Below are 461,373 nucleotides of genomic sequence, written 5' to 3'. Positions count from 1 at the left end.
ACCAACACCCGGATCAAGATCACCAAGGAGGCCACGGACGGCTCCACGGTGGTCCTCCAGGTCGGACCTGCCGGTAAATAAAAAATAAAGTCGCAGGTCAGAAGCTTATCGGCCGTCGCCCCTAGCGGGCGGCGGCCGATTAGCGTTTAGATGCGTTCTACAGTTCCTTGTTGACGCGAAGTCTCACGGGGGAAGAATGACCATGACCAGCGGCGGCTTCATCAGGCTTCCTGGCGGAAGCGTGGTGGTCGCCCTTTCACTGCCCAGACCGGGGCACGGATCGGTGTCGGGACCGTACGACGACGGCGGCTGCCGCGTCCGGGTCCTGGTCCATGCCGTGAACCGGCAGCGCGCCCTGACCAGGCTGCGCAACCACGGCCTGCGCTCCGTCTACCTGCGCGGCAACATGAAGCCGCCCACACCGGACGAGATCACGGCCGTGCTGCACCATCCCGACGGACTGGTGTGGCGCGGTGCTCCGGAGGACGACACCGAGTCCTGGCACCCGATACGGGCCCTGCTCAGGGCCCCGGCGCACAGATCGGGGGCCACCTGCGGCTGAGCGGACGGCGGTGTGGCGGGGCCCCCGGCCCCCCCCCCCCCCCCGGGGGCGCCCCCCCCCCCCCCCCCCCTCCCGGGCCCTGGGGGGGGGCCGGGGGGCCCGGGGGGGGGCCGCCGGGGGGGGGGGGGGGGGGGGGGGGGGGGGCCCCCGCCCCCCCCCCCCACCGCCGTTGTCCGCACCTCAGCCGCCGACCAGCACCGGTTTGCCGGTCAGCTCGGCGCCGGCCGCCCGGAGCTCCTCCAGCGCCCGCTCGGTGGTGTCAGGGGCGACGCCGGCGGTCAGATCCAGCAGGACGTGGGTGCGCAGCCCGGAGCCGAGCGCGTCCAGCGCGGTGGCGCGTACGCAGTGGTCGGTGGCGATGCCGACCACGTCGACCTCGGTGACGTCGCGCTCGCGCAGCCAGTCCGCGAGCGGGGTGCCGTTCTCGTCCCGGCCCTCGAAGCCGCTGTACGCGGCGGTGTGGGCGCCCTTGTCGAAGACCGCGTCGATCGCGCCCGAGGCGACGGCCGGCGCGAAGTTGGGGTGGAAGCTGCTGCCCTCGGTGCCCGCCACACAGTGCGGCGGCCAGGAGTGCACATAGTCGGGGCGGTCGGAGAAGTGGTCGCCCGGGTCGACGTGGTGATCCCTGGTCGCCACGACATGGCGGTAGCAGCCGCCGGCCGCCTGGCCCACCAGATCGGTGATGGCCGCGGCGACATCCGCACCGCCCGCCACCGCGAGGCTGCCGCCCTCACAGAAGTCGTTCTGCACATCGACGACGATCAATGCCCGGTGCATGGTCCGTGCCTTCCGGCTGGGAATGGGGGAGGGGCGCACAGAGGTGGTGTGACCGAGGGTAGCCACTGCGCGGGCGTTGCGGGAGGGGGTTCGGCGGGGCCTGGTCCGGGCTCGGGGCCGGTGACCCCTAAGGGGCGTTCGAACAGAACCCCTAGGGGTTGCGAGGGCCCCCTGCGGGGCCACAACGCGGGGGTCGGGGGCCGGTATTCCCGGGGCTCAGAGGTACTCGGTGGGCAGTACGGGCTCGCCGCGGGAGAGCTGGGTCGCCGAGAGCGGCAGCCCGGCGCGGGCGGCGATGTGCCGGTCGCGGGCGGCGTCCAGCGGCTCGCGGGCCACCACCTCGCCGCCGCGCACCAGCGGCACCAGCAGCTGCCGCCCGGCCAGCGCCTCGGGCACCGGGCCGGTGCCCACCACCTCGGCCTCCGCGACACCGTCCGCGTCCAGCCGCCGGGCCGCCCACTTGCGGCCGCCCACCGACGACTTGGCGCCCATCGACTTCTTCGCGACCGGCCGCAGCGGGGCGGCCGGATCATCGGCGTCACCGCTGTCGGCGCGCGCGACCAGCTTGTAGACCATCGAGCAGGTCGGATGACCGCTGCCGGTCACCAGCTGGGTGCCGACGCCGTACGCGTCCACCGGGGCGGCCGCGAGCGACGCGATGGCGTACTCGTCCAGATCGCTGGTCACGACGATCTTGGTCTTGGTGGCGCCCAGCTCGTCCAGCTGCTGGCGCACCCGGTGGGCGACCAGCAGCAGATCGCCGGAGTCGATCCGTACGGCACCGAGATCGGGGCCCGCCACCTCCACCGCGGTACGGACCGCCTCGGTGACGTCGAAGGTGTCCACGAGCAGGGTGGTGCCGCTGCCGAGGGTGTCGACCTGCGCGGTGAAGGCGTCCCGCTCGGTGTCGTGCAGCAGGGTGAAGGCGTGCGCGCTGGTGCCGACGGTGGGGATGTTGTAGCGGAAGCCGGCCGCCAGGTCGGACGTGCGGTGGAAGCCGCCGACGTACGCGGAGCGGGCCGCGGCCACCGCCGCCAGCTCGTGGGTGCGGCGGGCGCCCATCTCCATCAGCGGCCGGTCGCCCGCCGCCACCGCCATCCGGGAGGCGGCCGCGGCCACCGCCGAGTCGTGGTTGAGGATCGAGAGGATCACCGTCTCCAGGAGGACCGCCTCGGCGAAGGTGCCCTCGACGCGCATGATCGGGGAGCCGGGGAAGTAGACCTCGCCCTCCGGGTAGCCCCAGATGTCGCCGCGGAAGCGGTAGTCGGCCAGCCAGCCGAGGGTCGGCTCGTCGAGGATGCCGCGCTCGCGGAGAAAGCCCAGAATCGTTTCGTCGAAGCGGAAGTTCTCCACCGCGTCCAGCACCCGTCCGGTGCCGGCGACCACGCCGTAGCGGCGGCCCTCGGGCAGCCGGCGGGTGAAGACCTCGAAGACCGAACGCCGGTCCGCGGTCCCGGACCGCAACGCGGCCTGCAGCATGGTGAGTTCGTACTGGTCGGTGAAGAGCGCGGTCGACGGCACGGCCACCGGCAGCCCCAGTAGGTCGGCAACGTTCACTTCGGCATACCTCGCGATTCGATCCATGCGAGCCGCATCGGCACCCGGTGCGGGGCCGGGGCCCGCGGCGGTGGCCGCTGACGACACGACCCCCGGGAGATGCGGCATGAAGATGATGCTACCCCCATTACTCGTCACTTTGACGATTTCCCCCGTCAGGGGCACCTCCGGCGTCCCAACAGCCCCTCCCCGCAAGGGGGCGCGCGGCTCGCCGACGCTCCCGCAGGAGGGGCGTTTGTGCACCGCCCGCCCCCGGGTGGCAGCATGGGGCGTGTGAGCGCCCACCCGTCACCCACGATTACCCTCCGACCGCATCGCTGCACCCTCAGTGTTCCGGTGGAGATCGAGCGTCCAGAGTCGAGCGAGGCACCCTTCGCGGTCCCCGAACCCGACGTCCCGTGGGTCACGATCGTCCACAACGACCCGGTCAATCTCATGAGCTATGTGTCGTACGTCTTCCAGTCGTACTTCGGCTACTCCAAGGACAAGGCGCACCAGCTGATGCTCGACGTTCACCACAAAGGCCGCGCGGTCGTCTCCAGCGGCACCCGCGAGGAAATGGAGCGCGACGTGCAGGCCATGCACGGCTACGGCCTCTGGGCGACCCTTCAGCAGGACCGCTGATGGCCGGCCACTTCGAGTCCCTGCCGGACGGCGGTGCCGCCGTCCCCCTCGACGAGGTCGAGATCTCCATCCTGCGCAGCCTCGCCGTGCAGCTCCTGGAGCTGATCGGGCCGGGTGAGGAACCCGGCGACAGCGAGGCCGAGGACCTGCTCGCCTCGGTCTTCAACGACGGTCCGAGCGAACCGCCCGCCGACCCGGTCCTGGCCCGCCTCTTCCCGGACGCCTACGGCGGCCCCGACCTCGTCCCCGACGACGACGTCCGCGCCGCGTCCGCCGAGTTCCGCCGCTACACCGAGAACGATCTGCGCGCCCGCAAGCGCGACGACGCCCTCGCGCTGGTCCGCGCACTGGACGGGCTGTCGGTCTCGTCGGAGGGCGGCGGTCCGGGCGGCGCGGTGCTGCGGCTGAAGCCCGACGAGTGCCGGCAGTGGCTGGGCGCCCTCAACGACCTCAGGCTGGCCATCGGCACCCGTCTGGAGGTCACCGACGAGGAGGACGGCGGCGAGCTGCTCCGGCTGCCCGACACCGATCCGCGCAAGCCGATGGTGATGGCCTACCTGTGGCTGGGCGGCCTCCAGGAAACCCTCGTCGAATCGCTGATGGACTGAACCGGTCGAGCAGCCGACCGGCCCGCAAATGGTGCGGATCGGTCGGCGTGTTCGCTCAGCGGAGCCTCAAATCCGGATAACGATCACGTCACCACCTCCAGGGGGTTTGGTGGCGTGCGCGCCCTTTGTCCTAATCTGCGTGTGGTTTGCCTCACGGTGGCAGTAGTTGATCTCGTAACAGCCGTGATAGATCTTCACGACCTGCCGTGCGTGACGCCACCCCTGTCACCGCGGGAGCGCTGAGCCGGCCGACCGTCGGCGTGCAGGAACTCCATCCGGGGGGTCGGGACCCGACCCGGACAGGCCGGGTCGGAATGGAGAAAGGCGCACCACTCATGACCTCTGTGCAGGTCGACAAGCAACACGACGGCAACGAGGCCACTGGCACGGCTCCCGAAGAGGGCTACCAGCGGGGTCTGGGAAACCGCCAGATCCAGATGATCGCCATTGGCGGCGCCATCGGTACGGGCCTGTTTCTCGGGGCGGGAAAGGCCATCTCCATGGCCGGTCCGAGCATCATCCTGGCCTACGCCATCGTCGGTCTGGTCATCTTCTTCATCATGCGGGCCCTGGGCGAACTGCTCATGTACCGGCCCGTCTCCGGCTCCTTCTCCGAGTACGGCCGGGAGTTCCTGGGCCCGTTCATCGGCTTTGTGACCGGCTGGACCTACTGGCTCTTCTGGGTCGTCACCGGCATCACGGAAGTGACCGCCGCGGCCACCTATGTGCAGTACTGGAACAAGGGCATACCGCAATGGGCCTCGGCACTCGTCTTCACGTGTGCGCTCTTCGGTATCAACCTGATCTCCGTGAAGATCTTCGGTGAGCTGGAATTCTGGTTCTCGATGGTCAAGGTCACCGCGATCATCGGCATGATCCTGATCGGCCTCGGCGTGATCACCCTCGGCTTCTCCGACGCCGGTGACACCGCCTCCTTCACGAACCTGTGGTCGCACGGCGGCTTCTTCCCCAAGGGCATCGGCGGCACGCTGCTGACGCTGCAGATCGTGATGTTCGCCTTCCTCGCCGTCGAACTCGTCGGCGTCACCGCGGGCGAGGCGACCAACCCGAAGAAGGTCCTGCCCCAGGCCATCAACACCGTGCCGTGGCGGATCGGCCTCTTCTACATCGGCGCGCTCATCATCATCCTGTCCGTCGTCAGCTGGACGGTCTTCGAGCCGGGCGTGAGCCCCTTCGTCGCCGCCTTCCAGAAGATCGGCCTGCCGGCCGGTGCCGGCATCGTCAACTTCGTCGTGCTGACCGCCGCGCTGTCCTCGGCGAACTCCGGTATGTACTCCACCGGCCGGATGCTGCGCGACCTCGCCCTCAACGGGCAGGGCCCGAAGTTCTTCACCAAGCTCAGCAAGAACGGCCTGCCCACCTGGGGCACCGGCGTCTCGGTCGCGATGATGCTGTTCGGCGTCTACATCAACTACCAGTGGCCGGGCGAGGCGTTCAACTACGTCGTCTCGTTCGCGACCATCTCCGGTATGTGGGCCTGGATCGTGATCCTCGCCTCCCAGCTGCGCTACCGGGCCAAGGCGAACCGCGGTGAGCTGCCGCAGTCCGAGTTCAAGGCCCCCGGCGCCCCGTACACCTCGATCTTCGCGCTGGCCTTCATCGGCATGGTGATCGTGATGATGGGCGTCGACAAGGATGCCCGGATCTCGCTCTACGCGGCCCCCGTGTGGGCGCTCATCCTGGCCGTGGGCTACCTCTGCATCCAGCGGCGGGACGCCAAGGCGCTGTCGGCCCCGAAGGACGCCCCCGCAGCGGGCAAGAAGGGCTGAGACACCGCTCCGGCAGGACGGGCGCAACGCCCGGCTGTCCAGCATGCGGGCCCGTGCGTACCACCTTTCGGTACGCACGGGCCCTCTGCTTATTCTTGGCCGCATGCTGACCCTCACCAAGGCCCTCTACGACCAGATCGTCGAGCACTCCCGCAAGGACCACCCCGACGAGGCCTGCGGCGTGGTCGCGGGCCCGGCCGGCAGCGGCCGCCCCGAGCGGTTCATCCCGATGCTGAACGCCGCCCGCTCGCCCACGTTCTACGAATTCGACTCCGCCGACCTGCTCCGGCTCTACCGCGAGATGGACGACCTGGACGAGGAGCCGGTGATCATCTACCACTCGCACACCGCCACCGAGGCATACCCGTCCCGTACGGACATCTCGTACGCGAACGAGCCCGGCGCGCACTACGTCCTGGTGTCCACCGCCGACACGGACGATGCCGGCCCCTTCCAGTTCCGCTCCTTCCGTATCGTCGACGGAGTGGTGACCGAGGAAGATGTCGAGGTGGTGGCGGAGTACGCCTGACCTGCGGATTTCCGTAGAGGCCGCGCTTTTCCGGTGCGGCCCCGGGCGGCCGCGTCCCAACTGGCGTACACCAACCGTCCGCATCATGGGACGAGGTTCCAATACCCGGACCGGGAATCGATACGATGACCGCATGGTTGACCACGACGTGATGGAGAAGAGGCAGAGCATGCAGACGCACGCTCCGCTCGCCACGCGTCGCTCCGCATCCGCCCTCCTGGGCGCCTTCGGCTGCGGAACCGCCCGGCTGCACATCGACCTGTGCCGCCTCTCCAGCGCCATCTGTCCGCGCTGCGCCGCCGCCTGAGCCCCGACGCACGGGCGCGTCGCCCGCCGGTCCGCACCCCGCACCACCGCGTCATCCGACGCTCCCGCACCGCTGCACCACCGCCGTGCACACGGACGTACACCACTCCGCCACCGCACTCCGACAGGAGCCCTCACATGGCCATCGAGGTCCGAATCCCCACCATCCTGCGCACCTACACCGACGGCCAGAAGGCCGTCGAGGGCAGCGGCGCGACGCTCGCCGACCTCTTCACCGACCTGGAGAGCCGGCACACCGGCATCCGCGAGCGCCTGGTCGACGGCGAGCAGCTGCGCCGCTTCGTGAACGTCTACCTCAACGACGAGGACGTGCGCTTCCTGGCGGGCATCTCCACCGAGCTCGCCGACGGCGACAACGTCACGATCCTGCCCGCCGTGGCAGGGGGAATGGTCTAACCGTGCGGTACGACTCCCCGCTGGCGGCGGTCGGGAACACGCCACTCGTCCGCCTCCCGCGCCTCTCGCCCTCCGACGACGTCCGCATCTGGGCGAAGCTGGAGGACCGCAACCCCACGGGATCGGTCAAGGACCGGCCCGCGCTGTACATGATCGAGCAGGCGGAGAAGGACGGCCGGCTCACCCCCGGCTGCACCATCCTCGAACCGACCAGCGGCAACACCGGCATCTCTCTGGCCATGGCGGCCAAGCTCAAGGGCTACCGCATCGTGTGCGTGATGCCGGAGAACACCTCGTCCGAGCGGCGGGAACTGCTCGCGATGTGGGGCGCGGAGATCATCTCCTCGCCCGCGGCCGGCGGCTCCAACACGGCCGTACGCGTCGCCAAGGAGCTCGCCGCCGAGCACCCCGACTGGGTGATGCTCTACCAGTACGGCAACCCGGACAACGCCGGTGCGCACTACGCCACCACCGGCCCCGAGATCCTCGCCGACCTCCCCTCCATCACCCACTTCGTGGCCGGTCTGGGCACCACCGGCACGCTGATGGGCGTCGGCCGCTATCTGCGCGAGCACACCCCCGGTGTGCAGATCGTCGCCGCCGAACCGCGCTACGACGACGTCGTCTACGGCCTGCGCAACCTCGACGAGGGCTTCATCCCCGAGCTCTACGACGAGTCCGTACTGACCACCCGCTTCTCGGTCGGCTCCGAGGACGCGATCCGCCGCACCCGCGAACTCCTCGCCGAGGAAGGCATCTTCGCGGGCATCTCCACCGGCGCCGCCCTGCACGCGGCGATCGGCGTCGGCAAGAAGGCGGTTCGCGCCGGGCAGAGCGCCGACATCGTCTTCGTCGTCGCCGACGGCGGCTGGAAGTACCTCTCCACCGGCGTCTACACCGCCGAGTCCACGGAAGCGGCCATCGAGACGCTGCACGGACAGCTGTGGGCCTAGGGAGCGTCGCCCCGTAGGCCGTCCGGCCTGACACCGAACATGCTCGCCGTCGTGGTGCCACACCGCGGCGGCGGGATTGTTTCGGCAGCGCGCCGCCGACGTGGGCGGGCCGCGGCTGTCGCACGGCTGTGCGCCCGGCGACAGCCGGACTGGTGATTCCGCCCACAGCTCGCCCCGCTGGAGCAGCCACACGACCTTTTGCGCCTTACGCTCGTGGGCACCGTACAGAGCACCGGGGCCCCGCCGTGGCCCGAGACCGCACCCAGCCGGCCAGGACCCGCCGAGACCGCCGCCCCCGCCCACGGAGGTTCACGCCCGCATGAAGCTCACCGTCGTCGGATGCTCCGGGTCCTTCCCTTCCACGGAATCGGCCTGCTCGAGCTACCTCCTGGAGGCCGACGGCTTCAGGCTGCTCATCGACATGGGCAACGGCGCCCTCGGCGAGCTGCAGCGGCACAGCGGTCTCTACGACCTGGACGCCGTGCTCCTCTCCCATCTGCACGCCGACCACTGCATCGACCTGTGCGGCTACTTCGTGGTGCGCTACTACCGGCCGGACGGCGGGCGCTGCGGGCCGATGCCCGTCTACGGGCCGTCCGGGACCGAGCGCCGGCTGACCGTCGCACACGCGGATCTGCCGTACGACGGGGCGATGAGCGAGGTCTTCGACTTCCGTACGCTGACGGCCGGCACCTTCACCATCGGGCCGTTCACGATCCGTACGGAACTGGTGAGCCACCCGGTGGAGTCCTACGGCTTCCGCATCGAGCACGGGGGCAGCTCGCTGACGTACTCCGGGGACACCGGGCCCTGCGAGGCGCTGGACACGCTGGCCGCCGGCACCGACTTCTTCCTGTGCGAGGCGTCCTTCACCCACGGCAAGGAAGACATCCCCGACCTGCACCTCAACGGCCGGGAAGCCGGCGAGCACGCCCGCCGGGCCGGTGCGGGCCGCCTGGTGCTGACCCACATCCCGCCCTGGACCGACCCGGACGTCAGTCTCCGGGACGCGCAGAAGGTCTACGACGGGCCGGTGGAGGTCGCCAAGGCGGGGGCGTCGTACGAGATCTGAGACCGCGCATGACGAGCGGTGCATGACGCGCGGTGCATGACGACCGGTGTACGACGGAGGGCCCCGGAACCGATGGAGGTTCCGGGGCCCTTCGCGCGTACGGGGATCCGTCCGGCTTACGCCTTCGTCAGGTCCTCGATCTCCTCCTCGGGCTCGCGGCCCGGGGTGGGGAGGTTGAACTTGGTGATCGCGAAGCGGAAGAGCAGGTAGTAGACCGCCGCGAAGGCCAGACCGATCGGGATGATCATCCACGGCTTGGTGGCCAGGTTCCAGTTCAGCGCGTAGTCGATGAAGCCCGCGGAGAACGTGAAGCCGTCGTGTACGCCCAGGGCCCAGGTGATGGCCATCGAGAGGGCGGTCAGCACCGCGTGGATCGCGTACAGCACCGGGGCGATGAACATGAACGAGAACTCGATCGGCTCGGTGATACCGCAGACGAAGGAGGTCAGCGCGAGCGAGATCATCATGCCGAGGACGGCCTTGCGGCGCTCGGGGCGTGCGCAGTGCGCGATGGCCAGCGCGGCGGCCGGCAGGCCGAACATCATGATCGGGAAGAAGCCCGACATGAACTGTCCGGCGGACGGGTCGCCGGCGAAGAAGCGGCCGATGTCGCCGTGCGCGACCTTGCCGGCGGCGTCGGTGAAGTCACCGAGCTGGAACCAGGAGACGGTGTTCACGAACTGGTGCATACCGATGGGGATCAGTGCACGGTTGATCAGGCCGAACAGACCCGCGCCACCGGCGCCGAGGCCGGTCATCCACTCGCCGAAGCTGGAGATGCCGCTGCCGATCGGCTCCCAGACCAGGGTGAAGAGCACACCCACGCCGGTGCCGACGAAGGCCATGATGATCGGGACGAGCCGGCGGCCGTTGAAGAAGCCCAGCCAGTCCACCAGCTTCTTGCGGTGGTAGCGCTGCCACAGGACCGCGGCGAGCAGGCCCATGATGATGCCGCCGAGGACACCGGGGTTGTTGACGACGGGCTCGACCCACTCGCCGGCCGCCTTGTCGAAGTGGCCTTCCTTGACGGGGAAGGCCTTGAGGACGTTGCTGTAGACGAGGAAGCCGACGAGGGCGGCCAGCGCCGTGGAGCCGTCGGCCTTCTTGGCGAAGCCGATGGCGACGCCTATGCAGAAGAGCAGCGGCAGATTGTCGAAGACCGCGCCACCGGCGGCGGCGAAGACCTTGCTGACATCGATCCAGCCCAGGCCGTCCTTGCCGAACACGTCCGGCTGGCCGAGGCGGTTGAGGATGCCCGCGGCGGGCAGGACGGCGATCGGCAGCTGGAGGCTGCGGCCGATCTTCTGCAGGCCCTGGAACAGGCCGGAGCCCCGCTTCTTCGCGGGGGCCGCTTTGGCGGCGGCAGTGGCCGAACTCATCGGATTCCTCCTGGTGAGGCGGGCACTCGGAAGGGGGACGGCCCGCTTGTTGGTCTAAACCACTAGTGGTTTAGACCATTCTTAGCACGTAGCCGAGGCATAAAGGAATCCATTGTTCCAAGTGGTTTGGACCACAGGCCGACCGGCCCCCTGATCCATGGACCAGGGGGCTGGTGTATGCGTGGCAAAAGGCCTGGTGGGGGCGGGTGAGACGGGGCGCTACTTGATGTTCTCCCGCTCCATCGCGTCGCCGACTTCTTCCGGCTCGCGGCCCGGAGTCGCCAGATTGAATTTCGTGATCGCGAATCGGAAGAGCGCGTAGTAGACGGCGGCGAAACACAAACCGATCGGAATGATCAGCCAGGGTTTGGTGGCCAGCCCCCAGTTGATGACGTAGTCGATCAGGCCGGCCGAGAAACTGAAACTGTCGTGCACCCCCAGCGCCCAGCTCACCGCCATCGACACACCCGTCAGCAGCGCGTGCAGCACATACAGCAGCGGCGCGATGAACAGGAACGAGTACTCGATCGGCTCGGTCACCCCGGTCACGAACGAGGTCAGCCCGACCGACAGCATCATCCCGGACACCTCCTTGCGGCGGTGCGGCTTGGCGCAGTGCGCGATCGCCAGGCCCGCGGCCGGCAGCGCGAACATCATGATCGGGAAGAACCCGGTCTCGAACTGACCCGCCGTCGGATCGCCGGCCAGGAACCGGTTGATGTCACCGTGCACCACCGTGCCGTCCGGCTTGGTGTAGTCGCCGAACTGGAACCAGACGAAGGTGTTCAGGAACTGGTGCAGGCCGATGACCAGCAGTGCGCGGTTGGCGACGCCGAAGAGGCCGGAGCCGATCCAGTCCAGGTCGGTCAGCCACTTGCTGAAGCTCGTCAGCGCGTCACCGACCGGCGGCCAGATCCACACGCAGACCACGGCGAACGCCACACCCACGAAGGCCATGACGATCGGCACCAGCCGGCGGCCGTTGAAGAAGCCCAGCCAGTCGACGAGCTTCACCCGGTGCAGGCGCTGCCACAGCCAGGCCGACAGGAGGCCCATGACGATGCCGCCGAAAACCCCCGGATTCTGGAACTCCGCCGGCGTCGCCGTCCCGTCCGGGACCACACACACGCCGGCCCACACACTCGCCTGTGTGTACTTCTGACCCGACTCGCAGTCCACCGGGAACTGGTGCAGCACCGAGTAGTAGACGAGGAAGCCGGCCACCGCGGCCAGCGCCGTCGAACCGTCCGACTTCCTCGCCATGCCGATCGCGACACCGATGCAGAACAGCAGCGGCAGACCCAGCCCCGAATCCAGCAGCGCGCCGCCCGCGCCCGCGAACACCTTGGCGACGTCGTCCCAGCCCAGCCCTTCCGCGCCGAACACATCCGGCTGGCCGAGCCGGTTGAGGATGCCCGCGGCCGGCAGCACGGCGATGGGGAGCTGGAGGCTGCGGCCCATCTTCTGCATGCCCTGGAACGCGGCGGAGGCCCGGCTCTTCTTCGGCGCCGCCGCCGCTGCGTTCGCACTCATCCCTGTCCTCCAGGCGGTCGGCCCGTCGACAACCGGTCCGATGCTTGCCGCATACTGATGGTCTACTGGTGGTGTAGACCACTCGTGGTGCGGTTCCGGCCTCCCGGAGCACACTCCGGGTGCTCGCCATCCTTCGGTAGAGAGCGGTCAAGCGCCCACATAGTTGGGCTAAACGTGCGTTACCGTGTGAAAACCGCTCGGCGGGATCGCCGGCGGCCGAGACAAGCAGGAGTGGACATGGCCAGCAAGGCTGAGAAGATCGTCGCCGGGCTCGGCGGACTCGACAACATCGAAGAGGTCGAGGGCTGCATCACCCGTCTCCGCACCGAGGTCAACGACGCCTCCCTCGTCGACGAGGCCGCCCTCAAGGCCGCCGGCGCCCACGGCGTCGTCAAGATGGGCACCGCGATCCAGGTCGTCATCGGCACCGACGCCGACCCGATCGCCGCCGAAATCGAAGACATGATGTGAGCTGACCAGCCCACTCGGGCCCCGTTCCGGACCCCCTGACCCGTACCGGAACGGGGCCCTCGGCATCGCGGATATTGCAGATAGTCTCTACGCCATGTCTCGCATCGACGGCCGCACCCCCGAACAGCTCCGCCCCGTCACCATCGAACGCGGCTGGAGCAAGCACGCCGAAGGCTCCGTCCTCATCTCCTTCGGCGACACCAAGGTCTTCTGCACCGCCTCCGTCACCGAGGGCGTCCCGCGCTGGCGCAAGGGCAGCGGCGAAGGCTGGGTCACCGCCGAGTACTCGATGCTGCCCCGGTCCACCAACACCCGCGGCGACCGCGAATCCGTACGCGGCAAGATCGGCGGCCGCACGCACGAGATCTCCCGCCTCATCGGGCGCTCGCTGCGCGCCGTCATCGACTACAAGGCCCTCGGCGAGAACACCATCGTCCTCGACTGCGACGTCCTCCAGGCCGACGGCGGCACCCGCACCGCCGCCATCACCGGCGCCTACGTCGCCCTCGCCGACGCCATCACCTGGGCCCGGCACAAGAAGCTCGTCAAGCACGGCCGCCAGCCCCTGACCGGGACGGTGAGCGCGGTCAGCGTCGGCATCGTCAACGGCCTCCCGCTGCTCGACCTCTGCTACGAGGAAGACGTCCGCGCCGAAACCGACATGAACGTCGTCTGCACCGGCGACGGCCGCTTCGTCGAGGTCCAGGGCACCGCCGAGGCCGAACCCTTCACCCGCGACGAACTCGGCTCCCTGCTCGACCTCGCCGCGGCCGGCTGCGCCGAACTCGACACCGTCCAGCGCGAGGCGCTCGCCGCCACGCTGTAACGGCAGGGACGGGACTGCCCGTTCCGTCCCCCGCCGTCCGATTCCCACCCCCGACCGCGGCGCCCCGGCAACCAAAGCAGGGCGCCGCGCGTTTGTTCCTTTGCCCGCGCACAACCAAGGAGAGGAACCACCCGATGGCTCCGCGTACGCACCGTCAGTTCCCGCACCGCCGCCCCGCCACCGCCGCCTTCGCCGCGCTCGCCGCCGGCGCGCTCGCGATACCGCTGCTCTCGGGCTGCGGAGCCGTCAGCAAGGCCATGGACTGCGCCAACACCGCGAACGCGATCGTCGACAGCGTCGGCAAACTCCAGCAGGCCGTCGGCAGCTCCCTCGACAACCCGCAGGAAGCCAAGCAGGCCCTCGACGCCATCGACCGGAACCTCGACAAGGTCGGCAAGTCCACCGACGACCCCGAGCTCTCCAAGGCCATCAACAAGATGAACACCGGCGTCAAGGACGCCCGCAAGGACATCGACAACGCGCAGGCCCCGGACCTCAAGCCCATCTCCGACGCGGCCGGCGACATGACCAAGATCTGCACCCCGGGATAATCGCTCCCATGCAGCCTCAGACCGCCGGGCACGGCGCAGCCCCGTCCCCCCGCCGCCTCATCCTCGCCACCCGCAACACCGGCAAGATCGTCGAACTCCGGTCCCTCCTCGAAGCCGCCGGCCTCGGTATCGAACTCGTCGGCGCCGACGCCTACCCCGAGATCCCGGACGTCAAGGAAACCGGCGTCACCTTCGCCGAGAACGCCCTGCTCAAGGCGCATGCCCTGGCCAGGGCCACCGGCCACCCGGCCGTCGCCGACGACTCCGGACTCTGTGTCGACGTCCTCGGCGGCGCCCCCGGCATCTTCTCCGCCCGCTGGGCCGGCAAGCACGGCGACGACCAGGCCAACCTGTCGCTCCTGCTCGCCCAGCTCGCCGACATCGACGACGCACACCGCGCCGCCCACTTCGCCTGCGCCGCCGCGCTCGCGCTCCCGGACGGCACCCAGCGCGTCGTCGAGGGCAAACTCGAAGGAACCCTCCGCCACACCCCCAGCGGCACCGGCGGCTTCGGCTACGACCCCATCCTCCAGCCCCTCGGCGAGACCCGTACCTGCGCCGAACTGACCCCCGCCGAGAAGAACGCGATCAGCCACCGGGGCCAGGCGTTCCGGGCGTTGGCGCCGGTCGTGGCGGAGTTGCTGGGCTGAACCCGGGCATCTGTACGACAAAGGGCCGGCCCGCGAACTCCGCGGGCCGGCCCTTCGTTTCCATGGTCAGTGCGGCCGGTGGGACTCGAACCCACATGGGATTTCTCCCAAGGGCACCTAAAACCCTCGCTTATACCTATTCAGCAACGGCCGCTCGACGACTGTCATAGTAGCGGGCTCGTCATATCAGGGACGCGGGGGCCGCGGGAGGTGCCGCGGCCTGCGCCTGAAGTGGGGCGTATCCGACCGGAGTTGAGCGATCCGGTAGGAGTCGGCGCTAGTCGAAGAGCGCGGACAGCCTCCGGAAGAGCCTGGCGAGCAGGTGTTTTCGCCCGGTGGACGGAGGCGGCGCGTCGGAGCCGGGCTCCTCGGACGCTCCGGGTTCTTCGGATTCTCCGGTCTCCTCGCCTCCTTCGGTCTTTTCGCTCCCGGCGGTCTCTTCGGACGCTGCGGGCGCCGGGACGTCCGCGCTCCCCGCCGTCGTGTCGTCGGTGTGTGGGGTCGTGGACTCCGGCGTGCTGCGCTGGGCCGGGGGTTTCGGTGTGGTGCGGGCGGCCTCGGCGCGTACGAGCGCGCCAAGGGCGGCGAAGACGTCGATGGGCATGCCGAATCTCCTGCGGTGTGGAAGTCCCGAGTGCGGATGACGGCAGGCCGCCGGTGCCCCACGGCCCCGCTGGGGGAGGGAGGCGGATGCGGCGGCCGGGTCAGATCAGCAGCGCAGGACGACCGTTCGCTGTGCGGGTTCGGCGGCGGGGGCCGTGACGACGGCCCAGTGGCGGGCGTCGCCCGGTGCCGCGATGGTGTGCTCGGCGGGGGAGTCCCCGATCGCCTTGCCGCCGGCCCCGGTCGGGACGTGGTGGCGGAGGTGGCAGGCCGAGGCGTGGGCGATGCGCCGGGCGCCGCTGCCCGGATGCTTCTTGGTGCTTCCGGTCGAGGTCAGTTCCGGATCCGTGCCGGCGCAGGGCCTTCGGGGCGCGGCGGACACGGCCGGGACGGACGCCGCGCGGACAGATGGCGCGCGGACGGACACGGCGGGGGCGGACGCCGCGGGGGCGCCGGCATGGGTCGGGCAGGTGCTGCGGTCGCAGTCCGGTCCGAGGGAGGAGTCGGTGGCGATTCCGGTGTGCAGCAGTGCCAGCAGCGCGAGCAGCAGCAGAACGCAAAAGCCGCCAGCGGCCGCGGAGCGGCGTGTGCTGACGGTGTAGCGCATATCACTCTCCCAACGCTCTTCCCGCATTAATCCCCTTGAAGAGGTCAAGGCACGCAAAAGATGCCGAAAGCGGGCGCGTTTCCACCCGAACCGGTTACCTGGTCGCACGTATGCGCGCAAGGGCGGGGTGTCGACCGCTCCGCGGCGCAACGGGCCTGTCCTGGGGGTCCGCTAGGGCCGGGAGGGCGCTTGTTACAGGACTGGTACACAGCCGCGCGGTCACCGAAGGATTCGGGCAATCAGGCTGTGTCGCGAGGAAGAGAGAGTGGACCTGTCGATTCCGCACTTTTCCGTAGAAGAGCTGTCGGTGAGTCGCCGAAGAGCTGGTGGGGGTACGGGGTGGGAGCCCCGGGAGGAGTACGTGATGACCGACCGCGCTGGGGCCCGCTGGGCTCGTGGGCGTACCGCTCTGGCGGCCTTCGTCGTGGTGACGGCGCTGGCGGCCGGCGGGGTGTGGTTCAGTCAGGCGTCGGATCGCGCGTCGGCGGTGGGCTCGGCGCCGAAGACCGCGGCGGTGCAGGACGTGAAGTCGCCCGGCAAGCCCTCGGGGGGCCTGCCGGGCGTACGCGACTGCGGCATGGGCGAGCCGGTGATCAAGCCGCAGGTGATCACGCTGGCCTGCGCGGACGCCGGGATGGTGGCCACCGAGATCACCTGGGACCGCTATGGCTCCCAGGAGGCGGAGGGCACCGGCGTGGTGCAGGTCGAGAAGACCGCGGCGGGCGCCGGGGTGGATGCCGGGTTCCCGGCGACGTTCCGGCTCTACGGCGCCGAGCCCGTCAAGGGCGGGCGGGCCTTCACCGGGCTCGAGGTGACGTACGAGGGCTCGACCCCGCTCGGGGACACGACGGAGATGTACAACCTCGCGTGATGGGCATCCGAGGCCGGATCGCCCTGGCCATTTCATGTGTGACGGCGCTGGCCGTGGTGGTGCTCGGGTTCGCCGTGCACCACATCGCCGATGCCGAGCGGGAACGGTCGGCACGGGCGTATCAGGACGACCGCCTGAGTTCCGCGCTGCAGATCTACGAGCGGGACGCCAAGCTGGTGCTGGGGGCGCAGCTGAACGACGCGACGCTGCCGTTGCCGCTGCGGGAGGCGGTGTTCAAGGGCCGCTCCGGGACGTATGTCAGCGGCGGCGAGGATCCGCGGGTGTGGGCGGCGACGGGTGTCAGCGCCGGTCCGGAGGCGGACGGGCCGATGCGGTCGCTGTCGGTGTCGGCGGCGTACCCGGACGACGATCCGGCCCAACTCGCCCTGGACCGGGCGCTGTTGATCGCCGGGTGCGGCACCGTCCTGCTGATGGCGGTGGTGTCGTGGTTCGTGGCGCAGCGGCTGTCGCGGCGGCTGCGGCTGAGCGCGGCGGCGGCGCGGCGGATCGCGGCGGGCGAGACGCCGGACGCGGACGCGCTGGCCAGTAACGGCCGCGACGAGGTGGCCGAGTTGGGGCGCAGCGTGCATCACATGGCGACGTCGCTGGCGGCCCGGGTGGAGGCGGAGCGGGAGTTCACCGCGGATGTGGCGCATGAGCTGCGGACGCCGGTGGCCGGACTGGTGGCCGCGGCGGAACTGCTGCCGCAGCCGCGTGCGGTGGAGCTGGTGCAGGACCGGGCGCAGGCGATGCGGCGGCTGGTGGAGGACCTGCTGGAGGTGTCCCGGCTGGACGCCGGTGTGGAGCGGGCGGATCTGGACGCCTGCGAGCTGCCGTCGCTGGTGCGCGGGATCGTGCAGCGGGCGGCCCGTCAGCGGGGGGTGTCCGAGGTGTCGGTGGCGGTGGAGGGCGAGCCGCGGATCGTGGAGACGGACCGGCGGCGGGTGGAGCGGGTGCTGGTCAATCTGCTGGCGAACGCGGCGAAGCACGGCAAGCCGCCGATAGAGGTGGTGGTCGAGGGCGCACGGATCGTGGTGCGGGACCACGGCCCCGGCTATCCGGCGGAGTTGTGCGCGGAGGGGCCGCGCCGGTTCCGTACGGCGGCACCCGAGCGGGGCACCGGGCACGGCCTGGGCCTGACGATCGCGGCGGGTCAGGCCGAGGTCCTCGGGGCGCGACTGGACTTCGGCGCCGCCGCGGAGGGCGGCGCCGAGGCCGTACTGGAACTGCCGGACCGGACGTCGATGGCACCGGTCCCCGAGGGGGCGTGCCCTTAGCGGGCGAGCCGGTGTGCCTCTGGGGGGCGAGGGGGGCGTGCCCCTAGGGGGTGGCTCGCGTCCTCGGGGGGCTTTTCTCGGGGGTTTCCCCTAGGGGGTGGTCGAACAGATCCCCTAGGGGTCGCGAGGGCCCCCTGCGGGTCCACAACGTGGGGGCGCGGGGCGGTATTCCCCGACGGGGCGTTCCCTGGGGGGCGTTCCCTGTGGGCCGCCCCCTGGGGGGTCGTTCGCTCCCTACAGGCCGAGATCCTTGATGATCTTGGCGACGTGGCCGGTGGCCTTGACGTTGTACAGCGCCCGCTCGACCTTGCCCTCCTCGTCGAGGATGACGGTCGAGCGGATCACGCCGGTGACGGTCTTGCCGTACAGCTTCTTCTCACCGAACGCGCCGTACGCCTCCAGGACCTTCTTGTCCGGGTCGCCGAGCAGCGTGACCTTGAGGTCCTCCTTCTCCCGGAACTTGGCGAGCTTCTCCGGCTTGTCGGGGGAGATGCCGATGACGTCGTAGCCGTGGCCGGCCAGGAAGTCGAGGTTGTCGGTGAAGTCGCAGGCCTGCTTGGTGCAGCCGGGGGTCAGGGCGGCCGGGTAGAAGTACACGATGACCTTGCGGCCCTTGTGGTCGGCGAGCGAGACCTGCTTGCCATCCGCGTCGGGGAGGGTGAAGGCGGGTGCGGCGTCGCCGGTCTGCAGTCGCTCACTCATGGATGGCTCTCCTCTGTGGTCGGTCGCGGGGAACGCGCGGGATCTGCGGGGATCCGTCTGCCCCGAGATTACGCAGCCGGGCCGCGGCATGGTGCCGGGGGCGCCGCCGGTGCGCGAAACGGGGGTGCTGTGGGGCGCGCCCGGACACGAGCTGACAGACTGTCCATCACGAATCGGCATGGACACGGTGGCCGGTTCCGTACGGGAGGACGGCGGCCGGTCGCGGTCCGCGTCCTCGTACGCATCGGCCCGAGACGACGGAGGCAGCGCGGTGTCGGAAGCCAGGACCCCTGCGCAGATCGAGGCGGACATCGCCCGCAGGCGGCAGGATCTCGCCGTGACGCTCGACGAGATCGGTGTGCGACTGCACCCGCAGACGATCATCGGCGATGCGAAGGCGAAGGCCGCGGCGGTGGTGGACCGCACCGCGGGGCGGGCGTATGTGGCCGCCAACCGGGCGGTGTCGGACGTGCGCGACCGTTTTGTGACGGAGGACGGGACGCCCCGGCTGGAGCGAATCGTTCCGGTGGCGCTGATCGGTGTCGCCGCGGTCGGCCTGCTGACGCTGCGCCGCGCCAAGCGGCGCCGCGGCTGAGGTGTTCTCACTGACCGCAGCCGACCGCGGCTCCCGCCCCGGTCCACCACGACGCGGGGCGCCGGGCGGTGGCGTGGTTGATGTGTTTTCTCTGGCCGCAGCCGACCGCGGCTCCCGCCCCGGTCCACCACGACGCGGGGCGCCGCGCCGGGCATGTACGGTCATGCCGTGAGCCCGAATAACACCAAGGACACCCACGACAAGCTGCCGATCCGGATGCTGCACGACCGTGTGCTGGTCCGGACGGACATCCCCGAGGGCGAGCGTCGCTCCAGCGGGGGCATCGTCATCCCGGCGACCGCCGCGGTCGGCCGCCGCCTGGCCTGGGCCGAGGTGGTCGCGGTCGGGCAGAACGTGCGGACCGTCGAGGTGGGCGACCGGGTGCTGTACGACCCGGAGGACCGGGCCGAGGTCGAGGTGCGCGGCGTGGCGTATGTGCTGATGCGGGAGCGCGATCTGCACGCGGTGGCCGCGGAGCGGCTGGAGGGCGCCGAGGACGCGACGGGGCTGTATCTGTAGCGATCTGTAGCGATCTGCAGAGAGCGGTAGAGATCCGCGGAGCCCGCGAAAACGGGCGGTGACCGAGGTCACCGCCCGTTTTGTGTGCCCTTTGCTAGCCTCGGGAGAACCCGACGAGACGCGCCGTACCGGGTCAGGACAAGACGACGCACCCCTGTTGAAGCTCGTATTCCACGGAGGTGCCGTCATGGCATGGATCCTGCTCGCCGTCGCCGGTCTGCTGGAGGTCGGCTGGTCGATCGGTATGAAGTTCACCGACGGCTTCACCCGGCTGTGGCCCAGTGTGTTCACCGGCGCGGGCATCGTCGTCAGCATGCTGCTGCTCTCGTACGCGGCCAGGACCCTGCCGATCGGTACCGCCTACGGCGTGTGGGTCGGCATCGGGGCGGCCGGCGCGGCGGTGGTCGGGATGCTGGTGCTCGGTGAGCCGGCGACCGCCGCCCGGATCTTCTTCATCGTGCTGCTGTTGGTGGCCGTGGTCGGGCTGAAGGCCACGTCCGGCCACTGAGCCGAAGGCGACGTCGGGCCCCTGAGAGGCGCCGGGCCGTGATGCCACGGCCCGTCAGCCGTCGCCGTCCCACTCGTTCCACTGCATGTCCCCTCCGACGTACTGCTGCTGCTGCGCCTCCGGCCCCACCGTCGGGAAGTCCTCCGTGGGCTCGGGGAACGTCGGCTCCTCGGTCGGGAAGGTGGGCTCGGGCGGTTCGGTCGGCTCGGTGGGGAAGTCGGTGGGCGGTTCGACGGTGGGCACCGGCGGTTCGAGGGTCGGCTCGGGCGGTGCCGGGGCGCTCGTGGTCGGCGGCGGCTCCTCGGCGCCCGGCTCCAGCTCCAGGTCGAAGTCACGGGCCGGCTTGCCCTCCAGCGCGGCCGCGGTGTAGTCGGCCCAGATCTCGGCGGGGAAGCCGCCGCCGTTGATCCGCGGCAGGCCCGCCGCGCCGTACAGCGGCTCCTGCGCGGCGCTCTTGGGGTTCTGGCCCAGTACGGCGACCACGGTGGCGAGGTCGGGCGTGTAGCCGGCGAACCAGGCGGCCTTGTCCTCCTCCGCGGTGCCGGTCTTGCCCGCCGCGGGCCGGCCGGCGGCCTGGGCGGCGGTGGCGGTGCCGCCTTCGACGACGCTGCGCAGGATCGAGGTGGTGGTGTCGGCGGCGTCGCGCGCGATGGCGGTGCCCTCGGGCCGCTCGGGCAGTTCGAGGTCGTCGCCGCTCTTGGAGACCTTGTCGACCAGCGTGTACGGCCGCTGCCGGCCGTGGTTGGCGAACGTCGCGTACACCTGCGTCATGTTCAGGACGCTGGGCGTGGCGGTGCCCAGCGAGATCGCGCCCTGGGACGAGGCGAGGCTCGGGGTGTCGGCGGGAATGCCGAGATCGACGGCGGTGTTCTTGACCTTGGTGGGGCCGACGTCGATGCCCATCTGGGCGTAGACGGCGTTGACGGACTTGTCGGTGGCTTCGGTGACGGTGATCGGACCGTAGGAGCGGTCGTCCTCGTTGGCGGGCGCGAAGCCGGTGGGGGAGCCGTTGCTGACGGTCATCCGCTTGTTGGTGCCGTCGTAGATGGTGTGGGGGGTGATGGGGACGCCGTCCTGTGTGGTGGCGTCGTTCTGGACGGCGGAGGCGAAGACGATCGGCTTGAAGGTGGAGCCGACCTGGTAGTCGCGGCGGGTGGCGCCGTTGACGTACTGCTTGGCGTAGTCGATGCCGCCGTAGAGGGCGACGACCCGGCCGGTTTCGGGGTCGATGGAGGAGCCGCCGGCGCGGACGTAGCTGTCGACCTTCCGTTTGTCGCTGAGCTTGTCCATCAGCCGTGTGTTGACCGCGTCGACGAACGCGTTCTGACGTTTCTTGCTGATCGTGGTGGTGATGCGGTAGCCGCCGGCCCGCAGGGTGTCCTCGTCGAGGATCTTGTTGGTGGTCAGATAGTCCTTGACCGCCTCGACGAGATAGCCGCGCTGGCCGCTGAGTCCGGCGGACGCCTTGACCGGTTCCGGCTTGGGGAACTTCATCGCGGACTGCTGGGACCGGCTGAGCCACTTCTTCTTGACCATGCCGTCCAGCACATAGTTCCAACGCGCCAGCGCCCGCGGCTTGTTCTCCGGGCGGGCGACGACGTCGTACGCGCTGGGCGCGTTGAGAAGAGTGGCCAGGTAGGCGCCCTCGGCGGTGGTCAGCTCCTCGGAGTTCTTGCCGTAGTAGGCCTGGGCGGCGGCCTGGATGCCGTACGCGTTGCGGCCGTAGTAGCTGGAGTTGAGATAGCCCTCCAGGATGTCGTTCTTGCTCACCTCGCGGTCCAGCTTGATCGCGATGAAGAACTCCTTGGCCTTGCGGGTGACGGTCTGTTCCTGGCCCAGGTAGTAGTTCTTGACGTACTGCTGGGTGATGGTCGAACCGGACTGCTTGCCCTTGCCGGTGAGGGTGTTCCAGCCGGCCCGCAGCATCGCGAGCGGGTCGACGGCGGACTCGGAGTAGAAGTCGCGGTCCTCGGCGGCGAGCACGGCCCGCTGGACGGACCGGGGGATCTGACTGAGCGACACGTTCTCCCGGTTGACGTCGCCGTCGCGGGCCAGCTCCGTACCGTTGGAGTACAGATAGACATTGCTCTGGGCCTTGGCCGCGGCGTTGGCCGGCGGAATGTCGACGAGCAGATAGCCGGCGATCAGCCCGCCCACGATCAGCAGCAGGATCCCCAGCACGGTGCCGAGCACCACCCGCCAGGTCGGCACGAAGCGACGCCAGCCGGTGCGCGGCGGCTTGGCGGCCCCGGCGCCGCTGGCCGCCGCGCCGCTGCCCTCCGCGCCGCTCCCCTCGGGCTCACTCGCCCCTGTCTCACTCGCCTCGGTCTCGCTCCCCCCGGCACCGTCCCCGCCCGCCGTCGGCGCGTCGGGACGCGGCCCCCACTGCGGGGGGCCGGTGTGCTCCGGGCCGTCGTGCTGCGGATCGTCGCTCATGTCTTTATGGACTCCTCGGCCGCCGCCGAGGGTTGTGCCGCGGCGGATCGGCGTCGTAGCGGGGGCGGTCTGGCCCGTGCGGTCTCGGTCCCGTGCGGTCTCCGTCCGGCGCCGGAACGGAAACTGCCGCTCGGTCAGAAACTGTCGCATCATGCGTTCCAGTCAAGGGGGGCGGCGCGCACCTGTCACCGCCTCGTGACCGGCCGAACGGCCGCCGCGGCTCACCCGGAAGGGTGATAAATCGATGGTGTGGTCCGCGTTCACGCGGCTACGCTCCGGTGCTCGCGATCGGACGGCGGAAGGCTGGGAGGGGAAGCGGACGTGCTGTACACGGCGGTGGCGGCCGGCAGCTTCCGGCGTTACGCCACGTACCGGATGGCCACCGTGGCGGGCGTCTTCACCAACACCGTCTTCGGGTTCATCGTCGCCTACACCTATATCGCGCTGTGGGACGAACGGCCGCATCTGGGCGGCTACGACCAGGCGCAGGCGGTGACGTTCGTGTGGACCGGGCAGGCGCTGCTGGCGTCCGTGGCCCTGCTCATCGGCGGGGTGGGCGAGTTGCAGGAGCGGATCCGGACCGGCGACATCGCCGTGGACCTCTACCGGCCCGCCGACCTCCAGCTGTGGTGGCTGTCCGCCGATCTGGGGCGGGCGGCGCTGCAACTGCTCGGGCGCGGGGTGGTGCCGATGGCGGTGGGCGCCCTGTTCTTCCCGCTCGCCCTGCCGGCCGACGCGCTGACCTGGGCCTGTTTCCTGCTGTCCACGACGCTGGCGGTGGTGGTCAGCTTCGCGCTGCGCTATCTCGTCGCCCTGGCCTGCTTCTGGCTGCTGGACGGCTCGGGCCTGGCCATGATCAGCGGGCTGGCCTGCATGTTCTTCTCGGGGATGGTGCTGCCGCTGCGGGTCTTCCCGGGCGGCTTCGGCGAGCTCGCCCAGCTGCTGCCGTGGGCGGCGATGCTCCAGGTGCCGGCGGATGTGCTGCTGGGCGCGCGGACCGGCGGATCGCTGCTGCGGGGGCTGGCGTTCCAGGCGATGTGGGGTGTGCTGCTGCTGGCGGCGGGACGGCTGGTGCAGAGCGCCGCCACCCGCAAGGTGGTGGTGCACGGTGGCTAGCCGGGTCGCCCAGGGGCTCTGTGCGTACGGGCTGATCGTACGGATGTGGATGCGTTCCACCCTCGCCTACCGGACGTCGTTCGTGATGATGACGTTCGGCGACTTCGTGGCCACCGCGCTGGACTTCGTCGCGATCATGCTGATGTTCTCCCAGATCGAGGCGCTCGGCGGCTTCACGCTGCCCGAAGTCGCCTTCCTCTACGGCACGTCCAGTGTCTCGCTGGGCCTGGCGGATCTGCTGTTCGGCAGCATGGAGCGGCTCGGCCGCCGGGTCCGCGACGGCACCCTCGACACCCTGCTGCTGCGCCCCGCGCCACTCCTCGCGCAGGTCGCCGCCGACCGCTTCGCACTGCGCCGGCTGGGCCGGATCACCCAGGGCCTGCTGGTCCTCGGCTGGTCGGTGTCCCGGCTGGACGTGGACTGGACGGTGGGCCGGATGCTGATGGTGCCGCTGATGACGGTGTGCGGCGCGGCCATCTTCGCGGCGGTGTTCACCGCGGGGGCCGCCTTCCAGTTCTGGGCGCAGGACGCGGCCGAGGTGCAGAACTCCTTCACCTACGGCGGCAACACGATGCTCCAGTACCCGCCGACGGTGTTCGCCAGGGACCTGGTGCGCGGGGTCACCTTCGTCATCCCGCTGGCCTTTGTGAACTGGCTGCCCGCGCTGCGGCTGCTGGGCCGCCCGGACCCGCTGGGGCTGCCCGGCTGGGTGGACTTCATGGGGCCCGCGGTGGCCGCGCTGATGTGCGCGGGCGCCGGGCTGGCGTGGCGGGGCGGCGTACGGGCGTACCGCAGCACGGGGAGCTGACGGGCACCGACGGGCACCGACAGGAACCGACGGGGAGCCGGCGGCCGGCCGGCACGACGACATGAGGAGCGGGTGTGGTGAGCGGTGCTGCCGCGGCCGAGCGGCTGATCGAGGTCGACGGCGTCGAAAAGGTCTTCTCGGTACGGCGCAAGGCGGGCCGGCTGCGCCGGGTCAAGGACGAGGTGCGGGCCGTGGACGGCATCAGCTTCCGGGTGCCGCGCGGCGAGATGGTCGGCTATATCGGGCCGAACGGCGCCGGGAAGTCCACCACGATCAAGATGCTGACGGGCATTCTGGTGCCCAGCGGCGGCCGGCTGCGGGTCGCCGGCATCGACCCGGCGCGGGAGCGTACCCGGCTGGCCCGCCGGATCGGGGTGGTCTTCGGACAGCGCACCACCCTGTGGTGGGACCTGCCGCTGAAGGACTCCTACGAGCTGGTGCGGCGGATGTACCGGGTCCCGGACACCGCCTACCGCGCCAATCTGGAGCGCTGCGTCGAACTGCTGGACCTGGCGCCGCTGCTGGACGTACCGGTCCGGCAGCTGTCGCTGGGCCAGCGGATGCGCGGCGATATCGCGGCGGCGCTGCTGCACGACCCGGAGGTGCTCTATCTGGACGAGCCGACCATCGGCCTGGACGTCATCAGCAAGGCGAAGGTCCGCGAGTTCCTCCTCGAGGTGAACGCGGAGCGCGGTACCACGGTCCTGCTCACCACCCACGACCTGACCGACATCGAGCAGCTGTGCCGCCGTGTGATGGTCATCGACCACGGCCGTCTCGTGTACGACGGCGGACTCGCCGGACTGCGGGCGGCCGGGGACGGCGAGCGGACGCTGGTGGTGGACCTGGAGCGGGAACTGCCGCCGATCGAGGGCGTGCCGGGGGCCCGTACGGTCAAGGTGGAGGGCCCGCGCCAGTGGCTGGCGTTCCCGGCGGCGCGGAGCGCGGCACCCCTGGTCGCGGCGGTCGCCGAACGCTATCCGCTGGTGGATCTGTCGGTCCGCGAGCCGGACATCGAGGACGTGATCGCGAAGCTCTACGCAGGAGGAGATTCCGGCCCCGATTCACCCGGCGGCGCCTAATCTGGTGCCCATGACTGACAAACTCCCCGAGTTGCGCGCCTCCGACGCCGACCGTGAGCGGGTGGCCGAGATTCTGCGGGACGCCCTCGCCGAGGGGCGGCTCGTCATGGAGGAGTTCGAGGAGCGGCTGGACGCGACGTACCGGGCGCGTACGTACGGGGAGTTGGCGCCGATCACCGCGGATCTTCCGACCGCCGCGGAGGCTCCCGCGGCGCTGTCCCTGCGCAAGGACAGCGGTGCCGTCACGGCCTGGTCCGAGCGGATCGTGAGCGGCGTGGACGGGTCCTCGGCGGGCATCGGCGTCCTGGGCGGCTTCCAGCGCAAGGGGCGATGGACGATCGGGCGCCGCTTCACGGCCGTGTGCGTCATGGGCGGCGGTGAGATCGACCTGCGCGAGGCGGACTTCGCCGGGCCCGAGATCGTCATCACCTGCTGGGCGGTCATGGGCGGGGTGAACATCGTGGTGCCGCCGGGCGTCCAGGTCGAGATGCGCGGCCTCGGCATCATGGGCGGCTTCGACCAGGGCGAGGACGGGGTGCCGGGCGACCCCGGCGCGCCCCGCGTGATCGTCAAGGGCCTGGCCCTGATGGGCGGCGTCGGCGTCGAGCGCAAGCTGCACAGGGCCGAGCGGCGCCGTCTGAAGGAGGAGCGGCGCCGTCTGGAGGCCGACGAGCGCGAGCGGCGCAAGGAACTGGGCTGACCGGCACCGCGCTTTTGGGCCGCGCCTCAGAGCTGGGCCGGCACCGACCCCTTGAGATGCTCCAGGTTCAGCGCGTTCGCCATCGCCTGGTTGCCCGCGTCGCTCGGGTGCAGATGGTCGCCGGAGTCGTAGGCGGGCAGCAGCCGCACCGGCGCCGCCGGGTCGCGCAGCGCCTTGTCGAAGTCCACGACCTCGTCGTAGACCGTGCCGGACCGGATGATGCGGTTGACCTGCTCGCGTACCGAGTTCAGCTGGTGGGAGTAGCCGCGGTGGCCCCCGAACGGCGTAAGGGTGCTGCCGGTGACGCGCAGGCCGCGGGCGTGCGCCTCGCGGACGATCTGCCGCATCCCCGCCACGATCCTCTCCGGGTCGAGCTGGCGCGGGGACTTGAACAGGTCGTTCAGCCCGACCTCGACGATCACGGCCTTCACCCCGGTACGCGACAGCACATCGCGGTCCAGGCGGGACAGCACGCTCGGCCCGTTGTTGGGCGAGAAGCGGCTGCCGTTGACGAGCAGGCGGTTGCCGCTGATGCCCTGGTTGAGGACGCCGTAGCGGGGCGCACCGGGCTCGTCGCGCAGCCGGGCGGCCAGGAAGTCCGTCCAGCGGTGGTTGGCGCCGGCGGTCGAGGTGATGCCGTCGGTGATCGAGTCGCCTATGGCGACGACCGTGCCGCGCGCCTCGGTGCTCCACACGTCCACACCGGTCAGATAGCGCCAGTACGGGCTCTGCTCGGTGTAGGCGGCGCCGGTGGCGTCCTCCGTGCGGTCGCCGCGCGCCAGGTAGGACGTCTGGCGGGCGTACGGGTGGTAGGTGGCGGGGCCCGAGGGCGACGGCGAGTAGGTGGTGACCAGGAGGTCGGCGTCGTGCGGGACGGTGAGCCGGACGGGGTCGCTGGTGACCGCGCCGCCGGCCGGGATGGTCACCGCGGGCCGGCCGCCGAAGGACAGCCGGCGCATGGTGCCGGCCGCCGCGGTCGGGTTGCTGGGGGCGGCGGCCAGGGCCAGCGAGGCGTGGCTGACGGCCAGCGGGCGGGTGCCGTAGAGGTTGGAGAGCTGGATGCGGGCGCCGGAGCCGCCGACACTGGTGTGCACCACATTGCGTATCGACATTCCCGCGTAGCCGTCCAGCGCGCCCGGCTCGGCGGCCGCCGCGGCCGCGGACCAGGTGCCGACCCACTGCCCGGAGACCGCCGGGGCCGCGGGGTCGCGCGGCTTGTGCGGGGAGCTGCCGACACCGCCGCGCTCGCCGCCGAAGCCGACGAATATCGCGGTAGAGATCAGCACCACCACCGCCGCCAGACCGGCGAGCAGGGCGTAACCCACACTTTTGTTCATGCGGGAGAGGTCTCCTGGGGCAGGCGGAGCGTGATGCTCCGGACAGCGGGCAAGGGCAGCGAGTGATCAGCGGCACCATTGCGGTCCGATCGGTGCTTCATGATCCCACGGACCCTCGGGAGGCCGCCCGGCGCCCTGGGCGTTGCCTCCCTGACGTGGACGCGGGGAACTCGTGGTTCGTTCCGGTAGTAGGTCACAGTTGGACATACGGCCGCAGGCGCGCGGGAATCCGCGGTGCGGGAATCCGCAGCGCGGAGGTACGCGGCGCGGAGATACGCGGCGCGGGGTACGGCCGTACGGATGACGGGGCACGGTGGGAGCGGTGGAGCGGATGGAACGCACGAATGCGGATGCGGCGCCGGGAGCGGATGCGGCGCCGGTCGCGGACGCGGGGGCCGGGGCCCGGGTCGCGGCGCCCGTAGGTTTCGGCTACAGCGCCCTGGACGAGGAGAAGCGGCGCGCCGTCCGGCGGATGAAGACGCTGGCCACCGGCCTGCTGCTGGCCGTCGCGGTGGTCTATGTGCTGGCGAAATGGGCGGCATCCTCCGGTGCGGGCGGCTGGACGGGGTTTGTCGCGGCGGCCGCGGAGGCCGGCATGGTCGGTGCGCTGGCCGACTGGTTCGCGGTCACCGCGCTGTTCAAGCGGCCCATGGGACTGCCGATCCCGCACACCGCAATCATTCCTACCAAAAAGGATCAACTGGGTCAGAGCCTGGGTGACTTCGTCGGTGAGAACTTTCTCTCCGGCGAGGTCGTCCGCCTCCGGCTGCGCTCCGTCGGCATCAGCCGGCGGCTCGGCGGCTGGCTCGCCGAGGCGAAGAACGCCGACCGGGTCACCGCCGAACTCTCCACCGCGCTGCGCGGCGCGCTGACCGTGCTGCGCGACTCCGATGTGCAGGCGGTGGTCGGCGAGGCGATCACCCGGCGCGCGGACGCCCAGGAGATCGCGCCCGGCATCGGCGCGCTGCTGGAGAAGGTCGTCTCCGAGGGCGGCCACAAACGGGTGGTGGACCTGGTCTGCGGCCGCGCCCACGACTGGCTGGTCGAGCACGGCGACTCCGTCATGGCGGCGGTCTCCGGCGGCGCGCCCGGCTGGACCCCGAGGTTCGTCGACCGCAGGGTGGGCGACCGGGTCTACAAGGAACTCCTGCGGTTCGTCACCGAGATGCGGGACATGCCCGAGCACCCGGCCCGCGGCGCCGTCGACCGCTTCCTGAAGGACTTCGCGGGCGACATGCAGTCCGACCCGGGCACCAGGGCCAAGGTCGAGCGCCTCAAGTCCGAGGTGCTGGGCCGCGGCGAGGTGCAGGACCTGATCGCCTCCGCCTGGGGCGCGGTCCGCGCGATGATCGTCGCCGCCGCCGAGGACGAACGCAGCGAACTCCGGCTACGGGTGCGCGCCTCCCTGCTGTCGCTCGGGCAGCGGATGTCCGTCGACGACCGCCTCCAGGGCAAGGTCGACGGCTGGCTGGAAGGCGCCGCCGTGTATGTGGTGACGACATATCAGGGCGAGATCACCTCCCTGATCACCGACACCATCGCCGGCTGGGACGCCGAACACACCTCGAAGAAGATCGAGGCACACATCGGCCGCGACCTCCAGTTCATCCGCATCAACGGCACGGTCGTCGGCGCGCTGGCCGGACTGTGCATCTACACGGTGTCGCACGCGCTCGGGGGCTGACCGCCGGCCGGGCGGCCGGGAACGCGCCCGCCAAACACAGCGACTACGCTCTCACGACGTGCAGAAACGTCGCGCCACGCTGCTGTGGCTCTCGGTCCCGTACGTCCTCTATCTGGGCGTGCTGCCTCTGGTGAACCGTGTGACGCCGACCGTTCTCGGGCTGCCGTTCCTCTTCTTCTGGATGCTGCTGGCGACCCTGCTGACGCCGGTCGCGGTGTGGCTGGCCCGGCGCGGCGACAGGAAGCGGGGGCGGGCGTGAACGCCGTGGTGGCGACCTCGATCTTCGGGGGCTTCATGGTGCTGACCGTGGCCCTCGGTCTGCTCGCGGTGCGCGGCCGCGGGGCCGGCGGGGGGCTCACGGAGTGGTCGGTGGGCGGCCGGAGCCTGGGTACCGCGTTCATCTGGGTGCTGATGGCCGGCGAGAGCTACACCAGCTTCAGCTATCTCGGCGCGGCCGGCTGGGGCTACAACTTCGGCGCCCCGGTGCTCTACGTCCTGGCCTACATGTCCTGCGGCTACGCCCTCGGCTATGTCGTCGGCCCGATGCTGTGGGCCTACGCACGCCGGCACGGACTGGTCGGCATCACCGACATGGTCGCGCACCGCTACGGCCGGCCCTGGCTCGGCGCCGCCGTCGCCCTCCTCGCCACCGTCTGCCTGCTGCCGTACATCCAGCTCCAGATCACCGGCATGGGCGTGGTCGTCTCGACCATCTCCTACGGTGCCATCGGCCTCAACCTGGCCTATTTCCTGGCGTTCGCGGTCACCACCGGGTTCGTCGTGGTCAGCGGACTGCGCGGCAGCGCCTGGGTGTCGGTGCTCAAGGACATCCTCGTCATCGGCACCCTCGCCTTCCTCGCGCTCTACGTACCGCTGCACTACTTCGGCGGCTACGGCCCCTTCCTGGACCGGGTCGTCGCCGAGCGGCCGCAGTGGCTGACGTTCCCGGGACACGCCTCGGGGGGCCTGGGCCAGGGCTGGTTCGTCACCACCACCCTCGTCAACTCCCTGACCGTGGTGATCTTTCCGACGACCGTGGCGGGCTGTCTCGGTGCCCGCAATGCCGACGCGCTGCGCCGTAACGCCATGTACCTCCCGTTCTACAACGTGCTGTTGTTCGTCCCGATGCTGCTGGGCCTGGCGGCGGTGTTCGTGGTGCCGGGGTTGACCGGTGCGGACTCCAATCTCGCGCTGTTCAAGCTGGTGGTGGATTCCCTGCCGGCCTGGGCGGTGGGTCTGATCGGGGTGGCGGCCGCCCTCTCCTCCATCGTGCCGATGGCCGTGTTCATGCTGGTCATCGGCACGATGTGGGGGAGGAGCGTGCTGGGCGCGATACCCCGGCTGGCCGGCCGCCAGAAGCTGTGGTCGCAGGTGGTCGTGGTGGTGGCAGGGGCGCTCGCGCTGCTGCTGACCTACACCGCCCCCAACACCCTCGTCCGGCTGTCGCTGATCTCGTACGAGGGCATGGCACAGCTGGTGCCGATGCTGCTGCTGGGGCTGGTGTGGCGGCGGCTGACGCTGCACGCCGCGGTGAGCGGCCTGGTGGTGGGCTTCGCGCTCGTCTGTGTGCTGGTGTTCAGCGGTCATGACCCGGCCTGGGGGATGAACGCGGGGGTCGTCGGGCTGGTGGCCAACGTGGCGGTGGCGCTCGCGGTCACCTGGCTGGGGCCGCGTGCCGCGGACGACCGGCCGGACGCCGAAGTGCTGGCGCTGGACGACGGGTTCACCGGGGAGGGCACGGAGGAGGACACGGCGTCGCGGGGCGCGGCGGTCAGCCCTCCGGCGTCGACGTGATCTTCTTGCCGTCCTTGGAGACCGCGAACCACAGGCCCATCTTGCCCTGGCCGTTGATGTCACCGGGCTGCTTGTCGCCGGTGAACCAGTAGACCGGCCAGCAGTCGACGGCCAGCTGCCGGATGCCGTCCGGGCGGGTGACGGTGGTGATCAGCTTCTCGGGGATGCCGGTGAGCTTGGAGCGGTCGGCGGGCTTGGCGGGCTTCCAGGTGTCCAGGCAGGCGTCGTTGCAGCCGAACTTCATCGGCCAGGCGCTGTCCTTGTTGAAGCGGTACAGCGTCCGCTGCTTGCCGTCGACGAGGATCTCGCCGAGCTCGGGGTGCTTGAACACCGACACGTCGCCGAGCTTCTGCGCACCGGCCTTCTTGCCGTCGGCGGCCAGCGCGTTCCAGGTGCCGCCGACGCCCTGGCCGTTGGTGTCGCCGGGCTTGGTGTCCTTGACGTAGCGGTAGGCGGGCCAGCCGGCGATGGTGAGCTGCTTGACGCCGTCGGCGCGGGTGACCGAGCCGAGATCGCTCTTTGAGATGCCCGCGGGGGCGGTCGCGCCGTCGGCGGGGACCGGCGGCCAGGTGGTGGCGCAGGCGCCCGAGCAGTTGGACTTGGCCGGGTCCGGGGTGTCCTTGTCGAAGCGGTAGAGGGTCATCCCCTTGGCGTCGGTGACGACCGGGCCGAGCTCGGGCGACGACGACAGCGCGAGCTTGCCCGCACCGGGCCCGGCCTTCGCCGCCTTGCCGTCCTCACCGCCCGCCTGGCCGCCGTACGCCCCGTCACCGCCCTGGTCGGAGCCCGAGGCCCCGTAGCCGTAGTCGGCGCTGCCCTGGCCCGCGGGCTGGACGGTGTCGGTGGTCGGTGTGCCGGCCTGGTTGCCGCTGCTGCCGCAGGCGGCGGTCAGCGCCAGGGTGGCGACGGCCGCGGCCGCGAGTCCCGCACGACGTCGAGTGATCATGATTGCTCCTCTGTCGGTGGCGTTGTCGGTGGTTGTCGACGGGGCGCTCTTGGCCGAGCGCTCCCGCTTCGTGCCGTTGTCTTCGTGCCGTTGTCTTCGTGCCGTTGTGGGTGGGAGTACGCGGCGCGGGGGGTGCCGCGTTCAGCCGCCGGGAAATTTGTCACGGCGACGCGAAACGCCGTGCCGGAGGCGCTAGTTGGCGGCCTGGATGCGCAGCGCCAGCGCCGGGCAGCGGCGTACCGCGAGCTGCGCGCGGCGGCGCATCCGGGCCGGCAGCGCCATGTTGGCCGACTCCGGATAGCCGTCCGGGCCGAGCTTGATGACGCCGGGCACCACGTCCGCGCACAGGCCGTGGCCGCGGCACAGCGTCCAGTCGACCAGCAGCCGCTCCTGCTTCCGTGCCGCCGGGGGAGCGGCGGCCGGCGGCGGTGGGCCCGGCAGGTGCCCGGTGACCGGCAGGGCCCCGGTCACCGGGCGGCCGCACCCGAACCCGCGCGCATGACGCTCGAACTCCTCGGGGAAGGCGGCGAGGGCCGAGGCGACGAAGCGCGCGGTGCCGTCCGGGTGGCTGCAGGCGCCGCGTCCGCGCACCGCGTCCATACGGGCGCGGACCGCGTCCAGGGCGGTGTCACCGCCGCCCCGTACGGCGTCGGCGAGGACATCGGCGAGGGCCGGCAGGCCGAGCACGCAGGGGCCGCACTGGCCGGCCGACTCGGCGGCCATCCAGCGTGTGACCCGTACCGTCTCGCCCGCGACGCAGGTGTCGTACGGCAGCGGCAGCACCGCCCCGGCGCCCAGGACCGCGCCGTACCCCTTGAGCGCGTCACGGGACAGCGTCGCGGTCTGCGCGTCGTACGGGGAGATGAACGTGCCGTGGTAGCCGCCGATCAGCACGCCCTGCCCGGCGTCGGTCCCGCACAGGGCGAGGACCTGGGCCAGCGGGATGCCGTACGGGGCCTCCACGACCCTGTTGCCGGCGACGGTCAGCAGCAGCGTGCCGGGCTCGGTGGGCAGACCGGCGGTGCGGTACCCGAGGGCGCCCAGCCGTGCGGCGACGGCCAGTTGGGCGTAGGTCTCGGTGTTGGACAGCAGGGTCGGCACACCGTTGAGACCGCGTTCGCTGGAGCGGACCTTGCGGCCGGAGGGGAGACCGGAGCCGCCCATCAGGCCGCTGGTCAGCGCGGTGCCCTCACCGGTGACGAAGCGCTCCGTCAGCAGCGAGACCCGCAAGGTGCGGCGGATCGGGCCGCGTTCGCCGATCGCCCGGCGCACCGAGTCCGCCACGTCCTCGCGGGTCACACCGATCGCGACCTCCTGCGCGCCGAGCGCCTCGGCGGCCAGCAGCGCGCCGTCCAGCACCAGATGCGGTACGTGCAGCAGCAGCGCGGTGTCCTTGAGGCAACTGGGCTCGCCCTCGCTGCCGTTGACGACCACCGCCGCCTTGCCGTCCGAGCGCTTCATGCCGTCCAGGACCGCGGACAGCTTGCGGGCGAAGGGGAAGCCCGCGCCGCCGCGGCCGCGCAGATCGGTGTCCTCGGCGAGCGCGATCAGCTCCTGCGTGGTCAGCCGGGGCGGGGAGTCGTGCTGGGCCAGATGCGCGACCCGGTCGAGGCGCGGCATGGCGTCGAGGCCGGCCAGCAGCCGTGGCGGGCCCAGGGACGCCAGCGTCGGTACCGGCTCGGGCTCGGGCACGGCCGGCAGTGGTCGGGTGGGGGCCGGGGCGGTCATCGGCGCCCACCCGGGACCTGGCGCTCGTTCAGCGGCCAGCGCGGCTCGGCCGGTTCACCGGGCCTGGGTGCCCGCAGCGACCACCCCTGCCCGCGCAGCCGCAGCACCAGCCGTACGGCCACCGCGACCAGACAGATCGCGTAGCCCGCGGTCGCCCAGCCCGCCGCCTCCCGGCCAGATTTGAGGCCGTGCACCAGAGCCAGCGCCCAGGCGACGTACGCGCTCATGTGCAGCGCCCGCCACCAGCGGGAGCCGCTGATGCCGGTGAACGCGCCGCGCACCGCGCCGGTCACCGCGACGGCCAGGAAGACATACCCGGCGAGCGTGCCGAGGCCGATGAGCGCCGGGCGGGCGCCGTCGGTGAACGGCACCGCGGCGGACAGCGCGTCGGTGTGCCCCTCGGCGATCTTCACCCCGATGTGCAGGCCCAGAAAGCCGAGCCCGGCGACGCCGGTTCCGCGGTGCACGGCCTGGGCGAGGAGCCGGTGGCCGGTCTGCAGCACCATCCGGTCGGTGGCCGCCAGGCCCCACAGCACCGTGACGGACAGGGAGACCAGCGCCAGCACCCCGGCGCCGAAGTCCAGGAACGCCACGGTGGTGTTCATCGCGCCGGAGTGCAGGGTGACGGCGAGAAAGATCAGCAGTGCCGCCGGAAGTGCCGGACGCAGCAAGGCGGTTCGTGCGGGGCCGCCCGCCGCCTTGCCCGGCCTTCGCGGTGGCCGGCCGGGTTCATGAGGCGGGCGCCGGGGGCGGGGCGAGCGCGGCGAGGGCCGGGCGCGGTGCGCGGCGCGGCTTTGCAAACGAGGAGCAGACATCGAACCTCCCGGTGGGGGCACGGGATGCGGGAACCGAATTTCGGTGAAATCACCCGGGGGTGGTATTTGCACCGGGGCTTTTGCTCGGATACCCCCGGTAACACTCAACATTCTGTGACCGAGTGGATACTCAGGGCCGTAATCCGATTGAGCAAAAGCATCTACGAACCCCCTCTGGATTTCCTAAGGTTTAGCGCGCTGTGACAAATTCCTGCACTGGCATCGCGGTCGCACACGGTGACTCCGGATGATGCCGAGTCAGGCGCAGGGGCAGTAAGAAGCCTGCCCCCGCCGCATCCCCGCCAGGATCGAGGTAGCCATGTGTGATCTCCTGAACCGCATCTGGTCGCGTCCCCGAGGCGAGTGGCCCCGGGAACTGAGAAAGGAAATCCCGGGCCTTGCACAGAAGGTGGTCGCGGAGTTGCAACGCGGATTTCCGCAAATGGCGGCACTTCTCGGAGATACCCCCGTGGAAGAGGCCCAATGGGCCCTGGAACAGGCCCTGCTGACAGTTCTCGGGTACCAAAAGACATCAGAGACGAAACGGCCCACGGTGCCATCCGTGGTCACTCCGATGCCCGTTGCCCGCGCCCGCCAGGACCTCTTCGACGGGCTCTCCGGACAACGTGACGTCCCCGAAGGCGGTTTGACCGAGCTGGCCCGCGCGGCCGGCTGGCCCGTCCCCGACACGCTCCAGGCCGTCGTCCTCGCCTCCCCCGCCGAGGCACCCCAACTGGCCGCCGCACTCGGCCACGCCCTGATCGGCAACGTCGAGGGTGACACCTGCCTGTTCGTCCCCGACCCCGCCACCCAGACCAAAGCCCGCTTGGAGGCGGCACTCAAGGGCCGAATGGCGGCCGTCGGCCACGTGGTCCCCGCCACCGAGGCCGCGTCCTCGCTGCGCTGGGCCCGCTATCTGCTCTCGCTCGGCCCGAGCAGGGTCGGCCCCGAATCGCGCCCCGCGTTCGTGGACGACCACCTCTCCGCCCTTTTACTGCTTCAGGACGAGTCGCTCGCGGACGCACTGACGTCCCGGTGGCTCGGTCCCCTGGAGGAACTGACACCCCGCCAGAGCGAACGACTCGAAGTCACGCTGCTGGCCTGGTTGGAGGGTGGCGGCGCCCCCGAAGCCGCCAAACTCCTCCATGTCCACCCGCAGACGGTCCGCTACCGCCTCCGCCAGATCGAGAAGCTCTTCGGCCCGGCACTGCGCGACCCCCGCACCCGCTTCGAGCTCGAAATGGCCCTCCGCAGCCGCCGCCTCATGGCGCATGTCCGCAGCTACCGCGCCCGAGCCGGCCGCCGCGCACGGGCCGTCGCTTCCACCATCCGACCACTGGGCATGGCACGGGAGGCCCGGGTGAACGGCCTATGAGGCACCGGAGGAAAACCGGTACGCAACACCTGTCCCACTGAGCGGAAGCCGAGGCTAGGCCGACGCCGAGCTTGAAGCCGGAGCCGACGCGGAACGGCGCTCAGCGGTGGCCCCGAACTCCCATCCGGGTTCGGGGTCGCCGTGGGGGAGCGAGCGCACGGCCGAGGCAAGTCCCCTTCGGCCCGGGGACGTTGCGCGGGCTACGGACGCCCTCGCCCCGCAGCGTGCGCGTCGCCCAGTGCCCTGCCGAGGCCCAACTTCCCACCATTTCCCGCGAGCTGGCCCGTTCGCGATTTCCGGGCTGGCGCCGGCCTCCATGCCCCTCAGGGCAGGGCACCCACCGCCCCGCCCCATCCCGTCGGAGCGTCGGTTCCACTACCGGTCGTCAGTCCCGCTGCCGGACCGGCAGGGCGCCGGCAGCGGACTGACCGTCAGGGCCCCCGACCACCCCATCAACCGACCACCCGATCGCCCCATCCCACGATTCACCCGGACGGCACTCACCCGGTCGGACACCCTCAGCGCGCGAAGTCCCACAAGGGCGTGCATGGTGACCACATGATCACTAAACACATCGATCGCACCAAGAAGGCTGTCTCGCGCGCGTTCGCAGTCAGCGCTGTCCTGACCATGGCCCTTGCGGCAGGGGCGTCGACGACCGCCTCCGCCGCGCCGGCAGCACCCGCCTCCCACCTCGCCACAAAGGCCTCCCCCGCCAAGCCGGCCGGTGGTGGTGGCGACTGCCACCTCATCCTCATCAGCATCTTGTGCAACTGACGCGTATCCGCACGCACTCAGGCCAGGCGAGGCGGGCAATGCGCCCGCCTCGCTAAAGCCGCGCCCATAGCCGGCGCCCGAGGCCGAACTCCCGGGACGCCGGCACTTTTGCCCCGACTCACCCTCTCTCCCCCAACCCATCGGACGCGCTCCACGGCGACGCCCCACAAGCCGGCCACCCCCCAACCCGCCGCACAGGCATGGCGATCAGAGCCCACGCCCCCTATGGTGTGAGGCCTGCCAGGGGGGCGGCGTGGCTCTCAGCGGGCGATCGATCCCTGGAGCGCGCCATCGTCGTGGTCAGCGAAGACGGCCGGCGATGGGGCCTGCCCGCCGAGGAGACGGCCCAGTCCCTGACCATCCCCCACGGCCTCGGCCCCTTCTACCGCCGCCTGTTCGTGGAAGCGACCGGTTGAGCCGGGGGGACGTCGGACGTTGCGCCGTAGCGCCGTCCTGTTGTGCGCCCCGGGCGGCCGGAGTGCAGATCATCGGGCCGCATTTGCTGGAACACCACCCATGGCAGAACCCGGAAGTCTTCGCCACTTGGATCGTTGCCGGGGGGCTTCACTCCGGCGTGAACTCGTACGGGACTCATAGAGATGCCCGGCCTTGGCCCTGGGCCCGGTCATCCGACCCTGATCTCGTAGCGCAACCGCTGGCGGTTTCCGGGCATGGCCATTCTGTCGACCTGGATCGGCCGGTCGTGGCCGTCCAAGGTGACCCGTGTCAGCTGAAGCACCGGTTCGTCCGCCTCGGTGCGCAGCACGTCGCGTTCCCCGTCGCCGGGCATCCGGGCGATCACGTCCTCCTGGACCCGGGCACCGATGTGCCCGAGCTCGGCGAGGAGCGAGACCGCGCCGCCGGGAATCTTGGCGGTCCCGGCCAGTCGGGTCCCGCGTGCGATGTGGGCCGGGTAGTAGGTGTCGGTCAACTCGCAGGGCTGGTCGTCGAGATACATGACGCGGCGGCGTACGACGACGTGCTCGCCCTCGGCGATGCCGAGCAACTCCGCGATCTCGGAGGGTGCGGCGATCTCACCGGCGTGGACGATCCGTTGGCTGCCCCGACGACCACGCGCGGCGGTCTCCGCGCCCCAGGCGTCGGACTGCCCTTTCTCACGAGGTGTCAGGTACGGCATGGACGTGCTGACCCACTCGCTGGTGTCCACGGGTCCTCCTGCGCGGTAGGCGTACGTTCGCGCTGCAACGATATGGCCGTCGGTCTGCGGGACGTACGCCGCGGCGCGGGGAGCCGGGGCGAGGCGGGAGCTACCGGTTGGCGAATGCCGTGCGCATCTGCTTGCTGTTCACGAAAGACGCGGCCTCCCCGGCCTCAGGGATCCGCCGGGGGCGTCCCCTAGGGGATCCGCACGCCAGAAGGCCCCCAACCTCGGCAGGTAACCGGAGTTGGGGGTCTTCGGCTCATCATGCCTCGGTGGAGGCAGGCTGTTCTCAGTTGCAGTTCTGGCCGTTGTTGATGCAGTTGACCGCCCTTGCCATCAGATCGTCCGGCATCACGTTGATGAAGTCACCGTGGTCGGTCACCGGCTTGTGCAGCTGTTCCGGGAAGCTGTCCACGGCGAAGCCCTGGCCCTCCGGGACGTCGTAGGTGATGCGCTGGACGAGCTGCGGGATGGCGGTGAAACCGTCGGGGCAGCGGCCGTCCTGGTCGGAGAACGACACATGGGTGCGGTGGTTGGCGCTGTCGATGTTCTGGCCGTCCCAGCAGTTCTGGAAGGCGAAGGTCCGTACGACCTCGGAGCCGTCGGGGCAGATCGGGTACTTGTCCTTGAGCTGCCGGTCCTCGAAACCGGTGCAGCTCCAGGAGGCGTTGGCGTTGGCCGTGCCGTTGGTGAACGCCTTGGCGTCGCCGGTGATGATCTTCATGAAGCGCGGCATCGCCTGCACCTGGCCGACCTGGCTGCCGCGGAACTGAAGGGTCACCGTGGACGGGGTCAGGACGGAGCCGTTGTTGCCGTCGCGACCGGCGCCCGGCTGGTCCAGCGAGGTGCCGTCCAGTTTGCGCAGCACCGGCCAGTAGTGGGCGGACTGATCGCCGTTGTTACAAGTGGTGTCGGATTCGGCGAGCTTGCGGTCGTTGGAGAACCCGTTGGTGGCCTTGTTGCCGACGTAGTCGTGGGTGTGGTGCGCGCCGTTGCCGACGCCCGGGGTGACGATGACGTTGTCGGAGTTGAAGTGGCCTTCTTCGTTGCGGCCGCACTCGGTGGTGAAGGTGCCGGTGGAGGCGCCGTCGCCCCGGGGGGCGGCGAACGGCGGATTGCCGGCGTTCGGCTCCACGGAGGTGATGTCGGCGAAGTCCTCCGGGGAGGGGCCGCCTTGGATCTGGCCCTGCTGCCCGCCGTCCTGACCCGGCTGCGGCGCCTGGCTCTGGTCCTGACTCTGGTCCTGGCTCTGGTCTTGGCTCTGGTCCTGGGTCTGGTCCTGCTGTTGTTGCCAGTAGTACTGGCTCTGGCTTCCGTCGCCGTCCGTCGACTTCACGGAATCCGCGCCGTCCACGCCCGTGGGCTTGGTGGTGCAGGTGGCCAGCTTGGACAGGTAGTCGGTCTGTGCGGAGGTGTTCTTGGCGATGGCGTCCGCCATCGTCCCGATGGTCGACGCCCGCTTCTGTTTCAGCCGGCTGAGCACCTCACTGTCACCGCCTTCCATCCACTGGTGGTAGGCGTCGTGCACTTGGCGGTCCAGGGTGGCCAGCCCCTTGGAGACCTGAAGTTTCGCGCCGCTCGGCACCTGCCGCAGCTTCATGCCCACATCGGGGCAGGAGATCGTGGTGGCTGCCGTGGTGTGCTCGTGGCCGGCAGTCGCCTCCGGGTCGGAGTTGCCGGCCAGCGCGGTGGTGGCGACCGCCGCGAGACCGCCGCCGCCCAGCAGGAGGGCGGCCGCGGCGACAAGCATTCTGTTCGTGAAACGTGAGCGTTTATGAGCAGAGCTTTGCTGCGCTTGGCGTTGTCGTTGCCCTTGCCGTTGGCTCATGAGATCACTTCGCTTTGTCCGATGTGAGGGGTGTGGGTGTGGGGTGTGGGTGAGGGGCGTTGTGTGGATGTTTGTGTGGGTGTTTGTGTGGGTGTTGGTACGGGGTTGCCAGGAGGGGAGTCCTGGACCGGATTTCAGGACGAGTTGAGGGTGGCGAAGTCGACCAGCCCGGTCTTCTCCAGAACGGTGATGTGGTCCAGGACGACGGAATTGGCACGGGTCGCCAGGCTCCGCACCATCGTGTTCTCGCTCTGCGCCCGTACGAGCGCCACCAGTCCGAAGACCTTGCCGTGCGCCCGCCGTACGATCTGCGCGAACAGCCGGTCGTACTCGGCGCCCTGGGCGGCGTTGAGCTGGGCCAGCCAGCCCTGCTGCATGTCGTTGGGCTGATTGGCCAGCTGGATGCGCAGCGCCCGGGCCGTCTCGATGGACCGCCGGTCCAACTCGGTGTGGCCCATGACGAGGTGGTTGCCCGCGGTCTTCACCGCGGCGGTTCCGCCGCGTTCCTGGGCCTGCCTGCCGGCCGGCAGTTCCCACAGGCCGGCGAGTCTGACCTTGCGTACGAAGTCCCGGTCCAGCGCGGTCAGCGGACCGTATTTGGTGTTCCACGTGCCGCCGCCGTCGTCGTCCCACGACGGGGCGCTCTGGGCCACCGCGGCGTTCTCCCCGAAGAGCTGTACCGGCAGCAGCAGCGCCCCGAGCGTGGCCACGAGCGCGCACACCACCAGGCCGGTGGCGATGGTCCGTCCGGACATCGCGGAGTTGCTGACGATCGACCGCACACGGCCTCCCGGTTCGTCCCGACTGGAATTGCCACCGGACGGTAGGCCGCGCGCAAGGCCCGTGGGCGCGGGTCCTCACCCCTGGACAAATAACGGCCGGGCCCGCCGAGACACTGCTACGGTGCGGATCGCGGTCAGGAGTCGTGGAGATGCGGTGACGACCGTGGTGCTGAGCCGTGCGGTGTCACGTGCGTCGGTGCTGCTCGGGGCACGTACGTCAGTGCTGCTCAGCGCCCGTACGCCAGCCCCTCGCCGCGCCAGCCGCCGCGTGCCGCCGCGCGTCGTCGCTCCGCCCGCGACTCGCGGATGTCGCGCTCGCCCTGTGCGTACATCGCGTCGATCTCCGCCGCGTACGCCCGGACGATCGCCGCCCGCCGCAGCTTCAGCGACGGTGTCATCAGCCCGGCCTCCTGGCTGAACTCGCCCGGCAGGATCCGGAACGCGCGGATCGACTCGGCGCGGGACACCGAGCTGTTCGCCCGTGCCACGGCCCGCTGCACCTCGGCCCGCACCTGCTCCTCGGGCGAGAGCTCCAGGCCGTCACGCCCCCGGTCGCCGTGGCCGGAACCCTCCGTGGCATCCAGGCCGTTGAGCTGCCGCCAGTGCGCCAGCGCCTCCGGATCCAGGGTGATCAGCGCCGTCACATACGGCCGGTTGTCGCCGATCACCACACACTGCGAGATCAGCGGATGGGCGTGCAGCCGCTGCTCCAGCGCCTGCGGGGCGACGCTCTTGCCGCTGCTGGTGATGATGATGTCCTTCTTGCGGCCGGTGATGACGAGATAGCCCTCCTCGTCCAGATGCCCCAGGTCACCGGTCGGCAGCCAGCCGTCGTACAGCCCGCTGCCCGGCCTGCCGCCCTCGTCGAGATACCCGGCGAACACCACCGAGCCCCGCACCCACACCTCGCCGTCCAGCGCCAGATGCATCGAACTGCCCGGCAGCGGGCGGCCCACCGTCCCGAACCGCACCCGGCCCGGCGGCTGCACCGTGATCGCGCCGGTGGTCTCCGTCAGGCCGTAGCCGTCGTAGACGGTGATCCCGGCGCCGGCGTAGAGCAGCCCCAGCTCCCGGCGCAGCGGCGAACCCCCGGAGACCGCGGTACGCACCCGGCCGCCCAGCAGCTCCCGGATCCGGGAGTACACCAGCCGCTCGTAGACCGCGTGCCGGGCCCGCAGGAACGCGTCGGGGCCGCGCCCGGTGCCCTGCGCCTGCTCCGCGACCGCCTCCGCGTACCGCACCGCCACCGTCATCGCCGCGTCGAACAGCCGCCGCCGGCCCGCCTGTTCCGCCGCCCGGCGGGCGCGGTCGCAGACCTTCTCGAAGAGATAGGGCACCGCGAAGACGACCGTCGGCCGGAACGACGCGAAGGCCGGCAGCAGCGCGTCCACCGACAGATCCGGCTGGTGCCCGAGCAGCACCCCGCCCCGGATGCAGGCCACCTGCAGCATCAGCCCGTAGATGTGCGCCAGCGGCAGGAAGGCCAGCAGGGACGGGCGCTCGCCGGGCGCGGCGAGGAGTTCGCCCCAGCCCGCGTGCAGGGTGTCGCACTCGGAGGCGAGGTTGGCGTGGGTGATCACGCAGCCCCGGGGGCGTCCGGTGGTCCCCGACGTGTACACGATCGCGGCGATCGAGCGCGGCGTGACCGCATGGCGCAGCCGGTGCACATCCGCGTCCGCGAGCCGGGTGCCCTCCTCGGCCAGCCGGCGCACACAGTCCCGGTCCAGCTGCCAGATCCGCCGCAGCCCGGACCTCTCGTCGCAGGCCGCGGCGACGGTCATCGCCTGCGCCTCGTGCTCGACGACGATCGCGGCCACGCGCGCCCCGGCGAGGATGCTGCGCAGCTGCTCGGCGGAGGCGGTCGGATAGACCGGCACCAGCTGCGCGCCGACCGCCCACAGCGCATAGCTGAACAGCGTCCACTCGTAGCGGGTACGGGACATCAGAGCGACCCGGGCGCCCGGCCGCACCCCGTCCGCCAGCAGCCCTCTGGCCAGGGCCATGACCTCGTCGCGGAACTCCGCGGCGGACACCTCCCGCCAGCCGGCCCCCTCGGCGTCGCGGCGGGCGAGCTGGGCGAAGTCCGGGCGTTGTTCGGCGGTGTCGAAGACGGAATCGGCGAGGCCGCCGGACCGCAGTGGAGCCGCCAGGGCCGGAACGCTGATGTCGCGCACAGCACCTCCTAGGTGATCCCCCGATCGCCGCCGTCCCAGCGGCAGGGAGGGGCAAGCTACCGGCCGGTCACCCGTCTGCCCAGACGTATGGCTACTCTTGAGCGGAAGACGACAAGTCCGGTGAGGCCGAAAAGGGGGCTGGATGTACCGCATCGTGGACGCCTGGCGCCTCTACACCTCCGCGATCTTCTTCCTCCTCGCCGGACTCCTGCTGGCCCAGACCGGTCTGACGACAGCTCTGACAGCTGCCGCGACCACCGCCGCGGTGCTGCTGCTGTGCAGCGCCTTCCTCATCGCGGCCTTCGCCCGCCCGGTACCGCCGGGCCGGATCCGTACGGCCATCCGCGACCGCGAGCGGCGTACGGCGTTCCTGCCGCAGCGCGATCCCGACGCGGCGGGCCGGCCCCGGCCGCGAGCACCCGGGCGTTCCCTCCCGACGGCCGCGTAGGCGCCGGGCGGCCTTCCGCCGTCCCGCCGCGCCCCGCGCGGCTCGTCACGCCGATTCCCGATTCCCCCTGACGTCACCGTCACCAGGGGGCCTCCTTCCGGCACGACGAGACCCGTGGAGGGCTCACTCATGTCCGTATTCGGCATTCTCGGCGATGCGCTGGCGCGCGCCGCCGCGGCCATCGAACCGTTCTTCGGCACCGCGGCCATGGCTGTCGCCGTCGTTCTGTGCACCCTCGGCGTACGCGCCGCGCTGCACCCGCTCGCCCGCGCCGCGGCCCGTGGCGAGAAGGCCCGCGCCGCCCTCGCCCCGCAGCTCGCCGAGCTCCAGCGCAAGCACAGGAACCATCCCGAGCGCCTCCAGAAGGCGATGGCCGACCTCTACGCCACGGCCGGCGCCTCGCCGCTGGCCGGCTGCCTGCCGACCCTGCTCCAGCTGCCCGTCTTCTTCGTCATGTACCACCTCTTCTCCACCGGAGGCGGCGGTCTGCTCGACCACGCGCTGCTGGGCGCGCCGCTCGGCGGCCACTGGACCGAGGCGCTCGCCGACGGCGGGGTCTTCGGGCCGCAGGGCCTGGTCTATCTCGCGCTGTTCGTCCTGATCGCGGCGGTGGCCACGTGGAACTTCCGGCGCGCGCGGGCCACGATGGCCGCCGCCCCGAAGCCGGCCGCGGGCGGCAGTGGCACGCTGCCCGGGATGGGCGGAATGGCGAAGGTGATGCCGCTGCTGTCGTTCGGCACGCTGATCACCGTCGCCGTGGTGCCGCTGGCGGCCGGGCTCTACATGGTCACGACGACGACCTGGACGGCGTGCGAGCGGGCGCTGCTGCACCGGGGCGGGAACAAGGACGGCAAGAAGGACGGCAAGAAGGACGGCAAGAAGGACGGGAAGAAGGGGGAGGAGGTGCGGGCCGCCGGGCCTCAGCCGGAGGCGGCCCCGGCCCCGGGCCCGGCCGAGCCCACGACGGCCACGGACGCCACCCCCGCGTCCCCTTCCCCGGAGCTCCCCGCCCCGCGGAGGCGCTCGCCGAAGAACCAGTCCCGGGCCGCCCGGCAGCGGGCCGCCCGGGCAAGGACGCGGGCGGGCGAGTCCGGTACGCCCCGTTCTACCCCTCGGTAACGGTCCAGTCCGTGAACGAGGTCTTGCGGACTGGACCTCGTTCTTGGACGATCAGCCAAATCGCTCGATGGCCGTCCCCCATCGGCCGGCCCGGAAGACCCTTCCTGGCCGACCCTTCGACCACGGGAGTTGTACCGATGAAGCTGCTGCGAGTCGGACCGGTGGGGGCGGAACGCCCGGCGCTGCTCGACGAGGACGGCGTTCTGCGGGACCTGTCCGACCTGGTGCGGGACATCGACGGAACGCTGCTCGCCGACGACGAGGCGCTGGCGCGGATACGTGCCGCCGCCGCGTCCGGCGAGCTGCCCGCCCTGGACGGCGCCGGGCTGCGCACCGGTCCGCCGCTGGGCCGGATCGGCAAGGTCGTGTGTATCGGGCTGAACTACCACGACCACGCCCGGGAGACCGGTGCCGCGATCCCCGAGGAGCCGATCATCTTCATGAAGGCCCCGGACACGGTCGTCGGCCCCGACGACACCGTGCTGGTGCCGCGCGGCAGCCAGAAGACCGACTGGGAGGTGGAGCTGGCGGTCGTCATCGGCCGTACGGCCCGCTACCTGGAGACCGACGAACAGGCCCTGGCCGCGGTCGCCGGCTACACGGTGGCGCACGACGTCTCCGAGCGCGCCTTCCAGATCGAGCGCGGCGGCCAGTGGGACAAGGGGAAGAACTGCGAGACGTTCAACCCGCTGGGCCCCTGGCTGGTGACCCCCGACGAGGTGCCCGACCCGCAGGCCCTCGGCGTACGGCTGTGGGTCAACGGTGAACTGAAACAGGACGGCACGACCGCCGACCAGATCTTCCCGGTCGCCGAAGTGGTCCGCTACGTCAGCCAGTTCATGACCCTGTACCCGGGCGACGTGATCAACACCGGCACCCCCGCCGGGGTGGCCATGGGCCAGCCGGAGCCCAAGCCGTACCTCCGGCCCGGGGATGTCGTGGAGCTGGAGGTCGACGGCCTGGGCAGGCAGCGGCAGGTGCTCAAGGACGCCTGACGCCGCCACGGGCCTGAGCCGGTTTGGTTGCCGACAAGACGGCGGGCACCAGGCCGGCTCAGCCCAGGCGCAGCGAACCCCCTTCGGCCGCCGACCGCTTCGCGGCCTCCAGCACGCGCAGTGCCGCCGCGGCCTCGGTGGCGGGCACCGGAGGGGGGCCGCCGTCGCGCAGCGCATCGGCGATCGCGGCGTAGTACGCCGGGTAGTCGCCCGGCAGTGTCGCGACGGGCGTGCCGCCACCCGTCTGCGGGGACTCGCCGGCGCCCAGCCGACCCCAGCAGGACTCCGGTTCCACGCCCCACGGCAGGCCGTCCGCACCGGGCCGCAGGCCCGCCCGCAGCGCCGCCTCCTGCGGGTCGAGGCCGTACTTGACATAGCCCGCGTCACTGCCCAGCACCCGGAAGCGCGGGCCGAGTTGAGCGGTGGTGGCGCTCACCCACAGGTGTGAGCGAACGCCGTTGGTGTGCGTGACGGCGATGAAGGTGTCGTCGTCGGCCTCGGCGCCGGGACGGCGGACATCGGACTCCGCGTAGACCGACGCCGCCGGGCCGAAGAGCGCCAGCGCCTGGTCGACGAGATGGCTGCCGAGGTCGTACAGCAGACCGCCGATCTCGGCCGGGTCGCCGGACTCCCGCCAGCCGCCCTTGGGCCGGGGGCGCCACCGCTCGAAGCGGGACTCGAAGCGCTGGATCTCGCCGAGCGAACCGTCCTCGATCACCTTGCGGACGGTCAGGAAGTCGTTGTCCCAGCGGCGGTTCTGGAAGACCGAGAGCAGCAGCCCCCGCTCGTCGGCGAGCGCGGCGAGCCCCTCGGCCTCGGCGGCGGTCGCGGCGAGCGGCTTGTCGACGACCACCGGCAGCCCGGCGCGCAGTGCGGCGGTGGCGAGCGGCACATGGGTCTTGTTGGGGGACGCGAGCACGATCAGATCGAGGTCGGCGGCGCGCGCGAGCACGTCCCCGGCGGAGCCGACCGTACGGACCTGGGGGTGCTCGGCGCGCGCCTGGGCCTGCCGCTCCGGGTTCGCGGTGGAGACGGTGTCCAGTACGAGGCCGTCGGTGGCGGCGATCAGCGGGGCGTGGAAGACCGAGCCGGCCAGGCCGTAGCCGACGAGTCCGACGCGGAGGGGAGTGTGGGGGGAGCCGGCGGGGTCGGCCGGGGCGGCGTCGCGGGGGTCGCTCATGCGCTCCACTTTCGCAACGCTGTTGCCAAAGCGCAAGTGGTGGCGACAATGGGGGAGTGACCAGCAGTGATCCTGAGACCGACGCCGGCCCCGGCCCCGACTTCCCGGATGCCGAGGGCCGGGGTGCCGCCGGCCCGGGAGCCAACCTCCCCGCCCTCCGTGGCCACAACGCCGCGCTTGTGCTGGGGCTGCTGCGCTCGGCGGGGGAGGAAGGGGTCAGCCGGCTGGAGCTCGCCGCGCACACCGGACTGACCCCGCAGGCCGTCAGCAAGATCACCGCACGGCTGCGGGCCGAAGGGCTGGCGGCGGAGGCCGGGCGCCGCGCCTCCACGGGCGGCAAGCCGCGCACCGTACTGCGGCTGGTCCCCGGCGCCCGGCACGCCATCGGCCTCCACCTGGACCGCGACGAGCTCACCGCCGTCCTCGCGGACCTCGCGGGCGACGCGGTCGCGGAGCGCCGCGCCCCGCTCGCCTTCGAGGCGGCCGCCGCACAGGTGCTGGCCACCGTCGAGCGGGAGGTCGCGGCGCTGCGCGCGGAGGCCGGCGGGCCCCCGGTGGTGGGCGCCGGGGTGGCCTGCCCCGGGCCGCTGGACCACACCGCCGGGGTGCTGCACCGGGTGACCGGCGCCCCCCAATGGGACGGCTTCCCGCTGCGGGACGCACTCGCCGAACGCCTCGGCCTGCCCGTGGTCCTCGACAAGGACACCAACGCGGCGGCGCTCGGCCTGGCCCAGAGGCCGCCGGACGGCGCCGGCTCGTTCGCGTATCTGCACCTGGGGACCGGGCTCGGCGCCGGACTCGTGCTCGGCGGCGGCCTCCACCGCGGGCCGCGGACCGGCGCCGGCGAATTCGGCCACCAGATCCTGCAGTTGGACGGACCGCGCTGCGGCTGCGGACAGCACGGCTGCGTGGAGGCGCTGTGCCTGGCGGCGGTGGCCCGCGGCGATCTGCCGGGCGCGGCACGGGTGCTGGGCGTGGCCGCGGCCAACCTCGTGGAACTGCTGGACATCGACCGGGTGCTGCTCGGCGGCCGCACCGTACTGGAAAACCCCGACGGGTTCCTGACCGGCGTGGCCGACGTCCTCGCCGCCCAGGCCCGCACCCGGGGCAGGACCGGAACCGCCGTGCCGGTGTCCCTGGCCGTGGGCGGGGCGCGGGCGGTGGCGGACGGGGCGGCGCAGCTGGTGCTGGCACCGCTCTTCGGCCCGGGGAATCCGGGGCTGGCGGCGCGCGGACACCGGCCGGGCGCCGGCTGACCGCGGCCGTCCCGCCAACCCGAACTGACGAAAAGTCATCTGATAAGGCGGGATTCGGCGGCTGGTCGGGTGCACACGACGCGGAGGCCCCCGGCGTCGCGCGGTGGGCGTGGCAGGGTCCTGCTCGTGCCCTGACCGCGACCCCGAGCAGCGGAGGACCGCCATGAATTCGTCCGGCGCACGCCTGCGCACCGCACGCGGCGCGCGCACCGTCCGAGCAGCCTGTGCCGTGTTCGCCGTCGGGCTGCTGTCCGGCCTGGTCGGCGGGGGTTTGACGGTCGGCAGGGCGTACGCCTCGACGGTCCGCGCGCCGGGTCCCGCCGCGGCCTGCGGGCGTCCGGACAGTCCGGAGTTCCCCATCGCCTCGCGGGTCTCCGGCGGCCCGGCCGTCTACTCCGCCGGCGGCGACTGGCAGACCTGGCGGCTGGAACTGCGCAACACCACCACCGCCGCCTGCGAGGACGTCCATCCCGTCGTCGTCCTCACGGACACGCAACGGGTGCTGCGGCCCGCGCGCATCCGCCTGGAGTTCCGCGACACGGCCGGCGGCTGGCGACCGGTCCCCTTCGAGGCCACCGACCTCGACGAACAGATCGGGGTGTTCGGCAAGGGGGACGAGAAGGGGGAGGAGAAGCGGGGCGGTGTGGGCAGGGGGCTGACCGTGCCGGGGAAAGGGACGTTGACCGTGCCGGTGCGGATGCGGTTCGAGCCGGGCACGTCGGCGGAGCGGATCACCGCCAATGTCACCACCGTCCAGCGCCGGGGCAGCGACGGCGAATGGATCGGCCAGTCCGGCGACTACCGCTTCGCCGTCCGTCCGAGCGCCTCCGCCCCGGCGACGCCCATGACCCCCATGACCCCCATGACGCCCGCGACGCCCGGACGGCCGCCCCAGCCCGGTACGTCCCCCGGTGGCCCGCAGCGCCCGCCCCGCGCTCCCGCCGAGTCGCCGGAACTCGCCGCCACCGGGCACGGTTCGCTGTTCGGGATCGGTGTGATGGTCGCGGGCCTGCTGGCCGGCGGCGTCGTACTGGTCGCCGCGGCCCGCGGCCTCCGGCGCTGACCCGGGGGCACTCACCCCGCCGGCGCCGACCCGGGGGCGTCCGCTCCGCGCCCCGCCGCAATGCGAGGATCACGCCGTGGAGTACCCGTACGGCCAGGATCCTGGCGCACCCATCAGGTCCGGCGTCCCCGAGCACGGACGCATCCCCAAGTACTACGCGGCGAAGGTCGAGATCGCCGCGCTGATCCAGGAGTTGGGCGAGGGCGAGCTGCTGCCCGCCGAACGCGACCTGGCATCGCGGTTCGAGGTCTCCCGGGAGACGCTCCGCCAGGCCCTGCGCGAACTGATCCTGGAGGGACGGCTGCGGCGGCTGGGGCGTGGCACGGTCGTCGCGGGGCCCAAGCTGGCGCAGCCGCTGTCCCTCGCCAGCTACACCGAGGGCGTACGGGACCAGGGGCGCACACCGGGCCGTCATCTCGTCGGCCTCGACCGCTTCCCCTGCCCGGCCGCGCTCGCCGGCGACCTGGGGATCGAGGCGGGCGACCCCGTATGGCACATGGAGCGGGTGCTGCTCGCCGATGACGAGCGGGTCGGGCTGGAGAGCACGTATGTGGCGGTCGAGCGGGTGCCGCGCCTGGACACCGACTTCGAGCCGGACTCGTCGTTCTACGCCTACCTCCGCCGGCGGCTCGGCATCGGCTTCGGCGACGCGGACGAGCGGCTGGAGACGGTGCTGGCCACCCCGCGCGAGGCGCTGCTGATCGGCACACCGGGCGCACTCCCGATGCTGCTGATCCACCGGCTGTCGCGGGACACGGAGGGCCGGCCGCTGGAGCGGGTGCGGTCGCTGTACCGGGGGGACCGGTTTTCGTTCACCACCCATCTGGGGACGCCGGCGGGCTGAGCCCACCGCGGGCGGCGGGTCGACTAAGCACCTCCGTACGCATCACCCCCCACCTCTAATATCACGAATAGATAACGGGTCTAGGCCAAACTTGCGGGCCTGTTCACCGATGCGTCGCCAACCGGACCGGCCCCGGCCACCCACCGCCGCGAGCGTCTGCGGCATGCGAGTCATAGTCGTCGGAGCCGGCGTGCTGGGAACCCTGCACGCCTGGCACGCCATCGAACGGGGCCACGAGGTCCTCCACTTGGAGCGGGAGGCCGAGGCGCGCGGCGCCTCGGTCCGCAACTTCGGGCAGATCTGGGTCAGCGGGCGGGCCGGGGGCGAGGAACTGGCCACCGCGCTCCGCGCCCGCGAACTGTGGGAGGACATCGGCGCCCGCGTCCCCGAACTCGGGTTCCGCGCCATCGGCTCGCTGACCCTCGTCAGGAACGCCGCCGAACGCGCCGTCGCCGAGGCCGCCACCCGCCGCCCCGACGCCGCCGCCCGCGGCTACCGGCTGCTCGACGCCGACCAGGCCCGCGCCCTCAACCCCGCCCTGCGCGGCGACTTCGCCGGCGCCCTGTGGTGCGAGCGGGACGCCGCCGTCGAGCCGCGCATCGCCCAACGAGCCCTGAAAGCAAGGCTGTCGGAGTCCGGGCGGTACACCTTCCTGGGCGGGCGCGAGGTCCGCGAAGTGGTCGGCGAACGCGCCGTACGGGACGACCACGGCGACCTCCACCACGCGGACGCCGTCGTCCTCTGCACCGGCGCCTGGCTCGGCGGCCTGGTCCGCGAGCTGGTCCCGGACCTCCCGGTGCGCCGCGTACGCCTCCAGATGATGCAGACCGACCCGCTCGGCGAGCCGCTGACCACCTCCGTCGCCGACGCCGACAGCTTCCGCTACTACCCCGCCTACGCGAGCGACGCACTCGACGCGATGGCCGCCGCACAGGCCCAGACACCGACCGCCGCCGCCCACAAGATGCAGCTGCTGATGGTCCAGCGGCTGGACGGCGGGCTGACCATCGGCGACACGCACGAATACGAGACGCCCTTCGGCTTCGACGTCGTCGAGGACCCGTACGAGCACCTCACCGGGGTCGTCGAGTCGATCCTCGGCCGGCCGCTGCCGACCGTCCGCCGCCGCTGGGCCGGGGTGTACGCGCAGTGCACCGACACCACCCGCGTCGTGCACCGACAGCGGGTCCGCGACGCGGTCTGGCTGGTCACCGGGCCCGGCGGACGCGGTATGACGTGCTCCCCGGCCATCGCCGAAACCACCGCGAACGAACTGGGATGGTGAGGGAGTTGACCAAGGACACCGGCACCAGGCTGGTCGTGCTCGACATGGCCGGTACGACCGTCGCCGACGGCGGCCTCGTCGAGCTCGCCTTCGACGCGGCCGCGCAGCGCCTCGGGGTGCGGCCGGGCGGCGCAGACCACGCCGAGATGCTCGACCACGTACGCGCCACCATGGGCGAGTCCAAGATCTCCGTCTTCCGGCAGCTCTTCGGCGACGAGGACACCGCCCGGCGTGCCAACTCCGCCTTCGAGGAGGCCTACGGGGAGCTGGTGGACGCCGGACGGATCGCGCCCGTCCCCGGGGCCCGCCAGGCGATCGAGGCACTGCGGGCGGCGGGGCTGACCGTCGTCCTGACCACCGGATTCGCCCGGGTCACCCAGGACGCGATCCTGGACGCGCTCGGCTGGCGGGACCTGGTGGAGCTGACCCTCTGCCCGGCGGACGCGGGCGGGCGCGGGCGGCCGTACCCGGACATGGTGCTGGCCGCGCTGCTGCGCACCCGCGCCGCCGATTCCGTACGGGAGATCGCGGTCGCCGGCGACACCTCGTACGACATGCTCTCCGGGCGGCGCGCGGGCGCCGGGATCGTGGCCGGGGTGCTCACCGGGGCACACGGCACACAGCAGCTGACCGACGCCGGCGCCACGCACCTCCTCGGCTCGGTCGCCGAACTTCCCGCCCTGCTCGGGATCGGGGTGGTCTGAGATGACGACGGCCACCGCGGGAAAGGGCGCGGGCATCCGGTTCGACGGCGTCCGCGTGGCGTACGGGGGGCCCGGGGGGAGCGTCGCGCTGGACTCCTTCGACCTGACCGTCGAACCGGGCGAGGTGATGGCCCTGCTCGGGCCGTCCGGCTGCGGGAAGACCACCGCGCTGCGGACGGTCGCCGGATTCGTCCGGCCGGACTCCGGGCGGGTCCTGATCGGCGGCCGCGATGTCACCGGGCTGCCGCCCCACCGGCGCGGCATCGGCATGGTCGTCCAGCAGTACGCGCTGTTCCCGCACATGAAGGTCGCCGAGAACGTCGCCTTCGGCCTCAAGGCGCACAAGACCCCACGCGGCGAGATCGCCGGACGGGTCGCCGAGGCGCTGGAGATGACCGGTATGGCCGGGTACGCCGACCGGCACCCCCGGGAGCTGTCCGGCGGGCAGCAGCAGCGGGTGGCCCTCGCGCGGGCGCTGGCCATCCGGCCCGGCGTGCTGCTGCTGGACGAGCCGCTGTCCGCCCTCGACGCCCGGCTGCGCTCCGGAATGCTCGCCGAACTCGCCCGACTGCACCACGAGTTGCCGGACGTCACCATCCTCTACGTCACCCACGACCAGGTCGAGGCGCTGACCCTGGCCGACCGGATTGCCGTCATGGACAAGGCCCGGCTGCGCGAGTGCGGCACCCCGCGGGAGCTCTACCGGCGGCCGCGCACCGAGTTCACCGCCTCGTTCGTCGGCACCGCGAACCTGCTGCCGGTGACGGTGTGCGGGGACGGGGTGCGCTTCGCCGGCCGCCCCCTGAACGTGCCGGCCGGTGAACTGGCCGACGGCGCGACCGCCACGCTGTGCGTCCGGCCGCATCTCGTCGGCCTCGGCGCGAGCCCGGGGGCGGACGGCAACACCCTGCGCGGAAAACTCACCGAGGTGCAGTGGCGCGGCTCGACCCACCGTCTGCACACGGAGGTCGACGGGCATCGGGTGATCGCGGAGGTGCCGGAGCTCCGCGAGACACCGGCGCTGGGGGACGAGCTCGCAGTCCACTTCGCCCCCGGGGACGCGGTCCTCATCCCGGCGGGGCTCACCGAGGCGGCGGGCGGTGCGCCGGATGCGTAGGGCGTGCTGGGCGCTGCCGCCGGTCGCCGCCCTCGGCCTGGTGTTCCTCTATCCGCTGGCCCTGGTGGTGTGGCAGTCCGTCAGCCCCGACGACGGCGGGACCTCCGCGAGCGGTGGCGGACCGTCCCTTGCCCCCTATGCCGCCGTCCTCGCCGAGACGTCCTTCCGGGACGCCCTCGCCAACACCGTCCTCATAGCGGCCGGTGCGACCGTCGGCGCGCTGCTCCTCGGCCTGGTCCTCGCCCTGATCATCGCCTTCGTCCCGCTCCCCGGAGGCCGGGCGCTCGGCCGTTTCGTCGACATCTTCCTCGCGTTCCCCTCCTTTCTGATCACTCTCGCCCTGCTCTTCCTCTACGGCACCGTCGGCATCGCCAACGGCCTCTGGACGGACGCGACGGGCGCCGCGAGCGGGCCGCTGGACTTTCTGCACACGCCCTGGGGTGTGCTGCTCGCCGAGGTCACCTACTTCACCCCGTTCGTGATGCGGCCGCTGCTCGCCGCCTTCTCACAAGTGGACACCGGGCAGCTGGAGGCCGCCGCGTCCCTGGGCGCGCGGCCCTGGCGGATCGTGCGGACGGTGATCCTGCCGGAGGCGCTGCCGTCGCTCGCCGCGGGCGGCTCGCTGGTGCTCGTGCTCTGCCTCAACGAATTCGGGATCGTGCTGTTCACCGGCGCCAAGGACGTCGTCACCCTGCCGATGCTCATCTACACCAAGGCCATTCTCGACGGCGACTACACCGGAGCCTGCGTCGTCGCCGTCGTCAACATCGCGCTGTCCGTGGCGCTCTACGCCCTGTACCGGACGGCCGTGTCCCGGACAGCCGTGTCCCGCACGGGAGGAGTGCCGCATCGTGCTGGTGCCTAGCAAGCCCGCCTGCCGGGCCCTCCACCTCCTCTTCCTCGTCCTCTTCCTCCCGCTCTTCGCGCTGCCCCTGCTCGTGATCGTCGCCGCGTCCTTCGCGACCGGCTGGAGCGGCGCGCTGCCCTCCGGGCCGACGCTGGCGCACTACCGGGACATCGCGCACGGCGACCCACTGCACGCGCTGATCACCAGCGTGCTCACCGCACTCGCGGCGAGCGTGGCCGCACTCACCGCCGGCACCTGGGCCGCCCTGGCCGCCCAACGCCTGGGCCCGCGCACCCGCCGTGTCGTCGGCACCCTGTTCCTGCTCCCCGTCGCCGTCCCCTCCGTCGTCGTCGGGCTCTCCCTCCTGGTGGCCTTCTCGCAGCCCCCGCTCCTGCTCAACGGCACCCCGCAGATCGTGATCATCGCCCATGCGGTGCTGGTCACCGCCTTCGCCCACCAGTCCGTGACGGCCGCGCTGGACCGCCTCGACCCGGCGTACGAGCAGAGCGCGGCCGCGCTGGGCGCCCGCCCCGGTCACGTCCTGTGGCGGGTCAAGCTCCCGCTCCTCCTGCCGTCGCTGACCGCCGCCGTGGGCCTCTGCTTCGCCCTGTCCATGGGCGAGTTGAGCGCCACGATGATGATCTATCCCCCCGACTGGGTGCCGCTGCCGGTGCAGATCTTCGCCGCCACCGACCGCGGTTCCCTCTTCGCCGGCGCGGCACTCGCGGTGGCGCTGATGGCCACCACGCTGATCGTCCTGCTCGGCATCTCCCGGATCCGCACCCGCGCCTCGTACCGCTGAGGCCCCGACTCCTCAACTCCGCTCCCCGCCAAGGAGATACGACCCGCCATGCGCACCCGCCCCCGCCCCGCATCCCGCCCCCGATCCCGTTTCCGGTCCCGCAGGCCACTCGCCGCCGGCAGCGCCGTCCTCGCCCTCGGCGCCACCCTCACCGCCTGCGGCGGCGCCTCGTCCGCCGACCCCGACGCCAAGGAGATCACCGTCTACAGCGCCGACGGCCTCAAGAGCGAGAAGGGCGACGGCTTCTACGACACGGTCTTCAAGGACTTCGAGAAGAAGACCGGCATCAAGGTCAACTACGTGGAGAGCGGCTCCGGCGCGGCCGTCCAGCGGCTGGCCCGCGAGAAGGCCAACACCAAGGCGGACGTCGTGGTGACCCTTCCCCCGTTCATCCAGCAGGCCGACGGCAAGGGCCTGCTGGACACCTACCGCCCCAAGGGCGCGGACCATGTCGCGGCCGCCGACAAGGACCCGAACGGCAAGTGGACCTCGATCGTCAACAACTACTTCTGTTTCATCCACAACAAGAAGGAGCTCAAGCAGCCGCCCAGGACCTGGGACGATCTGACCTCCGCCAGGCTCAAGGGCAAGCTCCAGTACTCCACCCCCGGCGTCGCCGGCGACGGCACCGCCGTACTCATCAAGGCCATGCACGACTTCGGCGGCCAGGCCCCGGCCATGAACTTCCTCAAGAGGCTCCAGGACAACAACGTCGGCCCGTCCTCCTCCACCGGCCAGCTCGCGCCCAAGACCGACAAGGGCGAACTGCTGGTGGCCAACGGCGACGTCCAGATGAACTACGCCAACATCACGTCCATGCCCAACCAGGGCATCTTCTTCCCGGCGGCCAAGCCCGGCGGCAAACCCTCCACCTTCGCCCTGCCCTACGCCGCGGGCCTGGTCAAGAACGCCCCGCACGCCGCCAACGCCAGGAAGTTCCTGGACTACCTCCTCTCCGAGCCGGTCCAGCGCCAGGTCTCCTCGGTCGGCGGCGGCTTCGCGTCCCGCGCGGACATCAAGGCCACCGACAAGAACGCCGCCGCCCTGGCCAAGATCATGAACGGTGTGGAGATCTTCGAGCCGGACTGGAACGACATCGACAAGAACCTGGACACCTACGTCGAGGCATGGAAAACGGCCACGGGGAGCTGACCGCTACCGGCGATCGATGACAACGGACTGATCCGGCAGGGGCGGGTCCGGTGCGCCCTGACTTAGGGTGGGGGCGTCGGCCGTACGTACGAGACGTGGGTCACTCGAGTGACCCACGTCTGCGTGTGGAGACGGCCGCGATCCCGGTCAAAACGCACGGCAGGAGTCCGGCAGTGGCAGAGCGCAAGCCGATCGAGTCATGGCTCACCGATATGGACGGCGTGCTGATGCACGAGGGCATTCCGGTTCCCGGGGCGGACGCTTTCATCAAGCGGTTGCGCGAGTCCGGCAAGCCCTTTCTCGTACTGACCAACAACTCCATCTACACCCCGCGTGACCTGCACGCCCGGCTGAACCGCATCGGGCTGGACGTGCCCTGGGAATCGATCTGGACCTCCGCGCTGGCCACCGCCCAGTTCCTGGACGACCAGCGGCCCGGCGGCACCGCGTACTGCATCGGGGAGGCCGGGCTGACCACCGCCCTGCACGACATCGGCTATGTGCTGACCGACCACGCGCCCGACTACGTCGTCCTGGGCGAGACCCGGACCTACTCGTTCGAGGCACTCACGAAGGCCATCCGGCTGATCAACGACGGCGCCCGGTTCATCGCCACCAACCCCGACGAGACGGGTCCTTCGGCGGAGGGCGCACTGCCCGCCACCGGGTCGGTGGCCGCGCTGATCACCAAGGCGACCGGCGTCGAGCCGTACTTCGTCGGCAAGCCCAACCCGCTGATGATGCGGGCCGGTCTGAACGCCATCGGCGCCCACTCAGAGACCTCCGCGATGATCGGCGACCGGATGGACACCGACGTGCTCGCCGGGCTGGAGGCGGGTATGGAGACCTTCCTCGTGCTCACCGGACTGACCCGGCCCGAGGAGATCGAGCGGCACCCGTTCCGGCCCTCCCGGGTCGTCGACTCCATCGCCGACCTGGTCGACCTGGTCTGACCCTTCAGGACCCGCGGACAGGCCCTAGCCTGAACGGCGCAGCGGCGGCCCGCAGCGGATGCGGGTGGGTTCGTGTGGGCGGACCTTCGAGGTATTCGGAGGTTCACCATGCGCTCACCGCAACTCATCCCGGGCGCCGCCGCCGCGGCCTGCGCGGAGACGGCGGCGGCGCCCGCGTACGCCGCCGGGCACGGCGACGAGCTGAGCAGCACCTCGGCGGTCGGCCTGGTGCTGGCCGGCGGTGCGGTCCTCGTCGTCGCGGGGCAGTTGCTGCGGCTGCGCCTGCGGATCCGGCGCGAGCGGCAGGGGGGTGGCGATGAGAGCTGAGGGGGACGAGGGGGAAGCAGGGAGGACGGGCGGGCCGGGGCGGCGCCATGGGCAGCTGCTGATCGGTGTGGCCTGGGCGGCGCTGCTGCTCGGCCTGTGGCTGTGGGGGCGCGGCATGACGGGCGGAACGGACCTGGGCGCGGCGCGGGTTCCCACCACTGGTGATGTCGCGGCGGTCGGACGGCCACCGGAGCAGGCGCCACAGTCACCGGAAGAAGCCTCACCGGAGCAGGCCCCCACGGTCCGGACGCTCCCGTCCGCCCGCGCCGGGAAGGCGTCCCCGTACGCGCACCACGCCCCCCTGGGCCTGGTGTCCCCGCGCGCTCATCACGCGCTGGCCGCTTCCGGCGCCGTCAAGCCCGGCCGGATCACCATCGGCGTCCTCGGGGTGGATGCCGCCATCGTCGAACGCGGCCACCACGGGAGCGGCGGGGCGTCCCTGTCGCCGCCCCGCTCACCGGACCTCGTCGGCTGGTACGCGGACGGTCCGCAACCGGGCGCGGAGGGCGTGGCGGTGCTCGTCGGCCGGGTCGGCGGCGATGCCCGGCGGGCCGTCTTCCACGGCCTGGGCGGCGTCCGTCCGGGGGACCGGGTGGACGTACGGCGCACGGACGGCAGCACCGCCCAGTTCACCGTCGAGGACGTCCGGCGCTACGACCGCGAGCACCTCGACGTACAGCGGGTCCACGACGCGCGTCAGCCCGGCCGGTCCGAACTCAGGCTGGTCGGCCGCGGCGGCGGCGCCGACCCCGCACGGCGCGCGGGCACCACGAAGGTGAAGGTGGTGGTCTCGGCGTATCTGACGGGCTTCCAGGGGGCGCACGCCGACAACGCCGCCGACGGTTGAACGGCCGTATGCCAGGATGGATGGCGGCCGGTGGCGCCTGCCGGCCGTGTTCCGTGCTCCGAGGGGGGAGTGGATGTACGGCAGTCTTCGGGGGGCCGTCCGACCGAACCTATCGACCAGGCTCGGCGCGATATCCGCGCTGGGCGTACTGCTGCTCGCCGGCTGCTCGTCGGACGGCGGCGAGGACGAGGCCGGCGTCCCGTCGAAACCGTCCCAGCGTCCCAAGTCCGTCGCGCCCTTCTGGGTCAATCCGGACGGCAACGCCGCCCGCCAGGTCAGCACCTACGGCAAGGGGGGCAAGGCCGCCGACGCCCGGCTCGTCCACAAGATCGCGGAGCAGCCGGTCGCCGAGTGGATCGGGGTCGACGACCCCGAGGGGGAGGCGCGCGGCTTCACCGAGGCGGCCGCCAAGGCCGACCGCGCGGCCCTGCTCGTCCTCTACAACATCCCGCACCGCGACTGCGGCAAGTACTCCCAGGGCGGCGCCTCCGACGGCAACGCCTACCGTGCCTGGCTGGACGGTGTGCTCAAGGGCATCGGCGACCGCGAGACCACCGTCGTCCTGGAGCCCGACGCGCTGCCGCACATCGAGGACAAGTGCACCCCGCAGCAGTTCCACGAGGAGCGGTACGCGCTGCTGACGGAGGCGGTCGGCAAGCTCAAGGGGCTGGCGCACACCAAGGTCTATCTGGACGCCGGCAATCCGCACTGGATCAAGGATCCGGGCCGGATGGTGGAACCACTCAAGCGGGCCGGTATCGACCGGGCCGACGGCTTCGCGCTGAACATCTCCAACTACCAGACCACCCGGGAGAACACGGAGTACGGCAAGCGGCTGTCCGCGATGGTCGGCGGCAAGCACTTCGTCATCGACACCAGCCGCAACGGCAACGGCCCGGCCCCCGGCGGCGACGACCCGGAGAACTGGTGCAACCCGCGCGGCCGGGCGCTGGGCACACCGCCCACCGTCAAGACCGGCGATCCCCAGGTGGACGCCTATCTGTGGATAAAGCGGCCGGGAGAGTCGGACGGCAGCTGCAAGGGCGGGCCCAAGGCCGGTGCCTGGTGGCCGGATTACGCGCTGGAGCTGGCCCGCAACGCCAAGAAGTAGCGCCGGCGGGCAAGCAGGCCACCAGCCTTCCGGTGATGAGCGAGGGGGCGCCCCGGGCCACGGGGCGCCCCCTCACTCATTCCTGCGTACCGTCCGTCAGCCCGCGTCCTTCGCGGCCGGCACCTTCACCCACACCGCCTTCGACGGCGTTCCCTTGCCGTCCACCGCGTTCACCATGTACCAGCCGGGCGGCACCAGCGACGGGTCGTCCGGCAGCGTGACCGTCACCCCGTCCTCGGTCGTCGTGAAGTCCAGCGCGATGGACCGCTGTTCGATGTTGGTGACATGGGTGAACGAGCCCGGTCGCAGCAGCCGCATCTTCTTGATCGACGAGGCCTGCGGGGAGCGGTAGGTCGCCTTGCCGCCCAGGGCGACCGTCTTCGGGCCGCTGTCCGTCAGCTCGGGCCGCGAGTCCCGGAAGAGATACGGCGGGGTGTAGATGTCGATCTGCTGCTGGAAGACACCGGGCTTGGTGTTGTCCTTGTCGGCGTAGAGCGAGTCGGAGCCGAAGGTCATCACCCGGCCGTCCGGGAGCAGCAGCGCCCCCGAGTGGTAGTTGCGGCCGACGAGCGGGTCGGCCACCGCCCGCGAGGTGTTGGCCTTCGGGTCGTACAGCTCCGCCTTGAGGATGTTGGAGTCGCTGCGCCCCCGGTAGTCGCCCGAGCCGTTGGTGGTCAGCACGGTGTCGTCCGGCATGATCACGCTGCTCGGGTAGCGGGCCTTCGCGTACAGCGGCGGCCCGTCCTTGAAGCGCGGGTTGGGGGCGTGCAGATCCACGATCCGGGTCTTGTCCGTGGACTTCGGGTCCTCGCCGACCCCGCCGCCGCCGAGCACCATGTAACGCTGTTCCTGGGCGGGCGGCAGCAGCACCGACATCGAGGTTTCGAGGATCTTCGGGTCGCTCATCCCGGGCACGGTCTGGAACGCGTTGGACTTCAGGTCCCAGATGCCGGGCGTGCGGCCGATGTTGTCCGGGCCGTAGCCGGCGTTGGAGCCGGTGTAGAAGATCCGGCCCTGGTCGGTGAGGAACAGCGCCGGGTAGGTCGGGAAGAAGCGCTGCTTGGGCAGGTAGGTCCACTTCTTCGTCTTCGGGTCGTAGACCTCCTGCTTGCCGGGGACGACCTGCCCGATCTCGTCCAGCCCGGAGACGGAGAGCACCTTGCCGTCCTGGAGGGTGGTCAGGGTCGGATACCAGCGGGCCTCGTTCATCGGGTCGACGCGGAGGTAACGCTCGGCGACCGGGTCGAACTCGAACGCGTCCTTGATCCCCTGGAAGTCCTTCTTGTCGAAGGACAGCTTCTGCGCGATGCCGTAGAAGTTACGGGCGTCCGCGCCGGACAGGCCCTGGATGCGGTAGTTGTCCTGGGAGCCCGTGGAGTACTGGCGGCCTTCCTTGAGCGCCTCGACATAGACCCGGGCCTCGCTGTGCGTCACGGTGACCTTGCCGGTCACCGGGTCCTTGGTCTTCTTGGCGCGCGGCACCACGACCGGGTCCTTGGAGGTGAACGTCCTGCCGTTGCCCTTGCCGGTGAAGAGCGTGCCGGCCGGGAACGTCCGGGGCCCGTCCGGATTCTCGTTGTAGATGATCATGAGGCCGCCGGCCTTCTTCACATCGCCGTCCAGCTTCTCGTACCGCTGGGTGCCGCCGGCCACCAGGAGCTTGCCGTCCGGGAGCTGGGTGTGCCCGGAGCAGAAGAGGTCCTTGGGGGTGTCGATGTTCTTGAAGGTGTTCTTCGCCGGGTCCCACAGGACCGTACGGAACGACTTGGCCTTGAAGTTGGCGGCGTTGTTGCCCGAACCGGCGACCAGCAGCACCTTGCCGGTGTGCAGCAGGGCGGCGTGGATGGTGTTGATGCGGTACTTGTCCGGGACGTCGACGACGTCCCAGTGGCCGTTCGCCGCCTTGTACTCGGGCTTGTTGATCTCGTACTGGTGGTACTGCTCCGAGGCGAAGTCGTAGAGCGCGGGGCCGTTCATCCCGGCCAGTGCGAGCACCACCGCCGTCGCTATCGCCACTCTGCGCGTGCGACGGCTCGGACGGTACTTCATGTCTGACGTCCCCCAAGGGCGATCTGTGCGGTCTGTTCGGTGGTGGCCGGGTCAGTGGCCATGGTGGCGGTGGCCGTGGTGGCGGCCGTGGTCGTGGCGGCCGCGGGCGTGGTGGCGGCCGTGGTCGCCGGCTTCCGCTTCTCCCGGCGTACGGACAGCCGCCAGGCCACGATCGGCGCGGCGGTGATCAGCATTGCCAGCGAGGCCCAGGTGATCATCGCCGGGTGGCTGTGGCCGAGGACGAACGACGACGCCAGCGAGCCGCCGAAGATCAGCAGGAAGAAGAGATGCACCCGGAACGTTCCGAAGAGCGTGTCCGGGCTGGAGGAATCGCCCTTCGGCGTCACCACGAACTTGCTCTTGCGGCGCAGTGCGGCGTCGAACAGCGAGCGGGCGTAGATCGGCGCGGAAAGCGCGGACATCACCATGCCGGCGACCCCGCCGGAGCCCTCCGGCTCATGCGGCGAGACATTGTGTCGCCGGTTCCAGATGTACAGCCCGATCTGCAGCGCCGAGGCATTGCCGTACAGCATCATCCACACCGACGGATCGATCTGCACACCCGAGGCGCCCAGACCCAGGAACAGCGCACAACTGAGCGCCGCCAGAATCCAGTTCAGCGCCGACATCGGGTAGAAGATCACCATCATGGTGTAGTTGAAGAGCCGGCCGGGCGGCAGCGTGAACGGTGCCTTCCAGAACTGCTTGAGGATCGTCTCGTACGTCCCGCGCGACCAGCGCAGCTGCTGGGTGAAGAAGTCCGTCCAGGCCGTCGGGCCCTCGCCGACGGCGAGCACGTCCGGCGTGTAGACCGACTTCCATTTTTTCCCGGTCGCCGGATTGCGGTGCCGGTGCATTTCGAAACCGGTCGCCATGTCCTCGGTGATCGAGTCGTAGAGCCCGCCGATCTGCTTCAGTGCGCTGATGCGTACGGCATTGGACGTGCCGACGAACATCGGCGCGCCATAGCGGTTCCCGGCCCGCTGGATCAGCGCGTGGAAGAGGAACTGCTGGGATTCGGCGGCCTTGGTGACGAAGGTGTCGTAATTCCCGTAGACCTGCGGGCCGATCACGAATCCGACATTCGGGTCGCGGAAGAACCCCAGCATCCGCTCCAGGTAATTCGGCAGCGGCACATGGTCGGTGTCGACGGAGGCGAAGTAGTCGTAGGAATCGCCGTGCGCCGCGAGCCATGCGTTGTAATTGCCGTGCTTGGTCTTGGCGCGGTGCGGGCCCTTGGCCTGATTCCACTCCGGCACGCCCTTGCGGGTGAAGTGGTGCACGCCGAGCCGCCGGCAGACCTCCTTGACCTCGGGGTCGTCGCCCTCGTCCAGCAGCCAGACGTGCAGCAGGCCGCGGTGGCGCACCTTGACCGCCGCCTCCAGCGTCTTCGTCACCATGTCGAGCGGTTCTTTGCCGGGCACGAAGGAGGTGAGGAAGGCGACGCGGGTGCCGTGCTCCGGGACGACCGGTACGGGGTCGCGGGCGACCAGGGTGGCATGCGCGTTGGACAGAACGTTCATGCACCGGAAGAACTCGATCAGGCCGATCGAGATGAGCATGACGACATCCAGCACCGGCAGGAACTCGTACGCGGGGTAGTCGCGTTGAGTCCAGTGGGCGGGCTGCATCAGCCAGGCGAGCAGGCCCAGCGAGACCAGCGGCGCGGCGCCGAGCAGCAGGGCGGCCCGGATGCGGTGCGGCTCGTCGGCCAGCAGGGAGCGGTAGCGGACCTTGTAGGGCTTGTCTGGGTCGCTGGTGTCTGGCTGGGTGAGCGGCCCGGCGAGCCGGCTGTAGTGCTCGTAGTCGTAGCGCGGCAGCGGCTTTCGCTGGACGCGCCGCTGCCAGTGCTGACGTGGCACGCGCAGGCGTGTCGTCATGGTCGCGGACGCGTCGTACGAATGCTGCTGGCGGGCGCCGTCAGGCGGCGACGTCATGAGTCCATCCCCCCGCACGCACACTGGCTGCGTGCCCTCGCTGATGGCCCGGGTACTCGGTCCCCCTCGACCGACTCGGGCTCACTGATGTCGGCCGCCCACGCCTTTAGACGCTGACGGCCATCTTCCGGTTTCATGATGAACGAGCCGACGTCCATCCGGAACCACGGGCTCCACGCTCATGGCGCGGCTACGGCGCGTCCCGCAATTCCGGCATCCCCAACTCCTCGGCAATCACGGCCCGTTCGGCTTTCCCGTCGATATCCGGCGCGACATCCGGCGCCCGGCTCAAATTCGACTCCTCGTCCGGTTTGCCGAGGTCCCAGGTCAGGGTCCCGAACCCCCTTCTTGATCGCAAGACCGAAACAAGATGTTTACGGACAAGAGCGTGCAATGCAGGACGCTTTGTGTCGGAGGGGGCATCACTTCGTTCCGGAACTACGCAACCTCTGACGGATGTTGTCGAAGTGCTTCCGCACCGCCTGTTCCGCACGCACCGCGTCACCCGCGCGTACCGCCGCCACGATCTCCTGGTGTTGACGCCAGGTCGCCCGCGGATCCGCCGTCGCATCCGCCAGGTCCGTACGCACCCGGTGAAACGCCTCCCAGAACGCATCCAGCACCTCGCTCAACAACGGATTGGCCAGCCCCCGGTAGAGCACGGCGTGAAACTCCCGGTCGGTCTCCGCCGCCACCGCGCCCGCCCCGGCCTCCCGCTCCATCCGCGCCACCAGCCCGTCCAGCTCGGCGAGATCCTCCGCCGGCACCCGCCCGGCCAGCCGCGCGACCAGCCCCGTCTCCACCGCCTCGCGCAACTCCAGCAACTGCCGCAGGCTGTCCTCGCCCCGCAGATGCCCGGCCACCGTCCGGAACGCCAGGCCCTCGCTCATCGGCGCCATCGACATCGGCCCCACATACGTCCCGAACCCGTGCCGGATCTCCACGATGCCCATCGCCTGCAGGCCCTTGAGCGCCTCCCGTACGGAATTCCGGCTCACCCCGAGCAGTTCCATCAGCTCCGGCTCGGTCGGCAGCGCGGCACCCGACGGCAGCCGCCGGTCGATGATCAGTCGCTTGATGCGGTCCCCTATGTCGCGCGCCATGCGGTGACTCTGCACCGGCGGCTCTTATTTGACCAGCGATATGCCGGTATTTCGTCGCGGCGTACAAAAACCCGACGGGAAAGGCGCCGACCCGCACGGACCGTGCACGAGCCCTCACTGGTAAAGCGATTGTGGGGCATTGGTAAAGTCCGCCGTCAACTGGCATCGCCGAAAGGCGAGTCGACGGAATCAGGGGCGTTGTGGCGGGCGATACGTACGGCGGCACATGCATCGACAGACGCATCCCCATGTCTCTCGGAAGCCGCCTCGATTTGTTCCGGGACAGGGGCGTCGAGAGGGGCGGCGCGGGGGCGCGGCGGAATTGCCGGGGTGCGCCGGCGTCGCTGCCGGCGGTCGTGCGGAGCGTGTCCGGAGCCCTCCGATGACCGCCCCGGCGGTGTGGCTCGGCCGCTGCGTCACCGTGGTGGGACTGCCCGCCCTCCTCGTCCTCACCGCCGGCTGGCTGTTCCTGGACGCCGGCCCGGTCCGTACCGGCCTGGTGTGGGGCGCGCTCGCGGCGCTGATCCTGTGCGTGCTGACGCTCACCGGATATGTGCTCAAGGCCGGCCTCGTCTCCGGCGGGCGCGCGTACGAGCTGGCGCTGGACGCGGCACACGACCCCGCCGCCGTACCGGGCGCGGCCCTCCCCGCGAAGCTGCACGGCTCGGCCTGGACGTGGGTCCGGATCACCGCCGCCGCGGTGGCGGTCCCCACCGCCCTGGTGCTCGGCGTCAGCCTGGCCGCGGGCGACCCGGACCGCGGCCGCACGGCCGCCCGTATCGCCGACGCCGGATATGTGATCAGGGAACTGCCGGTGGTCGCCGTCGGCAATGTGGAGCGCGCGGGCAGCAGCCCCCGGGCCTCCGCCGAGGCCGACTACACGGTCCGGCCGCCCTCGTCCGGCGGTGGTGGCGGCGAGCGGGCGCGCGTGACCTTCCGGGCGGAGACCCCGACGGGCGTCGGGCAGGTCGGCGACACCTTCTCGGTCGCCTACGCGCCCTCACGGCCCGAGCTGGGCGCGGTCGGCGCATTGCGACCGGCGGATGTCCGGATGACGCTCGCCGGGCGCACCCTGCCGAGCAGCGGTTTTGTCATCGCCGTCGCGGCGTGGGCGCTCTTCGCCGGGGTGGCGCCGTTCCTGGGGCTGACCGCCATGCCCCTGCCGCGCCGCGCCCGAACCGTCGGCAAGGACTGGATCACGCTGCGTGCGACGGTGACCGGCCTGGCCGAACACGTCGAACCGCCGCCGGGCACGGGGGACAACGGCGGTCGGAGCACCGGGCGCTACGCGTGCCTGACGCTGCGCACCGAGGCCGGCGACGTCCCGCTCAACCTCGCGGCCTCCCACAAACATGCCGCGCCGCTGCTCGTCGGCCGCGTGGGCTGGCTCGTCTGGCACACTACCGTGCCCAAGAGAAAGGCCGCCGCGGACTTCGTCGCGGACGACGGCTGGCAGCTGCCCGGCCGCGTGCCCGCCGCCGAGGCCGCCCGGATCGCCGCCCGGCCGCGCGGTCCGGTCCCGATCGACGCCGCCCGCCGGGTCCGGCTGCTGGAGCTCGGCGGCCACTGGCCGCGCACGGTGCCGGTCAGCATCCTGCTCGGGGTGCTCATCTGGGGGGCCACGGCGGGCGCGCTGCTGCTGCCGGCCGAGGGCGGCTGGCGCGTCTGGACGGCCGTGGCCGGCGCCCTCGCGCCGCTCGCCCTCTGGGCCCTGGTGCCCGCGGAACCCGCCGGCCGGGGCGACTGAGTCCGCCAACGACTGAAGCCCCTCGCATGGCGAGGGGCTTCAGTACTACGTGCGCCGCCAGGGACTCGAACCCCGGACCCGCTGATTAAGAGTCAGCTGCTCTAACCAACTGAGCTAGCGGCGCGCGCTGACCTGAAGAACATTACACGAACTTCGAACGTGCTCCGTACCCGGCGAGGGCCCTCCCACACAATCGACCGATGTGATCCGCGCCACCCTCCCCGTCGCGCCCGCCTCGGGGAAATCCCTCCCGGCGCGGGCCGAAAGCCCCCTCACCTCGGGGCCTTCGCCCGGCCGGCCGCCCCAACAGTTCGTCCGGACTCCCCGCCCCGCGCCCTCCCGCGTGCCCCATCCATCCATGGCGTCCGTCACTAGTCCGCTTCCTCCGGCAACCCCGACCCGCGCAGCGACGTCTGCTAGGACGCGCGCCCCGGACCCGGTCCGCCGGGACCCGCCCCTCCTCGGAAAGGTTGATCGTCGTGGTGTCGAGAGCCCAGCGCACCCTTGAGATGCGGCCTCTCCCCGGGCCGGACGCAGCGGGTCCGGTGGCCGGCCGGTCCAGCTGCCGCGGCGACCGTCCGTACGAGGTCGAGGTCGCCTTCCCGGAGCGGACCGCGGCGACCGTGCCGCCCGGCCAAGACGACCGCCACCTCGACATGGACGCCCACCCGGCCCGGCTGCTCGCGGGGAAGTGCTGATGACGACGATTGCCACCACGATGACGACCACGCCCGGCCCCGGGACCGAGTCCCTGCCCGCCGCCGGGCCCGCCGCGGCCTGCGCGGCGGCGCACGATCCACGGGCGCACGGGTTCCTGCCCGAGCGGCCCCCGGTCCGCTCCATGATCGGGACCTGGACCCGGCTGGACGCCCTGGCGCGCGCGGTGGCGGTCGCCCCCACCCGTGAGGCCGCCATCGCCCTCGTCGAACGCGCCCACCGCACCGACGAGTTGAGCGCCCTGCGGCAGCGGGTCTCGCGGCTGTCACCGCGCAACGCGGAGGCCGCCGCGATGCGGGTGGCGGTGATCGCGGTGTCCTGCGGCTGGAGCGGACTCGACCCGCTCGCACCGGCCGCACGCCAGGCCGCCGACGAGGCGTTCCTCGACCTGTGGGCCGCCATCGCGCACCGCATCGACCACGACCAGTTCGTCGCGCTGCCCACCCTCGCGCTGCACAACTGGGCGCCCGAACGCAAACCGCGCCGCCATATCCCCATCGACCAACTGGCCCGTACGGAACCGCTCGTACCCATCGTCCGCTGGGCGCCCGAGGGGCAGCCGCTCAGCCGTCTGGACCGCCTGATGCTGGCCGCGACCCGGCTCGAAGCCCACGGGATCTGGCTCTTCCGCCTCGCCGAAACCCTCGCGGGCCGCGCCCCCGACGACTCCTCCACTCCGACCGCCCTGCGCCGTCTGGTCCGGGTCCAGCACGCGTTGCGCGCCCAACTCCACTCCGAGGCGGCGGAACTGGCCGCGGCGCCGGCGACCGCACAACAGCGCGCCGTGCTGGCCGCACTCGCCGAGCAGGGCGCCCTGGAACCGCCGGTGCTCCAGGCCGCGGACGCGGTGCTCGGCATCGGTGGACGCCGTATGGGCGAGGGCAGGCGTCAACTCGTCCGCCGCCACCTCCCGGCACAGCACCGCGCCTGGCTCAGCGCGATGGACCGCCACTGCGCCCCCGTCCGCACCCTCGCCCACCGGGGCGGCCCCGACGCCGCCGTCTACCGCGAGGCCCAGGAATCCCTGATAGCCCTCCGCCGCACCTACGCGGCCCTGGTGCAGACCGCCGCCCACCCCACCACCTCCCTCACCGCGGCGGCCTGATCCCGCGCGGCGGTCTCGCCTGCCTCTGGTGGCGGTTCCGGAAACCGGAGATCCGGTTGTTATTGGTCTGGACATGTTCAACTCCCGTTATTAGTCTGCGAGTTGGTCTAGACCGCACTTCACTCGGCTCACGGAACTTCCCCCCACGTTCTTCAGGAGCGAAGCATGCGCAAAAGGATCAGTGCTGCCGTGATCGGCCTCGGCATCGTCGGCGTCTCCTTTCTGTCGACGGGCAGTGCCTCCAGTCACGGCTACAGCGACGCACCCCCCAGCCGCCAGGCGCTCTGCGCGAACGGCACCGCCAAGGACTGCGGTGCGATCCAGTACGAACCGCAGAGCGTCGAGGCACCCAAGGGCTTCCCGCAGGCCGGCCCCGCCGACGGCAAGATCTGTTCGGGCGGGCACGACAACTTCGCCGAACTGGACGACCCCCGCGGCGGCAAGTGGCCCGGCACCAAGCTCTCCCCCGGACAGGGCTACACCTTCACCTGGCGGCTGACGGCGCGGCACGCCACCACGGACTTCCAGTACTTCATCACCAAGGACGGCTACGACCCCGGCAAGCCGCTTACCCGCGCCGATCTCGAACCCGAGCCCTTCATGACGGTGCCGATGGGCGGCGCCCGGCCGGGCGAAACGGTGCAGCACCAGGGCACGGTCCCGACACAGAAGTCCGGGCGGCACCTCATCCTGGGCGTCTGGAACATCGCCGACACGGGCAACGCGTTCTATGCCTGCTCGGACGTCGATCTCTCCTGACGCGCTCGATGCGGCCCTGACGTACTCGGCGCGGCCGGACGCCCGGCGCGCCCGACGTCTCTCCGTGGGACCTCCCCGCCTTCCCCCGGGGAGGTCCTCGGCGCCCCTCGCGGTGCCCGTTCACCTCCACCCCTCCCTCTCCACATCTGACGTACCGTCAACTACCCTGCGGCGCCATGGCAGCCAACGGCACCATCGCGGAGCTCGTACAGGCGCAGTGGGGCGACCACCGGCCCGGTGCGAAGTTCGGGGACCTCACCCTCACCCAGCACCAACTCGCCGCCGGCGCTGCCGCGCGGGCCGCCCTGCTGGGAGACACGCTGCCGCGCGGCGCCGAGCCGCATATCGGGGTGCTGCTCGACAACGTCCCCGAGTACCCGCTGTGGCTCGGCGCGGCCGCCCTCGCCGGAGCCGCCGTCGCCGGTATCAACCCCACCCGCCGCGGCACCGAGCTGGCCCGCGACATCGCGCACACCGACTGCGCGCTGCTGATCACCGAGCGCGCCCATCTGCCGCTGCTGGACGGCCCGGCCCTCCCCATGCCGCGCGAACGCGTCCTCGTCGTGGACGACCCCGCCTACCAGGAGCTGATCAAGCCCTACGAGGGCGCGCTGCCCGACGAGATCGCCGCGGCCGGCGCCCCCACTCCCGCCTCCCGCATGCTGCTCTGCTTCACCTCCGGCTCCACCGGTGCGCCCAAGGCCGCCCTCTGCAGCCAGGGCCGCCTCGCCGCCGCCGGCCACTCGCTGGTCGGCTATCTCGGCGTACGGCGGGACGATGTCCACTACCTCTGTATGCCGATGTTCCACGGGAACGCCGTGATCGCGGGCTGGGCCCCGGCGCTCGTCGGCGGCGCGGCCGTCGCGCTGCGCCGCCGCTTTTCGGCCAGCGCCTTCCTCCCCGACGTCCGCCGCCACGGCGCCACCTACTTCACCTACGTCGGCCGCGCGGTGCAGTATCTGCTGGCCACCCCGCCCGCCCCCGACGACCGTGACCATCCGCTGCGTGCCGGGTTCGGCACCGAAGCGGGCGCCGTCGACGCCGCCCGCTTCGCCGACCGCTTCGGCGTCCGCCTGACAGAGGGGTACGGCTCCTCCGAGGGCGGCGCCGCGCTACAGCGCTCGCCGGACACCCCGCCCGGCGCCATCGGGCGGCTCGCCCCCGGCGACGATCTCGCCGTCGTCGATCCGGACACCGGCAGCGAGCTGCCGCGCGCCCGTCTCGATGCGGCCGGACGGCTGCTGAACGGGGAGGAAGCCATCGGGGAGCTGGTCAACCGGGGACGCAGCTCCTTCGAGGGGTACTGGCGAAACCCCGAGGCCACCGCCGCCCGCACCGGCGGCCGGGCAGCCGGGCGAGCCGGCGCGGGCTGGTACTGGACCGGAGACCTCTTCTTCCGGGACACCGACGGGTTCTTCCACTTCGCCGGGCGTACGGACGACAGGCTGCGGGTCGACAGCGAGAACCTCGCCGCCGCGATGATCGAGAACATCCTCGCCCGCTACGCCCCGGCCACCGGCGTCGCCGTCTACGCCGTGCCCGACCCCGTCGCCGGCGACCAGGTCATGGCGGCCCTCGCACTGCGTGACGGCGCGGCATTCGACCCGGACGACTTCGTGGCGTTCCTGGCCGCCCAGCCGGACCTCGGGACGAAAATGGCACCCCGCTTCGTACGGACCCTGGCCGCGCTGCCCGTCACGGCCACCAACAAGGTGCACCGGGTCGCCCTCCGGCGGGCCGGCTTCCGCTGCCCGGAACCGGTGTGGTGGTCGCCACTCGCCGCGGGGCCCGCCGGGACCGCGTACCGCCCGTTCACCGACGAGGACCGCACCGCGCTCCTGGCCCTCTACAAGGACCACGACCGCACCCCTCTTCTGGACAGGTGAGGGGGAGGCGGCGGAAAGCCAGGTGCACAACAACGAAGTGGGCGTTCCCGGAAGACCAGGAACGCCCACTTCATACGTGCGCCGCCAGGGACTCGAACCCCGGACCCGCTGATTAAGAGTCAGCTGCTCTAACCAACTGAGCTAGCGGCGCGCGCTGACGAAAGAAATACTACCTGGTCCGGATGGGTGCTCGAGACCACGCCCGGAGGGCCGGCCGAGCGGAGCCACCCCTCCGGCGTCAGATCGCCAGCGACAGCAGCACGGGCGCCGCCCCGCGATTCAGGGCGTCGGCGGCCTGCCGCAGGCGGTGGGCGTGCTCCAGCGGCATGGACAGCGCGAGGCAGCCGACCGTCGACCCGGCGGTGATCGGTACGGCGGCGCAGACCGTGCCGACGGCGTACTCCTGGAGATCGAGCACCGGGACCGTCGGCGGCTGGCTGTCGAGCTTGTGGAACAGCACCTTCTCGTTGGTGATCGTCCGGGACGTGAGCCGGGCGGTCTTGTGGCGCGAGAGGTGGTCCATCCGGCCGTCGTGGTCCAGCTGCGCGAGCAGGCACTTGCCGACCGCGCTGGCGTGCGCCGTGCGGCGGAATTCGGCCCACTCGTTGACCTTGGGCGCCTGCGGGCCGTCCGCGTAGTGGAGGATCTTCACCTCGCCGTCGATGTACCGGCTGATGTAGACCGCGGCGCCGACCGAGTCCCGTAGCTCGTCCAGGGTGAGCTGGAGCTTGTCGCGCAGCGCGGCGTCCCGGTTGCCGCCGGAACCCAGCAGGAGCAGCGAGTCGCCGACGACATACGCGCCGTCCGTGAGCTGCTCCACATAGCCCTCGCGCCGCAGCATCGACAGCATGTGGGCTAGGTGGCCCGTGGGTAGTCCGGTTTCCCGGGCGATCTGCGCATCGGTCACGCCATTGGCGCGCCTGGAGATCGTTTCGAGTACGCGCAGTGCGTGCTGCACCGAATGGAACGGCGCGGTCGGCTCGGGCTTCAGCGCCACGGTGTCCCCCTAGCAGGTTGTTACCGCTTGCGTCGTGACCGTTGTGGGTGGTCACGGTCGATCGACGCAGCGGGCGACCGCTCCCGGACAACGGGGCTCGTATCACGATAGCGGTGAACGGCCTTCGATGGAGGGGGTCTTGACTGAAAAGAGTTGCGTGCCAGTTTTCTGTACTGGGGCTTGTGACCTTGGCATATGTCAAAGTCATCAGGCCGGTGAAGCACCGCGGGAGGGGCCCGGGAAAGGTGCGAACCAGCCGTATTTGCGGCCGGTTCCGCGAGTTTGCCCGGCGGAACGTCAGCACGGGTGAGCGTCAGATCGAATCCCGGGCGTCCAAGGTAGCGGAATAGGACGTGAGTTCACGGCCGACACCGGGGAACGTCAAAAGGGTGGTGTGCCCCGGGAAGCGGGACACACCACCCTGCGGTGGATCAGGACGGTCCGGTCACAGCACCGCGCTCAGGAACTCCCGGGTCCGCTCGTGCTCCGGCTCCGTGAAGATCTTCTCCGGGGAACCGGACTCGATGACCCGGCCCGCGTCGAACATCAGCACATCGTCGGAGATGTCCCGGGCGAAGTTCATCTCGTGCGTCACACAGAGCATGGTGATGTCCGTGGTGTGGGCGATGTCGCGCAGGACGTCCAGCACACCGGCCACCAGTTCCGGGTCGAGCGCCGAGGTCACCTCGTCCAGCAGCAGCACCTGCGGCCGCATCGCCAGCGCCCGCGCGATGGCGACCCGCTGCTGCTGGCCGCCGGAGAGCTGGGTGGGGTACTTGTCGATGTGCTCGGTCAGGCCGACCAGGTCGAGCAGTCCGCGGGCGCGCTCCTCGGCCTCGTCCTTGCTCAGGCCCAGGACGTGCACCGGCGCCTCGGTGATGTTCCGCAGCACCTTCATGTTGGGGAACAGGTTGAACTGCTGGAAGACCATGCCGATGTTCTTGCGCACCTCGCGGGTGTGCTTCTCGCCGGCCGGGACGAGCTTGCCGCCCTTCTCCTCGTGGGTGAGGTACTGGCCGCCGACCTTGATCGTCCCCTCGTCCGGCTTCAGCAGCGTCATCAGCAGCCGCAGAATCGTCGTCTTGCCGGAGCCCGACGGGCCGATCAGGGTGACGTGCTTGCCGGAGGAGACCGTGAAGTCCAGCGAGTCCAGGACGGTGTTGGTCCCGAAGCGCTTGGTGACGTGGTCGAAGCGGATCAGCTCGCTGCCGTCCACCGCGGGGTTGGCCGTTTCCTTGGAAGGGGTGCTGTCAGCGGACAAGACGACGCTCCAGAGCTCGCAGGAGGAGAGAGGTGGGGTACGAGATCACGATGAAGAGGATGCCGACCATCGTGATCGGCTCCATGTAGTCGAAGGTGGTCGCACCGATGCTGTTCGCCTGGAAGAGCATGTCGCCCACGGTGATGGCCGACAGCATCGGAGTGTCCTTGAACATCGCGATCACATAGTTGCCGAGGGCGGGGACCACCCTGCGGAACGCCTGCGGCAGGATCACCGCGGTCCAGGTGCGGCGGCGCGGCAGGCTCAGCGCGGTGGCCGCCTCCCACTGCCCGGCGGGCACCGCGTCGATGCCGGCGCGGTAGACCTCGGCGGTGTACGTCGAGTAGTGCAGACCCAGTCCGATGACCCCCGTGGTCAGCGGCCCGAAGGTCACTCCCCAGCTCGGCAGCACGAAGAACAGGAAGAACAGCTGCACCAGCAGCGGGGTGTTGCGGATGAACTCGACGACCGCGCTCACCGGCCAGGTCAGCCAGCGGACCGGCGACCGCAGCGCGAGCGCCCAGACCAGTCCGAGGGCGAACGCCACCAGCGAACCGAGAATCGTCGCCTGAACGGTGATCCACAGCCCTTCGAGGAGCTGCGGCATGATCTCGCCGACGTAATCCCAAGACCAGGTGTTCATCGGTTACCCCCCGCTGCCGCGATCTGCGTCTCCAGCTCCTCGACGGGGAGCTTGCGGGAGAACCAGCCCGCCTTCTCCGGCTTCTGGCCGATCGATGCCTTGGCGCGCCGCTCCAGCAGCCGCATCACCCGGGTGACCAGGAAGGCGATCACGAAGTACATCACCAGGATGATCCCGTAGACCTGTGCGCTCTCACCGGTGGAGAGCCGGGCGAGCTTGGCCTGGAAGGTGAGCTCGCCGATGGACAGCAGCGACGCCAGCGCGGTGCCCTTGAGCAGTTCGATCAGCAGGTTGTTGAACGGCGGCATCATCTCGGGGACGGCCTGCGGCAGTATCACCTTCCGCATCCGCTGCCACGGCGAGAAGCTCAGCGCGATGGCCGCCTCCCGCTGTGCCGGCGCCACCGACTGGATGGCCCCGCGCACGACTTCCGACCCGTACGCGCCGTAGGACAGCCCCAGCGCGAGGGTGCCGGCCCATATGCCGGCCAGCTGCCAGCCCAGCAGCGGCAGCGCGAAGAACAGCCAGAACATCAGGACCAGGGCGGAGGTGCCGCGGAAGATCTCCACATAGACACCGGCCAGGAAGCGGACGCTCTTGTGGCGGGAGGTGCGGGCCATGCCGATGCCGAAGGCGATCGTGCCCGCGAGGAGGGCGCTGTAGACCATCAACTGAATGGTGATCCAGACGCCTTCGAAGAAGAGTTGCCAGAGGGGACCGGTCATTTCTTGCAGAGCTCCTCTGCTGTCAGGTCCGTCATGAACTCCTCGGTGAATCCGAATGGTTTGGCGATGCGCAGCAGTTCGCCGCTCTTCTTCATCTTCTGAAGCTCGGCGTTGAAGGCGTCCCGGAGCTTGGTCTCACCCAGCCGGAATCCATAACCGCCGCCGTCCCGCTGTGGTTTGCCGTCGACCGTGGGCGTGAACGGCGCGGTCATCCCCACCTTGGGGTGGTCACCGGTCTTGAGTGCCTCGATCATCGTCAGGGCGGTGCCCGCGAAAACGTCGATGCGCTTGGCCTCCAGGGCCTCCATGCCACCGATCTGATCCGGATAGAGGGAGATCTGGCTTTTCTTGACGCCGTTTCCGGTGGCGTAGTCGATCTCCGCGTAGCCGACGCCGGTGCCCATCCGAAGGCCCTTTTCCGCGACGTCCTTGTACGACTTGATTTTCTGCGGATTGCCCTTCGGGACGAGGAATCCGTCCTTCGACTCGTAGTCCGGGTCGGAGAAGAGCACCGCGGCGCAGCGGGCCTTGTTGATGAACATGCCGGCCACGATCACGTCGAACTGCATCGAGTGCAGCCCGGGGACCAGTCCGCCGAACTCGACCGGCACCGGTTCGAAGTTCTTGATCCCCAGCCGCTGGAAGATCGTCTTGGCGACGGCGGGCGCCTCGCCGGTGAGCTCTCCGTTGCTGTCGATCGAGGCGTACGGCGGCTCACTGGCGATGCCCATCCGCACCGTGCCCTTGGCCCGCAGTTCGTCGAGCAGTTGCCCCCCGTCCTTCGCTCCCGAGATGTCCACTTGCGCGCATCCGGCGGTCGCGCCGACGGCGCCGACCGCACCGAACGCCGCCGCACCGGCCAGTAGTGAGCGGCGGCGGATCCCTTTTCCGCTGATTCCTGAGGTCTTCCCCTGTGGTGGAGCCATGGGCGCGCGGCTACCCGACCCGGCTGAACATATGCCGATAGTTTCCAGCCCTTGATGTAAGCGGAGGGAGCATGTGTCGTAAGTCGGTATTGCGCCTGTATGGTTCGCGTGCATGGGCCGTAATGGGCCATGGCGATGGCCGGTTGACGGCGTCGTACAAAGCGTCTTTCAGGCTGTTCCGGGCCGAAAGCGCGGAAGGGCTCAACAGATCCATTCGCTCCCTCTTTGTTCTGTGAAGGACCGGTAGGAGGCCACATGGCTGACCGCTTCATCGAAGTCTCCCTGGACAAGCGCGGCGTGACCTGCACCGCCAAACTGCTCGACGATCGCGCGCCCATCACCTGCAACGCGGTATGGGATGCGCTCCCGCTCGGTGGCGATGTCTACCACGCCAAATACGCCCGCAACGAGATCTACGCGCTCATTCCGCCGTTCGCCCCGGAGGAACCGCCGCTGGAGAATCCGACGATCACTCCGATCCCCGGCGACCTGTGCTATTTCACCTTCACCGACACCCAGTTGGGCACCAAGTCCTACGGCTATGACAGCGAGGCCACGCACCAGGGCCGCGCCACCGTCGTCGACCTCGCGCTGTTCTACGAGCGCAACAACCTGCTGATCAACGGTGACGCGGGCTGGGTGCCGGGCATCGTCTGGGGCGCCGTCGTCGACGGCCTCGACCGGATGGCCGACGCCTGCCAGGACCTGTGGCGGGCCGGCGCCGTGGGGGAGACCCTCAACTTCCGCCGGGCGTAGCCGAGTGGGGCGGCGCGGGGATCCGCGCCGCCCCCGCCTCGTAGAGGGCGTGCGCGGCGCGCAGCACCAGCGCGTCCGCGTGTCGCGCCCCGACCAGCTGCACCCCGATCGGCAGCCCGTCGCCGTCCACCCCGCAGGGCACGCTCGCGGCGGGCTGCTGGGTGAGGTTGAACGGGTAGGTGAACGGGGTCCAGCCGGTCCAGCGGGTGTGTCCGGAGCCGGCCGGGACCTCGGCGCCCGCCTCGAACGCGGTGATCGGCTCGGTCGGTGTCACCAGCAGGTCGTAGCCGCTGTGGAAGCGGCCCATCGCCTGGCCGAGGGCCATCCGGGTGTCCACCGCCGCCAGATAGTCCAGCGCGCTGTGGCGCGCACCCTGCTCGCAGACCTCCCGCAGCCCGGGGTCGAGCAGCTCGCGCTCGGCGTCACCCAGATGCTGGACGACCCGGGCCGCGCCGCTGAACCACAGGGTGTGGAACGCCTCCACCGGGTCCTCGATGAGCGGGTCGATCTCCTCGATGCAGGCGCCGAGCCCGGCGAGCGTGTCGACGGCCGAGCGGACCGCGGCGGCGACCTCCTCCGCCACCGGCACATCCCAGCCGAGCGACGGGCTGAACGCCACCCGCAGTCCGGCGACCGGCTCGGTCAGCGCGTCCCGGAACGAGCCCGCGGCCGGGCCCAGCTGGGACCAGTCCCGCCAGTCCGGGCCGGTGATCACATCCATCATCAGCGCCGTGTCCGCCGCGTCCCGGGTCATCGGCCCGACATGCGCCAGCGTCCCGAACGGGCTCGCCGGATAGAGCGGCACCCGCCCGTAGGTGGCCTTGAGCGCGAAGATCCCGCAGAACGACGCCGGGATGCGGACCGAGCCGCCGCCGTCCGTGCCCAGGCTCAGCGGCCCGGCGCCCAGCGCGACGGCCGCCGCGCTGCCGCCGCTGGAGCCGCCCGCGGTGCGCCCCGGGTCGTACGGATTGCCCGTCACCCCGTGCCGCGGGCTGTCCGTGACACCCTTCCAGCCGAACTCCGGGGTGGTCGTCTTGCCGACGAACACCGCGCCGGACTCCCGCAGCCGGGCGACCGACGGAGCGTCCTCGTCCCACGCCGCGCCGTCCGCCCGGACCGTCCGCGAACCGCGCAGCGTCGGCGCGCCCCGGGTCAGCAGCAGGTCCTTGACGGTGACCGGGACCCCGTCCACCGGTCCTGCGGGTGTGCCGGCCCGCCAGCGCTCCGCCGACTCCTTGGCGGCGGACAGCGCCTCGTCCGCGTCGATCCGGGTGAAGCAGTTGGTCCTGGCCTGGGCGGCCTCGGCGCGCTCCAGCACGGCCCGGGTCGCCTCGACGGGGGAGAACTCGCCGGCGGCGTACCCGGCCGTGAGCCGCGTGGCGGTGAGATCGGCGAGCTGGGTCGGTTCGGTCGTCATACGTCCTCCGGGCGTTGGCCGGGCCCCGGGGGCGGGGCGGCGGCGGGGGAGTGAGGCGGCGGGGCGTCGGGCCGGCGGGAGTGGAGGCGCGGGGGAGCGGGAGGGAGGCGTCGGGGCGGCGGGGGAGGGGACGGGGCGCCCGTGCCGCGGCCCGTGGCACACGGGGGCGCGCGCCGGTGGCGGCGCGCGCCCCGGCGTCACCTCACCGGTACGTACCCGAGGCGCTTGTCGACGAGATTGCTCAGCGGCTCGCCGGCGTACCACTGGTCGAAGTTGTCCAGGAACTGCTCGGCGAGGGCGTCCCGCCAGCCCAGCGTGTCGCCGCTCATGTGGGGCGAGACGATCAGATGGGGGACGTCCCAAAGGGTGCTGTCCGTGGTCAGCGGCTCCTGCTCGAAGACGTCCAGCGCGGCCGCGGCGATCCGCCAGCCGCGCAGCGCGGCGACCAGGTCCGCCTCGACGACCAGCTGCCCGCGCCCGATGTTGATGAACCGCGCCTGCGCCTTCATCCGGTCGAACGCGTCCTTGCCGAAGAGCCCGCGGGTGGCGTCGGTCAGCGGCGCCGCGCAGACCACCCAATCGGCTGCCGGCAGCAGTCCGTTCAGCGCGTCACTCGCATGCACCAGGCCGAATTCCGGATCCGGCGAGCGCTCCCGGCGGCCGACAAGATCGACGGTGATGCCGAGGGCCTGGAGGGTGGTGCCGATGGCCCGCCCGATCGGCCCGGAGCCCACCACGACCGCCCGGGTGCCGGCAACCCGCAGCGTCTCGCGGTGCCGCCAGCGGCGCTGCCGCTGGAGCTCCCAACTTCCATAGAAGTCCTTGGCCATGGCGATCACCAGACCGGCGACGTACTCGGCGATCGGCTGCTCGAAGACGCCGCGGGCGTTGGTCACCTGGGTGTCGTCGGCGATCAGCGCCGGGCACAGCAGCCGGTCCACCCCGGCGCTGGCGGTGTGCACCCAGACCGGTTTGGGCCCGTGTTCGGGCCACGCCTCCCGGATGGCGTCGGAGGTGAAGTCCCAGGCCAACAGGACGTCGGCGGAGGGGAGTAGACCGGCCAGGGACGCGTCGTCCGCGTAAATCACCTGGGCCCGGCCGGTGAGCCGGTCCAGCTTCGGCGGCGGGTCGGAGCCGAGTACGAGGACAGTGCTGCCGGTGCTGTCGGTGCTGGTTCCGGTGCTTTCGGACATAGGCCAGAAACCGTTCTGAAACGTGTGCCCCTTATCACTGAAGAGGGGCGCCGACGGGATGCCTGAGATGCGAGGATTGACCACGCTAAGAAGTCGTATCTACCGTGTCAACAACGGCTCTGTCCCGACGTCCCGGCTTGTACCGGCTGCACCACATCCACGGCCACTGGCCTGGCCATTCCACCCCTGCGTTTTCTTTCTAGGGGCCTTCATGGACGTCTCCTTCCTGGGGGGCCCACAGCCTCAGCTCGGCGTGGGCGTAGTCGCACCCTTCGACTTCGCACTCGACCGGGAACTGTGGCGCTGGGTTCCCGACGACGTGTCCCTCCACCTCACCCGAACTCCCTTCGTGCCCGTCGAGGTCAGCCTTGACCTGGCCCGTCTGGTCAGCGAGCACGAAACCCTGGACGCCGCCGTTCAGGCGCTATGTGCGGTATCACCGCAGGTCATCACCTATGCCTGCACCTCCGGCAGCTTCGTCGGCGGGGTGGCGGGCGAGCGCGCCATGTGCGCCGCCATGAACCAGGCGGGGGAAATTCCCTCGCTCACCACATCGGGCGCGCTCATCGAAGCGCTGCGCGAGATCGGCGCACGGCGCATCGCGGTCGTGACGCCCTACACGAAATCGGTCACCGACTCCCTGGAGGACTATCTCGGCGAGGCGGGCATCACGGTCACCGGCCGCGCCTACCTCGGACTGACCCGGCACATCTGGAAGGTCCCCTACCGCGATGTCGTCGACATGGCCCGCGCCGCCGTGGTCGGTGCCGCCGACGCGCTCTTCATCAGTTGTACGAACCTGCCCACCTACGACGTCATCCCGCAGCTGGAGGCCGAGCTGCGGATGCCGGTGCTGTCCGCCAACCAGGTCACGATGTGGGCCGCGCTGCGCGCCATCGGCGTGGCCGCGGTGGGCCCGTACCAGGCCCTGCTCGACCCGGTGGCGCGGCGCGGCCCCGCCGCGATGTCCGGATCGGACCCCACAGTGCCGGAGGCCAGGCCGCGGGCGACCCCGGAGGCCGCCTTCGCCGGGCCCCCGGTGGCGCCCGAGGGGGAGGCGGTCGACGGCGTCGAGCCGCCGCCCTACCCGCCGGAGGATCCGGGACCGCTGCCTCCGGTGTGAGAGTCGTCACGAATCTGACGTATCTCCAAAACCGGGATATATCGGTACGCTGCCGACGTCCCCACCGTCGGCAGTGGCCGCCCGCTCCACGGGCACCCGCACTCGCTGAACCCCGCACCGCTGAACCACCCGCAGCCGTACACCAAAGGGAGACCTGCATGGCATCGGTCGGCTTCCTCTACCCCGGCCACTCCGCCGAGGACGACTACCCCCGCCTCGAATCGCTGCTGGGCGGCTCGGTCCGCCTGCCGCTCGTGCACACCGACATCGGCGAGGACGCCCACAGGGTCGACGCGCTGCTGGAGATGGGCTCCGCCGCGCGGCTCGCCGCCGGCGTCGCCGAGCTCAAGGTCCGCGGCGCCGAAGCCGTCGTGTGGGCCTGCACCAGCGCCAGCTTCGTCTTCGGCTGGGAGGGCGCCCACGAACAGGTCAGGGAGCTGTCCGTCGCCGCCGGCCTGCCCGCCTCCAGTACGTCCTTCGCCTTCGCGCACGCCGTCCAGGCGCTCGGCGCCCGCCGGGTCGCGATCGCCGCCACCTACCCCGCCGATGTCGCCGAGCACTTCCAGGCGTTCCTGAAGTCCGCCGGTACGGAGGTCGTCTCGACCCGCGGCAGCGGCATCATCACCGCCGCCGAGGTCGGCACCTGGGGCCGCGAGGAGGTGCTGGCGATCGCACGGGCCGGCGACCATCCGGACGCCGAGGCGGTGCTGCTGCCCGACACCGCGCTGCACACCGCCGCGCATCTGCCCGCCCTCGAAGCGGAGCTCGGCAAGCCGGTGCTCACCGCCAATCAGGTCACGGTGTGGGAAGGGCTGCGCCTCCTCGACCGCGAGATCGCCTGCCCGGAGCTCGGCGAACTCTTCACCCGTACGACGCGGGGCTGAAGCCGCCCCGGGAAGCGACACCCGGCCGGGAACGAGCCGCACGGGCGGGAATAACCGGAGAACTTCTCCGGTTGCCCTCCTCGCAGACCAGCGACGCGAGGAGGACCCGCACCGTGAGCGGCGAAGACGAGTACAGGGGCACCGGCGACGGCACCCGGGGCACGGCCAAGGGCACCGCACCGGTCCCCCTCTCCGTACTCGACCTGGTGACGGTCGGCGCCGGCAACACCGCGTCCGGCGCGATACGCACGGCCGTCGACATCGCCCGTACGGCCGAACGCCGCGGCTTCCACCGCTACTGGGTCGCCGAGCACCACTCCATGCCCGGCGTCGCCTCCTCCTCGCCCGCGGTGCTGCTCGCCCACCTCGCCGCGCACACCACGTCCATCCGGCTCGGCTCCGGCGGAGTGATGCTGCCCAACCACGCGCCGCTGGTGATCGCCGAGCAGTTCGGCACGCTGGAGGCGATGGCCCCCGGGCGCGTCGACCTGGGCCTGGGCCGCGCGCCCGGCACGGACGGCGCGACCGCCGCCGCGCTCCGCCGCACCGAGATCCCCCAAGCTCTCAACTCCGTTCGAGCAGGGCGGTACCCCCACCACGAAGGCGCGGAAGAGTTCCCGCAGCAGCTGGCCGAGTTGACCCGCTTCCTCGACGACTCCTTCCCCGACGGGCACCCGTACGCCAAGATCCACGCGGTCCCCGGCCCGGTGCAGGCCACTTCGCCCGGCGGCGTGCAGTCGGCGCACCGGCCGCCCCTGTGGCTGCTCGGCTCCTCCGGCTTCAGCGCCCGGCTGGCCGGAACACTGGGCCTGCCGTTCGCCTTCGCCCACCACTTCTCGGCGGCCAACACCGTTCCCGCACTCGACCTCTACCGCGCCTCGTTCCGCCCCTCCGAGGTGCTGTCCGAGCCGTACGCCCTGATCGGGGTCGCGGCGCTGGCCGCCGAGGACGAGCGGGCGGCCCGCCGTCAGGTCCTCACCGGCGCGCTGTCCATGATCCGGCTGCGCACCGGGCGTCCCGGTCTGGTGCCCAGCCCGGAGGAGGCTGCGGCGTACGACTTCAGCGAGCGGGAGCGCGACTTCGTCGACAGCTGGCTCGGCAATGTCGTCTTCGGCACACCGGACACCGTCCGCCGGGGCCTGGACGCGCTCGTCGAGCGCACCGGCGCCGACGAGTTGATGATCACCTCCAACGCCCACGGCAGCGCGGCCCGGCTGCGCTCCTACGAGCTGATAGCGGACGCGTACGGGTTGCCGGAGTAGCCGCCTGCCGGGCCGGCAGCCCGTGCGCGTCGGGCTCAGCCGCCGGTACGCCGCCCCGCGTCGAGGAGCGCCTCGACGCGGTCGGGGGCGACCGGGCGGGAGTAGAGCCAGCCCTGGCCGGTGTCGCAGCCGATGCGGCGCAGGCGTTCGGCCTGTTCCGCGCTCTCCACGCACTCCGCGGTGACCGTCAGCCCGAGCCGGTGGGCGAGCGCCACCAGCGCCTCCACGATCATCTCGTCCGCCGGGTTGGGATGCTCCTGCGAGCGGAAGCCGCGGACGAACGACCCGTCCAGCTTCAGCACGGACACCGGAAGCCGGCTGAGGTAGGCGAGGTTGGAGTAGCCGGTGCCGAAGTCGTCGATGGCGATCCGTACGCCCATGTCGCTGAGCGCCTGGAGGGCCTGCAGCGGCCGGCCGGCCGAGCCCATCACGGCGGACTCGGTCAGCTCCAGCTGGAGCAGCCGCGGCGGCAGCCCGGTCTCGGCGAGGATCCCGGCGACATCCGCGACCAGGTCGGAGTCCCACACCTGACGTACGGCCACATTGACGCTGACGAACAGCGGCTGGCCGCCGGGATGCGCCAGCTGCCAGGCGCGCGCCTGGTGGCAGGCCCGCTCCAGGACCCAGCGGCCCAGCTCGACGATCGCGCCGTTTTCCTCCGCCAATGCGATGAACCGATTCGGCGACAGGACGCCGAACTGCGGATGCCGCCAGCGCACCAGCGCCTCCACGCCCTGCGCCCGCCCGTCGTCCAGCCCGACCAGCGGCTGGTACTCCAGGGTGAACTCGCCGCGGTCCACGGCCGGCCGGAGCGTGCTGGAGAGCGCCTGCCGGGTCATCCGGTGGGCGTTGCGCTCCGGGTCGAAGAGCGTCCAGCGGGCCTTGCCGTCCTCCTTGGCCCAGAAAAGCGTGGTGTCCGCGGCCTGCATCAGGCCGGTCGCGGTCGTGCCGTTGGCGGTCCGTTCCACGACGCCGATGCTGGCCGACACCGACAGCCGCTGCCCGGCCAGGTCGAACGGCCGCTGGAGCGCGTCCAGGACGCTCTGGGCGAGCTCGGCCAGCTGGTCGGTGCCGGTGGAGTCCTCCACCAGGAGGGCGAACTCGTCCCCGCCGAGGCGGGCCACCAGATGCCGGCCCCGGCCGGGGCCGCGGTCCGCCGCGCTCTCCGCGCAGCGCGTCAGCCGCTGTGCGACCGCGCTCAGCAGCCGGTCGCCGACGCGGTGCCCGAGGGTGTCGTTGACGGCCTTGAAGCCGTCCAGGTCGAGGTAGCACAGCCCGATCCGGCCGGTTCCGGACGCCTCGACGGCGGCGGTCTCCAGGGTCGCGGAGAGGCGCTCGAAGAACAGGGCGCGGTTGGGCAGCCGGGTCACCGGGTCGTGCATCTGGAGATGCCGCAGCCGGGCCAGCAGGTCGTGCCGGTCGCTGATGTCCGCCACCGTCAGCAGGACCCGCTCCTCGCCCGTCAGCGGCTCGACCGTCACTTCCACCCAGACGGATTGCCCCTCGGAGTGTTTGAGGCGGCGGGTGCAGCGGAACCGGTCGCTGCGGCCGCACAGCACTTCCCGGTAGGCGGTCCACACCCGCGGGTCGGCGCCGAGGTCGGTGAGGTCCGCCGCGGTGGCGGCGACCAGCTGGTCCGGGTCGGTGCCGACGAGTTCGCCGAAGGCGGGGTTGGCGGCGAGGACCAGTCCGTCGCGGTTGAGGACGGCCATCGGGAGGCGGCCGGCGTAGAAGGCGGCGCGGTAGTCGCCGAGCGAGGCGGCGGTGCCGTCGCAGGGCGCGTTGTCGCAGGGGGGCGGCGGGGCGTGGTGCCCGCAGCGGGCGTCTTCGATCGCACTGTCACTGGTCGTACTGTCACGCTCCGTCACTGAGGAAAGCGTCGCTCCGGGCGTGCGGCCCGTTCCGTCGGGTTGTCCGCTCACTGCTCGCTCCCGCATGGCGCTTGTCTCGTGTGGAGGGGGGACCTCGCGCTGGAAAGTGTGGCGATCATAGAGGCTGGCGCAATGGGCGAGCCAGCGACGCAGCCGTGATCGTCGGCACCCATGACGGAACTTCAGCCATTTCTGCTCGGCTGTGTTCGCCTGGATTGCCCCGTTGGTCGTTTGTGACTTTCCGTTACGAACACACGGCGACACGCCGCTCACTCGTCTGGGTCCTTGAAACAGGACGAATAGCTTTCAATCGCCACAGGGTGGATGAGGTTCCCGAATCCGCCTCTGGAGGTCGATGTGCCGCGCGCCCGGACACCCGACGGAGTGGACCGCCGCCGACTGCGGCGCCTCGGAGCCGTCGGCACCTCGCTGAGCGCACTGATCGCCACCTCCATCGTCGCCGGACCCGCCACCGCCTCCGAAGCCTCCCTCTCCTGCGCGCTGGGACGCACCGGCGCCCACCACTCCGAGGGCGTCGACACCTGGAACGGCGCCTATCCGCGCCCCGACCACGCCCTCGACGCCGTGATGGTCTTCCTGTCCTTCCCGGACTCCCGGCCCCTCACCGACCCCGGCACCCTCGGCAAGGACTACTTCCCCTCCACCGCCCGCTTCTTCGACCAGGCCTCCTACGGCAGATTCCGGCTGCGCCCGCACATCCACCGGAGATGGGTCCGGATGCCGCACCGCTCCGGCAGGTACGGAATACAGCGCGACTGGGACTCCGGCCGCCGCGCCTCCTATCTCCGCGACGCGGTCGCCGCCGCCGACGCGTCCGTGGACTTCAGCCGCTACGAGATGGTCTATTTCGTCGCCGATCCGGACGCCCCCGGTGTCGACTCGGACGCCACCAAGGTCGTCAACCTCGACCAGCCGATGCGCGCGGACAACGCCGAGCTGCGCCGATTCGTCACCGTCTTCGAGCAGAGCCCCCCGGACCGCAATGTCCTCGCGCACGAGACCGGGCATGTCTTCGATCTGCCGGACCTTTACCACCGACCGGACGACGGCAAGGGTGACTGGGACACCTATGTGGGGGACTGGGACCTCATGGGCAGCCAGTTCGGTCTGGCGCCCGACCCCTTCGCCTGGCACAAGTGGAAGCTCGGCTGGCTGGGCGACAACCAGGTGGACTGCGCCGGGCTCACCGGCTCGTCCGTGCACACCCTGCGCCCGCTCTCCGCCCCCAGGGAACAGGGCGACGAGCGCCGGGCGCGGCTCCTGGTGGTCCGTACGGGACCGGCCAGCGCGCTCGCCATCGAGGCCCGCGGCGCCGTCGGCAACGACCATTCGCTGTGCACCGAGGGCGTCCTGGTCTACCGGGTGCGCAGCGAGACCTCCTCGGGCTCCGGTCCGGTGCGGGTGCTGGACGGGCACCCGGGCACCGCGGCCTGCTGGGGCAGCTCCGTCTACCCGCCGCTGGCGGACGCGCCGCTGGGCGTGGGGGAGAGCCTGGACGCCGCCGAGGACGGGGTGCGCGTCCAGGTCGAGGGGCGGACGGCCGACGGGGACTGGACGGTCAAGGTGGGCCGCGACTGAACCGCCGGGCCGGCGGCCGGTGCGGACACGACGAAGGCCCTCACCGAGGTGAGGGCCTTCGTCTGTCGGTGCGCCGCCAGGGACTCGAACCCCGGACCCGCTGATTAAGAGTCAGCTGCTCTAACCAACTGAGCTAGCGGCGCCTGCTGACGGGGAAAACATTAGCATCCTGCTCGGGGTGGGCAAAAATCGATTGCCTCAGGGGGCGGACAGCGCCGGAACGGGCTGCTCGGGGGCGGTCTCGCCGTCGATCCCGGCCGATCGGCCGACCGCCGAGCGGGCGGCGCGGACGACGGCCCACAGGAGGACGTCGGGGCCCGGCAGCCAGGGATGGCGGACGCCCGGCGCGACCAGCCACCGGGAGGCGGGCGGGGCGTCCTGATCCTCGTCCTCCGCGCAGGGGTGCAGCGGCGGCACGGTCACCGCGTCACCGCTGCCGTGGCACAGCAGCGGCGGGACGGCGTACGCCCACTCCTCCCAGTGCAGCAGCGAGGGCAGCCGGTGGGCGGTGCCGGGGGCGGCGAACAGCAGGAGCCGGCCGCGGTGCGCGGCGACCGGGCCGGAGCCCGGACCGGCGGACCATAACTGGTCCACCATGCGGCGCCCGAAGAGCGCCGGGGCGTTGATCACGTCGAAGGCGGTGCCGCACGGCAGCACGCTCGGCGCGCCCGGCCGGTCCGCCCACAGGGTGTGCAGGGCGCGCGGATGGGGGCTGGCGGAGGCGAGCCAGTCGGCTCCGGCGAGGGTGACATAGGACGTGGTGGGGAAGGCCAGGGTGCGGGGAGTGTCGGGCAGCCAGTCGGTCATGCCGACCCCTCGCTTCCCGATGCCTCGTTGCGCCCGGCCTCGTACGCGAGAGGCCCGCACCTCTCCGTCATTCGCTCGCTCCGCTGGCTCATGGGGACAGGTCTACCGACACCGGGTTTTCCTGTTCCGCCGAATGACGGAAACCGGGACGGGGCCGGGCGGCAGGGAGTATCTTTCGTCCCTCGCATATGCCAGCGGCTCATGATCATGCCTCGTGGGCCGTACGGGGCGCGAGGGGCGGATGGGGCGTGCAGCCGGTCCCGGTCCGGGCGGCCCCCGTTTCGGCCGGTCAGTCCCCGTCGCTGATGCGGGTACCGCCGTCCCGCATCAGACCGTGGCCGAACTCGATCATCTTCTTGGCATAGTCCTCGGTCCACTCCGCGCGCTCCGCGAGCACCGCCAGCGGCAGCCGGTCGAAGCGCCGCGGGTCGGTGAGCTGGGCCGCCGCCACCGCCTGGAACTCCGTCGCGCGCTCGGCCGCCGCGCGGAAGGCCAGCGCCAGCTCCGTGGCGCGGCTCAGCAGCTCGCGCGGGTCGTCCAGCGACTCCAGGTCGAAGAAGTGCTCGGGGTCGGCAACGGCCTCCGGCGGCTCGAAGAGCAGCGGCGCGGGCCTTCTGGGCCGGTGGGCGGGCGCCGCACCACGGGGATCGGGAGCCGGCTGCGGCTCGGACATGGACGTACCTCCTGGTTCGTGTGCCGCATTCCATTGTCGCGCCTGGCGCAAGTACGCCCTCGGGAGCCCGGGTGTCGCTCAGGGCCGCCACGGCACGCGGTGTTCCGACAGATGCGCCAGGACGGCGTGATTGGCCTCCCAGCCGTCCGGGAACTTGACCGTGACGCCGAGCTGCACCGGCTCCGTCGAGGGGTGCTCGTCCAGCAGGTCGGCGACGCCCGCCCGGCACACCACGATGCAGGCGTGCCGGTGCCGCGAGGCGAGCACGCACAGCCGGCCGGTCTCCAGGTGGAAGGCGGTGGCGTCGGGGCGCCCGGACAGCGGATGCAGGACGACCGTGACATCGAACTCGCGGCCCTGGAGGCGGTTGGCGGTGTCCACCGCGACCTCCGTCACGCCCAGCTCGGCGAGGGCCGTGCGGACCGCCGCCGCCTGGTCGCGATGGGCCGTGCCGACCGCGATCCTGGCCGCCGTCAGCGGAGCCGGATCGGGGGAGTGCTCACTGGTCGCGGCGCCGCCGCGGGCCAGCAGCCGACCCACCACCAGGGCCACCGCGCGCACCGCCTCCGGGTCCGTACGCGGAGTGTGCCGGGCGGGCAGCTCCAGCAGGCCCCAGCCGGACTCGGCGGCCTCGTCCAGGACGCGGTCCACACCGGAGCCGTCCGAGGGCACACCGAAGGCCAGCCGCCGGTCGCCGTGGTCCGTGCCGCTGCGGAACGGTGTGTACGGATAGAACGCGGCCGACACGAGGGGCGCGGCGGAGGCGGGCAGCCGCCAGGAGACCGGCAGGCGGTGCTGCGGCAGGTCGGGATTGTGGGCCAGCAGGGTGGACACCGCGCTCGACGACGGGTCGTAGGACAGGCCCGCCCACTGGTCGGCGCCGACCACGCTGAACGGATCCAGCTGCCCCGGATCGCCGACGAACAGCGCCCGCTCGAAGAGCCCGGCGACGGTCAGCAGCGCATCGGAGCGCATCTGGTACGCCTCGTCCACGATGGCGTGCCGCCACGGCTCGTCGACCTTGGTGTACGCCCACTTCGCGGCCGTCGAGACGACGATGTCCATCCCGGCGAGATCGGCCGCCTTCGCGGACGTACGGACCGCCGGCAGCTCCGCCAGCGCCGGGTCGAACGCGCCGGGCTCGCTGCTGTGCAGCCGGCCGACCGGCAGCCGAGGGTCCTTCTCGGCGAGCCGCAGGACGAGATCGTCGACCTGGGCGTTGGTCTGCGCGACGACCATCAACGGGCGCCCCGCCGCGGCCAGTTCGCGGGCCGCGCGCACCACGAGGGTGGACTTGCCCGCGCCGGGCGGGGAGTCCACGACCACGCCGCGCCGCTCGCCGTGCAGCGTGTCGTGCAGGATCGCGTCGGTCGCGGCGGCGGCCTCCGCCGCGGGGTCGAAGGAGTAAGCTGTGCGCTGCGCGTAGCGAGAACCAAGCACGCGTAACCGCCTTGTCTTTCGGGGCAACCGGGCTGGTTCCAACCCGGCTGGTGTTGAGTGCGTAAGACTCGATCGTTCGCTGAGCGACCGAGCGGCGTGAGCCAGGAATCCCCCCGCTTGGTAGGGGGAGGGTTCAAAGGAAGTCCTCCGCGGTCGCGGTGTCGGGGGTGTCCTCGGGCGCCCCCGTGGCGCCCGGCGGGCCGCCGTGCGTCCAGGGGGTGTCCTCGGGATCCGGCAGCTCGGGGCCGCCGCGCGGCGCGTGCTCGAACAGCGTCCAGCACACCGCGTCATCCGGCTCCGGCACCGAACCGGGCTCCGGGGTCCTGCCGCGCCCCATGCCGCCGGTCAGCCGCACCACCAGCGCCCCCGGTTCCTCCGCGGCGTACGCCACGAACTCGGCGGTCTGCGTCTTCCCGTCGGGCAGGGCGCGGTAGAGCTTGGCGCGCTCGGGCAGTGGCGTCCGGTCGGCCGTCCGGAGCGTGACCAGCGGGCGCGGCATCGGTCGCCGGCCTTCGGAGAACGCCATCTCGACGGCCGTGACGGTGCCCTCCAGCGCCTCGCCCGCCAGCCGGCGGCCCGCCATCACCAGCGGGTCGTCCAGGGCCTCCTGGGCGTCCAGTTGGGCCTGCGCGGTCTCCCGCGAGGCGAGCTTCTGCGCGGCGGTGACGGCGTCGTCCCGGCGGGGCTGCGGCGGCTCCCCGGCGCGCACCCGGTCGCGGTGCGCGGTGTACGACCAGCGGTCGCGCTTCCAGCGGTCGGCGACCCGCGCGCCCGGCGGGAGGCCGCGCAGCAGGTCGATGCCGTGCCACACGGCGTCCCAGGTCGGCCGCAGCTGGCTCTCTATCAGGCCGTGGATCTCGTCCTCGGCGCCGGGCACCCCGGCGTCGAAGCGGGCCATCGCGGGGGCCAGCAGCCGGTTGTCGAACGCCGGGTCGGTGGCCGGGCCGGCCGGCGGGCACAGCAGCCGGCCGTCCGCGTCGCGCGCCGACTCGGCGCGCTCGGCCGCCGCCCGGCCCGAGACGCCTTGGAGGGCCGGCGCGGAGCGCTGTCTTCTGGGGGTGGAGGTCGGGTGACGGGCGGGCGGATCGATCCAGGCGAGCAGCGCGCCCAGGTGCTGGTCCTCCAGCAGGCTCTGGCCGGTGGCCCAATGGCGGGTGAGCAGGCCCGTCATGGACAGCAGCAGACTGGCGCCCGGCACCCGGGCCCGCTCGCCGAAATGGGTGAACCAGCGGCCCAGGAGAGGGACATGGGGCGGCGCGGGATAGGGCGCCTCCGGCTCCTGTTCGGCCGTCCGCCGGAACCGCATGGACCGGCCCAGCAGCCGGACGAAGTCGATGCCGGCGGCGCTCGGCACGATCAACTGCGGCGCGTCCGCGCACAGTTCGACCTGGACCGGGACCTTCTTGCCGGTTTCCGGGTCGGTCTCCTTGCGCTCCTCCCATTCGACGACGTCGGCGAAGCCGTCCACATACGGCAGCAGCGACTCGGCCAGCTCGGCGAGGAACGCGAACCGCAGATCGCGGTTGCGGGGCTGCGGTACGGCCAGCAGCGCGGGCTTCTCGCGGTCCGTGCCGACCAGCGCGCCGAGCGGGGCACCCGCCTCGCCGGCGGTGGTCAACGGCACGAAGACCAGGGGCTGTTCGGACAGATGGCGGTGCCGGACCGTGGCCAGCGGCGCGGCGCGGCCGGTCGCCACGGCCTCCATCCGGGCCAGCGTCTCGATCAGCGACATTCCGCCTCCTGGGATCGGTCGGCCGCGGCGGCCAGCGCCTCGGCGCGCAGGGCGGCGGCCCGGCGCAGGGCGTGGACCGCGGGGTCGTCGGGGGCGGCGGTGTCGGTGGTGGGGGTGTCCGCGGCCGGGACGTCTGCCCCGGTGGCCGCGGCCAGCACCTCCTCGATGGTGTGCAGGCCGCCCAACTCGCCCCGTACGCCGCGCCCCAGAGCCTCCACCGCGCCGTCCTCACGGGCCCGCTTGCGGCAGTGGAAGGCCAGCTCGCAGGCGGCCAGGCACTCCGGTGCGTAGGCAGCGCCGACCGCCTCGACGGCCGCGGTCAGCTCCTCGGGCGGGCGGGTCGCCCGGCCGTCGTCCGTGAGCCGCAGATCGAAGGTGGTCCCCGGGGGGAGCGCCGCGGCGATCTCCTCGACACGGGTGAGCCGGGCCAGCTGCCGGCGGGTCGTCGCCAGCTGCTTGCGGACGTCGACGGGCGCGGCGGTGGGCAGGTTGGAGAAGTCCTTCGGGCAGACCAGCAGCACCCGGTCCCTGACCCGGACCTCGCGGCCGGTCCGGGCGGCGACATGCCCGGCGACCGTCTCCAGGGCGAGGACGTACACCGCCGCCTGGCGGGCCGCGGCGCCGACCTTCGCGGCGTCCGCCACACCGTCGATCATCGGGAAGGACTTGATCTCCACGACCGTCCAGCCGCCGTCCGGATGCACGACCACCGCATCCGGCTCCACATAGGCCGGCGAGCCGGCCACCTCGACGGCCAGCATCGGATGGTCCAGCAGGGCCCAGCCGCCGGCCGCCGTCGCCTCGCGCAGCGCCAGTGCCGTACGGGCCGCGCGGCCCTCGGGACCGGCCGCGGACAGATCGGGCGTGGCGACCGCCGCGGGCTCCGGCGGCGGGGTGCCGGGCCGCAGCCGTTCGTGGAGCAGCCGCAGCAGATCCGCGCCGCCGTCGGCCTTCACCCGGGCCTCGAAGGAGTTGCCGCGCACGAACGCGAACTGGGACTGGCCGTAGGTCGCGGGCGAGCCGAGCGCCTGGGCCAGCGCGCCCTTGTCGATCCCCGCGCCGTCCAGCAGCGCGCGGCGGCGGCAGCCGGGGTTGGCGGCCAGCGCGGCGAGCGCACGGGCATCGAGGGAGCGCGGCCGCACACCGGCGCCGCGCAGCGCCGTCAGGCTCCGGCGCAGGCCCGGACTCGGCGCCGGCTGCTCCGCCGGCGGGGCGGCCGCGTGTCGACTGTCGCGGAAAGCGTTCACCCGCGGAAGTCTCGCATCCGGCACTGACACGCGGGGCGCTCCCCCGCGAAAGGGCGCGTTCGGGGGCCGCGGGGGGCTGGTTCAGGACCGGTGCGGGGCCGGATCGGGTGGGGTGGGGCGGGGGCGGCAGGGGGAGCGCCGCGAGCGTCCGGGGGCGGCCCGGGGTCCCGCCTCCGCCCCGCCCCAGGACAAAACCGACCCATGGGTGATGATGGGAGGTCCCGCGGGCCGCGCGGGCGTCACGTCCCGCGGCCACCGTCCGCTTCGAGCAACGAGAAGCCGAGGAATCGGCGAGAGGTACGACCCATGGCAGCGCGCATTCTCCTGGCCAGGCACGGGCAGACGGAGTGGTCCCTTTCCGGCAAGCACACCGGGCGGACCGACATCCCGCTGCTGGACGAGGGCCGGCGCGGCGCCAAGCTGCTGGGCGAGCGGCTGCACCGCACCCCCTGGAACGCCCTGCCCGGCGTCGAGATCCGCACCAGCCCCCTGGTCCGCGCGAAGGAGACCTGCGAACTGGCCGGTTTCGGCGACCGGGCGCAGGAGTGGGACGCGCTGATGGAGGTCGACTACGGCGCGTACGAGGGCCTCACCCCGGCCGAGATCAAGGCGATACGCCCGGACTGGCTCCTGTGGCGCGACGGCGTCCCGGAGGGGGAGACGCTCGCCGAGGTCTCCGCGCGGGCCGACGAGGTCGTGGACTGGGCGCGCTCGGCCGACCGCGATGTGCTGGTCTTCGCGCACGGCCACATCCTGCGCACCCTGGGCGCCCGCTGGCTGGGCCTGGACATCTCCTTCGGGTCCCGCATCCGGCTGGATCCGACGTCCCTGTCGGTGCTCGGCTGGGCCTACGGCGAGCCGGCGATCGAGCGCTGGAACGACACCGGCCACCTCGGCTGACGGCCACCTCGGCTGACGGGCGCCCGGCCGAGCGGGCCAGCGGCTGCCTAGACCGGCTGGCGCTCCGTCACCTGCGCGCCGTCCCGGGCTCCGGCCGCCAGCGCGGACGCCGTGTGCCGGTCCAGGAACTCGGCGACCATGCGGTGGGCGCGGTGCGGGCGCAGGATGCCGGCCGTGTCGTCGAGCATGGTGCGGATGCGGGCCGAGTGGACCTGTTCCAGCAGTGCCAGGGTGCGGGCGCCGGCCGCCGCGGCCTCCTCGGGGGCGCCGCTCTCGGCGAGGTTGGCGGCGAGCTCCGCGGTGAACAGGGCGATATTGCGGGTGAAGTGAGGATCCTGCAGGGCCACCGCCCGGCGTGCGTGCTCCACCGCGCGGGCCCGCTCGCCCAGGGCCGACCAGCACTGCGCCTCCAGGCCCTCCAGTTCGGCCTCGCCGTAGAACGACATCCACTCCGGATCGTTGTCGCCGGGGCCGCCCGCGAACAGCCGCTGGGCCCGTGCCAGCGCCTGTTCGCAGCCCGTACGGTCCGCCAGGCCCGCCCAGCCGCCCGCCTCGCGCAGCGCCAGCAGCGACAGCAGCCGCGGCGAGGCGAGATGCTTGGCGGCCTGCTGCGCGGCCTGGGCGGCGCGTACCGCCTCGCGCGGGCGGCCGGCGTCGCGGGCCAGGAAGGCCGTGTTGCAGAAGGCGTGCGCCTCCAGGGCGGCGTCGCCGCAGACCCGGGCGGTGGCCAGCGCCTCGGCGTAGTGCGAGCGGGCGTCGCCGTGGCGGCCCGAGTCGTGCGCCAACCAGCCGACGGTGATGGCGAGTTCGCCCGCACCGGAGTGCAGCCGGTCGGAGACCGTGCGGTGCTGGATGTTGGCGTCGAGCATGTCGTAGGCGGCCCGCAGCGGCTGGGTGGCGCGGCGGTAGATGCCCTCGGCGCCGTGCCGGTCGTCCAGCAGCCGGATGCGGCGGACGGCTTCCTCGACGGCGGTGGCCTCGGCCGCGCCGGCCCGGCCGCCGGCCGGTGTGCGGGGGGCGGGAATGGAGACGGCAGCGGCGGCGGCAGCGGCGGACTCCAGTGGGTGCAGGGCGGCGATGCCCAGGGCGGCTGCCGGGCCGCCGGTGATGAACGCGCGACGCAGCACGTCGCTCTCCTCGCAGGTCTGGATACGGGTATCGCGGTGGTCGTGGTCGGTTGCCAGGGGCGCGGCGCTGACCGCCGCCGTACGCGCCCCCCGTCCGCGTACCGTCTCGCGTGGTGCGAAACCCATGTCCGGCAGCGTGAGCCCGGGGAACATATGCCGGAACACTCGCTCGTAGGCGTAGTTCGGGCAGCGGATCTCCCCGGACTCGACGCGGCCCACATAGCGGGCGTCGCACGAGACCTGCTCGCCGATCTCACGGGCGGACCGTCGGACCGCCGCCGCGAACTCGCCCGGGGACAGCCGGCCGCGCAGCTGTCGGAAAGCGGTGTTCGGGCGGGCGGGTACGGTGTGGGACGACGCTGATTTTGCTGGTGGCGACGCCATGGCGGACCCTCTCCGTGCCCTCTCCGTGCCATCTTCGTGGCGATATCGCACCCCCTGGCGTTCTGGCGGTGCGGCGGGACGACCGTACCGGCTGGGACGGCCGCACCAGTGGGAGTTTGGCTACAAACGGGATATCTCACCCGCGATCCGCCATGAAGTGCCATCCTTTGCAGCGTTACGCCGCCGTAGCTGTTGACGTGCCGAGCCGTTACACAGGGTGTAAGGGTGCGGCGCGTGCACAGGAGGAGGGGTTTTCCGTGCGGGAGACCGGCGTGAGCAGGAGCGTCAACGGATCCGACCACGGCGTGCCGCCGGAGCCCGCGCCCCCGTGCGACCTCGTCACGGTGCCCGCCCGGCAGGGGCTGGAGGCCGTCGACATCCTCCGGCTGCGGGACGGCGTCGGCCCCGTCCTGCACGACGGTGCCTGCCACACCCTCGGATTCCTGGTGCCGCCGGGCACCGCCGCCGGATGGGATGTGCCGGGCAGCGCCTGCACCGAGACCTACGGGCGCGGGCTGACGCTGGGCACGGCGTACGACGGTGACGGTGAGGAGGACCCCGAGGAGGCGGTGACGGTGATCGAGCCGCCGGTCATGGGCACCGGATGGCTGGTGCCCCCGGAGGGCGCGTACGCCGCCGCCACCGACCCGGCCGTACTGCGCGCGGCGCTCGGCGAGGCGGCCCGCACGATCGCGGCCGTGGACCGGTGTCAGTGAGGGACCGCGCCGAAGGGTCGGCCAACGGGGCCGCAGGGCCCAGAGGTTGAGGGGCCGTCCGGGGAGTTCCGGGCGGCCCCTTCGGTGTGCGCGGGGCCCTGTTCCGCCGTGCGTCCTAGCGGGCGGCTCTTCGGGTGGGCGCGATCCCGGCCGGCTCGCGCCTGGTCGCCCGGGTGCCGGCCGCCGTCGGGCGGGGGACGCCGACGGCTGGACGATCGCCGTGCCGGTCGTCCAGCCGGCGGCGGACCCCGCGCATCAGCTGCGCCGCGGTGAAGGCGGCGCCGTAGACGAAGCGCATGGACGGGCCGAACGACGGCGCGGTCAGCAGTCCCGCGAAGAACAGGCCGGGCCAGGACGACTCGAAGCCGGGGCTCAGTTCGGGGGCCCGGCTGCCGCCGACCGTCCGCAGCGTGCCGCGGACCCGGGGGTCGAGCAGCCGCAGGCGGCCGAGGTCGGGGGTGAAACCGGTCGCCGCCACCACGTGCCGGGTGTCGAGGGCCGTCGTGCGGCCATCCTTATGGGTGAGTTCCAGCCTGACCCCGTCGCCGTGCGGGAACGCCGTCCTGATGCGGTGTTCGAAGAGGATGGGTACGGCGGGTTCGAAGCGCGGCCGCAGCCACCAGGCGCCGGCCGGTCCCAGCGCCGTCTCGGCGATCCGCGCCCGGGTCCTGGCGGGCAGCCCGCGGACCGCCCAGGGGAGCTCGGACCACAGCCAGCTCGGCCAGCCGGTGCCCAGACCGCAGTGCGGGTCGCGCAGCGCGCGGAGCCGGCCGCGCTCCAGCGGCTGCGGCGGGCTGTTCCAGCGCAGCCGCCCGGCGCGGGCCACGACGCGGGCCCTGGCGCCCTGTTCGGCCAGCAGCGTCGCGGTCTCCAGGGCGGCCTGCCCGGAGCCGACGACCGTGACGTCCTGGCCGGCGAAGCGGTCCAGTTCGCGGTGGTCGCTGCTGTGCGAGGCGAGCTCGGCCGGCAGCCCGTGGAGCGTTTCGGGCCGGTTGGCGAACGGCAGCACGCCGACGGCGAGCGCCACGGTACGGGCCGGGATGCTCTCGCCGGTGTCCGTCTCGACCCGGAACGCGCCGGCGTCCGGGCGCACGGCGGTGACCGTGACCTCCTCGATCTGCGGCACCGTCCGCTCGCCGAACCACCGGCCGTACGCGGTGAAGACGTCGATGGGCAGCGGGACGCCGTGGCTTGCGGTCAGGCCGTGGGCGGCGCAGTAGTCGGCGAGGGTGTTGTCGCCGGCGGGGTCGGAGAGGTCGGAGGCCCAGGGCTCGGACTTGAGGAACATGCCGGCGGGCATGTGGTCGCGCCACGAGGCCATCGGGCGGCCCAGGACGCGCAGGCTCAGCCCGGCGGCGGCCGCGTGCGCGGCGATCGAGAGTCCGTAGGGGCCGGCGCCCACCACCACGAGGTCGTACATGGAAGTTCCTGCTCTTTCTCATCGGGCTCGTCGTGCGGCGGTCCACCGGGGGAGCACCGCGGTCAGGGCTGTTGGGGCGCGCCCAGGGGGCGTGCGGGGACCGGGCGGGCCAGGCGCGGCGCGCCGGCGCGCATACGGTGCGCGCTTTTGCGGGCGCCGCTGCGCAGCCATGAGCCGGTCATGGACAGGAACGGCAGCGGGTCGTCGGCGGCGAACCAGGCCCGCTCCACCCCGTGGCGCCCGCCACGCGCGCCGGCCGGTCGGCCGGCCGTCACTGCACGCGGCCGGCGGGTGAAGGCCGTGGCCACCGACGACAGCAGGGCGTAGTTCTCGGCGCGGAACAGCCGCCCGTGCACGCCGCGCGGGGCGGGCACCGTACGGCCCGTCAGGTCCAGGTGCAGCGCGCGGACCACGTCGAGCCCCGACCGGTCGGTGAACAGCCGGAACTGCGCGCCGGGGCGGGGGTTGAAGTCGAGCAGGTGGTAGCGGCCGTGCGCGTCGCGCCGGAAGTCGAGGTCGAGGATGCCGCGGTAGCCCAGGTGCCGGGCCAGCCGCAGCGCGGCCCGCTCCACCTCGGGGTTGGGCAGCCAGCGGCCGACGGCGGTCTGCCCGGTGCGCGGCGGCCAGGCGCGCTCCTTGCGGCCGGTGCCGCCGATCAGACAGCCGCCGCCGCGGGTGAAGCAGCCGTGGAAGAACCAGTCGGTGTCCGGGGCGCTGGGCAGCAGACGCTGGAGGAGGAGGGCGCTGCCCGCGCGTTCGGTCAGTTCGTAGAGGCGGCGGGCGTCGTCCGGGGTGCGCACCAGCGTGGTGCTGCGCAGCCCGGAGTCCGCCATCCCCGTCAGCAGCCAGGGGCGGCTCCACTTGGCGACGACCGGCAGTCCGAGGCCGGCGGCCGCGTCGGCGGCCTGCTGTGCGCTGCCGGGCAGGGCGGTCGCCGGGTGCGGCAGCTCCAGCTCCCGGCACAGCTGGGCGAGTTCGGCCTTGTCGGCGACCCGTTCGGGCAGGCCGGGAGGCTGGGCGGGGAGCAGGAAGCGGCCCAGCAGCGGGCCGGCGAGGCGGGCCGCGGCGATCGCGCCGCGGTCGTCCATGGGAATGAGCACGGCGGGCCGGCCGATACGTTCGGAGATATCCCGCAGCAGCGCCAGCAGAGGCGTGTGCGTCATCGGCCCGGAGGGGAGTTCATGCGTCCGGTGCAGATAGCGCGACCGGCCGACCGGGCCGCGCGCCGATTCGACCACGGCATGCACTTCGATTCCCGCCCGGCCCAGCGATCTGACCGCGCCCAGCGTGCCGTGGTGAAAGGGGTTGGGGTCGAGCCGGAGCAGAAGTACGGGCACATCGGTGTCGAACGATGACATGTGCGGGAGTCCTTCACTTCGATGGACCGTGTGGGGGACGGAATTCGCCAATGGGCTATCAGAAGGCGTTCGGGCGGCCCATATGGAGGAACTCTGATTACCGTCATGGGATGAGCGCGCTCCCTAGCGGGCGTCCCCAAAGGAGTCACTATGTCCCAGCGAAGCCGGTGGCTGGCGGGCACCACTCTCGGGGCGGTCACCCTCTGCCTTCTCGTCTCCTGCGGTCTCGTCGCCGTGCCCGGCCGTGACGGCTTCGCCCGTGACGTTATTACGCGGACCGGGATTTCCGGGCACGGCGTTACCGAGGACGCGCGGAATTTCGGTGAGGACGGTATGCCCCTTGGTCCCCCGATGCCCCCGGTACCCCTGGGCGCCTTTCTCGGCTCGGACGAAGCGGGCGTACGGCGGCTGTTCGGCATGGAGCGCTGGCTCGGTGGTACCGACATCCAGGTCGGCCACACCTATCTGCCGGGCGACCGCTGGTCGAACATCGAGGGCCGGCCGGAGTTCCTCCGGCCGTGGGCGCACTGGCGGAACGGCGCGCCGGACCGGATGTTCGTGCTGAACGTGCCGATGCTGGAGCGCAACGAGGAGCACCTTCCGGACGCCGAGGTGCGCGGGCTGCTGCAAGAGGGCGCGGCCGGCCGTTTCGACGGGCATTTCCGTACGCTGGCCCGGAATCTGGTGGAGATGGACGTCCCGGACACCGTCATCACCCTCGGCTGGGAAATGAACGGGATCACCTACACCCACCGCTGCGGGCCCGACCCGAAAGCCTGGCAGGAGTACTGGAACCGCATCGTCACCGCGATGCGCTCGGTTCCGGGGCAGGAATTCCAATTCGATTTCGCGCCCAGTCGCGGCGAGGACGCCATCGGCTGGACCCAGTGCTACCCCGGCGACCGGGTTGTGGACATCATCGGGATGGACACCTACGACCGGCCGGCCGGCGTGACCTTCGACGAAATGGTCGACCAGCCGTACGGGCTGCAACACCAGGTGGATTTCGCGGCCGTGCACGGAAAGCAGATCTCGTATCCGGAATGGGGACTGTTCGACAACGGTGACAATCCCGAATTCGTGCGACGCATGCTGACGTGGATCTCCGTGCACCAGCCGCTCTACCAGACGATCACCGACTACTGCCCGCACGGTGTCTGGCAGTGCCAGGAGAATCCGGAGTCCTCCCGGGAATTCCGCGCCGCGCTCCACGACCTGTCGCAGGCCGCGCCGTGGCCGCCGCCGTGGGCCCGGTGGGACGACTGCCACCCGCCGGGGCCCGGGAGACGCGCCGTCCGCGCACCGGAGCGTCATCGTCTGCTCGCGCCTCTCGTCTGCCAGGCGTTCAGCCGCGCCCGTACGCCGCGCAGCGACGTCAGCCGCTCCCTGGCCAGGCCGGCCGCCAGCGCGCGGCCGTGCGCCTGCGCCGCGTACAGCCGCAGCGCGGGCGCGGCCGCCCGCCGGGAGAGCAGCAGCCGCTGATTGGCCACCGCGACCGGGCGCCAGTGGCGCTTGTACGGCTCGGTGCCGCGCAGCAGACTGAGCGCGCCGCGGCGGGTCTCGACGACATGGCGGGCGTCGTGGCGCATCAGCATGGTGGTGATGTCCACCTTCCTGGCGCGCAGTTCGGGGTCGGCGCCGAAGAGGTAGCCGCCGGCCAGGTCGGTGGACATCAGCATGAGGTCGGCGGCCATCACCCGGCCGGCCATCCGGTACTCGGTCAGCACCGCGTCACCGCCGGCGACCATCTCCCGGGTGGCGCGCACCAGATGGTCGGCGAACCGCGGCCGCAGATGCTCCGGCGTCACCCCGCGGCCCGCCCACTGGAGCCCGTGCAGCCGCAGCATGTTCGCCACCGCGGCGGGCACCTCGTGGGCCGGGACCGCGTGTTCCTCGATGCCCAGCGCGTCGAGTTTGCGCAGCTTGGCCCGGACCCGGCGGGCGCGGGCGCCGGTGAGCCGGGCCAGCAGTTGCGGCATCGGCACGCCGGGCAGTTCCAGGCAGACCGAGTCGGTGAGGGTGCGGCGCGGGCCGGGCCAGGCCGCGTAGAGCCGCTCGGCGGCGGCGCCGGGCCGGACCTCGCGCAGGTCGACGACGGCGCCGCGGGCCGCCCGGCGCAGCCCCTCGGCGAGCGCGCCGGCCGCGAGCTGGGCGCAGGAGTCGTCGAGCAGCACGTCGGAGAAGTCCGTGATGCTGCCGCCGAGCGGCACCAGCACCGGCAGCGGACGGTACGTCAGCATCAGCGGCGCCGCCCCGACGAGCCGGCCCGCGCGGCGCACCAGGACGATCCGCAGCCGCCCCGGCGTGCCGTACGACAGCCACCACGAGTACAGCCAGGCGTGGCTCTGGAAGGGGGTGGCGGCCCGGCAACGCCGTTGCAGGGCACGCCAGTCGGTGGCCAGCGCGGCGAACTCCTCAGGGTCGCGGCACAGCGTCGCGGGTAGTTCCGCCGGCGGCGGGGCGGCCGGCTCCCGGCGGCCGGGGAGGCCCGCCGGGCCCGGCGCGGCGGACACCGCCCCGGGGGACAGCGGCGCCGGAGCCGCCGCCCCCGCCGTCCCCGGTGCGTCCGGCGGCGTCCGCCGTGGCGTCATCGCACCGCCCCCTCGGCCGTCTCCGGGGCCCCGCCCGGCAGCGCTCCGTCGGCGCCCCGAGGCGGCGGAGCGGAGCCCTGCGCGGGGGCCGGGACCGCCGCTGCCCCTGCTGCCCCTGGCGTCCCGCGCCGCTCCCCGGGCCGTACGAGCAGCAGCAGTCCGCCCAGCAGACCGCCCGCACAGCCGCCCACCCCGGTGGCGATCGGCACGGACGGCGAGACCGGCGCGGACGGGACCGTGGCCCGGGAGAAGACCAGCACCTCGGCCCCGGTACGGCCGGCCGTCCCGTTGCCGGTACCGGCCAGCGCGCCGGCCACCGCGTTGGCGACCCGGGCCGAGGTGCCCGGCGTGCCGGCGGTGCCGGTGATCTCGATCACCGGGGCGTCCGGCGAGGTCATCGCCCGCACCCCGCCGCGCAGCGCGTCCAGCGGCAGCCCGGAGACGCGGTGGGCGGCGGCGAGCACCGCCCCGTCGGTCGCCACCCGCCCGTAGGCCTGCGCGAAGCCGAGCGCGGTGGCCGGGTCGCCCCACTTGGTGGGCACCACCACGACATAGCTGGTCGCGGCGTACTGCGGCGGCGCCAGCAGCCCGTACGACGCACCGCCCGCCGCGCCGAGCAGCGCGCACAGCGACAGCGGCCACCAGCGGGGCAGCCGGCGCCGCCAGGACCGCGGACGGGCGGCCGCCCGGGGCCGCTCTCCCCTGGTCCGGTCCACGGCGCGGCTCACCGCTTCGACAGCGAGGGGTCGTCGGCGGCGGGCGACCGGGACGGGTCCGGCAGCGACACGTTCGACGCGGACTCGTCCGGCGCGGGCACCCGCGCGGGGAACACCCGGCCGCGCGCCCGCGACGTGCCGGCCAGTGCCTGCTCGTAGACGGCCATCAGGGACTCGGCGGCGAGCCCGATGTCGTAGTGCTCCACCACCGGCGGGACCGGCAGCCGGCCCGGCCCGTCGCTCCGCAACTTCCTGATGGCCTGGGAGAGTTCGTAGGGGTCGGCGCCGCAGCGGCGGGCGCCGGGGGCGCGCTCGGACGGCAGCTCGTCGATGGCCGGGCAGTCGCCGTACAGGACGTGCAGCCCGGAGGCGAGCGCCTCCAGGACGGCCAGGCCGAACGCCTCCTCCGACGACGGGGAGACGAAGACGTCCATGGCCGACAGCAGACCGGGGATGCCGGGCTCCTCGTCCGGCACATCGCCGGTGGCGGGGCCGACCACGCCGCCGCGCGCGCCCAGCAGATGGATCCGGTCGCTCGCGGCGAACTGCCGGGCCATCCGTTGCAGCGCCGCCCGCTCCGGCCCGTCGCCGGCCAGCAGCAGATGGACGCTGGAGAGGTGGGTCACCGCCCGTACCAGGACGTCGAACCGCTTGCCGGGCACCAGCCGGCCGACGCCGCCGACGACGAAGGCGTCCGCCGGCACGCCCAGCATCTCGCGCACCGCGGTCCGGGCGTCCGGGTCGTACGCGAAACGGTGTCCCTCGATGCCGTTGGGCACCACATGGATCCGCTCCTCGGGCACGCCCCAGCGGACCAGCCGGTCGGCGACGGTGTCCGAGACGGCGACCGTCGCCGACCCCAGCCGTTCGGTGGCCCGGTAGAGCCTGCGGACGCCACGGGTCAGCCGCCGGCCCTCGATCCGCGTTTCGCCCAGGGAGTGTTCGGTGCCGACCACCGCCCGTACGCCGGCCAGCCGGGCGGCGATCCGGCCGTAGACACCGGCCCGGTAGAGGTGGGTGTGCACCAGGTCGTAGCGGCCGCCGCGGATGAGCCGGGCGAGCCGTGGGATGGCGCCGAGGTCCCGGTTGCCGGACATCCCGAGGTGGGTGACGGGGGTGCCGTCGGCCCGGATGCCGTCGGCGACCGGTCCTGGGTTGGTCAGGGTGACGACCTCGCAGTTCGCGGGCAGCCGGCGCAGCAGCAGCCGCAGCTGCTGCTCGGCGCCGCCGAATTCGAGGCCGGTGATGATGTGCAGAACCTTCATCGGATGCCTCCGGTGGTTACGGCCGAGGTGGCCTGGACGGTGGGCTCTTCGGGCAGCGGACGGCGGCGCAGGGGGTGCAGCGCGCGTTTGAGATGCAGCCGCCAGGAGGTGTCGGCGGCGCCGATGTGGACCCGGGGCAGGGCGTGCAGTCCGGTCAGCGGGCCGGCGTCGATGGCGCAGGCGTAGCCGTAGCCGGCGGCGCGCACCGCCTCGGCGGACCGGGTGTCGACGGCGCCGTACGGATAGCAGAAGCCGTCCGGCGCCCGGCCGGTCAGCTCGGCGAGCAGGGTGCGGCTGGTGGCGGTCTCCCGTTCCAGGGTCACCGGGTCGGCGCCTCTGAGGGCCTGGTGCAGCAGTCCGTGGGAGCCGATCTCCATGCCGGCGTCCGCGACCGCGCGGATGTCGTACTCGGTCAGCAGCGGCTTACGGGGACCCAGCGGGTCCCAGGCGTTGACGCCGCCGATCCTGCCGGGCAGCACGAACACCGTCGCGGTGCAGTCGTGCCGGCGCAGCAGCGGCAGCGCGTCCCAGCGGAAGTCGGCGTAGCCGTCGTCGAAGGTCAGCCCGACCAGCCCGGCGCCCCGGCCGAGGGCGCGGGCGCGCAGCAGCGCGCCGACGGAGACGCCGCGCAGGCCGCGGTCGCGCAGCCAGCGCAGCTGGCGGTCGAGGCGGCCGGGGGAGACGGTGAGGCGGTACGGGTCCTCGGTGACCTCCGCGACCGAGTGGTACATCAGCACCCAGGGCGGGGTGCCGCGGGGCCGGCGGGCGGCGGGGAGGGGGACGGGGGCGCGGGGCTCGGGGGCGCGGGACACCGGATCCCCGGGGGCGGGTTCGGTGATCGCGGGCGCCACCACGGGTTCGACAGCCGCGGATTCGGCGGCCGCGGGTGCGGCGGACACGGCTTCAACGGGCACGGGTTCAACGGGCATCGGCGAGCTTTCCTTTGACGGCGGTGAGCAGCTGCCGGACCTCGGGGGTCCGCAGGGTGAGGGCGGTGGCGGCGAAGACGGCCGGCACCAGCAGCGCGCCGGCCGCCGCGACCAGCAGCGGCGGCGCGGCGAGCGCGGCGAGCGGGCCTCCCGTGGCCGCGGCCGCGGCGGCGGCCAGCGTCAGCCGGCCGAGTCCGGTGGCGACCCGGCGCACCTCGATGGCGACGACCCGGGAGCCGAGGCCGCGCAGCATCAGCAGCGCGGTGGCGGTGATGCCGGCCGCGTTGGCGGCCGCGATGCCGGGCACGCCCCACCACCGGACCGCGTACACCCCGGCCAGGAGGGTGATCGCCAGCCCGGCCGCCATCGCGGCGGCGGGGTACCAGGTGGTCCTGGCGGCGGCGGAGAACGGCCGGATGAGGGCGCCGACCAGGCTGTGGCCGAGCAGCCCGAGCGCGTAGACCCGCATCACCGACGCGGTGGCGGCGGTGTCGGCGGCGGTGAACGCGCCGCGCTGGAAGAGGACTTCGACGATCTGCGGCGCGCAGGCGATCACATACGCGGCGCCCGGCAGCACCACCAGCCCGGCCAGCGTCAGATCGCGCTCCACCCGGCGCCTGGCCCGGTCCGCCTCGCCGTCGGCGAGCGCCCTGGCCACGACGGGGAAGGTGACGGTGCAGACCATCAGGGACAGCACCATCGGCAGCTGCGCCACCTTCTGCGCGTAGTTCAGCCGTGAGATGGCGCCGGCCGGCAGCGATGAGGCCAGGAACCGCTCGATCAGTACCTGGGCCTGCCGGCTCGCCGTGAAGCAGACGACCGGCGCCAGCAGGCCCAGCCCCAGCGCCACCCGGGTCCCGGCCGCCCGCCGGGTCCGCCGCCGCAGCCGTAGCCGCCGCCGTCGGGGCCGCGGCAACTGCCCGAGGGCGTAGGGCAGTTGCACGAGCACCATGGCCGCACCCCCGAGCGCGACGCCCGCCGCAGCGGCCCGCACCCCCCACGCCGAGTGCAGCGCCAGCATCGTGCCGACGATGCAGAGGTTGTACGCGACGTAGATCGCGGCGGGCGCGACGAAGCTGCGGTGGGCGCGCAGCGCGGCGCTGAAGTAGCCGGCGAGGCCGAAGGTGAGGACGGTCAGCGCGGTCAGCCGGGTGCAGTCGACGGCCGGGCCCGGGTCGGCCAGGCCGGGGGCCAGCAGCCGTACGACCAGCGGGGCGCCGGCGGCGAGCAGCGCGGCGGCGCCGGCGAGCAGGGCGCAGAGCCGGGGGAGGGTGGCGGCCAGCAGGGCCCGCACCGGATCGCCGGCCTCCCGCGGCCCGGCGGCCCGTACGGACAGCGCCACGCTGAACGCCGGGATCAGCAGCAGCGCCATCGCGTCCTCGATGAGCAGGGTGGCCGCCACCTCCGGCACCGTCCAGGCCACCAGGAACGCGTCGGTCTCGCTGCCCGCGCCGAAGAGATGCGCAAGCGTCTGGTCCCGCAGCAGCCCGCACAGCGACCCGGCGGCGGTCAGCGCGGCGGTGACCGCGGCGGCGCGGGCCAGGGGGCGGCCGAGGGGGCTGGGGCCGCCGGGGAGCGCCGCCGGCAGCGGTGACGTCGCCTCGGCTGCCCTGGGTGGCGAGGCCGCCTCAGTCATCGCCGGCCCGCCCCGCTCCGGCCGCCGGGGCGACCAGTGCCCACCAGGCCACCAGCCCGTAGAGGACCGCGCTCAGCACCGTCGACGGGCCGCCGATGTCGGAGGAGAGGAAGTCGACGGACTGATAGACCATCAGACCGACCGCGACCATCCCGCAGTCGACCGCACGGCCGCCGCCACGAGCCGTACGCAACCTCCGCACGGCGCACACCAGCAGCGCCGCCCAGCTGCCCACCAGCGCCATGCTCCCGATCAGGCCCTGCTCGCCCAGCACCAGCAGATACATGTTGTGCGGCGAGAGCAACGGCTCCCGCTGGAAGGCCAGTCCGGCGCCCGAGATGTCGCTGCCCGAGGACAGACCGAGCGAGGCATGGCCGTCCCGGTGGGCGGGGAAGCCCTTGAGGCCGACGCCCGTCACCGGGGCCTCCCGCCACATCTCGGCCGCCGCGGCCCACAGCGCGTACCGGTCGGTGACCGAACGGTCCGGGGCCTCGGAGACCGCGGTGATGCTGCCGACCCGCTGGCCCAGCATCCCGGAGCCCACCCCGGCCCCGCCTACCAGCACCACCGCCGCCGCGACCAGCACCGCCAGCGTCCCTACCGCCAGGCGTGCCCCGGCCAGCAGCAGGACGACGCCGACCGCCGCGGCCGTGGCGATCCAGGCGCCCCGGCTGAACGACACGGCGAGCGGCGCCACCAGAGCGGCGGCACTGCCCAGGGCGGCCGGCCGCAGCCAGCGCGGGGCGCCGGTGCGCGGGGCGAGGCCGATGGCGAGCGCGGCGGTCAGCCCGTAGCCGATGACCGTGGACATCCCCATGATGTCCAGCGGGCCGAAGGTGCCGACCGCCCGGACGAACTGCCCCTTGTACGAGGCGCCGGTGCCGGTCAGATACTGGTGCACGCCGATCGCGCCCTGCACCAGGGCGAGCAGCACCACCGCCCCGGCCACCACCCGGAAGTCCCGGGCGGAGCGCAGCGTCAGCATCAGCGCGGCCGGCACCAGCACGAAGATCTGCAGATGGCGGACGAAGCCGGGCAGGCTCGCGGCCGGGTCGGCGGAGGCGATGGTGGCCACCGCGAACCCCACCGCGGGCGCGCCGAGAACCAGCGCGGCCCGGCGGTCCAGCGGCCGGGCGCGCCGCCGCAGCAGCCGGGCGACGCACCAGACCACCAGGACGGCGGAGGCCGCGTCGGCCGGGGTGACCTTGCCGGCGGCCGCGACATCGCGGTGGCCCAGTGAGGCAGCGGGCACGCACAGCAGCAGCACGATCGCGAGCGCCGGGACCAGCGGTGCGTACCGCGCCGACAGCCGCACGGGCAGGACGGCGGCCGGCGCGCCCGCGCTCATCGGCCCTCCATCCGGAACAGCGAGGCCGCGGTGCGCAGCATGATCAGGGCGTCCTGCCACAGCGACCAGCCGTCGATGTAGAGGTTGTCGAAGCGCGCCCGGTCCTCGATGGAGGTGTCGCCGCGCAGCCCGTGCACCTGCGCCAGCCCCGTGATGCCCGCCGGCATCCGGTGCCGGGCGTCGTAGTCCGGGTAGCTCTGGGTGAACTGCTCGACGAAATAGGGGCGTTCGGGGCGCGGTCCGACCAGGCTCATGTCCCCGCGCAGGACGTTCCACAGCTGCGGCAGCTCGTCCAGCGAGGTGCGCCGCAGCAGCCGGCCGACCGGGCTCATCCGCCGGTCGTCGGCCACGCTCCAGCGCGTCGCCGACTCGTGCTCGTCGCGGGGGCGCAGGGTGCGGAACTTGAGCAGCATGAAGGTGCGCCCGTGCCGGCCGATCCGCTCCTGCCGGAAGATCACGCCGGGCCCGTCCGAGAGCCGTACGGCCAGTGCGCAGCCCAGCAGTACGGGCGTGGCCGCCAGCAGCGCGAACGCGGCCACGACCACGTCCACCGCCCGCTTGCCCCGGCCGCCGTGCCGGGGCGGGGCGGTGTCCAGCCGCCGGCAGGCGAAGCCCCACAGGTGTTCGCCGCCCGGCCCGGCAGGCCGGCCGCCGTACCCGGCCGCGGCCCCGGCCAGCCAGATCGTGGCGCCCTGGCCGACGAACCGCCGCAGCAGCGCGGTCGTCTGCGGGTCCGCCTCCGGCGGCCGGGTGAACACCGCGTCCCGCACGGTGTTCTGGATGACGGCCCGGATGACGTCCTGCGCGGAGCTGAGCCGCGGCAGCGGCGGTCCGGCATCCGGGGAGCCGTCGGACGCACCGGGGACGACCGCGGCGGGGACGACCAGGCCCACCGGGCGCAGACCGTACTCGGGGTGTGCGTGCAGCGCGGCGGCGAGCTGCCGGGCCGCCGGGTCCACGCCGATGACCAGCGCGGAGCGGGGACGGCGGCGGGCGGCGCCGCGCCGGACCCGGTAGACCGCGGCCCGGCCGCCGCAGGCCAGCACGGCATGCACCGCCGGCGCGCACACCAGCGCGGCCAGTTCCAGCGAGCGCCCGGGACGGCAGGCCGCCAGCGCCGCGGCCGCCGCACACCAGCAGACGGCGGCGCGGCCCAGCAGCGCCGGCAGATCCCCCAGCGCGGTCGGGGCGAGGCCCGGACGGTAGAGCCCGGCCCGTCTGTTGAGCACCAGCAGGCACAGCACCATCGGGCCGAGCAGCGCCGGCAGCTGCGCGAGGTCATGCACCAGGAGCGCCGCTCCGGTGGCGGCCAGACAGTCGACGGCCACCAGCGGGCCGGTGGTCCGGTGCCGCCGGGCGCGGCTCGGACCGGGGGGTGACGGGGTGTCGCGTCCGGGCCGGCGCGGCGGATAGACCGCGACGGCCGCCGTCGGCGCGGCCGCGGGCCGGGGCAGGAACCGGGCGGAATGGGGCGCGTCCGCGCTCTCCGTCGTCATCGCCTGATCTGCTCCCTGGTCTCGGGGCACGGCAGTCCGAGCAGTTCGCGGTACAGGTCCAGGACCGCCGCCGTCGTCCACCGCACGTCGTATGTGGTCCGCACGTGCTCCAGGGCACGGCGGCCCAGCGTCACGCGCAGCTGAGGAGCGGTCAGCAGACCGCGCAGCGCCCGCGCCAGGGCGTCCGGGTCGTCCGGCGGCACCAGGCAGCCGGACTCCGTGCCGGGCGGCAGGCTCTCCCGGGCCCCGCTCACATCGGTGACCACCACCGGGCGGGCACAGGCCATCGCCTCCAGAGGGGCCAGCGCCATGCCCTCCCAGCGCGACGGCAGGACGACGAGATCCGCCGCGCGGTACCAGGGGACGACGTTGTCGACCGCGCCGGCGAACAGCACCCCGGGCGGCGCGGCGGATTCGAGCAGCCGGCGGTCCGGACCGTCGCCGACCAGGACGAGACGCGCGTCCGGGACCGCCGCGGCGACCCCCGGCCAGGCCCGCAGCAGCGTCAACTGGCCCTTCTGCGGGCACAGCCGCCCCACGCACACCACCAGCGGCGCGTCGTCGGCCACCGGCAGCCCCAGCCCACTGAGCGCGGCGCGCAGCCGCCGCCGCACCCCTGCGCCCGTCTCGTCCCTCTTATCTGCGCCCTCTGTCCCCTCTGTCTCATCTCTCCCGTCCGTCTCGGCGGGGGAGCACCCGGGGTGGAACCGCTCCAGGTCCACGCCGTTGCGGATCACCGCCCACCGGGCCGCCACCCCCATCGCCGCGCCCCGCAGCCGCTCCGCCTCGCTCACGCACAGCACCCGGTCCGACCAGCGCGCCGCACAGCGCTCCCAGGCGAGCGCCAGCCGCCCGGTCGCACCGCCGGCCGCCTCGAAGGACCAGGCGTGCGGCTGGTGGACGGTCGGGATCCGGCCGCGTACGGCCAGCCGGGCGGCGAGCCCGGCCTTGGCGCTGTGCGCATGGACGAGGTCGGGCCCGGTGCGCCGGATCAGCCGGGACAGCCGCCGGATCTCACCGGCCAGCGCCCGCCCCGGGGAGCGGCCGGCGAACCAGAGCGCCACTTCGGCGCCCGCCGTCGCCACGTCCCGATGGAGCGCGCCACCGGGCGGCGCGGCCACCACGACCCGCAGCCCGGCCGCCACCTGGGCCCGTACGAGGTCCGCGACGACCCGGGCGACGCCGCCGTCCACCGGCTGGGCGACATGAAGAATGGTGGGAACCGCGGGAACGCTGGGCCGCTCTTCGGACGGCAAGTCTTGCGGCAGCACGCGCACTGCTCCCTGATCGCCGGGCTGACAGAAATCTCCGTGGGAATTCCCGGTGCCGCCGCTCAGCGCCGGCTATCCGCCTGGACGAAGAGCGCGCCGACCAGATATTCCGCATTGCCGGGACCGAACCGGAAAGACAGACGGTTGCCGCCGGAGCGCAGCGCGGGCGTGATGTCGAATACATCGGAATCAAATCCGAGAGTGTTCCGGTAGGCGGGTTGCCGGAACGTCTCCTGACCAAAATCAGTGATGGTCGAATTCATCACATCATTCGCCGGATTGGCCGCGTCCGTAAGCAGTTGCGGCTGGTTCCGGCCGGCGGCAACGGAGAGCGAGTCATTTCCGGTCCCGCGGTCTCCGTTGTATGCCACCACGCCCGCGAGGCCGGATGCCTGCGCCGGGATCCGCATCCGTCGCAGTTTCACCGCGAGCGGCGGACCATTCGGGTCCAGCTGCTGGAATCCGTCCCACAGCGCCAGCTTCCGCAGCGGCTCTGTGGGATTCTGGTAGGCCACGACCAGCGTCCAGCCGCCCCAGGTGCCGGCCGTGGACTGCCCCGACGCCACATTGATCTGGGCCACCGTGTACGCGCCGGGACCGCTGGCGCGCACCAGCTTGGTGACATCCGCCGACGCCTGGAAACCGTCGGTCGTGGGGGTTGTGCGATGACCGGTGACGGTGTCGGCGAGCACCTGCTTGTACATGCCGCCGGGCTCGGCGATCAGCACCCGGCCGTTGTCCTTGGCCGGCTTCTGCTCGCCGGCCCGCAGATTGCCGCCCCAGTAGAGCCGCGCGTAACTGACCCGGGAGCCGGCCGGCATCCGCAGGTCCGCGCTGCTGGAGTTGTAGGTGTTGGGGTCGGTGTCGGTGTCGATGTACGCCATCCGGTACTGGCCGTTGGCACCGTTGTAGCCCTGCTGGGCCGACGCGCACGGCGTGGCCGCACCGGCCACCGCGGGGGCGGCGACCGCGGGTTGGCCGCCGGCCGCGGGGCTGCCGGCCGCGGGAGGCGCCGCCGCCGGACCGGCCGCGGCGGGACGGGCCACCTCGGCGCCGCAGGTGACAGAGGAGTTGGCCGCACGCGCGATACCGCCGTGCTGGGTCACGTGATAACGCTCCTGGAAAGGAATCTGCGACGTTTCCCTGGGAGCCGGCGCGGCCACTGCCGAAGACAGGGCGGCCGACAATGCCAGGGACACGGCCGCGCATACGGCGCCGCGCCCGGTGCGGTTCATCGACTTCCGCATGTCTTCCTCTCCGACTTCAATCAGTCAAACAGGAGAGCACGATGACAGAAATCATGTTGGGAATCGCGGCAGGCACGCCGTTGTGCCCGTCGGGGATTCCGATCAGCGGAATACCGGACTTCGCACCGGTGACCCCATGTCTTCCGGTTGGACCAACTTTTTAGCGGAAGGATGAACCCCCGCATCCCCGGCTCTATTGGTTCGTTGAGCGCGATGCCCCATTCGCGAACTGAAAGGAGAATGGTGATGAAGCGGTTCGTCAAGACGGCCACGGTAGCCGCGGCCGGCTGTGCCATGGTGCTCGGTGGTGCGAGCATCGCCACGGCTGACCCCCACGGCCACGGCCATGGCCGCCACGGACATGGCCATGGATACGGCCATGGATACGGCCACGGATTCGGCCATGGCGGGTACGGCCGCGGTGGGTTCGGTCGCGGCGGTCACGGCCACGGCCACGGTGCCAGCGCCAGGGGCTTCGCCGCCGGCTCGCCGGGCGTCTTCAGCGGCAACGTCGTCCAGGTGCCGATCAACATCCCGATCAACGTCTGCGGCAACTCCGTCGACATCTTCTTCGGGATCCTGAACCCGACCTTCGGGAACATCTGCATCAACAGGTGACCCGACCGCCGGTCCGGAAGGGCATCGGGCCGGCCGGGTCATGATGTGCGGCGGGCCATTCGTGACCTCGGTCACGGGTGGCCCGCCACTCTGCCGTAAACCGGCACTACACCCCTGACCAGCGAATACGAGCCCGCCGCAGGCGCGTCATACTGACCGCATGGCGAAGAGCAGACGCGGGCGCGGCGGCCCGGATCCGGTCACCGAGACGGTGCACGGCGGCGTCGCGGAGCTGCGGCCCGACCGCGACCGGCCGCGCGCCTGGACACTGCTGATCGACGGTGCCCCGCAGTCACATGTGGACCTGGACGACCCGACGTATCTGGACTTCGCCTACCAGCGCCGCCTCGGGCACATCGCCGACCTGGCCGCACCGCCCGGCAGACCGCTCCAGGTCCTGCACCTCGGCGGCGGTGCGCTGACCATGGCGCGCTATATCGCCGCGACCCGGCCGCGCTCCACCCAGCAGGTCGTGGAGATCGACACCCCGCTCGTCCAACTGGTGCGCCGCGAGCTGCCGTTGGAGAGCGGCTGGCGGATCAGGGTGCGCGGCGGGGACGCCCGCGAGGGACTCGCGAAGATCCCGGACGGCTGGGCGGACCTGATCATCGCGGATGTCTTCGGCGGCGCCCGTACGCCCGCGCATCTGACCACCACCGAATTCCTCGCGGACGTCCGACGGGTGCTGCGGCCCGGCGGCTGGTACGCGGCCAACCTCGCGGACGGGCCCGCGGGCGCCCGGGGGTCCGGGGAGGCGAGGAGCGCTGGGGGAGCGAGGACGTCGTCCAGTCAGGCGCCGTTGGGTTTCCTGCGCGGTCAGATCGCCACCGCCCGCACGGTCTTCCCCGAGCTGTGCCTGACCGCCGACCCCGCCGTGCTCCGGGGCAAGCGGTTCGGCAACGCCGTCCTGCTGGCGGCCGACCGCGAACTGCCGGTGGCCGAACTGACCCGCCGGGCCGCCACCGATCCGCAGACCGCCCGCGTCGAACACGGCCGCGCTCTGGTGGACTTCACCGCCGGCACACCCCCGGTCACCGACGCCACCGCGGTCCCCTCCCCGCCCCCACCCCCGGACACCTTCGCCTGACGCCCCACCAAAACCACCGCCCGGCCACGGCACACCACGGAAATACGCCCGCGCACGGCACACCACGGGAATACCGCCCACCGCCCCGCCGTTGTGGCCTGCAAGGGGGCCTCCCATCCCCTAGGGGATCCGTTCGAACGTCCCCTAGGGGAAGCGGCCGCCGACTAGGTCGCGTGGTTGTCGACGTTGACGATCGGCGGATGATCGTTCCAGGCGCAGATCACGGACGTATGGCCGCTCTTGCTGGTGAAGTCGACCCGGAGCCAGGTGTCCTGCGGCCACACCTGCATCTCCCAGCCCGGGTTGGGGGTCGCGCTCACCAACTCGGCGGAGTTGCTGCGCAGGTCCAGGACGACCCGGCCGCCGTTGGTCGCGTAGCTCTTGACCTGGCCGCCGGACCCGGCACCCGTCGGCGGGGCGGACGGGGTGCCGCCCGAAGTCCCGTCGCCGGAGCCGGCGGGCGAGGACGGCTGGGACGGCTCGTTGCCGGGGGAGGGGCTGTGCCCGGCCGTCCCGGACGGTTTGGGGCGGTGGGTGGAGGAGGCGCGCGGCGCGACCCCGGCGCCCGAGGAGGGCACCTGGTCGGCCAGGGGCAGCGCGCGCGGCGCGTCGTACGCCGTGCCGGACAGCACCGTGTGCACGCCGAACCACGACAGCGTGACGGCGGCGCCGGTCGCCAGTGTCCAGGCCGCTGCGTGAACCAGTCCTCGTTGCATTCGGCTCATACTGCACCACCGGTCCCTCCGGTCGCAGCCACCGTGTGCCAACGGACAGACGACGCTTTCGCGTCAACCCCGGGAAATCGAACCCGCCCGAATGGCGTACGGTGCCGCCCATGGCACGTGTGCTCGTCGTCGAGGACGATCAGTTCGTACGCTCGGCCCTCATCCGGCATCTGACCGAGGCAGCCCACACGGTGCGCAGCGTCGGCACCGCCCTGGAGGCGCTGCGCGAGGTGGCGCAGGTCGGCTTCGACGTGGTCATCCTCGACCTCGGCCTGCCCGATCTGGACGGGTCCGAGGCGCTGAAGATGCTGCGCGGCATCACCGATGTCCCTGTGATCATCGCCACCGCCCGGGACGACGAGACCGAGATCGTACGGCTGTTGAACGACGGCGCCGACGACTACCTCACCAAACCGTTCTCCGTCGAGCACCTCTCGGCCCGCATGTCGGCCGTACTGCGTCGCTCCCGCGCCGCCACGGCCGGCGCGGAACCGCCCTCACGGGTGATCCGGGTCGGCGGCCTGTCCATCGACCCGCTGCGCCGCCAGGCCGAACTCGACGGCGTCGCCCTCGATCTGACCCGCAGGGAATTCGACCTGCTGGCCTTCCTCGCCGGGCGCCCCGGCGTCGTCGTCCCCCGCAGGGAACTCCTCGCCGAGGTCTGGCAGCAGTCCTACGGGGACGACCAGACCATCGACGTCCATCTCTCCTGGCTGCGCCGCAAACTGGGCGAAACGGCGGCCAAACCGCGGTATCTGCACACCCTGCGGGGCGTCGGCGTGAAACTGGAGCCACCACGGTGAACTGCGCGGCGAAGGGCGGGACGCTGTGAGATGGGCCCTGGTCAAGGTGGCCCTGGCGGTCACCACGATGGTCGTGGTCGCGTTCGCCGTCCCCCTCGGACTGGTCGTCAAGGAGATGGCCCGCGACCGGGCGTTCTCCAACGCCGAGCGGCAGGCCGCCACCATCGGCCCGGTCCTGGCCATCACCACCGACCGCACCCAGTTGGAGCGGGCCGTCGCCAGCGCAGAGACCGACCGCGGCGGCCGCATCGGCGTGCATGTCCCGGCGGACGCGAAGGGCGGCGGCGCCTCCGAGATCGGCACCCGGCGGGCCGCGCCCGAGGACATCGCGGCGACCGCCAAACTCGGCCGGGCCTCCATCTCGCCGGTCCCCGGCGGCTCCTCGCTGCTCCAGCCCACCGCCGTCGCCTCCGGGATCGCCGTCGTCGAGGTCTATGTCCCCGACGACGCGGTCACCAACGGCGTCACCACCTCCTGGGTGGTGCTGGCCGGCGTCGGCCTGGCACTCGTCGTCGGATCCGTCGCGGTCGCCGACCGGCTCGGCACCCGTATGGTGCGTCCGGCCGAGCGGCTCGCGGGCGCCGCCCACGACCTGGGCGACGGGAAGCTCGGCGTACGCGTTCCCGAGGACGGCCCCAAGGAACTCCGTTCCGCCGCCATGGCCTTCAACTCGATGGCCGACCAGGTCGTCCAGCTGCTCGCCAACGAACGCGAACTGGCCGCCGACCTCTCGCACCGGCTGCGCACCCCGCTGACCGTGCTCCGGCTGAACGCGGCCTCGCTCGGCGACGGGCCGGCCGCCGAGCAGACCCGGGCCGCCGTCGAACAACTGGAGCGCGAGGTCGACCAGATCATCCGCACCGCCCGCGAGCAGAAGGCGCACACCCAGCAGGCCGTCGCGGCGGCCGGATGCGACGCCGCCGAGGTGATCCGGGAGCGGATGGACTTCTGGTCGGCGCTCGCCGAGGACGAGGGCCGCACCGTCCGCGTCGCCGGCGCGGACCGCCCCGTACGCATCCCCGTGGCCCGGCCCGAACTCGCCGCCGCCCTCGACGCGATGCTCGGCAACGTCTTCCGGCACACCCCCGAGGGCACCGCCTTCGCGGTGGACGTCCACAACGCCGAAGAGGCGGTGATCGTGCTGGTCTCGGACGCCGGTCCGGGCATCGCGGACCCGGACGCGGCGCTGCGCCGCGGCCATGGAGGCGGCGGCGCCGGCTCCACCGGGCTCGGTCTGGACATCGTGCGCCGGCTGGCCGAGTCGACCGGCGGCGATGTCCGCATCGGCCGCTCCGTCCTCGGCGGCACCGAGGTACGGGTCTGGCTGGCGCTCGGCGACGGGCCCGCCCACCACGGCACCCGCCGCGGCCGCCGGCTGCGCCGCAGGCTCGGCACCCGGGGGCGGCGGGCGGCGCGCGCCGGGGGTTTCGAGCGGCCGTCCGCCGGCGGCTCTTAACCGCTCCCTTCCCCCTCCTTAAGGCGGCCATAATTCCGCCAACTGCCGTACCGAACTGGGCTTTTGTCCGATTCGGAGTCGCTAGCGTGCGGGACGCAAACCCCCCAGCCCCCCACGTGACGACAGGCAGGCAGCAGATGACTTCCTCGGCACACCGCCGCCGTACGAGCCGTAAGACCAAGCTGATCGGGACGGCGGTGGCCGTCACCGTCGCGGCCGGCGGCGGGTTCGCCATCGCCGGCTCGGCCATGGCCGGCAAGGCGCCGCAGCACGAGACCGCCCCCGCGAATGCCACCCCCGCGAAGGCCGCCGCCGGCTTCGCCCCGTACGTCGACACCTCCCTCACCCCCGCCTACGACCTGGCCGACACCGCAGGCAAGACCGGAGTGAAGAACTTCAACCTCGCGTTCATCACCTCCGGCGGCGGCTGTACGCCCAAGTGGGGCGGTGTCGTGGAGCTCGGCGACGACCCGGTGGCCAAGCAGATACCCGATCTCCGGGCGGTCGGCGGCGACGTCCGGGTCTCCTTCGGCGGCGCCAACGGCTCCGAACTCGGCCTGGCCTGCGGCTCCGCCGACGAACTGGCCGCCGCGTACGGCAAGGTCATCGACCAGTTCAAGCTCACCAAGGTCGACTTCGACATCGAGGGCGGCGCGCTCCCCAACACCGAGGCCAACGCCCGCCGCGCCCAGGCCATCGCCCAACTCCAGAAGAAGCACCCCGACCTGGACGTGTCCTTCACGCTGCCGGTGATGCCCGAGGGGCTCACCCAGGACGGCGTGAACCTGGTCGCCGACGCCAAGAAGAACGGCGTCAAGATCGCCGCCGTGAACATCATGGCGATGGACTACGGCCCGTCCTACAACGGCGACATGGGCACCTACGCCACCAAGGCGGCCACCGCCACCCAGGGCCAGATCAAGCAGGCCCTCGGGCTGAGTGACGCGGAGGCCTGGAAGACCGTCGCGGTGACCCCGATGATCGGCGTCAACGACGTCCAGAACGAGGTCTTCAAGGTCGACGACGCCACCGAGCTGGTGAAGTTCGCCCAGGACAAGCACCTGGGCTGGCTGTCGATGTGGTCCGCCACCCGCGACAAGGCCTGCGAGGGCGGCGGCTCCAACTCGGCGCAGCCGACCTGCAGTTCCATCGAGCAGGGCCCGCTGGACTTCACCAAGGCGTTCGCCGCCTACACCGGCTGACACCCCCTCGGTCCGGCCCCTTCCCCCTCACCCGGACCCACCCCCCAGCGGGGCGCAGCGGCTTCCACCCCCAGCCGCTGCGCCCCGTTCCACGTGCTACGCGCCCGCGCCGCCGCCGGCCACCGTCCCGCTGTTCTGTTCCCGCCCTGTCCCGCTGCTTTGTTCCCGCCCTGTCCCGCTGTTCTGTTCCCGCCCTGACCCACCCCGTACCGCCGCACGGAACGCGATCGGTGTGGTCCCGGCCCGCCGCTGGAAGAACTTGCTGAAGTTGGTGGCGTCGGCGAAGCCCAGCCGGTCCGCGATCCGGGCCGCCGACTGGTCGCCGTGCGCCAGCAGCCGCTTGGCCTCCAGCACCACCCGGCGGTCGATGAACTCCTTCGCGCCGACCCCGGCGGCGGCCTCGGTGGCCCGGGAGAGGGTGCGCGGCGCATAGCCCAGCGACCGCGCGTAGTCCGCGACCCGCCGGCTGCGGGTGAACTCCCGCTCCACCGCGTCCCGGAACCGCAGATAGGTCTCGCCGGCCTCGCAGGCCTCCGCCCCCTCGCGGCGGCCCGCTCCCACCCGGCCCGGCCCGCTGTTCGCCGCCCCGCCCGGATGCGCGGCCCGCAGCACCAGTACGGCCAGCAGATGCCGCAGCACCTCCAGATGCACCTCCAGCGGCAGCCCGCCCAGCGCGCCGAACTCGCGGTGCAGCTGCCGCAGCGCATCGTCCACCGCCTGCGCCGCGGCCCCTTCGGGATGCCGTACGGCCGGCCCGTACCAGTCCTCGATCCGGGCGGCGGCCGCGGTGGCCGGGTCCAGGAAGCCGGCTTCGAAGAGCACCAGCAGCCCCTCGGCCCCGTTCAGATCGCCGAAGTGCTGGACCTGGCCCGGCCGCGACCACAGCAGATCGCCCGGCGCGAGGACGTGCTCCCGGAAGTCGACGCTGTGCACCAGCCGGCCGCGGTCCAGCCTCAGCAGATGATGGAAGCCCGGCCGGTGCGGTGTGGACAGCTGGCAGGCGTCCGCCCGCTCCCGCAGCTCGGCGAGCGTCATCACCTCCACGCCCGCGGGCCGCCCGGCGGGCGCGGAGAACGCCACCTCCGGGATCTCCGGAACCGGCTCAGCGCCCCCCTCTCGGCGCTGTCGCATTTTGACCATCACCCGTCCCCTTGCTACCCCGAAATGCCCCGGTAGGGCCCCTAGCGTAGAAGACATCAGCGCGACTGACGACGGAAAACGGAAGTCCCTGCCGGACGCGTGGTCCCCACCGGACACGCGCCCCTACCGGACACACAGAACAGCTGGGAGACCCACCATGTCCACGATCGCTCTCTTCGGGGCCAACGGCACCATCGGCAGCCGCATCCTCAACGAGGCCCTGCAGCGCGGTCACCAGGTCACCGCGGTCGTCCGCGACCCCGCGAAGATCACCACGACCCACCCGAACCTGACCGTCGCCACCGGCGACATCCTCGACCCGGCCTCCGTCGCGGCGGCGGCCAAGGGCCAGGACGTCCTGGTCAGCGCGGTCGGCGGCGGTGACGGACCGGGCCATGTCGCCACCATCGAGCCCGCCGCCAAGTCCCTGGTCGCCGGACTGCGCACGCTCGGCGAGGCGGCCCCGCGCCTGATCGCCGTCGGCGGCGCCGGCTCGCTGCGCACCCCCGACGGCAAGCAGGTCTGGGACGCGGACGGCCTCCCCGACTTCCTCCTCCAGATCATGCACGCGCACGGCGACGCCCTCGACTACTACCGCACCGTCTCCGACGTCCACTGGACCAACCTCAGCCCGGCCGCCGGCATCGAGCCGGGCGAACGCACCGGCACCTACCGCACCGGCACCGACGAACTGGTCACGGCCGCCGACGGCAGCAGCCGTATCTCCGCCGAGGACTACGCGATGGCCCTCGTCGACGAGATCGAGCGGCCCCGCCACGTCGGCCGGCGCTTCACCGTCGGCTACTGACGGCGGCGGATGAAGAGGCACCCGGCGGGCAGTGCCAGCGCGCCGGCCAGCAGCACGGCGCCGGTGATCGTGACCGGCCCGGGCGGCTCCTCGCGGAAGGCGATCTGGTACACGACGGCCATCCCCGGGCGGTGCGGCTCCCACTGCTCCCACCGCTCCGGCTGATACGGGGCGGGCGCGTCGTGCCAGAGCATCGTCGCGCCGACGGCGGCCAGCGCCAGGGCCGCGAGAACCACAGCCAGCCTGGCGCGCCAGGGGCGGCGTAATCGGATCACCATGCGCCGACCTTACGCCGCCGCAAAAGAGAATCGGCCCCGGACCGCTTTCGCGATCCGGGGCCGATCCCTTGGGGTGAGTAACGGGACTTGAACCCGCGACATCCTGGACCACAACCAGGTGCTCTACCAGCTGAGCTATACCCACCATGACCGGTGCTGTGTGGTTCTTTTTCCCCACCGGCTGAGAAAAAGTGTACAGGGTCCGAGGGGGTGCTCGCTCCCGGGTTTTCGCGCCCCGGGAGCGAGCTGTGTCACTGCGGTGCGGCCTCCGCTTCGGCGGGCACCACGTGCTTGGCCGCTATGGCCTTGGCGGTGTCCGAGTCGGGCCCGGGCTGCGGCACGAAGACCGCCTCCCGGTAGTAGCGCAATTCCGCGATGGATTCACGGATGTCGGCCAGTGCCCGGTGGTTGCCGTTCTTGTCCGGACTGTTGAAGTAGGCGCGCGGGAACCAGCGCCGGGCCAGTTCCTTCACGGACGAGACATCGACGATCCGGTAGTGCAGATAGCTCTCCAGCGTCGGCATGTCGCGCAGCAGGAAGCCGCGGTCCGTGCCGACGGAATTCCCGCACAGCGGCGCCTTGCCCGGCTCCGGCACATGCTGCTTGATGTACGCGAGCACCTGCGCCTCGGCCGCCTCCAGCGTCGTGCCGTTGTCCAGCTCATCGAGCAGGCCGGAGGCGGTGTGCATCTGCCGCACCACCTCCGGCATGGTGGTCAGTGCCTCGGCGGGGGGGCGGATGACGACATCCACCCCGTCGCCCAGCACGTTCAGCTCGGAGTCGGTGACCAGCGCGGCCACCTCGATGAGTGCGTCATTCGCCAGCGAGAGTCCGGTCATCTCGCAGTCGATCCACACCATGCGATCGTTCATACGTCTCACCCTACGGGGCGCTCACGCTGACCGGGGAGCACGGGCCGCCCCGCACCGCGGACGGCCGGGGCTTCCGGCAGCCGCGAGGCGAACGCGTCCGAGTGCGGTTTGCCCGCTTCGCCCGGATCGGCGGCCGCCAGTGCGGTCGCCGGCCCATGGCCGGCCGCCATGGCCGCGGAGAACCGGTCGGGGCCGCCGGCGACCGGCGCCGGACGGTCACCGCGCTCCGGGCGCTCGGCCCGCTCCGGTCGCAGCGCGGGCTCCGGCGCACCGTTCTGCGGCCGGCGCGCGCGGTACGCCGCGCGGTAGGCCGCCGGTGAGGCTCCCAGCTGCCGCCGGAAATGGCCGCGCAGCGCCACCGGCGAGCGGAATCCGCAGCGCCCCGCGACCTCGTCCACCGAATAGTCGGAGGTCTCCAGCAGCCGCTGGGCCTGCAGCACCCGCTGGGTGATCAGCCACTGCAGGGGGGCGCTCCCCGTGAGGGAGCGGAATCGCCGGTCGAAGGTGCGGCGGCTCATATAGGCGCGCGCGGCCAGCGTCTCCACGTCGAACTGCTCGTGGAGGTGCTCCAGCGCCCAGGCGACGACCTCGGCGAGCGGGTCGGCGCCGATCTCCTCTGGTAAAGAGCGGTCCAGGTAGCGCTGGTGCCCCATATCGGAGGCGGTGCGGCGCGGCGGTACGACGAGCCGGCGGGCCAGCGCGTTCGCGGCGTCCGCGCCGTGATCGGTCCGCACGATGTGCAGACACAGATCGATACCGGCGGCCGTTCCCGCGGAGGTGAGCACATCGCCGTCGTCGACGAAGAGCTCGCGGGGATCGACATGGACGGACGGATAACGCTTGGCGAGCGTCGGCGCGTACATCCAATGGGTCGTGGCCGGCCGGCCGTCGAGCAGTCCGGCCGCGGCGAGGACGAACGCCCCCGTGCACAGCCCGACGATGCGGGCCCCTTCTTCATGCGCGCGCCGCAGCGCGTCGAGCGCGGCGGGCGGCGGGGCCTGGGTAATGGAACGCCAGGCCGGTACGACGACCGTCCCGGCGCGGGCGATCGCCTCCAGCCCGTAGGGGGCCGAAAGTTCGAGCCCCCCGGTCGTGCGCAAAGGCGCATCTTCGCCCGCGCACACAAGTAGCCGGTACCTCGGAACGCCTGCGTCTTGGCGGTCGATGCCGAAGACCGAGAGCGGAATGGAGCTCTCGAAAATGGGGCCGCCGCTGAAGAGGAGCACCGCGACTATTTCGCGGCGTCGTCGGGCGGCGAGCTTGCGTGCGGCATCTGGTACGGCAGCGGAGTCCTGGCTCATGGCACTTAAGCCCCCCTCGGTCGTCTCGCCCTCTCGGTCCTGCACAGTTCCCCCGCCATAAATACCAAGATCGAATCTACTGTGTCCCGTGAGGATGGAGTGCCAAGTTCACCACCCACTGGTATGTCGATATGGCAACTTGGCGCGAAGCATTCGATCACGAAGCGTTCCACTCGTCGGGCCTGCATGGGAAGTACGCGTCTCGGCTCTGCCCGTTCGCAGTAGGGCACAACCATGCCCGGCGGTCCTTTCCGCCCTGCTCACACCAGGGTTGGGGGGTGGTTCGGGCAAGGGAGGCGACCTGGCCGGAAGTTGGCTGAAAACGGTCGCGCGCAGACTTGCGGGCGCCTCATTCGCCCGGCGTACGCCCTTCGAAGCGGCGGCCGCCCCCATGCGCTCCTGTACGGATACGTCCGCTTCTGTACCGGTGCCTTCCGACGCTCTCGGTCCATGCCCGAGCGGCGGTCCGTTCGGATTGCCGCAGCAGTGCCCGGCTGACGCAGGTCACCGCCGCGAGACCGGCGCCGGCGCCGACCGCACCGATCGCCGAGGTGCCGCTCGCAAGGAGGACGACCGGCACCAGGGCGCAGCTGAACGCGCCCCAGCGCACGACATCGCTCACTGGGTCGGGTGATCTATCGGACGGTACGGGCACCGCGCACTCCCTTCGGACAGGCAGCTACTACAACGCCGCCGGCGATCACGGGTCACCGCGATGGGTACGTACGGGGGCAGGGCGGGGCATTGCCATCCGCGCCACGCTCCGGCATGCTCCGGGGAACGTTCGAGGCCCCGACCCGCCTCGCGCGGCGTCCTGCGTCCGCGGCGGGCTCTGGGCAGCGGAGGAGTGGCGCCGTACTCTTGGGGTATCGGCTTGGAAAGATGATTCCCAGTCGTATCGTTCCTCTTTGAACTATGGCTCCTGCTCCTCCATCGAGCCAGCTCAGTCAACTGCCGGATCAAGTCAATCGCCGTTCCCCGCCCGCCCCTCCGCAAGAGGATCTCCTCGCCGAGACAACCCATGGCCGGTCACCAGAACCCCGAACCCGCGGACCGCAAGCAGGTCGCCGATCCGATGGCGGACCTGGAAGCGACGGAAGAGACACGCCACTCCTGCGACCCCGCCTTCCAGCACGGCGTCGTGGTCGGCTTCGACGGCTCCAACTCGAGCGAACGAGCATTGGCGTATGCAATCGGAATGGCCCGGCGCTTCGGCTCCGGGTTGATCATCGTCCATGTGGCCAATCGGCTGCCGACGACCGTCTGGGCGGGCTGTGAACCCCCGGTCTTCGTCGACGTACCGGACCACCGCACGGAAGTCCTCGGCCTGGAGCTCGCCTGCGCCGACCATCTCAGCGAGGTTCCGTGGATCCTCGTCGAGCGCGGCGGGGACATCTGCCACGAGCTGGAGGAGGTCGGCCGGGAGTACGAGGCCGACGCCATCGTGGTCGGCTCCACGCACGGCATCGTCGGCCGGATCTTCGGCTCGGTCGCCGGACGGCTGGCCCGCCGGGCGCAGCGCCCGGTCATCGTCATCCCCTGACGGGCCCGCGCCGCACCCGCACCACCCCCACCCCGTCACGGCCTCTTCTCGTCGCGACCTCGCCCTCGCCGTGCGCGGAGTTGACGGGGCGTCACGAGGCTTGCGGACAGCCGTATTTCTTCAGCGCGCACAGGTGGATTGCGCGCTTGTGACGGGTAGAAAACGGTCACGTGAGCGCGCCGCGAACGGGCCCCGCGGCCGCGCACACGGCAACGACGTGCTGCCGGCCGGGAGGTGACGGTTCCCGGGGCGGCGGCATCCTGCCGGCGTATTGGGCGACGCCGGCACAGGGGAGGCGGCCGCTTCGCGCGTATGGTGGCACGCGCGGAGCAGCCGCCTGTTCTCTGCGCCTAAACCGGCGCCCGCTCTCGCGGAGGTGGTTGAGCGCCGTGGGGGGTGCTCAATTGTCGCTTCGGTGTATGGGTTGGGATTATTCGACCGTGACGGACTTGGCCAGGTTCCTGGGCTTGTCGATGTCGCGGCCGAGGGCCAACGCCGTGTGGTAGGCGAGGAGTTGGAGCGGGATGCCCATCAGGATCGGGTCCAGCTCCGGCTCGTTCTTCGGGACGAGGATGGTGTGGTCGGCCTTCTCCTGCTCCTGGTGCGCGACGGCCAGGATGCGGCCGTGGCGGGCCTTGATCTCCTCCAGCGCGGCGCGGTTCTTCTCCAGCAGGTCGTCGTCCGGCACGATCGCCACCGTCGGCATCGCGGGCTCGATGAGCGCCAGCGGGCCGTGCTTGAGCTCCGACGCCGGGTACGCCTCCGCGTGGATGTAGGAGACCTCCTTGAGCTTCAGCGACGCCTCGCGGGCCACCGGGTAACCGCGCACCCGGCCGATGAACATCATCGACTTGGCGTCGGCGTACTCGGCCGCCAGCTTCTTGACCTCCGCCTCGCCCTTGAGGATCTCGTCGATCTGACCGGGCAGCTTGCGCAGGCCCTCGATGATCCGCTTGCCGTCCGCGACGGACAGGTCGCGGATACGGCCGAGGTGCAGGGCGAGCAGCGCGAAGGAGACCACCATGTTGGTGAAGCACTTGGTGGACACGACGCAGACCTCGGGGCCCGCGTGGACGTAGATGCCGCCGTCGGTCTCCCGGGCGATCGCCGAGCCGACCACGTTGACCAGGCCCAGCACCCGCGCGCCCTTGCGCTTGAGCTCCTGGACGGCCGCCAGCACGTCGTAGGTCTCACCGGACTGGGAGACCGCCACGTACAGCGTGTCGGGGTCCACGACCGGGTCGCGGTAGCGGAACTCGGAGGCCGGCTCGGCGTCCGAGGGGATGCGGGCCAGCTCCTCGATCATCTGCGCGCCGATCTGGCCCGCGTGGTACGAGGTGCCGCAGCCGAGGATCTTCACCCGGCGCACCGCGCGCGCCTCGCGGGCGTCGAGGTTCAGGCCGCCGAGGTGCACGGTGGAGAAACGGTCGTCGATCCGGCCGCGCAGCGCGCGGTCCACCGCGTCCGCCTGCTCGGAGATCTCCTTGTGCATGTATGTGTCGTGGCCGCCCAGGTCGTACGACTCGGCCGCGTACTCGACGGTCTCCGGCGTCGCCGTCGTACGGGAGCCCTCGGTGGTGTACGTGCGGTAGTCGTCGGCCTTGAGGGTGGCCATCTCGCCGTCGTCGAGGGTGACGACCTGGCGGGTGTGCGAGACCAGCGCGGCGACGTCGGAGGAGACGAACATCTCGTGCTCGCCGATGCCGAGGACGACCGGGGAGCCGTTGCGGGCGACCACGATGCGGTCGGTGAAGTCGGCGTGCAGGACGGCGATGCCGTAGGTGCCCTCGATGTGCCGCAGCGCGTCGCGGACCTTCTCCTCCAGCTTCTCGGCCTGGGAGCGGCCGATCAGGTGGGCCAGCACCTCGGTGTCGGTCTCGGAGGCGAACTCCACGCCGTCCGCGGTGAGGCGGGCGCGCAGCTCGGCGGCGTTGTCGATGATGCCGTTGTGGACGACCGCGACCTTGCCGGTGGTGTCCAGGTGGGGGTGGGCGTTCTCGTCGGTGGGCGCGCCGTGGGTGGCCCAGCGGGTGTGCGCGATACCGGTGCTGCCGGCGAACCGCTTCGGCAGCCGGGACTCCAGCTCGCGGACCCGGCCCTTGGCCTTCGCGATCTTCAGGCCCGCGGCCTTGCCGGTGCCGTTGGCGTGGATGGCGATGCCTGCCGAGTCGTAGCCGCGGTACTCCAGGCGCTGGAGGCCCTCAAGGAGCAGCGGGGCGACATCGCGTTTGCCGATATACCCGACGATTCCGCACATACAGTGACCCTCCGAGATGAACCTTGTGACGAATGTTGCTGATGGTGATGTGTGACTGTGGTTGTGACTGTGACTGCGTGGTGCCCGGTTTGTCAGCCGTAGACGAGTCGGCGCAGCTGGCGTGTCGAGAGACCCGGCGGGGCCACGGCGCGGTGCGGCATCTCGTGGCGGATCCGTTCGAAGATCTCGTCGTTGCGCAGCCCCTGGGACTGCAGCTCGCGATGGCGCCGCCGGACGAACTCCTCCGTCGTCTCGTCGAAGTACGCGAGCACGTCCAGTACCACCCGGGTGGCCTCACCGCGCTGCAGCGGTGTGCTGCGCACCAGGTGGTCCACCAGGTCTTCGTAGGGCGCCTGACCTGCGTCAGCGCCTCGGGTACGGCGTTCGAGCACCCGTCGATACTGCTGGGCCGCGCCGAGTTTCGCAAGAAACCTGCCCGATATCGGGCAGGTTCGTAAGATGGCGGCCGGAAAGTGGTCTAAACCTTGACCGGATCCGGGGCGCAAGGTACGCATGGTCACCGTTCGGTCGCTCCATGCCATGCACGACATGCCAGGCAAGACACGTCACGCAAGACATGCCCTGCACGATGCTCTCGCCGAAGGGACCGTCGATGAGACGACGCAGACTCCTCTTTTCCCTGCTGCTGATCGCGGCGGCGGGGATGGGAACCGCCGCCGTGCCGCCCCAGCCCACGGCCGCCCGCGCCGCCACCCCCCTGGACCAGGTGATCCCGGCGCCCGCCTCCGTCCATCCGGGCGGGCACCCGTACACGATCGGCGACCGGACCCGGATCCGCGTCCCCGGCGGCTCCGGCCAGGCCAAGCGGATCGCCGGCTATCTCGCGGGGCTGCTGCGGCCCGCCACCGGATACGACCTGCCGGTCACCACCAAGGGCGGCAGGGACGGCATCATCCTGCGGCTCGGCGGCGAGGGCACCAAGGGCCTCGGCAAGGAGGGCTACCGGCTCAGCTCCGGCGGCCGGTCGGTGACGATCACCGCCAGTCGGCCCGCCGGCCTCTTCCACGGCGTCCAGACGCTGCGCCAGCTGCTGCCCGCGGGCGTCGAGAAGCGCACCGAGCAGCGCGGCCCCTGGCGGATCGCCGGCGGCACCATCGCCGACACCCCGCGCTACGCCTACCGCGGCGCGATGCTCGACGTCTCCCGGCACTTCTTCACCGTCGCGCAGGTCAAGCGCTATATCGACCAGCTCGCCCTCTACAAGATCAACAAACTGCATCTGCATCTATCGGACGACCAGGGCTGGCGCATCGCCATCAAGTCCTGGCCGCGGCTGGCCACCTACGGGGGCAGCACCCAGGTCGGTGGCGGGCCCGGCGGCTACTACACCAAGGACGACTACCGCGAGATCCTGCGGTACGCCGCCCACCGCTATCTGACGGTGGTCCCGGAGATCGACATGCCGGGCCACACCAATGCCGCGCTGGCCTCGTACGCCAAGCTCAACTGCAACGGCGTCGCCCCGCCGCTCTACACCGGCACCCACGTCGGCTTCAGCTCGCTGTGCGTACCCAAGAAGGTCACCTACGACTTCATCGACGACGTGATCCGCGAGATCGCCGCGATCACCCCGGGCCGGTACCTCCACATCGGCGGCGACGAGGCGCACTCCACCAGCCATGAGGACTATGTGGCCTTCATGGACAAGGTGCAGCCGGTGGTCGCCAAGTACGGCAAGACGGTGATCGGCTGGCACCAGCTGACCGGTGCGCGTCCGGCGGAGGGCGCCGTCGCCCAGTACTGGGGCTACGACAAGACGAGCGCGGCGGAACGGGCCCAGGTCGCCAAGGCCGCCGAGAACGGCACCGGGCTCCTCCTCTCGCCCGCCGACCGCGCCTACCTCGACATGAAGTACGACAAGGACACCCCGCTGGGCCTGAACTGGGCGGGGTACGTCGGCGTCCGGCGCTCCTACGACTGGAACCCGGGCGGGTACCTGGACGGAGCGCCCGCGGCGTCGGTCGTCGGCGTCGAGGCTCCTCTGTGGTCCGAGACCCTCACGAAGTCCGCGCACATCGAGTACATGGCCTTCCCCCGGCTGCCCGGCATCGCGGAGCTCGGCTGGTCCCCCGCCGACACCCACGACTGGGACGCGTACCGGGAGCGGCTGGCCGGGCAGGGCCCCCGGTGGGACGCCATGGGCGTCGACTACTACCGCTCTCCGGAGGTGCCCTGGCCGGCGCGGTAGCCGCGGTGGGGCTGGGGGGCCGTTTCCCCTAGGGGATGTTCGAACAGATCCCCTAGGGGACGCGAGGGCCCCCTGCGGGGCCACAACGCGGGGGCGGGGGACGGTGTTCCCGTGCGGGGGAGTTCCGCACGGGAGGATTCCGTCCAGGAGAGTTCCGTACGGAAGTCAGGACGTACGGGGGCCTAGACCCCCGCCACCCCCAGCTCCCGGGCGATCAGCATCCGCTGGACCTCACTCGTGCCCTCGCCGATTTCCAGGATCTTGGAGTCGCGCCACATGCGGGCGACCGGGTACTCGTTCATGAAGCCGTAGCCGCCGTGGATCTGGGTGGCCTCGCGGGCGTTGTCGACGGCGATCTCCGACGAGTAGAGCTTGGCCAGCGCGGCCTCCTTCTTGAACGGCTCGTCGTGCACCAGGCGGGAGGCCGCGTCGCGCCAGGCCAGCCGGGAGGTGTGGGCGCGCATCTCCATGTCGGCGAGCTTGAACTGGATCGCCTGGTTGGCGCCGATCGGCCGGCCGAAGGCCTGCCGGGTCCTGGCGTACGCCACCGACTCGTCGACACAGCCCTGGGCGAGGCCGGTGGCCAGCGCCGCGATGGCGATCCGGCCCTCGTCGAGGATGCGCAGGAACTGGGCGTAGCCGCGGCCCTCCTCGCCCAGCAGGTTGGCGGCCGGCACCCGCACGTCGGAGAAGGACAGCTCACGGGTGTCGGACGCGTTCCAGCCGACCTTGGAGTACGGGGCGGCGACCGTGAAGCCGGGCGTGCCGGACGGCACGATGATCGAGGAGATCAGCGGCGAGCCGTCCGCCTTGTGGCCGGTCACGGCGGTGACCGTCACCAGCCCTGTGATGTCCGTACCGGAGTTGGTGATGAAGCACTTGCTGCCGTTGATCACCCAGCAGTCGCCGTCGCGCACCGCCGTCGTCCGGGTCGCGCCCGCGTCCGAGCCGCCGTCCGGCTCGGTCAGGCCGAACGCGCCGAGCATCTCGCCGCTGCACAGCCGCGGCAGCCAGGTGCGCTTCTGCTCCTCCGTGCCGAAGCGGTAGATCGGCATGGCGCCCAGCGAGACACCGGCCTCCAGGGTGATCGCCACCGAGGAGTCGACCCGGGCCAGTTCCTCCAGGGCGATGCCGAGCGCGAGATAGTCGCCGCCCATCCCGCCGTACTCCTCCGGGAACGGCAGCCCGAACAGGCCCATCCGGCCCATCTCCTGCACGATCTCGTACGGGAACGCATGCTGCTCGTAGTACTCGCCGATCTTCGGGGCGACGACGTCGTGTGCGAACGCCTCGACCGTACGCCGGAGTTCTTCCAGCTCGGAGGGGAGACGGTGGTCCAGGGACATGGGGTTCACTCCTTGTGGGAGAGGGCACGGACGGTGCGGGACGGGCTCGGCCGGCCCAGGACTGAGGCCATCCATCCGCTGGTGGCGGTGAGCCGGTCCAGGTCGACCCCGGTGTCGATGCCGAGGCCGTGCAGCATCCATACGAGGTCTTCGGTGGCGAGGTTGCCGGTGGCGCTCTTGGCGTACGGGCAGCCGCCGAGGCCGCCCGCCGAGGCGTCGAAGGTGGTGACGCCGTGCTGGAGCGCGGCGAAGCTGTTGGCGAGGGCCTGCCCGTAGGTGTCGTGGAAGTGCACACCGATACGGGAGGTGGGCACGCCGGCCTCGTTGAGGGCGGCGAGCAGCTGTCCGACGTGGCCCGGGGTGGCGACCCCGATGGTGTCGCCCAGGCTCAGTTCGTCGCAGCCCAGGTCGAGGAGGGCGCGGCAGACCCGGACGACCTGGGCGAGCGGGACCGGGCCCTCCCAGGGGTCGCCGAAGCACATGGAGAGATAGCCGCGGACGTGGACCTCGCCGCCTTCGCCGGATTTCGCCCGCGCCACGACCGGCTCGAACATCGCCAGGGACTCGTCGACGGTGCGGTTGAGGTTGGCCTTGGCGAAGGACTCGGTGGCGCTGCCGAACACGGCGATCCGGCGGGCGCCGAGGGCGAGCGCCCGGTCCAGGCCGCGTTCGTTCGGCACCAGGACCGGCAGGTCGACCTCGCGCAGATCGTCCAGCAGGGGGAACAGCCGCTCCGCGTCGGCGAGTTGGGGCACCCACTTGGGGTGGACGAAGCTGGTCGCCTCGATGGTGGTGAGGCCGGCGTCGGCGAGGCGGTGGATGAACTCCGCCTTGGCCTCGGTCGGCACCACCGTCTTCTCGTTCTGCAGCCCGTCGCGCGCGCCGACCTCGTGGATCCGCACCCGTGCGGGGAGATCCCGGGCCGGTACGACCATGGGCAGTCCGGCGGCGGTCATTTCCCGGCCTCCACTTCCGCCTCGTCCTCGTCTGCCGGCGTGTCCTCTTGGACCGGGGCGATGACGGCGAGCACCTGGTCCATGGCGACGGTGCTGCCCGGGGTGACGTCCAGCTCGGTGACGGTGCCGGCGTGCGGGGCGGAGATGACGTGCTCCATCTTCATCGCCTCGACCACCAGCAGGCTCTGGCCCGCCGTCACCTCGTCGCCGACGTCGACCTTCACCACGGTGACCGTGCCGGGCATCGGGGCGGTCAGCGAGTCGACGCCGGCCCGGCTGGCGCCGGAGAGCGCCGCGGCCACCGGGTCGTGGTCCCGCACCTGCCAGGCGTCGCCGTCCCGGCCGAGCCACTCGCCGGCGCGCCGGAAGGTGTGGCGCATCCCGTCGAGGGTCACCGAGACCTGCCCCGGGGTGACGGTGGGGGCGTCCCGGGCGACATACGCCACCGGGTCGTGGCCGGGGACGTGCAGCCAGTGCGTGACGGGCGCCGGCCCGCCGCCCAGCCGCCAGCCGCTCGGCACCGAGAACGGGTCCGTCCAGCCGCCGCCCGGGGGCTCCAGCTCCGCCCGGCGCACCGCGGCCGCCGCCTCGTACACCTCCGCCGGCACGGCCTGGTCGATCAGACCGTCGACCTCCCGCTCCACCAGCCCGGTGTCCAGGTCGCCCGCCACGACCGCCGGATGGGCCAGCAGCCGCCGCAGGAAACCGGCGTTGGTGTGCAGGCCCAGCGTGACCGTCTCCGCGAGCGCGGCACGCAGTCTGCGCAGCGCGGTGGGCCGGTCCGGGCCGTACGCGATGACCTTGGACAGCATCGGGTCGTAGAGGCTGCCGACCTCGGTGCCCTCGCTCAGACCCGAGTCGGTGCGGACCCCGTCGCCCTGCGGTTCGTGCAGCGCGAGCACCGTGCCGCCGGAGGGCAGGAAGCCGCGCGACGGGTCCTCGGCGCAGATACGGGCCTCGATCGCATGCCCGGTCAGCGTGATGTCCCGCTGCGCGTACGGCAGTCGCTCGCCGGCCGCGATCCGGATCTGCCACTCGACCAGATCGAGACCCGTGATGAACTCCGTGACCGGGTGCTCCACCTGGAGGCGGGTGTTCATCTCCATGAAGAAGTACGACGAGGGGTCCTTGCCGGGGACGATGAACTCGACGGTGCCGGCGCCGCGGTAGCCGCAGGAGCGGGCCGCCTGCACCGCCGCCTCGCCCATGGCCGCGCGGGTGGCCTCGTCGAGCAGGACCGACGGGGCCTCCTCGACGACCTTCTGGTGGCGTCGCTGGAGGGAGCATTCGCGCTCGCCGAGGTGGATGACATTGCCGTGGCCGTCGGCCAGGATCTGGATCTCGATGTGCCGGGGGCGGTCGATCCAGCGCTCCACGAGCAGGGTGTCGTCGCCGAAGGAGCCGCGGGCCTCGCGGCGGGCGGCGGCGATCTCCTCGGTGAGCCGCGCCTCGTCCCGGACCAGCCGCATGCCCTTGCCGCCGCCGCCCGCGGACGGCTTGAGGAGCACCGGCATGCCGATCTCCCGTGCGGCGGCGGCCAGTTGGCCGTCGTCGAGTCCGCTGCCGGACGATCCCGGCACCACCGGGACGCCGGCCGCGCGCACCGTCTCCTTGGCGCGGATCTTGTCGCCCATCAGGTCGATGGCCTCGGCGGACGGGCCGATGAAGGCGAGTCCGGCGGCGGCGCAGGCGCGGGCGAAGCCGGCGTTCTCGGCGAGGAAGCCATAGCCGGGGTGGATCGCCTGCGCGCCGGCCTGCTCGGCCGCCGCCAGCAGCCGCTCCACCGACAGATAGCTCTCGGCGGCGGGGGCCGGCCCGATCCGTACCGCCGTGTCGGCCTCGCGGACATGCCGGGCGTCCGCGTCCGCGTCGCTGAAGACGGCGACCGAGCGGATGCCGAGGGCGCGCAGCGTACGGATGACGCGGACGGCGATCTCGCCGCGGTTGGCGATCAGGACGGTGTCGAACATGGTCGTGGGCATTCCTGCGGGCATCCCTCTCGTGTCCAGCATCCCTCGCGTGTCTGACATCTCGCTCACATCCGGAAGACGCCGTAGCCGGGTGCCGTGCCGTCCTTCTGGGGCAGCGGCGCGTTGGCGCAGGCGGTGAGGGCCAGACCCAGCACCTGGCGGGTCTCCAGCGGGTCGATCACGCCGTCGTCCCACAGCCGGGCGGTGGCGTAGTAGGCGTTGCCCTGGGTGTCGTACTGCTCGCGGATGGGCGCCTTGAAGGCGTCCTCGTCCTCGGCGCTCCACTCCTCGCCGTGCGCCTCCAGCTGGTCGCGCTTGACGGTCGCGAGGACGGACGCGGCCTGTTCGCCGCCCATCACCGAGATCTTGGCGTTGGGCCACATCCACAGGAAGCGGGGGGAGTAGGCCCGGCCGCACATCGAGTAGTTGCCCGCGCCGTACGAGCCGCCGATGACGACGGTCAGCTTCGGGACGCGGGTGCAGGCGACCGCCGTCACCATCTTCGCGCCGTGTTTGGCGATACCGCCCGCCTCGTAGGAACGGCCGACCATGAAGCCGGAGATGTTCTGGAGGAAGAGCAGCGGGATGCCGCGCTGGTCGCACAGCTCGATGAAGTGGGCGCCCTTCTGGGCGGATTCGGAGAACAGGATGCCGTTGTTGGCGACGATGCCGACCGGGTGGCCGTGCAGATGCGCGAAGCCGGTCACCAGCGTCGTGCCGTACTCGGCCTTGAACTCCGCGAAGCGGGAGCCGTCGACGAGCCGGGCGATCACCTCGCGGACGTCGTAGGGCGTACGGGAGTCCGCGGGCACCGCGCCGTAGAGGCCGGCCGGATCGACCTTGGGCTCCTCCACGGGCCGTACGGTCCAGGGGAGCGGTCCGCGGTCGCCGAGGGTGGAGACGACGGTGCGCACGATGCGCAGTGCGTGCGCGTCGTCCTCGGCAAGGTGGTCGGTGACCCCGGAGGTCTTGGCGTGCACCTCGCCGCCGCCCAGCTCCTCGGCGGTGACGACCTCGCCGGTGGCGGCCTTCACCAGCGGCGGCCCGCCCAGGAAGATCGTGCCCTGGCCGCGCACGATGACGGCCTCGTCGCTCATCGCCGGGACATAAGCGCCGCCCGCCGTGCAGGACCCGAGCACCGCGGCGATCTGCGGGATGCCGGCGCCGGACATCCGCGCCTGGTTGTAGAAGATCCGCCCGAAGTGCTCGCGGTCGGGGAAGACCTCGTCCTGCATCGGCAGGAAGGCGCCGCCGGAGTCCACGAGATACAGGCAGGGGAGACGGTTCTCCAGAGCGATCTCCTGCGCCCGCAGATGCTTCTTGACCGTCATCGGGTAGTACGTGCCGCCCTTGACCGTGGCGTCGTTGGCGACGATCACCGTCTCGCGTCCGGAGACCCGCCCGATGCCGGCGATCACCCCGGCGGCCGGGGCGGCACCGCCGTACATCCCCTCCGCGGCCAGCGGCGCCAGCTCCAGGAACGGCGACCCGGGGTCCAGGAGGGCGTCCACCCGGTCCCGGGGCAGCAGCTTGCCGCGCGCGGTGTGCCGCGCCCTGGCCCGCTCGCCGCCGCCCAGCCGCGCCGCCGCCAGCCTCTCGCGCAGCTCGGCGGCCAGCTCGCGGTGCGCGGCCTCGTTGGCACGCCAGGAGTCGGACGCCGGATCGGCGGCACTCCCCAGCACCGGTGCCTGCTCCATCAGTACGAGCCCCCTTGCTCGGTCCTCAGCCCCGGCACCGCGATCGGCGGCCACCGGGCCCTGCGGGTTAATGGGCGTTAACCTCATTTCCCTCAGGTTAACGAGCACTAACCCGCCTGTCTACAATTGGCGGCATGAGCAATGCGCACGCCCCTGCCCCGACCAGCCGACGCGAGCAGATCCTCAAGGAGGCCGCCCGGCTCTTCGCGGAGCGCGGGTTCCACGGCGTCGGCGTGGACGAGATAGGGGCGGCCGTGGGCATCTCGGGCCCCGGTCTCTACCGCCACTTCGCCGGCAAGGACGCGATGCTCGCCGAGCTGCTGGTGGGGATCAGCGAGCGGCTGCTGGCCGGCGGCCGGATGCGGGTCAGCGAGGGCGGCGAGAGCCCGAAGGCGGTGCTGGACGCGCTGATCGAAGGCCATATCGACTTCGCGCTGGACGACCGCCCGCTGATCACCCTGCACGACCGGGAGCTGGACCGGCTGCGCGAGGCGGACCGCAAGCGGGTGCGCCAGCTCCAGCGGCAGTACGTCGAGCTGTGGGTGGAGGTCGTGCGCAGGGTCCACCCCGAGGCCTCCGAGGCGCAGGCCCGCGCCGCGGTGCACGCCGTCTTCGGGCTGCTGAACTCCACCCCGCACCTGGGTCGGCCGGGCGCGCTCCCGGGCCGTACGGAGATGGCGGAGCTGCTGCACCGGCTGGCGCTGGGGGCCTTCGGAGCGGTGGCGGCGGAGTCCGAGCCGGTCGCGGCCCGGTAGGACGTAGCTCTCACCCGGATCGCCAGGACACCTCTGGACAGCAAACATGACCGGCCGGTAGCTTTCGCTGAGCAAGCGCTTAGACAGCGTTCGGTCGGCGACCTGGAGGAGGGCGGCCCATGCGCCGTACGGTGTTCAACGAGGACCACGAGGCGTTCCGCGAGACCATACGCGCCTTCATCGAGGCCGAGGTCGTCCCCGTCTACGACGAGTGGTTCGCCGCGGGCCAGGCCCCCCGCGACTTCTACTACAAGCTCGCCGAGCTCGGCGTCTTCGGCATCCGCGTCGACGAGGAGTACGGCGGCGCGGGCATCAACTCGTACAAGTTCGAGGCCGTGATGTACGAGGAGACGTCCCGCGCGGGCGTCCAGTTCGGCGGCTCCGGTGTGCATGTGCTGCTCGGCCTGCCGTACATCAAGATGCTCGCCAGCGACGAGCAGAAGAAGCGCTTCCTGCCGAAGTTCGTCTCCGGCGAGGAGATGTGGGCCCTGGCGATGACCGAGCCGGGCACCGGCTCCGACCTCGCGGGCATGAAGACCACGGCCAAGCTGAGCGAGGACGGCACGCACTACGTCCTCAACGGCGCCAAGACCTTCATCACCGGCGGCGTGCACGCCGACCGCGTGATCGTCTGCGCCCGCACCTCCGCGCCCACCGCCGAGGACCGCCGCTTCGGCATCTCCCTGTTCGCCGTGGACACCAAGTCCGAGGGCTACTCCATCGGCCGCAAGCTCGACAAGCTCGGCCTGAAGACCTCCGACACCGCCGAGCTGGCGTTCGTCGACGTGAAGGTCCCGGTCGAGGACCTGCTCGGCGAGGAGAACAAGGGCTTCTACTACCTCGGCCACAACCTCGCCTCCGAGCGCTGGGGCATCGCCTTCGGCGCCTACGCGCAGGCCAAGGCCGCCGTCCGGTTCGCCCAGGAGTACGTCCAGGAGCGCACCGTCTTCGGCAAGACCGTCGCCTCCTTCCAGAACACCAAGTTCGAGCTGGCCGCCTGCCAGGCCGAGGTGGACGCCGCCGAGGCCGTCGCCGACCGCGCCCTGGAGGCCCTCGACGCCGGCGAGCTCACCCCGGCCGAGGCGGCCTCGGCCAAGCTCTTCTGCACCGAGGTCGCCCACCGCGTCATCGACCGCTGCCTCCAACTGCACGGCGGCTACGGCTACATGAACGAGTACCCGATCGCCCGCCTCTACGCCGACAACCGCGTCAACCGCATCTACGGCGGCACCAGCGAGGTCATGAAGTCGATCATCGCCAAGTCCATGGGCCTGTGAGGCGCAGGCTCCGGACTGCTGACTCGTGAACAACGCACTCCAGTCCCTGCTCGATCTGCTCGCCCTGGAGCAGATCGAGCAGGACATCTTCCGCGGGCAGTCACAGGCCTCGGTCGTGCCCCGGGTCTTCGGCGGCCAGGTCGCCGCCCAGGCCCTGGTCGCGGCCGGGCGCACGGTCCCCGCCGACCGCCCGCCGCACTCCCTGCACGCGTACTTCCTGCGCCCCGGCGACCCCGGCGCGCCCATCGTCTACACCGTCGACCGGATCCGCGACGGGCGGTCCTTCACCACCCGCCGGGTCGTCGCCGTCCAGCACGGCCAGCCGATCTTCCATCTCTCCGCCTCCTTCCAGGCGGACGAGGAGGGACTCGAGCACCAGGAGCCGATGCCGCCGGCGCCGGATCCGCTGGAACTGCCCACCGCAGCGGAGATGCTGCCGCGCTACGCCGACCTGTTCGCCGAGGGCGTCGCCGACCGGATGCTGGAGGCGCGGGCCGCGATCGACCTCCGGTACGTGGGCGAGCCGCCGTTCGGGAGCGTGGGGGAGCCGCGCGAGCCCCGCTCCCAGGTCTGGTTCCGCACCCACGGCAAGCTCGACGACGCCAGCGGCATCCCCCGGCCGCTGCTGGACATCTGCCTGGTCACCTACGTCTCCGACATGACCCTGCTGGACTCGGTACTGCTCGCACACGGCCGGGGCGGCTGGGCGGTCGGCGATGTGGTCGGCGCGAGCCTGGACCACGCGATGTGGTTCCACCGCCCGCTGCGCGCCGACGAGTGGCTGCTCTACGACCAGGAATCCCCCACCGCCCAGGGCGGCCGCGGCCTGGGCAAGGGCCGGATCTTCACGGCCGACGGGCAACTGGCGGTATCGGTGATCCAGGAGGGGGTCATACGGGTGCCGCGGGGGTAGGGGGCGCGACGGGGCACCCGGGCGGGCTCGTCGCGGGCCTGTGAATGGGGGCCATGCGGCGCCGAGGGCCACGGAATGCCGGCCCCGGCCCGCCGTGTTGTGGCCACGGAATATCCGGCCCCGCCCGCCGCGTTGTGGACCCGCAGGGGGGCCTTGCGTCCCCTAGGGGATCTGTTCGACCAACCCCTAAGGGTCCGTCCCGTCAGGCCAGTCCCGCCGCGTCCAGCAGATACGCCGTCAGCGGGTCGTAGTACCGCGGGCTGAGGACGTGGTCGTCGAGCGGGATCGTCACCTGGAGCGTGCCCTCCGCCTCGGCCAGGAACAGCGCCGGGTCGTTGCAGTCCGCGAAACCCACCGCCTCGATGCCGCGCTGGCCCGCGCAGCCCGCCCAGCCGTGGTCGGCCATCACCAGATCCGGCTGCGGGGCGCCCTCGCGCTCCAGCTGGTCCAGGATCGCCGCCATCGGCGCGGGGGAGTGGGTGTGCCACAGCGTCGCGCCGCGCTCCAGCATCGCCACGTCGGCGAACTGCACGACCAGGCCCTCGTCCACCGCCAGGACGCCCGGTACGGTCACGATCTCGCAGCCCTTCGCGCGCAGCGCGTCGGCCGTGGCGCGGTGCACATCCAGCAGCCCGCCCGGGTGCCCCGTCGCGAACAGCACCCGCTGCCGGTCGGCCGCCGCCTTGCGCAGCACCGCGGCCGTACGGTCCAGGGCGTCCACCGTCAGCTCCGGGTCGATGGTGTCCTGCCCGACCCGGTGGTTCGGGTCGTCGTTCACACCGCAGCGCTCCGCCATCACCGCGAGCACGTCCTGCTCGTCCGTCCACCGGTCGCCGAGCTCGAGGCCGAGCCAGTAGTGGCGGTCTCCGTTGGCGAGCTTGCGGTAGTGGTCGAGGTTGTTCTCGCGCGGGGTGGCGACGTCACCGGCGATCCGGGTCCGCACGAGATGGTCGACGAGTTCGGCACGCGTGGGGGCTGCGGCGGCAGCGGCTATCGGCATAGCGCCCATTGTGCCCGTACGGATCTGCCGGGGCCGCGCTGTTCCGCAGCGCGGACACCGTGGAGGGGGCGCCGGGCCTGGACGCCGGGGTGTCTGCACGGCGGGGCGCCTGGACGCCGGGGCCTGGACGCCGGGGCGTGTGCCGGGCCGGCCGTGCGCCCGGCGGCTACCATCTCCGGGGGATTCCCGGGGGCTCCCGTAGGTGTTCGGGCCCGGCACGGTGATTCCCCAGTGATCCGTACGGCTGATGGGGGGCCGACCGGTGGGCAGCAAGGCAGAGAAGCCGCCGTGGCAGGTGCGGTTACGAACCGAGCGCGGCGTCGCCGGCGGCGGCATCCTCTGCGCCAACGGCACCGTCCTGACCTGCGCGCATGTCGTCGAGCAGGGTCGAGGGCCGGACGGCCGGTGCGGCGTCCGGGTCGACTTCCCGTTCCTGGAGCGTGGCAGCGACATCCCGGCGCGGATCGTGCTGGCCGGTGAGCCCGCCCCGGTGGGCGGCCCGGACGATGTCGCCGTGCTGCGCCCGGACCGCATCCCCTACGGGGCCGAGCCCGCCCCCCTGGAGGAGCACGCCGACCTGGCCGGGCACACGCTCGGCGCATACGGCTTTCCCGAGGGCCACCCGGAGGGTGTGTGGGCCGGCGGCCGGCTCGTGGGCCGCACCGCCGCCGGCCTGCTCCAGTTCGCCGCCGTCAATGCGACCGGCCATCCGACCGCCCGGGGGTTCAGCGGCTCGCCCGTATGGGACGAGGACCTCCAGGCCGTCATCGGCATGGTGACCGCCGTCGACCGGCTCGCCGAGGCGCGCACGGCCTATGCCCTCCCCGTCGACGGACTCCGTACGCACTGGCCGGAGCTGGCCGAGCCCTGCCCCGTCCGGCTGTGGATCCGCGATCCGCACGGTGGGCCACCGCGAATGGTCCCGCTGCGGGTCACCGGGCCCGACCGCCGGGAGTTCTGGATCGGCCGCGGCGACGGCGGCCCCCGGGAGCCGGCGATCCTGCTCGCGTCCCGGCCGCGGCACGTCGTCAGCCGGTGGCACTGCCGGCTGGTGTGCGAATACGGCAACTGGTCCGTGGAGAGCCCGAAGAGGGACGCCCTCACCTATGTGCGGTACCCCGGTGACGACCGGCTGCTGCTCGTACCGGCACCGGGGCGGCTTCCGCTGTGCCACGGGGACACGCTGGTGATCCGCGCCTCCCTCTCCGTCTCCGAACAGCAAAAGGACTCCGGTTACTGGGAGTTGGAGTTCGTCGACGACCACCACACGTTTCGCTAGCGGCCGGCTTCGCGCGCCTCACTAGCCGCCAACTCCCCGTCTGTCTCACGGTTTTGTGAAGTGAGCTCGTTCGAGTGACGGGGGAACTACTCATCATGATCGACTCGTCATCGAAAGTGACGAATTCGGCCGTCGCGGGGCCGCCGGTAGCGGGCCGACGGCGCGAATTCGGACGGTGGCGATCGACAGTGACGAAGTGACGTGGGCACAGGCCGCCGCGGCGTGGTCGCGGTACAGGGGAGGCGTGGAGCATGACGAAGCTGCGGACGACATTCATCTGGTGCGGGGTGCTGGGGGTGGGGTCCGCCCTGCTCCTGAGCCTCACCGGAGCCACCGCGATAGTGCCGCCGCTCCACAGCCTCGTCGAACACGGCGGGGCCTCGCAGCTCCTCGCCACCGCCGTCCTCGCCCTCAACACCTGGGTGCTGTTGATGCTGCTCGCCCTCAGCAACCGCAACAGCCGGGAGGCCGCCTCGCTGGCCGCCGCGAAGCCGAGGGGCGGCCTGGGGCACCCGCGTACCGCGGTGCGCGAGGCCCTGGAACAGGTCCGTTCGGTGCGCGGTGCGGCCGATCCGGCGCAGGCCGAGTCGCTGGTCGGCGGCCGTTCCGCGGTCCGCGGCGCACGCGCCGAGACGCCGTACGCGGTGATCCGTGCCCTGGTGTGGGCGCTGCCCGCCCTCGGCTTCATCGGCACCGCCGCGGAGATGTCGCGCTCGATCCGCGGGCTGAGCGGCGCCATGCACGGCACCGCCAACTACGCCGACCTGAGCGGCATCCTGGTGTCCGATGTGATCAGGCCGCTCGCCTCGGCATTCGGCATCACCCTGTTCGCGCTCGGCAGCAGCGTCGTCTGCCATCTGCTGGTCTCCTTCGTGCACACCCGGGAGGAGCGGCTGCTGCTGGAGCTGGACGAGCTGGTCCTCACGCGGCTGTCCGAGGCCGCCGGCGGGGTCGGGTCCCGCCGCGACCTGGCCGCCGAGGCGGAAGCCGCGGAGGCCATGTCCGTGGCCATGCGCGCCGCGGCCAACGGGGTCAAGGAGCTGTCCGGCGAACTGAACCGGCTCAGGACCGAAGCCTCCCAAGTGCGGTTCGATGCACGCGAGGCCAAGCCGGACCGCACCGAGGAGGTCATCCAGCACCTCGGCAACATCGGTGCCCAACTGGGCGCCATCGGCGAGGGAATGGACCGCGACATGGTCCTGACGCCGGTGCGCACCCGGGGCAGGGTCCCCGGCCAGAACGGCTTTCCCGGCGGCCGCGACCTGCCGCCCGGCGGTCCCGGCATGCCCGGCGACCCGGGTGACGGGGTCTTCTGATGCGCGGCTTCGGGGGAGCCGGGGGATTCGGCGGGCGGCGCGGCGGCGAGGACGGCGCGCCGGTGGAGCTGCGCTTCATCGACCTGCTGCTCATCATCATCGCCACGCTGATGTTCCTGGCCGTACTGCTCAGCCTGGTCAGCGCCAACACGCCGGCCGGCCAGCAGCAGGAGACGAAACCACCCAAGGTCGAGATCGCCACCGCCAAGGCGCCCGACGCGCTGGCCGGCTCGCCGTACGAACTCACCCTGGCGGCCGTCGGCGGCGTCGCCCCGTACCACTGGGACCGGACGTCCGGTGACCTCCCCGAAGGGCTGACGCTCACCCCGGAGGGCGTGCTCACCGGGCGCGCGGAGCAGCCCGCCGACGCGCCCGGCGAGGTCCGTACCACCGTCCGGGTGGAGGACTCCAAGGGCCAACGCGCCGAGCGCACCCTGTCGTTGAAGGTGCGCAGGGCGGCGGAGGAGGGGGCCGAGCGCCCGCGGCTGCGGGTCGTCTCCAAGACGGTCGCGGTGCCCGAAGGCAAGAAGGGCGAGGCATATCCGGCACACCGCTTCGCGGCCGACGCGGGCAGCGGTTCGTACACCTGGGAGCCGGCCGGCACCCTGCCCGACGGCATGAAGCTGTCCAGCAGGGGCGAGCTGACCGGCAAACCCGCCGAGGAAGGCATCTTCACCTTCGGCATACGCGTCACGGACAGCACCGGCCTCCAGGCCGAACAGCAGGTCCGGCTGGTGGTCGGCGAGGTGCGCCCGGAGAAGGACAGCGACGTGTGGGACGCGCCCTGGTGGCTGCTCGCCCTGGCTGCGATCGGGTCACTGGTGGTTCTGCAGATCCTGAAGCTGATCTTCTTCGGCCGGCCGCAGCTGGTGGCGAGGGAGGTGCCGGGGATGTTCCGGAGGTGAGGCGGGGCGGACCGGGGAGTGGAGCGGGCTGATCCGGGAGGTGGGTCGACCTGAGAGGTGGGCCGACCAGAGAGGTGAGCCGACCTGAGAGGTGGGTCCGTCGCGCGACGGGTGGCCGGGCTGTCGGGCCGCTGCATCGGACCGGTGGGTCGGGCCGGGGAGTGGGGCCGGTGCGTCGACCGGTGCGTCGAATCGTCGGCAACTGGTGAACAATGGCCGCCCGCACGGGAGTTGGGACGAGGTCCGGCGCCGCCGCGCGGCCGGGACGGGAGCGGAAGATGGCGATCGAGGCGGATCCGCATGAGGGGCTGCGGACCGGAGCCCGGCTGAGCACCGGCCATGAGGTGCGTGAGGTGCGCCGCGGCGGGTTCTCCGAGGTCGGCGTGGTCGAGGGCCGGTACGGCGAGCGGCTCGCGGTGAAGCGGATCCGCGGTGAGGTGCGGGCCCGTCTCGGCAGCGCGGCCGACCGGGCGTTCCTGCACGAGTGCGAGGTCGCGGTGGCCCGGCTCGGCCAGGCGCCGTGCACCGCCCGCCCGGTGCTGGCCATGCCCGCGCTGGAGCAGGTCGAGGACGGTCCGCGGGCGGCCGATGCGGACGGCGCGAAGGCGGACGGCGCGGGCGGCGCCAACGGAGGTGGCGCGGAAGCGGACGGCCGGGTGGCCGAGGTCATCCGGATGGCCCTCGGTCCGGCGCTCTTCATGGAGTACGTGGACGGGCCCGCCCTCGCCGAACTCCTGGCCGCCGGGCGGCTGTCGCTCAGCCAGTCGGCCCGGGTGTGCGGCGGAGTCGCCAGCGCGCTCGCGCACGCCCACGCCGCGGAGGTCTGCCACCGTGACCTCAAACCCACCAACATCCTGCTGACCAGGGCGAACGAGGTGCGCCTCATCGACTGGGGGCTCAGCGGCGCCGGCGAGCTCGCGGACGTCACCACCCGGATCGAATACCTCTCCCCGCAGCGCGTCGAGCGGATGGATCTGGCGACGCCCGCGGACGATGTGTACGCCCTCGGCATGATCTTCCACCAGTGCCTCACCGGGCGTCTCACGGGCCACTGGCCGCTCAGCGAACCGGGCGCCCTGCGCCGGGAGTTGGCCGAGCGCTGCCCGGACGTACCGGAAGAGCTCGCGCACATCGTCGTGGCGATGCTCTCGCCGCGCCCCGAGGACCGCCCCACCGCTCAGGCCATCGCCGACACCCTGCTGCACGACGACATGGCCGGCACCCTGGCGGAACAGGACCTGTACCGGCCGTACTGCCAGGGGTGCGGGTACATCGGCCCGGGGCCGGGGCGGGGCAGGGGCACGGGCGGCGGGACGGCCTGCCCCGTATGCGGGGAACACCTCATCCGACGGGTGGACCGCGCGCCCGCCCCCGGCATGGTGCGGATCCCGGCGGGCCCCTTCATCCACGGCCTGAGCGACTCCCAGGCCCGGTACGCCCTGATCACCGCACGGATGGGGCCGGACGACGACCAGGTCCGCCAGCTCACCGCCGACGGCGGCCCCCGCAAGGTGTTCTGCCGGGTCTTCGACATCGACCGCACGCCGGTCACCAACGCCCAGTACGCCGAGTTCGTCGAGGCCGTCAACTACCCGAAGCCGCAGGGCTTCAGGGAGGTACTGGCCGAGGCGCCCGACCACCCCGTGACATCCGTCAGCTGGCGCGACGCGCTGTGCTACGCCCTGTGGCGCGGCAAGCGGCTGCCCGCCCCGCTCGAATGGGAGAAGGCGGCCCGCGGCGCCGAGGACGACCGGATGTACCCCTGGGGCAGCACCTTCGAGCGCGCCCGCTGCTACGGCCCGCCGGGCGTCCCTCGGCTGCGCAGCGTGGCCACCTCCCCGGTCGGCGCCCTTCCCGCCGGGCAGTCCCCCTGGGGCGTGCTCGATATGACAGGGAACGTCAACGAATGGGTCGCGGCGGGCAGCGTACGCGGCTTCCGCGGGGTGCGCGGCGGCGCCGCGGGCGAACTGCTGGAGGTGTACGGCCTGGTCTCGTACCAGTCCCAGGCCCGCGTCGACCACGCCGACCCGTCCATCGGCTTCCGCTGCGCCTCCGACGTCGGCCACGAGATCGTTCCGTACGACCCGGAGGAGTCGGCGGAGCCGGCGGCGTCACCGGAGCCAGGTGCGCCGACCGGGCCGCACGGGCCCGCCCTCCGCGGCATCCGTGAGTTCCACGACCTGCGCGAGTACCCCGAAAGGTTCCGATCCTCATGACCGGCGAACTTCTCCGCTTTCCCCTGGACGGCGGGGGCGAGGTGACGGTGGAGGCCCTTCCCGACGAGTCGGGCATGGTGGGCGCCTCCCGTGGCGACGGCGCGATCGCGACCGGAACCTCCACCTTCAACCGCGCCCTGGACGGCGTACGGGGCGCCGCCGACGCGGCGCTGCGCAGCTTCAGCTCGCTGGCGCAGCGCCCGGACCAGGTGCAGATCCAGTTCGGGGTCCGGCTGACCGCCGAGGCGGGCGCGGTGATCACGAAGACCGGGCTGGAGGGCCACCTCCAGGTCACCGTCACCTGGTCCGGTGACCGGTCCGGTGGCCGATCCGGCGACTGCACCGGTGACTGCACCGGTGACTGCTCGGGTTCCCACGCCCGCCGGGGGCGCGAGGCCGAGGCGCCCCAAGCGCCGGAGCCCGGACCCGAGCGGCCGGCCTGACCGATGCCCCTCGACGAACTGTCGAACGCCTCCCGCCTTCCTCGCGCAAATGTCCATGTCCGGATCGCCCCGTCGCCCCTACCCTCCACCTCATGACCACCGCATCCCCGCAGCCCGTGGGCCCCGTCGACTCCTCCCGTATCCCGCGCTACGCCGGTCCGGCGACCTTCGCGCGTCTGCCCCGCCTCGACGAGGTGTCCCGGGCCGATGTGGCCGTCGTCGGCGTCCCCTTCGACACCGGTGTCTCCTACCGCCCCGGCGCCCGCTTCGGCGGTAACGCCATCCGCGAGGCGTCCCGTCTGCTGCGCCCGTACAACCCGGCCCAGGACGCGTCCCCGTTCGCGCTCGCCCAGGTCGCGGACGCCGGCGACATCGCCGCCAACCCCTTCAACATCAACGAGGCGGTGGAGAGCGTCGAGGCCGCGGCGGACGACCTCCTCGCCACCGGGGCCCGTCTCATGACGCTCGGCGGCGACCACACCATCGCGCTCCCCCTGCTCCGCTCCATGGCGAAGAAGCACGGCCCGGTCGCGCTGCTCCACTTCGACGCGCACCTGGACACCTGGGACACCTACTTCGGCGCCGAGTACACCCACGGCACCCCCTTCCGCCGTGCCGTCGAGGAAGGCATCCTCGACACCTCCGCCCTCTCCCATGTCGGCACCCGCGGCCCGCTCTACGGCAAGAAGGACCTCGACGACGACGAGAAGATGGGCTTCGGCATCGTCACCTCCGCGGACGTGATGCGCCGCGGCGTCGACGAGGTCGCCGACCAGCTCCGCCAGCGCATCGGCGACCGGCCCCTCTACATCTCCATCGACATCGACGTCCTGGACCCGGCCCACGCCCCCGGCACCGGCACCCCGGAGGCCGGCGGTCTCACCTCCCGCGAGCTCCTGGAGATCCTGCGCGGCCTGGCGACCTGCAACCTGGTCTCCGCCGACCTGGTCGAGGTCGCCCCGGCCTACGACCATGCGGAGATCACCTCGGTGGCCGCCTCCCACGCGGCCTACGAGCTCACCACGATCATGTCCCGGCAGATCGCGGCGTCGCGCGGCTGACCGGACGACGAACCGGACGACGAACCGGACAACGAACCGGACCACGAGCTCGACGACGAGCTTGACGACGACCGGCCCGCCACGACAGTCGTGGCGGGCCGGTCGTCGTACCAGGGGGAACGCGGCCGCTACGCCCCGCCGCTCACCCGCCCCTGCACCAGCCGCGAGAGCGACGCGTGCACATCCTCGACCGAGCGGTGCGGCTGGAAGGACTGCCAGTCCAGCGCGGCGACCAGGACCATGCCGAACAGGGCCGAGGCGGTGAGCTGGATGTCGAGTTCGTCGGTGAGTTCGCCGGTGGCCACCGCGTCCCGCAGGACGGATTCGACGACGGCCAGGGCCCGGCCGCGTACCGACTTCACGGTGGCGCGCCAGGTGCGGTTGGTGCGCCAGAGTTCGGCGGCGTAGAGCTGGGTGAGCGCCGGGGAGCCGGCGCAGAACTCCAGACCGGCCCGGATCATCGCGTCCAGCGCGTCGACCCGGGAGCCGCCCCGTGCCGCGGCCGTCCGCTCGGCCTGCCGCAGTGAGTCGGCGAGTTGGTCGATGCCGTCCCGCAGGAGCTCCTCGTACAGGACGTTTTTGCTGGTGAAGTTGTAGTAGACGGTGCCCTTCGCGACACCCGCCCGGTCGGCGATCTCGTCCACGGTGGTGGCGGAGAAGCCCTGTTCGGCGATGAGGGAGACCGCGGCCTCGAAGAGCCTGCGCCGGGTGGCCTCGCGTCGGCGCCCGGTGGCGACGCGGCGGGGCCCGGTCGCGGCGCAGAGACGAGCCCCGGGGGCGGTGCCGCTGCCGGCACCGCCCCCACGGCCGGAGCGGATGCTCACAGGCTGAGCTCCGGATGCAGATCCTTCATCCGTACGACCTGCCGGCCGCGCGCCGCGAGAGCGGTGAGCGCCAACGCGCCGAGGGTGAAGGCCGCCAGGACCGCCGAACCCTGCCAGACGATGGCCGTGTCGCCGCCCGTGATGAGCCGGCGCAGACCGTCGACGACGTAACTCATCGGCAGGAACGGGTGGATGGCGACAAAGAACCCCGGGCTGGTCTGCACCGGGTAGGTGCCGCCCGCCGACGTCAGCTGGAGCATCAGGATGACCAGGGTGAGCACCCTTCCGGCCGGTCCGAAGTACGCGCTCAGCAGCTGGATGATGGCCGTGAAGCAGGCCGTGGCCAGCAGCAGGAAGCCGATCGTGCCGGCCGAGCGGGCCATCTCCAGGCCGAGGCCCCAGTGGAGTACCGCCATCAGGGCCAGCACCTGTGCCACACCGACCGCGAACGCCGGCAGCCAGGAGCCGAGCGCTATTCGCCAGCCGGGCGCGCCGGCGGCCAGTGCGCGCTTGCTCAGCGGGGCGAAGAGCATGAACGCGACCATCGCGCCGACCCAGAGGGACAGCGGTATGAAGTACGGCGCGAGGCCGGTGCCGTAGTTGGGCGCCTTGTGCATCGACTTGGCGGCCAGCTCGACGGGGTCGGCCATCACCTCGGTGCGGGCGTCGCGGTCTTTCTTGTTGTAGTCCGGGATCTTGGCGACGCCGCTCTCCAGCCCGTCGGCCAGCTGGTTGGTGCCGTCCTTGAGCTTGAAGAGACCGCCGGTGATTTTGTCGGCGCCGTCCTTGGCGGTGCCGACGCCGGTGTGGACCTTGCCCGCGCCATCGGCGACCTTGCCTGCGCCGTTGGCCAGCGCGGGCAGCGCGTCGGCGAACTGGCCGGCGCCCCGGGACACCTTCTGGGCACCGTCGTTGAGCGCGTTGATCTTGGCGATGGCCTTGTCCGCGCGGTCGGCGATGCCCGGAGCCTCCTGCGCGACCATCGTGGCAACCTGGTGCAGGTTGCGCAGTTTGCCGTGCAGCTCCTGGAGGTCCAGCTTGCCGATGGCGCCGTTGACCTTCTCCGCCGTATCGGCGGCCAGCGCGGTACCGTCCGCGATTGCCTTCAGCTTGGGGCAGTCGGGATCGGTGGAGATCAGTCCGCCACAGCGGCTCTGGTAGAGCTCCGCGGCGTCGTCGGCGTTCTGGCGGGCCTGGGTTGCGGCCTTTTCGGCGTCCCCCGGCAGCTTGCTGAGAGCCTCGTCGAGCGTCTGGGTGAGGTCGGCGACGACCTGCGCCTTCTCGCCGATCTCCTTGCCGTGCTCCCTGAGGTAGGGGAGGTCCTTCTTGGCGATGCCCTGGACCTTCTCGGCGAGCTGCTGCGTACCGGCGGCGACCTGGCCGGCGCCCTGGCTGAGCTGCCTGGCCTTGGTGGCGGCCTCCGTGGTGCCCCTGCTCACGTCCCCCGCGCCCTTGCTGACGGCGCCGGAACCCTCGCCGAGCTTGCCGAGGCCGTCGGCCAGTTCGCCGGTCTTGTCCTTGGCGGTGCCGAGTCCGTTGTCGATGTCGGTGGCCCCGTCGGCCGCCTTCTGCGTCTCGTCGTGCAGGTCGGAGAAGGACACGAAGATCTTGTCGAGGAAGGCCCGCGACGACTTCGCCGAGGTCTTGGCGCGGATCTCGGAGAAGACGGTCTTCGATATCGAGCCGACGATGTAGTTGTTGGCGTCGTTCGTACGGACCTTGAGCGCGCCGGTCTGCGGGTCGTCGCCGGAGCTGGAGGCGATCCGCTTGCTGAAGTCCTTCGGCACGGTCAGGGAGAGGTAGTACGTGCCGTTCTCCAGGCCCTTGGCGGCGTCGGCGCCACTGACCTCCTCCCAGTGGAAGAACTTGCTGTCCTTGACGTTCTCGGCCAGTTCATCGCCCGCGGTGATCTTCTTGCCGTCCGCGGAGGCGCCCTGGTCGTCGTTGACGAGGGCCACCGGGATCTTGTCCAGGCGGCTGTAGGGGTCCCAGAAGGAGCAGAGGTACAGGGCTCCGTAGAGCAGGGGGATCAGCATCAGGGCGACGAGGCCCAGTCGGGGGAGCTTTCCCCTGCCGAAACGCCTGAGCTCAAGCGCGGCCAGTTTCGGCGAACGCATGCGCTGCTTCCTCCTCGTGGGTGTCGGCCGGGCCGTTCGGGCCGGGGGCGGTCGTGTCCTGGGTGGTGGATCCGGTGGTGTCCTGGGCGCCGGAAGCGGCGGTGCCCTCGGCGTCGCGACGACCGGTGCCGTCGGCGCCGGTGGTGCCGGCCTGCGCGGTGCGGACGATCAGGGCGTCCGACGGCGCGTCGCTGCCCGCGGCCACCACGGTGGTGCCGGCCAGCGCGAGGTCCCGCAGCAGCTGCCAGGCCAGGGCGCGTTCGGCCGCGGACAGCTTGAGGTCGACATCGTCGACGGCCAGCAGCCGAGGCCCGTGCATCACGGCGAGCGCGAGCGAGAGTCGCAGCGCTTCGAGGCGCTCCAGATCACGGACCGGCGTCCGCAGCCCCTTGGGCAGGGTCGTGGGGTCGAGCCCGACGGCCGCCAGTGCGGTGTCGATCCGCGCGCGGGCGGCGTCCTTGTAGCGACGGCTCCACGGCAGGGAGCCGCTCAGCGAGCCGCTGAGGCGATGGCCCAACAGGGCCTGTTCCTGGAGGTGTTCACCGGCCGTGAGGGCCGGTTCGAGGTCGGCGACGCCCGGTACGTGTGCGATCGCGGTACGGCCGCGCACCGCTCCCATCCGCTTGGGCAGTGGGAACCCGGCGACCGTCGCAGTCCCCTCGGTGATCCGCATCCGGCCGGTGAGCGCGAGCAGCAGGCAGGTACGGCCGGAACCCGAGGGGCCCTGTACAGCGATCAGCGACCCCGGTTCCGCGGAGATGTCGACACCTCTGAAAGCCCATCCCCGCGGGCCCTCGACTCCGATTCCCGTGGCGTTGACCGCCGCCCCCTGACGGGTGGTGTCCACAACACCCCTCCTTTGATCTGACTAGTCAGTCTAAAAGTGTGCCGTAAGTGCGCCCCTATTGGCCAATCGGAGCGATTTGGCGCCCGCCGGGGCCCGCCGTCGGCGGCTCGTGGCTCCGGCGAGCCCCTGCGAAGGGCGCGGGTGCCGACTTAAGGTGCCCTCACGGAGGAATCGATGGATCGCGCCACGAGTCACTCGATGAATCGCCCGGCGGGCCGCCCGGTAGGCCGCCCGTCGGCTCGTTCGACGCGCCCGGCCGCTCGTCGCTCCCGCAGGCTGGCCGCCCCGCTGATCGTGGGAGTCCTCGTCGCGACCCTCGCGCCGGCCTCGGCGCCGGGGGCGGGGGTGCCGCCACGGCCGGCGGAGGCCGAGGCCGTCGCTCCACACGCCGCGCCGGGGCGGTGCGCGAAGGATGCCGACACGGGGACCGGCGGCTATCGCGGCCGGAACGACGGCTGGACGGCGACCGCCACCCGCATCAACACCGCGGACAGCCATCACGCCTTCGTCGGCAACGGCTATCTCGGGCAGCGGGTGCCGCCCAACGGTGCCGGATACGCGGCCCCCGGCGGCAAGACCGGCTGGCCGCTCAAGACCCCGGAATACGACGGGTCGTTCGTCTCCGGGCTCTACGCCAAGGGGCCGAAGAGCGTCCAGGACAGACAGGCCATCGCGGCGATCCCCACCTGGACCACGCTCGACGTCACCACCGGCGGCGGCCGCTCCGAGACCTTCTCCTCCGCCATCCCGCCCGGCCGGATCTCCCACTACCGCCAGACGCTCTTCCTGCGCTGCGGATTCGTCCGCACCTCGCTGACCTGGACGGCCGCCGACGGCCGCGCCACCGATCTGGTCTATGACGTCTTCGCCGACCGCAACGACCCGCACACCGGCGCCGTACGGCTGCGGATGACGCCCCACTGGAGCGGCTCCGCGACCGTCACCGACGTCCTCGACGGGCGCGGCGCCCGGCGGATCTCGCCGGCCCCCGGCGCCACCGGCGCCAGCCCCGGCGCCAAGGGCACCGGCAGCACGATCGACGTGGCGTTCCGGACGGACGGCACAAAGACCGAGGGCGCCGTCGCCTCCACCCTGCGACCCGACCCCCAGGTCCACGCCGTACACGCCCAACAGACCCAGCGTGCCGGGGAATTGGGCAACCGGCAGAAGGTGACGTTCCCGGTCCGCAGCGGCCGCTCCTACGAACTCACCAAGTACGTCGGCGTGGACACCGCCCTCACCTCCCACACCCCGCGTGCCACCGCGAACGCCGCCTCGCGCCGAGCCGCCGCCCGTGGCTGGGACGCCCTCTTCGCGCGGCACTCGGCGGCCTGGCAGCGGTTGTGGCGCAGCGACATCGTGGTGAACGGTCACCGCGACCTTCAGTCCTGGGTGCGCGCGGCGCAGTACGGACTGCTGTCCAGCACCCGCGCCGGCGGCGCCAACAGCATCGGACCCACCGGCCTGACCAGCGACAACTATGCCGGCGAGATCTTCTGGGACGCCGAGACCTGGATGTACCCGGGACTGCTCGCGAGCCATCCGGTACTCGCCAAGTCGGTGGTCGACTACCGCTACCGGACCCGGGCCGGCGCCCGTGCCAACGCCGAGAAGCTCGGCTACGACGGGCTGTTCTACGCCTGGACCAGTGGCCGCAAGGGCGATCTGTGGAGCGAGTGCCACAGCTGGGACCCGCCGCACTGCCGGACCCAGAACCACCTCATGGGCGATATCTCCCTCGCCACCTGGCAGTACTACCTCGCCACCAAGGACACCACCTGGCTGAAAGCCCGCGGCTGGCCGGTCCTCAAGGGCATCGCCGCGTTCTGGGCCTCGCGGGCCACCCGCAACGCCGACGGGAGCTACTCCATCAAGAACGTCGCCGGGCCGGACGAATACAGCAACGGGGTCGACGACGCGGTGTTCACCAACGCCGGTGCCGCCACCGCGCTGCGGCACGCCACCCGCGCCGCCGCTCTCCTCGGCGAGCCGGTCCCGGCCTCCTGGAAGACCATCGCCGACAAGCTGCGGATCCCCTATGACACGCGGCGCGGCGTCTTCGAGCAGTACGCCGGATACCGCGGCAGCACCATCAAGCAGGCGGACACCGTGCTGCTGATGTACCCGCTCGAATGGCCGATGCCGCAGCGGCGGGCCGCCGACACGCTCGACCACTACGCCGCCCGCACCGACCCGGACGGCCCCGCCATGACGGACTCGGTGCACGCCATCGACGCCGCCGGCATCGGCGAGCCGGGCTGCTCGACCTACACCTATCTGCTGCGCTCCATCAAGCCGTTCGTCCGCGGGCCGTTCGTGCAGTTCTCCGAGGCGCGCGGCCACAAGGCGGGGGCGGGCGACCCGCTCGCCGGCAAGCCCGCGCAGGACTTCCTCACCGGCAAGGGCGGCTTCCTGCAGACCTTCACCCACGGCCTGACGGGCCTGCGGCTCCGCGAGGACCGGATCCGGCTCGACCCGATGCTGCCGCCGCAGCTCTCCGACGGCGTCACCCTGCGCGGACTGCACTGGCAGGGCCGGACGTACGACATCGCGCTCGGTGCGCACGAGACCACCGTGCGGCTGACCGCCGGCGCTCCGATGCGGATCGAGTCGCCGGAGGGCGAGAAGGTCGTGAGCCAGGGCGTGCCCGCCGTCCTCAAGACCCGCCGCCCGGACCTCGACCGGACCGCCAACGTCGCCCGTTGCCGGACGGCCAGGGCGACCTCCGAGGAACCCGGCCTGTACGCGGCCGCCGCGGTCGACGGCAAGGGCGCCACCGCCTGGGTGCCGAACGCCGCCACCGGCACGCTCACCGTCGACCTCGGCCGGACCACCACGGTCGGGCAGATCACCCCGCACTGGAACGCGACCCGGCCGCAGTCCCACCTCGTGCAGGTCTCGCAGGACGGAAGGCACTGGTACGGCACGGGTTACGACGGCCGGATGCCTGCCCGGTACGTACGGGTCACGGTCCACGGCGCCGCCGGCGCCAAGCAGCACCCCGGGATCGCCGAGCTGACGGTGGCCGATCCGCCCGCGAAGTGACCCTTCCGCCCGTCCCTGGGCGCCTGCGCCCCCATGCCTCGGCCCAATGCGCTGCGTTGAGCGCCGCCTGTCAGCTTCCGGTCGGCAGGCGGTCGTACGAGCGGAAGGTGTAGAAGGCCGTCGCCGATATTTTGCTCTGCCCGGAGGGCGCGGGGAGGCCGAGCCGCCTGTCGACCAGCTTGCCGAGCGGGCCGCAGCCGTACGAGCGCGGTGCGGCGAAGGCCGTGTCATGCACCGCGAACCTCAGGATCGGCGGCTCCTTGGAGACCCACTCCGTGGTGCCGTCCTGGAGGAAGCGGAGCTTCACCGGATCGGCGTCCGCACCGATCGTGCAGTGCTCGTCCAGCATCGGGTGCTGGAGCCGGAATTTCATATCGAGCGCGCCTCGGTGCACGCCGTCCGAGTAGAAGTCGGAGAAGCCGGCGTACTGCGGCAGCAGCCGCAGCGCGCCGCCGAACGGCGCGGGAGCGTTGTCCACTCGCGTCGGGCCCGCGCGCAGGCCGCCGAAGACCTGGCCCTTGCCGCCGTCCGGCAGGGGGCCTTCGGCGTTGGTGGCGGCCATGGGGGCGAGGGTCCTTATGTCCAGCGCGCCGAGCTTGATGCTGCTGTGCATGACGAACACCTCGCACCGCCACTTGGCGGGGTCGGCGCCCGCCGGCAGCGCCGGGCAGTCCCGGAAGTCGAACAAGGCGGGGTCCGCGCCGCAGCCCGCGGTGGTGCGGGCGGTCGACGGCATGGACGCCGCGGCGGTCGTGGTCGTACCGGCGATCAGGGCGGCGGCGGTGCCGCCTGCGAGTGCCACCGCGACGCGGCAGCGAGTCCGTTGCTTCATGTCACTCAGCGTGACCTCCGCGTGGCTCGGATCCATCAGGGATGTCCCCTACACACCCCTGAGTCGTCCCCGATACCGCCTCAGGGCCCGCCCCTGATTCCGGACCCGATTTACGGCAGGAGTGTTGCAGCGGGATGAAATCCGCCCGCGACAGCGTTGGTGCCTTGCGACAAGGTCGAGGTGTGGGAGGCAGCGCGTGGCGCGGACGGATGCGGGACGACAAGGCTGGGCGCGGCGGCTGAGCCGCGACTGTTGGCGGTACAAAAAGGATGTGCTGCTCGCGCTCGGCGCCTCGCTCGCGGGGATGGCCGTCATGGCGCTGGTCCCGCTCGTACCGAAGCTGATCATCGACGATGTGATCGTCAAGCACGAACGGTCGCTGGCTCCCTGGGCCGCCCTGCTGGTCGCCGCCGCGATCGCCGTCTACGCCCTCACCTACGTCCGCCGTTTCTACGGCGGCCGACTCGCCCTGGACACCCAGCACGACCTGCGGACCAGGATGTTCGCCTCGATCGCCCGGCTGGACGGCCGACGGCAGGACGAGCTGAGCACCGGCCAGGTCGTCGGCCGCGCCACCAGCGATCTTCAGCTCATCCAGGGCCTGCTGTTCATGGTCCCGATGATGATCGGCAACGTCCTGCTCTTCGTGATCTCCCTGGTCGTGATGGCGGTCCTCTCGCCGCTGCTCACCGTCGTCGCGCTGGCAGTCGCCCCGGCCCTGTGGTTCATCGCCAAGCACAGCCGCGCCCGCCTCTTCCCGGCCACCTGGTACGCACAGGGCCAGGCCGCCGCGGTGGCCGGCGTCGTGGACGGCGCGGTCTCCGGCGTCCGCGTCGTCAAGGGCTTCGGGCAGGAGGAACAGGAGACCGGCAAGCTGCGCGAGGTCAGCCGCAGGCTGTTTGCCGGGAGGATGCGGACGGTCCGCCTCAACGCCCGCTACACCCCCGCTCTGCAGGTCGTACCGGCGCTGGGCCAGGTGGCGATGCTGGCCGTCGGCGGCTGGATGGCCACTCAGGGGCAGGTCACCCTCGGCACCTTCGTCGCCTTCTCCACCTATCTCGCGCAGCTCGTCGGCCCCGTCCGGATGCTGGCGATGATGCTGACCATCGGCCAGCAGGCGCGGGCCGGAGTGGAGCGGGTCTACGAGCTGATCGACACCGAGCCGATGATCGAGGAGCGCGCGGACGCCCACGAGCTGCCCGCCGACGCCCCGGCCACCGTCGAATTCGACGCCGTGACCTTCGCCTACGCACCGCCGCACACCGAGGACCTCGGGGACGAAGGGGACGCCGCGGACGAGGACGGCGCCCAGGACGGCTGGGGCGCCGCCCGTTCCGAGTGTCCCGCCTCCGGTTCCGCCCGCCCCGTCCTCGACGGCTTCTCGCTCCGTATGGAAGCGGGCGAGACCGTCGCCGTCGTCGGCACCTCCGGCAGCGGCAAGTCCACCGTCTCCCTGCTGCTGCCGCGTTTCTACGACGTCTCCGCAGGCCGTGTCCTGGTCGGCGGCCACGACGTACGCGACCTGACCCTGGAATCCCTGCGGGGCGCCATCGGCCTGGTCCCGGAGAGCAGCTTCCTGTTCTCCGACTCCATACGCGACAACATCGCCTACGGCCACCCGGACGCCACCGACGAGCAGGTGCGCGCCGCGGCCCGCGCCGCCCAGGCCGACGGCTTCATATCGGAGCTGCCCGAGGGCTATGACACCAAGGTCGGCGAACAGGGGCTCAGCCTCTCCGGGGGCCAGCGGCAGCGCGTCGCGCTGGCCCGCGCCATCCTCACCGACCCCCGGCTGCTGGTCCTGGACGATGCGACCTCAGCGGTCGACGCCCGCGTGGAACACGAGATACACGAGGCGCTGCGCCGCGTCATGGCGGGCCGTACGACCCTGCTCATCGCGCACCGCGCCTCCACCCTGGCGCTCGCCGACCGGGTCGCCGTTCTCGACGGCGGGCGGCTGGTCGACATCGGCACGCAGGAGGAGCTGGAGGCCCGCTGTGCGCTCTACCGCAGGCTGCTGACCGACCCGGAGGAGCTGGGCGACGTCAAGCACGACCCGGCGGGCGCACTGGCCGGCGCCTTCAGCGGCGAGTACGCCGCGACCGGTCTGCTGGAGCCCGGCCCGGCCGCCACCGCGCCGGCCGCCACCGCGTCCGCCGGCACCATCACCCCCGAGCTGTGGGTCCGCCGCGAGCAGGACGCCGAGGCGGGCGCCGCCGGACCGGTCGCGGCGGCGGCCGTCGCGGCAGGCCCCGGCATGGCCGCCGCGATGGCCGGCCTGCCCGCCACACCCGAGCTGCTCGCCCAGGTTTCCGCGCTGCCACCGGCCACCGACACACCGGACGTCGACGAGGACCGGGCGGTGCGCCCCGAGCGCTCCTACGGTCTGCGCAGACTGCTGCACGGCTTCGGCGGGCCGCTGGCCTTCGCCCTGGCCCTGGTCGCGGTGGACGCCCTCGCCGCCCTGCTGGTGCCGATCCTGATCCGGCAGGGCATCGACGAGGGTGTACGCCGCGGTGTGCTGGCCGGTGTCTGGACGGCCGCCGCGCTCGCCCTGGCCGTCGTCCTCGCCCAGTGGGCCGCCCAGGTCGGCGCCTACCGGATGACCGGCCGCACCGGCGAACGGGTCCTCTACTCGCTCCGCCTCAAGATCTTCGCCCAGCTGCAGCGCCTCGGCCTCGACTACTACGAGCGCGAACTGACCGGCAAGATCATGACCCGGATGACCACGGACGTGGACGCGCTGTCCACGTTCCTGCAGACCGGCCTGGTCACCGCGGTCGTCTCGATGCTGACGTTCTTCGGCATACTCATCGCACTCCTCGCCATCGACATCCAGCTGGCCCTGGTCGTCTTCGCCACCCTCCCGCCGCTGATCATCGGCACGTACTTCTTCCGCAAGCAGAGCGTCAAGGCCTACGAGCTGGCCCGCGAGCGGATCAGCGTCGTCAACGGCGACCTCCAGGAGAACGTGGCCGGCCTGCGGATCGTCCAGGCGTTCCGGCGCGAGGGGCGCGGCATGGAGCGGTTCGCGGACCGCAGCGACGCCTACCGGCGGGCCCGGGTCCGCGGCCAGTTCCTGATATCCGTCTACTTCCCGTTCGTCCAGCTGCTGTCGTCCGTCGCGGCGGCGCTGGTCCTCATAGTCGGCGCCGGCCGGGTCGGCTCGAACACCCTCACCGCCGGCGCGCTGGTCGCCTATCTGCTCTACATCGACCTGTTCTTCGCGCCCGTCCAGCAGCTCTCCCAGGTCTTCGACGGCTACCAGCAGGCGTCCGTATCGCTCGGCCGTATCCAGGAGCTGCTGCGCGAGCCCACCACCACCCCGCCCGCCGAGCGGCCGCGCGAGGTGCCCGCGCTGCGCGGCGAGATCACCTTCGACACGGTGCACTTCCGCTACGGCGGACACGATGACCAGGCCGAACAGGCCCTGGACGGCATAGACCTCACCATCCCCGCGGGCCAGACGGTGGCCTTCGTCGGGGAGACCGGCGCCGGCAAGTCCACCCTCGTCAAGCTGGTCGCCCGGTTCTACGACCCGTCGTCTGGCGCCGTCCGCATCGACGGCACCGACCTGCGCGAACTGGACCTGACCGACTACCGCCGCCGCCTCGGCGTGGTCCCCCAGGAGTCCTACCTCTTCGCCGGTACGGTCCGCGACGCCATCGCCTATGGCCGCCCTGACGCCACCGACGCCGAGGTGGAGGCCGCGGCCCGCGCCGTCGGTGCGCACACCATGATCGCCACCCTGGACGGCGGCTATCTCCACGAGGTCGCCGAACGCGGACGCAACCTCTCCGCAGGCCAGCGCCAGCTGCTCGCCCTCGCCCGCGCCGAACTCGTCGACCCGGACGTGCTGTTGCTGGACGAGGCCACGGCCGCCCTGGACCTCGCCACCGAGGCCGTCGTCAACCAGGCCACCGACCGCCTCGTCGGCCGCCGGACGACCCTCGTGGTCGCCCACCGTCTGACCACCGCGGCCCGCGCGGACCGCGTCGTGGTCATGGATCGCGGCAGGGTCGTCGAGGACGGCACACATGCCCAGCTCCTCGCCCACGACGGCCGCTACGCGGAGCTGTGGCGCACCTTCACCGGTGAGGCGGAGTCGCTGGTGGCCTGAGTTCCGGCGCCGGGAGACGAGGGCGGTACCCCCCCTTGAGGGGGGTGCCGCCCTCCCCCTCAAGGGGGCTGGTGGTGCCCCGGACTCGCCGATAGGTTCAGCCCGACCTTTGCTATCCCAAGGGGAGGGTGCATGCGCAAGGCCATCAGATGGCTGCTGTCGCTCGTCGTGCTCATAGGCACGGTAGGGGCCGGCAGCGCTGCGGCAGGAGCGGCCACCGCCGCCGAGCCGAAGACCAAGGACATAAAAGACCGGCTCCTCGCCATACCGGGCATGAGCCTCATCGAAGAGAAGCCGGTCGACGGCTACCGCTATTTCGTCCTGAACTACACCCAGCCGATTGACCACCGGCACCCCGACAAGGGGACTTTCCAGCAGCGACTGACCGTGCTGCACAAGTCGGTGAACCGCCCGACGGTGTTCTTCACCTCCGGCTACAACGTCAGCACCACCGCCACCCGCAGCGAACCGACAAAGATTATCGACGGTAACCAAGTCTCCCTGGAATACCGTTACTTCACCCCGTCGAGGCCCACGCCCACCGACTGGAAAAAGCTGGACATCAAGCAGGCCGCGAATGACCAGCACCGTATTTTCAAGGCGCTGCACCGCATCTACGGCAAGAACTGGATCGCCACCGGCGGCAGCAAGGGCGGCATGACCGCGACGTACTACCGCCGCTTCTTCCCGCACGACATGAACGGCACCGTCGCCTACGTCGCACCCAACGACGTCAAGAACGACGAGGACGCGGCGTACGACCGGTTCTTCAAGACCGTCGGCACCGCCCAGTGCCGCGCCGACCTCGCCGCCATCGAGCGCGAGGCGCTGGTGCGCCGCGAGGAAATGGTCGACCGTTTCCAGAAGTGGGCGGACAAGGAGAAGCAGACCTTCACGCGCGTCGGCAATGCCGACCGGGCCTATGAAGTCATGGTCACGGACCTGGTGTTCGGCTTCTGGCAGTACCAGCCGGCCGAGACCGCCTGCGCCGAGGTGCCCAAGCCGACCGTTTCCACCGACGACCTGTGGAAGTGGATGGACGAGGTCGGCGGCTTCGGCAGCTACACCGACCAGGGAATGGAGCCGTATACGCCGTACTACTACCAGGCGGGCACCCAGCTCGGTGAGCCCGGCTACCAGTACCCGAATGTGGCCGACCTCCTGAAGTACCCGGGAATCAACAATTCCCGGTCGTTCGTGCCGAAGGACATTCCGATGGACTTCGACAAGAGCGCGATGCCGGATGTCGACAAGTGGGTGCGCAAGCACGCGAACCGGATGATGTTCGTCAACGGCCAGTGGGACCCGTGGAGTTCGGAGCACTTCGAGGTCGGCGCGGGCGCCCGTGACTCGTATGTGTTCACCGTGCCCGGCGGCAACCACGGCTCGAACATCGCCAAGCTGAAGGACGCCGACCGCGCCAAGGCCACCGCCGAACTCCTCGACTGGGCCGGCGTCAAGGCCCCGGGGGAGCGCAAGGCCGCCCCGCAGCTCCCCTACGACAAGAAGCTGGACAAGCAGGAGAGCCGGCGGATGCCGATGCTCCTGCCGTAAGCACGGCACAGCAGCGCAGAGACAAGGGCGCGCTCCCTCCGGACGGGGGGAGCGCGCCCTGTTGGTGGTCGGGCACGCGCGTCGGTACGCCGGCCTCGGCCCGGACTCAGTACGTCAGCCCGTGCCCGATCGGATAGAGGACGACGGCCGGGGCGTCGGCGCGCATCACCGGGACCGGCAGCGTGCCCCGCGGGTTCCGCTGCCCGGCGATCACCCGCGCCGCGGCCCGCAGCTCCACATCCGTCCACGAGTAGCTCGCCAGCCCCGCCTCGACGCCCGCCAACTGCGCGATGTCGTACGGATTGCGGACGGCCAGTTGCACCACCGGCTTCCCCGTGGCGAGCAGCGCGCCGACCAGCTTGCGCTGGGGCGAATCCGCGGTGACGTTGTACGTGGCGATCACCGCGGCGTCCCGCCGGCGCAGCGCCGCGGCGGCCTGGTCGATCTGTGCCTGCGTCGGCGTCAGGCCGGTGGGCAGCGCGGTCGCCGTGAAGCCCAGCTCGGTGAGGGCCTTCGCCAGGACCGTGGTCGGCGGGCCGCCCGTACCGGACGGCGCGGCCGCGTCGACGCCCACCACCAGCACCTCGCGCTCCCGGCGCCGCGACAGCGGCAGCAGCCCGCCGTCGTTGCGCAGCAGGGTGGTGGTGCGGTCCGCGATCCGGTCGGCGGTGGCCAGATGAGGGCGGGTGCCGACCGCCCGGTCCACCGCCCGGTGCGTGGTGTAGGGATCGGCGAACAGGCCGCGCCGCTCCTTGAGCAGCAGGATGCGCAGCAGCTTCCGGTCGATGTCGGGCCAGGTCAGCTCGCCGTCCTTGAGCGCCTTGAGGACGGCGTCGTGCGCGAGGGCCAGGTCCGGCGGGTTGAGCAGCTGGTCGACGCCCGCCCTGAGGGCGAGGACCGGCACCCGGGCGTCGCCGTACTTCACCCGTACGCCCTCCATGCCGAGTGAATCCGTCACCACCACGCCGTCGTATCCGAGGCGTTCGCGCAGGATGCCGGTGAGGATCGGCCGGGAGAGGGTGGCCGGGTCCTCGCTCGCGTCGAAGGCGGGGACGACGATATGCGCCGTCATGATCGAATCGATGCCGGCGGCGATCGCGGCCCGGAAGGGCGGGGCGTCCAGCCGCTCCCACTCCTCGGCGGTGTGGTGTATGTACGGCAGCCCGACATGGCTGTCGGTGTCGGTGTCGCCGTGCCCGGGGAAGTGCTTGGCGCAGGCCGCGACTCCGGCGCCCTGATAGCCCTTCACCTCGGCGGCGACCATACGGGCCACGGCCTGCGGATCCGCGCCGAAGGAGCGTACGCCGATGACCGGGTTGGCCGGGTTGACGTTGACGTCCGCGTCCGGCGCGTAGTCCTGCCGGATGCCCATCGCGTACAGCTCCTCGCCGGCGATCCGGGCCACCGTACGGGCGTCGTCGCGGGAGCCGGACGCGCCGAGCGCCATCGCCCCGGGGAAGAGCGTGGCGGGCGCGCCGACACGGGCCACGATGCCGTGTTCCTGGTCCGTGGCGAGGAGCAGGGGGATGGGGACGCGCTGGTCGGCGGCGGCCTTCTGGATGCCGTTGGAGAGGTCGGCGATCTGGTGCGGGTCACGGGTGTTGTGCGCCCAGCCGAAGTAGATGATGCCGCCGACGTGGTACCTGGCGATCAGCTCGGCGGCGTTGGCGACCCCGATCTCCTTCTGGTTCGCCGCGGCGTCGGCCGGATCCGGGGCGGTCGCGGAGTGCCCGTAGACCCGCATCACGAAGAGCTGGCCGACCTTTTCCTCCGGGGTCATACGGGAGATGAGGGCGCGCAGCCGGGCCAGGACGGCGGGGGCGGGGGCGGCGTCGGGGGAGTGCGGCTGGCGCCCGATGGCGGGCCCGGCGGCGTGTGCGGCGGCGCCCGTGGCACAGGCGGCGGCCGCGGCGGCCGCGCTGGTCAGGAGGGTACGTCTGGAGTGCATGTGCGCTCCTTCCGGAGGGCTTCCTCGGCGAAGTGAAGGAAACTTCCAAGGAGACACGGATAGCCGGAAAACTATTGCCGGTCAATGACTGGGCGAGTGGTGGCGTCCAGGTATTGCGGGGCGGGCGACGATGTGTGATGAGGCGTCAGTCGGCACGTGCGGGCGGTGGGTCGGGCGGGCAGCGGGTCGGACTGTCAGGGGCAGGGGCAGGGGCAGGGGCAGGGACAGGAGCACGGGCACGGGCGGGGCGCCGCCGGGTCGGGCTCATGAGGCAGGTGGCGCGGGCGGCGGCGCGGGGACGGGCGCGTCGAGGAGGCGTTGCAGTTGCTCGCGGCCCGCGGACAGCAGGGCGGGCAGCTCGGCCGCCTGCGGGTACCAGCGCTTTTCGTACTCCCAGCAGAGCCAGCCGGGCTCCGGGCCGACCGCGCCGCCCTGCCCACCGGGCCCGGGGTCGAGCGTGGCCAGGACGTCCGCCAGCGGCAACGCGCCGGCTCCCAGCGGCAGTGGAGTGCCGTCCTCGGCCGAGGCGACGTCCTTGACCTGGACATAGCCCAGATAGGGGGCGAGCGCGGCGTGGGTGGCGGCGGGCTCCTCACCGCCGAGCCAGCTGTGCAGGACGTCCCAGAGCGCGCCGATGCTGTGGTGTCCCACCAGGCCCAGGATGCGGGCGGCGGCCGCGCCCGTACGGTGCGAGTCATGGGTCTCCAGCAGCACCCGGACGCCCCGGTCGGCGGCCAGCGGCGCCACCGCGGCCAGCCGGCGGGCGGCGTCCGCCTCGGCCTCGGCCGCCGGGCGGTCCTCGCCGCCGGGGAAGACCCGCACGAACGGCGCCCCCAGGTCGGCGGCGAGGAACACCAGCTCGGTGAGCTCCTGCCGCAGCTCCTCCTCACCGGCCGCGTCCAGGCCGGCGGCGACCCTGGCGTATCCGGCGACGGCCAGGATCTCGACCCCGGCGTCCGCGAACTGCCCGCGCACGGCGGTCCGTTCACGCAACCCGATCAGCGGGTGCACCGGCTCCTCCGGATGGGCGCGCAGCTCGACCCCCTGGTATCCGGCGCCGGTGGCCAGCCGGAGGACATCGGCCACCGGCATCCCCGGCACCCCGAGCGTGGAGAACGCGAACCGCGTCCCGCCGTCGGTGCCGCCCCTGCTGTTCCCCGTACCGCTGTCCATTGCGCTCCTCAGGTCGCCCGAGCCGGTCTGCGTCGTCGCAAGAGTTGCTGGTCCGACCACGCTAGCGCGGGCCACTGACAACGCAGCGGACGCCGCAGCTTCGCGGTTCGGCGCCGGGGATGGGCTAGCCTCCGGCGGCAGCGGGGGGTGCGCGCAAGACCAGGGATCACGATTCCAATCCCGAGAGGGGCCCGGCCGTGACACGCACGACCGTACGCATCGCCATGAACGGCGTGACCGGACGCATGGGATACCGCCAGCATCTGGTCCGCTCCATCCTCGCCCTGCGTGACCAGGGCGGCCTCGACCTGGGCGACGGGACGGTGATCTGGCCCGAGCCGGTGCTCGTCGGCCGCTCCGCGCACAAACTGCGGGCGCTGGCCGAACGGCACGGCCTGGAGCACTGGAGCGCCGACCTGGACGCCGTACTGGCCGACGGCGCCATCGACATCTACTTCGACGCCCAGGTCACCACCGCCCGCGAGGAGGCCGTACGGAAGGCGATCGCCGCCGGCAAGCACCTGTACGTGGAGAAGCCCACCGCCACCGGGCTGGCCGGCGCGCTGAAACTGGCCCGGCTGGCCCAGGACGCGGGCGTCAAACACGGCGTCGTCCAGGACAAGCTCTTCCTGCCCGGCCTGCGCAAGCTCCGCCGCCTCGTCGAGGGCGGCTTCTTCGGCCGTGTGCTGTCCGTACGGGGCGAGTTCGGCTACTGGGTCTTCGAGGGCGACTGGCAGCCGGCGCAGCGCCCCTCCTGGAACTACCGCGCCGAGGACGGCGGTGGCATCGCGGCCGACATGTTCCCGCACTGGGAGTACCTGCTGCACGAACTGTTCGGGCCGGTCAGGACCGTACAGGCGCAGATCACCACGCATGTTCCGCGCCGCTGGGACGAGTCGGGCACACCGTACGACGCCACCGCCGACGACGCCGCGTACGGCATCCTGGAGCTGGCGGGCGGTGTCATCGCGCAGATCAACTCCTCCTGGGCGGTGCGGGTGCACCGCGACGAACTGGTGGAGTTCCAGGTGGACGGCACCGAGGGCTCGGCCGTCGCCGGGCTGCGCGGCTGCCGGACGCAGCATCGCGCGGGCACCCCCAGGCCGGTCTGGGATCCGGACGTTCCGGTGACCGAGCCGTTCCGCGCGCAGTGGCAGGAAGTCCCCGACAACGCCGACTTCGACAACGGCTTCAAGGCGCAGTGGGAGCTGTTCCTGCGCCATGTGGTCCGCGATGAGCCCTGGCGCTGGGACCTGCTGGCCGGCGCCCGGGGAGTGCAGCTCGCCGAACTGGCCCTGCGCTCGTCCCAGGAGGGCCGCCGGCTGGACGTACCGGAGCTGACCCGGTGACCGCCCCGGTGACCGCGCCCCCGTCCCGGCGCCGCCCGCCGCGCGCCCGTACGGTCTTCGCCGCCGCCCATGTGGTCGCCGATCCGCTCGCCGACACCACCCCGCAGGGCCCGGCCGCCCTCGACTGGGACGCCACCCTCGCCTTCCGCCACCACTTGTGGTCGCACGGTCTGGGGGTGGCCGAGGCGATGGACACCGCGCAGCGCGGGATGGGCCTGGACTGGCCGGCCGCCGCGGAACTCATCCGCCGCTCCGCCGCCGAGGCGCGCACCGTCGGCGGCCTGCTGGCCTGTGGGGTCGGCACCGACCAACTCCCCTCCACAGGAGCATCGTTGGCGGAGATCCGGCGCGCCTACGAGGAGCAGCTCGGGCTCGTCGAGGACGCCGGTGGCCGGCCGGTCCTGATGGCGTCCCCGCAGCTCGCGGCGGCCGCCACCGGCCCCGCCGATTACCAGGAGCTGTACGGGCACCTGCTGCGCCAGGCGACGGAACCGGTCGTCCTGCACTGGCTCGGCCCGATGTTCGCCCCGGCGCTGGAGGGCTATTGGGGCAGCACGGATCTCGACGCCGCCATGGACACGTTCCAGCAGATCATCGCCGACAACCCCGGCAAGGTGGACGGCGTCAAGGTCTCCCTCCTGGACGCCGAGCGGGAGGTGGCGCTGCGCCGCCGGCTGCCGGACACCGTGCGCTGCTACACGGGCGACGACTTCCACTACCCCGAGCTGATCGCCGGCGACGACCACGGCTTCAGCCACGCTCTGCTCGGTATCTTCGACCCGCTGGCACCCCTGGCCGCCGAGGCGGTACGCCTCCTGGACGACGCGGACCCCGAGGGCACCGTGCGATTCCGGGCCGCCCTGGACCCGACCGTCGCGCTCTCCCGGCACCTGTTCCAGGCGCCCACCCGCTACTACAAGACCGGCGTGGTGCTGCTGGCCTGGCTCGCCGGGCACCAGTCGCACTTCAGCATGGTCGGCGGCCTGCAATCGGCCCGCTCGCTGCCGCATCTGCGGCGCGCCTACGAACTGGCCGACGGACTCGGCCTGTTCCCGGACCCGGAGCTCGCCGCCGCCCGGATGGGCACGCTGCTCGCGGTCTACGGGGTGGCGGACACATGAGCCACAGCACTCCCTCTCTCCTCGCCCGCCTGAGCCTCAATCAGGAGACCGTCCGGCAGTGGTCGCTCCCGGAGCTGGCCGACGGGTGCGCGCGGGCGGGCCTACGAGGCGTCGGCCTGTGGCGCGCGCCCGTGCGGGACTACGGGGTGGCCGCGGCCGCCCGGCTCGTACGGGATGCCGGGCTGACCGTCACCAGCCTGTGCCGCGGCGGGTTCTTCACCGCCCTGGACCCGGCCGAGCGGGCGGCCGCCCTGGACGACAACCGGGCGGCCGTCGACGAGGCCGCCGCCCTGGGGACGGACACCCTCGTCCTGGTCTCCGGCGGGCTGCCGGCCGGCAGCCGCGATCTGCACGGCGCCCGGGAGCGGATCGCGGACGCACTGGCCGAGCTGGCGCCGTACGCCGCCGAGCGGGGCGTACGGCTGGCGATCGAACCGCTGCACCCGATGTACGCGGCCGACCGGTGCGTGGTCTCCACGCTCGCCCAGGCGCTCGACCTCGCCGAGCGGTTCCCCGCGGCCCAGGTGGGGGTGGTCGTGGACACCTACCACCTGTGGTGGGACGACACGATCGGCGCGCAGATCGCCCGCGCGGGCGGCGCCGGAGGGGCGGCGGGGGCCGGTTCGCGGATCGCGGCGTTCCAGCTCGCCGACTGGATCACGCCGCTGCCCGAGGGCGTCCTCCTGGGGCGCGGGCAGCTGGGCGACGGGTCGGTGGATCTGCGGTGGTTCCGGGAGCGGGTCGATGCGGCCGGCTACCGGGGACCCGTCGAGGTGGAGATCTTCAACCCGGCGCTGTGGGCGCGGGACGGGGCTCAGGTGCTGGCCGAGGTGGTGGACCGCTTCACGGCGCACGTCGGGTGAGACCGCGCCCGCCTACGTCCGCCGGCGCCGATCCGTACCGCGGGTGACCGGAAAACAACTCAGCGAATCTGCGCAACCGTTGCCGGTCCACGCGTGTCATAGCTGGCGTCGGCCTCGTAGGGGGACGGTTCCGGGGGGGATCCGGGGGCCGGCACGGAGGGGGATTCGAGGGGCCCGGACATCGGACGGGCCCCTCGATGATGCTCGGGCGGGTCCGGGCGCGGGGGCCGGGCACCGGCTCCCGGCGCGTTGTCGGACCCCGGCGGTACCGTCGGGAGCATGGTCAACGCAGCCGTGGTCGAAGGGGTCCTGGAGCGGATCACCTACGCCAACGAGGAGAGCGGTTACACGGTCGCCCGCGTCGACACCGGCCGCGGCTCGGGTGATCTCCTCACCGTCGTCGGCGCGTTGCTCGGCGCGCAGCCGGGGGAGTCGCTGCGCATGGAGGGCCGCTGGGGTTCCCATCCGCAGTACGGCAAGCAGTTCACCGTCGAGAACTACACCACCGTCCTGCCGGCCACGATCCAGGGCATCCGGCGCTATCTCGGCTCCGGCCTGATCAAGGGCATCGGGCCGCGCATCGCCGACCGCATCACCGAGCACTTCGGCACGGACACCCTCGACGTCATCGAGAAGGAGCCCAAGCGCCTTATCGAGGTCCCCGGCCTGGGCCCCAAGCGGACCAAGATGATCGGCGCGGCCTGGGAGGAGCAGAAGGCCATCAAGGAGGTCATGGTCTTCCTCCAGGGCGTCGGCGTCTCGACCTCCATCGCGGTGCGGATCTACAAGAAGTACGGCGACGCCTCCATCTCCGTCGTCCGCAACCAGCCCTACCGCCTCGCCGCGGACGTCTGGGGCATCGGCTTCCTGACCGCCGACCGCATCGCCCAGTCCGTCGGCATCCCGCACGACAGCCCGGACCGCGTCAAGGCGGGCCTGCAGTACGCCCTGTCGCAGTCCACCGACCAGGGGCACTGCTACCTCCCCGAGGAGCAACTGATCGCGGACGCGGTGAAGTTGCTCCAGGTCGACACCGGCCTGGTCATCGACTGCCTGGCCGAGCTGGCCGCGGACCCCGAGGGGGTGGTCCGCGAGCAGCTGCCCGCCGGGGAGGACGGCGTGCCGGTCACCGCGGTCTATCTGGTGCCGTTCCACCGCGCCGAGATCTCGCTCGCCGGCCGGCTGACCCGGCTGCTGCGTACCGACGACGACCGGATGCCCGCCTTCCAGGACGTCGCCTGGGACAAGGCGCTGGCATGGCTCGCCCGGCGTACGGGCGCCGAGCTGGCCCCGGAGCAGCAGGCGGCGGTGCGGCTGGCGCTGACCCGGAAGGTGGCGGTGCTCACCGGCGGCCCCGGCTGCGGCAAGTCCTTCACGGTCCGTTCCGTGGTCGAGCTGGCCCGCGCCAAGAACGCCAAGGTGGTGCTGGCCGCGCCCACCGGCCGCGCGGCCAAGCGGCTCTCCGAGCTCACCGGGGCGGACGCCTCCACCGTCCACCGCCTCCTGGAGCTCAAGCCGGGCGGGGACGCCGCGTACGACGCCGACCGGCCGCTGGACGCCGATCTGGTGGTGGTCGACGAGGCGTCGATGCTGGATCTGCTGCTCGCCAACAAGCTCGTCAAGGCCGTGCCGCCCGGTGCGCATCTGCTGCTGGTCGGGGACGTCGATCAGCTGCCGTCGGTCGGCGCGGGCGAGGTGCTGCGTGATCTGCTCGTAGAGTCCGGGCCGGTGCCGGCCGTCCGGCTGACCCGGATCTTCCGGCAGGCCCAGCAGTCCGGGGTGGTCACCAACGCCCATCGCATCAACGCGGGCGTGCCGCCGCTGACGACCGGCCTGCGGGACTTCTTCCTGTTCGCCGAGGAGGACGGCGAGGAGGCGGGGCGGCTGACTGTCGATGTGGCGGCCCGCCGGATCCCCGCGAAGTTCGGCCTCGACCCGCGCCGGGACGTCCAGGTGCTGGCCCCCATGCACCGCGGCCCGGCCGGCGCGGGCGTGCTGAACGGCCTGCTCCAGCAGGCCGTCACCCCGGCCCGCCCGGACCTGCCCGAGCGCCGTTTCGGCGGCCGGGTCTTCCGTGTGGGTGACAAAGTCACCCAGATCAGAAACAACTATGAGAAGGGCCGCAACGGCGTCTTCAACGGCACGGTCGGCGTGGTGACCGCGCTGGACACCGACGAACAGCGGCTGACGGTGCTCACCGACGAGGACGAGCAGGTCCCCTACGACTTCGACGAACTGGACGAGCTCGCCCACGCCTATGCCGTGACGATCCACCGCTCGCAGGGTAGTGAATATCCAGCGGTGGTGATTCCGGTCACCACGAGCGCCTGGATGATGCTGCAGCGCAATCTGTTGTATACCGCCGTGACCAGGGCAAAACGTCTGGTCGTCCTTGTCGGCTCCCGGAAGGCGCTGGGGCAGGCCGTGCGCACCGTATCCGCCGGTCGGCGGTGCACGGCGCTGGATCACCGACTCGGCGGCGCGTTGTGATGTGCCGCCTCTTTCTCAATCGGGATGAAAGGGAGCAGGATGGGCACTCGTACGGCACTGAGTGCCGCGACGAGGCCCTATGGCCGACCCCGAGTGCACATCCAAGGTCCAAATGGGGGAAGGTATAGGCAGTCAGGGCACCTCGAAGAAGAGGCACAACGTCGGTGAGGGATGACGTGAGCGACAACTCTGTAGTACTGCGTTACGGGGACGGCGAATACAGCTACCCGATCGTCGACAGCACCGTCGGCGACAAGGGCTTCGACATCTCGAAGCTGCGCGCCCAGACCGGTCTGGTGACCCTGGACTCCGGTTACGGCAACACCGCGGCATATAAATCCGCGATCACCTATCTCGACGGTGAACAGGGGATTCTTCGTTACCGCGGGTACCCGATCGAGCAGCTCGCAGAGCGCAGCACGTTCGTCGAGACCGCGTACCTCCTGATCAACGGTGAGCTCCCGACCGTCGACGAACTGGCGAATTTCAAGCAGGACATCACCTACCACACCCTGCTGCACGAGGACGTCAAGCGCTTCTACGACGGCTTCCCCCGGGACGCGCACCCGATGGCGATGCTGTCGTCGGTGGTCAGCGCGCTGTCGACCTTCTACCAGGACAGCCACAACCCGTTCGACGAGCAGCAGCGTCATATCTCGATGGTCCGCCTGCTGGCCAAGCTTCCGACGATCGCTGCGTACGCGTACAAGAAGTCGGTCGGCCACCCGGTCGTCTACCCGCGCAACGACCTCGGCTATGTCGAGAACTTCCTGCGGATGACGTTCTCCGTGCCCGCCGCCGAGTACGAACTCGACCCGGTCGTGGTCAGCGCCCTGGACAAGCTGCTGATCCTGCACGCGGACCACGAGCAGAACTGCTCGACCTCCACCGTGCGTCTGGTCGGCTCCTCGCAGGCGAACCTCTTCGCCTCGATCTCCGCCGGTATCAACGCCCTGTGGGGCCCCCTGCACGGTGGCGCCAACCAGTCCGTGCTGGAGATGCTGGAAGGCATCCAGCGCGACGGCGGCGACGTCGACTCCTTCATCCGCAAGGTGAAGAACAAGGAAGACGGCGTGAAGCTCATGGGCTTCGGGCACCGCGTCTACAAGAACTTCGACCCCCGGGCGAAGATCATCAAGGCGGCGGCGCACGACGTCCTCTCGGCCCTCGGCAAGTCCGACGAGCTGCTGGACATCGCCCTCAAGCTGGAGGAGCACGCGCTGTCCGACGACTACTTCGTCTCGCGCAAGCTCTACCCGAACGTCGACTTCTACACCGGCCTGATCTACCGGGCCATGGGCTTCCCGACCGAGATGTTCACCGTGCTCTTCGCGCTCGGCCGGCTCCCCGGCTGGATCGCCCAGTGGCACGAGATGATCACCGAGCCCGGCTCCCGTATCGGCCGTCCGCGGCAGATCTACACGGGCGTCATCGAGCGCGACTTCGTGCCGGTGGAGCAGCGCTGACCGGCGTCCGCCTGCGGTAGCCGCGAGCGAGCGGACAAGAGAAAGCGCCCCGCCTCCGGATCCCCCCACGGGTCCAGAGTGCGGGGCGCTTCCCTTTTCCCGGGTCGGATTCCCCCCACGGGATCCGTCCGGGCGTCTCGGGTCGCACCGCGATCTGCCGGGACGCGCACATTCGGGAGGGCCGCTCAAAGCTCCCCGGGCGCGTCGCCCCGGCCACGCGTAGCCGAGCGTGATCCCCCAAGATCGGCACGGCTGGTGCAGTGCAAGCCCCGCCGGGGTGCCTGCACTGCCCGGTTAGACTCACGACCCCCCTCAATGGTTACGTTCCGATGAGTGTGATCTGGGTCTCTTGCCATATGGGGTCGAATACGGTCAAGGGCCACGATCTGGAGATCGAGGCCCTGGCGTATGGGTGTTGTGTCAGATGTGGCAGCTATGTGAAATTTCGGGCCGCGGGTCGGATACGGCCGGGTGCGCTCGGATGTGGCACGGCCGCCCGCCGCTCGCTCGACCGTGGCGCTCATGTCCACGGGCTGCTTCCTCCCGGCGCGCGCCATGCGCGAGCGCAGGCCATCCCGCCGAGGGGCTCGACCTGCGCCTGCGCGGCGGAGTCGGACGTCGCGGTCAGGCCGGCCCCACGAGCTCGTAACCCGCCTCGTCGACGGCGGCGCGCACGGCCTCGTCGTCGAGCGGCGCCGTGGAGGTGACGGTCACCAGTCCGGTGGCCGCGGTCGCCTGGACCGAGCTGACGCCGGCGATCTCCGAGATCTCGGACGAGACGGCCTTCTCGCAGTGCCCGCAGGTCATACCGGTGACGCGGTACGTCGTGGTCACCTCGCCGGCCTGGACTTCGGCCTCGCCGGAGTGGCAGGAGCCTTCGGCGTTGCAGCAGGAGCCGTTCTCGGTCATGGGGATTCTCCTTGTGGTGCGGGTGAGGCCATGGTGTCGGCGGGTCGGCGTCCCGGCGAGCCGGGGGTGCGTTCCGTGCGCCCACTATATACCCCTAGGGGGTATCGATCCAGTTGTGGTGCGCCGTGCCGCCGCCCACGGTGCCGGGCCCGCACGCGTTGCCGTGCGCCGCACCGCGCGTCAGCCTTGGGTTACGGGCTCGGGGCGGATCCGAGGAGGCGGCCGCATGGACGGACTCGCCTTCTACGGCCTGCTGGCGCTCACCACCCTGCCGCCGCTGGTGCCCAACTCCGGCCTGCTCGTCACCGCAGGCGTACTCGCTTCCCGGGGGGACGCGATCCTCCCCCTGATCCTGCTGGTGGTCGCGGGCAGCGCCTTCCTGGGCGACCTCCTGATGTACCTCGTCGCCCGGCGGTTCGGCGGACCCGTACGGTCCTGGATGCAGCGCCGCCCCCGCCGCCGCGCACTGCTCGAATGGACCTCGCAGCGCATCGAGCGCTACGGCCTGCCGTTCGTGATCGGCGTGCGGTTCCTGCCCAGCGGACGGATCGCCGGCGCGCTGGCGTCCGGGGTCCTGGGCTATCCCCTGCGCAACTACGCGATCGGCGCCGGCACCGCCGAGGCGTTGTGGGCGACGTACTCGGTCGGCCTCGGCTACCTGGGCAGCGCCGCCGCCGGCGACCCCCTCTACGCCGCCGGTATCGGCATCGGCGTCTCCTGCGTGGTCGCCGCGGTCGGCAGCGCCATCCAGTGGGCGGCGCGACGGCGCTCGGCGCGCGTGCCACCCGGCGAAGGCGGGAGCGGGAGCGGCGGGACCCGTAACGGAGAAACGGAGGGCGAGGGGGAGGGGGGCGAGGGGGCGCCGAAGAGCAGCAACCAGGGCCGGTCACCGCGCACCGGCCGTCTTCCGGGCTCAGCGGAGGAGGTTGAGGCCGGAGAGCGCCGTGAAGAGGAGCACCAGGCGCTCGAAGAGGGTCTGATCGATGCGCTGTACGCCGGCGCGGCCGATGACCGCGCCGACGAGTACGGCGAGCGCGAGCGCCGCGTCCAGGGCGAGCGCATCGGCCGTGACCAGGCCCAGCGCGATGCTGAACGGCAGCTTGACGAGATTGACGAGGAGGAAGAACCAGGCCCCGGTGCCCAGGAATCCGAGGACGGTGAAGCCGGAGGAAAGGAGGTAGAGCGACATCGCCGGGCCGCCGGCGTTGGCGACCATGGTGGCGAATCCGGCGACGAGGCCGAAGAACAGGGCTCGGGCGTGCGGTTGACGACCGGTGGCTGCGGCTGAGTCGCGGCCCGGGGCCGGTGGAGCGGAGGCCACGTCCGGCACCCCGCGGCGGCGAGCCCGTTGCCACAGGTGATGCAGCACGATCGTCAGCAGCAGCGCGCCGATCGTCCGGCGGATGACGGTGTCACCGGTTGCGGCGACGAAGACGACACCGAGCAGGATGCCGGCCGCGACCGACGGCAACAGCCGCAGCAGTGCGGGCCAGTCGGTGTGCCGACGGTAGGCGCGGACGGCCAGCACATCGCCGACGAGAAGCAGCGGCAGCAGGGCACCGGTGGACTCCCTGGCGGGCAGCACGGCGGCGAACAGGGCGACGCTCAGCGCGCCGACGCCGCTGACGGCGGTCTTCGAGACCCCCACCAGCAGCGCGGCCAGCACCAGCGTGCCCAGCGGTATGAGGCCGAGGTCGGTCACGCGCCGGGGCCGTGCGCGACGCGGACGTCCGCGACGGCAACGGGCAGGCCGGTCCGCCGTGAGCGCTCGCACGCCTCGGCGACGTACAGCGCCTCCAGCGCCTCGGCGGGCGGGCACGGGCTCGGCGTACGGCCCGCGGCGACCTCGGCGAAGACGCCCAGCTCGGTGACGTAGGCGTCATGGAAGCGCTCCATGAACGTGGCGTACGGGGCGGCCGACCGCTGCCACGACAGCTTCGGCTCCGCCGACGGCAGCGGCGCGCGGTCGTCGAGGCCGACGAAACGGGCACCCTCGGAGCCGCAGACCTCCAGCCGGACATCGTGGCCCGCGCCGTTGTAGCGGGTCGCGGTGACGGTGGCCAGGGTGTCGTCGTCGAACCGCAGCAGCGCCGCGCAGGTGTCGACATCGCCCCCGTCGCTGAAGAACGGCGCGCCGCGGTTGGCGCCCTGGGCGTAGACCGAGACCACCTCACGGCCGGTGAGCCAGCGCAGGATGTCGAAGTCGTGGATGCTGCAGTCCCGGAACAGTCCTCCGGAGGTGGGGATGAAGGCGGCCGGCGGCGGCGTCCGGTCGCTGGTGCAGGCGCGCAGGGTGTGCAGCCAGCCCAGTTCGCCGGAGCGCAGCGCCTCGCGGGCCGCCCGGTACCCGGCGTCGAAGCGCCGCTGGAAGCCGATCTGTACGGGCACCGTGCCGGCCTCCGCACGCTGCACGACGCCGATGGTGCCCGCGACGTCCAGCGCGACGGGCTTCTCGCAGAACACCGGGACCCCGGCGTCCAGCGCCTGGTGGATCAGGCTGGCGTGGGCGCTGGTGGCGGCTGTGATCACCACACCGTCCAGGCCGTCCGCGTACATCTCCTCGATGCCGGCGGCGGCCCGCACGCCGAGGGTGTCCGCCAGAGCGGCGGCGCGCGCGGTGTCCACGTCCGCGACCACGATGTCCGTGACGGCGGGGACGCTCCGGAGGGTTTCGGCGTGGAACGCGCCGATGCGCCCGGTGCCGATCAGGCCGATCTTCATGCTCGGTCCTTCCAGGGGAGGAGATGGAGCGGGTCGACGACGCAATTGGAACGGTCCAACGATGTCTTCCCGGGCACCCTGCATGTCCTGATGTCGGCATGTCAACCCTTGTGCGCAGCTGCGCGGGTGCCGGCCCGGGTAGGCATTGACGCCCACCCGCGCCGATGGAAGGATTTCCGTTCATGGAACGGTCCAATGAGCCGGTGCGGCCCCCGACGATCCGCGGTGTCGCCGAGCGCGCGGGCGTCTCCAAATCGCTGGTCTCGCTGGTGCTCCAGGGCTCGCCGCGGGTCAGCGACGCCAAGCGGCAGGCCGTGCTGGAGGCGATCGAGGAGCTGGGCTACCGGCCGAACGCCGCGGCCCGCAGCCTGGTGGCGCGCCGTACGCACACCGTCGGTGTGCTGTTGAACGACATGCGCAACCCCTGGTTCGTCGAGGTCCTCGACGGCCTGAACTCCCTGCTGCACGCGCACGGTCTCCGGATGCTGATGGCCGACGGGCGGCTCGACCGGCGGGCCGGGCAGGACTTCGCCCGTACGTTCCAGGAGCTGCGGGTCGACGGCATCGTCGTCGTCGGCACACTGCCGGACACCGCCGGACTGGCCGAGGTCGCCGAGCGGCTGCCGACCGTGATCGCCGGCAACCATGAACCCCGGCTGCCGCGGGTCGACATCGTCGCCAACGACGACGAGCGCGGCGCCCGGCTGGCCACCGAGCACCTCATCGGCCTCGGCCACCGCCGGATCGCCCATATCGCCGGGCAGGGCCTGGTGGGCGAGCTGCGCCGGCGCGGCTTCGAGGCGGCGATACGCGCCCACGGGCCGGCGGAGGGCGGTGTCGTGGAGCTCGGCGACGGGACGGAGGAGGGCGGCTACCGTGCCGCCGTCCGCCTGCTCAACCCGGCCCGCGGAGCCGAACGCCCCACCGCCGTCTTCGCGTTCAACGACATCTCGTGCATCGGCGCACTGTCGGCCGCCGAAGAGCTGGGCCTGGCCGTGCCCGCCGATCTCTCCCTCGTCGGCTACGACAACACCTACCTCTCCCGCATCCGGCACCTCTGGCTGAACTCGGTGAACAACGCCAGCCACGAGGTCGGCCGACGGGCCGCACGCTGCCTGCTGGACCGGATGGAGCGCCCGGAGGCACCGGGGGAGCGCCAACTCGTCGCACCGGCACTGGAGATCAGGGGATCGACGGCCCCGCCCACGCCCGCCAGGGCGGAGCACCCCGCCTAGGCGGAGCCGTCCCGCAGATCGCGGTCGTCCTGCAGATCACGGTCGATCGCGCGCAGCAGGGTCAGCAGCATCCTGTTCAACGGGGTGTCGATGCCATGCCGTTCGCCGGCTTCGACCACTGCCCCGGTGATGTACTCGTGCTCCAGCGGACGGCCCGCGAGCCGGTCGTAGAGCATCGACGAACCGCCGTCGGGCGGCGCCGCGGCATAGATCTCCAGCGTCCCTTCGACGTCCCGCTCGCCGATGTCCGCGCCCTCGGCCCGCGCGACGGCGGCGGCCTCGCGGAGCAGGTCACGGGTCATCGCGGCCATCCCGGGGTCGGCGAAGACACCGATCCGCTGCTGGAGAAGGGCGGTGATGGGGTTGGCCGCGATATTGGTGAACAGCTTGCGCCAGGACGTCGTGGTGAAGTCGGCCACCGGCCGCACCCGTAGCTCGCTGCCCGCGAGCAGCGCGGCGAACCGGTCGGCCAACGGCCCCTCGGGGACATGCAGTTCGCTGGCGACATGATGCAGGATCCGGCCGGGCGCGGTGCGTTCGGCGGAGATGAAGACGGCGCTGGGCAGGATCGCGGTGCCCTCGGGGACGTACGGGGCGACCCGCTCCTCCAGGCCGACGCCGTTCTGCAGCACCGCGACGGCGGTACCGGGGCCGCACAGCCGCCGCAGCCAGCCTTCGGCACCCGCTGTGTCCTGTGCCTTCGTGGTCAGCAGCACCCAGTCGACCGGCGCCACCCCGGCGGGCTCCGTGGCGATGCGTACCGCCGCTGTCCGGACCGTTCCGCCGCTCTCGACGGTGAGCCCGTCCAGGGGACTGCGTACGCACAGGGTGACGTCGAGGCCGGCCCACTGGGCGAGGGCGGCGGCATATCCGCCGATCGCACCGGCGCCGATCACGGCGATCCGGCCGGCCGCCGCGGCCGGGGGCGTCTGGGGCACCTGGGGTATCGGGGGCATGCGACGAGCGTAGGCCCCGCACCGGACGGGCGTGGGGCCTACGGTCAACGGATCCGAGGGGAATGACGGACCCGGGTGTCGGCACGGGTTCGGTCGCCGGGCTCAGTCCACCTCCTCGCGCCGGCCGCGATGGCCCGGCCGGCGCGCCACCCATGCTCTGACCGTGTCGGCGAACCAGTACGGTTTGCCGCTCTCCACCAGATCCGGATCCGGCAGATGCCCGTGCTTGCGGTACGAACGCACGGTGTCCGGCTGCACCCGGATGTGCGCGGCGATCTCCTTGTACGACCAGAGCCTCCGGTCGGTCATTTCTGGGCACCTCCTCAGAGCCGTGCGCAGGTTCGGCCAGGGGGAGCCGAGCGGGGGGCTGCGTACGGCGTGCTGATCACCCTGTGCCCGGCGAACGGCACCCACGGGCCGGCGGGGAGGGGCTGTTGACCGGTTGTGACGGAAGCGCGGTCCAACGGTGACAGCTGTGACGAGGGCAGGACGGCCAGGATCAGCACGTAGTGGGACAATCAGCCCAGCCGGGCATCTCCGGCCGCACGCACCCCGTCCGCCCTGCGCGCCCCGTCCGCCCTGCGCAGCTCGTCCTCCAGGTCCTCCAGGGCCAGCCCCTTCGTCTCCGGCGCGTACCGCTTGCAGAAGAGCAGCGACAGGACGCACATCGCCCCGAACAGCCAGAAGGTCACCCCGGCGCCGACCGCGTCGAGCAGGACCGGGAAGGTCAGCGCGACGGCGAAGTTGACCAGCCACATCACGAACACCGCGGCGCCCATGGCCAGTCCGCGGACCTTCAGCGGGAACATCTCGGCGAGCAGCAGCCACACACCGGTGTTGAGCGTGGCCTGCATGAACGCCAGGTAGAGGACCATCAGGGCGAGCACGAGAAAGCTGACGGCGGTGGAGTGCGGAAGCCGGAAGGACGCGCCGAGAAGCGCCAGGGACACCGTCATGCCGGCCAGCCCGGTGATCAGCATCGGCCGCCGGCCGACCCGGTCGATCAGCGACATCCCGACCGCGGTGGCGAGGACGGAGATGGCGCCGACGGCGATGGTGGCGGTGATCGCGGCGTTGGTGCCCAGGCCCGTGGTCGCGAGGATCTTGGGCGCGAAGTAGATGACGGCGTTGACACCGGTGATCTGCTGGACGATCGCCAGCCCCATGCCGACCAGCAGCAGCCTGCGCACCCAGGGGGTGCGCAGTTCCCGCCAGGCGCCGCGCCGGGCGTCGGCCTCCAGGCCGCGGGCGTGGTCGATACGGGCCAGCTCGGCGGCGACGTCCTCGGCGGGGAGCGTGCGGCGCAGCACCCGGGCCGCCTCGTCACGACGTCCCCTGCTGATGTACCAGCGTGGGGTGTCGGGCAGGAAGAAGAGCCCGGTGAACAGCGCCACCGCGGGCAGCGCGGCGAGGCCGAGCATCCAGCGCCACGCCTCCCACTGCGCCAGAACGGCGTTGATCAGATAGGCAAGCAGCTGACCGCTGACGATCATCAGGGAGTTGAAGGAGACCAGCCGGCCGCGGATGTGCGGCGGTGCTATCTCCGACAGATACAGCGGGGTGATGACGGAGGCGCTGCCGACGGCGAGTCCGAGGACGAAGCGCGCCACGGCCATGAACGGGACGGTGGGCGCGAGCGCCACGGCCAGCGCGCCGCCTGTGAACACCGCGCCCGCCCACAGCAGGGAGTTGCGCCGCCCCAGCGTGTCGGACATCCGGCCGCCGGCCAGCGAGCCGAAGGCCGCGCCGATCAGCAGGGCGCTGGTGATGATGCCCTCGCCCAGGGAGGTGAGGCCGAAATGGCTCTCCATGAAGGGCAGCGCGCCGGAGACGACGCCGGTGTCGTAGCCGAAGAGGGCGCCGCCGAGCGCGGCGATGGCGGCGATGCCGACGATGAAGCGCTTGGCGTGGGGGGTGGAGGTGCGGTGGCCGGTGGTGTGCCCGGGTATGTCGGCGGGCGCCGTCCGGCTGGTCGGTGCGGTCATCGGTTCGTTCGCCGCGCCCGTCACCGCTCGTACAGCGCGGGCCGCTCGATCAGGTCGACGGTGACGCGCTCGCCGGTGGTCTGGGCGAGGACGCCCGCCTCGCACACGGCGGCCGCCGCGTAGCCGTCCCAGCAGCTGGGCCCCTCGACCTCGCCGCGCCGGGTGGCGTCGACCCAGCGCTGCACCTGCCGGTCGTAGGCCTCCTCGAACCGCTCGACGAAACCGGGGGTGATGGCGCCGCCCCAATGGCCGGCCGTGTTGACGAACACGCCGCGGTCGTCACCGATCCGGGCGGTGCCGCTCTCGCAGACCGCTTCGCAGCTGACCTGGTAGCCGAAGCCGCAGTTGACGAAGAGTTCGGTGTCGACGACCTGGCCGCCGGCGGTCTCGAAGAGGATCAGCTGCGGGTCGCTGAGGCCCTCGGGCGCGTTCCCGGTGGGCGCCGGGCGCAGCACCCGCACCGCCGTGATCTCCTCCTCCAGCAGCCAGCGGGTCACATCGATCTCGTGCACGACCGAGTCGTGGATCGTCATCGCGTTGGTGAAGCCGGGGGGTGTGTCGGCGTTGCGGTGTTTGTTGTGCAGCATCAGCGGGCGGCCGTAGGTGCCCTTCCGGAGAAGGGACTTGAGGGTGAGGTAGTCGGCGTCGTAGCGGCGCATGAAGCCGACCTGCACGCGGCGGTGGCCCAGCTTCTGCTCGGCCTCCAGGACGCGCAGCGCGGAGGCCGGGTCCGGGGTCAGCGGCTTCTCGCACAGTACGGGCAGGTCGCGGGCGAACGCGTCGAGCAGCGCGGCCTCGTGGGCGGGGCCGGGGGAGGCGATCAGTACGGCGTCCACCCCGGGGTCGTCCATGGCGGCGGCCGGGTCGGTGTACGGGGCGCACCCGTCGATACCGGCGGCGAGGTGCTTGACCCGGTCCGCGTCGATGTCCACGACGGCGGCGACCCGGGCCCCGCTGATCACGTCGTTGATCCGGCGTACGTGGTCGGACCCCATCCGGCCGGTGCCGATGACGGCCACGCCCAGCGTCTGGTGCGAAGTCATGTCGTCCTCAAGTCCTTACGTGCCGCGGGCTGTGCCCACGAGCGGTGTGTACGGCTGTCTCTACGGGCTGCGTCTTCGGCTGCGTCACGGGCGCTGCGCGCTGCTCAGGCACCGCAGGAGCTGAGGAAGCGGCGGGTGCGCTGGGCGATGGGGAAGGGCTGGTCCGGCGGGCAGGGGTACATGTCCTGCTCGACGATCGCGAAGAGGTCGACGTCCAGCGCCTGGGCGGCCTCCAGTACGGGCGGCAGCGCGGGGATGCCGAGCGGCGGCTCGCACATCACGCCCTGCTTGACGGCCGGCCCGAAGGGCGTGCCCTTGGCGACGACCTCGGCGAGGATGTCCGGGTCGACCTGCTTGAGGTGGAGGTAGCCGATCCGCTCGCCGTAGGTGCGGATCAGCTTGACGCTGTCGCCGCCGCAGTAGGCGTAATGGCCGGTGTCCAGGCAGAGGTTGACCAGTCCGGAGTCGGTCACGTCGAGGAAGCGCTCGACGTGCTCCTCGGTGTCGATGTGGGTGTCGGCGTGCGGGTGCACCACGATCTGCAGCCCGAACTCGTCCTGGACGCGCTTGCCCAGCCGCTCCATGCCGGTCGTCAGGTGCTTCCACTGCTCGACGGTCAGCTCGCGCGGCTCCAGCTCCTCGGCGGTCTTGTCGTCCCGCCAGAAGGACGGGATGACGACGAGGTGCCCCGCGCCCATCGCCTGGGTGAGGGTGGCGACCTCGGAGACATGGGCCCAGGTCTTGTCCCATACGGCGGGGCCGTGGTGCATCGAGGTGAAGATCGTGCCGGCCGAGACCTTCAGGTTCCGGGGCGCGAGCTCGTCGCGGAGCACGGCGGGGTCGGTGGGGAGATAGCCGTACGGGCCGAGTTCGATCCACTCGTATGCGGCCTCGGCGACCTCGTCGAGGAAGCGTTGCCAGGGGACCTGCTGCTCGTCGTCGGGAAACCAGACGCCCCAGGAGTCGGGGGCGGAACCCACGCGAATACGGTCCAGAACGGGCGCAACGGCACGGGGTGCGGACATGCTGCGGCTCTCCTCTCGCCGGTCGGCGGTGACCGGGAGGCGCTGGGTCGGGTTGTGGGGCACAGCCTCTCTGCCGTCCCGGGGAGTGTCAAGACTTCGTCCTGACATAAGGACTTAAGGACTTTGTCATCCGTGGGGCCTGGTCGGGCCGCCCTGCGGGCCTCCCGGTGAAATCTCTCCTCCTCTCTACGTCAGAATGTAAGGACAAACTGTTGACAGGGTCTGACCCTCCCGGTTAGACCTTTGCTCAGAGCCGAACCCGCCGAATCCGACCGCCGGCCCAATCGAAGGGGCGCATATGACCGAGCCGTACGACCTGATCACGATGGGTCGCATCGGAGTGGACATTTACCCGCTGGAGATCGGCGTGCCGCTGGCCCAAGTGGAGACATTCGGGAAATTCCTCGGCGGCTCCGCCACCAACGTCGCGGTCGCCGCCGCCCGGCTCGGCCGCCGCTCCGCCGTCATCAGCCGCACCGGACGCGACCCGTTCGGCGACTACGTCCACCAGGCGCTGCGCGACTTCGGGGTGGACGACCGCTGGGTGACACCGGTGGACGCGTACCCGACGCCGGTCACCTTCTGCGAGATCTTCCCGCCGGACGACTTCCCGCTCTACTTCTACCGCCGCCCCAAGGCTCCCGACCTGGTCATCCGCCCCGAGGAACTGGACCAGGACGCCATCCGGGCGGCCCGTATTTTCTGGATCACCGGCACCGGACTGTGCGAGGAACCCAGCCGCAGCGCCACCCTCGCCGCACTGGAGGCCCGCACCGGATCTCCGGCGGTGGGCCCGACCGTCTTCGACCTCGACTGGCGGCCGATGTTCTGGGGCGGCGAGGGCGGCGCCTCCAAGGACGGCGGCGCGTCCGGCGCCGCGGCGATGGCCACCGCCCGCCCCTATTACGAAGCCGCGCTGCGGCACGCCACGGTCGCGGTCGGCAACGTCGACGAGGCCGAGGTCGCCACCGGAGTGCGCGACCCCAAGGCGTGCGCGCAGGCGCTGCTGGACATGGGCGTCGAACTCGCCGTCATCAAGCAGGGGCCCAAGGGGGTGCTCGCCGTCCACCGGGACGGCCGTACCGCCGAGGTCCCGCCCACCCCGGTCGAGGTCGTCAACGGCCTCGGTGCCGGGGACTCCTTCGGCGGGGCGCTGTGCCACGGGCTGCTCGCCGGCTGGGAACTGGAGCCGATGATGCGCTACGCCAACGCCGCCGGCGCCATCGTCGCCTCCCGGCTCGCCTGCTCGTCCGCGATGCCGACGGCCGACGAGGTCGACGCGTTCCTCGCGGACCGGTGAGCCCCGTGGACGCGAGGGCCGCCATGGCCCCGCCCGCACCGTCCGCCGGACCTGTCGCACCCGCCGCACCCGCCGCATCTGTGGCCTCAAGAAGGTGAGTTACGCCTTGACCCCTCGGATCAGTGACCTCGCGACGCTGCGGGCCCGGCACCCCGAAGCGATCGCGGAGGCCGCCGCCCGCCGCACCCGCCGCCCGCTCATCGGCGACAGCGGCCGGCTGATGATCGTCGCCGCCGACCACCCGGCGCGCGGCGCGCTCGCCGTCGGCGACCGGCAACTCGCCATGGCCAACCGCCTCGACCTGCTCGAACGCCTGGTGCTCGCACTGTCACGGCCGGGCGTGGACGGGGTGCTCGCCACCGCCGACATCCTTGACGACCTGCTGCTGCTCGGCGCCCTCGAAGGCAAGGTGGTGATGGGCTCGATGAACCGGGGCGGCCTCGCGGGCGCCGCCTTCGAGATGGACGACCGGTTCACCGGCCACCGCCCCGAGGACATCGCCCGGCTCCGCTTCGACGCCGGCAAGCTCCTGCTGCGCATCGACTACAGCGACCCCGGATCGCTGGCCACCCTGGAGGCCACCGCACGCGCCGTCGACGCCATGGCCGAGCGGGAACTGCCCGTCTTCGTCGAGCCGTTCCTCTCCCGCCGGGTCGACGGCAGGGTCCGCAACGACCTCGGCGCGGAAGCGGTGATCCGCTCGGTGGCCATCGCCTCCGGCCTCGGCGGCACCTCCGCGTACACCTGGCTGAAGCTGCCGGTCACCGACGACCCCGATGCGATGGCCCGGGTCTGCGAGGCGTCGACGCTGCCGACGGTGCTGCTCGGCGGCGACATCGGCACCACCGTCCAGGACCAGGAAGTCGCCTACGAGAAGTGGCGCAAGGCGCTGCGACTGCCCACCGTGCAGGGCCTGGTCGTCGGCCGTTCGCTGCTCTACCCGGCCGACGGCGATGTCGCGGCGGCCGTGGACACCGCCGTCGGACTGCTGTGACCACCGGGCCGACGTGCGGCGACGGCCGAATTTCGATGACTGTCAGTGATGAGTAGGAGACTTGGGGTTATGAGCGCTGAGACCGCAGACTTCACGGGCTTCACGGATTTTCACGTCAGGGCGGGCCGCGCGGCCGACGGGCCGTACGCCCTCGCCATCGATCCCGAGCGGGCCGGCTGGGGGTACTCCTCCCTTCGCGTCCTGGAGCTGCCGGCCGGCGGCCACCACTCCTTCGCCACCGGTGGCAGCGAATGGATCGTGCTGCCCCTGTCCGGTGGCTGCACGGTCATGACGGACAGCGGGGACACCTTCGAACTGACCGGCAGGGAGAGCGTGTTCAGCGGGGTGACGGACTTCGCCTATGTGCCGCGGGACGCGCATGTGCAGATCGCCACCGGTGCGGGCGGCCGGTTCGCGCTGACCGGGGCCCGCTGTGCGCGGCGCCTCCCGGCGCGTTACGGGCCCGCGTCCGCCGTGCCCGTGGAGCTGCGCGGCACCGGCAACTGCTCCCGGCAGGTCAACAACTTCGGTGCCGCCGACGTCTTCGAGTGCGACAAGCTCATCGCCGTCGAAGTGCTCACCCCCGGGGGCAACTGGTCCTCCTACCCGCCCCACAAACACGACGAATGCCGCCCCGGCGAGGAAGCCGAGCTGGAGGAGATCTACTACTTCGAGATCGCCGCCGCCGTCGATGCCGGCGGGAACAGCAGGCCGGGCCTGGGCTATCAGCGCGTCAGCCCCTCAGGGCGCGGCCGCGGCACGGACGTGCTCGCCGAAGTCCGCAGCGGCGACGCGGTGTTGATCCCCGACGGCTGGCACGGCCCGTCCATCGCCGCCCCCGGGCACGACATGTACTACCTCAACGTCATGGCGGGCCCGGCCGCCACCCGCGAGTGGCTGATCTGCGATCACCCCGACCACGGCTGGATCCGCGCCACCTGGCCGGACCAGCCCGTCGACCCCCGCCTCCCCCTCTACGACGCTCCCGCAGGAGACCTCCGATGAACGCCCCGACGACCCGCCGCCGCACCGTCGCGCAGGCCCTGGTCGAGTTCCTCGCCCATCAGTACACCGAGCGGGACGGCCGCCGGCACCGTCTGATCAGCGCCTGCTGGGGCATCTTCGGCCACGGCAATGTGGCCGGTATCGGCCAGGCGCTCCTGGAGTCCGGAAACGTGTCCCCTCAGGGCGCGACCCCCGAACCCCCGGGGCTGCCCTACCTCCAGGGCCGCAACGAACAGGCCATGGTGCACGCCGCCGTCGGCTACGCCCGCCAGTCCGACCGGCTCTCCGCGCAGGCCGTCACCACCTCCATCGGCCCCGGGGCCACCAACCTGGTCACCGGCGCCGCGCTCGCCACCGTCAACCGCCTCCCCGTTCTGCTGCTGCCCGGCGACGTCTTCGCCACCCGTCCCGCCGACCCGGTGCTCCAGCAGCTCGAAGTGCCCTACGCGGGCGACGTGTCGGTCAACGACGCGCTGCGCCCGGTGTCCCGCTACTTCGACCGGATCACCCGCCCCGAGGCGCTGATCCCCGCCGCCCTCCAGGCCATGCGGGTGCTCGCCGACCCCGTCGACACCGGCGCCGTCACCCTCGCCCTGCCGCAGGACGTCCAGGCCGAGGCGTACGACTGGCCCGAGGAGTTCTTCGCCGACCGGGTGTGGCGGGTGGCCCGCCCCGCCCCGGACGTCGCCTCCCTCGCCGAGGCCGTCCGCGCCATCCGCGGCGCCCGCCGGCCGCTGCTGATCGCCGGCGGCGGCGTCCACCACAGCGAGGCGGAGGACGCGCTGCGCGTCTTCGCCGAGACCACCGGCATCCCGGTCGCCTCCACCCAGGCCGGCAAGGGCTCGCTGCGCCACGACCACCCCGCCGACATCGGCGGCATCGGCCACACCGGCACCGCCACCGCCGACGCACTCGCCCGCGAGGCAGACCTGATCATCGGCGTCGGCACCCGCTACACCGACTTCACCACCGCCTCCGCCACCCTCTTCGCCGCACCCGGCGTGCGCTTCGTCAACCTCAACATCGCCCCCTTCGACTCCCACAAACTCGGCGCCACCTCCCTGGTCGCCGACGCCCGCGCCGGACTCGAAGCGCTCACCCTCGCCCTGCACGGCCACCACGTCGACGAGGAGTACGAGGCCGCCTACGGGGTCGCCAAGGCGGAGTGGGAGAGCCGGGTGGACGCCGCCTACGGCGCCGCGGACGCCTCCGTGCGCCCGTCCCAGACCCAGGTGCTCGGCGCCCTGGACGCCCTCGTCGACGACAGCGACATCGTCATCAACGCCGCCGGCTCCCTCCCCGGTGACCTGCACAAACTCTGGCGCGCCCGGTCCCGCAGGCAGTACCACCTCGAATACGGCTACTCCTGCATGGGCTATGAGATCCCGGCCGCGATCGGCGTCCGGATGGCCGCTCCCGACCGGCCGGTGTGGGCGCTCGTCGGTGACGGTACATATCTGATGAACCCCACCGAAATCGTTACCGCGGTCCAGGAGGGCGTCAACATCAACCTCGTCCTCATCCAGAACCACGGCTATGCCTCCATCGGCGGGCTCTCCCAGGAGACCGGGGGTGAGCGCTTCGGCACCGACTACCGCTTCCGCGCCAAGGACGGGACGTACACGGGTCCGCCGCTGCCCGTCGACCTCGCCGCCAACGCCGCCTCGCTGGGCATGCGGGTCCTCCGCGCCGCCACCGTCGGCGAGCTGCGCGCCGCGCTCGCCGAGGCACGCGGCTCGAACCAGCCCACATGTGTCTATGTCGAGACCGAAACGGCCGACACTGTGCCGGGCGCGCCGGCCGCCCAGGCCTGGTGGGATGTCCCCGTTGCCGAGACCGCGACGCGTCCGGCGGCCCTCGCCGCCCGTGAGGCGTACGACCGCCAAACCGCCGCCCGCCGCCGCCACCTCTGACCTCAGCTCGCAGTCGTCACCCAGAAAGGCCCCCCGCATGAAGACCATCAGCCACTGGATCGGCGGCAAGCCCGTCGAGGGCGCCTCCGGCAACTACGGCCCGGTCTACAACCCGGCCACCGGCGCCCAGGAGAAGCAGGTCGCCTTCGCCTCCGTCGGCGAGGTGGACGCCGCGGTCGCCGCCGCCAGGGAAGCGTTCCGCAGCTGGGGCACCAGCTCCCTGGCCAAGCGCACCTCGGTGCTGTTCAAGTACCGCGAGCTGATCGACGCGCACCGCGACGAGATCGCCGAGCTGATCACCGCCGAGCACGGCAAGGTGCACTCCGACGCGCTGGGCGAGGTCGCCCGCGGCCTGGAGATCGTCGAGCTGGCCTGCGGCATCCCCGAGAAGCTCAAGGGCGAGCTGTCCACCCAGGTCTCCACCCGGGTGGATGTCGCCGCGATCCGCCAGTCCCTCGGAGTGGTGGCCGGCATCACGCCGTTCAACTTCCCCGCCATGGTGCCGATGTGGATGTTCCCCATGGCCATCGCCTGCGGCAACACCTTCGTCCTCAAGCCGAGCGAGAAGGTGCCCAGCGCCGCCCTCAAGCTCGCCGAACTGGCCGCCGAGGCGGGCCTGCCGGACGGTGTCCTCAACATCGTCAACGGCGACAAGGTGGCCGTCGACGCGATCCTGGAGCACCCGGACATCGCCGCCGTCTCCTTCGTCGGCTCCACCCCCATCGCCCGCTACATCCACACCACCGGCACCGCCAACGGCAAGCGCGTCCAGGCACTGGGCGGCGCCAAGAACCACATGCTGGTGCTGCCGGACGCGGACCTCGACCTGGCCGCCGACTCCGCGATCAACGCCGCGTACGGCTCGGCCGGCGAGCGCTGCATGGCGATCTCCGTCGTCGTGGCCGTCGGTGACACCGCCGACCCGCTGATCGGCAAGATCAAGGAGCGCGCCGACAAGCTCCGGATCGGCCCCGGCGACGACCCGGCCTCCGAGATGGGCCCGCTGATCACCAAGGCGCACCGCGACAAGGTCGCCTCCTATGTCGAGGGCGCCGCGGCCCAGGGCGCCGACGTCGTCATCGACGGCACCGGCTACACCGTCGACGGCTACGAGAACGGCCACTGGATCGGCGTCTCCCTGCTCGACAACGTCACCCCGGAGATGGACGCCTACCGCGACGAGATCTTCGGCCCGGTGCTGTCCGTCGTCCGCGTGGAGACGTACGAGCAGGCCATCGAGCTGGTGAACAGCTCTCCCTGGGGCAACGGCACCGCGATCTTCACCCGCGACGGCGGGGCGGCCCGCCGCTTCCAGCTGGAGGTGGAGGCCGGCATGGTCGGCGTGAACGTACCGATCCCGGTCCCCGTCGGCTACCACTCCTTCGGCGGCTGGAAGGACTCCCTCTTCGGCGACCACCACATCTACGGCAACGACGGCGTGCACTTCTACACCCGCGGCAAGGTCGTCACCACCCGCTGGCCCGACCCGTCCGACGGCGGCATCAACCTGGGCTTCCCGCGCAACCACTGACGGGCTTCGCCAGGAGTCCCGGACCTGTTCCCTGCCGGCGGCCCCGTCGGCAGGGAACAGGGGCAGGCGGGGGAGACCGCGGCCGGATGCGTTGCTACCGTGCTCCCTCGCTGGCGTACCGAGATGACCGGGGGACAAAATGCAACAAAGTATGGCGCTGGCCAAGGGCGCCCGGATCACCGGCGGCGTGTTCTGCGCGTTGTTCTTCCTCAACTCCGCCTACTGGCTGGGCACCGATCTCAGCAGCTTCGGGATGGCGGGCGTCTGGGAGTCCTGGGTCGGCGACCGCAAGCCGGGCACCGACGCGGTCACCAACCCCCTCGTGCTCGGTATGGCCATCGTGCAGCTGAGCGCCGTGATCGCCGCGTTCGCCGCCCGCCGGACGGCCGGTGGACTGCTCGCCGTCGCCACCACGCTGACCTTCGCGACCGGCATCCAGGTGATGATCAGCACCGGCAACTCCACCTCGACCAGCAACTATTTCGTGTCGAAGGCCGACCCGACCTCGGCGCAGTTCGAAGCCGTCTTCCTGAACAGCCTCGGGCAGGTCTTCCTCGCCTTCTGCGCGTCCATCGTGCTGCTCGCCGGGATGCGCTCCTGGCCGCGCGCGACCCCCAGCGACCCGCCGATGCGCCCCGGCAAGGCGCCGGGCATGGTGTCCGGACTGGTGCTGGGCGCGATGGCGCTGTGCTACCTGGCCTGGCACATCTACGTGCTGGTGCAGAGCGGCGTCGACTCGTTCGGCGCGCTCTACCTCGGCGAGGGAACGCTCACCTTCCTGCTGGACCTGGCCCCCGGCTGGTACGCGCTGGTCCTCCTCGCCCTGACCGCACTGGCCGGCCTGAACAGCCTGCTGCGCGGCTGCGCCTCGCGCGGTCTGGCCATCGGCATCTCGATCGTGCTGCTGACGAACGCCCTGGTGAGCCTCATCGGCCTGGTCGGCCACGACGCGCTGTTCCAGTTCAACGACTTCGCACCGGGCATGAGCATCATCAACCACATCCAGCTCTTCCTGGATCTGCTCGGCTCCGCGGCGATGCTCGCCCTGATGGGCAAGGGCGTGCCGGTCGCCGCCGGCTGGCAGCCGCCGGCCCAGCTGCCGACGTTCCCCGGACCGGGTTTCGTCCCCGGGCCCCAGGGACCGCCGCCGGCCTCCTGGCAGCAGGGCCCGCCGATGCCGCAGCAGGGCCCGCCGATGGGGCCGCCGATGGGCCCGCCGGTCGCCCCGCCGCCTCCGCAGGGCCCGCCCCCGGGCGGCGGCTTCGGGCCGCCGCAGTACTGAGCGTCGGCCTTCAGGCCCCTGCGCCCCGCCGGCCCCGCGCCGCGTGTCAGGCCCTGCCCGGTGGAAAACCACTTGGCAGGGCCTGATCCGATTGCGCCATACTCCGCCGGGGCGATGCCCTCGATCACTGCTGCGACAAGGGAGGTTGATGAATATGGCCCGCCACGCGCTTCATCAGCATGCCCTTGTCCGGGCCGCCGCCTGAGCCGACCGAACCGACACAGCCAGGCGCCGACAGCGCGGCCCGGTCGTTCGCCCACGACCAGGAGTGTCGAAGTGCCGTCAGCCCTTCCCCCCGTTCCAGATTTCTCCCCCCGTACCGACCTGCTCACCGACCTGCTCACCGACCGGCTCGCGCTGCGGCCATGGTCCGCCGACGAGATCACCGCGGTGCTCGACGACGTACGACAGGCGCACTGGGCGGACGACTTCCCCGCCGAGGGCGACCGCGTCATCGCCGGTGTCCTCGCCGAACAGCCGGACGCGCTCGGCGAGTACGGTCAGCGGCGGATCGTCGAGCGGGCCGGCGGCCTGGTCGTCGGCTCCATCGGCCTGTTCTGGCCGCCGCACGACGGCCGTCTGGAGTTCGGCTACGGCGTCGTGCCGTCCCGCAGAGGCCGCGGCTACGCCACCGAGGCCGCCCGCGCCCTCGTCGCGTTCGCCTTCACCGCGCCCGGGGTGCACACCGTGTACGCGGAGGTGGACCTGACGAACCCGGCGTCGTGCCGGGTCCTGGAGAAGGCGGGACTGGAGCGCTGGAGCAGCGACGAAGAGACCGCCAGGTTCCGCGCCACGGCGCCGGCGCCGCCCGCGGCCTGATACCGGGCCGCCGGGGGCCCTACCGCATCCGTGGTACGGGCCTCCTGGCCGCTACTCCGCAGGGAGGGCGCACGGTTCAGCCCGGGGGACGGCTTGCCCGGCCCGGCTCCTCCCTAGGATTCACGGCATGGATCTCCGACTGCGCGGGCGGAAGCTGTATGCGACCGCGGGCGCTCTGGCCGTACTCATAGGAGGCGGCACCTGCCACGCTGTGCCGGATGTACGAGCGCGTCGCCGTCAGCGGCAAACCGGACGCCGCGGCCCGCGCGCTCCTGGAAGCCCGCAGCCCGTCCGCCGTCGGCGACCGCATCAAGGTGCCGACCCTGATCATGCAGGGCCGGACCGACTCGCTGTTCACACTCGGCCAGGCCGACGCCATGCAGCGCGCGATCCGCAAGAACGGCGCACCGGTCGACGTCGACTGGATCGCCGGCGGGCACGACGGCGGCGACCGCGAGACCGCACGGGTCCAGGCACGTACCCGGGCCTGGTTCGACCGCTATCTGAAGGGCGACAAGCGCGCGGACACCGGGCCCGCGTTCCGGATCAGCCGCACCGGGGGAGTGGACTCCACCGACGGCACGGTGCGGCTGCGCGGCGCGAGCGGCGACCGCTACACCGGACTGGACAACGCCCCGCGCCGGCTGGAACTCACCGGCCGCGAGCAGCGCTTCGCCAATCCGGCCGGAGCCGGGCCGCCCGCCATCTCCGCGGTGCCCGGCGTCGGCGCCCTCGGCAACCTCTCCGCCCTCGGCACCGGCGGCCTCTCCCTCGACTTCCCCGGCCAGTACGCGCACTTCGACACCGCGCCGCTGCGCACCCCGGTCCATCTCACCGGCAGCCCCGCCGTCACCGTGCGCATCAGCGCCGGCTCCCCGGAGGCGGTGTTCTTCGCCAAGCTCTACGACGTCGGTCCGGACGGCCGCCGCCAGGTGCTGCCGTCCCAGCTCGTCACCCCGTACCGGATCGAGAACATCGAACCCGACAAGCGCGCCAAGGGAGCCGAGGGCACCAAGGACGCCCGCGCGGGAAAGACCGTCCGCCTCCGACTCCCCGTCGTCGACCACGACTTCGCCGCCGGCCACCGCCTGCGGCTGGTGCTCTCCGCGACCGACCTCGGCTACGCCTCACCCACCGAACCCGCCACCTACACCGTCTCCCTGGGAGACGGCGATGGGGGCACCTCCCATGCCCCCAAGGATGTGGGGGAGCTCTCCGTACCCACCGCGCCCCAGGTGCGCAGCGCATCCGCCCCGCTGCCCGCCTGGACCTGGGCCCTGCCCGCCGCGGCCGTCGTGATCGCCGCGCTGCTGCTGCTCACCACCCGGCGCCGGACCGCGGCACCCGTCCCCGATCCGTCGCTCGCCGATGTCCCGCTGCGGATCAGCGACCTGAGCAAGCGGTACGCCAAGTCCGCCGACCGGTACGCCGTACGGGAGCTGTCGTTCCGTGTGGAGAAGGGGCAGGTGCTGGGGCTGCTGGGGCCCAATGGCGCCGGCAAGACCACCACACTGCGCATGCTGATGGGCCTGATCCGGCCGGACGAGGGCGAGATCCGGGTCTTCGGGCAGGCGATCCGCCCCGGTGCCCCCGTGCTCTCCCGGGTCGGCGCGTTCGTCGAGGGCGCCGGCTTCCTGCCCCATCTGTCCGGCCGGGCCAACCTCGACCTGTACTGGCAGGCCACCGGGCGGCCCGCCGCCGACGCGCATATCGACGAGGCACTGGAGATCGCCGGCCTCGGCGACGCCCTGCAACGCGCCGTGCGCACCTACTCCCAGGGCATGCGGCAGCGCCTGGCCATCGCCCAGGCCATGCTCGGCCTCCCCGATCTGCTGATCCTCGACGAGCCCACCAACGGGCTCGACCCGCCGCAGATCCGCGAGATGCGCGACGTGATGACGCGTTACGCGGCCGCCGGACGCACCGTCATCGTCTCCAGCCACCTCCTCTCCGAGGTCGAGCAGAGCTGCACGCACCTGGTCGTCATGGACCGCGGGAGGCTCGTCCAAGCGGGCCCGGTCGCCGAGATCATCGGCTCCGGCGATGCCCTGCTGGTCGGCGTCGCGGGCTCGGAGCCGCTGTCCGACGCGCTGGTGGAGAAGGTGGCCGCGCTGCCCGGCGTCGCCTCCGCCGCCCGCGCCGACGAGGGCCTGCTGGTACGCCTCGCCGACCCCGACGGCACCCCCCGACTGCTCGCCGACCTCATCCGGATGGAGATCCCCGTGGACCGCGTCGGCCCGCACCGCCGCCTGGAGGACGCCTTCCTCACCCTGATCGGAGGTGACGCCCGATGACTCCCACGGAGACAGCCGCCCCGGGAACGGACCGGAAGCCGTCGGCGGCGCCCCGGCCGACGTCGGCCGCCGCGCCCGGATACCGTGCCCGCCACACCCTCCCGCTGCGCGTCGAGGCGCTGCGCCAGCTGCGCCGGCGCCGCACCCTGGTGATCGCCGCCATCCTGACCCTGCTGCCGTTTGTGCTGGTCACAGCCTTCGCGATCGGCGGCGACCCGAGCACCCGCAGCACCACCCGGGTCACCTTGATGGCCACCGCCACCGCCTCCGGCGGCAACTTCGCCGCCACCGTGCTGTTCGTCTCCGCCGGCTTCCTGCTCGTCGTCCCGGTGGCGCTGTTCTGCGGCGACACGGTCGCCTCGGAGGCCGGCTGGTCCTCGCTGCGCTATCTGCTCGCCGCGCCGGTCCCACGGGCCCGGCTGCTGCTGAGCAAACTCACCGTAGGACTGCTGTTCAGCGCCGCCGCGATGGTGCTGCTGCCGCTGGTAGCGCTCGGCGTGGGCACTGCCGCGTACGGCTGGGCCCCGCTGCAACTGCCCACCGGGGGCGCGCTGCCCGCGGGCGAGGCGCTGCCGCGGCTGGCGGTGGTGGTCGGCTACATCTTCGTCAGCCAACTGGTCACCGCGGCCCTCGCGTTCTGGCTGTCGACGCTGACCGACGCCCCGCTGGGCGCGGTCGGCGGCGCCGTCGGACTGACCATCGTCGGCAACGTCCTCGACCAGGTCACCGCCCTCGAAAACTGGCGCGACTTCCTGCCCGCCCACTGGCAGTACTCCTGGGCGGACGCGCTCCAGCCCCAGATGGAGTGGGGCGGCATGATCCAGGGGTCCGCGGTCTCGGTGGCGTACGCGGTGGTACTGGTCGCCATGGCCTTCCGGGGGTTCGCGCGGAAGGACGTGGTGTCGTGAGGGCCCGCCGCGCCCGGGGTTGAGCAACCAAGCCGGCCGAAGCTAGCGCAGCGGCCCCCGCATGCGCGCGCTCACCCACCGCATCGTCCCCTCGCCCAGCCCCCGTACATACGTCTCGCCGCTGTGCGTGCCGCCCGGCACGATCTGGAGCCGCGTCCTGAGGGGACCATGGCCGTACCGGGCGATGAACTTCCGTACCTTGGGCAGCACCGTGGCCTCCTCGGAGCCGTCCTGGAACGCCACATAGACCTTCGGTCCGCCGCGCGCTATCAGCCGTCGGGCCAGCACCTCGGGGTTGTTCGCGCGCTTCTCCCTGTCGTGGCCCTTCCACAGCGGGGAGTCGGGCACGATGTCCGGCCCGTTGGCTATCGCCACCTTGAACGTGCCCGGGTTCTGCAGCACGTTCTTCAGCGCCGCGAACCCGCCCGACGAAGAGCCCATGATCGCCCAGGCGTCCCGGGTCTTGAGGGTGCGGAAGTTCTGCCGTACGAGATCGGGCACGTCCTGGCTGAGCCAGGTGCCGATCTTCGGCTGCCCCGGTATGTCGCTGCCGTCGTAGTACTGCTTGTCGTTGGGGTTGAGCACCGGCATGACGACGATGAACGGCAGGCTGGTGCCGTCCTTGGACCACTGGGCCAGGTGCTCCGCCAGTTCGAAGCGGGACCCGGCCCAGTAGTTGCGGGGGTAGCCGTACGACCCGGGGAGCGCCACCATCACCGGGAAGCCCTTGTCCGCGTTCCGCCGCTCGTAGTACTCCGGCGGTGCCCACACCCACACCTTCCCGGTGAACCCCGATTTCCTGCCGTGCAAGGTGGTCACGCCGATCGGGGTGTCCTCGCCCGCCCCGCCGACCCGGCGCTCCTCCTCGAAATCGATCGGATGCGTGGGCAGCTGCACCAGCGACCGCTTGTCCGGCGGCGGGGCATGCAGCGCGGCGCCCGCCTGCGGGCCGCCGAAGCGTACGGGGGAAGCCTGGGACGTACCCGTGCCACAGCCGGCCGCGCAGACGAGAACGGTCAGGGCGATCAACGCGATCACCGGGGTGAACAGGGCTTTGCGCACGGGTCCTTCTCCTTGCCGAACCGGCCGGGAGAGATCCCGGCCGGCCAGCAAGAGGGGGCCACGGCGGCCCGTGGTTTCCCGCCGCGGGTGTCAGGTTTGTCGCACCGCCCCACGGAAGCCGGACAAAACCCTCTGACCTGCCGCTTTTGCGTGCTCCGTAAGGCTGTTTTGCCGTCATTTTTACCGTCATTTTCCGGCGGGTGCCTCGCCGTGCCCGGAACCCCGGCACTCCCCGTACCCGACCGTATTCTCTCGGTATGACCTGGTCGCGCGCGCTGAAGGAGACCGCCCGCTCCGGGCTGACCATCGAGCGGGCCAAACTCACCCCGCTGATCGCCCTCCGCGGCTCGGTCGGCGTGGCCGTCGTCCTCGGCCTGTGCCTGTGGTTCGGCGACCCGAGCCTCGCCGTCTCCTCCGCCTTCGGGGCTTTCGCGTCCGGCCTGGTCACCTTCCAGCGCAGCATGCGCCCGCGCCCGGTCCTGGCGCTCGCCGTCGCCGCCCCCCTGGCCGTCGCCACCTTCCTCGGCTACCTGGCCGCCCCGTATCTCCTCGCCTTCGTGCTGCTGCTCGCCGGCTCGGCCCTGCTCGCCGGCATGCTGTGGGCGATCGGCCCGGTCTCCGGACTCATCGGCACCCTGACCATCGCGATCATGCTGGTCACCGTCACCCTGCCGACGTCCGTCCTGGGTGCCCTGGAACACGCCGCGCTGATCGCCCTCGGCGGCATCGTCCAGGCCGCCCTGATCGTGCTCTTCCCGGTGCGCCCCTGGGGCGTGCAGCGCGACGCGCTCGCCGACGCGCTGGCCGCCGAGGCCGACTACGCCCGGCGGCTGCGGCACGATCCGGTCGCCCCGTTCGACCCGGCCCCCCTGATGGACGCCCGCCTCGCGTCCGCCGTCACCCCGCGGCAGGCCCGACGCCGTCCCGTCCAGCTGCACGGCCCCCGCGGCCTCGCCGAACAGCTCAGACCGGTCCTCGCCTCACTCGCCGACCCGGTCGTCGGCGCCCCCCAGGAGGGCCCGCAACGCGACCGCGCCCGCGATCTGCTCGCCGCCGCGGCCACCGTCCTGGACGCCGTCGCCCATGCCGTACGGCACGCGGGCCCGGTCCGGCTGCCCCCGGAGGCGATGGCCACCCTCGAAGTCCCCGCATCGGGCCCGATGCTCCAGGGCGCCGCCCGCCGCTCCGCCTACCGTCTGATCTCGCTGCTCGCCGACGCCGTGGAACTCACCGACGAGCCGGTCGAGGCCACCCGCCCCACCACCGAAGCCGAACGCGCCCATCTGCTGCGCCCCAGCGTGCCCCGGCTCGTACCGGTCGCCCTGCGCGCCGTGCACCGCGAGACCCGCTGGTCCTCGCACATCCTCCGGCACGCCCTCCGCGTCAGCGCGGTCTGCGCGGCCGGCTATCTGCTGGGCACCGCCCTCCCGTTCGGCCACGGCTACTGGGTGCCGCTGACCTCCGTCATGGTCATGCGCCCCGACTTCGGCCAGACCTACTCCCGCGGCGTGGCCCGCTTCAGCGGCACCCTCGTCGGCGTGGCGGTCGCCGGCGCGCTGATGGCGGTCGCCCACCCCGGCAGATACGTCAGCGCCGCCCTCGCCGTCGTCTGCGTGCTGCTCATGTACCTGCTGATGCGTACCGGCGTGTCGGTGACCTCGGCGTGTGTGGCCGGCTATGTCGTCTTCCTGCTCGGCATCGCCGGCGAGGGCTGGGCGCAAACCGTCCAGGAACGCGTCGTGCTCACCCTCCTGGGCGGGATCCTCGCGCTGCTGTCGTACGCCATGTTCCCCGCCTGGGAGACACCCAGGCTGCGCGACCGGCTCGCCGAATGGCTGGTGGCCAACGGGCGCTACGCGCTGGCCGTGTACGACCGCTACGCCAGGCCCGCCGAACGCCGCCCCCGGCAGATCCGCGAGGCCCTGCTGGACGCTCGCGCGGCCCGCGCCGCCTGGGAGGAGAGCGCCTCCCGCGCCGAGAAGGAACCCGTACGGCACCGCGGCCTCTCGCGCGACTCCGCCACCGCGGCCAGCTCCTCGCTCGCCACCATGGGCCGGGTCACGATGATCCTCGAGGCCCATCTCCCCGACAAGGACGCCGAACCGTCGCCCGGCGCCGCCGCGTTCGCCGCCGAACTGCGCCCCTCCGTGGAGCGGGCGGCGCACGCCGTACGCGAACGGTGCGCACCCGACTGGAGCGCGCTGCGCGCCGTCTGGGACCGGTGGGACACCGAGAGCGCGGGGGAGGGCGTGGCGCTGCGCGCGGCGGAGCTGCTCCTGGACGCCCTCGACGATCTCGCCGAGGCGCTGTCCCGGGAACCGGGAGGAAGCGAGCCGACTGCCGGCCCGTAGGTCCGGCAGCTCGCACCGTAGGGCGTAGGCGGGTTGGCGGGTTGGGCGGTCGCCCGTGACCGCACCTGCCGATGCGCCCACCTGGGTGGGGTCGCGGCCGCGTCCCTCGAACTGCACCTGCCGCCGCCCCGTAACCACGCCTGGAGAATCGATTCTTCAGACGCAGGAACCATTTGACCGTCCCAGTAGTCTAGATAATTGCCCGCAATTGATGCCTTTGGTCATTTCGTCAGGTATTTCAAGCCATTGGTACCTTCTGGGCCATGATGTCCGAGGAGCCCCGAATCGGGGCCGAGGCGCCCCCGTTGGGGAGCCTGTCATCAGTCGAGAGAGAGCAAGCGAACTCCCCATGGCGTCCAGCACTTCGTCCGGTACGTACGACATCGGCATCGACCTCGGCACCGCCAACACCCTCGTCTATGCGCGCGGCAAAGGTGTGGTGCTCAACGAGCCGTCCGTTGTCGCCGTCAACGCGTCCGGCGAGGTCATCGCCGCTGGGGCCGAGGCCAAACGGACGATCGGCCGCACGCCGTCAGGGATCACCGCGATGCGCCCGCTACGGGAGGGCGTCATCGCCGACTTCGAAGCCGCCGAACAGATGCTGCGCGCCCTGATGAAGAAGGCGCTGCCCGGCAGCCGCCGCTTCGCCAGGCCGCGGGTCGTCATCTGCGTCCCCTCCGGGATCACCGGCGTCGAGCAGCGCGCGGTCATCGACTCCGCGCGGGCCGCCGGCGCCCGTGAGGTGCATCTCATCGAGGAGCCGATGGCCGCGGCGATCGGCGCCGGTCTCCCGGTGGACGAACCGGTCGGCTGCATGGTGGTGGACATCGGCGGCGGCACCACCGAGGTCGCCGTCATCTCCATGGGCGGCATCGTCACGGCCCAGTCCGTACGGGTCGCGGGCGACGCCATGGACGCCGCGATCGCCACCTACGTCAAGAAGAAGCATTCGATGGCCATCGGGGAGCGCACCGCCGAAGAGATCAAGATCGCCATCGGCTCGGCGGCCTGGACGACGATCGATCTGACCGGACCCGTGGCCGGGGGCGCGTACGCGGAAGCGGACGGCACCGGGGCAGCGGCCGAAGCCGAGGGCGGCTACGGGGGCGAGTACGGGGCCGAGAACGGCGAACCCGATGATCCGGGCGACCTCGCCGAACGCGACCGGCTCGGCGAACCGGGTGAACGTGCTGGGCTCGGGGGACTCGGCGAACTCGAGGAACTCGGTCGACTCGGCGGCCGCCGCAGGTCCTTCACCGTCCGCGGCCGGGACCATGTCACCGGCCTGCCCCGTATCCAGGAGATCGACGAGGAGGAGATCCGCAACGCGCTGGCCGAACCGGTCGAGGCCATCGTCCGCGCCGTGCACCGCACCCTCGACGAATGCCCGCCGGAGCTCTCGGGCGACATCATCGAGCGCGGCATCGCCCTCACCGGCGGTGGCGCCCTGCTGCGCGGCCTGGACGAGCGCCTGCGGCAGGACATGGGCGTGCCGGTCGTGGTCGCCGACAACCCCCTGGACTGCGTGGTCAACGGCACCGCCAGGTGCGTCGACGAGTTCGCCGCACTGCACGGTCTGCTGACCGGCGCCAAGGAACAGCCCCGGAGGGCGGTGCGATGGTGACGGCGCCCTTGTGACCCGGCGTGGGCGGCTCGTACTCCCCCGCCCGCTCGGCACCGCCTGCCCTCCCCCCTCCCGCCCCGCAAACCCCTCCCGTCACATCTCTTCGCTTTTGCGGGATTGTGATGAAGGGCCAGTGGGCACACGCACCGGAGCGATAGCGTCAGCGGCACCCTCACCGCATCCGTAAATTACACTATCGATAGTTCTGCTATCACTACGGATGTAGGTTCCTCATGCCTGAAGTGACGCTGTTCCTCCGGGAGTACGCCCGGACACGCCAGGACGTCGGAGCGATCGCTCCGAGCAGCCGGAGGCTCGGCAGGGCCCTTACCCGTTATGTGATTCCCAGCCCGGGCAACTCCCGGGCAGTACTCGAAGTGGGGCCCGGAACCGGAGCCGTGACCAGGCACATCGCCGGTTCGCTCGGCCGGCTGGACACTCTTGATCTGATCGAGGCCAACCCACGCTTCGCCGACCTGCTCAAAGGCACGTACGGCGGCGATCCAAGGCTCCGTTTCCGCACCGGCCTCGTCCAGGAGCACGAACTCGGCACCTACGACACGATCGTCTGCGGCCTGCCCTTCGCGAACTTCGGCGCCTCCACGACGGCCGACATCTTCGGCAGGCTGCTCGGCGCACTGCGGCCGGGCGGCACACTGTCCTTCTTCGGCTACGTGGGCGGCGCGACGCTACGCCGCACGTTCGCCGGGGGAGAGGCACGCGTACACACCCTCGCCGGGCAGGACGTACTGCGTCGCATACTCGACCGCCACGCGTTCCGTACGGAGACGGTGCTGGGCAACCTGCCCCCGGCCCGCGTCCATCATCTCGTCCCCGCCAGCGACGCCGGCCACAACGACTCCGTTTCGACGCGTCAAGCCGAGTGAGGCTGCTCCTGCATCTTTCGGGAGGCATCCTCCTGAGCGATACGGCGTAGCGCACCCATCGCGGCATCGCCCAGTACGGTCCCGAGCACCGCGCCTTCGATCTTGCCGTCGGTGCTCGGGACGTGTCCGATGACGGCGAGTTCGGCAGCGGCCAACTCCCCGGCCGCCGCCGCATACGGGTCGAGCAGACCGAGCAACTCCCCCTGGCCGAGGTCCCGGTATGCCGCGACGATCTGAACCAGCGTCCGCCACCCCGGGTTCTCCGGCTTGGCGACCCAGCCCTGACGCCGCACCAACTCCGCGACCTCCGCCTCGGCATCCGCCCACTTCCCGTCGGCGCCGGGCTCCGCGACCGCCCGGCTGACCGCGGTCTGCGCCGTACCGAGCATCCCGTGGACCGTACGGCCCGGGGAATCGATCTCGGCGAGCACCTCACCTGCCGCAGCGATCGACAGCCCGCCCACCTCGATCAGCGCGCGGATCAACTTGAGCCGCCGCACGTGCGATTCCGCGTACTGGACCTGGTTGGGACCGGTGCGCTCACCCACGGGCAACAAGCCTTCCCGGGTGTAGTACTTGATAGTCGGAACCGAGACCCCGGTCCGCCGCGCCAGTTCTCCAATACGCATCCCTCGAGGATAACGGCCGGGCAGATGCCTCCCGATCTCGGCTCTTCAGGCCACGCACCCCCAACAATTCCCCAAAACCCATTCCCCTCCCCTCCCCTCCCCTCCACTTCACTCCCCTCACGCGCGCGATTCCGGCCACCGGGAAAACCCGATTGCGATCCGCCACCCCGGCCGCCCACTTTCAGCCCGACATCCCCAGCATCCGAGCACCCGGACCCCGGGGCCCGGAAAAGAAATGAGCCCCCAACACACCCGCGAGAACAGCCCCCGCGCCGCCGACAGCCCCGCCCCTCCCTGCCGAGCTCCCCGCCGCCACAGGCCCGTACGGCCAGCGGCCCACAGCGCACCGGCCACCACCCACCCGCCACCGCCCATTGACAACCAACAAACCCCACCCCGACCTCTGCACATCCCCCCACCCAACGCTCCGGCCGATCATCAGCTAAATCCCCGAGGCGCCCCAGCAATCCGACCGCAATCCCAAGAATCAGCACGACACGCCCCGAAGAATCGGCTCAACGCACCAAACCCAGCAGAAAAGGCCCCCGTCCCCGAAGTCTTCTCCCCTCCACCCATCCGAAGCCAGGACGAGAAACTCCAAAGGCGCATTCCCACGGTGGGAGCGGAAACGACGACGGCCCTCCCGCAGGGAGGGCCGTCGGATGCAGTGTGAGCGCCCCCGGCAGGACTCGAACCTGCGGCCAAGTGCTTAGAAGAGACGTGGCTATTTCTGCGTGCCCTAGCCTCTGACCTGCGACTTAGCGAGACTGAGGGTGGATCGAGTCGAATGCTTCACCGCGTAATCACCGGAGGCTTTCCTTCCGCGCCTACCGTAGGGCGAGAGTTGCGACTGAGAGGGGCGGGAACGGGGCTCAAACAGTGGCCACTTCCGATTGAAGGTTCTGGCGTCAGTGGCGACCCCGCTCTGTAAGTTCGTTCAGGCGTCCGGCACGGAGAGCCCACGGAGAGCCCGCGGCGCCGCCCTCCACCGCCTGGAGCCGTTGAAGTTCGTCGTCGTTGATGGCAGGCACACGGTTCGATCAACGCCGGGACGGGGGCTCGGTGGTCATCGTCACGTAGCGGGGGCCAGTGGGGTCGCCGACTTCCATGAGGGCAAATAGATCCACATCGTGCCGTACGAACCGATGAACGTACTGCCAGCACGGGTCGTCGCGGTGGCTGTACTTTGCCATTCACTGCATGCCCGCCGAGGTGAATAGCTAGCATGAGTTGATGAACTCCGCTCCGGCAGCATCAGATTTGTTCGGAATCCCTGTGGTCGTACTCACCCTACTCGTAGCAGGGTGTGGGCTGTTGGCATCGATCACCACTCTTAGTTGGCAGATTGCCAAACACATGCTCGACGGAGGACGTGCGCGAGTCTACCTAAACGCAGCAATCTGGGAGCCGGGCGTAAAGCTGCTGGTCAATCGGACCGGCAAATGGGAAACGCACACCAGAGATTTTGAACACGCATCTCCGGAGAATATCGAGGTCGCTCAGCTCGTTGTAGAAAACCCAGGCCGCACACCAATAACAGTCTATAATCCCGCCTTGATTATTTCGGGAAGCGGAAGACGGAATCATGCAATTTCCCCGCGCATGTTCAAGGCTTCATTATTCGGCCACGAGACTCCGGCAACGGAGACCCTGGTAAGGATCGATCCTTACGACCGCGTGACCTTCTTGCTTGACTATTGGAGCGTCCTCCCAGCTCTACTGGAAGGTGCAAGGAAGTCGAAGATCAGACTTCGCGGAGGAGTTTGCGTTGCAGGCAGGAAGCGCCCCCGAAAGTCGAGTCGCTATCTCGCGTGGATTATCCCACGAGGAAGCTGGACTGCCAACAAAGGTGTAACCGAGATATCGCCATACACCGTCATGTGGCGCGAGCTCTACAGGGCGACTGTATCCGGACGAGAATACGACGAACTGAACACCTATCAGTTGGGCGTCGTTCTACGTGAAGCCTTCCAGGAATTTGACAGCTGTCCCGCTAGGGAGGATTTCGAAGCCGCCCTGGAGCGGGCAGAGGAACGACATGAAATTGACTGCGGGGCACTAACGGTAGCCACTTTGGTAATGTATGAATCCCTGAAGAGAGATTCGAATCACCTCTCAAAATGGCCTCGTAGCCCCAAACGCGAGAGTGGTCAATATCAGTCTGTGATCAAAGAAGGAAATTAGGAAATTGTGAGCGATGAGCCGGATACATACCGTCTAAGACGGGTCGGTGAATGGAGCGCCCATGACGGGCTAAGCCAGATCGCGGTAGCGGCTGCTCCCCCTTTAGCCACGGATCAGGGCTCCGGACCGCTCGTGCTCCTGTGTCCGTGACGGTGGCGGTACGGCATCCTGCCCCATTCTGGTCTGCGTGCCCAGAGCGCTCGCCGTACCCTTCCCCCCCCCGCACCCCGCACACAACAGCGGCGGTTCCCAAGGCGGGAGCATACAAGCAACTAGCCGACGCCTGAGCTTGGGAATCACCGGCCTATGGCGCCGCTCCACGCTTTGCTGGAACCCTCGACACTCCCGTACGACTGTCTGGCCTGCGTCGGCCGGCAGCTGTAGACCCGCGGCACCAGCGCGTGGTGGAGGGGGCCAGCCGATCGAGCCGGGCCAGTGGGCTGGCATCCCCTGCCACAAAGAGCAAATCAATAGGCCGGCTGGATTTCCGTTTCGATGGAATGGCCATATTCCCCCACGAGACGCCCCATTCGGCGTAGCATGCGTCACGGCATCATGGTGATTAGAAGGGATCGAAAGCATGACGATTGGCAGCCCGGCACGGAAGGTTCTCTGGGCCCGTTCGGGTAACCTTTGTGCATTTCTGGAATGCAATCAACTGCTTACCTATAACCTGCATGACGAAGAATCGAGGACGCTTGAAGAATCCGGGATCCCGCTCGGAGAGGAAGCGCACATCATTTCCGGAAGTCCCGATGGGCCGCGATATGATCCCAATTACCCGAATGGAAAGGTTGACGACTATGAGAATCTGATCCTCCTGTGTCCGACGCACCACCGAATCATTGACAAGAAAGGCGGCGCAGGATTCTCATCAGAAACCCTTAGAGAGATGAAGAGGACTCATGAGGTGGCGCAGGCTGCAAAGAAATCGCCTTCTGACTTGAGGCGAGAGGAAATCGAGCTCAGAACTCTCGCAATGGTCGAAAATTGGGTCGACCGTGCAGCCTTGTCTCGATGGGGAAATCTAACGTATCGGCTAAATCAACCTGTAGTTTCCCTGAAGGAGTCTTGGGTGAACGCCCTTTATGAACAGGGGGAGTGGCTCATGATGAGAAACTGGCCCGACTTCTTCCCTGGCCTTAAGTCTGCGTTTGCTAACTACCAATGCGTACTGAGAGATTTGGTCAACCATATTCGATCATCCATGGAGTACCGTCATAATTCCGAAGATCGACTAGAGTTTCCCCGTCCGTGGCAGCGAGGATGGTTGCCGCAAGAAAAGTACGACAAGGCTCGCAAGGAGTTTGAGTTCAGCCAGGACATGCTTTATGAGCTGTCTTGGGAGCTGACCAAAGCGGCAAATTACGTGTGCGATCTTGTCCGTACCGAACTTGATCCCCTGTTTCGATTCGAGGAAGGAGCCTTGCCGTACCGCATTGGCGACGGGCTCATCGTAGATAATCTCTCGCGTGAAGAATATTCATATGAGGAACGGAATCGGCAACAACCATACGAGGGTCTTAGCGTCGTGAAAGAAAGGGTGCGAGCACAAGGAGGGGCATCGAGGTAGGCCGGTCTTCGAGGGACATCGGAGGTCGGTGGAGCGGGTTTTTCCGGTGGCTTGCCCGGTTTGGGGTCGAGCATGATCAGGGGGCCGTACGCCGGCCAGCAACTCGGGCAGGCTGTGCGCCTCTGCCCGGAATTTGAACGAGCGGCCCCTTGACCTTGCTCGACGCGGGACCCGAGCCGCGGAGGTGGCCAAAGCCGTGGAGCCCCCTGCCCTAGCCACAGAGGGCCACCCCCCTTCTGCTCGTTTCAAGGCCCGCGGCGTGCGCGGGCCTTGATGAGGTAGAGAAAGCTGTAACAGGCATCCTTGGCTTGCAGGAGAGGGAAGGTTTCACCGGACGGCTAGGCTCTATGCCCGCAGGTCATCGCTACTGTCGGCTCTCTGTCCGTGCTCCAGGTAGGCCACCCGTCCTTCGGTACGTGCCGCCGCTGCTGCCGCGATTCGCCGGGCGAGCCGCGGGATCGTGATGCCTGCGACTGCGTCCAGTGGGTGGAATTCGTAACCTGCGATCTCCGCAGCCTGTAGATGGATCCGTTCCCGGATCTCTGCTGGTAGGACTCCGCCGTCAAAGAGATAGAGCACCTTGTCGCCCTCAGAGGGACTGGGCGCCCAGTCCACAGCGAGCAGCCGGCCGATCTCCGGCGAGATGCCCAGCTCCTCGCGTACCTCCCGGATGCACGCCTGAAGCGGAGACTCGCCGACTTCGATGTAGCCCCCTGGAATCTCCCGGTAGTCCTTGTACGTCGGCTCAAGCATCATGACGCGGCCCTGATCGTCGAAGAACAGCGCGCCCGAGGCCATCCTCGGGCGCGCCATTTTCGCCTCGTGCTCGTTGTCGCTCATGCGAACGAGCCTAACCAGCTCACACCACGCGGAGCCTGTCGGCCAGGTCGGCAATCGGGCGGCTCGGTCGGCCGCGGGTTCCACGGATCCAGCCGAGCACGAGTTCCCGGCTCATGTAGTGGTGCCTGACCTGCTCAGGCGAGATCCGCTCGGCTTCGAGCACCATGGCGAGCGCTTCATCCGTGCGGTTCCACGAGCTCAGGGCGCGGGCCACTTCCAAGCTGTGGCGGACGCGGCGCTCGGCCGGAAGTCCGCTTGTGTCGACCTGCGGTCCAAGTTCGACTGCGACCTGGACATCACCCAGTTCTCCGGCCGTCGCCACGCGATGGATGGCGACGTTGGTGGGGCCGAAGGCGGTCCACATGTGGTTTGCGTCGCCACCGAGTCGATCTGCCAATGTTTGCGCCTCGCGGAGGAACGCCTGGGTCGTGGCACGGTCTTCGGATCGCGCTGCCGCCATCGACCCCGTGAGGAAGAGCGTCCCGTAGACGGACATGAGCGCGGGGCTGGCCGCGGCGAGCCCCCGCTCCAGGACGCCAGCGGCATCGTTCACGAGGGACACTGCGGTCTCGTACCGGCCTGTCGACAACAGGCAGTGGGTCACGGACCGGAACAGGGAACCCATGATGACGTCGCTTCCGCACTGCTGGGCTGCGGCGAGTCCGCGGTCGGCTGCGATCCAGGCGAGTTCGTTCTCGCCCAGTTTGCCGAGGACCATGGCGGCCCCCTGGTACGTCAGTGCCAGCAGGCCGTGTGCTTCCTCCCGTTCCCTGCCGGCGTAGGTGCGGGCGGCGAGTAGGGCATCGGAGAGTACGAGCGGCAGCTGTCGAGCCGCGAGCCCGAAGCGTGAGCCCTGGTATGCGTCCCAGATTTCTCCAACGTCGGACCGGAGTGCCGTCAAGGTGGGCGGTGCCCCCTCGGTCGCGGGGCTCATCAGCGGAGTCAGGAGGCGATAGTCCATCAGCGCTTCACGGAGTGCAGGGACTGTGCGGCGGCCGCTGTCTGCGGACCACTCCAGGAGCGTCGGCTCGCCGATCAGGTCTCCGATGGAGATATCCAAGGCGTGGGCGAGCGCTCGGATTACGGACAGGCGGTCAAGCTCAATGCGGCCGTTCTCGGCTTTGCCGAGCCAGTCTGCGGTGCGGCCGACCAGGCCGGCCAGTACCTCCTGAGAGAGTCCACGGCGGTGCCGGTACCAAGCCACGCGCTCGCCGGTCGTTAGGTGCTGCGTCATTCCTCGCATGGCTTCAGCTTCACCTCGGTTCGCGAAGGGACCCCGGAAGGATTTTCCGGGGTGGCACGGGGAGCGCGCCATAGCGTCGTAGACGTCCAGAGCAAGACGCCCTGAAACGACAACAAGGTGGTGCAGGAATGTCTTTGGCCATCAGTCGGAGCGGCGCCCCATGGGGCCTGTCAATCCAGTCCCTTCGACTCCTCCAACTTCGCGACCCGCTCCGCGAGGTCGGCGAGCTGGGCTGTGACTCGCACCAGCTCGGTGTGAACGTCACGGAGACTGGCGGCGGTCTGCTGTGCGGTGGGCTCGCCCTGCACAGGGTCGATCACGTACGTACCGCTCCCCGGGCGCCCCTCGACAAGCCCCTCTTCGGCGAGCTGCCCGTACGCGCTCTGCACGGTCATGAGCGCTACGCCGAGCTTCTTCGCATACCCCTTGGCTCCGGGCAGTCGGGCCCCAGGGCCGTACGTCCCGTCAGCGATGTCGCCACGGATCTGGGCGGCGATCTCCCGGGCGTTCGGCGTCTTGAGGGGCTTCGGGTCCATCAGTAGAGCGTACTCGACCTAGGTCATTTGAGGTTTTCGAGCAGGATCCCTTGACGCCCCTAAGTGACCTAGGTAGCTTCATCTCGTCGCAGCAACCTAGGTTACCTAGGTAGGGGTGGCTCCTCCTTCTGAGCTGCGAAGCAACGCGAATCCGCGGCTCTGGCGCCCGGAGAGCCCGTGAAACGGGTTCGAAGGCAGCGCCCGTTCCTTGAGAACTGCATAGGTGGGCCCCGCCTCCCCGAGTTGAAAAGGCGGCCGCGCGGCTACGAACCGCGCCTGTACCTCGCAACCCCGTGTTGCCCAGACGCTCCTGGCTGTTCGTCGCCGGGGGCGGTGGGGAGCACCGGGCTCCAAGGCCAGAACACACAGCAGGGCACGCCCTCCGCCTGGCAGCTGTCGGGCGCGCCCTGTGATCCCAGAAAGGATCGAAGGTGAGCCTATTCCGCTCCCGCAGCGACGCCCAGACCAGTGAGGTCGAGCAGCTGCAAGCCCAGGCCCGTGAGGACTACCGCAGCCACAACAGCCCGGAGAAGCGGGCCGCGGCCCGTGAGCAGGCCGGGCAGGCCCGGTCGCACGGCAACGCCGCTGCTGGCGCCTGGCGCGGACACAAGTAATCCCCGCGTCCGTAAGGCCCGCTGATTCATCCGCCGTACGACGTGGTTCCGGTGCTGTGCCGGCCGCCACCTCGTACGGCGTTTTCACCGCCCAATCGTCGTAGGCCGGGTTCGACTCCCGGCCGGGGCGCTGCACCACTACGCCCCAACCACCTGAAGAGGACTTCCATGGACCGCTTGAAGAGGGCTGCCGCCGTCAACCGCAAGGCCGCCGATGCGGAGCGCGAGCGGGGCAACGACAAGGTCGCGGACCGGTATGAGGCCCGTGCCGACGAGCTGGAGTCCGGGCGGGTAACCGACCGCACGGATGACGTTATCGCCCTCGTCCGCGCCTTCCGCCGCCGTTGATCGGCTAGCCCCTGCACCACCGCCCCGGCATCCAGCCGAGAGGGCGCGGGATCGAATCCCGCCCGGGGCACTTGGCCGCCGGCCGATACAGCCAACTCCCGCATCTACCGAGGAAAGTCGTCATGCTCGCTGCCACATTCGCCGCCGTGTTCATCCCCCTTCTCGTCGCTCACAGTGTGGGTGACCACTGGGTTCAGACCTCCCACCAGTCCGCCACCAAGGGCAAGCCCGGTTGGACCGGCTGTCTGGCCGACGCACGTCACGTCGCCACCCTGACGGCCACCAAACTCGCCTTACTCCTGCCCGTCGCCGCCCTGCTCCACCTGAGCCTCTCGGTCCTCGGGCTGGTGCTCGGCATGGGCCTGGATGCGGTCACGCACTGGTGGGCGGACCGCCGCAGCACGCTGGCGTGGCTGGCCAAGGTCACCGGCAAGACCGAGTTCTACAACCTCGGCACTGCCGCCCACCCTGCACACCCGGTCACCGCCAAGGGCACGCCGGCAGCTCACCTTGGGACCGGCGCGTATGCGCTTGACCAGTCCTTCCACCACCTGTGGCTGCTGGTCGCCGCGCTCCTCATCGCCACCGTCTGACGGCCCCCTGTGCTGCTCGGTCCGTCGGCGGAGCGGTGCGGAGGGCCGGACAGCCGGCTCATCCCGAAAGGAACTGATCATGAACAAGCGGATCAACAAGGCCGAAGCCAAGAAAGAGTTCGACGCCGCCCGGCAGAACCACTTGAAGAACCTCGGGCAGACCGAGGCGGTCAAGCGCCTGAACCGGGCCGAGGACGTATATCGCGCCGCGCTGCGCGGAGACAACGACGTACGCGACAGCCGCCCCGGCGGCGGCTGGCTGCAGTAGAGGAGCCAGCAGGTTGGTGCAGTCAACTGACCAGTCCTTCCATCACTTGTGGCTGCTCATCGCGGCCGTCTTGATCGCCACCGTCTGACCTCTGCCCGCAGATCTTTCTTCCTGCCGGGGTGGCCGCCTCTCGCCAAAGACCGAGGCCACCCCGGTGTCCCTTCGACTCAGGAGTGACCCATGCGTATGTACATCGGCAATCAACAGATCGTGAACGGCGCCGAGTTCAAAGAGCTGGCCTTCGGCTTCGACGAGTTCCCGCTCGGCATCGACCGCGACCTGTTCCTTGGCCCGCTTAGTCAGGAGGAGGCGGAGGAGCAGGAGACCCGGCTGGACGTGGCCCGCGAGGTTCTGCGGGATCTGCGGGAGCAGGGCGAGAGCGGCGACGAAGTCGCGGCGTGGGACGCCCTCTACGCCGACGCCCTTGCCGCCGCCGCGCCGCTCTCCCGCCCGGCTAAGGCCAAGCCCCGCACGGCCAAGAGCCGCAACGTTCTTAAGGCGGTGGCCTGATGAGCGAGCTGTTGACGCTCGCCGCAGCGTCCGGGCCGCTGGCGGCCGGATGGTCCCTCCATGCGCTGCGCATGCGGCGCCGCATCGAGTCGGCCCGCCGCGACCCGCTGACGGGTCTGTGGACGCGTGACGCGTTCGATGCCAAGGCCCGTCGGCGGCTGGCCCGCAGCGCGGCGGCCGTTGTCGTCATCGACCTGGACGGTTTCAAGGCTCTCAATGACACCTATGGCCATGCGGCCGGGGATGCGGCGCTGGCTCACACCGGCCGTGTTCTGGCCGACCGCGTCCGTCTTTGGGGTCTGGCCGCTCGGCTGGGTGGGGACGAATTCGCCCTGATCCTGCCCGCCACCGCCCACGACGTGCGGACGCACATGGGCAAGCTGCACACCCGGCTGGTGCAGCCCTTCGACTACGAGGGGACCGCGCTGGACGTTGGCTCCTCCATCGGGGCGGTGGTCACGGAGCCGGGGGCTGATCTGTCGGCGGCGCTGCGGCGGGCGGATGAGGCCATGTACGCCGCCAAGCGGACAGGGGGCGGCTGGTTCGTTGCCGTCGGTCTGCCGCCCGCCCTGCCGACGGTCAACGGCCGTCGCGCCGGCCGCCCCGGCACGGGTCACGCCGCTGTAGAAGGGGGCGCGTCGTGAGCGTGAGTGCCTACCGTCAGGAGCGGAGAGCCGACCAGGCAGCTGAGGCTGAGCAGCGCCGGTTGGATGCGGCGGCTGGTGAGGAGCGGCGGGCGGAACGTCAGCGCGCTGCGGATGAACGGGCCGCCCGGCTGCGTGACCAGGCCCGAGCCGAAAAGCGAGCGGACCGCGCCGACCGTCAGGCCCGTCGGCGGGAGCGTGCCGAGCGCCGGGCACAGGCTCTGACGCCGGAGCTGATCTACCGGAATGGGACGCTCGCTCTTGTGGTGGCGTCCGGGCTGGCGTCCCTGCCCGCGCAGATCGCGCACTTCGTGGGCATCTCTGTGATGCTGCTGCCCGTCCCGCTGGGCCTGGAGGGCGCGGCGTGGGTGATGTCGGCTGGTGTCGCCTACGCCGATGCCCGCTGTGCTCCTGGCTGGGTGCGCTGGCTGCTGCGGTTCTTGGTGGCTGCCTGTGCCGCGTTCGCCGCGTACATCAACTACGGCTACGGGCTCTCCCTTGCCGACGGCCCGCATGGGTTGTCGGCCGACAGCGCCATGGCGGCTGGCGCTGGACTCGCAGCGGTCACCGTTCTGGGGCCGGTCGTGTTCGAGATCCGCCAGTGGGTGTCGACCCTCGCCGCTCGCGATGAGGAAGCCAGGCAGCGGCGCCGCCACGCGGCCCGGCGCCGTCGGCACCACAAGGACGTGCTCCGCGTTGCACGGCGGCTCGTGTCCGCTGCTCCCTACGGGACGCTGTCCGCAGATGACGCGTGGACGCGGGCATGGGAGGTCGTGCACGGGCCGACCGAGCCTGGCATGACGCCGTGTCTGGAACAGCACGCGGCAGCCGCCGCAACCCGTCTCATCGAGGCGCGGACGCCAGACGCGGACGCCGTCGGCCGGCGCATCCGCGCAGGTCTCGCGCACCCGCAATTCGTGCTTCCCGACACCGGCAACATCGTGCCGCTGCGGCGTGAAAAGCCGCAGGTCGCGAACCAAATGCCCCCTGCGGAAACCAAGCCCGCCAAAGCGCCCCGAAAGCGGTCTGCGCCGCCGCGCCGTCGCAAGGGCGACACCCCCAAGTACCACTCCGCCGCGCGTGCCGTCGCAGCACAGACAGCACGCCGTACTCCGGCTGTCACCCAGCCGGTGTGACGGCACTGCACCTGTCGAGCGACGAGCAGCGTGACGCCTGAACCCACCGACCATCAGCCTCTGCCACCACCCCGCGGGGCCCGGACGCCTGCCGGCCAAAGCGCCGTCCGGGCCCCTTCCACCTCCCGTTTCCGGAAGGAAGCAGCAGTGAATCACGATGACGAAAGCGAACTGTTCAACCGGCCCGAAGCCGAGATGACCGCCCCCGGCGCGGACGTGGTTGACCTGAGCAAGGCTCGCTCCGCCCGCAAGCAGCTGGCCGACGAGGAGCCCAACACGCCTGCCGACGAGTCGGGCGACCCGTCGGCCCGGGTGATGGTGGACGGCCCCGATGTGAAGGGGCCCGGCTACCTCGGTCGGCTGATGGGCGCTAAGCGCCGGGCGATCGTCCCGGAGTGGCTGAAGACCACGGCGGAGCTGAAGACCGCCGCCACCTGGGCGGCTGGTCACTACGGCCACATGGCCGGGTACCACGCGCTGCGCGCCCCCGTGTATGCCGGGCGGCTGGCTCTGCAATCGCCGCGCGGGGCAGCGAAGTTCCTGGGCGGGACGATGCGCTGGGTCTCCGATGCGGAAGGCGACCCGGTGCGACGGGCGATGGTGGCCAAGGAGGACGCTGCCACCTACCTCAAGCTCTCCCGTCAGCGTGACGGACGCGTCCGGCTGCGGACCCTGGTCGTCATCCTCGCCTCGTTCATCGGCCTCGGCGCCGCCCTCGCCTTCTACGTGCTGGCCCCGGCCTGGCTCATGACGGTGTCCATCAGCACGCTCGTTCTGGCGCTGGGCTGGGCGGGAGAGTCAGCCGATGCCCCGGTCATCAGCCGCGCGGTGGAGCTGCCCAAGGCACAGAAGCTCACCTCGGACATTGTCCTTCGGGCGCTGGGTGCGCTGGGTATCCCGGCTATCAACCAGGCGCAGTCCAAGGGACGCGAGGGATTCACCTTCACCGCCCCCATCACCCGGGACGGCCCCGGCTGGCGCGCCGAAGGAGACCTTCCCTACGGCGTGACGGTCACCGACGTCATCGAGCGACGCGACAAGCTGGCCTCCGGACTCCGGCGCCCGCTGGGCTGCGTATGGCCCGAGGCAGTGCCCGAGGAGCACACCGGCCGTCTGGTGCTGTGGGTCGGCGACCAGGACATGTCCAAGGCCAAGAAGCCCGCCTGGCCGCTGGCCAAGTCCGGCACAGTGGACCTCTTCAAGCCGGTGCCGTTCGGCACTGATCAGCGCGGACGCTGGGTCAGCGTCACGCTGATGTACATCGCGGGCATCATCGGCGCTATCCCCCGCATGGGCAAGACCTTCCTTCTGCGCCTGTTGCTGCTCATCGCGGCCCTGGACCCCCGCGCTGAGCTGCACACCTACGACATGAAGGGCACCGGCGACCTTGACCCGGTCGGCGACCGCGTCTCCCACCGGCACGCTGCCGGCGACGATGACGAGGCCATCGAGTACGCCATCCGCGACTTCCGCGACCTACGCCAGGAGCTGCGGCGCCGCACCAAGATGATCCGCTCCCTGCCGCGCGACATCTGCCCCGAATCCAAGGTGACTTCGGAGCTGGCTAGCAAGAAGGAACTCGGCCTGCACCCCATCGTGATCGGCGTCGACGAGTGCCAGGTCATGTTCGAACACCCCAAATACAAGGACGAGTTCGAGGAGATCTGCACCGACCTGGTCAAGCGCGGACCGGCCACCGGCATCGTGCTGCTGCTGGCCACCCAGCGCCCGGACGCCAAGGCCCTGCCCACCGGCATCTCCGCGAACGCCTCGGCACGCTGGTGCCTGAAGGTCATGGGCCAGCTGGAGAACGACATGGTCCTGGGAACCTCCGCCTACAAGCGCGGAGTCCGCGCCACGATGTTCTCCTGGGCCGACAAGGGCATTCACTACTTCGTCGGTGAAGGCTCCGACGCCCGGATCGTCGGCTCCGTCTACGTCGATGGCGTCGGCGCTGACGCCATCGCGCTGCGGGCCCGCACGGCCCGGGAGGATGCCGGCACGCTCTCCGGCCATGCGCTGGGGGAGGAGCCGGAGGCGGACGCCTCGGCAGCGTATGACCTGCTGCGGGACCTGCTCGGCGTGGTGCCCGTCGAAGAGGCCAAGGTCTGGAACGAAACCGTCGTTGCCCGCCTGGCAGAGCTGCGGCCCGACGTCTACGGCGAGTGGGCCGCCGAGCAGCTCACCGCGGCCCTCAAGCCCTACGGCATCGCCACCGTTCAGATCGGCCGCCGGATCAAGGACAAGGTCGTCAACCGGCGCGGCATCGAACGCGCCCACATCGTCGCCGCAGTAGCGGAGCGTGACGGAAAGCGCGACGCCGGATGAGCCTCCGGGGCCGCTATCGCTAGCAGTAACCCTCGCTAACGTTAGCGGCCCCGCTAGCGCCCCACACCACATCTGATCAGGCCGCTAGCGGATAGCGACCCACCTGCGGAAACCCTCAAAAACCGCCCCGGAGGCCGCTCATGACCCCCACTTTCCTCGCTATCACCTTGCCGCTCATAGTCACACTCTGTTACGTAGCTCTGTGTGCCGTCAGCCCCTTCGGCAACTGCCGCAAGTGCAAGGGCTTCGGCTACGCCCTCAAGACCGACCGGCGCGGACGGCTCCGGCCCGGCAAGACCTGCCGCCGCTGCCACGGCGACCGCAAGCGCATCCGGGTGGGCCGCCACCTGTTCAACGTCGCCGCCCGCATCCACCGCGACGGCACCCGTTGATGGGCCGCCTGCGCGCCGCGCTCGTCTGCGTCCTGCTCGGCCTGGCCGTCTCCGCCTGCCCGACCCACCACACCACCCCGGCGCCCGCGCCTACCCCCTCGAAAGGAGCCCCGACATGGCCGTGACCATCTCCCTCGTCGGCACCTTCGGACTCGTCCTGTTCTTCCTGCTCCGCTCCAAGACCCTCGGCTACGGCTCCGCCTTCGTCGCCATCATGTTCGGCTTCTTCCTCGCCTCCACCGGCGCCTCCGGCCCCATCAACCAGCTCACCCACGCCGCCATCGACGCCATCGGCAAGCTGTAGGAGGCCGGCCGTGAACGAATCCCTCACCGCCCGCCGCTGGCTCGCACAGGCCGCTCCGAAAACGGCCCCGGCGGTCGCCACGTCCACCGTGCTCATCCTCGGCAGGATCTGGAACGCCAACGGCGCCGAACACTCCATCGGCAACGCGGCCTTGATGGTCGTCCTCGCCACCGGAGCAGCAACGGCCGGTGCCTTCGCATCGGCTGGCCGGGCCGGGGACAACGTCATTGCCGGCACGGCGTTCGCCACCTCCGGCGCCCTGGCCCTGGCCGGGGTCGCCGGATACGCCGACGGCCTCTCGCTGCCGCTGCTGCTGTGGGCCCTGGCCACCGCCGTTGCCTACACGCTCAACGCCCGCACGTCGCGCACCGACCGTCGCGAAGCCGTAGCCCACGAGCGGCAGATCGGCGAGCGGCGCGAGGAGCACGCCCACATCGAACGCGTCGAAGCCCTGCGGGCCGGAGCACAGATCGAGGTCGCCCGCGAAGGAGCCCAGTACGCCCAGGCCCTTGCCGCAGCTCTCACCGCCCGCGCCGCGCTGCCCGGCTTCGACCCTGCCCAACTCGCCAAGGCCGGGCTGCCCGAACTCCCCGCCATCGAGATCACCCAAGAGGACTGACCCCATGTTCGAGATCCGCGTCATCTGCGACTCCTCCGAAGCTGACCGCATCGCGACCACGCTCGCCGCAATGTTTACCACCGGCATGGAACGCCGCTACCCATCCCGCAATGACGCGGGCAAGGTGCGGCTGTACGTCGCGGCTGACCATCAGCCTCTGCCTGAGCCGTGCCCGACGCCGGACGAGGCGTACGCCACCGCGCCGAGCATCATCAGCGAGATCGGGTGGACGGCCGATCAGGCGGCAACGCGGCCGTTCGGCACCACGCTCGGGCGGGAGTTCTGGCTGCGCAAGGCAGCCCTGCTGGACCGCATCGCCGTAGCTGACGAAACCGAGGGATGGACCTCCGACGCCACCAAGCTGGCGACCGAAGGCGCCCGCCGCCTACTCCAGTTCGACCGCGATGGGGACGGCCGCTACGGCGGGGCACCGCACTGGCCCGAGCACCCCCAGGCCGAGGCCGACCCACGCGCCTACGTCCGCCAGGAATACGCCCACTGGGCCAAGCACCAGTAGATACGCCCGGGGCGGTCGCCTCTCGCCAAAGACCGCGACCGCCCCGGTTCTCCGTCCCTTCGACAGAAACAGGAGAACACCCAGCATGACACCCGAGCCCGCGCACGCACACCACGCCACCGTGCTGCCGATGCGCGACCGCACCGGCGACGACTTCACCCGCATCCCGCCCAACGATGTGGACGCCGAACAGGCCGTCGTCGGCGCCCTCATGCTCGCCCCCGACGTGATCGCCGAGGTCGGCGCGGTCATGGACCCCGCCGATCACTACCGCCCGGCCCACGAGACCATCCACCGCGCCACCCTCCACCTGCATAGCCAGGGCCAGCGTGCCGACCCGATCACGCTTGGGCACCATCTCGAACAGGTCGGTGACCTCCACCGCATCGGCGGACGGGCCTACCTGCACACGCTGATCGAGGCAGTCCCCACGGCCGCCAACGCCGTGTACTACGCCGAGATCGTTCACGACCTGGCCCGGCGCCGCCGCAGCATCGAAGCAGGCACCCGCATCGTCCAGGCCGGCATGTCACCGGACGTCACCCCCGAGGACCTACGCGAAGCCCTGGCACTGGGCGCGGAGAGCCTGCCCGGAGTGTGGGCGGAACCGATCCCGCTCAACCACCAGCCCAAGCTCCCCACCTTTCCCACCCACACCCTGCCCACCTGGCTGCGGGAATTCGTGGATGCCGTGGCCGAGGAGACCCAGACCCCGCCCGACCTAGCCGGAGCGCTTGCCCTGGCCGTTCTCGCCACCGCCGCTGGCGGCCGGGTCATCGTCCAGCTCCGGGGGCGCTGGCGCGAACCCACCAACCTGTTCGTCGTCGTCGCCCTGCCGCCCGGCAACCGCAAGTCGGCCGTCTTCACCGCCATGACCGCACCGCTGCGGGCCGCCGAGAAGCTGCTCGTCTCCCAAGCCGCAGGGAGCATCGCCGAGGCCGAGGTGACCGCCAAGATGGCCCACGAAGCGGCCGACAAGGCCGCCGCCCAGGCAGCCAAGGCCGAAGGCATGGAGCGCGATGGGCTGACCGCAGAGGCCATCGCCCTCGCCCAGGCCGCAGACAGCCTCGAAGTACCCGTCTCACCACGCCTGTTGGCCGACGACTCCACCCCCGAGACCGTCACCACCCTGATGAGCGAGCAGGGCGGTCGCCTGTCGGTGATGTCCGCCGAGGGTGGCATCTTCGACATCATCGCCGGCCGCTACTCGGGCACCCCCAACATGGAGGTCTTCCTCAAAGGCCACGCCGGAGACTGGCTGCGCGTCGACCGCCGCACCCGCGCCGAGAACATCGAGGCACCGGCCCTGACCATGGGCCTGGCCGTCCAGCCCGACGTACTGGAAGACATCGGCAAGAACCGCGGCTTCGACGGCCGTGGCCTGCTCGCCCGCTTCCTGTACGCGCTGCCCGAATCCCTCGTCGGCTACCGCAAGGCCAACCCCGACCCCGTCCCCGAGCACGTCGCCGAACGCTACGAGCGCACCATCACCGCGCTCACGCTCTCCCTGGCGGACTGGACCGACCCCGCCGTACTCCGGCTCACCCCCGAAGCGGACCAGGCGCTAAGCGTCTACGACCAGCGCATCGAACCCCAGCTCCGGGCCCGGGGCGGGCGCCTGGGCCACATCACCAAATGGGCCAGCAAGCTCGTCGGCGCCACCGCCCGTATCGCCGGACTCCTGCACCTGGCCGAGCACCTCGAAGACGGCTACACCCGGCCCATCACCGGCGACACGATGGCTGCCGCCATCGAAGTGGGCGACTACTTCGCCCAGCACGCGCTGACCGTCTTCGACCTGATGGGCGCCGACGCCACCCTGGCCCGCGCCCGCAGTCTCCTGGCCGTCCTGGAGGACAACGGTTGGGAGAGCGTCAGCCGCCGCGACCTGTTCGCCAAGCTCTCCCGATCCGAATTCCCCACCGTCGCCGACCTGGAGCCGGTCGCCGCGCTCCTGGAAGAGCACGGCTACCTCCGCAGCGAGACCCCGCCCCGCACCGGCAAGCGCGGACGCCCCCCGGCCCCCCGCTACCTCATCCACCCCCAGGTGAGGGAGCCCAAGGCATGAGCCCACGAACACGATCCCGCGCACGAGCCCTTACGCAGAAACCGCAGAATCCGCAGAAACCAATGGGCGCCGCCACTGACCAGCTGCAACGCCCAACCGGCGATGCAGCCGCAGAAATCCCAGGAATCGCCGCAGAAATCAGCCCGCCCGCGCCGGCGCGCCAGAGGCCGATCCCAGTCGGCGCCCCTGCCGCTTATTTCTGCGGAGATTCGCGCGATTTTTGCGGCAACTACCCCCACACCCCCATCGCTGCAGGTCACACCGTGCGTCCGCAGGTTTCTGCGGATTCTGCGGTTTCTGCGGCGGCAGTCCTTGACGACGAGAGGCATGAGGCATGACGACTCCGCTCAGAAGTCGCGGGCTGCTCACGATCCGTGAGGTGTGCGCAGAACTGATGATCTCGCGATCTACCTTCTACGACTGGCGCGCGAAGGGGCGCGCCCCGCGTTGCATCAAGCTGCCCAACGGCGACCTCCGGATTCGGCGCAGCGATTACGAACGCTGGCTGGATGCTCGGGAGGATGCTGCCTGATGGACGGCGCGACGTACAACGTCAAGATTTGGAAGATCTCCGTCTACAGGGGCAAGCGCAAGATCACCCACACCGTTCGGTGGGAGCTGGACGGTAACGAGTGGCGCGCACCGTTCGCCACGCATCCACTCGCGGATGCCTTCCGCTCCGAGCTGGTCGGCGCAACGCGCCGTGGCGAGGCCTTCAGCCTGACCACGGGGCGCCCCGTCTCGCATCAGTCCGGAGCGAGCACAGTGAACTGGTACGACTTCGCCGTCCAGTTCGCGGACGCTCAATGGCACCGGACCGGCGGGAACAACCGCAAGAACACTTCCAAAGCGCTTATGGCGACGACCATTGCCCTGCTGCGCACACCGCCAACCGCGTTCCGGCCGGTCGATGTGCGCACGGCGTTGAGGGAGTTCGCGTTCAACACGCGGCGCCGGGAAGACGCTCCACCCGAGGTGGCCACCATTCTGAAGTGGGTGGAGCGCAACACGCTGACCATGGCCGCGTGGGAGGACCCCGCGAAGGCCGACGAGGTACTTCGGGCCGTCGGCTCGAAGTTGGACGGCACGCGCGCCGCGGCAAACTCCGTCAAGCGCAACCGGCGGATCCTGAACGTGGCCATGGAGTACGCCGTAAAGCAGCGGATCCTGCGAGCGAATCCCCTGCCGAAGGGGAGAGGGGCGGTGCCCAAGACGTCATCCGCAGTCGACAAGAGGTCTCTCCTCAACCCGGAGCAGGCGGCGGGCCTGCTCGGCTGGGTGCGGAACCGTCCCCGAGGCGGCAAGCGGCTGCACGCGTTCTTCGCCACGATGTACTACGCCGGGCCGCGCCCTGAAGAAGCGGTGGCGATGGACGCAGCGGACGTTCGTCTGCCCGCGGAGGATGCCGAAGACCAGTGGTGCGAGCTGCTGTTTCACACGGCTCAGCCGGAAGTCGGGAGGAACTGGACCGATGACGGTGAGATCCACGAAGAGCGCGGGCTGAAGGGACGGGCCAGCGATGACACCCGCATCGTCCCTGGGCATCCGTCGCTGACGCGGATCCTCCGCGAGCACATCAAGGCGGAGAACCTGAAGCCGGGGGACCTGCTGTTCCAGGGCGAGAAGGGCGGCATGCTCGCTGGCTCCGTGATCCGCCGTGCGCACCGGGCGGGCCGCAAGGAGGTCCTGACCCCGCACGAGTTCGACTCCCCGCTCGGCAGGCGTGTCTACGACTGGCGGAACACCCGGCTGACCATGTGGCTCAACTACGGCATCCCACCTGCGCAGGTGGCTGAATGGGCGGGCAACAGCGTGCCAGTCCTCTTGGCCACCTACGCCCGATGTGTCTCAGGGCAGCTCCCGGACCTCAAGCGGCGGATGGAAGCAGGGGAAGACTGCCCCTAGCTTCCTGAGACCGTCTGACGGGGCCCGGAGAACTTCTCCGCGTATTCACCGCAGCCACCCGCAGAAACCCGGTGACAGCCGGACAGCGCCGGCCCCTCCCCGCGATCAACTGGGGAGGGGCCGGCGCTTTTCTGCGTGCGGCTCACCTGCCCTGACCAGCAAAAAGACCCTCCCAAGGGGAGGGTCGTGGAGAGCGCCCCCGGCAGGACTCGAACCTGCGGCCAAGTGCTTAGAAGGTATGCGGTGCTGAGCGATGTGCTCACCTGCGTTTTTGCACGTGGCGTCGAACCAAAAGTTGAGGAAAGCACTTGGCCCGAGATTCTCGGAGAGTCGACGCAATCTTGATGCAGAGAGCCTGATCAACTCCATGAACTTTGCTGACTGTCCCATGAGGCGTGCCTGGAAGACGCGGGACGGGATGCCTGTGGCGTCGCGTGTTGACTAATTCCGCTCTTACGAGCCGTTACATCGCATGCATGCCTGGAATTCGTCGACTGGTGAGGTGGCGCCTCGGCGCACCGTGAGGGCATGGAGCGAGCCCCCGTGATCGTGCATCCGCCGAGTCCGACCGGCGGGCTTCGCGGCGAGATTCTCGAAGGGCTTGCCCGCGGCCCGAGAGACCTCGTCGAGTTTCTGCGCCGCGCTGGTCTGGATGAGGGCGTGATCGACGTTGATGATTCGCGCCTGATCGAGTGGCGCGGCAGCAGAGCCGACAAATGGGGCAGCGAGCTGTGCTAGGAGCTGGTCAATCACCACGCGCACTTCAGCCCTGGTGTGAAGGCGGCGACGCTTCGCGCCGCTCCCTGTCGCGCCGACGAAATGCTTCTCGCATGGCGTCCGAGGCGGGCACGGAACCGTCGATAATTTGGGCTACTCGCTGCTCCGCACGCTTGCGATAGCGGCGTTCGCGCAGCTTCCGCAGCAATTGCCAGAACTTGGGGTTGTATGCCAGGTCGTGTCTTGCGGCGTGCAGAAACTCAACCTGCGCCTCGGTATGTTCCGTTAGTACGCCGATATAGTCGTCCGGACGGTCCTCAAAGCGATGAAGGGCTCCGATCACCTTCTGAGCGGCTTCACGCACCGGGGCGGGCGCGCACAATTCGATACCCATTAATGCAGCGTGGAGTTCGACTTGGGCCTGCATCATCCGCGTGCGGGCGCCCTCGGCGCACCAATGGCGGAACAGGCGCCAGAGGGGCTGCCGTAAGGGGGAAGGGCCGGTTGCCTCTTTGCGGCGCAGGAAGTACTCAAGCATGACGAATGTGCACCGCTGCGCGGCTTCCATGAAGCGGTGGTACGCCTGTGCGCGGTCTTCAGCGCTGCCGATGCGGGCTATGCCTACGGAGCGGTTGCGGCCAAGGGCGGCGCCGGCGATGCTGCCGGAGGCTCGTACGGCGGCGGGGGCTATGGGGTCCATGCGAGCTTTCTACACGTCTCAATGACCACCGCGCTTGAGATCCGAAGCCAAGGTGCCGTCCCTGCCCCACCGGCAGTGCTTGCCGAGCTCTCGGACCATCCAACTCCGCGCTCACTAGCAGATGGCTAATCGCTGCGCCGCGTCCTCACCCTGGTCTCGTCGGGCGGGCTCCTGCCCCAGCTCGGCACCCAGTCTGTGGGGCGTGGGTGTCTCTACTCGGCACGTCGATCAGTCGCCGCGTCTCGGTGCACGGCCTTGCGAAACGCCTTCGGTTTGTGTCCTGCCCTTGGTGGCTGGCTGCGGCGCCTCGACGACTTCACCGCGTATTCTCCGTGACCACCCGCAGAAACCCGGTGACAGCCGGACGGCGCCGGACCCTCCTACCGAGCACCGGGGAGTGGCCGGTGCTTCCGTGCGGGTGACCATGGGTGCTCTGACCAGCAAAAAGACCCTCCCATAGGGAGGGTCGTGGAGAGCGCCCCCGGCAGGACTCGAACCTGCGGCCAAGTGCTTAGAAGGCACCTGCTCTATCCACTGAGCTACGGGGGCCGGGCGGTGGACGTGGATCACGGACCGCGGACAAGGATAGAGGTCCGGGTGCCTCGTCCCGGTTGCTTCACCTGCGTGGCACGTTGTGGAGGTTCGGTGAAGCGGTCCCGATAATCGCAGGCGGGTACGAATCCTGCACTGTTTTTGGTGTGTCGGGCGTCGGGTGTTGTGCACTCGTTATGCCTGCGTCTCACTTGTCGCGAACGTCCCATGGATCACTGATCCTGGTCTGTGGGGGTTTCTGCGGCGCGCACGAGGGGTTATACGCTTCAAAAACCCATCGAAATTGGGCATTCTGCACATGTGGCGACCTTGGACGTACGACCCCGGCTCATCGATGCACTGTCCGTACTGCGCGACCGCGTCGACGCCGCACGCTTTCCGCTGCCACTTCGGGGCGCCGCCCGTGCCCGGCGGAGCCGAGCCGAGCTGCTCGCCCAGCTTGATGACTATGTGATGCCCCGCCTGCGCGCACCTCAGGCCCCTCTGCTCGCAGTCATCGGCGGATCCACCGGGGCGGGCAAGTCCACGCTGGTCAATTCCCTGGTCGGGCGGCGGGTCTCCGCGGCGGGAGTGCTGCGCCCGACGACCCGTACGCCGGTGCTCGTCTGTCACCCCGACGATCACCACTGGTTCGCTGGGCCGCGGGTGTTGCCGCAGCTCACGCGGGTGTGGGTGCCCGAGCAGGACGGCGGCGACGGCGCGTATGACGCTTATGACGCTTATGACGCGTACGAGGAGAGTGAGTGGGGGGAGAGCGGAGGGGATGAGGCCGAGGAGGCGGACGGGCTCCGCGGGTATGGAGGCTACGGGGGCGCGGGGGGCGGCGAGTCCGGGATGCCGACGGTGCGCATCGAGACCGAGCCGGCGCTGCCCAGTGGGCTGGCGCTGCTCGACGCCCCGGATATCGACTCGCTCGTCGCCGCCAACCGGGAGCTGGCCGCCGAGCTGATCTGCGCGGCGGATGTGTGGGTGCTGGTCACCACCGCCGCCCGGTACGCGGACGCGGTGCCCTGGCATCTGCTGCGGACGGCCAAGGAGTACGACGTCACGCTGGTGACCGTGCTGGACCGGGTGCCGCATCAGATCGTCACGGATGTTGCAGGGCGGTACGCGGAGCTCCTCCAGCGCGCCGGTCTCGGCCACGTACCGCGGTTCACCATTCCCGAGCTGCCCGAATCGGCCGGCGGTGGGAGCGGGTTGCTGCCCGCCACGGCGGTCGCCGCGCTGCGGGACTGGCTGGAGCGGCATGCCCAGGACCCGGTCGCCCGCGCCGCCGCCGCCGACCGTACGGCGGCCGGGGTGATCGCCTCGCTGCGCAGCCGGCTGCCCGCGCTGGCCGGGGCTGCCGCCGCCCAGCACGCCGCGGCGCTGCGGCTGGCCGGCCGGGTCGAGGAGGCCTACGAGGCGGCCGCGGAGCGGGTGCGGCGGGAGGTCGCGGCGGGCGAGGTGCTGTCCGGCGACGCGCGCGCCCGCTGGCGTGAGCATGCCGGTGGCGGCCGCCCTGACGAGCTGCTGGACGCGCTGACGCAGGGGCTCACCTCCCTGCTGGCCTGCGCGGTCGAGGAGGCCGACGAGCGGGCCGGTGATGCCTGGCGGCGCGATCCCGCGGCGGCGGACGCGTCGCTGGCGGCGGCCGCCGGCGCCACCGGGGCGGTCGGGCGGCTCGGGGTGGTCGTCCGGCGCTGGCGGCGCTGCATGGAGGAGCTGGCCGAGGAGGAGACCCGTGAGGCGCGCGGCGGGCGGGCGGCCGAGCGTGCGGGCTCGGTCGCCCCGGAGGAGGCCGCGGCGCTGCTGGCCACGGCGCTGCTCGGCGGACGCCGCGCGCGGACCGCGGGCGAGAACCTCGCCGATCTGCTGGGGGCCCAGAGCGCGTTGCGGCTGTGCGACCGGGGCAGCCGGCTGCTGGCCACGTACCTGGAGCGCGCGCTGGACGGCGAGCGTGAGCGGCGGCTCGCCCCACTGGACCGACTGTCCGTGCCACCGGAGCAGCAGGCCGAGTTGATCGCCGCGCTGTCCGTACTGCAGAAGGAGAAGGTGCTCGGGTGACCGCTGCTACGGAGGACACGGACCCCGTGGAGAACGCCGGGAACGCCGGGAACGCCGGCGGCAGGAGTGGCGGGGCGTGCGGTGGTCGGGAGCCCTCGGGCGACGGCCCGGTGGCGGTGCGGGCGGACGGGGTGTGGGACGACGGGTTGATCGCGCGGAGGGCGCGGGGCGAGACGATGTTCCGGGCCGGGGCGGGGCGCCGGGAGATGGAGCCGGCCGCCGGGGCCCCTGATGCGACTGAGGTGTCCGACGCCTCCCACGGTGAGCCGATCATTCCGGCAGACCTCGAAGCGGATCTCCAGGACGGACTGCTACGGGGAGGAGGCGCCCGTATGGCCGTCGGTGCGGGTGCCGACGCGCCCGTGGACGTGGACCTGGGCCTGGACGTGGACCTGGACCTGGACATGCGCGCGGGCGTCGGCTTCGGCGCGGGCATGGCCGAGGACGGCCGCGTCGGGGCGGCGTACCGGACCACGGCCTACGACGGGGCACAGGGCACGTCCGTCGCCTACGGGCATGCGCCCGGCAGGCAGCGGCGCGGCACGGACGAGGTGCTGCGGCCGCGGCTGGACGCGCTGCGCGAACTGACCGCGCTCTCCTGGAGCCGGCTGGACGGCGAGATGCTCCAGGAGGCGGCACGGGTGCTGGACGCGGCGGACGCGCGCTGCCGGCTCTCCGGCGAGCACACCGTCGTCGCCCTCGCCGGCGCGACCGGCAGCGGCAAGTCGTCGCTGTTCAACGCGCTGGCAGGGGGGAGCCGTTCGCAGGTCGGCGCGCGGCGGCCGACGACCTGCGAACCGGTGGCCTGCGTGTGGTCCGACGACAGAGCCGGCGCGGAAGGGCTGCTGAACCGGCTTGGCGTACCGGCGCGCCGCCGACACGTCCCGGTGGACGGCACCCCTGACCTGCGCGGACTCATCCTCCTCGATCTGCCCGACCACGATTCGGCGGCCACCGAGAACCGTGCCCAGGTGGACCGGATGCTGGCCCTGGTGGATGCCGTGATCTGGGTGGTCGACCCGGAGAAGTACGCGGACGCGGTGCTGCACGAGCGGTATCTGCGGCCGCTGGCGGGCTATGCGGAGATCACGTTCGTGGTGCTCAACCAGGTGGACCGGCTGCCCGGGGACGCCGCCGACCAGGTGGTGGACGATCTGCGCCGGCTCCTGGACGAGGACGGACTGGCGCTGGGCGAGCACGGCGAGCCCGGTGCGACGGTGCTCGCGCTGTCCGCCGCGACGGGACAGGGCGTCGGGGAACTGCGCGAGGCGCTCGGCCAGTTCGTCGCGGAACGGGGTGCGGCGGCCCGGCGGCTGGCGGCGGATGTGGACGCGGCGGCCGAGCGGCTGCGGCCGGTGTACGTGGCGGAGAACCGGGTCGGGCTGACGGAACGGGCCCGCGCCGACTTCGACGCCCGGCTGGCCGAGGCGGTGGGCGCGGTGGCCATCGGGCGCGCGGCGGAACGCGACTGGCTACGGCAGGCCGCACGGGCCTGCGGCTCCCCGTGGGCACGGCTGAGGAGTCGGCGCACGGGACGGCGGGCGGCCGAGGGGCACGCCGAAGTGGGCGGCGGGCGGACCGGTGCGGACGAGCCCGCGGCGGCGGCCCGTACCAACGCCGGACGGACGAACGCCGGACGGATGAAGGTTGGGTGTACCGATGTCGGGCGTACCGATGTCGGACGTGCCGATGTCGGGCGGACGATCGCGGGGCGGAAGAACGTCGGGACCGCCGTCGGACGGCTCAACGGTGCTGTGGCCGAGGCGGCCGTGGATGCCCGGCCGGCCGCGCGGCCCGTGGTGGAACAGGCCGTACGGGCCGTGGCGGGCGAGGCCGCGTGCGGGTTGCCGGCGCCCTGGGCGCAGGCGGTGCGCGATGCGGCGGGCCGCGGCGCGGACGGGCTGCCGGAGGCACTGGACCGGGCGGCGGCCGAAGCCGAGGAGTCCCTGCGGGGCGGGCCGGCCGGGAAGCCGCGGTGGTGGACGGTGGCCGCCGCGCTGCAGGGGTTGCTGTTCGTGCTCCAAGTGGTCGGCGTGCTGTGGCTGCTGGGGGTGCTCACGGGGGTGGCCGACGGGACGGCATGGGGCTCGGCGCTGCTGCCTGCGGTCATCGGTTCGGTGGGCGGCCCGGCGCTGACCTGGATGAGCCGGGTGGCCGCGCGCGGGCCGGCCCGGCGGTACGGGCAGGAGGCCGAGCGGCGGCTGCGCGGCGCGGCGGCGGGCTGCGGGCGGGCCCGGGTCCTGGAGCCGGTGGCCGCCGAGTTGCTGCGCTATCGGGAGGTGCGGGAGCGGTACGCGGTGGCCGCGGGGGCGTGAGGCGAGCGTGAGGTGAGGCGGGTCGCCCACCCTCCCGGGTGACCGGGTTGTCCACAGTCGGCCCGCCGTCCACAGCCCACGGCGGCCCTCGCCGAATCCGTGCAGCATGGGTTCCACGCACGACGAGAGCGAACGGGGGCGGGTCCGATGAACGACACGATGGTGACGTTGGTGGGGAATGCCGCGACGGCGGTGGAGCACCGGCAGACGACGGCGGGGGTGGCGGTGGCGCGGTTCCGGATGGCGGCGACGTCCCGGCGCTTCGACCGCACGCGGGAGTGCTGGACCGACGCGGAGACCAGTTTCTATACGGTCCGGTCGTGGCGCGCCCTCGCGGACAATGTCGCCGCGTCGGTGGCGGTGGGCGAACCGCTGGTGGTTCACGGGCGGTTGAGGGTGCGCGAAGGGGAGCAGTCCGCGGAGCGGGGCGGGCAGCGCTGGTTCGCGGCCGAAGTGGACGCCGTCGCGATCGGACACGATCTCGCGCGCGGCACCGCCGCGTTCCGCAGAGTCTCCTGGGCGCGTACGGACCTCGCGCCGCCGCAACTACGGGCAGCAGACGGGACGTCGACGGCTACGGGGACACCCACGGGCGCTGCGGAGACGCCCCCGGCCCCTGCAGAAACGCCCACGGCAGCCACCGAGACGTCCACAGCTGCTTCGGAGACACCGGCAGTTCCCGGGACACCGGCAGTTCCCGAGAGGTCGACAGCTCCCGAGACATCGACAGCTCCCGAGACATCGACAGTGGCAATCGGCGTAGCGACGCCAGCAGTTACGGAATCAAAAGTTACGGAATCAACAATTCCGCGGCCGGTCCCGCCGCCGTCTGATCAAACGCCCGAAGCCCGCGCCCCTGCCCCCGCCTCCCTCTCCGCCCCCAAGCAATTCGCCTGAGAAGGCGCCGGGTGCCCGATAAGTCCCGGTGATTTATCGATAATCCCAGGTCAGGGTGCCCGTGATCGATAACGATTGCGATTCGGATCGCTTATGGAATGCCATTACTGGGGACCCTGATGCGCCTGCTCCATAAGATCCTGCGAGTAGCTACGGGGGCTGACGAGTACTCACGGGGGCTGACCAGTTCGGCTGTTGAGTTCTTTGGGATCTTCCGGCGAGGCATCCTCCCCATTTGACCGCCTCGCCCAGAGGGGAAATTCATGCTTTCGATGAAGAGGCGGGGCGCAGCCCGCCTTGCCGCCGCGGTCGTGGCCTCGGGCCTGGTCGCGGCGGGTGCGATAGCCACCGCGGGGACCGCCGCGGCGGATGACACGACCCCCGCGCACGGGGGCGCCACCGCCACGCTCGGCGGTCTGAAGACCTTCGATCAGGCGATCGTGCACAGCGACGGGCAGGACCAGCGCGTGGGCGCCGGGCTCTTCGAGATGGCGGTCGACAACGGCGGCACGCTCCAGACGTACTGCATCGACATCCACAACCCGACGCAGCAGCAGGCGAAGTACCAGGAAGTGCCCTGGAGCGCCTCGTCGCTGCACAACAACGGTGACGCGGGCAAGATCCGCTGGATCCTGCAGAACTCCTACCCGCAGGTGAACGACCTGGCGGCGCTCGCCTCCAAGGCCGGCGCCGGGAGCCTCAGCGAGCGGACCGCCGCGGCCGGCACCCAGGTCGCGATCTGGCGCTTCTCCGACCACGCCAAGGTGGACGCGGTCGACCCCGCGGCCGAGAAGCTCGCCGACTACCTGGAGAAGAGCGCGCAGAACCTCGCCGAGCCCAAGGCGTCGCTGACGCTGGACCCGCCGGCCGTCTCCGGGAAGTCCGGCAACCGCCTCGGCCCGGTCACCGTGCACACCAACGCCGACAGCGTCACGGTCTCCCCGGCCGCCGACGTACCGGCCGGCGTCAAGGTCGTCGGCAAGGACGGCAAGCCCGTCACCAGCGCCGCCGACGGCAGCCAGCTGTTCTTCGACGTGCCCAAGGGGGCCGCCGACGGCAGCACCTCGCTGACCGCCCAGGCCGCCACCAAGGTTCCGGTCGGACGTGCCTTCACCGGCATCGGCGAGCACGCCAAGAGCCAGACGCAGATCCTGGCCGGCTCCAGCGAGTCCACGGTCTCCGCGGCCGCCACGGTCTCCTGGAAGAAGCAGGGCGCCATCCCGGCGATCACCGCCGAGAAGAACTGCGCCAAGGGTGGTGTCGACGTCACCGCCAGCAACAAGGGCGATGAGGCGTTCCGCTTCCAGCTCTCCGGCAAGGACTACGAGATCGCGCCCGGCAAGTCGCAGACCGTGACCGTGCCGGTGGCCGAGGACCAGCCCTACGAGATCACGATCAAGGGTGCGGGCGGCTTCAAGAAGACCTTCTCCGGGGTCCTGGACTGCAAGACCGCCGGCCACGGCGGCGGCACGCCCTCCTCGAAGCCCAGCCCGGCCTCGGTCGGCGGCAGCACCACCGGCGGCAACGGCGGCGACCTCGCCGAGACCGGCTCCAGCAACGCCACGCCGGTGATCGCGGGCGTCGCGGTCGTCCTGGTACTGGTCGGCGGCGGCGCGGTGTTCTTCCTCCGCAAGAAGAAGACCGGCACCACCGCACAGTGAGCGAGCGGTAACAGATCGCCGTAACCGATCGACGGCCGACCTGCCCACCGGCCGGCAGTCGAAGCACCACCCCGTGGCCCCGGAGCAGCGTTCGCTCCGGGGCCACGGGCGTCCACCCGCCCACCGCGGCACCGCTCCACAACGGTGCCGCGACAACGCTCCACCGCGGCCCGTCGGCGGTCCGCCCAGCGGAACCCGTTTCCGTCGGGGGTCGGACGTACGGCAAGATGGGTGTATCTGCCCTCGCCCGGCCACGCCGCACCATGGCCCAGGCGGCGGACCCGCAACAGACCTGACAGATCCTGAAGATCCAAACCTGCCGGACGGTTTCTCTTGGCTGAGTACATCTACACGATGCGCAAGACGCGCAAGGCGCACGGCGACAAGGTCATCCTCGATGACGTGACGCTGAGCTTCCTGCCGGGCGCGAAGATCGGTGTCGTGGGTCCCAACGGCGCCGGTAAGTCCACGGTGCTGAAGATCATGGCCGGTCTTGAGCATCCGTCGAACGGCGACGCCTTCCTCTCCCCGGGCTACACCGTCGGCATGCTCCTCCAGGAGCCGCCGCTGGACGAGTCCAAGACGGTGCTGCAGAACGTGCAGGACGGCGCTGCCGAGATCATGGGCAAGCTCCACCGCTTCAACGAGGTCGCCGAGCTGATGGCGACCGACTACTCCGACGCGCTGATGGAGGAGATGGGCAAGCTCCAGGAGGACCTGGACCACGCCAACGCGTGGGACCTGGACACCCAGCTCGAGCAGGCCATGGACGCGCTGGGCTGCCCGCCCGGTGACTGGCCGGTCACCAACCTCTCCGGTGGTGAGCGCCGCCGCGTCGCGCTGTGCAAGCTGCTGCTGGAGGCCCCCGACCTGCTGCTCCTCGACGAGCCCACCAACCACCTGGACGCCGAGTCCGTGCAGTGGCTGGAGCAGCACCTGGCGAAGTACCCCGGCACCGTCGTCGCCGTCACCCACGACCGGTACTTCCTCGACAACGTCGCCGGCTGGATCCTGGAGCTCGACCGCGGCCGTGCGCACGGCTACGAGGGCAACTACTCCAAGTACCTGGAGACCAAGCAGACCCGTCTGAAGGTCGAGGGCCAGAAGGACGCCAAGCGTGCGAAGCGTCTGAAGGACGAGCTGGAGTGGGTGCGCTCCAACGCCAAGGGGCGGCAGGCCAAGTCCAAGGCGCGCCTGGCGCGTTACGAGGAGATGGCCGCCGAGGCCGACAAGATGCGGAAGCTGGACTTCGAGGAGATCCAGATCCCGCCGGGCCCGCGTCTGGGCAATGTCGTCGTCGAGGTCGAGAAGCTCAACAAGGCCTTCGGCGAGAAGGTCCTGATCGACGACCTGAGCTTCACCCTGCCGCGGAACGGCATCGTCGGCATCATCGGCCCGAACGGCGCCGGCAAGACCACGCTGTTCAAGATGCTGCAGGGCCTGGAGACCGCGGACTCCGGCGACATCAAGGTCGGCGAGACCGTCAAGATCTCCTACGTCGACCAGAGCCGCGAGAACATCGACCCCAAGAAGACCCTGTGGGCCGTGGTCTCCGACGAGCTGGACTACATCAACGTCGGCCACGTGGAGATGCCCTCGCGGGCGTATGTCTCCGCGTTCGGGTTCAAGGGCCCGGACCAGCAGAAGCCGGCCGGGGTGCTCTCCGGCGGTGAGCGCAACCGCCTCAACCTGGCGCTCACCCTCAAGCAGGGCGGCAACCTGCTGCTCCTCGACGAGCCGACCAACGACCTCGACGTCGAGACCCTGTCCTCCCTGGAGAACGCACTGCTGGAGTTCCCCGGCTGCGCCGTGGTCGTCTCCCACGACCGCTGGTTCCTGGACCGCGTCGCCACGCACATCCTGGCGTACGAGGGCGAGTCCAAGTGGTTCTGGTTCGAGGGCAACTTCGAGTCGTACGAGAAGAACAAGATCGAGCGCCTCGGAGCGGACGCGGCCCGTCCGCACCGTGCCACGTACAAGAAGCTGACCCGGGGCTGACCGTCGTGCGACACCTCTACTCCTGCCCCCTGCGCTGGTCGGACATGGACGCGTTCGGCCATGTCAACAACGCGGTGTTCGTCCGCTACCTCGAAGAGGCGCGGATCGACTTCATGCGCCGGCTGGCGCCGGGGGACGGCAGCCCGTCGTTCACGGGCGGCTCCGTCGTCGCCCGGCACGAGATCGACTATGTGCGGCCGCTGGTGCACCGGCACTCCCCGGTGACCATCGAGTTGTGGGTGACGAAGGTCAGAGCCGTGTCGATGGCCGTCGCGTACGAGGTCAAGGACGAGTCCACGCTCTACCTCCGGGCCTCGACCGTCGTCGTCCCGTATGACTTCGCCGAGGAGCGCCCCCGCCGCATCACCGCGGAGGAGAAGGCCCTCCTCAAGGAGTTCATGGACGACGCCTCGCATCAGGAGGGGGCCGTCGCCGTATGACGGCGCTGCGCCTGGCCGGAGCCGGGGAGGCGGCGGATCTCGCCGCCTTCCTGGCCCGGCTGATCCATTACGACCGCGCCGCCGCGGTACGGCTCCAGGCCCGCGACGGCGTGCTCGCCGTCTTCGGCCGCCCGCCGTCGTTCGAGGTGCTGGCGATCCGCACCGCCCGGCTCGCCGAGGACCATGTCCATGACGTCACCGACGTCACCGTCTCCGCGGGCGAACTCCTCGAAGGAATCCAGGAGTCGGCGGAAACACTGACCGTGCCCGCCGCGGTCACCGGCCCGCCCTGGGCCGGACTGCTACCGCCCCGCGGCGGCTGGCGACGGGTGCCCGGCCTGCCCGCGCCCGACGCGCTGCTACGCGCGGTGGCCGCCGCCGTCGCCGAATTCCGGGCCCGTGACGAGGCGCTGCCGCCGCAGCACCGCACCCGCTCCGAACGCGACCGGATCGGCCGCGAGATCTGGTCGCGCACCCTCGGCGACACCCACCTCCCGCTGCGCGCCGTGCACGCCGCACAGTCGCTGGGCTTCCTGCGTCCCGCCCGCACGGGAGCCCTGGCCGGTGGCGGTACGCCGCCCGCCGCAGCCCACGAACCGCAGCCCCCGACGCTCCTCGAAGCGGGCGGCTGGCTGCGCCTGAGCAGCGCCTACGGCTCGGTCGCCGTGCGGAAGGGCGGACCGGCGGGGCTGCTGGGGCTGTCGGTCACGCCGACCTGAGCGCCGACCTGAGCGCGGACGGGCCCCGGGGCGTGGGCCCCGGGCGGCCCTTCAGTCCGCCGCGTTGATCATCGAAGCGGCGGCGTAGGTGAGGTAGTTCCACAGCTGCGTCTCGTGTTCCTCGGACAGTTCGAGGGAGTCCACGGCGTCCCGCATGTGCCGCAGCCATGCGTCGTGCGCGGCGCGGTCGACGGTGAACGGGGCGTGCCGCATCCGCAGCCGGGGATGGCCGCGGCCGTCGCTGTACGTACGGGGGCCGCCCCAGTACTGCATGAGGAAGAGCGCGAGCCGCTCCTCGGCCGGGCCCAGATCCTCCTCCGGGTACATCGGCCGCAGCAGCGGGTCCTCGGCGACTCCCTGGTAGAAGCGGTGCACCAGACGACGGAAGGTCGGTTCGCCACCGACCTGTTCGTAGAAGGTCTGCTCCTGAAGTGTGCCGCGCGGAATCTTGTTCACGCGTCCATGGTGGCAGATGCGGCGAGGGGCGTGACCCGGAAGGTCACGCCCCTCGCAACGGGCCGTCGGTGGCTCAGCCCCGCCGGACGGTCAACGTCGTCCAGGCGCCGACGTGTACCCGGTCGCCCTCATGGAGCGGCACCGGCACATACGGCTGGATCGGGTCCTCGCCGAGGTTGATCGTCGTGCCGTTGGTCGAGTTCTGGTCGACGACCGCCCAGCTGCCGTCCTGCTGCTGCACCAGCAGCGCGTGCTGGTGCGAGACGCCCGGGTCCTCCGGCGGGCGGCCCAGGTCGACGTCCGGGGCCTCGCCGGTGCTGTTCCGGCGGCGGCCGACCGAGATCTGGCCGTTGGCGAGCGGCAGCACCTGCTCGGGGGAGTACGCGGGGAGGTTGAGCCCCGCCGCCTCCGGGCCGCTGCGGCCCATCATCGCCATGAAGTACTCGCGGTCCGGCGCTATCGCCACCACCCAGCCGGCACCGACGACCGGCGCCGGACCCTGCGGCGGCGCGGCGGGAACCTGGCCGGGGCCGGGACCGCCGTTCCACTGCTGCTGATCGGGCTGCTGTTGCTGCGGGGGCGCCTGGTGCTGCTGGGGCGGCGCCTGCTGCTCGAACGGCGGGGGCGGTGCCTGCTGCTCGTACGGAGCCTGCGGCTGCTGCTCGTAGGGTCCGGGCTGCTGCGGCTGCTCATACGGGCCCGGCTGCTGCGGCGGGAACGGCGCGGGCGGCTGCTGCTGCTCGTACGGAGCCTGCTCGTACGGAGCCGGCGGCGGGCCGGGCTGCTGCGGCGCGGGCGCCATCGGCGGGGCCGCGGTCTGCGCGCTGGGCGGGTTCAGCGTCCAGTCGTCGCCCTGCTGCGGCGGCGGGCCGGGCCGGCCGACGGGGCCGGGGCCGGGCATACCGGGCGGCGGACCGGGCTGGCCTGGGTATCCACCGGGGCCGGGCTGGCCGGGCGGCGGGCCCTGCTGCGGCTGCTGGGGCTGTTGCGGCGGGAAGCCGTAACCACCCTGGCCGCCCTGAGTGCCGGGACCCGGGCCGGGGCCGGGCGCCGGCGGCGGGAAGCCGTAGCCGCCCTGCCCACCCGGCATGCCGGGACCGCCGGGCTGCTGGCCGGCCGGCGGGGCGTAGGACGTCGTCGAGTTCGTGAGGAAGTTGTAGCGGCACCCCTCGCAGAACGGCGCCACCGACTCGCGCGGCGTACCGCACTGCGGGCAGAGCTCCGGCGGTGCGGACTGCTCGGGGCCGGGGCCGGGCGCGGGCGGCGGGAAGCCGTAACCGCCCTGGCCGCCCTGAGGGCCGGGGCCGGGCGCCGGCGGCGGGAAGCCGTAGCCCCCCTGGCCCCCCTGCGTACCGGGGCCGGGGCCGGGGGCTCCGGGCGGCGGACCGGGCTGGCCGGGCGGCGGACCGGGCTGGGCGGCCGGCTGGCTGGGCGGTGTGTTCAGGAACCCCGCGGGCAGGGAGGGCGGCGGGGCGACAGCGCCCGCAATCCGGTGGCCGCACACCTCGCACCAGTCTTCGGCCACCGACTGGTGGCCGTTCGGGCAGGTCGGCATGTCGGTTCTTCCCCCTCCGTACCGTTGGTTCCGGTGGTACTGATCGGTTTGATCGTCGCTATTTCTTTACGCGAACTGTTTTCGTCGAGCGCGTTTCGAGGGTCATCTCGTCCGCCTCGGCGACCTTCGCCTTCAGTCGCACAGTACCCGTCGCCGCATCGACGACGTCCACCACCTTCGCAAGCAGTTTCGCAGTGTCCTCGTTCCCCGAGGCGGAAGCCAACTGCACCGCCCGGCCCAGTTTCGCGGTAGCACCGTCCATATCGCCCGACTTGCGGGCATCCAGGCCCTGTTGGATCGCTTGCGCCAATTCGGCCTGACCCGTGTAATGCGCCACTTGTGGGTTGATTGTGGTCGAAGCGGCCATATCGTCCGTCCACACGGCCCGTACGAGACCGTGCGACAGGGTCTGCGGAGCGGAGCCGTCCGGCGAGGAAATGATCAACGAGACCCGGGCGGCCAGCATTTCGTTGCCGATGCCGGCATCCGGGACCCGTACGCAGATGTGGTAGTCGCGGGACTCGTCGCCCCAGGAGCCGGTCGGATAGTCCCCCGATCGCGGGCCGGACTCGACGCGGCGTCCGGTCAAGTCCTCGACGGTGGGCGCGACTTGCTTGACGAAGGCGATCTCGGCGCCCAGCGGCGTCCACAGCCGCAGACCGACGTCGGCGACTTCCTTGCCCATCGCCTTCTCCATCATCTGCGTGAAGTCGGCGGTCAACTCGCCCGGATCCGCGACGATATCGGCGCTGCCGAGCAGCGCCGAGGCGATGCCGGTGACCTCCTTGACCTCCCAGTCCGTGCCGACGCCGCGGGCGTCACAGGTGAAGCTCCCGAAACAGGCGTCCAGCGCGGCCCGCAGATCCTGCGGCGACTCGTGCTCGTTGCGGCCGTCGGTGAGCAGGATGCCGTGCCGGATGGCGAGGTCGGTGGCGGACAGCAGCCGGTCGGTCAGCCGCAGCCAGGTGCCGATGGCGGTGCCGCCGCCCGCGCTCAGCCCGCGCAGCGCGTCCCGGGCCCGGGCGCGGGTGCCCGGGTCGGCTACGGCCAGCCGCCCGCCGCCGGGGTAGACCTCGACGGCCTTGTGGGTCCCGGCCACCACCGCGAAGGCGACGCCGTCGCGCACGGTGTCGATGGCGGCGGCCGTCGCCTCGCGGGCGCCCCGCATCTTCGTCGGCGGATAGTCCATCGACCCGGAACAGTCGACCATGATCACCACGCCGGCGTCCGAGCCGCCGTGCCCGCCGACGAGAAGGGGCCGGCCGCCGGTCGTACCGCCGCCGGTCGCGGTGACCGTGACGATCGCGTTCACCTCGCGGCCGCCCTCGGGCAGATACTCGTTCTGGTACACCTCGGCGGAAAACCGCGGCACATGTGACTTGGAGAAGTTGGCCATCAGTTCCGCTCCCTGGGTCTCCGTGCCGTCGATATCGGTATACGGGCGGGCGGAAGTCCCGGTGTGTCCTTCCCCCCGTCGGCGCGTTCCACGCCGTACGCGGCGCACCCGCCGCGTCCTGTGCTCTCCGGCAGTCCCTCAGCGAGCAACGCCGGCCGCTGCGCGACTCGTTCCGTTCCTACGGTTCCTACGGTTCGTGCTGCTCGTACCGTTCATGCGGTTCACGCAGTTCATGCGGTTCGGGCAGCGGCGGAGGCGATCACGCCCGTACCGACGGCGCGGGGAACGGCACCAGCGCCACCGTCACGTTGTCGTGGCCCCCGCCGTCCAGGGCGTGGGTGACCAGCGTCCGTGCGGCGTCCAGCGGTCTGGTGGGCGCGTCGAAGGGCAGCACCGCGGCCATCTGCTCGGCGGACTCGGCGTAGTTCCACAGCCCGTCCGTGCACACCACCACGACACCCGGTCCGTCCGGTTTGAAGGACGCGGTGTGCGGTTCGACCTCGTACGCGTCCGCGCCGAGCCAGCCCGTGATGGCGTGTGCCCGCTCGTCGGCGAGCGCCTCGGCCTCGGTCATCAGGTTGTTGGCGACCATCTGGGCGGCCCAGGAATCGTCCTCGGTGAGCCGGGCGGGGGGCGCCGTGCGGTCGTTCGGGATCCAGTACGCGCGGCTGTCCCCGACCCAGCCGACGGTCAGCAGCCCGCCGCCGACCACCGAGCCGACCAGGGTGCAGGCCGGGGCGTTCTGCTGGCGGTACTCGTCGGGCACCGTGGCGGGGTCCCCGGCCAGCGCGTCGACCGCCGAGGAGGCCGTCATGATCGCGTCGTACATGGCCTGCTGGGGATGCGTACCGCGCTGCAACGACGCCCGCAGTGCCTCGCCCGCGGCCTCGGACGCCGCCTGGGACGCCTCGTCCGGACGGGTCGCCGAGGAGACGCCGTCGCAGACCACCGCGACGACCGCGGGCGTACCGTCCGGCAGCGGCGTCGTGGTGAGCGCGAAGAAGTCCTCGTTGCGGTGGTGGCGGTGGCCGCGGTCGCTGACCGCCGCGATGCCGGCCAACGCGTGCTCCATGTGGTCGCGTTCGCGCGGCTGGGCGTGTCCGCAGTGCTCGCAGTAGCCGTCGGTGTCGACGGCACCGGACCGGCAGGCGGCGCAGATACGGGTGCCCCGGGCGGGGGTGGCGGGCTGCGGCTCGGGCGGGGCGGCGGGCGCCGGGGCTTCGGCCGCCCCGATCGCGGCTTCGGAGGCTTCCATGGCTTCGGCGGACTCGGCGGTTCGAGTGGATTCGGAGGCGTGGGCGGCGGCATCCGCGACGGCCTCATAGCCGGCGACGCGCGGGTCGGCGGTCGGACCGGCGGGCGGGCCCTGCGGAGGCTCGACGGGTCCGGCGTCGGCTGCCGGCGGAGCCGGGATGGCATCGCCCGCCGCCGACGGGTGTCCGGGCGCCGGCGGGGCGCTGACGTCCGCGTACGGCAGGCGGGTCTGCGGGTCCGGCGGGGGCGGGCCGACCGGCCCGGACGGTGCCGGAGGAGCGCAGGGTATGCCCTGGGCGGGCGGCGCGGCAGGCGCGGGCGCCGCACCGTACGCGGGAGCCTCTCCACACACGGGCGCCTCACCGTACGAGGGCGCCGCGCCCGGACCGCCGTACGCCGGTGGTGCCGGCGGCGGCACCGCTCCCGCGCCCCCCGCCGACGGCGCATACGCGGGCCGCGGCGGCGGCCCGTACCCCTGAGGACGGCGGCTCGCGCCGGTCAGGGCGATCGTCGGCTGTCCTTCCGACGCCGCGGCGGACGCCACCAGGTCCGCGCCGCACCGCCCGCAGAAGTTGTCGCCCGCGTCCAGCGGCTCGTTGCAGCTCGCGCACCGGGACGGCCCAGTCACACTCATCTCACACCCACGTCCTGGGGCGGAAGCGGTTGGCCCGTTCCACCAGCTCGATCCTTTCCTCGCCACGCTGCGCCAGCCGCGCGAGCAGGCGGTACGACCGTTCCAGCCCGAACCGCAGGCCGCGTTCGTCCAGCGCGCTGCCGAGCAGCTTCGCCGGCCCGGACGAGGCCGGTCCGTCGTCCGCCCGTGCACCGTGGCTACCGGAGAGTACCCAGTCCAGGGCGCTGCCCAGTACCTCGGTGCCGAGTTGTTCCCGGCGCTCCGCGTCCAGCCCGAAGTCCGCGAGGGCCTCGACCTGTTCGGCGGCGGCCCGCAGCTCCGTCAGCAGCGGATCGCGGGCGGAGCGCCGGCGCAGCCGCGCGCGGATCGCCGCGATCCGCGCCGCGGTGTAGTGGATGGACGCCTCAGGGACGGACTCCAGGGCCTCCACGGCGCCGGCCCGGTCGCCCGCCGCGAGCCGCACCCGGGCCAGCCCGAACGCGGCGCTGACATAGCTGTGGTCGGTCGCCCACACCAGGCGGTAGTACTCGGCGGCGTTGTCCAACTGCTCCAGCAGCTCCGCGCAGACGGCCAGCGCCAGCTTCGGCGCGGCCTCCCCGGGGAACGCGTCGTAGACCGCGTCGAAGGACAGCGCGGCGCTCTCGCGGTCCCCGGCCGTCAGTGACACCAGGCCGTGGTTCCACACCACCCGCCAGTCGGCGCCCCACTCCTCGCCGGGCTCCGACTCGATGGCCTCCAGCGCCATCAGCGCGGCAGCCGCGTCCCCCGTCTCCAGGCGGGCGCGCAGCCCGCGCAGCCGGGTCTCCAGGGAGTCGGCGGGCGCCGAGCGCAGCGCGGTGATCAGCTCGGCGGGGGCGGTGGCCATCAGCCCGGCCAGGAAACCGGCGTTGGGATCGGCCGGGTCCACCCGCGGCACCGGCAGCGCCAGGACGGCGGCAGCGGTGTCCAGGGGGCGCAGCGGAGGAGCGCCGGGGACGGCCCCGGCCGGCTCGTTCTCGTACGCGCTCTGCGCCGGAATCGCGGGTTGTGCGGCGCCGGGGCGCGCGCGCCGCCTCGGCGCCACCACCCGCCCGCCCAGCAGCGAACTGTCGCCCTCGGCCGCCGCCACCAACTCCGTGTCCACCACGCGCAGTTCGGGCCCGAACAGCTTGGACAGCGACGGCCGCTGCTCGCCCGTCTGGAGCGCCACGACCTCCCGCAGCACACCCGTCAGCTGCTCGGCCATCTCCTCCGCGGACGCGAACCTGCGGGCCCGGTCCGGGTCCGTGGCGCGCACCAGCAGCCGGTAGAAGGACTCGTAGGTGCGGAAGACCTCGATGTTGTCCGGGTCCGGCAGGGAGTCCACGAAGATGTTCGTGTAGCCCTGGAAGTCGAAGGTGAGGACGGCGAGGGTGCGCGCGACCGTGTACAGGTCGGAGGCGACCGACGGGCCCAGCGCGGCGACTTCGGGCGCCTGGTAGCCGATGGTGCCGTATATCGCGCTCTCGTCGTCGTCCATGCGGCGCACCGCGCCCATGTCGATCAGCTTGAGCTGGTCGTTCTGCTGGATGGCGTTGTCGACCTTGAAGTCGCAGTACAGCAGGTTGCGGCTGTGCAGATGGCTGAGCGCCTCCAGCGCCTCGATGCCGTACGCACACGCCTGCTCGACCGGCAGCGGATCGCGCCGCCCCTGGGGCGTGCGCCGCCCGTTGGCGATGTCCTTGAGCGATTTGCCGCCGACGTACTCCATGACGATGTAGCCGTCCAGGCTGCCCGTCGACTGGTCGAGATGCTCCACGAAGTTGTAGATCCGCACGATGTTGGAGTGCTCGATCTCGGCGAGGAACCGCCGCTCGGACACCGCCACCGCCAGCGCCTCCTCGTCGCCGGTGTCCAGCAGGCCCTTGAGGACCACCCACCGGTCGGACACCGCGCGGTCAATCGCGAGATAGATCCAGCCGAGCCCGCCGTGCGCCAGACAGCCCACCACCTCGTACTGGCCGTGCACGATGTCGCCGGGCCGCAGCTTCGGCACAAAGCTGTACGGATGGCCGCACTTGGTGCAGAACCCTTCGGTGCGGCCCGGACGCTCACCGCGCGCCCGCCCCACCGGCGCCCCGCACTCGCCACGACTGCAGAACCGCTTACGCTCCGGGACCTCCGGATTCTCCAGCACCGCCGACCGCGGATCGGGCCGCGGCACCTCCGGCACCGTCACCAGGCCGGCGCCCAGCCGCCCGCGGCCCGACCCCGAGCTCGAACCGCTGCCCGCACTGCGCACCGACACCGACACCGAGGACATCCCCCGCGTCGAAACGCCACCGGACAGCGAACGCGACAGCCGTCCGGACACCGAACGCCGGGAGGACGCCGACCGCCGGGAGGAGGCCGAAGGCCGGGAGGGGATCGAAGGCCGGGAGGGGGTCGAACGCGACGACCCCGACAGCGCCGTACGGGCCGAACCGGCGGAGTGGGCACCGCCCGTGAGCGACGACCGCGCCGAGCCGCCGCCCGCCGCCCCGCCCCCGAGCGCCCGGTTGGTCAGCGCCGTGGGCGGCGCGGACAGCATGCCGTCCGGCGAGACGACCGGGGCCAGGCCGCAGGTGTCGCAGTAGAGCTCACCCCCGCCCATGTCCTCGTAGCTGCCCGCGCACTCCCGCCGCTGGCAGTCGGCGCCCGCCCCCTCCGTCACGATTCCCCCCTGTGCTCCGCCTCCTGCGGAACAAACGCTTCCGCAGCCGCCTGCTGATAGCGCCACACCGCCTGCTCGGCCGCCCGCAGATCACACGGCGCGCTCCACAGCATCCGACGGGCCGCGTCGTACCGCTCCATCAGCACCGGATCCTCGGCCAGGCCATGCCGGGCCACCTTCGCCTTGTACGCGTCCAGCCGGCCGCGCAGCTCGGCGCGCACCGCCAGCGGAGCCGTCACCGCGGTGAGCGACTCCCGGGCGCGATGCAGCTCGTCCTCCGCCCGCTGCTCCAAGCTGTCCAGCAGCGGCGAAAGACGATGCCACTGCGCATGCCTGCGGTAGTCCGCGGCCGCCGCCAACTGCTCGTGCAGCGCCGTCGACGGACCGCTGACCGCCGGCACCTCGGAAGCGGCGATCTTCGCCAGGACCTCGCCGCGCGCCTGCCGCGCCTCGGTCAGCGTGCGGTCCGCCCGGGAGAGCACGTCGCGCAGCTGCATCAGCCGACGCTCCGCGTCCTGCCGGACATCCAGCACCGCCTCGACCTCGCGCCTGATGTCCTCCAGCCCGCGGGCCGCACGGTCATAGCGCGCGGTGTCCGGACGCCCGCCACCGGGCGCGGAACTCCCCGTCGACGACGACACCCAGAACGCCAGCGGATCCGAGATCACCTGGCCGCGCAGCCGCGCCAGCTCGTCCGTGATCCGCTCCAGGTCGTCGCCCGCCGGATGCTCCCCGGGGCGCACCCCCACCGAATGCGCCAGCGAACGCGTCCGCTGCAACTCGGCCGACAACAGGTCTATCCGGGCCGGCAGCGCCGACCAGACCGCATCGGCGGCCACGATGACATCGAGCGACCGGGCATAGAGCCCGTTCATCCGCTCGACGAGCCCCTCCAGACTGAACCGCTCGCTCAGCCGGGCCGGACCGCTCTCCGGGCCACCGCCCGCCGAAGCCGCGCCCGGGACCGTCACCCCGCTGCCGTGCAGCATGTCCGTCAGCTCGGCGAGGTCGTCGGGAGACGGCCAGCGCCGCCGCTCGCGCAGCTCACGCACCGCTGTCAGCGCGGCCGTATAGGCGTCGAAAAGCGACCAGAGGACGGTGATGGAACGCTCGGTGGCGGCCCAGCGCTCCTTGGTGGTGCCCGACAGGTCGGCGCCCTCCAGGAGTCTGCGGCCCGCGTGATCCTGCAACGCGAGCAGGGAGGTCTCTATCGCCTCGTACTCGGCGCCGAGCCGCGCCAGGGCACGGTCCACCTCCTCCCGGCTCAGCACCGGGGCAATGGGCCTCCCCGCAGAACCGGGGAAGGGTCCGGGGACCCCCATCGATCACCTCTCCAATACGCGTACGGTGCACGGCGGTTGGTGCGCCTCGATCGCTGCTGCGGTGTTCCGCTCCCTCAATTCCCCTCATAGTGACGGCATCCGGCCGTCACCACTGCCGTGGTGTCGACGACGGTGACACTTTCCCCGCGTGTCCGTCCCGCCCCCATCCCTTCCCATAGTGACGGCATCGGCCACTTCATGGGGCGATCGGTCACTCTCGGTCGCCGTTAGCCGCAAGAAGCCGTCCTTGGCTGCCAGAAGCCGCCGTCACCTGCTATAAGCCACCCCAGTCACTCGACATGGCCGCCTCAGTCGCCGTACTCCGGCGACGGCGGCCCCGATATGCCGGGCAGATCGGCCTTCAGCCAGGTGCGGTACGCCCGCATCCAGGCACTGTCGGCCCCGCCGCCCCGGTAGTCGTCCAGAACCTTGTTGACCCGGCGCACCAGATCCGTGTCGTCCTTGTTCATCGCCACGCCGTACGGCTCGTCGGTGAACGGCTCGCCCTTCAGCTCGACCGCCGGATCCTGCGCCGCCTGCGCCGCACCCAGCGCGTTGTCGGTCACCACCGCGTCCGCCTCACCCAGCTGCAACCGCACCAGGCAGTCGAGTTGGTTGGGCACCGTCAGCACCTTCGCACCGTGCGACCGCGCCGCCAGCTCCGACTCGCCCGTCGAACCCGCCGCCGTGCACACCCGCTTGCCGCGCAGCGAATCGTCGAACGCCTCGATCTTCGACTTCTTCGGCGCCAGCACCTGCTGCCCGGCCTGGAAATACGCGGTCGAGAACGCCACCTGTTCCTTGCGGGCGCAGTTGATCGTCATCGTCCGGACCACCATGTCCACGGTCCGCTTCTGGAGCGCGGGCACCCGCTGGTTCGTCGGCACCGCCTGGAAGACGACCTTGGCGTCCGGCCCCAGGATGTCCTCGGCGATCGCCCGCGCCAGATCGATGTCGAAGCCCTCCAACTTGCCGGTGTTGGGGTTGCGATAGCCCCACCGGTAGGTGTTCTGATCGACGCCGACGACCAGTTGGCCCTTCTCCTTGATCCGCTTCACGGCCGCACCGTCGTCCGAGGACGGCCGCAGGCTCTCCGCGGCGTTCCGCGGTGTGCACTTCGCCGCGGCGGGCGCCGCATGCGCCGCTCCCGGACCGTACGCACGAGGCGCCGCCGGCCCCGGCGCGCCGTCCCCGCCCAGCGTGGGCACCAGTACGGCCGCGGCCGCCGCCATCACACACACGCCCGCCGCGACCGGCGCCAGAGCGGCGCGCAGATTCACCAAGGCTCGTGCGCGCATCCTCATGTCCCCCTCACCAGGCCCCCCTCACCGGTACTCCGACAGCCTGCGCCCGATGCCCAGCACCGCGCCCGCCGCCGCCACGACGGCCAGCACCGCGGCACCCACCGCCAGCCCGCCGAGCGCCCCGCGCCCGCCGTCCGCCGCCGACCGGAACTCCTCCTGCTCATGCACCAGCGCCCTCTGCAACGCGGCATCCACCCGGTCGAAGGACTCACGGGTGGGCCGGTCCGAGCCGATCACCTTGGCCAGCGCCTGGTCGTAATCGCCCCTGTCGTCCGCCGCCCGCGCCTCGGCATGCCGCTCCTGCCACTGCCGTACCTGCGCCAGCGCGTCCCGCACCGCCTCCCGGCCCGCCTCGTCATCCGCCAGCGCCAGGGCCTCGCCCAGCCTGCCGCCCTCCGCCGCCCGGCCGCGCCCGTCCCCGGCCGCCAGATCCCGCATACCCGATCGGAAGCCGACCTCATAGAAGTCCTGCTGATCCGAGGTCAGCACCGCGCCGCGCGCCACCAACGTCAGATTCTCGTCACCGCGCGCCTGAAGCGCGTCGATCCGCGCCTCGTTGAGCACCCGCAGCGACCGGGCACCCTGATCGTACGAGTCGCTCAGCCCCGCACGCGCCACCGCATGCCCCACGACCAGCCACAGCAGAACCGCGACGGACGCGGCCGTGGCGGCCAACAGCCCCTGATTGAACACCCGGTTGGTACGCCGGAAATGACGCCGCTGCGCCCACCCCAGCACACCGATGGCCAGCACCCCGGCCGCCAGCGCCCACCACGGCCACGCCTTCGCGGAGTCGTAGTCCGCCGCCAGCCGCTCCGTCTCCGCGTCGTACAACGCCCGTGCCGCCGGGAGGAGTTCCTTGCGCATCTGGTCGTTGGCGTACCGCAGATACGCGCCGCCCAACGGCAGCCCCTGCCGGTTGTTCGTACGCGCCGTCTCCACCAGGCCCGTATACCGCGGCAGCAGGCTGTTGAGCTTCGCCATCTGCCGGCCGGCGGCATCCGAACCCCGGGTGTTCGCCGACGCCTTGACCAGCAGCTGGGACGCCGTCGCGATATCGGCGGCGTACCGCTGCCGGGTCGCCCGGCTCTCCTCGCCGCCGGACAGAAAGCCCCCGGCGGCCGTTGTGTCGGCGTCGGCCAGCGAACGGTAGATGCTCGCCGCGTCCGCGCTGAGCGGCTGGCTGCGCTCCACGACATCGTCCGCGGCCGCCGCGCGGTCCGCCACCTGCCAGGCCGTGGCCGCGCCGAAGACCAGTACCAGCAGGGCGAGTACGGCACCGATCACCCGGAGCCTGCCGGGCTCGGTCGTCGCCGCGGCGCGCAGCTCGTCCAGCCCGTCGGCCCATGCGGTACGGCGCCCCGGCGCGGACGCCGACACACTGCTGGTCGGCACGGACGACACGGAACCTCCCCCTCGGTCGCTGACGGCGGGCCCGGCTCGCGCGGCACGCTCACCGAGAGCGCTCACGAGAACAGGTGCACGGGCAGCAGTATGTCCGTACCCACTGACAACCACACGGCTCTTGACCCGATCTTGTTCGGATCGCGATCCGCGGCGCGTCCCCCTCTCAAGGACACGCCCGCCCGGGGCGTACGGTTCCGCCGCGACCGGCCACGCCCCCGGCCTCCCGCGATGCCCCTCCCGCGACGGGCCTCGCACCGCACAGCGCGAACGCCGCCCCCCCCGCGCCCCCCATTCCACTTCCGCGCGCCGCTACCCACCCCACCCCTCATTGACTACTCTGAGTTACGAAGGTCGAAGGGGGAACTCAGGAGGATCACCGTGCGACGCATAACTCAACTGCTCAGACCGCTGGCCGCCGCGACGACGTTCGGCGGCGCCGTCCCCGAATACGCCGCGCCGGCCAGCGGTTTCCTCACCATTGGCAGCACCACATACGTCGACCCGGTCGGGAGTTACCCCCTCGACCGCCCACCGGACGGCGCCGCGACCCTCATCGTCAACGACACCGATCACCCCATCACCATCATCACGGAAAGCGACCGCAGTGCCGACATCGTGCTGGCCCCCGGCACCCGCACGGAGACACGACGGGGGCAGGCCGTACGGGTGGGGTGAGGGGCGAGGGCGTGGGGGCGTGGGGGCGTGGGGGCGTGGGGGAGGTGACCACGTGGGGGAGGGCTGGGGAGGGGGAGGGGGAGGGGGAGGGGGCCCACCCCCCCGCGCTACCCCCAAGCCCCCCGCACCCGCCCATAAGCCCCCGCCCCCGCCCCCGCCCGGTCCAGTGCGTACAGGGCGGCGCCAAGGACCGGCGGGGCGGTGACCACGTGGGGGGCCGCTTTGGGGGCGCGTTCCGCCAGGAGTTGGATGACGTCGTCATGGAGGAGGGGGTGGCGGGCGGCGAGGACGCCACCGCCGAGGATGACCGGGGTGTGCTCGGACAGCAGGTCCAGGCGCTCCAGGGCGACCGAGGCCAGCAGGACGATCTCCTCCGCCTGGCGGGCCACGACCGTACGGGCGACGGGGTCGCCGGCGGCCGCGACGTCGAAGAGGACAGGGGTCAGTTCGTGACGGCGACGCTCGGGGATGCCGCGCAGATGGAGCGCCTCGATGAGCTCCAGCATGGTGGACAGACCGAAGTGAGCGGGCAGGGCGCGGGCCAGTTCGGTCTCGGCGCCGCGGCCGTCCTCGGCGCGGGCCGCGCACCACAGGGCCTCGTCGGCGAGATGGGAACCGCCGCCCCAGTCACCGGAGATCCGTCCGACGGCGGGGAAACGGGCGGTGGCCCCGTGGAGTCCGAGGCCGGCGCAGTTGATGCCCGCGCCGCACACCACGGCGACCCCCATCCGCTCCCCGTCGTCCGGCAGCCCGGCCCGCAACAGGGCGAAAGTGTCATTGCCGACCGTCACCGTCCGGGCCCATCCCCGGGCGCTGATCTCCGCCGTCAGAGCGGCCTCTTCGGCGGGGAGATCGGCGTTCGCCAGATACGCCGAGACATGGTCGACCGGGCCCTCGGCGCCGGCCTGGGCCAGCGCCGACGCCACCAGCGGCGCCAGCACGTCGACCGCCCGTGCGGCGCCCACCACCGGTGGCTGGAACCCGCCGCCGCGGGCGGTGCCGAGCACCGTCCCGTCCGCGCCCACCAGAGCCACGTCCGTCTTGCTGTTGCCCGCGTCGATGGCGAGCGCCGCGCCGGTCAGGCCCACGTGAGGTGCTCCCGGTTGTGTGCGATCAGCTCGTCGGTGAGCCGGTCCGCGTAGTCGCTCTGGCCGATGAGGGGATGGGCGAGGAGAGCCGCGAACACGGCGTTCCTCCCGCCCTCCCGCGCTGCGCTTCTCCCGCCCTCCCGCGCTGCGCTTCTCCCGCCCTCCCGCCCGGCGTTCCTCCCGCCCTCCCGCCGCCCGCTGCCGCGGCAGCCCACCAACGCCGCCTCCAGGGCGAGGTGTTCGTAGGCGGTGACGTTGGCGACCAGGCCGGCGAAGAGCGGCTCCAGCGGCCGTACGGGCAGCGGTGTCGCGCCCTCCGCGCCCACCGTCGCCGGGGCCTCGATCACCGCATCGTCGGGGAGGAACGGAAGAGTGCCGCGGTTGAGGGTGTTGACGATCTGGATGTCGCCGGTGTCGCCCAGCAAGGACGAGGTGAGCGCCACCGCCGCCTCCGAGTAGAACGCCCCGCCGCGCCTGCCCAGCAGCTCCGGCTTCTCGTCCAGCGCCGGATCGGCGTACAGGTCGAGCAGCCGCTTCTCGATGGCCGCGACCTCCGCCGCCCGGGACGGCTTGCTCCGCAGCTCCCGTACGACCTCGTCGTGCCGGTAGTAGTAGCGCAGGTAGTAGGAGGGGATGACGCCGAGGCGGTCGAGCAGCGGACGGGGCATGCGCAGGTCCTCGGCGACGGCTTCGCCGTGCTCGGTGAGCAGCTTCGGCAGTACGTCCTCGCCGCCGACCCGTACGGCCCGCTCCCAGGTGAGGTGGTTGAGGCCGATGTGGTCCAGCTCGACCTGGTCCGGTGCCACCCCCAGCAGCGCGGCGAACTTCCGCTGGAAGCCGATGGCCACATTGCACAGTCCGACGGCCTTGTGGCCGTGGGTGAGCAGCGCGCGGGTGACGATGCCCACCGGGTTGGTGAAGTCGACGATCCAGGCATCGGGGTTGCGGCGGCGTACCCGCTCCGCGATGCCGAGGACGACGGGAACGGTGCGCAGCGCCTTCGCCAGGCCGCCGGCGCCGGTCGTCTCCTGCCCGACGCAGCCGCAGTCCAGCGGCCAGGTCTCGTCCTGGTTGCGGGCGGCCTGCCCGCCGACCCGCAGCTGGAGCAGCACCGCGTCGGCGCCGTCGACACCGGCGTCCAGATCGTCGGTCCAGGTGACCCGCCCGGGGTGGCCCTGCCGGGCGAAGATCCGGCGGGCCAGCCGGCCGATCAGCTCCAGCCGCTCGGTGGCCGGGTCGATGAGGACGAGTTCCTCCAGCGGCAGGGCGTCACGCAACCGCGCGAAGCCGTCGACGAGTTCGGGGGTGTAGGTCGAGCCTCCGCCGACCACGGCGAGTCTGACCCGGGCCCGGGGGGACGCCGGGCGTCCTTGGGGGGACTGCGGCATGGATGATCAGCCCTTCACTCCGGTGAGCTTGACGCCTTCGACGAAGGCCCTCTGTGCGAAGAAGAAAACGATGACGACCGGGGCCATGACCAGCAGCGTCGCGGCCATCGTCAGGTTCCAGTTGACGCTGTGCGCGGTCTTGAACGACTCCAGACCGTAGGAGAGCGTCCAGGAGGCGGGGTTCTGCGCGGCGTAGATCTGCGGTCCGAAGTAGTCGTTCCAGCAGAAGAAGAACTGGAAGAGCGCGACCGCCGCGAGGCCCGGCCTGGCCATCGGCACGACGACCTTCAGCAGGGTGCGCAGCTCCCCGCAGCCGTCCACCTTCGCCGCTTCGATGTACTCCTGCGGAATGGTCAGCAGGAACTGCCGCAGCAGGAAGATCGAGTACGCGTCGCCGAACGCCATCGGGATGATCAGCGGCCACAGCGAGCCGGACAGATGCAGCTGCTGCGCCCAGACCAGATACATCGGGACGACGATGACCTGCGGCGGCAGCATCATCGTGGCGATGACCAGGATCATCGCCGTACGGCGGCCGCGGAAGCGGAACCTGGCGAGGGCGTACGCGACGGGGACGGCCGAGCCGACGGTGAAGAGGGTGCCGAGCCCCGCGTACAGCAGGGAGTTCTTCCACCAGTCCAGGAACCCCGGGGTCCGGAAGACCGTGGCGTAGTTCGACCAGTTCCATTCATCCGGCCACAGTTCGCCGCTCATCGCCTGGTCGTCGCTCATGACGGAGGTCAGGAGGACGAAGACGAAGGGGAGGACGAAGAAGAGGGCGGCGGCGACGGCCACGGCGTGCACGGCGATCCAGTGCAGCAGCCGCCTGCGGCGGGCGCGCGCCGCCGGGCCGCGGTCGGGGGCGGCCGTGCGGGCCCGTGTGCCCGGTGCGCGTGGAGTCGTGGAGGCCAGGTCGGACGCAGTCGTCGTGGTCATACGGATCGGTCCTCCGCCGGGAGCAGGCCGGCGCGCTTGCGCATCAGCAGGGTGGTGACGGCCATGGCGATGACGAACAGCACGAGCGAGAGCACACACGCCGCGCCGGTGTTGAAGTTCTGGAAGCCCAGTGAGTAGACGAGCTGCGGGACGGTGAGCGTGGAGTGTTCCGGATAGCCGGGCTGGACGACCGAGCCGGGCCCGACGGAGACCCCGGACGCGAGTTTTCCGGCGACGAGTGCCTGGGTGTAGTACTGCATGGTCTGGACGACGCCGGTGACCACCGCGAACATCACGATCGGCGTGATGGACGGCCAGGTGACGTAACGGAATTTCCGCCAGGCGCCCGCCCCGTCCAGCTCGGCGGCCTCGTACTGCTCCTTCGGCACGTCCAGCAGCGCCGCCATGAAGATCACCATGAGGTCGCCGATGCCCCACAGGGACAGCATGACGAGGGAGGGCTTGGCCCAGCCGGGGTCGTTGAACCAGGCGGGCGCCGGGATGCCGAGGGCGCCGAGGATGCCGTTGACCGGCCCGGTTCCGGGGTTGAGCAGGAAGACGAAGGCCACGGTCGCGGCCACCGGGGGCGCCAGATACGGCAGATAGAACGCCGTACGGAAGAAGCCGGTGGCCGACTTGATCTTGGTGACGAGGAGGCCGATGCCCAGCCCGAAGACGATCCGCAGCGCGACCATCACCACGACCAGCCACAGCGTGTTCCACAGCGCCGGCCCGAACAGCGGCATCTGCGTCAGTACGTATTTCCAGTTCCGCAGCCCGACGAAATCGGGCTCCTCGATCTGGTTGTAGTGCATGAACGAGAAATAGACGGTGGCGATCAGCGGATAGGCGAAGAAGACCGAGAAGCCGATCAGCCACGGGGAGAGAAAACCGGCGGTTCGCAGCCGCGCACGGTTGCGCCTGCGCCGAAGCCCGGGTGGTGGTGCGAGGCTGCTGGATGCCATGGCAGATCTCCGTCGGCTCTCGTCGGTTCTCGTCGGTTCTCGTCAGGTCTCGTCAGTTCTGGGACTGAAGGTTGTCGGCGTCGATCTGCGCATCGAGCCCGCGCAGCCCCCGGTCCAGATCGGGGACCTTTCCCGCCTCGACGTCGTAGGCGAAGTCCCGCAGCGTGACGATGTACTGGCCGCCGTTGACGGACGGCGGAATGGCGGTGCTGTACGGGTTCCGTGCGATATCGAGGAAGGTGCGGAACGTCGGATCGGTGTCCAGTTCCGGTGACTTCAGCGCCGCTTTCGTCGACGGCACGTTGTGGATGGCATTCGCGAACCGGACCACCTGATCCGTGTTCACGGTCAGGAACCTCACCAGTTCCCATGCCGCGTTCTGATGCCGGCTGCTGTGTGCGATCCCCGCGACCGTACCGGTCAGACAGCCGCGTCCGTAGGTATCCGCCCGGTCGTCCGGCACCGGCATCGGGGCCGTGCCCCAACCGAACTTCGCCTTCTGGTCCTTCAGCATCAGCCCGCGCCATTCGCCGTCCATATGCATCGCCACCTTCTGCGTCAGAAAGGCGTTCTGCGAGGACATCTCATCGCCGAAGGTGGCACGGAACCTCTCCAGCGCCGCATAGCCGCCCTGCGCCCGGATCAGCGCGCGCTGGGTGGCGAAGAACTCCTTCGTACGGGGGTCCTCGGCCAGCCGTGCCTTGCCCTGCCGGTCGAAGTACGCCGGCCCCCACTGCGCGAACAACCGGTCCGGACTGTTCTCGTAGAACCGGAAGTTGGGCATGATCCCGACCCGCTCGTACGACCCGTCCCCGGTGCGTCGGGTGAGCTTCACGGCAGCCCGCCTCAGTTCCGACATCGTCCGCGGCGGGCGCGCGATACCGGCTTCTTTGAAGGCGTCCTTGTTGTAGTAGAGCCCGTAGGCATCGGCGAGCAGCGGCAGGGCGCACTGCCTGCCCTCATAACTGGTGTATTCGAGGAAGGTCTTCGGGAAGACCTTCTCCTTGTCCACGCCGGTCTTTCTCATGAACGGATCGAGATCCGCCCACATTCCGGACGAGCAGTACTGCCCGACGTTGTTGGTGGTGAACGACGACACCACATCCGGCGCCTCGTCCCCGCCCGCCCGCAGCACCTGATTCACCGTCTCGTCGGTGACGTTCCCGATCACCTTCACCGTGATGTTGGGGTGCAGCTTCTCGAAGCGGGCGACGCTGTCCTCGATGGCCTTCACCTCCCCCGCATTCGACCAGCCGTGCCAGAACCTGAGCGTGACCGGCTTCGCCGGATCGTCACGGTCACTGCCGACACTCGGATGGGCGCACCCCGGGACGAGCAGCCCGGCGCCGGCCAGCGCCACGGAAAGAAATGTGCGCATGCGCGGAAACGGCATGGCGGAACTTCCTTTACGGCAGGGGAAGTCGGGATGGTGCCGGGTTACAGGAAACGAGCGAGTCCGGCCGGGCGCGTGGAGCGTCCGGCATTTCGCGGAATGCTCAGGCGGTGTCGAACACCGCGTCGCGCGCCTCGGCGAGCGCCGTCCGCAATGCGCCGATGAGAATGGGGTTGCCGCCGATATCGCTGATACGCAGTTCCGGGCGGGGCAGCGCGAGCCCGGTGAACTCCTCCTCGACCAGAGCCCGCAGCGGCTCCCCGCCGGCCTGGGCGACCTCGCCGGACAGCACCACCAGCCGCGGGTCGACGACCGCGACCACGGCCGCGAGCCCCGTCGCCAGCCGGCGTGCGACCTCCTCCCGCACCTCGTCGCGCTCCAGCGCCTCCGCGACCGTACGGACCTCCGGGGCGCCGTACTCCCACGCCAGCTCGATCACACTCGGCGCCCCGACGAGCCGCTGGAATCCGCCGCCGGCATCCGGGCGGGCCGCGCTGCGGTCGCCGCCCCGGGACAGCGGGGCCCCGGGCAGCGGCATATACCCGATCTCGCCCGCGCCGCCGGTGGCTCCGCGCAGCAACTGCCCGCCCAGGACGATCGCGGCGCCGACCCCTTCATCGGCCCACACCAGCACGAAGTCGTCGAAGTCCTGTGCGGCCCCGTCATGCTGCTCGGCGACGGCCGCCAGATTGACGTCGTTCTCGATGACGAGGGGCGTGCCCAGCGCCTCGGTCAGCTCTTCCTTCAGCCGCCGCGAGTGCCAGCCGGGCAGATGGGGCGCGTAGCGCAGCGCGCCGGTCCGCGGGTCCAGTGCGCCGGGCGTGCCGATCACCGCCCCGTGCAGCTGCTCGCGCCCCAGCCCGGCCTTGGCCAGCGCCCCGTCCACGGCCTCGGCCACCAGCCGCGCGACCCGGTTGGGCGCCTCGTCATCCACCGCGTCCGTGCCGACCCGTTCCTCCCCGAGCACCCGCCCGGTGATGTCGGCGACCACCGCCGTGATCCCCTCCTGGTCCACGGCCAGCGCGGCCACATGCGCCGCGACCGGGTTGACCTCGTACAACTGCGCATTGGGTCCGGGCCGCCCGGTCACGTTCCCGGTCGTCCGCACCAGCCCGGCGGCCTCCAGGCGCGCCAGCAGCTGTGAGGCGGTCGGTTTCGACAGCCCGGTCAGCTCACCGATCTGGGTACGGGTCAACGGGCCCTGCGAGACGAGCAGATCGAGCGCGGCCCGGTCGTTCATGGCCCGCAACACCCGCGGCGTCCCGGGGGTTCCCTGCCTGCCCTGCCCACCGGCCATCACACGCCCCCGCATCTGTTAGGAAACCTTCCAATCGATGAACAGGAAGGTAGGTCGCGGGCCGGGGCTCCGTCAATGGTTCCAACGGGTCGACTTCACGAAAGCCGGAAGCCGGAAGCCGGGGGTTGGGTGTCCGTGCGTCAGGCGCCGACCCGAGCTCCAAGTCCTGTGTGCGCCTCAGGTCGACAGGCCCTCGACGGAGCCTCTGAGGCGGTCCGTCCGCTCAGCCCTCTTCCCGGCCGACGCTGCCGACGCCGGTGCCGTGTTCGCAGGTGGCCGCGGAGTTGTCGCGGGCGCCGGGGTTGAGGGTCTTCCAGGGCCCGGTCTGGTCCGGCCATTCGCCGCAGACCACGGTCGCGCGGAAGGCGATGGTGCGGTTGGTGTTGTTGGTGCAGTCCGCGGTGCCCGTACGGCCGTCGGAGGTGGTGGTGCAGTTGAGCTCGTTGGCGATACGGGCGTCCGTGTGCCGGACCGCCGTGGTGGACGGCGCGGCGGAAGCGGGGGCGGCGGCGGTCAGGGCCGCCGCGCTGCCGATCATCAGGACCGATGCGACGGCCCCCGTGGCCACGCGCTTGCGGATCTTCATGGTGAAGTCTCCTTCTCCGTCGTACGTGTCGTTGGTGCTGACACCCGGGACACGGAGCGGGGGAGAGGGATGTATGACCCGGGGGCATGTGATCTGGACCACATGTCCCCGGGTGCGGGCCACTTCGGCGGCGGCTACTCCACGGTGGCTACTTCCCGAGGCTCGCCCGGGAGAGCGGATCCGACGCCAGCGACTGCGGGGAGGTCGGGTTGTTCAGGGCCGAAGGCGCGGCCATGGCGGCGGTGGGGTCGGCCACGCCTTCCTGTTCCTGCTCCTCCTCCGGGGCCGGACGCGGCGCCAGCCGGATGTCGGCGGCGTCCAGGGCGCGCTTGATGCGCCAGCGCAGTTCGCGTTCGACGCCCAGCGCCTTGCCGGGCATGGTCTTGGCCGAGACGGTCAGGGTGACCGTGTCGAGGTGCACCTCGCTCAGGCCGAGCACCTCCACCGGCTCCCACAGCCGCTCGTTCCAGGGCTCGGCCTTGGACATCACCTCGCCGGCGGCGGTGATGATGTCGCGGGCCCGCTCCAGGTCCTGGTCGGCGGCGAGCTGGACGTCGACCTGGGCCGTCGACCAGCCCTGGCTGAGGTTGCCGATCCGCTTGACCTCGCCGTTGCGGATGTACCAGATGGCGCCGTTGGGGCCGCGCAGCTTGGTCACCCGCAGCCCGACCTCGATGACCGTGCCGGTGGCCACGCCGGCGTCGATCTCGTCACCGACGCCGTACTGGTCCTCAAGGATCATGAAGACGCCGGAGAGGAAGTCGGTGACGAGGTTGCGGGCGCCGAAACCGATCGCGACACCGGCCACCCCCGCGCTGGCCAGCAGCGGCGCCAGGTCGATCTTGAGGGTGGCGAGCACCATCAGCGCGGCGGTGCCCATGATCGCGAAGGAGGCGACGCTGCGCAGCACCGAGCCGATGGCCTCGGAGCGCTGGCGGCGGCGCTCGGCGTTGACCAGGAGGCCGCTCAGCGCGGTGCCCTCGGCGGCGGCCGCGGTGCGGTTCATCCGCTCGATGAGCTTGGTGATCGTGCGGCGTATCACATGCCGCAGCACCACCGCGATCACGACGATCAGCAGGATCCGCAGGCCGGACTCGACCCACGTCCCCCAGTTCTCCTCCACCCAGCCGGCGGCGTTGGTGGCCTTCTCGGTGGCCTCGTCGAGCGAGGACGGGCTGATCGAGCCGGGTGACGAGGCGCCCAGTTGTCCGGCGGTGGCCGGAGAAGCGGACCAGTGCACAGCAGAACCTTCCGTGTGGGACGGTTTGCCCGGACCGCGGTGACCCCCCTGAAGGACCACGGTGTCCCCCCGAAGCAGGGCGGACGAACCGGGTAGACCAACCACACTAACGGGGCAACGGGGGCGGTCCGCGCCCCTGTTCGAGTGGCCGGGCTCACCTTCGGCCGCCCGGAGCGGCGGAAGAAGGCCGGAAACAGCCTGTGCGCAGGGGTGGGGCGGGGTGTGGTGGAAAACACCTCCGACCCGTTACTCGGTCATGGTGGCGCTCCGACCAGGCACCGGGGGACACTGTGGGGAGATCGTCCCGGCGCGAGCCACGCGCCGCCGGCGTACAAGGAGGCACCCGTGCCGCATGTCCTGGTCCTCAACGCGTCGTACGAGCCGCTCGGCGTCGTACCGCTCCGCCGCGCGCTCATCCTCGTACTCAATGAGAAGGCTGTGAGTCTCGAGGAGTCCGGCGCCCTGATGCACAGTGCGACCCGCGTCATACCCGCTCCGAGTGTGGTCCGCTTGAAGCGGTTTGTGCGGGTGCCCTTTCGCGGCCCCGTTCCACTGACCCGCCGGGCGCTGTTCGCCCGTGACGGCGGGCGCTGTATGTACTGCGGTGGCGTCGCAACCAGCGTCGACCACGTCATCCCGCGCAGTCGCGGCGGCCAGCACACCTGGGAGAACGTCGTCGCCGCCTGCCGGCGCTGCAATCACGTCAAGGCCGACCGCCATGTCGCCGAGATCGGCTGGCGGCTGCGCCATCAGCCCGCCCCGCCGTCCGGACTCGCCTGGCGGATCATCGGCACCGGGCATAGGGACCCGCGCTGGCTGCCCTACTTGCAGCCGTACGGCGCGGATGACGCCTTGGCCCGGATCGACGCCGTATCGGCATAGATCCGGGCTTCTGCGTCCGGAGGCGGAGGGGAGCCGTCGTGCGTCGGCGCGCGGCTCCCGCCCGCCTCCGGGCGTCTCTCACTCGTCGCCGCGGCCGCCCTTGGAGCCCTGCCCGCCGCGCCCGCCCGGCTCCCCGTCGGCCCCGGTCCTGCCCTTCGCCCCGCTCTCGCCCTCCGGCCCGCTCCCGCCCTCGGCCCCGCTCACTGCGTAGGCCTCCACCGACCAGAGCGAGTATCCGAAGCGGGTGGCCCGCTTGTCGCCCTGTATGCGGACGAACCGAGCATCCCCGGCATCCATCCGGACCGACTCGCGGCCGCCCTTGCCGTCCCGGACGGTGGCCGCGGTGCGCCAGCTGCGGCCGTCCGAGGAGACCTGGACGCGGTAGCCGGCGGCATGGGCGTCCTGCCAGTTCAGGACGACCAGGCCGAGGCGGGTCGGGCGGGGGAGCGGGAACTGCAGCCAGGCGCCGTCCTCGGCCCGCGAGGACCAGCGGGTCCTGGGGTCGCCGTCGGTGGCGGCGGACGCCGGGAAGTCCTCGGTCTCGTCGCCGGACGAGGTGGCCGCGGCGCCCCGCGCCAGGTCCTTGCCGCCGGTACGCGGATAGACCCGCACGGTCAGCGTCTGCTCCTGGTCACCGTATGTGACCGGGATCTCGTACGTCCCGGAGCGCGCGTCCTTCGGGACCTCGACCGTGATCCGGACCGTGGCGGTGCCCCCGCGCGGCGCGGTCACCTGCTCCGGGGCATGGACGGTGAAGCCCTTGGGCGCCTTGACCGCCAGCTTCTCCCGGACGTCACCGGGACGGCGGGAGTAGATCCGGGCGTCCACCGTCGCGCGGCCGCCGGTCTCCGCGTCCGACTCCTTGCGGGACAGCTCGAGACCGGCCGGCGGGGTGTCGTCGAACCACGGGGTCAGCGCATGGACGGACGGGGCCGCGGTGCCCTTCGCCCAGGTCAGCCGGACCGCGTCGGCCCGCAGGCCGGGCGTCCTGGACTCGGTCCAGCCGGTGGCGGAGAGCCGGTCGAGGCGCTGCCAGCCCTCGCCGGGGACCCGCGCCTCCACCGAGACGGCGGTCGCGTCGGCGCCGGGCTCGGTCAGGGCGGTGACCGCGGCCAGCCGGCGGGCCCGCTCGAACGGCACGGTCAGCGAGGTCTGATCGTTGCCCCTGGTGGGGCGGGGGGCGGCGCCGCGGGCGCCCGTCCAGGCGTCGGCCTCGGTCATCGACCGCTCCAGGAACGGCGCGAGCACCCCCTTGCCGACCGTCACCGGGCTCTGCCCGATCTCCCTGCGCAGGCGCTGCGCGGTGCGCTGGGCGGACCAGGCGGTATCGCCGTCGCCGTGCGCCTGCGCCATCAGCGTGTCGACGGCGCGCTCGCCGGCCGTGCCGTAGCGGGCCAACTGCTCGGCCCACGGCCGCACTTCGGCCGCCAGGTCCGAGTTCAGCTGCTCCGGCGCGGTGCTCATGGTGTGGAACGCGGCCCGCAGCGCCTTCGCCGCCTTCGCGAAGTCCGCGTCCCGGCCCGGCCGGCCGCGGTTGACCGCCGCCTCCCGCGCCTTCCAGAAACGGTCGATCAGCGGCCGCAGATACGCCGACTCATCGCGATTGAGCAGCGACGACGCATCATTCCCGGCGAGCGCGCGGAGCGCGGCACGGGCCCGCGGATCGCCGCCCGCCAGATCGTCGATGGCCGCGTCCCAGGACTCCGACGGGTCGTAGGCGCGCGGATTCCAGGCGAAGTCGGCGGCCGTGAACAGCGGGATACGGGACGCCACCGGCTGCTCCATGGCGTTGGCGAGCAGCACCGCGGAACCGGTGGCCACGGCCGGCTCGCGCCCCGTGTAGGGGCCCAGGAAGATCCGGTCCCGCGCGTAGTCGTTGACCGGGTAGTTGTCCATGGTGACCAGCGGATGACGGAACACCGCGCGGGTGGCGGACAGTTCACCGCCGGTGATCGTCCGCGGCACCACCCCGATGCCGGTCCAGGCCACCTCGACCCGGTCGTCGAGGGCGTCGGACAGCGCGTCCCGGTACGCCGTCGCACCGTCCTGGTAGTACTCGGTCGGCATCAGCGACAGCGGCGCGGAGCCCGGGTGGCGCTCCCTGAGGTGCGCGGCGAGCGCGCCTGCGACCCTGGCCTGCGCCGCGGCGGCGGCCTGCGGTCCCGAGCCGAACATCTCCTCGTCGGCGCCGCAGTGCCACTCGCTGTAGCTGACGTCCTGGAACTGCAACTGGAAGGAGTGCACGCCCAGCGCCCACATCGCGTCCACCTTGCGCCGCAGCGCCCGCATGTCCTCCTCGGACGACAGGCACATGGCCTGGCCGGGGGCGATCGCCCAGCCCAGCGTGACGTGGTTGGCGCGGGCCCGCTCGGCCAGCGCCCGGAAGTCGGCGCGCTGCTCGGCCGGATACGGCTCACGCCACAGGGCCTGCCGGTACGGATCGTCGCCCGGCGCGTACAGATAGCGGTTCTGCTTGGTCCGCCCCATGAAGTCCAGCTGGGCGAGCCGCTGCGCCCGGCTCCACGGCCGGCCGAAGAATCCTTCCGCGGTGCCGCGCACCCCGGTGCCGGGCCAGTCCCGTACGGCCACCGAGGCAAGCTCCCGGCCGACGGCGCCACGATCGCCCGGCTCCTCACTGTCGACGACCAGCTGCCGCAGCGTCTGCGCGGCGTGGAAGAGCCCGTCCGGGCCGACACCGTCCAGGGCGACCGTGTCGCGGCCCTCGACCTGGCCGACGGCGAGGCGGTAGCCGCCGGACGGCAGATCCCCGCGAGCGGGCGCGCGCAGCGCCCGCAGGGCCTCGTCGGCCGGCTTCCCGTCGATGAGGAAGACGGGCCCGTCGGCGGGCACCGGCTCGCCGGGAGCCACCTGCCGGACCGTGTCCACCCCGGCGTCCCGCAGCAGCCCGCGCAGCACGTCCAGGGCGTACGGATCGGTGTCCGGGGCGGCCACCAGCGCGGCCTCGCCGCCCAGCCGCACGGCGGCGCCGAGCTCCCGCATCGACTGGGGGCGCGGCCAGACGGCGGGCGGCTGCCCCGCACCGGCCGGCCGGTCGGGCTGGTCGGGGGTGCCTATGGCGGGATCGGCCGGGGCGGCCTGCGCGCTCGGCGCGCCGCCCAGCAGTCCGCTGATGACCGCGGCGGCCAGCGCGGTGGTGCCGGCCACCCGCGCGCGGGTACCCCGCCTGCCGGCCTCGCCCCCCTTACTGGCCTTACCGACCCTGCCGTCCCTAATGCCCCTACCGGTCTTTCCGACGCTCCATACGCCCCGGATTCGCACGGCTGCTCCTCGTCCCCGTCACTGTGCATACCGGCCTTCGCCGGCGCCCCGTTACCCCCGCCGGTGCCCGTTCGGACAGAGCTTCGGCTGTGAGCCCACCATTGTGGCGGTGAGGGTGTCAACCGCGAGACGGGGGGTGCCACGGGCGGCCGGGGGAGTGCCGGTTTCACCCCGCCGGTCCGGGGGCGCCCGCCGGGGCCCGACGGCCCGCAGGTCTTCCTTCCCGATGTCCCTTTCGTCCGCAATCCCTGCGTCCACGGCTCTCCGCCGCCGCGAAATCGCCTGCCACGGTACGCTGTGACGTGGCCCACGTTTGCTGCGTAGTTACGTCTGCAATCGTGTCCAGTGGGTAGGGCAGACGTGTCCCACTACCGATGAACGGGAGGCCCCTGGTGGCCGCATCCGCTCAGCTGCTCCTCGATGCCCTGTCCTCCAAACCGGGAGGTGCGCAGATGGAGCCCGATCTGTTCGACGGCGTCTCCGACCCCGATTCCGGCCTGGACGGCTCCGGATCCCTCAGCTTCGCCGAGCCGCCGCTCACCAGCGAGCCGCCGCTCGCCGACGCCGCCCCGCTGACCAGCGAGGTCCCCATCGCCGCGGAACTGCCGCTGACCAGCGAGCCCACCGCCGCCGGCCTGGGCACGGAGTCCATGGAGGTCTGAGGACGCATGGGTCGCACGCGGCTTGCCCAGTTACACGGCATCGCCACGTCCTACGACCCTTCGCCCGGCCGGACGGTCCACACCGGTGAGGACACCCTCGTCGCCGTGCTCGCCGCACTCGGCGTCGACGCCTCGACCCCGGACGCCGTACGCGCCGCCCTCGACGCACACCAGCACACAGCGGCCCGCATCCTGCTGCCCCGCACCCTCGTCGGGCGCCCCGACCGGCCGCCCGACCTCACCGGGCTCCCCGAAGGCACCGTCCTGCGGGTGGAGACCGAGGCCGGGGAGAGCCCCGAGCCCGCGCCGGAGACCGGCGAGAACACCACCGGGAATCACCGGCTGGGCCGGCCGGCGCTCGGCCGGCTGCCGCTGGGTGTCCATGTGCTGCACGCCCACGCCCCCGACGGCCGCGCCGCCCGCGCCCACCTCGTCGTGGCACCGGACCGGGTGCCCGCACCGCCCGTGCGCAGCCACGGCTTCCTGGTGCAGCTCTACTCCCTGCTGTCCCGGCACTCCTGGGGCATGGGCGACCTCGGGGACCTCGCCGACCTCGCAGCCTGGTCGGGACGCGCCCTGGGCACCGGATTCGTCCAGCTCAACCCGTTGCACGCGGCCGTCCCGGGCCCGCCCACCGACCCCTCCCCCTACCGCCCCTCCTCGCGCCGCTTCCCCGACCCCGTCCATCTGCGCATCGAGCACGTCCCGGAGTACGCCCAGCTCTCCGGCACGGCCCGGCTGCGCGCCGACGAGCTGGCAGGGCGTGCCGAGGTGCTGCGCGCCGACGTCCTGGAACGGGGCGCGCTGATCGACCGGGACGCGGTCTGGGAGCTGAAGCGGGAAGCCCTGGACCTGCTGTGCGCGGTCCCGCTGACACCCGGCCGGCGCGCCGCGTACTGCGACTTCCTCGCCGAACAGGGCCAGGCCCTGGACGACCACGCCACCTGGTGCGCCATCGCCGAGCGGCACGGGTCCGACTGGCACTCCTGGCCCGCCGGGCTGCGCGACCCGCGGTCGGCGGCGACGGCCCGGCTGCGCGCTCTGCTGCTGGACCGGGTCGACTTCCACTGCCGCCTCGCCTGGCTCACCGACCAGCAGCTCGGCGCCGCGCAGCGGGCCGCGCGGGACGCCGGGATGGCCATCGGGCTGGTGCACGACCTCGCCGTCGGCGTCCATCCCGCCGGCGCCGACACCTGGGCGCAGCAGGACGCCTTCGCCACCGGAATGTCCATCGGGGCGCCGCCCGACGCCTTCAACGCCCGCGGCCAGGACTGGGGCCTGCCGCCCTGGCGCCCGGACGCGCTGGCCGCCGCGGGCTACGCCCCGTACCGGGAGCTGCTGCGCGGGCTGCTGCGGCATGCCGGCGCGCTGCGCATCGACCATGTGATGGGGCTGTTCCGGCTGTGGTGGGTCCCGGAGGGCCGGCCGCCGACGGACGGCACCTACGTCCGCTACGACGGCGAGGCCATGCTGTCGGTGCTGGCCCTGGAGGCGCACCGGGCGGGCGCCGCGGTGATCGGCGAGGACCTGGGAACCGTCGAGGCCGGCGTACGGGGCGCGCTCGCCGAGCGGGGCGTCCTGGGGACGTCGGTGCTGTGGTTCGAGCGTGCCTACGAGACGGCGGGGCCGGGCGACGGTGCGGCGGGGGACGAGGGCGCGGACGTCGGGCCGGGCGGCGGTGAGGCGCGCATCCTGGCCCCCGAGGAGTGGCGCAGCGGCTGTCTGGCCACCGTCACCACCCATGACCTGCCGAGCACCGCCGCCCGGCTGACCGGCGAGGATGTCGCCCTGCGCGAGCGGCTGGGGCTGCTGGCCGGCCCTGTGGACGGCGCGCGGTCCCGCGCCTCGTACGAACTCACCGAGTGGCTGCGGGAGTTGGCGCGCCAGGGGCTGCTCCCGGAGGGGGTCGGCGACGAGGAGGCAGCGGTCCGCGCCGTGCACCGCTTTCTGCTGCGCACCCCGGCGCGGATGGTGGGGATCTGGCTGCCCGACACGGTGGGCGACCGCCGGCCGCAGAACCTCCCCGGCACATGGGACGAATACCCGAACTGGCGCCTGCCGATCGCCGGCCCCGACGGCCGCCCGCAGACCCTCGAGGAGCTCGCCGCCTCGCCCCGACTGCACGCACTGATGCGGGAACTGTCCGACGGAGCGCTCAACCGGGAGCCGTAGGGCCGGTCTTCTGCCGCGCCCCCTCGGCCGCGCCACCCCGGCCGGCCGCCCGGGAGCCGGGGCGGCCGCTGACGCCACCCCGGGCGCGCGGCGCGCACGGCCGTCCGATACGTTGACTTCGTGAGCAACAAGGTCAATAAGAATGTCCTGCGCGCCGGAACCATCACGGCCGGCACCGCGCTGATGCTGCTGATGTCGTCCCCCGCGTTTGCGCTCACCCGCGACGATGGTGACGACCCGGGTCCGGGCCTGAGCGTGATCGAGACGCTCGGCCTCTATGTCGCACTGCCCATCGTGATCTTCCTGGTGATCGCCGGACTGGTCATGGCGGGCGACAAATCCCGCAAGCAGGCCGGGTCCGAGAGCTGAGACCAGGCCGCTGCGACGTCTTGAGGGCGTCCAGCCGGTTCATACGAACCGGTTGGACGCCCTTTGTCGTACCCGGACACATCCCCGGGTGTTTCCGCAGGTGAAAAAGGGGTTGCGAGGGCGCTATCGGGCGGTTTTGGGCCGGTTTGGGAGGGGGGAGGTGTTTAACCGGACCCAACCTACGATGACGTAACCTACGGCTCCGTAGGTCCCCCGCCTACGGTCCCGTAGGTTTCGTCGTCCCCCGGAGTCCCCCCGTGACCATCGCCCCCGCCCGCCACAACGGAGAGCGCGGCCAGGCCGCCTGGACCGACGCCCAGCTGCTCTACGCGCTCGAAGAGGTCGTCGAGAAGGAGCTCAACCGGCATCTCAAGGTCGCCAAGGAATGGATGCCCCACGAGTACGTGCCCTGGAGCGACGGGCGGAACTTCGACGGGGTGATGGGCGGCGAGGCATGGGCCCCCGAGCAGTCCAAGGTCTCCGACATCGGCCGGATCGCCCTCGTGGTCAACCTCCTCACCGAGGACAACCTCCCCAGCTACCACCACGAGATCGCCACCCTCTTCGGCCGCGACGGCGCCTGGGGCACCTGGGTGCACCGCTGGACGGCGGAGGAGGGCCGGCACGGCATCGTCATGCGCGACTACCTGCTCACCAGCCGCGCCGTCGACCCGGTCGAGCTGGAGCGGTTCCGCATGGCGCACATGTCGGAGGGCTTCGAGTCCGACAACTCGCACAGCATGCTGCACTCCGTGGCGTATGTCGCCTTCCAGGAGCTGGCCACCCGGATCTCGCACCGCAACACCGGCCACCACTCCGGCGACCCGGTCTGCGACCGGATGCTGGCCCGGATCGCCACCGACGAGAACCTCCACATGGTCTTCTACCGCAACCTGCTCGGCGCGGCCTTCGAGATGGCCCCCGACCAGACCATGTGCGCCGTACGCGATGTCGTCACCGGCTTCCGGATGCCCGGCCACGGCATGCCCGGCTTCGAGCGGTCCGCCGCCCGGATGGCCATCGGCGGGATCTACAACCTGCGCATCCACCACGACGACGTACTGCAGCCCGTACTGCGCTTCCTCAAGGTGCTGGAGATCAGCGGCCTGGGCCCGGCCGGCCTCGCGGCGCAGGAGGAACTGGGCCTGTTCATGGGCGGCCTCGACGACCAGGCCCGCAAGTTCGACGAGCGCCAGGCGGCGATCCTGGCACGGCGCGCCGCGCGCAGCGCGTGACGCCGCGCCGGGGCTGAGCCGACCTGGTTCCCGCCGTTCTCGGCTGCCCGGCCGTGGGGGCCGGACAGCCGAGAACGGCGGGAACCAACCCGGCCGTACGCTACGCGACATGGCCAACTGGGACATCAAGAAGCTGCGCATCCTGCGCACACTCCAAGAGCTGGGCACGGTCACCGCGACCGCCGAGGCGCTGCACATGACGCCCTCGGCCGTCTCGCAGCAGCTGACCGGTCTCGCCAAGCAGCTCGGAGTGACGCTCCTGGAGGCCCACGGGCGGCGCGTGCGGCTGACCGACGCCGCGCATCTGGTGCTGCGGCACGCCGAGGCGGTCTTCGCCCAGTTGGAGCGCGCGGACGCGGAGCTCCTCGGCTATCTCCAGGGCGAGGCGGGCGAGGTCCGGGTCGGCGCGTTCTCCACCGCCATCCCCGCGCTGGTCGTGCCCGCCGTACAGGAGTTGCGTCGGACGCACCCCGGCCTGGCGGTGGCCGTGCGGGAGGCGGAGGCGGAGGCCGCGTACGAGCTGCTCGCCGAGGGCAGCGTCGATCTCGCGCTGTCCCTCGCCGCGCACGCGCCGACCCCGCGCGACCCCAAGTTCAGCCGGGTCTCACTGCTCGCCGACCCGCTCGACGTGGCGCTGCCGGCCGGGCATCCGCTGGCCGCCGAACCGGGGCTGCGGCTGGCGGATCTGGCGGGGGAGCCGTGGATCTTCGGCAGCAGCGGCCCCTGGTCGCAGATCACCACCACCGCCTGCGAGAGCGCCGGATTCGTGCCCGAGCAGGCGCATGCCGCCGCCGACTGGAGCGCGATCTGGGCGATGGTCGCGGCGGGGATGGGCGTGGCGTTGGTGCCCCGGATGGCGATGGCGGGCGGTATCGGGGCGCTGCGCCGCGACGACCGGGGCGCCGGTGTCGCACTGCGGGTGCTGCACGCCGATCAGCCGCGCCGCCATGTGGTGGCGGCCGCCCGGCGCGGGGCCGAAGGGGCGCCGGGCCTGTCCCGGGTGCTGGCCGCGCTCCGGCAGGCGGCGGCCGCCCAGGCGCCGGACGAGGGCCAGGGGCAGCCCGGCTGAGCGATCCGAGCGATCCGACACCTCACCAACCTTTCAGTTCTGCTGAACATAATCTCCAAGAACTTTCGATGGACCTGTTGGTTGGTGCGCTGCGAAGGTAGAGCCGTCCACCACACCGGCCACACCGAAGGGCAGAGATGACCACCACCCCGGCCGCTCACTCCACTGACCCGCACGCCAACGACGCCAACCCGTACGGCGGCGGCGACCCCTACGCGGACTACCGCGGCGGGGACTTCCCCTTCACCTCGCTCGTCGACCTCGCCGACCGCCGCTTCGGCGCCGGCGTGATCGCCGCGAACGACGAGTTCTTCGCCGAGCGCGAGAACCTGCTGAAGCCGGGCCCGGCGGTCTTCGACCCCGAGCACTTCGGCCACAAGGGCAAGATCATGGACGGCTGGGAAACCCGGCGCCGCCGCGGCGCCGACGGTGAGCACCCCTTCCCGACCGACGACGAGCACGACTGGGCGCTGATCCGCCTCGCCGCCCCCGGCGTGATCCGCGGCGTCATCGTCGACACCGCCCACTTCCGCGGCAACTACCCGCAGCAGATCACCGTCGAGGCCACCGCGCTGCCCGGCAGCCCCAGCCCCGAGGACCTGCTCGCCGCCGACGTGAAGTGGGAGGAACTGGTCCCGCGCACCCCCGTCCGCGGCCATGCCGCCAACGGCTTCGAGGTCACCGCCGAGCGCCGCTTCACCCACCTCCGCCTCAAGCAGCACCCCGACGGCGGCATAGCCAGGCTGCGGGTCTACGGCGAGGTCGTCCCCGACCCCGAGTGGCTGGACGTCCTCGGCACCCTGGACCTGGCCTCCGTGATGCACGGCGGCACCGTCGAGGACGCCTCCGACCGCTTCTACTCCTCGCCGACCCAGATCATCCAGCCCGACCTGTCCCGCAAGATGGACGATGGCTGGGAGAACCGCCGCCGCCGGGTCAAGGGCACCAACGACTGGGTGCGCTTCCGCCTCGCCGCGCAGGGCGAGATCCGCGCCGTCGAGATCGACACCGCGTACCTCAAGGGCAACTCCGCCGGCTGGGCGGCGCTCTACGGCTGCGACGCGGAGTCCGCCGACCCGGCCGACGCGTCCGCGTGGTTCGAGATCCTGCCGCGGACCAAGCTCCAGCCCGACACCCCGCACCGCTTCAAGCTGCCCGCGTCCGTCACCGCCACCCATGTACGGCTGGACGTCTTCCCGGACGGTGGCCTCTCCCGGATGCGGGTACACGGCACCCTCACCGAGACCGGGCGCGCCGCCCTCGGCCGCCGCTTCGACGCACTGGGCGGCTGAGCCCGCGTCACCCCTGCTTCCGCCGGGCCCCGTAGGTGGGGGACGGGGCCCGGCGGAGACCCCGGGCTCTTGAGGAGCAACGGGGATCCCCCTCTCGTCCGGCGGACGGCAGCGCAGGCCCGCGCCGCCGCCGGGCGGCACCACTTCCCGCCCGCCCGCACCCTGAACCGGGCCGGCGGGAGGAAAAGGCGTGGGCGCCCGGAACCGGCAAGGTCCCGGGCGCCCACGCTCCCCCAAGCTCTCAAGGAGCCTCGGAGCGGTCGTCAGCCGGCCGCCGCCGCGTCCGCCGCCTGCGCCTTCAGCGCCCGCTCGATGCCCGACCGCGACTCCGTCACCAGCCGGCGCAGCGCCGCGTTCGGCTCGGCCGAGGCCAGCCAGGCGTCCGTCCGGTCCAGGGTCTCCTGCGAGACCTGGAGCGACGGGTAGAGGCCGACCGCGATCTGCTGCGCCATCTCGTGGCTGCGGGACTCCCACACGCCCTTGACCGCGTCGAGGTACTTCGCGGTGTAGGGCGCCAGCAGCTCACGCTGGTCGGTCTGCACAAAGCCGCCGATCACGGCCTCCTGCACGGCGTTCGGCAGCTTGTCGGACTCCACCACCGACGCCCATGCCTCCGTCTTGGCCTCGGCCGTCGGCCGTGCCGCCCGCGCGGTCGCGGCATGCCGTTCGCCGGCGGAGGTCTTGTCCCGTTCCAGCTCCGCCGCGATGGCCTTCTCGTCGGCCCGCCCGGTGGCGGCCAGCCGCTGCAGCAGCGACCAGCGCAGCTCGGTGTCCACGGCCAGCCCCTCCAGCACCTCCGTACCGTCCAACAGGCCCTGGAGCAGATCCAGTTGCTCCTCCGTACGGGCCGTGGCGGCGAACGCGCGGGCCCACGCCAGCTGGTGGTCACCGCCCGGCGCGGCGGCCCGCAGATGCTCCAGCGCCGCCTCGGTCCACTGCGCCAGACCGGTCGCCCGCCACTCCGGCGCCGCGTACAGGTCCAGCGCCAGCTTCACCTGCCGGTGCAGCGACTGGACGACGCCGATGTCCGACTCCTTGCCGATCCCGGACAGCACCAGCGACAGATAGTCGCGGGTGGCCAGCTCGGCGTCCCGGGTCATGTCCCAGGCCGACGCCCACGACAGGGCGCGCGGCAGCGACTCGGTGAAGTCGCCGAGATGCGCGGTGACCGCCTTCAGCGACTCCTCGTCGAGACGCACCTTCGCGTACGAGAGGTCGTCGTCGTTGAGCAGGACTACGGCCGGCCGCAGCGTACCGGTCAGCTGCGGGACCTCGGTCAGCTCGCCGTCGACGTCCAGCTCGATCCGCTCCTTGCGGACCAGCTTGCCGTCCTCGTGCGCGTACAGGCCGATCGCGATCCGGTGCGGGCGCAGCACCGGGTCGCCCTTCGCGCCGGCGGGCAGCGCGGGGGCCTCCTGCCGGACCGCGAAGGAGGTGATGGTGCCGTCGTCGTCCGTGGCGATCTCCGGCCGCAGGATGTTGATCCCCGCCGTCTCCAGCCACTTCTTCGACCAGGTCTTCAGATCCCGGCCGCTGGTCTCCTCCAGCGCGCCCAGCAGATCGCTCAGCCGGGTGTTCCCGTACGCATGCGTCTTGAAGTACGCCTGCACACCCTTGAAGAACTCGTCCATGCCGACGTACGCGACGAGCTGCTTGAGCACACTCGCGCCCTTGGCGTAGGTGATCCCGTCGAAGTTGACCAGCACATCGTCGAGGTCGCGGATCTCCGCCATGATCGGGTGCGTCGACGGCAGCTGGTCCTGCCGGTAGGCCCAGGTCTTCATCGAGTTGGCGAACGTGGTCCACGAGTGCGGCCACTTGCTGCCCGGCGCGTAGGCCTGGCAGGCGATCGACGTGTAGGTGGCGAACGACTCGTTCAGCCACAGGTCGTTCCACCACTCCATGGTGACCAGATCGCCGAACCACATGTGCGCCAGCTCGTGCAGGATCGTCTCGGCGCGCACCTCGTACGCCGCGTCCGTCACCTTCGACCGGAACACGTACTGGTCGCGGATGGTCACCGCACCCGCGTTCTCCATCGCCCCGGCATTGAACTCCGGCACGAACAGCTGGTCGTACTTGGCGAACGGATAGGCGTAGTCGAACTTCTCCTCGAACCAGTCGAAGCCCTGCCGGGTGACCGCGAAGATCTCGTCCGCGTCCAGGTGCTCGGCGAGCGAGGGCCGGCAGTAGATGCCCAGCGGCACGCTGCGCCCGTCGCCCTCCCAGCTGCTGTGCACGCTGTGGTACGGGCCGACGATCAGCGCGGTGATGTACGTGGAGATCCGCGGCGTCGGCTCGAACCGCCACACATTGCCGGACGGCTCCGGCGTCGGCGAATTCGAGATGACCGTCCAGCCCTCCGGCGCCTTCACGGTGAACTGGAACGTCGCCTTCAGATCCGGCTGCTCGAAGGACGCGAACACCCGCCGCGCATCCGGCACCTCGAACTGCGTGTACAGATACGCCTGCTGGTCCACCGGGTCGACGAACCGGTGCAGCCCCTCACCGGTGTTGGTGTACGCGCAGTCCGCGACCACCGTCAGCTCGTTGCGGCCGGTGAGCAGCCCCGCCAGCGCGATCCGCGAGTCCTTGAACACCTCGGCCGGATCCAGCGCCTCGCCGTTGAGCGTGACCTCGTGCACGGCCGGCGCGACCAGATCGATGAACGTCTCCGCACCCGCCTCGGCCACATCGAACCGCACCGTCGTCGCGGACCGGTAGGTGCCTCCCTCCTGCGCCCCGGAGAGGTCGAGATCGATCTCGTACGCGTCCACGGTCAGCAGCCGCGCCCGCTGCTGCGCCTCGTCGCGGGTCAGATTCGTGCCAGGCACCCCGTCATCTCCTTCGCATCATCCATCGGGTCGGGATCTTCGGCCATCCTTCCACGCCGTGACTGTCGGTGCCGGTGAGTAAGGGGAGCTCAGCGGCCGTAGGCCTTGTGGAGCTGCGGCCCAATGACCCCTGGAAATGCCGAGGGCCCGTGCGGAGTGTCCGTACGGGCCCTCTTCAGGCACATCAGCCATGCATTGAGCAACCCCCGCGGCGAGTGACCACCTACGCGAGAGCGATGGGGGTCCCCCCGCGCCTTAAGCGTGGGGGAGGTTTAGCCGCAAAGAGCCGTCAGCCGCGCAGCTCCGCCGCGACCAGCTCCGCGATCTGGACGGCGTTCAGCGCCGCGCCCTTGCGGAGGTTGTCGTTGGAGACGAACAGCGCCAGGCCGTTCTCGGCCGTCTCGTCCTCGCGGATGCGGCCCACGAACGAGGCGTCCTGGCCCGCGGCCTGGAGCGGCGTCGGCACGTCGGAGAGGGTGACGCCGGGGGCGCCGGCCAGCAGCTCCTGGGCGCGGGCGGCGCTGATCGGACGCGCGAAGCGGGCGTTGATCTGGAGCGAGTGGCCGCTGAAGACCGGGACGCGGACGCAGGTGCCGGAGACCTTGAGCTCCGGGATGTCCAGGATCTTGCGGCTCTCGTTGCGGAGCTTCTGCTCCTCGTCCGTCTCGTGCAGACCGTCGTCGACGATCGAGCCGGCCATCGGCAGCACGTTGAATGCGATCGGGCGGACGTAGGTGCCCGGCTCGGGGAACTCCACCGCCGCGCCGTCGTGCACCAGCTTGGTGGCGTCCTGCTCGATGACCTTGCGGGCCTGCCCGTCCAGCTCCGCCACACCGGCGAGCCCGCTGCCGGACACCGCCTGGTAGGTGGAGACGACCAGCGAGACCAGCCCGGCCTCGTCGTGCAGCGGACGCAGCACCGGCATCGCGGCCATCGTCGTGCAGTTCGGGTTGGCGATGATGCCCTTGGGCCGGTCCGTGATGGCCTGCGGGTTGACCTCGGAGACGACCAGCGGCACCTGGGGGTCACGGCGCCAGGCGGAGGAGTTGTCGATCACGACGGGACCGGCGGCGGCGACCTTCTCGGCCAGCGCCTTGGACGTCGCACCGCCGGCCGAGAACAGCACGATGTCCAGCCCGGAGTAGTCCGCGGTGGCCGCGTCCTCGACGGTGATCTCGGTGTCCAGCCAGGGCAGCGTACGGCCGGCGGACCGGGCCGAAGCGAACAGCCGCAGCTGCTCGACCGGGAAGTTCCGCTCGGCGAGAATGCCCCGCATCACGCCGCCGACCTGTCCGGTGGCTCCGACGATTCCGATCCTCATGGGACTCCTTCTTTCTGACCTGACTGAGCTGCCTGACTGAGGCGTCTGCACGGAACACCTGCTCAGTAGTGGCTCCATCATGTGTGTGACACCCGTCGCCTTGTCCAATCCATTCCGTTCCGTGCCGAGTCCGTGGACAGGACGGCGACGCAGCGTGCATGAATGATCGCAGCGCGCACGGGTGATCGCATTTCGTGCCCCCCGGCCGGCGGGGGCGCGCCCGGCCCGTATACCCCGCCGAGTGAACGCCCGGTGTCCGCCGTTCGCCCCCGGGAACAGAAACCGGTGACCGGGCGATTACGCGGAGCTCCCTGTGCGGTGATGGGCAAGCGGCGTTGCGGTGGCGTTCACCAGCAGGTCAATTCCGGTGCCAACGATCCAGGGTGACAGGGCAGTTGAGCGGTCGGCGGGCGACGAGGCGTCCCCTCCGCCGCCACCGGCCCCGGCCCGCCTTCGCGTTCGCACTCGGGGAGTTCGCGCATGTCCCGCACACGGTCCACCGCCGCCGCTCTCGACCGCCGTACGTTTCTTGCCGTCTCTGCCGCGACCGGCGTCGTCGGCGCCGCCACCGGACTCGGGCTCACCCTCGGTGGGGACCGGCCCGCCGCGGCCGCCACCGTCACCCCGGGCCCGGCACCCGCCGCACCCGCCCCCGTCCAGGCCCCCGCCGTGCCGGGCGTGCCGTACAAGCGGGGCACCACCCTCGCCGGCGTCGCCACCCCGCGCGGCACCTCCGGCTACCGCCGGCTCGCCGACGGCCCCGCCTGGGACCGGGTCGTCCGCGCCGAGCTCGGCTCCGCCCACCGCGGGCGCGACCAGCGGCGCACCGCGCTCGCCTCGTTCGTCCAGTTCACCGATCTGCACCTGGTCGACGTGCAGCACCCGCTGCGCTACGAGTACCTGCGCGCCGAGACCGCCAGCGCCTGGCGGCCGCAGGAGGCGCTCTCCGTCGCCGGGGTGGTCTCGCTGATCGAGCGGGTCAACGCGCTGCCGGGCGGGCCCGCCACCGGGGCGCCGCTGTCCTTCGTGATGACCACCGGCGACAACACCGACAACAACTCCCGGCTCGAACTCGACTGGTTCCTGACCGCGATGAGCGGCGGCCGGATCACCCCCAACTCCGGCGCCCCGCACCGCTACGAAGGCGTCCAGGACAGCGGGCTGACGCTGTACTGGCAGCCGGACAGCGCGCTTCGCGACGCCGACAAGAAGCTCGGCTTCCCGCGGCTGGACGGATTCCTGGACGCGGCGATCCGCACCGTGCACAGCCCCGGCCTGCGTCTGCCCTGGTACTCGACGGTCGGCAACCACGACTCGCTGCCGGGCGGCTGCTACGCCCCGGGCGACCCCTTCTGGACCGAGATAGCCACCGGCGGCCGCAAGCTGGAGACGCTGCCCGCCGCCGAGGCCGCGAAGGTGTGGAAGGCGGTCAAGAAGGGCCTCGACCCCAAGGGGGAGGACTTCAAGCGGCTGCTGAAGTCGCACGCCAGGCAGGCGCGGACGGTCACCCCCGACGAGCGTCGCGCGCCCTTCACCCGTGCCGAGTACCTCAAGGCCCACCTGGACCCGGCCCGCACCGGACCGGGACCGCACGGCCACGGCTACACCGCCGACGACCTCGCCGAGGACCGGCTCTACTACACCTTCAAGATCTCCGACGATGTCCTCGGCATCAGCCTGGACACCACCGACCCCGGCGGGCACTACACCGGCTCCATCGGTGACGGCCAGCTGAAGTGGCTCAAGCGGGTGCTGAAGGAGAACGAGAAGGGCGAGCAGGCCTACGTCCTGGTCTTCAGCCACCACACCAGCAAGACCATGAACAACACCCGCCCCGACCCGGCCCGCCCGCACGAGCGGCGGCACGGCGGCCCCGAACTGGTCGAGCTGCTGTCCGCCCACCCCGGCGTCGTGGGCTGGATCAACGGGCACAGCCACAAGAACGACATCACCCCGCACGGCAGCTTCTGGGAGATCACCACCGCCTCGCACATCGACTTCCCGCAACTCGCCCGGGTCATCGAGCTGGTGGACAACCACGACGGCACGCTGTCGCTGTTCACCACCCTGGTGGAGTCGGCCGCCCCGCACCGTACCGACTTCACCGACCTGTCCCAGACCGGCCTGGCCGCCCTCTACCGCGAACTGTCCTTCAACGCCCCCGAGGCCCGCTCGGACCTGGCGGGCACCGCCCAGGACCGCAACGCCGAACTCCTGCTGAAGCGGCGCTGACCTGGAATACCGCCCGGCGCCCCCGCGTTGGGCCCTGCAAGGGGCCCTCGCAACCCCTAGGGGTTCTGTTCGAACGCCCCCTAGGGGTCCCGCTACCGCGGCAGCACCACCACATACGAGCTCGGCTCCCGGTCCGATGCCGCCATCAGTGCCGTACGGACCACCGTCGCCTGCTGCTCCGGCGCCTCGCGCAGGGTGCGCGGCACACAGCGGACGACGGTGATGCCCAGCCGCTCCAGATGCTCGCGCTTGCGGTCGTACGGCGAGCGCAGCGGGTCCTGCTCCGCGCGCGGCGCCCTGGTGTCGATCTCCAGGGCCACCGAGTGCTCCGGCCAGTACGCGTCCACACCCCCCAGGTGCGGCCCGCCCGGCAGCCGCAGATCGACGTTCCACAGCGGGTCGGGCAGGTCGTACCGGCGCACCATCGCGTACAGCCGCTGCTCGGCCAGCGTCCGGCCCTCGGCCACCAGGGTGTCCACTGCGTCCACCACATGCGGCCGGCTCAGCAGCCGCGCCCGGCTCAACTCCGCCACCAGCGTGGCCGCTTCGCAGTGCCCGCCGCGGACCGCCTCGGTCAGCAGCCGGCGCACCGACGTCGGATCGTCGAGCCGGTCCACCGCGTCCGCCAGCGCCCGCACGACCGGCGCGGTGGGCACCCCGGTGACCTCCTCCGGGTCCGGCAGCTCCGGTGCCCGGACGATCTGCGCGAAACCGGTCGAACGCAGCCGCCGGGTGCGGGCGACCAGCACCTCGATCCGGTCCAGGGAGAGCAGTGGGGGAGCGCCGGCGAAGCCGTGCAGGGCGAGCGCCGCCAGCCCGGTGATCATCGCCTCCGGTCCGGTGCGCCGCTCGCCGCCGCCCTGGCGGGGCACGCCAGCGCCGCGGTGGGTGGCGTACAGCAGAACGGCATGCAGCCGCTCCTCGCTGGTGGGCGGCCCAGGGTGCAGCAGATACACCCCCGGCAGCACCTGCTGCCAAGGGCCGCCGGGCCGGCACCGTTCGGTGGTCTCCGGCGCGCTGACGCCGTGCTCACGCAGCTGCCGCGTGGTCAGCACCCGGCGCCGGACGTCGGAGAGATGGCGGAGGGGGAGGGGGGAGAGCGGGGTGTCGTGGTTCATGACCCGGCCATTCCACCCTCGCCCCGCCCCCTAACCGCTGTTACACGCCCGTACCACAAACCGGACAACCCCGTCCTAAAGTACGGGCGTTCGACTGCCGAAAGAGGCTGGTCGGAACGGGGGTTACGGCCTCGCCGCCGCGGCCTCGTCACAAGCCTGTGCCCGCAGCGCCCGCGCCAGATCGTCCCGCTCCTCCGACACCAGCCGGCGCAGCGCGGGCGCCGCCGCCGCGTGCTCCGTCAGCCAGGCGTCCGCGGCGTCCAGCGTCCGCTGCTCCACCTGCCAGTACGGGAACAGCCCGCGCACCACCGCCATGCCGATCTCGATGGACCGCTCCCGCCACACCCGCTCGATCATCTCGAAGTAGCGCGGCGCGTACGGCGCCAGCAGCTCCCGCTGCCCCAGCTGCGCGAACCCGCTGATCGTCGCCTCCACCAGCGCGTTCGACAGCGCGTCGGACTCCACCACATCCGCCCACGCCCGCGCCTTGACCTCCGCGGACGGGCGGGCGGCCAGGCAGCGCACCTGGTAGCGCTTGCCGGACGCGGTGTCGTCACGGGCCAGTTCCGCGGCGATGCCCGCCTCGTCCACCACACCGTGCGAGACCAGTGGTTCCAGGAACGTCCAGCGCAGCTCCTGGTCCACGTCCAGCCCGTCGATCTTCGCGGTGCCGTCCAGCAGGCCGCGCAGCAGCTGAAGGTCGGTCTCGGCCGAGGCGACCGAGGCGAAGTGCCGGGCCCAGGCGAGCTGGTGGTCGCTGCCCGGCTCGGCCAGCCGCAGCTCACGCACCGCGCCCTCGGCCAGCTCGCGTCCCGCACTCTCGCGGCGGCCCGGCGCCGAGTAGTGCTCCAGCGCGGTACGGGCCTGGCCGTGCAGCGACTGCAGCACGCCGATGTCGGTCTCCCGGCCGGCGAACCGCAGCACCAGGTCCAGGTAGTCACGGGCCGGCATCAGCCCGTCGCGGGTCAGGCCCCACAGCGCGGCCCAGCACAGCGCGCGCGCCAGCGGGTCGGCGAGGTCGCCGAGCCGGGCCCGCAGCGTGGCCAGCGATCCCTCGTCGAAGCGGATCTTGCAGTACGTCAGGTCCTCGTCGTTGACCAGGATCAGCTCGGGACGCTCGATCCCGGTCAGCTCCGACACGACCGTGTGCGCGCCGGTGACGTCCACCTCGACATGGGCGTAGCGCGTCAGCGCGGTGTCGCCGCTCCGCCGCCGGTAGAGCCCGACCGCGACCCGGTGCGGCCGCAGCTCGGGATGCGAGGCGGCGGCCTCCTGGAGAATGCTCAGCTCCGTGATCCGGTCCTGCGCGTCATACGTCACCTGCGGGGTGAGGGAGTTCACCCCCGCGGTCTCCAGCCAGGCACGCGACCAGGCCGCCATGTCCCGCCCCGACGTCTCCTCCAGCACCGACAGCAGATCCGTCAGCCGTGTGTTGCCGTACGCGTGCCGCTTGAAATAGCGCCGCGCGCCTTCCAGGAACGCGTTCTGCCCGGCGTACGCCACCAGCTGCTTGAGCACCGCGGCGCCCTTGGCGTAGGTGATGCCGTCGAAGTTGAGCTTGGCGTCCTCCAGGTCACGGATGTCGGCGGTGACCGGATGGGTGGAGGGCAGCTGGTCGGCACGGTAGGCCCAGGACTTGCGCCGATTGGCGAAGGTGATCCAGCCGTCCCGGAAGCGCGTCGACTCCACCAGCGAGAACGCGCCCATGAAGTCCGCGAACGACTCCTTGAGCCAGAGGTCGTCCCACCACTGCATGGTGACCAGATCCCCGAACCACATATGCGCCATCTCGTGGAGGATGACGTTGGCCCGGCCCTCGTACGACGCGTCGGTCACCTTCCCCCGGAAGATGAACTCCTCGCGGAAGGTGACACAGCCCGGGTTCTCCATCGCGCCGAGGTTGTACTCCGGCACGAACGCCTGGTCGTACTTCCCGAACGGGTACGGATAGTCGAAGTGGTCGTGGAAGAAGTCCAGGCCCTGCTTGGTGACCGTGAAGATGTCCTCCGCGTCGAAGTGCTTCGCCAGCCCCTTCCGGCACAGCGCGCCCAGCGGGATCTCCAGCTCGCTCCCGTCCTCGAAGGTGCGCCGGTAGCTGTCGGAGACATAGTGGTACGGGCCGGCGACGACGGCCGTGATGTACGTGGAGATCGGCCGGGTGGTCGCGAACCTGTGCCGCCCGCCCTCGGCCGCCCCCTCCTGCTCCCCGTTGCTGAGCACCCGCCACCCCTCGGGCGCGGTCACCTCGAAGGTGAACGGGGCCTTCAGATCCGGCTGTTCGAAATTGGCGAAGACTCGTCGGGCATCGGCCGGTTCGTACTGGGTGTAGAGGTAGACCTCGCCGTCCTCCGGGTCCACGAACCGGTGCAGGCCCTCGCCGGTACGGCTGTAGGCGCACTGCGCGTCGACGACGAGGGTGTTCTCCGCGGCCAGCCCGTCCAGCGCGATCCGGGTGCCGTCGAACACCGAGGCCACGTCCAGCGCACGGCCGTTGAGGGTGACCGAGGTCACGGACGGCGCGAGCAGATCGGCGAAGGTGGCGGCGCCGGGCTCGGCGCAGCGGAAACGGATCGTCGTCAGGGAGCGGAACGTCTGAGCCTCCGCCGCCCCGTCGTGCCGTACCGCTGAGCGGACATCGAGCGCCACGTCGTACCCGTCGACGCTCAGCAGTCGCCCCCGCTCGTGCGCCTCGTCCCGGGACAGATTCTCACCTGGCACGACGTGACTCCCTCGTCCTCGTCTCGAATATCGAACACTGGGAATCATGGCACGGGGCCCGGCTGTTGAACCGTCCACAGAGCAGCTCACACGAGGAGATCAGGTGTCCGAGACCGCGAAGACCCCGGCAGACTTCTGGTTCGACCCGCTGTGCCCCTGGGCCTGGCTGACGTCCCGCTGGATGCTGGAGGTGGAAAAGGTCCGCCCGGTGGAGGTCCGCTGGCATGTCATGAGCCTGGCCGTGCTCAACGAGAACAAGCTGGACGAGCTCCCCGAGGCGTACCGCGAGGCGATGCTCCCCGGCGGCAGCGCCTGGGGCCCGGTGCGGGTGTGCATCGCCGCCGAGCAGCAGTACGGGACCGAGGTTCTCGGCCGCCTCTACACCGCGCTCGGCACCCGCCTGCACAACGAGGGCCGCGGCCGCGGCCGCGAAACGATCCTGGACGCGCTCGCGGAGGCCGGCCTGCCCGCCGAACTGGCCGACGCGGCGGACTCCGACGCCTACGACAAGCAGCTGCGCGCCTCCCACAAGGAGGGCATCGACCTGGTGGGCCAGGAGGTCGGCACCCCCGTCATCGCCGTCCCCGGCTCCGACGGCGAGCAGATAGCGTTCTTCGGCCCGGTCGTCACCCCGGCCCCCAAGGGCGAGCAGGCCGCCAAGCTCTGGGACGGCACGCTGATGGTCGCCTCCATCCCCGGCTTCTACGAGATCAAGCGCACCCGCACCCAGTCCCCGAGCTTCGACTGACCCACCCCCCCCGTTGTGGGCAGGCGTTCCGCAGGGCGATGGGGGTGCCCCCTGCTCCTTCAGAGCTTGGGGGAGGGTGGGCACAACGGGAACACGGCCCGCAGCCGAAGGCATGAGCGAGGCCCCACGAGTCACGTCCTCGTGGGGCCTCGCCGTTACTCCGCCCGCCTCAGGTGAAAGTTGAGAAGACGATCACGAGGCAGGACGTTCCCTCACCCTTACGGCGCCAACAGCAGGTTGTTCGCACGCTCCCGAGCGGAGCGGTACCGCTTGGCCACGTCCTGCCAGTTGACGACCTCCCACATCGCCTCGATGAAGTCGACCTTCTGGTTCTTGTACTGCAGATAGAACGCGTGCTCCCAGGCGTCGAAGACCAGAATCGGCACCGAGCCCTGGCCGACATTGCCCTGGTGGTCGTAGATCTGCTCGACGATCAGCCGCCCGCTGACCGGCTCGTACGCCAGCACGCCCCAGCCGGACCCCTGTGTGGTCGCGGCCGCCTTCGTCAGCTGCGCCTTGAACCCGGCGTACGAGCCGAAGCTCTCGGCGATCGCGTCGGCCAGCTCGCCCACGCCGTCCTTCTCCAGCGGCTCGCCGCCGCCGTCGCCGGTCATGTTGTGCCAGTAGATGCTGTGCAGGATGTGGCCGGAGAGGTGGAACGCGAGGTTCTTCTCCAGCCCGTTGATGCTGCCCCACTGGTTCTTGTCGCGCGCCTCGGCAAGCTGCTCCAGCGTGTCGTTCGCGCCCTTCACATACGCCGCGTGGTGCTTGTCGTGGTGCAGCTCGATGATCTCGGGGCTGATGACCGGCGCCAGCGCCGAGTAGTCGTAGGGGAGTTCCGGAAGTGTGTAGGTCGCCATGCCGATCCCGCCTCCAAGCTGCGTACATGCCGTAGTGCAGTAATTGCAATCAATGTGCAAGAGCACGCTATCAGCAGGAGTGATCAACGACCGGTCGCGGGGAGTGTCCTGGTCCCAAAGACGGAGGCGGGGCGGGACCTCGGAAGGAGGTCCCGCCCCGCCTGAAGGGAGTGCGGCCGCGCGTTACTTGTCGGCCGGCTCCGCGCTGTTGCTCACAGCCCGCTGCCGTATCAGCCCGATCGCGGCCAGCACCACCGCGAACCCGCCGGTGAACAGCAGCTGGATCCGCTGGTTCTCGTCGCGCAGCATCAGCAGCAGCACCACCGCGACACCCGCCAGCGCCACCCACGTCAGGTAGGGGAACGCCCACATCTTCACCACGAGCTTCTCGGGCGCCTCGCGCTCCAGCCGGCGCCGCATCCGCAACTGGGCCGCGGCGATGAAGCCCCACACCACCAGGACGGCCGCGCCGACCATGTTCAGCAGCCACTGGAAGACCGTGGTGGGCCACCAGAAGCTGAACAGCACCGCGAGGAAACCGAAGGCGGAGCAGAGCAGGACCGCGCGGCGCGGCACGCCGCCGCTGACCTTGCCCAGGAAGGCCGGGCCCTGGCCGCGCGAGATGAGTGAGTACGCCATCCGGGAGGAGCCGTAGATGTTGGCGTTCACCGCGGAGAGCAGCGCCACGAGGATGACCACGTTCATGATCTGGCCGGCCGCCGGGATCTTGAGGTAGTCCAGGACCGCCACGTACGGGCCGCTCTTGGCGATCGAGGGGGCGCTCCACGGGATGACGGTGACGATGATCGCCATCGAGCCGACGTAGAAGAGGGCGATCCGCCACATCGCGGTCCGCACCGCCCTGGCGACACCGCGCACCGGGTCCTTGGACTCGGCGGCCGCGATGGTCACCGTCTCCAGCCCGCCGTAGGCGAACACCGAGGCCAGCAGGCCGACCATCAGGCCGTCGACGCCCTTGGGGAGGAAGCCGCCGTCACCGGTGAGGTGCGAGGCGCCCGGCGCGTCGGTGCCGGGGAGCACGCCGAAGATGGCCAGCAGTCCCAGGACCAGGAAGATGCCGATCGCCGCGACCTTCAGGGCGGCGAACCAGAACTCGAACTCACCGAAGTTCTTCACCGCGGCCAGGTTCGTCGCGGTGAAGATCACCATGAACAGCAGTACCCACATCCAGGGCTCGCTGTCCGGGAACCACTGGTGCATCACGTCCGCGGCGCCCAGTGCCTCGGCGGCCACCGCCACACACAGCAGCGCGGTGAACATCCAGCCCACCGTGAACCCGGCCCAGGAGCCGATGGAACGCTCGGCGTGCACGGAGAAGGATCCGGAGGCCGGATTGGCCGCGGACATCTCGCCGAGCATCCGCATGATCAGCATGATCAGGGCGCCGGAGACGGCATAGGCCAGCACGATCGACGGTCCTGCGGCCGCGATGCCCTCGCGGGAGCCGACGAACAGGCCCGCGCCGATCACCCCGCCCAGGGCGATCATCGAGAGATGGCGCTGCTTGAGGCCGTTGGACAGCGTGGAGCCGCCGTCCTGGCCGGAGCCCGGGACCGCGTCGGTCTCGCGCGCGGGCGCGGCGGACGAGGGTGTCCGATTCATGTCGTACCTGTCCCAGTAGGTGAGGCGGAGCGGGGCGATACTGCGTTCTCCCGGGGCCACGCCCGGCGCGAAGCTGCCGCGGCCCGACCCCCCGGACCCCCGCCGGGGCAGCGGCTCGCGCAGGGCTGCCGACGGCTCAACTCCGGGGTCCTCGGTGAAACGCGCTCAGTCTGGGCGCCGGTGTCCGCTCAGGGCAACAGTCGTGCAGCGAATGTTCGGTATTCAGACGTGATCGTTACCGTTCGTGCCTGACAGCTCGTCGATTGCGACGTGGGGTGACGTCGGAACTGTGGCCTCCGTCTCAGCACGCTTCGGCTGACCCATCGTCAGCCGAAGGGGACGCCGGACCGCGGGACCGGCGCGCCCGCAGTGCGCGCAGGCCCGCGACGGCCAGCACCGCCGCGGTCGCCCCGGCCGACCACAGCAGCTGCGGCCGTGCCGCGTCGTCGGTCAGCATCAGCACCAGCACGCCCGCCATCGCCACCAGCGCCAGCCAGGTGAGATACGGGAAGGCCCACATGCGCAGGGTCAGCGTCCCCGGCGCCTCGCGTTCGATACGCGGACGCAGCCGCAGCTGGGAGACGGCGATCAGCCCCCACACGAACAGCAGCACCGCGCCCACCGAGTTGAGCATGTAGAGGAACACCGAATCCGGCCACTTCAGATTCAGCAGCACCGAGACGAACCCGAAGGCCACCGACGCCAGTACGGCCCGGCGCGGCACCCCTCCGCCCGAGACTTTGAGCAGCGCACGCGGCGCCTCGCCCCGTTCCGCCAGCGAGAACACCATCCGCGACGAGCCGTAGAGATTGGCGTTCAGCGCCGAGAGCAGCGCCACGAAGACCACGATGTTCATGATCTGGCCGGCGCCCGGCACCCCGATACCGTCCAGCACCGCCACATAGGGGCTCTTGCCAGGCCGCATCGACGACCAGGGCAGCAGCGTCACGATGACCAGCATCGAGCCGACGTAGAAGAAGAGGATGCGCCAGACCGCGCTGCGCACCGCCCGGCCGACGGCGCGCGCCGGATCGTCCGACTCGGCGGCGGCGATGGTGACGACCTCCAGCCCGCCGAAGGCGAACACCACCGCGAGAACACCGGAGACCACCCCGGCCCAGCCGTGCGGCAGCAGCCCGCCGTGCCCCGTGAGATTCGCCAGGCCCACGGGGTCCGTGTCCGGCAGCACCCCGAAGACGGCCAGCAGGCCCAGCACGAGGAACAGCACGATCGCGGTGACCTTGAGCGTCGCGAACCAGAACTCGAACTCGCCGAAGTTCTTCACCGCGGCCAGGTTGGCCACCGTGAAGACGACCATGAAGATCAGCACCCAGCCCCACTGCGGAACCGCCGGCACCCAGCCGCAGGCGATCTGTGCCGCGCCGGTCGCCTCCACCGCCAGCACCACGACCAGCAGGAACCAGTACAGCCAGCCGACGCTGAACCCGGCCCAGCGGCCCAGCGCCCGCTCCGCGTGCACCGAGAACGCGCCGGAGGCCGGCATCGCCGCGGACATCTCACCGAGCATCCGCATGACCAGCATGGCCAGCCCGCCCGCGATCAGATACGACAGCACGATCCCGGGACCGGCCACCGCGATGCCCGCGCCGGAGCCCACGAACAGGCCCGCGCCGATCACCCCGCCCAGGCCCAGCATGGTCAGATGGCGCTGCTTGAGCCCCGCGGACAGCGGCTCTCGCTCGCCGGCGCCCTCACCGGAGGAGGTCTTCCCGGCGGTGGTCGGTGCGTCGTGCATGGACTCGTACTCTCACAAGCTGTTTGGGGGAACTCCACAGGTCTCCGCGGGGCGCCCCTAGTTTCGCCGCACCTCGCGGGCTAGCACAAAACCGGCGCCCGGCCACCGCCCCGTCCGTGATGAGCATCACGTGACCTGCAAAGACATGCGCGACGCCAACAGGGCCCGGCATTCTGGCGGTTGTTCGGAACTCTCCAAGCGGGCCGGTGCGGCTTTGTGGCCGCCTCACGATGATCGCCGGCGGCCCGCTGGACTAACGTCAACGCGTCCCGACCGTCCCGTATCCCTCTCACACCGCGGAGTCCCGATGAGCACTGCCGCTCTCACCAGTCCGGGCACTGTCCTCGCCGACCTGCTGCCGGCCGCCACCACCGCCTCCCGCGCCCGCGTCCGCGACGCGGCGCTGGTGCTCGGCGGCGCCGCGCTCACCGGCATGGCGGCCCAGATCGCCGTCCCGGTCCCCGGCTCCCCGGTCCCGGTCACCGGCCAGACCTTCGCCGCCCTGCTCGTCGGCGCCTCGCTCGGCGCCGGCCGCGGTCTGCTCTCCCTGGCGCTGTACGCCCTGGCCGGCATGGCGGGCATGCCGTGGTTCGCGGGCGGCGCCTCGGGTGCCGGCGGCGCCACGTTCGGCTACATCGTCGGCATGCTCCTCGCCGCCACCGTCGTGGGCGCGCTGGCCCGCCGCGGCGGCGACCGCGGAGTGCTGCGTACCGCCGCCACGATGGCCGCCGGCACGGCCGTGATCTACGCCGTCGGCGTCCCGTACCTGGCGCTGAGCACCGGCATGACGCTCGGTCAGGCGGCCGCGGCCGGCCTGGTGCCGTTCCTGATCGGCGACGCGCTGAAGGCGGCGCTGGCGATGGGGGCACTGCCGACCGCCTGGAAGCTGGCCGGCCGTCGCGGTTGACAGGTCTGCGCACGGGGCGGGGCCCGCACCAACGTGGTGCGGGCCCCGCCGTCGTGTCAGGCGCGCGGCCGCTTCCGGTCCAGCACCAGCCCGATCGCCAGCACCACCACCGCCGCGACCACCGACAGGACCATCTGCTCCCGCCCCTCCGGGTCGTAGAACATATAGCCGATGACGAAGAGGATCAGCCCGATCGTCGCGTACGTCAGCCACGGGTAGAGCCACATCCGCACCGTCAGCCGCTCCGGCGTCTCCCGTTCGATGACCCGGCGCATCCGCAGCTGCGAGAAGCAGATGACCAGCCATACGAAAAGCGCCACCGCGCCCGACGAATTCAGCAGGAACTGGAAGACCGTGTCCTTCGACGTATAGCTGAAGACCGTAGCGATGAAGCCGAACGCGACCGACGCCCAGATCGCGACCGCCGGCACCCCGCCCTTGTTGACCTTCTTGAACGATTTCGGCGCGTCACCGCGCTCGCCGAGCGAGAACGCCATCCGGGAAGCCGTGTAGAGCCCGGAGTTCAGACAGGACAGCACCGCGGTCAGCACCACGACGTCCATCACCGTGCCCGCGTACGGAATGTCCAGCGACTTCAGCACCGCCACGTACGGGCTCTTGCGCACCGCCGGATCGTTCCACGGCAGCAGCGTCACGATCACCGCGATCGAACCGAGGTAGAAGAGCGCGATCCGCCAGATGACGCTGTTGACGGCCTTGCGTACGGCCTGCACCGGATTCGGCGACTCGCTCGCCGCCAGCGTGACGATTTCGCTGCCCATGAACGAGAAAACCACCAGCAGCATGCCGGAGAGAATCGCCCCCGGACCATTCGGCAGGAATCCGCCGTGCCCGGTCAGATTCGCCGTGCCCACCGCGTGATCGCCCGGCGGCAATCCGAATATCGCCAGCGCGCCGACCACGATGAAGACCACGATCGCGACGACCTTGATACCGGCGAACCAGAACTCGAACTCACCGAACGAACTCACCGAGACGAGATTGGTGCCGGTCAGCACGACCATCACCAGCAGCGCCCAGGCCCACTGCGGGACGGCCGGAACCCAGCCGGTGAGGATCGCCGCGGCGGCGGTCGCCTCGACGGCCAGCACCACCGACCAGAAGAACCAGTACAGCCAGCCGATCGTGAAACCCGCCCAGCGGCCCAACGCCCGGTCCGCGTAGGCCGAGAACGACCCGGAGGTGGGGGAGGCCGCGGCCATCTCGCCCAGCATCCGCATCACCAGCACGACCAGCAGCCCGGTCAGCGCGTACGAGAGCAGAATGCCGGGCCCGGCGGCCGAGATGCCGGCCCCGGAGCCCACGAACAGTCCCGCGCCGATGACACCACCGATGGCGATCATCGACAGATGGCGGTTCTTCAGTCCTGCCTGCAGCCCGTCCTGCGACTGCCCCCCGGTGGGTCCGGCACCGGGATCACCGGTGGTGGGGACCGCTTCGGAGGTAGGCGGTGGGGCGCCCATGTGCACCGTCCTTGTGTGGTTCACGGAAATGGAACCCCAGCATTAGATCTTCGTTAACCATGGATTGGAAGGCCTGGCGACGGATTGTTGCGTGAAAAGCTGGAGAGTTCCGCGCCACGCATACGTACACAAGGTCAACAAGCGATTACGCCCACGACGCCGCTAACGGACCCGGCGGCGCCTACCCCGCACCGGCCGTGTCACACTCATCGCATGCGCGTGTACCTCGGCTCCGACCATGCAGGTTTCGACCTGAAGAACCACCTCGTCGAATGGCTCAAGGCCAATGGCCACGAGCCCGTCGACTGCGGCCCGCACATCTACGACGCCCAGGACGACTACCCGCCGTTCTGCCTGCGCGCCGCGGAGAAGACCGCCGGCGACCCGGACAGCCTCGGCATCGTGATCGGCGGCTCCGGCAACGGCGAGCAGATCGCCGCCAACAAGGTCAAGGGCGTACGGGCCGCACTGGCCTGGAGCGAGGAGACCGCCAAGCTCGGCCGCGAGCACAACAACGCCAACGTCATCTCGGTCGGCGGCCGGATGCACACCCAGGACGAGGCCACGAAGTTCATCGAGGTCTTCCTGAACACCCCCTACTCGGGCGAGGAACGGCACACCCGCCGCATCGACATGCTCTCGGCATACGAGACCACCGGCGAACTCCCCGCCATCCCGGCCCACCACCCGCAGGGCTGACCACCGCACGCCACCGCCGCCCGCCCTCCCCGGCGCCGGGGAGGGCGGGCGCGCCCACTGGAGGCCACACCCGTGCCCGAGGGCCACACCATCCACCGCCTCGCCGCGGACTACGGCGCCCGCTTCCTCGGGCGGAAGGTCCGTGTCACCAGCCCCCAGGGCAAGTTCTCCGACAGCGCGGCCCTCGTCGACAAGCAGGAACTGACCCACACAGAGGCGCACGGCAAACACCTCTTCCTCGGCTTCGCCGAGACCGGCTGGATCCACATCCACCTCGGCCTCTTCGGCAAACTCGGCTTCGGTGACGCCCCGGCCCCGCCCCCCACCGACACCGTGCGCCTGCGGATCGCGAACCCGTCCGGATACGCGGACCTGCGCGGCCCCACCACCTGCGCCCTGATCACCGACCCCGAGAAGCAGGCGATACACGACCGGCTCGGCCCCGACCCGCTGCGCCCGGACGACGACCCGGCCCCGGCCTGGGCGCGGATCTCCCGCAGCCGCACCACCGTCGCCGCACTGCTGATGGACCAGAAGGTCATCGCCGGCGTCGGCAACGTCTACCGCGCCGAGGTTCTCTTCCGGCACGGCATCGACCCCTACCTCCCGGGCCGCGACCTCACCCGCGCCGAATGGGACGCGATCTGGGCCGACCTGGTCTTCCTGATGCGCGAGGGCGTCCGGCACAACCGGATCGACACCGTACGCCCCGAGCACCTGCCCGAGGCCATGGGCCGCCCGCCGCGCGTCGACGACCACGGCGGCGAGGTGTACGTCTACCGCCGCGCCAACGGGCGCTGCCACATCTGTGGCGGCGAGATCCGCACCGCCGGTCTCGCCGCCCGCAACCTCTTCTGGTGCCCCGGCTGCCAGCCGGCCAGGAGCGGCGGCCGGAACTGATCGGCCACCCGGCCAGTCGCCTGGGGCCACCCGGGTGCGGAGCCGTCCCGGCCGCCCAACTCGCCGTACCAAGCGCCCCATTCGGCCCCCGGCGCCACCGACGAAGCACCAGTAATTCCGTCGTCCCGTGCCACTCCCGGCAGGACGATCTCCGGCAGCGCGACCGCATGTCGAACGCGATTTCCCGGTAATTCAGCGGAGCGACGTGCGGCGAATCGACGCACCGCCGAACGGGTGGATAAGGTCCCAGAGCAATGGCAAGCGGCCCGGGTACGGAACCTCTGACGGCACGGATGCACAAAGGTCTGCACCGGGCCCGCATCGGCGTGCGCAAGGCCGGCGTCGACTACTTCCGCGGCGACGGCTCCGACTGGCCCGCACTGGTCGCCCTGCTCATCGCCATCCCCGCCATCGCCACCGGCACCCTCTGGCACTCCGACTGGTTCGCGCCGACCGCCCTGGTCCTCCCGGTGATCGCCGGCGGCCTGCTGCTCCGGCCCGCCAACCTCCTGGTGCTGTACGGCGCCTCCGCGTGCGCACTGATCGTCGAGGCCGCCCTGTTCGGCCCGTACGACGAGGGACCGGACCGGATCACCCCCGGCACGGTCCTGGTCGTCGCCGCGGTCGGCCTCTTCGGACTGCTGATCGCCCAGTTCCGCAGCCGGGTCGGCGTCCCCTGGCGGCGCGGCGGCACCATGCTCTTCGACCTGCGCGAGCGGATCCGGGTACAGAGCAAACTGCCCAAACTGCCCAAGGGTTGGCATCGCGAGATGGCGCTGCGCCCGGCCGGCGGCCAGTCCTTCTCCGGCGACTTCGTCGTGGCCTCCCGCACCCAGGGCGGCAACATCCTCGAAGTCGTGCTGACCGACGTGTCCGGCAAGGGCATGGACGCGGCCTCCCGCGCCCTGCTGCTGTCCGGCGCGTTCGGCGGCCTGCTCGGCTCGCTGCCGCCGCACGGCTTCCTGCCCGCCGCCAACGGCTATCTGCTGCGCCAGGACTGGCACGAGGGCTTCGCGACCTCCATCCATCTCGTCCTCGACCTGGAGTCCGGCGACTACGAACTCCTCTCCGCGGGCCATCTGCCGGCCCTCCAGCTCAACGCGGGCACCGGCCGCTGGGAGGAGAAGTCGGGGGAGGGGCCGCTCCTCGGGGTCTACGACGGTGCCCAGTTCGACCCGGTGAAGGGGACGCTGCGGCCCGGCGACGTCCTGATGATGTTCACCGACGGCCTGGTCGAGGCGTCCGGCCGTGACATCGCGGAGGGCATGGACCGGCTGACCGGCGAGGCCGAACGCTATGTACACGGCGGTTTCGCCGGCGCCGCCTGGCATCTGATCGAGGCCGTCGCCAAGGACGTCAACGACGACCGGGCGCTGCTGCTGATCTGCCGGGACGCGTAGGGCCAGTCCGAGCCGCCGCCCTCGCCACATGGGCCGCTCGGGCTCCGGCAAGTCGACGTTCCTGCGGTGCGCCGCGGGCCTGGACCGCCCCACCGCCGCCCCGGTGCGACTCGCCGACACGGAAAATCACCCGCATGAGTGAGAACCGCCTCACGCCCCTGCGCCGCAGCCGCCTCGCCTTCGTCCTCCAGGCGTGCAACCCGCTGCCCGCGCTCACCGCCGAGCAGAACACGGCACCGCCGATGCGGCCGGCCGGACAGTGTCCCGACGGCCTGCCGGGTGGCCGACGTACTGCACCGGGTCGGCCAGCACGAGCACGCGCGGCGCCGCCCCGGCCGGCTCTCCGGCGGCCGGCAGCAGAGGGTGGCGATCGCCCGCGCGCTGGTCACCGAACCCCGACGTGATCTTCGCCGACGAGCCGACGAGCCGACCGGCGCCCTCGGCTCCGGCACCGCGGCCGAGGTCCTCGGCCCGCCGTCGACGCCCTGCCCCTCGGCGCGACTCACGCGGTCAGGCGGTCACGCGCTCCCGAGTCCGCGCCGTATCGGCCGGATCCTTGCGGAACGCCCATGCCATCGTCGGTTCCATCGCGAAGCGGAACACCTTGCGGACCGGCGGTGTGCACAGGGCCGTCACGATGACCGCCGCGATCAGCGTGACCGCGATCTCACCCAGTGGCGTGTGCAGCCACGCGTAGTCGTCGAACCAGCCCCAGAACCGCGACCCCTTGGCCAGGAAGCCGTGCAGCAGATAGCCGTAGAGCGTCCCCGCGCCCAGCACGGTGAACCACATCGGCCGCCTGGGCACCCAGGAGAAGAAACAGGCCACCAGCACGATCGAGCAGCCGAACAGAGCCGGCGTCATGACCAGGCCGACCCACCCGGTGGTGCCCAACTCCTGTGCGCTGTCCCGGTGGTAGAACCACGCCGAGCTCATCCGGGGAGCCGCCCAGTACGCCATCACCAGCGCGCACGCGAAGATCGGCAGCGAAGCGATCCGTACCGCCCGCCGCTGCACCAGTGTGAAGTGCTCCGGCCGCATACACAGTCCCAGCACGAAGAACGGCAGGAACTGCAGCACCCGTTGGAGATCCAGATCGTCCCCGATGTCCGGCGAGACGGACGCGAGCACGGCGATGGCCAGCGCGAGCGGAATCGGCCAGCGCACGATCTTCCACAGCGGGGTGGTCAGCCGCCAGATGAACAGCGCCACCAGGAACCACGTCAGGAACCAGGGATCGAGCAGGCTGATCGGATGGCCCGGATCGTCGTCCGCCCACCGCTTGAAGAACGAGTACGCCGTCTCGAAGAGGACGTACGGGACCGCTACGCCGGTGACCAGCCGCTGCAGCCGGTCCTTCCGCATGTCGAAACTGCGGGAGAAATAGCCGGAGATGATGATGAACGCCGGCATGTGGAACGTGTAGACGGTCATGTAGAACGCCTCGGCCGCGCGGCTGCCGTCGGTCAGCGGCTCCCAGACGTGCCCCATCGCCACCAGGACGATGGCCAGGTACTTCGCGTTGTCGAAGAACGCGTCCCGGCCGCCTTTCGGGGCGGGGGCCGGCGGCTGCTCGGGCGCGCCCGGCGGCTCAGCGGCACGCGCCGACCGGTCGGCACCCGCCGCCTCCCTGGCAGGAGGGAGCTCTTGTCGAGGAGTCTGGGCGGCGTGAGACATCTCAGGCACGATAGCGGCGCACGGCGAATGCGTAAAACCGTTCCGGCGTTATTTCGCAATTCCGCAGGCGCTCTTGCTCGTACCGCGCACATAAATCCCGCAATCGGCGGGGAGGCAACGGGTGGAGATCCGTTCGCGTGCGCGCGCATCCCGCGAACGGCGCCACGAAACCGCCACCCGACTGCCCGGGTTTATACCTTTTAATCGCCCCGAATCGGGCGGTATCCCCTGCGGACGGCCCGACAGGAATGTCCGCTTCCTTAATGCTATGTCCGAATGAATCCACGGGGCCCGGGTGGACTCCGTATACCGTGACGGACGCCACGGAAAAGAAATTCGCCGAGGGGTGATAGCGGCTGCACGGATATTCGATCCGCATGGCGATTGCCGGCCGTCTGTCGGAGATCCCGCAGGGATAGTGATCAGGCCGGAATATCGATGTGACGCGCGTCTCGGAATTCCGGACGGGCGGCCCCTGCCCCGCCCCCCACCGGCGGCGATCGACCCGGTGCCCGGCCGCCGGCGGCGGAAACCGGGCAAAGCGTTGGCCGATGATTCGTCACCCGCCTGCGATGGGAAGAAGGTTGGTGGCACGATGGGGCCAAGGGGGTGTGAGCGGCATGCCCCCAGGGGCCGGTGAGGCGTTCCGACCGAGGGTGTGATCAGTTGTGGCTCTATCGCTGTCCGTGGTGCTGCTGTTGGGGATCGTGTTGGTCGTACTGATCCGGGGGAAGTCGATCAAGCCGGGCCCGGCGATAGTGGCCGTCCTCTTCGGATTCTTCCTCGCGTCCACGGGCATGGCGCCCTCGATCAACCGGTTCTTCAACTCCCTGGCCGACACGATCAACCACATCACCTTCTAGGAGCCCGCTCCACGGGGCCCACCCAGAGGCGCCGCCACCGCGGTCAGTCGCCGGGCTCGGTCCGCGTCAGCGCGTCCCGTACGGCATCCTCGCTCCGGCCCACCAGCGCCGACCCGTCGTCCGCGGTGATGATCGGCCGCTGGATCAGCCGGGGATGCGCCGCCAGCGCCGCGATCCACCGCTCGCGCCCGGCCTCCGTGCGCTCCCAGGTCCGCAGCCCCAGCTCCTTCGCCTCGGCCTCCTGGGTCCGGGTGATGTCCCACGGCTCCAGGCCCAGCCGCTCCAGCACACCGCGCAGCTCGTCCGCGGTCGGCGGCTCCTCCAGATACCTGCGCACGGTGTACTCCGCGCCCTCCTCGTCGAGGATCTGCACGGCGGAACGGCACTTGGAACACGCGGGATTGATCCAGATCTCCATGCCGGCCACTCTACGATCGGCACCGCCCCGCCCGTGTCGTGCGGGTCACCGGGCCCGGAGCCAGACTGGAAGTGGCGGCGAGGCCGAGCCGGGCCATGGAGGAGTCATGACGGCGACGGCATGGGTGGACGCCCCGGTCGCGATCCAGGGCGAGCGGGTGGACATACGCGTCCAGGATCTCGGGGGAGGCATGTCCGCCGCGTTCGTGCGGCTGGCCAAGGGCACCGACCTGACGCCGGCCTTCAAGGACCTCCCGGACGGCCTGTGCCCGTGCCCGCATTGGGGATACCTCTTCAAGGGACGGCTCAGGATGCGGACCGCGCACGGGGAGGAGATCTACCAGCCGCGGCAGGCGTTCTACTGGCCGCCCGGTCACGCCCCCGAGGCGCTGGAGGACTGCGAGTATCTGCACTTCTCGCCGACCGAGGAGTGCCACGCGGTGATCGGCCACCTCGCATCGCGGTCCGTGCAGCGGCTGCTGCAGCGGCAGGGTTCGGGGAGACAACAAGGGCCAGACCGAGGGGATGCCCTCTGACCTGGCCCTTTGCCGTACGGAGCGGGCGACGGGAATCGAACCCGCGTAGCCAGTTTGGAAGACTGGGGCTCTACCATTGAGCTACGCCCGCGAGCGCCGCAGGTCGCAGGACCTCGGCACGCAGAGCATCCTAGCGGGTCGCGGCGGCGTGCCGCACACCGCATGCCGCCCGTGGGCGGGGTCCCGGATATCTGGCAGCCAGAGCGTCTTCGGCCATGTACCCTACGTGTCGCACCGACGGGGTGTGGCGCAGCTTGGTAGCGCGTCCGCTTTGGGAGCGGAAGGTCGTCGGTTCGAATCCGGCCACCCCGACCAGCGTTTTCACGCCAGAACCACAGTCTCATCCTGAGCCGCGGCAGTCCGCCGGGCGAATGCTCAAGATCGCGTTGTGGGCGTCATCCTTCCTGCGGTTACTATGCAAGCTGCGTGCCCGTGTGTCTCTGTGCCGGGCGCGATCGACCGGGGCCCACATCACCGGGTGCCGGAAGATCTCAGGCAAAACCCCAGAAGTCAGCCCCAAGGAGACCGAACCGTGAAGAGCGCCGTGGAGACCCTGAACCCGACCCGGGTTCGGCTCACTGTCGAGGTGCCCTTCGAGGAGCTCAAGGACAGCCTCGACGCGGCGTACAAGAAGATCAACCAGCAGGTCACGGTGAAGGGCTTCCGCCAGGGCAAGATCCCGGCCCGCGTCATCGACCAGCGGTTCGGCCGCGGTGCCGTGCTGGAGGAGGCCGTCAACGACGCGCTCCCGAAGTTCTACACCGAAGCGGTCAACGAGGGTGAGCTGAACGTCCTCGGCCAGCCCGACGTCGACATCACCGAGCTGAAGGACGGCGAGCTGCTGGCCTTCACCGCCGAGGTCGACATCCGCCCCGCCCTGGAGATCCCGGACTACTCCGGTATCGAGGTCGAGGTCGACGCCGTCGAGGTGTCGGACGAGGACATCGACAAGTCCGTCGAGCAGCTGCGCGAGCGCTTCGCCTCCACCAGCCCGGTCGAGCGCGCCGCCGCCGACGGCGACGTGCTGACCATCGACCTGGAGGCCAAGGTCGACGGCGAGGTGCTGGAGGACGGTGTCGCCCAGGGCGTCACCTACACCGTCGGCTCCGGCGAGCTCCTCGACGGCATCGACGAGGCCGTCAAGGGCCTGGAGGCCGGCGGCAGCGCCACCTTCACCTCCGAGCTCAAGGGCGGCTCCGCCCAGGGCAAGGAGGCCGAGGTCAAGGTCGACGTCACCGAGGTCAAGTCCCGCGAACTGCCCGAGCTGGACGACGACTTCGCGCAGCTGGCCAGCGAGTTCGACACCCTCGAAGAGCTCCGGGCGGACAGCGCCAAGCGCCTCGCCCAGATGAAGAAGTACGACCAGGCCACCCAGGCCCAGGAGAAGGTCCTGGACGAGCTGCTCAAGCTCGTCGAGGTGCCGATGCCCGAGAAGCTGCTCGCGGACGAGATCCAGACCCGCAAGCACAACCTGGTCAACCACCAGCTCGCCCAGATGGGCCTCGACCTCGCGAAGTACCTGGAGATCCAGGGCAAGACCGAGGAGGAGTTCGACGCCGAGACCAAGGAGCAGGCGGAGAAGGGCATCAAGACCCAGTTCATCCTGGACGAGCTGGTCAACAAGGAGAAGCTGAACGTCAGCCAGGAGGAGCTCACCGAGCACCTCATGCGCCGCGCGCAGTCCTCCGGCATGTCGCCCGACCAGTTCGCCCAGGCCGTCGTCGAGGGCGGCCAGGTGCCGATGCTCGTCGGCGAGGTCGCCCGCGGCAAGGCGCTCGCCGTGGTCGTCGAGGCCGCCACGGTCAAGGACACCAACGGTGAGGTCGTCGACCTCGACGACGAGGACGAGACCGGCGAGACGGTCGAGGCCGTCGCCGAGGACGTCGTCGCCGCCGCCGAGGGCACGGACACCGAGGAAGCCGCCGCGGCCGAGGAGAAGGCCGAGGACAAGGACGCCTGAGCCCCGGCTCACGTCCCCGTTTCCTGAGTACGGGCCCGAACACGCACGTCCGCGTGTTCGGGCCCGTATGTCATACCGGACCGGTGAGCCTGCGCTCACAGCGAACAGTTCTCAATGCGGGATGGCGTTGTCCGACCTGCGCGTTAGGGTCCGTAGATACGAGGGCAGGGGAGTCCCTGAAAGCGCGCCGGCGCACCACGCGGCGCAGGTCCCCGCGCCCCAGAAGACGACGCTGAGACGGCCCCGGCCGTCCGACAACGAGCAGGTGGACACGTGACGATCCCGATGCCTTCCGCCGCCGCTGAGCCGACCATCGGTGGCCTCGGCGACCAGGTCTACAACCGGCTGCTCGGCGAGCGGATCATCTTCCTCGGCCAGCCGGTCGACGACGACATCGCCAACAAGATCACCGCGCAGCTGCTTCTCCTCGCCGCGGACCCGGACAAGGACATCTTCCTCTACATCAACTCTCCGGGCGGCTCGATCTCGGCCGGCTTGGCGATCTACGACACGATGCAGTACATCAAGAACGACGTCGTGACCATCGCCATGGGCCTCGCCGCCTCCATGGGGCAGTTCCTGCTGAGCGCCGGCACCCCGGGCAAGCGCTTCGCCCTGCCGAACGCGGAGATCCTCATCCACCAGCCCTCCGCTGGTCTGGCCGGCTCCGCGTCGGACATCAAGATCCACGCCGAGCGGCTGCTGCACACCAAGAAGCGGATGGCCGAGCTGACCGCCTTCCACACCGGCCAGACCGTCGAGCGGATCACCCACGACTCGGACCGCGACCGCTGGTTCTCCGCCGACGAGGCCAAGGAGTACGGCCTCATCGATGACGTGATGACCTCCGCCTCCGGCGTTCCGGGCGGGGGCGGCACGGGGGCCTGAGCCCCGTACCACTCGCCCCACAGCCACCCCAGCCCACTTGATCGCCACCAGGACGGTGAACACCACGATGAACAACTTCCCCGGCAGCGGCCTCTACGAGGGCGCGCAGTCCGAGTTTTCCGGTCCTCGGGCCGAGGCTCGCTACATCGTTCCGCGCTTCGTCGAGCGCACCTCGCAGGGCGTGCGCGAGTACGACCCGTACGCGAAGCTCTTCGAGGAGCGGGTGATCTTCCTCGGCGTGCAGATCGACGACGCCTCCGCCAACGACGTCATGGCGCAGCTGCTGTGCCTGGAGTCGATGGACCCGGACCGGGACATCTCGATCTACATCAACAGCCCCGGTGGCTCCTTCACGGCGCTCACCGCGATCTACGACACGATGCAGTTCGTGAAGCCCGACATCCAGACGGTCTGCATGGGCCAGGCGGCCTCCGCCGCGGCCGTGCTGCTCGCCGCCGGCACCCCCGGCAAGCGGATGGCGCTGCCCAACGCCCGGGTGCTGATCCACCAGCCGTACAGCGAGACCGGCCGCGGCCAGGTCTCCGACCTGGAGATCGCCGCCAACGAGATCCTGCGGATGCGCTCGCAGCTGGAGGACCTGCTGGCCAAGCACTCCTCCACGCCGATCGAGAAGATCCGTGACGACATCGAGCGCGACAAGATCCTGACCGCCGAGGAGTCCCTGGCGTACGGCCTCGTCGACCAGATCGTCTCGACCCGGAAGTCGTCCGTCTCCATCGGATAGCGACCGGACCGGCGACTCGGTCGAACAGCGATCTTCGCGAAGTGTGCCGGAGAGCCGACCCCTTGGACCGATCGCGGATCGACTGAACCGAGTCGGTCCAAGGGGGGCCCGAACGGGGGGCCCGGCAAGGTACCGTCGATAGGCAAGCACCCGGGTCCGCGGAGCAATGCGGATCCCAGGCGAAGGGGAAGCACCTCGTGGCACGCATCGGTGACGGCGGCGACCTGCTCAAGTGCTCATTCTGCGGGAAGAGCCAGAAGCAGGTGAAGAAGCTCATCGCGGGGCCTGGTGTGTACATCTGCGACGAGTGCATCGACCTCTGCAACGAAATCATCGAGGAGGAGCTCGCCGAGACCTCCGAGGTGCGGTGGGAGGAGCTCCCCAAACCGCGGGAGATCTACGAGTTCCTGAACGGCTATGTCGTCGGCCAGGAGCCCGCCAAGAAGGCGCTCTCGGTCGCCGTCTACAACCACTACAAGCGGGTACAGGCCGGCGAGAACGGCCCGGGGCGCGGTGACGAGGGCATCGAGCTCGCCAAGTCCAACATCCTGCTGCTCGGCCCCACCGGCTCCGGCAAGACCCTGCTCGCGCAGACCCTCGCCCGGATGCTGAACGTCCCCTTCGCGTTCGCCGACGCCACCGCCCTGACGGAGGCCGGCTACGTGGGCGAGGACGTGGAGAACATCCTCCTCAAGCTGATCCAGGCCGCGGACTTCGACATCAAGAAGGCCGAGACCGGCATCATCTACATCGACGAGATCGACAAGGTCGCCCGTAAGAGCGAGAACCCCTCGATCACCCGCGATGTCTCCGGCGAGGGCGTCCAGCAGGCGCTGCTGAAGATCCTGGAGGGCACCACCGCCTCTGTCCCGCCCCAGGGCGGCCGCAAGCACCCCCACCAGGAATTCATCCAGATCGACACCACGAACGTCCTCTTCATCGTCGGCGGCGCCTTCGCCGGCCTGGAGAAGATCATCGAGGCCCGGTCCGGCGCAAAGGGCATCGGCTTCGGCGCCACGATCCGCTCCAAGCGCGAGATCGAGTCCAAGGACCAGCTCCAGGAGGTCATGCCGGAGGACCTGGTGAAGTTCGGGATGATCCCGGAGTTCATCGGCCGCCTCCCGGTCCTCACCTCCGTCCACAACCTCGACCGCGAGGCGCTCCTCCAGATCCTCGTGGAGCCGCGCAACGCCCTCGTCAAGCAGTACCAGCGCCTCTTCGAACTCGACGGCGTGGAGCTGGACTTCGACCGCCCGGCCCTGGAGGCCATCGCCGACCAGGCCATCCTGCGAGGCACCGGCGCCCGCGGCCTGCGCGCCATCATGGAAGAAGTCCTGATGTCGGTCATGTACGAGGTCCCGTCCCGCAAGGACGTCGCCCGCGTCGTCATCACCGAGGACGTCGTCCACTCCAACGTGAACCCGACGCTGGTACCGCGAAACCGCGGGGACTCGGGCGAGCCGCAGGAGAAGAGCGCGTAGCGCGCGACACACGCAGAAAGCCGCCCGGCAGCGATCCCGCTGCCGGGCGGCTTCGTGTCATCTCGGCCTCGGGCCGGGGTGATGCCGCTACTTCTCCTTGCGGACTTCCTGGCGGATCTTGGCGGTCTTGTCGGCCAGGTCGTCCAGGCCGGGCGCGTGCGCGGTGACCTCACCCTTGGGCGTGATGCCGTCGGTGATGATGACCGTGCCGATCGCGCTGCTGTCGCCCCAGATGCACATGTTGGCGTTGAAGGACATGCTGATGCCGCCTTCGGAGAAGGTGAACTTCAGCGACTTGCACTTCATCACCGCACCGTCGAAGCCGTCCGGCGAGTACGAGTCCGGCCCCTCGACGGTTTCGACCTTGCCCTTCTCGGACTGCATGTTCTTCTGGAACATCTCGTCCTGCTTGGCGAACGCCTTGTCGATGGCGCCCTCCGGGTCGGCGACCTTTCCGTAGACGCCGTTCAAGTCCAGGTTCATGTTGCTGGCATTGGTGTACTTGCCCTGGACCATCTTGGCCTCGGTGATGCCCATGGCCTTGGCTTCTTTGTCCTTGGACATGTCCTTCGGGGTGGAGCCGCCACTGGCACCGGGGACGTCGCTGCCCTTCTTGGTGAACTCCGAGCCCAGCAGCTTGTCCGGGACGGCGATCGTGTACGGCTTGACGTCGCCGCCGCCGCCCGAGCCGAACACGAAGTACGCGCCCACGCCGATGGCCGCGACGACGGCGACCGCGCCGATGATGAGGCCGACCTTCTTACCGCTGCCGCCGCTCTCCGGGGGGCCCTGCGGGATGGTGCCGTAGGGGGTCTGCTGGCCGCCCTGCTGGGGGAAGCCGTAGCCGCCCTGCTGCGGCGGCTGGCCGTACGGGCCGGGCTGCTGCGGCTGCTGGGGGTAGCCGTAGCCCTGCTGCGGGGGCACCTGGCCGCCCTGCTGCGGGTAGCCGTACCCCGGCTGCGGAGCCGGCGGCTGCGGCTGGCCGTAGGGGCCGGGCTGCTGCGGCTGCTGGCCGTACGGCCCCGGCGGCGGCTGGTTGTAGCTCATGGAGCGGTTCCCCTCGTGACAACTGACGGCAGTTGATGTTTATACGTTGCCGACATCTTCTCCGACGCCGCCGACAACCGGTGCCTCGGGGGCGAAACCGATTCGAAGCTGCGACATCCGCGCCCGTACACTGTGCGTCGTGACCGAGAACACTCAGCAGAGCAACCACAGCGCCCCCGAACTGCCGACTCAGTACACGCCGGCCGACGTAGAGGGGCCGCTGTACGAGCGCTGGGTAGAGCGGGGCTACTTCGAGGCGGACGAGAAGAGCGAGAAGCCGCCGTACACGATCGTCATCCCGCCGCCGAACGTCACCGGTTCCCTGCACCTGGGGCACGCCTTCGAGCACACGCTGATCGACGCGCTGACGCGCCGCAAGCGGATGCAGGGTTACGAGACCCTCTGGCAGCCGGGCATGGACCACGCCGGCATCGCCACTCAGAACGTCGTCGAGCGGGAGCTCGCCAAGGAGGGCGTCTCACGCCACGACCTGGGGCGCGAGGCGTTCGTCGAGCGGGTCTGGCAGTGGAAGAACGAGTCCGGTGGGCAGATCAGCGGTCAGATGCGGCGGCTCGGTGACGGCGTCGCCTGGTCCCGTGAGCGGTTCACCATGGACGAGGGCCTGTCCAAGGCCGTCCAGACCATCTTCAAGCGGCTCTACGACGACGAGCTGATCTACCGCGCCGAGCGCATCATCAACTGGTGCCCGCGCTGTCTGACCGCCATCTCGGACATCGAGGTGGAGTACCAGGACGACGAGGGCGAACTCGTCTCCATCCGGTACGGAGAGGGCGATGCGTCGATCGTCGTCGCCACGACCCGTGCCGAGACGATGCTGGGCGACACCGCCGTCGCGGTCCACCCGGAGGACGAGCGGTACGCCCATCTCGTCGGCACCGAGATCGAGTTGCCGCTGACCGGCCGCCGTATCCCGGTCGTCGCGGACGAGCACGTCGACCCGGAGTTCGGCACCGGCGCGGTCAAGGTCACCCCGGCGCACGACCCGAACGACTTCGAGATCGGCCGCCGGCACAACCTGCCGAACCTCGCCGTCCTCGACGAGCGCGGTGTCATCACGGCGCACGGCCCCTTCCTGGGCCTGGACCGTTTCGAGGCCCGTTCGGCGATCGTCGGCGCGCTGCGCGCCGACGGCCGGATCGTCGCCGAGAAGCGCCCCTACACCCACTCCGTCGGGCACTGCTCGCGCTGCAAGACCACCATCGAGCCGCGGCTGTCCATGCAGTGGTGGGTCAAGGTCGGCCCGCTGGCGAAGGCCGCGGGTGACGCGGTGCGGGACGGGAAGGTCGCGATCCATCCCAAGGAGATGGAGTCGCGCTACTTCGGCTGGGTCGACAATCTCCACGACTGGTGCATTTCCCGGCAGTTGTGGTGGGGTCACCGGATTCCCGTCTGGTACGGGCCGAACGGTGAGGTCGTCTGCGTCGGACCGGACGACGAGGCGCCGAGCGGCGACGGCTGGCACCAGGACACCGACGTCCTGGACACCTGGTTCTCCTCCGGGCTCTGGCCGTTCTCCACGCTCGGTTGGCCCGAGCAGACCCCGAGCGTCGAGAAGTTCTATCCGAACGCCGTCCTGGTCACCGGGTACGACATCCTCTTCTTCTGGGTCGCCCGGATGATGATGTTCGGCATCTACGCGATGGACGGCACCCCGCCGTTCCACACCATCGCGCTGCACGGCATGGTCCGCGACCAGTTCGGCAAGAAGATGTCCAAGTCGTTCGGCAACGCGGTCAATCCGCTGGACTGGATGGACGCCTACGGATCGGACGCCGTCCGGTTCACGCTCGCCCGCGGCGCGAACCCGGGTGTCGACGTGCCGATCGGCGAGGACTGGGTCCAGGGCTCCCGCAACTTCGCCAACAAGATCTGGAACGCCACCCGCTTCGCGCTGATGAACGGTGCGACGGTGGAGGGCGAACTGCCGCCCGCCGAGCAGCTGTCGGCGACCGACCGGTGGATCCTCTCCCGCCTCAACGAGGTCATCGCCGAGGTCGACGGCTACTACGAGGACTACCAGTTCGCGAAGCTGTCCGACGCGCTGTTCCACTTCGCCTGGGACGAGGTCTTCGACTGGTACGTCGAGCTGTCGAAGACCACGTTCATGGCCGGCGGACCGGCCGCCGACGCCTCGCGCCGTGTCCTGGGCGAGGTCCTGGACGTCACGCTGCGGCTGCTGCACCCGGTCGTCCCGTTCGTCACCGAAACCCTGTGGACGACGCTGACCGGGCGTGAGTCGGTGGTCATCGCCGACTGGCCCGCCGACTCGAGCTTCCGCGACGCGGCGGCCGAGGCGGAGATCGGGCTGGTCCAGCAGGTCGTCACCGAGGTCCGCCGGTTCCGCTCCGACCAGGGGCTCCAGCCGGGCCAGAAGGTCCCCGCCCAGCTGGACCTGTCCGGTACGGCGCTGGCGGCGCACGAGGCCGCGATGCGCTCGCTGCTGCGGCTCCAGCCGGCCGGCGACGACTTCAGCGCCACCGCGTCGCTGCCGGTCGCGGGCGCCACGGTCGCCCTGGACCTGTCCGGTGCGATCGACGTCGAGGCGGAGCGGAAGCGGTTGACGAAGGACCTGCTCGCGGCCGAGAAGGAGGTGGCCCAGGCCACCGCCAAGCTGGCCAACGAGGCGTTCCTCGCCAAGGCGCCGGAGAAGGTCGTGGACAAGATCCGCGGCCGGCTGGCGGCCGCGGAAGCCGACATCGAGCGGATCACCGCGCAGCTGGCGGCCCTGCCCCAGGCGTAGCCGCGGGACCCGGCCGGGAGCCGGGCTCCGGGCCGTCCGCAGGCCCCTCGTCCTTATGGGCGGGGGGCCTGCGCCGTCCCCGGCCGCCCCGCCGCCCCCGTTCGCGTACCGGCCAGCACAGGACGTACGCCGTCGAGACCGCCACGAAGGCAAGGCGGATCAGACCGCGTGCGGAGTCGTCCGGGACGGCGAAGACGCTGCCGTAGAGGGCGAGCAGCGCCAGCCAGCTCCACCAGGGGACCAGCCGCCGCTGGCCGATGACGTCCCACAGCAGCGTGCCGAGCAGCACCGACGCGGTGTAGTACGTGTAGACGCTGGGGTCGAGGACGATGCGGGCGTTGGCGCCCAGCAGCACCACCGCCGCCCAGCGGCCGCGCCAGACGGCGATCGAGCCCAGGGCGAGGCCGAGGGCGGCCTGGGCGGGGCGGTCCCAGCCGGGCGTCTCCGGGTCGCCGACGCCCAGCCAGCGCAGCGCGGACGCCGGATGGTTGGGAATGGCGAACTTCGCCGCGGCCAAGGACTGCGAGTCGCCGACGAAGAACGGCAGCCAGGCGAGGGCGACCAGGCCCGCGCACCACAGGCCGGCCCGCAGCCACTTCTCCCTCGGGAGGGCGAGCAGCAGCGGGACGAAGGCCAGCGCGGTGGGCTTGGAGTCCATGGCCAGGGCCAGGAAGACGCCGGTGAGGGCGGCGTTGCCGCGGGTGACGGACCGTACCGCGAGGGCCGTGAAGAACAGCGCGAGGACGTCGTCGAGATGCCCGAAGCGGACCGCGACCTCGATCCACATGGGGATGAAGGCCAGCCCGGCGATCAGTACCCGCTGCCGCAGCCGCTGGTGGTTGGTGCCGGTGCCGAGGAAGTGGTGGGCGGCGCTGCGGCCGGCCAGCACCACGATGACCAGCCCGAGCAGCGACATCAGGGCCGCGGCGAGGAACTGTCCGGTGGCCTCCGGAAACGGGTTGAACAGCCCGGCGACGAGAAAACTGACCGGGCCCATCTGGAGCTCGGGGTGGTGGGCGTAGAGATTGAGCCCACCGGTGCCGTCGCCCGCGGCGCCCTGGTAGATCAGTTCGCCACCGGTGCGCAGATAGTGCCAGGAGAAGCCGCCGTGCGGCTCGACGACGACGAACCACAGCACGGTCCACGCGGTGAGCAGCACCAAATGCATCCGCTGACTTATTGCCGGCACCCGTCTTCAGCTCCCGCTTTCCCGCGCGATACCTGTGAATCGCCATGCGTGTGTGAAATACGGGGCATACAGAGCCCGCCGTCGAAGAGGGCGGAAAGCGGGGGAAAGTTGTCTCCACCGGCCGAATTGATCGCCGGTGAGTGTTCTCCATTCGCTCTCACGGCACTCTCACCGCCCTCTCGTGAAGGCCGGCACGGTGGAACGGAATGCCGGAGTTCCCGGCGGCGGACGGTCGTGGACGGGGATACGGGATCGCACGCGAAGTTCGGCGGACCGACCGTCGGCGGCCGGACCGGTACCGCCCGGCACGGGGCGGGCGGAAGGCGGCGCGGCGCGCTCGCTGTCAGAGGTGCCTCGTAGACTTGTCGTCGTGAGCGAGCGCCCCCAGAACGACGACCCCGACCCGACCGACGCCTTCGACGAACTGGTCGAGGCCGAGACCAACCGTGACCCCGATCTCGCGGTGATCGAGGCCGGCAGCCGGACCCTGCGCGCGCAGGCCGGACCGCCGCAGGGGGACGGTGTTCCCAGCCGGCCCGGTGACCCGGAGCTCGACCGTGCGCTGCGCGCCGTCGAGGAGGAGCTGGCCGGCCGCTGGGGCGAGACCAAGCTCGACCCGTCGGTCCAGCGCATCGTGGCGCTGCTGGACATCCTGGGCTCGCCGCAGCGCGCCTACCCGTCCATCCACATCACCGGCACGAACGGCAAGACCAGCACGGCTCGCATGATCGAGGCCCTGCTGACCGCCTTCGACCTGCGCACCGGCCGCTACACGAGCCCGCACGTCCAGTCCGTCACCGAGCGGATCAGCCTGGACGGCAGCCCGATCTCCGCCGAGCGCTTCATCGAGACCTACCGCGACATCGCGCCGTATGTGGAGATGGTCGACTCCCAGCAGCAGTACCGCCTGTCGTTCTTCGAGGTGCTGACCGCGATGGCGTTCGCCGCCTTCGCGGACGCTCCGGTGGACATCGCCGTGGTCGAGGTCGGCATGGGCGGCACCTGGGACGCGACGAACGTCATCGACGGCGATGTCGCCGTCATCACCCCGATCTCCCTGGACCACACCGACCGGCTGGGGGAGACCCCCGAGGAGATCGCCGTCGAGAAGTCCGGAATCATCAAGAAGGACGCGACGGTCGTGCTGGCCCAGCAGCCGGTGGACGCCGCGTCCGTGATGCTCAAGCGCGCCGTCGAGGTGGACGCCACGGTCGCCCGAGAGGGCATGGAGTTCGGCGTGCTCTCCCGGGAGGTCGCGGTCGGCGGACAGATGCTGACGCTGCGCGGCCTGGGCGGCGAGTACTCCGAGATCTTCCTTCCGCTGTACGGCGCCCACCAGGCGCACAACGCCGCGGTGGCGCTCGCCGCGGTCGAGGCGTTCTTCGGCGTCGGCTCGGATCACGCCCGCCCGCTGGACATCGAGACCATCCGCTCCGCGTTCGCCTCGGTCGCCTCGCCGGGCCGGATGGAGGTCGTGCGGCGCAGCCCGACCGTCGTGCTGGACGCGGCGCACAACCCGGCGGGTGCGCGGGCCGCGGCCGAGGCGGTCACCGAGGCGTTCGGGTTCAGCCGTCTGGTGGGTGTTGTCGGCGCCAGCGGCGGCAAGGACGTCCGGGGGCTCCTGGAGGCCTTTGAGCCGATTTTCGCCGAGGTCGTGGTGACGCGTAACTCCAGCGACCGCGCGATGGACGCCGATGAGCTGGCGGCCGTCGCGGTGGAGGTGTTCGGCGCCGAGCGGGTGCAGGTCGAGCCGCGGCTGGACGACGCCCTGGAGGCGGCGATCACCCTCGCCGAGGAAGAGGGCGAGTTCTCCGGAGCGGGCGTCCTGGTGACCGGTTCCGTGATCACGGTCGGCGAGGCCCGGCTGCTCTTGGGGAGGAGCTGACCATGCGCACCCTGTGTGCAAGCACCCTGATAGGCGAGTTCTTCGTGATCGGCTTCGCCGGTCTGGTCGCGATGCAGCTCAGCGATCTGCCGACGGCCACGGTCTGGGCGGTCAGCGGCACCGCCATGGTGCTGAGCATCCTGCTGTGCGGGATGTTGACCCGCCCCGGCGGCGTCCAGCTCGGCTGGGTGCTGCAGATCGCCCTGATCGCCAGTGGGTTCGTCGTCCCGACGATGTTCTTCCTGGGCGCGGTGTTCGCGGCGCTGTGGTGGGCTTCGGTGCACTTCGGCCGGAAGATCGACGAGGCCAGGGCGCGGGCGCAGGCGACCACGGCGGGTTGACGGGACCGGCCTCGGCTGCGCGTTTCCGGGTGCGGTGCCTGGGGGTGCCCGCCGCCGGTGCCGGTGACCCGTCCCTGTAACCTCAGTGCACCCGCTGACCGTGTCGTATACAGGGAGTCCCTTCGTGAGCCAGCGCACGCTCGTCCTTCTCAAGCCCGACGCCGTTCGCCGCGGCCTGATCGGCGAGATCATCGGCCGTATCGAGAAGAAGGCCGGCTGGACGATCAGCGAGCTGGAGCTGCGTACGCTGGACCGCGGGCTGCTGGAGCAGCACTACGCCGAGCATGTCGGCAAGCCGTTCTATGAGCCGTTGGTGGAGTTCATGTCCTCCGGTCCGGTGGTTTCGCTGGTGGTCGAGGGCGAGCGGGTCATCGAGGGCGTGCGGGCGCTCGCCGGTCCGACTGACCCGATTGCCGCACCGAGTGGGTCCATTCGTGGGGACTTCGGCACCATCACCCGGGAGAATCTGATCCACGCCTCGGATTCCGAAGAGTCCGCCGAGCGCGAGATCAAGATTTTCTTCCCCGGGATTTCCTGACTATTCATCAGCTGTATACCCCTCGTGACCAGGGGCGACCGAAAAAAACATCGGTCGCCCTTTGGCATATGAGCCACGATCGGGGGAACGCATCTTCACGACACGTCGTCACCATTAAGGGTGGCGGGTGCGTGTACGGCTGACAATGGCGGAACAGCCTCCCACGGTGTTCGAGTGGGTGAGACTACGAACTACGATGGGGGCTTCCGCGCCTCACAGCGCATCACCTCCTGCCGACCTCCAGTAAGCATTCGCTCCAGTTGGGAAGGCCAGACGTATCCTCATGGGGAACAACATGTCGTTCATCGGCCGTGACATGGCTGTCGACCTCGGGACCGCCAACACGCTGGTGTACGTCAGGGGCCGGGGAATCGTCCTCAACGAGCCGTCGGTCGTGGCCATCAACACCAACACCGGCGGCATCCTGGCGGTGGGTGCCGAGGCGAAGAAGATGATCGGGCGGACGCCCGGCAACATCGTCGCCGTACGGCCCCTGAAGGACGGCGTGATCGCCGACTTCGAGATCACCGAGCGGATGCTCCGCTACTTCATCCTGAAGATCCACAAGCGCCGCTATCTGGCCCGCCCGCGGGTGGTCGTCTGCGTCCCCTCCGGAATCACCGGAGTTGAGCGCCGCGCCGTCATCGAGGCGTCGACCCAGGCCGGCGCGCGCCAGGTGCACATCATCGAGGAGCCGATGGCCGCCGCGATCGGGTCCGGCCTGCCGGTCCACGAGGCCACCGGCAACATGGTGGTGGACATCGGCGGCGGCACCACCGAGGTCGCGGTCATCTCGCTCGGCGGGATCGTCACCGCCCAGTCCATCCGGGTGGCCGGCGACGAGCTGGACAACGCGATCATCCAGCACATCAAGAAGGAGTACAGCCTTCTGCTGGGCGAGCGCACCGCCGAAAGCATCAAGATCACCATCGGTTCGGCGTACGACCTGGAGCAGGACGAGCACACCGAGATCCGCGGCCGCGACCTGGTCTCCGGCCTGCCGAAGACCGTCGTCATCTCGGCCGCCGAGGTCCGCAAGGCCATCGAGGAACCGGTCAACTCCATCGTCGACGCGGTCAAGACGACGCTCGACAAGTGCCCGCCGGAGCTGTCCGGCGACGTCATGGACCGCGGCATCGTGCTCACCGGAGGCGGCGCCCTGCTCCGCGGCCTCGACGAGCGGCTGCGCCGCGAGACCGGTATGCCCATCCACATCGCCGAGGACCCGCTCGACTCCGTCGCACTCGGCTCCGGCAAGTGCGTCGAGGAGTTCGAGGCCCTCCAGCAGGTCCTCGACTCCCAGCCGCGCAGGTAGCACGGTCCCCGGCCCGGCGGCCGCGACGTCCGCCGGGCCGGGGCACCGGCGTTCGGAGCAACGGCTGATTCGTACTGCGCGATCGGCTGATATACAGGCACAACAAGCCGACAAACACGGTGCACTGACGCCTCATCGCCGGGCACCGCACACACAGGCACAACGCTCAACTCCCGAACGAGACCGGCGCGGGCCCGCAGCCGGCCGGTCCTACGAGGAAGGACACGGCCGCCGCACGTGAGGGACACACGAGAGAGCCGGCTGCTGCTGGTGCTGCTGGTCGCGATCGCGTTCGCGCTGATCACGGTCGATATCCGCGGCGGTGAACAGTCCCCGCTGGACGGTGCCCGGCAGGCCGCCGCCTCCGCCTTCGGCCCGGTCGAGAGCGGCGTCGCCCGTATCGTCGACCCGGTCGGCAACGCCGTGGGCGCCGTCCGCGACGCCGGTGAGCGGCACACCCGCATCAGCCGCCTGGAGCACGAGAACGCCGCTCTCAAGGCCAAGCTGGGGTCCTCCGACCGCAACCGCAGCCGCGCCGCCCAGCTCGACAAGATGCTCAAGACCGCCGGCCAGGGCCAGTACGGCATCAAGGGCGCCCAGGTCATCGCCATCGGCGCGGCACAGGGCTTCTCCTGGACCGTCACCATCGACGCCGGCACCCGCGACGGCATCGCCCGCGACATGACCGTCCTCAACGGTGACGGGCTGGTCGGCCGGGTCACCACCGTCGGCGCCAACACCGCCACCGTGCTGCTCGCCAACGACCCGGACTTCACCGTCGGCACCCGCATGGAGAAGACCAACGAGATCGGCTTCGGCAACGGCCAGGGCGGCCGCTCGCTGCGCGTCGAGCTGCTCAACGGCAGGGCCCCGATCAAGCGGGGCGACCGGCTGGTCACCTTCGGCTCCAGCGCCGACAAGCCGTTTGTGCCCGGCGTACCGGTCGGCCAGGTCGTCAAGGTCGAACCGTCCAACGGCGATCTGACCCGCACCCTCCAGGTCCGGCCCTACGTCGCCTTCTCCCAGCTCGACATCGTCGGCGTCGTCGTCCTGCCGCCCCGCGAGGACCCGCGCGACACCGTCCTGCCACCCAAACCGGCCAAACCGAAGCCGACGCCGACGGTCACCGTCACGGCCACCCCCTCCGCGAGCGCTTCTCCCAGGAGCTGACCGATGCGCATCAACCGGATCCTGCTCGCCACCCCGTTGGTGGTCGTCGCCCTGGTCATCCAGGTCAGCATCCTCGCCCGGCTCCAACTGCCCGGCGCCGTACCCGACCTGATGCTGCTCGTCGTGGTCGGTCTGGCCCTGGTCTACGGCCATGTCGGCGGCGCCTTCACCGGCTTCGGCGCCGGCCTGCTCGCCGACCTCGCACCGCCCTCCGACCACGCCATCGGCCGCTACGCCCTGGTGCTCTGCGTCATCGGCTACGCCGCCGGACTGACCCGGCCCGAGTCCGGCCGGCACCGCTCCGCGACGATCCCCCTCGTGGCCGTTTTCGGCGCCGCCGTCGGCTCCACCCTGCTGTACGCCGCCGTCGGCTCGCTCGTCGGCGACACCGCCGCCCGGCACGTCGGCGTCGGCGGTCTGCTGCTCAGCGCCACCCTCTACGACCTGCTGCTCGCCCCGTTCACCGTCCCGCTGGTGATGGCGCTGGCCCGCAAGACCGAGAGCGACGCGCTGACCGGCGACGGCGCCGGCAGCCAGGGCGGCTCGGCCGGCAGCCGCGAGGCCGCCTACAGCTGGCTCATGCCCGGCAGCGGCCTCAAGGGCAGCCGCGGCCTGCTCAAGGCCGGACGGGTGGGCCGGACGTCCCGCGTGCCCCGGATCGGCAGCCAGCGCAGCGGACTGCTCGGCAAGTCGGCGCGGGTGAAGGCCTCCCGCATCAAGGGGGTCAAGCGGCTGTGAGTGAGCGGAGCGAGCGAACGGGCGCGTCGCGGCCGGCGACCGCCGAGCGAGCCCGTCACCGGGCCAACGGACATTCAGTGGGGGCACTGTGAGCAACCTTTCGGACTCGGGCCGGACCTCCCGGGTGACCGTCCGTCTCATCGCGATCCAGATCCTGGTCTTCTCCCTCCTGCTCACCCTCGGCGGCCGCCTCTGGTACCTGCAGATCCGCAACGGCCAGGAGTACGCCAACGAGGCGAAGAGCAACCACGTCCAGCAGGTCATCGAGCCCGCCACCCGCGGCTCCATCCTCGACGCGCGCGGCGTGCCGCTGGCCGACAACCAGACCCGTCTGGTCGTCTCCGCCAGCCGCACCGAGCTGCTGAAGATGAAGGACGACGGCAAGGCCGTGCTCGGCCGGCTCTCCAAGGTGCTGGGCATGTCCGAGCGGGAGATCCGCAACAAGGTGCGGCTCTGCGACTCCAAGACCCCGCAGCCCTGCTGGAACGGCTCCCCCTTCCAGCCGATCCCGATCACCGACGAGGCCACCACCCAGCAGGCCCTCCAGATCCGTGAGCGCTCCGAGGACTTCCCCGGCATCAGCGCCGAGCCCACCGCCGTCCGCCGCTACGGCGCCCCCGGCAAGGCCAACACCGCCCAGGTTCTCGGCTATCTCTCGCCGGTCACCGACGAGGAGATCAACAAGGCCAAGGACAGCAGCTCGCCGCTGCTGCGCTCCGACCAGATCGGCCGGTCCGGGCTGGAGCGCACGTACGACAGCGAACTGCGCGGCAAGGCCCATGTGAACCGCTACGAGGTCGACAACCTCGGCCGGGTCATCGGCCAGTCCAGGAGCGAGAAGGGCGAGGCCGGCTCCAGCGTCGTCACCAGCATCGACGCCCGCGTGCAGGGCGTGGCGGAGAAGGAGCTGGACCAGGCGATGAAGGACGCCCGCAAGGAGCGGGACCGCAACACCGGCACCAACTACAAGGCCGACGCGGGCGCCGTGGTCGTCATGGAGGCCAAGACCGGCCGGGTGGTGGCGATGGCCTCCAACCCCAGCTACGACCCCAACGCCTGGGTCGGCGGGATCTCCGGCAAGGACTACGCCAAGCTCACCGGCAAGAACTCCAACTATCCGCTGCTGAACCGCGCCATCCAGGGGCAGGCGGCCCCCGGCTCGATCTTCAAGGTCATCTCGACGGCCGCCGCGGTCAACGCCGGCTACGAGTTCAACGGCAGCTATCCCTGCGGCAGCTCCTACACCGCCGATGGCCAGACGTACAAGAACTTCGAGTCGCAGAGCCATGGCGCGATCAGCCTGGGCCGGGCGCTGGAAGTCTCCTGCGACACCGTCTTCTACAAGCTCTCGCACGACGAGTGGCGGCGGGACGGCGGGATGAAGCCGAAGCCGGCCGCCAAGAACTGGTTCTACAAGACGGCCCACCAGTTCGGCCTCGGCAAGGAGACCGGCATCGACCTCCCCAACGAGGTCACCGGCCGGGTCCCCGACCGCCAGTGGAAGCAGGACTTCTGGAAGGCCAACAAGGTCGGCTGGTGCGAGCAGGCCAAGTCCTGGCCCAAGAAGAAGGACTTCGGTACGAAGCTCGCCCGTGAGAACTGCCTCGAAGGCATGAAGCTGCACGCCTACGACTCGATCAACTACGCCATCGGGCAGGGCGACACCCTCGTCACCCCGATCCAGATGGCGACCATCTACGGCGCGATCAGCAACGGCGGCACGCTCTACAACCCGACCGTCGGCAAGGCCGTCATCAGCCCCGACGGCAAGCACATCCGGCACATCAAGCCGCAGTCGCACGGCAGGCTGCCGGTGACGGAGAAGACCCTGGCCCAGATGGACGGCGCCCTCGCCGGTGTCGCCACCCGCGGTACCGCCGCCTGGCGGTTCGGCGGCTGGCCCCAGAAGAAGATCCCGATGCACGCCAAGACCGGTACGGCCGAGGTCTACGGCAAGCAGACGACGTCATGGTTCGCGACGTACACCAAGGACTACACGATCGTCATGACCATCTCCCAGGGTGGTACGGGCTCCGGCGCCTCCGGCCCGGCCGTGCGCAAGATCTACAACGCGATCTACGGGCTCAACGACAAGGGCGACCTCGACCCGAAGGCCGCCCTGCTCCCGAAGCCGCAGGCCACCCTGCCCAAGATCGAGCCGGACGGCACGATCGTCGCCCAGCCCTTCAAGCCGTATGTCGCGCCGAAGCCGTCGCCGTCCGCATCGGGGAGCCCAGAGTGACGACCAGCCGCATGATCCCCCGCGCGTTCTCCGTACGCCGCTACAGCCCCGAACTGGGTACCTGGGGCAAGCTCACCGCCCGCGACTCGGTCCTGCGCAAGCTGGACTGGACGCTGCTGCTGTGCTGCGTCGCGCTGTCCCTCATCGGCTCGCTGCTGGTGTTCTCGGCCACCCGCAACCGGATCGAGCTCAACCATGGCGACCAGTACCAGTTCTTCCTGCACCATCTGCTGAACACCGGCATCGGGCTGGCGCTGGCCGGCTGCACGATCTGGCTCGGCCACCGCACCCTGCGCGGCGCGATTCCGATCCTCTACGGCATGTCCGTCGTGCTGGCCCTGCTCGTCCTCACTCCGCTGGGCGCCACCATCAACGGTTCGCGTTCCTGGCTGGCGATCCCGGGCGGCTTCTCCCTCCAGCCCGCCGAGTTCGCGAAGATCACCATCACGCTCGGTATGGCGATGCTGCTGGCCTCCCGGGTCGACGCGGGCGACCGGCAGCACCCCGGCCACTACACCGTCGTCCAGGCCCTCGGCCTGGCCGCAGTGCCCGTGGCCGTCATCATGCTCATGCCGGACCTGGGGTCCGTCATGGTGCTGGGCGCCATCATCCTCGGCGTACTGCTCGCCTCCGGCGCCTCCAACCGCTGGATCCTCGGCCTCCTGGGCACCGGCGTCATCGGCTGCCTCACGATCTGGCAGCTCGGCCTGCTCGACGACTACCAGATCGCCCGGTTCGCCGCGTTCGCCAACCCGAGCCTCGACCCGGCCGGCGTCGGCTACAACACCAACCAGGCGCGCATCGCCATCGGCGGCGGGGGACTGACCGGCTCCGGCCTCTTCCACGGCAGCCAGACCACCGGCCAGTTCGTCCCCGAGCAGCAGACCGACTTCATCTTCACCGTCGCCGGCGAGGAACTCGGCTTCCTCGGCGCGGGCCTCATCATCATCCTGCTCGGCGTCGTCCTGTGGCGCGCCTGCCGGATCGCCCGCGAGACGACCGAGCTCTACGGGACCATCGTCGCCGCCGGCATCATCGCCTGGTTCGCCTTCCAGTCCTTCGAGAACATCGGCATGACCCTCGGGATCATGCCGGTCACCGGCCTTCCGCTGCCGTTCGTCTCCTACGGCGGCACCTCGATGTTCGCCGTCTGGATCGCGATCGGACTGCTCCAGTCGATCAGGGTGCAGCGGCCGGTCTCGGCCTCGCGCTGAGGCCGAAGGCGGCGGCCCCCGGGCCGCCGACGTGCCCTGCTATGCGCTGCCCGCGCCGTCCGCGTACAGCTCGAACCACAGGGACGTGGAACGGGCCGGCCCCTCGAAGGGCGTGGTGCCCCAGCGGTCGGCGAGGTGGCCGAGCAGCAGCAGGCAGTGGCCCAGCTCGCCGGCCGGCACCGGGACGTCGGCCGGCGCCTCGTCGTGGACGCTGATCCGCAGGGCGTCGTCGGTGGTCAGGATGCGCAGCAGGATGTCCGTCGACTCCGGGGCGCGCAGATGGGAGTGGGTGACCGCTTCCGAGGTGAGCAGGATCGCGGTGTCCAGGAGAGGTGAAAGGTTCGTGCGGCTCAATACGGCCCGCACGAAGTCGCGGGCGGCTTTCGGTGCGGTGGGCTGGTTCGGTGCCGTCAGGAGGTACGGGCGGGCGCCCGCCGAGATACGGATGGGCTTCCGGGCGACTGTTGCGGTGAATGGGTGCACGGGTTTCTCCCTCCCCGAAGGGGTCGAGTGAGCGCCAGAGCGAATATCACCCTGCGTGGACGACGAGTGACACACCGTAATTCACGGTGTGTCCTCGGGGCTACTCGCTCTCCCGGGTGTCCCGGCCTTCCGCGTTGACGGCCGTCACCTGCGCGGGCGGACCCTCGCAAGGCCGCTCGCAAGGCTGGTCGTCAGTGGGACAGGTGACTAGATTCGACTCATGGCGGACACCGTGCGGGAAGTCGAGCGGAAGTACGAGGCCACCGACACCACCGAGCTGCCCGACCTGACCGAGGTGGACCGGGTCGCGGCCGTGGTGGAACAGGGCGTCTCGACCCTGGACGCCACGTACTACGACACCGCCGACCAGCGCCTCGCCGCCGACGGCATCACCCTGCGCCGCCGCACCGGCGGCACCGACGCCGGCTGGCACCTCAAACTGCCCGTCGCGCCCGGGGTGCGGGACGAGGTGCGGGCGCCGCTGTCCGACGCGCCGCCGCGCGAGCTGACCGTCCTCGTCCGGTCGCGGGTGCTCGACCGGGAGCTGGCCCCCGTCGTACGGCTGCGGACGCGCCGCACGGTCCGGGTGCTCCAGGACGCCGACGGCGCACCGCTCGCCGAGGTGGCGGAGGACGCGGTGTGGGCCCGGCGGGCCGGCCCACCGGGTGCGGAGGCGGGCGAGCCGGGCACGGCCGAAGAAGCCGGGGAGGCCGGGGAGGCCCGCTGGCACGAGATCGAGGTGGAGCTCACCGGCGACGAGCACGGAGCCGACGGCACCGGCCTCCTCGACGAGGTCGGCCGGCTGCTGGTCGCCGCCGGCGCCCGCCCGGCCGAAGCGCCGTCCAAGCTGGCCCGCGCCCTGGACGAGACCGGGCCGCGCGGACCGGCCGAAAGCCGCGCCGAACAGACGACGGACGCCACCGGGCCGGCCCCGACCGCCGGCCCCACCGCCGGTGAGATCGTCCTGCGCTACGTCCGCGAGCAGGTCCGGGCCATCGTCGAACTGGACCCCGCGGTACGCCGCGACATCCCCGACTCCGTCCACCGGATGCGGGTCGCCACCCGTCGTCTGCGCAGCGCCTTCCGGTCCTATGCGAAGGTCCTCGACCGCGCCGCCACCGGCCCCATCGGCGATGAACTCAAGTGGCTGGCGGCCGAGTTGGGCGTCGACCGGGACCGCGAGGTGCTCACCGAGCGGCTGCGCGCCGGGCTGGCCGAGGTGCCGGGGCCGCTGCGGCTCGGGCCGGTCGCGGCCCGGCTGCGGATCTGGGAGGAGCGCAGCCGCCAGGGGTCGCGGCAGGACCTGCTCGCCGTACTGGACGGGGAGCGCTACCTGGCGCTGCTGAAGACCCTGCGCGCCCTCCTGGACGAGCCGCCGCTGAAGAAGGCCGCCGGCCGGCCCGCGCCGCAGGTGATGTCGGCGGCCGTGCTGAAGGACTACGCGCGGCTGGCCGGCCGGGTGGAGACCGCGCTGGACGCCCCGCCCGGGACCACCACGCGCGATGTGGCGCTGCACAACGCCCGCAAGGCGGCCAAGCGCACCCGGTACGCGGCGGAGGCGGCCACCCCGGCGCTCGGCAAACCGGCAAAGAAGTTCACCAGGCGAACGAAGAAGGTGCAGCAGCTGCTGGGCGACCACCAGGACAGCGTCGTGGCCCGCACCACCCTCCGCGACCTGGCCACCCAGGCCCAGCACGCCGGCGAGGGCGGCTTCACCTTCGGGCTGCTCTACGGCCGGGAGGAGGCCCTGGCGGCCGACCGGGAGCGGGAGCTGCCGGTCCTGTGGAAGAAGGTCTCCCGCCGCAAGCACCGGGACGCGCTCCAGCGGTAGTCCGGCGTCACCGGGCCGCACCGCCCGGCAAGATCGCCGGCCGTGCGAGGGGCGACTCCGGTCGGGTTACGCTTGTGAGTCGCCCCTGCCAGCAACGAAGGTCCAGAGATGTCTGCCGAGTCGGTCTTCCCACAGCTCGAGGCCCTGCTCCCGCACGTGCAGAAGCCGATCCAGTACGTCGGTGGAGAGCTCAACTCCACGGTCAAGCCCTGGGACGAGTGCGACGTCCGCTGGGCACTCATGTACCCCGACGCGTACGAGGTCGGGCTGCCCAACCAGGGCGTCATGATCCTCTACGAGGTCCTCAACGAGCAGGAGGGCGTGCTCGCCGAGCGCACCTACAGCGTCTGGCCGGACCTCGAAGCGCTGATGCGCGAGCACCGGGTGCCGCAGTTCACCGTCGACGCCCACCGCCCGGTCTCCGCGTTCGACGTGCTCGGCGTCTCCTTCTCCACCGAGCTCGGCTACACCAACCTCCTGACGGCCCTGGACCTGTCCGGCATCCCGATCGAGGCCAAGGACCGCACGGAGGACCACCCGCTGATCCTCGCGGGCGGCCACGCCGCCTTCAATCCGGAGCCGATCGCGGACTTCCTGGACTGCGCGGTCGTCGGCGACGGCGAGCAGGCCGTCCTGGAGATCACCGAGATCATCCGCGCCTGGAAGGCCGAGGGCCGGCCCGGCGGCCGCGACGAGCTGCTCTTCCGCCTCGCGAGGACCGGCAGCGTCTACGTCCCCAAGTTCTACGACGTCGAGTACCTGGCCGACGGGCGGATCTCCCGCGTCGTCCCCAACCGCTCCGGCGTCCCGTGGCGGGTCTCCAAGCACACCGTCATGGACCTGGACGAGTGGCCCTACCCCAAGAAGCCGCTCGTCCCGCTGGCCGAGACCGTCCACGAGCGGATGTCGGTCGAGATCTTCCGTGGCTGCACCCGCGGCTGCCGTTTCTGCCAGGCCGGCATGATCACGCGTCCCGTACGGGAGCGAAGCATCACCGGCATCGGCGACATGGTGGACAAGGGGCTGAAGGCCACGGGATTCGAGGAGGTCGGCCTGCTGTCGCTGTCCTCCGCGGACCACACCGAGATCGGCGACATCGCCAAGGGCCTCGCCGACCGGTACGAGGAAGACAAGATCGGTCTGTCGCTGCCGTCGACCCGTGTCGACGCCTTCAACATCGATCTCGCCAATGAGCTGACCCGCAACGGCCGCCGCTCCGGCCTCACCTTCGCCCCCGAAGGCGGCAGCGAGCGGATCCGCAAGGTCATCAACAAGATGGTCTCCGAAGAGGACCTGATCAGGACCGTCTCCACGGCCTACGGCAACGGCTGGCGGCAGGTCAAGCTCTACTTCATGTGCGGTCTGCCGACCGAGACCGACGACGACGTCCTCCAGATCGGCGACATGGCGGTCAACGTCATCGCCGAGGGCCGCAAGGTCTCCGGGCAGAACGACATCCGCTGCACGGTCTCCATCGGCGGCTTCGTACCCAAGCCGCACACCCCGTTCCAGTGGGCGCCGCAGCTGTCCGCCGAGGAGACCGACGCGCGGCTCGAAAAGCTCCGGGACAAGATCCGCGGCGACAAGAAGTACGGCCGGTCCATCGGCTTCCGCTACCACGACGGCAAGCCCGGCATCGTCGAGGGCCTGCTCTCCCGCGGCGACCGCCGCATCGGCTCGGTCATCCGCGCCGTCTACGAGGGCGGCGGCCGCTTCGACGGCTGGCGCGAGCACTTCAGCTACGACCGCTGGATGAAGGCCGCCGAGGAGACACTGCCCGCGTTCGGCGTCGACGTCGCCTGGTACACCACGCGCGAGCGGACGTACGAGGAGGTCCTGCCCTGGGACCACCTGGACTCCGGCCTCGACAAGGACTGGCTCTGGGAGGACTGGCAGGACGCCCTCGACGAGACCGAGGTCGAGGACTGCCGTTGGACCCCGTGCTTCGACTGCGGCGTCTGCCCGCAGATGGACACCGAGATCCAGATCGGCCCGACCGGCAAGAAGCTGCTGCCGCTGACCGTGAAGAAGCCCGCGACCCTCGCAAACGGCCAGTGATGTGAGCGATGCCTTACGGCGGATCGCCCGTACGAAGCTGCCGCTGACTCCGGCGTTTTGAGGTCGGGGCCGGCGCGGCGGAAGGAATGGGTCCCGGAGCCCGCGTGTGACGCGGACGCCGGGACCCTTCCCTTTACTGGCCGCCGATGCTGTTGTCGCAGCCCATGGTCGAGCCCAGGTGGCTGGTCTGAGCACCGGGCGAGCCTTCGCCGTTGAGCGCGCTGCCCAGCAGGCCGTTGAGAACTCCGACCTCGCCCAGGACGTCCACGTTCAGGTCGTGCGATCGGCAGGAGCTGCCCTGCTCGGCATTCAGGCCGCCGTGGCCGTGGGCGGTGCCGGCGCCGAGGAAGCCGACGGTGCCGAGGGCTGCGATCACAACAGCAGCTTTGCGAAGCTTGCGCATTTCATCTCCGGTGACTTGAGCAGATGCGATCCGTGACTGATCGACTTCGTACAGTTATGAAAGGCTAATATGAAACATCTCGCAGTCACTGAATGACGCGCCGGATTCCCTGAACGTCGGGAACTGGCGCGCCACCCGCGTTCGCGAGCGAGCAGGCGCGGATCGAAACCGAGATCCAGATCAGCCGACCGGCAGGAAGCTGCTGCCGCTCTCGGGGAAGTGACGTAGCGCTCAGTCCTCAACCAGCCCTGGAATCAAGGCAGTTCGGCCCGGCCACCGCAAAAGTCGGTGGCCGGGCCGGCGCATACCCGCCCACACTGGGGCGATGCCACAACTCATCGCACCCACCACCCGCGTCCACACCTCCTTCCTCGCCGCCATGGCCGAATTCCAGGCCGAGGGCAGGGGCGGCGCGGAGGACGGCTCGGCCGTCGGCCGGGAGATACGCGACTACGCCGCCGACTGGCACGACCCCGCCGTCTTCGCCGAATACACCGCCTGGCTGCGGTCGTTCGTCGACGAAGAGGTCGTCGGCCCCATGGCGTATGTGCCCTGCACCAACCTCTGGTTCGTCGAGGGCGACACCTACCTCGGCCGCCTCGGCCTGCGCCACCGCCTCAACGACTTCCTGCACGAGTACGGCGGCCACATCGGCTACGACGTACGCCCCACCGCACGCCGGCGCGGCCACGCCACCACGATGCTGCGCGCGGCGCTACCGATGGCCCGCGCACGGGGGCTTGACTCCGTCCTGGTCACCTGCGACACCACCAACACCGCCTCCCGTAAGGTCATCGAGGCATGCGGCGGCATCTTCGAGGACCGGCGCGGCGAGAAGCTGCGCTACTGGATCGACACCCAGCGGCAGCCGGCGCACGAGCACAGCTGAGGTACGGAGTTCAGGGGGACGCCGCATGGAACGGGGCCGACACGAGCACTACGAGCCGGGCGAGGGCTGTCTGACACGGCTCGTCCGCATCCCCGTCCGCATCGTGGTGCTGGTCGTCGTCGTGCCGCTGCGCATGATCTGGGACGTGCTGGCGGCCTGCGGGCGGGCACTGAACCGCACGGTGCTCGCCCCGGTCGGCCGGGGGATCGCCTGGCTGGCGACCCGGGTCGCCGACGCCACGCTCTGGCTGGGTAAAGCGCTGTTCGTCTGGCCATGGGTGGCGTTGTGGCGGTACGTCCTGGCACCCGCAGGCCGCGGCATCGCGGTGGCCGTGACGTTCCTGGCCCGCTATCTCGTGATCGTCCCGCTGTCCTTCCTCGTCCGGTATCTGGTGATCGTCCCCGTGACGTTCCTGGTCCGGTATCTGATCGTCGTCCCCGCGGTGTGGCTCTACGCCCACGTGCTGACCCCCCTCGGGCACGGCCTCAGGTGGCTGGCGCGGGCCCTGGGCGCGGCCGTGGCGTTCCTCGTCCGGTACCTGCTGGTGGTGCCGGTGACGTTCCTGGTGCGGTATCTCCTCGTCGTCCCGGCGAAGTGGCTGTACGCGTATGTGCTCACGCCCCTCGGACGGGCCGTCGCCTGGCTCGTACGGGGCATCGGCGCGGCCGTCGCCTGGCTTGCCCGGGGCGTCGCCACCGTCGTCGCCGCGCTCGTTCGGTGGATCCTCGTCGTGCCGGCCGTCGCGCTCTGGCGCCATGTACTGCTTCCGGTCGGCCGGGCGCTGGCCGCCGCCGTGACCGTCGTCGTCCGCGAGATCACCGAAGCGCTCGGGCACTGCTGGCGGGCCGCCGGCTTCGTCTCCCGCGCCGTCGGCCGGTTCCTCGGCCGGCTGCTGCGGTGGACCGTCGTCGAACCGTGCCGCTGGGCCTACCGGACCGTCCTCACCCCGCTCGGGCACGGCCTCCGCGACGGCATCTGGCGGCCGGTACGGCACATCCTGCGCGAAACCGGCCGGGCCACCCGCCGGGCACTGACCGCCGCCCGCGAGTCCGCCCGCCAGACCCGCAAGGAGCTCCGACGCGCCCTCTTCGGCGCCCCCGAGAAGCCCGCGCCCGCCGCGGTGCCGCCGCCCCGCCGGGAACCCGGGGCCACCGCGGCACGTACTCTAGGTAAGACGTCCGGGCGCGACCTTCCCCCGCCCACCCAAGGGTGAGCCGGACGGGACGACGATCCCGTAGCGCCCTCACACCAAGGAGAAGAACCACTGGGCAAGCGACAGCCCGAAGGCCCGCCGCCCGCTCCTGCGGTGCAGCGCATCCGACTGCGCTACACCAAGCGCGGCCGCCTCCGGTTCACCAGCCACCGCGACTTCCAGCGCGCATTCGAGCGGGCGCTGCGCCGCGCAGAGGTCCCCATGGCCTATTCGGCGGGCTTCACCCCGCACCCCAAGGTGTCGTACGCCAACGCCGCCCCGACGGGCACCGGCAGCGAGGCCGAGTATCTGGAGATCGCCCTCACCGAGCGCCGCGATCCCGAGAAGCTCCGCGAGCTGCTGGACGCGTCGCTGCCGGCCGGCCTCGATGTGATCGACGCCGTCGAGGCGCACACCAGCGGTCTCGCCGACCGGCTGCAGGCCTCCGTGTGGGAGATCCGGCTCGACGGGGTCGGGAGCGAAGCCGCCGCGCAGGCCGTCGAGGCGTTCCTCGCCGCCGAAGAGGTGCAGGTCGAGCGGCAGACGAAGAAAGGCATGCGGGGCTTCGACGCCCGCGCGGCGGTGGCCCGCCTCGAGGCCGCCGGACGCGAGGACGATAGGCCCGACGGCAAAGCCTGTGCGATACTGCGGCTGGTTGTTCGGCATCTGACACCTGCCGTACGACCCGACGACGTCCTGTCCGGCCTCCGAGCTACGGCCGACCTGGCGCCGCCGGTCCCCGCAGCGGTGACCAGGCTGGCGCAGGGGCTGCTCGATGAGGAGACCGGCGCGGTGACCGACCCGCTAGCGCCCGACCGCGACGCTGCCACGGCCGCCCCACCCACGGCCGCCGGGCTGAGTGCCGCGAAGGCGCCGAGTGGGGTCTCCCCGGCAGTTTCCGGGGAAGGTACCGCGTAGGACCGCCGTCGATGCGTCGCCGATCAGCCAGGGAGCCACCCCGGTCCGGCAGACGCACTGACCAGGAGACTTTCGCCGGTACCCGGCCTACGGGCCCGGCGAGCGAGACGACAGCTCCCGTGCGGCGCCCACGCCCCGGACGGCGGGACCGCGCACATCACGCGGACCGCGGCCGGAATCAGGCGCGGCGCCCGGGAGCGTGACGGGAGAACCGCCCGCATGCTCGAGCCCATTGAGCCCAATGAATCCACGCAATCCGCGGACCGTGGTTTCGACGACAACCACTCGCCCGGCGACACGCTGCCGCCGCGCCGCAGGCGCCGCGCGGCCTCCCGGCCGGCCGGTCCGCCGGCGGCCGGTGCCGCCGAGCCGACGGTCGTGACCGCCGAGGCCACCGACAGCGCCACCGCACCCGCGGACCCCTCCCCGAGCTCTTCCGGAGCAGGGGACACCCCCGCCGCCGACGAGAACACCGCCTCCGCGGTCACCTCCGGCGACGCCGCCAAGCCCGCCCGCACCCGCCGCCGGGCCACCCGCAAGGCCACCGCCCCCGCCGGTGCCCCGCAGGCCGTCGAGGCCGAGCCGGTCGAGATCCCGGCCGCGGCACCGGCTGCGGCCGCCGCCGAACCGGTCGCCGCCGAGGCGCCGCAGGCCGAGGAGGAGGCGCCGCGCGCCCGTACCCGCCGCCGGGCCACCCGTAAGGCCACCGCCCCCGCCGGTGCCCCGCAGGCGAGCGAGGCCGAGCCGGTCGTCGCCGAGACCCCGGAACCGGCCCTCGAGACGGCCGAGAGCGCCGCCCCCGCCGCCGCCCAGGAAGAGGAGGCCCGGCCGGCCCGCACCCGCCGCCGCGCCACCCGTAAGGTCACCGCCCCGGCCGGTGCCCCGCAGACCGCTGCCGAGGAGACCGCCCCCGTGACGGCCCCGGCCGCCGCGCAGGCCGCCCCCGTCGCCGACGAGGACGTGACCGCTCCCGCGGAGCCCGCGGAGGACGCCAAGCCCGCCCGTACGCGCCGCCGCGCCACCCGCAAGGTGACCGCCGCCGCGAGCGCGCCGCAGGCCGCCGAGGAAACCGTCGAGATCCCCGCCGCCGAGGCCGCGGCCACCGAGCCCGCCGAGCCCAAGCGCCGTAGCCGCCGCCGTGCCGAGCGCGCCCCGGAGCCCGCCGCGTCGGCCGCCGAGGCGCCGCGAGCCGAGGAGGAGCCCGCGCAGGAGGCGCCGGCGCGTGGCCGCCGCCGGGCGCAGCGCCCGCCGACCGCCGTCTTCCAGGCACCGGTCTTCACCGAGCCGATGTTCCAGACCCCGGAGAGCGCGGCCGCCGCTGCCGCCGCCGCGGCCCGCCGGGACGAGGAGCCCGAGCCGGAGCAGATCCAGGAGGAGCAGCCCGCGGCCCCGCGCCGTCGCCGCCGCCGTGGCGAGCGGGCCGCCGAGCCGGTCGCCGCCGCACCCGCCGAGCCGGAGCTCGAGGAGACCGCCGAGACCGCCGAGGCCGAGGAAGAGGCCGAGGCCGAGACCGCGCACGCCGAGGACGAGACCGGTGAGCGCCCCTCGCGCCGCCGTCGTCGTGGCGGCCGCCGCCGCCGTCGCGGTGAGGCCGCGGAGGGCGCCGAGGAGCTGCCCGCCGAAGGCCGGGAAGCCGCCGCGGAAGCCGAGCCCGAGGAAGCCGAGGAGCAGGCCGCGGAGCAGCGGGAAGACCGGGAAGCGGCCGAGGAGCACCCCGGTGGCGGCACCAGCAGCAGCCGCCGTCGCCGTCGCCGTCGCCGTCGCAGCGGCGAGGCCGCCGAGGCCGAGGCCACCGGCGACGACCCGGAGCGCACGGTCGTCAAGGTCCGCGAGCCCCGTAAGAAGGAAGAAGCCGGGACCGGCCCCGACGAGGTGCAGTCGATCAAGGGGTCGACGCGCCTGGAGGCCAAGAAGCAGCGCCGCCGCGAGGGCCGCGAGCAGGGCCGCCGCCGGGTGCCGATCATCACCGAGGCGGAGTTCCTCGCGCGCCGCGAGGCCGTCGAGCGGGTGATGGTCGTGCGCCAGAACGGCGAGCGCACCCAGATCGGCGTCCTTGAGGACAACGTGCTCGTGGAGCACTTCGTCAACAAGGAGCAGGCCACCTCGTACGTCGGCAACGTCTACCTCGGCAAGGTGCAGAACGTGCTGCCGTCGATGGAGGCCGCCTTCGTCGACATCGGCAAGGGCCGCAACGCCGTGCTCTACGCCGGCGAGGTCAACTTCGAGGCGCTGGGCATGGCCAACGGGCCGCGCCGCATCGAGACCGCGCTGAAGTCGGGCCAGTCCGTCCTGGTGCAGGTCACCAAGGACCCGATCGGCCACAAGGGCGCCCGGCTCACCAGCCAGGTCTCGCTGCCCGGCCGCTACCTGGTCTACGTGCCCGAGGGCTCGATGACCGGTATCAGCCGCAAGCTCCCGGACACCGAGCGGGCCCGCCTCAAGCAGATCCTCAAGAAGATCGTCCCCGAGGACGCGGGCGTCATCGTGCGCACCGCCGCCGAGGGCGCGAGCGAGGACGAGCTGCGCCGTGACGTGGAGCGGCTCCAGGCGCAGTGGGAGGACATCCAGAAGAAGGCGAAGGCGGCGTCCACCAGCTCGCCGAGCCTGCTCTACGGCGAGCCGGACATGACCGTCCGGGTCGTCCGCGACATCTTCAACGAGGACTTCTCCAAGGTCATCGTCAGCGGTGACGGCGCCTGGGAGACCATCCACGGCTATGTCTCGCACGTCGCGCCGGACCTCACCGACCGTCTGCAGAAGTGGACTTCGGAGGTCGACGTCTTCGCGACGTACCGCATCGACGAACAGCTGATGAAGGCGCTGGACCGCAAGGTCTGGCTGCCCAGCGGCGGTTCGCTGGTGATCGACAAGACCGAGGCGATGGTCGTGATCGACGTCAACACCGGGAAGTTCACCGGTCAGGGCGGCAATCTCGAGGAGACCGTCACCAGGAACAACCTGGAGGCGGCCGAGGAGATCGTGCGCCAGCTGCGGCTGCGCGACCTCGGCGGCATCGTCGTCATCGACTTCATCGACATGGTGCTGGAGTCCAACCGGGACCTGGTGCTGCGGCGGATGCTGGAGTGTCTGGGCCGGGACCGTACGAAGCACCAGGTGGCCGAGGTCACCTCGCTGGGCCTGGTCCAGATGACCCGTAAGCGGGTCGGCCAGGGCCTGCTGGAGTCCTTCTCCGAGTCGTGTGTGCACTGCAACGGCCGCGGCGTCATCGTCCACATGGACCAGCCGACGGCGGTCGGCGGTGGCGGCAAGCGCAAGAAGAAGGGCAAGGAAGGCAAGGAAGGCAAGGCCAACGGCGAGCGGCCGGAGCCGCAGGTCGAGGCCGAGGCCGTCGAGGCCGCGCCGGAGCTGGAGCCCGCCCCCGTGACGGAGGCCGAGCTGCAGCCCGCGGTGGCCGGTGCCGACGAGTGGTTCAGCAGCCCGGCGGAGGCCGAGGCCGCCGCCGGACGCCGTGGCCGCCGTCGGGCGAGCCGGAAGGTGTCGGCTCCGGCGGGCGCCCCCAAGGCCGCTTCGGAGGCCGCCGCGATCGTGGTGCCGGCCGAGCCGGTGCCCGCGCCGGCCGCCGAGCCGGAGCCCGTCCCGGTGCCGGCCGCGGAGGCCGCGCCGCCGGCCCGTCCGCGCCGCCGGGCGACCCGCAAGGCGACCGCTCCGGCGGGTTCGCCCCAGGGAGCCGAGGAGGCCGCGACGATCGTCACGGCCGCCGAGGCCGTCACGGAACCGGTTGTCGAGACGGCCGCCGAGCCGGTCGTCGAGGCGCCGGAGCCCGTCGAGGTCCCGGAGCAGGCTGCTTCGGAGGCCGCGGAGGAGGCCGCCGAGGAGGCCGCCGAGGAGGCACCGGCGAAGAAGACGGCGAAGAAGGCGACCCGTAAGACGGCCGCCAAGAAGACCGCCGCCAAGACGACCACGGCCAAGAAGACGGCGGCCAAGAAGACCGCCGCCAAGAAGACGGCCGCGGCCAAGAAGACCACCACGAAGAAGACGGCGGCCAAGAAGAGCACCGTCAAGAAGGCCGCGGCCAAGAAGACCGCCGCCGCCGAGCAGCCCGCGCCGCCGTCGGTGTCGGCCTCCACGGAGGACTGAGCGGCCGCGACAGCGAGGCCGGCCCCCGGGCCGCCGGCGGAACCCTCCGCCGGCGGCCCGGGGGCCGGTTTGACCCCCTGGTCAAGGCCCCGTAACCTTGACCGTCGGTGTCTGTGACACCAAACCCCTGAGCAAACACCTCTCGGTCCGCCGAGAGAGGCCGCTCGTCCACTCGGATTCCACGGGCCTTTCCCAGCCCGTGTGAGCGGCTGGCATCAGAGGATCCGTTTCTAGCGAAAGAGAGTTCCGCGTGTACGCGATCGTGCGCACCGGCGGACGCCAGCAGAAGGTTGCTGTTGGCGACGTCATCGAGGTTGACCGCATTTCCACCAGCAAGGTCGGCGACGCCGTCGAGCTCTCGACGCTCCTGGTCGTCGACGGTGACTCGGTCACCAGCGACCCGTGGGTGCTGGCCGGCGTCAAGGTCCAGGCCGAGGTCGTCGACCACCACAAGGGCGACAAGATCCGGATCCAGAAGTACAAGAACAAGACCGGCTACAAGAAGCGGATCGGCCACCGCCAGCTCCACACGGCGCTGAAGATCACCGGCATCGACGCTCCGGCGAAGTAAGGGACTGAGGAGACATGGCACACAAGAAGGGCGCATCGTCCACCCGGAACGGTCGCGATTCCAATGCTCAGCGGCTCGGCGTGAAGCGCTTCGGCGGTCAGGCCGTCCTCGCCGGTGAGATCCTGGTCCGCCAGCGTGGCACCCACTTCCACCCGGGCACGGGCGTCGGCCGCGGCGGCGACGACACCCTGTTCGCCCTGCAGCCCGGCGCGGTGCAGTTCGGCACCCACCGTGGCCGCAAGGTCGTGAACATCGTCCCGGTCGCCGAGTAATTTCGGCCCGGACGTCACACAGCACCACCAGGGGCGGACCGCCTTTCTCGCGCGAGCGGGAAGGCCGGTCCGCCCTTGGCGTGTTACCACAGAGACACCCCGCGACACCCAGACCCGTCGCGACACAGATGCGCGGCAGCCCCGTTCGCGGAGCACCGCGACACCCCGTAGTTACCTGGAGGCACCCCACCATGACCACCTTCGTGGACCGCGTCGAGCTGCACGTCGCCGCGGGTAACGGAGGCCACGGCTGTGCCTCCGTTCACCGTGAGAAGTTCAAGCCGCTCGGCGGACCCGACGGCGGCAACGGCGGCCGCGGCGGCGATGTGATCCTCGTCGTCGACCAGGACGTCACCACGCTCCTCGACTACCACCACCACCCGCACCGCAAGGCCACCAACGGCCAGCCCGGCGCGGGCGACAACCGCGAGGGCAAGAACGGCAAGGACCTGGTCCTGCCGGTCCCCGACGGCACCGTCGTGCTCGACAGGAACGGCGAGGTCCTCGCCGACCTGGTCGGCCAGGGCACCACCTTCGTCGCCGGCCAGGGCGGCCGCGGCGGCCTCGGCAACGCCGCGCTGTCCTCCGCACGCCGCAAGGCCCCCGGCTTCGCGCTGCTCGGCGAGCCCGGCGAGGAACGCGAGATCGTCCTGGAGCTCAAGACCGTCGCGGACGTCGCGCTGGTCGGCTACCCGAGCGCCGGCAAGTCGTCGCTGATCTCCGTGCTCTCCGCCGCCAAGCCGAAGATCGCCGACTACCCCTTCACCACCCTGGTGCCCAACCTCGGTGTGGTCACCGCCGGTTCGACGGTCTACACCATCGCCGACGTCCCCGGCCTGATCCCGGGCGCCAGCCAGGGCAAGGGCCTGGGCCTGGAGTTCCTGCGCCACGTCGAGCGCTGCGAGGTGCTGGTGCACGTCCTGGACACCGCGACCCTCGAATCCGACCGCGACCCGGTCTCCGACCTCGACACGATCGAGGCGGAACTGGCCCAGTACGGCGGCCTCGACAACCGGCCCCGGGTGGTCGTCCTCAACAAGACCGACATCCCGGACGGCAAGGATCTCGCCGACATGATCCGCCCCGACCTGGAGGAGCGCGGCTACCGCGTCTTCGACGTCTCGGCCGTCGCGCACCTGGGCCTGAAGGAGCTCTCCTTCGCGCTCGCCGACATCGTGGCCAAGGCCCGCGCCGCCAAGCCGGTCCAGGAAGCCACCCGCATCGTGATCCGCCCGAAGGCCGTCGACGACGCGGGCTTCACCGTCACCGCCGAGGGCGAGAACTTCTACCGCGTACGGGGCGAGAAGCCCGAACGCTGGGTCCGCCAGACCGACTTCAACAACGACGAGGCGGTCGGCTACCTCGCCGACCGGCTCAACCGCCTCGGCGTCGAGGACGCACTCCTCAAGGCCGGCGCCCGCGCCATGGACGGCGTGGCGATCGGCCCCGAGGACAACGCCGTGGTCTTCGACTGGGAGCCGACGATGGCGGCCGGCGCCGAGATGCTGGGCCGCCGCGGCGAGGACCACCGCCTGGAGGCACCCCGCCCGGCCGCGGTGCGCCGCCGCGACCGCGACGCCGCCCGGGACGAGGCCCAGGACGAGTTCGACGACTTCAGGCCCTTCTAGGCGCGTCCGGGCGCTTACGGCCGCACACAACGGGGAAGGCCCCGGGAGGATCTCCTCCCGGGGCCTTCCGCGTTGTCAGGGCCGTCCGCGGCCGTATACGCCCGGCTGCGGGCTAGACGGCGGCCGGTGCGTCCGGAGCGTCGTCGGACTCGCGTTCGGCCGTCTCCGTGGCATCCACGTCCTCCAGAGACCGCTGCCCGGGAATACCCGCCAGCCGGCTCTCCATCCGCAGCCGCCGCTCATCGGCCTTCGCGCACAGATTCAGCGCGGCCTGGTTGAAGCGCACCGGCGACGGCGGGTCCGACGGGCCGAGCAGATGCTCCTTCAGCTCCGCCCGCTCCCCGGCGAGGACGTCCAGCTCCGGGTCACGGACCGCGGCGAGCAGACCCGCCACCCCGTCCGCCTCCGGCGTGAGGATCGTCGCCGCCCGCACCGTCGGGAAGTTCGCCCGGAAGTCGCTCTCGCTCATCCCGGACGTGTTGGCGACCGCGTACGGCTTCTCGCTGGTCAGGTAGTCCGAGACGACGCTGGACACATCGCTGATCAGCACGTCCGCCTCGTTGAAGCAGGAGAAGATCCCCGGGCGGGCGGTCGTCACGATGCGGTGCTCCCACTCCGGGAACGAGTTCCAGTACGCCTCCTCCCAGGCGTCCACGGCGGCCGACACCGCGGCCGCGCGGCCCTCGGCCGGCGTCCCCTGCAGCCGCATCCGCTCCAGCTCGTCAGCGCTCTTGCGGAACGCGGAGGTGGTCAGCGCGTTCAGCTCCTCGGTACGGCGGGCCAGCTCCGCGGCCGCCTCCGGGCCGGGCCGCGCGCCACTGCGCCGCTCGTTGGCCTCCGCGATCATCGCCTGGATCCGCTCATTCGCGGCACCCGCCCGCCGGTCCACGGAACCGGTCATCGGGTGCGGCTTGTACAGCAGCCGCACCCTCTCGTCCGCGAGCAGCTCACGGACGATGTTCTCGCCCGCCAGGATCACCGAGGTGTTGCCCGGGTTGCCGTCCCAGCCCTCCCAGGTCGGGGCGTACAGCACCGTCGTGAGGCGGCCGGCCGGCGCGCCCTCGTAGGGCCGGATCGGAGCCAACTGCGGGCGGCCCACCTCGACGACGTCCTTGTCCTCGACGCCGATGTCGGCGAGCTGGTAGCGGTCACGGGCCGCCGGGCCCGCCACCCACACCTCGTCGTACGCCTTCGCGTACGGGTTGCACGACGACAGCTTGTCGCTCTCACCGTGATTGGTGAACGCGTGCTTGATCGACGGGATCCGCAGGATCTGCGAGGTCTTGCCGGAGTTCGCCGGGTGCAGCAGCACCTTCAGCGTCGAGTGCTCCAGACGCATCAGGTTGGCGACCTTCGGGATGCAGACGATCGGGATGTCCGTCGCCTCGATCTTCTGCACCATGAACCGCTCACGGAGCACGATGATCGGGTTGCCGTCCAGGTCGGCGAGGGTGCTCAGCCACATGTTGGCCTGGTAGGCCGACGAGGAACCGCCCGAGAAGTACATACCGACCGTCGGCCGGTACTCGGCCAGCCAGTTGTCCAGCCACTCCAGCGCACGCTGCTCGCCGGCCACCCGCTTCTTGGGCAGCAGCCACGTGGCCAGGTAGAACGTGCCGCCGGCGGACAGCACCAGGGAGACGGCCAGGCCGATGCCGCCCCAGTACGCGTCCGTGGTGATCGCGGTCAGCATCATGCCCGTAGTGGTCGGCACCGAGAAGCGCAGCAGCCGCCGGCCCGTCTGGCGGGAGAGGATGCGCGGCGGTGCGTCGGACAGGCGCAGCGCCGAGGCGTCGATGTTCCGCGTCACGAACGGCAGGCTGCGGGTCCGCCGGACCAGCACCGCCACCGCCTGGCACACGAAGTGCGTGCCGTAGAACAGCAGCAGGGTGATGGTCAGCGGCGCCTGCTCGTTGAGCGGGTTGATGCCGTCGATGTGCAACAGGCCGACCAGTATCAGCATGTCGCGCAACAGCTGGCGCACTGTGACGTCGAACCTGATCCGGCCGAGCACGGAGAGCAGGCCGGGCTGCTTGTGCTGGAGGATCAGGTCCAGACCCAGGTTCACCACCGACGCGGCGATGAACAGCGGAATGACGGGAAGCAGCGCACCGAGTAGCTGGGCGGTGAACGCAACCATCATCGCGAGGAGTGCCGCGAGCTGTACGACTCGGCGGGGGGCGATTCCGGCGGAAGGCACGGGGGAGGGCTCCTGGCAGCAAAGAAGGTCAGGGAGAGGCCGTGGGGGGCGGCCGGGTCCCGCGCTGCGACGCCGCCGGAGCGGCGAAACGGGACCGATGGACACCCGACCGTATGACCTTGTTGGCCTTGGTGACAATCTGCTGTGGCTCTCATCACCGCGAAAGCGGACCAAACGAACGCAACCTGTTGGTCGAGGCTTTCGTCTAACGGAAATCCCAAGAGTCTTCGGGCATCCCCCGGCATTCTCGGGCATCCCCGGGCCGCAGGGCGCCATGCGGACCCCCGACGGCGGGCGGCCGACGCGGCCGGGAGAACCGCCCCGGCGTGTCCACCGCGACGTCCGCCAGGCGAAACCGCGGCGCAGCCGTCGGCCGGCTGCCGTAGATTGCGGCCGTAGGCAGCCGTACGGGTTCCGTGCGGCAGGTGGCTGCACGGGTCTCCGTGCGGCAGGTGGCCGTACGGCCTTCCGTACGGCACCGGGAACAGTGACACAGGGGTAACGCAGGTGGCAGGGGCAAGGCAGGAAGCGGAAGGGGCGGCCCGAAGGGCCTCGGCCGAGGACGGTGCCGCGCGACGGGAAGGCGTCGCGGACGCCCGCCGGATCGTGGTGAAGGTCGGATCCTCCTCCCTGACCACGGCCGCCGGGGGACTGGACGCCGACCGCGTCGACGCACTGGTGGACGTGCTCGCCAAGCACCAGGACAAGGAGATCGTCCTCGTCTCCTCCGGCGCCATCGCCGCCGGCCTCGCGCCCCTGGGACTCGACCGGCGCCCCCGCGACCTGGCCCGACAGCAGGCCGCCGCCAGCGTCGGCCAGGGCCTGCTCGTCGCCCGCTACACCGCCTCCTTCGCCCGCTACGGCCGCCGCGTCGGCCAGGTCCTGCTGACCTCCGACGACACCAGCCGCCGGGCCCACTACCGAAACGCCTACCGGACCCTGGACCAGCTGCTGGCCATGGGCGCCGTACCGATCGTCAACGAGAACGACACCGTAGCCACCGACGAGATTCGCTTCGGCGACAACGACCGGCTGGCGGCGCTGGTCGCCCACCTCGTCCGCGCCGACCTGCTGATCCTGCTCTCCGACGTCGACGGCCTCTACGACGGCGACCCGGCCACCCCCGGCACCTCGCGGATAGCGGAGGTCACCGGCCCCAAGGACCTCGAAGGCATCTCCATCGGCAGCGCCGGAAAGGCCGGCGTCGGCACCGGCGGCATGGTCACCAAGGTCGAGGCCGCCCGGATCGCGGCCGCGGCCGGCATCCCCGTCATCCTCACCTCCACCGTCCACGCCGCCGACGCACTCGCCGGCGGAAAGACCGGCACCCACTTCCTGCGCACCGGCCGGCGCTCCGCCGACCGCCTCCTGTGGCTCGCCCACGCCTCCACACCGCGCGGCGCGCTCGTCCTCGACGACGGCGCGGTGCACGCCGTCCTGGAACGGAAGTCCTCGCTGCTGCCCGCCGGCATCTCCTCCGTCGAGGGCGAGTTCTCGGCCGGCGACCCGGTGGAGCTACGAGACGCCGGAGGCCGCGCCATCGCCCGCGGCGTCGTCAATTTCGACGCCCGCGAAATCCCTCGTTTGATGGGCCGCTCGACCCGCGATCTGGCCCGTGAACTGGGCCCGGCATACGAGCGGGAGATCGTGCACCGGGACGATCTGGTGCTGCTGCATCACTGATGCCGGGCGCGACTGATGCGGTCGCGACTGCTGCCGGGCGCGACTGATGTCGGTCGTCACTGACGTCGGTCCTGACAGGCACCGATCGTGACTGTCGCCGGTCGCGCAGGGTCGGCGGGGCTGGGGACAGTCCGCGGGCGGGGATGGTCGGCGGGGCTGGTCACGGCCCGGCCGCCGGCCCGCCGCGCCAATCGGCCCTGGACCGGGACCTGCCGCGCCACTGACGGCCGTCACACGGGGAAAACACCCCGGAACGCCCGGGAAATACCGTACGGACCACGGAGCGAAGACCAGCCTTTCCACGGAGACCTTCGCGAAAACGCCCCCGCGACGGCCCGCGGACTGGTCAACTTTGTTGCGGGGCGCCGTAGGGGAGCGGCGCCTTGAGCGCGACAGCGCACACGCCGAAGAACGACCGCACCATTCGGCTCCGCACCCCCGAGGGCGGAGCGCACCGCATCACAGGAGGCCGCCGGTGAGACGAGGGCGCCCAGGGGCACTGCCCCGAGGGACGGCGGAGCGCACACTGACCAGCGTCGGAACCGGCGAGGACGCCGGTTGGACGGACGACGACGAGCCCGAGGAGCGGAACGGCACCCCGCAGCCGGCACCGGAGGGCAGGCAAAGGGAAGCGTCCCGGCTCTGGCACATCACCCTCAGCGTCTCGGGGGCGGAAGCCCCCTTGAAGGAGGTCAGGCGCGCGCTCGAACAACTCGCGCACGACCATCCCTTCCTGCTGACCAGCCGCTATGCCAACGACCATGCGGAGATCCGCTACTGGGAGGAGGCGCGGGACCTGCACGACGCCGCGGCGGTCGCCCTGCGCCTGTGGGGCGAACACCGCTCCACCGCCAAGCTGCCCCCTTGGGAGATCGTCGGCCTGGAGGTCATCGACCGCGAGACCTACCACCAACGCATCGCAGAAGGCTACGGCCCACCCCCGGCCTCACCGGTCGGAGTCCACCCGTACTGAACCCCCCACCGTCCGCCCAGCCCCAACAACCCCACCCATCACAACCTGTAACCAATCACCACCACAGAGGAATTAATCACGCTCCGTAATTGTTGCCGGAGTATGAGGAGGCGGCGGGCAAGGCGGAGACAAAACCCGAGCCGGGCGACCACCCGAGCCGGACGACCAGCGGACCCGACGCATGGACTGCGGGCACGACGTGCGGTCTGTGGGCCCGCTGTGCGGACAGTGCGGACGGTGGGGGGCAGCGGGCCCCACGCGCGATGGGCACGGAGAGGCGCGGATGGACATGGGCAGGCCGCGGACGCGGATCGGGCCCGCCCGTAGATCGGGCCCGACGGATTGGGCCCGCCCGCGACCAGGGCGCTGCCCAGCTCGCGAACGGTGCGGGCCGCAGACCGGGTGCAGGCCTGACCGGGGGCAGGCCCGACGAACGGTGCGGGCCGGGGCGCAGGCCCGACCGCGGGAAGGTGCAGACGCGGGCCCCGTCCACCCACCGTCGTCGCCCCGTCCCGGAGTGTGAAATGCCGGATGGTCGCCCTGCGTCGCCCGGTTAGGCTGCGGGCATGACCAGCGCATCCGACGCCACCCAGACCTCGCCCGTCCTCGACACGGCCCGCCGCGCCCGGGAGGCGGCCGCCGCGCTCGCCCCGCTGCCGCGTACGGCACGTGACGGCGCGCTGCTGGCCATCGCCGACGCGCTGGAGGCCAGGACCGAGGAGATCGTCACCGCCAACGCGCAGGACACGGAGAAGGCGCGCGCGGCCGGCACCAGCGAGTCCATCGTGGATCGCCTCACCCTCACCCCCGAGCGGATCGCGGCGATCGCCGCGGACGTCCGCGATGTCGTGGCGCTGCCCGACCCGGTGGGCGAGGTGGTGCGCGGCTCGACGCTGCCCAACGGCCTCGACCTGCGTCAGGTGCGGGTGCCGCTCGGCGTGATCGGGATCATCTACGAGGCCCGCCCGAATGTGACGGTGGACGCCGCGGCCCTGTGCCTGAAGTCCGGGAACGCGGTGCTGCTGCGTGGCTCGTCCTCGGCGTACGCCTCCAACAGCGCGCTGGTGGAGGTGTTGCGGGACGCCGTCGTGAGCGCCGGGCTGCCGGCCGACGCGGTGCAGCTGGTGCCCGGCGAGAGCCGTGACTCGGTGCGCGAGCTGATGCGGGCCCGCGGCCTGGTCGACGTGCTGATCCCGCGCGGTGGCGCCTCGCTGATCCGTACGGTCGTCGAGGAGTCCACCGTCCCGGTGATCGAGACCGGTACCGGCAACTGCCACGTCTACATCGACGAGGCCGCCGACATCGACATGGCGATCGACATCCTCGTCAACTCCAAGGCCCAGCGGCCCAGTGTCTGCAACGCCGCGGAGACGGTGCTGGTGCACGCCGGGATCGCGGAGAAGTTCCTGCCGCGTGCCCTGGAGGCGCTGACCCAGGCCGGCGTGATCGTGCACGGTGACGAGGGCTGGCAGAAGGCCGGTCCCGGCCTGGTCGCGCCCGCCACCGACGAGGACTGGGCGACCGAGTACCTCTCGTACGACATCGCGGCCGCCGTGGTGCCCGACCTGGACGCGGCGGTGGCGCATATCCGCCGCTGGACGTCGGGTCACACCGAGGCCATCGTCACCACTTCGCAGGCCGCCGCCCGCCGGTTCACCCAGTTGGTGGATTCCACGACCGTCGCGGTCAACGCCTCCACCCGCTTCACCGACGGCGGCCAGTTCGGCTTCGGCGCGGAGATCGGCATCTCGACGCAGAAGCTGCACGCCCGTGGCCCCATGGGGCTGCCGGAGCTCACGTCCACGAAGTACATCGTCACGGGAGACGGCCACACCCGCTGAGGCGCCCCCGGATCCGCCCTGCCCTCCGCGTTGTTCCCTCTGCGTTCGCCCTGCCCAAAACGACGGGCCGGGGCTAACCTGGACGGGTGCCGGACGACGTGGGGGGCAGGCCGTTCCCGGACGGCGAAGAGCCCGACGAGCACCACCACGAGAGCCACGGAAACGCGGACGAAGAATTCGCCTCCGTGGTATTCGACGAGGATTTCGTACGGTCCGCGCAGTTCCATGAGCCTTCCGCGGTCGAGCGGCTGCTGGCCGCCGCGGAGGCGCGCGCGGAGGCCGAGGCGGCGCGTTCGGGGCCTGGTTTCGGCCGCGACGGCGCGGACGGCCATGAGGGCCATGACGGCTTGGATCCGGACGCCGACGACTACGACGCGCACGGCGAATATGTCGGGTACGGCGGCCGCGGGGACTACGACGACTACGGAGAGTACGGCGAGCACGGCCCGCACAGTCCGTACGGGCCCTACGGCGGCGCGCTGCGGCCTTATCGCAGCAGTGCGCGCTGGCACCGGCCGATAGCCTGGGTGCTGGCCGTCGTGATGGGTATCGGGCTGGTCGCGCTGGCCTTCAGCGCCGTCTACCGGGGGGCGTCCGGCCGGAATCAGAGCCCGGCGCCGCGGCCCGCCTCCAGCGGCACGGACGCGCCGTCATCCAGCGGTGCGGACGGTGTCCAGAAGGTGCGCCCGGGGCTGCTGCCGTCCGCATCGCCCGGATCCGCGCGGCCGACGGCCTCCACGGTGCCGCGGGGCCACTGACGCCGTCCTGGGGCCGCGAGACCGCCGCATACGGAAATTCATCGCGCGTCGCGCGGAAAACCACGGGCAAAGCGGAGCTGTCCGCTGAACTTGTGCCGCACCCGGGCGTTTACCTAGCCCCTCGCAGACCTACCCTAGTTGTATGACCGGGCCTGGTGACCCTCCCGAAGGGACGCCCAACGGCGCCTCGGGAGGCGGTGAGGACGAATACCGATCCGTTGTCTTCGACGAATCGTTCGTGCGCGCTGCGCGGCTGCAGGAATTCTCCGCGGACGAGCGGCTGGGCGAGCATCATTCGCCGGCCGTCAAGACCCGGCACGGCTGGCTGCGGGCCGGTGGCTCCAAGCAGGCGATCCTGCTGGTTCTGCTGATCGTGCTCGCTTTCGGCACCGCCGTCTACATGGGCGTACGCCACCCCTACAAGACCCCTGAGATGGTCCGGGCGCAGCCGCTGCGGTCCGCCGTGGTGCCGCTCGCACCGACCGGTGCCGTGCCCGGCGCGACGCCCGACGACCTGTTCGCGCACAGTCCCGCGGTGAACTTCCGCAGTGGGGCCGCGGGCGTCAATCTGCCCGCCGTGCAGCGCACCGAGCACTTCTCCGACGGCCAGATCGTCTCCGCGCTGACCATCGCCAAGGACTACGTCGTCCGCTCCTCGCTGGACCCGGCCACCCTCACCGGCGGTTCGGTGCGGCCGGTCAGGCTGCTCCTGGACACCAGCCAACTGGACCAGTTCGACCGGAGCTTGGCGCATCCCGACGACGACGGGCGGTATGCGGCGACCGGCTGGCTGATCCGTTTCGACCCGAAGCAGACCGAGCTGGCCGACCGTGACATCCGGGTCGACGGCACGCTGTCCGCCAGGGAGTTGAGCCCGGACGCGCTCGACATCACCGCCGACTACACCTTCGTCTACGCGGTGCGGCCCACCAAGGAAGCGCTGCGGGCCGGTCCCGCCGACGAGGGCGTGGGCAAGGTCACGCCGGGCGCCGCCTCGCTGTTCACCGTCCGCCGTGAGATGCACTTCCGTCTCGGCCGGGACGATCTCAACGACCACCGCCTGGAGGTGCTGCAGAGCAGCCTGCAGGCAGGGCCGCTGGCCTGCTCGTCCAAGCCGGCCGACGCGCTGCGTCCGCTGCTTGCGGGACAGCGCGCCGGCGTCGACCGGCCGGCGGGCACCGACCCCTACTCACGGAGCCATGCCAACCCCTCGCTCTGCGGCGAACTGGCGGCTACTTCCCAGCCGAACCCGAGCCATCCGATCCGTTAGCGCCGTCCGCGCCGCCTGAGCTGTCGGGCCGCTGGCCGGCACGGAAGACCGTGTCGCGCAGCTTGCCGCCCAAGTCGCCCGCGCCGCCCGCGATATCGCGCACCAGGCCCATCAGCGGGTCCTTGCTGTTGCGTACCGAGTCGGCGTAGTGCGCCGCGGAGTCCTTGAACGAGTCGGACACCGAGGTGTCCTTGTCCTCGCTGCGCCGCGGGTAGTGGCCGTCCATGATCCGCTGGTAGTCGCGGCTGGCCGCCCACTTCTTGAGCTCGGCGGCCCGCACGGTCGTGAACGGGTGGCTGCGCGGCAGGAGGTTGAGGATCTTCAGCACGGAGTCGCGCAGATCGCCGCCGGCCTCGTACTCGTCGGCCTGCTCCAGGAAGGCGTCGACGTTCATCTCGTGCAGGTGGTTGCCGCCGGCCAGCTTCATCAGACCGCGCATCGACGCCTGGAGGTCCTGCCCGACCAGCAGCCCGGCGCGGTCCGCGGACAGCTCCGACTTGCGGAACCACTCGCGCAGCGCGGTCACGATCGCCATGATCGCGACATTGCCCAGTGGGATCCACGCGACCTTCATGGCGAGGTTCGTCAGGAAGAGCAGGATCGTGCGGTAGACGGCGTGACCGGACAGTGCGTGCCCGACCTCATGGCCGATGACCGCCCGCATCTCCTCCTCGTCAAGGAGCTCGACGAGGCCGGTGGTCACCACGATGATCGGCTCGTCCAGGCCGATACACATGGCGTTGGGCTGCGGGTCCTGGTTCACGTACATCGGCGGGACCTTCTCCAGGTCCAGGATGTAGCAGGCGTCGCGCAGCATGTCGTTGAGATGCGCGAACTGCTGCTCGCCGACGCGGACCGAGTCCGAGAGGAAGAGCAGGCGCAGGCTGCGCTCCGGCAGCAGGCCGCTCAGCGTCTTGAATACGGTGTCGAAGCCGCTCAGCTTGCGCAGCGCCACCAGCGCCGAGCGGTCCGCCGGGTGTTCGTACGAGCGGGACGAGATTCCGGGGAAACGCCTGCGGTCCCGGCTCGGTACGTTCTCGCTGCCGCCTGGGCTCTCCGTCATTGGGGCCTCCCCCTGTTCGACTGCGTGTGTTCAGCGTAGAGGACGCCACTGACAGACGAATGGATGCTCGGGCGTACGCTGGCGATCGCACCAATGACCGCTCAGGACCGTACAAAAGGGAGCGCACCGTCATGCCGAATCCGAGTGTGCTGCTCGCCGTGGCAGCGCAGGAGACCTCCAAGGCCGACGGTCCCGGGTGGTTGCTGCGTGCGGTGATCATCGGCGGCGTCGTGGGGGTCGCCCTGCTCGCCTGGTTCCTGCTGCGCGGCTACGGCAATCAGGACTGACACGGCAATCGGGACCGAGGGTGCCGGTGTCCGGAGCGGCGGGCTTCGGGGTGCCCGTGGGTGGAGTCGCCGTGAGCCCGCGGTGAGCTGATGCTTACGATGTGGCGGAAGTCTCTGCCCGACCCCAGCCCGGATTGGTTCTGCCGACGATGAGCTTGCACACCACCGCACAGTCCCTGGTCTCCCTGGCCGCCGAACCCGGACATGAGGGCGGGCACGAAAGCCTCAACCCCTTCATCACCGGCGGCGGCGCCCTTTTTGTCCTGCTCCTCCTGCTGTGGATCACGACCCGTTTCAACCGGGACCGCTGAGCCTGAACCTCCGGCCCCCGGCATCGCGTCCCGCCAAGTAGGGTCTGCACGCATGGGAGAGCACACAGGGCCCGTGAAGCGGCGACTCGGAGTGATGGGCGGCACGTTCGACCCGATCCATCACGGACACCTGGTCGCCGCCAGCGAGGTGGCCAGCCAGTTCCACCTCGACGAGGTCATCTTCGTGCCCACGGGGCAGCCGTGGCAGAAGAGCCACAAGACGGTGTCCCCGGCCGAGGACCGGTATCTGATGACGGTCATCGCGACCGCCTCGAACCCGCAGTTCTCCGTCAGCCGCATCGACATCGACCGGGGCGGCAAGACGTACACCATCGACACCCTGCGTGATCTGCGTGCCGAGCACCTCGACGCGGATCTCTTCTTCATCACCGGCGCCGACGCGCTCGGCCAGATCCTCACCTGGCACGATGCCGAGGAGCTGGTCTCGCTCGCCCATTTCATCGGGGTCACCAGGCCCGGCCATGTGCTCGCGGATCCGGGGCTGCCCGAGGGTGCGGTGTCCCTGGTCGAGGTGCCCGCGCTGGCCATCTCCTCGACCGACTGCCGGGCGCGGGTCGCCCAGGGGGATCCGGTCTGGTACCTGGTTCCGGACGGTGTGGTGCGCTACATCGACAAAAAACAGCTGTACCGCGACGACCGCTGACGGGGCTGACGGAAAGGGGCATCGGTGAGCGACCGACAGGATCCGTACGGGCCGCAGGACCCGTACGCCCACGACCCGTATGCCCAGGAGCAGGGGCAGCCGGGCTACGCCTATGACGCCTACGGGCAGCCGGTGTACCGCGACGCGGCGCAGCAGCCGTACGAGCAGCGCTATGACCAGTACGGGCAGCCGGCCGGGCCCGGTCCGTCCTCCTATGACGGCTATGACCCGTACCAGGGGCAGCAGCCGCATCAGGGGCAGCAGGAGTACGGCTACGACACTTCGTACGGCGGCGGCCGGCAACAGCCCGGCTACCCGCAGCAGTACGACCCGTACGCCCAGCCCCAGGCTCCCCAGCAGCAGCAGCAGCAGCAGCAGCAACAGCAGCAGGAGTGGATCCCGCAGCAGGCGCCGCGGACGCCTTACGAGGAGAGGTCCCCCTATGAGGAGCTCTCCCCTTACGAGGACGCCGGGCAGCGGCAGTACGAGGAGCCGCGGCCGCCGGCTCAGCGCCGCGGCCCGTCGGGCGGCGCGGAGTCCCGTGCCGCGGCCGGTGGGGCCGGCCCGTCGTCCTCGGACCCGGAGTACCGCACCGAGCAGTTCTCCTTCATCGAGGAGCCGGACGAGGACTCCGAAGACGTCATCGACTGGCTGAAGTTCACCGAGAGCCGCACCGAGCGGCGCGAGGAGGCCAAGCGCCGCGGCCGCAGCCGGATCGTGGCGCTGACCGTCGTGCTGGCCCTGGTGGTCGCCGGCGGCGTGGGCTATCTGTGGTGGGCGGGCAAGCTCCCGGGGCTGTCCGGCGCGGCAGCCGGCAAGGAGGCCGGCGGACAGGGCCAGAAGCGCGATGTCCTCGTCGTGCATCTACGGGACACCAAGACCGGCAACAGCTCGACGGCGCTGCTTGTGGACAACGAGACCACCCACAAGGGCACCACCGTCCTCCTGCCCAACAACCTCGTCGTCGCCAAGGACGACGGGACCGCCACCACGCTCGGCAAGTCCGTCAAGGACGAGGGCTCCGACCCGACCCGGGAGTCCCTCAACACGCTCCTGGGCGCCGACCTCAAGGCCAGCTGGCGGTTGGACACCCCGTATCTGGAGAACCTCGTCGAGACGGTCGGCGGCATCACCCTCGACACCAACGCCACCGTGCCCGGCGCCAAGAAGGGCGGCTCCCCGCTGGTCAAGCAGGGCCGCGCACAGGACCTCAGCGGGCAGGCGGCCGTCGCGTACGCCACCTACCAGGCCCGGGGCGAGAGCCAGCTCACGCAGCTGCAGCGGTTCGGGCAGGTCATGCAGGCCACGCTGAAGAAGGTCTCCAGTGACGCGGACGGCGCCACCGCCATCGTGAAGGCGCTGCTGCAGGTCCTGGACCCGCCGCTGACCGAGGCCGAGCTGGGCAGCTCGCTGGCGCAGCGGGCGGAGCTGGCGAAGACCGGCGCCTACCGCACCACCCTGCTGCCCGTGCAGGCGAACGGCACACTCAGCCCGACGGCGTCGGACGCCGTGGTCAAGGACGTGCTCGGCGGCACGGTCAAGAAGACCGACCCCGAGGCGACCGCCCGGGTCGCGGTGCGCAACGCCAGCGGCACCAAGGCCGCCACCGGAAAGGCGCAGGTCGCCCTGGTCAACGGCGGCTACACCTTCGTCGACGACGGCACCGAGACGGCGGCCAGCGCCACGTCCCGGGTGACCTACGGGGACGCCGGGCAGAAGGCGAAGGCCGCGGAGGTCGCCAAGACGCTGGGCCTGCCGGTGAGCGCGGTCCAGCAGGGCAAGGGCGCTTCGAACGCCGATATCAGCGTCGTCCTGGGCCAGGACTTCAAGGGCTGACCGGGGAACGGAGGAGGGGCCCCTGCCGGTGGTGCGAGGGCCCCACCAGGAGTCGGGACGGGTGGGCCCCACCAGGGTCCGGCACGGGTGGCCGGGGCCTGGCCGGTGGGCGGGCCCCTGCCGGTGGTGCGGGGCCCACCGGCAGGCAGTCCGATCATGAACCGACCGGTGTGTTCGAAAAGCCATCCGGGAGTGTCGGTGGTCCGTGAGACCCTTGAGGGGTACCTGACCGCCGACCCGGCCGCCCAAGGCGGCGCCGGCGCGCCGCGATGCCGTCGCGAGCCGTCCGCCCCGGCCGGAGAAGCTGCCCTCGACCCGGAAAGCCGCTTGTGACCGCCACGGACCGCTCCATCGAGCTCATCAACGCCGCCGCTCAGGCGGCCGCCGACAAGCTCGCGCACGACATCATCGCCTACGACGTCAGCGACGTCCTTTCGATCACCGACGCCTTCCTTCTGGCCTCGGCCCCCAGTGACCGCCAGGTCAAGTCGATCGTCGACGAGATCGAGGAACGGCTCAACAAGGACCTCGGCGCCAAGCCGGTCCGCCGCGAAGGCGACCGCGAGGCCCGCTGGGTGCTGCTCGACTACGTCGACATCGTGGTGCACGTCCAGCACAGCGAGGAGCGGGTGTTCTACGCGCTCGAGCGCCTGTGGAAGGACTGCCCCGAGATCGACCTCCCCGAGGAGGCCAGGGCGACCCGCGGCAAGGCCGCCGCGTACGCCGAGGCCACGACCGGCGAGCAGGACGGAGACCGGCTCTGAGCGGCACCAAGGGCGACCGGGGCCGCCGGGTCGTCCTGTGGCGCCACGGTCAGACGGCCTGGAATCTGGAGCGCCGCTTCCAGGGATCCACGGACATCGCGCTGACGGAGGCGGGCCTCGGGCAGGCCCGCCGCTCGGCCCGGCTGCTCGCGGCCCTGAAGCCGGATGCCATCGTCGCCTCCGACCTGAAGCGGGCCGCGGCGACGGCGCGTGAGCTGGCCGCCCTGACCCGGCTCGACGTGACGCACGACGCGGCTCTGCGGGAGACGTACGCGGGCGACTGGCAGGGCCTGACGCACGACGAGATCCTCGCGCGGTACGGCGAGCAGTACACCGCCTGGAAGCGCGGCGAGCCGGTGCGCCGCGGCGGCGGCGAGCTGGAGACCGAGGTCGCCGACCGGGCCGCCCCGTTCGTGCTCGGCCACGCCGACAAGCTGCCCGAGAACGGCACCCTGGTCGTCGTCAGCCACGGCGGCACGATCCGCACCACCATCGGGCGGCTGCTCGGCCTGGAGCCCCACCACTGGGAGGGCCTGGGCGGTCTGTCCAACTGCTGCTGGTCCGTGCTGGGTGAGGGCGCGCGCGGCTGGCGCCTGCTGGAGCACAACGCAGGCACCCTGCCGGAGCCGGTCCTCGGGGACGACGTCTGATCCCGGTGCCGACCCCCGGGGGCGGGGCCGGCCGACCGGATTTCACATCCGGGCAGGTCGCAGGCTAAAGTTCATCTTGTTCGCGGCGCCGCCGGGGGAAAAACCCGGAGGGCCGGAACAAGACCCGGGGCTATAGCTCAGTTGGTAGAGCGCCTGCATGGCATGCAGGAGGTCAGGAGTTCAATTCTCCTTAGCTCCACAACCCGGATGATCCCGTCTCCTCGCGGAGCCAGTGCCCGACACTGGATCGTGAGAGGCGGGATCTTCGCGTTATGCGCGCGATCCGGCCGCGATGGCCGATCAGGGCCCGCGACGAACCGCTTGCGCTCATTCCCTCGCCTCACCTCCCCTCCGCTTCCCTCGTCTCCCCTTCGCCAACTCCCCTCATCATTAAATCCGTTGGCACTGACAAGGGGCCGCGGGCGGCCTCGTGTGGCCGTCAGACGGGTCGAATCGCCCCGGGGCGCCGCCCGTCGGACGGGGTGGCTCGAAGGCGGGCCTGACCCGGTCGGCGGTCCGTGGCAGAATCGGACGGCGCCGGCAGGGGAGGAGATATTGCGATGCCCACGAGCATCCTCGAGGAGGTCAATGACCTGCTCGAGCTGGCCGAGGCGCAGGGTTATGACTGGCTGCCGGAATACGCGCTCCGCTTCACCTGTCCGCTCGACGGCCCGGGGGCGGTATGCCTTGATGGCGACGGTTCCGCCCTGCAGTGCCCCTCCTGCGGTTCCTCGCACGTCGCGCAGATGCTGGGCGACAACGGAGGGATCTCGTTCGTCTGTACGGCCTGCGGCCACAGTTGGAGCTGACTGATGGGCGCTCACAGCAGGAAATGCGACTGGTGCGGCAGCGGTACGCCGATCGTCCGTGACATGGAGCCGGTCAACGCCGATTACCAGTACTGGTGCGAGGAATGCGCCCGTGCCCTGGTCATAAAGGGCGATCCCATCGAGACCTACCGGGAGCTCGACGGGGAGCCGATCTACGGGCGGCTGCTGGACGAGCACTGCACGCTGAAGCGGTTCTATTCGTTCGCGACGGCCTGAGCCGGGCTGTCCGGGTTCGTCCCGGTGTCGTGCGGGGAAACGGCCTCGGTGCGCGGCAGGGAAGGCTTGCCGGAGCCGCCAACTCCCCTCCGGTGGCGCTTCGTGAGCCGCCGCAGCCGGGCCGAGGCCAGCGCGAGCAGGGCCAGGCCGGCGAGCTGGTAGCCGCCGGAGAGCAGCATCTGGATGCCGTTCTGGTGGAGTTCCTCGTGGTGGCCCCAGCGGTGTGGCACCCACCACAGGGCGAACGAGCAGAACAGGACGCCCGTCGCGGCGGTCGTCGCCCACCAGCGGCGGGCCGCGGCCCCGGTACGGCGCAGCGCCTCGGAGCCGAGCAGGATCAGCATCGGGACGATCCACACCCAGTGGTGCGACCAGGAGACCGGGCTCACCAGCAGGGCGGTCGCGGCGCAGGCGACGGCGGCCCAGGCGCGCTCCCCGCGCAGCAGCGACCAGGTGGCCAGGGCCAGCCCGGCCGCGGCCGTCAGCCCGGCCACGACGATCCAGGCCGCGCCCGGGTCGTGGGTGTGCAGCAGCCGGCCGAGGGCGCCGCGCAGCGACTGGTTCGCGGTGATCTCCACCTCACCGACGCGGTCGGCGGCGAAGACGATCTCGGTCCAGAAGCGGTGTGAGTCACGCGGCAGGGCGAGCGCGCCGAGGAGCGCGGTGCCGAGGAAGGCCGCGATGGCGACGGCGGCCTGCCACAGCCAGGGGTTCCAGGCGGCGCGTGCCCCGGCACCGGCGCGTACCCGTCGGCCGGCGCTGACGAGGCCGGCCAGTGCGAGGAAGACGGCGAACAGGGCGGGGGTGAGCTTGATGCCGGCCGCGATGCCGATGCCGATGCCCGCCCAGCGGTGGGTGTCCTTGCGGGTCAGGTCCCACAGGACCAGCGCGGCCAGGAGGAGGTTGATCTGGCCGTAGCGCAGCGTCGTCCACACCGGCTCGCACCACACCAGGAGGGCGGAGAGCGCCAGCGTCGCCGCGGGGCGGGGGAGCCGCAGGGGCCGGCCCACCAGCCGTAGCGAGAGGTGGACGACGGAGACGAGCAGCAGGAGGTTGCCGGCGGTGGCCAGGGTCCGCATGGCCGGCACGCCGAGCAGGGTGAGCGGGGTGAAGAGCAGTGCGGCGAAGGGCGGATAGGTGTTGGGCAGATGCGCCGAGGTCGCGACCATGTCGTAGAGGTCCTCGCCGTTGCGGGCGGTCCAGCCCTCGGCGCGGTAGACCATGAGGTCGATCATCGTCACGTGTGCCAGGCGCTGCGCGATCCAGAAGGCGGTGAACGAGAAGGCGCAGGCCAGGGCCGCTGCCAGGGTCGGGTGCCGGCGGACGAGGTCCCGGAGGGGGGTGGCGCCGCGGGGGTCGGCGGACTGTTCCAGCTCCAGCGCGGTCACGGCGTTCGACTCCCCAGGACGAATCGGGCACAGATCGCCGACAGTACCGCGCGTCGCGCCGCGGGGCCTCCGGGAGAACGATTTGGCGAAAGCCCGGGAGGGCCGTGTAATGTAGGCGATGCCGCAGCGGGGAACCGCGGCGGAGCGAAACAAGGGGCTATAGCTCAGTTGGTAGAGCGCCTGCATGGCATGCAGGAGGTCAGGAGTTCAATTCTCCTTAGCTCCACAACAATCAGAGCGGGTCGTCCACAGCGGACGGCCCGCTTTGTTGTGCGCTTCGGTGGATCCGTCCCTACGGGTGCGGAGTTCCGCGCGGATTGTCCCGCTGTGCGGTCAACGGGCCGTCGCCCAGGGCGACTTGCCGACCGTCTCCTGGTCTGTTCCTGACCTTTCCTTGTCGTTCCTTGAGGCCTTCTTGGTGATCGCATGTCCCTGACATGAACAGTTCACCGAAAGAGTGGCGAATCGCGTGAGTGCCGCATCCGTCGCATTCACCGCTCATGAGGTGCCGCGCACCGGCGCACCGCATCGTCGCCGCTCAGGGGGTTACATGAGTTCACGCCGCTTCAGAACACTGCGCGCCCGTACCGGTCTGGTCTGGGCCGCGGCACTGCCGCTGGTCGCCGGCGCGCTCGCGCTGGGCGCGCCCAGCGCCGACGCCGCGGGCCACGACGGTGGCCGGCACACGCTGCTGGGGACCAAGCCGCTGTGGGCCACCCGGCAGGCCGACGAGGGCGCCACTGCCGGCTCCGCGGACGTCACCGCCCGGGTCTATCTGGCCGGCCGCGACGCCAAGGGCCTCGCGGCCTACGCCAGGGCCGTGTCCGACCCGCGCTCCGCCGCGTACGGGAAGTACCTCGGCCCCGCCCAGGCGAAGGCCCGCTACGGCGCCACCCGCGACCAGATAGCCCGGGTGACGGACTGGCTGAAGACGTCCGGCCTGACGATCACCGGAACCACCAGCCGCTATGTGGCGGTCAAGGGCGACGCGGCCGCCGTCAAGCGCGCCTTCGCCACCGACCTGCACAACTACCGCAAGAGCGGACACACTTACCACGCGCCGTCGGCCGCCGCCTCCGCGCCCGCCTCCCTGGCCGACGCGGTGCTCACCGTCACCGGCCTGAACAACGCGCCGCGGCTCGCCAGGCACCACGCGCAACTGCCCCCGCCGCCCCAGGTCTTCCGCAACTCGGGACCGTTCTCCACCTACTACGGCTCCCGCACCGACAAGAACCTGCCGTCGGCCTACGGGGCCAAGGCGCCGTACGCCGTCAAGGGCTACACCGGCAAGCAGCTGCGCGCCGCCTACGGGGCGAAGGGCTGGACCGGCAAGGGCGTCACCGTGGCGATCACCGACGCCTACGCCTCGCCGACCATCTCGCAGGACGCCGGCACCTACGCCGCCCGCAACGGCGACCCGGGCTACCGCCGAGGTCAGCTCTCCCAGGTGCTGCCCAAGAAGTACTCGCACATCAAGGAGTGCGACGCGGCCGGCTGGTACGGCGAGGAGACCCTCGACGTCGAGGCCGTGCACGCCGTCGCCCCCGACTCCGACATCGTCTACGTGGGCGGCGCCTCCTGCATGGACGACGATCTGCTGGACTCGCTCGGCAAGATCGTCGACGGGCATCTCGCCGATATCGTCTCCAACTCCTGGGGCGACATCGAAGCCAACCAGACCCCGGACGTGGCCGCCGCCTACGACCAGGTCTTCCAGCAGGGCGCCGTACAGGGCATCGGCTTCTACTTCTCCTCCGGCGACAACGGCGACGAGGTCGCCAACACCGGCACCAAGCAGGTGGACACCCCGGCGAACTCCGCGTGGGTGACCGCGGTCGGCGGCACCTCCCTGGCCGTCGGCAAGAACGACACCTACCAGTGGGAGACCGGCTGGGGCACCCAGAAGGCCGTCCTCTCCAAGGACGGCAACAGCTGGGACGGCTTCCCCGGCGCCTTCACCAGTGGCGCGGGCGGCGGCACCAGCAAGACCGTCCCGCAGCCCTACTACCAGCGCGGCGTCGTCCCCGACGGGCTCGCGCGGGCGGGCGGCCTGAGCGCGATGCGCGCCGTCCCGGACATCGCGGCGGTCGGCGACCCCAACACCGGATTCCTGGTGGGCCAGACCCAGACCCTGCCGGACGGCAAGACCCAGGCGTACGACGAGTACCGCATCGGCGGGACCTCGCTCGCCGCGCCGGTGATCGCCGGCATTCAGGCGCTCGCCCAGCAGGCCCGGCACGGCGTCGCCATCGGCTTCGCCAACCCCGGCATCTACCAGCGCTACGGCACCGCCGCGTACCACGACGTCACCGACCACCCGCTGGGTGCCGGGCGTGACCTCGCGGTCGTCCGCGTCGACTACAACAACGGCGTTGACACCGGTGAAGGGACCACCACCTCCTTGCGCAGCCTCGGCAAGGACAGCTCCCTGCACGCGGTCGTCGGTTACGACGACGTCACCGGCGTGGGGACGCCGGGCGCCGGATATGTGAGCTCCTACCGGCCCTGACACGCAGGGGGCCCGCGCGGGGGAATCCTCCGCGCGGGCCCCGTGCGCCCTGCGGTACCCTGACGCCATGCGTGCCGTGCGCCTTCTGCTTAGCGGGCCGCGCTGATCAGTTCCGACCGGGCCATCCGCTGTGGCCGCCCGGGTCGGCATCGGCGCGGCGTCCCCTCCTGTGCGAGGGGCGTTTTTGTTTCCGCGGTTGTCTCCGCAGAAACCGTGTCCGCAGCAGCCGCAGGCAGAGACGATCGATGGAGCTTTGAGGACGATGAGCGAGACGACCAACGCTGCCGAAATGGCAGCGCCGCACCGCTATACGGCCGCGCTGGCCGCCGACATCGAGGCACGCTGGCAGGACTTCTGGGACTCGGAGGGGACCTACGAGGCGCCCAACCCGAGCGGTGACCTGGGCGGTGACGCGGAGCTGATCGCCCGCCCCAAGAAGTTCATCATGGACATGTTCCCGTACCCGTCGGGCGCGGGCCTGCACGTCGGCCACCCGCTGGGCTACATCGCCACCGACGTCTACGCCCGCTTCCACCGGATGACGGGCCACAACGTCCTGCACACCCTGGGCTTCGACGCCTTCGGCCTGCCCGCCGAGCAGTACGCCGTCCAGACCGGCACGCACCCCCGGGTCTCCACCGAGGCCAACATCGTCACCATGAAGGCGCAGCTGCGCCGCCTGGGCCTGGGCCACGACCAGCGCCGCTCGATCGAGACGATCGACCCGGCCTACTACAAGTGGACCCAGTGGATCTTCCTGCAGATCTTCAACTCCTGGTACGACCCGGACGCCGACGCGGCACGCCCGATCGACACCCTGGTCGCGCAGTTCGAGGCCGGCACCCGGCAGACCCCCGACGGCCGGGCCTGGAACGAGCTGACCTCCCTGGAGCGCGCCAACGTCCTGGGCGAGTACCGCCTGGCCTACGCCTCGGACGCGCCCGTGAACTGGTGCCCCGGGCTGGGCACCGTGCTGGCCAATGAGGAGGTCACCGCCGACGGCCGGTCCGAGCGCGGCAACTTCCCGGTCTTCAAGGCCAAGCTGCGCCAGTGGAACATGCGGATCACCGCCTACGCCGACCGGCTGCTGAACGACCTGGACGCGCTGGACTGGCCGGAGGCCATCAAGCTGCAGCAGCGCAACTGGATCGGCCGCTCCGAGGGCGCGCGGGTCGACTTCCCGGTGGGCGACGACAAGATCACCGTGTTCACCACCCGCCAGGACACCCTGTTCGGCGCGACGTACATGGTGCTGGCCCCGGAACACCCGCTGATCGCGGCCTCCGAGAACGGCACCGGCTCCCTGGTGCCGGACGCCTGGCCCGAGGGCACCCACGAGGTGTGGACCGGCGGGCACGCCACCCCGGCCGACGCGGTCGCCGCGTACCGCAAGCAGGCCGCCGCCAAGTCGGACATCGAGCGGCAGGCCGAGGCCAAGGACAAGACCGGCGTCTTCACCGGCGTGTACGCCACCAACCCGGTCAGCGGCGAGCGGGTCCCGGTCTTCATCGCGGACTACGTCCTGATGGGCTACGGCACCGGCGCGATCATGGCGGTCCCGGCGCACGACACCCGCGACTTCGCCTTCGCCCGCGCCTTCGAGCTGCCGATGCGCTGCGTCGTGGAGCCGTCCGACGGCCGTGGCACCGACCCCTCGGCCTGGGACGACGCGTTCTCCTCCTACGACGCGAAGATCATCAACTCGTCCGACTCGGAGATCTCGCTGGACGGCCTGGGCGTGGCCGAGGCCAAGGCGAAGATCACCGACTGGCTGGCCGCCAAGGGCATCGGCGAGGGCACCGTCAACTTCCGGCTGCGCGACTGGCTGTTCAGCCGGCAGCGCTACTGGGGCGAGCCGTTCCCGATCGTCTACGACGAGGACGGCGTGGCGCACGCGCTGCCCGAGTCGATGCTGCCGCTGGAACTGCCCGAGGTCGACGACTACTCGCCGCGCACCTTCGACCCGGACGACGCCGACACCCAGCCCGAGACCCCGCTGTCCCGCAACGAGGACTGGGTCGACGTCGAGCTGGACCTGGGCGACGGCGCGGGCGTCAAGCGCTACCGCCGCGAGACCAACACCATGCCGAACTGGGCGGGTTCGTGCTGGTACGAGATGCGCTACCTGGACCCGAACAACGCCGACGCGCTGGTCGAGCCGGGCATCGAGCAGTACTGGATGGGGCCGCGCGAGGGCCAGCCGCACGGCGGTGTCGACCTGTATGTGGGCGGCGCGGAACATGCCGTACTGCACCTGCTGTACGCCCGTTTCTGGTCCAAGGTGCTGTACGACCTGGGGCACGTCTCGTCCCGTGAACCGTTCCACAAGCTGTACAACCAGGGCATGATCCAGGCCTTCGTGTACCGGGACAGCCGCGGTATCGCCGTCCCCGCCGCCGAGGTCGAGGAGCGCGACGGCGCCTACTACTACCAGGGCGACAAGGTCAGCCGCGTCCTGGGCAAGATGGGCAAGTCCCTGAAGAACGCCGTCACTCCGGACGAGATCTGCGCCGAGTTCGGCGCGGACACGCTGCGGCTGTACGAGATGGCCATGGGCCCGCTGGACGTGTCCCGCCCGTGGGACACCCGCGCGGTCGTCGGCCAGTACCGCCTGCTGCAGCGCCTGTGGCGCAACGTCGTGGACGAGGCGACCGGCGAGGTCACCGTCGTCGACGCCGAGCCGGACGAGGCCACGCTGCGCGCGCTGCACAAGGCGATCGACGGCGTCACCCAGGACATGGCGAACCTGCGCTTCAACACCGCCATCGCCAAGGTGACCGAGCTGAACAACCACCTGACCAAGGTGGGCGGCCCGGTCTCGCGCACCGTCGCGGAGCGGCTGGTGCTGCTGGTCGCCCCGCTGGCGCCGCATATCGCCGAGGAGCTGTGGCGCAGGCTGGGCCACACCGAGACCGTGGTGCACGCGGACTTCCCGGTGGCCGATCCCGCGTACGTCGTCGACGAGACCGTGACCTGCGTCGTGCAGATCAAGGGCAAGGTCAAGGCGCGCCTGGAGGTCGCCCCGTCGATCTCCGACGCGGACCTGGAGGCGGCCGCGCTGGCCGAGCCCGCCGTGGTCGCCGCGCTGGGCGGCGCGGGCATCCGGAAGGTGATCGTCCGGGCGCCGAAGCTGGTCAACATCGTCCCGGCATAGCGGCCGGGCCGCGCCGCGACGGCGCGTCGGCAGCCGTACACACGAGGTATAGGGGCTTTCCCCTACGGGCAGGTTGGGGGTTCCAAGGGAACCCCTGACCTGCCCGAGCCGTTTACCGTGGAGGAACAGGGCACCGGTGCCGAACCGGCCCTGCCGACACCTCTGGGGGACGCCCATGGAAGCCGTAGTCGCCATCCTCGGGCTGCTCTTCGTGCTGTTCGTCGCGGCGGGGGTGTTCGTCACGGTCAAGGCCGCACAGGCGGCCAAGCGCGGCGTGGACCGTACGGTCGCCCAGGCCCGCAGAACCGTCGAGGACACCAGCCTCCGGGCCCGGCAGTACACCCAGCCCGGCGTGACCGGCGAGCTGGCCCAGCTGCGGCTCTCGCTGCGTACGTCCATGCGGGCCACCCAGGAGGTGCTGCGCACCGGCTCCCAGGAGGACGCCTCGCTCAGCGAGTCCCTGAGCCTGTTCGAGCGGCTCAGCGCCCACGGCCATGAGCTGGACGACGAGCTCAGGCGGCTGGAACGGGAGCCCGACAGGGCCACCATCGCCGCCCGGCTGCCGGACCTCCGGGAGCGCACGGAGCGGATCACCCACTCCGCCGAGTCGCTGCGCTGGGCGGCGCGCGACCGGGCGCGGAAGTTCGCCGACGACGATCTGGCGGCGCTGAGCGACCAGATCGACGTGGAGGCCGGGGCGCTGCGGCACTGGACGCGGGAGCCGGTGGCGGAGCCGTCGGGATCATCCGCGCGGGAAACAGCCGGGGAGTGGCCGGCGGACGCGGCCGCGGCGGCTCCCGGTGGTGGCACGCGGCCGGGGACCGGCGCCGATGCCGCCGGCGGCCGGGCCTCCCGCGGGCCCGCGGGCGAGCAGCCGGCCGGCGACCAGACGCCGGCGATCACCGCCAAGGACCCGCGCACCCAGCCGTCCTACCCGTGGCAGAAGGCCCCGAGGACGGAGGGCACGCCACCCTGAGGACGCGACGGGACGTGACGGGAGCGGGGGAGGGGTGGGGCGGGGGCGGGGCCCCCGGGGAGAGGCTCTCCACGACACCCCCGCCGGGCACTTGGCAGAGCCTTGGTCAAACCTGGAGGATCGTGGGGTGGGGCCCGCACTGTCGGGCGTAGGGACGGCCGGATAACCTCCCTGTCATGTCCCGCCATGTCGCGATCGTCACCGATTCCACGGCCTACCTGCCGCGGGCGGCGATCGAGCGCCACCGCATCACGGTTGTACCGCTGACCGTCGTCCTGGGGGACCAGGCCCTTGAAGAGGGCACCGAGATCTCCGCGAGATCCCTCGCCCAGGCGCTGCAGAAGCACCGGCCGGTGACGACCTCCCGGCCCAGCCCCGAGACCTTCGCGGAGACCTATCGCACGGTCGCGGCGGACGGCGCGACCAGCATCATCTCCCTCCACCTCACCTCGGAGTTCTCCGGCACCTATGACGCCGCGGTGCTCGCGGCCAAGGACGCACCGGTTCCGGTACGCGTCGTGGACACCGGGATGGTCGCGATGGCCCTCGGCTTCTGCGCCCTCGCGGCGGCGGAGACGACGGAGGCCGGCGGGGACCTCGACGAGGCGGTGGCGGCCGCCGAGAAGCGTGCCGCCGGCACCTCCGCCTACTTCTACGTCGACACCCTCGACTATCTGCGCCGCGGCGGCCGGATAGGCGCGGCACAGGCACTGCTCGGCTCGGCGCTCGCCGTCAAACCGATCCTTCAACTGGCCGACGGGCGGATCGAACTGCGGGAGAAGGTCCGTACGGCGTCCAAGGCCATCGCACGGCTGGAGGAGATCGCCGCGGAGCGGGCCGGCGAGGGCCAGGTCGACATCGCGGTGCACCATCTCGCGGCGGCCGAGCGGGCGGACGCGCTGGCCCAGCGGCTGCGAGACCGGGTGCCGGGACTGAACGAGCTGCATGTGAGCGAGGTGGGCGCGGTCATCGGCGCACACACCGGGCCGGGGCTGCTGGGGGCCGTGGTGTCGCCGCGGTGAGAGGGCGCTTCCGAGTGCCCTGTGGGTGACGGAGTTATCCACAACTGGCCGGCCATCCACGGAAATTGAGGCCGCTCGGCGAGATCGGCGTGCGGTGCCTACCGTCGATCGCATGACTTCTCGATCAGGTTCTGTGGCCCCGTCGGTTTCCTTGGACCCGGTTTCCTCGGACCCGGCTTCCTTGGACCCGGCGGACTCAGCCGCTTCCGCACCGTCGTCGACGCCGGCTTCTTCAGCGGCTCCGGCACCCTCGCCGCGCCCACCGGCGTCCCCCGCTCCTGCCACCTCTTTCCCTCCGGGCGCACTCTCTGGCTCCTCGATTCGGGCGGGAGCCGCGAGTACGGGGCCAGGCCGGGCCGCCGGCTCCGACGCGCGGGTTCGCCATCGTCAGCTGGAGCGGGCGCGTCGGCTCCGGCTCGGGGCGCGGCGTGCCGAACGGCGGCGGGACACCGCGGCGGCGGCGCGGGCACGGGCCGCCGCGCTCTGCGCCGATGGGAACAACAGCTCCGGCGCCGGAGCGGTCACCCCCGCCGCCCCTTCCCGCCCCTTCGATCCGCCTGAAGCACCCGACCCACCGCATCGGCAACACGGCCCGCCGGGTGCGCGGCGCTGGGAGCGGGCCCGCCTGGCAGTGCGCGAACGGCTTCCGGTGTGGGTGCAGTTACGGTGCGGCACCGACCCGAAGGCACTGGCCGCGCTGGTCGTGGTGCTGCTGGTGGCCGCGGGCTTCGCCGTCCACCACTTCTGGGTCGCACGCCCCGAACAGGTGCGTGCCCCCGCGGCCGAACGCGGCGTGGCGGCGCCCGGCCCCGACAGCAGGTCGCCTTCGTCGCCGGCGTCGTTGTCGTCGCCGGCCTCCGTGGCGAACGGTCCGCCGGGCGGCGCGGTGCGACAGCTGGTCGTCGATGTCACCGGCAAGGTCCGCAACCCCGGAATTCACCGGCTGCCTCCGGGGTCCCGGGTGACCGACGCACTACGGGCCGCGGGCGGCGTGCTGCGCGGTGCGAACCTCCGTGGGCTGAACCGGGCACGGATGCTGGCCGACGGTGAGCAGATCGTTGTCGGAGCGGAGGGAGCCCCGGAGACCGGTGGCGGTACGGGGGCGGGTGCGACCGTGGCCGGGGAATCGGCCAACGGTCCGTCAGGCGCAGGAGGCGCGCCGAGCGGGCCGGTCAGCCTCAGTACGGCGACCGAGCAGCAACTGGACACCCTGCCCGGAGTCGGGCCCGTACTCGCCCGGCACATCATCGAATTCCGCACTCAGCACGGCGGGTTCGCCTCGGTGGACCAGCTCCGTCAGGTGACCGGAATCGGTGATCGCCGGTTCGCCGATCTGCGTCCTCTGGTGCAGCCATGACCGCCATGACCACCGCCCGAGCCACGGTGCATGCCTCGGCGGCGTCACCGTACGGAGCCTCGGACCCGCGCCAGGAGGGCCCCGCCGATCTACGGCTGGTCGCCCCCGCGCTGGCGGCCTGGGCGGCCGCGGCGATCGCTCTGGGAGTCCCTGGCGGCGGGGTGGCGGCGGTCTGTGCCGTGGCCGTCGTGCTGGCGGCTCTCGTGTGGGCTGTGGCGCGGCGCAGGGCGGAGCGTGCAGCGGCGCCCGAGGCCGCGGGCGTCGCCGGGCGGGCGCCTGCGCCGCGGCGGCCCGCGGCACCCGGCGTCTGGTCGGCCGGTGCGCTGGCCGCCCTCGCGGCGGTGCTGCTCTGTGCCGCGGCGGGGGCCGCGTCCGCGGCGCTGCATGCGGCGGATCTGCGGCGAGGCCCGCTGCCCGTATGGTCACAGCGGTATGCCCGGATGACGGTCGACCTGGAGGTGACCGGCGATCCACGGCTGACCCGGCCCAGGGTGCGCGGATCCCAACGGACGCCCCCGGCGCTGGTGTTCACCGCCGACACCGTACGCGTGACCGCACCGGACGGCGCGGTCACGGCCGCCCGTACGCCGGTCCTGGTCGTCGTCCAGCAGCACCGCGGCGACCGCGCAGCGGGGGCAGGGCGGGGCACCGGGGCAGATTCGGCAGCCACACCACCGGGTCCGCACCTCCGCGATCAGGACCGCGGCGGGCTGTCCGCTGCATGGCGCGGACTGCTGCCGTCGACCCGGATCCGTATGGTGGCCCGCTCCGCACCGCCGATGTCGACCGGCGACCAGGTAGCCGCGGTCCTCCGGACCACCGCCGAGGCGCCGCCGCTGAAGATCGGCCCACCATCCGCCCTTCAGCAGCTGGCCGGAAGCCTGCGCGCCGGGCTCAGGGAGGCCACCGACACCCTGCGTCCCGATGCCCGAGCGCTGCTGCCCGGCCTAGTCGTGGGGGACACCTCACGGGTGCCGCCGGACCTCGACGACGCCTTCCGCGCCACCGACCTGACGCATCTGCTCGCCGTATCCGGCAGCAATCTGACGATCGTGCTCGCCCTGCTGATCGGCCCGCCCCATCTCGCGGTACGTGCCGAACGCCGCGGGCTGGCACCGCGCCTGGGCCTGTCGCTGCGCAGCACCGCCCTCATCGGCGGCGCGCTCGCCCTCGTCTTCGTGGTGGTGTGCCGCCCGGACCCGAGCGTGCTGCGGGCCGCCGCCTGCGGGCTGATCACGCTGCTGGCGATCGGTTCCGGACGCCGCCGCTCGCTGCTTCCCGCGCTCGCCGCCGCGGTCCTGCTCCTGATCCTCTACGACCCCTGGCTGGCCCGCAGTTACGGCTTTCTGCTCTCCGTCCTGGCCACGGGCGCGCTGCTCCTGCTCGCCCCACGGTGGAGCGCCGCCCTGCAGCGCCGCGGGATGCCGCCCCGCCTCGCCGAGGTGATCGCCGCCGCGGCCGCCGCGCAGGCGATCTGCGCACCCGTCGGGGCGGTGATCGCCGCCCGCGTCGGGCTGGTCGCGGTGCCCTGCAACCTGCTGGCCGAACTGGCCGTCGCGCCCGCGACCGTCCTCGGCTTCGCGGCCCTCGCCGCGGCCCCGGTCGCCCCGCCGGCCGCCCAGGCGCTGGCCTGGTGCGCGGGCTGGCCCGCCGAGTGGATCGCCGGCATCGCCCGTACGGGGGCCGCGCTGCCGGGTGCGGAGTTCGACTGGCCGGGCGGCTGGACGGGCGGGCTGCTGCTGGCCGCCGCCACCCTCGCCCTGGTGCTGGTGGGCCGCAGGTTGTCCCGCCGCCCGTGGCTGTGCGTGGTCTGCGCACTGGCCCTGGTTCTGGCGATCTGGAGCCCGGCCCCCTTCACTCGAGTTCTCACCGGGTGGCCGCCGCCCGGATGGCGGGCAGTGGTCTGCGACGTGGGGCAGGGGGACGGGCTGGTCCTGTCGGCCGGGGACGGTACGGCACTGGTGGTGGACACCGGCCCCGAGCCCCGCGCCATCGACCGCTGCCTCACCGACCTGGGCGTTCGCCGTATCCCGCTGCTCGTCCTGACACATTTCCACGCCGACCATGTGGACGGGCTCCCCGGGGCGCTACGCGGCCGGACGGTCGGCGCGATCGAGACCACCACCCTGCAGGAGCCGCCGGGCCAGGCCGAGTTCGTACGCCATACGGCCGCGGCCGCCCGGGTGCCGGTCATCCGCGCGGCATCGGGTGAGCGGCGCCGTCTCGGGCCGCTGGCCTGGGAAGTCCTCTGGCCGCCGGCCCCTGTGGCCCCCGGGGCGTCGGCCCCCACACCCCCGTCACCCGCAGATTACGGCCCCAACGACGCCAGCATCACCCTGCTCGTCCGTACCGGTGGGCTCACCCTCCTGCTGCTGGGTGACCTCGAACCACCCGCCCAGCAGGCCCTGTTGGCCGCTCACCCGGAGCTGGCCGCCGTAGACGTCCTCAAGGTGGCGCACCACGGCTCCGCCTATCAGGATCCCGGGCTGATGCGCAGGCTGGCACCGCGCCTGGCGCTCGTCTCAGCCGGTGCCGACAACCCGTATGGCCATCCGGCCTCCCGCACCATCGGAGCGCTGCGCGCCCAGGGCGCCGGGGTGCTGCGCACGGACACCGATGGCGCCATCGCGGTGCTCGGTACCCGGGAGCGGCTCTCCGCGACGGTCAGCGGCCACCGGGCCACAGGGCGCCGACGCACGCGCCGTCGAAACACAGGCCACCCCGTCGAAGCCGGTCACCCCAGGGCCGGCGGACGGTGTCCGACAGGCCCTGTCGGTCGGCGCAGGGCACGTGCCCGTACGTCCGCGCGACCGCGGCGGCCACCAGCCCGGCCGCGGACGACCAGAGGTCCGTCTGCCGCCGCCGTCATGGGGGCCGTCTCAGGGAGACGGCCGTTCACTCCGCCTCCCGCCACCCCTCGTACTCCGCCGCGAGCGCGTCCAGGTGCGCCGGGTCGTGGGCGGCGTCCGGGTCCTCGACGACCACCAGCCACTGGGCATCCTCCGCGTCGTCCTCACCGGCCAGCGCGTCGCGTACGAGCTGGGGTTCCTCGGCGAGGCCGCACCGCTCGACCAGGGTCTCGGCCAGCTCCTCCGCCGCGTCGCGGTCGGGCAGCACCAGGACGTGTCGCAGGTGGTGTCGTACGTGTTGTGCATCGCTCACCGGACCATTGTCCGGCACCGGGACGACGGTCCGAGCGGCGGTCCGAGCGGGGGGTCCGAGCGGCAGCCCGGCGTGCCCACCGGCCCCGCCGCGGAGGTCTCTCCGGGGGCCACCCCAGAGACAGCCCGGGCGGCACTGTCAGTGGGCCGTGGGATGCTGGACCGCGATGGCCAGGAAGACAGCTAACGACGACCCGCTCGCCCCCGTCACGATCGCGGTGGGCCAGGAAGAACTGCTGCTGGATCGCGCCGTGCAGCAGGTGGTGGCGGCCGCCCGCGCGGCCGACGCGGACACCGACGTACGCGACCTCACCTCCGACCAGTTGCAGCCCGGTACCCTCGCCGAGCTGACCAGCCCCTCGCTCTTCGCCGAGCGCAAGGTCGTGGTGGTGCGCGGCGCCCAGGACCTCTCCGCGGACACCATCAAGGACGTCAAGGGATATCTCGGCGCGCCCGCCGAGGAGATCACCCTGGTGCTGCTGCACGCCGGAGCCGCCAAGGGCAAGGGCCTGCTGGACGCCGCCCGCAAGGCCGGTGCGCGCGAGGTGGCCTGCCCCAAGATGACGAAACCGGCCGACCGGCTGGCCTTCGTCCGGGGCGAGTTCCGCTCCCTCGGCCGCTCCGCGACACCGGAGGCATGCCAGTCCCTGGTCGATGCGATCGGCAGTGATCTGCGGGAGCTGGCCTCGGCGTGTTCGCAGCTGACCGCCGATGTCGAGGGCACGATCGACGAGGCCGTCGTCGGGCGCTACTACACGGGCCGCGCCGAGGCGTCGAGCTTCACGGTCGCGGACCGCGCCGTGGAGGGCCGGGCCGCCGAGGCTCTGGAGGCGCTGCGCTGGGCGATGTCCACCGGCGTCGCCCCCGTCCTGATCACCAGCGCGCTCGCCCAGGGTGTGCGCGCCATCGGCAAGCTGGCCTCCGCTCCGCGCGGCGCCCGCCCCGGCGACCTCGCCCGCGATCTGGGCATGCCGCCGTGGAAGATCGACCGGGTGCGGCAGCAGATGCGCGGCTGGACGGCGGACGGTGTCGCGACGGCGCTGCTGGCGGTTGCCGAGGCCGACGCGGGCGTCAAGGGCGGCGGGGACGACCCCGAATACGCCCTGGAGAAGGCCGTAGTGGCGATCGCCCGCGCGGCACGCTCCCGCTCCCGCTAACCGGCCAGACGAGCCGAGCCCACCCGTAACGCCGATGCCGAGCTCACCCGCAACCCCGAGCCGAGCTCACCCGTAACTCCCGGCTGGCGCGCAACCTCTGGCGAACACATAACCCCTAGGGGATGTTCGAACAGATCCCCTAGGGGATGCGAGGGCCCCCTGCGGGTCCACAACGCAAGGCCGCCCGGCGGTATTCCGCCCATTCCGCCAGCGCGCCATCCGAACCGTCATCGTGCCCGCGACCGTGAGCGCGCCTCCGACCGTCATCTCGCCCCGACCCTCAGCGTGCCCCCGATGTCCGGAGCTGCTTCAGGGTCTCCGTGGCGCTGCTCTTCAGCATGGTCGCCACCTCGGTGGAGCTCGGTTGCTTGGTGGAGCCGCTGGTCGAGGTGTAGCTCGACCAGGTCGACTGGTACGTCATCCAGCCGTCGCGGACGCCGAGGATCACATACGAGCTGCCGCTGCTGCCGTTCTCCTTCCGCGTCACCAGAAAAGCCTCGTCGCCGAGGCCCGCCACCGGCTCGACCGTGTAGCCGCCCGAGACGTCCTGCTTCTCGTACGCGCGGTAGCCGTCCGCGAACTCCGGCTCCGGATCGGTCTTTTTGTGCAGCGTGGCGGTGCTGTAGACGAAGGTCGAGGAGTAGTCGGAGCTGCTCGCTTTCTCCTGCTCCATCGAGATGTCGCACCACATGGTGTCCATCGACTTCTCCTGGGCGCCGCTGTGCCTCGGATTGGGGTCCTTCGAGGCCGTGCCGGTGTACTGCTTCGGCTTGTAGTGGGCGTCCTTGAAGGCCGTCAGCGAGGTGGCCGCGCAGAGATCGCTGGTGTACGAGTAGCCCGCGAGGTCGGGGCTGGGCTCGGAGGAGAAGGCCCCGGCGGCGAACATCACGGAGGCCCACACCGCGGAGGCGGCGACCGCACCACCGACCGCCCACAGCCAGCCGGACGCGCCCCGGCCCGGGGCTGCCCCGGGAGAGCCCGGCGCCGCCAGGGGGGTGCTTGGTGTGCCCACCGCCGGATAGCCGTATCCGCCGCCTCCGTGTGACGGGGGCTGCTGCGCGTACGGATTCTGCTGCGCGGGCGCAGGGGCGGGCAGCTGTCCGTACGGATTGGACTGTGGCTGCGGCTGTGGCTGCGCGTAGGGATTGTTCGGGTCCCCCGATATGGACATGTTCGCTCCCCCGAGACGGATATTCCCGAAGGTTAGCGGACCCGGATGGAAGCTCAACCACGACGGAAAACGAAAAACCCCGCCCGCCCCCGGGGAATGGGGGCGGGCGGGGCCTTCGTACAACGTGTTCGCGGCGCCGGGGCGGGGTCCGTGGGATCCGCCGGCCGGGCCGGGTGCGCCGCACCCGCGTGGCGAACGCAGGCCGTGTGCGGCGCGGTGGTGCATCGGTCAGGGAGCGGAGAGAGGGGCCGCTGAGTCCCCGACCGCAGGGGTGGACCGTCCGGAGACGGGCCGAGGGATGGACCGAACGGTGGACCAGGTGGATCGCAACGTAGATCGAATGGTCCGGCTCAGGTCCGGGTCCTGCAGGTCAGGCGAAGGTTCAGCCCTTGAGGGACGCGACCTTCTTCGCCAGCGCCGACTTCTTGTTGGCGGCGGCGTTCTTGTGGATGACACCCTTGCTGACGGCCTTGTCGAGCTTCTGGGCCGCCACGGCCTGGGCGGCGGTGGCCTTCTGCAGGTCGCCGGCCTCGATGGCCTCGCGGGTGCGACGGATCGAGGTCTTCAGAGCGGACTTGACAGCCTTGTTGCGCTGACGAGCCTTCTCGTTGGTCTTGATCCGCTTCATCTGGGACTTGATGTTCGCCACGAAAGAGCCTTTTCAGGTTCGTTGGAGTTTCGAGTTGCGCCCCGTACCGAGACCCCCTACAGGGACCCGTGTGGAGACCCGTACTGAGAGAGGGCACGAAGCGCAGTGGACCAGGCTACCAGCAGGGTCTTCGGCCTCCCAAACCGGGCCGGACCTGCCGCCGGACCCGCCCCGGGCCGGCCGCCGGAACACCGCCTGCGCCGCCCTCGGCGCCGCCCAAACCGGACCGCGGACGCCGCGCATGGGACCATAGGGGGAGACATCACATACGAGTCCCGCCTACCCGCGTTCACTGAATGGACCCTGCGTGCCCGCGACCCCTACGAACGTGCCGGAGCCGAGCCGTACCGACCCGGCTCTCCTCCGTAACTTCTGCATCATCGCGCACATCGACCACGGCAAGTCGACGCTCGCCGACCGGATGCTCCAGCTGACCGGCGTCGTCGACCAGCGGCAGATGCGCGCGCAGTACCTCGACCGCATGGACATCGAGCGCGAGCGCGGCATCACGATCAAGTCCCAGGCGGTCCGGCTGCCCTGGAGCCCCAGCGAGGGCGAAGAGGCCAGTGGCACCACCCACATCCTCAACATGATCGACACCCCGGGCCACGTCGACTTCACCTACGAGGTGTCCCGCTCGCTCGCCGCGTGCGAGGGCTGCATCCTGCTCGTCGACGCAGCTCAGGGCATCGAGGCGCAGACCCTCGCCAACCTCTACCTGGCGATGGAGAACGACCTCACGATCATCCCCGTCCTCAACAAGATCGACCTGCCGGCCGCGCAGCCCGAGAAGTTCGCCGCCGAGCTGGCGAACCTCGTCGGCTGCGACCCCGAGGACGTCCTGAAGGTCTCCGCCAAGACCGGCGTCGGTGTCCCCGAGCTGCTGGACAAGGTCGTCCGCGAGGTACCGCCCCCGGTCGGCGTCAAGGACAGCCCCGCCCGCGCGATGATCTTCGACTCGGTCTACGACGCCTACCGCGGCGTGGTGACGTACGTGAAGGTCGTCGACGGCACGCTGAGCAAGCGTGAGCGGATCAAGATGATGTCCACGGGCGCGGCTCACGAGCTGCTGGAGATCGGGACGAACTCGCCGGAGATGAAGGCGGCCGACGGTCTTTCCGTCGGTGAGGTCGGCTATCTGATCACCGGTGTGAAGGACGTCCGCCAGTCCAAGGTCGGCGACACCATCACCCAGCTCAGCAAGGGTGCCCAGGAGGCGCTCGGCGGCTACAAGGACCCGAAGCCGATGGTGTTCTCGGGCCTGTATCCGCTGGACGGCTCGGACTACCCGGAGCTGCGCGAGGCGCTGGACAAGCTCCAGCTCAACGACGCCGCGCTGGTCTACGAGCCGGAGACCTCCGCCGCCCTCGGCTTCGGCTTCCGCGTCGGCTTCCTCGGTCTGCTGCACCTCGAGGTCATCCGCGAGCGCCTGGAGCGCGAGTTCGGCCTCGATCTGATCGCCACCGCGCCCAACGTGGTCTACCGGGTGGACATGGAGGACGGTGCCGAGCACATCGTCACCAACCCCAGCGAGTTCCCGATCGGCAAGATCGACAAGGTGCACGAGCCGGTCGTACGGGCCACGATCCTGGCGCCGAGCGAGTTCATCGGCGCGATCATGGAGCTGTGCCAGAACCGCCGCGGCACGCTGCTCGGCATGGACTACCTCTCCGAGGACCGGGTCGAGATCCGCTACACCCTGCCGCTCGCCGAGGTCGTCTTCGACTTCTTCGACCAGTTGAAGTCGAAGACCCGCGGCTATGCGTCGCTGGACTACGAGCCCACCGGTGAGCAGACGTCCGACCTGGTCAAGGTCGACATCCTGCTGCACGGCGACAAGGTCGACGCGTTCTCCGCGATCACCCACAAGGACAAGGCGTACGCCTACGGTGTGCGGCTGGTCGCCAAGCTTCGTGAGCTGATCCCGCGGCAGAACTTCGAGGTGCCGATCCAGGCCGCCATCGGCAGCCGGGTCATCGCCCGTGAGACGGTCCGCGCCATCCGCAAGGACGTCCTCGCCAAGTGCTACGGCGGTGACATCTCCCGTAAGCGGAAGCTGCTGGAGAAGCAGAAGGAAGGCAAGAAGCGGATGAAGATGGTCGGCAACGTGGAGGTCCCGCAGGAGGCCTTCATCGCGGTGCTGTCCTCGGACTCCGAAGGCGACGCCAAGGCGAAGAAGTAGAAGTAGCCGAAGCGGAACCAGCAGAAGTAACCGGGCGGTAAGGCGAGGAAGCCGCCCAACAGCGAGCCGAAGCGGCGACCCGCGCCAATCGGTACGCGTCGGCGCAGAGCAGGGCGTCGGTCCCCATGGGGCCGGCGCCCTGTCGGCTGTCCGGGTGGGTGCCGCGGCGGATACGGAGCGTGGCGTGGCCGGCGCTGTACCGTCCGTATTACTGGTGTGGCCTGCGGGTTTGTGTGTGGTCGAGCTCTCTGCGGGGTGGCGCGTGTGTCACATACACCTATCGCACTGGTCACATCGTGAACGAGTCGGCCGCAGCCCCTTACGCGGCGGCGAAACGCGCTCTACTCTGATCACTGCTCAAAGGTTACTCGCGAGTCACCAGCAACGAAGCGGGCCCCGGAGGATGCCGTGACGGACACCCACACGCTGATCGAAAGCCGGCCGCCCTCGGTGGCGAACCTCTTCCTGGAGCGGGTCGCGGCCACTCCCGATATCGAGGCCTACCGGTATCCCGTCCCATCCGCCTCGGGCAGCGGCCCGGACGACTGGAAGGCGCTCTCCTGGGCCCAGGCCGCGGAGCGGGTCTACGCCGCCGCTGCCGGCCTGATCGCCCTGGGCGTGCAGCCCGAGGAGCGGGTGGCGCTGGCCGCCAACACCCGCGTCGACTGGATCCTCGCCGACCTCGGTGTGCTGTGCTCCGGCGCCGCCACCACCACCGTCTACCCCAGCACCAACGCCGAGGAGACGGCCTACATCCTGGCCGACTCCGGCAGCCGGGTGCTGATCGCGGAGGACGCCGGACAGCTCGCCAAGGCCCGTGAGAAGCGCGCCGAACTGCCCGATCTGGCGCATGTCGTCGTCATCGAGGAGGCCGACGCGCAGCCCGCAGAGGGCGACCCGGAGGGCTGGGTCCTCTCGCTCGCCGAGCTGGAGCGGCTCGGCGCCGACCATCTGGAGAAGAACCCGGGCTGTGTGAAGGAGCGGGTCGCCGCGCTGCGCGCCGACCAGCTGGCGACGGTGATCTACACCTCCGGGACCACCGGCCGCCCCAAGGGCGTACGGCTGCCGCACGACAACTGGTCGTACATGGCCCGCGCGATCGAGGCGACCGGGATGGTCGCCGAGGAGGACGTGCAGTACCTGTGGCTGCCGCTGGCGCATGTCTTCGGCAAGGTGCTCACCGCGGGGCAGATCGCGGTCGGGCATGTGATCGCCGTGGACGGCCGGGTCGACAAGATCATCGAGAATCTGCCGGTGGTGCGGCCGACCTACATGGCGGCGGTGCCGCGGATCTTCGAGAAGGTCTACAACGGTGTCGCGGCCAAGGCACGGGCGGGCGGCGGCGCCAAGTACAAAATCTTCCAGTGGGCGGCCGGCGTGGCCCGCGAGTACGCCAAGGTCTCGCAGGACAACTTCAAGCGCACCGGCAGCACCTCGGTGCCATTCGCGCTCGGCGCCAAGCACAAGATCGCCGACACGCTCGTCTACGGCAAGCTGCGCGAGGCGTTCGGCGGCCGGCTGCGCGCCGCGGTCTCCGGCTCCGCCGCGCTTTCGCCGGAGATCGGCTACTTCTTCGCCGGCGCCGGCATCCACATCCTGGAGGGCTACGGCCTGACGGAGTCCAGCGCCGCCAGCTTCGTCAACCCCGGCGAGTCGTACCGCACCGGAACGGTCGGCAAGCCGCTGCCCGGCACCGAGGTGCGGATCGCCGAGGACGGCGAGATCCTGCTGCGCGGCCCCGGCATCATGGAGGGCTACCACGGCCTGCCGGAGAAGACCTCCGAGGTCCTGGAGCCGGACGGCTGGTTCCACACCGGTGACATCGGCGAACTGTCCGCGGACGGCTTCCTGCGGATCACCGACCGCAAGAAGGACCTGATCAAGACCTCGGGCGGCAAGTACATCGCGCCGGCCGAGGTGGAGGGCCAGTTCAAGGCGGTCTGCCCGTTCGTCTCCAATGTGCTGGTGCACGGCGCCAACCGGAACTTCTGCACCGCGCTGATCGCCCTCGACGAGCCGACGATCATGGGCTGGGCGAAGGAGCACGGCCTGGAGGGCAGGACCTACGCCGAGGTCGTCGCCACCGACCAGGTCCGTGCGCTGGTCGACGGCTATGTCGAGCGGGTCAACGAGGGTCTGCAGCGCTGGCAGCAGATCCGCAAGTTCCGGCTGCTGCCGCGTGACCTGGACATCGAGCACGGCGAGGTGACGCCCAGCCTCAAGGTCAAGCGACCGGTCGTGGAGCGGGCGTTCAAGGACCTGCTGGACGAGATGTACGCGGGGTCGCGGGAGGCGTGACGCACGGCGCGGGCCGGACCGGAAGGAACGCAGAACCTCCCGGTCCGCGGCTCGCGGGTCCGTCGTACGGGGCGGCGCGGAGCGGAGGGAGCCGCTCTCGCGCCGCCCCGTAGGCGTGTTCCGGTGCGTGCAGATGTTCTGCACGGTGCCCCTGTGTGCGGGTGAGGTACCGACCATGCCGCCCCGCGCGTCGGCCAACTGCCATGGCGCGTCGGCCTAATCCTCCGCCGCGGCTACCCACTTCGGTGACTCGTCGCTTATGGCCGCCCTCTGTCTGTCACTCTGTCCGTGGCGCATCCGGCGCTGTAGCGGAGCTGCTCGGGAGTTGGTCAATGAGGACGACAACTTCGGTTCAACGGGACGACGTCGCGAGAACGGCGGCCGGCGGCCGCTCCCTGCGGGCCGGCCTGCCCGGGGACCCGCGGGCCGCCGCCTCCGCCCGGCAGTTCGTCCGGGCCGCGTTCGCCGACTGGACCGCCCAGGGGCTGCCCGGCGCCGAAGGCCTCACCGACCGCCTCGTGGACGAAGCGGTGCTGCTGGTCAGCGAGTTGGTCACCAACGCCGTGGTGCACGCCGGCACCGCCGTCGAACTGTGCTGCCGGCTGGAGGAGCCGGTGCACCAGCCGGGCCTTGGGGCGTACCCGGACAGCGACAAGGACCCCGGCCTGCCACCGGGCGCGACCGACCCCGACGACAGCTCACGGCCCGGCGTCGTCATCGAGGTCTCCGACCACCACTCCGCACGCCCGGTGCGCAGCCACGAGACCTCCGACGGCGGCTCGGTCTCGGAAAGCGGCGGGCACGGCCTGCAGCTGGTCGGCGCGGTCGCCGAATCCTGGGGCATCACCTACCGCCGCGCCATGAAGACGGTGTGGTTCCGGCTGTCCGCGGGCGCCCCGGAGGGCGGCGTACGGCCCGAGCTGGAAGCCGACTTCGACAGCCAGATGCTGCGGCACGGACTGCGGGCCGCCGAACTCCTCGCCCCGGCACCGCGCCGCGCCACCCGCCACGACGCCGACACCGACTGGCTCCACCAGGGCGCCCTCTCCTTCCTCGCCGAAGCCTCCGACCTGCTCTCCGGCCAGCTCGACGCCGACCAGGTCGCCTCCCTCGCCGCCCAGCTGACGGTGCCGCGGCTCGCCGACTGGTGCGCGGTGTGGCTGTACGACGGCGACGGCGGCGCGCCCGGACGCGGGATAGCCGCGGACGGCGACGCCCAGCGGCTCGCCCGCGTTTGGCACTCCAACGAGAGCCGGATCGATTCGCTGCGCACCGCCCTGGAGAAGCAGCCGCCGGCACGCCCGGACGGCGCGCCGGCCGGCGCGTGCAGCACCCCCACGGCCGCCCCCTGGCCCTGGCCGCACGAACCGGGCGGATACGAGTCCGGCGGCGCCGCCCTGGCCTGCCCCCTGGTGGCCGGCGGCCGCCGGCTCGGCACACTGCTGCTCGGCCGGGCCGGCCTGCTGCGCTTCCCCGACGAGGTCCTCGGCCTCATCGAGGACCTCTGCCGCCGGGTCGCCCGCGCCGTGGCCACCGCCCGCGCCTACAGCCGCCAGGAGCGCATCAGCCAGGTCCTCCAGCGCAGGCTGCTGCCCCGGGGCCGCGCCCTGGTGCCCGGCGTGGAGTCGGCGGTCGTCTACGAACCGCGCGAGGGAGCCTGGGCGGGCGGCGACTTCTGGGACCTGTTCGACGCCGGCGACGGCCGCTGGTGCTTCGCCCTCGGCGACGTCTGCGGCAGCGGCCCCGAGGCGGCCGCGGTGACCGGCCTGGCCCGGCCCGTGCTGCGGCTGCTGGCCCGCGACGGCTTCGGCGTCTCGGAGGTGCTCGACCGGCTCAACAAGACGATGGCCCGGGAGGCGGCGGACTCCGTCGCGGCCGTCGCGGCGGCCGTCGCGGCGGCCGGCGCCGGGGCGGAAGCGCCCGTCGAGATCCGCGACGAGGGCGAACAGGCCCGCTTCCTGTCCCTCCTCTACGGCGAGATCGTCCCGTACGGCGGCTCCGGCGGCGCCCGCTGCACCCTCGCCAGCGCCGGCCATCCGCTGCCGCTGGTGCTCGGCGTCGACGGCGCCGTCCGGGTCGTCGCGGCGCCGCAGATGCTGCTGGGCGTCGTCGAGGACGCCTCGTACGTCAGCGAGTCCTTCGACCTCTGCCCCGGCGAGACGCTGCTGTGCGTCACGGACGGGGTGACCGAGCGCCGCTCGGGACGGCACCAGTTCGACGACGAGGACGGCCTGGCCAAGGCCCTCGCCCAGGCTGCCGGACTCGGCGCCACCGCCATCGCCGACCACATCCGCAACGCCGTCCACGCCTTCGCCCCGAACCCGCCGGACGACGACCTGGCCCTGCTGGTCCTCCAGACGGCGGCGGAAGCGCCGTAAGGCCCGTCCGGCGAGGGATCCGGTCCGGCGCCGCATGACGGACAATGGACCCCATGCCTTCCGCACTGCCTGATGGTGAGCCGATGCCCGACGACGGGGCGCTGCCCGGCCATGCGCTGACGGGTGCCGCCGAACGGCCCCTCGGCTTCTATCTGCACGTGCCGTACTGCGCCACCCGCTGCGGCTACTGCGATTTCAACACCTACACCGCCGGCGAGCTGCGCGGCTCCGGCGGTGCGCTCGCCTCCCGGGACAACTACGCCGACACCGTCGTGGCGGAGATCCGGCTCGCCCGCAAGGTGCTCGGCGACGACCCGCGCCCCATCGAGACGGTCTTCGTGGGCGGCGGCACGCCCACCCTCCTGCCCGCCGCCGACCTCGGCCGGATGCTGGCCGCCCTCCGCGACGAGTTCGGCCTGGCACCGCACGCCGAGATCACCACCGAGGCCAACCCGGAATCCGTCGACCCGCGCTACCTCGCCGAGCTGCGCGCGGGCGGCTTCAACCGGGTCTCCTTCGGCATGCAGAGCGCCCGCCGGCACGTCCTCAAGATCCTCGACCGCACGCACACCCCGGGCCGCCCCGAGGCGTGCGTCGCGGAAGCCCGCGCGGCCGGTTTCGACCACGTCAACCTCGACCTGATCTACGGCACACCGGGCGAGAGCGACGACGACTGGCGCGCGTCCCTGGACGCGGCGATCGGCGCCGGCCCCGACCACGTCTCCGCCTACGCCCTGATCGTCGAGGAGGGCACCCAGCTGGCCCGCCGCATCCGCCGCGGCGAGGTCCCCATGACCGACGACGACGTACACGCCGACCGCTATCTCATCGCCGACGAACGCCTCGCCGCGGCCGGCTTCACCTGGTACGAGGTCTCCAACTGGGCCACCACCCAGGCCGCCCGCTGCCGCCACAACGAGCTCTACTGGACCGGCGCCGACTGGTGGGGCGCGGGCCCCGGCGCACACAGCCACATCGGCGGCGTGCGCTGGTGGAACGTCAAGCACCCCGGCGCCTACGCCCAGGCCCTGACCGAGGGCCGCTCCCCGGGCGCCGGCCGCGAGATCCTCCCCGACGAGGACCGCCGCGTCGAACGCATCCTCCTGGAACTCCGCCTGGCGGACGGCTGCCCGCTGGCCCTCCTCGCCCCGGCGGGTGCCCGCGCCGCGGCCCGCGCCCTGGCGGACGGGCTGCTGGAGCCCGGCCCGTACGAGAACGGCCGGGCCGTACTGACACTGCGCGGACGGCTGCTCGCGGACGCGGTGGTGCGCGACCTGGTGGACTGACCACCGACCGCGCCCGGCGGCCCGCCCGCCGGCACCGGCCCGGCGGCTAGCCGCCGATCTCCGGCGCCGTGACGAAATCGATCAGTTCCTCCACCCTCCCCAACAGCGCCGGCTCCAGATCCCGGTACGACCGCACCCCGGACAGGATCCGCTGCCAGGCCGCGCCCGTGTTCTCCGGCCAGCGCAGCGCGCGGCACACACCCGTCTTCCAGTCCTGGCCGCGCGGCACGGACGGCCAGGCCGGGATGCCGACGGACGCCGGCTTCACGGCCTCCCAGACATCGATGTACGGATGGCCGACGACCAGCACATTCGCGTCCGTGACCGACGCCGCGATACGGGACTCCTTCGAACCGGGCACCAGGTGGTCGACCAGGACGCCGAGCCGGGCGTCCGGGCCGGGCGAGAAGGAACGGACGATCGCCGGAAGGTCGTCGATGCCCTCCAGGTACTCCACGACGACGCCCTCGATCCGCAGGTCGTCGCCCCAGACCCGCTCCACCAGCTCCGCGTCGTGCCGGCCCTCCACGTAGATACGGCCGGCCCGCGCGACCCGGGCCCGCGCACCGGGGACGGCCAGCGAGCCGGAGGCGGTGCGCCGCGGCCCCTGCTGCTGCGGAGCCGGCGGCCGTACGAGGGTGACGACCTTGCCCTCCAGGAGGAAGCCGCGCGGTGCCATGGGGAAGACCCGGTGTTTGCCGAAGCGGTCCTCCAGCGTCACGGTCGGCCCCTGGGCGGTCTTCTCGCAGCGGATCACGGCCCCGCAGAAGCCCGTGGTGACCTCCTCGACCACGAGATCCGGCTCGGCCGCCACCTCGGGCGCCGGCCGCTGCTTCTTCCAGGGCGGGGTGAGATCGGGGCTGTAACGCTTGCTGTGCATGGCGGCGGGACCTGTTTCTCGGGGCTGGCGACTTCGGCTGGGGGCCCGGGAGCTGTGTTCCCCCGGGCGTGTGCAGCCGGTCGGGGACCGGGTGCGGGGACGCGAAGGACGGTAGGACGACTGGGCCGATCAGGCGCGGGACACGCCGAAGCGGGCGGCCAGCGCGTCGCGTTGCTCACGGACGAACCGGGCATTCACCACGGCGCCGTGCCCCGGTACGTACACCGCGTCCGCACCACCGAGGGCCAGCAGCCGGTCCAGGGCCGCCGGCCACTGGTGCGGCAGCGCGTCGCCGCCCGCCTGGGGTTCGCCGGACTCCTCGACCAGGTCGCCGCAGAAGACGATCTCCGGGTCGCCGCCCCGGCCCGGCACCAGAACGGCCAGGTCATGGGCCGTATGCCCGGGACCCACGTTGGCGAGCAGCACCGGACGGCCACCGAGATCGACGGTCAGCTCGCCATGGACGTGGTGATGCGGGCGGACCACCAGATCGGCCGCCTCCGCGGCGGCATCCGGCTCGACACCGTGCCGCACCGCGCTCCGCCGCAGCTCCTCGCGGTCGCGCTCCAGCAGCTCGGCCAGGCCGGCCGCGCCGAACACCTTCACCCCCGCGAACGCGGCGGTGCCCAGCACATGATCGAAATGCGGATGGGTGAGAGCGACATGCGTCACTTCCCGGCCCAGCACCCCGCGGATCGCGCGCCGCAGATCCGCGCCGTCCCGGATGCTCGCACCGGTGTCGACGATCATCACTCCGGTCTCTCCGGCGATGACCCCGATCGTCTCGTCCCAGCCCGGCATCCGGCGCCGCGCGACACCGTCACCGAGCCGTTCCCAGCCGGCCTCTTCCCAACCGGCGTTTTCCCCAGCAGTGTGCATACCGAGACGCTAGCTCTCCCGCGATAGCGTTGCCCGACGATTGCCCCCGTGGAACGGCTGTTCACGGCCCGGGGGCAGGTAGCCGGCCGGTCCCTGGGCAGGTACGGGATACGGCCGCTCTTGCCGTGGCCGTGCTACTCGGCCGTACACTGGCTCAGGGCCTGGCACTCGGCCCGTGTGAGTGCCAAGCGAGTCGGAAGTGGCGGAACGGCCGGACTGGAGGTGCGCAGGATGCTCAGTGAACGCAGGCTCGAAGTGCTGCGCGCCATCGTCCAGGACTACGTCGGGACCGAGGAGCCGGTCGGCTCCAAGGCCCTCACCGAGCGCCATCAGCTCGGCGTCTCCCCGGCCACGGTCCGCAACGACATGGCAGTCCTGGAGGACGAGGGATTCATCGCCCAGCCGCACACCAGCGCAGGCCGGATCCCGACCGACAAGGGCTACCGCCTGTTCGTCGACAAGCTCGCCGCCGTCAAGCCGCTGTCCTCCCCGGAACGGCGCGCCATCCAGAACTTCCTGGACGGCGCCGTCGACCTGGACGACGTGGTGGGCCGCACGGTCCGGCTGCTGGCGCAGCTGACCCGGCAGGTCGCGGTCGTGCAGTACCCGTCACTGACCCGGTCCACGGTCCGGCATGTCGAGCTGCTGGCGCTGGCCCCGGCCCGGCTGATGCTCGTACTGATCACGGACACCGGACGGGTCGAGCAGCGGCTGGTCGACTGCGAGACGCCGTTCGCCGAAACGTCGCTGGCGGATCTGCGGGCGCGGCTCAACAGCCGTGTCGTGGGGCGCAAGTTCGCGGATGTGCCGCAGCTGGTGCAGGATCTTCCGGACTCCTTCGAGCAGGACGACCGCAGCACGGTCTCGACAGTGCTGTCGGTGTTGCTGGAGACTTTGGTGGAGGAGACCGAAGAGCGCCTGGTGATCGGCGGAACCGCCAATCTCACGCGCTTCGGGCATGATTTCCCACTGACCATCCGGCCGGTGCTGGAGGCCCTTGAGGAGCATGTGGTGCTGCTCAAGCTGCTCGGGGAGGCCAAGGACTCGGGCATGACCGTACGTATCGGGCATGAGAATGCCCATGAAGGCCTGGCGTCCACATCGGTCGTCGCGGTCGGCTACGGTTCGGGCGACGAGGCAGTCGCCAAACTCGGCGTGGTCGGACCGACCCGCATGGACTACCCCGGAACGATGGGAGCGGTACGCGCAGTGGCACGTTACGTCGGACAGATCCTGGCGGAGTCGTAAGTGGCCACGGATTACTACGCGGTCCTGGGCGTTCGGCGCGATGCATCCCAGGACGAGATCAAGAAGGCTTTCCGGCGGCTTGCGCGCGAGCTGCACCCGGACGTGAACCCGGATCCCAAGACCCAGGAGCGGTTCAAGGAGATCAACGCCGCCTACGAGGTCCTGTCGGACCCGCAGAAGAAGCAGGTCTACGACCTGGGCGGCGATCCCCTCTCGCAGTCGGGCGGCGCCGGTGGCGGCGCGGGCGGCTTCGGCGCGGGCTTCGGCAACTTCTCCGACATCATGGACGCCTTCTTCGGCACGGCCTCGCAGCGCGGACCGCGCTCGCGTACCCGCCGCGGCCAGGACGCCATGATCCGGCTCGACATCGAGCTGACCGAGGCGGCCTTCGGCACGACCAAGGACATCCAGGTCGACACCGCCATCGTGTGTACGACCTGCACCGGCGAGGGCGCGGCCCCGGGCACCTCAGCGCAGACCTGTGACATGTGCCGCGGCCGCGGTGAGGTCTCGCAGGTCACCCGGTCCTTCCTCGGCCAGGTCATGACATCCCGGCCGTGCCCCCAGTGTCAGGGCTTCGGCACGGTCGTCCCGACGCCGTGCCCGGAGTGCGCGGGCGACGGGCGGATCCGCTCCCGCCGCACCCTGACCGTGAAGATCCCGGCCGGTGTCGACAACGGGACCCGCATCCAGCTCGCCGGCGAGGGCGAGGTCGGCCCCGGTGGCGGTCCGGCCGGTGACCTCTACGTCGAGATCCACGAGCTGCCGCACCCGGTCTTCCAGCGGCGCGGCGACGATCTGCACTGCACGGTCACCATCCCGATGACGGCGGCCGCGCTGGGCACGAAGTGCCCGCTGGAGACGCTGGACGGGATGGAGGAGATCGACGTCCGTCCGGGTACGCAGTCGGGCCAGTCGATCCCGCTGCACCAGCGCGGTGTCACGCATCTGCGCGGCGGCGGCCGGGGCGATCTGATCGTCCACGTCGAGGTGCAGACTCCCGGCAAGCTCGACCCCGAGCAGGAGGAGCTGCTGCGGCGGCTGGCCAAGCTCCGGGGTGAAGAACGCCCCACGGGCCAGTTTCAGCCCGGCCAGCAGGGACTCTTCTCACGGCTGAAGGACGCTTTCAACGGGCGGTAGTTGCTTCTGCCTGCCGGGGGTCCGGGGGGTGTCCCCCGGATGGGCACGGCAACGGGCGGTAGTTGCTTCCGCCGGGCCTCCGGCGGGTAGGCATTGGTCTGGGGCGCTGTGGACCCCTAGGGGATCTCCCCTAGGGGTCCACAGCGCCCCAACCCGTTCCTACCCTCCACGTCTCCCGGGAACCGGCAGGTGTCCCGAGAACCGGCCCGGCCCGTGTTCGGGACGTGGCAACAGGCGTGACACGATGTGCTCATGCCCTCCGCGCTGACCGATCTCTGCCGCTACCCGATCGTGCAGGCCCCGATGGCGGGCGGTGCCGCCCGCCCGGAGCTCGCCGCCGCCGTCAGTGAGGCCGGCGGTCTCGGCTTCCTCGCCGCCGGTTACAAAACCGCCGACGGCATGTACGAGGAGATCAAGCAGCTGCGGCGGCTGACCGGTCGGCCGTTCGGCGTCAACCTCTTCATGCCGCAGCCCACGCTCGCCGATGTCACGGCCGTCGAGGTCTACCGGGAGCAGCTGGCCGGCGAATCGGCGTGGTACGAGACCCCGCTGGGCGAGATCGATCCGCAGGGCGGCGTCGACGACGGCTACGAGGCCAAGTTGGCGATCCTGCGCGAGGACCCGGTGCCGGTGGTCTCCTTCGCCTTCGGCTGCCCCTCCCGCGCGGTGCTCGACTCGCTCGCCAAGGTCGGTACGTACACCGTCGTGACGGTGACCACCACGGCCGAGGCGCAGGCCGCGCAGTGGTCCGGCGCGGACGCCGTCTGTGTCCAGGGCATCGAGGCCGGCGGCCACCAGAGCACCCACCGCGACGACCCACAGGCCGACGGCAGCGGCGCCGGCATCGGACTGCTCTCCCTGATCGCCCAGGTCTACGAGGCGGTGCAGATCCCGATCATCGCCGCGGGCGGGCTGATGCGGGGCTCGCAGATCGCCGCGGCGCAGGCCGCCGGCGCCGCCGCGGCGCAGCTCGGCACGGCCTTCCTGATCACGCCCGAGTCGGGTGCGAACATCCTGCACAAGCAGGCGCTGACCAATCCGCTGTTCACCCGGACCGAGCTGACCCGGGCGTTCTCCGGGCGCCCGGCCCGCGGTCTGGTGAACCGTTTCCTTCGGGAGCACGGACCGTACGCCCCGGCCGCCTACCCCGCCGTCCACCACCTCACCTCGGGCCTGCGCAAGGCCGCGGCCAAGGCCGGCGACGCGCAGGGCATGGCGCTTTGGGCCGGGCAGGGGCACCGGATGGCGCGCGAGCTGCCGGCCGGGCGGCTGGTGGAGGTGCTGGTGGCCGAACTGGCCGCCGCCCGCGCCGCGTTGCAGCCCGGCGGCACCGGGGCCGCGTCATGACGGCACCGGTCTTCCTCGTCGACTCGCTCGCGGACGTACGGGCCGGCGGCACGCTGGTCCTGGACGGGCCGGAGGGCCGGCATGCGGTGTCGGTGCGCCGGCTGCGGGTCGGCGAGGAGATCGTGCTGACGGACGGCGGCGGTACCGGCGCCGAGGGCACGGTCGCGGCCGTCGAGGGCAAGGACCGGCTCACCGTCGCGGTCACCGGCGTCCGTACCGAGGAAGCGCCGACACCGCTGATCACGGTCGTGCAGGCGCTGCCCAAGGGGGACCGCGGCGAACTGGCCGTCGAGACGATGACCGAGACCGGCGTCGATGCCATCGTCCCCTGGGCGGCGGCGCGTTGCGTCACCCAATGGCGCGGCGAGCGGGCCGCCAAGTCGCTGGCGAAATGGCGTGCCACGGCGCGCGAGGCGGGCAAGCAGTCGCGCCGGCTGACCTTCCCCGAGGTCGCGGACCCGTTGACGACCAAGCAGGTGGCGGCGCTGCTCGCGGACGCCGACCTCGCCGCCGTCCTCCACGAGGAGGGCAGCGCCCCGCTCGCCACCGCCGAACTCCCCGCCACCGGCCGGATCGTGCTGGTCGTCGGACCTGAGGGCGGCGTCTCCCCGGAGGAACTCACCGCCTTCGCCGAGGCCGGCGCCAAGCCCTACCGGCTCGGCCCGACCGTCCTGCGCACCTCCACCGCAGGCACCGCCGCCACGGCGCTGCTGCTGGGCCGCACGGGACGCTGGAACTGACCTTCCGCATTGCCCGGCACACACGGCAGGCGAACCGTACGCATCGATCCTGGCACACCCCACTGACAACGCGGCGGGGGGCCCCCCCCGGCCCGGGGGGGCCCCGCCCCCCCACCGCCGTTCACGTTCGCCCCCTGCCGGCCCGGATCGGCCGGCAGGGGGTGTCAGATCACGGTTTTCAGGCCAGCAGCGCGGCGTCCAGCGTGATGTTCTTGACGCCCGCCAGGGCCTGGCTCACCGGGCAGTTCTTCTTGGCGTCCTCGGCCGCGGCCTGGAAGTCCGCTTCGGACAGACCCGGCACCTTGGCCTTGACGGTCAGCACGATGCCGGTGATGCCCTCACCCGGCTGGAAGGTGACATCGGCCTGGGTGTCGACCGTCTCGACGGTGTAGCCCTTGCCGGCCAGGCCGTGCGAGAAGGCCATGGAGTAGCAGGAGGAGTGGGCGGCCGCGATGAGCTCCTCGGGGCTGGTCTTGCCGCCCGGCTGCTCGGCGCGGGCCGGCCAGCTCACGTCGTACGTGCCGATGTTGGAGGAGGAGAGGGCGACCTGGCCCTTGCCCTCCAGGAGGTTGCCTTCCCAGTGGGTGTTGGCGGTGCGCGTGGTTGCCATGGTGCATAACTCCCGGTTGTGGGCGAAGCGGTTCGGGCCCAGCTTAGTGATCCGACGGAGGAGCCGGGCCCGCCCGCCGCGGCGTGTGACGGCCCGTCCGCGCGGCGCCGGGTGCGGTGGCCACTCGCACGGGCGCCGCCCGGTAGCATCCGAGGCCGTGCGCACCGTGCGTACGACCGAGACCCGGGAGGAGCCACCGGTGGCGGGAGAACCGCAGGCCGACTGCCTGTTCTGCAAGATCGTGGCAGGGGAGGTACCGGCGACCATCGTCCGCGAGACCGAGACCACCGTCGCGTTCCGCGACATCAACCCCCAGGCTCCGACCCACGTCCTGGTGATCCCCAAGGTGCACTACCCGGACGCGGCGACCCTCGCCGCCGCCGAACCGCAGGTCATCGCCGACATACTGCGCGAGTCCCGCGAGGTCGCCGTCGAGGACAAGGTCGAGGACCGGGGCTACCGGGTCGTCTTCAACACCGGCGCCGGCGCGGGCCAGACCGTCTTCCACGCCCATCTGCACGTGCTCAGCGGCCGCGGCCTCCAGTGGCCCCCCGGATAGTCGGTGTCCGTACGCGAACTGGTCGTCCTCGGCACCGCCAGCCAGGTCCCCACCCGACACCGCAACCACAACGGCTATCTGCTGCTCTGGGACGGCCAGGGGCTGCTCTTCGACCCCGGTGAGGGGACGCAGCGTCAGATGCTGCGGGCCGGGGTCGCCGCCCATGACCTCAACCGGATCTGCGTCACGCACTTCCACGGTGACCACTCGCTGGGCCTGGCCGGGGTGATCCAGCGGATCAACCTGGACCGGGTGCCGCACCCCGTCACCGCCCACTACCCGGCCAGCGGCCAGCGCTTCTTCGACCGGCTGCGCTATGCCACCGCCTACCGCGAGACGGTCCAGCTCACCCAGCGGCCGGTCTCCGAGGACGGCGAGCTGGACCGTTCGGCGACCTACGTCCTGCAGGCGCGGAAGCTCTCGCACCCCGTCGAGTCGTACGGCTACCGCCTGGTGGAACCGGACACCCGGCGGATGCTGCCCGACCGGCTGGCCGCGCACGGCATCTCCGGACCGGACGTCGGCAGGCTGCAGCGGGCCGGCGAGCTGAACGGCGTCACCCTCGACGAGGTGAGCGAGGTGCGGCCGGGCCAGCGGTTCGCGTTCGTGATGGACACCCGGTTGTGTTCAGGGGTGTATGCCCTCGCGGAGGGCGTGGACATGCTCGTCATCGAGTCGACGTTCCTGGACGAGGACATCCAACTGGCCGTCGACCACGGCCACTTGACGGCCGGGCAGGCCGCCGGAGTGGCCATGGACGCGGGCGTGCGGCATCTCGTGCTGACGCACTTCTCGCAGCGCTATGCCGACCCCGCGGAGTTCGAGCGGCAGGCACGCGCAACGGGATTCACCGGGGAACTCACCATCGCCCAGGACCTGATGCGCGTGCCGCTGCCCAAGAGGCGCTGACCTCGGAGGGACTGCCGGCCGTTACGGCAGGTAGTACATCGGGTTCGGCATCTTGAAGGTCCGGTCCCCGTAGCCGCCGTTCAGGTCGCTGTACTGGTCCCCGAAGTTGGCGACGATGTTGTAGCCGAGGGACTCGATGTGCTTGCGGGTGCCCGACTTGAACTCGGTGGTCGTGCAGGTGGCGCCGCACGGCAGGTACGGCGGCGGGTTCTCCTTGTTCTTCAGGTACACATGCGTACGGTCCAGCGGCACCCCGTAGCCGACGTTCTCGAGGTTGCGCACGCTCCAGTCGCGCTGCTTCTCCTTGCGGCCGGTCAGGAAGAAGACCTCGGCGCCCTTGTCGTGCGCCCAGTTGACGAGCCGGTTCATGCCGAAGACCGGGTCCATGTCGGTCGAGGCCAGGTACTTGTCCTGGCTCTCCGGGGTGAAGGCGAAGCCGACCTGGAGCTCGTAGTTGTAGGTGAGCAGGGTGGTGTCGTCCATGTCGAGGACGATGGCGGGCTTGGGGTCCCCGGCCGCGCGCTTGCCGGCCAGCGCCTTGGTCAGATACGCGCGGGCCTTGGCCTCGATGCCGTGGACCTGGCGGGCGTAGTTGCTGTCCGGGGAGGCGTAGTGCTGCCCGTCGGCCGTCACCGTGTCGCCGTAGTAGGCCTTGATCTTGTCCTGCACCTGGGTGAGGTTGGGGATCTCCTTGTCGGTGTGCGGCACCGAGTGTTCGGCGGTGGCCTGGCCCGCGCCGAACGCGGCGGTGCCGGCGACCAGGGCGGCTATCGCGGCGCCGCCGAGGCGGGCACGACGGGTGAGAACAGGGCGGCGCATGCGCGGCTCCTTCGGAGGTGTGGGGGCCCGGGTGGGTCAAGCGGTGAAACACAGACCCAGGTAGGTCTAACAGAGGCTCATTTCGGTATCTACGCGCGAAGATTCAATGGTTGGTAAAGGGTAGTGGAGGAGGGGATTCCGGAGCGGCGGTGTGGCGTGTGGCGGGCGTGTCCCGGGTGTTGACGCCCCTTGGCGCGCTCCCTAGTCTCCGTTCTCATGCATGGACGACATCTACATACGGAGAGAGGGTTGGTCGGTGGTGCCGCCGACCTCGCCATCGCCGAGGTCCGGCTCACCCCGGTCCTGGTCGCCGACCCGCCACTGCTGAACACCCAGGGCGTGCACCAGCCGTACACCCCACGACTGATCATCGAGGTGGTCACGGCGGGCGGCGCCACCGGGCTCGGCGAGACCTACGGGGACACCAAGTACCTCGACCTGGCCCGCCCGTTGGCCGGAGTGCTGATCGACAGATCGGTCACGGATCTGAACGGACTGCCCGCGCTCGCCGCCCGGGTGTGCGGCGATTCCCCGGCCGCGACCGGCGCCGACGCGGTGGACGCCGGCGGGCTGCGCGGCGTGCAGACCGCCGACAAGCTGCGGCTCTCGGTGCTCTCCGGTTTCGAGGTCGCCTGTCTGGACGCCTGGGGCCGGGCCACCGGTCTGCCCGTCCACGCGCTGCTCGGCGGCAAGGTACGTGACCAGGTCGAATACAGCGCCTACCTCTTCTACCGGTGGGCCGGCCATCCCGGTGGACGCGGTGAACGCGACGACTGGGGCGCCGCCCTCGACCCGGCCGGCATCGTCGCCCAGGCGCGACGCTTTTCGGACACCTACGGCTTCACCTCCTTCAAGCTCAAGGGCGGCGTCTTCGAGCCCGCCCAGGAGATCGCGGCCCTCAGGGCGCTGGCCGCCGAGTTCCCCGGCCGGCCGCTGCGGATCGACCCCAACGGCGCCTGGAGCGTGGCGACTTCGCTGCACGTCGCGGCGGAACTGGCCGACGTCCTGGAGTACCTGGAGGACCCGGCGAGCGGCACGGACCGGATGGCGCGGCTGGGGGCATCTCCCAGCGGCAGCTGGGGGAGGGCGGGACTCCCCTTCGCCACCAACACGTGCGTCACCTTCGACGAGCCTCGCCGCTGTGACGCGGGGTCGCGGCGACCATGCCCCACCTCGATCATGCCTGCGACAGCCACTACCGTTCCTTCGGACTGAACGGGAGCAAGCCCGATCAGCCGCACGCCCCAAACGGTCTTGAGCGCACTGGTCCCCGGCGTACTCGACCCCGGGGCGGCGACACGCATCCCGTGCGTGGTCCGGTCCCAGGAGGCCAGTTCCCTACTCGACCTGGCCAATTGGGCACGGCCAGTGGCGACGGGGAGGCCCCGGACCATCTCTCTGGTGGAGCGGGGGCCCCGCACGCTGGCACCGTTCCCGGCGTCCCAGATCGCACAGGCACGCTAACCCGGCCCACCCGGCGCGCTGCAAGCCACCAAGCGGACCATCACACGATTGGGCTACCCCCGGTAGACCGAGGACGTCCTCACCGAACGGCTCACCTTCCGCGACGCCCGCCTTGACGTCAGCGGTCCTGTGCGCCGTCGCCCCGCGCGCGTACGGTGTGGCACGGCTCAGTGGCTGTGCGCCACAGTGGTCCCGTACCTGATCTTCGAGAGGGGCTGACCGAATGGCACAGGAAGTGCGCGGCGTCATCGCGCCGGGCAGGAACGAACCGGTCCGGCTGGAGACGATTCTGGTGCCGGATCCGGGCCCCGGCGAGGCCGTGGTGAAGATCCAGGCGTGCGGGGTGTGCCACACCGATCTGCACTACAAACAGGGCGGCATCAACGACGACTTCCCGTTCCTGCTCGGGCACGAGGCGTCCGGCGTCGTGGAGTCGGTCGGCGCCGGCGTGACGGACGTCGCGCCCGGGGACTTCGTCGTCCTCAACTGGCGTGCGGTGTGCGGAGCGTGCCGGGCCTGTCTGCGCGGCCGCCCCCAGTACTGCTTCGACACGCACAACGCGCCGCAGAAGATGACGCTGAAGGACGGTACGGAGCTCAGCCCCGCGCTGGGCATCGGCGCGTTCGCCGACAAGACGCTGGTCGCCGCCGGGCAGTGCACCAAGGTCGACCCGGAGGTCTCACCGGCCGTCGCCGGGCTGCTGGGCTGCGGCGTGATGGCGGGCATCGGTGCCGCCATCAACACCGGCGGCGTCGGCCGCGGCGACTCGGTCGCGGTCATCGGATGCGGCGGCGTCGGCGACGCGGCCGTCGTCGGCGCGCGGCTGGCCGGAGCGGCCCGGATCATCGCGGTGGACATCGACGACCGGAAGCTGACGACCGCCCGCTCCATGGGGGCCACCCACACCGTCAACTCCCGCACCACCGATCCGGTCGACGCGATCCGCGAGCTGACCGGCGGCTTCGGCGCGGATGTCGTCATCGAGGCGGTCGGCCGCCCGGAGACGTACCAGCAGGCGTTCTATGCCCGCGACCTGGCCGGCACCGTCGTCCTCGTGGGCGTCCCCACCCCGGACATGACCCTGGAACTTCCCCTCCTGGACGTCTTCGGCCGCGGCGGCGCCCTCAAGTCCTCCTGGTACGGGGACTGCCTGCCCTCACGCGACTTCCCGATGCTCATCGACCTGCACCAGCAGGGCCGGATCGACCTCGGCGCGTTCGTCACCGAGACGATCGGCATCCACGACGTGGAGCAGGCCTTCGAGCGGATGCACGCGGGCGACGTCCTGCGCTCGGTGGTGACGCTCTGATGGCGGCCCGCATCGACCACCTCGTCACCTCCGGCACCTTCTCGCTCGACGGCGGCACCTGGGACGTCGACAACAACGTCTGGATCGTCGGCAACGACGACGAGGCCATCGTCATCGACGCCGCACACGACGCCGAGGCCATTCTGGAAGCGCTGGCCGGCCGGACGCTGCGCGCGATCATCTGCACCCACGCGCACAACGACCACATCGACGCCGCCCCCGCGCTGGCCACCCGTACCGGCGCCCGTATCCATCTGCACCCCGACGACCTGCCGCTGTGGAAGCAGACCCACCCCGACAACGCCCCGGACGCGGAGCTGGCGGACGGCCAGGTGCTCACCATCGCCGGCACCGACCTGACGGTGCTTCACACCCCGGGCCACGCACCCGGCGCGGTCTGCCTCTACGCGCCCGACCTGGGCACGGTCTTCACCGGCGACACCCTCTTCCGGGGCGGCCCCGGCGCCACCGGCCGGTCCTTCTCGGACTTCCCGACGATCATCGAGTCGATCAGGGACCGGCTGCTGACCCTCCCGCCGCGGACGGAGGTACGCACCGGCCACGGCGAATCGACGACCATCGGCGACGAGGCGCCGCACGTGGGGGAGTGGCTGCGCCGGGGGCATTAGGGCGGGGCGTTGGGGCGGGACCCCTAGGGGGTGTTCGAACAGATCCCCTAGGGGACGCGTGGGCCCCTTGCAGGCCTCAACGCGGCCGGGGGCCCGAGGTGTTCCCGGTCGTCAGCCCTCCGTGGCCGCCCGTTCCAGGATGCGGGCGGCCACCGCGGGGGAGTCCACCAGCGGGTGCAGCGCCAGCGCGCGGAGCGCCGCGCCCCGGTCCTTGAACAGCGCGGCCTCGACCGCCGCCCGTTCCACCGCCTTGACCTGCAGCATCAGCCCCAACTGGTCCTCGCGCAGCGGCCCGCAGGGCAGCGGGCGGGCGCCGTGCGAGCCGACCTCGCACACCGTCTCCACGATCGCGTCAGGGGCCAGCTGCGGCACCGTCGACCCGTTGCGGACGTTGAGGATCAGCCGGGCGCCGCTGTCGCTCGCGATGGCGTGCATCAGGGCCAGCGCGACCCGGTCGTAGCCGCCGCCTTCCAGGTCATGGCTGTCGCGCTGCCAGCCGCCGCTGGCCTCGCGGCTGTGCGCCATATACGTCTCCTCGCGCTCCAGCCGGGTCTGCTCCCACAGCGTGTACGCCGCGTCCGGGCCGCCCGCCGCCGCGGCCCGCTCGAAGAACAGGCCCTGCTGCTGGTCGAGGAACTCACCGCGGGTCTCGTGGGTGTCCCGCAGGGAGTGCAGGGTCTCCCGGCGGAAGTAGTAGTAGTGCAGATACTCGTTCGGCAGCGCGCCCAGGGTGCGCAGCCACTCAGGACCGAACAGCCGGCCCTCCTCGAAGGAGCCCAGCGCGCGGTCGTCGGCAAGCAGCCCCGGCAGCAGTTCGGTGCCGTCGACCGTCAACGACCGCAGCCAGCCGAGGTGGTTGAGCCCGACGTAGTCGTACCCGACCCGGCCGGTGTCCCGGAACGCCTCCGGGTCCGCGCCGGCCGCACGGGCCGCCCGGCGCACCAGCCCTACGGGTGAGTCGCAGATCCCGATGACGCGGTCACCCAGCACATGCGACATCGCCTCGGTGACCATGCCCGCGGGATTGGTGAAGTTGATGACCCACGCCCGGGGCGCCAGGGCGGCGACCCGCTCGGCGATCCGTACCGCCACCGGGATCGTCCGCAGGCCGTACAGCACACCCCCCGCGCCGACCGTCTCCTGGCCGAGCACCCCCTCGGACAGCGGGATCCGCTCGTCCCGGATGCGTCCCGCCGTGCCGCCCACCCGTATCGCGGAGAACACGAAATCGGCGCCCGTCAACGCGTCGTCCAGATCCTTCGCCACCCGTACGGAGACCGGCTCCCGGTGCCCCTCCGCGAGCCGGGCCAGGATGTCGGCGATCACCCTCACCCGCAGCGGATCGGTGTCGTACAGCGTCACCTCGGAGACGAAGCGTGCCGGGTCCTCCAACAGCGCGCGGTAGACCAGCGGCACCCGGAAACCGCCACCGCCCAGAATCGAGAGCCTCATGGGGCGGAACGTACCTCAGCATCAGGCACACTGGCGGCACCCGCTGAACGAGAGGGGCGAGCACGGTGAGCAGTGGTCCACGCGGTGTCCCGGCAGACGGCCAGGCTGTCCCCGCACCCGCGCATACGGGTGCCGTGCCGGCGGGGCTCGACCCGCTGGCCGCGGTGCGCGCGGAGGGCGACCCGCGCACCGACGTCTATCTCACCGGCACGGTCTTCCTCGACATCATCTTCACCGGCCTGGACTCCGCCCCGGTACGCGGCACCGAGTCCTGGGCCCGCGGCATGGGTTCCAGCCCCGGCGGCGTCGCCAACATGGCCACCGCGCTGGCCCGGCTCGGTCTGCGCACCTCACTGGCCGCCGCGTTCGGCGACGACAAATACGGCGAGTACTGCTGGGAGGCGCTGGAACAGGGCGAGGGCATCGACCTGGCGCTGTCCCGCACGGTCCCCGGCTGGCACTCCCCGGTCACCGTCTCCATGGCCTACGAGGGCGAACGCACGATGGTCTCGCACGGCCACGAGGCGCCGCCGCCCGACTCCGCCTTCGACGGCAAGCACGCGCCGGGCTGCCCGCCGCCGTCCCGCGCCTGCGTCGCCTCGCTCGTACCGGGCCGGCGGGAGGGCTGGCTGGGCTGCGCGGCCGGCCGGGGCAGCCGCATCTTCGCCGATGTCGGCTGGGACGACAGCGGCCGCTGGGACCCGGCCGACCTCGCCGACCTGGAGCACTGCGAGGCGTTCCTGCCGAACGCCGAGGAGGCGATGCGCTACACCCGCACGGACAGCCCGCGCGCGGCCGCCCGCAAGCTCGCCGAACGGGTCCCGCTCGCGGTGGTCACCATGGGCGTGGACGGCGCCTGCGCGGTGGACGGGCGGACCGGGGAGACGGCGGAGGTGCCCGCCATCGCCGTGGAGGCGCTGGACCCGACCGGCGCCGGGGACGTGTTCGTCGCCGGGTTCGTCACCGGCACCCTGGCCGGCTGGCCGCTCGCCGAGCGGCTGTCCTTCGCCGGGCTCAGCGCCGCCCTGTCGGTGCAGGAATTCGGCGGTTCGCTGTCCGCGCCCGGCTGGGCGGAGATCGCCGCCTGGTGGCAGCGGGTCCGGATGTGCGACGCGGCGGCGGACGGGCTGCGCCGCCAGTACGGGTTCCTCGACGCGGTGCTGCCAGCTGCGTACCGGCCGTCGCCGCTGGCCCGCGCCGTCCCGACGATCGGCTTCCGCCGGCCCGCCTGACCGGCGCCGGGCGGTGGCAGGCGGTGACCGGCCGTCGCGGTGTGCGTAGCCGTGCCCGGCGGCCCGCGTCCGGTCGTCGGAAAAGCCTTCTGGCTTGTCAGTGCACCGTCGTAGTCTGGGTATCCCAGGAGTCGAGCCGCAGGCACCTGAAATGAGCAAAGGATAGGGGTTGAGCAGGCCACAGAGCCGGCCCATGACTCAGACACCGACGCAACCGCAGGCGAGCGCCCAGTTCACCGTCCCGCCCAAGCACCCGATGGTCACGGTCCTGGGGTCCGGTGACTCGCTACTGCGCGTGATCGAGAAGGCCTTTCCCGCAACCGACATCCATGTCCGGGGCAATGAAGTCAGCGCTGTCGGCGACGCCCGCGAAGTCGCTCTCATCCAGCGCCTTTTCGACGAGATGATGCTGGTGCTCCGCACCGGACAACCGATGACGGAGGACGCAGTGGAACGCTCCATCGCCATGCTGCGCGCGGCGGAGAACGGCGAGGGTGCTCCCGAGACGCCCGCCGAGGTGCTCACCCAGAACATCCTGTCCAACCGCGGCCGGACGATCCGTCCCAAGACGCTCAACCAGAAGCGCTATGTCGACTCCATCGACAAGCACACCGTGGTCTTCGGCATCGGCCCGGCCGGCACCGGCAAGACGTATCTGGCGATGGCCAAGGCCGTCCAGGCGCTCCAGGCCAAGCAGGTCAACCGCATCATCCTGACCCGCCCCGCGGTCGAGGCCGGCGAGCGGCTGGGCTTCCTGCCCGGCACCCTCTACGAGAAGATCGACCCGTATCTGCGCCCGCTCTACGACGCGCTGCACGACATGCTCGACCCCGACTCCATCCCCCGCCTGATGGCGGCGGGCACGATCGAGGTCGCGCCGCTGGCGTACATGCGTGGCCGGACGCTCAACGACGCGTTCATCATCCTCGACGAGGCGCAGAACACCAGCCCCGAGCAGATGAAGATGTTCCTCACCCGCCTCGGCTTCGATTCGAAGATCGTCATCACCGGCGACATCACCCAGATCGACATCCCCGGCGGCGGCACGAAGAGCGGTCTGCGCCAGGTCCAGGAGATCCTGGAGGGCGTCGAGGATGTGCACTTCTCCCGCCTCACCAGCCAGGATGTCGTCCGGCACAAGCTCGTCGGCCGTATCGTCGACGCATACGAGAAGTACGACATCCGCAACGGCCAGTAGGCCGGGAGGGCGTCGGCCCGCCCCGCACGGTCCGTTCCGTACGGTCCGTCCAGCACCAAGAAGCGAGAAGTAACCGCCCCCATGTCGATCGACGTCAACAACGAGTCCGGCACGGACATCGACGAGCAGGCCGTCCTGGACGTCGCCCGCTACGCCGTCGCCCGGATGCGTATCCACCCGCTGTCCGAGCTGTCCGTCATCGTCGTGGACGCCGAGGCCATGGAGCAGCTCCACATCCAGTGGATGGACCTCCCGGGACCGACCGATGTCATGTCCTTCCCGATGGACGAACTGCGCCCGCCGGCCAAGGACGACGAGGAGCCCCCGCAGGGGCTCCTCGGTGACATCGTGCTCTGTCCCGAGGTCGCCAAGAAGCAGGGCGAGGAGGCGCCGACCGGCCACTCCATGGACGAGGAGCTCCAGCTGCTGACCGTCCACGGCGTGCTGCACCTCCTCGGCTACGACCACGAGGAGCCGGACGAGAAGGCCGAGATGTTCGGCCTGCAAGCGGCGATCATCGACGGCTGGCGGGCCGAGAAGGGCCTCACCGGCCCCTCGCCGGCCCCCACCGTGACCTGACCGGGCGCCCGAGATGACCACCCAGCTGATCGCGGTCGCGGTGCTGCTCGTCGTGATCGCCTGGCTCGCCGCCTGCGCCGAGGCGGGCCTGGCCCGTACGACGAGCTTCCGTGCCGAGGAGGCCGTCAGATCCGGCCGCCGCGGCAGCACCAAACTCGCCGCGGTCGCCGCCGACCCCACCCGCTATCTGAACGTCGCGCTGCTGGTGCGGGTCGGCTGCGAGATGGCCGCCGGCGTCCTCGTCACGTACGCCTGCCTGCGCTCCTTCGAGGAGACCTGGCAGGCGCTGACCGTCGCCATCGCCGTGATGGTGCTGGTGTCGTATGTCGCGGTCGGTGTCTCCCCGCGCACCATCGGCCGCCAGCACCCCCTGAACACCGCGACCGCCGCCGCCTACGTCCTGCTGCCGCTGGCCCGCATCATGGGCCCGATCCCCCAGCTGCTCATCCTCATCGGCAACGCCCTCACCCCCGGCAAGGGCTTCCGCAAGGGACCGTTCGCCTCCGAGGCGGAGCTGCGCTCGCTGGTCGACCTCGCCGAGCAGGAGTCGCTGATCGAGGACGAGGAGCGCCGGATGGTGCACTCCGTCTTCCAGCTCGGCGACACCCTCGTCCGCGAGGTGATGGTGCCGCGTACGGACCTGGTGGCCGTCGAGCGCTACAAGACCATCCGCCAGGCGCTCACCCTCGCCCTGCGCTCCGGCTTCTCCCGCATCCCGGTGACCGGCGAGAACGAGGACGACATCGTCGGCGTGGTCTACCTCAAGGACCTCGCCCGCAAGGTCCACATCAGCCGGGACGCCGAGACCGAGCTGGTCTCCTCGGCGATGCGCCCCGCGGTCTTCGTCCCGGACACCAAGAACGCCGGTGATCTGCTGCGCGAGATGCAGCAGGACCGCAACCATGTCGCGGTGGTCATCGACGAATACGGCGGCACGGCCGGCATCGTCACCATCGAGGACATCCTGGAGGAGATCGTCGGCGAGATCACCGACGAGTACGACCGGGAGCTGCCGCCCGTCGAGGACCTCGGCGACGGCCGCTACCGGGTCACCGCCCGGCTGGACATCGGCGACCTCGGCGAGCTCTACGGCCTGGCCGAGCTGGACGACGAGGACGTGGAGACGGTCGGCGGACTGCTCGCCAAGCTCCTCGGGCGGGTGCCGATCGCGGGCGCCACGGCCGAGGTCGATCTCTCCGACCACGCCCAGGACCCGGATCTGAAGGCACTGCGGCTGACCGCCGAATCGCCGGCCGGCCGCCGCAACAAGATCATCACGGTGCTGTGCGAGCCGGTCCGCTCGTCGGGTGATTCAACGTCCCACCAGCCGGGAATTCTCCCCTGATTACTCGGCATTTCCCTTCGATTCCCTCCTGATCCCGAGTGCACTGGAAATGTTCTGCATTCCATGATTCGGGAAGCTGGATTCCGTCGCGAACGCCATGGAAAGATCGCTCGGGCGGTTGCCGAAAAGCGCCAACCGTTCCGTGTGAGAGGGAAGTTGAAGCGGAATGCGTGCACTCAAAGCCACGGTCGGCCTGGTCGCCGTGGCGGCCCTGCTGGCCGGCTGCTCCAGTGGCTCCGATGAACCCGGCAGCGCCAAGGGCGGCAAGAAGACCGGCAGTTCGGGGAGCCAGGGCGGCAGCGGCGGGGGTTCCGCGGCGGGCGACGGCAAGCGTTCCGTCGAGTTCAAGGTGACCTCGAACCTGCCGCTGGATCTGGCGCTGGGCGGCACCACGCCGGACAGCGGCCACACCGAGGAAATCAAGAACGTCAAGGCGCCCTGGTCCAAGACGTACAAAGTGGACCCGGACCGCTATCCGAGTATCGCGGTCGGACCGGTCGACGCCGCCAAGAAGGGGAAGGTCACCTGCGAAATGCTCGTCGACGGGAAGTCCGTCGACAAGGATTCCGGGCAGGGCACCGGCAGTTCCCTCGCGGTGAGCTGCAGCGGCTCGACGTGATGCACGACGTGATCACGCCGTCACGTCAGCACGCGACAGCGCGATGACGCGACAGCGATGACGCGGCGGAGCTGACGGACTGGTTGCCCCGGCGCAGGGGAGCGGGGCAGCCGCCCTCGTCAGCGTCCGCACGTCGTCGCCGTACGGTCGGTCGCGGGGTGGTCCCGCACGGACGGCCCCGGGGGTGGCGCATATGCTCGCCGGTATGACCGAAGCCGCACCGCTGGACCCCGAAGACCGCAAGATCATCACGCTCGCGCGCTCGGCGCGGGCCCGTAACGGCGTGCCCGAGGGTGCCGCCGTACGCGACGAGACCGGACGCACCTACGTCGCCGGCACCGTCGCCCTGGACTCGCTGCAGCTCAGCGCGCTCCAGACGGCCGTGGCGATGGCCGTCGCCAGCGGCGCCACGTCCCTGGAGGCCGCGGCCGTGGTCACCGAGGCGGAGCACGCCGCGGACGCCGACCGCGCCGCCGTCCGCGACCTGGGCGGCCCGGAGACGCCGGTCCTGGTGGCGGGCGTCGACGGCACCCTTCGGACGACGGTGTCGGCGGGCTGACCGCACCCTTCGGCGAAGCACGAGCGCGGTGATCGCCGGGCGGGTGGGCCGGCCGGGTGGTCGGAGAGTCCCCGGGGATCGGGGAGAATGGGCGCCATGAGCGTTCGTACAGACTCCTCCGCCCCGCACCGCGCCGGCTTCGCGTGCTTCGTCGGCCGCCCGAACGCGGGCAAGTCCACCCTGACGAACGCTCTCGTCGGCACGAAGGTGGCGATCACCTCCAACCGGCCGCAGACCACCCGCCACACGGTGCGCGGCATCGTGCACCGCCCCGAGGCCCAGCTCGTCCTCGTCGACACCCCCGGCCTCCACAAGCCGCGCACCCTCCTCGGCGAACGCCTCAACGACGTGGTCCGCACCACCTGGGCGGAGGTCGACGTCATCGGCTTCTGCCTGCCCGCCGACCAGAAGATCGGCCCCGGCGACCGCTATATCGCCACCGAACTCGCCGGGATCAAGAAGACCCCCAAGATCGCCATCGTCACCAAGACCGACCTGGTCGACTCGAAGACGCTGGCCGCGCAGCTGATCGCCATCGACCAGCTCGGCAAGGAGCTCGGCATCGAATGGGCCGAGATCGTCCCCGTCTCGGCGGTCGGCGACGCCCAGGTCTCACTCCTCGCCGACCTGCTCGTACCCCTCCTCCCCGAGAGCCCGGCGCTCTACCCGGAGGGCGACCTCACCGACGAGCCCGAGCAGGTCATGGTCGCCGAGCTGATCCGCGAGGCGGCGCTGGAGGGCGTACGCGACGAGCTGCCGCACTCCATCGCGGTCGTCGTCGAGGAAATGCTCCCGCGCGAGGACCGCCCCGCCGACAAGCCCCTCCTCGACATCCACGCGAACGTCTACATCGAGCGCCCCAGCCAGAAGGGCATCATCATCGGCCCCAAGGGCAAGCGCCTGAAGGAGGTCGGCGTGAAGTCCCGCAAGCACATCGAGGCACTGCTGGGGACTCCTGTCTTCCTCGACCTTCATGTCAAGGTTGCCAAGGACTGGCAGCGGGACCCGAAGCAGTTGCGCAAGCTGGGGTTCTGAGGCGCACCTCGCGCACCTCGCCTCGCCGATCGGGCCGCCCCGCCCCCTAAGCCACCCCCCGCACCCGCCGCACCAGGATCGCGCCGAGCAGGCCCACCCCCGCTGCGACCAGGTACAGCGTCCGGTAGCCGCCCAGGTGGTTCACGAGGGGGGCGGCCAGTGCGGGGGCGGCCACCTGGGGCAGGGAGTTGGCGATGTTGATGATGCCCAGGTCCTTGGCGCGGTGTGCGGCGGCCGGGAGGACGTCCGTCATCAGCGCGAAGTCGACGGACGTGAAGACGCCGAAGCCGACGCCGAGCAGCGCCGCGGCGCACAGCGCTCCCGGCCATGTCTGCCAGACCGCCAGCAGCACCGTGGCCGCCGTCATGATCACTCCCGCCCACAGGACAAACGGCTTGCGGCGGCCGGCCCGGTCGGACCGGATGCCGCCGAGGACGACGGTGCCCAGGAGGGTGGCGCCGTTGACGGCGGTCAGGGTCAGGACGCCGCCGTCGGGGTCGGGACGGTGCAGCGCGTCCCGGAGGTAGTACAGCAGGTAGAGAAGCGCCAGCGCGTTGCCGAGGTTTACCAGGAAGCGGGTCAGCCAGGCCCAGCCCAGGTCGGGGTGGCGGCGCGGGCTGATCCAGAAGCCGGCCAGGAAGCCCCGCCAGGTGAAGGGCGGGCGGCGGTCGGCCGGCAGGCCGAGGTCCTTGTGGCGGAGCAGGTAGGGGAGGGTGGCCAGGACCACGAACCCGGCGCAGGCGAGGTAGCCGGCCGTCACCCCGCCGGCGAGGGTGGCGAGAGCCGTACCGGCGAGCACGCCGAGGATCTGCGCCGCGCCCAGCCAGCCGCCCACCGTGCCCCGCTGGAGCCGTGGGACCCGGTCGGGGACGGCCGCGGTGATCGCGGCGAACGCGGCGTTGAGGGTGAGCTGGACCAGGCACCAGCCGAGCATCATCAGCGGGACGGTCCGGGCCGACGCGAGCAGCGTCAGGGCGGCCGCCCCGCCCAGCACCCCGGCGAGGATCCACGGCGTACGGCGCCCGAAGCGGGACGTGGTGCGGTCGGAGAGGGCCCCGAAGAGGGGGTTGGAGACGACCGACACCGCGGCGCCGGTGCCGGTGACCCAGGCGAGTACGGATTCCTTGGACGTGCCCGGCGGCGCGACGTCGGCTGCCTGGAGGGCGAGCAGGATCTGGATCGGGCCGTACCAGCCGGCCCAGATCGCGCCGTTCGCGAGTGACAGTGACGCGGTCCAGCCGCGGCCCACCCGCTCGGACGGTTCCGCGAGCGCCGGCGGAGCCGCGCCAGCGCTCATCCCCGTGCCCGGTCCCGCCGGTCGTGCTGGTCCCGCAGCGCGTCCCGGAGCCAGTGGTAGGAGGACTTCGGCGTACGGGTCAGCGTCGCGAAGTCGACATGGACGAGCCCGAAGCGCCGTGCGTATCCCTCGGCCCACTCGAAGTTGTCCATGAGGGACCAGACGAAATAGCCGCGGATGTCCACCCCTGCGGACATCGCCTCGTGCAGGGCCCGTATGTGGGCGTCGTGGAAGGCGATGCGGTCGGGGTCCTCGATGCCCTCGTACGAGCAGCCGTTCTCGGTGATCACGATCGGCGGCAGGCTCGCCCCGTACCGCTCGCGGAAGGACAGCAGGAGTTCGGTGAGGGCCTCGGGGACGACCGGCCAGCCGAAGTCGGTGCGCGGGTATCCCTTGATCTCCCGCGGGGAGAAGGGGAGTTCGGGCGGGAGGGAGATGCCCCCGAAGTCGGTGGGGGCGGTCGCCGCCGGGTCCGGCGCGCCGACCAGCGTCGGCTGGTAGTAGTTGACTCCGTACCAGTCCAGGGGCTGGGAGATGGTCTTCAGGTCCTCCGCGACGGGGCCCGGCAGCAGTGCCGCCAGCTCCTCGTCCGGGTAGCGGCCGAGCAGGACCGGCTCCGCGAACAGCCGGTTGAGCAGCAGGTCGTAGAGGTCGGCGGCGCCGGTGTCGGCCTCGGACTCCGACGCCGGCCAGGTCGGGCCGTGCGAGTTGGCGATGCCGATGTCGGTCGCGCCGCGGGCGCGGAGCGCCTGGACGGCCAGGCCGTGGCCCAGCAGCTGGTGGTGGGCGGCCGGCAGTGCGTCGAAGACCAGGTGACGGCCGGGCGCGTGCTGCCCCAGGCCGTAGCCCAGCAGCGTCAGCTCGGCGGGCTCGTTGAGCGTGATCCACCGGTCGACGCGGTCACCGAGCCGGGCCGCGACGGCGTCCGCGTACGCCGCGAAGCGCTCGGCGGTGTCCCGTCGGAGCCAGCCGCCGCCGGCCTCCAGCCGCTGCGGAGTGTCCCAGTGGAACAGCGTCGGCACCGGCTTGACGCCCGCCGTCAGCAGCTCGTCCACCAGCCGGTCGTAGAAGTCGAGCCCGGCCGCGTTGACAGGGCCGCTGCCGTCGGGGACGACCCGCGGCCAGGACACCGAGAAGCGGTAGGCGCCGACGCCGAGCTCCTTGAGCAGCGCGACGTCCTCGCGGTAGCGGTGATAGTGATCGGTCGCGACGCGGGCGTCGGACCCGTCCTTGATCCGCCCCGCCTCGGCCGTGAAGGCGTCCCAGGCGGAGCGCCCGCGCCCGTCCTCGTCGACCGCGCCCTCGATCTGCTGGGCGGAGGTGGAGACGCCCCACAGGAAGTCGCGGGGGAAGCGGGGGAGGGGGCGACGCGGACCGCCCGGCATCGTTGTCATGGGCGGATCTTTGTAACCGCCGGTAACCCTGTCAAGGGGTGTGCAGGAGCGGGGAGTTGAGGGCGACCGTCACGGGCAGCCCTCAACGGTCGCTCGCCATCGGCCGCCCGTCCCCCGCCCCGCTACTCGCCCTCCTTCATCACCCGGCTGATCAGCTTCCGCTGTGCGTCCGTCAGCCGGGGATCGGAGCAGTACACCGTCCGCCCGTCGACGGTGAGCTGATAGCTGAAGCCGTCCGGCACGCCGACGGGGGGCGTCTCGTGGGCGGCGGCGAGGGATTCTTCGGCCAGGGTGTGCCAGTCGCCGGCATCGGGCCGCCCCGAGGTGTCCACCTCGGCGCGGCGCTCGATACCTGCGAAGCCACCGGTGCGTCGGATCTGAATGCGCATGAGGGCCTGTCTACCCGGTATCGGGCGGCGGACCGCCGCCCGATACCGCTGTTCACCGGTCGCCTCTCCGGCTGTTCCGCTCTCCGGCTATTCCGCGGCCGTCCCGTCGGCCTCCTTGCCGGTCACCCCGACCTGCGACCACGCCTTGACCAGCGCCTCGTGCTCGGCGCCGTCGCCGAACCGCGCGCGGGCCGCCGCGATGGTGAGCGCGGCGAAGTCGGCGAACTGGGCGTCCTTGGCGAGCTCGCCGCCGGTCAGCACGTCGTACCAGACCTGCCCCGCCCGCTCCCAGGCGTTGCCGCCGAGCGCGGTGGCGGCCAGGTAGAAGGCGTGGTTGGGGATGCCGGAGTTGATGTGCACCCCGCCGTTGTCGTCCTCCGTCGTGACGAAGTCCTTCATCGTCGCGGGCTGCGGGTCCTTGCCGAGGACGTCGTCGTCGTACGCGGTTCCCGGTGCCTTCATGGAGCGCAGTGCCTGGCCGCTGTCGATGTCCGGGCCCAGCAGGTCCTTGCCGATCAGCCAGTCGGCCTCCTCGGCGCTCTGGCCCAGCGAGTACTGCTTGATCAGCGAGCCGAAGACATCCGAGATCGACTCGTTGAGCGCCCCGGACTGGCCCAGGTAGTCGAGGTTGGCGGTGTACTGCGTGACGCCGTGGGTCAGCTCGTGGCCGATCACGTCCGTCGCGATGGTGAAGTCGTTGAACAGCTGGCCGTCCCCGTCGCCGAAGACCATCCGCTCGCCGTCCCAGAAAGCGTTGTCGTACTTCTCGCCGTAGTGGACGGTCGCGTCGAGCGGCAGGCCGGCGCCGTCGATGGACCTGCGGCCGTAGATCTTCAGGAACAGCTCGAAGGTGGCGCCGAGGCCGGCGTGGGCGCGGTTTACGGAGGCGTCCGCGGACGGCTCGTCGCCCTCTGCGTGCACCTTCTTTCCGGGCAGGTCCTCCCGGTGCTCGGCGTCGTAGATGGTGCGCCGGGGCTTGTCGGCGGCCTCCCCGGGCTCGCCGGGGGTGCGGCCTTCCAGGGTGATCTCGCGGCGCCGGGTGCGCTGGCGGTCGTCGTGCTCAAGGGTCGGGACGACATGGCCGTGGTGCTCCGCCAGCCTGCTGATGAGATGGGGCGGGACGATGGTGCAGAAGACAGGGGTGGCCGGGGTACGAGGGGTCACAGTGGAGTCCATGAACAAAACGGTGGCATTGTGTGACGCCAGTGTCACTGCCTGCCGCCCAGATTCCTGAAAACGTGTGGTTCGTCGCAGTTCGACCCTTACGTCCTTCCGGTCCCGCATACTGATACGCACCCGCCGGTGACGGCGTACCTCAGCTAGGGTGCTGTGCATCATGCGTTTCGGGCTGCTTCTCCTTAGCTGCCGCGGCGAGGGCCTGTAGTCGTAGGCCGACCCCCTCCCCGCGGAGTTCGGTGTTGCGGAATTTCGAAGTTCTGCCCCGTCGGCCTCCACCGAGGACATACGAGGAGCCCTACGCACCATGACGAATCCGTCGAGCCCCGCAGCGCACGCCGTCGGCCGCCGCACCCCGGTCACCAACGCCACGCAGCTGCAGCGCCCCTCCGGGATGCCGATCCACAAGTACGGCCCGTACGAGGCCGTGGACATCCCCGACCGCACCTGGCCGGACAACCGCATCACCGTCGCGCCCCGCTGGCTGTCGACGGACCTGCGGGACGGCAACCAGGCGCTGATCGACCCGATGTCGCCGGCCCGTAAGCGCGAGATGTTCGACCTCCTGGTGCGCATGGGCTACAAGGAGATCGAGGTCGGCTTCCCGTCCTCCGGCGAGACCGACTTCGCGTTCGTCCGCTCCATCATCGAAGAGGGCGCGATCCCCGAGGACGTGACGATCTCCGTCCTGACGCAGGCCCGCGAGGAGCTCATCGAGCGGACCGTGGAATCGCTGCGCGGCGCCCACCGCGCCACCGTCCACCTGTACAACGCCACCGCCCCCACCTTCCGCCGGGTCGTCTTCCGCGGCTCGAAGGACCAGGTCAAGCAGATCGCGGTGGACGGCACCCGGCTGGTCATGGAGTACGCCGACAAGATCCTCGGCGACGAGACCAGCTTCGGCTACCAGTACAGCCCGGAGATCTTCACCGACACCGAGCTGGACTTCGCGCTGGAGGTCTGCGAGGGCGTGATGGACGTCTGGCAGCCCGAGGCCGGCCGCGAGATCATCCTGAACCTGCCCGCCACCGTCGAGCGCTCGACGCCCTCCACGCACGCCGACCGCTTCGAGTGGATGTCGCGCAACCTGTCGCGCCGCGAGCACATCTGCCTGTCCGTCCACCCGCACAACGACCGCGGTACGGCGGTGGCCGCCGCCGAGCTGGCGATCATGGCCGGCGCGGACCGCATCGAGGGCTGCCTGTTCGGCCAGGGCGAGCGCACCGGCAATGTCGACCTGGTGACACTGGGCATGAACCTCTTCTCCCAGGGCGTCGACCCGCAGATCGACTTCTCCCAGATCGACGAGATCCGCCGCACCTCCGAGTACTGCAACCAGATGGAGATCCACCCGCGCCACCCCTACGCGGGCGATCTGGTCTACACCGCCTTCTCCGGCTCCCACCAGGACGCCATCAAGAAGGGCTTCGACGCGATGGAGGCCGAGGCGGCCGCCGCCGGCAAGACCGTCGACGACATCGAGTGGGCGGTCCCGTACCTGCCCATCGACCCCAAGGACGTCGGCCGCTCCTACGAGGCCGTCATCCGCGTCAACTCGCAGTCCGGCAAGGGCGGTATCGCCTACGTCCTGAAGAACGACCACAAGCTGGACCTGCCGCGCCGGATGCAGATCGAGTTCTCCCGGATCATCCAGGAGAAGACCGACTCCGAGGGCGGCGAGGTCACCCCGGCCGCCATCTGGTCCGTCTTCCAGGACGAGTACCTGCCCAACCCCGGCAACCCGTGGGGCCGCATCCAGGTCAAGAACGGCCAGACCACGACGGACCGGGACGGCATCGACGCGCTCACCGTCGAGGCGGTCGTCGACGGACAGGACACCGTCCTGAAGGGCTCCGGCAACGGTCCGATCTCCGCGTTCTTCGACGCCCTCCAGGGCATCGGCATCGACGTACGCCTGCTGGACTACCAGGAGCACACCATGAGCGAGGGCGCCTCCGCGCAGGCCGCCTCGTACATCGAGTGCGCGATCGGCGACAAGGTCCTGTGGGGCATCGGCATCGACCCGAACACGACGCGCGCCTCGCTGAAGGCGGTCGTCTCGGCGGTCAACCGCGCAGGTCGCTGATCCGGTGCGGAGGAGAGGGGCGCGGGGCCTGCCGGTCGATTCTGGTGGGCCCCGTCACCCGCTGGTTCAGGCCAAGTCCCGGGAGCCTCACCCACCCCATGGTCAACCCGCCGGAAGTCGCGCCCCGACTGCGTCGTCACCGGCGTCAACCGGCCCCGGCGCCTTCCCCCGTGAGGGTTGGGGCCCTTCGCCATCCGGCCAGTAGTCCGGTACGAGGTGCTGACGCCGCATCACCGATGTGGCTAACATCACGCCCATATGGCGATGGGGCCATGGGGGTATCTCCCGTGCCTTGCGGGCCGCGGGGAGTTACGGAGGACTGACGTGATGCACAAGATGTGTGTGATGGGCGTGCGCACGTCCTGGCGTACCGTCGCCGACGGCGAGTTCTTCTGTCCGGACTGCGGCGGCGACCGCAACTACCTCCGCCAGACCGGGCGCCGCCGGCTCACCGTCCTCGGCGTCCCCGTCCTCTCCCGCGGCGCCGCCGGCCCGGTCCTCGAATGTTCCGCCTGTCGCGGCCACTTCGGCCTGGACGCCCTGGACCACCCCACCACCGTCCGCTTCTCCGCGATGCTCCGGGACGCCGTCCACACCGTCACGCTCGCCCTGCTGGCCGCCGGCGGCACCTCCTCCGGCGCGGTACGCGACACCGCGGTCGCCACGGTCCGCGCGGCCGGTTTCGCGGACTGCTCCGAGGACCATCTGCTCACCCTCCTCGCCGCCCTCGCCGCCGACACCGGCCGCCTCACCGGCACCTACGACGCGGTGACCGGCGGCGAATGCGCCCACAACGGCCTCGACCCGTGCGGCACCGCGCTGGCCATAGAGCTCCATGAGTCCCTGGAACCCCTGGCGCCCCACCTCGCGCCGGCCGGCCGTGAGTCCCTCCTCCTCCAGGGCGCCCGTATCGCCCTGGCCGACGGCTCCTACACCCCCGCCGAACGCGAGGTCCTGAGCACCGTCGGAGCCGCCCTGCTGCTGCGCCCGGCCGACACCAACCGGCTGCTGGCGGCGGCCCGTACGCCGTCCTGAGACGCCACCGCCCTGATACGCACGCGGCCCCGCCACCGTCCGGTGGCGGGGCCGCGTGCGCAGTGCCCGGGAGCGGATCAGGCCCGGGTCAGCCGGACCGGCAGCTTCCCGTAGCCACCGGCGATGAAGCCGCCGGCCGGCGCCAAGTCCTCGGCGGGGACGGCCAGTTGGAGGTCGGGGAAGCGGGCGAAGAGCGCCGGGAGGGCGGTCCGGGCCTCCATACGGGCCAACGGCGCGCCGAGGCAGCGGTGGACGCCGTGGCCGAAGGCGAGGTGTTCGGTGACCTGGCGCCGGATGTCGAAGTGGGCGGCGTTCTCGCCGTGGAACCCGGGATCGCGGCCTGCCGCCGCGTACGCCGGGAGGATCGCCTCGCCCTTGCGGATGGTGGGACCGTCCGGGACGGCGATGTCCTCGACGGCGAACCGCAGCGGCAGGCTGGCGATGCTGGGCGCCCAGCGCAGCGTTTCCTCGATGACGTCGTTCCAGGAGGACTCGCCCGAGAGCGCCGCCTTGAGCTGGTCGGGGTGGGTCAGCAGAGCGATGACGGCGTTGCCCAGGAGATCGACGGTGGTCTCGTGACCGGCGCCGATGACGAGCAGCAGGGTGTCCAGGAGCTCCTGCTCGGTCATCCGCTCGCCGTCGTCGTCCCGTGCGGAGACCAGCAGGCTGGTCAGGTCGTCGGTGGGCCGTTCCCGCTTGCTCGCGACCAGGCCGCCCAGCAGCGCGCCCACGGCCGCGGCGGTGGCGCCGGCCTCTTCGGGGGTGGCCGTGGTGTCCATGATCGCCGCGACATGGCGGGCCAGTTCGGCCCGCGGCTCGCCCTCCGGGAAGCCGAACAGCTCACAGATGACCTGGAGGGGCAGCGGGTGGGTGAAGGCCTCGCGCAGGTCGATGGTGGCGCCGGCCGGGACGGCGGCGAGGTCGCCCAGCAGTGCCGCCGTGATGCGCTCCACGCACGGCAGCATCGCGTCCGTGCGGCGCGCGGTGAACGCCGGGGCGATCAGCTTGCGCAGCCGCCGGTGGTCGGCGCCGTACGCGGTGAACATGTTGGTGACGCCGATCCAGGACTGCAGCCAGCTGCCCCGTATGTCCTCGCGCTGCCAGGCGGGCCAGTGCTCGCGCGGGTTCTTCGACACCCGCGGATCCGTCAGCAGGTCCTTGAGCAGGGTGTGACTGGTGACGGACCAGGCTTCGATGCCGCCGGGGAGTTCGACGAGGGCGACCGGGCCTAGCTCGCGGAGGCGGGCCGCCTCTCCGTGGATATCGGCTCCGACCGGGTCGATGACGACGGGCTGCTGTCCCTGTTGTGCCATGGGGTGGCTCCTGCCTGGTCGGGAGTGATGGGGGTGAAGCGGGCGGGGAGCGCCGTCAGGGCCCGGTGGAAGACGCCGTTGCGCCACACCAACTCGCCGGGTTCCACGGCGAGTTCGATGTCGGAGAGCCAGGCGGTGAGCCGCTCGATCGCGGTGGTGGCGATCAGCAGTGCGTGCCGCTGTACGGGGCAGCCGTGCGCGCCCGCCGCCCAGGAGAGGTGCGAACCGCTGCCCGAGCGGGGCTGGTCCAGCGTGGTGGTGCCGAACTGGCCGTTGGCGGCCGCGTACGACACCATCACCAGCTGTCCCGCGCGGATCCAGGTGCCGTGGAAGAAGACGTCGCGCAGCGGGAAGTGAGCGGAGTAGTTGGCGATCGGCGGGTCGTTCCACAGCACCTCGTTGATGGCGTCGCGCGTGGTCAGCGCGCCGCCCGAGAGGGTGTTGTAGTAGCGGTCGTCGGACAGCATCCGGGAGAGCGCGTTGCCGATGAGGTTGGCGAGCGGTTCGTTGCCGGCGCCCATCGTCAGGACGATCTGGTGGACCAGTTCCTCGTCGGACAGCTCGTTGGGGTGGTCCATGAACCAGGACGTCAGGTCCGGACCGCGCTGTGCCTTCTTCGCGCCGACGAGCTCCATGATGTACGTGGTGAACGCCTCGTTGGCGGCGGCCGCCTCCTCGGGGGAGTTGCCCTCCATCATCCCGGCGATGGCCTCGATGAGCCGCTCGCTGTAGGAATCGGGCATGCCGAAGAGGCCGTTGAACATCAGGAGGGGGATGAGCCGGGCGTACTCGGCGATCAGATCGGCCTGACCGCGGGCGCCGAACCGCTGGATGAGGGTGTCCGCGGCCCGGTGGGTGCGGGCGCGCAGCTCATGCGGTTCGACCAGCCGGAAGCTGTCGGTGATGACCGCCCGGTAGCGGTCGTGTTCCGCGCCGTCGCTGTAGAAGACGTTCGGCCGCCACATCAGCATCGGCATGACCGGCGAGTCGGCGGGGACGGTCGTCATCCAGTCCCGGGAGTCCTTGGACCAGGTGTTGTCGTCGTGCAGCAGGTCCAGCGCGGCCCGGTAGTCGGTGACCAGCATCGCGGTCACCCCGGGCGCGATCTCGACGGGCGCCAGCGCGCCGTACTGGCGCAGGTGCCGGTAGAAGCGGTCGGGATCGGCGGCGAAGTCCGGTCCGTAGAGCTTCACGGGTGTGTGCGCGTCGGGCTGGGCCGGCGTCCGGTCGCCCGCCGGCGGTGCGGCATGGGCCGGGCAGCCCGGTGGTGGTGTGGCGCCCGGCTGGTGCGGGGAAGTCACGGGTTCTGGTTCTCCTGGGGCGTGTGGGCCAGGACATGGCCGACGAGCGCGATCAGCGCGTCGACGGACTGGTCCCGGTCGCGGGCGTCGCACAGCACGAGCGGCGTCTCGGGGTGCAGATCGAGGGCGTCGCGGAGCTTTTCGACGTCGTACTGCGGCGCGTCGGGGAAGGTGTTGACCGCCACCGCGTAGCGCAGCCCGGCCTCCTCGACGATGTCCATCACCTCGAAGGAGTCCGCCAGCCGGCGGGTGTCGGCGAGGACGAGGGCGCCCAGCGCACCACGGGCGATGTCCTGCCACAGCGGGCGGAAACGCTTCTGTCCGGGCGTGCCGAACAGGTAGAGCACCAGGTCCCCGGGGAGGGTCAGCCGCCCGAAGTCGATGGCGACGGTGGTGGTGGTCTTGTCCCGGACCCCGGCGAGATCGTCGACGATCGCGCCGGTCTGTGTCATGACCTCTTCGGTGTGCAGCGGCGGGGTCTCCGAGAGCGCCCTGATGAGCGTGGTCTTGCCGACTCCGAACGGCCCCGCGACCAGGAGCTTGACCAGCGTCTGGTCGTCGCCGGAGAGATACATGCCGCCGGTGCCGGCGTGCGGGCCGGGATCGGTGCCGGTGCTAGGACTTGAGAGAGCGGAGTCCATCGAGAACCCTCTCCAGGATCTGCCGGTCGAATTGCTCGGCTTCGGGGATGGGGACACGGGCGTGCAGGCGGCCGGCATCGACAAGATCGGCCACCAGCACCTTCACCACGCTGACGGGCAGGTGGAGGTGGGCTGCGACCTCGGCCAGAGACAGGGCGCCGGGCTGGAGCAGCTCCAGGATCCGGCGCTCTTCCGGGCGTACCTCACTGGTGACCGGCATCCCCGCGCTGTGCAGCAGCGAGAGCCGGTCCAGCGTGTTGCGGCTGGGTCGGGCGCGTCCGCCGGTCGCCAGATAGGCCGGTACGAGGCGCCTGTTGCTCTGGCGCGGGGTCATGCCGGGTTACCGAGGTCCCGAGCCGGACTGTTCATGACCTTGCTGCCCAGGGTCGTCACCTGGATCTGCATGTGGTGCGCGACGACGCCCATGTTCACCTCGGGGGCGGCGAAGACGGCCAGGCAGGTGTTCTCGCCCGCCGGGATCGCGAAGACCCAGCCCTCCTCGGACTCGATGACGGTCTGCCGCAGCGTGGCGTCGTCCTTGTCGGCGAAGGCCGCGGTGACCGCGCGTCCGGCGCCCTGGAGCGCGGACATCATCGCGGCGACGCCCTCGGCGGCGTCGCGCTTCAGGCCGGGTGAGGAGCCCTCGATGAATCCGTCGCCGGAGATGACGGCGGCGTGGATAACATGCGGCAGCTCCAGGAGGGGGGCCAGCACCCAGGACTTGTCCTCGGTGACACGGCGGCGAGTGGGGCTGTTCATCAGTGGGCGTTCCCTTCGGGACTGCGAGGGGGTTCGGACTGGGCGGCGGCCCGGCCGGATTCGGTGCCTTGCTGGAGCGCGGCCCAGCGGGAGGCGGTCTCCTCCGGAGAGCGCGGGGGAATCGATTCGGCGCGCGGCGCGCTCTGCTCGTCCTCGGACACGGGCTTACGGCGGCGCCGGCGCGGGAGTTCGCCCTCGGCGGGCGCGGGCGCGGCGGGCGCATCGGGCCGGGCCGCCGGGTCGGGGGCCGGGGTCGGGGCCGCAGTCTGGGCCGGGGCCGCCGCCGGCCGTACGGCGGACGGGGCGTGCGCGGCCGGCGGCGGGGTGGAGGCGCCGGTCGGCAGCACGGACGAGGACCGGTCCGGCACACCCGCGCGGTGCGGCAGCGGAGCCATCACGGACATCGGCTGGGCGCTCTCGTCGAGGACGGTGAGGAGGGGATCGCCGGGGATGTAGACGACCGCGCGCACACCGCCGTACGGGGACGGCTCGACATGGACGCCGTAGCCGTACTGGCGCACCAGCTGACCCGCGGCCGCGAAGCCGGACCGCGGCGGATCGCCGAGCTGGGTCAGCAGCAGATCGTCGTCACCGGACAGCAGCTCCATGGCGTGCTTGATCTCGTCGTCGTGCATGCCCACGCCGTAGTCGTCGATGATGACCGACGCGCCGCGGTTGCCCTGCTGGAGGGTGACGGTGACCGGCAGTTCCTGGTGCGAGTGGTGCAGCGCGTTGGCCAGCAGCTCGGTCACGGTGATCGCGATCGGCTCGACGGCACGGGCGACCACGGCCACCGGGTCGCGCAGCTGGTTGCTGACCTGGACGCGCTCGTAGCCGCGCAGCCGGGAGGTGGCGCCGACGACCAGCTCGGCGAGGTAGGAGTCCTCGCGGGTCAGGCCCGGCCAGGCGCCGCACACCACGGAGGTGGCCTGAATACGGCGCAGCGCCTGCTCGTTGAGGAAGTCCGCGTCCAGCAGGTCCTGGGCGATCTGCGGGTCGTCGTAGCGGTGCTGCATGTCCTGAAGCGCCGTCTGGAGGCGGTAGAGCAGCGCCTGGATGGTGGTGGTCGCGCCGCGGAGGGTGGACTGCGCGGCCGCGTCGACGCGTTGCCGCTCGCTGGTGACCGCCTGGCCGATCTGCTCCAGTACCGCGGTCAGCGCGTGATCCGTCTCCGAACCGGCGAACCGGGAGTCCAGCAGCCCGCGTACGGGGACGTGCGGATGGGCGAGCGCCATGGTGAGGTCGGGCAGTCGTGCCCCGGCCAGATGCCGGATCTCGGCCTCGGTGGCCCGCAGCCGGGCCGACAGTTCCGTATTGCTGTGGAGCGTGGCGCTGTTCTGCTCCTCGGAGGCGGTGAGGCGCTGTCTCAGGTCGGCGCGCTGCTTGTGCGTGCGGACCAAGAGCGCCGCCAAGACCACGGCGGCGGCCGTACCTGCGCTGAGGCACCACAACAGCGCCTCCGGTATGGATGTCATCGAGATCCTCGTGTGGGTACTGGGTCGGCCTGCCATCACGGCTGAATACTGCCGATCATCACCGGATGCTACCGGGGAGTTGACGAGTCGTAAGCTCGTTGAGCGGCGGCGACTGAGAAGTACGGAAGGTCACGTTCCGCCCGCGATGACCCGGACGATGGCGTGATGTGGCCCTGACATTCCGGGGTCTCCCGACCGGGCGCCCACGGCCGCTCCGGCGATGCGCGAGAATAACCACATGAGTCTGTTCCGCGACGACGGCATCGTGCTGCGCACCCAGAAGCTGGGTGAAGCGGACCGGATCATCACCCTGCTCACCCGGGGGCACGGCCGGGTCCGGGCGGTGGCGCGGGGGGTGCGGCGGACGAAGTCGAAGTTCGGGGCGCGGCTGGAGCCGTTCTCGCATGTGGATGTGCAGTTCTTCGCGCGCGGCGGCGAGCTCGTCGGCCGCGGGCTGCCGCTGTGCACGCAGAGCGAGACGATCGCCGCGTACGGTGGCGGGATCGTCACCGACTACGCCCGCTACACCGCCGGCACCGCGATGCTGGAGACCGCCGAGCGGTTCACCGACCACGAGGGCGAGCCGGCCGTACAGCAGTATCTGCTGCTGGTCGGCGGGCTGCGGACGCTGTCCCGCGGTGAGCACGCGCCGCATCTGGTGCTGGACGCCTTCCTGCTGCGCTCACTCGCCGTGAACGGCTACGCACCCAGCTTCGGCAGCTGCGCGAAGTGCGGGCTGCCCGGTCCCAACCGGTTCTTCTCGGTGGCCTCGGGCGGCGTCGTCTGCGGCGACTGCCGCGTCCCGGGAAGCGTCGTACCCTCCTCGGAGGCCATCGGGCTCCTGGGCGCGCTGCTCACCGGCGACTGGGAGACGGCGGACGCCTGCGAGCCGCGGCATGTCCGGGAGGGCAGCGGGCTCGTCGCGGCCTATCTCCAGTGGCATCTGGAGCGGGGTCTGCGCTCCCTCCGGTACGTGGAGAATTAGCCGTGCAGAGAAACGGCCGCGCGGAGAAACAGCCGCGCAGGCAAACAGACTCGACCGACCCATACGACGTATACGACACATAGGAGACGTGGGCCGCATGGCACGACGCGGGATTCTGGGCCGTAATCGACGTGAGTACGTGACGCCCGAGCCGCACCCCTCCGGCGCGCGCCCGCCGAAGATCCCCGGCGAGCTCGTGCCGAACCATGTGGCGGTCGTCATGGACGGCAACGGCCGGTGGGCCAAGGAGCGCGGTCTGCCGCGCACCGAGGGCCACAAGGTCGGCGAGGGCGTCGTCCTGGACGTGCTCAAGGGCTGTATCGAGATGGGTGTGAAGAACCTCTCGCTGTACGCCTTCTCGACGGAGAACTGGAAGCGGTCGCCCGACGAGGTCAAGTTCCTGATGAACTTCAACCGGGATGTGATCCGGCGGCGCCGTGACGAGATGGACGCGCTGGGCATCCGCATCCGGTGGGTCGGCCGGATGCCGAAGCTGTGGAAGTCCGTGGTGCAGGAGCTCCAGGTCGCGCAGGAGCAGACCAAGAACAATGACGCGATGACGCTGTATTTCTGCGTGAATTACGGCGGCCGGGCGGAGATCGCGGACGCCGCGGCGAAGATCGCGGCGGATGTGAAGGCCGGAAAGCTGGACCCGTCCAAGGTCACCGAGAAGACCGTCGCGAAGTACATGTACTACCCGGACATGCCGGATGTGGACCTCTTCGTCCGGCCGTCGGGCGAGCAGCGCACCTCGAACTATCTGATCTGGCAGAGCGCCTACGCCGAGATGGTCTTCCAGGACATCCTGTGGCCGGACTTCGACCGGCGGAACCTGTGGGATGCCTGCCTCGAATACGCGCGGCGCGACCGCCGCTTCGGTGCGGCGCCGGAGCCGGACGGCCAGGCGGCGAAGTAGCACCGATCCAGTGGCGCAGATCCGGTAGCACCGATCCATGCGAACGGGCCGCCTCCTCTGGGAGACGGCCCGTTCGTGCTGGTCGTGGTGTTACTGGTCCGCGGACCGCGCCGCGCAGTCGCCGCACGTACCGAAGATCTCGATGGTGTGCGCGACGTCGCGGAAGCCGTGCTCGGCGGCGATCTGGTCGGCCCACTTCTCGACCGCGGGGCCCTCGACCTCGACGGCCTTGCCGCAGGCCCGGCACACCAGGTGGTGGTGATGGTCGTCGGTGCTGCACCGGCGGTAGACGGCCTCGCCGTCGCTGGTGCGCAGCACATCGACCTCGCCCGCGTCGGCCAGGGACTGCAGCGTCCGGTAGACGGTGGTCAGCCCGACCGAGTCGCCCCGGTGCTTGAGCATGTCGTGGAGCTCCTGCGCGCTGCGGAACTCGTCCACCTCGTCGAGTGCGGCCGAAACCGCGGTCCGCTGCCGCGTCGACCGGCCGCGTACCGGAGAACCCGCGCTCGTCGCCACCGTTGCCTCCCTAGGGCCGTCAGATCTTCACGTGGGGGGTCCCTCCCGCGCCGGTGGGGCGTGGGGGAGCGTCCGGCCATTGTGCCAGGTGGTGATCCGAACCCTGGTGGGGCGCTTATACGCTGACGTCGTCCGTGAGGGTCCGGCTGCCCGGTACCTCAAGGGTGCACCCCTCCGACGCTCCCGCGGCCGCCTTTGCGCGTTTTTTCGCCAGTGGCGCGGCCAGCGCCGTGAAGATCACGAACAGTCCGATGGCGAGCAGCACGATGGTCGCGCCGGACGGCACGTCCACGTAGTACGACGTGGCGGTACCCGTCAGAGTGACCGCGACGCCGATCCCGATGGCCACCGCGAAGGTCATCGCGAAGCTGCGGCTGATCTGCTGGGCGGCCGCGACCGGGATCACCATCAGCGCACTGACCAGCAGCAGCCCGACGACCCGCATCGCCACGGTGACGGTGACCGCGGCGGTGACCGCGATCAGCAGGTTCAGCAGCCGCACCGGGAGCCCCGTCACCCGCGCGAACTCCTCGTCCTGGCAGACCGCGAACAGCTGCCGGCGCAGACCGACCGTGATCAGCAGCACCAGGGCGGCCAGCACACAGATCGTGGTCATGTCCTGAGGCGAGACCGTGGTGATCGACCCGAAGAGATAGGTGCCGAGGTTGGCGTTGGACCCGGCGTCGGAGAGGCTCATCAGCATCACACCGCCCGCCATACCGCCGTAGAACAGCATGGCCAGCGCGAGATCGCCGCGGGTCTTCCCGTACCAGCGGATCAGTTCCATGACGACGGAGCCGAGGACGGCGACCGCGGTGGCGACCCAGACCGGGCTGGTGTTGAGGAGAAAGCCCAGGCCGACGCCGGTGAGGGCGACATGGCCGATGCCGTCGCCCATCAGGGCCTGCCGGCGCTGGACGAGGTAGATGCCGATGGCCGGGGCGGTGACACCGACGATCAGCGCGGCGAGCAGGGCCCGCTGCATGAAGGCGTAGTTCAGGATTTCCATGTCGGTCGACCTCGCGAAACGGAGCCGGTGCTCGGGTGTCGGCTGGTGGTTCGGGGGTTGTCCCCCGAGGAATACGGCATCAGCTCAGCAATCCCGTACGAATCGGTTCCGCGGCCGCGTCGGCGTGCGGATGGACGTGATCGTGGCCGGGCAGGGCGTGCTGGCCCACGGCCTCCGGCGGCGGGCCGTCATGCACGACACAGCCCTCCCGCAGCACCACCGCCCGGTCGATCAGCGGCTCCAGCGGGCCCAGCTCGTGCAGCACGAGCAGCACCGTGGTGCCGGCCGCGACCTGTGCGCGCAGCGCCCCTGCCAGCACCTCCTGGCTGGCCAGGTCGACGCCGGCCATCGGCTCGTCCATGATCAGCAGCTCCGGTTCGCCGGCCAGCGCGCGGGCTATCAGCACCCGCTGGTGCTGGCCGCCGGAGAGCGCGTTGACGGAGTCCCCTGCCCGGTCCGCCATGCCCACCAGCGCCAGGGCGCGGTGCACAGCGGCCCGGTCGGCCTTGCGCACGATGCCCAGCTTCGTACGCGCCAGCCGGCCGGCCATGACGACCTCGCGGACCGTGGCCGGGACGCCGCTGGAGGCGGTGGTGCGCTGCGGGACATAGCCCACCCGGGCCCAGTCACGGAAGCGCCGGAACTCGGTGCCGAAGAGCGACAGGGTGCCGCCGCTGAGCGGAACCTGGCCTATCACCGACCGTACGGCGGTGGACTTGCCGGAGCCGTTGGCGCCGAGCAGCGCCACGACCTCGCCGGCGTGCACGGTGAGGTCGACGCCGCGCAGCACGGGGCGTGCGCCCAGCGAGGCGGTGGCTCCGCGCAGGTCGATGACCGGCTGCTGTTGCGTCTGCTTCACGGTGACCTCCGTCACGTGCGGGGTGGCCGGTGTGCTCACTTGCTGCCCAGTGCCTTCTGGAGCGCGGCGAGGTTGGACCGCATCACACCGAGGTAGTCCGTACCGCGGGACTTGGCGGTGATGCCCTCGAGCGGGTCGAGGACATCGGTCTTCAGGTGCAGATCACCGGCCAGGGCCTTGGCGGTGGCCGGGTTGGCGATCGTCTCGAAGAAGACGGTGGAGACGTGGTGCTCCTTGGTGAGCGTGTGCAGCTCCTTGATGCGGTTGGCGCTGGGCTCGGACTCGGGGTCGAGGCCGCTGATGGCCTCCTGGGTCAGGCCGTAGCGCTCGGCGAGGTAGCCGAAGGCCGCGTGGGTGGTGATGAAGGTGTCCGAGCCGCGCTTCTTCAGGCCGTCCTTGAAGTCCGCGTCCAGCGCCTCCAGCTTCTTGACCAGGGCGTCGGTGTTCTTCTGGTAGTCGGCCTTGTGGTCCGGGTCGGCCTTGGCGAGGGTTTTGTTCACGCCCTTGGCGACCTCGGCGTACTTCACCGGGTCGAGCCAGATGTGCGGGTCCTTGCCGCCCTCTTCCTCGTGCTCGTCGTGCCCGTGCTCCTCGGCATGCCCGTGGTCGTGGCCGACCTCGGTGCCGTGCGTCTCCAGGGTGGTCATGGCGGACGCCTCGGCGACGTTCTCGACGCCGGACTGCGCGATGGCCTGGTCCACGGCGGGCTGCACGCCCTTGAGGTAGACGATCGCGCCGGACTCGCCGAGCAGGGCGGTCTGCTTCGCGGTGAGGGTCAGATCGTGCGGTTCGCTCCCCGGCTTGGTGAGGCCGGTGACCTGGACGTGCTTCCCGCCGATCTGCGCGGCGAGGTACTCCATGGGATAGAAGGACGCGGTGACCTTCAGTTTGCCGTCGTCCGTGCGCGCGGCGCCGTTCGTGGAGCAGGCGGAGAGGGCCAGGAGGCCGAGCACCGAGGCTCCGGCGACGGCGGCGGTGGACAGGGACCGACGTATGTTCATGACAGTCATTTTCAACAAAGCTGGAAACGATTGTCAACAAAGCGGATAGTCGGACCAGACCTGCGGAGGGTCGGCCGTCAGAGGCGTGGAACCGATTTGATCCGGGGGGTACGCCCGCCGGTACCCTGAGCTATTCGCCCGCCCGTCTCCCGACCACCACCCCCCGCCGAGGCGCAGGGCGCCGCCCTTATCCATCGTTCGTCGTCGTATGAAGAGAGCACCGTGGCCGCCGACAAGATCGATACCATCGTCAGCCTGAGCAAGCGCCGTGGCTTCGTCTACCCCTCCAGTGAGATCTACGGCGGCTCCCGCGCTGCCTGGGACTACGGCCCCCTCGGCGTTGAGCTCAAGGAGAACATCAAGCGCCAGTGGTGGCGCTCCATGGTCACCTCGCGCGACGACGTCGTCGGCATCGACTCGTCGGTGATCCTGGCCCCCGAGGTGTGGCAGGCGTCCGGCCACGTCGCCACCTTCACCGACCCGCTTACCGAGTGCACCTCCTGCCACAAGCGCTTCCGCGCGGACCACCTGGAGGAGGCGTACGAGGCCAAGCACGGCCGCGGCCCCGACAACGGCCTCGCCGACATCAACTGCCCGCACTGCGGCAACAAGGGCGGCTTCACCGAGCCCAAGCAGTTCTCCGGCCTGCTCTCCACCCACCTCGGCCCGTCCCAGGACACCGCCTCGGTCGCGTATCTGCGCCCCGAGACCGCGCAGGGCATCTTCACCAACTTCGCTCAGGTTCAGCAGACTTCGCGCCGCAAGCCGCCGTTCGGCATCGCGCAGATGGGCAAGTCCTTCCGGAACGAGATCACTCCGGGCAACTTCATCTTCCGGACCCGTGAGTTCGAGCAGATGGAGATGGAGTTCTTCGTCAAGCCGGGCGAGGACGAGCAGTGGCAGGAGTACTGGATGCAGCAGCGCTGGAACTGGTACGTCGACCTCGGCATCAGCGAGGACAACATCCGCTGGTTCGAGCACCCGGAGGAGAAGCTCTCCCACTACTCCAAGCGCACCGCCGACATCGAGTACCGCTTCCAGTTCGGCGGCTCGGAGTGGGGCGAGCTGGAGGGTGTCGCCAACCGCACCGACTACGACCTCTCCTCGCACTCCAAGGCGTCCGGCCAGGACCTCTCCTACTTCGACCAGGAGGCCGGCGAGCGCTGGACTCCGTACGTGATCGAGCCGGCGGCCGGCGTCGGCCGCGCGATGCTCGCCTTCATGCTCGACGCGTACATCGAGGACGAGGCGCCCAACGCCAAGGGCAAGATGGAGAAGCGCACGGTCATGCGCCTCGACCCGCGCCTCGCGCCGGTCAAGGTCGCGGTGCTGCCGCTGTCCCGCAACCCGCAGCTGTCGCCGAAGGCCAAGGGCCTCGCCGCGGACCTGCGCAAGAACTGGAACATCGAGTTCGACGACGCGGGCGCCATCGGCCGCCGCTACCGCCGCCAGGACGAGATCGGCACCCCGTTCTGCGTCACGGTCGACTTCGACACCCTCGACGACAACGCCGTCACGGTGCGCGAGCGCGACACGATGAAGCAGGAGCGGGTCAGCCTGGACCAGATCCAGGCCTACCTGGGTGCGCGACTGCTGGGCTGCTAGGCCCGCGCGGGGCGTCGCCGGTGGCCGACTCGCGGGCGGCCCCGTTCCGCTGACGCCTCATTGACCTCAGGCGCCGGTCGGGCCCGGAACTTTCCGGGGCCGGCCGGCGCTTTTGTGTTGCGGGTGGGGGTGGTGTGCGGGCGGGGGTGGTGTGTGCGGTGAGGGATGGGGGCGCGGGGCGCGGGACGGGTCGGCGGCCGGGGGTGTCACGGCGTCCCTCAGTGATCGCGCTCGGTGGCCCCGCGGCGGGTCGCGAGGACCATGCACAGGCCCGCCAGGGGGAGTTCCGCGCCGACGGCCATGGCTATCGCCGTGGCGAGCTCCGCGCCGGGGGCGGCGGTGGCCAGGTCGATGCAGGCGTCGGCCGTGAGGAGGAGCGCGGCGGCCGCCGCGGCCGCCCGGTGGCTGGGCTCGCCGCGCAGCAGGCGGGTGCCGGCCGTCAGGAGGCAGGCGGCCTCCAGCGTGTCCAGCGTCACCCAGGCCGCCGCCTCGGCCGGCGGGAGCGTCCCGGCGAGGTAGCCGAGCCACGGCAGCAGCACCAGCCCGGCGCCCGTCAGGATCCGCCCCTGCCGGCGGCGCGCGGCGCTGAGCCGTACGGGGCGGCGGGCGACGCCCGGACGGGCGCAACTGCCGTGCGGGGAAACGGAGTTGAGGGCAATGAGGGCCATGGAGTGTGTCTCTTTCGGCTGCGGTGAACCCGGCCGTCGGGCTCACGCTCAACACTCCGGTTCCGGCCGGACCAAGTCAGTAACGCCCAGGTCCGACTTGGGGTGGCACCAGCTACACCCCCGTTCGGGGAACTGGCTGCATGGCCGCCGCCCGGCTGCGCCGCATACCGTTTGATCATGACCATTCCGCCGCGGCTCCGCCGCTTTCTCGTGCGGCTGCGGCGCGACATCCTCTTCATCGCCGCCGGCGTGCCGCTGCATATCGTCCCGCCGCTGCTGTTCCTCTGGGCCCTCACCCAGCTGATCGGGATCCTGGACGGGAGCTCGGACGCCGCCCCGCTGGTGCTGCCCGCGCCCGTGACCCTGCTCGTCATCGCGGGGTACGGCCTGACCGAGGCGCAGCGCTGGCGGTTCCGGGCGCTGTGCGGGGTGGACCTTCCCCGGCTCCGGTTCACCGAGCGCAAGCGGCAGTTCGCCTACAACCTGCTGGCCGGGCCGCTGCTGGGCGCGCTGGAACTCCTGCTGCTCGCTGTGGTGTCGGCGGCGCTGGCGGGGGCGCTGGTCCTGGTGTGGGTGTCGGCGGTACCGGCCACGTGGCGGCTGGCGCATCCCGGCTACACCACCGTGGCCAGCTACCTCACCATCCTGTCGCTGCTGGTGCTGGCCGCCGTACCGGCGCTGGCCGGCGGGCTCGTACGGCTGGAGAACCTCGTCGGGCGGGCCGTCCTGGGCATCAGCCGGTCCGACGAACTGGCGCGTCGGGTCGAGGACCTCACCGAGAGCCGGGCCGGTGCGGTCGACGCCGCCGACGCGGAACGCCGCCGCATCGAGCGCGACCTGCATGACGGCGCGCAGCAGCGGCTGGTCTCGCTGGCCCTGAACCTCGGGCTGGCCAAGGCCACCCTCACGGATCTGCCGCCGGAGGCCCGGGAGGTCATCGACGCGGCGCACCGCGAGGCGAAGGACGCGATCGAGGAACTCAACAATCTGGTGCGCGGGCTGCACCCGGCCGTCCTGGACGAACTCGGGCTGGACGCGGCGCTGTCCGGACTCGCCGCCCGCGCCCCGCTGCCCGTACGGCTGCGGGTCGATCTGCCACCGGAGCTGCCGCGGCGGGCCGCGCCGGCGGTCGAGGCGGTCGCGTACTTCGTGGTCTCCGAGGCGCTGACGAATATCGCCAAGCACGCGCGGGAGGCGACCCGGGTCGATGTGACGGTCACCCGGCTCGGGGAGATACTGCGGGTGGTGATCGCCGACGACGGTATGGGCGGCGCCGATCCGTCCAGGGGGAGCGGTCTGAAGGGGCTTGCCCAGCGCGTGCGTTCCGTGGACGGAACCTTCCGGATGAGCAGCCCCGCGGGGGGCCCGACCATGATGAGCGTGGAGCTGCCGTGCCCGACATGAGGCCCGAAACAAGGCCGGATGCGAGGTCCGAAGCAAGGCCGGATGCGAGGCCGGATGCGAGGCACGATGTGAGACCTGCAGCACAGGCCGATGTACTGCCCGGAGCAGGGCCCGGTGCGGGGTCCGGCGTGCGGCGGGCGGTGATCGCCGAGGACTCCGTGCTGCTCCGGATCGGCCTGGTCAAGGTGCTGGAGATGGCCGGGTTCGAGGTGGCGGCCGAAGCGGGGGACGCGCAGGGGCTGCTGGCCGCGGTCGAGGAACACCGGCCGGACATCGCGGTGGTGGACGTCCGGATGCCGCCCGGCTTCACGGACGAGGGAGTGCGCGCCGCCCTGTCCATCCGCCAGCGCTGGCCCGCCACCGCCGTCCTGCTGCTGTCCCAGTACGTCGAGGAGCGCTACGCGGCCGATCTGCTCGCCACGAACACGAGCGGGGTCGGCTATCTGCTCAAGCAACGGGTCGCGGACGTCGAGGAGTTCATCGAGGCGCTGCGCCGGGTGGCGTCCGGCGGCACGGCCCTGGACCCGCAGGTCGTCGCGCAGCTGCTGGTCCGCCGGTCGAGCGACCCGCTGGAACGTCTCACCGCCCGCGAACGGGACGTCCTGGCACTGATGGCCGAGGGCCGCTCCAACGCGGGCATCGCCGCCCAACTCGTCGTCAGCGAAAGCGCGGTGGCCAAGCACATCAACAACATCCTGGCCAAACTGGACCTCCCCAAGGCGGACGCCGACCACCGCCGGGTCCTGGCCGTGCTGCACTTCCTGGGCGTCGGCGGCTAGGGCCATGGCCTGCCCCACCGGACAGGCCTGCCCGTCGCTTGCCACGCGCCGCTCGGTTCCGCAGCCCGTCGCTTGCGGCTCGCCGTCGCGGCGACGAGAGCCCTAGCCGGTCAAGCCACGCAGGACCAGCTCTCGCACCGCCTCGAAGTCGTCGGTGATCGTGGGGCGGGACCACTCCGGGGCGTAGCAGGGGTCGTGGAAGCGGCCGGTGGCGTTGAAGACGGCGCGGGCGGAGGTCCTGGGGGAGGGGGTGCGGAACGCGCCCTCGGTCACGCCGGCTTCGATGATCGTGGCGAGCTGGGCCTCCAGATCTGTGACATGCCGGTCGACCACGCCGCCGCTCTCGCCGATGAGGGCCATATACGTGGCGAACAGCTCCGGGTCGTCGCCGGCCTTGTGCCGCTTGGCCTCGAACAGGGCGGTGAGCCAGCGGTCCAGGCGCTCCGGGGCCGGGCCCTCCGCCGCGACGATCGCCGACAGCTGCTCGCTCGTACGGTTCAGCCACCGCTCCGTGACCGCCTCCCGCAGCGCCGCCTTGGTGCGGAAGTGGCGGTAGACGCTGCCGTGGCTGACGCCCAGGGCGCGCGCCACATCGACGACCGTGGCCTTGGCCGGGCCGTAGCGGCGCAGCACCTCCTCCGTGGCTTCGAGGATGCGCTCGGGGGTCAACGTCTCGGGGGGCATGCGGCGGGCCGGCCTTTCGGAGGGAAGCGGACGGGGCGCACGGGGCCACCCGGCGGGGTGCGTACGCCAGACACCTACGGACGGTACCTGGCGCCCCCGGCACACGCCCCGGCGGTCAGCGCTCGCTGTCCAGATGCGCCATCTGCTCGGCGGGATACCGCTCGCCCGCGGCGGCGCCGGCCGGCACCGCGCGCTCTATCGCGGCCAGATCCTCGGTGTCCAGTGTGAACGTCGTGGCACCGAGCGCCTCGGCCAGCCGGTTCCGGCGCCGGGCGCCGACCAGCGGAACGATGTCCTCCCCACGGGACAGCACCCAGGCGATGGCGGTCTGGGCGACCGTCACGCCCTTCTGCTCGGCGATCTTGCGCAGCGCCTCCACCAGGTCGAGATTGCGGTCGAGATTCTCGCCCTGGAAGCGGGGGCTCATACCGCGGAAGTCATTCGCGGCGAGCTTGCGGTCGCGGCTGAAGTGGCCGCTGATCAGTCCGCGGGACAGCACGCCGTACGCGGTGATGCCTATCCCCAGCTCACGGGCGGTGGGCAGGATCTCGTCCTCGATGCCACGGGAGATGAGGGAGTACTCGATCTGCAGGTCGGAGATCGGGGCGACGGCGGCGGCCCGGCGCAGGGTCTCGGCGCCCACCTCGGACAGGCCGATGTGCCGCACATGCCCGGCCTCGACCAGCTCGGCGATGGCGCCGACGGTCTCCTCGATCGGGACGGCCGGGTCGACACGGGCGATCCGGTAGATGTCGATGTGGTCGGTGCCCAGCCGCTGGAGGGAGTACGCGGCGAAGTTCTTCACCGCGTCCGGCCGGCCGTCGTAGCCGGTGAAGGCGCCTTCGACGGTGCGCAGGGCGCCGAACTTGACGCTGGTCAGCGCCTTTTCGCGGGCGGCCGCTGGGGCCGTGCGCAGGGCTTCGTTGATGAGCAGTTCGTTGTGGCCCATGCCGTAGAAGTCGCCGGTGTCGAGCAGGGTGATGCCCGCTTCGAGGGCGGCGTGGATCGTGGCGACGGACTCTGCGCGGTCGGCGTCGCCGTACAGGGCGGACATGCCCATGCAGCCGAGGCCGAGGGCGGAGATCTGCGGGCCGGTGGTGCCGAGGGTGCGGGTTTGCACGGGGTGCTCCTGACTGACGGGGAGATGAAGCAGTGGCGTGTACCGACTATGGCATGTCGACTGACAGATTTCAATATCTGTCAGTCGACAAGTGTCAGTACAGGCGTCGGTGTATGCGTCGGTGCATGTGCCAGTGCTCCGTCGACCCGAGCGGCCCGGGTGGGTTCCGCCGGCCCCGGTCAGCGCACCGTGTGCGGCAGGCGCACCGCCAGTGCCGTCGTGACCAGCACGATCGCCAGCTGCGCCAGCAGCGCCGCGACCAGCGCATCGCGGGCGCCGGAGGACGGGAGGAGCGACAGGAAGAGCGTGCCGAGGGTGGCCGCGCCGAGTGCGACGCCCGACTGCTGGGCGGTGACCATGGCGCCGCTGCCCACTCCGGCCTGCGTCACCGGCAGCTCGCTCAGCACGATGCGCATCAGTACCGGCAGGAGCATCCCCTGTCCGATGCCCAGCACTGCCATGCTCGGCGCCAGCCCGGCCACCGACACGTCGGGCCAGCCCGCGCGGACCGTCAGCGCCAGACCGATCAGCCCGCAGGCCTGGATCAGCGAGCCGGCGATCGCCACCCGCCGCCCGAAGCGCCGCACCAGCCGCGGTCCGGCCAGCGAGGCGAGGAAGAACGTGGCGCAGAGCGGCGCCAGTGACAGCCCGGCCGCGAACGGCCCGTAGTGCAGGCCGGATTGGAGGGCGACGGCCACCACGAACATGAAGCCGCCGAAGCCCACCGAGAACGGGACGATCATGGAGAGGCCGCTCTGCACGGAGCGGATGCGCAGCATGGACGGCGGGACCAGCGGCGTGCGGCCCACGCGCTCGGCCCGGCGCTCGACGACGACGAACGCGCCGGCGGCGAACGGGAAGACGGCCAGGAGCAGCCAGGACCAGAGCGGCCAGCCGGCCGCCCGCCCCTCGGTCAGCGGCAGCAGCAGGGTGATCAGCGCGGTGGCGAGCAGCGCCGTGCCGGGGCCGTCCACCCGGCTCGGATGCGGGGACCGGGTCTCGGGCACCGCGCGGGAGGCCAGCAGCCAGGCAGCGGCCGCGATCGGCACGTTCACCAGAAAGACCGCGCGCCATCCGGAGCCCGCCAGGTCGGCGGAGACCAGCAGCCCGCCGAGCACCTGGCCGACGGCGCTGGAGACACCGGCCGTACCGCCGTACAGGCTGAGCGCCTTCGCGCGCCGCTTGCCGGCGGTCGTGGCCTGGATGGTGGCCAGTACCTGCGGCAACAGCAGTGCGGACGCGCCGCCCTGGGCGACCCGGGCGGCCACCAGCGTCCAGGCGTCGGGGGCCACCCCGCAGGCGAGCGAGGTCAGGCCGAAGGCGGCCAGGCCCCACAGGAACAGCCGGCGGCGACCCACCATGTCGCCGAGCCGCCCGCCGAGCACGAGCAGCGTGGCGTAGGCGACGCCGTAGCCCGCCACCACCATCTCCAGGACCGCCGGCCCCGCGCGCAGATCACGGTCGATGGTCGGCAGCGCGACATTGACGATAAAGAAGTCGATCATGGGCAGGGCCGCGCCGAGCAGGACGGTCAGCAGGCCCAGTGGCGTCAGCACGGTGGTGTCCGGCAGCGGGCGGTCCGGTACGGCCTTCGGGGCGGCGGCCTGCACGCGGCTGTCGGTTTGTACCCGGCTGTCGGTCTGCACGCGACTATCGGTCTGTACGCGGGTATCGGTCTCGGAATGGTTCACGCAGACGACGATCGTCCGTCGCTCAGAGGGGTACCAGAGTCTTCTTATCCTGGTACCAGCGCCACCTGGCAACCGGATAGCGCCTCCGGCACCCTGGAAGCATGACCGTGGATGTGACGCTGACTCAGGCCGCCCGCAGCCGCACCGGGACTGAGACCGGGACCGGCGGAGCGACCGCCACCGGCACTCACAGCGCGACCGACAGCGGGGCCGACAGCGCGATCGCCAAGAAGCCCGCCAAGGGGCCCGTCACCCCGCGCGGCGGCGGCGACGCCGTCCGCCGGGCCGAGCTGGCCGCGTTCCTGCGCAGCCGGCGGGAGCGGATCACCCCCGAACACGTCGGCCTGCCGCGCGGCAGCCGCCGCCGCACCCCCGGGCTGCGCCGCGAGGAGGTCGCGCATCTTGCCGCGGTCGGCGTCACTTGGTACACCTGGCTCGAACAGGCCCGGGACATTCATGTCTCACCGCAGGTCCTGGACGCGGTCGCCCGCGCGCTGCTGCTCGACAAGGCCGAGCGCCGCCATCTGTTCGCGCTGGCCGGTGCGATCGACCCGCTCCCCGGCACCGAATGCACCGGCGTTCCGCGCGCGCTGCGTCAGATCATGGACCAGGTGGCGCCGTTCCCCGCCGTCGTACAGAACAGCCGGTTCGACATCCTCGCCTACAACAGCACCTACGGGCAGCTGATGTGCGACCTCGACGCGCTGCCCGAAGAGGACCGGAACTGCATGTGGCTGGCGTTCACCCATCCCGAGTGGCGGGCGGCCATGGGTGATCTGGATGCCTCGGTGTGCATGATGGCCGCCAAGTTCCGGGCGTCGATGGCCGAGCATGTCGCCGAGCCGGCCTGGAAGGCGCTGGTCGCGCGCTTGTCGGAGGCATCGCCGGAGTTCCGCGCGATCTGGGCGCGGCATGAGGTCGTACGCCCGGTCAGCAGCACCAAGATCTTCCAGAACTCGAAGGTCGGCGCCATGGAACTCGCCGCCACCAGCCTGTGGACGGGCCCCAACCCGGGCCCCACGCTCGTGACGTACACCCCCGTGGACGAGACGTCCCGAAAGCGCCTGGAACTGTTGCAGGAACTGGCGACGGCGCGAGCTTGAGTGTCGTCCTGCCGGTGCGGGGGTGAGCGTCGGCGCCTAGGGCGGCCCTGGGCGTCCCCTAGGGGATGGTCGAACAGATCCCCTAAGGGTTGCGAGCGCCCCTTGCAGGCCCCAACGCGGGGGCGCGGAGCGGTATTCCCGCGACCACAGCACCCCCCCCGCGACCACAGCACCCCCCAGCGCCCACCTACGAACTGGCATCAGCCGGACTGTGCCCCCTCGGCTCCTCCTCGAAGAGCTCGGCCGTGTGGCGGGCCGTGGCGCGCGCCCAGCGCCCGTTGGTCAACGCGCCCAGCAGGAGCACGGCCGCGCCGCAGCCGGTGATGATCCACCACGCCGGGCGGACGGCCGCGACGAAGTCGCCGTCGCGCGCCGTCCCGTGCGTCCCGCTGGCCAGCACCGAGCCGATCACCGCGACGCCGAGCGACTGCCCCACCTGCCGGCTGGTGGACGCGACGGCGGCCGCCACACCGGCCTGCGCGCGCGGCATCCCCGACACCGCCGTGTTCGTAATAGGGGCGTTGACCAGGCCGAAGCCGATGCCGAACAGCACATAGCCGGTGAACAGCAGCGCCGTCGTCGACTGGGCGTCGAACCCCGCGAAGAGCACCCCGCTCAGCCCCATTCCGGTACCCGCCAGCAGCAGCGGCAGCCGCGGGCCACGGCTGCCGACCAGCCGCCCGGACAGCGGCGCGAAAATCAGCGTCATGCCGGCCATGGGCAGCGTGTAGAGACCGGCCTCCAGCGCGGACAGACCGCGGACGTTCTGCAGATACAGCGTGTTGATGAAGAGAAAGCCGCCCAGCGCGGCGAACGCGCAGACCGCCACCACCGTCGCCCCGCTGAACGGCACGCTGTGGAAGAACCGCAGGTCGATCAGGGGTTCCCGGCGCCGCCGCTCGTACCGGATCAGCCCGCCCAGCGAGCCGAGCGCCAGCAGCACGAACGCTCCGGTCTCCGCCGACAGCCAGCCCGCCTCCGGGGCCTCGATGATCGCGTACGTCAGCGAGCCGAGCAGCACGATCACCAGCAGCTGGCCCACCGGATCCACCCGGCGCGGCCTGGGGGCGCGCGACTCGGGGACGTAGCGCAGGGTGAGGAACAGCGCGAGCGCGCCGATCGGGACGTTGATCCAGAAGACCGAGCGCCAGCCGACGCTCTGCACCAGCAGCCCGCCGACGAGCGGCCCCGCCGCCATGCTGATGCCGACGACCCCGCCCCACACCCCGATGGCACGGGCCCGCTCGCGGGGTTCGGTGAAGGTGTTGGTGATGATCGACATCGCGACCGGGTTGAGCATCGAGCCCCCGACCGCCTGCACCATCCGGAAGACCACCAGCCATTCCAGACCGGGTGCGAGGCTGCACAGCAGCGACCCGATCGCGAAGACGACCAGGCCGGTCAGGAAGATCCGGCGCCGGCCGAGCCGGTCCGCCGTCGAGCCGGACAGCATCAGCAGCGAGGCCAGGACCAGCGTGTACGCGTCGATCGTCCACTGAAGGCCGGCGACCGAGGCGTTTATCTCGTCCTGGAGGGAGGGCAGCGCGACGTTCAGGATGGTGTTGTCGAGGCTGACGATCAGCAGGCTCATACAGCAGATCGCCAGCACGACCAGGCGCCTCCGCCGGCTGAGCTCAGGCATGGCTGAACGCTACAAAACGATCCGCGGTCGGCGGCCTTGGCGGGGCCGCTCGCGCGGTGCGGGACAATGGGAGGTCGCGGCGGCCGGAACGCCCGTCGGCCGCGGCTTCTCCACACCCGTCGAAGGAACCGTCCTCCATGACTTTGCTGCAGATCGGACCGCACGCCGTGCAGCCGCCGGTGGTGCTCGCCCCGATGGCCGGGATCACCAACGCCCCCTTCCGGACGCTGTGCCGCGAGTTCTCCGGCGGCAAGGGCCTGTTCGTCAGCGAGATGATCACGACGCGGGCGCTGGTCGAGCGCAACGAGAAGACCATGCAGCTGATCCACTTCGACGAGACCGAGAAGCCGCGCTCGATCCAGCTCTACGGCGTCGACCCGGACACCGTCGGCAAGGCCGTCCGCATGATCGCGGAGGAGGATCTCGCCGATCACATCGACCTGAACTTCGGCTGCCCGGTCCCGAAGGTGACCCGTAAGGGCGGCGGCTCCGCGCTCCCGTACAAGCGGCATCTGCTGCGCTCGATCCTGCGCGACGCGGTGGCCAACGCGGGCGCACTGCCGGTGACGATGAAGATGCGCAAGGGCATCGACGACGACCACCTCACCTATCTCGACGCGGGGCGGATCGCGGTCGAGGAGGGCGTCACGGCGATCGCGCTGCACGGCCGGACGGCGGCCCAGCACTACGGCGGCACCGCCGACTGGGACGCCATCGCCCGCCTCAAGGAGCACGTCCCGGAGATCCCGGTACTCGGCAACGGCGACATCTGGTCCGCGGACGACGCGGTACGGATGATGCGGGAGACCGGCTGCGACGGGGTCGTGGTGGGCCGCGGCTGCCTGGGGCGGCCGTGGCTGTTCGGCGATCTCGTGGCCGCCTTCGAGGGCAGCGGGACCCAGCCCGGCGCCGGTGAGGTCGCTTTCGCGCAGCCGACATTCAAGGAGGTCGCTGCCGTGATGCTGCGGCACGCCACGCTGCTCGGCGAGTGGATCGGCGACGAGACCCGCGGCGTCATCGACTTCCGCAAGCACGTCGCCTGGTACACCAAGGGCTTCTCGATCGGCTCCGAGATGCGCCGGAACCTCGCGGTCACCTCCACCCTCGACCAGCTGGACGCCCTGCTCTCGGAGCTGGACCTGGACCAGCCCTGGCCGGCGGGCGCCGACGGCCCGCGCGGCCGCACCTCGGGCCGCAACCGGGTCGTCCTCCCCGACGGCTGGCTGGACGACCCGTACGACCGCACGGCGGTGCAGGAGGACGCGGAGCTGGACACGTCGGGCGGGTGACGCCGCCGGGCGGCGGGGCCGCGCTACCGTTCCAGCCCTGAGGGGGCACGGAGCGAGGAGAACGCCGTGGTGAGCGGGTACCGGTCCATCGAGGGCACGGAGCAGGCGGTACGGGCAAGACTCGGCGATCTGCCCGTCCGGCATGAGCGGATGGCGGCGGTGGCGCAGCTCTACCGCGCCGCGGTCGCCGTACGGCAGCACTTCGAGAACTCGGTGCTGCGCGCGGCCGAGCTGACCTGGACCGCGTTCGTGGTGCTGTGGGTGGTGTGGATCCGGGGCGAGACGGAGACCCGGAAAGTCGCCGAGGAAGCCGGGATCTCCAAAGGGACGCTCACCGGCGTCGCCCGTACGCTGCAGGGCCGCGGCCTGATGGAACGCAACGGCCATCCGGCCGACGGCCGGCTCGCACTGCTCTCGCTCACCCCTGAGGGGGAGCGGCTGATGGCCCGGACCTTCCCGCAGTTCAACGCCGAAGAGGCGTTTGTCACCGACGCGTTGAGTGACGACGAGGCGCTGACGCTGGCCGACCTGCTGCGCAGCGTGGTCGCGCAGGTCGAGACACACGGCGCGGCCCGCCGGCTGGAGCTGCTGGACGGCGAGGCCCCGCGGCCTCGGCGCAGCGGACGCCGGCCGAAGGGCGTGCCGGAGGCGGGCCGCGAGGCCGTCCCGGCGCATTCCCCGCAGCCATGACCCGGCGCCCGCAGCCATGACCCGGCGCCCGACGCGCGACGGCGCATGGCTCACGCCGGGCGCGGCGGACCCGTATACGACCGGGGGCGCGGATGCGTCATTCCCGCCACCTCACGGCCCCTTCGCGAACTATGGCTTGATCCCGACGTTCGGCACACCACATCGCGTGGCGCGAATGAGCGCCTGGATCGACCCGGAATGCGGGAAGTGCCCCCCGGCGTACGGGGTCTGTGGGGCCCGCGAGGGCTGGTCGAAGCGTTGTCCGAGCTGGTCCCGACGGTGGTCCGGATGATGGGACCCAGCACCGTCCGAGCGCGTGATTCTCGCCACCCCTGATAGGGGGCACGCTCAGATGAGCGCTCATCGGAGGGCTCCACCTCTCCAATGATGGCACCGGGTGCCACGCTTCATCTGTTCGAGTGATCAAGCAATTCAATGCGCAGAGTAATCGGATCTCGCCCCTTCGACTCCGCACCGCAGTGATGCATTCAGTTAATGAAGCCACTCAAACGTCGGAGATCACTTTCGATCTGCTGGCTGACGACGGGTTACGCACACATGTCGACCAAGTGGACGTACCCATGAGCCTTCGATCTGGGTATGTTCCTCGCCGTCAGGGCAGCCGTCCGCGAGGAGTCCAGTCCCGTGTCGGAAACACAAGATCCCCACGTAACCCAGCTTGCGTCCACGAAGTTCGTCTACGACTTCACTGAGGGCAACAAGGACCTCAAGGACCTCCTCGGTGGCAAGGGCGCCAACCTCGCCGAGATGACCAACCTGGGGCTTCCCGTCCCTCCGGGCTTCACGATCACCACCGAAGCCTGCAAGGTCTACCTCGAAAGCGGCAGCGAGCCGGCGGCACTCCGTGCCGAGGTCTCGAAGCACCTCGACGCCCTTGAGCGGAAGATGGGCAAGAAGCTCGGCCAGGCCGACGACCCGCTGCTCGTATCGGTGCGTTCCGGTGCGAAGTTCTCGATGCCCGGCATGATGGACACCGTCCTCAACATCGGCCTGTCGGATGCATCGGTTTCCGGCCTCGCGACGCAGGCCGGCGACGAGCGGTTCGCGTGGGACTCCTACCGCCGCCTCATCCAGATGTTCGGCAAGACCGTGCTGGACGTCGACGGCGAACTCTTCGAGGAGGCGCTGGAGGAGGCCAAGCGGGCCAAGGGCGTCACCGTCGATGTCGACCTGGACGCCGGTGACCTGCGCGCGCTCGTCGACCAGTTCAAGGACATCGTCGCCAAGGAGACCGGGCGGGACTTCCCGCAGGAGCCCCGCGAGCAGATGGACCTCGCGGTGCGCGCGGTCTTCGACTCGTGGAACACCGACCGCGCCAAGCTCTACCGCCGCCAGGAGCGCATCCCCGGCGACCTCGGCACCGCGGTCAACGTCTGTTCCATGGTCTTCGGCAACCTCGGCCCCGACTCGGGCACCGGCGTCGCCTTCACCCGCGACCCGGCCAGCGGCCACCAGGGCGTCTACGGCGACTACCTGCAGAACGCGCAGGGCGAGGACGTCGTCGCCGGTATCCGCAACACCGTGCCGCTCGCCGACCTCGAAGGCATCGACAAGGCGTCGTACGACGAGCTGATGCAGATCATGGAGACGCTCGAAACGCACTACAAGGACCTGTGCGACATCGAGTTCACCATCGAGCGCGGCAAGCTGTGGATGCTGCAGACCCGGGTCGGCAAGCGCACCGCCGGTGCCGCCTTCCGGATCGCCACCCAGCTCGTCGACCAGGGCCTGATCGACGAGGCCGAGGCCCTCCAGCGGGTCAACGGCGCGCAGCTCGCGCAGCTGATGTTCCCCCGCTTCGACCTGGGCGCGAAGTCCGCGATGATCGGCCGCGGTATCGCCGCGTCGCCGGGCGCCGCGGTCGGCAAGGCCGTCTTCGACTCGTACACCGCCGTCAAGTGGTCCCGGTCCGGCGAGAAGGTCATCCTGATCCGCCGCGAGACCAACCCCGACGACCTCAACGGCATGATCGCCGCCGAGGGCATCCTCACCTCCCGCGGCGGCAAGACCTCGCACGCCGCCGTCGTCGCCCGCGGCATGGGCAAGACCTGTGTCTGCGGCGCCGAGGAGCTGGAGGTCGACACCAAGGCCCGCCGGATGACGACCCGTGAAGGGACCGTCATCGAGGAGGGCGACGTCGTCTCCATCGACGGCTCCACCGGCAAGGTCTACGCCGGCGAGGTGCCGGTCGTGCCGTCCCCGGTCGTGGAGTACTTCGAGGGCCGGATGCACGCCGGCGCCGAGGACGCGGACGAGCTGGTCAAGGCCGTCCACCGGATCATGGCCTACGCGGACCGGGTCCGCCGGCTGCGCGTACGGGCCAACGCCGACAACGCGGAGGACGCCGCCCGCGCCCGCCGGTTCGGCGCCCAGGGCATCGGCCTGTGCCGCACCGAGCACATGTTCCTCGGTGAGCGCCGCGAGATGGTCGAGCGCCTGATCCTGGCCGACACCGACGCCGACAAGGAGGCCGCGCTCGCCGAGCTGCTGCCGCTCCAGCAGGCCGACTTCACCGAGCTGTTCGAGGCGATGGACGGGCTGCCGGTGACCGTACGGCTGCTGGACCCGCCGCTGCACGAGTTCCTGCCCGACATCACCGACCTGTCGGTGCGGGTGGCGCTCGCCGAGGCACGCCACGAGAAGCACGAGAACGACCTGCGCCTCCTCCAGGCCGTGCACAAGCTGCACGAGCAGAACCCGATGCTGGGTCTGCGCGGCGTACGGCTCGGCCTGGTCATCCCCGGCCTGTTCGCGATGCAGGTACGGGCGATCGCCGAGGCGGCGGCCGAGCGGAAGAACAACAACGGCGACCCGCGCGCGGAGATCATGATTCCGCTGGTGGGCACCGTCCAGGAGCTGGAGATCGTCCGCGAGGAGGCGGAGCAGGTCATCGCCGAGGTCGAGAAGGAGCGCGGCGTCAGCCTCAAGCTCACCCTCGGCACCATGATCGAGCTGCCCCGCGCCGCGCTGACGGCGGGTCAGATCGCCGAGTCGGCCGACTTCTTCTCCTTCGGTACGAACGACCTCACGCAGACGGTCTGGGGCTTCTCCCGCGACGACGTCGAGGCCAGCTTCTTCACCGCGTACCTGGAGAAGGGCATCTTCGGCGTCAGCCCGTTCGAGACCATCGACAAGGACGGGGTGGGGTCGCTGGTGCGCAGCGCCGCGGCCGCCGGCCGCGCCACCCGCCCCGACCTCAAGCTCGGTGTCTGCGGTGAGCACGGCGGCGACCCGGAGTCCGTCCACTTCTTCCACGAGGTCGGACTGGACTACGTCTCCTGCTCCCCGTTCCGCATCCCGGTCGCACGACTGGAGGCGGGCCGGGCGGCCGCGGAGAGCAAGGGCAGCGACAGCCGCTGACCCGTAGGGGGCCGCCACGCGCGCCGTGGCACCCCTGGCGAAACCACCGGAGCCGGCACTGTATGGCACCCGACCCTCAGCCTCGCTGTCGGCTCCGGCACCCCAACGAGGGCGGGACCTGTGCGGAGGTCCCGCCCTCGCTTTTCTCCGGACTCCCCCCTCGGGAGCTGCCGCCATCCCAGTCGGCGAGGGAAGGCGGCCTTCAACGGGGCTGCTGAGCGGCTGGTTATTTGCCCATCACCCCCCACGGGATCGAGCAATCCGTGCCGTTCGCACCGCCGTTGAATTGAGTACAGCATTCCTGCCACCGGCCCGGTGGCGCGACCCGTTTCAACTCTGGCCAAAAGGGCATGGTGACCGCGCGTGTTGGAGTGCATACTCAGGCGTGCCGGGGGCCGAGTGGGAAAACCTAGTGTGGGGGTTCGGTGTTACGCGTCCATTTCAGTGGACTCGATCTGGCACGCGTGCGGATTGCCGCACGCCCTGACGCGCTGTGGGAGACCGTCTTAAGTTTTCACCGACTACGCGACCGACGTGACGATTCGGCGTTCGGGAAATGGCGCTCGGAAACCCGCGGAAGGTTGAATGGCGAAGCGCGGCTGTTGGCGCCGCTCGTTCCCACCCGCGGCTATTTTCCCGATTTCCTGACGCCCGCCGAGGGGCTCCTCGGCATGGACGAGGCGCTGTCCGCGCTGCGCGAGACGCCCGCCGCCCGGCTGCACGACGAGCTCTCCAGGCTCTCCACGGCGCGCCCGCTCCCGTCGTGGATACGGGCGATGGCGGAGGGCGAGACGCGCTCGCTGGGCCGGCTTGCCGGAACGCTTCAGCGCTACTACGAGGCGGCCGTCGCCCCGTACTGGCCGCGCGTCCAGGGCCGCATAGAGGCGGACCGGGCCACCCGCGGCCGGGCGCTCCTCGACGGCGGCGCCGACCGGCTGCTCGCCTCGCTCCCGCCGATGCTGCGCTGGCGCCCGCCCGTTCTGGAGGCGGACTATCCCGTGGACCGTGACCTGCACCTCAACGGCCGGGGGCTGCTTCTCCTGCCCTCCTTCTTCTGCCGCCGCACCCCGGTCACCTTCCACAATCCGGAACTGACGCCCGTCCTCGTCTACCCCGTCGAGCATCAGGCGTCCCGGCCGGCTCCACCGCCCCCGTCGGACCGTTGCCTGGGCAGGCTCGTCGGCCAGACCCGCTCCGCGATCCTCCAGGGCATCGGCGTCGGCTGCACCACCAGCGAACTCGCCCGCCGCGTCGATGTCTCCGTCGCGTCCGCCAGCCAGCACGCGACGGTGCTGCGCGAGGCCGGCCTCCTGGTCACCCTGCGGCAGGGCAACGCGGTGCTGCACACCCTCACACCGCTGGGCGCGGCACTCTTGCGCGGCGCGCGGCCGGCGGAGGCGGCGGCTTATGAACGGTTGGCGTGAGGGGCCGTTGGAGGCGGTTGGCGTAAGGCCGTACGGGACGGTTGGTATGAATCCGTACGGGGTGGTGGGTATGAAGCCGGGCGCATTTGGAGGATCGCTCAGGATGAGGGATCTCTAAGGATGGAGGATCGCTCAGTATGGGGCTCGGGCGCGGCGGAGGATCGCTAAGGACGGGCAACGCGCAATATTCGGGAAGCGGCATCTCCCGGTCCGCCAGTGAAACCGAATCTGAAATTCCGGTACCTGCTCCTGCTGGCGCAACACCCACAACAGCCCTTCCCTGTCCGCTTCTTCAAGCCCCACGATCCGAGTTGTGTACGAAGCATTAACGAAAAGCATGGGCCGTGCATCGTTCACGGATGTTGCCGCACTACCGGATGCTCCGTGGACGGGAACACGCCCTGGAACTGGGCGAGTTGGCGGACGGACCGGAAGCGGGAATCCCGGGTTCATATCCGTATGCCGAGCCCCGCTAGTCATCGATTCCGCTGCGCTCCACACCCGCCACGATGTACCGCTGGAGCACCAGGAACACGATCACCAACGGGGCGATCGACACCGCCGCGGCCACGAACAGCTCATGCAGATTGACGCTCTGCGCCGTGGTGAACGTCGACAGTGCCACCTGGACCGTCCATGCCTCCTGGTCCTGTCCGATCACCAGCGGCCACAGGAACGCGTTCCAGGCACCGATGAAGACGATGGTGCCGACCGCCGCGAAGACCGGCCGCGTGTTGGGGACGACGATGCGCCAGTACGTACGCCAGTGGCCGAGTCCGTCGACCCGCGCCGCGTCCTCCAGCTCCTTCGGGAAGCCCAGGAAGTACTGCCGGAAGATGAAGCAGGCGAACGCGCTGAACAGCGTCGGAATGATCAGCCCGCGCAGCGTGGATATCCAACCGAGCGAGGACACCAGCACAAAGCTCGGCACGAACGTCACCGCCGCCGGCACCATCAGCGTCCCCAGGATCGCGTAGAAGACAACGTTCGCATGCCGGTACGGAATTCGCGCCAGCCCGTAGCCCGCGAGCGAGGCCAGCACGACCGTGCCGACCGTGGTCGACACCGCGATCAACGTGGAGTTGAGCAGCGCCCGCCCCATGGGGAGGCTCGGATCCTGGAAGACCTCGGTCAGATTCGACCACTGGACGTCGTCCGGGAAGAACGACCATTCAGGCGCGGTGATGTCCTGCTCCGTCGCCAGCCCGTTCCGCACCAGCAGATAGAACGGAATCAGGAACAGCAGCGCGAGGACGATCAGCAGAACGACCCGTAGGGCACGGCCGGCCCGGGTGAGAGCGTCATACATGGGCGATCAGTCCTCTCCCTTGCGTCCGAGGCCGAACCAGCGGGCCTGGACGACCGTCGCCACCGCGATGATCAGCGCCAGGATCACCGCCCCCGCACTGCCGAGCCCGAGATTCTGCTCCTGTCCGAGCGCGGTGTAGTAGAGATAGACCAACGGCGGCCGTGCGTACGGCGGATAGCCACGCGCATCGCTCAGCAAGTTGTAGAACTCGTCGAACGCCTGAAACGCGTTGATCACGAGCAGCAGCACCACCGCCACGGACGTGGCCCGCAGCTGCGGAAACGTGATGTACCGGAAGACCTGCCAGCCGGGCCGCGCCCCGTCCACCGCCGCCGCCTCGTACAGCTGCGGGGATATACGCTGCAGCCCGGCCAGGAACAGAATCATGTAGAACCCGGCCTGCAACCACAGGCGTACGGTCACGATGACCAGCCAGTACCAGGGCGGGTCGGTGGTCGACAGCCAGCCGGTCTGGTCGGCCCCGAAGAGCCCCAACACGGTGTTGGCCAGCCCGAACCGCACCCCGTTGAAGATCGACAGCTTCCATATCAGCGCCGCGACGACATACGAGCAGGCCGTCGGCAGAAAGAACACCGACCGGAAGAACGCCTGGGCGAACCGCAACCGGTTGACCATCAGCGCGAGCGCGAGCGAGACCACGTACGTCGCCGGCACGATGAACACGGTGAACAGCAGAAACGTCCCCAGACTGGCCAGGAACGCGTCATCGGCCAGCATCGCCCCGTAGTTGCCCAGCCCGACGAAGTCGGTGGCCTTCGGGCTCACCGTGTTGTGCGCATCGAAGAAGCTGAGATAGACGCTCCACACCAACGGCACATACGTGAACAGCCCCAGCCCGATCGCGAACGGCCCGACGAACACCCAGAACCACAGATTCCGCCGCTGCGGCCCGAGCAGCCGGGCCCCGAACGAGGTGGCTGTCGCCGTCATTTCTTCCCGACCCGCTGGAGTTCGGCGTTGACCTTGCGCACGACAGCCTTCAGCTCGCTCTCCGGGTTCGCACCGTCCTTGATGATGCGGCTGAGCGCGTCCTGGTAGGCGGTACGGTCCGCACTGGTCCACAGCAGCGGCTCCGCGTAGCCGTACTCGGTCGCGAACCGCACCGCGTCCGCCGCCGCGCCGGTCCGCAACTCTCCGGCCTTCTTGGCGAGCGAGACCCGAGCCGGGATGTGGAACCCATAGGACAGCGCGAAGTCCAGCTGGTAGTCGCTGCGTTCCACCCACAACCACTTCGCGTACGCCTTGGCCTCCGCCTTGCGCTTGCTACGCGCACTGACCGCCGCCGCATACGCTCCCACGGGTACGGACGGCTTCCCGCTCGCGCCGTCCTTAGGGAACGGCAGCACCCCGAAGTCGTCCCCCAGCGCCTTCTTGATCTGCGGCAGCGCCCACAGCCCCGACCACTGCATCGCCGTCAGCCCCTGGATGAACGCCGCCGGATCCGACCAGTCCTTGGGCGCACCCAGCAGCAGCGACTTGTCGGCGTACAACTGCCGGATCTTCCCCAGCACTCGGGCCGCGGCCGGATCGTCGAACCCGACCTTGCCGTCCTCACTGATCAGACTCAGCCCGGCGGCAAACAGCGGCGTCCCACTGAGCACCCCCACCCCGCCATCGTTCCCGAGGAACAGCCCCTTGACCTTCTTGGCGCTCAGCTTCGAGGTCAGCTTCCTGGCCGCGTCCACCAGCTCGTCAAGCGTCTGCGGCGGTTCGACGCCGGCATCCCTCAACATGCTCTTGCGGTAGTAGAGCATCTGCATATCCACCACCTGAGGGATGCCCCACACCTTCCCCCGCCAGATCTTCGGCGCGAGCACCGCCTGGTTGAAGTCATCCTTCACCGGCTCGATCTCAGCCGTCAGATCGACGACCTGACCGCCCTGAATCTGGTTCAGCAGCGGCCCATTGACCTCGAACACATCGGGCCCGGAGTCGGTCAGCAAGGCCGCCGCACTCTGCCGGTCGTAGTCACCGAGCCGCCACTGCACCGTGACGTCCGCCTTCTTGTACGCGGCGGCATACCGCTTCACGGCCTGCTCGGCACCCGGCTCGCCGTACTGGTGGTACCACTGACTGATCGCCGGCCCCGAACCGCTCCCACCCCGCCCGGTGTTGGACCCACAGGCGGCGAGCACCCCACCGACCGCGATTCCCCCTCCGGCCGCCAGCAGCCTCCGCCTCCCGACGCCGCCCCCTAAGCCCGTCCCAGTGCCCGCCATCCTCGCCATGTCCGCCATGCCCGTTCGCCCCCAAGCGGTCGAAGCCAGCTCGTCATTGGTCGTCTCGTCATTGATCGTCGATCACTACGCGGTACGCCGACCACTCTGCCCGGCCCACGTGACATACGCATTGCACCTCCACGAATCCGCCCGGTTGACGAACCGCTCCGGACTTCCCCCTCCGCAGCAGCACATATCGCCTCCGGCGCCGGCCCCCGGTCGTACGAAATACCGTTGTGCGGCAGCACCCCTCGCCCGTCCGCGTCCGCGCCCTTCACGATCGAGAGGTTCACACCGGGCACGACAAGTCCCCCCTGCTGCTGTCGCTGGTGCCGCTACTGTCGGTCATGTCGCCATTCTCGCGCGACCCACTGACAATCCCCGGCGAGCCGGCTCAGGGCCAGGGATCTGGCGGCGCGGCCCCCCCCGCTCGGGACGCCGCCCCACGCGTGGTCCGCAGCTCTTCCGTACGCGCTCCCCACCCGCTGAGGCATGGGGCATCCATGGGGCATCCATATGCTCGACGTCGGCAAGACGGTGTGGCGCGAACTGGAGCTGCTATATGAACGAGGACACGGCTGGCAACCGGGAGCTGCACGGCTCGGCGGTCGTCCTACGGCCGACCGTGGAGGGCGACATCCCCACCCTCGACCGAATCGTCCGTGAACCGGCGGTCGCCGCCTGGTGGTCGGTCCCCGACGACTACGACGACATGCTCGCCATTCTCTTAGACGGGCAGGTAATCGGCGCGATCCAATTCTCCGAGGAAACCGACCCCGAATTCCGCCACGCGAGCATCGACATCTTCATCACCACAAGCCATCACGGCCGGGGCCTCGGCACGGACGCCGTCCGCACCCTCGCACGCTGGCTCATCCACGAACGCGGCCACCACCGCCTCACCATCGACCCCGCCGTAGCCAACGCAGCAGCAATCCACAGCTACCGCAAGGTCGGTTTCAAGCCAGTCGGCATCATGCGCGCATACGGCCGCGACTACCGCACGGGTGGCTGGGCGGACGGTCTTCTGATGGACCTGCTCGCCGATGAACTCACCTAAGGGTTGGGATAGTGGCGCTTGCGATAGAGGGCGATAGCCGATTTCGGCGGAAAGTTGGGCACAAAGGTGAGAGCCCCGTCAGCCTTGGAGATGACGAGGTGACTGCCGCCGAACGAACGAGGCTCGGAGGGGGGAAAGATGGCGTAGATGAGGTAGCCGATATCGAATTCCTCGACGTGCACGGAGGCAGGAGAGCCATCGCGGCAGCGTGGCCGGAAGCGGGTACGCGCAATCTCCAGCGCTTCCTCGGCGGTCGTCGGCACGGGGTTCCCGGGCTCTGACGGCTCGTTCTCCGGCATGAGATTCCCCCTTGTTGGGCGGGCTGAGCGTACGCTGACGGGTGGATCGCTCCCCGAGGCTTTGGAGACTCTCGGGGACTGGAGCGTCTGCCATCTGTCTGGCTCTCAGTGACTGTAGAAGCCGTATGCCCAGGCGGGAGCCTCAGCCCCCACTCGGTCGAGGCGCTTGTGGGCGGCGAGTACGTGATCGGGCAGGAGGTTGGCCTCGTCGTCACCTTCGATAAGCCCCTTGGTGAGGTGGCCGGTGACCCACAGCGCGACCATGGTGAGGAAGTCTTCCAGGCTGTGCGCTGCGGGTAGGCCCGCGAGGTGCTCCTCACCGGGCTCCGAAGGGATGCGCAGTATGTGTCCTGTGGGGCCGTCGATGGTGAGCTTGCCGCCCATCCAGAAGCCGATCTGAAAGAACGGACCGGTTTCCTCGACGGAGGCGATTTCCGACGGCCAGGGGACTTCGTCAAAGATGCCCATGCGGTGATCGCCGTACGGATAGATGCCCAGGCCGTCTTCATTGCTCATTTCGGGCAGGCCGAAATCGATGAGCGTACGGCGCGTTGGGTCGTCCGTCAGTCCCTCGGGCAGTCTGTGCGGCGGGAAGCTGCGGATGCGATCGGCTCCGTACAGCTCGGCCAGATCTGACGGGCTGGGCGGAGGGGAATCAGCAGGCGTGATGGCGGTGGTGAAGGCATAGCTACCCGAAAAGGGTTCAAAATCCGGGAAGTTGAGTCCGGAGTACGTTTCCCCTTCGGCGGGCTCGATGGCGAAGACGCCACCCGAACCGCCGAAAATCACCTGATTGCCGAGGGAGAGTGGGGGACTGGCGAGAAGCAGGTCGTGAACCGCTTCCTCTTCTTCCTCGGACATGGCGTCCTCAAAATCGCCGACACTTTCAGGGCCCGGCCGGTCCTCTTCCCCGGGTGGCCAGGACACGTCACCGTGATGCTCCTCCGGGATCTCTTCGTTCCAGGGTCCGGCAAGGTGCTCACCGGTGGCCGCGTCCCAGATGTCCGCGCGAGAAGACCAGGAATAGAGGCCTGCAACGGCGGGGCGACCCTGCCAGCGCAATTCGACCAGCCCGTCGATGGGGCCTGGTTCGAGGTAGCGCCAGTGGTAGCCGCCGGGTGGCCGCCAGTGCGCCCACTTCGCCTTCCATGGCAGGTGCACGCCGGAGTCGGCCACTGCGGCTGCGAGGGCCCGGTCGCCACGGGCCGTGGCGAACAGATGCAACCATGCGGCCCATTCGGATTGGCTCGGCGGAACAATGCCGTAGGACCAGAGGTGGACCGCGGTTCCGACGGGGGTATTCCCCGGCACGTCGCCGGTGAACGCGCGGCACGCGGCGTCCATCAGTGTCGTCTGCGGGATATTCGCCATTACACCCCCGTCCTGAAGCAGACTCTCGAAGAGGCCGCCGGATTCGCCGTCTTCGGCTGATACCCATTCAGCGAAGTCGGCTTGTGCGGCATGCATGGAGAGCCCCGCGGCGGCGTACTGCCCCTCAGGACCCGACGCGGCCCATCCCTCCCGATGGCGGAACTCGCGGGAGATGCGCCTCAACCAATTGGCCATGTGCCGGTCGACCCGGCCGATCTCGTCGTCCGCCGTGTGTCGACGCAGCTGCTCCGCCAGGCTCTCCTCCACGAAGGACACCCCGAGCTCACCGGACATCAGGTGGGTGGAGAACTCCTCCAACACGCCGTGGAGCACAGCTTCGGTGACGGGCTCCCCACCGAGGGCCGTGGTGAGTTCGGCCCAGACACGCAACGGCACGAGGCGGGGCTGGGCCAGGGCCAACGCGCGAACCGGGTCCGGCCAGTCCGGCTGGGCAGCGTCCCGGCTCTGGAGGTGGAAGACGACCTTGGAGAGGTGGGGCAGCTTCTCGGGGGTGAGATGGGCGAGTACGCAGACCTTGCCGCCGCTCAGGCGCCCGATGGTTGTGGACAGCACACGATCCGGTTCGGACGAACCACGGGTACGACCCGCCCGATGAGCGTTCGTGATGAGGACGAGTCGGTTTCCACCCAACCGCTCGAGTCCCCGACGCCACTGCCGGCGGTTACCAGGGGACAAGTCGACACCCAGGCGGTGCAGGACCTCGCCCTGCACTTCCTCAGCCGTCCGGCCGGCAGCATCCACCAGGATGCTGCCCTCGATCTGGTGGTGCAGTTGCTTCAGGACGGCGGCACCCCCGAACCCCGAGGGATCGACGAAATGAGCCTGACTGTCTCCCCTGCGCCAATCGCGCCACCACGCTGAGAGCAGAGAGAACATCTCGCCCTCTGGGGCGGATCCTGCCATCTGATCGCGCTCCGTCATCCTGTTTCCTCTGGCTGCTGTTCTCGCTCAGGCTTGATGATCCGGCTACTTCGGCCTACGGCTCGCCGAACTCCGTCAGATGAGGCATGCCGTAGCACCGTTTCGTGGACCTCCGCCACATTCGTGATCGGAGGCGAAACACGGCTACGGCCTACTGCTGGTCCACATGCTCTCGTCTCGTGGAGCAGGTACGTACTCCGTGTCGACGAGGCGGTTTGATGTGAGCCGGGCTGTCGTTAACACCGTGGTGGGTCTCCGTGACCAGTGCTCAGTCGTTGTGCAGCGGATAGAGCCACGCGCCTGCCGTAGATCCCCGCCAGCCGATGTTCCACAAAGATTCTTCGATGTCCTGTCGCAACAGATGTGCCTCGACGTCGTTTTCCGTGAGGTCCAGGATCTGACGGCCCGTAATCCAATGGGCAACCTTGGTGAGGAAGTCCTCAAGACTTTCGGCAACCAATGTGCCTTCCAAGCCGTCTTCGTCACAGCTGCTGGGCATGCGCAGTATGTGGCCTGTGGGGCCGTCGATGAGAACGTGACCGCCCATCCATCGGCCGATCTTGAAGAACGGGCCTGACGAGGAAGGGCTTTCCAGACCTTCCTCCCATGCGACCTCTGAGAGGAAAGTAGAAAGGTCGGGTTCGAGGCTGATTCCTCTCGCATCAATGACCGGGATCCCGAATTCGGACAGTGTGCGACGGGCAGCCGTGTCACTGAGGTCGCTTGGCAGCGCATCAACGGCTGTACGTACGACAGTAGGTTCCTCGAGCAGTTCAGCAAGATCAGTTAGGGCCGGATCGGAAGCGTGAAATGGACGAGCCGAGCCGGCCACCGTGGGGCATCCGGACAGTGGCATACCACGTGGCGGTTCAATCCCTGGGAAATCAGGCTCGTCGGGTTCCACAACGAAGAGGCCGCCTATGCCTGCCACGACGACGCGGTCTTCAAGGTTGAGTGCGAGATACAGAATCTCCTCGTCGGGGCCTTCGTCGGCTCCGTCTGCATCCTCGAAATCGCCAAGGGTGGTCGGACCTCGGGTGCCATGGGCGGCGCTGTCGGCCCAGGTGATCGCTTGCTGTGCGGCTTCTGGTAGGTCCTCTTCGTGCCAGGGTCCGCCGAGCAGTTCGCCAGTTGCGACATCCCGGACGTGGATACGGGGAGGGGATTCGCACTCGACAGCCACTGCGGGGCGGCCGTGCCAATAGACTCCGTATAGATCGTTGACCACACCAGGTTTGAGATAGCGTGGGTGGTAGCCGCCTGGGGGACGCCAGTGGGACCATTTCGTGGTCCACGGCAGACGGATTCCCGATCCTGTGATGCCCGCCGCTAGGGCCTCGTCTTCGCGTGCCGTCGCCATCAAATGCAGCCAGGCTGCCCACTCCGGCTGTGTGCTGGGGGCAACGCCGTAACTCCACAGATGCACAGTGTCGGCCGCCGGATTGTTTCCCGGGATCGATCCCTCAAAGGCGCAGTGTGCGGCGTCCAGCAGTGCTTCCTGTGTGATGTGGGCGATAACGCCGCCATCACCAAGCAGTTCTTCGAAGGACCCAGCCTGGACGGCATGCATGGCCAGCCCGTTCGCGGCGTATCGTCCGACCTCGCCCGAGGCAGCCCATCCTCTGGCATGGCCCAATTGTGGGGCAATCTCCCTGAGCCACTCAACCATGTGCCGGTTGACGCGGAGCGTCAACTCGCGGTCGGTGGCCCTGCGAAGAGCCTCGGCCAGGGTTTCATCAATGAATCGGACGCAGCCGGAATCAAGTGTTATCAGGTGAGGAAACTGAACGGCGGTGGCCTCAAGTGTGACCTCATCCGTGTCAGGTAGCCCGCTGGAATGTACGAGCTCCCTCCATACCCGAAGCGGAACACTGCGCAGCTCCGCGAGTGCAAGTGCCCAGATCTGCGGTGGTACGCGACTCAGTTCCGAGTCTGAAACGGAGTGGGCAACGCCCTGGAGATGCATGACGAGCTCACGCGCTGGTGGATCGTTCTGCGGGGGAGCCGCAACGACTACGCCGACCTTGCGCTGGTAACTGAGTCTCTCGGCGAGCTGGTTCTGTACTTGCACTGGCCGCGCCGAATGCCGGGTCCGGCCTGCTCGATGCACGTTGTACACCAGGATGAGAGTCTCAGCGGCGAAATATTTGCGCAAGTGGCTCCATGACGTGCGGACTTGGGCTGACTTCGGTACGCCATTGAAGTCCAGCACCTCCGTCACGATCTCCTCGGCCGTGCGCCCCGTGGCGTCAATCAACAGGCTTCGAGGCGTTTGCCGATGGAGTTCCTGCAGCACTTCGACCGTGTGGCGACCGCCCACGATGTCCCAGCGCCTGGTGGTGCGACGTCCTTCGTTCCACCATGCGGCAACGCGTGAAATTGCCTCGTCTTTCGATATGCGGTTATTGCTGGCGACGCTGGACTCGTCCACGAAGCTACCTCGGGATGATATGAAGCATGGTCGTTGCCCAAGCCTCGCCGATGACGTTCAGGTGGTCATTCATTTCTCTGTCCATGAGCAACTCCTTTTCTGTTTTCTTCTTTTTTACGGCGTTGTTGATCTTTTTGCTGATCTCCTTCAGTGCTTCCCTTTTCTGGTTCTCGTCGGTTATGGCTTCTGCTGCCTTGATCTGTTCTTTATATTTCTCTTTCAGTCGCTTGCGCTCCTCGGATCGCATCTTAACGCCAGCGTCGTCCGTTCGGTACGTCGTGCTGTAGTACACGGGGACGCCAGACATCAAATCGTGTCCGCGGAGTCTCTCGGAGCAGTGGGCATGGCCTTGCCCCGCGCCGCACGGCTCGCGCTCGGTATAAAGTCCCTGAATCTTGTACGGTGTGCCACCGGGCTTCGTGTTCTGTCGATCGATCCATTGCAGCAGGTGCTTTTCTGAGTGCCGAGGGGATAGTCCCGGAGTGTCTGCCGGGACCGATGAATCCACAACGTAGACCGAATTCCCGTCGGCGTCGGTCACCTCGATTACGGCGTAATTCTTTCCGGAGAAATCTGGCTTGTGTGCGGGAGCCGCTTGGATGATTTTATCGATTTGAGGCATCGATGGGCCTCTTGCTGACGCCTTGTTACCGGTGACTCGGTTATAGAGCTCCTTCAGCGGGTTCCGTCTTTCGGGTGTATTGCGGTGTTTGGCGGGAAAATTGGAATTGGCGTCCTCGCGGGCCTGTGAACTTACTCCGCGATCTCTGCTCTTTGCCAGGTCATCCGAGCCGTCTGGTCGAGGGTCGGCGTTTGCATAGGGTTGGGAGTCGTATCCCGGGCTCTTACCCACTCCCTGACTCTCGTGATACACGGCACTCATTCGTGCCAGGGAGGCAACCACTGCCATCTTCTGGCCGTCGTTCATGGCCCGGAATCGATCTCCGAGTGTGTCCTCCAACTCCCGTCGTGTGATGACTGTCGGCGGAGGGTTGGTATCCCCGGCCGCGAGGGCGCGATGGTGTGCCGCCATCCGCCCCTCGGCGCGTTCCAAGATGCTGGCCAGGCTACCGTCGCGTGCCCAACCCATGAGATTTTCATGGACGTGAGCCAGTCCGTCCGCCCCATAGTTGTCGCCGAGTGCATCCTCCCCAATCCGATAGACATGGTCGTTTTCGGCGCGTAGTTTCGCTTGTTCCTTGTCTGGCGGCAGACCGAGCTGGTGATTCTGGGCACCCTCCGGCTTGTTGAGCTTGGTCGGGTCCTGCGGATTGTCGTCCTGATCGTTGGATGGATCGTCTGGGTGCTTGTGCTTCTCGCCGGCGCCGGTGGGTTCCGCGGCGGGTCGTCGAGCACTCTCCGCTCGCCCGGCGTGGGGCACCTGAGCGTCCCGGATGGGTCGGCGGTTGGCGTTGAGGGGGATGGCGTGGACGCCGTTGGAGCCGTCGTGGAGGGGCTTGTTGCTGCGTTGGCCGGTTTGGGCGTCTACGTAGGTGATCTTGCCGTTGTGGTTGACGACGTTCCAGGCGTGGGCGCGGCCGTTGCGGTCCTGGGTGATGATCACGGCCTGGGAGCCGTGGCCGGAGTTGCGGAGGGTGTTTTCCAGGCGGTTGAAGGCGTCGCGGCCGTTGCCGTAATCGTTGAAGCGGGCGCCGAGGGTGTTTTCTATTCGATCGCGGCCGTTGCTTTCGCCGCGGTCGGAGGGGGTGCCGTCCGGGTTGGTGTCCGGGGTGCGGTTGGCGGCGGCGGTGGGGTTGCCGGAGTAGGTGTCGGCGGCGGCCAGGGCGGCGTCGACGCAGTTGTTGTTGCGGCCGGGGGCGTCGGGGCCGGGGTCGTTGATGGCGTCGAGCCAGTTGCCGTCGTCGGGGTCGGGGTGGCGCTGGGGCTCGCCGTTTTCGTCCCTGGGGACGCTGTTCTCGACGTTGTTCTGGTGTGTGTCGGTGGGGCCTTCGAGACCGCCGGGGCGCTCGCGGTTGCGGGTTTCGGAGGCCGGGGTGGGGTCGGTGTTGTCGGAGCTGTTGGGGCTCTCGGAGCTGTGGGAGTCGTCGTGGGTGGTGTCCCGGTCAGGGTGGTCGGGCTGGTCCGGGCGGTTTGTCGGGTCTGCGTGGGTGGGGTCGGCCGGCCGGTTGTCCGGCTGGGTTGAGTCGTCCGTGCGGGGATCTGTGCGTGTGGGGTCCGACTCGGGGCGTGTGGGGGTGTTTTGGTCGGCCGGGTTGTGGTTCTGGTCTGAGGGGGTGCGCGTGCCCGTGTTGTCGCTCGTCGGGTGTTGCTGGGACGGCTGTTGGCGAGGGTCCGGGTGGTCGTTCTGCGGCTGTTGCTGCTGACCCTGCTGGTTCTGGCTGGGGCGGGGGCCGTCGAGGCGGGGGTTGTGCGGGGGCGGCTCGGGGCGGCGCTGTTGGGAGGCGTCGTGGACGGGCTGGGTGCCGTCGGGGCGACGGTTGGTGCTGGGGGGTGTGGTGGGTGCGTCGCGGCGCGGGCCGTCCAGGCGGGGGTTGTAGGCCGGGCGTTCGGGCTGGCGTTGTTGGGTGGCGTCGTGGATCGGCTGGGATCCGTCGGGCCGGCGGTTGGAGGGCGTGCCTGCGCGAGGCGGAGCGCTGCGGGGTGGGGCGGTGTTTCCGGTGGTGGGGCCGGCCTGGGGTGGCATGCCGGGCGCGCCCATCATCGGGCCGGGGTTCTGGGGGGTGTTGGGCTGGGACGGGTTGGGGGTGGAGGGGGTGTTGGGGTTGGTGGTGTGTTGGGTGGGTGGGGGTGCGGTCATGGTGTCCGCGGACTGGGTGTTGACGGTGGTGTCGTTGTCGTCCGGGACGGTGGGCATGGGGTCGCCGGGGGCCGGGTCGCGCTGCTGGATGGGCGGGCCGGCGGATGGGGTGTGGTGGACCGGGGTGCCTTGGGGCGGGTTGGCGACGTGTGGCATGGCGGGGCGGCCGCCGGTGCCGGTGTTGGAGTTGTCCGCGGTGTTGGGGTTGTTGCCGGTGCCGTCGTGGGGCGTGGGGTTGTCGCTGTAGGAGGGCGGGTTGCCGGCGACCGGGTCGGTGACTGGGTCGGGGGAGGGGGACGGGGAGGGGGAGGGGGACGGTGCCGGGGCAGGTTGGGGTGTGTCCGGGTGGGACGGCTCGGCCTGGTGGGGGGACTGGTCCGGGGCGGGGCGCGCGAAGTCCGGGGTGTCGTCCCGGGCGGGCTGGGTGCTGATGGGGTCTGGGGTGGGGCGGGCCGCGTCGGGGGTGTTGTCGGGTGCCGGTTGCGGACGTATGGAGTCCGGGTCGGGGCGCGCGGAGTCGGGGGTGTTGTCCGGAGCCGGCTGGGGCCGTGCGGAGTCGGAGTCCGGGCGTGCGGAGTCGGGAGTGTTGTCGGGCGCGGGCTGGGTGCGTATCGAGTCGGGGTCCGGGCGGGAGGTGTCCGGGGCCGGGCCGTTCGAGTCGGGCGTGGGACCGGAGTCGGGCGTGGGACCGGACTCAGGGGTGTGGCCGGAGTCGGGGGTGTTGGCGCCTGAGTACGGGCTGTCGTTGCTGCCCTGGTAGCCCTCGTCGAAGGGGGAGCGCTGGCTCGGGGGCGGGAGGGGCTGCGCCTCGGGGGTGTTGCGGTTGCCGTCCGGGCCGGGTGTGGAGGTGTCGGGGGAGGACGGGTTGGTGCCCGTGCCGGCGCCGGTGTCTGAGCGTGCGCCGCTGTCCGCGCCCGTGCCTGTGTTGTCTGTTGAGCGGGGGGTGTGGCTGGTGGAGCTGCCGCTGTCCGAGCCGGTGCGGCTGCTGCCGCCCGTGCCGCTGTCACTGCCCGAGCCGTTGGACGTACGGCCGGAACCGCCGTCTGAGCCGCCGTTGGAACCGCCGTCTGAGCCGCTGTTCGAGTTGCTCCCCGAGTTGCTGCTCGAGCCGCTGTCGGAGCCGCCGTCGCTGCTTCCGGATCCACTCCCGGAGCTGTCGCCGTCTCCGCTGCCTCCTCGATCACTCGAGCCGCTGTCGCTTCCCGAGTCCGAGCTGCTGTCCCCGCTGTCGCCGGAGCTGTCGCCGTCTCCTCCGTCAGCGTCGCTGTCGCCGTGCCCTGCGGCGCTGTCCAGGCCGTGACGCGCGCGGCGGCCCGCTCGGCCGCCGGCGCCGTCGCGCAGACCCTCGCCGAGAGCCTCGCCGGTGTTCTTGAGGGCGTCCTCGCCCGCTTTGTAGCCCTCCTTGACCGTCCGGCCCAGGTCGTAACCCTTCTGGGCGCCGAAGTTCTGGTTGACGGTCTGCGCGATCAGGTCGGAGACCATGGCTTCCAGAGCGGAAATAACCGGCTCCTTGGCAGCCTCCATGATCGCGTCGAGGAGTTGCTTGGCGACTTCCTTGAGAATGCGGCGGACCACCTCACGGGTGGCCAAGGTCGCCGCCGCGCCGCCTATTTCCGAAAGGCCGAGGGTGAAAGGCGCCGCTGCCTGGGCCGCGATGATTTCCGCGGCCAGGATTATCAGCTGGGTGATGACGGCGATTTTCATGCCGATGACCAGGGCCGCGGCGGCCTCGAAAGTGAAGGCGATGACTTCGGCGGCCTGGGCGGCGTCGTCGAAGTAGCCCGAACCACCGGAGAACTTGTCCCAGGTCTCGCTGAAGCCCTCGATGGTGTCGCCGGAGTTCTGAGCGAGCACATTGGAGGCGTACGTGGCGCCGTTGGCCTGGTGTTCCCGCACCTCGGACGCGAACTGGCGCCAGACCTGGGCACACTCGATGAGCTTGTCCTCGTCCGCGTGCGGCCAGTTGAAGCCGAGCATGTCCAGCACCCAGACAACGGCGTGCGGCGGCATCATGGACATGGTGAAACTCCCCCGTGAAAATGCTTCAGTGACATGCGGGGCGGGAGCGGCGACCTGGGCCGCCCCTCACCCGAAGATTGAGGACTGAGGACTGACGATTACGGACTGAGGACTGAGGACTGAGGACTGGGGAAACGACCGCTTACCGCGGTTCGGGATACCGTTCCAGGCGGCGCACCACAGTGCCCTGGTCCTGCTTCGTCGGGTCTTCCCACGCCTGTTCGTTCTTGACGTGCTGCTTGATCAGCGACTCGCTGAAGTCCTCGCCCTCCGCGTAATTCTTGGAAATGGAGGTCAGCGCCTTACCGATTTCCTTGAGTTTCGCGGAGAGGTGACCCATGGACTCGTTCATGCCGTCCCGCACACCCTCATAGACGACACCGAACTTCTCGCCGATCTCGTCGTCACCCCACGGCGGCGCGCCGTCCATGCTCGCGAACGACGTCAGACCGCCCCAGAACTGCTCGCCGAACGACTTGTCCTCCGGCGCCTTCTCCTTGCTCTTGTCGGCCGGCGGCCCCGCCCCCAACGCGTTCAGACCATCCATCAGCCGCGCCACCGACCTGTAGAAGTCCCCGCCCAGCTCGACGAAGTTCTTGCCCTCGGATTTGAGGGACTCCACATCGGTCTGGAATCCGCCCGCGCCAGCCACAACGCCCCCCGTGCTCACAATGGTTACTTAGAGCTATCTATAAGCCAGAGCTTACTGGCGGGGACTGACAGCCCGCCAGCCGCCCCGCATGCGCTGACCTCCCCGGATCCGAGCAGGTCACCCGAAGCTGACCCGGTCGAGCCAGAAGCGGAGCAGGGAGGCGTCGCCGAGGATCTCGAGCCGCGCGCTGGCGGGGGAGCGGCGACGGTAGACGAGGAGCAGGAGGTCGGTCAGGGGGCCGCGGACGGCGACGGTGGCCTTTTCGTGGGCGCGGCGCCAGGCGATGGCGTCGCCGGTGAGGTCGACCAGCCATTCCGCCGCCGCCTCGGGCGGGGTGTCGGTGGCGTGGAAGTGAAGGGTGCGGTTGGGGCCGAGCAGTTCGCGTCTGCCGGGATAGAAATCGAACATCTGTGGCAGCGAGCCGAGTTCCATCCATTCGTCGACGGCGTCGATGGCCACGTCCTCGTCGACGGTGAAATCGGCGCCGACGGCCAACGTCGCGTCGGCGCGGTGGATGACCGTCTCATGGGCCATGCGGCGGGCGAAGAAGCGGGCGGTTCCGCCGGACCCGGCGATCGGGGACCACAGCTGTGCGTCCGGGCCGGCGGCGCGCAGGGTGTCGGCCAGCTGCGCGGCGCCCTCGGCGAGCCAGGGGTCCACTACCGCGGGGTCCTCGTCGGCGTACGCGGACAGGTCGCGGACCTGGTCGTCGGGCGGCGGCTCGGGCGCCCGGTTGCGGACGATCTCCTCGGTCCAGCGCTGTGCGCCGCCGAGATGTCGTACGAGCTGGCCCACATTCCAGCCGGGGCAGGAGGGCACGGGCGTGGTCAGGTCCACGCCCTCCGCGCCTCCGGCGTCGTTGATGAGGGTTCTCAACAGGTCGGTTTGCCTGATGATTTCGGTGCAGTGGTCGTCGTAGCTCAGCTGACGAGTCATGACGTTCACGGTACGGCGCACCACTGACAAAGCCCGGTAATCAGAGCGTCGGCAATCAGAGGGCCTTAAGCCAGAGCGCCGTAATCAGAGCGGAGCCATGGCGTAGGAGCAGGAGCCATGGCCTACGACCCGCGCAAGCCATGGCCTACGACCGCGGGAGCTACGGCGTACGGCGCTGCTGCGGCGCCGCGGCGAGGCGGAAGCGCAGCCGGCAGATGACCGCGTCCGTGTCGCGGCGGACCGCGTGGGCGACGACCGCGCCGCGCTGGTTCTGGAGCAGCCGCTGCCAGAGGTGGGCGGGTTCCGCCTCCGGGATCAGGACGGTGACGCGGGTGGCGGGGAGCGGCCCGGGGCGGTCGGCGGCCTGGTGGGCGGTCAGGTCCCGGATGTACGCGGCTATCGGCGGCCCTATGGAGCGCGTGGTGGCGGGCAGTTCGAGCAGCTCCACGCCCGGGTTCCACAGTTCCCAGTCCCGGCGCAGCGCCTCGGTGGCGTGGCGGTCCTCAGGGGCGTCGTAGGTGACGGTGACCGCGATGACCTCATCGCCCAGGGACACCGCCGCGCCCAGCGCCTCGCAGGTCAGCTGGGAGAGATGGGAGACGGGGACGACGACGAGGGAGTGGGCGCGGCGCGGCGGCTCGGGGACCCGGCCCAGGCCCAGGCACGCGCCGATCCGGGCGTAGGCGCGGTGCACGGCCTCGAAGGCGAGGACGAGGAGCGGCAGGGCGATGATGATCAGCCAGGCGCCCTCGGTGAACTTCGTGGCCGTCACGACGAGCGCCGAGACGCCGGTGAGCAGGGCGCCGAAGCCGTTCAGCAGCGTCTTGCCGCGCCATCCCGGGGAGCGTTCGGCGCGCCAGTGGCGGACCATGCCGACCTGGCAGATGGTGAAGCCGACGAAGACCCCGATGGCGAACAGCGGTACGAGGGTGTTGACGTCGCCGCCGGAGAAGACGAGGAGTGCCGCGGCGACCGCGGCCAGGGCCAGCACGCCGTGCCGGTGGACCTGGCGGTCCGCCTTCAGGGCGAAGACGTGCGGCAGGTAGTTGTCACGGGCGAGCAGGCTCATCAGGACGGGCAGGCCGCCGAAGGAGGTGTTGGCGGCGAGGGCCAGCAGGACCACGGTGGCGAACTGGACGACGTAGAAGGCCCAGTTGTGGCCGAGTGCGGCGTCCGCGAGCTGGGCGAGGACGGTGACGCCCTCGACCGGCTGGAGGTGGAAGCGTCCGATGAGGACGGAGAGGCCGATGAGCATGATGCCGAGGAGCGCCCCCAGTGCGACTTCGGTTCGCTGCGCGCGCTTGGCGGCGGGGGCGCGGAAGGTCGGCACCGCGTTGGCCACCGCCTCGACACCGGTCAGTGCCGAGCAGCCGGACGCGAACGCCTTGAGGAGCAGCAGGGCGCCGACGCCGGTGGCGTTCTGGGCGAGGACGGAGGCGTGCCCGTCGGCGGTGACGGTGGAGGCCGGCCCGTCCCGGAACAGGCCGACGACGATCAGGGCCAGGATCGCGCCGACGAAGAGGGCGGTGGGGACGATGAACGCCTTCGCGGAGTCGACGATGCCGCGCAGGTTGACCGCGGTGACGAGGACCAGCACCGCCAGGCAGATCCCCAGGCGGTCGCCGTAGAGGGACGGGAAGGCGCTGGTCAGGGCCGCCACGCCGGCCGTCACGGAGACCGCGACGTTGAGGACGTAGTCGAGGACGAGGGAGGCGGCGGCCACCAGGGCGGTGCGCCGGCCGAGATGGGTCTTGGCCACCGCGTAGGAGCCGCCGCCGTTGGGGAAGGCGGCGATCACCTGGCGGTAGGACGCGACCAGTACGGCGAGCAGCGCGGCGATGGCGAGGGTGACGGGGAGGGTGAAGCCGAGCCCGTGGGCGCCCGCGGCGGCCAGGACCAGCACGATCGCCTCCGGCCCGTACGCCACGGAGGCCATTGCGTCGAGGGAGAGGGCGGCCAGGCCCTGGAGCGCGGTGAGGCGGTGGCGGTCGTCGGGCTCCGGGGCCGCGCCGGGGCTCTCGGGGGCGCCCGGCCGGGTCGCCTCGGCACCGGCCTGCGGGGCGGCCGGATCCGGGCCGCCGTTCCCTGGGCCCGCAGCGTCGGGCCTGTGGGCGGATCGGGACACCATCGACATCGTTCGTCGTACCTCCGTGCGGCACCGTGTGGGGCGGGGCCCGTCCGGTGGATCAGGCCCAGGCCAGCGTGCGGGCGCGCGGACCGTCGGCTTCCGGCCTTGGCGGCTCCTTGGCGGGCGGGGCGGTGTTCTTCACGGGTTCTTGACGGGGGTGGTGACGGGCCGCACACCGGCACCGGGGCGGCGCGGCCGGTTCCCGCCTGTGGCGTGGCGGTTTTTCGGCGCAGGTGTCAAGGGCACGTCAGCGGTACGTCAAGGTTCCCGGGGGCGGTGTCAGCACCGTGTAAACGCCCGCGGCGCCCCGGCCGCGCCGCTCTAGCGTCGCTTATATGGGACGGCGACGAGGCCTGGGGCCCGGATTCACGACGGACGACGGGGATGACGGGGACGGCGCGAAGGGCGCGGAGGGCGGGGTTGGTGCGGGAGCGGCGGGCGGGACAAGGAATGGGCGCGCGGCGGACATCCGGGCGGCGGTTCCCCCACCGCCTGTGCGTGTCGGCGGGATGGCTCACGACCGGACCTGGGCGGCCGAGTTGCGCGCCGCCCTCTGGTACACGGGCGGACTGCTCGTCGTCATGCTGCTGGTCGACCTCGCCAACCGGACGCTCGTCCCGTGGCGTCTTCTCTGCTGGACGGCCGTCGCGCTGGTGCTCTTCGCGGTCCTCTGCCCGCCACGGGTGACGGCCGGCGAGCACTGGCTGGCCTCGCGCGGTCTGCTGCGCACCCGCCGGGTCCGTACGGATCTGCTGATCCTCGTCCGCCGCGGCGACGGGATGGCCCCGCGCCTGGTCCTCCGCGACGCCGTGGGCGGCCGCGTCGAACTCGACCCCAAGGTCCTCACCGCGAACCCGCTGCTGTGGCACCACCTCGACCGGGGCGTACGCCGCTCCCGGAGCCGCGGCCTGCTGCGCTGCGGCGCGGCCCCGCTCCAGGCGCTGGCCGACCGCATCGATCACGACGGGGCACGGGCGGTGTTCGAGGCGTCGGGGCTGGAAGCGGGGGAGTAGCCGTCGCCGCGGGCCGCCCGGGAAGCGGAGCGCCCCTGCCCATGTGTCCGTGGCCGCCAACTGCCCCTTCGCTGCCGTGCGTTGCCCGGCCCGTGTTGCGCTGCCTGCCCCGTCCCGCGCTACCTGCTCCGTCCCGCCCGACCTGACCCATCTCGCGTCAGCCACTCCTGTCGCGTTACCCGGCCGGTGTCGGGTAACCGCCCTGTGCCGCGGCGAACGCCCGCAGATCGCGGTAGCGCACCAGGCGGACGCCGCAGAAGTCGTCGGGCCCCTCGTCGGCCGAGTCGAAGACCGCGGCGAGTATCCAGATCGCGATGAAGAGGTAGCCGCCCAGCCAACGGCGGAACAGCCGGGTCACCCGGGGGCGGGCGCCGGTCTTTTCGTAGATCACTCGGGTGCGCAGGGCGAATTTGCCGATGCTCGCCCCGGCGATGCGGGCCAGGACGACATGGTTGAGGAAGGAGAACCCGAAGCAGGCGCCGGCCCAGGCGGATATCTCCTCGAAGAAGAGCCGGCCGGGGCCGTGGAAGAGGCGGAAGGCGAGGAAGGCGGCGCCCAGAGCCAGCACGCCGTCGACGAAGACCGCCCCGATCCGGCGCGCGTCGGCCGCCTCGGGTATGCGCATGGCGGCCGTCGCGCCCTGCGGAGCCGGCTGCTGCTGATACGGGGCGGGAGGCTGCTGATACGGGTGCCCCTGCTGCTGGGCGTACTGCTGTTGTCCGTACTGCTGCTGGGGCGGCGGAGCCTGCTGATACGCCGGCTGTTGATGCGGACCGTGTTGATGCGGACCGTGCTGTTGCGGGCTCTGCTGATAAGGATTCTGCTGATAAGGATTCTGCGGTTGCTGGCCCTGTGGCTGCCCGTACTGCTGGTTCTGCTGCTGAGGCGGCTGCTGCGGGAAGGATCGGTCGTACATGGTTACGGATCTTTCCATGGCCGATATGGATCGCTCCATGGCGCATACCAGGAGCGTCGGCCGCATACCAGGAGCGTCGGGCGCCGCCTCAGGGCGTGGCGGGCAGCGAGAAGTCGTAGCGGACCTCGGTCAGTTGCTCCGAGGCCGTCCACAGCCGTTCGGAGAGGGCGTCGTTCTTCGTCCAGGGCGCGCGGAAGCATGAGGCCGGGGCGCCGCGCAGGCCGTTGCGCGGGCCGATGAAGGTGTCCGGCCTCATGTGCGGGGCGGTGGCCGCGCAGAGGGTGCCCAGCGCGCCGCCCTCCGGGGACTGGCCGAGCAGGCGGTTGCCGAGCTCCATGACCCTTTCGGCGGACCGGCGGCCCTCCATCCGGGCGCCTGTGGTCTGCAGGTTGGTGGCGGCGTAGCCGGGGTGCGAGGCGACCGCGACGATCTGTGAGCCGGCCGCCGCGAGCCGCCGCGACAGCTCGTGGACGAAGAGCAGATTGGCGCTCTTCGACCGGCCGTAGACCATCCAACGCCCGTATTTGCGCACGCTGTTGAGATCTTCGAGATCGATGTCGGCGATGGCGTGCAACATGCTGGAGACGGTGACGACCCGCGCCCCGGGGGTGGCCAGGAGTTTGGGCAGCAGCAGCCCGGTCAGCGCGAAGTGGCCGAGGTGGTTGGTGCCGAACTGCATCTCGAAGCCGTCGGTGGTGGTGCGGTACGGCAGCGCCATCACGCCCGCGTTGTTGATGAGCAGGTCGAGGCGGTCGCCGTCGAAGTCGTCGAGGGCGGCGGCGAAGTCCCGTACGGACGACAGATCGGCCAGATCCAGCTGCCGGAACTCCGCCTCGGCGGTGGGGACTTCGGAACGCAGCCGGTCCAGGGCGGCGGCGCCGCGCGCCTCGTTGCGGCAGGCGAGCAGCACACGGGCGCCGCGCCGCGCGAGTTCGCGCGCGGTGACGTAGCCGATGCCGCTGTTGGCGCCCGTGACGACCGCCGAGCGGCCGGTCTGGTCGGGGATGTGGCTGGTGTTCCACCGGGTCACGCCTGCACTCCTCCGTGGGGGGATCTCAGGGTATCCCCGCGGGCGCGGCCGGCCGCGATCAGTCGGCGCCCGTCCCCTGTCCTTCCGCCAGCCGCTTGATGGCCGCGAGGCGCCCGTCCCACTCGGCCGCGATCCGGTCCATCCACCGGGCGGCGACCCCGAGTCGCTCGGGTACGACCCGGTAGCGCGCCTCGCGTCCCTCCCGGTGGCCGGCGACGAGGCCCGCCCGGTCGAGAACCCCCAGGTGTTTGACGATCGCCTGCCGGCTGACCGGCAGTTCCGCGGCCAGGACGGTGGCGGTCGCCTCGCCGTGCGCGGCGAGGGCGTCGAGTATCCGGCGACGGGTCGGGTCCGCCAGCGCGGAGAGCACCTCCGTCACGCTGTCCGCGCCGGCCTCCGCCCCCGCCCCCGAGCCTGTGTCCGCCGTCATGCCGCCAGTCGCTCCGCGTACCGCTGGATGTTCTCCACCTGGCCGGACCAGCCCGCCGCATGGCTTTCGTACGACGCGGACGTCATCCGGTCCTCGGGGATGACGATGTCGGCGAAGCCGGTCTCCACGACGCGCAGTCGGGTGCCGTCGCCCTCCGGGGTGAGGGTGAACTCGACGAGGGTGGAGTTGCCCTCGACGGCCACCTCGCCCGGATAGGCGCTGGCCCACCGGTACGAGAAGTAGTGCGGCGGGTCCACCTTCACGATCGTGGTCGGGAACTGGCCGTACTCGCCGTGGTCGAGCCGCATGATGCCGCCGGGCCGCAGGTCGACCGGGGTCGGTTCGCCCTGCCCGAACCACGAGCCGACATGCTCCGGTTCGGTGAGCACCGCCCAGACCCGTTCCACGGGGGCGGCGATGCTGATCTCCCGTTCGACGCGGTTCCGGTCGGCGTCGCCCGGCGCGCCTGCGCTGCTGTTGGTGCTCATGGTGGTCCTCCCGCCGTTCGGCTCTTCGTCCGGCACTTCCGTACGTGCTACCCAATGGTTGCACGTAGCGGCGGGAGGTGCAACCCATGGGTTGCGCGTCGGGGGTCCGTCAGTGCGGGGTCAGCCTTCCTCGCCCCGCACCCGCACCTGATACGCCCGTACCGACACCGACGGATCGTCCAGGCACTCCCCGGTCGCCAGGTCGAAACGCTGCTTGAGCAGCGGAGACGCCACGAACGGGCGGTTGGCGGAGGAGCCCGTCAGACCGCGGGAGAGAACGTAGGCGCCGGTGAACGGATCACGGTTGGCGATCGCGTAGGCCCGTCCGGCCCGGTCGACGAACAGGGCCACCTGCTCGCCGTCCGGGAGCAGGGCGGCCACGCCGCGCCCCGGGATGAGGTCCTCCCGCGCGCAGACCGCGAACCAGCCCTGCGGCCCGAAGATCTCGACGGTGGCGGTGGCGTCCTGGGCGTCCGCCCCCGGGGTCCGGGAGCCGACTGCGGCATCAGGGGTCAGTGCGGTGGTCATCAGACGGAGGTCCCTTCCAGGGTGCGAACGGGCAGGGTCGGGCCGGCCAGCAGCGTCAGGTCCGGCTTGACCTGGTCGCGCTCCGGCACGAACCGGACCGACGGGTCCGGGGCGTCCGGCGCGTTGACGAAGGAGACGAAGCGGGACAGCCGCTCGGGGTCGTTGAGCGTCTCGGCCCACTCGTCGCGGTAGTGGTGGACGTGGTCGGCCATCAGGGCCTCCAGTTCGTCGCACAGCCCCAGCGAGTCATGGACGACGACGTCGCGTACGTGATCGAGGCCGCCATCGATCCGCTCCAGCCAGGCGGAGGTGCGCTCCAGCCGGTCGGCGGTGCGGATGTAGAACATCAGGAACCGGTCGATGAGGCGGATGAGTTCCTCGTCGTCCAGGTCCTGGGCGAGCAGATCGGCGTGCCGCGGGTCCGCGCCGCCGTTGCCGCCGACGTACAGGTTCCAGCCGTTGGACGTGGCGATCACACCGAAGTCCTTGCCGCGCGCCTCCGCGCATTCGCGGGCGCAGCCGGAGACCGCGGACTTGAGCTTGTGCGGGGACCTGAGCCCCCGGTAGCGCAGCTCCAGATCGATGGCCATCCGGACCGAGTCCTGCACGCCGTATCTGCACCAGGTCTGCCCGACGCAGGACTTCACGGTGCGCAGCGCCTTGCCGTACGCGTGCCCCGACTCGAAGCCGGCGTCCACCAGCCGGGCCCAGACCTGCGGGAGCTGGTCGACCCGGGCGCCGAACAGGTCGATCCGCTGCCCTCCGGTGATCTTGGTGTAGAGGCCGAAGTCGCGGGCCACCTCGCCGATGACGATCAGCTTCTCCGGGGTGATCTCACCGCCGGGGATGCGCGGCACGATCGAGTACGAGCCGTTCTTCTGGAGGTTGGCCAGGAAGTGGTCGTTGGTGTCCTGGAGGGCGGCCTGCTCACCGTCGAGGACATAGCCGTCGGCGCCGAGGGTGGGCGCGAGCGAGGCGATGATCGAGCCCACGGTCGGCTTGCAGACCTCGCAGCCGTCGCCGTCCCTGGCCTCCGGCCGGCCGTGCGAGTCCAGCAGCTCGGCGAACGTCGTCAGCCGCAGCGTACGGACGATCTCGTAGAGCTCGGCGCGGGTGTGCGGGAAGCAGCCGCACAGCCCCTTGTCGACGCTGACCCCGCTGGCCTCCAACTCGTCGTTGACCAGGCTGGTCAGCGCCTTCACACAGGAGCCGCAGCCGGTACCGGCCTTGGTGCACTTCTTGACCTCGGGCACGGTGCCGCAGGAGTGCTCGGTGACCGCGGAACGGATCGCGCCCTTGGTGACGTTGTGACAGTTGCAGATCACCGCGTCGTCCGGCAGCGCGGACGGGCCGAGCGCGGCCGGCGCGCCCGCCCCGGCGGGGAGCACCAGCTGCTCCGGCGCCAGCGGCGGCACACTGCCGGTCAGCGGGCGCAGCATGCCGTACGCCTCCGCGTCGCCGACCAGCACACCGCCCAGCAGCTCGCCCTCCGCGCCGATGACCAGCTTCTTGTAGACGCCGCTGCGGGAGTCCGAGTAGACGACGTCGAGGCAGCCCTCGGTGGTGCCGTGCGCATCGCCGAAGGACGCGACGTCCACACCGAGCAGCTTGAGCTTGGTGGAGAGATCGGCACCGGTGAAGCTGCCGTCCTGCCCGGCGAGGGCGTCGGCGGCGACCCGCGCCATGTCGTAGCCCGGTGCGACCAGGCCGTAGACCCGGCCGTCGCTGGCCAGCGCGCATTCGCCGATCGCGTAGACGGCGGGGTCGCTGGTGCGGCACTGCTCGTCGATGGTGATACCGCCGCGCTCGCCGACCGTCAGACCGCAGTCCCGGGCGAGCTGGTCGCGCGGGCGGACACCGGCGGAGAAGATGACCAGGTCGGTGTCGATCCGCGAACCGTCGGAGAGTTCCATGGCGGTGACGGTGCCGCCGTCGCCCGCGACGATCTCCTTGCCGCCGACGCCGGTGTGCACCTCCAGGCCCATCTCCTCGACGGTGCGGCGCAGCGCGCTGCCGCCGCCCTCGTCGACCTGGAGGGCCATCAGCCGCGGGTTGAACTCCACGATGTGCGTCGTCAGGCCGAGCCCCTTGAGCGCGCCGGCCGCCTCCAGGCCGAGCAGTCCGCCGCCGACGACCACACCGGTGCCGGAGTTCTTGGCGTACTCCTCGATGTCGAGCAGGTCCTCGATGGTGCGGTAGACGAAGCAGCCCGTGCTGTCCTTGCCCGGTACCGGCGGCACGAACGGGTACGAGCCGGTGGCCAGCACCAGGCTGTCGTAACGGACCGTCAGGCCGGAGCGCGCGGTCACCGTGCGGGTGTCGCGGTCGATCGCGGTGGCCGGGTCGCCCAGGTGGAGCTCGATGCCGTGCCGCTCCATGAAGCCGGCCTCGGTGAGGCTCAGGTCCTCGGGGGTGCGGCCGGCGAAGTACGACGTCAGCTGGACGCGGTCGTAGGCCGGGCGGGGCTCCTCGCAGAGCACGACCACCCGTGCGCGCTCGGTGACGCCACGGTCGGCGAGCTCCTCCAGGAAGCGCTGGCCGACCATGCCGTGTCCTACGAGCACGATGGTGGGGCGGGCGGGCGTGGTGTTCGGGGTGGCGGCTGCGGCCATGATCAGAAGCCTCCATCGGTGGTGAGCAGGTGGAGCAGCGGTGCTGCGGGGAGCGGCTCGTCGCCCTCCCAGGTGCGGGCGAGCGCGCCGACGGTGCCGAGATCGCCGAGGAGGATGCCGCCGACCAGCCGGTCTCCGCGCACGACGACCTTGCGATAGGACGTCCGGGTGGCGTCGGAGAGGCGGACGACGTCGTCGCCGGGAAGTGGGGTGGTCTCGCCGAAAGCGGCGAGGTCGAAGGGGAAGGAAGGGCTGGTAGGGCTGGTGGGGCTGGTGGGGTCGCCGGATCCGGCGGACCCGTCCGACCCCGTGGGGGGTGTGGTCGCGGGGGCCTCCTGGGAGGCCAGGGTGAGCCGGGTCAGGGCCCGGGTGCCGGTGTACGGGGCGGTGCCGGACGGCGCGGGCGCGGCCGGTCCGGACGGCGCTCCTGCCAGGACGTGCGGCAGCACGCGGGCGACCGCGTCGGCCTGTTCCTGGGCGGCGCCCGCCAGGCCGTAGACCGTGCCGTTGTGCTCGGCGCAGTCGCCGATGGCGAAGATGCGCGGGTCGCTGGTGCGCAGGGTGTCGTCCACCCGGATACCGCGGCCGACGTCCAGACCGGCGGCCTCGGCGAGCCCGATGCGGGGCCGGACACCGCAGGCCAGGACCACCAGCTCCGCGTCGAGACGGAAGCCGTCGGCGAGCTCCACGGCGCGTACGGCGCGGGGGGCGGGGGAGTCGGGGCCGGCGGGGGACTGCTGCGCCGGCGCCGCCTGCTGCGGGCCGGTTTCGATGCCCCGGACGCGGCACTCGGTGTGCACCTCGATGCCGAGGGCGGCCATGTGCCTGCCGAGCAGCGCCGCGGCGTCCGCATCGAGGTGGCGCTCCATGAGGTGCTCGCCCTGGTGGGCGAGGACGACCTGGGCGCCGCGCCCGGCCAGCGCACGGGCCGCGGAGACACCGAGCAGCCCGCCGCCGATCACCACGACCGGCGCGCCGGGCCGGACCGCGGCGGCCAGCGCCTGACAGTCGTCCATGGTGCGGAAGGGGTGCACACCGTCCGGGAGATCGCCGCGGCCGGGCGTGAAGAGACCACGCAGCGGCGGCAGCACCGGGTTGGCGCCGGTGGCCAGCACCAGGATGTCGTACGGGACGTCCTGACCGTCGTCGCACAGCACCCGCCGCGCGTCCCGGTCGATCCGTACGGCCCGCACGCCGCTCAGCCGGCGCACACCGCTGCCGGGCGACGGCAGCGCGATGACCTCCGGCGCGTAGCGGCCCGCGAGGACCTCGGCGAGCAGGACGCGGTTGTACGGCGGGTGCGGCTCCTCGCCGATGACGGTGACGGTGACCGCGGCATCCACGGCGCCGCCGGCGCCGGCCGAGGTGGCGGGCGCCGCGGTCAGCTGGCGGGCGAGCCGGGCACCGGCCATCCCGCCGCCGATCACCACCACTCGCGTTGTCGAAGTCATGCCCGTCAGCCTGCGGCCCGGCTGTTACCCGCCCGCATCCCCACTGTTTCCCGCGCGGAACGCTGCGCTCAGCGAGGGGGTGGGCGTGGTGTGAGGGTGGCCGGGGTGAGGACTGGTAAGTCACTGGCTGAGTACTGGTGAGTACTGGCCGTGCACCGGCCGGGTACTGGTCAGTGCTGGCTGGGCGGTGGTGAGTACCGGTCGGGCAGTGGTGAGTACCGGCTGTGTACTGGTAAGCCGTGTGCTGGTGGGGCTGCGTGCTGGTGGGGCTGCGCGCTCGTCGGGCTGGGTGTTCGTCGGGCTGCGTGCGTGTGAGTACGTGTACTCAGGTGCCCGGGGGGCCGGAGCGGCCACCATAGGGCCATGAGCATGAGCAGGAGAACGGACAGGGCACGCACGATACCCACCGTGGCCGCCGCTGTCCTGGCCGCAGCGGTACCCGTGGCCACTTGGGGTCTGCTGGGGCGGCACGACCACCAGGGCGTGCCGCCGTCCGAGCTGGACCACGCCGTCGAGCCGTTGGACATCCCAGCCGGCCTGGAGGCCGCGATCGGTGTGGTCGCGCTGCTGCTCGTGGGCGCCTGCACGGCACTGCTGGTCCGTGCCTCGCGCCGCGGGACCTTCGATCGTCGCTGGTGGCAGGTCCTGGGGCCGCTGCTCGTGGCCGGCCTGGTGATCGGCTCCGGGTGGCGGGTACTGACCGCCGGGGTGGTCGGCGCGAACATCGGAGCCGGCCTGGTGATCATGATCGGCGGCCCGGTGGTGGCCGGGCTGCTGCTGTGGGCGGCGGGCCGGGGGCTGTGGCTGGCGCGGCGTTCCGACCCCTCGGACAAGCCGTAGCGGCCGGCCCCCGTCGGTTACGCTGCGGGCGCGGTGGCCGGACGCGGCCTATGGGGGCACGACCTGATGGGCGCACGGCCTACGGGGGCACGGCCCAACGGGCGCACGGCCCAACGGGCGCACGGTCTACGGGCGCAGCTTACGGAGCAGGTCCAGGGGGAGCGGGGATGCTGGCAGAGGCATTGACGGCGCTGGCCACGGCCGGCGGTACCGCGGTGGTGCAGGCCGCGAGCACGGAGGAGTGGACGACTTTCCGCCGGCGGCTGGCCGGTTGGTTCGGACGTGGGGACACCGAGCGTGAACGCGCCGAGCTGGCGCGCCTGGAGCAGACCGCGGCGGCTCTGGAGGCGGCCGGTCCGGACGAGGCCGAGCGGGTGCGGATCCGTCAGGAAGCCGGCTGGGAAGCCCGGTTCGCCACGCTGCTGGAGAGCCTGGAGGACGGCGAGCGGGAGCGGGTCGCCGCCGAACTGCGCGCGCTGCTGGAGGAACACCAACGCGACATGGCGGCGGGCGGGGTTTCGGCCGGGGCGGGGGGACTGGCCGTCGGCGGGAACGTGGAGATCCGCGCCGAGGGCGGTTCGATCGCCGCCGGAGTGATCAACGGAGGCGCGCAGATCGGCCCCCGTCCGTCGCCGGATCCGTCCCAGGGCTGAACGGACCGGCTGCCACCAGCCCACCGCCGAACGCACCCCAGCACGCGGCACCCCGCTACGCGGCACCTCCGTATACGGCACTTCCGTATACGAACGGCCTGCCGCCGGGCGCATCGCCGGGCCAGGTGCCGGGCGCATCGCCGGGCCAGGTGCCGGGCGTGACGCCGGGCATGGTGGCAGCGGGTGCGATGCCGGGCATGGTGAGTGCCCAGGCCACCGGCCACGGTCTCGCCGTCGGCCATGTCGGCTACGGCGGCACCGTCGCGTACTACGCCGCCCCACGAGCCACGGTGTCCTGGCCGCATCAGATCGGTGTGATCCCGCGCCGTGCGCAGTGCTTCCAGAACCGCGACGAGGCCGAGCACATACGGGCGGCGTTCAGCGGCACAGACGGTGGTGAGGGTGGTGACGGTGGCAGCGCGGTGCGTTGCCAGGTGCTGGCCGGTACCGGTGGTGTCGGCAAGACCCAGCTGGCAGCCGGCTATGCCCGTCGTGCGAGCGTCCCCCGCCACCTGCCCGCTCACCCCCGCACCCGATCGCCCACTCTCTCGCTCACCCGCCAACCCTCGCCGGGCACAAGCGTCGCGGCTGGGTGTCGGTGTGCAGCTTTGCGTCGACGCAGCCGGGCGGGAGGCCCTGGTGTGCCTTGTTGCCGAAGTTGGCGGTGACGGTCAGCGTGCCGTCGCCGAAGACCGTGCGCTGGACGGTGCGATCGCCGGTCAGCCACCGGAAGGACGTCATCCGCTCGGTGCCGGAGGCCCGGTGCAGCGGTGCGAAGTACCTTTGCAGCGCGGCGAGTTCGGGCCCGTTCTTCGTCAGCGTCGGACCGTCGAGAACGAAGTTGAGCGGGGTGTTGTAGAGCATCGCGAGCAGCGCCCGAGTGGTCTTCTGGGCCGGCAGCTTGTCGTAGGACAGCTCCCAGCGCTCGGCGTTGACCAGTGAGCTGTGCAGCGCGGTCTCGTACAGCGGCACGCGGTACTTGGGGTCGTACATGGCCGTGGCCAGCTCGGCGGGCAGCCGCACCGGCTTGAAGAACGCCTTCGGGGCGTTCTGCGGGTAGTAGCCGCCCCACGTCGGCCTGTCGCGCTCCAGCTTCCACAGGCCGTCGGCGACCGGGGTGCCCGCCCCGTGGTCGAACGCCAGCACCTGGTTCGCCCAGGGCTGGGCGGTCTCCGAGCCGAGGACGAGGCCCTTCGCCAGCCGCCGCATCCGGGCGAGCCGGCTCTCGCGGTCGCCCGCCTTGGTCATCTGATGACCGGCACCGTGGTCGCGGAACAGCTCACCGGTCGCGTCGACGTCGAGGAAGTAGCTGTCCGCGCCGTTGGCGACCATCGAGCGGGTGCGGTCGGCCAGATAGTGCTTCGTCGGCTCGGCCTTCTCGAAGGCGCGCGAGCTGAGATAGCAGCCGCGCCCGCCGAACCCGGTCTGCGCGGTGCCGTCCGCCTTCCGTACGCAGAAGTCGGGGTAGACGCGGCCGGGCCAGGCGGAGGTGGGGCTGTCCGCGGTCCGGGGGTCCTGGCCGTTGGCGAACGAGTCGTACGGGCCGACGAGATAGCCCGCCTGCTGGGCGGCCCGCACCCCGGGGGCGTCCATCGCGCCGGGGCCGGAGTCGTAACCGAGCCACATCCGGTCCACACCGAGCCGCTTCAGCCGGCCGACACCGGACGCGGTCCGCGCCTCGCCCCAGAGGTAGGCGTGGAAGGCGCCGAGCAGCTTGCCGTTGGCCGGGTTCTTCTCGATCTTCCTGCGCAGACTGCCGAGTTGGCCGGTCTGGGCGAGGTAGGAGCGGTAGTCGGCGGCGGGGGCGACCGGATTGCCGTCGGTGAGGGAGAAGGACACGGAGTACGTACGGGTGCCCTCGCCGGCGTCGAAGGCGTGCGCGGCCGTGGCGCGCAGCCGGCCTCCGGCGGACGCGAAGCGCAGGGAGGTGCCGAGGTCGGTGGGGGTGAGATAGCTGACGCCGTGCCCGCGCCCGGTCGCTCCACCGCCGCCCAGGGAGTAGCCCCACAGCGGCAGGGACAGTTCTGCTCCCACATCGACCTTGCTGCCGGCCAGCCCGCCCTTCTCCGAGTTCCAGAAGGCGTCCCGCACGGGGATGTCCAGGCCCTCGCCGCGCGGGAGCTGGACGGCGGAGGCAGCGGGATCGGTGCCGGTCACCGGCCAGGCGAGGGAGCCGTCGCGGTCGGACCGCAGCGTGATCCGCAGCCGTCCGTCGTCCGAACGGGCCGTCACACTCAGCCCCTTGGCGGGATAGTTCCAGCGCACCCCGGCGGCCGTCCTGGTCACCGGCCCCGGCTCGCCGAGCTGACCGGCCGCAGGGTCGGACAGCACCAGCTTCTTACCGTCACCGGTGCGCGCGGTCACCGCGAGCGAGCCGGTGTCGACGACGGCCGTGCCACCCGTGACGGGCAGTTCGAGTCGGCGCCCCTCGACGGTTCCGGCGGACGCGCTGTCGCATCCGGTGATGCCGAGGGCGGTGGCGCCGAGCGCGAGGGAGGCGGCCAGCACCCGGGTGCCGCGGCGGCGGCGCATGTTGGTGGATTCCATGGGGATGTGGATACGGGCCGCACCTAAGAACGTTCTAAGAACGCTTCCTGAGAGGACGTTCTGAGGAGGCGTTTGAGGAGGTGTTCTGAGGGGGCGTTCTGGAGAGGGGCCGAGGAGGCGTTGAGGCGTTCTGGAGAGGGCGGCGGCTGCGCCAGGACCCCCGCCTTTCCGCCAAGTTTCTTAACCTGCGGTCAGCCGTTCCTCAAGGGCGCCTTAAGGACCCGGAATTACGGCCTGACCTGGTGTTTCCATCCGCCGCGCGGCCGTAGTTTCGACGCCGTGACCTTCCAGGCCGACACCCGCACCCACCCCCTCTACGCGCGGCTCTCCCCACAATCCGTGCCACCCGCCCCCAGTCGCCCGCCGCGCACCCCGCCCGGTCCGCCGCCCCCGCTGCGGACCTCGCCGCGCGCCCTGCTGTCCGGGCTGGCCGGCGGCGCGGTGCCGGTCGTCGGACTCTGGCTGGTGCAGGCCGAGCCGTCCGTCCGGCTCGACGCGGTGTTCGCCACCGCGGCCCACCTCGGCGGCCTGCTGGCCGGCTACGGGATCCTGGTGATGCTGCTGCTGATGGCCCGGGTGCCGGCCATCGAGCACGGTGTCGGCGCCGACCTGCTGGCCCGCTGGCACGCGCGCGGCGGCCGCTGCGTCCTCTCCCTGTGCCTCGCCCACACCGTCCTCGCGCTCTGCGCCTATGCCGCCCACACCGGCATCGATCTGCTCAGTGCCGCCATCGACTTGATGGGCTACCCGGGCCTGGTCGCGGCCACCGCCGGTCTCGCGCTGCTGGCCGGCGTCGGCGTCACCTCCGCCCGCGCGGTCCGCCGCCGGGTCCGCCACGAGACCTGGCGCGCCGTCCACCTGCTCACCTACAGCGGCGCCGGCCTCGCCTTCGCCCACCAGCTCGCCGGCCCCGACCTGGTCGGCGGCCCGCTCGCGGCCTGGCTGTGGACGATGCTGCACACCACCGTCGGCGTCCTGCTGGTCTGGTACCGCCTGGTGGTCCCGGTACGCCAGGCGCTGCGCCACAGCCTGCGGGTCATCGAGGTCCGCTCCGAGAGTCCGGACGTGGTCTCGGTCGTCATGCAGGGCCTCGCCCTGGACGCGCTGCGGGCCGAGCCGGGGCAGTTCTTCCGCTGGCGGTTCCTGGATCGGCGGCTGTGGCGTACGTCGCTGCCCTTCTCGCTCTCCGCGCCGGTACGGGGCGACACCCTGCGGATCACCGTCAAGGCGTGCGGCGACCACACCCGCCGCATCCGCCGGCTGCGTCCCGGCGTACGGGTCCTGGCCACCGGTCCGTTCGGGGCGCTCACCGCACACCGGCGCACCCGCCGCAAGGTGCTGCTGCTCGCCGGCGGTGTCGGCATCACCCCGATGCGCACCCTCTTCGAGACCCTGCCGGGCGACCCCGGCGACCTCACGCTCCTCTACCGGGCGGGCAGCGCCGACCAGTTGGTGCTGCGCCAGGAACTGGAAGCCATCGCCGGCGAGCGCGGCGCTGCCCTGCACTTCCTCCTCGGCCCGTCCGACGGCCCGTTCGACCCGCTGGCCCCCCGCGCCCTGCGGAACCTCGTCCCCGACCTGCACGAGCACGATGTGTATCTGTGCGGCCCGCCCGGCATGTCCAGGGCGGCGGTCACCGCGCTGGCACGGGCCGGTGTCCCGTCGAGCCGGATCCACACCGAGCAATTCACCTTCTGACGCGGGCGGTTGGGCTCGCCCACCGGGCGGCCCAGGCCCCCGGCCGTGCCACCCCCACACGCCAATCCCCGCCCCGGCCATGGTCCCGGCCCGTCCCACCGCACCCCATGCCGGACCCACGCCAGGCCACCCCCGCCCCACCCCGCCGACTCTTCGAGGACCGCCGCCCATGGCCAGACACCGCAAACCGCACGCCGTACCGGCCGTCACCCTGCGGGCCCGCCGTCAGCTCGGGGCCTGCCTGGCGGGCGCGAGCGCGCTCACCGCCACCCTGCTGTCCCTGACCGTCACCCCGGCCGCCCCACCCGCACCGGACCGCGCCCCGGCCGGCCACACCCTCCCCGACCCGCAGGCGGCACCGTAGGACCGCCCGGTACGGCACGTACGGGAGGCGGCCGCCTTTCCACCGACCGGAAAGAGCGTTTCAGCCTCCAGGAATTCGGGAGCCCGGACCTCCCGCTCCTTCATAAGATCACCCGGTGCCCGCTGACATAGATCTCTTCACCCTGACCCTGCTCTGCCTGGCCGCGCTCGCGGCGGGCTGGATCGACGCGGTGGTGGGCGGCGGCGGTCTCCTGCTGCTTCCCGCCCTGCTGGTCGGACTGCCGCACACACCCCCCGCCTACGTCCTGGGCACCAACAAGTCCACCGCCATCGTCGGCACCACCGCGGCCGCCGTCACCTACGTCCGCAAGGCCCCCGTCGATCTGCGGACCGCGCTGCGCATCGGACTCGCCGCGCTCGCCGGATCGCTGGCCGGGGCGTTCTTCGCGGCCGGTATCGACAGCGAGGTGCTGCGCCCGCTGATCATGGCGGTACTCGTCGCGGTGCTCGCCTTCGTCCTCTTCCGGCCCGCCTTCGGGACCGCCCCCGCGCCGTCGGGCCCGGTGACCCGGCGGCGGGTACTGGCGGCGATCCTCGTCGCGGGCCTGGGCATCGGCTTCTACGACGGACTGATCGGCCCGGGGACCGGCGCCTTCCTCATCATCGCGCTCGCCGCCGTCCTGCACATGGATCTGGTCACGTCCTCCGCCACCGCGAAGATCATCAACGTCTGCACCAACGTCGGCGCCCTGACGATGTTCGCGATCCAGGGCACCGTGCTGTGGCAACTCGGCGCGCTGCTCGCCCTGTTCAACCTCGTCGGCGGCACGGTCGGCGCCAAGATGGCCCTCAAACGCGGCGTCGGCTTCGTTCGAGGCGTACTTGTCGTCGTGGTCGTCTCCCTCCTGTGCAAGCTGGCCTACGACCAGTGGCTGGCGGTCTGACCGGAGGGCGGTCCGGCCGGAGGAAGGCCTGGTCGGGGGCGGTAGGCGCGGAGGCCGAGGGAGCGGCCGTGGGCTCAGCCCCGGGCCGCCGCAGGGGCCGCGGCGCCGCGGGCCCGGTGCGGCACCTCCGTGACGGCCGTCAGCAGCACCGCCGAGTCCTCGAGGGCCAGCAGCCCGTGCCGCTCGTGGGGAAGCGCGGTGACCTGACCGACGGTCAGCTCCTCGTGTCCGCCGCCGGTCAGCCGGACCCGCCCCCGCAGCACCTGGAGGCTCGCCGCCGGGGGCGCGTTGTGCTCGTCCAGTGCGGAGCCCGCGGTCAGCGCGATCACCGTCTGCCGCAGCGGTCCGTCGTGCAGAAAGAGATGGGCGCTGCGGCCGTGCGCGGAGGCCCTGGCGTCGTCGATCTGGTTACGGGTGAGGGTGTTCAGGTTGTCCATGGCGCGGGCCTTTCGGTGCGGACCTTCGGCGGGGCTCGTCCTCACCTCCCACCGTGCTCCCCTCCATCCTTGCCGGTGCCGAGGCGGGCGCAACCGGGGCGTTCGGGTACGGGACGGGGCGGATCCGGAGGAACGGGGGCGTCCGGGTGCATGCCCCCATCAGGGCAGGCCCGTCGCTACCGGGATGATCATCTCATCCGTACGATGCGACGCGATGCGATCAGAACCGATCGACCGTACGACGTCCCGAGTCAGTCCCTTGTCCCTCCTGCCCCTCGCCCCGTCTCCGTCTCTGTCCCCGTCCCTGTCCCCGTCCTCGAAGGGTGCACCACCGTGGCCGATCTGACCGCCCTGAACGAACCGCCCGAACCGTCCGGGCAACCGGACGGGCCCGGGGAGCCGGCCCGTTTTCTGACCGTCATGACGACCACCGACGACGAGCAGAAGGCCGAGCGGCTGGCACGCGGTGCGGTCGAGGCCAGGCTCGCGGCGTGTGCGCAGGTCAGTGCGCCGGTGACCTCGGTGTTCCGCTGGCAGGACGCCATCGAGACCAGCCGGGAGTGGCAGGTGCTGTTCAAAACGGCGGCGGCGCGTTACGAGGCGCTGGCGGCCTACCTCCTCGAAGCCCACGACTACGACACCCCCGAGATCATCGCCACCCCGATCACCCGCGGCGGCGCCGGATATCTGTCCTGGGTCGCAGAGGAGACGAGCTGACGTGTCCGACGTACATCACGCATCCGACGCGCCCGGTCCGCGGAAGAAGTCCGGTGGGAAGCGGCGGGCCCGCTCCCGGCGCCCCTGGCGGAGGACGACGGCCGCCGCACTCGGCCTGACGGTATGCCTCGGCACGGCCTCCGTGAGCGTCGCGTCCGGCTCCGACCCCGACGCCAAGCCCACGGCCCCCACGAGCTCCAGGAGTTCCCAGAGTCCCAAGGGCTCCGCCGGCCGGACCAAGCCCACCATCGAAGCCAACCTCATCAACCCCGGCGACGACTGGACCAGCAGCGACGCGGCCGACTACTGGACACCCCAGCGGATGGCCGCCGCCGCCCCGCCCGCCGACGCTCCACCCGCCGACGCCCCGCCCGCGGACGGCACCGCCGAGCCCGATGGCGTCACCGCCAGGTCCGCACCCGCCGCCAAGCCCGCCAAGGCCCAACCCGCCCGCAGGGCACGCCACTTCGACGGCATCCCGACCGTCGGCGTGCTGTTCTCCGTCGACGGGGACGCCAAGGCCCACCACTGCACCGCCAGCGTCGTGAACAGCCCGCGCCGCAATCTGATCCTCACCGCCGGGCACTGCGAGCCGGGCGCGAACGCCGCCTTCGTCCCGCAGTACCGGTCGGGCGCGGACACCCAGCCGTACGGGGTGTGGGCGATCAGCAAGACCTTCGCGTACCCCGGCCGCGGCACCACCGGCTCCGCCTCGGACCTCGACTTCGCCTTCGCCACCGTCGAGCCGGACGAGCTCGGCCGTGAGATCGAGGAGGTCACCGGCGGGAACACCCTCTCCGCCACGCCCGGCTACACCAACAAGGTCACCGTCACCGGCTACCCCAGCGTCCGCAACGACCCGAAGGACCGGGCCGTGAGCTGCGACACCCGCACCAGCCGGCTGGCCGGAACCCGTCAACTGCGCATGGAATGCGGGGGGTTCTACGGCGGGACCTCGGGCAGCCCCTGGCTGGCCGGCTTCGACAAGGCGACCGGGACCGGCCGGGTCATCGGCCTCATCGGCGGTCTCAACGGCGGAGGCCCGAAGGGCCCGGACAGCGACCGGATCTCCTACAGCCCGTACTTCGGGACGTCGATCTTCACCCTCTACGCCCGCGCGACATCCGGGTAACCCCGGGACGGACCGGTGGGGGCGGGGGCGCTACCGCAGCGCCTCCGCCACTCCCTTCTCGTGCGGCCCCAGGAAGTGCGGATCGGGCCGCAGCAACGCGTCCGCGGCCGCCTTGCCCGCCGCGAAGATCTCCCGCACGCCGCCGTACGCCCAGGTCACATCGTGCCGGGCGGCGACCCCGACGCCGAACGACCGGACACCGGCCGCCTCGCACAGCGCCACCGCGCGCCGGATGTGAAAGCCCTGGCTGACCAGCACCGCCCGGTCCACACCGAAGATCCGGTGCGCACGGCTGCAGGAGTCCCAGGTATCGAAGCCCGCATAGTCGCCGACGATCTTCCGGGCCGGGACGCCGTGCCGCAGCAGATAGCCGCGCATCGCGTCCGGCTCGTCGTAGTCGTGCCTGCTGTTGTCGCCGGTGACCAGGATCGCGCGGACCTTGCCCCGTTCGTACAACTCGGCGGCCGCGTCCAGCCGGTGCGCCAGATACGGCGACGGCTCGCCGTTCCACAGGCCCGCGCCGAAGACGACGGCGACCGGCGCGGCGGGCGCGTCCGCGACCGTACCGACACGCGGGCCCGCCGTCGCGTTCATCCAGGTCGCGGGGGCCAGCCCGAACACCGTCAGCACCACGACGACCTGGTAGGCGCGGCGCCACCCCCGACGGGTCCGCGGCAGCCGTATCCGCCGCACCAGCCCCAGAACCCGCCCCGGCCCTCGCATCCGTACCCCCACCCGTTCGCGTACTCGCACTCTTCCGCGCACTCGCACTCGTGATCGATCTCGCCAGCTGCGACGCCGACCGGACTGGCATGGTTGCAGTGGGACGACAACGTCACCCCACGGCCACGTCAGGAGAGGACCCGCCGCGCATGATCACCGAGCCCGAGCGCCTGCCGTTCTTCGTCTACGGAACGCTGCGCCCCGGCGAGGCCAACCACGCCCGTACCCTGCGCGGCAGGACCGCGGCGGAGGAACCGGCCAGGATCACCGGCGCGCTCCTCTACGACGGCCCCGGATACCCCTACGCGATCGCCGGGCCCCCGGAGGCGGTGGTGCACGGCGACCTCGTCCGGCCCCGCGACGCCGACTACGACGAGGTGCGCCGGGTGCTGGACCTGCTGGAGGGCTACGCCCCCGGCGACCCGCACAACCTCTACGAACGGGTGGCCACCGAGGCCGTGTGCCCGGACGGCAGGACCGTACGGGCCTGGGTCTACCTGGCGGCCGAGCCGCTCGCCGCCCGGCTGCGGGCCACCGGCACCCGCATCGAGGGCGGCGACTGGCTCAGGGGCAGCGGCTAACCTGGACGATCACCCCACCCCATGCCGAGGGCCCGTGAGCGAGCCCTCCCCGTACCGCAGAACAGGTGTCACCCGCGTGCCTTCCGCCCCCTCCGAGTCGTCCGCCGCCGCCTCCGCCGCCAAGCCCCCGCTGCCCAAGGCGGAGTTGCACCTCCACATCGAAGGCACCCTGGAACCCGGGCTGGCGTTCGCCCTCGCCGAGCGCAACGGCGTCCAACTGCCCTACGCCACCGAGGAAGACCTGCGGCGCGCCTACTCCTTCGCCGATCTCCAGTCCTTCCTGAACCTCTACTACGCGCTGATGGCCGTGCTGCGCACCGAGGACGACTTCGCCGACCTCGCCGACGCCTATCTCGCGCGCGCCAAGGAACAGGGCGTCCGGCACGCCGAGATCTTCTTCGACCCGCAGGCGCACACCGCGCGCGGCGTCCCGATCGGCACGGTCATCGGCGGCCTGGCCCGCGCGCTCGACCGCGCCCAGGAGAACTACGGCATCAGCACCCGCCTGATCATGTGCTTCCTGCGCGACGAGAGCGCCGAATCGGCCCGGGCGACCTTCGAGGCGGCCCGCCCGTACCTCGACCGGATCACCGCCGTCGGCCTGGACTCGGCCGAGGTCGGGCACCCGCCGTCGAAGTTCCGGGAGGTCTACGCGCTGGCGCGGGCGGCCGGGCTCAAGTGCGTGGCGCACGCGGGGGAGGAGGGCCCGCCCGCGTACGTCTGGGAGGCGCTGGACGTCCTCGGTGTGGACCGGATCGACCACGGGGTGCGGTCCATGGAGGACGAGGCGCTGGTGGCCCGGCTGGTGGCGGACCAGGTCCCGCTCACCGTCTGCCCCCTGTCGAACGTCCGCCTCCGGGTCATCGACGACCTCGCCGACCACCCGCTGCCCGCGATGCTCGACGCCGGGCTGCTGGTCACCGTCAACTCCGACGACCCCGCCTACTTCGGCGGCTACGCGGACGACAACTTCACGGCCGTACGGGACGCCCTGGGCCTCGACGAGGCCGCCCTCCGCACCCTCGCCCGCAACTCCTTCCGCGCCGCGTTCCTCGACGAGGCGACCCGCGCCGCGTACTTGAAGGAACTCGACGCGTACTGAGGGGGCTGGAGGCGTACTGAGGGGGCTCGGCGCGTGCCGTCCTGGGAACACCTCACGGGAATACCGCCTGGACGCCGCCGCGTTGTGGCCTGCAAGGGGCGCTCGCGACCCTTAAGGGTTCGCACCGCCCAACCCCTAAGGGACGCCCGCCCCCACCCCCACCCCCCCGCCCGCCCCACGCACACACGGAAACTCTGCGGGCGGGGCGGCTGAAGCCTGACCAGGGCGGCCCCGCCCTGGCCTACGTCGCGGGAGGAGCGCCGTCCGCCGCCGCGTTCGTCATGTAGGCGGTGAAGAACTGGAATCCCTTCATCTCGAAGCGCCTGTCCCCGGTGAGCCCGGCGTGCTTGAGGCACCACCCCTGCGCTTCGTCGGCGGACGCCGTATCGACGCAGCGTTCCCCGCAGTCCAGGCATTCACCGACGAACCGCGCATCTGAATCGGCCGACAGTGTCCACTCGGCGAACCGGTATCGCGCCCTCATGCCATCCCCTCCTGATGCTCGGGGGCGTCGGTGCCCGTTGCCTGCACGGCATCGATGCACGCGGTGAGACCGCTCAGCATCTCCGCCAGCTCCTCCTCGCTCAGGTCATCCATCCACGCGGTACGGGCCTTGAGGTCCTCCCGCATCCGGTCAAGCTGCCGATACAGCTCCCGGTACCTGACATGCCGACACCAGAACTCCTCGGCCCAGTCACACAGCCGCGACCACGCACCCGCGCTCATGACCGCACCGCTTTCAGGATGCGGGCTGGCCTCGCGGCCGTGCGGATGCCGACGGGACCGAAATTGATCCGGATGTCTCCCTCGGCGGTGTCGCCGAGCCTCGGCTCCGGGAACGTCATCTCCGCATCCGTCAGGGCGAGTTGGGGATCACGGTAGGCGTCTGCTGCCGCCTGAACAGCCGTGCGCGTCTCGGTCGTCATCGGTCCTCCCGCTTCGGGTGCGGGTGGCGGCCCATCTCAATGTTGCAGTCGATCACTGTCGACATGTCTCCGATGCCGTGCGCCGCCGCACGCTGTCCGGCCAGGGCCGCGCACACATCGCACCCGGGTACCGGATCGGGCTCGGGTACCGGAACCGGGTCCTTGAGTTGGACGGTGCGGCAGATGTGGGTCATCAGCCCATCACCTCCACACCGTGAATCCAGCGCGGCCCGGCATCGACCCCGTACGCTGCGAGCCACAGTGCCCGCCGCCGTCCGCGCTGCAACCGCCGTTCCTGCCGCTCCTCGGGCGTGACGACGTACGGGCGGATCAGGGCAGTGTCCTCGCCCCGCAGCAGCCCAGGCTCACGTGCGGGCATGCGGGGAAGCACGAGCGGCTGCGCGTCCACGCACCGTGTGGCGGGCAGTGCGCCGGCGGACCGGTGACGCCCCCGCGCGGGCAGTAGCAGCCGCAACAGCAGTTCGAAGATCCAGGCGCTATGTTTGCGCATGTCGTCAACCTCCCTGGGGTTGGTGGCCACGCCCCCGGACGTTCGCCGCGTCGCGGGGGTCTTTGCCGTCAGGCGGCACGTGCTGTCTGAAGGGCTTCTGCCTCCGTCGGCCGTTGACCTGGTGATACCTAGTCAACGGCCAGCGCGGCCCAGCGGACAGGTGAAAGAGCACGTCTCCCGCCGCATGACCCCGGTGATTTTTACCTTCGCCCGTGTCTGGGCGATCGCACACCGTTACCGTGAGGGCATGGCAGAGGAGAACCGCAAGCTCGCCGAACGGATCACTGAACTCGGCTTCTCGCAAGCAGAGTTAGCGCGTCAGATCAATGCTGAGATCGAACTCCTGACAGGCAAGCCGGGCAACGTCACCGATGCCGATATCCGGCGGTGGCTACGCGGCGAGACTAAGTGGCCGCAGGACCGCATCAGGCTGTGTCTGGAGAAGGTTCTTGGTGCCAGCGCCGAAGACCTAGGGTTCGTGCCTCGCAAGAAGCGCATCGCACCACCGGAGGAAGATCCCGTGCACCGACGTGCGCTTCTCACCGCCACAAGCGGCGCAGCCCTGGCCATTGCTGCTCCGTACGCACCCGCCCGTGGGCACCTTGGCGTCAACGACGTCCGGCGATTCCACCAGGACTATGTGGCCATCCTTCGACAGGAGCAAGCCGTAGGAGGATCACGGAAGGTGGAAAATCTCGCGGTAGAACTGGCTTCACGGATTCAGTCCGCCCTTGCCGTGTCCTCGTCGTCAATTCGAGTGCGAGACATGCTTCATCGACTTGCCGCCAACGTCATCAGCTCTGCGGCTTTCGCGGCCATCGACGCAAGCTCTCCGCAGCGTGCACGCGCTCATCTCGACAAGGCTCTGACCTTCGCTGGCCTGTCCCGCGACAGTGAGACGATGTACCACGTCTGGAACCATCTGACCCTCACTTCCAGCCAGCGCGAGAACCACGCCGAAGCCGTCGCCGGGTCAGAGGTGATGAAGCGCTCCTCCATCGCCCGGAGAGACCCGTTGTACGCCGCTCTCGGGCACATCCGGAACGCCAACGGACTTGCGCGCCTCCGGCATCGCTCAGCAGCTCTGAGAGCCCTCAGTGACGCGGAACGCGCCTTCGCCCGCAGCGCCGACGAGCAACGGCCAGAGTGGATCAAGTTCTTCGACGCCAGCGAGGTAGATGCTCTCTCCTCGTTCATATGGTCGGCACTGGCTGATCACGGACGGGCGGAATACTGCCTGCATCGCACGCTCGCTGCCATCCCTGACAGCATGGCCCGTAACAAGGCCCTGTACACAGCCCACCTGTCGCTGGCGCAGGCCAGGCAAGGCGACCTGGAGTTGGCCTGTGCGACAGGTAGGCAGGCGCATGCATTGCTGCTGCCCTCTTCCGGATCGCGGAGAACCGCCCACACTCTGGCCGCGACACGAAAGGTGATCGTAGCCTCAGGCTCAAAGAGTTCCGAAGCAATCGAGTGGATCGAGGAGTCCAGTCAATGGATCTGAAGCGCTATACGCATGCCGATGCACGAGACGTCAGGTCCCTGCTGCTTGACATCCACGACGAAGCCTACGCGAACGATCCGAACCCGTTTCACTCGCGCGAACGCTTCTCGTACTTCGTGGATCTCTGGTCCTCACGTAAGAACTGGCAGTGTGTGTCGGGTTGGAAAGAGGGAGGCCCTGTCGGGTACGCATACGGCTCCATGCTCAAGCCGGGTGGATGGTGGAAGGGGCACCAACGGCCTGCCAGCACCAGGGGATCAGTCTTCGCGCTGTCAGAATTGATGGTGGTTCCCCAATGGCGCGGGACCGGCCGGGCAAAACAGATTCATGACGCGCTGCTCGAATCGGTCGAAGCCGATTTCGTAACGCTCCTGGTGGACTCCACTCACCACAAAGTCCAGTCGTTGTACGAGAGTTGGAATTACAACAAGGTGGGCGAAGCGAAGCCGTCAGATGACTCACCGCTGTACGCCGTCATGGCCAAGGATCTGAAGCGCGGCTGAGTATCTGGATCCGGGCTGATCTGAACCGCGCAAACTGGCGAAATACCGCTCGGACGCCGTCGCGTTGTGGCCTGCAAGGGGCGCTCGCGACCCTTAAGGGTTCGTCTCCTCCAACCCCTAAGGGACGGCCCCGCCCCTACGCCTCAGCCCGCTCCACCCGCACCGCGCACACCTTGAACTCCGGCATCCGGGACGTCGGGTCGAGCGCCGGGTTGGTCAGGCTGTTGGCGCGGCCCTCGCCCGGCCAGTGGAACGGCATGAAGACCGTGTCCGGGCGGATCGCGCCGGTCACCCGGGCCGGGGCGACCGCGCGGCCGCGCCGGGAGACCACCGCGACCCGCTCCCCGTCCGCGATGCCGAGCCGCTCCGCCAGCCGTGGATGCAGCTCTACGAACGGGCCCGGGGCGGCGGCGTTCAGCTCGGCGACCCGGCGGGTCTGGGCGCCCGACTGGTACTGGGCCAGCACCCGTCCCGTCGTCAGCACGACCGGGTAGGCGTCGTCCGTCTCCTCGGCCGCCGGGCGGTGGGTGACCGGTACGAACCGGGCCCGGCCGTCCGGCGTCGCGAAGCGGTCCAGGAAGAGGCGCGGTGTCCCCGGATGGGCGGCCTCCTCGGGACCCGTGGCCTCCGGACAGGGCCAGAACACCCCGTCCTCCTCCGCGATCCGCCGGTAGGTGATGCCCGAGTAGTCCGCCGGGCCGCCCGCCGACGCCCGCCGCAGCTCGTCGAAGACCTCCTCGGGCGCGGTCGGGAAGCCCTTCTCCCGGCCCAGGCGCGCCGCGAGCCCGCTGAGCACCTCCAGGTCCGTACGGACACCGGGCGGCGGGTCCAGCGCGCGGCGGCGCAGCAGTACCCGGCCCTCCAGGTTCGTCGTGGTCCCGGTCTCCTCCGCCCACTGGGCGACCGGCAGCACCACGTCGGCCAGCGCGGCCGTCTCCGACAGCACCACATCCGCCACGGCCAGAAAGTCCAACGACCGGATGCGCTCCTCCACATGGGCGGCCCGAGGCGCCGAGACGACCGGGTTGGAGCCCATCAGCAGCAGCGCGCGGACATCGCCGCCCAGCGCCTCCAGCAGCTCGTACGCGCTGCGTCCGGGGCCCGGCAGCGAGTCCGGGTCGACGTCCCACACCTCGGCCACATGGCGGCGCGCCGCGGGGTCGTCGAGCTTGCGGTAGCCGGGCAACTGGTCGGCCTTCTGGCCGTGTTCGCGGCCGCCCTGGCCGTTGCCCTGGCCGGTCAGACAGCCGTAGCCGGACAGCTCCCGGCCCGCCCTGCCGGTCGCCAGGCACAGATTGATCCACGCGCCCACGGTGTCGGTGCCCTTGGACTGCTGCTCCGGCCCGCGCGCCGTCAGCACCATCGACGACTCCGCGTCGCAGAACAGACTTACCGCCTCGCGGAGTTGGGGAAGCGGCACCCCCGTGATGCGTTCGACCATTTCCGGCCAGTGCGCCATCGCCGCGGCCCGCGCCTCCTCCCAGCCGCTGGTGCGCGCCTCGATGAACTCCTCGTCCGTCCGGCCCTGCGCCACCACCAGGTGCAGCAGTCCGAGCGCCAGCGCCAGGTCCGTGCCGGGGCGGGGCGCGAGATGCAGATCCGCCTGCTCGGCGGTGCGGGTGCGGCGCGGATCGACGACGATCAGCTTGCCGCCGTTCTCCCGCAGCTCCGTGAGGTAGCGCAGCGCGGGCGGCATGGTCTCGGCCAGGTTGGAGCCGACCAGGATGACGCAGCCGGTCCTGGCCACATCGTCGAGCGGGAACGGCAGCCCGCGATCCAGGCCGAACGCCTTCCCGTGCGCCGCGGCCGCCGAGGACATACAGAAGCGGCCGTTGTAGTCGATCTGCGAGGTGCCGAGCGCGACCCGGGCGAATTTCCCCAGGGTGTACGCCTTCTCGTTGGTGAGGCCGCCGCCGCCGAAGACCCCCACGGCGTCCCGGCCGTGCGCCTCGCCGGTACGCCGCAGGCCGTCCGCGACCCGGTCCAGGGCGGTGTCCCAGGTGGCGGGCTCCAGTGCACCGGTGGCGGGGTCGCGCACCAGGGGGGTCGTCAGTCGCGCCCCGGGGGCCAGCAGCTCGGGGGCGGTACGGCCCTTGCCGCACAGGGCGCCCCGGTTCACCGGGAAGTCGGTGCGCTCGACGACCTGGAGGCCCGGTCCCGCGGGCCGCAGACCCATGCCACATTGGAGAGCGCAGTAAGGGCAGTGGGTGTCGACGGTCGCGGCGTTCATACCCGCCAGGGTGGTACGCGCGTGTTACATGCGCGGAACACGGCTGTTTCCGGCGCGCACCAGGTATCTCCCAGCCGGCCGGCGGCGGGCGGAGGTCGGACGGCACACGGATTTCCCCGCGGGGAAACGGAACCGCAACGACCGGCTGCCAGGCTCGCGCCATGACGGAGTCGATATCGCACCAGCCCGACCCGGCCGCCCCGATCGACCTCGCCCAGAGCGACGACCCGGCCGCCGACGGTGACCGGCCTGCCGGCGGCGCCCCCGCCCCCCTGGGGCCGGCGCATCTCGCCACCGAGATCACCGCCCAGCTGAGCACCCAGCTCAGCAAGGTCCGGCTGTACGGCTTCCGGCGCCCGGCGGAGGCCGCCCGTGCGCGCCCCGCCGCCCGCCCGGCGCGCTCCGTCCCCGCCCCCACCCTGGTCGCCGTCGCGCACGGCAGCCGCGATCCGCGCGCCGTGCACACCGTCAGCGCCCTGCTCGACCGGGTCCGCGCGCTCCGCCCCGACCTGCCGGTACGGCTCGGCCACATCGAACTGAACCGGCCGCTGCTCGCCGACACCCTCGCCGGGCTGCGCGGCGAGGCCGTCCTCGTACCGCTGCTTTTCGGCCGCGGCTACCACGTCACCCATGACCTGCCGGCCGAGCTCGCCGCCGCACCCCACCTCACGGGCCGGATCGCCGCGCCGCTCGGCCCGCACGCGCTCCTGGCGGAGGCGCTGCACGGCCGCCTCCTGGAGGCCGGTTTCGGCGACGGGCCCCGGATGCCGGCCGATCACGGAACGAGCGCCGAGTGCGGTACGTGCACCGGCCCCCGCTCCCGCTCCGGCATCGGCCGCGACGCCGTGGTGCTGGCCGCCGCCGGCTCCCGGGCGGCGCGCTCCGCCGACGACATCGCGCGCACCGCGCAGCTGCTCTCGGCACGGCTCGGCGGCATCCCGGTCCTGCCCGCCTTCGCCTCCGCGGCCGGACCCACCGTGGCCGAGGCCGTCCGCATCCTGACCGCCCGCGGCCACGACCGGATCGCCGTCGCCTCCTGCTTCACCGCGCCCGGACGGTTCGCCGCCCAGTGCGCGGCCGCCGCACCCGGCATCGCCGCCGCGCCCCTCGGCGACCACCCCGCGCTGGCCCGTCTCGTACTGCACCGCTACGACCAGGCGCTGTTCGCGCGTACCGCATCCGACCAGGACGGCATCAGGGCGGCTACCGTCGCTGTATGACGGGCACACCACCGACCACCGGCCGGGACGCGGGCGGCGACGGCCCCGGCGACGACGCCACCCACGGCCGCACCTCCGACGGACCCCCGGCCGCCACGAGCACCCCCACCCACACCCCCACCGACGCCGCCGACACCCGCCCCGACACCGTCGGCTACACCACCGCCGACGCCGAGCGCTGGGTCCCCGAGCCCGACAAACGCCCCGGTCGCACCGCGTTCCAGCGCGACCGGGCCAGGGTCCTGCACTCCGCCGCGCTGCGCCGGCTCGCCGGCAAGACGCAGGTCGTCACGCCCGGCACGCAGACCCACGTCTGGGACGCCAGCCCGCGCACCCGGCTGACCCACTCCCTGGAGTGCGCCCAGGTGGGCCGCGAGCTGGGCGCCGCCCTCGGCTGCGACCCGGACCTCGTCGAGACCGCCTGCCTGGCGCACGATCTCGGCCACCCGCCCTTCGGGCACAACGGCGAGCAGGCGCTCAATCAGGTCGCCGCGCCCTGCGGCGGGTTCGAGGGCAACGCCCAGTCGCTGCGGCTGCTGGCCCGGCTGGAGCCGAAACGGTTCATCCCGGCCCCGGACGGCGGCTCCGTCAGCGTCGGCCTGAACCTGTCCCGCGCCGCCCTGGACGCCGCCACCAAATACCCCTGGCCGCGCGGCGCGCACCCCACCGACCCCGCCTCCCCGAAGTTCGGCGTATACAAGGACGACCTGCCGGTCTTCTACTGGTTCCGGGAGGGCGCGCCCGCCGGGGCACGCAGCTTCGAGGCGCAGGTCATGGACTGGTCCGACGATGTGGCGTACTCGGTGCACGACGTCGAGGACGGGCTGCACGCCGGACACCTCGACCCCAACCTGCTGCTCGCCGACGCCGAACGCGCCGAGATCTTCGCGGTCGCCGGTGAGCGCTACGCGCCGGGCGCCGGCCCCGAGGAACTGGCCGAGGCGCTGGACCGCCTCCTGGAACAGGAGTGGTGGCCCCACGGCTATGACGGTTCCGCGCTCGCCCAGGCCCGCCTCAAGGACGCCACCAGCCAGCTCATCGGCCGTTTCTGTCTGGCCGCGGAGGCCGCGACCCGGGCCGCGTACGGGGGCGGGCGGCTCACCCGCTACCGGGCCGAGCTGATGGTTCCGGCCGAAACCCGGCTGGAATGCGCCGTTTTGAAAGCCGTCGCCGACCGGTACGTCATGCAGCGGCCCGACCAGGAAGCGCTGCGCGCCGACCAGCGTGTGGTGATCGCCGAACTGGCCGAGGCGTTGCTCTCCCGCGCCCCCGACGGCCTTGATCCGCAGTTCCGTTCGCTGTTCGACGCGGCTGCCGACGACACCGCCCGTATGCGGGCCGTCATCGACCAGATCGCCGCTCTCACGGATGCGTCGGCCCGCTCCCTGCACGCCCGGCTCACCCGGCCCCCTGGTCACGCGCGGGGCAACCGAGGGTGACCCTGTAGGAGAAGACCCCCTTCCCCCATCACCCTCCGTGCGGGACGCTCGAACGGGACCGTTTCGAACGGGCAACGACAAGAACAACAACGGGGGCACGGCACACGGGCACGAACCGGGGGACCGACCGGGGGCGTTCACGGACGCGGAAGCGGACGTACGGCACCGCAACGAGGAGGAAGCAAGTGGTCGACGCACACCAGACGTTCGTCATCGTCGGGGGTGGCCTGGCCGGGGCGAAAGCCGCCGAGACGCTCCGCGCGGAAGGCTTCACCGGCCGGGTGATCCTGATCTGCGACGAGCGCGACCACCCCTACGAGCGCCCCCCGTTGTCCAAGGGGTACCTGCTCGGCAAGGAGGAGCGGGACAGCGTCTTCGTCCACGAACCCTCCTGGTACGCCCGCAAGGACATCGAGCTCCACCTCGGCCAGCCCGCCGTCCACCTCGACCCCGTGGCCAGGACCGTACGCCTCGGCGACGGCACCCTCATCGCCTACGACAAGCTGCTGCTGGCCACCGGCGCCGAACCGCGCCGGCTGGACATCCCCGGCACCGGTCTGGCCGGCGTCCACCACCTGCGCCGCCTCGCGCACGCCGAACGGCTGCGCGGCGTACTGACCTCCCTCGGCCGCGACAACGGCCATCTCGTCATCGCCGGCGCCGGCTGGATCGGCCTCGAAGTCGCCGCCGCGGCCCGCTCCTACGGCGCCGAGGTCACCGTCGTCGAACCCGAGCCGACGCCGCTGTACCACGTGCTGGGCCCCGAACTGGGCGCCATGTTCACCGACCTGCACCGCGAACACGGGGTCCGCTTCCACTTCGGTGCCCGCTTCAACGAGATCGTCGGGCAGGACGGCATGGTGCTCGCGGTGCGCACCGACGACGGCGAGGAACACCCCGCCCACGACGTGCTCGCCGCGATCGGGGCCGCGCCGCGCACCGCCCTCGCCGAACAGGCCGGCCTGGCGCTGGTCGACCGCTTCGACGGCGGCGGCATCGCGGTGGACGCCTCGCTGCGCACCTCCGACCCGCACATCTACGCCGCCGGTGACGTGGCCGCCGCCGAGCATCCGTATCTGGACACCCGACTGCGCGTCGAGCACTGGGCCAACGCCCTCAACGGCGGCCCGGCCGCCGCCCGCGCCATGCTCGGCCGGCCGGTCAGCCACGACCGCGTCCCGTACTTCTTCTCCGACCAGTACGACGTCGGCATGGAGTACTCGGGCTACGCCCCGCCCGGCAGCTACGACCAGGTCGTCTGCCGCGGCGACGTCGGCAAGCGGGAGTTCATCGCCTTCTGGCTCGCCGAGGGCCGGCCGCTCGCCGCCATGAACGTCAACATCTGGGACGTCGCCGAGCCCCTCCAGCAACTCATCCGCGCCGGGCGGCCGTTGGACGCCGACACACTGGCCGATCCGGAGGTACCGCTGGAGTCGCTGCTCCCGTAGCGTGCGGGTATGACGGACAGCCCCAGCAGTCACACCGGCCCCACCGGCTCCGATGTGAGTGTCCCGGACGTCACCCTCGACGACGTCCGGGACGCCGCCCGGCGCCTGAGCGGCGTGGCACACCGCACGCCCGTGCTGCGCTCCCGCACCCTCGACGCGCTGGTCGGCGCCGAGGTCTTCCTCAAGTGCGAGAACTTCCAGCGCATGGGGGCGTTCAAGTTCCGCGGCGCCTACAACGCCCTCTCCCGGCTCTCGCCGGAGCAGCTGGCGCGTGGCGTCGTCGCGTACTCCTCCGGCAACCACGCCCAGGGTGTCGCGCTCGCCGCCCGGGAGCTGGGCAGCCACGCCGTCATCGTGATGCCCGAGGACTCCCCGCAGTCCAAGATCGACGCCACCGCCGGATACGGCGCCGAGATCGTCACCTACGACCGCTACACCGGCGATCGCACCGCCATCAGCCGGCGGCTCGCGGAGGAACGCGGCCTGGCCCTGATCCCGCCCTACGACCACCCGCACATCATCGCCGGGCAGGGCACCGCGACCCTGGAGCTGATCGAGGAGACCGGCCCGCTGGACGCGCTGCTGGTGCCGGTCGGCGGCGGCGGGCTGATGGCGGGGGCGGCCATCGCCGCCACCGCCCTCGTCCCCGGCATCCGCATGATCGGCGTCGAGCCGGAGGCGGGCGACGACACCCGGCGGTCGCTGGCCGCCGGCCATCGCGTCACCATCCCCGTCCCGCGCACCATCGCCGACGGCCAGGCCGTCGAGACACCCGGCGAGCTGCCCTTCGCCATCAACCAGAAGCTCGTCGACTCCGTCGTGCTGGTCAGCGACGCCGAAATCTGCGCCGCCATGAAGCTCGCCTTCGAACGTCTGAAGATCGTCACCGAACCGAGTGGGGCCAGCGCCCTGGCCGCCCTCCTGGCCGGCCGTATCGACCCGCTGCCAGCCGCGATCGGCGTGATCATCTCCGGCGGCAACATCGGCCTGGATCGTTTCTTGGAGCTGCTGGGCTGAGGCCCGGAGCCGCTGGGCGGAGTGCCGGGGACGGCGGTCCGCACCGCGCGGGCGTACGCGCGGCGGGGAGTGTCCGACCCCGGCCGTAGAATTCACGCGTGGC

General features: G+C 71.2%; 388 protein-coding genes, 10 tRNA genes, 7 pseudogenes and 1 riboswitch (2 of these 406 only partly in view). Of the genes and pseudogenes, 233 read left to right on the top strand and 172 right to left on the bottom strand.

What is annotated here, in order from left to right:
- On the top strand, positions 1-81 hold the 3' portion of the coding sequence (locus FCH28_RS12275) for an immune inhibitor A domain-containing protein (protein WP_136739836.1). The gene continues 2,310 nt to the left of window position 1, outside the view; the window shows 81 of its 2,391 coding nt (coding positions 2,311-2,391); its start codon lies off the left edge, out of view; it ends in the stop codon at positions 79-81.
- A 121-nt stretch (positions 82-202) separates the two neighbouring features.
- A complete protein-coding gene (locus tag FCH28_RS12270) occupies positions 203-562 on the top strand; it encodes a hypothetical protein (protein WP_281289695.1) in 360 nt (119 codons plus the stop codon).
- A gap of 180 nt (positions 563-742) precedes the next feature.
- On the opposite strand, the gene FCH28_RS12265 is transcribed toward FCH28_RS12270, so the two are convergent.
- Together FCH28_RS12265 and FCH28_RS12260 are read right to left on the bottom strand one after the other, a co-directional pair.
- On the bottom strand, positions 743-1,339 hold the full coding sequence (locus FCH28_RS12265) for an isochorismatase family protein (protein ID WP_136739834.1): 597 nt from the start codon (positions 1,337-1,339) through the stop codon (positions 743-745).
- A gap of 216 nt (positions 1,340-1,555) precedes the next feature.
- The gene (locus FCH28_RS12260) at positions 1,556-2,896 is read right to left on the bottom strand and encodes a nicotinate phosphoribosyltransferase (RefSeq protein ID WP_136739833.1); all 1,341 of its coding nucleotides are present in this window, start codon (positions 2,894-2,896) and stop codon (positions 1,556-1,558) included.
- Positions 2,897-3,232: 336 nt separating this feature from the next.
- Here FCH28_RS12260 and clpS point away from each other — a divergent pair, with 336 nt between their 5' ends.
- The 8 genes from clpS to FCH28_RS12220 all read left to right on the top strand — a co-directional run bounded on the left by clpS (position 3,233) and on the right by FCH28_RS12220 (position 9,195).
- A complete protein-coding gene (gene clpS / locus FCH28_RS12255) occupies positions 3,233-3,520 on the top strand; it encodes an ATP-dependent Clp protease adapter ClpS (protein WP_187363816.1) in 288 nt (95 codons plus the stop codon).
- Positions 3,520-4,128, top strand: a complete 609-nt coding sequence (locus FCH28_RS12250; RefSeq protein ID WP_136739831.1) for a DUF2017 domain-containing protein — start codon at positions 3,520-3,522, stop codon at positions 4,126-4,128. Before clpS ends, FCH28_RS12250 begins: the two co-directional genes overlap by 1 nt.
- A gap of 335 nt (positions 4,129-4,463) precedes the next feature.
- Entirely contained in the window at positions 4,464-5,918 is a 1,455-nt protein-coding gene (locus FCH28_RS12245; protein ID WP_136739830.1) for an amino acid permease, read from the top strand.
- 103 nt (positions 5,919-6,021) lie between these two features.
- A complete protein-coding gene (locus FCH28_RS12240; RefSeq protein WP_136739829.1) occupies positions 6,022-6,447 on the top strand; it encodes a M67 family metallopeptidase in 426 nt (141 codons plus the stop codon).
- 133 nt (positions 6,448-6,580) lie between these two features.
- Entirely contained in the window at positions 6,581-6,754 is a 174-nt protein-coding gene (locus FCH28_RS12235) for a putative leader peptide (protein WP_342781610.1), read from the top strand.
- Between the two features lie 137 nt (positions 6,755-6,891).
- Positions 6,892-7,170: a MoaD/ThiS family protein gene (locus tag FCH28_RS12230; protein WP_136739827.1), complete on the top strand. Its 279-nt coding sequence runs from the start codon at positions 6,892-6,894 to the stop codon at positions 7,168-7,170.
- Positions 7,171-7,172: 2 nt separating this feature from the next.
- Complete coding sequence (locus FCH28_RS12225) at positions 7,173-8,123, top strand: PLP-dependent cysteine synthase family protein (RefSeq protein ID WP_136739826.1); 951 nt, start codon at positions 7,173-7,175, stop codon at positions 8,121-8,123.
- A 319-nt stretch (positions 8,124-8,442) separates the two neighbouring features.
- The gene (locus FCH28_RS12220; protein ID WP_136739825.1) at positions 8,443-9,195 is read left to right on the top strand and encodes an MBL fold metallo-hydrolase; all 753 of its coding nucleotides are present in this window, start codon (positions 8,443-8,445) and stop codon (positions 9,193-9,195) included.
- A gap of 116 nt (positions 9,196-9,311) precedes the next feature.
- On the opposite strand, the gene FCH28_RS12215 is transcribed toward FCH28_RS12220, so the two are convergent.
- Both FCH28_RS12215 and FCH28_RS12210 read right to left on the bottom strand, forming a co-directional pair.
- Positions 9,312-10,574: a PTS transporter subunit EIIC gene (locus FCH28_RS12215; RefSeq protein ID WP_136739824.1), complete on the bottom strand. Its 1,263-nt coding sequence runs from the start codon at positions 10,572-10,574 to the stop codon at positions 9,312-9,314.
- Between the two features lie 219 nt (positions 10,575-10,793).
- On the bottom strand, positions 10,794-12,107 hold the full coding sequence (locus FCH28_RS12210) for a PTS transporter subunit EIIC (protein ID WP_136739823.1): 1,314 nt from the start codon (positions 12,105-12,107) through the stop codon (positions 10,794-10,796).
- Positions 12,108-12,164: 57 nt separating this feature from the next.
- Here FCH28_RS12210 and FCH28_RS39690 point away from each other — a divergent pair, with 57 nt between their 5' ends.
- The 4 genes from FCH28_RS39690 to rdgB all read left to right on the top strand — a co-directional run bounded on the left by FCH28_RS39690 (position 12,165) and on the right by rdgB (position 14,605).
- Entirely contained in the window at positions 12,165-12,578 is a 414-nt protein-coding gene (locus FCH28_RS39690; RefSeq protein ID WP_281289688.1) for a PTS sugar transporter subunit IIB, read from the top strand.
- Positions 12,579-12,672: 94 nt separating this feature from the next.
- Positions 12,673-13,404: a ribonuclease PH gene (gene rph, locus FCH28_RS12200; protein ID WP_136739822.1), complete on the top strand. Its 732-nt coding sequence runs from the start codon at positions 12,673-12,675 to the stop codon at positions 13,402-13,404.
- Positions 13,405-13,538: 134 nt separating this feature from the next.
- The gene (locus FCH28_RS12195; RefSeq protein WP_136739821.1) at positions 13,539-13,955 is read left to right on the top strand and encodes a hypothetical protein; all 417 of its coding nucleotides are present in this window, start codon (positions 13,539-13,541) and stop codon (positions 13,953-13,955) included.
- A gap of 8 nt (positions 13,956-13,963) precedes the next feature.
- Positions 13,964-14,605 (top strand): RdgB/HAM1 family non-canonical purine NTP pyrophosphatase, encoded by a 642-nt coding sequence (gene rdgB / locus FCH28_RS12190; RefSeq protein ID WP_136739820.1) that lies wholly within the window; start codon positions 13,964-13,966, stop codon positions 14,603-14,605.
- 70 nt (positions 14,606-14,675) lie between these two features.
- Here rdgB and FCH28_RS12185 read toward each other — a convergent pair.
- From FCH28_RS12185 to FCH28_RS12175, 3 genes are all read right to left on the bottom strand, one after another.
- Positions 14,676-14,759, bottom strand: a tRNA-Leu gene (locus tag FCH28_RS12185).
- A 123-nt stretch (positions 14,760-14,882) separates the two neighbouring features.
- Positions 14,883-15,209 carry a hypothetical protein gene (locus FCH28_RS12180; RefSeq protein ID WP_136739819.1) on the bottom strand — a complete coding sequence of 109 codons (327 nt, stop codon included), beginning with the start codon at positions 15,207-15,209 and terminating at the stop codon, positions 14,883-14,885.
- Positions 15,210-15,314: 105 nt separating this feature from the next.
- Positions 15,315-15,815: a hypothetical protein gene (locus FCH28_RS12175; RefSeq protein ID WP_136739818.1), complete on the bottom strand. Its 501-nt coding sequence runs from the start codon at positions 15,813-15,815 to the stop codon at positions 15,315-15,317.
- 364 nt (positions 15,816-16,179) lie between these two features.
- Here FCH28_RS12175 and FCH28_RS12170 point away from each other — a divergent pair, with 364 nt between their 5' ends.
- Positions 16,180-16,686 (top strand): hypothetical protein, encoded by a 507-nt coding sequence (locus FCH28_RS12170; protein ID WP_136739817.1) that lies wholly within the window; start codon positions 16,180-16,182, stop codon positions 16,684-16,686.
- A complete protein-coding gene (locus tag FCH28_RS12165) occupies positions 16,686-17,963 on the top strand; it encodes a sensor histidine kinase (protein WP_136739816.1) in 1,278 nt (425 codons plus the stop codon). Before FCH28_RS12170 ends, FCH28_RS12165 begins: the two co-directional genes overlap by 1 nt.
- A 234-nt stretch (positions 17,964-18,197) precedes the next feature.
- Here FCH28_RS12165 and bcp read toward each other — a convergent pair whose 3' ends face one another.
- On the bottom strand, positions 18,198-18,665 hold the full coding sequence (gene bcp / locus FCH28_RS12160; RefSeq protein ID WP_136739815.1) for a thioredoxin-dependent thiol peroxidase: 468 nt from the start codon (positions 18,663-18,665) through the stop codon (positions 18,198-18,200).
- A gap of 271 nt (positions 18,666-18,936) precedes the next feature.
- On the opposite strand from bcp, the gene FCH28_RS12155 reads away from it, so the two are divergent.
- The 3 genes from FCH28_RS12155 (at position 18,937) to FCH28_RS12145 (ending at position 20,287) form a co-directional block, all read left to right on the top strand.
- Positions 18,937-19,260, top strand: a complete 324-nt coding sequence (locus FCH28_RS12155) for a DUF3618 domain-containing protein (RefSeq protein ID WP_136739971.1) — start codon at positions 18,937-18,939, stop codon at positions 19,258-19,260.
- Between the two features lie 216 nt (positions 19,261-19,476).
- Positions 19,477-19,779: a GroES family chaperonin gene (locus FCH28_RS12150; protein WP_048828920.1), complete on the top strand. Its 303-nt coding sequence runs from the start codon at positions 19,477-19,479 to the stop codon at positions 19,777-19,779.
- 94 nt (positions 19,780-19,873) lie between these two features.
- Positions 19,874-19,932: riboswitch (guanidine-III (ykkC-III) riboswitch) on the top strand.
- Positions 19,933-19,966: 34 nt separating this feature from the next.
- On the top strand, positions 19,967-20,287 hold the full coding sequence (locus FCH28_RS12145) for a DMT family transporter (protein WP_136739813.1): 321 nt from the start codon (positions 19,967-19,969) through the stop codon (positions 20,285-20,287).
- Positions 20,288-20,341: 54 nt separating this feature from the next.
- Here FCH28_RS12145 and FCH28_RS12140 read toward each other — a convergent pair whose 3' ends face one another.
- Positions 20,342-22,723: a transglycosylase domain-containing protein gene (locus tag FCH28_RS12140; protein WP_246102675.1), complete on the bottom strand. Its 2,382-nt coding sequence runs from the start codon at positions 22,721-22,723 to the stop codon at positions 20,342-20,344.
- Positions 22,724-23,044: 321 nt separating this feature from the next.
- Here FCH28_RS12140 and FCH28_RS39120 point away from each other — a divergent pair, with 321 nt between their 5' ends.
- The 4 genes from FCH28_RS39120 (at position 23,045) to FCH28_RS12120 (ending at position 26,429) form a co-directional block, all read left to right on the top strand.
- Entirely contained in the window at positions 23,045-23,839 is a 795-nt protein-coding gene (locus FCH28_RS39120; protein WP_136739812.1) for an ABC transporter permease, read from the top strand.
- Between the two features lie 43 nt (positions 23,840-23,882).
- A complete protein-coding gene (locus tag FCH28_RS12130) occupies positions 23,883-24,647 on the top strand; it encodes an ABC transporter permease (protein ID WP_246102707.1) in 765 nt (254 codons plus the stop codon).
- A gap of 74 nt (positions 24,648-24,721) precedes the next feature.
- The gene (locus tag FCH28_RS12125) at positions 24,722-25,729 is read left to right on the top strand and encodes an ABC transporter ATP-binding protein (RefSeq protein ID WP_136739810.1); all 1,008 of its coding nucleotides are present in this window, start codon (positions 24,722-24,724) and stop codon (positions 25,727-25,729) included.
- A gap of 10 nt (positions 25,730-25,739) precedes the next feature.
- Positions 25,740-26,429, top strand: coding sequence for a DUF1707 SHOCT-like domain-containing protein (locus tag FCH28_RS12120; protein WP_136739809.1), 690 nt, complete (start codon positions 25,740-25,742; stop codon positions 26,427-26,429).
- A gap of 26 nt (positions 26,430-26,455) precedes the next feature.
- Here the strand turns inward: FCH28_RS12120 and FCH28_RS12115 are convergent, their stop codons facing one another.
- The gene (locus FCH28_RS12115; protein ID WP_136739808.1) at positions 26,456-27,766 is read right to left on the bottom strand and encodes an SGNH/GDSL hydrolase family protein; all 1,311 of its coding nucleotides are present in this window, start codon (positions 27,764-27,766) and stop codon (positions 26,456-26,458) included.
- Positions 27,767-28,097: 331 nt separating this feature from the next.
- Between FCH28_RS12115 and FCH28_RS12110 the strand changes: the two genes are divergently transcribed.
- From FCH28_RS12110 to FCH28_RS12100, 3 genes are read left to right on the top strand one after another with little or no spacing between them, the layout of a single operon-like run.
- A complete protein-coding gene (locus FCH28_RS12110) occupies positions 28,098-29,450 on the top strand; it encodes a DUF445 domain-containing protein (protein ID WP_136739807.1) in 1,353 nt (450 codons plus the stop codon).
- A 58-nt stretch (positions 29,451-29,508) separates the two neighbouring features.
- Positions 29,509-29,709 carry a DUF3311 domain-containing protein gene (locus FCH28_RS12105; RefSeq protein ID WP_246102674.1) on the top strand — a complete coding sequence of 67 codons (201 nt, stop codon included), beginning with the start codon at positions 29,509-29,511 and terminating at the stop codon, positions 29,707-29,709.
- A complete protein-coding gene (locus FCH28_RS12100; protein WP_136739806.1) occupies positions 29,706-31,244 on the top strand; it encodes a sodium:solute symporter family protein in 1,539 nt (512 codons plus the stop codon). The genes FCH28_RS12105 and FCH28_RS12100 overlap by 4 nt, the downstream gene beginning before the upstream one ends.
- Here the strand turns inward: FCH28_RS12100 and FCH28_RS12095 are convergent.
- From FCH28_RS12095 to FCH28_RS12085, 3 genes are all read right to left on the bottom strand, one after another.
- Positions 31,222-32,190 carry an SCO0930 family lipoprotein gene (locus FCH28_RS12095; protein ID WP_136739805.1) on the bottom strand — a complete coding sequence of 323 codons (969 nt, stop codon included), beginning with the start codon at positions 32,188-32,190 and terminating at the stop codon, positions 31,222-31,224. The two genes, FCH28_RS12100 and FCH28_RS12095, sit on opposite strands and share 23 nt — an antisense overlap.
- Before the next feature lie 192 nt (positions 32,191-32,382).
- Positions 32,383-33,918 carry an NADH-quinone oxidoreductase subunit NuoF family protein gene (locus FCH28_RS12090; RefSeq protein WP_136739804.1) on the bottom strand — a complete coding sequence of 512 codons (1,536 nt, stop codon included), beginning with the start codon at positions 33,916-33,918 and terminating at the stop codon, positions 32,383-32,385.
- The gene (locus FCH28_RS12085; RefSeq protein ID WP_246102672.1) at positions 33,915-34,589 is read right to left on the bottom strand and encodes a hypothetical protein; all 675 of its coding nucleotides are present in this window, start codon (positions 34,587-34,589) and stop codon (positions 33,915-33,917) included. The genes FCH28_RS12090 and FCH28_RS12085 overlap by 4 nt, the downstream gene beginning before the upstream one ends.
- A gap of 706 nt (positions 34,590-35,295) precedes the next feature.
- On the opposite strand from FCH28_RS12085, the gene FCH28_RS12080 reads away from it, so the two are divergent.
- Together FCH28_RS12080 and FCH28_RS12075 are read left to right on the top strand one after the other, a co-directional pair.
- Positions 35,296-36,108, top strand: a complete 813-nt coding sequence (locus FCH28_RS12080) for a PucR family transcriptional regulator (protein WP_246102670.1) — start codon at positions 35,296-35,298, stop codon at positions 36,106-36,108.
- A gap of 558 nt (positions 36,109-36,666) precedes the next feature.
- Positions 36,667-36,885, top strand: a complete 219-nt coding sequence (locus FCH28_RS12075) for a hypothetical protein (RefSeq protein WP_136739803.1) — start codon at positions 36,667-36,669, stop codon at positions 36,883-36,885.
- 625 nt (positions 36,886-37,510) lie between these two features.
- Here FCH28_RS12075 and FCH28_RS12070 read toward each other — a convergent pair.
- From FCH28_RS12070 to FCH28_RS12055, 4 genes are all read right to left on the bottom strand, one after another.
- Positions 37,511-38,023, bottom strand: a complete 513-nt coding sequence (locus FCH28_RS12070; protein ID WP_136739967.1) for a GntR family transcriptional regulator — start codon at positions 38,021-38,023, stop codon at positions 37,511-37,513.
- Between the two features lie 313 nt (positions 38,024-38,336).
- Positions 38,337-39,797: a DUF1996 domain-containing protein gene (locus tag FCH28_RS12065; protein ID WP_136739802.1), complete on the bottom strand. Its 1,461-nt coding sequence runs from the start codon at positions 39,795-39,797 to the stop codon at positions 38,337-38,339.
- A 212-nt stretch (positions 39,798-40,009) separates the two neighbouring features.
- Complete coding sequence (locus tag FCH28_RS12060; protein WP_246102668.1) at positions 40,010-40,657, bottom strand: DUF4142 domain-containing protein; 648 nt, start codon at positions 40,655-40,657, stop codon at positions 40,010-40,012.
- Positions 40,658-40,884: 227 nt separating this feature from the next.
- Positions 40,885-42,831, bottom strand: coding sequence for an AMP-dependent synthetase/ligase (locus tag FCH28_RS12055; RefSeq protein WP_136739801.1), 1,947 nt, complete (start codon positions 42,829-42,831; stop codon positions 40,885-40,887).
- Between the two features lie 142 nt (positions 42,832-42,973).
- On the opposite strand from FCH28_RS12055, the gene FCH28_RS12050 reads away from it, so the two are divergent.
- From FCH28_RS12050 to FCH28_RS12040, 3 genes are all read left to right on the top strand, one after another.
- Positions 42,974-43,279: a DUF6412 domain-containing protein gene (locus FCH28_RS12050; protein ID WP_136739800.1), complete on the top strand. Its 306-nt coding sequence runs from the start codon at positions 42,974-42,976 to the stop codon at positions 43,277-43,279.
- A gap of 129 nt (positions 43,280-43,408) precedes the next feature.
- Complete coding sequence (locus tag FCH28_RS12045; RefSeq protein WP_136739799.1) at positions 43,409-44,398, top strand: YidC/Oxa1 family membrane protein insertase; 990 nt, start codon at positions 43,409-43,411, stop codon at positions 44,396-44,398.
- A 137-nt stretch (positions 44,399-44,535) separates the two neighbouring features.
- Positions 44,536-45,393 (top strand): fumarylacetoacetate hydrolase family protein, encoded by an 858-nt coding sequence (locus FCH28_RS12040; protein ID WP_136739798.1) that lies wholly within the window; start codon positions 44,536-44,538, stop codon positions 45,391-45,393.
- A gap of 58 nt (positions 45,394-45,451) precedes the next feature.
- Here the strand turns inward: FCH28_RS12040 and FCH28_RS12035 are convergent, their stop codons facing one another.
- Positions 45,452-46,573, bottom strand: a complete 1,122-nt coding sequence (locus FCH28_RS12035) for a Gfo/Idh/MocA family oxidoreductase (RefSeq protein ID WP_136739797.1) — start codon at positions 46,571-46,573, stop codon at positions 45,452-45,454.
- A 56-nt stretch (positions 46,574-46,629) separates the two neighbouring features.
- Here FCH28_RS12035 and FCH28_RS12030 point away from each other — a divergent pair, with 56 nt between their 5' ends.
- The 13 genes from FCH28_RS12030 (at position 46,630) to FCH28_RS11970 (ending at position 58,881) form a co-directional block, all read left to right on the top strand.
- Complete coding sequence (locus tag FCH28_RS12030; RefSeq protein ID WP_136739796.1) at positions 46,630-47,829, top strand: ROK family transcriptional regulator; 1,200 nt, start codon at positions 46,630-46,632, stop codon at positions 47,827-47,829.
- A 163-nt stretch (positions 47,830-47,992) separates the two neighbouring features.
- Complete coding sequence (locus tag FCH28_RS12025) at positions 47,993-48,892, top strand: hypothetical protein (RefSeq protein WP_136739795.1); 900 nt, start codon at positions 47,993-47,995, stop codon at positions 48,890-48,892.
- A 76-nt stretch (positions 48,893-48,968) separates the two neighbouring features.
- Positions 48,969-49,736: a GntR family transcriptional regulator gene (locus FCH28_RS12020; protein WP_136739794.1), complete on the top strand. Its 768-nt coding sequence runs from the start codon at positions 48,969-48,971 to the stop codon at positions 49,734-49,736.
- A 163-nt stretch (positions 49,737-49,899) separates the two neighbouring features.
- Positions 49,900-51,021, top strand: a complete 1,122-nt coding sequence (locus tag FCH28_RS12015; RefSeq protein ID WP_136739793.1) for a TIGR03364 family FAD-dependent oxidoreductase — start codon at positions 49,900-49,902, stop codon at positions 51,019-51,021.
- 5 nt (positions 51,022-51,026) lie between these two features.
- Entirely contained in the window at positions 51,027-51,725 is a 699-nt protein-coding gene (locus FCH28_RS12010) for a phosphonatase-like hydrolase (RefSeq protein ID WP_281289687.1), read from the top strand.
- 1 nt (position 51,726) lies between these two features.
- The gene (locus FCH28_RS12005; protein WP_136739791.1) at positions 51,727-52,842 is read left to right on the top strand and encodes an ABC transporter ATP-binding protein; all 1,116 of its coding nucleotides are present in this window, start codon (positions 51,727-51,729) and stop codon (positions 52,840-52,842) included.
- Entirely contained in the window at positions 52,835-53,707 is an 873-nt protein-coding gene (locus FCH28_RS12000; protein ID WP_136739790.1) for a 2-aminoethylphosphonate ABC transporter permease subunit, read from the top strand. Before FCH28_RS12005 ends, FCH28_RS12000 begins: the two co-directional genes overlap by 8 nt.
- The gene (locus tag FCH28_RS11995; RefSeq protein ID WP_136739789.1) at positions 53,694-54,491 is read left to right on the top strand and encodes an ABC transporter permease; all 798 of its coding nucleotides are present in this window, start codon (positions 53,694-53,696) and stop codon (positions 54,489-54,491) included. The genes FCH28_RS12000 and FCH28_RS11995 overlap by 14 nt, the downstream gene beginning before the upstream one ends.
- Before the next feature lie 48 nt (positions 54,492-54,539).
- Positions 54,540-55,643, top strand: coding sequence for a 2-aminoethylphosphonate ABC transporter substrate-binding protein (locus FCH28_RS11990; RefSeq protein WP_136739788.1), 1,104 nt, complete (start codon positions 54,540-54,542; stop codon positions 55,641-55,643).
- A 173-nt stretch (positions 55,644-55,816) separates the two neighbouring features.
- Complete coding sequence (locus FCH28_RS11985) at positions 55,817-56,596, top strand: HAD-IIA family hydrolase (RefSeq protein WP_136739787.1); 780 nt, start codon at positions 55,817-55,819, stop codon at positions 56,594-56,596.
- A gap of 108 nt (positions 56,597-56,704) precedes the next feature.
- Positions 56,705-56,923 (top strand): hypothetical protein, encoded by a 219-nt coding sequence (locus FCH28_RS11980; RefSeq protein ID WP_136739786.1) that lies wholly within the window; start codon positions 56,705-56,707, stop codon positions 56,921-56,923.
- On the top strand, positions 56,913-57,770 hold the full coding sequence (locus FCH28_RS11975) for a sortase domain-containing protein (protein ID WP_136739785.1): 858 nt from the start codon (positions 56,913-56,915) through the stop codon (positions 57,768-57,770). The genes FCH28_RS11980 and FCH28_RS11975 overlap by 11 nt, the downstream gene beginning before the upstream one ends.
- Positions 57,771-57,843: 73 nt before the next feature.
- Positions 57,844-58,881: a glycoside hydrolase family 6 protein gene (locus tag FCH28_RS11970; protein WP_136739784.1), complete on the top strand. Its 1,038-nt coding sequence runs from the start codon at positions 57,844-57,846 to the stop codon at positions 58,879-58,881.
- A 96-nt stretch (positions 58,882-58,977) separates the two neighbouring features.
- On the opposite strand, the gene glxA is transcribed toward FCH28_RS11970, so the two are convergent.
- The 4 genes and pseudogenes from glxA to FCH28_RS11955 form a co-directional block, all read right to left on the bottom strand.
- Positions 58,978-60,930, bottom strand: coding sequence for a radical copper oxidase GlxA (gene glxA, locus FCH28_RS11965; protein ID WP_136739783.1), 1,953 nt, complete (start codon positions 60,928-60,930; stop codon positions 58,978-58,980).
- A pseudogene (locus tag FCH28_RS11960) lies at positions 60,927-62,867 on the bottom strand (glycosyltransferase family 2 protein). The gene glxA and the pseudogene FCH28_RS11960 overlap by 4 nt, the downstream one beginning before the upstream one ends.
- Before the next feature lie 190 nt (positions 62,868-63,057).
- The gene (locus tag FCH28_RS38055; RefSeq protein WP_169314123.1) at positions 63,058-63,225 is read right to left on the bottom strand and encodes a hypothetical protein; all 168 of its coding nucleotides are present in this window, start codon (positions 63,223-63,225) and stop codon (positions 63,058-63,060) included.
- Positions 63,226-63,289: 64 nt separating this feature from the next.
- Positions 63,290-63,970: a FadR/GntR family transcriptional regulator gene (locus FCH28_RS11955; RefSeq protein ID WP_136739781.1), complete on the bottom strand. Its 681-nt coding sequence runs from the start codon at positions 63,968-63,970 to the stop codon at positions 63,290-63,292.
- A 382-nt stretch (positions 63,971-64,352) separates the two neighbouring features.
- On the opposite strand from FCH28_RS11955, the gene FCH28_RS11950 reads away from it, so the two are divergent.
- The gene (locus FCH28_RS11950) at positions 64,353-65,717 is read left to right on the top strand and encodes a hypothetical protein (RefSeq protein ID WP_136739780.1); all 1,365 of its coding nucleotides are present in this window, start codon (positions 64,353-64,355) and stop codon (positions 65,715-65,717) included.
- 50 nt (positions 65,718-65,767) lie between these two features.
- On the opposite strand, the gene FCH28_RS11945 is transcribed toward FCH28_RS11950, so the two are convergent.
- Positions 65,768-65,841 (bottom strand) — tRNA-Lys (locus FCH28_RS11945).
- A gap of 355 nt (positions 65,842-66,196) precedes the next feature.
- On the opposite strand from FCH28_RS11945, the gene FCH28_RS11940 reads away from it, so the two are divergent.
- The 4 genes from FCH28_RS11940 (at position 66,197) to FCH28_RS11925 (ending at position 70,184) form a co-directional block, all read left to right on the top strand.
- Positions 66,197-66,415, top strand: a complete 219-nt coding sequence (locus FCH28_RS11940; RefSeq protein WP_246102666.1) for a hypothetical protein — start codon at positions 66,197-66,199, stop codon at positions 66,413-66,415.
- Positions 66,415-67,539, top strand: coding sequence for a hypothetical protein (locus FCH28_RS11935; RefSeq protein WP_136739779.1), 1,125 nt, complete (start codon positions 66,415-66,417; stop codon positions 67,537-67,539). The genes FCH28_RS11940 and FCH28_RS11935 overlap by 1 nt, the downstream gene beginning before the upstream one ends.
- Positions 67,540-67,704: 165 nt before the next feature.
- On the top strand, positions 67,705-68,298 hold the full coding sequence (locus tag FCH28_RS11930; protein WP_136739778.1) for a lytic polysaccharide monooxygenase auxiliary activity family 9 protein: 594 nt from the start codon (positions 67,705-67,707) through the stop codon (positions 68,296-68,298).
- A 176-nt stretch (positions 68,299-68,474) separates the two neighbouring features.
- Positions 68,475-70,184: an AMP-binding protein gene (locus FCH28_RS11925; RefSeq protein ID WP_136739777.1), complete on the top strand. Its 1,710-nt coding sequence runs from the start codon at positions 68,475-68,477 to the stop codon at positions 70,182-70,184.
- 77 nt (positions 70,185-70,261) lie between these two features.
- Here FCH28_RS11925 and FCH28_RS11920 read toward each other — a convergent pair.
- The 6 genes from FCH28_RS11920 to ehuB all read right to left on the bottom strand — a co-directional run bounded on the left by FCH28_RS11920 (position 70,262) and on the right by ehuB (position 74,736).
- Positions 70,262-70,335, bottom strand: a tRNA-Lys gene (locus FCH28_RS11920).
- A gap of 87 nt (positions 70,336-70,422) precedes the next feature.
- Positions 70,423-71,181 carry an IclR family transcriptional regulator gene (locus FCH28_RS11915; RefSeq protein ID WP_136739776.1) on the bottom strand — a complete coding sequence of 253 codons (759 nt, stop codon included), beginning with the start codon at positions 71,179-71,181 and terminating at the stop codon, positions 70,423-70,425.
- Positions 71,182-71,626: 445 nt separating this feature from the next.
- Positions 71,627-72,442 (bottom strand): ectoine/hydroxyectoine ABC transporter ATP-binding protein EhuA, encoded by an 816-nt coding sequence (gene ehuA / locus FCH28_RS11910; RefSeq protein WP_136739775.1) that lies wholly within the window; start codon positions 72,440-72,442, stop codon positions 71,627-71,629.
- Positions 72,432-73,085, bottom strand: a complete 654-nt coding sequence (ehuD, locus tag FCH28_RS11905) for an ectoine/hydroxyectoine ABC transporter permease subunit EhuD (protein WP_136739774.1) — start codon at positions 73,083-73,085, stop codon at positions 72,432-72,434. The genes ehuA and ehuD overlap by 11 nt, the downstream gene beginning before the upstream one ends.
- Entirely contained in the window at positions 73,082-73,810 is a 729-nt protein-coding gene (gene ehuC / locus FCH28_RS11900) for an ectoine/hydroxyectoine ABC transporter permease subunit EhuC (RefSeq protein ID WP_136739773.1), read from the bottom strand. Before ehuC ends, ehuD begins: the two co-directional genes overlap by 4 nt.
- Positions 73,807-74,736 carry an ectoine/hydroxyectoine ABC transporter substrate-binding protein EhuB gene (gene ehuB / locus FCH28_RS11895; RefSeq protein WP_136739772.1) on the bottom strand — a complete coding sequence of 310 codons (930 nt, stop codon included), beginning with the start codon at positions 74,734-74,736 and terminating at the stop codon, positions 73,807-73,809. Before ehuB ends, ehuC begins: the two co-directional genes overlap by 4 nt.
- A gap of 255 nt (positions 74,737-74,991) precedes the next feature.
- Here ehuB and FCH28_RS11890 point away from each other — a divergent pair, with 255 nt between their 5' ends.
- Complete coding sequence (locus FCH28_RS11890; RefSeq protein WP_136739771.1) at positions 74,992-75,492, top strand: DUF3830 family protein; 501 nt, start codon at positions 74,992-74,994, stop codon at positions 75,490-75,492.
- On the opposite strand, the gene FCH28_RS11885 is transcribed toward FCH28_RS11890, so the two are convergent.
- Together FCH28_RS11885 and FCH28_RS11875 are read right to left on the bottom strand one after the other, a co-directional pair.
- Positions 75,473-76,909 (bottom strand): amidase, encoded by a 1,437-nt coding sequence (locus FCH28_RS11885; protein WP_136739770.1) that lies wholly within the window; start codon positions 76,907-76,909, stop codon positions 75,473-75,475. The genes FCH28_RS11890 and FCH28_RS11885 overlap by 20 nt on opposite strands.
- Positions 76,910-77,106: 197 nt before the next feature.
- Positions 77,107-78,102 carry a D-2-hydroxyacid dehydrogenase gene (locus FCH28_RS11875; protein ID WP_136739769.1) on the bottom strand — a complete coding sequence of 332 codons (996 nt, stop codon included), beginning with the start codon at positions 78,100-78,102 and terminating at the stop codon, positions 77,107-77,109.
- A gap of 211 nt (positions 78,103-78,313) precedes the next feature.
- Here FCH28_RS11875 and FCH28_RS11870 point away from each other — a divergent pair, with 211 nt between their 5' ends.
- The 3 genes from FCH28_RS11870 (at position 78,314) to FCH28_RS11860 (ending at position 81,371) form a co-directional block, all read left to right on the top strand.
- Positions 78,314-79,225, top strand: coding sequence for a maleate cis-trans isomerase family protein (locus tag FCH28_RS11870; protein WP_136739768.1), 912 nt, complete (start codon positions 78,314-78,316; stop codon positions 79,223-79,225).
- A 158-nt stretch (positions 79,226-79,383) separates the two neighbouring features.
- Entirely contained in the window at positions 79,384-80,109 is a 726-nt protein-coding gene (locus FCH28_RS11865) for a maleate cis-trans isomerase family protein (RefSeq protein ID WP_136739767.1), read from the top strand.
- 113 nt (positions 80,110-80,222) lie between these two features.
- Positions 80,223-81,371 (top strand): LLM class flavin-dependent oxidoreductase, encoded by a 1,149-nt coding sequence (locus tag FCH28_RS11860; RefSeq protein ID WP_136739766.1) that lies wholly within the window; start codon positions 80,223-80,225, stop codon positions 81,369-81,371.
- Positions 81,372-81,406: 35 nt separating this feature from the next.
- On the opposite strand, the gene FCH28_RS11855 is transcribed toward FCH28_RS11860, so the two are convergent.
- Positions 81,407-83,239 (bottom strand): putative bifunctional diguanylate cyclase/phosphodiesterase, encoded by a 1,833-nt coding sequence (locus FCH28_RS11855; protein ID WP_136739765.1) that lies wholly within the window; start codon positions 83,237-83,239, stop codon positions 81,407-81,409.
- A 327-nt stretch (positions 83,240-83,566) separates the two neighbouring features.
- Between FCH28_RS11855 and FCH28_RS11850 the strand changes: the two genes are divergently transcribed.
- Positions 83,567-84,841: a M6 family metalloprotease domain-containing protein gene (locus FCH28_RS11850; protein WP_136739764.1), complete on the top strand. Its 1,275-nt coding sequence runs from the start codon at positions 83,567-83,569 to the stop codon at positions 84,839-84,841.
- Between the two features lie 69 nt (positions 84,842-84,910).
- Here FCH28_RS11850 and FCH28_RS11845 read toward each other — a convergent pair.
- From FCH28_RS11845 to FCH28_RS11820, 6 genes are all read right to left on the bottom strand, one after another.
- Positions 84,911-84,984, bottom strand: a tRNA-Lys gene (locus FCH28_RS11845).
- A gap of 55 nt (positions 84,985-85,039) precedes the next feature.
- Entirely contained in the window at positions 85,040-85,648 is a 609-nt protein-coding gene (locus FCH28_RS11840; RefSeq protein ID WP_136739763.1) for a bifunctional DNA primase/polymerase, read from the bottom strand.
- A 289-nt stretch (positions 85,649-85,937) separates the two neighbouring features.
- Positions 85,938-86,321: a hypothetical protein gene (locus FCH28_RS11835; protein ID WP_136739762.1), complete on the bottom strand. Its 384-nt coding sequence runs from the start codon at positions 86,319-86,321 to the stop codon at positions 85,938-85,940.
- Positions 86,322-86,399: 78 nt separating this feature from the next.
- Entirely contained in the window at positions 86,400-87,761 is a 1,362-nt protein-coding gene (locus tag FCH28_RS11830) for an AAA domain-containing protein (RefSeq protein WP_136739761.1), read from the bottom strand.
- Positions 87,762-87,894: 133 nt separating this feature from the next.
- A complete protein-coding gene (locus FCH28_RS11825) occupies positions 87,895-89,493 on the bottom strand; it encodes a hypothetical protein (protein WP_136739760.1) in 1,599 nt (532 codons plus the stop codon).
- Positions 89,484-90,740, bottom strand: a complete 1,257-nt coding sequence (locus FCH28_RS11820) for a hypothetical protein (RefSeq protein ID WP_246102664.1) — start codon at positions 90,738-90,740, stop codon at positions 89,484-89,486. Before FCH28_RS11820 ends, FCH28_RS11825 begins: the two co-directional genes overlap by 10 nt.
- 306 nt (positions 90,741-91,046) lie before the next feature.
- Between FCH28_RS11820 and FCH28_RS11815 the strand changes: the two genes are divergently transcribed.
- On the top strand, positions 91,047-91,640 hold the full coding sequence (locus tag FCH28_RS11815; protein WP_136739759.1) for a histidine phosphatase family protein: 594 nt from the start codon (positions 91,047-91,049) through the stop codon (positions 91,638-91,640).
- Positions 91,641-91,687: 47 nt separating this feature from the next.
- Here the strand turns inward: FCH28_RS11815 and FCH28_RS11810 are convergent, their stop codons facing one another.
- On the bottom strand, positions 91,688-93,151 hold the full coding sequence (locus tag FCH28_RS11810; RefSeq protein ID WP_136739758.1) for an NsdA family TPR-like regulatory protein: 1,464 nt from the start codon (positions 93,149-93,151) through the stop codon (positions 91,688-91,690).
- Between the two features lie 257 nt (positions 93,152-93,408).
- Between FCH28_RS11810 and FCH28_RS11805 the strand changes: the two genes are divergently transcribed.
- Positions 93,409-93,867, top strand: a complete 459-nt coding sequence (locus FCH28_RS11805; RefSeq protein ID WP_246102662.1) for a hypothetical protein — start codon at positions 93,409-93,411, stop codon at positions 93,865-93,867.
- A 115-nt stretch (positions 93,868-93,982) separates the two neighbouring features.
- Here FCH28_RS11805 and FCH28_RS11800 read toward each other — a convergent pair whose 3' ends face one another.
- Entirely contained in the window at positions 93,983-95,287 is a 1,305-nt protein-coding gene (locus FCH28_RS11800; RefSeq protein WP_136739757.1) for an NAD(P)-binding domain-containing protein, read from the bottom strand.
- Positions 95,288-95,349: 62 nt separating this feature from the next.
- Positions 95,350-96,645 (bottom strand): carboxylate--amine ligase, encoded by a 1,296-nt coding sequence (locus tag FCH28_RS11795; protein ID WP_187363814.1) that lies wholly within the window; start codon positions 96,643-96,645, stop codon positions 95,350-95,352.
- 150 nt (positions 96,646-96,795) lie between these two features.
- Here FCH28_RS11795 and FCH28_RS11790 point away from each other — a divergent pair, with 150 nt between their 5' ends.
- The gene (locus FCH28_RS11790) at positions 96,796-98,127 is read left to right on the top strand and encodes a glycoside hydrolase family 26 protein (RefSeq protein WP_425471914.1); all 1,332 of its coding nucleotides are present in this window, start codon (positions 96,796-96,798) and stop codon (positions 98,125-98,127) included.
- A gap of 38 nt (positions 98,128-98,165) precedes the next feature.
- Here FCH28_RS11790 and FCH28_RS39860 read toward each other — a convergent pair.
- From FCH28_RS39860 to FCH28_RS11745, 9 genes and pseudogenes are all read right to left on the bottom strand, one after another.
- Positions 98,166-98,624, bottom strand: a pseudogene (locus FCH28_RS39860) (GNAT family N-acetyltransferase); the annotation flags it as partial.
- A 608-nt stretch (positions 98,625-99,232) separates the two neighbouring features.
- On the bottom strand, positions 99,233-99,952 hold the full coding sequence (locus FCH28_RS11780; RefSeq protein WP_136739755.1) for a YveK family protein: 720 nt from the start codon (positions 99,950-99,952) through the stop codon (positions 99,233-99,235).
- A gap of 8 nt (positions 99,953-99,960) precedes the next feature.
- Positions 99,961-101,217 carry a glycosyltransferase gene (locus FCH28_RS11775; protein WP_136739754.1) on the bottom strand — a complete coding sequence of 419 codons (1,257 nt, stop codon included), beginning with the start codon at positions 101,215-101,217 and terminating at the stop codon, positions 99,961-99,963.
- Positions 101,214-102,146: a polysaccharide deacetylase family protein gene (locus tag FCH28_RS11770; RefSeq protein WP_425471913.1), complete on the bottom strand. Its 933-nt coding sequence runs from the start codon at positions 102,144-102,146 to the stop codon at positions 101,214-101,216. The genes FCH28_RS11775 and FCH28_RS11770 overlap by 4 nt, the downstream gene beginning before the upstream one ends.
- Positions 102,136-103,782, bottom strand: coding sequence for a lipid II flippase MurJ (locus FCH28_RS11765; protein ID WP_136739753.1), 1,647 nt, complete (start codon positions 103,780-103,782; stop codon positions 102,136-102,138). The genes FCH28_RS11770 and FCH28_RS11765 overlap by 11 nt, the downstream gene beginning before the upstream one ends.
- Entirely contained in the window at positions 103,775-105,130 is a 1,356-nt protein-coding gene (locus FCH28_RS11760) for an O-antigen ligase family protein (RefSeq protein ID WP_136739752.1), read from the bottom strand. The genes FCH28_RS11765 and FCH28_RS11760 overlap by 8 nt, the downstream gene beginning before the upstream one ends.
- The gene (locus FCH28_RS11755) at positions 105,127-106,626 is read right to left on the bottom strand and encodes an exopolysaccharide biosynthesis polyprenyl glycosylphosphotransferase (RefSeq protein WP_136739751.1); all 1,500 of its coding nucleotides are present in this window, start codon (positions 106,624-106,626) and stop codon (positions 105,127-105,129) included. The genes FCH28_RS11760 and FCH28_RS11755 overlap by 4 nt, the downstream gene beginning before the upstream one ends.
- Positions 106,623-107,903 carry a glycosyltransferase family 4 protein gene (locus FCH28_RS11750; RefSeq protein ID WP_425471912.1) on the bottom strand — a complete coding sequence of 427 codons (1,281 nt, stop codon included), beginning with the start codon at positions 107,901-107,903 and terminating at the stop codon, positions 106,623-106,625. Before FCH28_RS11750 ends, FCH28_RS11755 begins: the two co-directional genes overlap by 4 nt.
- Positions 107,904-107,959: 56 nt before the next feature.
- Entirely contained in the window at positions 107,960-109,144 is a 1,185-nt protein-coding gene (locus FCH28_RS11745; protein ID WP_136739749.1) for a DUF3344 domain-containing protein, read from the bottom strand.
- 246 nt (positions 109,145-109,390) lie between these two features.
- Here FCH28_RS11745 and FCH28_RS11740 point away from each other — a divergent pair, with 246 nt between their 5' ends.
- Together FCH28_RS11740 and FCH28_RS11735 are read left to right on the top strand one after the other, a co-directional pair.
- On the top strand, positions 109,391-109,762 hold the full coding sequence (locus tag FCH28_RS11740; RefSeq protein WP_136739748.1) for a chaplin: 372 nt from the start codon (positions 109,391-109,393) through the stop codon (positions 109,760-109,762).
- Positions 109,763-109,922: 160 nt separating this feature from the next.
- Positions 109,923-110,849, top strand: coding sequence for a spermidine synthase (locus FCH28_RS11735; RefSeq protein WP_136739747.1), 927 nt, complete (start codon positions 109,923-109,925; stop codon positions 110,847-110,849).
- Positions 110,850-111,013: 164 nt separating this feature from the next.
- Here the strand turns inward: FCH28_RS11735 and FCH28_RS11730 are convergent, their stop codons facing one another.
- Positions 111,014-111,565 carry a hypothetical protein gene (locus tag FCH28_RS11730; protein ID WP_136739746.1) on the bottom strand — a complete coding sequence of 184 codons (552 nt, stop codon included), beginning with the start codon at positions 111,563-111,565 and terminating at the stop codon, positions 111,014-111,016.
- Between the two features lie 119 nt (positions 111,566-111,684).
- Between FCH28_RS11730 and FCH28_RS11725 the strand changes: the two genes are divergently transcribed.
- From FCH28_RS11725 to FCH28_RS11715, 3 genes are all read left to right on the top strand, one after another.
- The gene (locus tag FCH28_RS11725) at positions 111,685-112,377 is read left to right on the top strand and encodes a response regulator transcription factor (RefSeq protein WP_187363813.1); all 693 of its coding nucleotides are present in this window, start codon (positions 111,685-111,687) and stop codon (positions 112,375-112,377) included.
- Between the two features lie 25 nt (positions 112,378-112,402).
- The gene (locus FCH28_RS11720; protein WP_136739745.1) at positions 112,403-113,833 is read left to right on the top strand and encodes a sensor histidine kinase; all 1,431 of its coding nucleotides are present in this window, start codon (positions 112,403-112,405) and stop codon (positions 113,831-113,833) included.
- Between the two features lie 137 nt (positions 113,834-113,970).
- Positions 113,971-115,035: a chitinase gene (locus FCH28_RS11715; protein ID WP_136739744.1), complete on the top strand. Its 1,065-nt coding sequence runs from the start codon at positions 113,971-113,973 to the stop codon at positions 115,033-115,035.
- 96 nt (positions 115,036-115,131) lie between these two features.
- On the opposite strand, the gene FCH28_RS11710 is transcribed toward FCH28_RS11715, so the two are convergent.
- Positions 115,132-116,175, bottom strand: a complete 1,044-nt coding sequence (locus FCH28_RS11710; protein ID WP_136739743.1) for a helix-turn-helix domain-containing protein — start codon at positions 116,173-116,175, stop codon at positions 115,132-115,134.
- A gap of 157 nt (positions 116,176-116,332) precedes the next feature.
- Here FCH28_RS11710 and FCH28_RS11705 point away from each other — a divergent pair, with 157 nt between their 5' ends.
- On the top strand, positions 116,333-116,983 hold the full coding sequence (locus tag FCH28_RS11705; RefSeq protein WP_136739742.1) for an NAD(P)-dependent oxidoreductase: 651 nt from the start codon (positions 116,333-116,335) through the stop codon (positions 116,981-116,983).
- On the opposite strand, the gene FCH28_RS11700 is transcribed toward FCH28_RS11705, so the two are convergent.
- The 4 genes from FCH28_RS11700 to FCH28_RS11685 all read right to left on the bottom strand — a co-directional run bounded on the left by FCH28_RS11700 (position 116,977) and on the right by FCH28_RS11685 (position 119,434).
- Positions 116,977-117,261, bottom strand: coding sequence for a hypothetical protein (locus FCH28_RS11700; RefSeq protein ID WP_136739741.1), 285 nt, complete (start codon positions 117,259-117,261; stop codon positions 116,977-116,979). The genes FCH28_RS11705 and FCH28_RS11700 overlap by 7 nt on opposite strands.
- Positions 117,262-117,330: 69 nt before the next feature.
- Positions 117,331-117,406: transfer RNA gene (locus tag FCH28_RS11695), tRNA-His, on the bottom strand.
- A gap of 106 nt (positions 117,407-117,512) precedes the next feature.
- The gene (orn, locus tag FCH28_RS11690; protein ID WP_136739740.1) at positions 117,513-118,133 is read right to left on the bottom strand and encodes an oligoribonuclease; all 621 of its coding nucleotides are present in this window, start codon (positions 118,131-118,133) and stop codon (positions 117,513-117,515) included.
- A 5-nt stretch (positions 118,134-118,138) separates the two neighbouring features.
- Entirely contained in the window at positions 118,139-119,434 is a 1,296-nt protein-coding gene (locus FCH28_RS11685; protein WP_136739739.1) for a GlxA family transcriptional regulator, read from the bottom strand.
- Between the two features lie 1,021 nt (positions 119,435-120,455).
- On the opposite strand from FCH28_RS11685, the gene FCH28_RS11675 reads away from it, so the two are divergent.
- Positions 120,456-120,977, top strand: coding sequence for a universal stress protein (locus FCH28_RS11675; protein WP_136739737.1), 522 nt, complete (start codon positions 120,456-120,458; stop codon positions 120,975-120,977).
- Between the two features lie 430 nt (positions 120,978-121,407).
- Here the strand turns inward: FCH28_RS11675 and glmS are convergent, their stop codons facing one another.
- Both glmS and FCH28_RS11665 read right to left on the bottom strand, forming a co-directional pair.
- A complete protein-coding gene (glmS, locus tag FCH28_RS11670) occupies positions 121,408-123,234 on the bottom strand; it encodes a glutamine--fructose-6-phosphate transaminase (isomerizing) (RefSeq protein ID WP_136739736.1) in 1,827 nt (608 codons plus the stop codon).
- Positions 123,235-123,326: 92 nt separating this feature from the next.
- Entirely contained in the window at positions 123,327-123,626 is a 300-nt protein-coding gene (locus FCH28_RS11665; RefSeq protein ID WP_136739735.1) for a hypothetical protein, read from the bottom strand.
- A gap of 221 nt (positions 123,627-123,847) precedes the next feature.
- Here FCH28_RS11665 and FCH28_RS11660 point away from each other — a divergent pair, with 221 nt between their 5' ends.
- Entirely contained in the window at positions 123,848-125,443 is a 1,596-nt protein-coding gene (locus FCH28_RS11660) for a beta-N-acetylhexosaminidase (RefSeq protein WP_136739734.1), read from the top strand.
- Positions 125,444-125,625: 182 nt separating this feature from the next.
- Here the strand turns inward: FCH28_RS11660 and FCH28_RS11655 are convergent, their stop codons facing one another.
- The 4 genes from FCH28_RS11655 to FCH28_RS11640 all read right to left on the bottom strand — a co-directional run bounded on the left by FCH28_RS11655 (position 125,626) and on the right by FCH28_RS11640 (position 131,412).
- Positions 125,626-126,789 carry an acyl-CoA dehydrogenase family protein gene (locus tag FCH28_RS11655; protein WP_187363812.1) on the bottom strand — a complete coding sequence of 388 codons (1,164 nt, stop codon included), beginning with the start codon at positions 126,787-126,789 and terminating at the stop codon, positions 125,626-125,628.
- Positions 126,790-126,794: 5 nt separating this feature from the next.
- The gene (locus tag FCH28_RS11650) at positions 126,795-127,745 is read right to left on the bottom strand and encodes a hydroxymethylglutaryl-CoA lyase (RefSeq protein WP_136739733.1); all 951 of its coding nucleotides are present in this window, start codon (positions 127,743-127,745) and stop codon (positions 126,795-126,797) included.
- Positions 127,742-129,715, bottom strand: coding sequence for an acetyl-CoA carboxylase biotin carboxylase subunit (locus tag FCH28_RS11645; protein WP_136739959.1), 1,974 nt, complete (start codon positions 129,713-129,715; stop codon positions 127,742-127,744). The genes FCH28_RS11650 and FCH28_RS11645 overlap by 4 nt, the downstream gene beginning before the upstream one ends.
- A gap of 65 nt (positions 129,716-129,780) precedes the next feature.
- Complete coding sequence (locus tag FCH28_RS11640; protein WP_136739732.1) at positions 129,781-131,412, bottom strand: carboxyl transferase domain-containing protein; 1,632 nt, start codon at positions 131,410-131,412, stop codon at positions 129,781-129,783.
- A 134-nt stretch (positions 131,413-131,546) separates the two neighbouring features.
- Here FCH28_RS11640 and FCH28_RS11635 point away from each other — a divergent pair, with 134 nt between their 5' ends.
- The 3 genes from FCH28_RS11635 to FCH28_RS11625 all read left to right on the top strand — a co-directional run bounded on the left by FCH28_RS11635 (position 131,547) and on the right by FCH28_RS11625 (position 134,357).
- Positions 131,547-132,167: an SACE_7040 family transcriptional regulator gene (locus tag FCH28_RS11635; protein WP_136739731.1), complete on the top strand. Its 621-nt coding sequence runs from the start codon at positions 131,547-131,549 to the stop codon at positions 132,165-132,167.
- A gap of 119 nt (positions 132,168-132,286) precedes the next feature.
- The gene (locus FCH28_RS11630; RefSeq protein WP_136739730.1) at positions 132,287-133,444 is read left to right on the top strand and encodes an acyl-CoA dehydrogenase family protein; all 1,158 of its coding nucleotides are present in this window, start codon (positions 132,287-132,289) and stop codon (positions 133,442-133,444) included.
- A 25-nt stretch (positions 133,445-133,469) separates the two neighbouring features.
- Entirely contained in the window at positions 133,470-134,357 is an 888-nt protein-coding gene (locus FCH28_RS11625; RefSeq protein WP_136739729.1) for an acyl-CoA thioesterase, read from the top strand.
- A gap of 202 nt (positions 134,358-134,559) precedes the next feature.
- Here FCH28_RS11625 and FCH28_RS11620 read toward each other — a convergent pair whose 3' ends face one another.
- Positions 134,560-135,357, bottom strand: a complete 798-nt coding sequence (locus FCH28_RS11620) for a phosphatase (RefSeq protein WP_136739728.1) — start codon at positions 135,355-135,357, stop codon at positions 134,560-134,562.
- A 262-nt stretch (positions 135,358-135,619) separates the two neighbouring features.
- On the opposite strand from FCH28_RS11620, the gene FCH28_RS11615 reads away from it, so the two are divergent.
- The 6 genes from FCH28_RS11615 (at position 135,620) to speB (ending at position 142,577) form a co-directional block, all read left to right on the top strand.
- The gene (locus FCH28_RS11615; RefSeq protein WP_169314122.1) at positions 135,620-136,636 is read left to right on the top strand and encodes a trypsin-like peptidase domain-containing protein; all 1,017 of its coding nucleotides are present in this window, start codon (positions 135,620-135,622) and stop codon (positions 136,634-136,636) included.
- Between the two features lie 251 nt (positions 136,637-136,887).
- Positions 136,888-137,952, top strand: coding sequence for a MotA/TolQ/ExbB proton channel family protein (locus FCH28_RS11610; RefSeq protein ID WP_136739726.1), 1,065 nt, complete (start codon positions 136,888-136,890; stop codon positions 137,950-137,952).
- Positions 137,952-138,857, top strand: a complete 906-nt coding sequence (locus FCH28_RS11605; protein ID WP_136739725.1) for an Ig domain-containing protein — start codon at positions 137,952-137,954, stop codon at positions 138,855-138,857. The genes FCH28_RS11610 and FCH28_RS11605 overlap by 1 nt, the downstream gene beginning before the upstream one ends.
- A gap of 278 nt (positions 138,858-139,135) precedes the next feature.
- Positions 139,136-141,073, top strand: coding sequence for an SUMF1/EgtB/PvdO family nonheme iron enzyme (locus FCH28_RS11600; protein WP_169314121.1), 1,938 nt, complete (start codon positions 139,136-139,138; stop codon positions 141,071-141,073).
- The gene (locus tag FCH28_RS11595; protein WP_187363811.1) at positions 141,070-141,516 is read left to right on the top strand and encodes a CU044_2847 family protein; all 447 of its coding nucleotides are present in this window, start codon (positions 141,070-141,072) and stop codon (positions 141,514-141,516) included. The genes FCH28_RS11600 and FCH28_RS11595 overlap by 4 nt, the downstream gene beginning before the upstream one ends.
- Before the next feature lie 92 nt (positions 141,517-141,608).
- A complete protein-coding gene (gene speB / locus FCH28_RS11590; RefSeq protein WP_136739723.1) occupies positions 141,609-142,577 on the top strand; it encodes an agmatinase in 969 nt (322 codons plus the stop codon).
- A 128-nt stretch (positions 142,578-142,705) separates the two neighbouring features.
- Here speB and FCH28_RS11585 read toward each other — a convergent pair whose 3' ends face one another.
- From FCH28_RS11585 to FCH28_RS11575, 3 genes are read right to left on the bottom strand one after another with little or no spacing between them, the layout of a single operon-like run.
- Positions 142,706-143,401, bottom strand: coding sequence for a TetR/AcrR family transcriptional regulator (locus tag FCH28_RS11585; protein WP_136739722.1), 696 nt, complete (start codon positions 143,399-143,401; stop codon positions 142,706-142,708).
- Entirely contained in the window at positions 143,398-145,518 is a 2,121-nt protein-coding gene (locus FCH28_RS11580) for a YhgE/Pip domain-containing protein (protein WP_136739721.1), read from the bottom strand. Before FCH28_RS11580 ends, FCH28_RS11585 begins: the two co-directional genes overlap by 4 nt.
- On the bottom strand, positions 145,490-146,365 hold the full coding sequence (locus FCH28_RS11575; protein ID WP_136739720.1) for an ATP-binding cassette domain-containing protein: 876 nt from the start codon (positions 146,363-146,365) through the stop codon (positions 145,490-145,492). Before FCH28_RS11575 ends, FCH28_RS11580 begins: the two co-directional genes overlap by 29 nt.
- A 198-nt stretch (positions 146,366-146,563) precedes the next feature.
- Here FCH28_RS11575 and FCH28_RS11570 point away from each other — a divergent pair, with 198 nt between their 5' ends.
- A complete protein-coding gene (locus FCH28_RS11570) occupies positions 146,564-149,410 on the top strand; it encodes a discoidin domain-containing protein (RefSeq protein ID WP_187363810.1) in 2,847 nt (948 codons plus the stop codon).
- A gap of 70 nt (positions 149,411-149,480) precedes the next feature.
- On the opposite strand, the gene FCH28_RS11565 is transcribed toward FCH28_RS11570, so the two are convergent.
- Positions 149,481-150,242, bottom strand: coding sequence for a hypothetical protein (locus FCH28_RS11565; RefSeq protein ID WP_246102657.1), 762 nt, complete (start codon positions 150,240-150,242; stop codon positions 149,481-149,483).
- A gap of 196 nt (positions 150,243-150,438) precedes the next feature.
- Here FCH28_RS11565 and FCH28_RS11560 point away from each other — a divergent pair, with 196 nt between their 5' ends.
- Both FCH28_RS11560 and FCH28_RS11555 read left to right on the top strand, forming a co-directional pair.
- Entirely contained in the window at positions 150,439-154,362 is a 3,924-nt protein-coding gene (locus tag FCH28_RS11560) for an ABC transporter ATP-binding protein (protein WP_136739719.1), read from the top strand.
- 132 nt (positions 154,363-154,494) lie between these two features.
- A complete protein-coding gene (locus FCH28_RS11555) occupies positions 154,495-155,916 on the top strand; it encodes a S28 family serine protease (protein WP_136739718.1) in 1,422 nt (473 codons plus the stop codon).
- Positions 155,917-156,022: 106 nt separating this feature from the next.
- On the opposite strand, the gene FCH28_RS11550 is transcribed toward FCH28_RS11555, so the two are convergent.
- Together FCH28_RS11550 and FCH28_RS11545 are read right to left on the bottom strand one after the other, a co-directional pair.
- On the bottom strand, positions 156,023-157,864 hold the full coding sequence (locus FCH28_RS11550) for a glycoside hydrolase family 3 protein (RefSeq protein ID WP_136739717.1): 1,842 nt from the start codon (positions 157,862-157,864) through the stop codon (positions 156,023-156,025).
- A 264-nt stretch (positions 157,865-158,128) separates the two neighbouring features.
- Positions 158,129-159,037: a sugar phosphate isomerase/epimerase family protein gene (locus FCH28_RS11545; RefSeq protein WP_136739716.1), complete on the bottom strand. Its 909-nt coding sequence runs from the start codon at positions 159,035-159,037 to the stop codon at positions 158,129-158,131.
- A 197-nt stretch (positions 159,038-159,234) separates the two neighbouring features.
- Between FCH28_RS11545 and FCH28_RS11540 the strand changes: the two genes are divergently transcribed.
- The 5 genes from FCH28_RS11540 to FCH28_RS11520 all read left to right on the top strand — a co-directional run bounded on the left by FCH28_RS11540 (position 159,235) and on the right by FCH28_RS11520 (position 166,326).
- Entirely contained in the window at positions 159,235-160,386 is a 1,152-nt protein-coding gene (locus FCH28_RS11540) for a Gfo/Idh/MocA family protein (protein ID WP_136739715.1), read from the top strand.
- Positions 160,383-161,507 carry a dihydrodipicolinate synthase family protein gene (locus tag FCH28_RS11535; protein WP_136739714.1) on the top strand — a complete coding sequence of 375 codons (1,125 nt, stop codon included), beginning with the start codon at positions 160,383-160,385 and terminating at the stop codon, positions 161,505-161,507. The genes FCH28_RS11540 and FCH28_RS11535 overlap by 4 nt, the downstream gene beginning before the upstream one ends.
- Positions 161,504-162,370 carry a sugar phosphate isomerase/epimerase family protein gene (locus FCH28_RS11530; protein WP_136739713.1) on the top strand — a complete coding sequence of 289 codons (867 nt, stop codon included), beginning with the start codon at positions 161,504-161,506 and terminating at the stop codon, positions 162,368-162,370. Before FCH28_RS11535 ends, FCH28_RS11530 begins: the two co-directional genes overlap by 4 nt.
- A gap of 279 nt (positions 162,371-162,649) precedes the next feature.
- On the top strand, positions 162,650-164,860 hold the full coding sequence (recD2, locus tag FCH28_RS11525) for an SF1B family DNA helicase RecD2 (RefSeq protein ID WP_136739712.1): 2,211 nt from the start codon (positions 162,650-162,652) through the stop codon (positions 164,858-164,860).
- Between the two features lie 176 nt (positions 164,861-165,036).
- A complete protein-coding gene (locus FCH28_RS11520; protein WP_136739711.1) occupies positions 165,037-166,326 on the top strand; it encodes a citrate synthase in 1,290 nt (429 codons plus the stop codon).
- 624 nt (positions 166,327-166,950) lie between these two features.
- Here FCH28_RS11520 and FCH28_RS11515 read toward each other — a convergent pair.
- On the bottom strand, positions 166,951-167,235 hold the full coding sequence (locus FCH28_RS11515; protein ID WP_136739710.1) for a heavy-metal-associated domain-containing protein: 285 nt from the start codon (positions 167,233-167,235) through the stop codon (positions 166,951-166,953).
- On the opposite strand from FCH28_RS11515, the pseudogene FCH28_RS39855 reads away from it, so the two are divergent.
- A pseudogene (locus tag FCH28_RS39855) lies at positions 167,234-167,833 on the top strand (DedA family protein); the annotation flags it as partial. The gene FCH28_RS11515 and the pseudogene FCH28_RS39855 overlap by 2 nt on opposite strands.
- A gap of 315 nt (positions 167,834-168,148) precedes the next feature.
- On the opposite strand, the gene FCH28_RS11505 reads toward FCH28_RS39855, so the two are convergent.
- Together FCH28_RS11505 and FCH28_RS11500 are read right to left on the bottom strand one after the other, a co-directional pair.
- The gene (locus tag FCH28_RS11505) at positions 168,149-168,937 is read right to left on the bottom strand and encodes a sulfite exporter TauE/SafE family protein (RefSeq protein WP_136739709.1); all 789 of its coding nucleotides are present in this window, start codon (positions 168,935-168,937) and stop codon (positions 168,149-168,151) included.
- Positions 168,934-169,956: a Gfo/Idh/MocA family protein gene (locus FCH28_RS11500; RefSeq protein WP_136739708.1), complete on the bottom strand. Its 1,023-nt coding sequence runs from the start codon at positions 169,954-169,956 to the stop codon at positions 168,934-168,936. The genes FCH28_RS11505 and FCH28_RS11500 overlap by 4 nt, the downstream gene beginning before the upstream one ends.
- A gap of 182 nt (positions 169,957-170,138) precedes the next feature.
- On the opposite strand from FCH28_RS11500, the gene FCH28_RS11495 reads away from it, so the two are divergent.
- Positions 170,139-171,191, top strand: coding sequence for a LacI family DNA-binding transcriptional regulator (locus FCH28_RS11495; protein ID WP_136739707.1), 1,053 nt, complete (start codon positions 170,139-170,141; stop codon positions 171,189-171,191).
- On the opposite strand, the gene FCH28_RS11490 is transcribed toward FCH28_RS11495, so the two are convergent.
- From FCH28_RS11490 to FCH28_RS11470, 5 genes are all read right to left on the bottom strand, one after another.
- Positions 171,188-172,147 carry a 2-dehydropantoate 2-reductase gene (locus tag FCH28_RS11490; protein ID WP_136739706.1) on the bottom strand — a complete coding sequence of 320 codons (960 nt, stop codon included), beginning with the start codon at positions 172,145-172,147 and terminating at the stop codon, positions 171,188-171,190. The genes FCH28_RS11495 and FCH28_RS11490 overlap by 4 nt on opposite strands.
- A gap of 102 nt (positions 172,148-172,249) precedes the next feature.
- Positions 172,250-172,456: a MarR family transcriptional regulator gene (locus FCH28_RS11485; RefSeq protein ID WP_136739705.1), complete on the bottom strand. Its 207-nt coding sequence runs from the start codon at positions 172,454-172,456 to the stop codon at positions 172,250-172,252.
- Positions 172,457-172,665: 209 nt separating this feature from the next.
- The gene (locus FCH28_RS11480) at positions 172,666-174,132 is read right to left on the bottom strand and encodes a sugar porter family MFS transporter (RefSeq protein ID WP_136739704.1); all 1,467 of its coding nucleotides are present in this window, start codon (positions 174,130-174,132) and stop codon (positions 172,666-172,668) included.
- A gap of 20 nt (positions 174,133-174,152) precedes the next feature.
- Positions 174,153-175,175, bottom strand: a complete 1,023-nt coding sequence (locus FCH28_RS11475; protein WP_136739703.1) for a Gfo/Idh/MocA family protein — start codon at positions 175,173-175,175, stop codon at positions 174,153-174,155.
- 104 nt (positions 175,176-175,279) lie between these two features.
- Positions 175,280-176,200, bottom strand: coding sequence for a sugar phosphate isomerase/epimerase family protein (locus FCH28_RS11470; protein WP_136739702.1), 921 nt, complete (start codon positions 176,198-176,200; stop codon positions 175,280-175,282).
- Positions 176,201-176,498: 298 nt separating this feature from the next.
- On the opposite strand from FCH28_RS11470, the gene iolC reads away from it, so the two are divergent.
- From iolC to FCH28_RS11425, 9 genes and pseudogenes are all read left to right on the top strand, one after another.
- On the top strand, positions 176,499-177,500 hold the full coding sequence (gene iolC / locus FCH28_RS11465) for a 5-dehydro-2-deoxygluconokinase (protein WP_136739701.1): 1,002 nt from the start codon (positions 176,499-176,501) through the stop codon (positions 177,498-177,500).
- Between the two features lie 106 nt (positions 177,501-177,606).
- The gene (locus tag FCH28_RS11460) at positions 177,607-178,494 is read left to right on the top strand and encodes a Cgl0159 family (beta/alpha)8-fold protein (protein WP_169314120.1); all 888 of its coding nucleotides are present in this window, start codon (positions 177,607-177,609) and stop codon (positions 178,492-178,494) included.
- 69 nt (positions 178,495-178,563) lie between these two features.
- Positions 178,564-179,499, top strand: a complete 936-nt coding sequence (gene iolB, locus FCH28_RS11455; RefSeq protein ID WP_136739699.1) for a 5-deoxy-glucuronate isomerase — start codon at positions 178,564-178,566, stop codon at positions 179,497-179,499.
- Positions 179,496-181,412, top strand: coding sequence for a 3D-(3,5/4)-trihydroxycyclohexane-1,2-dione acylhydrolase (decyclizing) (gene iolD, locus FCH28_RS11450; RefSeq protein WP_136739698.1), 1,917 nt, complete (start codon positions 179,496-179,498; stop codon positions 181,410-181,412). Before iolB ends, iolD begins: the two co-directional genes overlap by 4 nt.
- A 37-nt stretch (positions 181,413-181,449) precedes the next feature.
- A complete protein-coding gene (locus FCH28_RS11445) occupies positions 181,450-182,943 on the top strand; it encodes a CoA-acylating methylmalonate-semialdehyde dehydrogenase (protein ID WP_136739697.1) in 1,494 nt (497 codons plus the stop codon).
- 139 nt (positions 182,944-183,082) lie between these two features.
- The gene (locus tag FCH28_RS11440; RefSeq protein WP_136739696.1) at positions 183,083-184,225 is read left to right on the top strand and encodes a hypothetical protein; all 1,143 of its coding nucleotides are present in this window, start codon (positions 183,083-183,085) and stop codon (positions 184,223-184,225) included.
- A 276-nt stretch (positions 184,226-184,501) separates the two neighbouring features.
- The gene (locus FCH28_RS11435) at positions 184,502-185,044 is read left to right on the top strand and encodes a GNAT family N-acetyltransferase (protein ID WP_342781604.1); all 543 of its coding nucleotides are present in this window, start codon (positions 184,502-184,504) and stop codon (positions 185,042-185,044) included.
- A 209-nt stretch (positions 185,045-185,253) separates the two neighbouring features.
- Positions 185,254-187,338: pseudogene (locus FCH28_RS11430) on the top strand (ATP-binding cassette domain-containing protein); the annotation flags it as partial.
- Positions 187,335-188,246, top strand: coding sequence for an ABC transporter permease (locus tag FCH28_RS11425; RefSeq protein WP_136739694.1), 912 nt, complete (start codon positions 187,335-187,337; stop codon positions 188,244-188,246). The pseudogene FCH28_RS11430 and the gene FCH28_RS11425, both read left to right, overlap by 4 nt.
- A 42-nt stretch (positions 188,247-188,288) precedes the next feature.
- Here the strand turns inward: FCH28_RS11425 and FCH28_RS11420 are convergent, their stop codons facing one another.
- On the bottom strand, positions 188,289-189,308 hold the full coding sequence (locus tag FCH28_RS11420; RefSeq protein ID WP_136739693.1) for an alpha/beta hydrolase: 1,020 nt from the start codon (positions 189,306-189,308) through the stop codon (positions 188,289-188,291).
- 257 nt (positions 189,309-189,565) lie between these two features.
- On the opposite strand from FCH28_RS11420, the gene FCH28_RS11415 reads away from it, so the two are divergent.
- From FCH28_RS11415 to FCH28_RS11405, 3 genes are all read left to right on the top strand, one after another.
- Entirely contained in the window at positions 189,566-191,659 is a 2,094-nt protein-coding gene (locus tag FCH28_RS11415; RefSeq protein WP_136739692.1) for an FUSC family protein, read from the top strand.
- Between the two features lie 349 nt (positions 191,660-192,008).
- Entirely contained in the window at positions 192,009-193,283 is a 1,275-nt protein-coding gene (gene mreB, locus FCH28_RS11410) for a rod shape-determining protein (RefSeq protein WP_136739691.1), read from the top strand.
- Between the two features lie 233 nt (positions 193,284-193,516).
- Positions 193,517-194,170: a class I SAM-dependent methyltransferase gene (locus FCH28_RS11405; protein WP_281289686.1), complete on the top strand. Its 654-nt coding sequence runs from the start codon at positions 193,517-193,519 to the stop codon at positions 194,168-194,170.
- Here the strand turns inward: FCH28_RS11405 and FCH28_RS11400 are convergent.
- The gene (locus tag FCH28_RS11400; RefSeq protein ID WP_136739690.1) at positions 194,158-194,799 is read right to left on the bottom strand and encodes a MerR family transcriptional regulator; all 642 of its coding nucleotides are present in this window, start codon (positions 194,797-194,799) and stop codon (positions 194,158-194,160) included. The two genes, FCH28_RS11405 and FCH28_RS11400, sit on opposite strands and share 13 nt — an antisense overlap.
- A gap of 1,314 nt (positions 194,800-196,113) precedes the next feature.
- Here FCH28_RS11400 and FCH28_RS11395 point away from each other — a divergent pair.
- Both FCH28_RS11395 and FCH28_RS11390 read left to right on the top strand, forming a co-directional pair.
- A complete protein-coding gene (locus FCH28_RS11395; protein ID WP_136739689.1) occupies positions 196,114-196,983 on the top strand; it encodes a hypothetical protein in 870 nt (289 codons plus the stop codon).
- Between the two features lie 580 nt (positions 196,984-197,563).
- A complete protein-coding gene (locus FCH28_RS11390) occupies positions 197,564-198,556 on the top strand; it encodes an HNH endonuclease signature motif containing protein (RefSeq protein ID WP_136739688.1) in 993 nt (330 codons plus the stop codon).
- Positions 198,557-198,901: 345 nt separating this feature from the next.
- Here the strand turns inward: FCH28_RS11390 and FCH28_RS11385 are convergent, their stop codons facing one another.
- From FCH28_RS11385 to FCH28_RS11375, 3 genes are all read right to left on the bottom strand, one after another.
- Positions 198,902-199,396: an NUDIX domain-containing protein gene (locus FCH28_RS11385; protein WP_136739687.1), complete on the bottom strand. Its 495-nt coding sequence runs from the start codon at positions 199,394-199,396 to the stop codon at positions 198,902-198,904.
- A 19-nt stretch (positions 199,397-199,415) separates the two neighbouring features.
- Positions 199,416-200,639, bottom strand: a complete 1,224-nt coding sequence (locus FCH28_RS11380; protein ID WP_246102653.1) for a helix-turn-helix domain-containing protein — start codon at positions 200,637-200,639, stop codon at positions 199,416-199,418.
- Positions 200,640-200,809: 170 nt separating this feature from the next.
- On the bottom strand, positions 200,810-201,175 hold the full coding sequence (locus tag FCH28_RS11375; RefSeq protein WP_136739686.1) for a GntR family transcriptional regulator: 366 nt from the start codon (positions 201,173-201,175) through the stop codon (positions 200,810-200,812).
- A 431-nt stretch (positions 201,176-201,606) separates the two neighbouring features.
- Between FCH28_RS11375 and FCH28_RS11370 the strand changes: the two genes are divergently transcribed.
- The 16 genes from FCH28_RS11370 (at position 201,607) to FCH28_RS11295 (ending at position 214,159) form a co-directional block, all read left to right on the top strand.
- The gene (locus FCH28_RS11370) at positions 201,607-201,789 is read left to right on the top strand and encodes a hypothetical protein (RefSeq protein WP_136739685.1); all 183 of its coding nucleotides are present in this window, start codon (positions 201,607-201,609) and stop codon (positions 201,787-201,789) included.
- A 168-nt stretch (positions 201,790-201,957) separates the two neighbouring features.
- Positions 201,958-202,137 (top strand): hypothetical protein, encoded by a 180-nt coding sequence (locus FCH28_RS11365; RefSeq protein WP_136739684.1) that lies wholly within the window; start codon positions 201,958-201,960, stop codon positions 202,135-202,137.
- Positions 202,138-202,259: 122 nt separating this feature from the next.
- Entirely contained in the window at positions 202,260-202,730 is a 471-nt protein-coding gene (locus FCH28_RS11360; RefSeq protein ID WP_136739683.1) for a DUF3307 domain-containing protein, read from the top strand.
- Between the two features lie 79 nt (positions 202,731-202,809).
- Positions 202,810-202,998, top strand: coding sequence for a hypothetical protein (locus FCH28_RS11355; protein WP_136739682.1), 189 nt, complete (start codon positions 202,810-202,812; stop codon positions 202,996-202,998).
- Between the two features lie 180 nt (positions 202,999-203,178).
- Complete coding sequence (locus FCH28_RS11350; RefSeq protein ID WP_187363809.1) at positions 203,179-203,508, top strand: hypothetical protein; 330 nt, start codon at positions 203,179-203,181, stop codon at positions 203,506-203,508.
- Positions 203,508-204,152 carry a GGDEF domain-containing protein gene (locus tag FCH28_RS11345; RefSeq protein WP_187363808.1) on the top strand — a complete coding sequence of 215 codons (645 nt, stop codon included), beginning with the start codon at positions 203,508-203,510 and terminating at the stop codon, positions 204,150-204,152. Before FCH28_RS11350 ends, FCH28_RS11345 begins: the two co-directional genes overlap by 1 nt.
- Positions 204,149-205,288: a F0F1 ATP synthase subunit B family protein gene (locus FCH28_RS11340; protein WP_246102651.1), complete on the top strand. Its 1,140-nt coding sequence runs from the start codon at positions 204,149-204,151 to the stop codon at positions 205,286-205,288. The genes FCH28_RS11345 and FCH28_RS11340 overlap by 4 nt, the downstream gene beginning before the upstream one ends.
- Before the next feature lie 147 nt (positions 205,289-205,435).
- Positions 205,436-207,616 (top strand): cell division protein FtsK, encoded by a 2,181-nt coding sequence (locus FCH28_RS11335; RefSeq protein ID WP_136739681.1) that lies wholly within the window; start codon positions 205,436-205,438, stop codon positions 207,614-207,616.
- 140 nt (positions 207,617-207,756) lie between these two features.
- Positions 207,757-208,008, top strand: a complete 252-nt coding sequence (locus FCH28_RS11330; RefSeq protein WP_136739680.1) for a hypothetical protein — start codon at positions 207,757-207,759, stop codon at positions 208,006-208,008.
- 115 nt (positions 208,009-208,123) lie between these two features.
- On the top strand, positions 208,124-208,312 hold the full coding sequence (locus FCH28_RS11325; protein WP_136739679.1) for a hypothetical protein: 189 nt from the start codon (positions 208,124-208,126) through the stop codon (positions 208,310-208,312).
- Between the two features lie 10 nt (positions 208,313-208,322).
- On the top strand, positions 208,323-208,931 hold the full coding sequence (locus FCH28_RS11320) for a hypothetical protein (RefSeq protein ID WP_136739678.1): 609 nt from the start codon (positions 208,323-208,325) through the stop codon (positions 208,929-208,931).
- Positions 208,932-208,935: 4 nt separating this feature from the next.
- Positions 208,936-209,448, top strand: a complete 513-nt coding sequence (locus tag FCH28_RS11315) for a hypothetical protein (protein WP_136739677.1) — start codon at positions 208,936-208,938, stop codon at positions 209,446-209,448.
- An 85-nt stretch (positions 209,449-209,533) separates the two neighbouring features.
- On the top strand, positions 209,534-211,516 hold the full coding sequence (locus FCH28_RS11310) for a DUF3987 domain-containing protein (protein WP_342781603.1): 1,983 nt from the start codon (positions 209,534-209,536) through the stop codon (positions 211,514-211,516).
- Between the two features lie 334 nt (positions 211,517-211,850).
- Complete coding sequence (locus tag FCH28_RS11305) at positions 211,851-212,048, top strand: helix-turn-helix transcriptional regulator (protein ID WP_136739676.1); 198 nt, start codon at positions 211,851-211,853, stop codon at positions 212,046-212,048.
- The gene (locus FCH28_RS11300; protein ID WP_136739675.1) at positions 212,048-213,421 is read left to right on the top strand and encodes a tyrosine-type recombinase/integrase; all 1,374 of its coding nucleotides are present in this window, start codon (positions 212,048-212,050) and stop codon (positions 213,419-213,421) included. Before FCH28_RS11305 ends, FCH28_RS11300 begins: the two co-directional genes overlap by 1 nt.
- 528 nt (positions 213,422-213,949) lie before the next feature.
- Entirely contained in the window at positions 213,950-214,159 is a 210-nt protein-coding gene (locus FCH28_RS11295) for a hypothetical protein (RefSeq protein ID WP_136739674.1), read from the top strand.
- A 25-nt stretch (positions 214,160-214,184) separates the two neighbouring features.
- Here the strand turns inward: FCH28_RS11295 and FCH28_RS11290 are convergent, their stop codons facing one another.
- Entirely contained in the window at positions 214,185-214,838 is a 654-nt protein-coding gene (locus FCH28_RS11290; protein ID WP_136739673.1) for a hypothetical protein, read from the bottom strand.
- 476 nt (positions 214,839-215,314) lie between these two features.
- Positions 215,315-215,387 (bottom strand) — tRNA-Arg (locus FCH28_RS11285).
- 303 nt (positions 215,388-215,690) lie between these two features.
- Here FCH28_RS11285 and FCH28_RS11280 point away from each other — a divergent pair.
- The 7 genes from FCH28_RS11280 (at position 215,691) to FCH28_RS11250 (ending at position 225,466) form a co-directional block, all read left to right on the top strand.
- Positions 215,691-217,436, top strand: coding sequence for a dynamin family protein (locus FCH28_RS11280; RefSeq protein ID WP_425471911.1), 1,746 nt, complete (start codon positions 215,691-215,693; stop codon positions 217,434-217,436).
- Between the two features lie 434 nt (positions 217,437-217,870).
- On the top strand, positions 217,871-219,751 hold the full coding sequence (locus FCH28_RS11275) for a YfjP family GTPase (RefSeq protein ID WP_425471921.1): 1,881 nt from the start codon (positions 217,871-217,873) through the stop codon (positions 219,749-219,751).
- A 147-nt stretch (positions 219,752-219,898) separates the two neighbouring features.
- Positions 219,899-220,648: a single-stranded DNA-binding protein gene (locus tag FCH28_RS11270; RefSeq protein ID WP_136739672.1), complete on the top strand. Its 750-nt coding sequence runs from the start codon at positions 219,899-219,901 to the stop codon at positions 220,646-220,648.
- A gap of 263 nt (positions 220,649-220,911) precedes the next feature.
- Positions 220,912-222,309, top strand: a complete 1,398-nt coding sequence (locus FCH28_RS11265) for a Cys-Gln thioester bond-forming surface protein (RefSeq protein WP_136739671.1) — start codon at positions 220,912-220,914, stop codon at positions 222,307-222,309.
- Positions 222,310-222,642: 333 nt separating this feature from the next.
- Positions 222,643-224,307, top strand: a complete 1,665-nt coding sequence (ettA, locus tag FCH28_RS11260; protein ID WP_136739670.1) for an energy-dependent translational throttle protein EttA — start codon at positions 222,643-222,645, stop codon at positions 224,305-224,307.
- Positions 224,308-224,312: 5 nt separating this feature from the next.
- Positions 224,313-224,747, top strand: coding sequence for an acyl-CoA thioesterase (locus tag FCH28_RS11255; protein WP_136739669.1), 435 nt, complete (start codon positions 224,313-224,315; stop codon positions 224,745-224,747).
- Positions 224,744-225,466 (top strand): DUF8010 domain-containing protein, encoded by a 723-nt coding sequence (locus FCH28_RS11250; protein ID WP_136739668.1) that lies wholly within the window; start codon positions 224,744-224,746, stop codon positions 225,464-225,466. Before FCH28_RS11255 ends, FCH28_RS11250 begins: the two co-directional genes overlap by 4 nt.
- A gap of 51 nt (positions 225,467-225,517) precedes the next feature.
- Here the strand turns inward: FCH28_RS11250 and FCH28_RS11245 are convergent, their stop codons facing one another.
- The 8 genes from FCH28_RS11245 to FCH28_RS11210 all read right to left on the bottom strand — a co-directional run bounded on the left by FCH28_RS11245 (position 225,518) and on the right by FCH28_RS11210 (position 237,453).
- Complete coding sequence (locus tag FCH28_RS11245; protein ID WP_136739667.1) at positions 225,518-225,922, bottom strand: globin; 405 nt, start codon at positions 225,920-225,922, stop codon at positions 225,518-225,520.
- Positions 225,923-225,995: 73 nt separating this feature from the next.
- Positions 225,996-227,477: an FHA domain-containing protein gene (locus FCH28_RS11240; protein WP_136739666.1), complete on the bottom strand. Its 1,482-nt coding sequence runs from the start codon at positions 227,475-227,477 to the stop codon at positions 225,996-225,998.
- 58 nt (positions 227,478-227,535) lie between these two features.
- Positions 227,536-228,873: a vWA domain-containing protein gene (locus FCH28_RS11235; RefSeq protein WP_136739665.1), complete on the bottom strand. Its 1,338-nt coding sequence runs from the start codon at positions 228,871-228,873 to the stop codon at positions 227,536-227,538.
- Positions 228,874-229,132: 259 nt separating this feature from the next.
- On the bottom strand, positions 229,133-230,761 hold the full coding sequence (locus FCH28_RS11230) for a PP2C family protein-serine/threonine phosphatase (RefSeq protein WP_136739664.1): 1,629 nt from the start codon (positions 230,759-230,761) through the stop codon (positions 229,133-229,135).
- Between the two features lies 1 nt (position 230,762).
- Positions 230,763-233,372 carry a serine/threonine-protein kinase gene (locus FCH28_RS11225; RefSeq protein WP_136739949.1) on the bottom strand — a complete coding sequence of 870 codons (2,610 nt, stop codon included), beginning with the start codon at positions 233,370-233,372 and terminating at the stop codon, positions 230,763-230,765.
- 56 nt (positions 233,373-233,428) lie between these two features.
- Positions 233,429-234,754: a hypothetical protein gene (locus FCH28_RS11220; protein ID WP_136739663.1), complete on the bottom strand. Its 1,326-nt coding sequence runs from the start codon at positions 234,752-234,754 to the stop codon at positions 233,429-233,431.
- A gap of 308 nt (positions 234,755-235,062) precedes the next feature.
- Positions 235,063-236,052, bottom strand: a complete 990-nt coding sequence (locus FCH28_RS11215) for a glutamate ABC transporter substrate-binding protein (RefSeq protein WP_136739662.1) — start codon at positions 236,050-236,052, stop codon at positions 235,063-235,065.
- Positions 236,053-236,079: 27 nt separating this feature from the next.
- Entirely contained in the window at positions 236,080-237,453 is a 1,374-nt protein-coding gene (locus tag FCH28_RS11210) for a hypothetical protein (protein ID WP_246102696.1), read from the bottom strand.
- Positions 237,454-237,843: 390 nt separating this feature from the next.
- Between FCH28_RS11210 and FCH28_RS11205 the strand changes: the two genes are divergently transcribed.
- A complete protein-coding gene (locus FCH28_RS11205) occupies positions 237,844-238,140 on the top strand; it encodes a hypothetical protein (RefSeq protein WP_136739660.1) in 297 nt (98 codons plus the stop codon).
- Between the two features lie 107 nt (positions 238,141-238,247).
- Here FCH28_RS11205 and FCH28_RS11200 read toward each other — a convergent pair whose 3' ends face one another.
- The 8 genes from FCH28_RS11200 to FCH28_RS11165 all read right to left on the bottom strand — a co-directional run bounded on the left by FCH28_RS11200 (position 238,248) and on the right by FCH28_RS11165 (position 247,033).
- Positions 238,248-239,228 carry an N-acetylglucosamine kinase gene (locus FCH28_RS11200; RefSeq protein ID WP_136739659.1) on the bottom strand — a complete coding sequence of 327 codons (981 nt, stop codon included), beginning with the start codon at positions 239,226-239,228 and terminating at the stop codon, positions 238,248-238,250.
- Entirely contained in the window at positions 239,219-240,616 is a 1,398-nt protein-coding gene (locus tag FCH28_RS11195; protein ID WP_136739658.1) for a 6-phospho-beta-glucosidase, read from the bottom strand. The genes FCH28_RS11200 and FCH28_RS11195 overlap by 10 nt, the downstream gene beginning before the upstream one ends.
- Before the next feature lie 6 nt (positions 240,617-240,622).
- A complete protein-coding gene (locus FCH28_RS11190; protein WP_136739657.1) occupies positions 240,623-241,552 on the bottom strand; it encodes a carbohydrate ABC transporter permease in 930 nt (309 codons plus the stop codon).
- Complete coding sequence (locus FCH28_RS11185; protein WP_136739656.1) at positions 241,549-242,517, bottom strand: carbohydrate ABC transporter permease; 969 nt, start codon at positions 242,515-242,517, stop codon at positions 241,549-241,551. Before FCH28_RS11185 ends, FCH28_RS11190 begins: the two co-directional genes overlap by 4 nt.
- A 52-nt stretch (positions 242,518-242,569) precedes the next feature.
- The gene (locus FCH28_RS11180) at positions 242,570-243,910 is read right to left on the bottom strand and encodes an ABC transporter substrate-binding protein (RefSeq protein ID WP_136739655.1); all 1,341 of its coding nucleotides are present in this window, start codon (positions 243,908-243,910) and stop codon (positions 242,570-242,572) included.
- Positions 243,911-244,013: 103 nt separating this feature from the next.
- Positions 244,014-245,150, bottom strand: a complete 1,137-nt coding sequence (locus FCH28_RS11175) for an ROK family transcriptional regulator (protein WP_136739654.1) — start codon at positions 245,148-245,150, stop codon at positions 244,014-244,016.
- 280 nt (positions 245,151-245,430) lie between these two features.
- A complete protein-coding gene (locus tag FCH28_RS11170) occupies positions 245,431-245,793 on the bottom strand; it encodes a hypothetical protein (protein WP_136739653.1) in 363 nt (120 codons plus the stop codon).
- Between the two features lie 148 nt (positions 245,794-245,941).
- On the bottom strand, positions 245,942-247,033 hold the full coding sequence (locus FCH28_RS11165; RefSeq protein ID WP_136739652.1) for a mechanosensitive ion channel family protein: 1,092 nt from the start codon (positions 247,031-247,033) through the stop codon (positions 245,942-245,944).
- Positions 247,034-247,378: 345 nt separating this feature from the next.
- On the opposite strand from FCH28_RS11165, the gene FCH28_RS11160 reads away from it, so the two are divergent.
- A complete protein-coding gene (locus FCH28_RS11160) occupies positions 247,379-247,915 on the top strand; it encodes an HNH endonuclease (RefSeq protein ID WP_018088296.1) in 537 nt (178 codons plus the stop codon).
- 78 nt (positions 247,916-247,993) lie between these two features.
- Here the strand turns inward: FCH28_RS11160 and FCH28_RS11155 are convergent, their stop codons facing one another.
- Positions 247,994-251,080: a glycoside hydrolase family 84 protein gene (locus tag FCH28_RS11155; protein WP_136739651.1), complete on the bottom strand. Its 3,087-nt coding sequence runs from the start codon at positions 251,078-251,080 to the stop codon at positions 247,994-247,996.
- A gap of 506 nt (positions 251,081-251,586) precedes the next feature.
- Between FCH28_RS11155 and FCH28_RS11150 the strand changes: the two genes are divergently transcribed.
- From FCH28_RS11150 to alc, 6 genes are all read left to right on the top strand, one after another.
- Positions 251,587-251,856 carry a hypothetical protein gene (locus tag FCH28_RS11150; protein WP_136739650.1) on the top strand — a complete coding sequence of 90 codons (270 nt, stop codon included), beginning with the start codon at positions 251,587-251,589 and terminating at the stop codon, positions 251,854-251,856.
- Between the two features lie 6 nt (positions 251,857-251,862).
- Positions 251,863-254,028, top strand: coding sequence for a 4-alpha-glucanotransferase (gene malQ, locus FCH28_RS11145; RefSeq protein WP_136739649.1), 2,166 nt, complete (start codon positions 251,863-251,865; stop codon positions 254,026-254,028).
- A gap of 120 nt (positions 254,029-254,148) precedes the next feature.
- The gene (locus tag FCH28_RS11140) at positions 254,149-254,397 is read left to right on the top strand and encodes a hypothetical protein (RefSeq protein WP_136739648.1); all 249 of its coding nucleotides are present in this window, start codon (positions 254,149-254,151) and stop codon (positions 254,395-254,397) included.
- Between the two features lie 257 nt (positions 254,398-254,654).
- Positions 254,655-255,632, top strand: coding sequence for an acyl-ACP desaturase (locus FCH28_RS11135; RefSeq protein WP_136739647.1), 978 nt, complete (start codon positions 254,655-254,657; stop codon positions 255,630-255,632).
- 109 nt (positions 255,633-255,741) lie between these two features.
- Positions 255,742-256,701, top strand: coding sequence for a LysR family transcriptional regulator (locus FCH28_RS11130; RefSeq protein WP_136739646.1), 960 nt, complete (start codon positions 255,742-255,744; stop codon positions 256,699-256,701).
- A 137-nt stretch (positions 256,702-256,838) separates the two neighbouring features.
- Positions 256,839-257,993: an allantoicase gene (gene alc / locus FCH28_RS11125; RefSeq protein ID WP_136739645.1), complete on the top strand. Its 1,155-nt coding sequence runs from the start codon at positions 256,839-256,841 to the stop codon at positions 257,991-257,993.
- Between the two features lie 263 nt (positions 257,994-258,256).
- Here alc and pepN (FCH28_RS11120) read toward each other — a convergent pair whose 3' ends face one another.
- Both pepN (FCH28_RS11120) and FCH28_RS11115 read right to left on the bottom strand, forming a co-directional pair.
- Positions 258,257-260,827: an aminopeptidase N gene (gene pepN / locus FCH28_RS11120; RefSeq protein WP_136739644.1), complete on the bottom strand. Its 2,571-nt coding sequence runs from the start codon at positions 260,825-260,827 to the stop codon at positions 258,257-258,259.
- 289 nt (positions 260,828-261,116) lie between these two features.
- The gene (locus FCH28_RS11115) at positions 261,117-262,148 is read right to left on the bottom strand and encodes an aspartate-semialdehyde dehydrogenase (RefSeq protein ID WP_136739643.1); all 1,032 of its coding nucleotides are present in this window, start codon (positions 262,146-262,148) and stop codon (positions 261,117-261,119) included.
- Positions 262,149-262,628: 480 nt separating this feature from the next.
- Between FCH28_RS11115 and FCH28_RS11110 the strand changes: the two genes are divergently transcribed.
- Positions 262,629-264,380, top strand: coding sequence for a TIGR03767 family metallophosphoesterase (locus tag FCH28_RS11110; protein WP_136739642.1), 1,752 nt, complete (start codon positions 262,629-262,631; stop codon positions 264,378-264,380).
- Positions 264,381-264,472: 92 nt separating this feature from the next.
- Here the strand turns inward: FCH28_RS11110 and FCH28_RS11105 are convergent, their stop codons facing one another.
- Complete coding sequence (locus FCH28_RS11105) at positions 264,473-265,498, bottom strand: hypothetical protein (protein WP_136739641.1); 1,026 nt, start codon at positions 265,496-265,498, stop codon at positions 264,473-264,475.
- A 123-nt stretch (positions 265,499-265,621) separates the two neighbouring features.
- Entirely contained in the window at positions 265,622-268,216 is a 2,595-nt protein-coding gene (gene pepN, locus FCH28_RS11100) for an aminopeptidase N (protein WP_136739640.1), read from the bottom strand.
- A gap of 103 nt (positions 268,217-268,319) precedes the next feature.
- Here pepN (FCH28_RS11100) and FCH28_RS11095 point away from each other — a divergent pair, with 103 nt between their 5' ends.
- Complete coding sequence (locus tag FCH28_RS11095; RefSeq protein WP_136739639.1) at positions 268,320-268,964, top strand: DsbA family protein; 645 nt, start codon at positions 268,320-268,322, stop codon at positions 268,962-268,964.
- A 218-nt stretch (positions 268,965-269,182) separates the two neighbouring features.
- Here the strand turns inward: FCH28_RS11095 and FCH28_RS11090 are convergent, their stop codons facing one another.
- The 3 genes from FCH28_RS11090 to FCH28_RS11080 form a co-directional block, all read right to left on the bottom strand.
- Complete coding sequence (locus tag FCH28_RS11090; RefSeq protein ID WP_136739638.1) at positions 269,183-269,824, bottom strand: superoxide dismutase; 642 nt, start codon at positions 269,822-269,824, stop codon at positions 269,183-269,185.
- 183 nt (positions 269,825-270,007) lie between these two features.
- Positions 270,008-271,447 carry an amino acid permease gene (locus FCH28_RS11085; protein ID WP_136739637.1) on the bottom strand — a complete coding sequence of 480 codons (1,440 nt, stop codon included), beginning with the start codon at positions 271,445-271,447 and terminating at the stop codon, positions 270,008-270,010.
- Positions 271,448-271,748: 301 nt separating this feature from the next.
- On the bottom strand, positions 271,749-273,203 hold the full coding sequence (locus FCH28_RS11080) for an amino acid permease (protein WP_136739636.1): 1,455 nt from the start codon (positions 273,201-273,203) through the stop codon (positions 271,749-271,751).
- 307 nt (positions 273,204-273,510) lie between these two features.
- On the opposite strand from FCH28_RS11080, the gene FCH28_RS11075 reads away from it, so the two are divergent.
- On the top strand, positions 273,511-274,110 hold the full coding sequence (locus FCH28_RS11075) for a biotin transporter BioY (protein WP_136739635.1): 600 nt from the start codon (positions 273,511-273,513) through the stop codon (positions 274,108-274,110).
- A gap of 56 nt (positions 274,111-274,166) precedes the next feature.
- Here FCH28_RS11075 and FCH28_RS11070 read toward each other — a convergent pair whose 3' ends face one another.
- Complete coding sequence (locus FCH28_RS11070) at positions 274,167-275,594, bottom strand: amino acid permease (RefSeq protein ID WP_136739634.1); 1,428 nt, start codon at positions 275,592-275,594, stop codon at positions 274,167-274,169.
- A gap of 213 nt (positions 275,595-275,807) precedes the next feature.
- Here FCH28_RS11070 and FCH28_RS11065 point away from each other — a divergent pair, with 213 nt between their 5' ends.
- The 4 genes and pseudogenes from FCH28_RS11065 to FCH28_RS39680 all read left to right on the top strand — a co-directional run.
- Positions 275,808-276,293 carry a ribose-5-phosphate isomerase gene (locus FCH28_RS11065; RefSeq protein WP_136739633.1) on the top strand — a complete coding sequence of 162 codons (486 nt, stop codon included), beginning with the start codon at positions 275,808-275,810 and terminating at the stop codon, positions 276,291-276,293.
- A gap of 72 nt (positions 276,294-276,365) precedes the next feature.
- Positions 276,366-277,193 carry an Fpg/Nei family DNA glycosylase gene (locus tag FCH28_RS11060; RefSeq protein ID WP_136739632.1) on the top strand — a complete coding sequence of 276 codons (828 nt, stop codon included), beginning with the start codon at positions 276,366-276,368 and terminating at the stop codon, positions 277,191-277,193.
- A 254-nt stretch (positions 277,194-277,447) separates the two neighbouring features.
- Entirely contained in the window at positions 277,448-278,593 is a 1,146-nt protein-coding gene (locus FCH28_RS11055; RefSeq protein WP_136739631.1) for a PP2C family protein-serine/threonine phosphatase, read from the top strand.
- A 28-nt stretch (positions 278,594-278,621) separates the two neighbouring features.
- A pseudogene (locus FCH28_RS39680) lies at positions 278,622-279,064 on the top strand (ABC transporter ATP-binding protein); the annotation flags it as partial.
- A 39-nt stretch (positions 279,065-279,103) separates the two neighbouring features.
- Here FCH28_RS39680 and FCH28_RS11040 read toward each other — a convergent pair.
- Positions 279,104-280,270 (bottom strand): acyltransferase family protein, encoded by a 1,167-nt coding sequence (locus FCH28_RS11040; protein ID WP_136739629.1) that lies wholly within the window; start codon positions 280,268-280,270, stop codon positions 279,104-279,106.
- Positions 280,271-280,938: 668 nt separating this feature from the next.
- Here FCH28_RS11040 and FCH28_RS11035 point away from each other — a divergent pair.
- The gene (locus FCH28_RS11035; protein WP_136739628.1) at positions 280,939-281,133 is read left to right on the top strand and encodes a hypothetical protein; all 195 of its coding nucleotides are present in this window, start codon (positions 280,939-280,941) and stop codon (positions 281,131-281,133) included.
- Between the two features lie 43 nt (positions 281,134-281,176).
- Here FCH28_RS11035 and FCH28_RS11030 read toward each other — a convergent pair whose 3' ends face one another.
- Positions 281,177-281,551: an arsenate reductase family protein gene (locus tag FCH28_RS11030; RefSeq protein WP_136739627.1), complete on the bottom strand. Its 375-nt coding sequence runs from the start codon at positions 281,549-281,551 to the stop codon at positions 281,177-281,179.
- 106 nt (positions 281,552-281,657) lie between these two features.
- Here FCH28_RS11030 and FCH28_RS11025 point away from each other — a divergent pair, with 106 nt between their 5' ends.
- Positions 281,658-282,086 (top strand): cupin domain-containing protein, encoded by a 429-nt coding sequence (locus tag FCH28_RS11025; RefSeq protein ID WP_342781602.1) that lies wholly within the window; start codon positions 281,658-281,660, stop codon positions 282,084-282,086.
- 20 nt (positions 282,087-282,106) lie between these two features.
- Here FCH28_RS11025 and FCH28_RS11020 read toward each other — a convergent pair.
- A tRNA-Gly gene (locus FCH28_RS11020) sits at positions 282,107-282,177 on the bottom strand.
- Between the two features lie 147 nt (positions 282,178-282,324).
- On the opposite strand from FCH28_RS11020, the gene FCH28_RS11015 reads away from it, so the two are divergent.
- From FCH28_RS11015 to clpX, 5 genes are all read left to right on the top strand, one after another.
- Positions 282,325-282,401, top strand: a tRNA-Pro gene (locus tag FCH28_RS11015).
- A gap of 217 nt (positions 282,402-282,618) precedes the next feature.
- The gene (tig, locus tag FCH28_RS11010; RefSeq protein ID WP_136739626.1) at positions 282,619-284,046 is read left to right on the top strand and encodes a trigger factor; all 1,428 of its coding nucleotides are present in this window, start codon (positions 282,619-282,621) and stop codon (positions 284,044-284,046) included.
- 285 nt (positions 284,047-284,331) lie between these two features.
- Positions 284,332-284,934 carry an ATP-dependent Clp protease proteolytic subunit gene (locus FCH28_RS11005; protein ID WP_136739947.1) on the top strand — a complete coding sequence of 201 codons (603 nt, stop codon included), beginning with the start codon at positions 284,332-284,334 and terminating at the stop codon, positions 284,932-284,934.
- 67 nt (positions 284,935-285,001) lie between these two features.
- Positions 285,002-285,679 (top strand): ATP-dependent Clp protease proteolytic subunit, encoded by a 678-nt coding sequence (locus FCH28_RS11000; RefSeq protein ID WP_136739948.1) that lies wholly within the window; start codon positions 285,002-285,004, stop codon positions 285,677-285,679.
- 197 nt (positions 285,680-285,876) lie between these two features.
- A complete protein-coding gene (clpX, locus tag FCH28_RS10995; RefSeq protein ID WP_136739625.1) occupies positions 285,877-287,160 on the top strand; it encodes an ATP-dependent Clp protease ATP-binding subunit ClpX in 1,284 nt (427 codons plus the stop codon).
- A gap of 87 nt (positions 287,161-287,247) precedes the next feature.
- Here the strand turns inward: clpX and FCH28_RS10990 are convergent, their stop codons facing one another.
- Positions 287,248-288,207 (bottom strand): hypothetical protein, encoded by a 960-nt coding sequence (locus FCH28_RS10990; protein ID WP_136739624.1) that lies wholly within the window; start codon positions 288,205-288,207, stop codon positions 287,248-287,250.
- 139 nt (positions 288,208-288,346) lie between these two features.
- Between FCH28_RS10990 and FCH28_RS10985 the strand changes: the two genes are divergently transcribed.
- The gene (locus tag FCH28_RS10985) at positions 288,347-290,968 is read left to right on the top strand and encodes a valine--tRNA ligase (RefSeq protein ID WP_136739623.1); all 2,622 of its coding nucleotides are present in this window, start codon (positions 288,347-288,349) and stop codon (positions 290,966-290,968) included.
- Here FCH28_RS10985 and FCH28_RS10980 read toward each other — a convergent pair.
- Positions 290,934-292,136 (bottom strand): hypothetical protein, encoded by a 1,203-nt coding sequence (locus tag FCH28_RS10980; RefSeq protein ID WP_136739946.1) that lies wholly within the window; start codon positions 292,134-292,136, stop codon positions 290,934-290,936. The genes FCH28_RS10985 and FCH28_RS10980 overlap by 35 nt on opposite strands.
- A 391-nt stretch (positions 292,137-292,527) precedes the next feature.
- Here FCH28_RS10980 and folC point away from each other — a divergent pair, with 391 nt between their 5' ends.
- The 8 genes from folC to rodA all read left to right on the top strand — a co-directional run bounded on the left by folC (position 292,528) and on the right by rodA (position 301,600).
- The gene (folC, locus tag FCH28_RS10975; RefSeq protein ID WP_136739622.1) at positions 292,528-294,042 is read left to right on the top strand and encodes a bifunctional tetrahydrofolate synthase/dihydrofolate synthase; all 1,515 of its coding nucleotides are present in this window, start codon (positions 292,528-292,530) and stop codon (positions 294,040-294,042) included.
- 2 nt (positions 294,043-294,044) lie between these two features.
- The gene (locus FCH28_RS10970; protein WP_136739621.1) at positions 294,045-294,383 is read left to right on the top strand and encodes a DUF4233 domain-containing protein; all 339 of its coding nucleotides are present in this window, start codon (positions 294,045-294,047) and stop codon (positions 294,381-294,383) included.
- Between the two features lie 124 nt (positions 294,384-294,507).
- A complete protein-coding gene (gene ndk, locus FCH28_RS10965) occupies positions 294,508-294,921 on the top strand; it encodes a nucleoside-diphosphate kinase (protein ID WP_136739620.1) in 414 nt (137 codons plus the stop codon).
- A gap of 295 nt (positions 294,922-295,216) precedes the next feature.
- The gene (locus FCH28_RS10960; RefSeq protein WP_003985182.1) at positions 295,217-296,236 is read left to right on the top strand and encodes a rod shape-determining protein; all 1,020 of its coding nucleotides are present in this window, start codon (positions 295,217-295,219) and stop codon (positions 296,234-296,236) included.
- Positions 296,237-296,473: 237 nt separating this feature from the next.
- Complete coding sequence (mreC, locus tag FCH28_RS10955; protein ID WP_136739619.1) at positions 296,474-297,406, top strand: rod shape-determining protein MreC; 933 nt, start codon at positions 296,474-296,476, stop codon at positions 297,404-297,406.
- A gap of 3 nt (positions 297,407-297,409) precedes the next feature.
- Positions 297,410-298,144 carry a rod shape-determining protein MreD gene (gene mreD, locus FCH28_RS10950; protein WP_136739618.1) on the top strand — a complete coding sequence of 245 codons (735 nt, stop codon included), beginning with the start codon at positions 297,410-297,412 and terminating at the stop codon, positions 298,142-298,144.
- Positions 298,145-298,232: 88 nt separating this feature from the next.
- Positions 298,233-300,386, top strand: coding sequence for a penicillin-binding protein 2 (gene mrdA, locus FCH28_RS10945; RefSeq protein WP_136739617.1), 2,154 nt, complete (start codon positions 298,233-298,235; stop codon positions 300,384-300,386).
- Between the two features lie 11 nt (positions 300,387-300,397).
- Positions 300,398-301,600, top strand: a complete 1,203-nt coding sequence (rodA, locus tag FCH28_RS10940; RefSeq protein WP_136739945.1) for a rod shape-determining protein RodA — start codon at positions 300,398-300,400, stop codon at positions 301,598-301,600.
- 39 nt (positions 301,601-301,639) lie between these two features.
- Here the strand turns inward: rodA and FCH28_RS10935 are convergent, their stop codons facing one another.
- Positions 301,640-302,083 carry an ATP-binding protein gene (locus tag FCH28_RS10935; protein ID WP_136739616.1) on the bottom strand — a complete coding sequence of 148 codons (444 nt, stop codon included), beginning with the start codon at positions 302,081-302,083 and terminating at the stop codon, positions 301,640-301,642.
- A 220-nt stretch (positions 302,084-302,303) separates the two neighbouring features.
- On the opposite strand from FCH28_RS10935, the gene FCH28_RS10930 reads away from it, so the two are divergent.
- Both FCH28_RS10930 and FCH28_RS10925 read left to right on the top strand, forming a co-directional pair.
- The gene (locus FCH28_RS10930; RefSeq protein WP_136739615.1) at positions 302,304-303,914 is read left to right on the top strand and encodes a CYTH and CHAD domain-containing protein; all 1,611 of its coding nucleotides are present in this window, start codon (positions 302,304-302,306) and stop codon (positions 303,912-303,914) included.
- A gap of 108 nt (positions 303,915-304,022) precedes the next feature.
- Entirely contained in the window at positions 304,023-305,972 is a 1,950-nt protein-coding gene (locus FCH28_RS10925) for a TIGR03960 family B12-binding radical SAM protein (protein ID WP_136739614.1), read from the top strand.
- A 133-nt stretch (positions 305,973-306,105) separates the two neighbouring features.
- Here the strand turns inward: FCH28_RS10925 and FCH28_RS10920 are convergent, their stop codons facing one another.
- Positions 306,106-306,375, bottom strand: a complete 270-nt coding sequence (locus FCH28_RS10920; RefSeq protein ID WP_136739613.1) for a hypothetical protein — start codon at positions 306,373-306,375, stop codon at positions 306,106-306,108.
- Between the two features lie 325 nt (positions 306,376-306,700).
- Here FCH28_RS10920 and FCH28_RS10915 point away from each other — a divergent pair, with 325 nt between their 5' ends.
- The 7 genes from FCH28_RS10915 to obgE all read left to right on the top strand — a co-directional run bounded on the left by FCH28_RS10915 (position 306,701) and on the right by obgE (position 315,943).
- The gene (locus tag FCH28_RS10915; RefSeq protein ID WP_136739612.1) at positions 306,701-307,264 is read left to right on the top strand and encodes a GNAT family N-acetyltransferase; all 564 of its coding nucleotides are present in this window, start codon (positions 306,701-306,703) and stop codon (positions 307,262-307,264) included.
- Positions 307,265-307,289: 25 nt separating this feature from the next.
- Entirely contained in the window at positions 307,290-308,477 is a 1,188-nt protein-coding gene (locus FCH28_RS10910) for a hypothetical protein (protein ID WP_136739611.1), read from the top strand.
- 93 nt (positions 308,478-308,570) lie between these two features.
- Positions 308,571-309,374, top strand: coding sequence for a TIGR03936 family radical SAM-associated protein (locus FCH28_RS10905; protein WP_136739610.1), 804 nt, complete (start codon positions 308,571-308,573; stop codon positions 309,372-309,374).
- Between the two features lie 219 nt (positions 309,375-309,593).
- Positions 309,594-313,472, top strand: a complete 3,879-nt coding sequence (locus FCH28_RS10900; RefSeq protein ID WP_136739609.1) for an Rne/Rng family ribonuclease — start codon at positions 309,594-309,596, stop codon at positions 313,470-313,472.
- Positions 313,473-313,722: 250 nt separating this feature from the next.
- Positions 313,723-314,043, top strand: a complete 321-nt coding sequence (gene rplU / locus FCH28_RS10895) for a 50S ribosomal protein L21 (protein WP_136739608.1) — start codon at positions 313,723-313,725, stop codon at positions 314,041-314,043.
- 14 nt (positions 314,044-314,057) lie between these two features.
- Positions 314,058-314,315: a 50S ribosomal protein L27 gene (gene rpmA / locus FCH28_RS10890; RefSeq protein WP_066931927.1), complete on the top strand. Its 258-nt coding sequence runs from the start codon at positions 314,058-314,060 to the stop codon at positions 314,313-314,315.
- A gap of 191 nt (positions 314,316-314,506) precedes the next feature.
- On the top strand, positions 314,507-315,943 hold the full coding sequence (gene obgE / locus FCH28_RS10885; protein WP_136739607.1) for a GTPase ObgE: 1,437 nt from the start codon (positions 314,507-314,509) through the stop codon (positions 315,941-315,943).
- A gap of 112 nt (positions 315,944-316,055) precedes the next feature.
- Here the strand turns inward: obgE and FCH28_RS10880 are convergent, their stop codons facing one another.
- A complete protein-coding gene (locus tag FCH28_RS10880; RefSeq protein WP_136739606.1) occupies positions 316,056-318,143 on the bottom strand; it encodes a hypothetical protein in 2,088 nt (695 codons plus the stop codon).
- A 603-nt stretch (positions 318,144-318,746) separates the two neighbouring features.
- Between FCH28_RS10880 and proB the strand changes: the two genes are divergently transcribed.
- The 5 genes from proB to FCH28_RS10855 all read left to right on the top strand — a co-directional run bounded on the left by proB (position 318,747) and on the right by FCH28_RS10855 (position 324,668).
- On the top strand, positions 318,747-319,826 hold the full coding sequence (gene proB / locus FCH28_RS10875; protein WP_222852411.1) for a glutamate 5-kinase: 1,080 nt from the start codon (positions 318,747-318,749) through the stop codon (positions 319,824-319,826).
- Positions 319,827-320,301: 475 nt separating this feature from the next.
- Entirely contained in the window at positions 320,302-320,799 is a 498-nt protein-coding gene (locus tag FCH28_RS10870; protein WP_136739604.1) for a hypothetical protein, read from the top strand.
- Between the two features lie 566 nt (positions 320,800-321,365).
- Positions 321,366-322,640, top strand: coding sequence for a glutamate-5-semialdehyde dehydrogenase (locus tag FCH28_RS10865; RefSeq protein WP_136739603.1), 1,275 nt, complete (start codon positions 321,366-321,368; stop codon positions 322,638-322,640).
- An 86-nt stretch (positions 322,641-322,726) separates the two neighbouring features.
- The gene (locus tag FCH28_RS10860; RefSeq protein WP_136739602.1) at positions 322,727-323,398 is read left to right on the top strand and encodes an SCO2584 family spore wall biosynthesis protein; all 672 of its coding nucleotides are present in this window, start codon (positions 322,727-322,729) and stop codon (positions 323,396-323,398) included.
- A gap of 142 nt (positions 323,399-323,540) precedes the next feature.
- Complete coding sequence (locus FCH28_RS10855) at positions 323,541-324,668, top strand: SCO2583 family membrane protein (protein ID WP_136739601.1); 1,128 nt, start codon at positions 323,541-323,543, stop codon at positions 324,666-324,668.
- Here the strand turns inward: FCH28_RS10855 and FCH28_RS10850 are convergent.
- Positions 324,631-325,731 (bottom strand): M48 family metallopeptidase, encoded by a 1,101-nt coding sequence (locus FCH28_RS10850; protein WP_136739600.1) that lies wholly within the window; start codon positions 325,729-325,731, stop codon positions 324,631-324,633. The genes FCH28_RS10855 and FCH28_RS10850 overlap by 38 nt on opposite strands.
- Before the next feature lie 131 nt (positions 325,732-325,862).
- Between FCH28_RS10850 and FCH28_RS38045 the strand changes: the two genes are divergently transcribed.
- From FCH28_RS38045 to FCH28_RS10815, 9 genes are all read left to right on the top strand, one after another.
- A complete protein-coding gene (locus FCH28_RS38045; protein WP_169314118.1) occupies positions 325,863-326,018 on the top strand; it encodes a hypothetical protein in 156 nt (51 codons plus the stop codon).
- Between the two features lie 149 nt (positions 326,019-326,167).
- On the top strand, positions 326,168-326,329 hold the full coding sequence (locus tag FCH28_RS38040; RefSeq protein ID WP_169314117.1) for a hypothetical protein: 162 nt from the start codon (positions 326,168-326,170) through the stop codon (positions 326,327-326,329).
- A 52-nt stretch (positions 326,330-326,381) separates the two neighbouring features.
- Entirely contained in the window at positions 326,382-326,993 is a 612-nt protein-coding gene (gene nadD, locus FCH28_RS10845) for a nicotinate-nucleotide adenylyltransferase (RefSeq protein ID WP_136739599.1), read from the top strand.
- Positions 326,994-327,017: 24 nt separating this feature from the next.
- On the top strand, positions 327,018-328,829 hold the full coding sequence (locus tag FCH28_RS10840; RefSeq protein ID WP_136739598.1) for an LCP family protein: 1,812 nt from the start codon (positions 327,018-327,020) through the stop codon (positions 328,827-328,829).
- 329 nt (positions 328,830-329,158) lie between these two features.
- On the top strand, positions 329,159-329,593 hold the full coding sequence (gene rsfS, locus FCH28_RS10835) for a ribosome silencing factor (protein WP_136739597.1): 435 nt from the start codon (positions 329,159-329,161) through the stop codon (positions 329,591-329,593).
- Positions 329,590-330,243 (top strand): histidine phosphatase family protein, encoded by a 654-nt coding sequence (locus FCH28_RS10830; protein ID WP_136739944.1) that lies wholly within the window; start codon positions 329,590-329,592, stop codon positions 330,241-330,243. Before rsfS ends, FCH28_RS10830 begins: the two co-directional genes overlap by 4 nt.
- Before the next feature lie 126 nt (positions 330,244-330,369).
- Positions 330,370-330,442: transfer RNA gene (locus FCH28_RS10825), tRNA-Ala, on the top strand.
- A 361-nt stretch (positions 330,443-330,803) separates the two neighbouring features.
- The gene (locus FCH28_RS10820) at positions 330,804-331,052 is read left to right on the top strand and encodes a hypothetical protein (RefSeq protein ID WP_136739596.1); all 249 of its coding nucleotides are present in this window, start codon (positions 330,804-330,806) and stop codon (positions 331,050-331,052) included.
- Between the two features lie 3 nt (positions 331,053-331,055).
- Positions 331,056-331,289, top strand: coding sequence for a hypothetical protein (locus FCH28_RS10815; protein ID WP_004571982.1), 234 nt, complete (start codon positions 331,056-331,058; stop codon positions 331,287-331,289).
- Here FCH28_RS10815 and FCH28_RS10810 read toward each other — a convergent pair.
- Positions 331,268-332,677 carry a glycosyltransferase 87 family protein gene (locus FCH28_RS10810; protein ID WP_187363806.1) on the bottom strand — a complete coding sequence of 470 codons (1,410 nt, stop codon included), beginning with the start codon at positions 332,675-332,677 and terminating at the stop codon, positions 331,268-331,270. The genes FCH28_RS10815 and FCH28_RS10810 overlap by 22 nt on opposite strands.
- Positions 332,678-332,830: 153 nt before the next feature.
- Between FCH28_RS10810 and FCH28_RS10805 the strand changes: the two genes are divergently transcribed.
- The 7 genes and pseudogenes from FCH28_RS10805 to FCH28_RS10775 all read left to right on the top strand — a co-directional run.
- A tRNA-Ala gene (locus FCH28_RS10805) sits at positions 332,831-332,903 on the top strand.
- Positions 332,904-333,227: 324 nt separating this feature from the next.
- The gene (locus FCH28_RS10800) at positions 333,228-335,186 is read left to right on the top strand and encodes a S53 family peptidase (protein WP_136739595.1); all 1,959 of its coding nucleotides are present in this window, start codon (positions 333,228-333,230) and stop codon (positions 335,184-335,186) included.
- Between the two features lie 262 nt (positions 335,187-335,448).
- Positions 335,449-338,340: a leucine--tRNA ligase gene (locus tag FCH28_RS10795; RefSeq protein WP_136739594.1), complete on the top strand. Its 2,892-nt coding sequence runs from the start codon at positions 335,449-335,451 to the stop codon at positions 338,338-338,340.
- Between the two features lie 175 nt (positions 338,341-338,515).
- Positions 338,516-339,316, top strand: coding sequence for a hypothetical protein (locus FCH28_RS10790; RefSeq protein ID WP_136739593.1), 801 nt, complete (start codon positions 338,516-338,518; stop codon positions 339,314-339,316).
- Between the two features lie 176 nt (positions 339,317-339,492).
- On the top strand, positions 339,493-340,338 hold the full coding sequence (locus FCH28_RS10785) for a DegV family protein (protein ID WP_136739592.1): 846 nt from the start codon (positions 339,493-339,495) through the stop codon (positions 340,336-340,338).
- 631 nt (positions 340,339-340,969) lie between these two features.
- Positions 340,970-341,695, top strand: coding sequence for a ComEA family DNA-binding protein (locus tag FCH28_RS10780; RefSeq protein ID WP_342781601.1), 726 nt, complete (start codon positions 340,970-340,972; stop codon positions 341,693-341,695).
- A pseudogene (locus FCH28_RS10775) lies at positions 341,692-344,358 on the top strand (ComEC/Rec2 family competence protein); the annotation flags it as partial. The gene FCH28_RS10780 and the pseudogene FCH28_RS10775, both read left to right, overlap by 4 nt.
- 232 nt (positions 344,359-344,590) lie before the next feature.
- Here FCH28_RS10775 and FCH28_RS10770 read toward each other — a convergent pair.
- Complete coding sequence (locus tag FCH28_RS10770) at positions 344,591-344,857, bottom strand: hypothetical protein (protein WP_246102648.1); 267 nt, start codon at positions 344,855-344,857, stop codon at positions 344,591-344,593.
- Between the two features lie 166 nt (positions 344,858-345,023).
- Between FCH28_RS10770 and holA the strand changes: the two genes are divergently transcribed.
- Positions 345,024-346,013 (top strand): DNA polymerase III subunit delta, encoded by a 990-nt coding sequence (gene holA / locus FCH28_RS10765; RefSeq protein ID WP_136739591.1) that lies wholly within the window; start codon positions 345,024-345,026, stop codon positions 346,011-346,013.
- A 280-nt stretch (positions 346,014-346,293) separates the two neighbouring features.
- On the opposite strand, the gene FCH28_RS10760 is transcribed toward holA, so the two are convergent.
- A complete protein-coding gene (locus tag FCH28_RS10760) occupies positions 346,294-347,184 on the bottom strand; it encodes a hypothetical protein (RefSeq protein WP_246102646.1) in 891 nt (296 codons plus the stop codon).
- Positions 347,185-347,566: 382 nt separating this feature from the next.
- The gene (gene rpsT, locus FCH28_RS10755; RefSeq protein ID WP_136739590.1) at positions 347,567-347,833 is read right to left on the bottom strand and encodes a 30S ribosomal protein S20; all 267 of its coding nucleotides are present in this window, start codon (positions 347,831-347,833) and stop codon (positions 347,567-347,569) included.
- 307 nt (positions 347,834-348,140) lie between these two features.
- On the opposite strand from rpsT, the gene lepA reads away from it, so the two are divergent.
- The 4 genes from lepA to hemW all read left to right on the top strand — a co-directional run bounded on the left by lepA (position 348,141) and on the right by hemW (position 355,977).
- Complete coding sequence (gene lepA / locus FCH28_RS10750; protein ID WP_136739589.1) at positions 348,141-350,015, top strand: translation elongation factor 4; 1,875 nt, start codon at positions 348,141-348,143, stop codon at positions 350,013-350,015.
- Positions 350,016-350,423: 408 nt separating this feature from the next.
- Positions 350,424-352,313, top strand: a complete 1,890-nt coding sequence (locus FCH28_RS10745) for an AMP-dependent synthetase/ligase (protein ID WP_136739588.1) — start codon at positions 350,424-350,426, stop codon at positions 352,311-352,313.
- Positions 352,314-352,645: 332 nt separating this feature from the next.
- Entirely contained in the window at positions 352,646-354,691 is a 2,046-nt protein-coding gene (locus FCH28_RS10740) for an ATP-binding SpoIIE family protein phosphatase (RefSeq protein ID WP_136739587.1), read from the top strand.
- 53 nt (positions 354,692-354,744) lie between these two features.
- Positions 354,745-355,977 carry a radical SAM family heme chaperone HemW gene (gene hemW, locus FCH28_RS10735; RefSeq protein WP_136739586.1) on the top strand — a complete coding sequence of 411 codons (1,233 nt, stop codon included), beginning with the start codon at positions 354,745-354,747 and terminating at the stop codon, positions 355,975-355,977.
- A gap of 46 nt (positions 355,978-356,023) precedes the next feature.
- Here the strand turns inward: hemW and FCH28_RS10730 are convergent, their stop codons facing one another.
- Positions 356,024-356,857, bottom strand: coding sequence for a DUF3097 domain-containing protein (locus FCH28_RS10730; protein ID WP_136739585.1), 834 nt, complete (start codon positions 356,855-356,857; stop codon positions 356,024-356,026).
- 129 nt (positions 356,858-356,986) lie between these two features.
- A complete protein-coding gene (locus tag FCH28_RS10725; protein WP_187363804.1) occupies positions 356,987-357,736 on the bottom strand; it encodes an MBL fold metallo-hydrolase in 750 nt (249 codons plus the stop codon).
- Positions 357,737-357,967: 231 nt separating this feature from the next.
- On the opposite strand from FCH28_RS10725, the gene hrcA reads away from it, so the two are divergent.
- From hrcA to FCH28_RS10705, 4 genes are all read left to right on the top strand, one after another.
- Positions 357,968-358,984: a heat-inducible transcriptional repressor HrcA gene (gene hrcA / locus FCH28_RS10720; RefSeq protein ID WP_136739584.1), complete on the top strand. Its 1,017-nt coding sequence runs from the start codon at positions 357,968-357,970 to the stop codon at positions 358,982-358,984.
- Positions 358,985-360,124: a molecular chaperone DnaJ gene (gene dnaJ / locus FCH28_RS10715; RefSeq protein ID WP_136739583.1), complete on the top strand. Its 1,140-nt coding sequence runs from the start codon at positions 358,985-358,987 to the stop codon at positions 360,122-360,124.
- A gap of 252 nt (positions 360,125-360,376) precedes the next feature.
- On the top strand, positions 360,377-361,471 hold the full coding sequence (locus FCH28_RS10710) for a nitronate monooxygenase (RefSeq protein ID WP_136739582.1): 1,095 nt from the start codon (positions 360,377-360,379) through the stop codon (positions 361,469-361,471).
- Complete coding sequence (locus tag FCH28_RS10705) at positions 361,468-362,211, top strand: 16S rRNA (uracil(1498)-N(3))-methyltransferase (RefSeq protein ID WP_136739581.1); 744 nt, start codon at positions 361,468-361,470, stop codon at positions 362,209-362,211. The genes FCH28_RS10710 and FCH28_RS10705 overlap by 4 nt, the downstream gene beginning before the upstream one ends.
- 178 nt (positions 362,212-362,389) lie before the next feature.
- On the opposite strand, the gene FCH28_RS10700 is transcribed toward FCH28_RS10705, so the two are convergent.
- Positions 362,390-362,821 (bottom strand): OsmC family protein, encoded by a 432-nt coding sequence (locus FCH28_RS10700; RefSeq protein WP_136739580.1) that lies wholly within the window; start codon positions 362,819-362,821, stop codon positions 362,390-362,392.
- 199 nt (positions 362,822-363,020) lie between these two features.
- On the opposite strand from FCH28_RS10700, the gene FCH28_RS10695 reads away from it, so the two are divergent.
- Both FCH28_RS10695 and FCH28_RS10690 read left to right on the top strand, forming a co-directional pair.
- The gene (locus tag FCH28_RS10695; protein ID WP_136739938.1) at positions 363,021-363,380 is read left to right on the top strand and encodes a histidine triad nucleotide-binding protein; all 360 of its coding nucleotides are present in this window, start codon (positions 363,021-363,023) and stop codon (positions 363,378-363,380) included.
- Positions 363,381-363,383: 3 nt separating this feature from the next.
- Positions 363,384-364,289 (top strand): ribonuclease Z, encoded by a 906-nt coding sequence (locus FCH28_RS10690; protein ID WP_136739579.1) that lies wholly within the window; start codon positions 363,384-363,386, stop codon positions 364,287-364,289.
- Between the two features lie 21 nt (positions 364,290-364,310).
- Here the strand turns inward: FCH28_RS10690 and FCH28_RS10685 are convergent, their stop codons facing one another.
- The gene (locus FCH28_RS10685) at positions 364,311-365,108 is read right to left on the bottom strand and encodes an HAD family acid phosphatase (RefSeq protein WP_136739578.1); all 798 of its coding nucleotides are present in this window, start codon (positions 365,106-365,108) and stop codon (positions 364,311-364,313) included.
- 216 nt (positions 365,109-365,324) lie between these two features.
- On the opposite strand from FCH28_RS10685, the pseudogene FCH28_RS10680 reads away from it, so the two are divergent.
- The 3 genes and pseudogenes from FCH28_RS10680 to FCH28_RS10665 all read left to right on the top strand — a co-directional run.
- Positions 365,325-366,230: pseudogene (locus tag FCH28_RS10680) on the top strand (enolase C-terminal domain-like protein); the annotation flags it as partial.
- A 565-nt stretch (positions 366,231-366,795) separates the two neighbouring features.
- The gene (locus FCH28_RS10670; protein WP_136739577.1) at positions 366,796-367,881 is read left to right on the top strand and encodes an S-(hydroxymethyl)mycothiol dehydrogenase; all 1,086 of its coding nucleotides are present in this window, start codon (positions 366,796-366,798) and stop codon (positions 367,879-367,881) included.
- Positions 367,881-368,510, top strand: coding sequence for an MBL fold metallo-hydrolase (locus FCH28_RS10665; protein ID WP_136739576.1), 630 nt, complete (start codon positions 367,881-367,883; stop codon positions 368,508-368,510). The genes FCH28_RS10670 and FCH28_RS10665 overlap by 1 nt, the downstream gene beginning before the upstream one ends.
- A 111-nt stretch (positions 368,511-368,621) precedes the next feature.
- On the opposite strand, the gene FCH28_RS10660 is transcribed toward FCH28_RS10665, so the two are convergent.
- Positions 368,622-369,962, bottom strand: a complete 1,341-nt coding sequence (locus FCH28_RS10660; protein WP_136739575.1) for a family 4 glycosyl hydrolase — start codon at positions 369,960-369,962, stop codon at positions 368,622-368,624.
- 134 nt (positions 369,963-370,096) lie between these two features.
- On the opposite strand from FCH28_RS10660, the gene FCH28_RS10655 reads away from it, so the two are divergent.
- The 7 genes from FCH28_RS10655 to era all read left to right on the top strand — a co-directional run bounded on the left by FCH28_RS10655 (position 370,097) and on the right by era (position 376,529).
- Positions 370,097-371,194 carry a carbohydrate kinase family protein gene (locus FCH28_RS10655; protein WP_136739937.1) on the top strand — a complete coding sequence of 366 codons (1,098 nt, stop codon included), beginning with the start codon at positions 370,097-370,099 and terminating at the stop codon, positions 371,192-371,194.
- Positions 371,195-371,387: 193 nt separating this feature from the next.
- The gene (locus FCH28_RS10650) at positions 371,388-372,392 is read left to right on the top strand and encodes a PhoH family protein (RefSeq protein WP_136739574.1); all 1,005 of its coding nucleotides are present in this window, start codon (positions 371,388-371,390) and stop codon (positions 372,390-372,392) included.
- An 81-nt stretch (positions 372,393-372,473) separates the two neighbouring features.
- Positions 372,474-372,971 (top strand): rRNA maturation RNase YbeY, encoded by a 498-nt coding sequence (gene ybeY / locus FCH28_RS10645; RefSeq protein ID WP_136739573.1) that lies wholly within the window; start codon positions 372,474-372,476, stop codon positions 372,969-372,971.
- A gap of 13 nt (positions 372,972-372,984) precedes the next feature.
- On the top strand, positions 372,985-374,316 hold the full coding sequence (locus tag FCH28_RS10640) for a hemolysin family protein (protein ID WP_136739572.1): 1,332 nt from the start codon (positions 372,985-372,987) through the stop codon (positions 374,314-374,316).
- Between the two features lie 166 nt (positions 374,317-374,482).
- The gene (locus FCH28_RS10635) at positions 374,483-374,935 is read left to right on the top strand and encodes a hypothetical protein (RefSeq protein ID WP_136739571.1); all 453 of its coding nucleotides are present in this window, start codon (positions 374,483-374,485) and stop codon (positions 374,933-374,935) included.
- A 205-nt stretch (positions 374,936-375,140) separates the two neighbouring features.
- The gene (locus tag FCH28_RS10630; RefSeq protein ID WP_136739570.1) at positions 375,141-375,494 is read left to right on the top strand and encodes a cytidine deaminase; all 354 of its coding nucleotides are present in this window, start codon (positions 375,141-375,143) and stop codon (positions 375,492-375,494) included.
- Positions 375,495-375,590: 96 nt separating this feature from the next.
- Entirely contained in the window at positions 375,591-376,529 is a 939-nt protein-coding gene (era, locus tag FCH28_RS10625; RefSeq protein ID WP_136739569.1) for a GTPase Era, read from the top strand.
- 46 nt (positions 376,530-376,575) lie between these two features.
- Here the strand turns inward: era and FCH28_RS10620 are convergent, their stop codons facing one another.
- From FCH28_RS10620 to FCH28_RS10605, 4 genes are all read right to left on the bottom strand, one after another.
- Positions 376,576-377,826: an MFS transporter gene (locus tag FCH28_RS10620; protein WP_136739568.1), complete on the bottom strand. Its 1,251-nt coding sequence runs from the start codon at positions 377,824-377,826 to the stop codon at positions 376,576-376,578.
- The gene (locus FCH28_RS10615; RefSeq protein ID WP_136739567.1) at positions 377,823-379,220 is read right to left on the bottom strand and encodes a GH1 family beta-glucosidase; all 1,398 of its coding nucleotides are present in this window, start codon (positions 379,218-379,220) and stop codon (positions 377,823-377,825) included. Before FCH28_RS10615 ends, FCH28_RS10620 begins: the two co-directional genes overlap by 4 nt.
- Before the next feature lie 122 nt (positions 379,221-379,342).
- Positions 379,343-379,609: a protealysin inhibitor emfourin gene (locus FCH28_RS10610; RefSeq protein ID WP_136739566.1), complete on the bottom strand. Its 267-nt coding sequence runs from the start codon at positions 379,607-379,609 to the stop codon at positions 379,343-379,345.
- Positions 379,610-379,696: 87 nt separating this feature from the next.
- Positions 379,697-380,785: a M4 family metallopeptidase gene (locus tag FCH28_RS10605; RefSeq protein WP_136739565.1), complete on the bottom strand. Its 1,089-nt coding sequence runs from the start codon at positions 380,783-380,785 to the stop codon at positions 379,697-379,699.
- Between the two features lie 307 nt (positions 380,786-381,092).
- Here FCH28_RS10605 and leuA point away from each other — a divergent pair, with 307 nt between their 5' ends.
- Both leuA and FCH28_RS10595 read left to right on the top strand, forming a co-directional pair.
- Positions 381,093-382,871, top strand: a complete 1,779-nt coding sequence (gene leuA, locus FCH28_RS10600; protein WP_136739564.1) for a 2-isopropylmalate synthase — start codon at positions 381,093-381,095, stop codon at positions 382,869-382,871.
- 327 nt (positions 382,872-383,198) lie between these two features.
- Complete coding sequence (locus tag FCH28_RS10595) at positions 383,199-383,906, top strand: TerB family tellurite resistance protein (RefSeq protein ID WP_136739563.1); 708 nt, start codon at positions 383,199-383,201, stop codon at positions 383,904-383,906.
- 77 nt (positions 383,907-383,983) lie between these two features.
- Here the strand turns inward: FCH28_RS10595 and FCH28_RS10590 are convergent, their stop codons facing one another.
- Genes FCH28_RS10590 through FCH28_RS10565 form a run of 6 tightly spaced genes read right to left on the bottom strand, consistent with a single transcriptional unit; the run spans position 383,984 to position 389,395 of the window.
- On the bottom strand, positions 383,984-385,219 hold the full coding sequence (locus tag FCH28_RS10590; RefSeq protein ID WP_136739562.1) for a cytochrome P450 family protein: 1,236 nt from the start codon (positions 385,217-385,219) through the stop codon (positions 383,984-383,986).
- Positions 385,135-386,520, bottom strand: coding sequence for a cytochrome P450 (locus FCH28_RS10585; protein WP_136739561.1), 1,386 nt, complete (start codon positions 386,518-386,520; stop codon positions 385,135-385,137). Before FCH28_RS10585 ends, FCH28_RS10590 begins: the two co-directional genes overlap by 85 nt.
- The gene (locus FCH28_RS10580; protein ID WP_136739936.1) at positions 386,517-387,095 is read right to left on the bottom strand and encodes a GTP-binding protein; all 579 of its coding nucleotides are present in this window, start codon (positions 387,093-387,095) and stop codon (positions 386,517-386,519) included. Before FCH28_RS10580 ends, FCH28_RS10585 begins: the two co-directional genes overlap by 4 nt.
- Before the next feature lie 40 nt (positions 387,096-387,135).
- Positions 387,136-387,495, bottom strand: coding sequence for a DUF742 domain-containing protein (locus FCH28_RS10575; RefSeq protein WP_136739560.1), 360 nt, complete (start codon positions 387,493-387,495; stop codon positions 387,136-387,138).
- Positions 387,492-387,920, bottom strand: a complete 429-nt coding sequence (locus tag FCH28_RS10570; RefSeq protein WP_136739559.1) for a roadblock/LC7 domain-containing protein — start codon at positions 387,918-387,920, stop codon at positions 387,492-387,494. Before FCH28_RS10570 ends, FCH28_RS10575 begins: the two co-directional genes overlap by 4 nt.
- Positions 387,920-389,395, bottom strand: a complete 1,476-nt coding sequence (locus FCH28_RS10565) for an ATP-binding protein (protein ID WP_136739558.1) — start codon at positions 389,393-389,395, stop codon at positions 387,920-387,922. The genes FCH28_RS10570 and FCH28_RS10565 overlap by 1 nt, the downstream gene beginning before the upstream one ends.
- Before the next feature lie 238 nt (positions 389,396-389,633).
- Here FCH28_RS10565 and recO point away from each other — a divergent pair, with 238 nt between their 5' ends.
- Together recO and FCH28_RS10555 are read left to right on the top strand one after the other, a co-directional pair.
- The gene (gene recO, locus FCH28_RS10560) at positions 389,634-390,380 is read left to right on the top strand and encodes a DNA repair protein RecO (protein ID WP_136739557.1); all 747 of its coding nucleotides are present in this window, start codon (positions 389,634-389,636) and stop codon (positions 390,378-390,380) included.
- Between the two features lie 97 nt (positions 390,381-390,477).
- Complete coding sequence (locus tag FCH28_RS10555) at positions 390,478-391,296, top strand: isoprenyl transferase (protein ID WP_136739556.1); 819 nt, start codon at positions 390,478-390,480, stop codon at positions 391,294-391,296.
- Between the two features lie 90 nt (positions 391,297-391,386).
- On the opposite strand, the gene FCH28_RS10550 is transcribed toward FCH28_RS10555, so the two are convergent.
- From FCH28_RS10550 to FCH28_RS10535, 4 genes are all read right to left on the bottom strand, one after another.
- Positions 391,387-391,812: a Fur family transcriptional regulator gene (locus tag FCH28_RS10550; RefSeq protein ID WP_136739555.1), complete on the bottom strand. Its 426-nt coding sequence runs from the start codon at positions 391,810-391,812 to the stop codon at positions 391,387-391,389.
- Positions 391,813-391,927: 115 nt separating this feature from the next.
- A complete protein-coding gene (locus FCH28_RS10545; protein WP_136739554.1) occupies positions 391,928-392,821 on the bottom strand; it encodes a metal ABC transporter permease in 894 nt (297 codons plus the stop codon).
- A gap of 79 nt (positions 392,822-392,900) precedes the next feature.
- Positions 392,901-393,680 carry a metal ABC transporter ATP-binding protein gene (locus tag FCH28_RS10540; RefSeq protein WP_136739553.1) on the bottom strand — a complete coding sequence of 260 codons (780 nt, stop codon included), beginning with the start codon at positions 393,678-393,680 and terminating at the stop codon, positions 392,901-392,903.
- Positions 393,681-393,715: 35 nt separating this feature from the next.
- Positions 393,716-394,681, bottom strand: coding sequence for a metal ABC transporter substrate-binding protein (locus FCH28_RS10535; RefSeq protein ID WP_136739552.1), 966 nt, complete (start codon positions 394,679-394,681; stop codon positions 393,716-393,718).
- 222 nt (positions 394,682-394,903) lie between these two features.
- On the opposite strand from FCH28_RS10535, the gene FCH28_RS10530 reads away from it, so the two are divergent.
- The gene (locus FCH28_RS10530) at positions 394,904-396,286 is read left to right on the top strand and encodes a glycine--tRNA ligase (protein ID WP_136739551.1); all 1,383 of its coding nucleotides are present in this window, start codon (positions 394,904-394,906) and stop codon (positions 396,284-396,286) included.
- A 218-nt stretch (positions 396,287-396,504) separates the two neighbouring features.
- On the opposite strand, the gene FCH28_RS10525 is transcribed toward FCH28_RS10530, so the two are convergent.
- A complete protein-coding gene (locus FCH28_RS10525; protein ID WP_136739550.1) occupies positions 396,505-396,954 on the bottom strand; it encodes a hypothetical protein in 450 nt (149 codons plus the stop codon).
- 177 nt (positions 396,955-397,131) lie between these two features.
- On the opposite strand from FCH28_RS10525, the gene FCH28_RS10520 reads away from it, so the two are divergent.
- Together FCH28_RS10520 and FCH28_RS10515 are read left to right on the top strand one after the other, a co-directional pair.
- Positions 397,132-398,358: a sensor histidine kinase gene (locus FCH28_RS10520; RefSeq protein WP_136739549.1), complete on the top strand. Its 1,227-nt coding sequence runs from the start codon at positions 397,132-397,134 to the stop codon at positions 398,356-398,358.
- A 140-nt stretch (positions 398,359-398,498) separates the two neighbouring features.
- Positions 398,499-399,137: a response regulator gene (locus tag FCH28_RS10515; protein WP_136739935.1), complete on the top strand. Its 639-nt coding sequence runs from the start codon at positions 398,499-398,501 to the stop codon at positions 399,135-399,137.
- 102 nt (positions 399,138-399,239) lie between these two features.
- Here FCH28_RS10515 and FCH28_RS10510 read toward each other — a convergent pair whose 3' ends face one another.
- From FCH28_RS10510 to FCH28_RS10500, 3 genes are all read right to left on the bottom strand, one after another.
- Positions 399,240-399,821: a TetR/AcrR family transcriptional regulator gene (locus tag FCH28_RS10510; RefSeq protein WP_136739548.1), complete on the bottom strand. Its 582-nt coding sequence runs from the start codon at positions 399,819-399,821 to the stop codon at positions 399,240-399,242.
- A gap of 115 nt (positions 399,822-399,936) precedes the next feature.
- A complete protein-coding gene (locus FCH28_RS10505; RefSeq protein ID WP_136739547.1) occupies positions 399,937-400,941 on the bottom strand; it encodes an aldo/keto reductase in 1,005 nt (334 codons plus the stop codon).
- Between the two features lie 179 nt (positions 400,942-401,120).
- Positions 401,121-402,587: an MFS transporter gene (locus FCH28_RS10500; protein ID WP_425471910.1), complete on the bottom strand. Its 1,467-nt coding sequence runs from the start codon at positions 402,585-402,587 to the stop codon at positions 401,121-401,123.
- A gap of 146 nt (positions 402,588-402,733) precedes the next feature.
- On the opposite strand from FCH28_RS10500, the gene FCH28_RS10495 reads away from it, so the two are divergent.
- Positions 402,734-403,735: a helix-turn-helix transcriptional regulator gene (locus FCH28_RS10495; RefSeq protein WP_136739546.1), complete on the top strand. Its 1,002-nt coding sequence runs from the start codon at positions 402,734-402,736 to the stop codon at positions 403,733-403,735.
- Between the two features lie 187 nt (positions 403,736-403,922).
- Here FCH28_RS10495 and FCH28_RS10490 read toward each other — a convergent pair whose 3' ends face one another.
- Positions 403,923-405,377, bottom strand: a complete 1,455-nt coding sequence (locus tag FCH28_RS10490; protein ID WP_136739545.1) for an MFS transporter — start codon at positions 405,375-405,377, stop codon at positions 403,923-403,925.
- A 137-nt stretch (positions 405,378-405,514) separates the two neighbouring features.
- Between FCH28_RS10490 and dusB the strand changes: the two genes are divergently transcribed.
- The 4 genes from dusB to FCH28_RS10470 all read left to right on the top strand — a co-directional run bounded on the left by dusB (position 405,515) and on the right by FCH28_RS10470 (position 412,161).
- The gene (dusB, locus tag FCH28_RS10485; RefSeq protein ID WP_136739544.1) at positions 405,515-406,666 is read left to right on the top strand and encodes a tRNA dihydrouridine synthase DusB; all 1,152 of its coding nucleotides are present in this window, start codon (positions 405,515-405,517) and stop codon (positions 406,664-406,666) included.
- Between the two features lie 69 nt (positions 406,667-406,735).
- Complete coding sequence (locus FCH28_RS10480) at positions 406,736-407,356, top strand: MarR family winged helix-turn-helix transcriptional regulator (RefSeq protein ID WP_425471909.1); 621 nt, start codon at positions 406,736-406,738, stop codon at positions 407,354-407,356.
- 600 nt (positions 407,357-407,956) lie between these two features.
- The gene (ppdK, locus tag FCH28_RS10475) at positions 407,957-410,737 is read left to right on the top strand and encodes a pyruvate, phosphate dikinase (RefSeq protein WP_425471908.1); all 2,781 of its coding nucleotides are present in this window, start codon (positions 407,957-407,959) and stop codon (positions 410,735-410,737) included.
- A 581-nt stretch (positions 410,738-411,318) separates the two neighbouring features.
- A complete protein-coding gene (locus FCH28_RS10470; RefSeq protein WP_136739541.1) occupies positions 411,319-412,161 on the top strand; it encodes an ArsR/SmtB family transcription factor in 843 nt (280 codons plus the stop codon).
- Between the two features lie 472 nt (positions 412,162-412,633).
- On the opposite strand, the gene FCH28_RS10465 is transcribed toward FCH28_RS10470, so the two are convergent.
- The 3 genes from FCH28_RS10465 to FCH28_RS10455 are packed head-to-tail and all read right to left on the bottom strand — an operon-like array spanning position 412,634 to position 415,710.
- Positions 412,634-413,470 (bottom strand): carbohydrate ABC transporter permease, encoded by an 837-nt coding sequence (locus FCH28_RS10465; RefSeq protein WP_136739540.1) that lies wholly within the window; start codon positions 413,468-413,470, stop codon positions 412,634-412,636.
- A 6-nt stretch (positions 413,471-413,476) separates the two neighbouring features.
- Complete coding sequence (locus FCH28_RS10460; protein ID WP_136739539.1) at positions 413,477-414,421, bottom strand: carbohydrate ABC transporter permease; 945 nt, start codon at positions 414,419-414,421, stop codon at positions 413,477-413,479.
- A complete protein-coding gene (locus tag FCH28_RS10455; protein ID WP_187363822.1) occupies positions 414,418-415,710 on the bottom strand; it encodes an ABC transporter substrate-binding protein in 1,293 nt (430 codons plus the stop codon). Before FCH28_RS10455 ends, FCH28_RS10460 begins: the two co-directional genes overlap by 4 nt.
- A 562-nt stretch (positions 415,711-416,272) precedes the next feature.
- Between FCH28_RS10455 and aac(6') the strand changes: the two genes are divergently transcribed.
- Entirely contained in the window at positions 416,273-416,770 is a 498-nt protein-coding gene (gene aac(6'), locus FCH28_RS10450; protein ID WP_136739537.1) for an aminoglycoside 6'-N-acetyltransferase, read from the top strand.
- On the opposite strand, the gene FCH28_RS10445 is transcribed toward aac(6'), so the two are convergent.
- The 7 genes from FCH28_RS10445 to FCH28_RS10415 form a co-directional block, all read right to left on the bottom strand.
- Positions 416,767-417,069, bottom strand: coding sequence for a hypothetical protein (locus FCH28_RS10445; protein ID WP_136739536.1), 303 nt, complete (start codon positions 417,067-417,069; stop codon positions 416,767-416,769). The two genes, aac(6') and FCH28_RS10445, sit on opposite strands and share 4 nt — an antisense overlap.
- Positions 417,070-417,174: 105 nt before the next feature.
- On the bottom strand, positions 417,175-419,382 hold the full coding sequence (locus FCH28_RS10440) for an SUKH-4 family immunity protein (RefSeq protein WP_136739535.1): 2,208 nt from the start codon (positions 419,380-419,382) through the stop codon (positions 417,175-417,177).
- 268 nt (positions 419,383-419,650) lie between these two features.
- Positions 419,651-421,813: an SUKH-4 family immunity protein gene (locus FCH28_RS10435; RefSeq protein ID WP_136739534.1), complete on the bottom strand. Its 2,163-nt coding sequence runs from the start codon at positions 421,811-421,813 to the stop codon at positions 419,651-419,653.
- A 4-nt stretch (positions 421,814-421,817) separates the two neighbouring features.
- Positions 421,818-426,590: a toxin glutamine deamidase domain-containing protein gene (locus FCH28_RS10430; protein WP_136739533.1), complete on the bottom strand. Its 4,773-nt coding sequence runs from the start codon at positions 426,588-426,590 to the stop codon at positions 421,818-421,820.
- A gap of 142 nt (positions 426,591-426,732) precedes the next feature.
- Positions 426,733-427,242, bottom strand: a complete 510-nt coding sequence (locus FCH28_RS10425) for a hypothetical protein (protein WP_246102644.1) — start codon at positions 427,240-427,242, stop codon at positions 426,733-426,735.
- Between the two features lie 117 nt (positions 427,243-427,359).
- Entirely contained in the window at positions 427,360-428,178 is an 819-nt protein-coding gene (locus tag FCH28_RS10420) for a maleylpyruvate isomerase family mycothiol-dependent enzyme (RefSeq protein WP_136739532.1), read from the bottom strand.
- A 160-nt stretch (positions 428,179-428,338) separates the two neighbouring features.
- Positions 428,339-430,312 carry an APC family permease gene (locus FCH28_RS10415; protein ID WP_136739531.1) on the bottom strand — a complete coding sequence of 658 codons (1,974 nt, stop codon included), beginning with the start codon at positions 430,310-430,312 and terminating at the stop codon, positions 428,339-428,341.
- 503 nt (positions 430,313-430,815) lie between these two features.
- Here FCH28_RS10415 and FCH28_RS10410 point away from each other — a divergent pair.
- Positions 430,816-431,319 (top strand): hypothetical protein, encoded by a 504-nt coding sequence (locus tag FCH28_RS10410; protein ID WP_136739530.1) that lies wholly within the window; start codon positions 430,816-430,818, stop codon positions 431,317-431,319.
- Positions 431,320-431,494: 175 nt separating this feature from the next.
- Here the strand turns inward: FCH28_RS10410 and FCH28_RS10405 are convergent, their stop codons facing one another.
- From FCH28_RS10405 to FCH28_RS10375, 7 genes are all read right to left on the bottom strand, one after another.
- Complete coding sequence (locus FCH28_RS10405; protein ID WP_136739529.1) at positions 431,495-432,235, bottom strand: RDD family protein; 741 nt, start codon at positions 432,233-432,235, stop codon at positions 431,495-431,497.
- A gap of 88 nt (positions 432,236-432,323) precedes the next feature.
- Entirely contained in the window at positions 432,324-433,265 is a 942-nt protein-coding gene (locus tag FCH28_RS10400; protein ID WP_136739528.1) for an oxidoreductase, read from the bottom strand.
- Positions 433,266-433,323: 58 nt separating this feature from the next.
- Complete coding sequence (locus FCH28_RS10395; RefSeq protein WP_187363802.1) at positions 433,324-433,695, bottom strand: ArsR/SmtB family transcription factor; 372 nt, start codon at positions 433,693-433,695, stop codon at positions 433,324-433,326.
- Positions 433,692-434,183, bottom strand: a complete 492-nt coding sequence (locus tag FCH28_RS10390) for an SRPBCC family protein (RefSeq protein WP_136739527.1) — start codon at positions 434,181-434,183, stop codon at positions 433,692-433,694. Before FCH28_RS10390 ends, FCH28_RS10395 begins: the two co-directional genes overlap by 4 nt.
- A gap of 120 nt (positions 434,184-434,303) precedes the next feature.
- A complete protein-coding gene (gene nirD / locus FCH28_RS10385) occupies positions 434,304-434,711 on the bottom strand; it encodes a nitrite reductase small subunit NirD (protein ID WP_136739526.1) in 408 nt (135 codons plus the stop codon).
- Positions 434,711-437,323 (bottom strand): nitrite reductase large subunit NirB, encoded by a 2,613-nt coding sequence (gene nirB, locus FCH28_RS10380; RefSeq protein WP_136739525.1) that lies wholly within the window; start codon positions 437,321-437,323, stop codon positions 434,711-434,713. Before nirB ends, nirD begins: the two co-directional genes overlap by 1 nt.
- A 2-nt stretch (positions 437,324-437,325) precedes the next feature.
- On the bottom strand, positions 437,326-438,774 hold the full coding sequence (locus FCH28_RS10375; RefSeq protein ID WP_136739524.1) for an NAD(P)/FAD-dependent oxidoreductase: 1,449 nt from the start codon (positions 438,772-438,774) through the stop codon (positions 437,326-437,328).
- 408 nt (positions 438,775-439,182) lie between these two features.
- Here FCH28_RS10375 and FCH28_RS10370 point away from each other — a divergent pair, with 408 nt between their 5' ends.
- The gene (locus FCH28_RS10370) at positions 439,183-439,614 is read left to right on the top strand and encodes a hypothetical protein (RefSeq protein ID WP_136739523.1); all 432 of its coding nucleotides are present in this window, start codon (positions 439,183-439,185) and stop codon (positions 439,612-439,614) included.
- A gap of 167 nt (positions 439,615-439,781) precedes the next feature.
- Positions 439,782-440,267: a hypothetical protein gene (locus tag FCH28_RS10365; RefSeq protein ID WP_136739522.1), complete on the top strand. Its 486-nt coding sequence runs from the start codon at positions 439,782-439,784 to the stop codon at positions 440,265-440,267.
- Between the two features lie 552 nt (positions 440,268-440,819).
- On the opposite strand, the gene FCH28_RS10360 is transcribed toward FCH28_RS10365, so the two are convergent.
- Positions 440,820-442,814 (bottom strand): glycoside hydrolase, encoded by a 1,995-nt coding sequence (locus FCH28_RS10360; RefSeq protein ID WP_246102642.1) that lies wholly within the window; start codon positions 442,812-442,814, stop codon positions 440,820-440,822.
- Between the two features lie 279 nt (positions 442,815-443,093).
- Between FCH28_RS10360 and FCH28_RS10355 the strand changes: the two genes are divergently transcribed.
- The 3 genes from FCH28_RS10355 (at position 443,094) to FCH28_RS10345 (ending at position 445,780) form a co-directional block, all read left to right on the top strand.
- Complete coding sequence (locus FCH28_RS10355; RefSeq protein WP_342781599.1) at positions 443,094-444,512, top strand: ferredoxin reductase family protein; 1,419 nt, start codon at positions 443,094-443,096, stop codon at positions 444,510-444,512.
- 169 nt (positions 444,513-444,681) lie between these two features.
- Positions 444,682-444,876, top strand: coding sequence for a hypothetical protein (locus FCH28_RS10350; protein WP_136739521.1), 195 nt, complete (start codon positions 444,682-444,684; stop codon positions 444,874-444,876).
- A 115-nt stretch (positions 444,877-444,991) separates the two neighbouring features.
- Positions 444,992-445,780 carry a sulfite exporter TauE/SafE family protein gene (locus FCH28_RS10345; protein ID WP_136739520.1) on the top strand — a complete coding sequence of 263 codons (789 nt, stop codon included), beginning with the start codon at positions 444,992-444,994 and terminating at the stop codon, positions 445,778-445,780.
- A gap of 74 nt (positions 445,781-445,854) precedes the next feature.
- Here FCH28_RS10345 and FCH28_RS10340 read toward each other — a convergent pair whose 3' ends face one another.
- Complete coding sequence (locus FCH28_RS10340; RefSeq protein ID WP_136739519.1) at positions 445,855-446,217, bottom strand: cupin domain-containing protein; 363 nt, start codon at positions 446,215-446,217, stop codon at positions 445,855-445,857.
- A 333-nt stretch (positions 446,218-446,550) separates the two neighbouring features.
- On the opposite strand from FCH28_RS10340, the gene cutA reads away from it, so the two are divergent.
- Together cutA and FCH28_RS10330 are read left to right on the top strand one after the other, a co-directional pair.
- Complete coding sequence (gene cutA / locus FCH28_RS10335; RefSeq protein ID WP_246102640.1) at positions 446,551-446,934, top strand: divalent-cation tolerance protein CutA; 384 nt, start codon at positions 446,551-446,553, stop codon at positions 446,932-446,934.
- A gap of 1 nt (position 446,935) precedes the next feature.
- Positions 446,936-448,066 (top strand): trypsin-like serine peptidase, encoded by a 1,131-nt coding sequence (locus tag FCH28_RS10330; RefSeq protein WP_136739518.1) that lies wholly within the window; start codon positions 446,936-446,938, stop codon positions 448,064-448,066.
- A gap of 30 nt (positions 448,067-448,096) precedes the next feature.
- On the opposite strand, the gene FCH28_RS10325 is transcribed toward FCH28_RS10330, so the two are convergent.
- Entirely contained in the window at positions 448,097-448,789 is a 693-nt protein-coding gene (locus FCH28_RS10325) for a SanA/YdcF family protein (protein ID WP_136739517.1), read from the bottom strand.
- 149 nt (positions 448,790-448,938) lie between these two features.
- On the opposite strand from FCH28_RS10325, the gene FCH28_RS10320 reads away from it, so the two are divergent.
- Positions 448,939-449,370: a gamma-glutamylcyclotransferase family protein gene (locus tag FCH28_RS10320; protein WP_136739516.1), complete on the top strand. Its 432-nt coding sequence runs from the start codon at positions 448,939-448,941 to the stop codon at positions 449,368-449,370.
- A gap of 76 nt (positions 449,371-449,446) precedes the next feature.
- On the top strand, positions 449,447-450,472 hold the full coding sequence (locus tag FCH28_RS10315) for an adenosine deaminase (protein WP_246102639.1): 1,026 nt from the start codon (positions 449,447-449,449) through the stop codon (positions 450,470-450,472).
- 241 nt (positions 450,473-450,713) lie between these two features.
- On the opposite strand, the gene FCH28_RS10310 is transcribed toward FCH28_RS10315, so the two are convergent.
- The 5 genes from FCH28_RS10310 to FCH28_RS38035 are packed head-to-tail and all read right to left on the bottom strand — an operon-like array spanning position 450,714 to position 451,909.
- The gene (locus tag FCH28_RS10310) at positions 450,714-450,956 is read right to left on the bottom strand and encodes a DUF7848 domain-containing protein (protein ID WP_136739515.1); all 243 of its coding nucleotides are present in this window, start codon (positions 450,954-450,956) and stop codon (positions 450,714-450,716) included.
- Entirely contained in the window at positions 450,953-451,198 is a 246-nt protein-coding gene (locus FCH28_RS10305; RefSeq protein WP_136739514.1) for a hypothetical protein, read from the bottom strand. Before FCH28_RS10305 ends, FCH28_RS10310 begins: the two co-directional genes overlap by 4 nt.
- Entirely contained in the window at positions 451,195-451,398 is a 204-nt protein-coding gene (locus tag FCH28_RS10300; RefSeq protein ID WP_136739513.1) for a hypothetical protein, read from the bottom strand. The genes FCH28_RS10305 and FCH28_RS10300 overlap by 4 nt, the downstream gene beginning before the upstream one ends.
- Complete coding sequence (locus FCH28_RS10295) at positions 451,395-451,592, bottom strand: hypothetical protein (RefSeq protein WP_136739512.1); 198 nt, start codon at positions 451,590-451,592, stop codon at positions 451,395-451,397. Before FCH28_RS10295 ends, FCH28_RS10300 begins: the two co-directional genes overlap by 4 nt.
- Positions 451,592-451,909 (bottom strand): hypothetical protein, encoded by a 318-nt coding sequence (locus tag FCH28_RS38035; RefSeq protein WP_246102637.1) that lies wholly within the window; start codon positions 451,907-451,909, stop codon positions 451,592-451,594. Before FCH28_RS38035 ends, FCH28_RS10295 begins: the two co-directional genes overlap by 1 nt.
- 247 nt (positions 451,910-452,156) lie before the next feature.
- On the opposite strand from FCH28_RS38035, the gene FCH28_RS39095 reads away from it, so the two are divergent.
- Entirely contained in the window at positions 452,157-453,413 is a 1,257-nt protein-coding gene (locus FCH28_RS39095) for an NsdA family TPR-like regulatory protein (RefSeq protein WP_246102635.1), read from the top strand.
- Positions 453,404-453,916, top strand: coding sequence for a GNAT family N-acetyltransferase (locus tag FCH28_RS10280; protein ID WP_136739511.1), 513 nt, complete (start codon positions 453,404-453,406; stop codon positions 453,914-453,916). The genes FCH28_RS39095 and FCH28_RS10280 overlap by 10 nt, the downstream gene beginning before the upstream one ends.
- A gap of 136 nt (positions 453,917-454,052) precedes the next feature.
- Here the strand turns inward: FCH28_RS10280 and FCH28_RS10275 are convergent, their stop codons facing one another.
- Positions 454,053-456,146 (bottom strand): molybdopterin oxidoreductase family protein, encoded by a 2,094-nt coding sequence (locus tag FCH28_RS10275; RefSeq protein WP_136739510.1) that lies wholly within the window; start codon positions 456,144-456,146, stop codon positions 454,053-454,055.
- A 161-nt stretch (positions 456,147-456,307) separates the two neighbouring features.
- On the opposite strand from FCH28_RS10275, the gene FCH28_RS10270 reads away from it, so the two are divergent.
- The 5 genes from FCH28_RS10270 to dnaG all read left to right on the top strand — a co-directional run.
- Positions 456,308-457,366, top strand: coding sequence for a sirohydrochlorin chelatase (locus FCH28_RS10270; RefSeq protein ID WP_136739509.1), 1,059 nt, complete (start codon positions 456,308-456,310; stop codon positions 457,364-457,366).
- Entirely contained in the window at positions 457,363-458,805 is a 1,443-nt protein-coding gene (locus tag FCH28_RS10265) for a deoxyguanosinetriphosphate triphosphohydrolase (protein WP_246102633.1), read from the top strand. The genes FCH28_RS10270 and FCH28_RS10265 overlap by 4 nt, the downstream gene beginning before the upstream one ends.
- 185 nt (positions 458,806-458,990) lie before the next feature.
- A complete protein-coding gene (locus FCH28_RS10260) occupies positions 458,991-460,253 on the top strand; it encodes an NAD(P)/FAD-dependent oxidoreductase (protein WP_136739508.1) in 1,263 nt (420 codons plus the stop codon).
- Between the two features lie 9 nt (positions 460,254-460,262).
- Complete coding sequence (locus tag FCH28_RS10255; RefSeq protein ID WP_136739507.1) at positions 460,263-461,270, top strand: threo-3-hydroxy-L-aspartate ammonia-lyase; 1,008 nt, start codon at positions 460,263-460,265, stop codon at positions 461,268-461,270.
- 98 nt (positions 461,271-461,368) lie between these two features.
- Positions 461,369-461,373, top strand: the 5' portion of a protein-coding gene (dnaG, locus tag FCH28_RS10250) for a DNA primase (protein WP_136739506.1). The gene runs 1,936 nt beyond the window's last position; only the first 5 of its 1,941 coding nucleotides appear in the window; the start codon lies at positions 461,369-461,371; the stop codon falls past the right edge of the window.

The sequence above is a fragment of the Streptomyces piniterrae genome, from assembly GCF_005048155.1.
Classification (GTDB): Bacteria; Actinomycetota; Actinomycetes; order Streptomycetales; family Streptomycetaceae; genus Streptomyces; species Streptomyces piniterrae.
Note: the sequence above shows the minus strand (reverse complement) of the source record. Positions and strands in the feature narration are given on the sequence as shown.

Excerpts from the sequence above, each read along its gene's own strand:
- FCH28_RS10365 (WP_136739522.1), top strand. The coding sequence starts at position 439,782 with ATGCTGGCAGAGGCATTGACGGCGCTGGCCACGGCCGGCGGTACCGCG.
- FCH28_RS11765 (WP_136739753.1), bottom strand. The coding sequence starts at position 103,782 with ATGACTGAGGCGGCCTCGCCACCCAGGGCAGCCGAGGCGACGTCACCG.
- FCH28_RS11375 (WP_136739686.1), bottom strand. The coding sequence starts at position 201,175 with ATGGACCCGAAGCCCCTCAAGACGCCGAACGCCCGGGAGATCGCCGCC.
- FCH28_RS11595 (WP_187363811.1), top strand. The coding sequence starts at position 141,070 with ATGACCGGCGAACTTCTCCGCTTTCCCCTGGACGGCGGGGGCGAGGTG.
- FCH28_RS10650 (WP_136739574.1), top strand. The coding sequence starts at position 371,388 with ATGACTCAGACACCGACGCAACCGCAGGCGAGCGCCCAGTTCACCGTC.
- nirB (WP_136739525.1), bottom strand. The coding sequence starts at position 437,323 with ATGGCCGCAGCCGCCACCCCGAACACCACGCCCGCCCGCCCCACCATC.
- FCH28_RS11600 (WP_169314121.1), top strand. The coding sequence starts at position 139,136 with ATGGCGATCGAGGCGGATCCGCATGAGGGGCTGCGGACCGGAGCCCGG.
- FCH28_RS11425 (WP_136739694.1), top strand. The coding sequence starts at position 187,335 with ATGACTCCCACGGAGACAGCCGCCCCGGGAACGGACCGGAAGCCGTCG.
- FCH28_RS11270 (WP_136739672.1), top strand. The coding sequence starts at position 219,899 with ATGAACGACACGATGGTGACGTTGGTGGGGAATGCCGCGACGGCGGTG.
- FCH28_RS11265 (WP_136739671.1), top strand. The coding sequence starts at position 220,912 with ATGCTTTCGATGAAGAGGCGGGGCGCAGCCCGCCTTGCCGCCGCGGTC.
- FCH28_RS11635 (WP_136739731.1), top strand. The coding sequence starts at position 131,547 with ATGAGCAATGCGCACGCCCCTGCCCCGACCAGCCGACGCGAGCAGATC.
- FCH28_RS11130 (WP_136739646.1), top strand. The coding sequence starts at position 255,742 with ATGGCCAACTGGGACATCAAGAAGCTGCGCATCCTGCGCACACTCCAA.
- ehuD (WP_136739774.1), bottom strand. The coding sequence starts at position 73,085 with ATGAACACCTGGTCTTGGGATTACGTCGGCGAGATCATGCCGCAGCTC.
- FCH28_RS11865 (WP_136739767.1), top strand. The coding sequence starts at position 79,384 with ATGGCATCGGTCGGCTTCCTCTACCCCGGCCACTCCGCCGAGGACGAC.
- FCH28_RS11850 (WP_136739764.1), top strand. The coding sequence starts at position 83,567 with ATGAGGTTCCCGAATCCGCCTCTGGAGGTCGATGTGCCGCGCGCCCGG.
- FCH28_RS10605 (WP_136739565.1), bottom strand. The coding sequence starts at position 380,785 with ATGGACTCCACTGTGACCCCTCGTACCCCGGCCACCCCTGTCTTCTGC.
- FCH28_RS11800 (WP_136739757.1), bottom strand. The coding sequence starts at position 95,287 with ATGTACGACCTCGTGGTGGTGGGCGCCGGCCCCTACGGACTCTCGATC.
- FCH28_RS11185 (WP_136739656.1), bottom strand. The coding sequence starts at position 242,517 with ATGGCATCCAGCAGCCTCGCACCACCACCCGGGCTTCGGCGCAGGCGC.
- FCH28_RS10570 (WP_136739559.1), bottom strand. The coding sequence starts at position 387,920 with ATGAACAGCCCCACTCGCCGCCGTGTCACCGAGGACAAGTCCTGGGTG.
- FCH28_RS10320 (WP_136739516.1), top strand. The coding sequence starts at position 448,939 with ATGATCACCGAGCCCGAGCGCCTGCCGTTCTTCGTCTACGGAACGCTG.
- FCH28_RS12150 (WP_048828920.1), top strand. The coding sequence starts at position 19,477 with ATGCTGCACGACCGTGTGCTGGTCCGGACGGACATCCCCGAGGGCGAG.
- FCH28_RS10555 (WP_136739556.1), top strand. The coding sequence starts at position 390,478 with ATGGCACGACGCGGGATTCTGGGCCGTAATCGACGTGAGTACGTGACG.
- FCH28_RS10510 (WP_136739548.1), bottom strand. The coding sequence starts at position 399,821 with ATGCCCCCCGAGACGTTGACCCCCGAGCGCATCCTCGAAGCCACGGAG.
- FCH28_RS11235 (WP_136739665.1), bottom strand. The coding sequence starts at position 228,873 with ATGGCCAACTTCTCCAAGTCACATGTGCCGCGGTTTTCCGCCGAGGTG.
- FCH28_RS11495 (WP_136739707.1), top strand. The coding sequence starts at position 170,139 with ATGGAACGGTCCAATGAGCCGGTGCGGCCCCCGACGATCCGCGGTGTC.
- nadD (WP_136739599.1), top strand. The coding sequence starts at position 326,382 with ATGGGAGAGCACACAGGGCCCGTGAAGCGGCGACTCGGAGTGATGGGC.
- FCH28_RS10615 (WP_136739567.1), bottom strand. The coding sequence starts at position 379,220 with ATGACAACGATGCCGGGCGGTCCGCGTCGCCCCCTCCCCCGCTTCCCC.
- FCH28_RS10980 (WP_136739946.1), bottom strand. The coding sequence starts at position 292,136 with ATGCATTTGGTGCTGCTCACCGCGTGGACCGTGCTGTGGTTCGTCGTC.
- FCH28_RS11405 (WP_281289686.1), top strand. The coding sequence starts at position 193,517 with ATGCCTGAAGTGACGCTGTTCCTCCGGGAGTACGCCCGGACACGCCAG.
- FCH28_RS10915 (WP_136739612.1), top strand. The coding sequence starts at position 306,701 with ATGCCACAACTCATCGCACCCACCACCCGCGTCCACACCTCCTTCCTC.
- FCH28_RS12040 (WP_136739798.1), top strand. The coding sequence starts at position 44,536 with ATGAAGCTGCTGCGAGTCGGACCGGTGGGGGCGGAACGCCCGGCGCTG.
- FCH28_RS10670 (WP_136739577.1), top strand. The coding sequence starts at position 366,796 with ATGGCACAGGAAGTGCGCGGCGTCATCGCGCCGGGCAGGAACGAACCG.
- ybeY (WP_136739573.1), top strand. The coding sequence starts at position 372,474 with ATGTCGATCGACGTCAACAACGAGTCCGGCACGGACATCGACGAGCAG.
- FCH28_RS10740 (WP_136739587.1), top strand. The coding sequence starts at position 352,646 with ATGAGGACGACAACTTCGGTTCAACGGGACGACGTCGCGAGAACGGCG.
- FCH28_RS11005 (WP_136739947.1), top strand. The coding sequence starts at position 284,332 with ATGCCTTCCGCCGCCGCTGAGCCGACCATCGGTGGCCTCGGCGACCAG.
- dusB (WP_136739544.1), top strand. The coding sequence starts at position 405,515 with ATGACTTTGCTGCAGATCGGACCGCACGCCGTGCAGCCGCCGGTGGTG.
- FCH28_RS10815 (WP_004571982.1), top strand. The coding sequence starts at position 331,056 with ATGGGCGCTCACAGCAGGAAATGCGACTGGTGCGGCAGCGGTACGCCG.
- FCH28_RS12240 (WP_136739829.1), top strand. The coding sequence starts at position 6,022 with ATGCTGACCCTCACCAAGGCCCTCTACGACCAGATCGTCGAGCACTCC.
- FCH28_RS11700 (WP_136739741.1), bottom strand. The coding sequence starts at position 117,261 with ATGGTGATCCGATTACGCCGCCCCTGGCGCGCCAGGCTGGCTGTGGTT.
- FCH28_RS10595 (WP_136739563.1), top strand. The coding sequence starts at position 383,199 with ATGCACAAGATGTGTGTGATGGGCGTGCGCACGTCCTGGCGTACCGTC.
- FCH28_RS11055 (WP_136739631.1), top strand. The coding sequence starts at position 277,448 with ATGGCAAGCGGCCCGGGTACGGAACCTCTGACGGCACGGATGCACAAA.
- speB (WP_136739723.1), top strand. The coding sequence starts at position 141,609 with ATGACCACCGCATCCCCGCAGCCCGTGGGCCCCGTCGACTCCTCCCGT.
- FCH28_RS11220 (WP_136739663.1), bottom strand. The coding sequence starts at position 234,754 with ATGGGGGTCCCCGGACCCTTCCCCGGTTCTGCGGGGAGGCCCATTGCC.
- FCH28_RS11040 (WP_136739629.1), bottom strand. The coding sequence starts at position 280,270 with ATGTCTCACGCCGCCCAGACTCCTCGACAAGAGCTCCCTCCTGCCAGG.
- FCH28_RS11795 (WP_187363814.1), bottom strand. The coding sequence starts at position 96,645 with ATGTCATCGTTCGACACCGATGTGCCCGTACTTCTGCTCCGGCTCGAC.
- FCH28_RS11065 (WP_136739633.1), top strand. The coding sequence starts at position 275,808 with ATGCGCGTGTACCTCGGCTCCGACCATGCAGGTTTCGACCTGAAGAAC.
- FCH28_RS11225 (WP_136739949.1), bottom strand. The coding sequence starts at position 233,372 with ATGGGCGGGGGTGAGCTCTACTGCGACACCTGCGGCCTGGCCCCGGTC.
- FCH28_RS10490 (WP_136739545.1), bottom strand. The coding sequence starts at position 405,377 with ATGCCTGAGCTCAGCCGGCGGAGGCGCCTGGTCGTGCTGGCGATCTGC.
- FCH28_RS11990 (WP_136739788.1), top strand. The coding sequence starts at position 54,540 with ATGCGCACCCGCCCCCGCCCCGCATCCCGCCCCCGATCCCGTTTCCGG.
- FCH28_RS10710 (WP_136739582.1), top strand. The coding sequence starts at position 360,377 with ATGCCCTCCGCGCTGACCGATCTCTGCCGCTACCCGATCGTGCAGGCC.
- FCH28_RS38045 (WP_169314118.1), top strand. The coding sequence starts at position 325,863 with ATGCCGAATCCGAGTGTGCTGCTCGCCGTGGCAGCGCAGGAGACCTCC.
- glmS (WP_136739736.1), bottom strand. The coding sequence starts at position 123,234 with ATGTGCGGAATCGTCGGGTATATCGGCAAACGCGATGTCGCCCCGCTG.
- FCH28_RS10700 (WP_136739580.1), bottom strand. The coding sequence starts at position 362,821 with ATGGCAACCACGCGCACCGCCAACACCCACTGGGAAGGCAACCTCCTG.
- FCH28_RS11705 (WP_136739742.1), top strand. The coding sequence starts at position 116,333 with ATGTCCACGATCGCTCTCTTCGGGGCCAACGGCACCATCGGCAGCCGC.
- FCH28_RS11070 (WP_136739634.1), bottom strand. The coding sequence starts at position 275,594 with ATGGGCGCCCCACCGCCTACCTCCGAAGCGGTCCCCACCACCGGTGAT.
- obgE (WP_136739607.1), top strand. The coding sequence starts at position 314,507 with ATGACCACCTTCGTGGACCGCGTCGAGCTGCACGTCGCCGCGGGTAAC.
- FCH28_RS12140 (WP_246102675.1), bottom strand. The coding sequence starts at position 22,723 with ATGAGCGACGATCCGCAGCACGACGGCCCGGAGCACACCGGCCCCCCG.
- FCH28_RS11810 (WP_136739758.1), bottom strand. The coding sequence starts at position 93,151 with ATGGCGTCGCCACCAGCAAAATCAGCGTCGTCCCACACCGTACCCGCC.
- FCH28_RS10535 (WP_136739552.1), bottom strand. The coding sequence starts at position 394,681 with ATGAACATACGTCGGTCCCTGTCCACCGCCGCCGTCGCCGGAGCCTCG.
- FCH28_RS12220 (WP_136739825.1), top strand. The coding sequence starts at position 8,443 with ATGAAGCTCACCGTCGTCGGATGCTCCGGGTCCTTCCCTTCCACGGAA.
- FCH28_RS11645 (WP_136739959.1), bottom strand. The coding sequence starts at position 129,715 with ATGTTCGACACCGTCCTGATCGCCAACCGCGGCGAGATCGCCGTCCGC.
- FCH28_RS11190 (WP_136739657.1), bottom strand. The coding sequence starts at position 241,552 with ATGACCACGACGACTGCGTCCGACCTGGCCTCCACGACTCCACGCGCA.
- FCH28_RS10440 (WP_136739535.1), bottom strand. The coding sequence starts at position 419,382 with ATGACGGAGCGCGATCAGATGGCAGGATCCGCCCCAGAGGGCGAGATG.
- FCH28_RS12265 (WP_136739834.1), bottom strand. The coding sequence starts at position 1,339 with ATGCACCGGGCATTGATCGTCGTCGATGTGCAGAACGACTTCTGTGAG.
- FCH28_RS10640 (WP_136739572.1), top strand. The coding sequence starts at position 372,985 with ATGACCACCCAGCTGATCGCGGTCGCGGTGCTGCTCGTCGTGATCGCC.
- FCH28_RS11470 (WP_136739702.1), bottom strand. The coding sequence starts at position 176,200 with ATGTCCGCACCCCGTGCCGTTGCGCCCGTTCTGGACCGTATTCGCGTG.
- FCH28_RS10800 (WP_136739595.1), top strand. The coding sequence starts at position 333,228 with ATGAGTTCACGCCGCTTCAGAACACTGCGCGCCCGTACCGGTCTGGTC.
- nirD (WP_136739526.1), bottom strand. The coding sequence starts at position 434,711 with ATGACCACCGCACTGACCCCTGATGCCGCAGTCGGCTCCCGGACCCCG.
- FCH28_RS10280 (WP_136739511.1), top strand. The coding sequence starts at position 453,404 with ATGGATCTGAAGCGCTATACGCATGCCGATGCACGAGACGTCAGGTCC.
- FCH28_RS12250 (WP_136739831.1), top strand. The coding sequence starts at position 3,520 with ATGGCCGGCCACTTCGAGTCCCTGCCGGACGGCGGTGCCGCCGTCCCC.
- FCH28_RS11740 (WP_136739748.1), top strand. The coding sequence starts at position 109,391 with ATGAAGCGGTTCGTCAAGACGGCCACGGTAGCCGCGGCCGGCTGTGCC.
- FCH28_RS11735 (WP_136739747.1), top strand. The coding sequence starts at position 109,923 with ATGGCGAAGAGCAGACGCGGGCGCGGCGGCCCGGATCCGGTCACCGAG.
- FCH28_RS11250 (WP_136739668.1), top strand. The coding sequence starts at position 224,744 with ATGACGGCGCTGCGCCTGGCCGGAGCCGGGGAGGCGGCGGATCTCGCC.
- recD2 (WP_136739712.1), top strand. The coding sequence starts at position 162,650 with ATGGTCAACGCAGCCGTGGTCGAAGGGGTCCTGGAGCGGATCACCTAC.
- FCH28_RS11630 (WP_136739730.1), top strand. The coding sequence starts at position 132,287 with ATGCGCCGTACGGTGTTCAACGAGGACCACGAGGCGTTCCGCGAGACC.
- FCH28_RS12130 (WP_246102707.1), top strand. The coding sequence starts at position 23,883 with ATGTGGATGCGTTCCACCCTCGCCTACCGGACGTCGTTCGTGATGATG.
- FCH28_RS11355 (WP_136739682.1), top strand. The coding sequence starts at position 202,810 with ATGAACAAGCGGATCAACAAGGCCGAAGCCAAGAAAGAGTTCGACGCC.
- FCH28_RS11400 (WP_136739690.1), bottom strand. The coding sequence starts at position 194,799 with ATGCGTATTGGAGAACTGGCGCGGCGGACCGGGGTCTCGGTTCCGACT.
- FCH28_RS11745 (WP_136739749.1), bottom strand. The coding sequence starts at position 109,144 with ATGCGGAAGTCGATGAACCGCACCGGGCGCGGCGCCGTATGCGCGGCC.
- FCH28_RS12235 (WP_342781610.1), top strand. The coding sequence starts at position 6,581 with ATGGTTGACCACGACGTGATGGAGAAGAGGCAGAGCATGCAGACGCAC.
- FCH28_RS10405 (WP_136739529.1), bottom strand. The coding sequence starts at position 432,235 with ATGTACGACCGATCCTTCCCGCAGCAGCCGCCTCAGCAGCAGAACCAG.
- FCH28_RS11440 (WP_136739696.1), top strand. The coding sequence starts at position 183,083 with ATGCAACAAAGTATGGCGCTGGCCAAGGGCGCCCGGATCACCGGCGGC.
- FCH28_RS11815 (WP_136739759.1), top strand. The coding sequence starts at position 91,047 with ATGGCAGCGCGCATTCTCCTGGCCAGGCACGGGCAGACGGAGTGGTCC.
- FCH28_RS11655 (WP_187363812.1), bottom strand. The coding sequence starts at position 126,789 with ATGTCCCTGGACCACCGTCTCCCCTCCGAGCTGGAAGAACTCCGGCGT.
- bcp (WP_136739815.1), bottom strand. The coding sequence starts at position 18,665 with ATGAGTGAGCGACTGCAGACCGGCGACGCCGCACCCGCCTTCACCCTC.
- FCH28_RS11105 (WP_136739641.1), bottom strand. The coding sequence starts at position 265,498 with ATGAACCACGACACCCCGCTCTCCCCCCTCCCCCTCCGCCATCTCTCC.
- FCH28_RS12015 (WP_136739793.1), top strand. The coding sequence starts at position 49,900 with ATGCGAGTCATAGTCGTCGGAGCCGGCGTGCTGGGAACCCTGCACGCC.
- FCH28_RS11030 (WP_136739627.1), bottom strand. The coding sequence starts at position 281,551 with ATGGAGATCTGGATCAATCCCGCGTGTTCCAAGTGCCGTTCCGCCGTG.
- FCH28_RS12170 (WP_136739817.1), top strand. The coding sequence starts at position 16,180 with ATGACCGACCGCGCTGGGGCCCGCTGGGCTCGTGGGCGTACCGCTCTG.
- FCH28_RS11475 (WP_136739703.1), bottom strand. The coding sequence starts at position 175,175 with ATGACTTCGCACCAGACGCTGGGCGTGGCCGTCATCGGCACCGGCCGG.
- FCH28_RS11840 (WP_136739763.1), bottom strand. The coding sequence starts at position 85,648 with ATGACCGACTGGCTGCCCGACACTCCCCGCACCCTGGCCTTCCCCACC.
- FCH28_RS10350 (WP_136739521.1), top strand. The coding sequence starts at position 444,682 with ATGGCCAGACACCGCAAACCGCACGCCGTACCGGCCGTCACCCTGCGG.
- FCH28_RS11215 (WP_136739662.1), bottom strand. The coding sequence starts at position 236,052 with ATGCGCGCACGAGCCTTGGTGAATCTGCGCGCCGCTCTGGCGCCGGTC.
- FCH28_RS10375 (WP_136739524.1), bottom strand. The coding sequence starts at position 438,774 with ATGACTTCGACAACGCGAGTGGTGGTGATCGGCGGCGGGATGGCCGGT.
- FCH28_RS11925 (WP_136739777.1), top strand. The coding sequence starts at position 68,475 with ATGGCAGCCAACGGCACCATCGCGGAGCTCGTACAGGCGCAGTGGGGC.
- FCH28_RS10760 (WP_246102646.1), bottom strand. The coding sequence starts at position 347,184 with ATGTCCATATCGGGGGACCCGAACAATCCCTACGCGCAGCCACAGCCG.
- holA (WP_136739591.1), top strand. The coding sequence starts at position 345,024 with ATGGCCAGGAAGACAGCTAACGACGACCCGCTCGCCCCCGTCACGATC.
- FCH28_RS11080 (WP_136739636.1), bottom strand. The coding sequence starts at position 273,203 with ATGCACGACGCACCGACCACCGCCGGGAAGACCTCCTCCGGTGAGGGC.
- FCH28_RS10300 (WP_136739513.1), bottom strand. The coding sequence starts at position 451,398 with ATGACGACCGAGACGCGCACGGCTGTTCAGGCGGCAGCAGACGCCTAC.
- FCH28_RS10325 (WP_136739517.1), bottom strand. The coding sequence starts at position 448,789 with ATGCGAGGGCCGGGGCGGGTTCTGGGGCTGGTGCGGCGGATACGGCTG.
- FCH28_RS11715 (WP_136739744.1), top strand. The coding sequence starts at position 113,971 with ATGACTTCCTCGGCACACCGCCGCCGTACGAGCCGTAAGACCAAGCTG.
- FCH28_RS12095 (WP_136739805.1), bottom strand. The coding sequence starts at position 32,190 with ATGATCACTCGACGTCGTGCGGGACTCGCGGCCGCGGCCGTCGCCACC.
- FCH28_RS10580 (WP_136739936.1), bottom strand. The coding sequence starts at position 387,095 with ATGTATCTCTCCGGCGACGACCAGACGCTGGTCAAGCTCCTGGTCGCG.
- FCH28_RS12025 (WP_136739795.1), top strand. The coding sequence starts at position 47,993 with ATGAATTCGTCCGGCGCACGCCTGCGCACCGCACGCGGCGCGCGCACC.
- FCH28_RS11305 (WP_136739676.1), top strand. The coding sequence starts at position 211,851 with ATGACGACTCCGCTCAGAAGTCGCGGGCTGCTCACGATCCGTGAGGTG.
- FCH28_RS12180 (WP_136739819.1), bottom strand. The coding sequence starts at position 15,209 with ATGCCCATCGACGTCTTCGCCGCCCTTGGCGCGCTCGTACGCGCCGAG.
- ehuC (WP_136739773.1), bottom strand. The coding sequence starts at position 73,810 with ATGACCGGTCCCCTCTGGCAACTCTTCTTCGAAGGCGTCTGGATCACC.
- FCH28_RS11950 (WP_136739780.1), top strand. The coding sequence starts at position 64,353 with ATGACCGCCCCGGCGGTGTGGCTCGGCCGCTGCGTCACCGTGGTGGGA.
- FCH28_RS11515 (WP_136739710.1), bottom strand. The coding sequence starts at position 167,235 with ATGACCGAGAACGGCTCCTGCTGCAACGCCGAAGGCTCCTGCCACTCC.
- FCH28_RS11390 (WP_136739688.1), top strand. The coding sequence starts at position 197,564 with ATGACGATTGGCAGCCCGGCACGGAAGGTTCTCTGGGCCCGTTCGGGT.
- FCH28_RS12110 (WP_136739807.1), top strand. The coding sequence starts at position 28,098 with ATGGAACGCACGAATGCGGATGCGGCGCCGGGAGCGGATGCGGCGCCG.
- FCH28_RS11790 (WP_425471914.1), top strand. The coding sequence starts at position 96,796 with ATGTCCCAGCGAAGCCGGTGGCTGGCGGGCACCACTCTCGGGGCGGTC.
- FCH28_RS11755 (WP_136739751.1), bottom strand. The coding sequence starts at position 106,626 with ATGACGACGGAGAGCGCGGACGCGCCCCATTCCGCCCGGTTCCTGCCC.
- FCH28_RS11180 (WP_136739655.1), bottom strand. The coding sequence starts at position 243,910 with ATGCCGTTTCCGCGCATGCGCACATTTCTTTCCGTGGCGCTGGCCGGC.
- rodA (WP_136739945.1), top strand. The coding sequence starts at position 300,398 with ATGATCCCCCGCGCGTTCTCCGTACGCCGCTACAGCCCCGAACTGGGT.
- FCH28_RS11770 (WP_425471913.1), bottom strand. The coding sequence starts at position 102,146 with ATGCCCGTTGAACCCGTGCCCGTTGAAGCCGTGTCCGCCGCACCCGCG.
- FCH28_RS11660 (WP_136739734.1), top strand. The coding sequence starts at position 123,848 with ATGAGACGACGCAGACTCCTCTTTTCCCTGCTGCTGATCGCGGCGGCG.
- FCH28_RS10340 (WP_136739519.1), bottom strand. The coding sequence starts at position 446,217 with ATGGACAACCTGAACACCCTCACCCGTAACCAGATCGACGACGCCAGG.
- FCH28_RS11530 (WP_136739713.1), top strand. The coding sequence starts at position 161,504 with ATGAGCCACAGCACTCCCTCTCTCCTCGCCCGCCTGAGCCTCAATCAG.
- FCH28_RS11330 (WP_136739680.1), top strand. The coding sequence starts at position 207,757 with ATGACCCCCACTTTCCTCGCTATCACCTTGCCGCTCATAGTCACACTC.
- FCH28_RS11870 (WP_136739768.1), top strand. The coding sequence starts at position 78,314 with ATGGACGTCTCCTTCCTGGGGGGCCCACAGCCTCAGCTCGGCGTGGGC.
- FCH28_RS12035 (WP_136739797.1), bottom strand. The coding sequence starts at position 46,573 with ATGAGCGACCCCCGCGACGCCGCCCCGGCCGACCCCGCCGGCTCCCCC.
- FCH28_RS11445 (WP_136739697.1), top strand. The coding sequence starts at position 181,450 with ATGAAGACCATCAGCCACTGGATCGGCGGCAAGCCCGTCGAGGGCGCC.
- FCH28_RS11620 (WP_136739728.1), bottom strand. The coding sequence starts at position 135,357 with ATGCCGATAGCCGCTGCCGCCGCAGCCCCCACGCGTGCCGAACTCGTC.
- FCH28_RS10255 (WP_136739507.1), top strand. The coding sequence starts at position 460,263 with ATGACGGACAGCCCCAGCAGTCACACCGGCCCCACCGGCTCCGATGTG.
- FCH28_RS11710 (WP_136739743.1), bottom strand. The coding sequence starts at position 116,175 with ATGGTCAAAATGCGACAGCGCCGAGAGGGGGGCGCTGAGCCGGTTCCG.
- FCH28_RS11490 (WP_136739706.1), bottom strand. The coding sequence starts at position 172,147 with ATGCCCCCGATACCCCAGGTGCCCCAGACGCCCCCGGCCGCGGCGGCC.
- FCH28_RS11570 (WP_187363810.1), top strand. The coding sequence starts at position 146,564 with ATGAATCGCCCGGCGGGCCGCCCGGTAGGCCGCCCGTCGGCTCGTTCG.
- FCH28_RS12195 (WP_136739821.1), top strand. The coding sequence starts at position 13,539 with ATGGCTCCGCGTACGCACCGTCAGTTCCCGCACCGCCGCCCCGCCACC.
- FCH28_RS10545 (WP_136739554.1), bottom strand. The coding sequence starts at position 392,821 with ATGGAAATCCTGAACTACGCCTTCATGCAGCGGGCCCTGCTCGCCGCG.
- FCH28_RS10820 (WP_136739596.1), top strand. The coding sequence starts at position 330,804 with ATGCCCACGAGCATCCTCGAGGAGGTCAATGACCTGCTCGAGCTGGCC.
- FCH28_RS10920 (WP_136739613.1), bottom strand. The coding sequence starts at position 306,375 with ATGCGCAAGCTTCGCAAAGCTGCTGTTGTGATCGCAGCCCTCGGCACC.
- FCH28_RS11650 (WP_136739733.1), bottom strand. The coding sequence starts at position 127,745 with ATGACCGCCGCCGGACTGCCCATGGTCGTACCGGCCCGGGATCTCCCC.
- mreB (WP_136739691.1), top strand. The coding sequence starts at position 192,009 with ATGGCGTCCAGCACTTCGTCCGGTACGTACGACATCGGCATCGACCTC.
- FCH28_RS11640 (WP_136739732.1), bottom strand. The coding sequence starts at position 131,412 with ATGGAGCAGGCACCGGTGCTGGGGAGTGCCGCCGATCCGGCGTCCGAC.
- FCH28_RS11345 (WP_187363808.1), top strand. The coding sequence starts at position 203,508 with ATGAGCGAGCTGTTGACGCTCGCCGCAGCGTCCGGGCCGCTGGCGGCC.
- FCH28_RS12045 (WP_136739799.1), top strand. The coding sequence starts at position 43,409 with ATGTCCGTATTCGGCATTCTCGGCGATGCGCTGGCGCGCGCCGCCGCG.
- FCH28_RS11675 (WP_136739737.1), top strand. The coding sequence starts at position 120,456 with ATGGCCGGTCACCAGAACCCCGAACCCGCGGACCGCAAGCAGGTCGCC.
- FCH28_RS11760 (WP_136739752.1), bottom strand. The coding sequence starts at position 105,130 with ATGAGCGCGGGCGCGCCGGCCGCCGTCCTGCCCGTGCGGCTGTCGGCG.
- FCH28_RS11890 (WP_136739771.1), top strand. The coding sequence starts at position 74,992 with ATGGCTGACCGCTTCATCGAAGTCTCCCTGGACAAGCGCGGCGTGACC.
- FCH28_RS11480 (WP_136739704.1), bottom strand. The coding sequence starts at position 174,132 with ATGACCGCACCGACCAGCCGGACGGCGCCCGCCGACATACCCGGGCAC.
- FCH28_RS11385 (WP_136739687.1), bottom strand. The coding sequence starts at position 199,396 with ATGAGCGACAACGAGCACGAGGCGAAAATGGCGCGCCCGAGGATGGCC.
- FCH28_RS11350 (WP_187363809.1), top strand. The coding sequence starts at position 203,179 with ATGCGTATGTACATCGGCAATCAACAGATCGTGAACGGCGCCGAGTTC.
- FCH28_RS11290 (WP_136739673.1), bottom strand. The coding sequence starts at position 214,838 with ATGGACCCCATAGCCCCCGCCGCCGTACGAGCCTCCGGCAGCATCGCC.
- FCH28_RS39095 (WP_246102635.1), top strand. The coding sequence starts at position 452,157 with ATGGCAGAGGAGAACCGCAAGCTCGCCGAACGGATCACTGAACTCGGC.
- FCH28_RS11500 (WP_136739708.1), bottom strand. The coding sequence starts at position 169,956 with ATGAAGATCGGCCTGATCGGCACCGGGCGCATCGGCGCGTTCCACGCC.
- FCH28_RS11175 (WP_136739654.1), bottom strand. The coding sequence starts at position 245,150 with ATGAACGACCGGGCCGCGCTCGATCTGCTCGTCTCGCAGGGCCCGTTG.
- FCH28_RS10265 (WP_246102633.1), top strand. The coding sequence starts at position 457,363 with ATGACGGGCACACCACCGACCACCGGCCGGGACGCGGGCGGCGACGGC.
- FCH28_RS11295 (WP_136739674.1), top strand. The coding sequence starts at position 213,950 with ATGGAGCGAGCCCCCGTGATCGTGCATCCGCCGAGTCCGACCGGCGGG.
- FCH28_RS11970 (WP_136739784.1), top strand. The coding sequence starts at position 57,844 with ATGTACGGCAGTCTTCGGGGGGCCGTCCGACCGAACCTATCGACCAGG.
- ppdK (WP_425471908.1), top strand. The coding sequence starts at position 407,957 with ATGTTCCTCGCCGTCAGGGCAGCCGTCCGCGAGGAGTCCAGTCCCGTG.
- FCH28_RS10310 (WP_136739515.1), bottom strand. The coding sequence starts at position 450,956 with ATGAGGGCGCGATACCGGTTCGCCGAGTGGACACTGTCGGCCGATTCA.
- FCH28_RS12050 (WP_136739800.1), top strand. The coding sequence starts at position 42,974 with ATGTACCGCATCGTGGACGCCTGGCGCCTCTACACCTCCGCGATCTTC.
- FCH28_RS10665 (WP_136739576.1), top strand. The coding sequence starts at position 367,881 with ATGGCGGCCCGCATCGACCACCTCGTCACCTCCGGCACCTTCTCGCTC.
- FCH28_RS11240 (WP_136739666.1), bottom strand. The coding sequence starts at position 227,477 with ATGCCGACCTGCCCGAACGGCCACCAGTCGGTGGCCGAAGACTGGTGC.
- FCH28_RS10390 (WP_136739527.1), bottom strand. The coding sequence starts at position 434,183 with ATGAGCACCAACAGCAGCGCAGGCGCGCCGGGCGACGCCGACCGGAAC.
- FCH28_RS11725 (WP_187363813.1), top strand. The coding sequence starts at position 111,685 with ATGGCACGTGTGCTCGTCGTCGAGGACGATCAGTTCGTACGCTCGGCC.
- FCH28_RS11835 (WP_136739762.1), bottom strand. The coding sequence starts at position 86,321 with ATGTCCGAGCCGCAGCCGGCTCCCGATCCCCGTGGTGCGGCGCCCGCC.
- FCH28_RS10295 (WP_136739512.1), bottom strand. The coding sequence starts at position 451,592 with ATGACCCACATCTGCCGCACCGTCCAACTCAAGGACCCGGTTCCGGTA.
- FCH28_RS11075 (WP_136739635.1), top strand. The coding sequence starts at position 273,511 with ATGAGCACTGCCGCTCTCACCAGTCCGGGCACTGTCCTCGCCGACCTG.
- FCH28_RS11415 (WP_136739692.1), top strand. The coding sequence starts at position 189,566 with ATGACCTGGTCGCGCGCGCTGAAGGAGACCGCCCGCTCCGGGCTGACC.
- FCH28_RS11775 (WP_136739754.1), bottom strand. The coding sequence starts at position 101,217 with ATGAAGGTTCTGCACATCATCACCGGCCTCGAATTCGGCGGCGCCGAG.
- FCH28_RS10410 (WP_136739530.1), top strand. The coding sequence starts at position 430,816 with ATGGCTCACGACCGGACCTGGGCGGCCGAGTTGCGCGCCGCCCTCTGG.
- FCH28_RS11875 (WP_136739769.1), bottom strand. The coding sequence starts at position 78,102 with ATGTCCGAAAGCACCGGAACCAGCACCGACAGCACCGGCAGCACTGTC.
- FCH28_RS10520 (WP_136739549.1), top strand. The coding sequence starts at position 397,132 with ATGACCATTCCGCCGCGGCTCCGCCGCTTTCTCGTGCGGCTGCGGCGC.
- FCH28_RS11885 (WP_136739770.1), bottom strand. The coding sequence starts at position 76,909 with ATGACGACCGAACCGACCCAGCTCGCCGATCTCACCGCCACGCGGCTC.
- FCH28_RS12070 (WP_136739967.1), bottom strand. The coding sequence starts at position 38,023 with ATGCCGTACCTGACACCTCGTGAGAAAGGGCAGTCCGACGCCTGGGGC.
- FCH28_RS10395 (WP_187363802.1), bottom strand. The coding sequence starts at position 433,695 with ATGACGGCGGACACAGGCTCGGGGGCGGGGGCGGAGGCCGGCGCGGAC.
- FCH28_RS12145 (WP_136739813.1), top strand. The coding sequence starts at position 19,967 with ATGGCATGGATCCTGCTCGCCGTCGCCGGTCTGCTGGAGGTCGGCTGG.
- mreD (WP_136739618.1), top strand. The coding sequence starts at position 297,410 with ATGCGCATCAACCGGATCCTGCTCGCCACCCCGTTGGTGGTCGTCGCC.
- FCH28_RS11580 (WP_136739721.1), bottom strand. The coding sequence starts at position 145,518 with ATGCGTTCGCCGAAACTGGCCGCGCTTGAGCTCAGGCGTTTCGGCAGG.
- FCH28_RS11610 (WP_136739726.1), top strand. The coding sequence starts at position 136,888 with ATGACGAAGCTGCGGACGACATTCATCTGGTGCGGGGTGCTGGGGGTG.
- FCH28_RS12175 (WP_136739818.1), bottom strand. The coding sequence starts at position 15,815 with ATGCGCTACACCGTCAGCACACGCCGCTCCGCGGCCGCTGGCGGCTTT.
- FCH28_RS11545 (WP_136739716.1), bottom strand. The coding sequence starts at position 159,037 with ATGGACAGCGGTACGGGGAACAGCAGGGGCGGCACCGACGGCGGGACG.
- FCH28_RS11565 (WP_246102657.1), bottom strand. The coding sequence starts at position 150,242 with ATGAAGCAACGGACTCGCTGCCGCGTCGCGGTGGCACTCGCAGGCGGC.
- FCH28_RS12000 (WP_136739790.1), top strand. The coding sequence starts at position 52,835 with ATGCGTAGGGCGTGCTGGGCGCTGCCGCCGGTCGCCGCCCTCGGCCTG.
- malQ (WP_136739649.1), top strand. The coding sequence starts at position 251,863 with ATGGGTCGCACGCGGCTTGCCCAGTTACACGGCATCGCCACGTCCTAC.
- FCH28_RS10455 (WP_187363822.1), bottom strand. The coding sequence starts at position 415,710 with ATGGCGGGCACTGGGACGGGCTTAGGGGGCGGCGTCGGGAGGCGGAGG.
- FCH28_RS11930 (WP_136739778.1), top strand. The coding sequence starts at position 67,705 with ATGCGCAAAAGGATCAGTGCTGCCGTGATCGGCCTCGGCATCGTCGGC.
- hemW (WP_136739586.1), top strand. The coding sequence starts at position 354,745 with ATGCCTTCCGCACTGCCTGATGGTGAGCCGATGCCCGACGACGGGGCG.
- FCH28_RS10705 (WP_136739581.1), top strand. The coding sequence starts at position 361,468 with ATGACGGCACCGGTCTTCCTCGTCGACTCGCTCGCGGACGTACGGGCC.
- recO (WP_136739557.1), top strand. The coding sequence starts at position 389,634 with ATGAGTCTGTTCCGCGACGACGGCATCGTGCTGCGCACCCAGAAGCTG.
- FCH28_RS10795 (WP_136739594.1), top strand. The coding sequence starts at position 335,449 with ATGAGCGAGACGACCAACGCTGCCGAAATGGCAGCGCCGCACCGCTAT.
- FCH28_RS10850 (WP_136739600.1), bottom strand. The coding sequence starts at position 325,731 with ATGACGGAGAGCCCAGGCGGCAGCGAGAACGTACCGAGCCGGGACCGC.
- FCH28_RS12090 (WP_136739804.1), bottom strand. The coding sequence starts at position 33,918 with ATGACCGCCCCGGCCCCCACCCGACCACTGCCGGCCGTGCCCGAGCCC.
- FCH28_RS12120 (WP_136739809.1), top strand. The coding sequence starts at position 25,740 with ATGACTGACAAACTCCCCGAGTTGCGCGCCTCCGACGCCGACCGTGAG.
- FCH28_RS11315 (WP_136739677.1), top strand. The coding sequence starts at position 208,936 with ATGTTCGAGATCCGCGTCATCTGCGACTCCTCCGAAGCTGACCGCATC.
- hrcA (WP_136739584.1), top strand. The coding sequence starts at position 357,968 with ATGCTCAGTGAACGCAGGCTCGAAGTGCTGCGCGCCATCGTCCAGGAC.
- FCH28_RS10620 (WP_136739568.1), bottom strand. The coding sequence starts at position 377,826 with ATGAGCGCTGGCGCGGCTCCGCCGGCGCTCGCGGAACCGTCCGAGCGG.
- FCH28_RS11550 (WP_136739717.1), bottom strand. The coding sequence starts at position 157,864 with ATGCACTCCAGACGTACCCTCCTGACCAGCGCGGCCGCCGCGGCCGCC.
- FCH28_RS12005 (WP_136739791.1), top strand. The coding sequence starts at position 51,727 with ATGACGACGGCCACCGCGGGAAAGGGCGCGGGCATCCGGTTCGACGGC.
- FCH28_RS11980 (WP_136739786.1), top strand. The coding sequence starts at position 56,705 with ATGCGCTCACCGCAACTCATCCCGGGCGCCGCCGCCGCGGCCTGCGCG.
- FCH28_RS10495 (WP_136739546.1), top strand. The coding sequence starts at position 402,734 with ATGACCGTGGATGTGACGCTGACTCAGGCCGCCCGCAGCCGCACCGGG.
- FCH28_RS10685 (WP_136739578.1), bottom strand. The coding sequence starts at position 365,108 with ATGCGCCGCCCTGTTCTCACCCGTCGTGCCCGCCTCGGCGGCGCCGCG.
- FCH28_RS10430 (WP_136739533.1), bottom strand. The coding sequence starts at position 426,590 with ATGTCCATGATGCCGCCGCACGCCGTTGTCTGGGTGCTGGACATGCTC.
- FCH28_RS11730 (WP_136739746.1), bottom strand. The coding sequence starts at position 111,565 with ATGCAACGAGGACTGGTTCACGCAGCGGCCTGGACACTGGCGACCGGC.
- FCH28_RS12270 (WP_281289695.1), top strand. The coding sequence starts at position 203 with ATGACCAGCGGCGGCTTCATCAGGCTTCCTGGCGGAAGCGTGGTGGTC.
- FCH28_RS10565 (WP_136739558.1), bottom strand. The coding sequence starts at position 389,395 with ATGACATCCATACCGGAGGCGCTGTTGTGGTGCCTCAGCGCAGGTACG.
- orn (WP_136739740.1), bottom strand. The coding sequence starts at position 118,133 with ATGAACGATCGCATGGTGTGGATCGACTGCGAGATGACCGGACTCTCG.
- FCH28_RS11975 (WP_136739785.1), top strand. The coding sequence starts at position 56,913 with ATGAGAGCTGAGGGGGACGAGGGGGAAGCAGGGAGGACGGGCGGGCCG.
- FCH28_RS10275 (WP_136739510.1), bottom strand. The coding sequence starts at position 456,146 with ATGAACGCCGCGACCGTCGACACCCACTGCCCTTACTGCGCTCTCCAA.
- FCH28_RS11115 (WP_136739643.1), bottom strand. The coding sequence starts at position 262,148 with ATGAGGATCGGAATCGTCGGAGCCACCGGACAGGTCGGCGGCGTGATG.
- FCH28_RS12115 (WP_136739808.1), bottom strand. The coding sequence starts at position 27,766 with ATGAACAAAAGTGTGGGTTACGCCCTGCTCGCCGGTCTGGCGGCGGTG.
- FCH28_RS10635 (WP_136739571.1), top strand. The coding sequence starts at position 374,483 with ATGCGTGCACTCAAAGCCACGGTCGGCCTGGTCGCCGTGGCGGCCCTG.
- iolC (WP_136739701.1), top strand. The coding sequence starts at position 176,499 with ATGACCGAGCCGTACGACCTGATCACGATGGGTCGCATCGGAGTGGAC.
- FCH28_RS11110 (WP_136739642.1), top strand. The coding sequence starts at position 262,629 with ATGTCCCGCACACGGTCCACCGCCGCCGCTCTCGACCGCCGTACGTTT.
- FCH28_RS11025 (WP_342781602.1), top strand. The coding sequence starts at position 281,658 with ATGACGGCGACGGCATGGGTGGACGCCCCGGTCGCGATCCAGGGCGAG.
- FCH28_RS10790 (WP_136739593.1), top strand. The coding sequence starts at position 338,516 with ATGGAAGCCGTAGTCGCCATCCTCGGGCTGCTCTTCGTGCTGTTCGTC.
- FCH28_RS10970 (WP_136739621.1), top strand. The coding sequence starts at position 294,045 with ATGCGCACCCTGTGTGCAAGCACCCTGATAGGCGAGTTCTTCGTGATC.
- FCH28_RS12245 (WP_136739830.1), top strand. The coding sequence starts at position 4,464 with ATGACCTCTGTGCAGGTCGACAAGCAACACGACGGCAACGAGGCCACT.
- FCH28_RS10610 (WP_136739566.1), bottom strand. The coding sequence starts at position 379,609 with ATGCGCATTCAGATCCGACGCACCGGTGGCTTCGCAGGTATCGAGCGC.
- FCH28_RS11685 (WP_136739739.1), bottom strand. The coding sequence starts at position 119,434 with ATGAGCCAGGACTCCGCTGCCGTACCAGATGCCGCACGCAAGCTCGCC.
- FCH28_RS11300 (WP_136739675.1), top strand. The coding sequence starts at position 212,048 with ATGGACGGCGCGACGTACAACGTCAAGATTTGGAAGATCTCCGTCTAC.
- FCH28_RS10910 (WP_136739611.1), top strand. The coding sequence starts at position 307,290 with ATGGAACGGGGCCGACACGAGCACTACGAGCCGGGCGAGGGCTGTCTG.
- FCH28_RS10730 (WP_136739585.1), bottom strand. The coding sequence starts at position 356,857 with ATGCACAGCAAGCGTTACAGCCCCGATCTCACCCCGCCCTGGAAGAAG.
- FCH28_RS10960 (WP_003985182.1), top strand. The coding sequence starts at position 295,217 with ATGTCGTTCATCGGCCGTGACATGGCTGTCGACCTCGGGACCGCCAAC.
- FCH28_RS10660 (WP_136739575.1), bottom strand. The coding sequence starts at position 369,962 with ATGAGGCTCTCGATTCTGGGCGGTGGCGGTTTCCGGGTGCCGCTGGTC.
- FCH28_RS10930 (WP_136739615.1), top strand. The coding sequence starts at position 302,304 with ATGGCGGACACCGTGCGGGAAGTCGAGCGGAAGTACGAGGCCACCGAC.
- alc (WP_136739645.1), top strand. The coding sequence starts at position 256,839 with ATGACCACCACCCCGGCCGCTCACTCCACTGACCCGCACGCCAACGAC.
- FCH28_RS11955 (WP_136739781.1), bottom strand. The coding sequence starts at position 63,970 with ATGGCGCGCGACATAGGGGACCGCATCAAGCGACTGATCATCGACCGG.
- FCH28_RS11090 (WP_136739638.1), bottom strand. The coding sequence starts at position 269,824 with ATGGCGACCTACACACTTCCGGAACTCCCCTACGACTACTCGGCGCTG.
- FCH28_RS10575 (WP_136739560.1), bottom strand. The coding sequence starts at position 387,495 with ATGACCCCGCGCCAGAGCAACAGGCGCCTCGTACCGGCCTATCTGGCG.
- FCH28_RS10990 (WP_136739624.1), bottom strand. The coding sequence starts at position 288,207 with ATGAGCTACAACCAGCCGCCGCCGGGGCCGTACGGCCAGCAGCCGCAG.
- FCH28_RS10445 (WP_136739536.1), bottom strand. The coding sequence starts at position 417,069 with ATGCCGGAGAACGAGCCGTCAGAGCCCGGGAACCCCGTGCCGACGACC.
- FCH28_RS12230 (WP_136739827.1), top strand. The coding sequence starts at position 6,892 with ATGGCCATCGAGGTCCGAATCCCCACCATCCTGCGCACCTACACCGAC.
- FCH28_RS11275 (WP_425471921.1), top strand. The coding sequence starts at position 217,871 with ATGGCCGAGGACGGCCGCGTCGGGGCGGCGTACCGGACCACGGCCTAC.
- FCH28_RS11485 (WP_136739705.1), bottom strand. The coding sequence starts at position 172,456 with ATGACCGACCGGAGGCTCTGGTCGTACAAGGAGATCGCCGCGCACATC.
- iolB (WP_136739699.1), top strand. The coding sequence starts at position 178,564 with ATGAGCGCTGAGACCGCAGACTTCACGGGCTTCACGGATTTTCACGTC.
- FCH28_RS10415 (WP_136739531.1), bottom strand. The coding sequence starts at position 430,312 with ATGTCGATGGTGTCCCGATCCGCCCACAGGCCCGACGCTGCGGGCCCA.
- FCH28_RS11170 (WP_136739653.1), bottom strand. The coding sequence starts at position 245,793 with ATGAAGATCCGCAAGCGCGTGGCCACGGGGGCCGTCGCATCGGTCCTG.
- FCH28_RS12075 (WP_136739803.1), top strand. The coding sequence starts at position 36,667 with ATGATCACTAAACACATCGATCGCACCAAGAAGGCTGTCTCGCGCGCG.
- FCH28_RS10360 (WP_246102642.1), bottom strand. The coding sequence starts at position 442,814 with ATGGAATCCACCAACATGCGCCGCCGCCGCGGCACCCGGGTGCTGGCC.
- FCH28_RS11605 (WP_136739725.1), top strand. The coding sequence starts at position 137,952 with ATGCGCGGCTTCGGGGGAGCCGGGGGATTCGGCGGGCGGCGCGGCGGC.
- FCH28_RS11325 (WP_136739679.1), top strand. The coding sequence starts at position 208,124 with ATGGCCGTGACCATCTCCCTCGTCGGCACCTTCGGACTCGTCCTGTTC.
- FCH28_RS39690 (WP_281289688.1), top strand. The coding sequence starts at position 12,165 with ATGGTCTACTGGTGGTGTAGACCACTCGTGGTGCGGTTCCGGCCTCCC.
- FCH28_RS12165 (WP_136739816.1), top strand. The coding sequence starts at position 16,686 with ATGGGCATCCGAGGCCGGATCGCCCTGGCCATTTCATGTGTGACGGCG.
- FCH28_RS12210 (WP_136739823.1), bottom strand. The coding sequence starts at position 12,107 with ATGAGTGCGAACGCAGCGGCGGCGGCGCCGAAGAAGAGCCGGGCCTCC.
- FCH28_RS11380 (WP_246102653.1), bottom strand. The coding sequence starts at position 200,639 with ATGCGAGGAATGACGCAGCACCTAACGACCGGCGAGCGCGTGGCTTGG.
- FCH28_RS10630 (WP_136739570.1), top strand. The coding sequence starts at position 375,141 with ATGACCGAAGCCGCACCGCTGGACCCCGAAGACCGCAAGATCATCACG.
- rdgB (WP_136739820.1), top strand. The coding sequence starts at position 13,964 with ATGCAGCCTCAGACCGCCGGGCACGGCGCAGCCCCGTCCCCCCGCCGC.
- FCH28_RS11230 (WP_136739664.1), bottom strand. The coding sequence starts at position 230,761 with ATGAGTGTGACTGGGCCGTCCCGGTGCGCGAGCTGCAACGAGCCGCTG.
- FCH28_RS10420 (WP_136739532.1), bottom strand. The coding sequence starts at position 428,178 with ATGACTCGTCAGCTGAGCTACGACGACCACTGCACCGAAATCATCAGG.
- FCH28_RS11935 (WP_136739779.1), top strand. The coding sequence starts at position 66,415 with ATGACGACGATTGCCACCACGATGACGACCACGCCCGGCCCCGGGACC.
- FCH28_RS11195 (WP_136739658.1), bottom strand. The coding sequence starts at position 240,616 with ATGCCGCAGTCCCCCCAAGGACGCCCGGCGTCCCCCCGGGCCCGGGTC.
- FCH28_RS10785 (WP_136739592.1), top strand. The coding sequence starts at position 339,493 with ATGTCCCGCCATGTCGCGATCGTCACCGATTCCACGGCCTACCTGCCG.
- FCH28_RS10925 (WP_136739614.1), top strand. The coding sequence starts at position 304,023 with ATGTCTGCCGAGTCGGTCTTCCCACAGCTCGAGGCCCTGCTCCCGCAC.
- FCH28_RS10865 (WP_136739603.1), top strand. The coding sequence starts at position 321,366 with ATGACCAGCGCATCCGACGCCACCCAGACCTCGCCCGTCCTCGACACG.
- FCH28_RS12215 (WP_136739824.1), bottom strand. The coding sequence starts at position 10,574 with ATGAGTTCGGCCACTGCCGCCGCCAAAGCGGCCCCCGCGAAGAAGCGG.
- iolD (WP_136739698.1), top strand. The coding sequence starts at position 179,496 with ATGAACGCCCCGACGACCCGCCGCCGCACCGTCGCGCAGGCCCTGGTC.
- FCH28_RS11825 (WP_136739760.1), bottom strand. The coding sequence starts at position 89,493 with ATGTCGCTGATCGAGACGCTGGCCCGGATGGAGGCCGTGGCGACCGGC.
- rph (WP_136739822.1), top strand. The coding sequence starts at position 12,673 with ATGTCTCGCATCGACGGCCGCACCCCCGAACAGCTCCGCCCCGTCACC.
- FCH28_RS11365 (WP_136739684.1), top strand. The coding sequence starts at position 201,958 with ATGGACCGCTTGAAGAGGGCTGCCGCCGTCAACCGCAAGGCCGCCGAT.
- FCH28_RS11360 (WP_136739683.1), top strand. The coding sequence starts at position 202,260 with ATGCTCGCTGCCACATTCGCCGCCGTGTTCATCCCCCTTCTCGTCGCT.
- FCH28_RS10725 (WP_187363804.1), bottom strand. The coding sequence starts at position 357,736 with ATGCACACTGCTGGGGAAAACGCCGGTTGGGAAGAGGCCGGCTGGGAA.
- FCH28_RS11555 (WP_136739718.1), top strand. The coding sequence starts at position 154,495 with ATGCGCAAGGCCATCAGATGGCTGCTGTCGCTCGTCGTGCTCATAGGC.
- FCH28_RS10270 (WP_136739509.1), top strand. The coding sequence starts at position 456,308 with ATGACGGAGTCGATATCGCACCAGCCCGACCCGGCCGCCCCGATCGAC.
- FCH28_RS10465 (WP_136739540.1), bottom strand. The coding sequence starts at position 413,470 with ATGTATGACGCTCTCACCCGGGCCGGCCGTGCCCTACGGGTCGTTCTG.
- FCH28_RS38035 (WP_246102637.1), bottom strand. The coding sequence starts at position 451,909 with ATGCGCAAACATAGCGCCTGGATCTTCGAACTGCTGTTGCGGCTGCTA.
- FCH28_RS38040 (WP_169314117.1), top strand. The coding sequence starts at position 326,168 with ATGAGCTTGCACACCACCGCACAGTCCCTGGTCTCCCTGGCCGCCGAA.
- FCH28_RS10590 (WP_136739562.1), bottom strand. The coding sequence starts at position 385,219 with ATGGCACAACAGGGACAGCAGCCCGTCGTCATCGACCCGGTCGGAGCC.
- FCH28_RS10460 (WP_136739539.1), bottom strand. The coding sequence starts at position 414,421 with ATGACGGCGACAGCCACCTCGTTCGGGGCCCGGCTGCTCGGGCCGCAG.
- FCH28_RS10305 (WP_136739514.1), bottom strand. The coding sequence starts at position 451,198 with ATGAGCGCGGGTGCGTGGTCGCGGCTGTGTGACTGGGCCGAGGAGTTC.
- leuA (WP_136739564.1), top strand. The coding sequence starts at position 381,093 with ATGACGAATCCGTCGAGCCCCGCAGCGCACGCCGTCGGCCGCCGCACC.
- era (WP_136739569.1), top strand. The coding sequence starts at position 375,591 with ATGAGCGTTCGTACAGACTCCTCCGCCCCGCACCGCGCCGGCTTCGCG.
- ehuB (WP_136739772.1), bottom strand. The coding sequence starts at position 74,736 with ATGGCTCCACCACAGGGGAAGACCTCAGGAATCAGCGGAAAAGGGATC.
- glxA (WP_136739783.1), bottom strand. The coding sequence starts at position 60,930 with ATGAAGTACCGTCCGAGCCGTCGCACGCGCAGAGTGGCGATAGCGACG.
- FCH28_RS11085 (WP_136739637.1), bottom strand. The coding sequence starts at position 271,447 with ATGAATCGGACACCCTCGTCCGCCGCGCCCGCGCGCGAGACCGACGCG.
- rpmA (WP_066931927.1), top strand. The coding sequence starts at position 314,058 with ATGGCACACAAGAAGGGCGCATCGTCCACCCGGAACGGTCGCGATTCC.
- FCH28_RS11310 (WP_342781603.1), top strand. The coding sequence starts at position 209,534 with ATGACACCCGAGCCCGCGCACGCACACCACGCCACCGTGCTGCCGATG.
- FCH28_RS10900 (WP_136739609.1), top strand. The coding sequence starts at position 309,594 with ATGCTCGAGCCCATTGAGCCCAATGAATCCACGCAATCCGCGGACCGT.
- FCH28_RS10525 (WP_136739550.1), bottom strand. The coding sequence starts at position 396,954 with ATGGCCCTCATTGCCCTCAACTCCGTTTCCCCGCACGGCAGTTGCGCC.
- FCH28_RS10855 (WP_136739601.1), top strand. The coding sequence starts at position 323,541 with ATGACCGGGCCTGGTGACCCTCCCGAAGGGACGCCCAACGGCGCCTCG.
- FCH28_RS11000 (WP_136739948.1), top strand. The coding sequence starts at position 285,002 with ATGAACAACTTCCCCGGCAGCGGCCTCTACGAGGGCGCGCAGTCCGAG.
- FCH28_RS12065 (WP_136739802.1), bottom strand. The coding sequence starts at position 39,797 with ATGCTTGTCGCCGCGGCCGCCCTCCTGCTGGGCGGCGGCGGTCTCGCG.